387 protein-coding genes, 14 tRNA genes, 3 rRNA genes, 1 other RNA gene and 1 pseudogene (2 of these 406 cut by a window edge) are annotated in these 461,373 nt (G+C 42.3%); 132 read left to right on the top strand and 274 right to left on the bottom strand.

All coding sequences use genetic code 11. The features are described 5' to 3' along the window. The 22 genes from PCRYO_RS03290 to PCRYO_RS03180 all read right to left on the bottom strand — a co-directional run. A protein-coding gene (locus PCRYO_RS03290; protein ID WP_088591977.1) for an IS3 family transposase occupies positions 1–840 on the bottom strand; the annotation gives its coding sequence in 2 pieces (ribosomal slippage) (positions 1–582 and positions 582–840; 1,167 coding nt in all); it reaches 326 nt to the left of the window's first position. A gap of 248 nt (positions 841–1,088) precedes the next feature. Next, on the bottom strand, positions 1,089–2,159 hold the full coding sequence (locus PCRYO_RS03280) for a glycosyltransferase family 4 protein (RefSeq protein WP_011512980.1): 1,071 nt from the start codon (positions 2,157–2,159) through the stop codon (positions 1,089–1,091). 11 nt (positions 2,160–2,170) lie between these two features. Further along, complete coding sequence (locus PCRYO_RS03275; protein ID WP_011512979.1) at positions 2,171–3,091, bottom strand: glycosyltransferase family 2 protein; 921 nt, start codon at positions 3,089–3,091, stop codon at positions 2,171–2,173. Continuing rightward, complete coding sequence (gene rfbD, locus PCRYO_RS03270) at positions 3,088–3,951, bottom strand: dTDP-4-dehydrorhamnose reductase (RefSeq protein ID WP_011512978.1); 864 nt, start codon at positions 3,949–3,951, stop codon at positions 3,088–3,090. Before rfbD ends, PCRYO_RS03275 begins: the two co-directional genes overlap by 4 nt. After that, positions 3,944–4,477, bottom strand: a complete 534-nt coding sequence (gene rfbC / locus PCRYO_RS03265; protein WP_011512977.1) for a dTDP-4-dehydrorhamnose 3,5-epimerase — start codon at positions 4,475–4,477, stop codon at positions 3,944–3,946. The genes rfbD and rfbC overlap by 8 nt, the downstream gene beginning before the upstream one ends. 2 nt (positions 4,478–4,479) lie before the next feature. After that, a complete protein-coding gene (gene rfbA / locus PCRYO_RS03260; protein WP_011512976.1) occupies positions 4,480–5,352 on the bottom strand; it encodes a glucose-1-phosphate thymidylyltransferase RfbA in 873 nt (290 codons plus the stop codon). Then, complete coding sequence (rfbB, locus tag PCRYO_RS03255; RefSeq protein ID WP_011512975.1) at positions 5,349–6,446, bottom strand: dTDP-glucose 4,6-dehydratase; 1,098 nt, start codon at positions 6,444–6,446, stop codon at positions 5,349–5,351. Before rfbB ends, rfbA begins: the two co-directional genes overlap by 4 nt. Before the next feature lie 31 nt (positions 6,447–6,477). After that, on the bottom strand, positions 6,478–7,764 hold the full coding sequence (locus PCRYO_RS03250; protein WP_041752988.1) for a glycosyltransferase: 1,287 nt from the start codon (positions 7,762–7,764) through the stop codon (positions 6,478–6,480). Positions 7,765–7,986: 222 nt separating this feature from the next. Beyond that, entirely contained in the window at positions 7,987–9,879 is a 1,893-nt protein-coding gene (asnB, locus tag PCRYO_RS03245; RefSeq protein ID WP_011512973.1) for an asparagine synthase (glutamine-hydrolyzing), read from the bottom strand. 18 nt (positions 9,880–9,897) lie between these two features. Next, complete coding sequence (locus PCRYO_RS03240) at positions 9,898–11,325, bottom strand: oligosaccharide flippase family protein (protein ID WP_011512972.1); 1,428 nt, start codon at positions 11,323–11,325, stop codon at positions 9,898–9,900. 6 nt (positions 11,326–11,331) lie between these two features. Further along, on the bottom strand, positions 11,332–12,645 hold the full coding sequence (locus PCRYO_RS03235; RefSeq protein WP_011512971.1) for a glycosyltransferase family 1 protein: 1,314 nt from the start codon (positions 12,643–12,645) through the stop codon (positions 11,332–11,334). 71 nt (positions 12,646–12,716) lie between these two features. Further along, entirely contained in the window at positions 12,717–13,253 is a 537-nt protein-coding gene (locus PCRYO_RS03230; RefSeq protein ID WP_011512970.1) for an acyltransferase, read from the bottom strand. After that, positions 13,250–14,368 (bottom strand): DegT/DnrJ/EryC1/StrS family aminotransferase, encoded by a 1,119-nt coding sequence (locus PCRYO_RS03225; protein ID WP_011512969.1) that lies wholly within the window; start codon positions 14,366–14,368, stop codon positions 13,250–13,252. Before PCRYO_RS03225 ends, PCRYO_RS03230 begins: the two co-directional genes overlap by 4 nt. 1 nt (position 14,369) lies before the next feature. Then, on the bottom strand, positions 14,370–15,371 hold the full coding sequence (locus tag PCRYO_RS03220; protein ID WP_011512968.1) for an NAD-dependent epimerase/dehydratase family protein: 1,002 nt from the start codon (positions 15,369–15,371) through the stop codon (positions 14,370–14,372). A gap of 26 nt (positions 15,372–15,397) precedes the next feature. Beyond that, complete coding sequence (locus tag PCRYO_RS03215; protein WP_011512967.1) at positions 15,398–16,474, bottom strand: DegT/DnrJ/EryC1/StrS family aminotransferase; 1,077 nt, start codon at positions 16,472–16,474, stop codon at positions 15,398–15,400. A 2-nt stretch (positions 16,475–16,476) separates the two neighbouring features. Then, complete coding sequence (locus PCRYO_RS03210) at positions 16,477–17,037, bottom strand: UDP-N-acetylglucosamine acyltransferase (protein WP_011512966.1); 561 nt, start codon at positions 17,035–17,037, stop codon at positions 16,477–16,479. A gap of 4 nt (positions 17,038–17,041) precedes the next feature. Then, positions 17,042–17,995 carry a Gfo/Idh/MocA family protein gene (locus PCRYO_RS03205; RefSeq protein ID WP_011512965.1) on the bottom strand — a complete coding sequence of 318 codons (954 nt, stop codon included), beginning with the start codon at positions 17,993–17,995 and terminating at the stop codon, positions 17,042–17,044. Positions 17,996–18,013: 18 nt separating this feature from the next. Beyond that, on the bottom strand, positions 18,014–19,291 hold the full coding sequence (gene tviB, locus PCRYO_RS03200) for a Vi polysaccharide biosynthesis UDP-N-acetylglucosamine C-6 dehydrogenase TviB (RefSeq protein WP_011512964.1): 1,278 nt from the start codon (positions 19,289–19,291) through the stop codon (positions 18,014–18,016). Between the two features lie 76 nt (positions 19,292–19,367). Beyond that, complete coding sequence (locus PCRYO_RS03195; RefSeq protein ID WP_011512963.1) at positions 19,368–21,320, bottom strand: polysaccharide biosynthesis protein; 1,953 nt, start codon at positions 21,318–21,320, stop codon at positions 19,368–19,370. Between the two features lie 63 nt (positions 21,321–21,383). Beyond that, entirely contained in the window at positions 21,384–23,645 is a 2,262-nt protein-coding gene (locus PCRYO_RS03190) for a polysaccharide biosynthesis tyrosine autokinase (protein ID WP_011512962.1), read from the bottom strand. A 74-nt stretch (positions 23,646–23,719) separates the two neighbouring features. After that, entirely contained in the window at positions 23,720–24,151 is a 432-nt protein-coding gene (locus PCRYO_RS03185) for a low molecular weight protein-tyrosine-phosphatase (protein WP_011512961.1), read from the bottom strand. A gap of 19 nt (positions 24,152–24,170) precedes the next feature. Beyond that, on the bottom strand, positions 24,171–25,247 hold the full coding sequence (locus PCRYO_RS03180) for a polysaccharide biosynthesis/export family protein (RefSeq protein ID WP_011512960.1): 1,077 nt from the start codon (positions 25,245–25,247) through the stop codon (positions 24,171–24,173). 419 nt (positions 25,248–25,666) lie between these two features. Between PCRYO_RS03180 and rluB the strand changes: the two genes are divergently transcribed. Beyond that, positions 25,667–26,599 (top strand): 23S rRNA pseudouridine(2605) synthase RluB, encoded by a 933-nt coding sequence (rluB, locus tag PCRYO_RS03175; protein ID WP_011512959.1) that lies wholly within the window; start codon positions 25,667–25,669, stop codon positions 26,597–26,599. A gap of 105 nt (positions 26,600–26,704) precedes the next feature. Here the strand turns inward: rluB and PCRYO_RS03170 are convergent, their stop codons facing one another. From PCRYO_RS03170 to PCRYO_RS03160, 3 genes are all read right to left on the bottom strand, one after another. Further along, positions 26,705–27,262 (bottom strand): hypothetical protein, encoded by a 558-nt coding sequence (locus tag PCRYO_RS03170; RefSeq protein ID WP_041752986.1) that lies wholly within the window; start codon positions 27,260–27,262, stop codon positions 26,705–26,707. Positions 27,263–27,319: 57 nt separating this feature from the next. Further along, a complete protein-coding gene (locus tag PCRYO_RS03165) occupies positions 27,320–27,964 on the bottom strand; it encodes a hypothetical protein (RefSeq protein WP_011512957.1) in 645 nt (214 codons plus the stop codon). A 315-nt stretch (positions 27,965–28,279) separates the two neighbouring features. Then, positions 28,280–29,002, bottom strand: coding sequence for a hypothetical protein (locus PCRYO_RS03160; RefSeq protein WP_020442891.1), 723 nt, complete (start codon positions 29,000–29,002; stop codon positions 28,280–28,282). A gap of 144 nt (positions 29,003–29,146) precedes the next feature. On the opposite strand from PCRYO_RS03160, the gene PCRYO_RS03155 reads away from it, so the two are divergent. Continuing rightward, a complete protein-coding gene (locus PCRYO_RS03155) occupies positions 29,147–29,749 on the top strand; it encodes a LysE/ArgO family amino acid transporter (protein ID WP_011512955.1) in 603 nt (200 codons plus the stop codon). 128 nt (positions 29,750–29,877) lie between these two features. Here the strand turns inward: PCRYO_RS03155 and PCRYO_RS03150 are convergent, their stop codons facing one another. The 3 genes from PCRYO_RS03150 to PCRYO_RS03140 all read right to left on the bottom strand — a co-directional run bounded on the left by PCRYO_RS03150 (position 29,878) and on the right by PCRYO_RS03140 (position 33,030). Next, positions 29,878–30,519: a MarC family protein gene (locus PCRYO_RS03150; RefSeq protein WP_083759462.1), complete on the bottom strand. Its 642-nt coding sequence runs from the start codon at positions 30,517–30,519 to the stop codon at positions 29,878–29,880. Positions 30,520–30,913: 394 nt separating this feature from the next. Next, positions 30,914–31,774 carry a carboxylating nicotinate-nucleotide diphosphorylase gene (gene nadC / locus PCRYO_RS03145; protein ID WP_011512953.1) on the bottom strand — a complete coding sequence of 287 codons (861 nt, stop codon included), beginning with the start codon at positions 31,772–31,774 and terminating at the stop codon, positions 30,914–30,916. Positions 31,775–31,938: 164 nt separating this feature from the next. Beyond that, the gene (locus tag PCRYO_RS03140) at positions 31,939–33,030 is read right to left on the bottom strand and encodes an NUDIX hydrolase (RefSeq protein WP_011512952.1); all 1,092 of its coding nucleotides are present in this window, start codon (positions 33,028–33,030) and stop codon (positions 31,939–31,941) included. A gap of 272 nt (positions 33,031–33,302) precedes the next feature. On the opposite strand from PCRYO_RS03140, the gene nadA reads away from it, so the two are divergent. The 3 genes from nadA to PCRYO_RS03125 all read left to right on the top strand — a co-directional run bounded on the left by nadA (position 33,303) and on the right by PCRYO_RS03125 (position 37,469). Continuing rightward, positions 33,303–34,442, top strand: a complete 1,140-nt coding sequence (nadA, locus tag PCRYO_RS03135) for a quinolinate synthase NadA (RefSeq protein WP_011512951.1) — start codon at positions 33,303–33,305, stop codon at positions 34,440–34,442. Between the two features lies 1 nt (position 34,443). Beyond that, positions 34,444–36,351, top strand: a complete 1,908-nt coding sequence (gene nadB / locus PCRYO_RS03130) for an L-aspartate oxidase (RefSeq protein WP_011512950.1) — start codon at positions 34,444–34,446, stop codon at positions 36,349–36,351. Between the two features lie 206 nt (positions 36,352–36,557). After that, positions 36,558–37,469 (top strand): lysine exporter LysO family protein, encoded by a 912-nt coding sequence (locus PCRYO_RS03125; protein ID WP_011512949.1) that lies wholly within the window; start codon positions 36,558–36,560, stop codon positions 37,467–37,469. Between the two features lie 33 nt (positions 37,470–37,502). On the opposite strand, the gene PCRYO_RS03120 is transcribed toward PCRYO_RS03125, so the two are convergent. The 6 genes from PCRYO_RS03120 to PCRYO_RS03095 all read right to left on the bottom strand — a co-directional run bounded on the left by PCRYO_RS03120 (position 37,503) and on the right by PCRYO_RS03095 (position 43,051). Next, on the bottom strand, positions 37,503–38,216 hold the full coding sequence (locus tag PCRYO_RS03120; protein WP_011512948.1) for an OmpA family protein: 714 nt from the start codon (positions 38,214–38,216) through the stop codon (positions 37,503–37,505). Between the two features lie 107 nt (positions 38,217–38,323). After that, positions 38,324–38,980 (bottom strand): OmpA family protein, encoded by a 657-nt coding sequence (locus tag PCRYO_RS03115; protein ID WP_011512947.1) that lies wholly within the window; start codon positions 38,978–38,980, stop codon positions 38,324–38,326. Between the two features lie 64 nt (positions 38,981–39,044). Then, entirely contained in the window at positions 39,045–39,629 is a 585-nt protein-coding gene (locus PCRYO_RS03110; protein ID WP_011512946.1) for an OmpA family protein, read from the bottom strand. An 11-nt stretch (positions 39,630–39,640) separates the two neighbouring features. Further along, the gene (locus tag PCRYO_RS03105; RefSeq protein ID WP_011512945.1) at positions 39,641–40,339 is read right to left on the bottom strand and encodes an OmpA family protein; all 699 of its coding nucleotides are present in this window, start codon (positions 40,337–40,339) and stop codon (positions 39,641–39,643) included. A gap of 37 nt (positions 40,340–40,376) precedes the next feature. Beyond that, positions 40,377–41,654: an FAD-dependent monooxygenase gene (locus PCRYO_RS03100; protein WP_011512944.1), complete on the bottom strand. Its 1,278-nt coding sequence runs from the start codon at positions 41,652–41,654 to the stop codon at positions 40,377–40,379. Positions 41,655–41,749: 95 nt separating this feature from the next. Continuing rightward, positions 41,750–43,051, bottom strand: a complete 1,302-nt coding sequence (locus tag PCRYO_RS03095; protein ID WP_226939376.1) for a UbiH/UbiF/VisC/COQ6 family ubiquinone biosynthesis hydroxylase — start codon at positions 43,049–43,051, stop codon at positions 41,750–41,752. Between the two features lie 680 nt (positions 43,052–43,731). Here PCRYO_RS03095 and PCRYO_RS03090 point away from each other — a divergent pair. Together PCRYO_RS03090 and ybeY are read left to right on the top strand one after the other, a co-directional pair. Continuing rightward, positions 43,732–44,817: a PhoH family protein gene (locus PCRYO_RS03090; RefSeq protein WP_011512942.1), complete on the top strand. Its 1,086-nt coding sequence runs from the start codon at positions 43,732–43,734 to the stop codon at positions 44,815–44,817. Between the two features lie 96 nt (positions 44,818–44,913). Continuing rightward, positions 44,914–45,522 carry an rRNA maturation RNase YbeY gene (gene ybeY / locus PCRYO_RS03085; RefSeq protein ID WP_041752983.1) on the top strand — a complete coding sequence of 203 codons (609 nt, stop codon included), beginning with the start codon at positions 44,914–44,916 and terminating at the stop codon, positions 45,520–45,522. Here ybeY and PCRYO_RS03080 read toward each other — a convergent pair. Together PCRYO_RS03080 and PCRYO_RS03075 are read right to left on the bottom strand one after the other, a co-directional pair. Continuing rightward, complete coding sequence (locus PCRYO_RS03080; RefSeq protein ID WP_011512940.1) at positions 45,519–46,394, bottom strand: mechanosensitive ion channel family protein; 876 nt, start codon at positions 46,392–46,394, stop codon at positions 45,519–45,521. The two genes, ybeY and PCRYO_RS03080, sit on opposite strands and share 4 nt — an antisense overlap. A gap of 84 nt (positions 46,395–46,478) precedes the next feature. Further along, the gene (locus PCRYO_RS03075; protein ID WP_226939326.1) at positions 46,479–47,423 is read right to left on the bottom strand and encodes an energy transducer TonB; all 945 of its coding nucleotides are present in this window, start codon (positions 47,421–47,423) and stop codon (positions 46,479–46,481) included. A 254-nt stretch (positions 47,424–47,677) separates the two neighbouring features. On the opposite strand from PCRYO_RS03075, the gene PCRYO_RS03070 reads away from it, so the two are divergent. Then, positions 47,678–48,487, top strand: coding sequence for a hypothetical protein (locus PCRYO_RS03070; protein ID WP_011512938.1), 810 nt, complete (start codon positions 47,678–47,680; stop codon positions 48,485–48,487). A 161-nt stretch (positions 48,488–48,648) separates the two neighbouring features. Here PCRYO_RS03070 and PCRYO_RS03065 read toward each other — a convergent pair whose 3' ends face one another. From PCRYO_RS03065 to ndhC, 14 genes are all read right to left on the bottom strand, one after another. After that, a complete protein-coding gene (locus PCRYO_RS03065; RefSeq protein ID WP_011512937.1) occupies positions 48,649–49,479 on the bottom strand; it encodes a ferredoxin--NADP reductase in 831 nt (276 codons plus the stop codon). Between the two features lie 180 nt (positions 49,480–49,659). Continuing rightward, complete coding sequence (locus PCRYO_RS03060; protein ID WP_011512936.1) at positions 49,660–51,138, bottom strand: NADH-quinone oxidoreductase subunit N; 1,479 nt, start codon at positions 51,136–51,138, stop codon at positions 49,660–49,662. Between the two features lie 3 nt (positions 51,139–51,141). Continuing rightward, a complete protein-coding gene (nuoM, locus tag PCRYO_RS03055; RefSeq protein WP_011512935.1) occupies positions 51,142–52,767 on the bottom strand; it encodes an NADH-quinone oxidoreductase subunit M in 1,626 nt (541 codons plus the stop codon). A gap of 1 nt (position 52,768) precedes the next feature. Next, on the bottom strand, positions 52,769–54,643 hold the full coding sequence (gene nuoL / locus PCRYO_RS03050) for an NADH-quinone oxidoreductase subunit L (protein WP_011512934.1): 1,875 nt from the start codon (positions 54,641–54,643) through the stop codon (positions 52,769–52,771). Between the two features lie 4 nt (positions 54,644–54,647). Next, positions 54,648–54,956 (bottom strand): NADH-quinone oxidoreductase subunit NuoK, encoded by a 309-nt coding sequence (gene nuoK / locus PCRYO_RS03045; RefSeq protein ID WP_041753378.1) that lies wholly within the window; start codon positions 54,954–54,956, stop codon positions 54,648–54,650. A 98-nt stretch (positions 54,957–55,054) separates the two neighbouring features. Further along, complete coding sequence (nuoJ, locus tag PCRYO_RS03040) at positions 55,055–55,798, bottom strand: NADH-quinone oxidoreductase subunit J (RefSeq protein WP_011512932.1); 744 nt, start codon at positions 55,796–55,798, stop codon at positions 55,055–55,057. Next, the gene (gene nuoI / locus PCRYO_RS03035; RefSeq protein ID WP_011512931.1) at positions 55,795–56,343 is read right to left on the bottom strand and encodes an NADH-quinone oxidoreductase subunit NuoI; all 549 of its coding nucleotides are present in this window, start codon (positions 56,341–56,343) and stop codon (positions 55,795–55,797) included. Before nuoI ends, nuoJ begins: the two co-directional genes overlap by 4 nt. A 55-nt stretch (positions 56,344–56,398) precedes the next feature. Beyond that, on the bottom strand, positions 56,399–57,394 hold the full coding sequence (nuoH, locus tag PCRYO_RS03030) for an NADH-quinone oxidoreductase subunit NuoH (protein WP_041753375.1): 996 nt from the start codon (positions 57,392–57,394) through the stop codon (positions 56,399–56,401). A 49-nt stretch (positions 57,395–57,443) separates the two neighbouring features. Continuing rightward, positions 57,444–60,563, bottom strand: coding sequence for an NADH-quinone oxidoreductase subunit NuoG (gene nuoG / locus PCRYO_RS03025; protein ID WP_011512929.1), 3,120 nt, complete (start codon positions 60,561–60,563; stop codon positions 57,444–57,446). Positions 60,564–60,573: 10 nt separating this feature from the next. Continuing rightward, a complete protein-coding gene (gene nuoF / locus PCRYO_RS03020) occupies positions 60,574–61,998 on the bottom strand; it encodes an NADH-quinone oxidoreductase subunit NuoF (protein WP_011512928.1) in 1,425 nt (474 codons plus the stop codon). After that, the gene (gene nuoE, locus PCRYO_RS03015) at positions 61,995–62,504 is read right to left on the bottom strand and encodes an NADH-quinone oxidoreductase subunit NuoE (RefSeq protein ID WP_011512927.1); all 510 of its coding nucleotides are present in this window, start codon (positions 62,502–62,504) and stop codon (positions 61,995–61,997) included. The genes nuoF and nuoE overlap by 4 nt, the downstream gene beginning before the upstream one ends. Before the next feature lie 153 nt (positions 62,505–62,657). After that, the gene (gene nuoC / locus PCRYO_RS03010; RefSeq protein ID WP_011512926.1) at positions 62,658–64,433 is read right to left on the bottom strand and encodes an NADH-quinone oxidoreductase subunit C/D; all 1,776 of its coding nucleotides are present in this window, start codon (positions 64,431–64,433) and stop codon (positions 62,658–62,660) included. 130 nt (positions 64,434–64,563) lie between these two features. Then, entirely contained in the window at positions 64,564–65,232 is a 669-nt protein-coding gene (locus PCRYO_RS03005) for a NuoB/complex I 20 kDa subunit family protein (RefSeq protein WP_011512925.1), read from the bottom strand. A 112-nt stretch (positions 65,233–65,344) separates the two neighbouring features. Next, positions 65,345–65,968 carry an NADH-quinone oxidoreductase subunit A gene (gene ndhC / locus PCRYO_RS03000; protein WP_011512924.1) on the bottom strand — a complete coding sequence of 208 codons (624 nt, stop codon included), beginning with the start codon at positions 65,966–65,968 and terminating at the stop codon, positions 65,345–65,347. Between the two features lie 994 nt (positions 65,969–66,962). Here ndhC and PCRYO_RS02995 point away from each other — a divergent pair. From PCRYO_RS02995 to PCRYO_RS02970, 6 genes are all read left to right on the top strand, one after another. Continuing rightward, the gene (locus PCRYO_RS02995) at positions 66,963–68,996 is read left to right on the top strand and encodes a UvrD-helicase domain-containing protein (protein ID WP_011512923.1); all 2,034 of its coding nucleotides are present in this window, start codon (positions 66,963–66,965) and stop codon (positions 68,994–68,996) included. Between the two features lie 89 nt (positions 68,997–69,085). Continuing rightward, positions 69,086–70,489: a magnesium transporter gene (gene mgtE, locus PCRYO_RS02990; RefSeq protein ID WP_011512922.1), complete on the top strand. Its 1,404-nt coding sequence runs from the start codon at positions 69,086–69,088 to the stop codon at positions 70,487–70,489. Positions 70,490–70,639: 150 nt separating this feature from the next. After that, positions 70,640–71,104, top strand: a complete 465-nt coding sequence (gene dut / locus PCRYO_RS02985; RefSeq protein ID WP_011512921.1) for a dUTP diphosphatase — start codon at positions 70,640–70,642, stop codon at positions 71,102–71,104. 114 nt (positions 71,105–71,218) lie between these two features. Next, the gene (locus PCRYO_RS02980; RefSeq protein WP_011512920.1) at positions 71,219–73,033 is read left to right on the top strand and encodes a phosphomannomutase; all 1,815 of its coding nucleotides are present in this window, start codon (positions 71,219–71,221) and stop codon (positions 73,031–73,033) included. Positions 73,034–73,133: 100 nt separating this feature from the next. Then, the gene (argB, locus tag PCRYO_RS02975) at positions 73,134–74,033 is read left to right on the top strand and encodes an acetylglutamate kinase (RefSeq protein ID WP_011512919.1); all 900 of its coding nucleotides are present in this window, start codon (positions 73,134–73,136) and stop codon (positions 74,031–74,033) included. Positions 74,034–74,060: 27 nt separating this feature from the next. Then, positions 74,061–74,294 carry a hypothetical protein gene (locus PCRYO_RS02970; RefSeq protein WP_041752979.1) on the top strand — a complete coding sequence of 78 codons (234 nt, stop codon included), beginning with the start codon at positions 74,061–74,063 and terminating at the stop codon, positions 74,292–74,294. 31 nt (positions 74,295–74,325) lie between these two features. Here the strand turns inward: PCRYO_RS02970 and PCRYO_RS02965 are convergent, their stop codons facing one another. Next, positions 74,326–74,697 carry a Spx/MgsR family RNA polymerase-binding regulatory protein gene (locus tag PCRYO_RS02965; RefSeq protein ID WP_011512918.1) on the bottom strand — a complete coding sequence of 124 codons (372 nt, stop codon included), beginning with the start codon at positions 74,695–74,697 and terminating at the stop codon, positions 74,326–74,328. A gap of 225 nt (positions 74,698–74,922) precedes the next feature. Here PCRYO_RS02965 and leuS point away from each other — a divergent pair, with 225 nt between their 5' ends. The 7 genes from leuS to PCRYO_RS02930 all read left to right on the top strand — a co-directional run bounded on the left by leuS (position 74,923) and on the right by PCRYO_RS02930 (position 83,950). Beyond that, on the top strand, positions 74,923–77,622 hold the full coding sequence (gene leuS / locus PCRYO_RS02960; protein ID WP_226939325.1) for a leucine--tRNA ligase: 2,700 nt from the start codon (positions 74,923–74,925) through the stop codon (positions 77,620–77,622). A gap of 113 nt (positions 77,623–77,735) precedes the next feature. Continuing rightward, complete coding sequence (gene lptE, locus PCRYO_RS02955; RefSeq protein WP_011512916.1) at positions 77,736–78,395, top strand: LPS assembly lipoprotein LptE; 660 nt, start codon at positions 77,736–77,738, stop codon at positions 78,393–78,395. A 73-nt stretch (positions 78,396–78,468) separates the two neighbouring features. Further along, positions 78,469–79,545, top strand: a complete 1,077-nt coding sequence (gene holA, locus PCRYO_RS02950; RefSeq protein ID WP_011512915.1) for a DNA polymerase III subunit delta — start codon at positions 78,469–78,471, stop codon at positions 79,543–79,545. 235 nt (positions 79,546–79,780) lie between these two features. Further along, positions 79,781–81,151 (top strand): efflux RND transporter periplasmic adaptor subunit, encoded by a 1,371-nt coding sequence (locus tag PCRYO_RS02945; RefSeq protein WP_011512914.1) that lies wholly within the window; start codon positions 79,781–79,783, stop codon positions 81,149–81,151. Positions 81,152–81,244: 93 nt separating this feature from the next. Next, positions 81,245–83,242: a MacB family efflux pump subunit gene (locus PCRYO_RS02940; protein WP_011512913.1), complete on the top strand. Its 1,998-nt coding sequence runs from the start codon at positions 81,245–81,247 to the stop codon at positions 83,240–83,242. A gap of 337 nt (positions 83,243–83,579) precedes the next feature. Next, positions 83,580–83,655, top strand: a tRNA-Lys gene (locus PCRYO_RS02935). 219 nt (positions 83,656–83,874) lie between these two features. Next, a tRNA-Lys gene (locus tag PCRYO_RS02930) sits at positions 83,875–83,950 on the top strand. 56 nt (positions 83,951–84,006) lie between these two features. On the opposite strand, the gene PCRYO_RS02925 is transcribed toward PCRYO_RS02930, so the two are convergent. Together PCRYO_RS02925 and PCRYO_RS02920 are read right to left on the bottom strand one after the other, a co-directional pair. Continuing rightward, on the bottom strand, positions 84,007–84,789 hold the full coding sequence (locus PCRYO_RS02925) for an MBL fold metallo-hydrolase (protein WP_011512912.1): 783 nt from the start codon (positions 84,787–84,789) through the stop codon (positions 84,007–84,009). Positions 84,790–85,213: 424 nt separating this feature from the next. Continuing rightward, positions 85,214–87,301: a catalase gene (locus PCRYO_RS02920; RefSeq protein WP_011512911.1), complete on the bottom strand. Its 2,088-nt coding sequence runs from the start codon at positions 87,299–87,301 to the stop codon at positions 85,214–85,216. 445 nt (positions 87,302–87,746) lie between these two features. Here PCRYO_RS02920 and PCRYO_RS02915 point away from each other — a divergent pair, with 445 nt between their 5' ends. Next, positions 87,747–88,544 (top strand): dienelactone hydrolase family protein, encoded by a 798-nt coding sequence (locus tag PCRYO_RS02915; protein ID WP_011512910.1) that lies wholly within the window; start codon positions 87,747–87,749, stop codon positions 88,542–88,544. A 239-nt stretch (positions 88,545–88,783) separates the two neighbouring features. Here PCRYO_RS02915 and PCRYO_RS02910 read toward each other — a convergent pair whose 3' ends face one another. From PCRYO_RS02910 to PCRYO_RS02850, 13 genes are all read right to left on the bottom strand, one after another. Then, on the bottom strand, positions 88,784–89,437 hold the full coding sequence (locus PCRYO_RS02910; protein ID WP_011512909.1) for a DUF938 domain-containing protein: 654 nt from the start codon (positions 89,435–89,437) through the stop codon (positions 88,784–88,786). Positions 89,438–89,509: 72 nt separating this feature from the next. Further along, positions 89,510–89,974 carry a flavodoxin family protein gene (locus tag PCRYO_RS02905; protein ID WP_011512908.1) on the bottom strand — a complete coding sequence of 155 codons (465 nt, stop codon included), beginning with the start codon at positions 89,972–89,974 and terminating at the stop codon, positions 89,510–89,512. Between the two features lie 52 nt (positions 89,975–90,026). Further along, positions 90,027–90,437 (bottom strand): OsmC family protein, encoded by a 411-nt coding sequence (locus PCRYO_RS02900; protein ID WP_011512907.1) that lies wholly within the window; start codon positions 90,435–90,437, stop codon positions 90,027–90,029. A 132-nt stretch (positions 90,438–90,569) separates the two neighbouring features. Continuing rightward, positions 90,570–91,148, bottom strand: coding sequence for a hypothetical protein (locus PCRYO_RS02895; RefSeq protein WP_011512906.1), 579 nt, complete (start codon positions 91,146–91,148; stop codon positions 90,570–90,572). A gap of 80 nt (positions 91,149–91,228) precedes the next feature. Continuing rightward, positions 91,229–92,245, bottom strand: coding sequence for a hypothetical protein (locus tag PCRYO_RS02890; RefSeq protein WP_198010339.1), 1,017 nt, complete (start codon positions 92,243–92,245; stop codon positions 91,229–91,231). A gap of 164 nt (positions 92,246–92,409) precedes the next feature. Then, positions 92,410–92,523 (bottom strand): 5S ribosomal RNA (gene rrf, locus PCRYO_RS02885). Positions 92,524–92,705: 182 nt separating this feature from the next. Further along, positions 92,706–95,567: ribosomal RNA gene (locus tag PCRYO_RS02880) — 23S ribosomal RNA — on the bottom strand. A 378-nt stretch (positions 95,568–95,945) separates the two neighbouring features. Beyond that, positions 95,946–96,021 (bottom strand) — tRNA-Ala (locus tag PCRYO_RS02875). Positions 96,022–96,027: 6 nt separating this feature from the next. Further along, positions 96,028–96,104 (bottom strand) — tRNA-Ile (locus tag PCRYO_RS02870). A gap of 85 nt (positions 96,105–96,189) precedes the next feature. Next, positions 96,190–97,728: ribosomal RNA gene (locus PCRYO_RS02865) — 16S ribosomal RNA — on the bottom strand. The 16S, 23S and 5S rRNA genes sit together here with 2 tRNA genes alongside, the layout of an rRNA operon. 659 nt (positions 97,729–98,387) lie before the next feature. Continuing rightward, positions 98,388–98,867 carry a hypothetical protein gene (locus PCRYO_RS02860; RefSeq protein ID WP_105575687.1) on the bottom strand — a complete coding sequence of 160 codons (480 nt, stop codon included), beginning with the start codon at positions 98,865–98,867 and terminating at the stop codon, positions 98,388–98,390. Positions 98,868–99,221: 354 nt separating this feature from the next. Next, positions 99,222–100,169 (bottom strand): CDP-diacylglycerol--serine O-phosphatidyltransferase, encoded by a 948-nt coding sequence (gene pssA / locus PCRYO_RS02855; protein ID WP_011512903.1) that lies wholly within the window; start codon positions 100,167–100,169, stop codon positions 99,222–99,224. 10 nt (positions 100,170–100,179) lie between these two features. Next, positions 100,180–101,055 (bottom strand): 23S rRNA (adenine(2030)-N(6))-methyltransferase RlmJ, encoded by an 876-nt coding sequence (locus PCRYO_RS02850; protein WP_011512902.1) that lies wholly within the window; start codon positions 101,053–101,055, stop codon positions 100,180–100,182. A gap of 150 nt (positions 101,056–101,205) precedes the next feature. Between PCRYO_RS02850 and PCRYO_RS02845 the strand changes: the two genes are divergently transcribed. Continuing rightward, a complete protein-coding gene (locus tag PCRYO_RS02845) occupies positions 101,206–101,964 on the top strand; it encodes a 2OG-Fe(II) oxygenase (protein WP_011512901.1) in 759 nt (252 codons plus the stop codon). Between the two features lie 81 nt (positions 101,965–102,045). Further along, on the top strand, positions 102,046–103,269 hold the full coding sequence (dapE, locus tag PCRYO_RS02840; protein ID WP_011512900.1) for a succinyl-diaminopimelate desuccinylase: 1,224 nt from the start codon (positions 102,046–102,048) through the stop codon (positions 103,267–103,269). Between the two features lie 66 nt (positions 103,270–103,335). Here dapE and PCRYO_RS02835 read toward each other — a convergent pair whose 3' ends face one another. The 6 genes from PCRYO_RS02835 to PCRYO_RS02810 form a co-directional block, all read right to left on the bottom strand. Then, positions 103,336–103,860 carry a GyrI-like domain-containing protein gene (locus PCRYO_RS02835; RefSeq protein WP_011512899.1) on the bottom strand — a complete coding sequence of 175 codons (525 nt, stop codon included), beginning with the start codon at positions 103,858–103,860 and terminating at the stop codon, positions 103,336–103,338. Positions 103,861–103,958: 98 nt separating this feature from the next. Next, on the bottom strand, positions 103,959–104,168 hold the full coding sequence (gene iscX, locus PCRYO_RS02830) for a Fe-S cluster assembly protein IscX (protein WP_011279849.1): 210 nt from the start codon (positions 104,166–104,168) through the stop codon (positions 103,959–103,961). Positions 104,169–104,266: 98 nt separating this feature from the next. Beyond that, positions 104,267–104,830: an acyl-CoA thioesterase gene (locus PCRYO_RS02825; RefSeq protein WP_011512898.1), complete on the bottom strand. Its 564-nt coding sequence runs from the start codon at positions 104,828–104,830 to the stop codon at positions 104,267–104,269. Between the two features lie 154 nt (positions 104,831–104,984). Then, complete coding sequence (locus PCRYO_RS02820) at positions 104,985–106,385, bottom strand: NAD(P)(+) transhydrogenase (Re/Si-specific) subunit beta (RefSeq protein WP_011512897.1); 1,401 nt, start codon at positions 106,383–106,385, stop codon at positions 104,985–104,987. Next, positions 106,382–106,717 (bottom strand): proton-translocating transhydrogenase family protein, encoded by a 336-nt coding sequence (locus tag PCRYO_RS02815; protein WP_198010341.1) that lies wholly within the window; start codon positions 106,715–106,717, stop codon positions 106,382–106,384. The genes PCRYO_RS02820 and PCRYO_RS02815 overlap by 4 nt, the downstream gene beginning before the upstream one ends. A gap of 122 nt (positions 106,718–106,839) precedes the next feature. Continuing rightward, positions 106,840–107,997: a Re/Si-specific NAD(P)(+) transhydrogenase subunit alpha gene (locus PCRYO_RS02810; RefSeq protein ID WP_011512895.1), complete on the bottom strand. Its 1,158-nt coding sequence runs from the start codon at positions 107,995–107,997 to the stop codon at positions 106,840–106,842. Between the two features lie 474 nt (positions 107,998–108,471). Here PCRYO_RS02810 and yaaA point away from each other — a divergent pair, with 474 nt between their 5' ends. After that, entirely contained in the window at positions 108,472–109,272 is an 801-nt protein-coding gene (gene yaaA / locus PCRYO_RS02805) for a peroxide stress protein YaaA (protein ID WP_011512894.1), read from the top strand. Positions 109,273–109,476: 204 nt separating this feature from the next. Here yaaA and groL read toward each other — a convergent pair whose 3' ends face one another. Then, entirely contained in the window at positions 109,477–111,126 is a 1,650-nt protein-coding gene (gene groL / locus PCRYO_RS02800; protein WP_011512893.1) for a chaperonin GroEL, read from the bottom strand. Between the two features lie 94 nt (positions 111,127–111,220). Then, positions 111,221–111,514 carry a co-chaperone GroES gene (locus PCRYO_RS02795; protein ID WP_025652227.1) on the bottom strand — a complete coding sequence of 98 codons (294 nt, stop codon included), beginning with the start codon at positions 111,512–111,514 and terminating at the stop codon, positions 111,221–111,223. Positions 111,515–112,020: 506 nt separating this feature from the next. Between PCRYO_RS02795 and PCRYO_RS02790 the strand changes: the two genes are divergently transcribed. Beyond that, the gene (locus tag PCRYO_RS02790) at positions 112,021–112,791 is read left to right on the top strand and encodes a DUF3108 domain-containing protein (protein ID WP_011512892.1); all 771 of its coding nucleotides are present in this window, start codon (positions 112,021–112,023) and stop codon (positions 112,789–112,791) included. A 122-nt stretch (positions 112,792–112,913) separates the two neighbouring features. Here the strand turns inward: PCRYO_RS02790 and PCRYO_RS02785 are convergent, their stop codons facing one another. Together PCRYO_RS02785 and wrbA are read right to left on the bottom strand one after the other, a co-directional pair. Continuing rightward, positions 112,914–113,396, bottom strand: a complete 483-nt coding sequence (locus PCRYO_RS02785; protein ID WP_011512891.1) for a hypothetical protein — start codon at positions 113,394–113,396, stop codon at positions 112,914–112,916. Positions 113,397–113,448: 52 nt separating this feature from the next. After that, entirely contained in the window at positions 113,449–114,066 is a 618-nt protein-coding gene (gene wrbA, locus PCRYO_RS02780) for an NAD(P)H:quinone oxidoreductase (RefSeq protein ID WP_011512890.1), read from the bottom strand. A gap of 252 nt (positions 114,067–114,318) precedes the next feature. On the opposite strand from wrbA, the gene PCRYO_RS02775 reads away from it, so the two are divergent. The 3 genes from PCRYO_RS02775 to PCRYO_RS02765 all read left to right on the top strand — a co-directional run bounded on the left by PCRYO_RS02775 (position 114,319) and on the right by PCRYO_RS02765 (position 119,009). Then, positions 114,319–115,887: a YihY family inner membrane protein gene (locus PCRYO_RS02775; RefSeq protein ID WP_041752973.1), complete on the top strand. Its 1,569-nt coding sequence runs from the start codon at positions 114,319–114,321 to the stop codon at positions 115,885–115,887. A 190-nt stretch (positions 115,888–116,077) separates the two neighbouring features. Beyond that, positions 116,078–117,700, top strand: coding sequence for a DUF2254 domain-containing protein (locus PCRYO_RS02770; protein ID WP_011512888.1), 1,623 nt, complete (start codon positions 116,078–116,080; stop codon positions 117,698–117,700). Positions 117,701–117,734: 34 nt separating this feature from the next. After that, positions 117,735–119,009 carry a cation:proton antiporter gene (locus PCRYO_RS02765; protein ID WP_011512887.1) on the top strand — a complete coding sequence of 425 codons (1,275 nt, stop codon included), beginning with the start codon at positions 117,735–117,737 and terminating at the stop codon, positions 119,007–119,009. Positions 119,010–119,101: 92 nt separating this feature from the next. Here PCRYO_RS02765 and PCRYO_RS02760 read toward each other — a convergent pair whose 3' ends face one another. The 3 genes from PCRYO_RS02760 to PCRYO_RS02750 all read right to left on the bottom strand — a co-directional run bounded on the left by PCRYO_RS02760 (position 119,102) and on the right by PCRYO_RS02750 (position 122,003). Then, positions 119,102–119,665, bottom strand: a complete 564-nt coding sequence (locus tag PCRYO_RS02760) for a DUF2127 domain-containing protein (protein ID WP_011512886.1) — start codon at positions 119,663–119,665, stop codon at positions 119,102–119,104. Continuing rightward, entirely contained in the window at positions 119,658–120,839 is a 1,182-nt protein-coding gene (locus tag PCRYO_RS02755; RefSeq protein ID WP_011512885.1) for a dihydroorotase, read from the bottom strand. Before PCRYO_RS02755 ends, PCRYO_RS02760 begins: the two co-directional genes overlap by 8 nt. Before the next feature lie 90 nt (positions 120,840–120,929). After that, positions 120,930–122,003: an aspartate carbamoyltransferase catalytic subunit gene (locus tag PCRYO_RS02750; protein WP_011512884.1), complete on the bottom strand. Its 1,074-nt coding sequence runs from the start codon at positions 122,001–122,003 to the stop codon at positions 120,930–120,932. A 404-nt stretch (positions 122,004–122,407) separates the two neighbouring features. On the opposite strand from PCRYO_RS02750, the gene PCRYO_RS02745 reads away from it, so the two are divergent. Together PCRYO_RS02745 and PCRYO_RS02740 are read left to right on the top strand one after the other, a co-directional pair. Next, positions 122,408–123,391, top strand: coding sequence for a class 1 fructose-bisphosphatase (locus PCRYO_RS02745; RefSeq protein ID WP_011512883.1), 984 nt, complete (start codon positions 122,408–122,410; stop codon positions 123,389–123,391). 98 nt (positions 123,392–123,489) lie between these two features. After that, positions 123,490–124,284, top strand: coding sequence for a TrmH family RNA methyltransferase (locus PCRYO_RS02740; protein WP_011512882.1), 795 nt, complete (start codon positions 123,490–123,492; stop codon positions 124,282–124,284). 100 nt (positions 124,285–124,384) lie between these two features. On the opposite strand, the gene PCRYO_RS02735 is transcribed toward PCRYO_RS02740, so the two are convergent. The 7 genes from PCRYO_RS02735 to PCRYO_RS02705 form a co-directional block, all read right to left on the bottom strand. Next, positions 124,385–125,317, bottom strand: a complete 933-nt coding sequence (locus PCRYO_RS02735; protein WP_011512881.1) for an electron transfer flavoprotein subunit alpha/FixB family protein — start codon at positions 125,315–125,317, stop codon at positions 124,385–124,387. Positions 125,318–125,448: 131 nt separating this feature from the next. Then, positions 125,449–126,198, bottom strand: coding sequence for an electron transfer flavoprotein subunit beta/FixA family protein (locus PCRYO_RS02730; RefSeq protein ID WP_011512880.1), 750 nt, complete (start codon positions 126,196–126,198; stop codon positions 125,449–125,451). Between the two features lie 589 nt (positions 126,199–126,787). Continuing rightward, the gene (locus PCRYO_RS02725; protein ID WP_010196799.1) at positions 126,788–127,000 is read right to left on the bottom strand and encodes a cold-shock protein; all 213 of its coding nucleotides are present in this window, start codon (positions 126,998–127,000) and stop codon (positions 126,788–126,790) included. Between the two features lie 377 nt (positions 127,001–127,377). After that, positions 127,378–127,803 carry a hypothetical protein gene (locus PCRYO_RS02720; RefSeq protein ID WP_011512879.1) on the bottom strand — a complete coding sequence of 142 codons (426 nt, stop codon included), beginning with the start codon at positions 127,801–127,803 and terminating at the stop codon, positions 127,378–127,380. Positions 127,804–128,074: 271 nt separating this feature from the next. Then, positions 128,075–129,091, bottom strand: a complete 1,017-nt coding sequence (ilvC, locus tag PCRYO_RS02715) for a ketol-acid reductoisomerase (protein ID WP_011512878.1) — start codon at positions 129,089–129,091, stop codon at positions 128,075–128,077. A gap of 152 nt (positions 129,092–129,243) precedes the next feature. Beyond that, complete coding sequence (gene ilvN / locus PCRYO_RS02710) at positions 129,244–129,741, bottom strand: acetolactate synthase small subunit (protein WP_011512877.1); 498 nt, start codon at positions 129,739–129,741, stop codon at positions 129,244–129,246. Next, positions 129,741–131,453, bottom strand: a complete 1,713-nt coding sequence (locus PCRYO_RS02705; protein ID WP_011512876.1) for an acetolactate synthase 3 large subunit — start codon at positions 131,451–131,453, stop codon at positions 129,741–129,743. Before PCRYO_RS02705 ends, ilvN begins: the two co-directional genes overlap by 1 nt. Before the next feature lie 889 nt (positions 131,454–132,342). Between PCRYO_RS02705 and PCRYO_RS02700 the strand changes: the two genes are divergently transcribed. After that, positions 132,343–132,831: a DUF4124 domain-containing protein gene (locus PCRYO_RS02700; RefSeq protein WP_011512875.1), complete on the top strand. Its 489-nt coding sequence runs from the start codon at positions 132,343–132,345 to the stop codon at positions 132,829–132,831. Positions 132,832–132,879: 48 nt separating this feature from the next. On the opposite strand, the gene PCRYO_RS02695 is transcribed toward PCRYO_RS02700, so the two are convergent. Then, positions 132,880–134,640, bottom strand: a complete 1,761-nt coding sequence (locus PCRYO_RS02695) for an NAD(P)H-hydrate dehydratase (protein ID WP_011512874.1) — start codon at positions 134,638–134,640, stop codon at positions 132,880–132,882. Between the two features lie 222 nt (positions 134,641–134,862). Between PCRYO_RS02695 and queG the strand changes: the two genes are divergently transcribed. After that, complete coding sequence (gene queG / locus PCRYO_RS02690) at positions 134,863–136,080, top strand: tRNA epoxyqueuosine(34) reductase QueG (protein WP_011512873.1); 1,218 nt, start codon at positions 134,863–134,865, stop codon at positions 136,078–136,080. 134 nt (positions 136,081–136,214) lie between these two features. On the opposite strand, the gene lysM is transcribed toward queG, so the two are convergent. From lysM to PCRYO_RS02660, 6 genes are all read right to left on the bottom strand, one after another. Continuing rightward, the gene (lysM, locus tag PCRYO_RS02685; RefSeq protein WP_011512872.1) at positions 136,215–136,721 is read right to left on the bottom strand and encodes a peptidoglycan-binding protein LysM; all 507 of its coding nucleotides are present in this window, start codon (positions 136,719–136,721) and stop codon (positions 136,215–136,217) included. Positions 136,722–137,009: 288 nt separating this feature from the next. Next, positions 137,010–137,246: an acyl carrier protein gene (gene acpP, locus PCRYO_RS02680; protein ID WP_011279816.1), complete on the bottom strand. Its 237-nt coding sequence runs from the start codon at positions 137,244–137,246 to the stop codon at positions 137,010–137,012. A 312-nt stretch (positions 137,247–137,558) separates the two neighbouring features. After that, the gene (gene fabG, locus PCRYO_RS02675) at positions 137,559–138,293 is read right to left on the bottom strand and encodes a 3-oxoacyl-ACP reductase FabG (protein ID WP_226939375.1); all 735 of its coding nucleotides are present in this window, start codon (positions 138,291–138,293) and stop codon (positions 137,559–137,561) included. After that, positions 138,284–139,252 carry an ACP S-malonyltransferase gene (fabD, locus tag PCRYO_RS02670; RefSeq protein WP_011512870.1) on the bottom strand — a complete coding sequence of 323 codons (969 nt, stop codon included), beginning with the start codon at positions 139,250–139,252 and terminating at the stop codon, positions 138,284–138,286. The genes fabG and fabD overlap by 10 nt, the downstream gene beginning before the upstream one ends. Before the next feature lie 484 nt (positions 139,253–139,736). After that, positions 139,737–139,919, bottom strand: a complete 183-nt coding sequence (rpmF, locus tag PCRYO_RS02665; RefSeq protein WP_011512869.1) for a 50S ribosomal protein L32 — start codon at positions 139,917–139,919, stop codon at positions 139,737–139,739. Positions 139,920–140,240: 321 nt separating this feature from the next. Then, positions 140,241–140,834, bottom strand: a complete 594-nt coding sequence (locus tag PCRYO_RS02660) for a YceD family protein (protein WP_011512868.1) — start codon at positions 140,832–140,834, stop codon at positions 140,241–140,243. A gap of 174 nt (positions 140,835–141,008) precedes the next feature. Between PCRYO_RS02660 and PCRYO_RS02655 the strand changes: the two genes are divergently transcribed. Continuing rightward, a complete protein-coding gene (locus PCRYO_RS02655; RefSeq protein ID WP_011512867.1) occupies positions 141,009–141,806 on the top strand; it encodes an elongation factor P hydroxylase in 798 nt (265 codons plus the stop codon). Between the two features lie 246 nt (positions 141,807–142,052). Further along, the gene (locus PCRYO_RS02650; protein WP_011512866.1) at positions 142,053–142,670 is read left to right on the top strand and encodes an L-threonylcarbamoyladenylate synthase; all 618 of its coding nucleotides are present in this window, start codon (positions 142,053–142,055) and stop codon (positions 142,668–142,670) included. Positions 142,671–142,791: 121 nt separating this feature from the next. On the opposite strand, the gene rplQ is transcribed toward PCRYO_RS02650, so the two are convergent. The 33 genes from rplQ to PCRYO_RS02485 all read right to left on the bottom strand — a co-directional run bounded on the left by rplQ (position 142,792) and on the right by PCRYO_RS02485 (position 162,800). Further along, a complete protein-coding gene (gene rplQ, locus PCRYO_RS02645; RefSeq protein WP_011279809.1) occupies positions 142,792–143,151 on the bottom strand; it encodes a 50S ribosomal protein L17 in 360 nt (119 codons plus the stop codon). A gap of 19 nt (positions 143,152–143,170) precedes the next feature. Then, a complete protein-coding gene (locus PCRYO_RS02640) occupies positions 143,171–144,178 on the bottom strand; it encodes a DNA-directed RNA polymerase subunit alpha (protein ID WP_011279808.1) in 1,008 nt (335 codons plus the stop codon). An 81-nt stretch (positions 144,179–144,259) separates the two neighbouring features. Beyond that, positions 144,260–144,901 (bottom strand): 30S ribosomal protein S4, encoded by a 642-nt coding sequence (gene rpsD, locus PCRYO_RS02635; protein ID WP_011512865.1) that lies wholly within the window; start codon positions 144,899–144,901, stop codon positions 144,260–144,262. A gap of 48 nt (positions 144,902–144,949) precedes the next feature. Further along, positions 144,950–145,339, bottom strand: coding sequence for a 30S ribosomal protein S11 (rpsK, locus tag PCRYO_RS02630; RefSeq protein ID WP_010196728.1), 390 nt, complete (start codon positions 145,337–145,339; stop codon positions 144,950–144,952). A 20-nt stretch (positions 145,340–145,359) separates the two neighbouring features. Further along, positions 145,360–145,716 carry a 30S ribosomal protein S13 gene (rpsM, locus tag PCRYO_RS02625; RefSeq protein ID WP_011512864.1) on the bottom strand — a complete coding sequence of 119 codons (357 nt, stop codon included), beginning with the start codon at positions 145,714–145,716 and terminating at the stop codon, positions 145,360–145,362. Between the two features lie 257 nt (positions 145,717–145,973). Then, positions 145,974–146,090 (bottom strand): 50S ribosomal protein L36, encoded by a 117-nt coding sequence (gene rpmJ, locus PCRYO_RS02620; protein WP_010196721.1) that lies wholly within the window; start codon positions 146,088–146,090, stop codon positions 145,974–145,976. 32 nt (positions 146,091–146,122) lie between these two features. Next, a complete protein-coding gene (gene secY, locus PCRYO_RS02615) occupies positions 146,123–147,454 on the bottom strand; it encodes a preprotein translocase subunit SecY (RefSeq protein WP_011512863.1) in 1,332 nt (443 codons plus the stop codon). Between the two features lie 19 nt (positions 147,455–147,473). Beyond that, entirely contained in the window at positions 147,474–147,914 is a 441-nt protein-coding gene (gene rplO, locus PCRYO_RS02610; protein ID WP_011512862.1) for a 50S ribosomal protein L15, read from the bottom strand. Continuing rightward, positions 147,914–148,093: a 50S ribosomal protein L30 gene (gene rpmD / locus PCRYO_RS02605; RefSeq protein WP_011512861.1), complete on the bottom strand. Its 180-nt coding sequence runs from the start codon at positions 148,091–148,093 to the stop codon at positions 147,914–147,916. Before rpmD ends, rplO begins: the two co-directional genes overlap by 1 nt. A 20-nt stretch (positions 148,094–148,113) precedes the next feature. Further along, a complete protein-coding gene (gene rpsE / locus PCRYO_RS02600) occupies positions 148,114–148,629 on the bottom strand; it encodes a 30S ribosomal protein S5 (protein WP_010196711.1) in 516 nt (171 codons plus the stop codon). A gap of 2 nt (positions 148,630–148,631) precedes the next feature. Further along, the gene (gene rplR / locus PCRYO_RS02595; RefSeq protein ID WP_011279801.1) at positions 148,632–148,982 is read right to left on the bottom strand and encodes a 50S ribosomal protein L18; all 351 of its coding nucleotides are present in this window, start codon (positions 148,980–148,982) and stop codon (positions 148,632–148,634) included. An 11-nt stretch (positions 148,983–148,993) separates the two neighbouring features. Beyond that, complete coding sequence (gene rplF / locus PCRYO_RS02590) at positions 148,994–149,527, bottom strand: 50S ribosomal protein L6 (RefSeq protein WP_011512860.1); 534 nt, start codon at positions 149,525–149,527, stop codon at positions 148,994–148,996. A gap of 174 nt (positions 149,528–149,701) precedes the next feature. Next, the gene (rpsH, locus tag PCRYO_RS02585) at positions 149,702–150,100 is read right to left on the bottom strand and encodes a 30S ribosomal protein S8 (RefSeq protein ID WP_011512859.1); all 399 of its coding nucleotides are present in this window, start codon (positions 150,098–150,100) and stop codon (positions 149,702–149,704) included. A gap of 11 nt (positions 150,101–150,111) precedes the next feature. Next, complete coding sequence (gene rpsN / locus PCRYO_RS02580; RefSeq protein ID WP_011279798.1) at positions 150,112–150,417, bottom strand: 30S ribosomal protein S14; 306 nt, start codon at positions 150,415–150,417, stop codon at positions 150,112–150,114. A gap of 12 nt (positions 150,418–150,429) precedes the next feature. Beyond that, the gene (gene rplE, locus PCRYO_RS02575) at positions 150,430–150,966 is read right to left on the bottom strand and encodes a 50S ribosomal protein L5 (RefSeq protein WP_011512858.1); all 537 of its coding nucleotides are present in this window, start codon (positions 150,964–150,966) and stop codon (positions 150,430–150,432) included. A gap of 21 nt (positions 150,967–150,987) precedes the next feature. Then, positions 150,988–151,305, bottom strand: a complete 318-nt coding sequence (gene rplX, locus PCRYO_RS02570) for a 50S ribosomal protein L24 (RefSeq protein ID WP_011512857.1) — start codon at positions 151,303–151,305, stop codon at positions 150,988–150,990. An 8-nt stretch (positions 151,306–151,313) separates the two neighbouring features. Beyond that, positions 151,314–151,682, bottom strand: coding sequence for a 50S ribosomal protein L14 (rplN, locus tag PCRYO_RS02565; protein ID WP_010196702.1), 369 nt, complete (start codon positions 151,680–151,682; stop codon positions 151,314–151,316). A gap of 181 nt (positions 151,683–151,863) precedes the next feature. Further along, positions 151,864–152,139: a 30S ribosomal protein S17 gene (rpsQ, locus tag PCRYO_RS02560; protein WP_011512856.1), complete on the bottom strand. Its 276-nt coding sequence runs from the start codon at positions 152,137–152,139 to the stop codon at positions 151,864–151,866. Next, positions 152,136–152,333 carry a 50S ribosomal protein L29 gene (rpmC, locus tag PCRYO_RS02555; RefSeq protein ID WP_011279794.1) on the bottom strand — a complete coding sequence of 66 codons (198 nt, stop codon included), beginning with the start codon at positions 152,331–152,333 and terminating at the stop codon, positions 152,136–152,138. The genes rpsQ and rpmC overlap by 4 nt, the downstream gene beginning before the upstream one ends. After that, complete coding sequence (gene rplP / locus PCRYO_RS02550) at positions 152,333–152,746, bottom strand: 50S ribosomal protein L16 (RefSeq protein ID WP_011512855.1); 414 nt, start codon at positions 152,744–152,746, stop codon at positions 152,333–152,335. Before rplP ends, rpmC begins: the two co-directional genes overlap by 1 nt. A 3-nt stretch (positions 152,747–152,749) precedes the next feature. Then, the gene (gene rpsC / locus PCRYO_RS02545; RefSeq protein ID WP_011512854.1) at positions 152,750–153,478 is read right to left on the bottom strand and encodes a 30S ribosomal protein S3; all 729 of its coding nucleotides are present in this window, start codon (positions 153,476–153,478) and stop codon (positions 152,750–152,752) included. A 3-nt stretch (positions 153,479–153,481) separates the two neighbouring features. Continuing rightward, positions 153,482–153,811: a 50S ribosomal protein L22 gene (gene rplV / locus PCRYO_RS02540; protein WP_010196689.1), complete on the bottom strand. Its 330-nt coding sequence runs from the start codon at positions 153,809–153,811 to the stop codon at positions 153,482–153,484. Positions 153,812–153,821: 10 nt separating this feature from the next. Further along, positions 153,822–154,097: a 30S ribosomal protein S19 gene (gene rpsS / locus PCRYO_RS02535; protein ID WP_011279791.1), complete on the bottom strand. Its 276-nt coding sequence runs from the start codon at positions 154,095–154,097 to the stop codon at positions 153,822–153,824. A gap of 12 nt (positions 154,098–154,109) precedes the next feature. Next, positions 154,110–154,937 carry a 50S ribosomal protein L2 gene (rplB, locus tag PCRYO_RS02530; RefSeq protein ID WP_011512853.1) on the bottom strand — a complete coding sequence of 276 codons (828 nt, stop codon included), beginning with the start codon at positions 154,935–154,937 and terminating at the stop codon, positions 154,110–154,112. 11 nt (positions 154,938–154,948) lie between these two features. Continuing rightward, positions 154,949–155,299, bottom strand: coding sequence for a 50S ribosomal protein L23 (rplW, locus tag PCRYO_RS02525; RefSeq protein WP_011279789.1), 351 nt, complete (start codon positions 155,297–155,299; stop codon positions 154,949–154,951). Continuing rightward, on the bottom strand, positions 155,296–155,898 hold the full coding sequence (rplD, locus tag PCRYO_RS02520; protein ID WP_011512852.1) for a 50S ribosomal protein L4: 603 nt from the start codon (positions 155,896–155,898) through the stop codon (positions 155,296–155,298). Before rplD ends, rplW begins: the two co-directional genes overlap by 4 nt. Positions 155,899–155,912: 14 nt before the next feature. Beyond that, positions 155,913–156,551 carry a 50S ribosomal protein L3 gene (rplC, locus tag PCRYO_RS02515; protein WP_011512851.1) on the bottom strand — a complete coding sequence of 213 codons (639 nt, stop codon included), beginning with the start codon at positions 156,549–156,551 and terminating at the stop codon, positions 155,913–155,915. A 48-nt stretch (positions 156,552–156,599) separates the two neighbouring features. Beyond that, positions 156,600–156,911 carry a 30S ribosomal protein S10 gene (rpsJ, locus tag PCRYO_RS02510; protein WP_010196670.1) on the bottom strand — a complete coding sequence of 104 codons (312 nt, stop codon included), beginning with the start codon at positions 156,909–156,911 and terminating at the stop codon, positions 156,600–156,602. A gap of 486 nt (positions 156,912–157,397) precedes the next feature. Continuing rightward, positions 157,398–158,984, bottom strand: coding sequence for an Rne/Rng family ribonuclease (locus tag PCRYO_RS02505; RefSeq protein WP_011512850.1), 1,587 nt, complete (start codon positions 158,982–158,984; stop codon positions 157,398–157,400). A gap of 224 nt (positions 158,985–159,208) precedes the next feature. Continuing rightward, on the bottom strand, positions 159,209–159,889 hold the full coding sequence (locus tag PCRYO_RS02500) for a Maf family protein (RefSeq protein ID WP_041752962.1): 681 nt from the start codon (positions 159,887–159,889) through the stop codon (positions 159,209–159,211). A 139-nt stretch (positions 159,890–160,028) separates the two neighbouring features. Further along, positions 160,029–160,514 carry a rod shape-determining protein MreD gene (gene mreD / locus PCRYO_RS02495; protein WP_011512848.1) on the bottom strand — a complete coding sequence of 162 codons (486 nt, stop codon included), beginning with the start codon at positions 160,512–160,514 and terminating at the stop codon, positions 160,029–160,031. Between the two features lie 142 nt (positions 160,515–160,656). Then, positions 160,657–161,517, bottom strand: a complete 861-nt coding sequence (gene mreC, locus PCRYO_RS02490) for a rod shape-determining protein MreC (RefSeq protein WP_011512847.1) — start codon at positions 161,515–161,517, stop codon at positions 160,657–160,659. A gap of 254 nt (positions 161,518–161,771) precedes the next feature. Then, positions 161,772–162,800 (bottom strand): rod shape-determining protein, encoded by a 1,029-nt coding sequence (locus tag PCRYO_RS02485; RefSeq protein ID WP_011512846.1) that lies wholly within the window; start codon positions 162,798–162,800, stop codon positions 161,772–161,774. Positions 162,801–163,483: 683 nt separating this feature from the next. Here PCRYO_RS02485 and gatC point away from each other — a divergent pair. From gatC to PCRYO_RS02450, 7 genes are all read left to right on the top strand, one after another. Then, positions 163,484–163,798, top strand: coding sequence for an Asp-tRNA(Asn)/Glu-tRNA(Gln) amidotransferase subunit GatC (gene gatC, locus PCRYO_RS02480; protein WP_011512845.1), 315 nt, complete (start codon positions 163,484–163,486; stop codon positions 163,796–163,798). 65 nt (positions 163,799–163,863) lie between these two features. Next, entirely contained in the window at positions 163,864–165,360 is a 1,497-nt protein-coding gene (gene gatA, locus PCRYO_RS02475) for an Asp-tRNA(Asn)/Glu-tRNA(Gln) amidotransferase subunit GatA (protein ID WP_011512844.1), read from the top strand. Then, positions 165,360–166,889 carry an Asp-tRNA(Asn)/Glu-tRNA(Gln) amidotransferase subunit GatB gene (gatB, locus tag PCRYO_RS02470; protein WP_011512843.1) on the top strand — a complete coding sequence of 510 codons (1,530 nt, stop codon included), beginning with the start codon at positions 165,360–165,362 and terminating at the stop codon, positions 166,887–166,889. Before gatA ends, gatB begins: the two co-directional genes overlap by 1 nt. Before the next feature lie 114 nt (positions 166,890–167,003). Next, positions 167,004–167,080: transfer RNA gene (locus PCRYO_RS02465), tRNA-Pro, on the top strand. A 202-nt stretch (positions 167,081–167,282) separates the two neighbouring features. Beyond that, on the top strand, positions 167,283–168,137 hold the full coding sequence (locus PCRYO_RS02460) for a hypothetical protein (protein ID WP_011512842.1): 855 nt from the start codon (positions 167,283–167,285) through the stop codon (positions 168,135–168,137). 111 nt (positions 168,138–168,248) lie between these two features. Beyond that, positions 168,249–168,428: a hypothetical protein gene (locus PCRYO_RS02455; RefSeq protein WP_041752957.1), complete on the top strand. Its 180-nt coding sequence runs from the start codon at positions 168,249–168,251 to the stop codon at positions 168,426–168,428. 102 nt (positions 168,429–168,530) lie between these two features. Beyond that, positions 168,531–169,487 (top strand): DUF1853 family protein, encoded by a 957-nt coding sequence (locus PCRYO_RS02450; protein WP_011512841.1) that lies wholly within the window; start codon positions 168,531–168,533, stop codon positions 169,485–169,487. A gap of 25 nt (positions 169,488–169,512) precedes the next feature. Here the strand turns inward: PCRYO_RS02450 and PCRYO_RS02445 are convergent, their stop codons facing one another. The 7 genes from PCRYO_RS02445 to PCRYO_RS02415 form a co-directional block, all read right to left on the bottom strand. Further along, the gene (locus tag PCRYO_RS02445; RefSeq protein ID WP_011512840.1) at positions 169,513–170,043 is read right to left on the bottom strand and encodes a DUF2726 domain-containing protein; all 531 of its coding nucleotides are present in this window, start codon (positions 170,041–170,043) and stop codon (positions 169,513–169,515) included. 301 nt (positions 170,044–170,344) lie between these two features. Beyond that, on the bottom strand, positions 170,345–171,541 hold the full coding sequence (locus tag PCRYO_RS02440) for an SPOR domain-containing protein (protein ID WP_011512839.1): 1,197 nt from the start codon (positions 171,539–171,541) through the stop codon (positions 170,345–170,347). A 230-nt stretch (positions 171,542–171,771) separates the two neighbouring features. After that, positions 171,772–173,145, bottom strand: coding sequence for a bifunctional folylpolyglutamate synthase/dihydrofolate synthase (locus tag PCRYO_RS02435; RefSeq protein ID WP_011512838.1), 1,374 nt, complete (start codon positions 173,143–173,145; stop codon positions 171,772–171,774). 229 nt (positions 173,146–173,374) lie between these two features. Continuing rightward, positions 173,375–174,328 (bottom strand): acetyl-CoA carboxylase, carboxyltransferase subunit beta, encoded by a 954-nt coding sequence (gene accD / locus PCRYO_RS02430; RefSeq protein ID WP_011512837.1) that lies wholly within the window; start codon positions 174,326–174,328, stop codon positions 173,375–173,377. Between the two features lie 262 nt (positions 174,329–174,590). Then, positions 174,591–175,409: a tryptophan synthase subunit alpha gene (gene trpA, locus PCRYO_RS02425; protein ID WP_011512836.1), complete on the bottom strand. Its 819-nt coding sequence runs from the start codon at positions 175,407–175,409 to the stop codon at positions 174,591–174,593. Positions 175,410–175,523: 114 nt separating this feature from the next. Next, on the bottom strand, positions 175,524–176,726 hold the full coding sequence (trpB, locus tag PCRYO_RS02420) for a tryptophan synthase subunit beta (protein WP_181210862.1): 1,203 nt from the start codon (positions 176,724–176,726) through the stop codon (positions 175,524–175,526). A gap of 180 nt (positions 176,727–176,906) precedes the next feature. Next, positions 176,907–177,590 carry a phosphoribosylanthranilate isomerase gene (locus PCRYO_RS02415; RefSeq protein WP_011512834.1) on the bottom strand — a complete coding sequence of 228 codons (684 nt, stop codon included), beginning with the start codon at positions 177,588–177,590 and terminating at the stop codon, positions 176,907–176,909. Between the two features lie 137 nt (positions 177,591–177,727). Between PCRYO_RS02415 and PCRYO_RS02410 the strand changes: the two genes are divergently transcribed. Then, on the top strand, positions 177,728–179,353 hold the full coding sequence (locus PCRYO_RS02410) for a cryptochrome/photolyase family protein (RefSeq protein WP_011512833.1): 1,626 nt from the start codon (positions 177,728–177,730) through the stop codon (positions 179,351–179,353). A gap of 309 nt (positions 179,354–179,662) precedes the next feature. Here the strand turns inward: PCRYO_RS02410 and PCRYO_RS02405 are convergent, their stop codons facing one another. Further along, entirely contained in the window at positions 179,663–180,430 is a 768-nt protein-coding gene (locus PCRYO_RS02405) for a DUF4230 domain-containing protein (RefSeq protein ID WP_011512832.1), read from the bottom strand. Between the two features lie 684 nt (positions 180,431–181,114). Between PCRYO_RS02405 and PCRYO_RS02400 the strand changes: the two genes are divergently transcribed. Then, the gene (locus tag PCRYO_RS02400) at positions 181,115–182,833 is read left to right on the top strand and encodes a proline--tRNA ligase (RefSeq protein WP_011512831.1); all 1,719 of its coding nucleotides are present in this window, start codon (positions 181,115–181,117) and stop codon (positions 182,831–182,833) included. Positions 182,834–182,937: 104 nt separating this feature from the next. On the opposite strand, the gene queF is transcribed toward PCRYO_RS02400, so the two are convergent. The 4 genes from queF to PCRYO_RS02380 all read right to left on the bottom strand — a co-directional run bounded on the left by queF (position 182,938) and on the right by PCRYO_RS02380 (position 186,727). Beyond that, positions 182,938–183,795: an NADPH-dependent 7-cyano-7-deazaguanine reductase QueF gene (gene queF, locus PCRYO_RS02395; protein ID WP_011512830.1), complete on the bottom strand. Its 858-nt coding sequence runs from the start codon at positions 183,793–183,795 to the stop codon at positions 182,938–182,940. A 114-nt stretch (positions 183,796–183,909) separates the two neighbouring features. Further along, complete coding sequence (locus tag PCRYO_RS02390) at positions 183,910–184,683, bottom strand: ABC transporter permease (protein ID WP_011512829.1); 774 nt, start codon at positions 184,681–184,683, stop codon at positions 183,910–183,912. Positions 184,684–184,862: 179 nt separating this feature from the next. Next, positions 184,863–185,810 carry an ABC transporter ATP-binding protein gene (locus PCRYO_RS02385; RefSeq protein WP_011512828.1) on the bottom strand — a complete coding sequence of 316 codons (948 nt, stop codon included), beginning with the start codon at positions 185,808–185,810 and terminating at the stop codon, positions 184,863–184,865. A 239-nt stretch (positions 185,811–186,049) separates the two neighbouring features. After that, positions 186,050–186,727, bottom strand: a complete 678-nt coding sequence (locus tag PCRYO_RS02380) for a c-type cytochrome (RefSeq protein WP_011512827.1) — start codon at positions 186,725–186,727, stop codon at positions 186,050–186,052. Between the two features lie 298 nt (positions 186,728–187,025). On the opposite strand from PCRYO_RS02380, the gene PCRYO_RS02375 reads away from it, so the two are divergent. After that, positions 187,026–187,102 (top strand) — tRNA-Arg (locus PCRYO_RS02375). Positions 187,103–187,291: 189 nt separating this feature from the next. Here the strand turns inward: PCRYO_RS02375 and PCRYO_RS02370 are convergent. Continuing rightward, positions 187,292–187,651: a hypothetical protein gene (locus tag PCRYO_RS02370; RefSeq protein WP_011512826.1), complete on the bottom strand. Its 360-nt coding sequence runs from the start codon at positions 187,649–187,651 to the stop codon at positions 187,292–187,294. A gap of 35 nt (positions 187,652–187,686) precedes the next feature. Here PCRYO_RS02370 and PCRYO_RS02365 point away from each other — a divergent pair, with 35 nt between their 5' ends. After that, positions 187,687–188,487, top strand: coding sequence for an NAD-dependent deacylase (locus tag PCRYO_RS02365; protein ID WP_011512825.1), 801 nt, complete (start codon positions 187,687–187,689; stop codon positions 188,485–188,487). 16 nt (positions 188,488–188,503) lie between these two features. On the opposite strand, the gene PCRYO_RS02360 is transcribed toward PCRYO_RS02365, so the two are convergent. From PCRYO_RS02360 to PCRYO_RS02345, 4 genes are all read right to left on the bottom strand, one after another. Next, entirely contained in the window at positions 188,504–189,502 is a 999-nt protein-coding gene (locus PCRYO_RS02360; RefSeq protein WP_011512824.1) for an adenosine deaminase, read from the bottom strand. Between the two features lie 91 nt (positions 189,503–189,593). After that, a complete protein-coding gene (locus PCRYO_RS02355) occupies positions 189,594–190,118 on the bottom strand; it encodes a TPM domain-containing protein (RefSeq protein ID WP_011512823.1) in 525 nt (174 codons plus the stop codon). 91 nt (positions 190,119–190,209) lie between these two features. After that, positions 190,210–191,379: a TPM domain-containing protein gene (locus tag PCRYO_RS02350; protein WP_011512822.1), complete on the bottom strand. Its 1,170-nt coding sequence runs from the start codon at positions 191,377–191,379 to the stop codon at positions 190,210–190,212. 260 nt (positions 191,380–191,639) lie between these two features. Further along, on the bottom strand, positions 191,640–192,272 hold the full coding sequence (locus PCRYO_RS02345; RefSeq protein WP_011512821.1) for a LemA family protein: 633 nt from the start codon (positions 192,270–192,272) through the stop codon (positions 191,640–191,642). A gap of 969 nt (positions 192,273–193,241) precedes the next feature. Here PCRYO_RS02345 and PCRYO_RS02340 point away from each other — a divergent pair. Beyond that, on the top strand, positions 193,242–194,792 hold the full coding sequence (locus PCRYO_RS02340; RefSeq protein ID WP_011512820.1) for an alanine/glycine:cation symporter family protein: 1,551 nt from the start codon (positions 193,242–193,244) through the stop codon (positions 194,790–194,792). A gap of 286 nt (positions 194,793–195,078) precedes the next feature. Here the strand turns inward: PCRYO_RS02340 and PCRYO_RS02335 are convergent, their stop codons facing one another. Together PCRYO_RS02335 and PCRYO_RS02330 are read right to left on the bottom strand one after the other, a co-directional pair. Then, positions 195,079–195,681, bottom strand: coding sequence for a fasciclin domain-containing protein (locus tag PCRYO_RS02335; RefSeq protein ID WP_011512819.1), 603 nt, complete (start codon positions 195,679–195,681; stop codon positions 195,079–195,081). A gap of 339 nt (positions 195,682–196,020) precedes the next feature. Beyond that, a complete protein-coding gene (locus tag PCRYO_RS02330; protein WP_011512818.1) occupies positions 196,021–196,575 on the bottom strand; it encodes a fasciclin domain-containing protein in 555 nt (184 codons plus the stop codon). Positions 196,576–197,129: 554 nt separating this feature from the next. Here PCRYO_RS02330 and metH point away from each other — a divergent pair. After that, complete coding sequence (gene metH / locus PCRYO_RS02325; protein WP_011512817.1) at positions 197,130–200,945, top strand: methionine synthase; 3,816 nt, start codon at positions 197,130–197,132, stop codon at positions 200,943–200,945. Between the two features lie 88 nt (positions 200,946–201,033). Here metH and PCRYO_RS13035 read toward each other — a convergent pair whose 3' ends face one another. The 6 genes from PCRYO_RS13035 to PCRYO_RS02305 form a co-directional block, all read right to left on the bottom strand. Then, complete coding sequence (locus PCRYO_RS13035) at positions 201,034–201,183, bottom strand: DUF2256 domain-containing protein (protein WP_011512816.1); 150 nt, start codon at positions 201,181–201,183, stop codon at positions 201,034–201,036. Positions 201,184–201,228: 45 nt separating this feature from the next. Further along, positions 201,229–201,399, bottom strand: coding sequence for a DUF2256 domain-containing protein (locus PCRYO_RS13030; RefSeq protein WP_083759461.1), 171 nt, complete (start codon positions 201,397–201,399; stop codon positions 201,229–201,231). Positions 201,400–201,428: 29 nt separating this feature from the next. After that, on the bottom strand, positions 201,429–202,451 hold the full coding sequence (locus tag PCRYO_RS02320; RefSeq protein WP_011512814.1) for a PD40 domain-containing protein: 1,023 nt from the start codon (positions 202,449–202,451) through the stop codon (positions 201,429–201,431). 242 nt (positions 202,452–202,693) lie between these two features. Continuing rightward, on the bottom strand, positions 202,694–203,182 hold the full coding sequence (locus tag PCRYO_RS02315) for an META domain-containing protein (RefSeq protein WP_011512813.1): 489 nt from the start codon (positions 203,180–203,182) through the stop codon (positions 202,694–202,696). Positions 203,183–203,532: 350 nt separating this feature from the next. Next, on the bottom strand, positions 203,533–204,645 hold the full coding sequence (locus PCRYO_RS02310; RefSeq protein WP_011512812.1) for a lipase secretion chaperone: 1,113 nt from the start codon (positions 204,643–204,645) through the stop codon (positions 203,533–203,535). A gap of 151 nt (positions 204,646–204,796) precedes the next feature. Next, positions 204,797–205,852: a lipase family alpha/beta hydrolase gene (locus tag PCRYO_RS02305; RefSeq protein WP_011512811.1), complete on the bottom strand. Its 1,056-nt coding sequence runs from the start codon at positions 205,850–205,852 to the stop codon at positions 204,797–204,799. Positions 205,853–206,163: 311 nt separating this feature from the next. On the opposite strand from PCRYO_RS02305, the gene map reads away from it, so the two are divergent. Both map and glnD read left to right on the top strand, forming a co-directional pair. Then, a complete protein-coding gene (gene map, locus PCRYO_RS02300) occupies positions 206,164–206,955 on the top strand; it encodes a type I methionyl aminopeptidase (protein ID WP_379607884.1) in 792 nt (263 codons plus the stop codon). A 172-nt stretch (positions 206,956–207,127) separates the two neighbouring features. Then, positions 207,128–209,869 (top strand): [protein-PII] uridylyltransferase, encoded by a 2,742-nt coding sequence (gene glnD, locus PCRYO_RS02295; RefSeq protein ID WP_011512809.1) that lies wholly within the window; start codon positions 207,128–207,130, stop codon positions 209,867–209,869. 8 nt (positions 209,870–209,877) lie between these two features. Here glnD and PCRYO_RS02290 read toward each other — a convergent pair whose 3' ends face one another. Then, a complete protein-coding gene (locus PCRYO_RS02290) occupies positions 209,878–210,546 on the bottom strand; it encodes a hypothetical protein (protein ID WP_011512808.1) in 669 nt (222 codons plus the stop codon). A gap of 294 nt (positions 210,547–210,840) precedes the next feature. Between PCRYO_RS02290 and dapC the strand changes: the two genes are divergently transcribed. From dapC to PCRYO_RS02250, 8 genes are all read left to right on the top strand, one after another. Further along, positions 210,841–212,079 carry a succinyldiaminopimelate transaminase gene (dapC, locus tag PCRYO_RS02285; RefSeq protein WP_011512807.1) on the top strand — a complete coding sequence of 413 codons (1,239 nt, stop codon included), beginning with the start codon at positions 210,841–210,843 and terminating at the stop codon, positions 212,077–212,079. 324 nt (positions 212,080–212,403) lie between these two features. Continuing rightward, positions 212,404–214,347 carry a DUF294 nucleotidyltransferase-like domain-containing protein gene (locus PCRYO_RS02280; RefSeq protein ID WP_011512806.1) on the top strand — a complete coding sequence of 648 codons (1,944 nt, stop codon included), beginning with the start codon at positions 212,404–212,406 and terminating at the stop codon, positions 214,345–214,347. Between the two features lie 26 nt (positions 214,348–214,373). Next, positions 214,374–214,985, top strand: a complete 612-nt coding sequence (locus PCRYO_RS02275) for a 3'-5' exonuclease (RefSeq protein ID WP_011512805.1) — start codon at positions 214,374–214,376, stop codon at positions 214,983–214,985. 146 nt (positions 214,986–215,131) lie between these two features. Then, positions 215,132–217,183 carry a D-alanyl-D-alanine carboxypeptidase/D-alanyl-D-alanine-endopeptidase gene (locus PCRYO_RS02270; RefSeq protein ID WP_226939324.1) on the top strand — a complete coding sequence of 684 codons (2,052 nt, stop codon included), beginning with the start codon at positions 215,132–215,134 and terminating at the stop codon, positions 217,181–217,183. A gap of 39 nt (positions 217,184–217,222) precedes the next feature. Continuing rightward, positions 217,223–217,738, top strand: a complete 516-nt coding sequence (locus tag PCRYO_RS02265) for an ABZJ_00895 family protein (RefSeq protein WP_011512803.1) — start codon at positions 217,223–217,225, stop codon at positions 217,736–217,738. Positions 217,739–217,860: 122 nt separating this feature from the next. Next, positions 217,861–218,400 carry a DUF421 domain-containing protein gene (locus tag PCRYO_RS02260; protein WP_011512802.1) on the top strand — a complete coding sequence of 180 codons (540 nt, stop codon included), beginning with the start codon at positions 217,861–217,863 and terminating at the stop codon, positions 218,398–218,400. A 246-nt stretch (positions 218,401–218,646) separates the two neighbouring features. Continuing rightward, positions 218,647–219,135 carry a 23S rRNA (pseudouridine(1915)-N(3))-methyltransferase RlmH gene (rlmH, locus tag PCRYO_RS02255; RefSeq protein WP_041752952.1) on the top strand — a complete coding sequence of 163 codons (489 nt, stop codon included), beginning with the start codon at positions 218,647–218,649 and terminating at the stop codon, positions 219,133–219,135. 92 nt (positions 219,136–219,227) lie between these two features. Further along, complete coding sequence (locus PCRYO_RS02250) at positions 219,228–220,142, top strand: DODA-type extradiol aromatic ring-opening family dioxygenase (RefSeq protein ID WP_083759460.1); 915 nt, start codon at positions 219,228–219,230, stop codon at positions 220,140–220,142. A gap of 42 nt (positions 220,143–220,184) precedes the next feature. On the opposite strand, the gene PCRYO_RS02245 is transcribed toward PCRYO_RS02250, so the two are convergent. Together PCRYO_RS02245 and PCRYO_RS02240 are read right to left on the bottom strand one after the other, a co-directional pair. Then, the gene (locus tag PCRYO_RS02245) at positions 220,185–221,678 is read right to left on the bottom strand and encodes an amidase (RefSeq protein ID WP_011512799.1); all 1,494 of its coding nucleotides are present in this window, start codon (positions 221,676–221,678) and stop codon (positions 220,185–220,187) included. A gap of 283 nt (positions 221,679–221,961) precedes the next feature. Next, on the bottom strand, positions 221,962–225,255 hold the full coding sequence (locus PCRYO_RS02240) for a DNA translocase FtsK (protein ID WP_083759459.1): 3,294 nt from the start codon (positions 225,253–225,255) through the stop codon (positions 221,962–221,964). 725 nt (positions 225,256–225,980) lie between these two features. Between PCRYO_RS02240 and trxB the strand changes: the two genes are divergently transcribed. The 3 genes from trxB to PCRYO_RS02225 all read left to right on the top strand — a co-directional run bounded on the left by trxB (position 225,981) and on the right by PCRYO_RS02225 (position 228,415). Further along, positions 225,981–227,003: a thioredoxin-disulfide reductase gene (gene trxB, locus PCRYO_RS02235; protein WP_011512797.1), complete on the top strand. Its 1,023-nt coding sequence runs from the start codon at positions 225,981–225,983 to the stop codon at positions 227,001–227,003. Continuing rightward, positions 227,004–227,828, top strand: a complete 825-nt coding sequence (aat, locus tag PCRYO_RS02230; protein ID WP_011512796.1) for a leucyl/phenylalanyl-tRNA--protein transferase — start codon at positions 227,004–227,006, stop codon at positions 227,826–227,828. It begins immediately after the preceding gene. Positions 227,829–227,980: 152 nt separating this feature from the next. Next, positions 227,981–228,415, top strand: a complete 435-nt coding sequence (locus PCRYO_RS02225; RefSeq protein ID WP_011512795.1) for a MerR family transcriptional regulator — start codon at positions 227,981–227,983, stop codon at positions 228,413–228,415. An 85-nt stretch (positions 228,416–228,500) separates the two neighbouring features. On the opposite strand, the gene rimI is transcribed toward PCRYO_RS02225, so the two are convergent. The 9 genes from rimI to PCRYO_RS02175 form a co-directional block, all read right to left on the bottom strand. Further along, the gene (gene rimI / locus PCRYO_RS02220) at positions 228,501–228,968 is read right to left on the bottom strand and encodes a ribosomal protein S18-alanine N-acetyltransferase (protein ID WP_011512794.1); all 468 of its coding nucleotides are present in this window, start codon (positions 228,966–228,968) and stop codon (positions 228,501–228,503) included. 162 nt (positions 228,969–229,130) lie between these two features. Continuing rightward, complete coding sequence (gene tuf, locus PCRYO_RS02215) at positions 229,131–230,321, bottom strand: elongation factor Tu (RefSeq protein ID WP_011512793.1); 1,191 nt, start codon at positions 230,319–230,321, stop codon at positions 229,131–229,133. Between the two features lie 483 nt (positions 230,322–230,804). Further along, positions 230,805–230,879 (bottom strand) — tRNA-Thr (locus PCRYO_RS02210). 117 nt (positions 230,880–230,996) lie between these two features. Then, positions 230,997–231,070 (bottom strand) — tRNA-Gly (locus PCRYO_RS02205). 85 nt (positions 231,071–231,155) lie between these two features. Next, positions 231,156–231,239: transfer RNA gene (locus tag PCRYO_RS02200), tRNA-Tyr, on the bottom strand. 67 nt (positions 231,240–231,306) lie between these two features. Further along, positions 231,307–231,382, bottom strand: a tRNA-Thr gene (locus tag PCRYO_RS02195). 491 nt (positions 231,383–231,873) lie between these two features. Then, on the bottom strand, positions 231,874–233,007 hold the full coding sequence (locus PCRYO_RS02185) for an FHA domain-containing protein (RefSeq protein WP_011512792.1): 1,134 nt from the start codon (positions 233,005–233,007) through the stop codon (positions 231,874–231,876). An 82-nt stretch (positions 233,008–233,089) separates the two neighbouring features. Continuing rightward, positions 233,090–233,944 carry an RsiV family protein gene (locus PCRYO_RS02180; RefSeq protein WP_011512791.1) on the bottom strand — a complete coding sequence of 285 codons (855 nt, stop codon included), beginning with the start codon at positions 233,942–233,944 and terminating at the stop codon, positions 233,090–233,092. Positions 233,945–234,133: 189 nt separating this feature from the next. Next, positions 234,134–235,729, bottom strand: coding sequence for a peptide chain release factor 3 (locus PCRYO_RS02175; RefSeq protein WP_011512790.1), 1,596 nt, complete (start codon positions 235,727–235,729; stop codon positions 234,134–234,136). Positions 235,730–236,047: 318 nt separating this feature from the next. Here PCRYO_RS02175 and PCRYO_RS02170 point away from each other — a divergent pair, with 318 nt between their 5' ends. The 6 genes from PCRYO_RS02170 (at position 236,048) to PCRYO_RS02145 (ending at position 243,506) form a co-directional block, all read left to right on the top strand. Further along, positions 236,048–237,400 (top strand): MBL fold metallo-hydrolase, encoded by a 1,353-nt coding sequence (locus PCRYO_RS02170; RefSeq protein WP_011512789.1) that lies wholly within the window; start codon positions 236,048–236,050, stop codon positions 237,398–237,400. A gap of 279 nt (positions 237,401–237,679) precedes the next feature. Continuing rightward, positions 237,680–238,093: an Ohr family peroxiredoxin gene (locus PCRYO_RS02165; protein ID WP_011512788.1), complete on the top strand. Its 414-nt coding sequence runs from the start codon at positions 237,680–237,682 to the stop codon at positions 238,091–238,093. A 239-nt stretch (positions 238,094–238,332) separates the two neighbouring features. Beyond that, the gene (polA, locus tag PCRYO_RS02160) at positions 238,333–241,299 is read left to right on the top strand and encodes a DNA polymerase I (protein WP_011512787.1); all 2,967 of its coding nucleotides are present in this window, start codon (positions 238,333–238,335) and stop codon (positions 241,297–241,299) included. A gap of 192 nt (positions 241,300–241,491) precedes the next feature. Beyond that, complete coding sequence (locus PCRYO_RS02155; protein WP_011512786.1) at positions 241,492–242,022, top strand: hypothetical protein; 531 nt, start codon at positions 241,492–241,494, stop codon at positions 242,020–242,022. Between the two features lie 118 nt (positions 242,023–242,140). Continuing rightward, the gene (locus PCRYO_RS02150) at positions 242,141–242,929 is read left to right on the top strand and encodes an SDR family NAD(P)-dependent oxidoreductase (protein ID WP_011512785.1); all 789 of its coding nucleotides are present in this window, start codon (positions 242,141–242,143) and stop codon (positions 242,927–242,929) included. A gap of 220 nt (positions 242,930–243,149) precedes the next feature. Further along, positions 243,150–243,506: a hypothetical protein gene (locus tag PCRYO_RS02145; protein ID WP_011512784.1), complete on the top strand. Its 357-nt coding sequence runs from the start codon at positions 243,150–243,152 to the stop codon at positions 243,504–243,506. Between the two features lie 86 nt (positions 243,507–243,592). Here PCRYO_RS02145 and hemH read toward each other — a convergent pair whose 3' ends face one another. Further along, positions 243,593–244,612 (bottom strand): ferrochelatase, encoded by a 1,020-nt coding sequence (gene hemH / locus PCRYO_RS02140; protein WP_011512783.1) that lies wholly within the window; start codon positions 244,610–244,612, stop codon positions 243,593–243,595. Positions 244,613–245,124: 512 nt separating this feature from the next. Between hemH and PCRYO_RS02135 the strand changes: the two genes are divergently transcribed. From PCRYO_RS02135 to PCRYO_RS02120, 4 genes are all read left to right on the top strand, one after another. Further along, positions 245,125–246,447, top strand: a complete 1,323-nt coding sequence (locus PCRYO_RS02135; protein ID WP_088591989.1) for a homoserine O-acetyltransferase MetX — start codon at positions 245,125–245,127, stop codon at positions 246,445–246,447. After that, positions 246,444–247,061, top strand: a complete 618-nt coding sequence (gene metW / locus PCRYO_RS02130) for a methionine biosynthesis protein MetW (protein WP_011512781.1) — start codon at positions 246,444–246,446, stop codon at positions 247,059–247,061. The genes PCRYO_RS02135 and metW overlap by 4 nt, the downstream gene beginning before the upstream one ends. Before the next feature lie 402 nt (positions 247,062–247,463). Next, the gene (locus PCRYO_RS02125) at positions 247,464–248,045 is read left to right on the top strand and encodes a tetratricopeptide repeat protein (protein WP_011512780.1); all 582 of its coding nucleotides are present in this window, start codon (positions 247,464–247,466) and stop codon (positions 248,043–248,045) included. 267 nt (positions 248,046–248,312) lie between these two features. Further along, entirely contained in the window at positions 248,313–249,371 is a 1,059-nt protein-coding gene (locus PCRYO_RS02120) for a rhodanese-related sulfurtransferase (RefSeq protein ID WP_011512779.1), read from the top strand. Between the two features lie 123 nt (positions 249,372–249,494). Here PCRYO_RS02120 and serA read toward each other — a convergent pair whose 3' ends face one another. Further along, positions 249,495–250,721: a phosphoglycerate dehydrogenase gene (gene serA / locus PCRYO_RS02115; RefSeq protein ID WP_011512778.1), complete on the bottom strand. Its 1,227-nt coding sequence runs from the start codon at positions 250,719–250,721 to the stop codon at positions 249,495–249,497. A gap of 399 nt (positions 250,722–251,120) precedes the next feature. Here serA and PCRYO_RS02110 point away from each other — a divergent pair, with 399 nt between their 5' ends. Then, positions 251,121–252,563: an FAD-binding oxidoreductase gene (locus PCRYO_RS02110; protein ID WP_011512777.1), complete on the top strand. Its 1,443-nt coding sequence runs from the start codon at positions 251,121–251,123 to the stop codon at positions 252,561–252,563. A gap of 147 nt (positions 252,564–252,710) precedes the next feature. Here PCRYO_RS02110 and PCRYO_RS02105 read toward each other — a convergent pair whose 3' ends face one another. After that, positions 252,711–253,343: a BLUF domain-containing protein gene (locus tag PCRYO_RS02105; protein WP_011512776.1), complete on the bottom strand. Its 633-nt coding sequence runs from the start codon at positions 253,341–253,343 to the stop codon at positions 252,711–252,713. A gap of 533 nt (positions 253,344–253,876) precedes the next feature. Between PCRYO_RS02105 and PCRYO_RS02100 the strand changes: the two genes are divergently transcribed. Together PCRYO_RS02100 and PCRYO_RS02095 are read left to right on the top strand one after the other, a co-directional pair. Then, the gene (locus PCRYO_RS02100) at positions 253,877–255,514 is read left to right on the top strand and encodes a carbon-nitrogen hydrolase family protein (RefSeq protein WP_011512775.1); all 1,638 of its coding nucleotides are present in this window, start codon (positions 253,877–253,879) and stop codon (positions 255,512–255,514) included. A 287-nt stretch (positions 255,515–255,801) separates the two neighbouring features. Continuing rightward, positions 255,802–256,353: a protein disulfide oxidoreductase gene (locus PCRYO_RS02095; protein WP_011512774.1), complete on the top strand. Its 552-nt coding sequence runs from the start codon at positions 255,802–255,804 to the stop codon at positions 256,351–256,353. Between the two features lie 94 nt (positions 256,354–256,447). On the opposite strand, the gene PCRYO_RS02090 is transcribed toward PCRYO_RS02095, so the two are convergent. Both PCRYO_RS02090 and PCRYO_RS02085 read right to left on the bottom strand, forming a co-directional pair. After that, positions 256,448–257,806: an NCS1 family transporter gene (locus tag PCRYO_RS02090; protein ID WP_011512773.1), complete on the bottom strand. Its 1,359-nt coding sequence runs from the start codon at positions 257,804–257,806 to the stop codon at positions 256,448–256,450. 68 nt (positions 257,807–257,874) lie between these two features. Continuing rightward, a complete protein-coding gene (locus PCRYO_RS02085; protein WP_011512772.1) occupies positions 257,875–258,573 on the bottom strand; it encodes an aspartate/glutamate racemase family protein in 699 nt (232 codons plus the stop codon). A gap of 153 nt (positions 258,574–258,726) precedes the next feature. Here PCRYO_RS02085 and PCRYO_RS02080 point away from each other — a divergent pair, with 153 nt between their 5' ends. The 3 genes from PCRYO_RS02080 to lspA all read left to right on the top strand — a co-directional run bounded on the left by PCRYO_RS02080 (position 258,727) and on the right by lspA (position 263,586). Continuing rightward, positions 258,727–259,443 (top strand): GntR family transcriptional regulator, encoded by a 717-nt coding sequence (locus PCRYO_RS02080; protein WP_011512771.1) that lies wholly within the window; start codon positions 258,727–258,729, stop codon positions 259,441–259,443. A 656-nt stretch (positions 259,444–260,099) separates the two neighbouring features. Beyond that, complete coding sequence (ileS, locus tag PCRYO_RS02075; protein WP_011512770.1) at positions 260,100–262,943, top strand: isoleucine--tRNA ligase; 2,844 nt, start codon at positions 260,100–260,102, stop codon at positions 262,941–262,943. After that, on the top strand, positions 262,936–263,586 hold the full coding sequence (gene lspA, locus PCRYO_RS02070) for a signal peptidase II (RefSeq protein ID WP_011512769.1): 651 nt from the start codon (positions 262,936–262,938) through the stop codon (positions 263,584–263,586). Before ileS ends, lspA begins: the two co-directional genes overlap by 8 nt. 95 nt (positions 263,587–263,681) lie before the next feature. Here lspA and PCRYO_RS02065 read toward each other — a convergent pair whose 3' ends face one another. Beyond that, complete coding sequence (locus PCRYO_RS02065; protein WP_011512768.1) at positions 263,682–264,353, bottom strand: DUF1294 domain-containing protein; 672 nt, start codon at positions 264,351–264,353, stop codon at positions 263,682–263,684. Between the two features lie 144 nt (positions 264,354–264,497). Between PCRYO_RS02065 and PCRYO_RS02060 the strand changes: the two genes are divergently transcribed. Together PCRYO_RS02060 and PCRYO_RS02055 are read left to right on the top strand one after the other, a co-directional pair. Then, on the top strand, positions 264,498–264,995 hold the full coding sequence (locus PCRYO_RS02060) for an FKBP-type peptidyl-prolyl cis-trans isomerase (protein WP_011512767.1): 498 nt from the start codon (positions 264,498–264,500) through the stop codon (positions 264,993–264,995). A 41-nt stretch (positions 264,996–265,036) separates the two neighbouring features. Then, on the top strand, positions 265,037–266,077 hold the full coding sequence (locus tag PCRYO_RS02055) for an aldo/keto reductase (protein ID WP_011512766.1): 1,041 nt from the start codon (positions 265,037–265,039) through the stop codon (positions 266,075–266,077). Between the two features lie 159 nt (positions 266,078–266,236). Here the strand turns inward: PCRYO_RS02055 and PCRYO_RS02050 are convergent, their stop codons facing one another. Next, complete coding sequence (locus tag PCRYO_RS02050) at positions 266,237–267,037, bottom strand: lysophospholipid acyltransferase family protein (protein ID WP_011512765.1); 801 nt, start codon at positions 267,035–267,037, stop codon at positions 266,237–266,239. A gap of 426 nt (positions 267,038–267,463) precedes the next feature. On the opposite strand from PCRYO_RS02050, the gene hflX reads away from it, so the two are divergent. The 4 genes from hflX (at position 267,464) to PCRYO_RS02030 (ending at position 271,784) form a co-directional block, all read left to right on the top strand. Continuing rightward, positions 267,464–268,933, top strand: a complete 1,470-nt coding sequence (gene hflX / locus PCRYO_RS02045; protein ID WP_011512764.1) for a ribosome rescue GTPase HflX — start codon at positions 267,464–267,466, stop codon at positions 268,931–268,933. Positions 268,934–269,216: 283 nt separating this feature from the next. Then, positions 269,217–269,645 carry a hypothetical protein gene (locus PCRYO_RS02040; RefSeq protein ID WP_011512763.1) on the top strand — a complete coding sequence of 143 codons (429 nt, stop codon included), beginning with the start codon at positions 269,217–269,219 and terminating at the stop codon, positions 269,643–269,645. A 31-nt stretch (positions 269,646–269,676) separates the two neighbouring features. Further along, entirely contained in the window at positions 269,677–270,366 is a 690-nt protein-coding gene (locus tag PCRYO_RS02035; protein ID WP_011512762.1) for an LrgB family protein, read from the top strand. A gap of 596 nt (positions 270,367–270,962) precedes the next feature. Then, positions 270,963–271,784, top strand: a complete 822-nt coding sequence (locus PCRYO_RS02030; protein WP_020442732.1) for a lytic transglycosylase domain-containing protein — start codon at positions 270,963–270,965, stop codon at positions 271,782–271,784. 71 nt (positions 271,785–271,855) lie between these two features. Here the strand turns inward: PCRYO_RS02030 and PCRYO_RS02025 are convergent. The 12 genes and pseudogenes from PCRYO_RS02025 to PCRYO_RS01970 form a co-directional block, all read right to left on the bottom strand. Continuing rightward, positions 271,856–272,701, bottom strand: a pseudogene (locus PCRYO_RS02025) (IS3 family transposase); the annotation flags it as partial. Next, positions 272,683–273,201, bottom strand: coding sequence for a helix-turn-helix domain-containing protein (locus tag PCRYO_RS02020; protein ID WP_011512759.1), 519 nt, complete (start codon positions 273,199–273,201; stop codon positions 272,683–272,685). The pseudogene PCRYO_RS02025 and the gene PCRYO_RS02020, both read right to left, overlap by 19 nt. Before the next feature lie 143 nt (positions 273,202–273,344). Continuing rightward, positions 273,345–274,229, bottom strand: a complete 885-nt coding sequence (gene tsf, locus PCRYO_RS02015; protein ID WP_011512758.1) for a translation elongation factor Ts — start codon at positions 274,227–274,229, stop codon at positions 273,345–273,347. 256 nt (positions 274,230–274,485) lie between these two features. After that, entirely contained in the window at positions 274,486–275,280 is a 795-nt protein-coding gene (gene rpsB / locus PCRYO_RS02010) for a 30S ribosomal protein S2 (RefSeq protein WP_011279657.1), read from the bottom strand. Between the two features lie 357 nt (positions 275,281–275,637). Continuing rightward, on the bottom strand, positions 275,638–276,087 hold the full coding sequence (locus tag PCRYO_RS02005) for a chemotaxis protein CheX (protein ID WP_011512757.1): 450 nt from the start codon (positions 276,085–276,087) through the stop codon (positions 275,638–275,640). A gap of 41 nt (positions 276,088–276,128) precedes the next feature. Further along, complete coding sequence (locus PCRYO_RS02000) at positions 276,129–276,578, bottom strand: chemotaxis protein CheX (protein ID WP_011512756.1); 450 nt, start codon at positions 276,576–276,578, stop codon at positions 276,129–276,131. A gap of 46 nt (positions 276,579–276,624) precedes the next feature. Continuing rightward, positions 276,625–276,987: a response regulator gene (locus PCRYO_RS01995; protein ID WP_011512755.1), complete on the bottom strand. Its 363-nt coding sequence runs from the start codon at positions 276,985–276,987 to the stop codon at positions 276,625–276,627. 20 nt (positions 276,988–277,007) lie between these two features. Then, positions 277,008–279,209 carry an ATP-binding protein gene (locus PCRYO_RS01990; RefSeq protein ID WP_011512754.1) on the bottom strand — a complete coding sequence of 734 codons (2,202 nt, stop codon included), beginning with the start codon at positions 279,207–279,209 and terminating at the stop codon, positions 277,008–277,010. A 12-nt stretch (positions 279,210–279,221) separates the two neighbouring features. Next, positions 279,222–280,094, bottom strand: coding sequence for a transporter substrate-binding domain-containing protein (locus PCRYO_RS01985; protein WP_011512753.1), 873 nt, complete (start codon positions 280,092–280,094; stop codon positions 279,222–279,224). 367 nt (positions 280,095–280,461) lie between these two features. After that, positions 280,462–281,721 carry a multidrug effflux MFS transporter gene (locus PCRYO_RS01980; RefSeq protein WP_011512752.1) on the bottom strand — a complete coding sequence of 420 codons (1,260 nt, stop codon included), beginning with the start codon at positions 281,719–281,721 and terminating at the stop codon, positions 280,462–280,464. A 197-nt stretch (positions 281,722–281,918) separates the two neighbouring features. After that, positions 281,919–282,731 carry a crotonase/enoyl-CoA hydratase family protein gene (locus PCRYO_RS01975; RefSeq protein ID WP_011512751.1) on the bottom strand — a complete coding sequence of 271 codons (813 nt, stop codon included), beginning with the start codon at positions 282,729–282,731 and terminating at the stop codon, positions 281,919–281,921. Between the two features lie 126 nt (positions 282,732–282,857). Continuing rightward, on the bottom strand, positions 282,858–286,367 hold the full coding sequence (locus tag PCRYO_RS01970; RefSeq protein WP_011512750.1) for an ATP-binding protein: 3,510 nt from the start codon (positions 286,365–286,367) through the stop codon (positions 282,858–282,860). Between the two features lie 393 nt (positions 286,368–286,760). Between PCRYO_RS01970 and cysM the strand changes: the two genes are divergently transcribed. From cysM to PCRYO_RS01940, 6 genes are all read left to right on the top strand, one after another. Then, a complete protein-coding gene (cysM, locus tag PCRYO_RS01965; RefSeq protein WP_011512749.1) occupies positions 286,761–287,717 on the top strand; it encodes a cysteine synthase CysM in 957 nt (318 codons plus the stop codon). A gap of 87 nt (positions 287,718–287,804) precedes the next feature. Continuing rightward, a complete protein-coding gene (locus PCRYO_RS01960) occupies positions 287,805–288,620 on the top strand; it encodes a 3'-5' exonuclease (protein WP_011512748.1) in 816 nt (271 codons plus the stop codon). Positions 288,621–288,779: 159 nt separating this feature from the next. Then, positions 288,780–290,321, top strand: a complete 1,542-nt coding sequence (rlmD, locus tag PCRYO_RS01955) for a 23S rRNA (uracil(1939)-C(5))-methyltransferase RlmD (RefSeq protein ID WP_011512747.1) — start codon at positions 288,780–288,782, stop codon at positions 290,319–290,321. A 368-nt stretch (positions 290,322–290,689) separates the two neighbouring features. Further along, complete coding sequence (locus PCRYO_RS01950; RefSeq protein WP_011512746.1) at positions 290,690–293,230, top strand: RelA/SpoT family protein; 2,541 nt, start codon at positions 290,690–290,692, stop codon at positions 293,228–293,230. Positions 293,231–293,269: 39 nt separating this feature from the next. Then, the gene (gene mutM / locus PCRYO_RS01945; RefSeq protein WP_011512745.1) at positions 293,270–294,193 is read left to right on the top strand and encodes a bifunctional DNA-formamidopyrimidine glycosylase/DNA-(apurinic or apyrimidinic site) lyase; all 924 of its coding nucleotides are present in this window, start codon (positions 293,270–293,272) and stop codon (positions 294,191–294,193) included. 300 nt (positions 294,194–294,493) lie between these two features. Further along, the gene (locus tag PCRYO_RS01940; RefSeq protein WP_011512744.1) at positions 294,494–294,934 is read left to right on the top strand and encodes a hypothetical protein; all 441 of its coding nucleotides are present in this window, start codon (positions 294,494–294,496) and stop codon (positions 294,932–294,934) included. A gap of 99 nt (positions 294,935–295,033) precedes the next feature. On the opposite strand, the gene mscL is transcribed toward PCRYO_RS01940, so the two are convergent. The 3 genes from mscL to PCRYO_RS01925 form a co-directional block, all read right to left on the bottom strand. Continuing rightward, on the bottom strand, positions 295,034–295,483 hold the full coding sequence (mscL, locus tag PCRYO_RS01935) for a large conductance mechanosensitive channel protein MscL (RefSeq protein ID WP_011512743.1): 450 nt from the start codon (positions 295,481–295,483) through the stop codon (positions 295,034–295,036). A 256-nt stretch (positions 295,484–295,739) separates the two neighbouring features. Continuing rightward, positions 295,740–297,587 (bottom strand): translational GTPase TypA, encoded by a 1,848-nt coding sequence (gene typA, locus PCRYO_RS01930; RefSeq protein ID WP_011512742.1) that lies wholly within the window; start codon positions 297,585–297,587, stop codon positions 295,740–295,742. A 354-nt stretch (positions 297,588–297,941) separates the two neighbouring features. Continuing rightward, positions 297,942–299,120, bottom strand: coding sequence for an OmpA family protein (locus tag PCRYO_RS01925; RefSeq protein WP_011512741.1), 1,179 nt, complete (start codon positions 299,118–299,120; stop codon positions 297,942–297,944). Positions 299,121–299,689: 569 nt separating this feature from the next. Here PCRYO_RS01925 and PCRYO_RS01920 point away from each other — a divergent pair. Continuing rightward, positions 299,690–300,277, top strand: a complete 588-nt coding sequence (locus PCRYO_RS01920) for a prepilin-type N-terminal cleavage/methylation domain-containing protein (RefSeq protein WP_011512740.1) — start codon at positions 299,690–299,692, stop codon at positions 300,275–300,277. A gap of 37 nt (positions 300,278–300,314) precedes the next feature. Here the strand turns inward: PCRYO_RS01920 and PCRYO_RS01915 are convergent, their stop codons facing one another. The 13 genes from PCRYO_RS01915 to coaD all read right to left on the bottom strand — a co-directional run bounded on the left by PCRYO_RS01915 (position 300,315) and on the right by coaD (position 311,570). Continuing rightward, positions 300,315–301,109: a pyridoxine 5'-phosphate synthase gene (locus PCRYO_RS01915; RefSeq protein ID WP_011512739.1), complete on the bottom strand. Its 795-nt coding sequence runs from the start codon at positions 301,107–301,109 to the stop codon at positions 300,315–300,317. A gap of 90 nt (positions 301,110–301,199) precedes the next feature. Beyond that, positions 301,200–301,964, bottom strand: coding sequence for a DNA repair protein RecO (locus tag PCRYO_RS01910; protein ID WP_011512738.1), 765 nt, complete (start codon positions 301,962–301,964; stop codon positions 301,200–301,202). A 56-nt stretch (positions 301,965–302,020) separates the two neighbouring features. Beyond that, positions 302,021–303,037, bottom strand: a complete 1,017-nt coding sequence (era, locus tag PCRYO_RS01905) for a GTPase Era (RefSeq protein ID WP_011512737.1) — start codon at positions 303,035–303,037, stop codon at positions 302,021–302,023. Positions 303,038–303,341: 304 nt separating this feature from the next. Beyond that, the gene (gene rnc, locus PCRYO_RS01900; protein WP_011512736.1) at positions 303,342–304,139 is read right to left on the bottom strand and encodes a ribonuclease III; all 798 of its coding nucleotides are present in this window, start codon (positions 304,137–304,139) and stop codon (positions 303,342–303,344) included. A 153-nt stretch (positions 304,140–304,292) separates the two neighbouring features. Next, positions 304,293–304,688 (bottom strand): DUF4845 domain-containing protein, encoded by a 396-nt coding sequence (locus tag PCRYO_RS01895; protein WP_011512735.1) that lies wholly within the window; start codon positions 304,686–304,688, stop codon positions 304,293–304,295. 159 nt (positions 304,689–304,847) lie between these two features. After that, complete coding sequence (gene lepB / locus PCRYO_RS01890) at positions 304,848–305,750, bottom strand: signal peptidase I (protein ID WP_011512734.1); 903 nt, start codon at positions 305,748–305,750, stop codon at positions 304,848–304,850. A 79-nt stretch (positions 305,751–305,829) separates the two neighbouring features. After that, complete coding sequence (gene lepA / locus PCRYO_RS01885) at positions 305,830–307,626, bottom strand: translation elongation factor 4 (protein ID WP_011512733.1); 1,797 nt, start codon at positions 307,624–307,626, stop codon at positions 305,830–305,832. Between the two features lie 408 nt (positions 307,627–308,034). Next, positions 308,035–308,111, bottom strand: a tRNA-Met gene (locus PCRYO_RS01880). Between the two features lie 175 nt (positions 308,112–308,286). After that, an RNA gene (gene rnpB, locus PCRYO_RS13015) (RNase P RNA component class A) lies at positions 308,287–308,650 on the bottom strand. Between the two features lie 66 nt (positions 308,651–308,716). Then, positions 308,717–309,436, bottom strand: a complete 720-nt coding sequence (bioD, locus tag PCRYO_RS01875) for a dethiobiotin synthase (protein WP_011512732.1) — start codon at positions 309,434–309,436, stop codon at positions 308,717–308,719. Positions 309,437–309,438: 2 nt separating this feature from the next. Then, on the bottom strand, positions 309,439–310,734 hold the full coding sequence (gene bioA / locus PCRYO_RS01870) for an adenosylmethionine--8-amino-7-oxononanoate transaminase (RefSeq protein WP_011512731.1): 1,296 nt from the start codon (positions 310,732–310,734) through the stop codon (positions 309,439–309,441). A gap of 3 nt (positions 310,735–310,737) precedes the next feature. Then, on the bottom strand, positions 310,738–310,986 hold the full coding sequence (locus PCRYO_RS01865; RefSeq protein ID WP_011512730.1) for a YfhL family 4Fe-4S dicluster ferredoxin: 249 nt from the start codon (positions 310,984–310,986) through the stop codon (positions 310,738–310,740). Between the two features lie 71 nt (positions 310,987–311,057). Beyond that, positions 311,058–311,570, bottom strand: a complete 513-nt coding sequence (gene coaD / locus PCRYO_RS01860; protein ID WP_011512729.1) for a pantetheine-phosphate adenylyltransferase — start codon at positions 311,568–311,570, stop codon at positions 311,058–311,060. Positions 311,571–311,824: 254 nt separating this feature from the next. On the opposite strand from coaD, the gene smpB reads away from it, so the two are divergent. Beyond that, on the top strand, positions 311,825–312,301 hold the full coding sequence (gene smpB / locus PCRYO_RS01855) for an SsrA-binding protein SmpB (protein WP_011512728.1): 477 nt from the start codon (positions 311,825–311,827) through the stop codon (positions 312,299–312,301). 104 nt (positions 312,302–312,405) lie between these two features. Here the strand turns inward: smpB and rarD are convergent, their stop codons facing one another. Then, the gene (gene rarD / locus PCRYO_RS01850) at positions 312,406–313,416 is read right to left on the bottom strand and encodes an EamA family transporter RarD (RefSeq protein WP_011512727.1); all 1,011 of its coding nucleotides are present in this window, start codon (positions 313,414–313,416) and stop codon (positions 312,406–312,408) included. A gap of 251 nt (positions 313,417–313,667) precedes the next feature. Here rarD and PCRYO_RS01845 point away from each other — a divergent pair, with 251 nt between their 5' ends. From PCRYO_RS01845 to PCRYO_RS01830, 4 genes are all read left to right on the top strand, one after another. Beyond that, positions 313,668–314,135, top strand: a complete 468-nt coding sequence (locus PCRYO_RS01845; protein WP_011512726.1) for an Lrp/AsnC family transcriptional regulator — start codon at positions 313,668–313,670, stop codon at positions 314,133–314,135. A gap of 183 nt (positions 314,136–314,318) precedes the next feature. Further along, complete coding sequence (locus PCRYO_RS01840; RefSeq protein ID WP_011512725.1) at positions 314,319–316,757, top strand: YgiQ family radical SAM protein; 2,439 nt, start codon at positions 314,319–314,321, stop codon at positions 316,755–316,757. 334 nt (positions 316,758–317,091) lie between these two features. Then, positions 317,092–317,502 carry a hypothetical protein gene (locus PCRYO_RS01835; protein WP_011512724.1) on the top strand — a complete coding sequence of 137 codons (411 nt, stop codon included), beginning with the start codon at positions 317,092–317,094 and terminating at the stop codon, positions 317,500–317,502. 273 nt (positions 317,503–317,775) lie between these two features. After that, positions 317,776–318,306: a hypothetical protein gene (locus tag PCRYO_RS01830; RefSeq protein ID WP_011512723.1), complete on the top strand. Its 531-nt coding sequence runs from the start codon at positions 317,776–317,778 to the stop codon at positions 318,304–318,306. A gap of 48 nt (positions 318,307–318,354) precedes the next feature. Here the strand turns inward: PCRYO_RS01830 and PCRYO_RS01825 are convergent, their stop codons facing one another. The 4 genes from PCRYO_RS01825 to PCRYO_RS01810 all read right to left on the bottom strand — a co-directional run bounded on the left by PCRYO_RS01825 (position 318,355) and on the right by PCRYO_RS01810 (position 327,397). Next, positions 318,355–319,971: a DUF2971 domain-containing protein gene (locus tag PCRYO_RS01825; RefSeq protein WP_011512722.1), complete on the bottom strand. Its 1,617-nt coding sequence runs from the start codon at positions 319,969–319,971 to the stop codon at positions 318,355–318,357. A 3-nt stretch (positions 319,972–319,974) separates the two neighbouring features. Further along, positions 319,975–322,050 (bottom strand): NAD-dependent DNA ligase LigA, encoded by a 2,076-nt coding sequence (gene ligA, locus PCRYO_RS01820; RefSeq protein ID WP_011512721.1) that lies wholly within the window; start codon positions 322,048–322,050, stop codon positions 319,975–319,977. 179 nt (positions 322,051–322,229) lie between these two features. Then, positions 322,230–323,252 (bottom strand): cell division protein ZipA C-terminal FtsZ-binding domain-containing protein, encoded by a 1,023-nt coding sequence (locus PCRYO_RS01815; protein WP_011512720.1) that lies wholly within the window; start codon positions 323,250–323,252, stop codon positions 322,230–322,232. Between the two features lie 188 nt (positions 323,253–323,440). Continuing rightward, a complete protein-coding gene (locus tag PCRYO_RS01810) occupies positions 323,441–327,397 on the bottom strand; it encodes an AAA family ATPase (RefSeq protein ID WP_011512719.1) in 3,957 nt (1,318 codons plus the stop codon). A 139-nt stretch (positions 327,398–327,536) separates the two neighbouring features. On the opposite strand from PCRYO_RS01810, the gene PCRYO_RS01805 reads away from it, so the two are divergent. Next, positions 327,537–327,836 (top strand): DUF4298 domain-containing protein, encoded by a 300-nt coding sequence (locus tag PCRYO_RS01805; RefSeq protein WP_011512718.1) that lies wholly within the window; start codon positions 327,537–327,539, stop codon positions 327,834–327,836. A gap of 3 nt (positions 327,837–327,839) precedes the next feature. Here the strand turns inward: PCRYO_RS01805 and PCRYO_RS01800 are convergent, their stop codons facing one another. Continuing rightward, on the bottom strand, positions 327,840–328,643 hold the full coding sequence (locus PCRYO_RS01800; RefSeq protein WP_041753352.1) for a sulfite exporter TauE/SafE family protein: 804 nt from the start codon (positions 328,641–328,643) through the stop codon (positions 327,840–327,842). A gap of 213 nt (positions 328,644–328,856) precedes the next feature. Here PCRYO_RS01800 and PCRYO_RS01795 point away from each other — a divergent pair, with 213 nt between their 5' ends. Together PCRYO_RS01795 and PCRYO_RS01790 are read left to right on the top strand one after the other, a co-directional pair. Continuing rightward, positions 328,857–329,819: a biotin--[acetyl-CoA-carboxylase] ligase gene (locus PCRYO_RS01795; RefSeq protein WP_011512716.1), complete on the top strand. Its 963-nt coding sequence runs from the start codon at positions 328,857–328,859 to the stop codon at positions 329,817–329,819. 37 nt (positions 329,820–329,856) lie between these two features. After that, positions 329,857–330,585: a pantothenate kinase gene (locus PCRYO_RS01790; RefSeq protein ID WP_011512715.1), complete on the top strand. Its 729-nt coding sequence runs from the start codon at positions 329,857–329,859 to the stop codon at positions 330,583–330,585. A gap of 231 nt (positions 330,586–330,816) precedes the next feature. On the opposite strand, the gene PCRYO_RS01785 is transcribed toward PCRYO_RS01790, so the two are convergent. From PCRYO_RS01785 to PCRYO_RS01735, 11 genes are all read right to left on the bottom strand, one after another. After that, a complete protein-coding gene (locus tag PCRYO_RS01785) occupies positions 330,817–332,004 on the bottom strand; it encodes an isovaleryl-CoA dehydrogenase (RefSeq protein WP_011512714.1) in 1,188 nt (395 codons plus the stop codon). A 197-nt stretch (positions 332,005–332,201) separates the two neighbouring features. After that, positions 332,202–333,122 carry a hydroxymethylglutaryl-CoA lyase gene (locus PCRYO_RS01780; RefSeq protein ID WP_011512713.1) on the bottom strand — a complete coding sequence of 307 codons (921 nt, stop codon included), beginning with the start codon at positions 333,120–333,122 and terminating at the stop codon, positions 332,202–332,204. 14 nt (positions 333,123–333,136) lie between these two features. Then, the gene (locus tag PCRYO_RS01775; RefSeq protein WP_011512712.1) at positions 333,137–335,251 is read right to left on the bottom strand and encodes an acetyl-CoA carboxylase biotin carboxylase subunit; all 2,115 of its coding nucleotides are present in this window, start codon (positions 335,249–335,251) and stop codon (positions 333,137–333,139) included. Between the two features lie 137 nt (positions 335,252–335,388). Then, the gene (locus PCRYO_RS01770; protein WP_011512711.1) at positions 335,389–336,195 is read right to left on the bottom strand and encodes an enoyl-CoA hydratase/isomerase family protein; all 807 of its coding nucleotides are present in this window, start codon (positions 336,193–336,195) and stop codon (positions 335,389–335,391) included. A 61-nt stretch (positions 336,196–336,256) separates the two neighbouring features. Further along, the gene (locus PCRYO_RS01765) at positions 336,257–337,867 is read right to left on the bottom strand and encodes a carboxyl transferase domain-containing protein (protein ID WP_011512710.1); all 1,611 of its coding nucleotides are present in this window, start codon (positions 337,865–337,867) and stop codon (positions 336,257–336,259) included. Between the two features lie 125 nt (positions 337,868–337,992). Next, the gene (locus PCRYO_RS01760; RefSeq protein ID WP_041752942.1) at positions 337,993–339,747 is read right to left on the bottom strand and encodes an AMP-binding protein; all 1,755 of its coding nucleotides are present in this window, start codon (positions 339,745–339,747) and stop codon (positions 337,993–337,995) included. Positions 339,748–340,088: 341 nt separating this feature from the next. Continuing rightward, positions 340,089–341,324: an FAD-dependent oxidoreductase gene (locus PCRYO_RS01755; RefSeq protein ID WP_011512708.1), complete on the bottom strand. Its 1,236-nt coding sequence runs from the start codon at positions 341,322–341,324 to the stop codon at positions 340,089–340,091. A 178-nt stretch (positions 341,325–341,502) separates the two neighbouring features. Beyond that, the gene (locus PCRYO_RS01750) at positions 341,503–342,222 is read right to left on the bottom strand and encodes an amino acid ABC transporter ATP-binding protein (RefSeq protein WP_041753349.1); all 720 of its coding nucleotides are present in this window, start codon (positions 342,220–342,222) and stop codon (positions 341,503–341,505) included. Positions 342,223–342,405: 183 nt separating this feature from the next. After that, positions 342,406–343,074 carry an ABC transporter permease subunit gene (locus PCRYO_RS01745; RefSeq protein ID WP_011512706.1) on the bottom strand — a complete coding sequence of 223 codons (669 nt, stop codon included), beginning with the start codon at positions 343,072–343,074 and terminating at the stop codon, positions 342,406–342,408. Further along, entirely contained in the window at positions 343,071–343,817 is a 747-nt protein-coding gene (locus PCRYO_RS01740; protein ID WP_011512705.1) for an amino acid ABC transporter permease, read from the bottom strand. Before PCRYO_RS01740 ends, PCRYO_RS01745 begins: the two co-directional genes overlap by 4 nt. 109 nt (positions 343,818–343,926) lie before the next feature. Continuing rightward, positions 343,927–344,919, bottom strand: a complete 993-nt coding sequence (locus PCRYO_RS01735) for a glutamate/aspartate ABC transporter substrate-binding protein (protein ID WP_011512704.1) — start codon at positions 344,917–344,919, stop codon at positions 343,927–343,929. A 552-nt stretch (positions 344,920–345,471) separates the two neighbouring features. Between PCRYO_RS01735 and PCRYO_RS01730 the strand changes: the two genes are divergently transcribed. Continuing rightward, entirely contained in the window at positions 345,472–346,452 is a 981-nt protein-coding gene (locus PCRYO_RS01730; protein ID WP_011512703.1) for an Hsp33 family molecular chaperone HslO, read from the top strand. A gap of 244 nt (positions 346,453–346,696) precedes the next feature. On the opposite strand, the gene PCRYO_RS01725 is transcribed toward PCRYO_RS01730, so the two are convergent. From PCRYO_RS01725 to PCRYO_RS01680, 10 genes are all read right to left on the bottom strand, one after another. Next, complete coding sequence (locus tag PCRYO_RS01725; protein ID WP_011512702.1) at positions 346,697–348,160, bottom strand: alpha/beta fold hydrolase; 1,464 nt, start codon at positions 348,158–348,160, stop codon at positions 346,697–346,699. A 230-nt stretch (positions 348,161–348,390) separates the two neighbouring features. Next, complete coding sequence (locus PCRYO_RS01720; RefSeq protein ID WP_011512701.1) at positions 348,391–350,592, bottom strand: PhoX family protein; 2,202 nt, start codon at positions 350,590–350,592, stop codon at positions 348,391–348,393. A gap of 273 nt (positions 350,593–350,865) precedes the next feature. Next, positions 350,866–351,582: a fumarylacetoacetate hydrolase family protein gene (locus tag PCRYO_RS01715; protein WP_011512700.1), complete on the bottom strand. Its 717-nt coding sequence runs from the start codon at positions 351,580–351,582 to the stop codon at positions 350,866–350,868. Between the two features lie 97 nt (positions 351,583–351,679). Then, positions 351,680–352,405: an ABC transporter permease gene (locus PCRYO_RS01710; protein WP_011512699.1), complete on the bottom strand. Its 726-nt coding sequence runs from the start codon at positions 352,403–352,405 to the stop codon at positions 351,680–351,682. Positions 352,406–352,418: 13 nt separating this feature from the next. Beyond that, on the bottom strand, positions 352,419–353,153 hold the full coding sequence (locus tag PCRYO_RS01705; RefSeq protein ID WP_011512698.1) for an ABC transporter permease: 735 nt from the start codon (positions 353,151–353,153) through the stop codon (positions 352,419–352,421). Between the two features lie 436 nt (positions 353,154–353,589). Further along, the gene (locus PCRYO_RS01700; protein WP_011512697.1) at positions 353,590–354,507 is read right to left on the bottom strand and encodes an ABC transporter substrate-binding protein; all 918 of its coding nucleotides are present in this window, start codon (positions 354,505–354,507) and stop codon (positions 353,590–353,592) included. A 99-nt stretch (positions 354,508–354,606) separates the two neighbouring features. Continuing rightward, positions 354,607–355,539, bottom strand: coding sequence for a transporter substrate-binding domain-containing protein (locus tag PCRYO_RS01695; protein WP_011512696.1), 933 nt, complete (start codon positions 355,537–355,539; stop codon positions 354,607–354,609). A gap of 86 nt (positions 355,540–355,625) precedes the next feature. Next, complete coding sequence (locus tag PCRYO_RS01690) at positions 355,626–356,426, bottom strand: transporter substrate-binding domain-containing protein (RefSeq protein ID WP_011512695.1); 801 nt, start codon at positions 356,424–356,426, stop codon at positions 355,626–355,628. 340 nt (positions 356,427–356,766) lie between these two features. Further along, positions 356,767–357,564 (bottom strand): ABC transporter ATP-binding protein, encoded by a 798-nt coding sequence (locus PCRYO_RS01685; RefSeq protein ID WP_011512694.1) that lies wholly within the window; start codon positions 357,562–357,564, stop codon positions 356,767–356,769. A gap of 172 nt (positions 357,565–357,736) precedes the next feature. Continuing rightward, positions 357,737–358,063 (bottom strand): hypothetical protein, encoded by a 327-nt coding sequence (locus tag PCRYO_RS01680; RefSeq protein WP_011512693.1) that lies wholly within the window; start codon positions 358,061–358,063, stop codon positions 357,737–357,739. 355 nt (positions 358,064–358,418) lie between these two features. On the opposite strand from PCRYO_RS01680, the gene PCRYO_RS01675 reads away from it, so the two are divergent. The 4 genes from PCRYO_RS01675 (at position 358,419) to gltS (ending at position 362,377) form a co-directional block, all read left to right on the top strand. Then, on the top strand, positions 358,419–359,720 hold the full coding sequence (locus PCRYO_RS01675) for a glutamate-5-semialdehyde dehydrogenase (RefSeq protein ID WP_011512692.1): 1,302 nt from the start codon (positions 358,419–358,421) through the stop codon (positions 359,718–359,720). 156 nt (positions 359,721–359,876) lie between these two features. Further along, entirely contained in the window at positions 359,877–360,638 is a 762-nt protein-coding gene (locus tag PCRYO_RS13375; protein WP_011512691.1) for a ribonuclease domain-containing protein, read from the top strand. Between the two features lies 1 nt (position 360,639). Further along, a complete protein-coding gene (locus PCRYO_RS01665; RefSeq protein ID WP_011512690.1) occupies positions 360,640–361,014 on the top strand; it encodes a barstar family protein in 375 nt (124 codons plus the stop codon). Positions 361,015–361,102: 88 nt separating this feature from the next. Next, positions 361,103–362,377 (top strand): sodium/glutamate symporter, encoded by a 1,275-nt coding sequence (gltS, locus tag PCRYO_RS01660; RefSeq protein WP_011512689.1) that lies wholly within the window; start codon positions 361,103–361,105, stop codon positions 362,375–362,377. A 102-nt stretch (positions 362,378–362,479) separates the two neighbouring features. Here the strand turns inward: gltS and glyA are convergent, their stop codons facing one another. From glyA to PCRYO_RS01645, 3 genes are all read right to left on the bottom strand, one after another. Continuing rightward, complete coding sequence (gene glyA / locus PCRYO_RS01655) at positions 362,480–363,736, bottom strand: serine hydroxymethyltransferase (protein ID WP_011512688.1); 1,257 nt, start codon at positions 363,734–363,736, stop codon at positions 362,480–362,482. Positions 363,737–364,134: 398 nt separating this feature from the next. After that, complete coding sequence (locus PCRYO_RS01650) at positions 364,135–364,641, bottom strand: chorismate--pyruvate lyase family protein (protein ID WP_011512687.1); 507 nt, start codon at positions 364,639–364,641, stop codon at positions 364,135–364,137. A 52-nt stretch (positions 364,642–364,693) separates the two neighbouring features. Next, positions 364,694–366,031, bottom strand: coding sequence for a GNAT family N-acetyltransferase (locus PCRYO_RS01645; protein WP_011512686.1), 1,338 nt, complete (start codon positions 366,029–366,031; stop codon positions 364,694–364,696). A 670-nt stretch (positions 366,032–366,701) separates the two neighbouring features. On the opposite strand from PCRYO_RS01645, the gene PCRYO_RS01640 reads away from it, so the two are divergent. Beyond that, a complete protein-coding gene (locus tag PCRYO_RS01640) occupies positions 366,702–368,921 on the top strand; it encodes an NADP-dependent isocitrate dehydrogenase (protein WP_011512685.1) in 2,220 nt (739 codons plus the stop codon). A gap of 158 nt (positions 368,922–369,079) precedes the next feature. Here the strand turns inward: PCRYO_RS01640 and icd are convergent, their stop codons facing one another. Beyond that, positions 369,080–370,339 carry an NADP-dependent isocitrate dehydrogenase gene (icd, locus tag PCRYO_RS01635; RefSeq protein WP_011512684.1) on the bottom strand — a complete coding sequence of 420 codons (1,260 nt, stop codon included), beginning with the start codon at positions 370,337–370,339 and terminating at the stop codon, positions 369,080–369,082. Positions 370,340–370,555: 216 nt separating this feature from the next. Between icd and PCRYO_RS01630 the strand changes: the two genes are divergently transcribed. Both PCRYO_RS01630 and PCRYO_RS01625 read left to right on the top strand, forming a co-directional pair. Beyond that, positions 370,556–371,182, top strand: a complete 627-nt coding sequence (locus PCRYO_RS01630) for an rRNA large subunit pseudouridine synthase E (protein ID WP_011512683.1) — start codon at positions 370,556–370,558, stop codon at positions 371,180–371,182. Positions 371,183–371,368: 186 nt separating this feature from the next. Next, on the top strand, positions 371,369–372,121 hold the full coding sequence (locus tag PCRYO_RS01625; protein WP_011512682.1) for a CopM family metallochaperone: 753 nt from the start codon (positions 371,369–371,371) through the stop codon (positions 372,119–372,121). A 126-nt stretch (positions 372,122–372,247) separates the two neighbouring features. Here PCRYO_RS01625 and PCRYO_RS01620 read toward each other — a convergent pair whose 3' ends face one another. Then, a complete protein-coding gene (locus tag PCRYO_RS01620; RefSeq protein ID WP_011512681.1) occupies positions 372,248–374,194 on the bottom strand; it encodes a M61 family metallopeptidase in 1,947 nt (648 codons plus the stop codon). A 325-nt stretch (positions 374,195–374,519) separates the two neighbouring features. Here PCRYO_RS01620 and PCRYO_RS01615 point away from each other — a divergent pair, with 325 nt between their 5' ends. Then, positions 374,520–375,005: an FKBP-type peptidyl-prolyl cis-trans isomerase gene (locus PCRYO_RS01615; protein ID WP_011279591.1), complete on the top strand. Its 486-nt coding sequence runs from the start codon at positions 374,520–374,522 to the stop codon at positions 375,003–375,005. Between the two features lie 501 nt (positions 375,006–375,506). Here PCRYO_RS01615 and PCRYO_RS01610 read toward each other — a convergent pair. Further along, positions 375,507–377,717, bottom strand: coding sequence for a carboxy terminal-processing peptidase (locus PCRYO_RS01610; RefSeq protein WP_041752936.1), 2,211 nt, complete (start codon positions 377,715–377,717; stop codon positions 375,507–375,509). A 482-nt stretch (positions 377,718–378,199) separates the two neighbouring features. Between PCRYO_RS01610 and nagZ the strand changes: the two genes are divergently transcribed. After that, positions 378,200–379,282, top strand: a complete 1,083-nt coding sequence (gene nagZ / locus PCRYO_RS01605; RefSeq protein WP_011512679.1) for a beta-N-acetylhexosaminidase — start codon at positions 378,200–378,202, stop codon at positions 379,280–379,282. Positions 379,283–379,397: 115 nt separating this feature from the next. Here nagZ and PCRYO_RS01600 read toward each other — a convergent pair whose 3' ends face one another. Both PCRYO_RS01600 and PCRYO_RS01595 read right to left on the bottom strand, forming a co-directional pair. Beyond that, positions 379,398–380,999: an OmpA family protein gene (locus tag PCRYO_RS01600; RefSeq protein ID WP_011512678.1), complete on the bottom strand. Its 1,602-nt coding sequence runs from the start codon at positions 380,997–380,999 to the stop codon at positions 379,398–379,400. A 433-nt stretch (positions 381,000–381,432) separates the two neighbouring features. Beyond that, complete coding sequence (locus PCRYO_RS01595; protein WP_011512677.1) at positions 381,433–382,950, bottom strand: hypothetical protein; 1,518 nt, start codon at positions 382,948–382,950, stop codon at positions 381,433–381,435. 320 nt (positions 382,951–383,270) lie between these two features. Between PCRYO_RS01595 and PCRYO_RS01590 the strand changes: the two genes are divergently transcribed. The 6 genes from PCRYO_RS01590 to PCRYO_RS01565 all read left to right on the top strand — a co-directional run bounded on the left by PCRYO_RS01590 (position 383,271) and on the right by PCRYO_RS01565 (position 388,521). Further along, positions 383,271–383,879, top strand: a complete 609-nt coding sequence (locus tag PCRYO_RS01590; RefSeq protein WP_041752934.1) for a rhomboid family intramembrane serine protease — start codon at positions 383,271–383,273, stop codon at positions 383,877–383,879. A 115-nt stretch (positions 383,880–383,994) separates the two neighbouring features. Continuing rightward, positions 383,995–384,939, top strand: coding sequence for a metallophosphoesterase (locus tag PCRYO_RS01585; protein WP_011512675.1), 945 nt, complete (start codon positions 383,995–383,997; stop codon positions 384,937–384,939). A 130-nt stretch (positions 384,940–385,069) separates the two neighbouring features. Next, positions 385,070–385,630 (top strand): 5-(carboxyamino)imidazole ribonucleotide mutase, encoded by a 561-nt coding sequence (gene purE / locus PCRYO_RS01580; RefSeq protein WP_011512674.1) that lies wholly within the window; start codon positions 385,070–385,072, stop codon positions 385,628–385,630. A 241-nt stretch (positions 385,631–385,871) separates the two neighbouring features. After that, complete coding sequence (locus tag PCRYO_RS01575) at positions 385,872–387,227, top strand: 5-(carboxyamino)imidazole ribonucleotide synthase (protein ID WP_011512673.1); 1,356 nt, start codon at positions 385,872–385,874, stop codon at positions 387,225–387,227. Next, complete coding sequence (locus PCRYO_RS01570; RefSeq protein WP_011279582.1) at positions 387,227–387,676, top strand: YaiI/YqxD family protein; 450 nt, start codon at positions 387,227–387,229, stop codon at positions 387,674–387,676. The genes PCRYO_RS01575 and PCRYO_RS01570 overlap by 1 nt, the downstream gene beginning before the upstream one ends. Positions 387,677–387,882: 206 nt before the next feature. Continuing rightward, positions 387,883–388,521, top strand: coding sequence for an NAD(P)H-binding protein (locus PCRYO_RS01565; RefSeq protein ID WP_011512672.1), 639 nt, complete (start codon positions 387,883–387,885; stop codon positions 388,519–388,521). Between the two features lie 130 nt (positions 388,522–388,651). On the opposite strand, the gene epmA is transcribed toward PCRYO_RS01565, so the two are convergent. From epmA to PCRYO_RS01550, 3 genes are all read right to left on the bottom strand, one after another. Further along, positions 388,652–389,674: an EF-P lysine aminoacylase EpmA gene (epmA, locus tag PCRYO_RS01560; protein WP_011512671.1), complete on the bottom strand. Its 1,023-nt coding sequence runs from the start codon at positions 389,672–389,674 to the stop codon at positions 388,652–388,654. 39 nt (positions 389,675–389,713) lie between these two features. Further along, positions 389,714–390,874: a 4-phosphoerythronate dehydrogenase gene (locus PCRYO_RS01555; protein ID WP_011512670.1), complete on the bottom strand. Its 1,161-nt coding sequence runs from the start codon at positions 390,872–390,874 to the stop codon at positions 389,714–389,716. 104 nt (positions 390,875–390,978) lie between these two features. After that, entirely contained in the window at positions 390,979–392,118 is a 1,140-nt protein-coding gene (locus PCRYO_RS01550; RefSeq protein ID WP_011512669.1) for an AI-2E family transporter, read from the bottom strand. A 777-nt stretch (positions 392,119–392,895) separates the two neighbouring features. On the opposite strand from PCRYO_RS01550, the gene PCRYO_RS01545 reads away from it, so the two are divergent. Together PCRYO_RS01545 and PCRYO_RS01540 are read left to right on the top strand one after the other, a co-directional pair. Further along, positions 392,896–394,599 (top strand): NAD+ synthase, encoded by a 1,704-nt coding sequence (locus PCRYO_RS01545; RefSeq protein WP_011512668.1) that lies wholly within the window; start codon positions 392,896–392,898, stop codon positions 394,597–394,599. Positions 394,600–394,856: 257 nt separating this feature from the next. Next, on the top strand, positions 394,857–396,131 hold the full coding sequence (locus PCRYO_RS01540; RefSeq protein WP_011512667.1) for a hemolysin family protein: 1,275 nt from the start codon (positions 394,857–394,859) through the stop codon (positions 396,129–396,131). Between the two features lie 218 nt (positions 396,132–396,349). On the opposite strand, the gene PCRYO_RS01535 is transcribed toward PCRYO_RS01540, so the two are convergent. Continuing rightward, on the bottom strand, positions 396,350–397,108 hold the full coding sequence (locus PCRYO_RS01535) for a YggS family pyridoxal phosphate-dependent enzyme (protein ID WP_041752932.1): 759 nt from the start codon (positions 397,106–397,108) through the stop codon (positions 396,350–396,352). Positions 397,109–397,427: 319 nt separating this feature from the next. Between PCRYO_RS01535 and PCRYO_RS01530 the strand changes: the two genes are divergently transcribed. Further along, a complete protein-coding gene (locus PCRYO_RS01530) occupies positions 397,428–398,480 on the top strand; it encodes a type IV pilus twitching motility protein PilT (protein ID WP_011512665.1) in 1,053 nt (350 codons plus the stop codon). Positions 398,481–398,638: 158 nt separating this feature from the next. Beyond that, on the top strand, positions 398,639–399,760 hold the full coding sequence (locus PCRYO_RS01525; protein WP_011512664.1) for a PilT/PilU family type 4a pilus ATPase: 1,122 nt from the start codon (positions 398,639–398,641) through the stop codon (positions 399,758–399,760). 111 nt (positions 399,761–399,871) lie between these two features. On the opposite strand, the gene fur is transcribed toward PCRYO_RS01525, so the two are convergent. Then, complete coding sequence (fur, locus tag PCRYO_RS01520) at positions 399,872–400,306, bottom strand: ferric iron uptake transcriptional regulator (protein ID WP_011512663.1); 435 nt, start codon at positions 400,304–400,306, stop codon at positions 399,872–399,874. A gap of 324 nt (positions 400,307–400,630) precedes the next feature. On the opposite strand from fur, the gene PCRYO_RS01515 reads away from it, so the two are divergent. Continuing rightward, on the top strand, positions 400,631–401,047 hold the full coding sequence (locus PCRYO_RS01515; RefSeq protein WP_011512662.1) for an outer membrane protein assembly factor BamE: 417 nt from the start codon (positions 400,631–400,633) through the stop codon (positions 401,045–401,047). A gap of 25 nt (positions 401,048–401,072) precedes the next feature. Here PCRYO_RS01515 and PCRYO_RS01510 read toward each other — a convergent pair whose 3' ends face one another. From PCRYO_RS01510 to PCRYO_RS01495, 4 genes are all read right to left on the bottom strand, one after another. Beyond that, entirely contained in the window at positions 401,073–401,477 is a 405-nt protein-coding gene (locus PCRYO_RS01510; RefSeq protein WP_011512661.1) for an RnfH family protein, read from the bottom strand. Next, positions 401,465–402,607, bottom strand: coding sequence for a hypothetical protein (locus tag PCRYO_RS01505; RefSeq protein WP_011512660.1), 1,143 nt, complete (start codon positions 402,605–402,607; stop codon positions 401,465–401,467). The genes PCRYO_RS01510 and PCRYO_RS01505 overlap by 13 nt, the downstream gene beginning before the upstream one ends. A gap of 264 nt (positions 402,608–402,871) precedes the next feature. Continuing rightward, positions 402,872–403,540: a c-type cytochrome gene (locus PCRYO_RS01500; RefSeq protein WP_011512659.1), complete on the bottom strand. Its 669-nt coding sequence runs from the start codon at positions 403,538–403,540 to the stop codon at positions 402,872–402,874. A gap of 334 nt (positions 403,541–403,874) precedes the next feature. Further along, complete coding sequence (locus PCRYO_RS01495; RefSeq protein ID WP_011512658.1) at positions 403,875–404,210, bottom strand: c-type cytochrome; 336 nt, start codon at positions 404,208–404,210, stop codon at positions 403,875–403,877. Positions 404,211–404,621: 411 nt separating this feature from the next. Between PCRYO_RS01495 and yihA the strand changes: the two genes are divergently transcribed. Continuing rightward, on the top strand, positions 404,622–405,392 hold the full coding sequence (yihA, locus tag PCRYO_RS01490; protein WP_011512657.1) for a ribosome biogenesis GTP-binding protein YihA/YsxC: 771 nt from the start codon (positions 404,622–404,624) through the stop codon (positions 405,390–405,392). Positions 405,393–405,498: 106 nt separating this feature from the next. On the opposite strand, the gene PCRYO_RS01485 is transcribed toward yihA, so the two are convergent. From PCRYO_RS01485 to PCRYO_RS13135, 3 genes are all read right to left on the bottom strand, one after another. Continuing rightward, the gene (locus tag PCRYO_RS01485) at positions 405,499–406,203 is read right to left on the bottom strand and encodes an HAD-IA family hydrolase (protein WP_011512656.1); all 705 of its coding nucleotides are present in this window, start codon (positions 406,201–406,203) and stop codon (positions 405,499–405,501) included. Between the two features lie 135 nt (positions 406,204–406,338). After that, complete coding sequence (locus PCRYO_RS01480; protein WP_020442640.1) at positions 406,339–407,355, bottom strand: RluA family pseudouridine synthase; 1,017 nt, start codon at positions 407,353–407,355, stop codon at positions 406,339–406,341. A gap of 381 nt (positions 407,356–407,736) precedes the next feature. Further along, positions 407,737–407,994: a hypothetical protein gene (locus tag PCRYO_RS13135; protein ID WP_144061740.1), complete on the bottom strand. Its 258-nt coding sequence runs from the start codon at positions 407,992–407,994 to the stop codon at positions 407,737–407,739. 563 nt (positions 407,995–408,557) lie between these two features. On the opposite strand from PCRYO_RS13135, the gene PCRYO_RS01475 reads away from it, so the two are divergent. Then, positions 408,558–412,907, top strand: coding sequence for an Rne/Rng family ribonuclease (locus tag PCRYO_RS01475; protein ID WP_011512654.1), 4,350 nt, complete (start codon positions 408,558–408,560; stop codon positions 412,905–412,907). A gap of 124 nt (positions 412,908–413,031) precedes the next feature. On the opposite strand, the gene PCRYO_RS01470 is transcribed toward PCRYO_RS01475, so the two are convergent. Next, positions 413,032–413,955 carry a DUF808 domain-containing protein gene (locus tag PCRYO_RS01470; protein ID WP_011512653.1) on the bottom strand — a complete coding sequence of 308 codons (924 nt, stop codon included), beginning with the start codon at positions 413,953–413,955 and terminating at the stop codon, positions 413,032–413,034. Positions 413,956–414,355: 400 nt separating this feature from the next. Here PCRYO_RS01470 and PCRYO_RS01465 point away from each other — a divergent pair, with 400 nt between their 5' ends. The 5 genes from PCRYO_RS01465 to PCRYO_RS01445 all read left to right on the top strand — a co-directional run bounded on the left by PCRYO_RS01465 (position 414,356) and on the right by PCRYO_RS01445 (position 420,090). Then, positions 414,356–415,213 (top strand): DsbC family protein, encoded by an 858-nt coding sequence (locus PCRYO_RS01465; RefSeq protein ID WP_011512652.1) that lies wholly within the window; start codon positions 414,356–414,358, stop codon positions 415,211–415,213. A gap of 214 nt (positions 415,214–415,427) precedes the next feature. Next, the gene (locus PCRYO_RS01460; protein WP_011512651.1) at positions 415,428–416,774 is read left to right on the top strand and encodes a homoserine dehydrogenase; all 1,347 of its coding nucleotides are present in this window, start codon (positions 415,428–415,430) and stop codon (positions 416,772–416,774) included. Positions 416,775–416,832: 58 nt separating this feature from the next. Then, positions 416,833–418,014, top strand: a complete 1,182-nt coding sequence (locus tag PCRYO_RS01455) for a thiolase family protein (RefSeq protein ID WP_011512650.1) — start codon at positions 416,833–416,835, stop codon at positions 418,012–418,014. Between the two features lie 387 nt (positions 418,015–418,401). Next, complete coding sequence (locus tag PCRYO_RS01450) at positions 418,402–419,250, top strand: DUF2382 domain-containing protein (RefSeq protein WP_011512649.1); 849 nt, start codon at positions 418,402–418,404, stop codon at positions 419,248–419,250. 171 nt (positions 419,251–419,421) lie between these two features. Continuing rightward, the gene (locus tag PCRYO_RS01445) at positions 419,422–420,090 is read left to right on the top strand and encodes a YsnF/AvaK domain-containing protein (protein ID WP_011512648.1); all 669 of its coding nucleotides are present in this window, start codon (positions 419,422–419,424) and stop codon (positions 420,088–420,090) included. A gap of 94 nt (positions 420,091–420,184) precedes the next feature. Here PCRYO_RS01445 and PCRYO_RS01440 read toward each other — a convergent pair whose 3' ends face one another. Together PCRYO_RS01440 and secA are read right to left on the bottom strand one after the other, a co-directional pair. Next, complete coding sequence (locus tag PCRYO_RS01440) at positions 420,185–420,712, bottom strand: hypothetical protein (RefSeq protein ID WP_226939323.1); 528 nt, start codon at positions 420,710–420,712, stop codon at positions 420,185–420,187. A gap of 179 nt (positions 420,713–420,891) precedes the next feature. Next, the gene (gene secA, locus PCRYO_RS01435; RefSeq protein WP_011512646.1) at positions 420,892–423,672 is read right to left on the bottom strand and encodes a preprotein translocase subunit SecA; all 2,781 of its coding nucleotides are present in this window, start codon (positions 423,670–423,672) and stop codon (positions 420,892–420,894) included. Positions 423,673–424,070: 398 nt separating this feature from the next. On the opposite strand from secA, the gene mutS reads away from it, so the two are divergent. Next, on the top strand, positions 424,071–427,193 hold the full coding sequence (gene mutS / locus PCRYO_RS01430; RefSeq protein ID WP_011512645.1) for a DNA mismatch repair protein MutS: 3,123 nt from the start codon (positions 424,071–424,073) through the stop codon (positions 427,191–427,193). Between the two features lie 92 nt (positions 427,194–427,285). Continuing rightward, positions 427,286–427,609, top strand: coding sequence for a ferredoxin FdxA (gene fdxA / locus PCRYO_RS01425; RefSeq protein WP_011512644.1), 324 nt, complete (start codon positions 427,286–427,288; stop codon positions 427,607–427,609). A gap of 109 nt (positions 427,610–427,718) precedes the next feature. Here fdxA and PCRYO_RS01420 read toward each other — a convergent pair whose 3' ends face one another. From PCRYO_RS01420 to PCRYO_RS01310, 23 genes are all read right to left on the bottom strand, one after another. Next, positions 427,719–428,168 carry a pilin gene (locus PCRYO_RS01420; RefSeq protein WP_192941314.1) on the bottom strand — a complete coding sequence of 150 codons (450 nt, stop codon included), beginning with the start codon at positions 428,166–428,168 and terminating at the stop codon, positions 427,719–427,721. 95 nt (positions 428,169–428,263) lie between these two features. Next, a complete protein-coding gene (locus PCRYO_RS01415; protein ID WP_011512642.1) occupies positions 428,264–429,541 on the bottom strand; it encodes an O-antigen ligase family protein in 1,278 nt (425 codons plus the stop codon). A gap of 6 nt (positions 429,542–429,547) precedes the next feature. Then, positions 429,548–430,003: a pilin gene (locus PCRYO_RS01410; protein WP_011512641.1), complete on the bottom strand. Its 456-nt coding sequence runs from the start codon at positions 430,001–430,003 to the stop codon at positions 429,548–429,550. Between the two features lie 309 nt (positions 430,004–430,312). Continuing rightward, the gene (locus PCRYO_RS01405) at positions 430,313–430,786 is read right to left on the bottom strand and encodes a type IV pilin protein (RefSeq protein ID WP_011512640.1); all 474 of its coding nucleotides are present in this window, start codon (positions 430,784–430,786) and stop codon (positions 430,313–430,315) included. Continuing rightward, complete coding sequence (locus PCRYO_RS01400) at positions 430,786–431,334, bottom strand: type IV pilin protein (RefSeq protein ID WP_011512639.1); 549 nt, start codon at positions 431,332–431,334, stop codon at positions 430,786–430,788. The genes PCRYO_RS01405 and PCRYO_RS01400 overlap by 1 nt, the downstream gene beginning before the upstream one ends. A gap of 12 nt (positions 431,335–431,346) precedes the next feature. Beyond that, the gene (locus PCRYO_RS01395) at positions 431,347–435,321 is read right to left on the bottom strand and encodes a pilus assembly protein PilY (RefSeq protein WP_011512638.1); all 3,975 of its coding nucleotides are present in this window, start codon (positions 435,319–435,321) and stop codon (positions 431,347–431,349) included. A 42-nt stretch (positions 435,322–435,363) separates the two neighbouring features. Further along, entirely contained in the window at positions 435,364–436,224 is an 861-nt protein-coding gene (locus PCRYO_RS01390; protein WP_041752928.1) for a PilX N-terminal domain-containing pilus assembly protein, read from the bottom strand. 22 nt (positions 436,225–436,246) lie between these two features. Beyond that, entirely contained in the window at positions 436,247–437,251 is a 1,005-nt protein-coding gene (locus PCRYO_RS01385; protein ID WP_011512636.1) for a prepilin-type N-terminal cleavage/methylation domain-containing protein, read from the bottom strand. Further along, the gene (gene pilV, locus PCRYO_RS01380; protein ID WP_011512635.1) at positions 437,251–437,817 is read right to left on the bottom strand and encodes a type IV pilus modification protein PilV; all 567 of its coding nucleotides are present in this window, start codon (positions 437,815–437,817) and stop codon (positions 437,251–437,253) included. The genes PCRYO_RS01385 and pilV overlap by 1 nt, the downstream gene beginning before the upstream one ends. Continuing rightward, positions 437,817–438,323 (bottom strand): GspH/FimT family pseudopilin, encoded by a 507-nt coding sequence (locus tag PCRYO_RS01375; RefSeq protein WP_105575683.1) that lies wholly within the window; start codon positions 438,321–438,323, stop codon positions 437,817–437,819. The genes pilV and PCRYO_RS01375 overlap by 1 nt, the downstream gene beginning before the upstream one ends. A gap of 302 nt (positions 438,324–438,625) precedes the next feature. Further along, entirely contained in the window at positions 438,626–439,468 is an 843-nt protein-coding gene (locus PCRYO_RS01370; protein ID WP_041752926.1) for a ComF family protein, read from the bottom strand. 42 nt (positions 439,469–439,510) lie between these two features. Next, positions 439,511–440,929 (bottom strand): phospholipase A, encoded by a 1,419-nt coding sequence (locus PCRYO_RS01365; protein WP_011512632.1) that lies wholly within the window; start codon positions 440,927–440,929, stop codon positions 439,511–439,513. A 471-nt stretch (positions 440,930–441,400) separates the two neighbouring features. Beyond that, positions 441,401–443,632 (bottom strand): protein-disulfide reductase DsbD domain-containing protein, encoded by a 2,232-nt coding sequence (locus PCRYO_RS01360; protein WP_011512631.1) that lies wholly within the window; start codon positions 443,630–443,632, stop codon positions 441,401–441,403. A 59-nt stretch (positions 443,633–443,691) separates the two neighbouring features. Further along, entirely contained in the window at positions 443,692–444,216 is a 525-nt protein-coding gene (locus tag PCRYO_RS01355; RefSeq protein WP_226939322.1) for a protein-disulfide reductase DsbD N-terminal domain-containing protein, read from the bottom strand. A 441-nt stretch (positions 444,217–444,657) separates the two neighbouring features. Further along, positions 444,658–445,149 (bottom strand): type II secretion system major pseudopilin GspG, encoded by a 492-nt coding sequence (gene gspG, locus PCRYO_RS01350; RefSeq protein ID WP_226939372.1) that lies wholly within the window; start codon positions 445,147–445,149, stop codon positions 444,658–444,660. A 557-nt stretch (positions 445,150–445,706) separates the two neighbouring features. Then, on the bottom strand, positions 445,707–446,909 hold the full coding sequence (gene gspF, locus PCRYO_RS01345) for a type II secretion system inner membrane protein GspF (RefSeq protein ID WP_011512628.1): 1,203 nt from the start codon (positions 446,907–446,909) through the stop codon (positions 445,707–445,709). Positions 446,910–446,992: 83 nt separating this feature from the next. Further along, positions 446,993–448,081, bottom strand: a complete 1,089-nt coding sequence (locus PCRYO_RS01340; RefSeq protein WP_011512627.1) for a hypothetical protein — start codon at positions 448,079–448,081, stop codon at positions 446,993–446,995. Between the two features lie 283 nt (positions 448,082–448,364). Continuing rightward, positions 448,365–449,300, bottom strand: coding sequence for a helix-turn-helix domain-containing protein (locus PCRYO_RS01335; protein ID WP_011512626.1), 936 nt, complete (start codon positions 449,298–449,300; stop codon positions 448,365–448,367). 348 nt (positions 449,301–449,648) lie between these two features. Beyond that, a tRNA-His gene (locus PCRYO_RS01330) sits at positions 449,649–449,724 on the bottom strand. A gap of 40 nt (positions 449,725–449,764) precedes the next feature. Then, positions 449,765–449,841: transfer RNA gene (locus PCRYO_RS01325), tRNA-Arg, on the bottom strand. Positions 449,842–449,933: 92 nt separating this feature from the next. Next, positions 449,934–450,010, bottom strand: a tRNA-Pro gene (locus tag PCRYO_RS01320). Between the two features lie 248 nt (positions 450,011–450,258). Then, positions 450,259–451,755, bottom strand: coding sequence for an McrC family protein (locus tag PCRYO_RS01315; RefSeq protein ID WP_011512625.1), 1,497 nt, complete (start codon positions 451,753–451,755; stop codon positions 450,259–450,261). 12 nt (positions 451,756–451,767) lie between these two features. Continuing rightward, the gene (locus PCRYO_RS01310) at positions 451,768–453,264 is read right to left on the bottom strand and encodes an McrB family protein (RefSeq protein WP_011512624.1); all 1,497 of its coding nucleotides are present in this window, start codon (positions 453,262–453,264) and stop codon (positions 451,768–451,770) included. A 248-nt stretch (positions 453,265–453,512) separates the two neighbouring features. On the opposite strand from PCRYO_RS01310, the gene PCRYO_RS01305 reads away from it, so the two are divergent. After that, complete coding sequence (locus PCRYO_RS01305) at positions 453,513–454,229, top strand: DUF4442 domain-containing protein (protein WP_011512623.1); 717 nt, start codon at positions 453,513–453,515, stop codon at positions 454,227–454,229. A gap of 146 nt (positions 454,230–454,375) precedes the next feature. Beyond that, positions 454,376–454,897 carry a RidA family protein gene (locus PCRYO_RS01300; protein WP_011512622.1) on the top strand — a complete coding sequence of 174 codons (522 nt, stop codon included), beginning with the start codon at positions 454,376–454,378 and terminating at the stop codon, positions 454,895–454,897. Positions 454,898–454,919: 22 nt separating this feature from the next. Here PCRYO_RS01300 and gspE read toward each other — a convergent pair whose 3' ends face one another. After that, on the bottom strand, positions 454,920–456,485 hold the full coding sequence (gspE, locus tag PCRYO_RS01295) for a type II secretion system ATPase GspE (RefSeq protein WP_406626818.1): 1,566 nt from the start codon (positions 456,483–456,485) through the stop codon (positions 454,920–454,922). A 164-nt stretch (positions 456,486–456,649) separates the two neighbouring features. On the opposite strand from gspE, the gene PCRYO_RS01290 reads away from it, so the two are divergent. Both PCRYO_RS01290 and PCRYO_RS01285 read left to right on the top strand, forming a co-directional pair. Continuing rightward, positions 456,650–457,474 carry a thiazole synthase gene (locus PCRYO_RS01290; protein ID WP_011512620.1) on the top strand — a complete coding sequence of 275 codons (825 nt, stop codon included), beginning with the start codon at positions 456,650–456,652 and terminating at the stop codon, positions 457,472–457,474. Between the two features lie 46 nt (positions 457,475–457,520). Further along, a complete protein-coding gene (locus tag PCRYO_RS01285) occupies positions 457,521–458,960 on the top strand; it encodes a WS/DGAT/MGAT family O-acyltransferase (RefSeq protein ID WP_011512619.1) in 1,440 nt (479 codons plus the stop codon). Between the two features lie 48 nt (positions 458,961–459,008). On the opposite strand, the gene PCRYO_RS01280 is transcribed toward PCRYO_RS01285, so the two are convergent. After that, positions 459,009–459,836: an inositol monophosphatase family protein gene (locus PCRYO_RS01280; protein ID WP_011512618.1), complete on the bottom strand. Its 828-nt coding sequence runs from the start codon at positions 459,834–459,836 to the stop codon at positions 459,009–459,011. Between the two features lie 368 nt (positions 459,837–460,204). Next, positions 460,205–461,373, bottom strand: the 3' portion of a protein-coding gene (gene dxs / locus PCRYO_RS01275; protein ID WP_011512617.1) for a 1-deoxy-D-xylulose-5-phosphate synthase. It continues 874 nt past the right edge of the window; 1,169 of the gene's 2,043 nt are visible here — the last part of the coding sequence; its start codon lies beyond the right edge, outside the window; it ends in the stop codon at positions 460,205–460,207.

The following is a 461,373-nucleotide window of genomic DNA, read 5'->3' as shown; positions in this document are numbered from 1 at the left end:
TATTCTTAATTGCCATGTTCAATGCTTTGCAAACTAAGTCAGCGGTCATACGTTTGTTGATGGCATAGCCAACCAGCTCTTTGGTATACAAGTCTTTAACGCCTGCTAAGTACAGCCAGCCCTCGGTTGTCCAGATATAGGTGATATCACTGACCCAGGCTTCGTTAGGGCGGTTGACGTCAAACTGCTGATCGAGCACGTTGTCATAGATGAGCTTATTATGATTAGAGTCAGTGGTGACCTTAAAGCGCTTGTGGCGACGGCATTTGATGCCATGCTCCTCTTTAATATTTCTGACCATGTATGGGCTGATATCATATCCTTGCTCATTTAGATGCGCATGCAGACGCTCAAAGCCGTAGCGCTCCTTTGTTTCACTGTGTGCCGCTTTGATTAGCAGCTCAGACTGGTTACGATGTATCTGCTGGCTGCTAATATCACGATTTATCCAATCGTAATAGCTTGATGGCTTAACGCTCAATACACGGCACATAGTGGTGATGCTAAAGATTGGCTGGTTGTCTTTAACAAAGGCGTACTTTACTAGCTGTGTTTGGCGAAGTACGCCGTCGCCTTTTTTAGAATTTCGCGCTCCTCCTCAGCGACTTTCAGCTGTCGCTTGAGGCGCTTATTCTCTTCTAGCACGGCAATTAGCTGTGGGTCATATTGCTCAGTCCCTGCAAGCTTGCCTTGAGTGGCTTTGTTCTGCCAGTTAGATAGCGTTTGCATGGCTATGCCAAGCTGCTTTGCAGTCGCTGAAATATTACCCTTATTGTCTGCTATCTTCTTAATAACTTCGGCTTTAAATTCATAGCTGTAGGTTCTTACTTTCTTGACCATGGTAAACTCCTCTTTGAGTCGTTAGTTTACCAAGTTTAGTTGTACGGTTTCTTCAGCATAGCTCATACTGCTGATATCGTTCACCTAAGCTTAGATGTGTATAGTTCATGGTTGCAATCTCACTTTGGCGGTGGATAGAAACTTTGATGCTAGCGCATCTAGGTCTTTTTTTTACCTCGCATTTGGTATTGCACTTCATGTGTTAATCTAAGAAGTAAAAAACTTACGTAACAAACTCATAAAACAACTTATTTATTATAAGTATTAGCTTTAATAATTTGTGCTAAAAACCTAGGAGCTTGCACTTCTAATGAGTACCACTTGTCAACCTTTAGTCGACCAGCATCACCCATTTTGCTAATAAATTTAGAGTTAACTTCTAGTAGATCTCTTAAAGCCTGATCCCATTCTTCAAGTGAAGAAGCCAGCTTCCCCGTTTTATCTGAATCTACAATATCACAATTCACACCTACTGGAGAGGCTACAACAGCGACACCACAAGCCATGTATTGGATTAATTTATAACCACATTTACCTCTTTCCCAAGGCGAGTCTTTCAACGGCATGATACCGATACTAAACTGCTGTATAGATGAAACCTCACTCTCTTCTGACCATGACCAGGTTTCTATAGCAGTACCTTCAAAGTCTTCAGGTCTTCCACCTACCGCAACAAAACGTACATTTACATTGTTTTTAATTGCTGCAAAAATCGGCAAAAGAGGCTGCAGGTATTGACTAGTTTGTGGTGTACCTATCCAGCCTACAATAGGTGTATTTATATCAATGTCCCTATGTATACGATAACGCTTTGTATCCACTACTGTAGGAATAAGTTCAACATTTTTAGCGCCAGCAAGTTTAGCACGTTCTGCGATATATTTATTACCAACAGTCACTATGGATGCATAACGCATAACAGAATCAATTTTCTTGCCCAATAATATCCTAACCCAACGATATGAATGACAATCATAATTATGAAAAATTGCATCATCGTAATCAACAATGTAACGCACGCCTAAAAAATGAAATAAGCGTTCTACAATTGCAGGTATAAATGGAAATACTTCTTTTTCAATAATTACTAAATCATAACTACGAACATTAAATAGTGTGACAACCCTACTGAAGTAACCTTTGATTATTTCACCCCAACGAGAATTCCCCTCATATAGTGCAAGTAAATATTTATCAGATAGAAGCGGGCTAATACTTATATCAACGTCCTTTTCGTTAAAATAAGGTATATACTGCAAAAATCGAACTCTAGAACTAGCACCAAGCGTGCCGTATCTTGACAAAAGAAGAACTTTCATAGGTTAGGCCTCTAGTTATTACGCAAAATATTACCCACTGAACCACCTAGCATGCGAAAAGCTGACCAAGTATGTTTTATACCAGTAATATCACGCCGTATAAGGCACCAAATAGTTCTTGTAAAAGGCTCAACTAGAAAGACCACTATCAATAATAGTGAAGCTTGCCAACGTGGAAAATGCTTAAAGGCATATAACAAACGGCTACGTAATATGTAGAATAGACGATGGGCTTTTACTTGTTGAGAAGTTCCGCCTCCTGCATGAAAAGCTTTTGCTTCTGTAAGATACCAACTAGTCCAACCTAAATCTTTAATGCGTTTAGCCACATCAACTTCTTCAAAATATACAAAAAACTGTTCATCAAAACCTTTACATGACTCAAATACATTTCTACGTATAAAGTAAAATGCCCCGATTACTTGATCAACCTGCTGAGTGTTTAAGTGATTCCATGTAGACATCGCTATTCCTGTACTTTTAAACTTGGAAAATTTATCAAGACCAATTGCAGAAAAAAACAAACGTTTAAAAGTAGGAGAATAAGCACAGCTACGACTAACAACACCTTGCTCATCTACAAGCTGAATACCACAAATTCCAACTTTTGAGTTGTAAGCTTGTTCCATAAAAACTAAAGGTACAGATAGAGAATTGGATTCAATTCTTGTATCAGGGTTAAGAAAAAGAATATAAGGTGCATCTCCAGCTTTAGCCCCAATATTACAAGCAGCACCGAATCCCAAGTTTTCTCCAGCACGAATAAGTTCTACTTTCGAAAGATCCTCAACGGAATCGGCAGAGCAATCAATTGAACCGTTATCTACAATAATAATACGTGAAATCTTATTTATACTATGGGCAAGAATAGAATCAATACATTGCTTTAACTGAATGCCACTATTCCAATTTACAATTACAATATCTATCATATAGTACTCAACTCTGACTTCCATTCTGGAATCTTTTGTCCTAATAATTTTTCTAGTTTACTACAGTCCAAGACTGAAAAAGCTGGCCTTACAGCAGGCGTAGGGTAGTCAGCAGTAGTGATTTTTTTGATAGTAGGTGTTTGCGGTATAAAACCACTCTCTCTTGCTTGCTTAAAAATTTCAACAGCAAATTCATACCAACTGCAAGCGGAGGAATTACTAAAATTATAAATACCCCAAGGCAGACTATCAGTTTGTTGATATAGCTCAGCTAGTTTCCACAAGATATCTGCAATACTAGTCGCACTAGTAGGGCAGCCGTGCTGATCACCAACTATTGATAATTCATCCCGCTCTTTAGCTAAACGCAGCATAGTTTTTACAAAGTTATTGCCTCGCGCACTAAACACCCAACTGGTACGCAAAATAATATGCTTATTATGAGTCGCGGCTAACATTTGCTCACCAGCAAGCTTGCTCGCACCGTAAACACTTTGCGGGTTAATCGAGTCAGTTTCTTTGTATGGCGTTGTAGACTCGCCATCAAAGACATAATCGGTTGAAATATGAAACAATGGAATATCGGCATGCGCAGCAGCTTGAGCTAACCAAGCTACAGCCTTTTCATTAATAGCATATGCGTTATCTGAATCACTCTCAGCTTTATCAACTGCGGTATAAGCTGCGGCGTTAATGATTAGATTAGGCTGGTGCAGAGCAACTGCTACATTTACTTGATCTTGATCAGTAATATCCAATTGAGCAGAACTCAGCCCAATCACAGTAAAGCCTGCAGGCACCAAATTAACCAACTCGCTGCCAACCTGCCCTTTAGCACCGGTCACTAGGACTCTAAACATGAGCTTCCAACCCCGCATAGGCTTTATCTTTATCTGACAGCTTTACATCACTAATCGGCCAATCAATATTGAGCAAGGGGCAATTCCACGCTATACCGCCTTCATCAGTAGGATCGTAGTAATCAGTACACTTATATACAAAATCTACTTCATCACTCATAACTAAAAAGCCATGTGCATAACCGGGCGGTACCCAGAGCTGACGATGATTATCTTCGCTCAGCTCAACACCCACGTACTCTCCATATGTGGATGATTCTGGATTTATATCAGCAGCAACATCATAAACAGCGCCAAGCGTGACACTAACTAACTTACCTTGCGGCTTAGTTTTCTGAAAGTGCAAACCGCGTAATACGCCCTTACCTGAGCGCGAGTGATTGTCTTGTACAAATGTTAAATCAATACCTGCAAGTTCTTTATAACGCTCAGCATTGAAGGTTTCTTTAAAAAAACCACGGTAATCACCAAAAATCTTTGGTTCGATAATTAATACGCCAGCTAACTTAGTTTTAATCACTTGCATGATCAATTCTCCTGCTCTAACAGATTCAGCAAATACTGTCCGTAGCCTGTCTTACTTAGGTCAGTAGCTTGTAATCTAAGCTGTTCAGCCGTTAACCAGCCTTGACGATATGCAATTTCCTCTAAGCAAGCCACTTTTAAGCCTTGACGCGCTTCGATGGTTTGTACGAAGTGCCCTGCCTCCATTAAGGAATCGTGAGTACCTGTATCTAACCAAGCGAAACCGCGGCCTAACAAACTGACATGTAAATCACCACGCTCTAGGTAAGCATTGTTTATATCTGTGATTTCTAACTCACCACGGTGCGATGGCTTAACCTGCTTTGCAATCTCAACAACATCGTTATCATAAAAATATAAACCAGTAACAGCATAGCTCGATTTAGGTTTTTGAGGCTTCTCTTCAATTGATAGCGCTTTGCCATCGCTATCGAAATCAACGACACCAAAACGTTCTGGGTCAATTACATGATAGCCAAATACAGTAGCACCTATCGGGCGCTTAGCGACTTCTTGTAACATACCACTAAAGCCATGGCCATAAAAAATATTGTCACCCAAAACTAAACACACATTGTCTTGACCAATAAATTCTTCGCCAATAATAAATGCTTGTGCTAAACCGTCTGGAGAAGGCTGTTCGGCATAACTTAACTCAATACCGAAGCTTTCACCCGTTCCAAGTAATTTTTGGAAGCTAGGTAAATCTTCTGGTGTAGAAATAATCAAAACCTCACGAATACCAGCGAGCATCAGTACTGATAAGGGATAATAAATCATCGGCTTATCATAAATTGGTAGTAACTGCTTAGACACACCACGAGTAATAGGATGTAGGCGTGTACCTGAACCGCCAGCTAAAATAATACCTTTCATTTATACTCTCCCAATCGTTCTAAGCGGTAACTTCCATTTAGCACACGCTGCCACCAATTTTTATTATCTAAATACCATTGCACTGTTTTACGCATACCGGTTTCAAAGCTTTCTTCTGGAACCCAGTCTAATTCACGTTCGATTTTACTAGCATCTATAGCGTAACGAACATCATGACCTGCACGATCTTTGACGAATACAATTAAATCTTCGTACTTAGCTATACCCGCGGGCTTCTGATCAGAAGCCATCTCCTCAAGCAACGCACATAGTATAAGTACTACATCAATATTGCGTTTTTCATTATGACCGCCGATGTTATAAGTCTCACCAACCACGCCTTCAGTTGCTACTTTAATTAAAGCGCGGGCATGATCTTCTACATATAGCCAATCACGGATCTGGCTGCCGTCACCATAGACCGGTAAAGACTTACCAGCCAATGCGTTTAAAATAATATGCGGAACTAATTTTTCAGGAAAATGATAAGGTCCATAATTATTAGAACAGTTTGTTATAACTACAGGTAGACCATAAGTTCTATACCAAGCACGCACTAGATGATCAGAGCTTGCTTTACTAGCAGAGTAAGGAGAACTAGGCGCATAAGAGGTTGTTTCAGTAAATAGGTATTCACCTACTGAATTAGGGTTTTCAAGCTTATCGGGATGAGGTAGGTCACCATAAACCTCGTCAGTGCTTATATGATGAAAACGAAAGATTTGTTTACGCTCAGAACTTAAGTGACTCCAGTAAGCACGCGCTGCCTCTAACATATTATAAGTACCAACAATATTGGTTCGTATAAAATCATCAGGTGCATCGATAGAGCGATCAACATGGCTTTCTGCAGCTAAGTGCATTACCACATCCGGCTGATACCTTTCAAAGACTCTAGCCAATTCAGTAGGATTGCAAATATCAACTTGTTCAAATGTATAGCGTGAATTATCACTCACTGGATCACATGACTCTAAATTACCTGCATAAGTAAGTTTATCAAGATTCATAAGTGAGTTTTGTGTATGCTGTAGCAAATGCCTTACCACAGCAGAACCAATGAAACCCGCACCGCCCGTTATCAGAAATTTCATATAAACTTGAGCCTTATTATTTATTTTTGAATTAAGCTTTATCCAGAAAAGCAAGCACGTTCTCTGCCTGAATCTTCCTAGAAAACTCTTCAACTATATCTTTACCAAATAAAGATATATCTGGAACCCCATATTCTATCCAATTCTTAATAGTTTGGGATATTAATTTAACATCTTTACCTACAACTGAACCATGTCCTGAACTGACAATCAATTGACCTGTACTAGTTTCTTCAGTTGCACCCACACCTAAAATATATTTTTTAGTTGCAAGATATTCAAAGATCTTACCCGTCAATACCCCTGTTATACCAGGCGCTTCAAATTCTAAAAAAAGTAAAATATTGGCGTCGCGTTGTGCCCTAAGAGCATCTTCCCGTGGTAAAAAACCTAAATATTCACAGAATTCCTCAACATCATATTCACTTGCCAATGAAGTAACATCCGAGTTATTTCCAGCAAAAAAAACTTTTAGAGAGTCAGGGTTAAGTCTAATTGATTTCTTAAGATTAGCTATTGCTCTAAAAAGAGGCGAAGGGTCCTGTTTGCCTTTATAAATTGACCCAGTATACACAATACGTATCATATCGTCTTTTGGAAAGTAAGGTTTATCACTCAATGCCTCAAAATCTTCTAAATCATAGCCATTATATACAACCTCCACTTTACTTCTAACTTTACTTTGAATTTTGTTAGCTAGTGGCTTAGAAACAGTAGTTATAAGATCAGCATACTTATGGAACCTGTTTTCTAAATTTCTTTCATAATGCTCAAATATTGGGAAACCAGGGAACAGATGGTTATCAGTCCATAGATCTCTCCAATCAACTATCCATTTAGTATTAGGATTTTTCTTTTTAATAGCTAAGCCTACCCTATGAACAGTATAGGGCCCGCCTGTAGAAACAACTAAATCCCAAGACTCATTTATTGCCCACTTTGTAGCGTTCGGTGTCCATAAATCTGTAAAGTCAGGAAATCTACAACCATAGAACATTCCATACTTTTGGCTTAAAAAAAATACTGAACGTTTGAACCATGGTGTTTTTGTAGGTTCATTTAAAACCTCATCGCCTACTAAGGCCTTTAAGGATTCAGCTTTACGTAAACTATAGGTACTTAATAAAGGCACAGGTATTTCATGTGCTTTAAACCCCTCATAAGACATAGGCATATCAGAACTTTTTTGCGGCTTAGGTGTTGTTAGAACCGTCACATCATGTCCCATTCGAGACCACCATTTAGCCCAACTATAGGGTCGCAAAGAAGCAATAGAGTTTTGGGGAGGAAAAAAAGTACTTACTATTAAAATTTTCATAAAAAATTTACTCTAATATCAAAAAGATAGGTTTAAATTCTTAGTTGTATGTTGCTAATTATATGTTTATTAGCTACCAAAACACTAACTAACCGAGAGCTTGTTATAAACTCATATTAAAAGTGATATACAGCACTAACACTTCAAGTTAGTTAGATTTAAATCATATTTTAGAATTAATCCTAAAATTTAAAACCTAGTTTATTAATAAATTAAGCATTATTAATTTAACGTTGCTATTTCCATTAGGGTGTACCACCGTATGTAATTAACCCATCGCCACACTCTGCTATCAAAGCTACGCTCTCCAAGTATGACCTGCTTAAACCCCTCTAAAACTTCTGCTTTATTAATAAAAGGGATTTCTGGTGCATCATTTATCCAAGTTTCTATAGCACCACTCATACTTAATAGCCATTCTGCTTCTGGAGTTTCAAAACCAATCTTATCCTTTCTGTCTAAATGGCTATCAGGAACAATGCCACGCATAGCTTCACGAAAAATATGCTTCGTTACACCTTTATTAGAGATTAAATAATTTTCAGGCAAGCTTAATAAAAACTCAGCCATTGGCAACGTTAAGAAAGGAACACGGCTTTCAATCGAGAACGCCATTGAATTACGATCACCATGGCGCAACAACGATGGTAGACCTTTGCTTTCTATAGATTCAGCTAAAGCTTCTCTAACACGCTTTCCTTTATTTTTCTTTGAAAGAATTGAACGATCAACTTCAAAATTAACTCCCTTATTAATTAAATAATCAATATTCAATCCTGATGTATAGCTGTCCCGACCAGTAGTTTTTTTAGCTACTTTATATAATAAATTTGGAAGCTTTAAGCTGGCAAGATTTTTCCATGGAGTAAGATAACTTCTCCCAGGAAAGGTAGCCCAGTGTTTCGCAAAATATTTTGCTTTGATAAAATTACCAGTTTCTAAAATACTTAGTAGCCTTCTACCTGGATAGCCGTTGTAACCAGCTAGCAACTCGTCTGCACCTTGACCATCTAAGGTGACTGTAATACCACTTTCTTTTGCTAATTTAAATACGCGATATTGTGCATAGATACTTGTACCACCAAAAGGCTCACCCTGCATCAGCAACATATTATCTAAATCTTTTTGCATTTCTGCTGAGTTTGAAACCACTTTATGTTCTATCGCCTTAATATCTTTATTAATTAGGTCTACCCATACTTCCTCAGAGATACGATTGTCAGATGCAATATAACTAAATGTATGAATTGGCGTGTTTGGTTCAAGATGACGAACTGCACATACAACGGCTGAAGAATCTACACCACCTGAAAGAGCAACGCCCAATGGAACATCACTACGTAAATGCAGTTTTACACTATCTAGAAATAGGGTACGCAATTTATCTTTTGCCTCATCAAAACTAAGCGTAGAAGTATAGCTTAGATCGGGCTGCCACCAAGCTTTAGGCTCAGTCATATTCCCAGTAATCAAACTAAATTCTAAATAATGCCCTGGCATTATATGTTTGACTCCTTCAACAAAGGTAGACTCAGTAGAGTCATAGTCACCATGTACTAAATAATCATAAGCTCTTTGCAAATTAGGTTCGAAAGTAGTATTACGAAGTTTTATTAATCCACGTATGTCTGAACCAAAGAAAACTCTTTTATCTTGGGGCAAAGTATAAAAAAAAGGCTTAATTCCAAAAGCATCTCTAACTAGAACTATTTTTTTAGCAGCCTTGTCAAATATAACAAATGAAAACATTCCAATAAACTTGGGTAAAGCTTCTAAGCCCCAAGCTATCCAAGCATTTAAAAGTACCTCTGTATCAGAGTCAGTAGTAAAATCAAAGCCTAGTGCTAATAGTTCAACTCGTAATTCTTTATAGTTATAAATCTCACCATTGAAAACGAGGTTATAACGACCACATTTTGATATAAATGGTTGAGAAGCTTCATCACTTAAATCAATAATTGAAAGACGAGCATGACCTAAACCAACATAATAACTTTCAGATCGCTGTACGAGAGATAACTGTTTATCTGGTCCACGATGCTTAATGACATCAAGAGAATCAACTAAAAGTGATTCATAGTTTCTTTCTGAAATAAATCCTAAAAATCCACACAAATTAAATTCTCCTCAGATTTATTTCTTTAATAAATCTCGAAATTGTTTAAAGTCTTTTAACGATATCAAGCCAGCTAATAAAAATAAAAGAATACAAAAAATTAGGGCTATAGATTTATAAATTAGTAATAAATAGAAGCTCTCATGAATAATAGGGATAAACCATGCTAATAGTGAAACTAATAAAGTACTAGCAATGATAGGTTTAAAATCATGAGGAACATAGTAAATCTTTTGACTTAGAATCATGTAGATAGTGAAAACAATAAAATAGCTAATCAGCGTTGCAACTGCAGCACCTTGAATCCCGAAAATAGGTATAAGTACATAGTTGAGTACAATATTCAAAGTTGCACCTATGATATTTACAATAACAAAATAAGACGTTTTCTTGGCAATAGCCATGCCTGGCGCAAATATATACATATTAGATAATATAATAGCAGGTACTAAAAAAATGATAACACTATAACTATAGTAAAACTCTTCTGTAACTATTAGGTGTAATATGTTTTCAGCAAAAAAACTAATTAAAATAAATATAAGAAGTATCAATGTAACGAAATACCTGAATATACGAGCAAGTTGAGGAGGCGTTGTTTTTTCATGATAATGTTTATAAATGAGAGGGGTTAAAGCCCCTTGAAAACCAACCATAGCTAGACCAGCAATACTTGATACACGATAACCAAGACCGTATAAACCTACATCACTAATGGTCATAAGATGTTTAATCATAATACGATCAATATAAAGACTTAACCATACTGCTACACCAGAGAAAACTAACGGTATTGAGAAAACAAGCATCTCTTTCAGTTTTATCAAACTAAATCTAAATCTAAAGGTATTACGTAACAACCATAAACCAAAAATACCACCAATCAAATTACCAATTAACAGACCAAATAAGAGCCCTTCTAAACCGTAGTCTAAGAAATAAGCTGCTAAAACAGATACGAATGCAGTAGCTACAGACATAATGATACTAATAACTGCGTATTCCTTGCTACGCAATTCCCATCTGAATTGGTTTTGGATCAGATAAAACAAGCCGTTAGACCAAATATATAGAATACCTAGTATAAAAGCGTTTTCAACGTTTAGTTGACCCATAACCATAAAAGAAAGTTTTTTATGAAATATTAACAACAATACAGAAAATATTGTATAAACAGCGAATGTAAACCAAAAAGCCGAAGATGCATAAAGAACTTTCGAATTAGTATTATCTTCAGAAGTAAAGTAACGTGCTAAACCTTGGGAAACTTCTAATGCAATAGTCAGGTTAATTATATTTACAAAAATAAGGAATAGATCAAAAGATCCATAGTCAGCTGTTGTCAATACCTTTGTATAGAGTGGGATTAAAAAAAATGACATTCCTCTTGAAATCAAACTAGGAAGAGTATAAGTAACACTGTCTTTGAAAAGTCTTTTTAACATAGTATTTTAATCTTTACTAATAAATTCAATAAATGCATGTTCAAGATCAGAACGATCTTTTAATTGTAGAGAGTCAATACCATAATTAACAATCATTCGGTTAACAATTCTCTTAGTTAATTCAGAGCTCTGACCTACTCCTTCCAGATAGATAATTTCTTTAGGATCAATCATCCATTCACTAGGAATATTACCCTCAATAATTTTTTTATACTTTAGAGCCACTTCATTTATGCTCCACTTCTCTCTTACAAATATTTTTGCTTTTTCACCTAAAATTTTTCGCTGTTCAGTATCAACAATTAGTTCTTCTATGTTCTTTTCTATATCATCTGGATAACAAATTTTCGAAGGAGGCCACATATCTTCTTTCACATAATTTTTTAAAGATTCAAGACCGTAACCACCAACAATTGCAGGTTTACCAAACCAAGCTGCTTCAGTAGCAAAAGTAGCCAAAGGTGTATCCGAATATAATTGATCAACAATAAAATCACACTTTTTAATTTCTTCTATTACCTCAGAATTAGGTTTATTTTGTAATAGTATAAAATCAATATTATACCCTTTATCTTTTAAATTATTGATTGCATCAATAATTAAACTTGTTCCCTTTACTGCTGGATGACTAGGTGAATGTAGTATTCTAACTTTTTTATTACTTCGATCCTCAATTGAATATTTTTTTTCGAATGTATCAATAAATAAAGCTTTATTATATATTGGGAGCCCAATAGAAAAGTGATTAATATATTTTTTTCTAATAAACTGGCTTGTACTATATGGCGCCCCAACTATTACATCGGCATAATCTGATATGTTACGGTTATTTTTTTTTATTTTACGTGTAATAGCCCTATATGCCTTAGATGTTGGAACTAGAGTTCCATCCTTGCTCTGGTGTGTGCCGTCAATATATGGTGGTCTAGACTCTGATCCATGCATAATATTAAATATTATTTTTTTATCAAAAACCTTATATATAAAGAGCTCAAACCTTGTAAATCTAGTTAGCGTTTGGCCAAAACCAAAAATCAAAACATCATATTTTCTTATTACATCTATGAAAAACAAAAACTTTGTTAACTCTGAAACTATAAAAATAGGTATTTTTATAGTCAATAGATTACACTCCTGCTGTTTAGTTGATAAGAACTTTATAATAGCAAGTAAAATTGTTGGTTTTGATTCACCTCCATAACCGAATGGATGATTTTGATAGGTATGAAATTTAGCATCAAGACCTATATTAGAAAACCCCTTCATTAAATTACTATAATAACCTGCAATTTCGCAAGGCCCAATAAATATTTTTTTCATTAAAACACCATACTCATTACACTTATATTAAGGTAAGAACTAATAAATATTTATGTATATAAATTAATAAGTTAAATATTATTTCTTTGATAATTTAAACTATCAGTTATTATAACTGCGGGACTTCCAAATACTTTACAATCTGATGGTATATCTTTTAGAACTAAACTATTAGCACCCACGACAACCCTATCCCCTATCTTAACCCCCTTAACAATAATAGTATTTGGTCCAAGATAACAGTCGCTTCCTATCCTCGTTGAAGCCTTGTCTATATCAGCTTTACCACCAGATAAAGACTTTCTGACTGTATCATGCGTATATATTTGAACACCTGCAGATATGGAGCAGTTACTACCTATTATAAGTCCTCCTCCAGAGCCATCTAATATTGTATTAGGTCCTATCCAGGTATCTTTACCTACCTTGACTTCACCTAATACAATACTACTATCGTATATACTTGTGCCTTCACCAAAACCAAGCAACTTTGCTTTATCCCAGCGATCAACGATCATGTCCCCAAATGGAAGAGAACGATTGTATTTTTTTAAGTAATATGTAGTACGTAAGAAAAACAATTCCTTTAATTCTTTTAATAAAATCATTTTAATAAAATCTGTTCAAGGGTTTCTGTAATTTTATTTACATCATCTATATTTAGATGCTCATGTAATGGTAATGCCAAACCATATATATATAATTTAGGACCAATAATATAGTTAGATTTAGTATTACTATCATGGTTGAATAATTTCAACTCACTCATACTTTGAGCGCCTAAACTGGATTCAATGCCACCCTCTTTCAACGCTTTCATTACTTCAGTTCTATTAAACTGATCAGAAAGCACTATCATATAAGTTTGAACACTGTGCCCTTCAACTATTTTAGGTAACCGAATTAATCCTTGCTGCTCTAAAGGAGCTAGCGCATCTTCATAAATAGTAGCTAATTCACGTCTTCTTTCTATCCAACCGTTCAGTTTAGGTAATATTGCTCTACCAATAGCTGCTTGAAAATTAGTAAGTCTGTAGTTTAGGCCAATACATCTAAACTCTATACCAAACTCACCACGCATCATTCCGTGACTTCTTAATAGCTTCGCCTTCTCATAAAGCTGATCATTATTAGTCACTAAAGCGCCACCCTCACCTGTTGTCAGAGTTTTTCGAGGATGGAATGAAAAACACCCCATATCCCCTACGGTTCCAACCATGACATCTTGTTCTTTTGCGCCTAAAGCACAAGCTGCATCTTCTATCAATGCTAAATTATATTTATTAGCAATTTCACGATACTTTTTTAGTCCATGAGGATTGCCAAATTCTAAAACAGGCATAATCGCTTTTAGTTTTTCAGGGCCAGACCATGATTGAATACAAGACTCTAATAGCTCAGAATCCATATTGTAAGTTTCGATATCCACATCAACGATAATGGCTTTAGCACCTGTCATTTCTACGATATTAGCAGTAGCAGCAAAGGTGAAGTCAGGGACGATAACAGCATCGCCAACTCCAATGTCTAAAGCTAATAAAGCGAGATGGAGTGCAGCAGTACCGTTACTTACCACTAAAGCGTGCTTTACACCAAGAAAACTCGCTAATTCTTGTTCAAAGCTTTCACATTCTTCACCATGAACAAGTTGCCCACTTCGTAGAATTTCACTAACACGCTCAATTGCTGCTTCTGGAATTGTAGGCTGTGAGAGCTTAATCATATTATTTTTCCTTCAAAAACATATCTGGCATTACTGGCAAATCATTCATATTAGCTGATAGCCAGTCTGCTGTACGAATTAAACCTTCTTCTAAGTCTACTTGTGCTTTAAAGCCCAATAACTCTTCAGATTTATCAACATTGGGTATACGCAGTTCAATATCTGCAGAAAGCGCCTCTCTAAATATTATTTCTGACTTTGAGTTAAGCACTCGACAAATGGTTTGGGCTAAACCATAAATAGTTGTTATTGCTCTTGCGTTACCAATATTGAAAGACTCTCCTATCGCTTGAGGTACAGATAATGCTTTCATCAAGGCATCAATCATATCATCTACATAACACCACGCTCTGATTTGAGAACCATCACCAAAAATATAAATATCTTCATTATTTAGGGCTTTACGAATCATAATAGAGATGGCACCTTCACCAATCTGTCCAGGTCCGTAAACGTTAAAAGGCCTAAAAGTAACAGTCGGTAATCCATGCTCACGATTATAAGCATGAGTTAAGTGTTCACCAGCAAGTTTACTTACTGCATACGTCCAACGGGCTTCACCAACTGCTCCTGTAGTAGTAGAATTTAGCTCGTCTACCCTATAAGCTCTAGAACCAAACACCTCTGAAGTTGAAAACTCTAGAAATCTTTGTACAGTGCCTGCTTGATGTGCGGCTTCAAGCGCATTGGCAGTTCCAATCATATTTACTGTCATAGTACGAACTGGACTTTTAACAGTATTATCAATACCTGCTATAGCGGCGGCATGTATAAATATCTCACTACCTTTTGCTGCTTCAATAATTTTTTCTTGATCTAACACATTGCCCTGTATTAATGTTAGATTTTTATGATTAGCAAAGGGTTGACTTTTCAAAGTGTTACGTTCTAAATTATCATAAACGATCATTTCGTTGTTTTCGATTAATCTACCGATTAGAGTTGATCCAATAAATCCCGCACCACCTGTGATGAATATTTTCTTGCCCGTAAGTTCAATCATTAGTTATCTCTTTGGTTATTTAAAATTTAAAATGAATTACAAATAGTTTTAATATCTGTAGTTTGCATATATGGGTGCATCGGCAAACTCATCACTCGCTCAGCAACTTCATCACCTACTGGTAATACTGCATTTGTATCAGCAACCGCAGGCTGCTTATTTAAAGGAATAGGATAATGTACTGCTGTCGGGATACCTTGCTCTCTTAGCTTAGCTTGTATCTCATCACGATTATCAACTTGGATAGTATATTGCGCCCACGCACTCTGATTGTGTGATTCGATAAATGGTATCGTCGTAATATCCGCTTCAATAAAGAACTGGTTATAAGTCTCTGCCACACGTTGCCGTACTTGCATCTCATCATCTAGGATTTCAAGCTTAGGCAGCAGTATTGCGGCTTGTAAGGTATCTAAACGACTATTAACTCCTACTCGGATATGATGATAGCGGCGATCTTGACCATGGCGTGCTATTTGGCGCATTACAGTCGCTAGCGCCTCATCACTGGTAAAGATAGCACCACCATCACCGTAGCAACCTAGCGGCTTACTAGGGAAAAAGCTAGTACAGGCAATCGTCGTTAAATTACAAGACTTTCTACCTTTATAGCTAGCACCAAAGCTCTGCGCGGCATCTTCAATGACCGGAATATTATATTTCGCTGCGATAGCATTAATAGCATCATAGTCTGCGCACTGCCCATAAAGACTAACCCCAATAATGGCTTTGGTACGTGGCGTAATAGCAGCTTCAAGCTGCTCGACATCTAGGTTATAAGTCTTTGGATTGATATCTACATAGATAGGTTTGGCACCTAGTACAGCAACCGTCTCTGCTGTCGCAATATAAGTAAATCCTGGCGTGATTACCTCGTCTCCAGGCCCTATACCAAATACCATCTGGGCGATTTGTAGCGCATCAGTCCCATTGGCACAAGTGATGCAATATTTAGCACCTGTATATGCTGACAGCTTTTCTTCAAGCTCATGAACCTCAGGGCCTAAAATATATTGACCATGAGCCAATACCTTTTGGATATTGGTATTTAATTTATCTTTTATCCTATCCTGCTGAGCGACTAAATCAATAAACTGCATCATCATTACCTTCTTGCGTTGAATTCTTCTTGTATAGTAGCCATTGCTCTTTCGTCAATCCCACTTTTCTCAATACCTTTATCATTCGTTCCTATTTTCTTTGCTGGGTTGCCAACGTATATAGAGAAAGGCTCAATAACTAGTTTTTTAGTGACAATTGCACCCATACCTATCATGCAATAATGCCAAATTTTTTGACGCTGATGAATAATACAGCCCATACCTAAGTTAGCGCCCTCCATGACTTCTACATGGCCTCCAAGCATAACATGGCTAGATAGAGTGACATTATTCCCAATCACTACATCATGTGCTACATAAGCACCTTTCATTAAAAAGCAATCATTTCCGATGTATGTGTTTTTGATAGTTCCAGCATCAATAGTCACATTTCCTGTAATTTTCGTACCTGAACATATATGAACGGTGTATGGCGTTTGAGGAAACACAGCTTTATCTTCGGGTGGATAGCCAATGATACAGTTGGGACCTATATAAACATCATCTTCAATGATAACGCCTTCATGAATTACTGCTGAAGGGTGTATTTGCGCATTATTATTCATCTTACTATCCTAACAATAGTTTTTTGACATTCGGGTGTAGCCTAGACTCATCTGTAGTAGAGTCTTTGGCATGACGAATGTGTTCCACGGTTTTGACGCCAAACCTTGCATCTTCCAAACCATAACCGCGTCCTGCGAGTATCTCTTGATAAGAAACCGTGTGCAAATCAGTAAAACCACCTGAGAACTCTATCTCATCACCTTCAATATCAATGGAACGATAAGTAGGCTGCTTGCCTTTTACGCTTTCGGGTAGATCATTAGCATCAATGGATAAGAACCAACGTACACGCGCTTTATCATATTCCAAATAACCACCAGCTTTAGTCTCATCAGTATAGTAAACTTCACTTTCTACTAAATCCCCAAATATAAAATGTAGCATGTCGAAGAAATGCACACCAATATTCGTAGCAATACCAAAGGATTTGTTTAGATCGCCTTTCCAACTCTCCAAGTACCATTTGCCGCGAGAAGTAATATAGGTCAGCTCTACATCGTATTTTTCTGCACGATTTTCATTAGCAATCTGTTCTTTTAGCTTCAATATGGCATCATGATGACGAAGCTGTAAAATATTATAGACTTTATGCCCTGTTTCTTTTTCAACGGCTATTAATTCATCAAGTACCGCTTCAGTAGGTACTAATGGTTTTTCACAAATGACATCTGCACCCATTCTAAGACCAGCAGCAATATGAGAATAATGCAAATAGTTTGGTGAGCAAATCGAGACGATATCTATTTTTTTGTCGGTATCGCGCTTAAGCTGATAACAATAATCGCTAAAACGTTCAAATTCGGTAAAAAACTCACTATCAGGAGAGATCCTATCGATAATACCAACAGAGTCATTGATATCATAAGCAGCTATTAGCTGATTATTCGTTTCTTTGATAGCTTTCATATGACGAGGAGCGATATACCCAGCCGCACCAATTAATGCAAATTTTTTCATTATAATGTCCTTAAGTTTTTATAAACGAATATCTGTTTCGCCTTCTTGGAATACATGCTTGACGTCGTAAACAACATGGTTTGATTTAGCTAGCGCTCTAATGGCTTCTACGCCCATCTTCTTATACTTGCTGTGATCAACGGCAACCACGACGCCATCGTAATAGCCTTTCTGCAAATCATTAATCAATTCAATGCCGTAATGCTCACATACTTCTTGCTTATCAGCCCAATCATCATAAACATCAACATTGATATTAAAGCTTTTTAGCTCTTTGATAATATCAATGACCTTGGTATTACGGGTATCAGGACAGTCGCCTTTAAAAGTAAAACCGAGTACCAATACCTTCGCTTCATCGATATGTATTTTATTACGCGCCAGTTTTTTAACCATCTGCGTGGCCACATATTGCCCCATACCGTCGTTGATACGTCTGCCAGCAAGGATAACTTCTGGACGATAACCAACTTCTTGTGCTTTATGAGTTAAATAATAAGGATCGACACTAATACAATGCCCACCAACCAAACCCGGCTTAAATTTAAGAAAATTCCATTTACTACCTGCAGCATCCAATACCGCTTGAGTGTCTATGCCGATGATATTAAATATCTTAGCAAACTCATTAACGATAGCGATATTTAAGTCGCGCTGGGTATTTTCAATGACCTTTGCAGCTTCAGCGACTTTGATTGATGTTGCGCGATAAGTACCAGCCGTAATAATAGAAGCATAGAGACTATCGATTAAGTCAGCCGCCTCTGGGGTTGAGCCTGAAGTAATCTTGGTAATTTTAGTTAGGGTATTTACCTTATCACCTGGATTGATACGTTCTGGGCTATATCCAACATAAAAATCTTGGTTAAAAGTTAAACCAGATACTTTTTCTATAATAGGAATACAAACTTCTTCTGTCGCACCAGGGTAGACAGTCGATTCATAAACCACGATATCACCAGCTTTTATCACTTTTCCCACAGCAGCTGAGGCACTCTCTAAAGGGGTAAGATCTGGTGCGTTATTTTCATCAATGGGCGTAGGTACGGTAACGATATAAAAATTATAATCAGCAATATCGCCCAATTCAGTGGTAAATTTTAATGAACTAGCAGATTTGAGCTCTTCACTGTTGACTTCAAGCGTACCATCAAAGCCATCTCTTAACTCTTGCACGCGCTTAGTGTTAATATCAAAGCCAATTACAGAAAAATGCTTACCAAATTCAACTGCTAAAGGTAGCCCCACATAACCAAGACCAATTACAGCTATTTTGATACTATTGATATCTATCATAAATTCTCTTTAAATAATCTTACTAGTTGATGGGTAATAATGTGAGTATTTCAGTCATTACATTTTTCTATACAAGCTAAGAACCTTGTCTATAACCATCTACAAACTGCTTAAACTGCTGCTTTAACCAAGCAACGTCAAACTCTTTTTGCTTTTCAGTGAGCTCAGCCAGTAGCGATTCAAGCTCATCTAATGGAAAGCTATGCTCTATCGCTTGCATGATCAGTGGATGATGAGTATTTTCGATATTATCCTCACCGATGATCAACTCTTCGTATAGCTTTTCACCTGGTCTCAAACCAGTAAAAATTATCTCTATATCGCCGTTAGGATTATCATTAGTCTTTGCTCTGTGTCCACTTAAATGAATCATACGACGTGCTAAATCGACGATTTTGACTGGTTCACCCATATCCAAAACGAATACTTCACCGCCTTTTGCCATCGCCCCTGCTTGAATCACTAGATTGGCGGCTTCAGGAATCGTCATAAAATAACGTGTAACATCAGGATGAGTAACCGTAATAGGTCGCCCCTGTTCTATCTGCTTCGTAAACACAGGGACTACCGAGCCTGAGGACCCAAGCACATTGCCGAAGCGCACCATACTGATACAAGTATGAGCCGTCGTCATACTAAGCCCTTGACAGACTAACTCTGCTAAACGCTTAGATGCTCCCATTATATTAGTCGGTCTGACTGCTTTGTCGGTGGAGATCAGTACAAAGGTGTCAACCTTCGCTTGTATCGCGGCACGCGCACAGTGATAGGTGCCTTTACTATTATTAATCACACCTTCAAACGGATTATGCTCTACGATGGGGACGTGTTTATAAGCAGCCGCATGATAGACCGTCTGTATTTGATAGAGGTTCAATATACGCAGCAAGTTGTCTTCGTTGGTCACATTGCCAATAATGGCAACGATCTCTATAGCATGGTCGTCTTTATTTTTAGCTTTTTTCGCCGTCAACTCTTGATCAATCGTATAAAGCGCGTACTCAGATAATTCATATAGTACCAAGCATTTAGGCTTATTCTTAATAATTTGACGACACAATTCGCTACCGATAGATCCACCAGCGCCTGTCACCAGTACACTTTTACCCGTAATATTTTGCTGTAAAAGATTAACGTCAGGTTCAACTGTCTGCCGATCTAATACATCTAATATATCCACTCTACGCATACTACTAACAGTCACTTTTTCTTCAGCGATTTCTTCTAAGCTAGGCAATTCCTTGATTTTAATAGAGATACCTTCTAGTTTATCAATGATTTGGCGTTTGCGTGACCGACTGATAGAAGGAATGGCTAAAAAAACTTGGGCAATATCTAGTTTACCTACGAGCCCAATAAGGTCAGAAGCCGCGTGAATTTGTTTACCGAGTAAATAAGCGCCTGTCAATTGCGGATCGTCATCGACATAAGCAACGACATTATACTTATGAGAGTTTCTTAAACCTTCTAAGAGCTCTTTGCCGGCCTCTCCTGCACCATAGATGACAACGTTATCATAATCATCATACTTATACTGTGGTCTTTGACCTTGCCACCTTGCTAGCAACTCTCTAATCGTTAAGCGACTATTCCACAGCCATATAAAAAATAGAAATAAATACAAGATAGGTACTGCACGAGGAATACCTGGTAGTAATTTAAAATATAAAACAGTTTGGGCAACGATGATGAGTACAAAGAAAAGTTGTAATACACTGCCCATCATCGCATCAAAGAACCCTCGTGCCACGCCATTATAAAATCCAATTACATATAAGCATAATACTGGAATCAATGCACTGACGCTTAATAATAATAAACTCACGTGATTGTCTATATACCCGTAGCGCGCTGCTACGGCAAAGAATAGACAGACCACTGACATGATAAAATCAGCCATCATCAGAATACTACGCTTGATGCCTCGAGGTAGATTCAGCAATATCTTAGCAGTACGCTCAGCAAAGTCATTAGACTCTATAGGAGAGGTCTTATCTTTTTTAGAGATTATTGATGTGTCTATTGGCATATCAAGCAACTATTTCGTTTAAATACTAATAATTAAGGTAATACAGTCTGTCTCAAATACATATTAGTTATTATTACCGTAAGCATAACTATAATGATAACTGTATTTGCTCATAATACCTTGTTGTACATCATTTAAAATAATACCATCTACTTTTATATTGGCTTTATTCATCTGATTGACAGCGTAGACCAATTGTCCTTCTATAGAATCATCGTATCGTGTCACCATCAATACTTTGTCAGCATGCTGCGCTAATATCATAGCGTCAGAGGCTGCCAATATCGGTGGTGAGTCGATAATAATATAATCATAATGAAGATTTAACTCAGTCATCAAATGATCGAAGCTACCATTAGCTAATAGTGACGCCGGATTGCGAGGATGTTCGCCCCGTGGCATAAAGTCAATATTATCAATACCTGTTGAATGGATAAAGCTTGCTAAATGACTAGGTTCTTGAGCACTATCAACTTTTGCTAGCTGAGTACTACTTCTTGATAGATGCGTTGTATCTTGTGTTAAATAATCCGCTAAACCATTATATTGGTCCATATTAAACACTTTATGCAACTCGCCCAAACGCATATCTGCATCTATAATTAAAGTCTTTTTATCCAATTGAGCGAATACTTCTGTTAAGTTAGAGGAGATAAAAGACTTACCTACTCCCGGACTTTCACCAGTAATTAAGATAACTTTGGCACGCTGACCAGCTCGTCCTTGGATTGGCATCCCAAACATCAGATTCGTTCTTAAGCTTTTAATGGCTTCATAACTTAAACTATTGTTATCTGCATAGGCAAGTAGCCTATCTGAAGATTTTTTCTTACCCAACCTAGTCAATAGTGGTGAACGTGGAATCGTCGCAATAACAGGTACACCTGTCTTAGCTTCAAGGCGCTCTGGGTCTTTCACAACGTTTCGAAGCATATTTTTAATAAGAACTAATATCGTACCAAGTACCGTACCTAATAACGCAGCCAATGCCCAAATCAACAGTTTGTTCGGTGCAATCGCTTTAAAAGTATTAATCGGTAGATCAATAATACGTGCATAGCCAATTTGTCCAGCTCTAACTATTTTTAACTGTTCATAGTTTTTCAGTAAAGTTAAATATATTTCTCTATTGATCTCTGTGTCAGCAGATAGTTGTAAAAACTCTCTTTGTATTTCAGGTAGTCCTAAAATAGTATCATCTATGTCTTGCTTTCTATCATTAAGTACTTTGAGCTGCTCATTGATTTGAATGACTAATGGATGCTCTTCGGTATAATAGGTCGTTAGATCGGCTTTTTTAAGCTTAAGCTCATTAAGCTGAACATCAATTTGCGAGTTCTCTGTTAACAACAGCTCTGCTTCTTTGCTTACATCAATAGTGCCATATTTCTTACGGAATCTATTAAATACTTCTTCTGACTCTTCTAATTTTTTCTTTAACGTTGGAATCTGAGTTTCCATAAAATTAATAGTTTGAGTGGTTTCCTCAGAGCCTCGCGACTGATTTTGGTCTACATAGGATACAATAATTTGTTTTAATATCGATGTAACTTGTTGTTGATTAGTGCCTGTCATTGACATCTCAATAATGCCTGTCTGTTTACCTTTCTCAAGGACAGAAAGCGCATTATTAATATCGTTTGTTGTATTATGCAATGATTGCTTAGTAATATTAATAGGGTAACCATCAGCTGGGAGGTTATTTACTGTAATGTGAATCTGACCATTCGTACCTCTAAACTGATGTACCTTACCGATTTGCCCTTTGAAATCATCAAAGCCATTACTTAAGACAAAACCTGTTGCAGAACGTGTTAACGTAAACGGTTGATTGAGGTAGTCTTGCGAGACATTAAATTGACTAACTTGTACTTCACCATCTTGTGTTTTAAGTGAAACGCCTTCAGGTTTATTGATTTGAGTAGGCGTAACAGCATGTTTTATTCTATCAACATTGCCGATAGTAGGATCAGTAAGCTTTATACGCAGATGCAGTAAATTCACAACAGGCTCTAATATCATACGAGATCTAATGAGCTCTGCCTCTGTTTGAGCCTTACTAGCTTCTGATCCTATCAGCTCAGAGATATCCGAACCTAATGCAGAAATACCCTTTGACTGCTCATCTATTTGGATCAATGCATCTGATTGAAAAGTAGGGTTTACATACCGACTATACAAGATACCGACTATCAAACCCAAAACAGCAAAAAAGACAATAGTTTTCCAGCCACGTAAAATGGCAAAAAGTAGCGCCATTAAGTCGATTTCGTCATTGTCTTCTTTAGAGGCAGAGTTTGATACATTCTTCGAATCTGTATTCATAACGGTAGGTTCATCACTTGAGGTAATCGTTTAGTATTAATCTTTTATAATAATTATTTATTCACAACAGTCACTTAGCTAACTTTATCGGCCCATTGCTTTATACCTTCAACAATGTCTTGATGGGCAGTCTCGAATGCACTTATCTCATGCTTGTAAGGATCAGCAATGTCTTTATTCATCCAATGACCTAGTTTAAAGGTTTTACCACGGCAAAAAGGCCAGCGTTCTTCAATCCACTTAGTTTGACCGTCTGACATAGTGAAAATAAGATCCACTTTTTTTGCTAACTGCTCATCAATTTGCTTAGCAATATGACTGGTAATATCAATCTGCTGTTTTGACATAATCTCTAGGGCAGCAGGATCAGCAGGATGACCAACCAAAGCACCCACACCTGCAGAGTCAATAATTTTATTAGGAAAACGCTGTTTCAAGAGTGCTTCCGCCATTGGACTACGACAAATGTTACCAACACACACAACTAGAATATGATCAAATGCCATGATAGTTATTACCTATTATTTATAAGCCAGAAAGAACAGTAACTGCAGAAGTTGATGGTAATAACGCACTGAGGACACGGTTCCAACGCGTCAAACCAGTAGGATCTACATAGATAATATCATTGGCACGCATCTCAAAACGATTTGCAAGCGCAAAACTGGTAATTGTTTGCATATCAACATAGTAAATGTCTGTTGTTCTGGTATTGAGGTTATCACGGACGACATATATCTTAGCAGCATTGGCCGTATTAGAATCAAGACCTTTTGATTCACCTATCACCTGCGCTAAGGTAATACCCTGTTCTAAAATTGGGACAGGCTCTACACGTCCAAACTCTCCTAGAACATATACTTTATTACGATTTTGACTATTAACATGAATAGAGTCGCCGTCTTGGAGATATATTTGATTGGCAGAAGACCCTAGTTGGCGTAAGGATTGCAGCCCAATATTGTAGCTTACCCCTTTACGATTAAACACAATATTATTTGAATCACCTGTAGGCGTTACACCACCAGCCATAGAAATCGCGCTATACAGCGAAACTGGTGCATCAGCAATTGCAAATTCACCAGGTTTAGTCACTTCACCATCAATAAAAAATTTATTACCCCGATAATCAAGAATTTTAACCTGTGGATCTGAAAACTTAAGATAGCGCTGTAGTTGTCTCTGCAAGTTAGCCGTGAATTGCGGCACACTCATACCTGTCGCTTTAACACGTCCAACAAGTGGAAATTGAACAAACCCTTGCTGATCCACAGGGTAGCCTGACGCACCTGCTGCTGTAATATCGGGATAACCAACTAATATAATACTAAGAATATCACCTGCAGAAATACGATACTCTGCTCGACCAGAGTTTCTTATTAACTGACTTAAGTTGCTGTTTGGAAGCGCTGCTTGTTTTGGTGGTAATGTCGCTAGGTTTAGCGGTTGAATATTAAAATGAAGGCCGTTGTCAGCGATGAATGCGCCACTTGGTGGCAGCTCACCTGCTTGAAGACCTGCATTGATACTAGAGCAACCTGAAACCATACCCACTATCAACAGACACATTATACCTAGTAACTTTGATGAATTAAAAAACATAAAAAGACCTTTGTAAATCATAGATATAAGTAGCGTCTAGCATTAAAGAATCAGACAGCCATATCAAAGCGTTGCATTATGTGCAAAAAAACAAAACCATAATAACATAGGTGGTTAAATTTTGAACCATAATCATGTATTTTTGATGGAAATTACGATTTATCAGAAAATGGCTTATATGGAAAAATCTTAATATTTAGCATATAGTTATTGCTCATATAAATTACAAAAAATCTTCTCTCATTTATTTAACTAACCAATTTAAACGGACAAATGATATGAAAATTATTTACCTCATTCAGATATTAAAGTGGAAAATTATTTAAACATAATATCTATAACCCTTAGAAATAGCGTATAATATGCAGTCCAAATTTATACATTGAGAAATGTAAACCCACCGATTCTAGGAAATCGCTATGAAAGATGAAAAATTACAGAAAGCACTTGCCCGTATGGGACTTGGTTCACGTCGTCAGATGGAAGAAGTTATTAAAGCAGGTCGTGTGACTGTCAATAATGGTCCGGCAACCATTGGTGATCGTGTTGAACAAGGTGATGAGATTCGCGTTGATGGTCGTCAGATTAAATATACTTCTGAAAATGAGAAACGTCGTCGCGTTTTAGCTTATTACAAACCTGAAGGCGAAGTATGCTCGGCGAATGATCCAGAAGGTCGTCCTACCGTGTTTGAGCGTTTGCCAAAGCTGACTCATGATCGTTGGGTTATGGTAGGTCGCTTGGATATCAACTCAACTGGTCTATTATTATTTACTAACGATGGTGAAATGGCGCATCGTTTGATGCATCCTTCTAGTGAAGTGACGCGTGAATATGCCGTACGTGTACTGGGCGATGTTACTCCAGATATGGCACGAGCGATGACAACAGGTGTCATGTTAGAAGATGGCATGGCTAAGTTCGAAGATATTAAGGAAGGCGGTGGTGAAGGCGTCAACAAGTGGCATCATGTGCAGCTTAAAGAAGGTCGTAACCGTGAAGTTCGCCGTTTATTTGAATCGCAAGGTCTTAAAGTCAGCCGTCTATTACGTACGAGCTATGGTAATATTACATTGCCAAAAGAGCTGCGTACAGGGCGCTTCTTAGAGCTAGATAGAAAAGACATTAATACGTTAACAGACCTAGTGAGCTTACGCCCGCGTTATGGTACAGGTCTTCATGGTGCTGCTAAAGAAAAGCAAGAGCGTATCAGAAACAAGCCGCTTAAAGCACGTCGTACTGACACTCGTGGCGATAATCGTAATAGCACTAGTAGTGCCAAACCGAAAAGCAGTGCAAGTCCTGTCAGTCGCGGCACCCGTAATACCCGTGACCGCAACGATAAACGCTAATATTTTTTAGATTTAGCATACTCAATAAAAAGCTGCCAATGATACATAATCATTGGCAGCTTTTTTGTATGTGACATTAATAAGTATTCTCTAGCCACTGACATATTAGTGATTATGACTATCAATATAGCTTTTCATGATTCGTAAATCCTGTAATTGCTGCTGCTCCATTTGTTCTAATAAGCTATCTAAGCGTTGTTCTATCTTATCTAATACGTCTTGCAGCAACTTGCCGGCTTCATCTCGTGATTGATTATTGACGCTTTTAGCATTTGATTTGATAATCGTCAGTTGATAATAACTACTGAGTAGTTCAGGTAAACGTGTATGCAGCATCTTATGCAATACGAACGGTGCTTCGGTGATTTCAGGCATCTTTTCTTGTGACTTTAGCTCTATCTGATAGTCATCATAACTGGCTACCTTTTCATCAATATGTTGTAGCTGGCGTAGCTGATTATCTGCTAAAGCTTTAAGATGCTTTTTATTAAGATTTAATTGTTGCCAGCTTATATTAGATAACGATAATGGTGCATTAGCATTTTGATAAATAAGTACGCCTGGCGTAATACCAACCGCTTTATGAAAAGCATGCCAGCCTTTTCTACTTAGATAGAAGATGCTCATTGTCGTTATGACACCAACGCCTATTAATACACTCATAGCAATTTACTCTTAATCGTTCAACCGTCATTGATTCTCTTAACTATTTACTACTCTCTATCTCATATCCTTACTAACAGTATCGTCCGCAAGTTTTTTGATCGTCTTTACTTCATCAGCATGGTCAAACAACTGCGTATCTATATCTACATTAGGATTGTCAAAACGCTGTTGTAAATATCGATTAGTTGCTAATAATTTTTGTCCATCTTGATGATAAGATGCATTAAGCAGTTCATCAAACTGGGTGTTAATAGTTCCCAATATATCCAACAGCGCTTCTTTACCAGTGACATCAGAATGCTTAATTTTAGTATTATCAGCAAGTGCGCCATCCCCGACATCTAAGTCATGCAAACGGCGATAATCTGCTACTGCTTGTGGTACATGTTTCTCCATCAGATTTTGAATGGTAATATAAGTTTCGTTAACTGCGTCTTTATCATCTATCTTGCCATCATTATTGGTATCACCATAAATAAGTCTCAGCTTTTCACCTTTTTCATTAATTTGGGTCAATGCAGCTTTAACATCAACTGGTAAGCTTTTCTCAGGAATATAACCCAATTGCGGCATCGCTTTATACGCTAGCATTTTGGGTGCTGTCACCTTTTTTATACCACGATAGCCTAAATACAGACCTGCTGCGGGTAGCACTCCATATAAAACAAGCATGACGAGCATGGCAGTGATTTGGGTCATAAAATTATCCTTATTATTTAATAGTATTATTTGGCAAATTTATTATTATTCTTGATATGGTTGCTCCACTTTTGCAAGAACACAGCGCTACTAGGATCAATTTTCTTGCTTACTGTGCCTACGCAGACAGAGGCTGCGAAAATTAATCCTAGTAGCACTTTATAATATTCATATTTCTCTTATTTAAGACTGAATATAGTATTTAATGATTTTATTAAACAAAAAAATAAGGCTCTATTAAAGCCCTATATTGTTATGCATTGAGTTGTTTGTGTTTGCTGATGCTTATTTTTTAGCAGAATAGAAAAATGGCGCCTAATTTTGCGTACGGCTTTTAACATAACGATGGGTTGAAGCCAGACGATTCATCACCGTTTGATGCAGCTCCTCTAACAATTCATCAAGCTCATAATCAATCTCTAAAAACAAATCCGTCAGCATATCGCCTGCGGTCATTTTACCCTGTACTACATTATTCTTCGTACGATGTGGACTAAAACGTTGCAGCTGCTCGTAATGATGCAAGGCTTCTGGAATACTTTCAGATATCAGCTTATCAATGACAAACTGCCGCTCATTATGTTGCTGCTTCTGCTCATCATTAAGCTCGCTACTCCATTCACGATAGCGTTTTAATTTGCCATTGATTCTATCTAAAATAGCAACTGCTTCAATTGGCATCGCATTTAGCGTGGCTGCATCGACCACATTCACAAGCTCAGTCATAATCGGACAGCGTCCATGTTTAAGAAACCATAAGGTATCTGGGTCAAAAGGTGGTCTATTACTCGGTCGCATTTGAGCACGATTGGACAAATAACGATCGGTCAATGGCGTCGGTGCACGAATATCAGACACTTGCGCTAAAGCATCACAAATACGTTCGGTACGCTGTGGCTCAGTAAGCGGCGAAGCATTAGACGTTGAAGTATTGACATCATTTTTATTATTAGTAAGTTTATTGGCAGCCGCTTGCTGAGCATTTTTAGCAGCGGCGGTTGGCAGGTCATCATGTGCTTGCCCAAATGACTGTAGCATTCTTGTCAAACTTATGACCATAACTTACCCTGCTCCTCGCCCATTTACTGATTGCATTTGACCATTCAATCCCTTATCTTAACAGCTTTTTGCCATACTACCAGTAAGCAAACGTCAGCATTTTTAAAGGATAAGACAGCCATCATGAATATCACCGATTACAGTTCCGGTTTTTTGCTTGGCTTATCTCTCATCATCGCTATTGGTTCGCAGAACGCTTTTGTACTCAAACAAGGGCTCAAACGCGAGCACATATTTTTTGTCTGTCTGTTCTGCGCAGTCAGTGATGCGTTGTTGATTTCAGCTGGCGTTGGCGGTTTTGGCGCGGTAACGGCACGCTATCCGCAAGTGGTCAATATTGCCAAGGTCGCGGGCGTCATATTCTTATTAGGTTACGGACTGCAAAGCTTGTATGCCAGTATGCGTTTATCCCACTCACTTACCGTCGATGGACAAGTCGTCACTAGCCTAAAAAAGGCATTATTACTATGCTTTGGTTTTACATGGCTCAATCCACATGTCTACTTAGATACCTTGGTGCTGGTCGGTATGGTTTCAACAGGAGCCAGTAGTAAGCTTGCCTTTGCAGTAGGAGCGGTCAGCGCTTCATTCTTTTTCTTTTTTGCGCTTGGCTATGGGGCGCGATTACTCAAACCATTATTTGCCAAACCAAAAGCGTGGAATATCCTTGATGCCTTGGTCGGTATATTGATGCTTTATTTGGCTTGGCATTTATACCAAAGCTAGAACAGAGCTTTCTACTCAAGAGCCTTTATCTAAAAAATAATATACTGCTTAAAAAACAGAAAAACCAAATACTGTTAAAAAAGTATTTGGTTTTTTGAGCGATTAAATCGCTTCTATAGACTAAAAAATTAGATCAAATCAGGAAATAGCGTACGTAGCCCGTTAACGATAATTTCGATAGCAACTGCCGCCAATAGCATACCCATGATTCGACTCATAATATTAAGCCCTGTATCACCCAATAAGCGACTGATACGACCGGCTGCCATCAATGCCAAATAACAAAATAAACTGATAAACAAACCCGCAATCAAAATGGCAGATATTTGCAAGATGCCGGAAACTTGTGATGAGTAGATAATAACGGTTGAAATACCACCCGGTCCAATCATCATAGGAATAGCAATCGGCACAACCGCGGCTGCCATCGTTGGCGGCGCACCTTGGAGATGGTCAACATCGAAGTTTTCTTGATCAGGCTTAACCGGATTACCATCGCCATTCATCATATTGAGAGCGATTAAAAACACTAAGATACCACCTGCTAACTGAAACGAGCCGATTGAAATACCCAAGACTTTGAGGAGCGTTTCGCCTGCTAAGGTAAAGAAACTGATAGTAATAAAAATGGTCAGACAAGCAACGCGCGCTACTTTACGTCGATTATTCATTGAATAACCACGCGTTGAATCTAAAAACAATGTCAATGCGCTAAAGGGGTTAATCAATACCATAAAGGCTAGGATTATCTTAATAATTTCAGTATTCACTGAGCGCTCGCTTGTCTATTAGTCAAATCGGGCAAAAAACAAGGCCATTGGGCAAGTGCATCAATGACCTAATAGTCGGTAGCAGCGGCATTGTAGCATAGGCAGATAAGCCTATTAAATCATTAACTTCGCTTAATTCCTAGACCTTACCAAATCCATAGGATATCGATACAAATCTGCCCTTTCAATAGAGGGTTAATCCTCTATTACACTTCATTAAAACAAGTCTATATAGTTGATCCATTTTTAAAAGAGTACAGCACTGCTGGGGTTAATTATTCGCAGCCTCTGTCTGCGCAGGCACAGCAAGCAAGAAAAAGTAACCCCAGCAGTGCTTTATAACATTTGTACTTCTTCTATTTGGGACTCACTATACTTAGACCAAGCGTTAAAGCTAAATGCTAAAATCCAAACCAATATCTAATGCAGTCGTGCTGTGGGTCAAATAACCCATCGCGATAAAATCAACGCCTGTTTCCGCAACGGCTTGCACTGTTTTAGGAGTGATACCACCTGATGCTTCGGTTTTAGCACGACCTTTACACATAGCGACTGCCTGCGACAATATCTCAGGCGACATATTGTCCAAAAGCACTAAGCTCACACCAGCATCTAGTGCTTGCTCTAACTGTGCTAATGTATCGACTTCCACTTCGATTGGAATCAGATGCCCAGCAAATTCTTGCGCTTGCTCAATCGCTGTTTTAATATCACCTGCGATAGCAATATGGTTGTCTTTAATTAAAATCGCATCATCTAAACCCAAGCGATGATTACGCCCGCCACCGCAGCGTACCGCATATTTTTGGACGATACGTAAGCCTGGAATGGTTTTACGCGTACAAGTAATTTGCGCTGGATATGCTGCCACGCTATCGACAACCTTCTTAGTATCTGTCGCAATACCGCTAAGATGAGTCATAAAGTTAAGCGCCGTACGCTCTGCTGTCAGCAAATTACGCGCATTGCCATGGACAGTTGCTAATACTGCGCCAGCTTCGACCACTTCACCATCATAGACTTGAGCAACGAATTCTATCTGCTCATCAATCAAAGCAAAAGATAAGCGTGCTAAATCCATACCACATATTACGCCTGCTTGCCTTGCCTTAATCTGTAATTGCGCTTGCATGTCGGCTGGAATAGTCGCTTGCGAAGTGACATCACCACGTCTGCCCAAATCTTCTGTTAATGCCGCTTCAACCAATGGTTTAAGTAATACTTTAGCCAATGCTGGCTCTCGTTTAACTGTCATTTTTAGCCCTTATTATGCTTATATTCTGAATATATATTATATAAACTCAAAATGAGCATAAATATAACGTAAAGTTTATTGTCTCGCAAGAAAATATCCTAAATTAAAATTTTCGATAAATTTATTGGGTTTGGCAATGATAGAGGCTGATAACGATTGGGCGACTACTTACGTTTTGGCAATTTGCTATCCATCAGCAAACTTTGCAATTCAATATCATGGCGAAAACGATAAAGTTTAGCGGGACGACCACGCTGGGCGCTAATACTCTGCCCTGTTTCTAGCACAAGATTTTGTGACTCTAGCAGCCGGCGGAAGTTTTGCTTATGTAAGCGTACACCCGATAGTGCTTCGACACTCTGCTGCAACTGCGACAAGGTGAATTCATCTGGCATTAAGCCAAAAATGAGCGGTCGATATTCAATTTTTGCACGTAGTCTTGAAATAGCCGTCGCAATTACGCGGCGATGGTCATAGTACATCGGTGACCCTATAAGCTGTGACCAGTTACTAGGCAAATTAAACGCCTTGTTAGATTCAGCACTGTCAGGTTGAACATTAGCCGAATAACTGGGTGGATAAGTTGGTGCTTCTGCAATAAGACCTGCTTCATACAACATCTCATAACGCAGAAGGACATGTTCTGCAATCCATTCCCTATTCTCGTATTCTTTGTCATTTATCAGCTGATCGTTGCTCTCTGCATTTGAATGCGCGCTTTTATTTTTAGAGCAATTATTTAGAATCGTCTCATTGACGCCCCAACACAGACTAATACGCTGACGCCGGCGCTGCTGAATATCAGGCTCTTTTGCAGCATCTGCCCAACGTAATAATGCCGGTACGATATAGTCCATAATGATAGCTGGCATACCATCTAAGTGATTTTCCCATGGGAAGTAATCGTACCAATCACGCCATAATGCTTGGCTTTGTAGCTGTGTTTGCGCCTCTTGCACTAAACCCAAATAGCTGACGTAAACCAGCGCATGACCATCATCATTGCGTCTATTGGTATCGACAAAGGTATATAGCTGTTCCAAATAACCAAGTGGCTGCTGTGTTTGCTCTTCAACCCATTGGCGCACACCTGCTTGCAACGAGCGGTGTAATGGCATGAGGGGACCATTGGGCAATAGCTTGCCTTGATCAACGGTTAAAACGCGCGCCGTGTGCTCGGTAATCGCGACCAGCACTGCGACAACCTCAGTCGTACCGCTACCTTGTTGATGGGCGTGTGAATAAGACAACGTCATGACGTTAATGATTACCTTTTATTTTATTTATGAAATACAGCTCAACTGATAAGCCATTGACCACATGCTAAGTATAGCTTGAATCGATGTTTATCATAGCTTGTGGTTGTAATTATACAAAATGAGCCCTGCATAAATAAGAAACGTATAAAAAATTTCTTGTATTTATGCTCAAAATGAGCATAATTAAAACAGTTTATTTTTTAGCACTATTCAACTGACTCAATCTAACGGCAACTGACGTGTCGTTATTGCATGAAAGGTTTGCACTTATGAAAACGTATCCGTATGACGCACCGATTATGAGTACTGATAATCGCATTGCCACGCAAATGAATATTGAATATGCCAAAGCAAAAATGCCCGCAGATTTGCCGCGTAGTGAGCGACTGAAAGTTGAAGAAAATATTAAGCAGTTGTTAAAAGAGCATAATGCCGTCTTAGTCGCGCATTATTATGTCGATCCCTTTATTCAGGATTTGGCATTAGCAACCGGCGGCTGTGTTGGTGATTCGCTTGAGATGGCGCGCTTTGGTCAAGCGCATAGTGCACAAACACTGGTAGTTGCAGGTGTACGCTTTATGGGTGAGTCGGCAAAGATACTCAGTATGGAAAAAACAGTACTGATGCCAGACTTGGAAGCAGAATGCTCGCTTGATTTGGGCTGCCCTGCCGATGAATTTTCTGCCTTTTGTGATGCGTATCCTGAGCGTACCGTAGTGGTCTACGCCAATACCAGTGCGGCAGTAAAAGCACGGGCTGATTGGGTAGTAACTTCGTCAGTTGGTATCAATATCATTCGACATTTGCAAGAACAAGGCGAGCCTATCATTTGGGGTCCGGATAGACACTTAGGTAAATACATTGCCCATGAGACTGGGGCAGATATGCTGCTATGGCAAGGTTCATGTATGGTGCATAATGAGTTTAAAGCCACTGAGCTTGAACAATTAAAAGCTGAACATCCGACAGCAAAAGTCTTGGTACATCCTGAATCTCCAGATAGTGTCGTGGCGCTTGCCGATGTGGTTGGCTCGACCAGTAAGCTATTGCAATCCACCTATGAGATGGATGCCGATACCTTTATCGTCGCAACTGACTTGGGTATCTTGCATGAGATGCAAAAGCGCTCGCCAAACAAGCGCTTCTTGGCTGCACCGACTGCGGGCGAAAGTGCAAGCTGCAAAAGCTGTGCTTTTTGTCCATGGATGGCGATGAATGGTCTACAAGGTATCGAGCAATGTTTGACCAATAATTCAGGTGAGATATTGATGACGGCTGAGCTGGCAGCGGCAGCTAGAAAGCCATTACAACGCATGCTTGATTTTGCTGAATCACAAAAACAGCGGGTAGCAGCAAGCGGTGATATCGTCAAAGACCGTGCATTGTTTGCAAATGTTGGAGCAGCATAATATGAGCGCGAACTGGTTAAATGGCAAAGATAACTGTAATGCACATCAGATCCTTGATGCTGTTGTGATAACAGATGTACTTATCGTTGGGGCTGGGCTTGCAGGATTAAGCACCGCGCTTGCTTTACCGGAGTCGCTGAGCATTACCATATTAAGTAAAGCTGCATTGGAAGTTTGCTCAAGCCATTACGCCCAAGGCGGTATCGCCGCAAGCTTGGACAAAAATGATTCGGTAGCTGACCATATTACCGATACGCTAATCGCTGGTGCAGGATTATGTGCAGCGGATAATACGACAAACATCCTCAGCGCTGGACAACAAGCGGTTCAATGGCTATGTGAGCAAGGCGTACCCTTTACTCAGATTCCTCAAGCTAATAAAAAATACAATACTGAGCAAAAAGTCTTCACTAAATTGCAAACTGCTGATTTACATCTAACCAAGGAAGGCGGTCATGGCTGTAGACGCGTTGCCCATGCTGATGATGCAACGGGTCGCCATATTATGGAAGCCTTGACTATAAAAGCGCAAGCCGCTTCTAATATAACTATTTTGCCCTACCATGAAGCACTGTATTTATTAACTGACAACAGTGATAACCGATGCCAAGGGGCGCAAGTTTTTGATCATATTATTCAGCGCCAAATCACATTTCATAGTCGCGCGGTTGTCTTAGCCAGTGGTGGTTTAGGGCAATTATTTCAACGAGCCAGCGCGCCCAACGTCTGTGTCGGTGATGGCGTTATGATGGCGTGGCAAGCAGGCTGCCGTTTGGCAAATTTAGAATTCATCCAATTTCATCCGACTGGTCTAGCACTAGGAGATAGCAGCTTTTTGATTTCTGAAGCTTTACGCGGCGAAGGTGGGCGCTTATATTGTCCACAAACTGGCGACCGCTTTATGCTAGAGATTGATGAGCGTGCAGAACTGGCGCCGCGAGATATTGTCGCTCGGGCAATAGCTGAGCAGATTAATAATAACGGACTTGGCTACGTTCATCTTGACGTCAGTCACTTGCCAGCGGAATTTTTGCAAGAGCATTTCCCTCAGATTTATCAGACACTATTAGCACTTGGTATTGGTATAACTAAAGAGCCAATTCCGGTTGCCCCAACCGCCCATTATAGCTGTGGCGGCGTGGTCACTGATGCTAATGGCGTAACCGATGTAGCAGGTCTTTATGCCGCTGGTGAAGTTGCTTATACAGGTCTGCATGGAGCAAACCGTTTGGCGAGCAATTCACTTTTGGAATGCGTAGTGGTTGGCCGCAATATCGCCGCTGATTTACCTCGCTATTTAAAAGCGTTAGAGAATCTAGATACTGCTGCCATTTATGAGAGCATAAACTTATCAGCACCTACCATTTGGACAGCGCCAACACTCAAAGATACTCAAGCCATTACGCTCTCTTCTTTTATTACACATCCATTGACTTCAGATGATTACGAGGACACTGATAGCAATATAGATACTAATAATCAGGCTGGCAAAATAACTACAGAATTAAAAATTTTAATGACCACCTATATGGGTATCACTCGCACTGCCGAATCATTAGAGCAAATGTTAATACAGATACAGCAATGGCAACAGTGGCTTGAAAAATCTGAGTTAAGTCAGCCCAATATAAATGCTTCAGACGACGCTATGACCATTGATAAACTTGCACACTTTCAATTAGCAAGACAGTTACAATTAGCGACTTTAATTGTTCAGTCTGCTTGTCAGCGCCTTGAAAGTCGTGGCGGACACTATCGTAGGGACTATCCCAACCTAGCAGCCACTGCTCGCATTAGTGTGATTGAGCCATTATCAAATCAAGCTATTTGCCCATTAAGTGGTATCAATAATCCCACTTCAGAAATTCAGAAACATCATAAATTTGTCCAATCCGAACAAGCAGTATAGTGGCTTTATATTCAATCAATGCGGCACTGCTGGTCTAGCATATAGAGAAGCTCATAAAAAAAGCTTTGAGCAGCAGCAATTCAATGAATTTTGTCTGCTCATGTCAGTATTATTATACTAATATGTTACAATCCTCGCCTTCTTAAAAACCCTTCCTAAAAACAATTTATTAAAACGCCTTTTAAAAATGCCGCGAGCCCTTTACCATGCAAAGCTTAGTTACCCTTGTCTTGGTTTTAATGCCAATGTTTATTGGCTTTGCCATTCCATCCAATCCAGCCCTGACCAAAATTGCCGATAAAGGCTTGTCTTATTTGGTCTTTATTATTTTAGGCTTGATTGGTATTGAGCTGGCACAAGTCGAAGGACTTGGCAGTCAGGTAGGTGAAATCGCACTGTATGTCACGATATTATCAATACTGACAATTGGAACTGGATTATTTGGGTTAATGCTGTTTGACCGTTTGCGCCCGTGGCATGCCAAAAAACCCAGTGTTAAATCTAAAGAACATCGCGTCAGTATTCGCGGCAGCCTCACTCAAGTTATCTGTGTAGCAATAGGTTTTGTGATCGGTTATTTCTTGCCAGCCAACTATATACCGCCTGAGAACACCATGACGGTCATGCTAATGATATTAATCTTGCTGGTTGGTATTGGACTAAAAGGCTCGGGTATTACTCTAAAAGAAGTACTGCTTAATAAACGCGGTGTCGAGATGAGTATTATTTTTACATTATCGGTATTAGTTGGTGGGCTTATCTTTGCGCTGATGTTTAGCGATATCTCTTGGACGAAGGGCTTAGCACTAGCGTCAGGATTTGGTTGGTATTCGCTATCTGCGATTGTGATGACCGATGCTTATGGGGCAATTTGGGGCAGTGTTGCGCTATTTAACGACTTGATACGTGAGTTCTTTGCGTTGATATTTATCCCCGTCTTTATGCGTAAATATCCGTCTGCCTCGGTCGGACTTGGCGGTGCGACCAGTTTAGATTTTACTTTGCCAATTATTCAGCAATCAGGTGGTCTAAAAGTGGTGCCATTGGCGATTAGCTTTGGCTTTATTATTAATATTGTCGCGCCCGTGCTAATGGTATTGTTTTCGTCTTTGGGGTAAGGTTAGATTTTGACGGTTTATCAAAATTTGCCATTATTCAAAAGGCTTACAATGCTTGGCGTATTCACCATATCTTTGAATATCAGATTTATATTTAAGATTCATTAAATCATTGACTAAACTACTCGCCATTAAAGTGGCGCGGCGCTGTTTTGACTCAATATTTTTAACATTAAGCTTTTCAAAACTTGGATCTATAAACGCTGTATCTGTAACTAGAATCTTATTTGAACACTCATAAGTACGGATACGCTTAGCATCAATATGATGCTGCAAGACTAACGTATTTTTGATGCTAAGGGCGCGATTGCGTGATAAAGAATCGAAACCAAGCGTCGCTAAAGCATCTTTATCAATTTCATTTGTTGCTACATGACCAAAAATAAAAACATTGGCTTTTGGGTAATCATTAAGATTTTCTGCTACTTTCACAAATACTGCATCATAGATATCGGGTAATTGATTTCTCATTGGCGGAAAAAATCCATTGAATTCCATTTCAAGTCCGCCCACATCAACCTCTATTGGACAGCCTTTAGCATCGACCACTACGTTAGGTGGCGTTTCAGGACACTCGTCTATATCATCAAGTACGCCATCGCCATCTGAATCAATTTCTGCTTGCATCGTCCTGATGTTTTCATATTGCGGTGTAGTTTTGGGCGGTACAATTTCGGTAGTTTGACAGCCTGCTAATGTTATAGATGCTGCTAATAACAATAAAGTGCTATGAGTTTTAATGGTCATTATTACCCTCTCTTTATCCAGAATAATTTAAATCTTTGTCTGTCATCACTTTTCACTCTTTTAAAACACTCAATATTGCTAGTAAGGGCATAAACGTTTAAAAACAATTAATCTTCAGGCTCTACAGCTATCTCGAAAATTCGGCGGTTCATGGACATTTCCTCTTCGCTATCAAAATCTGCAGTAGCTACCCCATAAACTCTGCGGTTCATAGACTTACCTTCTTCTGTATCAGAAGAGGTAATAGGCTGTTCGGCATCATAATTAAAGGTATTTAAACGCTCAGGATCAATTTTATGCTTTAGTACAAGATAGTTTTTGACGATAAGTGCCCTATTTCTTGCTAGAGAATTTGGTCGCAATTTTGTATCTGACATTTCATCTACTGAAGCGTGTCCCTCAATACGCATAGTTGCCGTATAGTACTCTTGCAGCTTTAGGGCTACTGTATCAAGCTCAAGCTGATACTCTTTTGATAACTCACTGCTGCCCTTGGCAAAAAAGGCACGATATTCCATTTTTAGGCCTATCCCCATACCCGTAAAAGGACAACCCCTTTCATCTGTTACTATATTTCTTGGGGTGCCTGGACACAGGTCTATCTCATCAGAATATCCATCACCATCAGAATCGAGGCTCACCATTAATATTGGCATTGGCGCTGTCACTATGTTATCAATCGCTAGTTTTGGCGCGGTTTGACACGCTGATAATGCCAAAGAACTACAAAGAGTAATGCTGACTAAATATAAAATTGCTTTCATATCAACGTCCTTTTTCAATTATCACATATTCTTTATTTTCAATCTTTTTGAAACGCTTAATATATTATTCAACATTGCTAATAAGCGCATAAATACGCTGATTGAGCCAACTGTTTTCGGCATCATTTGTCGCAATTGGGCGCTCTGATCCATAGTAAATGGTCTTAATACGATCAGGATCAATATTATATGTCATGGTCATATAATTTTTAATTTCTTCCACCCGGTATCTTGATAGTGTTTGATTGGCATTATTGTCTTCACGCTTGGATATATGCCCTTCGATATGCATGACAGCGTCCAAATGATCTTGCATTTTTTTACCTGCGTTATCTAGCTGTTCATAATACTCACTTTTTATCTCACTACTATTTTCGTCATAGTAGGCTCTAGCTTCCATCATAAATTCGTTTTCACCAAAAAGTAAGGAATGCGGACAGCCTCTGTCATCTACTACTACGTTTTCTGGCGTATTCGGGCACTGATCTAACTTATTAGGAACGCCATCGCCGTCACTATCCAAATTAACCGCAACCGTTGGCATGTTGATAGTTTGACTTGTTTGCTTAGAAAAATCGGCGGTTTGACAGGCGGATAATGTTAAAGCGCTGACTAAAACGACAAGCGTATTTCTTAATAGCATTTTCATAAATGATACCTTTAAAATTGCTGACAGAATTCTTTATAGTACGTGAGTGACTGCTCGCGAACACTGCCTGCATAAAAATCATTGGCATTTAACGCCTTGCCATAAATACGCTGGTTCATTGATCTACCTTCTTCAGTATCGTTAGGTGCAATCGGCATACTATCAGCACAATCAAACGTATAGATTTTATCAGTAGCTATGTTCCTCTTAACCAAAGCAGTTTTTATTATCTGTGCCCGATCACGTCCTAATTGACGTTTATCAACTTTTTCTTGATTCATTTCTCCGTATATATCTCCTGATGCATGCGCAGCTTCAAGCTCAGAGGTATGACCAGACAAAACCACTACTAGCTCAGGATTGCTATGCATTTTTTCAGCTACTTTTTCCACTTCTGGCAAGTACTTCGTTTGCAACTCATTACTATTGCGCTCAAAGAAAACTCGTAGCTCCATCGTAAGATAACCTATTAAACTCACTGCTACTGGACAACCATACTCATCCGTCATCACACCCTCAGGGGTATTCGGGCAATTATCTATGATGTCAGGGACGCCATCATTGTCTGTATCTGCAAGTGGCTCTATCAAGACTTTAGGAGGAATATATGGTTTTCCATTAATTACGGCAGTTTCTGGTGTGGATTGGCAGGAGGCTAACATAAAGCTAGCTATTACAACGCCTATCGTCATCCATGACTTACTTTTCATATACCTTCCTTAGTTCATCTAGAAAGTTCGTTAAACACTAAACCCCACTCGCCTGCTTAGCAAATAGCCGCATCAATGGCTTGATTTTACTAACCCGATACATACCTTCATTACGAAGTTGTTGGATAGGACGCAATTGAGCCAGCGAGCCAGCGAACAGCCAGTTAAGCGCCGAAAAGCTGTGCATCATCAGACTGTTATGCGGACGACGCAAGCGCTCATAGCTACGCAAGGTTTGATTGGTGCCCCAAAGCGACCCACCACTACGGTTATAATCATGCGCCAATTGTTTGCTTAATGCTTTTACATCGAGCATCCCAAGATTGAGCCCTTGCCCAGCAAGTGGATGCACCCCATGCGCCGCATCACCAATCAATACTAAATTATCCGAGACATAAGTCTTTGCTTGCTGCGCCGCTAGCGGAAAACTGGCGATTGATTCAATTTTGTAGATAGCACCAAGCTCATAATGACTGGCAGCAGCCAATTTATCAGCGATATAGCGCGGGTGTTCTTCTATCAATGCCAATGCTTGATTACGTGGTAATGTCCATACAATCGACTGCCAATGCTGTGGATTGGCTTTGTCTTCATCAGTGATATCAGCGAGCGGCAATAATGCCAGCGTACCAGTCGGCAGCATGGCTTGACGAGCAGTTGCTTGATGCGGCTTTTCAGTTTGAATCGCACAACAGATCGCGGTTTGATTATAATCAAGAATATCAAGCTCAATACCTGCTTGCTTGCGCACGAATGAACCGCGACCGTCAGCACCAACCAATAAATTCGCGTCAATCACGGTATCGTTATCCAAAGTCACGCGGTAGCCTTGCGTTGCACCTAGCCAGTCCATATCAACGATCTTCTGCCCATCGATAACCGTTAGATATTGCTTTAAATCGGTAGCAGATAAACGCTGCCATAATGCATATTCGATAACTGCGGGCTCAACCATACTACCAAGCATTTTCGGCTCAGAATTTTGATTACTGTCATCACTATTATTAGTACTATCGCCGAACAGCAGCTCGCCCACACCATTCAATTGCCAAACCTGCATTTGTAAGTAATCAGCTTTACGCTCTGACGCTGCTATTTTTTGCCAAGCGCCAACTTCTTTTAATAATTCAATACTGGCAAGACTTAACGCATAAACACGTGCATCACGTTGACCCAGTATTTGCTGCCAATCTTCCTCGTTACGCTTTGGGCGCGCATCAATGAGTGTCACCGGCTTATTGTCTTGTGCCAGTTTGAGCGCAAGCGTTGCACCGACGATACCGCCGCCGATAATCAGCGTATGGTTATTTTTCATAAAATATCCTTCGTTTCGCTACTTGAGTTATCCGCTGATATTTTTAATAATTAGCAGCAGTTAGATTTTTGAATTTTTTTAATGGCTTATCAATACTAAGACTTTAGACCCATCGCATAATTGGCAATTAATGGTTTAATATTCGGTAATTTATCGAAGGCAACCAAGGCGACATTACGCGCCAGCTTCACCGCTGGATTTGGATGCGTAAAGCCATGTACCACCGCATCACAAAAACGAATAACGCGTTTTTGGTCAGTTTGACGGGCTTTCTCATAACGCTTTAGTAATGTAGGATTACCGATGTCTTCGCCTTTTAGTACTTGCGCACTCATCATTTGTGCCAGTACATGAGCATCACGCATACATAGGTTAAACCCTTGTCCTGCTACTGGATGCAGGGTGTGCGCTGCATTACCCATGATAACGCAGCGACCATCCACTTGTTTATCTGCCAGCACTTGTGTCAATGGATATGCACCACGGCGACCAGCAGTTTTAAACGTGCCTGCACGCTGACCAAAAGCTTGCTGCAAAGTCGCTAAGAAATGCGCGTCATCCTCTAAGTATTGCGTCTCTTCTCCGGTTCGGCAGACCCAAACGACTGAACGTCTATAGCCAGTCTGATATTCGTCATTACCGTCGCCTTCTGGATCCGTTAATGGCAACACTGCCAGTGGTCCGGCAGGACTAAAACGCTCAATCGCATTATGCTCATGTGGTTTGTCCGTTTCTACCACGCCGACGATAGCCGTTTGCTTATAGTCATAAGTAGTCGTACCGATATCTAATAACTGACGCACGGTAGAGTCGCGACCATCACAGGCGACCAACACACTACCCTGCAATTGCTGCTCATGCTCTTCTTCACCATAATAGCTAAAACTTAGGGTTACGCTATCGCTTTTCTGGTCAACGGCTATTACATTTGCATTATCAATGAGCGTAATCAGTGGCTCTTGCTGGGCAGCAAGGAGTAACTTACGCCCAAGCCACGCATTTTCCATCACTTGTCCAAACGACTCAACTTGTTCATCCTTTTTATTGAGTTGCGCGCGTCCAAAGCTACCTTGTTCACTAATCTGTACGGCATCAATACGGCAGGCATGGCTTTGTAGTTCATCCCACAGCCCGATCTCTTGATAAATCTGTACCGTACGCCGTGACAATGCCGTATTACGGCTGTCTAAATAGTGGCTGCGATTGCTATCATCATTTGGACTGATGGTCGGATAGCTGTTCTTCTCGAGCAATGTACTGGCGATACCATGGTTTGCCAATAGCAACGCAAACGACAAACCGACATGACCGCCACCAGCGATAAGTACCTGCTGCTCAGTCATCGCAGTGTGTTTAATATTATTAAGTTTTGATAAATTTGATTCAGTAGTTTGCATCATTATTATTCCTATCATTGTCGATTTAGCACGCATTTATACGTGATTATTATTCACTCAAAATTTTATTTTATTGAAAAACCTATTGTTCTTTGAACATATTAAAAAATTTCTAATATAGTAGATGCACCTTTAAAAGAATACAGTGCTACTGGAATTAATTATTCGCAGCCTCTGTCTGCCTAGGCACAGCAAGCAAGAAAAATTAATACCAGTAGCACGTTATAATGTTTGTATTTCTTTCATTTAAAACTGACTATAGCGTTATCGCCTAAACAATAGATTACCACAAATTGCCTTTTATTCTGTGGTCTTGACGGTATCTGTAGCAGCTATAAAAAATTCTTTCAGTGTGACTGCTCAATGCTTTTATCTATCGTTGCAATCGCCATACAAAAACAAAGCCATGCATACATCTATATAGCTTGAAATTTAAATTCTATCTACCATAATGAAGGCAGGAAATTTATTTATTATTCATCAAACTTACTATTCATTAAACTAACAGCTACTTTGCCGTCATTTTCTATTATCTAAAAGCCGTACGCTAAAAGCTATAAACCAAACAACATAAAGCACGACTAACTATTTTATCTCTGAAGTTCGTCTGACTATGCAGCATAGAAGCAATAACCATAGCAGCGGGCAACCAACACAAGGATAATCGCTTGACTGACTCCATGAGCCGCCGTATAAAATTTGAATCCTTGACCCCAGCACAGCTCAAAACCGTGCTTGGTGAATACAACAATCACATGAAATACATTCAACAACGCCTCGATATTAAAATCAGCCAACGCCAAGGCGACTTTTGTCTAAGTGGCGACATATTGGGTGTTGAGCGCGGCGAACGTATTATTTATAAAATGGTCGATGAAGCGCAAAACACCAAAGACATCAGCGCCGAAGAATTGCATCTCATCATTCAATCAAGCCTCGCGCGCGATGAAGATATTGAAGAAGATGCAGCACAGCTAGAGGATAATGAGGAAGACTTAGACGCCCCAAGTGAATTTACGCCTATCAGCTTGCGTACCCGTAATGGCAAAATCATTCCACGTGGTGGCAATCAACAACGCTATGTCAGAGATATTCTATCGTCTGATGTGTCGTTTGGGATTGGACCTGCCGGTACCGGTAAAACCTATCTCGCGGTTGCTTGTGCAGTTGATATGATTGAGCGCAATGAGATTGAGCGTATTTTGCTCGTACGTCCTGCGGTAGAAGCTGGCGAAAAACTGGGCTTTTTACCAGGTGATTTAACGCAAAAAATTGATCCATACTTGCGTCCTTTATACGATGCACTATATGAAATGATTGGGTTTGAGAAAGTCGGTAAGATGATTGAAAAGCAAATCATTGAAATTGCCCCGCTTGCCTATATGCGTGGTCGTACTTTAAATAACTCGTTTGTCATTTTGGATGAGGCGCAGAACACCACACCTGAGCAAATGAAGATGTTTTTGACGCGTTTAGGTTTTGGTTCGCGCGCGGTCATTACCGGTGACATTACACAGGTAGATTTGCCACGTGGCAGCAAGTCAGGCTTGGCACAAGCGATGGAAATCTTAAGTGGTATTGAAGAGATTCATATCACTAAGTTTGATTCAAAAGACGTCGTACGCCATCAGTTGGTACAAAAAATCGTTGAAGCTTATGATGTCTATGATGACGAGCAGTTTGCCTTGCAGGAAAAGCGCAAGTTTGAACGTATGAAAGAGCAGGAGCGCAAACAGATAGTTGCTGATGCAGCAGCCAAACTCTAATCTATCTTGATAGGCCTATATTGGAAGGAAACCGGATTTGATATCCGGTTTTTTACTGTTAGATATTTTTTAATTGATATAAAGAAGGATTAGGGTATGAGCCAAGACAGCAATAGTGAGGCTAGCAACAACATTAATGATAATTCTAATGAGAACAATAGCTTAGACGCGCTTGATATTAGTGCCAGTGAGCTTATCGATGACCAGACACTTGATAGTTTTTACAGTCGGGAGCAGATGCTGTCTGTAATGGCGGCGACACTTAACTATATCGATGAGCAGGTAAAAGGTGGTCTGATACTGCCATACTTTGAAGATATCGATGCTGAGCAGTGGCAAGAGAAGATTAAGGTGCTCGATATTTATATTACTGATGAAGTCGAAGGTCGCGAGCTGAATTTAGAAGCCCGTCAAAAGGATTATGCAACCAATATCCTCTCTTATCCAAGCGACCTGCCAGCAGCCATTATTGGACTGATGCCAACGCTACCGCTTGGAGAGCTAATCATTTGCCATGCGGTGATGATACGTGAAGCAGCAGAGCAAAATAAAGAGGCTGTGCAGCATATTAGCCACTTATTAATTCATGGAGTACTGCATTTACTCGGTTTCGATCATGAGCTCGGGCAAGCCGAGCAAGATGAGATGGAGCGCTTTGAGATTGAAATTTTGGCAGGGCTCAATATTCCAAACCCTTATAACTAATCTTTTTTCGTTAGTAGTTTTTGTGCCTGATCCATCTGATTAATCATCTGGTCAAGTCCTTTCACATGGACATTACGCTGCGGGAACGGAATATCAATTTTATTATCATCCAGTGCATATTTAAACTGTTCCAATAGATCGCACTGCATTGACCACCAGTCGTCATTAGTCGTCCAAACGTTTAAAGTTAAATCAACGGAGTTATCGCCCAAGTTAGTGACGCGAATAACCGGTGCAGGATCAGTAAACGCCTTCGGATTACTGATTGCCAAATTTAGCATAACATCTTTGGCAGTTTTGATATCAGCATCATAACCAATACCAACGGTGATATCGACGCGGCGATTGGGCAATGCGGTGTAATTAACAACCGCTGAAGTGGTGATATCGCTATTAGGAATGATGACATCATGATTGTTAATCGTTGTTAGATGCGTATTGACCAAGGTAATCTCTGTCACAGTGCCCGTATAGCTGCTTATTTGCACATAATCACCGCGCACAAAGGGGCGAAAGGTGACAATCATAATGCCCGCTGCAAAATTAGACAGCTGATCTTTCAGTGATAAACCAATCGCAACCGCTGCACCACCCAAGATAGCCACGACTGAAGTGGTCTGCACACCAACTTTACTCAAGGCAGCCAAAACGACCACAACCAATAGCACACCGTAAATTAAGCGACCTAAAAAACTAGCGACTGTCTCATCTAAACGACTACGCAACATCATACCGTGAGCAAATGTGACGGCTTTTTTGGCAAGCCAGCGCCCTATCATAAATATTAGTAGCGCTAATGCCACTTTAGCAGCAATACTCAAAGCGTTATTGGTTAAAGTGGCAACATCAAGGGTAAAACCTAAAAATTCCATATAAACTCTTTACTCTATATCTGGGTGTTATCTATTTACTGTTTTAGTTAATACGTTGAAAATGCAGGACTGCTTTTAACGCTTCTAGTACGTCACTTCTACGATATCACTATAACGGTAGGTACGTATCAGACGCAACTCAACAATGTCTTTCATATCCGCGGTAAATTTACCAAATGGCGCGGCTTGCCTGACTGATTGTTTTGCCGCTTCATCTAAGATAGTTGAATTTGAACTCTCAAGCAAACGGATGGCTTTGATATTACCGTCGTTAGCAATAATCACCATTAAACGCACTTCGCCCGTAATACTTTGTGCCCTTGCTTGAGCAGGATATTGCAAATTCCCAACGCGCTCAACATGCTCACGAAAGGTATTGATATAATCTGCCGCCGCGCCATGGGTCGTTGAGTTACTGTCCATGGTCACTACTTTTGATTTGGTAGCATAAGTTTGCTGACGCTGAGACAGTTGCGCCTCCAAGGTAGCAATCTGCTTACGTAGGCGCTCTTCTTGCACTCTCATATCATCTTGCGCTTGCTTACTGTCATTATCAGACTCTACGCTTGCATGACGCCAGCTTAGTGTGGTGCGCAGGTAGCTTTCTTGATAATGCTGCTGGCGTACTTGCCGCTGCAAGCGAATCACGTCTTGCGTCTCACTCATTTGCTCAGCGGATAACGGGCTGCTTTGGTCCGTTTCTTGACGCAATTGCTCTTTTACCGTACCGCCGCCTTGTTGCGAGGCATTGGCAATAAATTGAGCATCTTCATTTGGCTGCATATTATCCGTTAGGGCTTTAGCAACGTCTTGCATCAATCCGGCAGGGTCTTGCCCCATCGAAAAACTGATACCGAAAATAATCAACGCATGCACGCTAATGGCAATAACAATCGCCATCGGCAAGCTGATATCACGTTTTGGTGCTTGCGCTGAAAAATGGTAGCTTTGTGAGTCTTTAATATACACCGCAGTCAGTCTCAGCTTATGAATATAAAGGCGATCATCAATAAACGTGTTAATATCCATATCTATTGCCCATGCCGGCGCCATCATAACATGACATAGAATTGTCTCGCTAGCACAACCGTATACCGTAAATTCACAGTAACTTCTCAACAATTTATCATTGCTTACAGTGAGAGGTATACTCTAACTTGTACTCATCACATAAGCCCAGCGCATTTGATATAGAAAATAAAGGTATGCTGATGAGTAATAGACGTTCATTTTGCCCACCTCGTTTTTGATATATACTGTTTGGTATCGGTCACGCTTTTATAATGATAAGGATAATAAGTTTGAGTAGCTTTAATAACATGAGTGATAACATCAATCATTCAGACAACTTTGATGACTTTTTCGAGAATCTCGGCTACCGCTTTGATGAATCATTCAGCGATGGTTGGGATCGCCTGACCCAATCTATTAAAGACTTATACAACCGTACAACCGATAAGCTAGAAGATGAGCTGGCGCTACCGCTAACACAAGCCTACGTCAATGATGCGCTAAAAACCTATGTCACGGATAATGTCAAAGCCATCTTAGAGCTGCGTGTTGAGATACACGAAGATTGGTTTCGCTTATACTGCACGGTCGATGCAGGTGGCATTTATGCAGAGGTCGCGAGTAACTTTCGTCTGGTACATGCTCAGCTCGATCGCAATGTACAGCGCTTTGTCTTTGGGCAACTGACCTATACCGATATCCTAAATTTGCGCTGTGAGTCCTTTCTTAAGCGTCAAGGTATCAAACTATTTATTTGGTTTTACCACCGTATCCTGAAAAAAGACCCGTTGGGTTTTATCCTATCTTATATCGATATTGCACGCGCCAAAAATGAGATTATTTATATTGATATTAATCGTTGGCTGAAGAGTAATAAGAAAATTATCGGCATGTTACATAAGGCACAAGTTAACTATGGTGAGCTTGAAGAAGAACAATTGATTTTGAAAGCGCAGATTAATTATCGCGATTTATTATCCTCAAATAGCAATGAAGATATTATCAGCGAAAAAGACGAGCCAGTACAAGTACAAGGTCCTGTCCATCCATTAGATACAGAAAATGTAGCGAGCCAAGTTTAGAACATCATAAGCTCTCAGCTCTTATCACTTTGCTATCTTATAACTGTCAATTATTATAAAAAAATGCTGTATCTTGCCAGACAAGAGTCGTCAAGATACAGCATTTTTCTTTTGCTAAAAATTTTAAAAGAATGCTACTCGATCACACTTTATGACATTCGTTACCAGTAATTTTCTACCGCAATATTACCTTCGCCGCGGCGATTCATCACCAGTCCCAAGGTTTTTAACGTCTCTTTGGTATCTTCTACCATATCTGGGTTGCCGCAGAGCATAACTTGCGTGCTATCAACATCTAAAGCAATGCCTGCACGCTCTTGTAGCGTTCCATCTAGTAGCAATTTTGGCAGGCGCTCTGTCAGTGTACCTTCGACAGGCTCACGAGTAACAATCGGTATAAAGATTAATTTTGCCGGATTATCAACCAAGGAGCCAAAGTCTTCTTGCAGACTTTTTATCTTATCAACGTATGCCAGCTCTTCTATCGAGCGCGCGCTATATGCGAGAATAATATGCTCGTAATCTTCCCAAGTCTTTAAATCTTGCAGCATCGATAAGAAAGGCGCAAGACCAGTGCCCGTAGCCAGCAGCCATAAATCTTTTGGTAATGGCTTTTGATAACGCGCCAATGTTAAAAAGCCAAAAGGCATGGTATTAAGCAGTAGCTCATCGCCTACTTCTAAGTGTTGCAACTGTGAGGTAAATGCACCATCAGGAATGACAATAGAGAAAAACTCTAATACTTCATCAAAGGGAGACGAAACAATTGAATAAGCGCGAAAAATATCTTCGTTTAGTGCGTCATTAGCGACATCATTGCCTGCTTTGCCTTGCTGCTTATAGTAGTTTAAATGACTGGGATTAACCCCCAAACGTACAAATTGCCCAGCCGTAAATTTAAAGCTATCCGGACGGCTGACAGTAAAGCTAAATAAATTTGGCGTCCAAGTGGTTTTGCTTAGCACTGTTACGGTTTGAATATTGTCGCTCATAGTCATAAATCACTTATATTTTATTAACATTTATTTTTATAAAATTTAAACAACACAAAAAAAGATGCGCCAAGCTTATCACAAAGCGGGCGCATCTTGTTTTTCGAACCGTAACAATGAATAAGTAATAGTATGGATATAGCATTACTTATTTCAGCTTTGTATACCTATTTTTTAAGCTTACCAAATACGAGCCAAACTTGCCCATTCAATCATACTATTTGGTAATACGCCAAAGAACAAGATGATCGCCGTGACTGCTATGACCATGATACCACCAGTACGTAGACCCCACTGCTTCGAGACGTCAAATTCAATAAATTGTTTTGGACGCTTAAATAGTGTGAGCAAGACGCGCAAGTAATAGAACAAGCCAATCGCACTACCGAGGATAATCATCGCTGCCAAGAACCAGTTGGTACCTTGTACTGCAGCAAGAACCGCAAACAGCTTAGTAATAAAGCCTGCGGTTAATGGAATGCCCGCTAGAGATAGCATCATGATAGTCATGACACCAGTCAATACCGGACGTCTCCAGAACAATCCTTGATAATGAATCAATTGATCGGCTTCACCAGATAAGCGATAAGGGCTAGACATCAAGGTCACGACACCAAAGGCACCAATAGAGGTAAAGGCATAAATCGCCATATACATACTAGAGATACTATCAGCAGCAGAACCAATGCTCACGATTACGATTAACACATAACCCATATGGGCAATCGATGAATAACCAAGTAAACGTTTGAGACTTGTTTGGCGTACCGCAAGTAAGTTACCTAGCAAAATCGACAAGGTTGCCATGACCATAAGCAGCATCTGTACCGATGGCAATGCCAATAGTGAGGTATCAATTAAAAATCGTACTGCCAATGCCATCATCGCTACTTTTGATACCGAGGCCAGATAAGTCGCGATAGGTGCAGGGGCGCCTTCATAGACATCTGGTGTCCAGATATGAAAGGGCGCAGCAGAGAGTTTAAAGGCGATACCAAACATCATCATCGCTGCCCCTAAGATTAACAGCGGCGATTCAAACGTATCAGCCAAAGTTAAACTAATAGGCTTAAATGCCAGTGAGCCGACTTCTGCATAAATAAATGCCATACCCATCAGCAGCGTTGCCGATGCTGTCGCTGATAGCACTAAGTATTTCAGCCCTGACTCAAGCGAGCGGGTGCGCATATAGGTATAGGACAGCATGCCATATAGCGGTATCGATAGCATCTCAAGGCTCATAAAGAATGATGCCAAATGCTGGGCGCAAACCATAAGCAGTGCACCAATCGTCGATAGCAACATGAGCAAATACAGCTCTTCTTTATTATCGTTGAGGTTTGCTAAATACGCATAAGACAACGTACAACAAGCCAATGCACAGATAAAGACAATCACCATATTAAACTGAGCGAAGTTATCAATGACAAATAACTGCTCAGCCGCTGGCACCAGTGTGCCACTATCGATTATACCTGCCATTTGCCCAAGCAAAATAAACAGACCGATATTGAGACCGATGACCGAAATCGTACCGGTCACCATATGTGAGCGCTTCATCGTGATGGCAATCATCACCACCAATACTGTAATAACTACCGCAATGATTGGTGCATAAGGCAGTAGCCCCATCAAATCATTCATCGTAAAATCGTTCATGACTTAACGTGCCTCCATTGCATCAAGCAGCTGCGAGGCATCTACTTGGGTTACTTGACTATATATATAAGCGTTATTAATCCACTGCATCGCATGACTTGAGGTATCAAGGAATGGCTGTGGATACAGTCCCAGCCAGACCAAGCCTGCTGCTAGCATCAAAAGTAACGACAGCTCACGCTTGCCCAAATCTTTTAATGGACGCGTCGGCAGACCATGCGATTTGGTTTCTTTTAATGCCACTTCTTCAATGTTGTTGATACCAAATAGCGCTTTATGAATTAATATAAGTGAGTATAAACCCGCCAATACTAAGCTAAAAGTTGCTAAGACCACAAACACAGGATACTGAGCAAAGGCACCAAATAAGATCAAGAATTCACCGATAAAGTTACCCGTACCCGGAATACCAAGTAAGGCCGCACAGAAGAACATCAGTATCGGCGCATAATAACGGAACTGACCCCACATACCGCCCATCAAGGTCAAATCGCGCGTATGTAAGCGCTCATATAACTGCCCTGCCATAATAAACAGCGCTGCTGAGCTTAGACCATGTGCCAGCATTTGAATCATCAAACCTTGCAAGCTGAGTAAGGTTCCGGCATAAATTGCCAAAACCACAAAGCCCATATGCGAGATACTGGTATAAGCAAGCAGACGCTTCATATCGGTTTGCATAAAGGCAAGCCATGCGCCATAGAAGATACCAATAGTACCCAAGGTCATAGCAATTGGCGCAAAATCTTGTGACGCCGCTGGAAATAATGGCAAGACAAAACGAATCAAACCATAAGCCGCCGTCTTAATTAGAACCCCTGCCAAATCCACCGAACCTGCCGTTGGTGCTTGCGCATGGGCATCAGGTAACCAGCCATGGAATGGAATAATTGGCAGCTTAACGGCAAAGCCAATAAAGAAGCACAGCATGATCGGATATTCCCAGCCGCCAAGTGACGTACCGAGTAAATCATTATAGTTAAAGCTGACCACGCCTTTTTGGGCGTAGCTGATAATGACCAATATCAAAATACCGACCAGCATGATAAGACCAGATGCTTGGGTATAAATAAAGAACTTAGTTGCTGCGTATTCTTTGGTTTTACCAACCACATCATGACCCCAAATCGCGATCAAAAAGTAGATTGGAACCAGCATCATCTCCCAAAAGAAGAAGAACAAGAACATATCAATGGCTAAGAAAACACCGATGACGCCGCCCAAACTCCACAGCAAGTTTAGATGGAAGAAACCAACACGGCGCTGAATCTCATTCCACGAACAGGCAACTGCGGCAACACCGAGCAGACCAGTTAATGCAACCATCATTAGCGATAAACCATCTAACGCTAAGTGAAAGCTGATACCAAAACTCGGTATCCAAGGCACACTAAATTCAGCCACCCAAGGCACAGCAGCATCTGGCGCAATAACTTGCTGACTCATGCCAGAAAAATCACCGTATTGCCACAGCACTATTGACAATACAAAGGTCAACGTCATACCGATTAAGGCAATCCAGCGCGGCAAGCGTTTATTAAAGCGTTCAACCAGCCAGCATAGCAATCCTGCAATAAAAGGAATGGCGATTAATGCTGGTAGCATCCACGTTTGTTGTAACTCAATCATCTTATACCACCGTCATCATTACCAGCACGAGTAATACAGCCATACCCAAGCCAAAGCTTGCAGCATAACCTCGAAGTGACCCTGTTTGCGTCGCAGACAATACCTTATTACCTGCTGATGCCAACTTAGGTAATAGCAGCCACGTTTTATCGATAGGGTCGGCTTTAAATAAGCGGCCGATGAACAAAAAGGGTTTTACAAAAACTATATCGTATAGCGCGTCAAAGCCCATACCGTGATAGCACCAATGATATAGCGCACCGCCGATACGCGTGCGCTTAAAGCTGGTCAGCAGTCGACCTTTATTAACGACATATAATAACACTGCTAATACCAAGCCTGCTGCCATCGCACCCATCGCGATATACTCTGCGGTGTGCTTAGCATGCGCCTGACCAGCCACTTCTAATAAGTGCCCAACACTTTCTGGCAATACGCCTTGCAATGGCGGGGTAATAAATGCACCCACTGCCGTAGATAATACGAGCAACACACTAAGCGGCAGCCAATATGACATACCAGATAGTTTATGGGCATGCGTTTTCTCTTCACCAAAGAAGATAATCCAAATCATACGGAAGGTATAAAGCGCAGTTAAGAAAGCACCGAATACGCCCATATAGAATAAGACCATATGACCGGTTGCATAACTTTCCCAAAGAATAGCTTCTTTAGAGTAAAAACCAACGGTGACCCAAGGTATCGCGGCAAGTGCACCGCCACCGACGATATAGCACCAGAATACTAACGGAATCTTTTTACGTAAGCCGCCCATCTTAAAGATGTTTTGCTCATGATGTACTGAAAGGATGACTGCACCTGATGATAAGAATAACAACGCTTTAAAAAAAGCATGGGTCATCAAATGGAAGATAGCACCTTGCCATGCGCCAACGCCGAGTGCTAAGAACATATAGCCAATTTGGCTCATGGTCGAATAAGCAAGGATACGCTTGATGTCCGTTTGTGCCAACGCACAGAATCCTGCAATAACCAGCGTTAATGCACCCACTGCCCCAACCCAGTACAATAGTACACCAGGTGTTAATATAAATAACGGATGTAAACGCGCAATCAGATAAACACCCGCGGTAACCATGGTCGCTGCGTGAATCAATGCCGATACTGGCGTTGGACCTGCCATCGCATCTGCAAGCCATGTATGTAATGGCAGCTGGGCTGATTTACCCATCGCCCCACCAACCAACATCATGGTAGTTAGAATCATGGTTGGATTATTAATATCAAATACTTCCGGGGCACGGGTAATAATCTCTTGAATATTAAGCGTACCAAATTCGCGGAATAGTAAAAACAAACCAAAGGCTAAGAACACATCACCAACACGGGTAACAGTAAAGGCTTTTATCGCCGCACGACCATTCGCACGGTCATGGTAGTAAAAACCAATCAGCAAGTAAGAACAGATACCGACGCCTTCCCAACCAAGATATAGCAAGAACAAGTTATCCGCCAATACCAGCAATAACATGCTGGCGACAAACAAGTTCATATAGCTAAAGAAGCGCGCAAAGCCTGTTTCACCTTTCATATACCAAGCGGCAAACAGATGAATCAAAAAGCCAATGCCGGTAATAACACACGTCATTGTCAATGCTAAGCCATCAAAGCTTAAGCCAAAATTTGGCGCAAAATCTCCGACTTGGAACCATGTCCAGAGAGGAATCTCTACAACAGTTCCGGCTGGATACGTCGTTAAAAAGGTATAGCTGACGATCAGCGTACATAGCGCTGATAGCAGCATGCTACCGACACCGACAATCGCTGCTACCTGCTCGCTTAACTTGTCGCGCATAAAGGCTAAAATCAAAAAGCCAACGAGCGGGAATATAAAGGTTAATGGTAATAAACTCATGACATCATCCTTTCATCTCATTGGCGCTGTCGACATCAAGATGCCCACGCTGATGATAAAAACGCAATAATATTGCTAAACCAATAGCGGCCTCTGCTGCTGCTAAGGTCAAGATAAAGATAAACATAATCTGTCCATCTGGATCGACCCAACGACTACCTGCTACCACAAATGCTAGTGCCGCCGCATTCATCATTATCTCAAGGCTCATTAGCATAAATAAGAAATTACGCCGTACCATAACACCGCACAGACCAATCGCAAATAAAATACCTGCCAAGATTAGTCCATGGCTCATGGGTATCAGACCCAGTACATTTTGCGCCTCAGCAACCGGCTGCACTAAGCCTGCTACTTCATGGGCAAACGGCACATTGGCAACCTCTTGTACCACGCTTGCTGCTAGTACCATCAGTCTGACTCCTTGCGCGTGACTTTCTTCATACCGTTCTGCGTACCTGCTTTCATGCCGACCTTCATGCCCACATAATCATGCGGGTCGACATCTTTATATTCGTATGGTTTTGCCATCTTTACTACATCGTTATTGGTGTGCATGCTGTCGTTTTCGTACAGCTCAATACTACCGACATTTGGACTGGCTACTAGGCTATCATTACCGATAATCTCATCATCGATAGCTTCTTTACCTAAATGATAAGCTGCAACTAAGGCTGCGAGTAGTAGCAATGCGGCTACTTCTATCAACATAATATATTTGGTAAATAACACCGTACCCACTGCTTTGGCTGAAATCGTAGTACCGCCAATCAGAGCTGCTTCGTTATGATTAAGACCAATCATTGCATACAGCACAACTGCGATAATAATCGTCAAGCCTGTCGGTATCGCCCAAGTGCCGGCATCAAGCCAACGCTCTTCCCGCTCATCATTACGCATGCCTAAATTCAGCATCATAATCACGAAGACGAACAGCACCATAATGGCACCCGCGTAAACGACAATTTCAAGTGCTCCAGCAAACGGCGCACCTATCACAAAAAATATGCCAGCGATTGCCAGCAATGACACAATCATCGATAAAATAGCATGCACTGGATTGGCTTGGGTTACCACGCGCAAACTGGCAAATATTGCTACCGCTGCTAATGAGTAAAACCCTGCCAATTCAGGATTATTTAAAATATTCATCATGGTAGCAAGCTCCTTAGATCAATCGGTGCCGCTTCATTTTGCGCTGCGCCTTTTGGTTTATCTGCTACCGCCATACCCGTCACGCGATAATAGTTATAATCGGGATATTTACCCGGTCCTGAAATCAGCAAATGCTCTTTTTCATAGACCAAGTCTTGACGGACGTATTCGCCCATCTCAAAATCAGGAGTCATCTGAATAGCTGTTGTAGGACAAGCTTCTTCACACAAGCCACAAAAAATACAACGTGAAAAGTTAATACGGAAGAACTCTGGATACCAGCGTCCATCTTCACGTTCCGCTTTTTGCAGGGAGATACAACCAACTGGACATGCCACAGCGCACAAGTTACAAGCAACGCAGCGCTCATCGCCGTCAGGGTCACGCGACAAGATAATACGTCCACGAAAACGTGGCGGCACTGGTACTGGCACCTCAGGATAAAGAATGGTGTCGCGTGGTCTGAGCGCATGACTATTGACCATCCACATGCTGCGGACAATGGTAAATAGTCCAATGACGGTCTTTTTTATCGTAGTAAACATGGGATTATTATCCTTCTCAGCTTTACCCTAGTTCATCAGTGATGGCTAGTGATGATTACAACGTTGGGGAAAAAATCAAAATGACTGCAGCAGTAACCAATAGATTAATCAAGGTTACGGGCAGGCAGACTTTCCAGCCAAAGTTCATCACCTGATCATAGCGCGGACGCATGAGTGAGCCTCGAGCCAAAACAAACATAGTCATAAAGAACAGCGTCTTAATCATGAACCAAAAAGCTGGTGGAATAAATGGAATATCTAAATTAAAAGGTGCAAGCCAACCACCAAAGAACAAACAAGTCATCAAAGCAGAAATTAATACAACATTGACGTATTCGCCAATAAAGAACATACCGAACTTCATGCCGGAATATTCAACGTGATACCCTTCAGCAAGCTCTTGCTCAGCTTCTGGTTGGTCAAATGGATGTCTATGCGTGACCGCAACACCAGCAACGACAAAGGTTAAAAAGCCAAAGAACTGCGGGATGATATACCAACCATCAGCTTGTGCTTCAACAATCGCACGTAAGTTAAATGAGCCAGTCAATGCAACAACACCCATCAACGACAAGCCTAAGAACACTTCATAACTGATGGTTTGCGCGGCTGAACGTAAGCCACCAAGTAATGAGAATTTATTGGCTGATGCCCAACCACCGAACAGTACTGCATAGACTGCAATACCAGCCATGGCAAAAAAGAACAAAATACCAATATCCCAATCAGCAACGCCAAGGGTTGGTGAGATAGGAATAATGGCAAATGAAGCCAGAGCGGTAAACATGGCAACCGCAGGCGCCAAAGTAAACATAAACTTATCGGTAAAATTTGGCGTCCAATCTTCTTTAAAGAAGATTTTGAGCATATCGGCGACTAGCTGTAGTGAACCAAACGGTCCAACACGGTTTGGACCATAACGGTCTTGCCAGAGTGCTAGCATCCGGCGCTCATAGATAATCATCATTGCCGCGACAATGACAACGACTAAAAAGATAACCAACGATTGTACGACCATAAAAAGTATGGACCAAGTATCAAAGGTCATCATACTTGCCAAAAAACTTGGCACATCAGGGATAATACGAGTTACTTGCATATTACACCTCCTGTGTGGTGGTCGGCGCTGTGCTTATTGTTACGGCGCGGTTATTGTTATCTTCAAAGCTGTTTAAAGCACTGCCATTTTCAGAATTGCCACTAGCCATGCTACCCATCATCGTAATAGGTGCATCGACTTTACGTACTGACGCTGGCATCGATGGATGAATAATGCTCACCTGACCGACAGGGTAACCAATACAACCTTCGGCTAAATAGCCAACAAGCTCTACTGGCAGCGTGATTTGCTGTTTATCAATCTCAATCGCCAAATAATCACCAGCCACGATATTCCAGTCTTTTGCGTCATCAATTCCTATACGCCATGAGGCGACAGGTAATTGCTCAGCTACCACTGGGCTACGCGATGCCATCATTGAGCTGGCATAAATGTTATAAATAGGCACCAGTTTTGCCTGCCCTTGCTGCATATCCGTCGTAGCTACTGAGCTAACTTCTGGCGCAACATATTGGCGCGTAGCTAAACGCTCTAACTGATCGAACAAACGCACACCCGGATCACCATTTCTAAGACTACCACCCACTTTATCTTGGTATTTGTTCCAAGCTTGCGGTGAGTTCCAACCGGCAGATTGCGCAAAAGGAATCATCGCGCTTGGGGTTTGCTTACCGCTATAGCCTTCCATTGAAAAGGTTAAACCGGTATCCAAATCTTTTGGCTGCATTGGTTCATGTACAGAGACAGGCGCGCGCATAGAAGTACGACCTGAGTAACGACGTGGCTGACGGGCAATTTTTAGACCCGTCATACGGTAATCAGCATCGGGTGCAGCTTCTTTGATACCGGCAAGCTTAGGATGGGTCGCTATCAAAGCATTGATGACATCGTCAAGCTGCGTCCAGTCGACATCACGACCTTCTAAGCTGCTGTGCACAGCATGCAACCAGCGCCAACCTTCTTTGATACTACTAAGCGGATGGTAATAGTCATTATCATAAACTTGGAAGAAGCGCTGCGCACGACCTTCGGCAGAAATAAGCGTGCCATCTGCTTCAGCAAAGGTGGCTGCTGGCAATACAATATCGACGTCTTTGTGCCAATCAAGCAATTGATGATCTAACGCAATGACGGTTTTATCAGTCAATAGCTGTGTTAATTTATTCGCATCAATAGCATCAGTCAACTGATTTTCAGCGACTATCACCACATCAAAATCAGTTGCCAGCAATTCTTCAACTGAATGACCACCGAGTAAGCAAACACCGATACTATTAGCATCTGTCACTGCTAAATAGATACCCGCTTGGGCATGATACTTTTTATTGACTTCTTTTAGCTCAAGTTTAGTTGCTGGCTGACGCTCGACATCGTCTTGTGCTTCAGTATTAACGCCCGTTTCAGGCTTATTTGGCTTGGCAGATAGATCTTTATCTTCTGTTTGCTGCACCGTTGTTGCTTGTGCCTGCGCTTCAGCTGCTGCAACTTTGGCATTATGTGTCTCAACTTCATACTGCTCAGTTGCTTTGATTGCTGCACGCTTTTGGCTTAATGCTTGCGTGATTTGCGCAGCTGCTTCTATCAAGGCAATAGACGATAAGCTGCTACCAGAGACAACCAATGGCTTGTCCGCTTGGATCAAGTCATAAGCGATTTGCTGTGCCAGCGCTTGCATAGGATCAACATTGATATTGGCATTAGCCTCTTTTTCAGCTTTTTGCGGATCGACTATTTTTGCTAAATTATCGTCAAATTTAGCAATTTCATCCGCAACTTTAAAACCAAGTTTAGTGATGTCTTCAGGTGTCGCTACGACGCTAACCTTACTGATATCTTCAAGTTTGGTTTGAGTCACATCGATGACATATACTGGGCTTTGCGCACCTTGAGCAATACGTTTGACTGGCTCAGCCAACCATGACTGTGTTTTGGTAGCAGCCGCCATTTTTATGGCTTCATTTTTCGCCGCTTGACGGATAGAAAGTGCCACACGTGATGACGTTTGAGTGATATCTTCACCCAAAATCAGTACCGCATCATGGCTTTCAATATCGGTCATACCTGGATTATAAATACCCTCGGTACTCAAGACTTCAATACATTTATTGACCAGTGCTTGCTGCTGATGATTAAGACCCGTTGAAAAATTATCAAAACCAACGAGGTTTTTTAGCGCAAAGTTGGTCTCAAGGCTGGCACGTGGTGAGCCGATACCAATGACTTTTTTGTCTTTAATACGCTTAATAGTTTCATCAAGAGCATAGTCAATATTGATTTTGACATGTTTATCATTGATACGTTCAAGCGCTTGGGTTGGACGATCTTCACGATTGACATAGCCATAACCAAAACGACCACGGTCACATAAGAAATAACGATTTACCTCGCCATTATAGCGATTTTCGATACGGCGCAATTCACCGTAGCGCTCACCGGCAGAGATATTACAACCCGCTGAGCAGCCATGACAGATGCTTGGTGCATACTGCATATCCCACTTACGGTTATAACGATCCGAATGCGTCTTATCGGTAAATACACCTGTTGGACAGACTTCCGTTAGGTTACCTGAAAACTCACTTTCAAACTGACCGTCTTTATCACGACCAAAATAAACACGCTCGTTTGAGCCATAAACGCCCAAATCTTCGCCGCCCGCATAGTCTTTATAAAAACGGACGCAGCGATAGCAAGCGATACAACGATTCATCTCATGCGCGATAAACGGACCAAGCTCTTGATTGTGATGGGTGCGTTTGGTAAAGCGGTAGCGACGACGATGATGACCTGACATATAGGTCATATCCTGCAAATGACAATGTCCACCCTCTTCACAGGTTGGGCAGTCATGCGGATGGTTAATCATCAACAGCTCAACCATCGACTTACGGAACGCCTTCGCTTCATCATCAGTCACTGAGATGTACATATCATCGCCTGGGGCGACCATACAGGACATCACAAGGCGACCGCGACCTGCTTCCATGTCTTCTTTGGTCATATATTGCTTAACCGCGCACTGACGGCAAGAGCCTACTGAACCAAGGGCTGGGTGATAACAAAAATACGGCACATCAATGCCGAGGGACAAGCATGCTTGTAGCAAGTTGTCCGCGCTATCTACTTCGACAGTGGTTCCATCAATATGTATGACTGCCATGCCGCTCTCCTTATTTCACATCTAGCTGTTGATTGGCTGCAGCCTCAATGACATCTTCACCAACCGCCTGTGCAATCTTTTGATCAAACTCAGGACGGAAATATTTAATTGCACTCATCAGTGGTTCCATCGCACCGGGGGCATGCGCGCAAAAGGTTTTACCGATCCATAAGTCACGGGTTAAACCTTCTAGCTTTTCAACATCGCCAATCTGCCCTTCGCCATCATTGATAGCGGTAAGGATTTTGACGCCCCACGGCAAACCATCACGGCATGGCGTACACCAACCACACGATTCGCGCTGAAAGAAAATCTCAAGATTACGTACCAATGGCACCATATCTTGTTCTTCGTCAACGACCATAAGCAGACCCGTACCCATACGGCTACCCGCTTTTTGGATAGTGTCAAAATCAACGACAGTATCTAAGTGTTCAGCGGTTAAAAAATCCGTTGATGCGCCGCCTGGTAACCAAGCCTTAAGTGTGCGACCTTCCTGCATACCACCGGCGAAATCTTCGATGATTTCGCGCGCCGTATAACCAAAAGGTAATTCCCAAAGACCGGGATCATTGACCAAACCAGAACAGCCAAATAGCTTCGTACCGGGGGTTTCGACTACACCTTTGGCTTTTGGCAGGTCTTGATACCACTTGCTACCATGTAGGATAATCGCTGAAACGTTATGTAAAGTTTCAACGTTATTAACCACGGTTGGTCGACCCCATGCACCAGCTACTTGTGGAAATGGTGGTTTGGTACGCGGATTGGCACGGCGACCTTCTAAGCAGTTAATCAATGCCGTTTCTTCACCGCAAATATAACGACCAGCACCCGTATGCACATGTAAATCAAAACTAAAATCTGAGCCTAAAATATTATCGCCGACTAGATTATTGGCTTTTAATTCTTCGATCGCTGCCGTTAAACGCTCCGCAGCTAAGATATATTCACCACGGATAAAGATATAACCGGCTGTTGCACCAATCGCATAGGCAGAAATAAGCATGCCTTCAATAAGCTGAAGCGGCAAACGCTCCATGAGCAAACGGTCTTTAAACGTACCCGGCTCCATCTCATCAGCATTACAGACTAGATAGCGTGGACCGCCATCTGGCGGTGCCATTAGCGACCATTTAATACCTGCTGGAAAACCTGCACCGCCGCGACCTTTTACCACCGCTTCTTTAATAGTATTTAACGTATCATCTGGCGATTGGTTTAACGCTATCTTTAACGCTTCAAAACCACGTAATGATTCATAAGTAGCCAAATCAAGCACGGCATCATGATGCGCTAAGCGCCAGGTCAGTGGTTTGGTTTCACTGGTAGCAGTCGCTCTATCGCCATAGATAGGAATGCGCTGTTCATTAAGTTGGCTTGGCGCTTTGCCTTGATTACGAAGAGCAATCTGCTCTGAAACAGTTAATCTCATGCGTATAGCTCCAACAATTGGGCGACTTCTTCAGGCTGGACAGGACCATAGGTATCTTCATCAATCAATACCGCAGGACCTTTGTCACAGTTACCTAAACAGCAAATCGGCAATAGCGTAAAACGACCATCAGCAGTGGTTTGACCATAGTTGATGCCCAGCTGCGACTTTAATTCAGCTGCCAGTGCTTCATAGCCTGTTAAATAACAAGCCACCGAATCACAAACAAGGATGACATGACGACCAACTGGCTGACGATAGATACGGTTAAAGAAGGTTGCCACCCCATCCATATCGGTCATAGGTACATTTAAAATATTAGCAATCGCATTCACTTGCGCATCATCAACCCAGCCGTTACGCTTTTGCACGATTTTTAGCGAATCTAAAGACGCTGCTCGTGGATGCGGATAATGATGCATAAACTCATGAATAGCCGCAATTTCTTCTGCAGTTAAGATACTTGCCACATCTACTTTTGGCATTTTATCGGAAACAATTTTCATAATCTTTTTCTTTCCTCACTCAGCCCACTGTTAAGGTTGCGCTCACGGCGCAATGACAGCGTTTTGGTGTGCCAGTTTGGCGATAATATGTTAATGAACGCGTCGTGCTTTTAATATATAAACGATAATGATAAACGTATAACCACAGACGCTCTAACGGTCACAATCCGCCATCACAATATCAATCGATGCCAAATACATAATGGCATCGGATACCAATGAGCCATTAATAACTGATGGCATCTGCTGCAAATGCGCGAATGTCGGCGTACGAATACGGGTACGATAGCTCATCGTCGCTTTATCCGAGGTGATGTAATAGCTGTTTAGACCTTTAGTCGCTTCTACAATCGTTGTGCACTCACCCGCTGGCATCACAGGACCCCAAGAAACAGAGATAAAGTGATTAATCAAGGTTTCAATATCGTTCAACGTACGGTCTTTTGGCGGCGGTACTGCCAATGGATGATCCGCCTTATAAGGACCTTGTGGCATATTATCCATACATTGACGGATAATACGTAGCGACTGGCGCATCTCTTCGACTTTCACCATACAGCGATCATAAGCATCGCCGTTATAGCCGACTGGTACTTCGAAATCGTAATTCTCGTATCCCATGTACGGACGCGCTTTACGCAAATCAAAATCCAAACCTGTTGCACGCAAACCTGCGCCAGTAACGCCCCACGCCAATGCTTGCTTGGTATTATATTGGGCAACGCCTTGAGTACGACCTTTAAGCACACTGTTTTGCAATGCTGCTTTAACATACTCATCCAAGCGTTTTGGCATCCAATCTAAGAACTCACGTACCAAACGCTGCCAGCCACGCGGTAAATCGTGCGCTGTACCGCCGATACGGAACCATGCCGGGTGCATACGATAACCGGTTACAGCTTCGATAACGTCATAAGCTTTTTGGCGATCAGTAAACATATAGAATACCGGCGTCATACCACCGGCATCTTGGATAAAGGTACCGACGAACAGCAAGTTATTGGTAATACGGAAAAACTCACTCATCATCACGCGGATGGTTTCAGCACGCGGCGGAATAGTAATACCGGCAAGCTTTTCAACCGACATGATGTACGGTAGCTCATTCATTACGCCGCCAAGATAATCAATACGGTCGGTATAAGGAATAAATGAGTGCCATGTTTGACGCTCAGCCATTTTTTCGGCGCCGCGATGGTGATAGCCAATATCAGGGATACAATCGACGACTTCTTCACCATCAAGCTGTAGTACCAAACGGAAAGCACCATGAGCGGATGGATGGTTAGGACCGATGTTCAAGAACATAAAGTCTTCATCGCGACCCGAGCGTTTCATACCCCACTCTTCTGGGACAAAGCGCAGGTTTTCTTGCTCATATTGTTGTTTGGCGGTATTCAAGAAATACGGAGTAAACTCAGTTGCCCGCGCATGATATTCTTTGCGCAGTGGATGACCTTCCCAGTATTTTGGCAATAAAATACGCGTTAAATGCGGATGACCAGTAAAGACAATACCAAACATGTCCCACACTTCGCGCTCATACCAGTTGGCATTGGGCCAAATCTGTGTCGCACTTGGGACGTTTAAATCTTCTTCACTGAGCGCCACTTTGATACGCACATCACTATTACGCTCAAGCGACATCAAGTGATAAAACACCGTAAAATCACTGTCAGGTAAACCTTGGCGATGCTGACGTAAACGCTCATCTATCGCTGACAAGTCAAATAACATGACATAAGGTTTTGGCAATTTTCGTAAGAATAAGAGAACGTCTAATAAATCAGCGCGTGCCACCCAAACCGTTGGAATGTCGTCAACCGTGTGCTGCACAACGAACTTACCAGCATATTTTTCTTCCAGCTCTTTGATAACCGCTGGGACAGGCTTGATCTTAGGATCTGTGTTTTCGACTACCGTGACCATGAATGATGTCTTCCTTCATTAATCATAACTGAACCATGACAACCATAATAAAAGATGATAATCATAACCAAACTATGATGAGCGTACGCGCACTTCTAACAATTATTAATAACTACGCCAAAATGCTTAACTAAATGCTATCTGGGCTACGTAAGTTTTTCACAGCGATACGATCTGCTTGCTTACGGTCACGCTCAGGCGTCATCTGCGGCTGATAGACACCCTGATCATTGACATGGATACCCAGCGGACGACGTTCTTTAGTAATAGATTCTTGTAACAACATCAAGCCTTGAATCAATGCTTCTGGACGTGGCGGACAACCGGGCACATAGACATCGACAGGGATAATTTTATCCACGCCTTGCACGACCGAATAGATGTCATACATACCGCCCGAGTTGGCACAAGCACCCATCGAGATGACCCATTTTGGCTCAAGCATTTGCTCGTATAGACGTTGAATAACAGGTGCCATTTTAACAAAGCAAGTACCAGCAACAATCATCACATCTGCCTGACGTGGCGAGGCGCGAATAACTTCGGCACCAAAGCGTGACAAATCGTGAACCGCCGTTAAAGTAGTCGCATATTCGACATAACAGCATGAGGTACCAAAGTTAAATGGCCATAATGAGTGCTTGCGCCCCCAGTTTGCTGTTGAATGCACAAGATCTTCTAGACGACCCATAAAGACGTTTTTATTGACTTCATCTTCCATTGGATCGTTGACAGTTTGGCTTGTCTGAGCAGGATAGACATCTGCATCAGGGTTGGCTTTTGTTAATGTGTATTTCATAACATACAACCTTTATGTTAAACAAAGTGCGGCAATGATTTGCCCTCACTACTGCCTTAACTTCATTATTAAATAATTTTGTTATTCACTAATTAACACGCACTGTTATTCATTAACGCGTCATTTTATCTGTTTGTGCAGACGTCGCAAAGTCCACAGAAGTGACATTACCCGTGGTATTAATATGATCAATGTTTTGTAAGTGACGACGATTGGTCTCAATATTGTTTGAGACGTTAATCTGACCGGAGGACTGCGCAGGTATCTTGCCCGTAGGATCGACCATAAGTTCATCAACACCATCGAACTTGGTGATATCAGCTAAACTAAAGCCTGCGGGTGCAGCATATAGGCGCGCTTTTTTGCGTAGCTTATCAGCCGGTGCCCAGTTCATCGCACCCAGACTCAACTCGTATACCAAGCCAATGATCAAGATGGTGATAAATATGGCGGCCGCAGCAAAACCAAGCCAGCCAGCTTCACGAACTGAGACTGCATAAGCATATAAGTAGAGGGCTTCTAGATCAAAAATAACAAAGAAGATCGCCACCAAATAGAATTTGGCAGACAAACGAATACGGGCGTTGCCAGATCCGACAACACCCGCTTCAAATATCTCTTCTTTTTGTGAGCCATGTGAGCGACCGCCAAGTAGACGCGGGACAACCAACATAAACACAACTAGCCCAATGGCGGCTAAAATAAAAGCAATGGCTGACAAATTAAAAGCAGACATGATAATACGTGCTCCTCACCCAATCGAGTGTTACACGCTGCGCAAGCATCGACCTACATATTAAGGTCGTCAAGCGACAGGCATAACGCAGACGAAAACACAAAGTAACTGTCACTGTTTTAAGTAACTGTCATTGAGTCACATGTTAGGTTCTGTACTGGTAACAACCAATTATCAAGCTTATTGACGACGATGTCAGATCTGACCAACTGTAGAGTGTCCGCTCTATATGCGGATAAAGGCTGGTCGCCCAACGCATCTTCTAACAACGTAAGATCAACGTATTAAATCAATGTCATATTCGATAGTTTATTTAATTGATTTAATAGCTCATTACACGTGGTCAACAATGACGTGACAACTGGCATAAATTATTTACGTACTATACGCATATCGGCAATCAAAAGCTAGTTTTTAACTGCATTGAGCGGTCACTTTATCGGCAAAAAAAATAGGTTTTTTTATCCGCAAACTATGCTATAGATTATTCATCATCCTTCCCTAAAAACCTTCTAAAAGTTTAAGGAATGTATTATTAATTGACTGCTAACTAAGATGAAAAATCTATATAAAACGCGCAGTTAGTCACAGCTTGTAATTATTTCACTTTCACTTCCGTAATGGATAATACTTAAGTCTACCTCCTTATTTCTATTCACGGGAAATGACCTTGTATTGGCCAAATTTTCGACGGTTTTCATTGAAACAAAATGTTTCTCTATGTCATTTCCCAAGACGTACCTTATATATACCTCATAATCTTATATATTCCATGCTACTAACTCCTGCCCAAAAGCCTTGGTTTTGCTTTATAATAACTCACCTAATTTTGCTCGCAGATTGCCTAAAACTTTAAAATTATTCTGTGAGTTACTCTATTTAAAATGCCAATATGCCCTCTATTTTAACGAATATATTTTTCGCTTGATGGCAGCTAGTTGCATTTTACGATTTACTGCTACCCTCTTTTTGCTTTTGTCTTACAGGTCACGTTATGAGTCAACTTAATCCCAAACAACAAGAAGCCATGCTCTACGTATCTGGTCCGCTACTGGTGTTAGCAGGTGCCGGCTCCGGTAAGACGTCAGTGATTACCCGCAAGATTGCTTATTTGATCGAAGAATGCAACATGCCTGCTGAGCGTATCACGGCGGTGACCTTTACTAATAAAGCGGCGCGTGAAATGAAAGCTCGAGTCAGTAAGCTACTACCGAGTGAAAAGACCCGTGGTCTAACGGTTTCAACCTTTCACCAATTTGGGCTCCAGTTTCTGCGATATGAGCTGCTTCATACGCCATTGAAAGGCAATTTCTCCATTATGGACAGCGACGATAGCAAGCGTTTGCTAATGGAGCTTATGATGCGTGATAACTTAAGCGGCGCTGAGAGTCGTGAGTTGGTTGGTAAAGCAATCAAGATGATTTCTGATTGGAAAAATGATTTGATTGAGCCGGATAAGGCGATGGAAACCTTAGACGATCCAGAAGATATGATTTTTGCGACGCTTTATGCACTATATGAGCGTAACCTGCGGGCTTATAACGCGGTTGATTTTGATGATTTGATTGTCTTACCGACCAAAATACTGCGTGAAAATCGAGAGCTACGTGATAAATGGCAAAACCGTATTCGCTATTTGCTGGTCGATGAATATCAAGACACCAATACCGCTCAGTATGAGATGATCAAATATTTGGTCGGACCGCAAGGGCGTTTTACCGTCGTTGGTGATGATGACCAATCTATTTATGCATGGCGCGGTGCTAAACCTGAAAACATGGGATTACTTAAAGAGGATTTCCCAAAATTAAAAATCGTTATGCTTGAGCAAAACTATCGCTCAACCACGCGTATTTTGACCTCTGCTAATGCGGTTATTACCAACAATGAGCATTTATTTGAAAAGAAACTCTGGTCAGATAAAGGTCAAGGCGAAAAAATTCGCATTATTAACTGTCGTAATGATGACGATGAATCTGAGCGCGTCGCCAAAGAAATCGTCACGCATAAATTGCGCTTTGGTAATGAGTGGGAACAATATGCCGTTCTTTATCGCAGTAACTTCCAAGCGCGGATGCTAGAGGCGCAGTTGCGTCAACTGCAAGTGCCTTATAAATTATCGGGTGGTCAGTCGTTCTTTGCCCGTAGTGAAATTAAAGACGTTATGAGCTACTTACGTCTGATTTTAAACCCAGAAGACGACAGTGCATTTTTGCGCGTGATTAATACGCCCAAGCGTGGCATGGGACCAGCCACGCTTGAAAAGCTTGGCTTATTTTCACAAGAACATAGTATCTCGCTACTGGCTTCTTGTACGCATGCTGGTCTTGCCCACGTTTTACCGTCGAAATCTTATAGTACTTTAAAGGAGTTTGGCGACTTTATTGAGCACTATACTCGCGAGCTTGATCAACATCCTGACCCTGTGCCAATCGTACGCCAGATGATTGATGAAACCGGCTATATTGACTTTGTCCGTAGCGACTCAAAAACGCCGCAACAAGAAAAAAACCGTATCGATAATATCGACATGCTTTATACCAGTATTCAATCGCTGATTAATCGCGCCGAAGAAGACGAAGACCGTACCATTGATACCATCATTCGCAAGCTGGTATTGCTTGATATGCTGGAGCAGCAGCAGGAAGAAGAAAACACCAATAAAGTTAATCTAATGACCTTACATGCGGCAAAAGGCTTGGAGTTTGATTTTGTTTATATCATGGGGCTTGAGGAAGAGATGCTACCACATCGCAACTCTATCCTAAGCGAGACGGTCGAAGAGGAACGGCGCTTGATGTATGTGGGCATTACTCGCGCGCGTCGCGAGCTAACTTTGACACTAGCCACTCAGCGCCGTGCTGGTGGTCAAATGCGCGTCACGTCTGAATCACGATTTTTAGATGAGTTGCCAGAAGATCATATCGATTGGCCTGCCAAAGCAAAAAAACAAAAAGCCACCAAAGACCCCGCAGCAGTTGCTGATGAATACTTGGCTAATATTCGGGCTTTATTGGGCAATCGATAATGTTTAACCATTAAAAAAGCTAACAAATACAACTGATTCATTAAGCTTAGCTCTTAGTCATTTACATATTTTGAAAACTTGGAACTTTTATGCCCGCTCCTACGCCGAATTCTGCACGACCATCGACACGACAGGGAGATTATAATCCGGCTGAATCTAACGCTGAGTATAAACTACTCTATTTGCAAGAGTTGGTTGCGGACAAGGCGTATGAGGCGATTACTGATTTTTTAGGGAAGCAGTCAGAATATGAGATTGCCAACTTACTAGAGTCGTTCCCAACTCAGAGCCGACTACTGATTTGGGCACAAGTCCCAGAAAATATCAAAGGTGAAGTATTAGCTGAGCTAGAGTTTGATACACGCCAGCCATTGATGGAAAATATCTCGTCAAAAGAGATATCGCTGTTTACCCAAGATCTTGATGCACAAGACATCTCAGAGATTTTAGACACCGTTACCGAAAGCGTGCGTACTTCAGTGATGGCAACTTTGGATGAAGAAATACGAATTCAGGTCAATAAACTCGATACCTATGCCGACTGGGAAGTTGGCAGCTATATGGATCCTGAGCTTATTCAAGTCCAAGAAGATATGACACTGGCTGATGTTCAAAACTGGCTGCGAGAAGATATTGAGCTGCTTGATGATGAAAGCCAAGAGCTATTGGTTGTCGATCAAAGCCAGCAACTGCTTGGCTTATTAAGTCTCGCTGATTTGATTAAGCATGACCAAAGCACCTTAGTTGCTGATTTGATTGATAGCGCTATTACCATCAATGATCGCTTGGACATTCAAGATGCGGCGGCGATTTTTCGCTCAGAAGACATTCGTTTTGCCCCAGTGATTAACAGTCATGGCGAGCTAGTCGGTCAATTAAACGGTGAGGACATCATGGAGATTATCCAAGATGATGTCGATAGCACCATGAAGAACCTTGCTGGTGTCAGTCAAGATGAAGAGCTGTTCGCACCTATTTTGACCAGTGCAAAAAGCCGTAGTATTTGGCTTGGTATCAATTTATGTACGGCACTATTAGCCGCTGCTGTAATTGGGCAGTTTGAAGCCGTATTAGCAAAAGTGGTGGCTCTGGCGATTCTTATGCCCGTAGTTGCCAGTATGGGCGGTATTGCAGGCTCGCAGACGCTTACCGTCGTCATTCGCGGTATGGCAATGGGACAAATTGGTGGCTCTAACCGCGTATGGCTATTAAATAAAGAGCTGTGGGTTGGGGCGATAAACGGTATCATATGGGCGATAATTATGGCGTTTATTGCGCAATTGTGGTTTCATAACATTAAAATCAGCGCGGTCATCGGTCTAGCGATTGCGATTAATATGACCGCTGCCAATGTCTCGGGCATTAGTATTCCACTGATGCTAAAGCGCATGAATATTGATCCGGCATTATCTGCCTCTGTTATCCTCACCACGGTAACGGACATTGTTGGCTTTATGTCGTTTTTGGGCTTGGCAAGTATACTGATTCTTTAATCAATCGCTCATTGAAATTTAGAAACCAAAAGTTAAAAATCAGCAGATATTTATAAAAATAGTTGTTGTTAAGCAATTAAATTTAAAAATTAGGGCACGCCCTAAATTCATTCTGTTTATAAAACCATTAAATCGTTAAGTGAGTGCGTTATGCAAGCTGTACAAGTTAAAGTCTTAAACCCTAAAATCACTGAAGATAAAGCGTTTTCTTTGCCTACTCGTGCCACTGATGGCAGCGCAGGTATTGATTTGCGCGCTTGTATTGATGAGCCTTTAACGATTAAAGCGGGTGCTACCCATTTGATTGGTACTGGTTTGGCGGTTTATATACAAGATCCCAACTTTGCAGGCATGATTTTACCGCGTTCAGGTCTTGGACATAAGCATGGTATTGTTTTGGGTAACTTGGTTGGACTTATCGATGCGGATTATCAAGGTGAGCTGATGGTCAGTATTTGGAATCGTAGCCAGGAAGACTTTGTATTAACTCCTGCAGAACGCATGGCACAATACGTGGTTGTCCCTGTTGCCCGTCCTGAATTTGAAGTCGTGACAGAATTTAGTGATACCAGCGCACGTGGTGCTGGTGGTTTTGGACACTCTGGTCGTCAGTAGTCATTATCATTTGCTCTAAATTACATAGTCTAAATCGCATAACCTAAGCTGTATAAAAAACTATCAGCGATTTATTTATCATTCATATTTATCATGATAATAAGGAAGTAAAAGATGCCGTTTTTTGCTGCGCAGCACTCCTTATTTCGTGCTTATGATATTCGCGGTTCACGCCAGTATTTTACTGATGATTTTGTTCAAGCTTTAGGGTACGCCTTTGCGCATCTTTATCACGTTCAACAAGACAGTGATAACAAAAAAAATATCGTCGTGATTGGCTATGATGTACGTCGTGATAGTGACGTTATTGCTCAAAACCTTGCCACTATATTGATCCAATGCGGTCTACAAGTTATCCAATTGGGACTGATTACCACGCCTATGATGGTATTTTGGGCTGAGCAATATCAAGGGCATGGCATTATCGTGACTGCTAGTCATTCTGCGAGGGATGTTTTAGGTATTAAGTGGTTGGTCAATCATCAATCCCCTAGCGTTGAAGAAATTCAGATGCTTTACCAGCAAGTTATTCATCAGCAGTTAATTGAACGTTCTTTAGACAACAGCATGCTTGAAAAAAGTGGTTTGCCTAAAGATGGTCTGCAAGAAACTGGTTTTGAAATCACTGATTTTCAAAAAGTGATTGTTAAAGAAGACAATCAAATAGGCTATAAAGCGTTAAGCACTCCACGATATGTAGTGCATAACCCTATTAGCAATCAGCAAATGTTTTTATCGCCTGAGCAAGTAGCAGCGCATTATATCGATGCTATTGTGCAAGTGTTTAAAGCACTCTATCCACATGATAACCAATCATTTCTTACTAAGCTAGATTTGGTGGTTGTTATCGATTGTATGCATGGTGCAACCAGTCATATCGCGCCACAATTGTTTGATCGTTTTTGCCACCGTGTTATCACGCTTAATGACACGCCTAATGGAGATTTCCCTGCTGGCAATCCCGATCCTACTGAACCACATCGGCTCAAACAGTTGCAGCAAAGCGTAATTAATCATCAGGCAGATATAGGTATCGCCTTTGACGGTGATGGCGACCGACTAATGATCGTCGATAATACAGGCAAGGTAGTCACACCCGATCACTTGCTCTACTTATTAGCAAAGGTGATATTGACTGAGCGTCCAGTCGCTTGTACCCAGTTGCAATCTCCACCGCAAATTCTCTTTGATATTAAATGTTCGCATCATTTGCCGAAGCTACTGACTAAACTTGGCGCAGAACCTATCATCAGCAAAACTGGCAGTAGTCTAATGCGCCAACAGATGCAGGACTCTGCTGGGCAAATAGTATTTGCTGGAGAGTTATCGGGGCATTTTATCTTTAACGACAGTCGCTTTATTGTCTATGATGATGCCATATATGCAGCTTTAAGACTGTTGCATTGGCTGGCAGCTGATAACTCAAGTAGTCTAAATCCTACAACAAATCTTGCTAATATCATCTATCAATTACCAAACATTGTCAGTAGTGCCGATCATTATTTACCGCTGCCAGTAAATGCGTCAACCGATTGCTCAATCATTGAGCAGCTAACTCGACTATGCGTGTATTTACAACAACTCATAAAAGTAACCGCTCCACTGCCTACTCAGGCTGAATATCAAGTACTCAGTACCTGTCAGCGGACGCTTTGTAGTTGCTCTATAAAAAGCCTTCCTATCAGCATAGAGCAAGCCAAAGACTTATTGCCAATAGGTACAACTCTGAGCTGTATTGATGGCGTACGTCTAGATTTCGCCCATGGTTTTGGGGTCATACGTCAATCTAATACCAGTCACAATTTAACCGCGCGCTTTGCAGGAGACAGCATGGCACACCTACAAGATATTCAAGCAAAATTTGCCGCGCTATGCCGTCCCTTTGATAAAAATCTAGCTGCGCAGATTGTAGCTATTTCCCCTCAGTAGTCAATTATCAAAACTATTTTTTATCACAAATGTAACTTTGTTATTTATGACTTTTTATAACAACAACCAATCGCTTAACACCGTATTTTAGGAGTTTATAATGACCTTGAATTTAGATGAAGCCAAAATTACTGCCGAAGTCTTGACCACCGCCCTGCCCTATATTCAACGCTTCGTCGATAAAATCATTGTGGTCAAATACGGCGGCAATGCCATGACCGATCCTGCGCTTGAAAGCTCATTTGCCCGAGATATCGTCCTACTCAAAACCGTTGGTATGCATCCTGTGGTCGTACATGGTGGCGGTCCACAAGTGGATAATTTATTAAAAGAGCTTGGGCGGCACTCAGACCGTATCGATGGGATGCGCGTTACTGACAAGGACACCATGGATATCGTCGAGATGGTACTTGGCGGCAATGTTAATAAATCGATTGTGAGCTTGATCAATAAACATGGCGGCTGCGCTATCGGTTTAACGGGTAAAGATGCCAACTTAATCTTGGCTAAAAAATTGATGATGGAAAAAATCGGCGTAGATGGTGTTGCTGTACCAGTAGATTTGGGCTTTGTCGGGGATGTGGTTAGCGTCAATAAAGACGTGATTAATATGCTGATTGCTTCTGACTTTATTCCTGTTATCGCCCCTCTTGGCGTCGATGAAGAAGGCAATACTTATAATATCAATGCCGATTTGGTTGCTGGTAAAGTCGCCGAATTCTTGCAGGCAGAGAAACTCATGCTATTAACCAATATCAAAGGGGTACTGGGTCGTGATGGCGAAGTCGTGACTGGTTTGACGCCTAAGACTGTGGACAGCCTAATTGAAGATGGTACGATTTCAGGCGGCATGATTCCTAAAATTCAATGTGCGCTTGATGCGGTTCGTAGCGGCGTAAAAAGTGCCGTTATCGTCGATGGTCGCGTACCGCATGCCACGCTGTTAGAGATTTTCACTAACGAAGGTGTTGGTACACTAATCAGTCGAGATCTAGGCTAATCATTGGCCAAATAGTAGGAGTAAATCATGGCATTGTGGCTTTGGTGTCTACTTTTTATCTTAGAAAGCTCGTACTGCTGGTGGATTATTGGCTATGGTGGCGCAAAATGGATAGAAGGGTGGAAATCATTTTTCCTCATTGAGTGGTTTGCACTAGATTGGAATGCCGAACAAATTCGCTTTTACGTCTTGCTTATATGGCTCGCAAGTGTGATTTGGTTTATTTTAGGTGTTATAAAGCCCGAGCTAAGAGGTTCTTAGCTTGGGCTTTATTGATGGTAGCAGTATTCTTTTACGAAAAAACTTTATCAAACTCGGCTTCATCAAAGCCACATAATAATATCGGCTTATTTTTATCAGTCAGCTCACCTTCAACTATCGGACGCTTAATCATACTGGTATTTTCAATGAGTAAGTCAATTGCTTGATCCACATCGCTATCCGCTGCTTGCTTTTGAACATCTTCTAGCTTACGCCATGTCGTTCCGCGCTTGTTTAATACTTTATCAATACCAAGCTCGTTGACCCAACGCTGAACGCTATCTTTGTCGATACCTTGTTTTTTATAATCATGAAAGTTATAGCTAACGCCCAACTCATCAAGCTTGGTAAAGGCTTTTTTCATGGTGCTACAAGATTTGATACCGTAAATAGTGATGGTCATAATGTCTCCTCGTCAAGAATGTTACTGTTTATTATACTCAAATAATGCTCGAAGCTGGCACATGACAAATGTGGATATCGGCAAGCAGCGAATACAAGCCGAAAAGCCACTAGGTAATCAATGAAAGGCGACATCATATCGTCGCAATTTTCGCCAAATTACGCTATGCTATGGCATTATAAAATTTCACCCCATTTATCTGTAATAACCGATTCCGAGCCAACTATGACCAACGCCGTAACAGCAGAAACTGCTAATACTAACCATACTAATAATGCTTCTAGCGACAAGACCCAATATCAGCCGCAACTCATCGAAGCGCAGCAGCAAGCCAAATGGGCAACAGATAAGCGCTTTGAAGTCAGCAATGAGCCAAGTGATAAACCAAGTCGTTATATGCTGTCAATGTTCCCGTACCCAAGTGGTAAGCTGCATATGGGTCACGTACGTAACTATACTATCTCTGATGTATTAAGCCGTTATTATCGGCTCAAAGGTTATGAAGTCATGCAGCCAATGGGCTGGGATGGTTTTGGCTTGCCAGCAGAAAACGCCGCGATTGCCAATCAGACGCCGCCTGCTAAATGGACGTTTGAGAACATTGACAGCATGCGCGCCCAGCTAAAATTGCTTGGCTTGTCTATTGACTGGTCACGTGAATTTGCCACTTGTAGCCCTGAGTATTATCAGTGGGAGCAGTGGTTGTTTTTGCAGTTATATAAAAAAGGCTTGGTTTATAAAAAGCTTGCCACCGTCAACTGGGATCCGGTCGACAACACCGTATTAGCCAATGAGCAAGTCATTGATGGTAAAGGCTGGCGTAGTGGCGCTATGGTCGAAAAGCGTGATATTCCGATGTATTATTTTAACATCACTGATTATGCCGATGAGCTGCTTGATGATTTAGACCAGCTAGAAGGTCATTGGCCATCTGAAGTGATTACCATGCAGCGCAATTGGATTGGTCGTAGCTCAGGTATGGAAGTGCATTTCCCTTATGAGCTGGCTGGCCAAAGCAATAGCTTAGACGTCTTTACCACTCGCCCTGATACCTTGATGGGTGTCACTTATGTGGCAGTGGCCGCAGAGCATCCTCTAGCGCAATATGCCTCTGAGAATAATAAAGCGATTGCAGATTTTTGTGCCCTTTGTAAGAAAGGCTCAGTCGCTGAGGCAGACCTTGCTAAAGCCGAAAAAATCGGTATGGATACGGGTCTAACTGTGACCCATCCATTGACTGGCGAAGAAGTGCCTGTTTGGGTTGCCAATTATGTACTTATGAGCTATGGCTCAGGTGCGGTAATGGCAGTACCTGCTCACGATGAGCGCGACTATGAGTTTGCAACCAAATACAACTTACCGATTAAACAAGTCATTGACATTCCTGCAGGGTATTTTGATGATGTAGAAGAAGGCAATGAGAATTGTGCTTATACTGAGCGTAATACTCTAGTCAATTCAGGCGAATTTGATGGCATGGACTTTGAGCAAGCGTTTGAAGCCATGCTTGCTAAGCTTGAGCCTCAGGAGCTTGCTAAGAAAAAAATTCAATACCGTCTCCGTGATTGGGGGGTTTCTCGCCAGCGTTATTGGGGCTGCCCTATCCCAATGGTCAACTGTGAGCATTGCGGTACCGTGCCAGTTGAAGAACAAGACTTGCCGGTTGTCTTGCCAACTGACGTCGTCCCTGACGGTCGCGGTAATCCACTAAAAAATATTCCAGAATTTGTGAATACCACTTGCCCTAAATGTGGCAATCCTGCTGAGCGCGAAACCGATACCTTTGATACCTTTGTAGAATCAAGCTGGTACTATGCGCGCTTTGCCAGCCCACACGATACAACCAATATGGTCAATAAATCTGCCGCCAATAAATGGTTGCCAGTCGACCAATATATCGGCGGTGTCGAGCACGCGGTTATGCATCTTCTTTATGCGCGCTTCTTCCATAAGCTGATGCGTGATGAAAACTTGGTATCAGGCGATGAGCCATTTGCCAATTTGATGACTCAAGGAATGGTACTTGCGGGTACTTTCTACCGCGTCAATGCTGATGGCAGTACCACTTATTACTTCACTAAAGACATCGATATTGACTTTAACGAGCGCGGTCAGCCGATTAAAGCCATCCTAAAATCAGATGGACAGCCGGTGACGATTGGCAAAATCGAAAAAATGTCTAAGTCAAAAAATAATGGTGTTGATCCACAGATAACCATCGATAAATATGGCGCGGATACCGTTCGTCTTTATACCTTATTTACTGCTCCTGCCGATCAAACGCTTGAATGGTCAGATGATGCGCTCAAAGGTCCTTATAACTTTGTTAAAAAAGTATGGCGCATTGCTTCTGAGCATATCCAAGCGTTAACTGATGCCAACTTAAGTCTTGAATCGCTCAATAGTGATGCTTTAAATACGGATAGCTTAAGCAAAGAAGCTAAAGCCTTACGCCGTAAAACGCATGAAACCATTGGCAAGATTGATAGTGACTTGGGTAAACGCCTAGCACTCAATACCCCTGTCTCTAGCTTGATGGAACTTGCTAATGAGCTGAGTAACTTTAAAGCTAGTAGCGAGCAAGAGCTGCAAGTACAGCATGAAGCACTGACTGATTTATTGATTATGCTGTCGGTATATGCGCCGCACATTGGTGAGTATTTACTTGAGCAATTAGGGCTTGATACCGTCACCTTAAATTACCCTATGGTCGATGAAAGTGCACTGGTACAAGATATGATTACCATGGTAATTCAGGTCAATGGAAAAATGCGCGGCAAAATGGATGTGGCACCAAACAGCGACCCTGAGCAGCTAAAAGCACAGGCACGCGCGATTGAAGGTGTGGCAAAGTTCCTGACTGGCGAGATCAAAAAAGAGATCGTCGTACCTAATAAACTGGTTAATATCGTGGTTGCTGGTTAGAGATAATTAAACGCGGATGTTTTAGGTTTTCTTATCTTAATAAGAATAGCAATTATGACGGGTAAGCACCATGCTATGCCGTCATATCAAACAACATGTAAGGGAAAAAGCCCATGCCTAAAAAGTCGAATAGACAGAAACTAGCGACCGCATTACTTGCATCTTTGCCAATGCTTGCCATCGTTGGGGCGACTGCCAGTCTTAGTGGCTGCGGCTTTCAACTACGCGGTTATGATGCGCCCATGCTGTTTGATGTGGCGAAGACTGCGGTAATTATCGAAGATAATCGCACGGCATTCCCACTGAAGCTGCCGCTCACAAAGCGCCTTGAGGCCTTGGGTGTTGATGTCATTACTAACATGACATTGACGGATGTCGCTAGTAACAATCAAAACGTAGGCACTGAAACCATCGCTGCGATTACTGTCAATAACGTACGTTTTAAGCGTTATGAATTGGTTGGCGTATTAACAGAAATTCGCTTAGTGATATCAGCCGATGTTAGCTATCAAAGCATAGATAATGGTAAGCCTGTAACGCTCAGTAATCCGATTCAAGTTGAACGTAGCTATCAGTATAACGAGGCGTCAGTGAGCACCGACGATCAGCAAGGTGATCAAATTCGTGAATGGCTTTATGACAGTTTAGCAAGACGTATCACCGATCAATATGTCGCGATTGCATTGCCAAAGGTGACACCTGCCAGCGCCACTACTTCTGCGCAAATCGGTAAAGGTACAGGCACTACGGCGATTCTTGTACCCAAACCTTAATATGGCTCAAATGTAGCTTAGCAATTTTTTGGCTTTGCTTTTTTATTCACAACTTTGTGTGCGTCAGCCTTTTATGCAAGATACTTTTATACAAGCTTATCCAAAGCTACAGCGATCCTCAGTTGCTGTAGCAGGCTTGTGGCTAGCACATGGTGATGAGCCATTATTAAGTCAATGGCTCATCGATGCGCTGCGTCCACATTGGCGCGCGCAGAATTACGCCATTAAACGTATTGAGCTTATATCGGTTAAGAGCTGGCAAGAAGTATTGTCAGAGCTTGGCAGCCAGTCTTTATTTGATGATGCCAGTGCCTTGATTGTCACAGGCAACCATAAACCTGATAAGGCAGTCATTACAGAGCTTGAGCGCTTTGCACAGGACGCTCAAGCAGGCAGCCACAGTCATAGCTTATTATGGTTGACCCCAAAACAAGACAAACGCGCTCAGAGCAGCAAGTGGTTTACGCCATTTGCGCAATATGGTCACGTCATCGACTGTAATTTGTATAATGAGCAGCAGCGTCAGCAGTTATTGCAGATACAAGCGCAGCAGTTTGGCTTAAAGCTATCGCAAGAAGCGTGGCAGCTACTCATGTCACATACTGAACATCATTTGCTCAGTGCCTATCAAACCTTATGGCGCTTATCTTATTTGTTTGCCCCACAACTCATGGCAAATAATGATGCTGCCATTCAAGAAACTACAAACTCTAGCCCGCACCTATCACAGGTCGCACTAGATATTAATGACTTACAAGCGGCATTGGTCAGCGATGCGCAGTTTAGCGTGTTTGATTTGTCCGATGCGATGCTTGCTGGCAATAGTGCCCAAGTCGCTAAAATCATTTTTCAACTCAAAGCCACGGATGAGCCAACGACCTTAGTATTATGGGCAATCAGTAAAGACATGCGACAAATCATGCAATTGATGGATGGACAAGATCCGCAAGCCCTAGGTATTTGGCGCAGTAAACAAGGCTTATATCAGCAAGCCTGTCGTCGTCAGGCAAAAGCGCAATCAGCTGCGTGGCCTGCTCTGCTTTATCGCTGTGATCAGGCAATTAAAGGGCTTATTATCCAGCCAGCATGGGAGCTATTACTACAAGCAGCGTTAGAATTATCAGGAAAACGTTTATTCCCTACTAAATAACCAAAGTGATGAATTCTTAGTTATTTATCAGTCAGCAACCAATAATACCTCTAAGAACGATATTATTTCTTAACCTGCTTTTTCAACGATAAACTTCCTGCACAAATCCAAATCTCCTCTGCAAAACCTGCCTCAATATCTCTTCTTAACCTTTCGCAAACTAACTCCCATTCCCTTTTGTCCGTCGAGCCTCTATTATAGTTACATTTGATTTTCTTGTTATTGGATTGTCGTCATGCGCAAAATTGGCAAAAACTCTGCTATTAAATGGGGCATTATTGCCCTCGTCATCATCGCTTTAGGGGTTTTAGCCTACAAAACCTTAAAACCAAAAGAAGTAACACCCAACTATCTAACAGCGACTGCTGAGATTGGCGATATCGAAAATAACGTTATGGCATCGGGCAAGGTTAAGGCTTTAAATACCGTCGATGTTGGTGCGCAAGTATCTGGTGAAGTGACGCGACTATTCGTTGAAGTCGGTGATGAAGTGCAAAAAGGCGATTTGATTGCGCAGATTGACCAAGTAACGCAGAAGAACAGTCTGAGCAATGAGCAAGCAAGCCTTGAGCAAAGTGAAGCGGCGCTACAAAGTGCACGAGCTGAGTCGTTAAGTCGTCAAGCAGGTTTAAAAAGTGCGCAGGCAGATCTTGCCAGCCGCCAAGCTGAGTTAAGACAAGCGCAAGCAGATTTTTCACGCTTGCAAGGCTTACTCGCTATCGACGCGATATCACAGCAGGATTATGATACTCAAAGGACAAAGGTACAAACTGCGCAGGCAGCAGTCGCCAATGCGCGTGCCTCTATCGATACTGCTAAAGCCGCTATTGCCACTACTGCAGCGAATATCAATAGTCAACAGGCGGCGTTACGTAAATCTCAAACCAACGTCAGCACCGCGCAAGAGGATTTAAGCTACACCACCATTCGCGCGCCAATGTCAGGTACTGTAGTATCGGTAACGACTGAGCAAGGGACGACGGTCAATGCCAATCAAAGTGCACCGACCATTGTTACCTTAGCTGATTTATCTACCGTACGCATTAATGCTCAAATCTCTGAAGCTGACGTCATTAATGTCAAAGCGGGCTTGCCTGTTTATTTTAATATCATCGGTAATCCCGATCAAAAATATGATTCGATTCTTAAAGCGATTGAACCGGCTCCTGAAAAAATCAGTGATACCAGCTCGACCGATGCTGCCATTTATTATGTCGGTTATATTGAAGTACCCAATACCGAGCGCCGCTTTCGTATTGATATGACCGCGCAAGTTTATATTGTCATTAACCAAGCCAAAGATGCGCTACTTATCCCTTCTGCCGCACTGCAACCTGCCGGTAAATCTAACAAAACTGGAAATAATAAAAAAGCATCTACCACTGCGGTTAATACTAATGGCGATTCTGCCGCAACTAAAGCTAGTGTCCGCGTTCTTAAAACTGATGGCACAGTGGTTGAACAAGCTGTCACAGTTGGTATTAATAACCGCGTCAATGCGGAGATATTGAGTGGTCTTAAAAAAGGTGACGAGGTTATCTTAAGCGAAGAGGGACCAGATAGTGGCAGCAAAGGCAGTGGTGGCAGAGGCGGCCGACCATTTTAGCCCTAACTCCAGAATCAGATAGAACAAGATTTAAATGAATTTAAATTAGCGACAAATCAGCTTTGATATTGATTAAGATAAGCAGGATAGTAAATGAGCAGCCAAGATCTTTATGCTAACGCCGCCACTGATAAGCCTTTGATGCAAGTCAAAGGCTTGATTAGAGAGTTTAAAGCCGGCGAGCAGACCATTCGTGTATTGCACGATATCAATCTAACCATCCATCAAGGCGAGATGGTGGCTATTATTGGACAATCAGGCTCAGGCAAATCAACCTTGATGAATATTTTGGGCTGCTTGGATCAAGCGACTGCCGGCGATTATCAAGTATTTGGTCAATCCGTGAATCGTTTAGTCCCTGATGAACTGGCAAAACTGCGCCGTGAACACTTTGGTTTTATTTTTCAACGTTACCATCTATTGGGTGACATCAGTGCCCGTGACAATGTCTCTGTGCCTGCCGTCTATGCAGGGATGGACGGGCAAGCGCGCAATGAACGTGCCGAAAAGCTCTTATCAGACTTGGGACTGGCGGACAAAGTCAATAATCGTCCAAGCCAGTTATCGGGTGGTCAGCAGCAGCGTGTGTCCATCGCAAGGGCATTGATGAACGGCGGTGATATTATCCTAGCGGATGAGCCGACAGGCGCGCTAGATAGCAAGTCAGGCAAAGATGTCGTACAAATTTTAAAAGACTTAAATGCGCAAGGTCATACCATTATTATGGTAACGCATGACCCCAGTCTTGCTGCCCAAGCTGAGCGCGTGATTGAAATCAAAGACGGTTATATCATTGCCGATTATAAAAACGAAGACTATCAGCGTCCAGCAGCACAACCTGCGTCGATAATAGACAAACACCGTAAAAGTGCTTTTGGCAGCTTTATCGACCGCTTGCTTGAATCGTTTAAAATGTCTTTACTTGCGATGCGTGCGCACAAAATGCGTACTCTGCTGACAATGCTAGGTATCATCATTGGTATTGCCTCTGTGGTATCGGTTGTCGGGCTCGGTAAAGGCTCACAAGAGCAGATTTTGTCCAATATTAGCTCACTAGGTACCAATACCATCACCGTCACCGACGGCTACCCTTACGGCGATCCTAGACGTCAGTATAATGATGACAACTTGACCCCACAGGATGCCCAAGCGGTTGCAGATCAGCCTTATGTGCTTAGTGTCAGTCCACAGCTGAATAGCAATATGAGCGTCCGCTATCGTAATGTCCAAGAAGCCGCCAGTATCAGCGGAGTAGGTAAAGATTATCTCGATGTCAGTGGTGAAACATTGGCAATGGGTCAAGGCTTTGATGAACAAAGTATCTTACGCCGTACCCAAGATATTATTATCGACAGCAATGCACATAAAACTTTCTTTCCTACTATAGCAAATCCTATCGGTGAGGTACTATTAATAGGGAGTGTTCCTGGACGCGTGATTGGGGTACTGGAGCCAAACGAAGGCGGGTTTAGTAGAAGCGTCGACACCCCTACTTTATATATGCCCTATACCACCATGATGTCACGGCTTATAGGCAGCGCCTATATCGAGAGTTTTATTGCGCTGATTGATAATAACATCTCCTCTTCTGCCGCTGAGTCTGCCATCTCAGATCTGATGACAAGCCGTCACGGTACCGATGATTTTCGCATACGTAACTCCGACTCTATCCGTCAAACCATTGAGTCTACAACGGCAGCATTGACCTTGCTGATATCCTCTATCGCCATTATCTCGCTGATTGTCGGCGGCATTGGCGTCATGAATATCATGCTGGTATCCGTGACCGAGCGCACCAATGAGATTGGCGTACGTATGGCAGTCGGTGCTCGTCAAAGCGATATCATGCAGCAGTTTTTGATTGAAGCCATTTTGGTCTGTATATTAGGTGGTTTATTAGGCATTGGACTGGCGTTTGCTATTGGTGAGCTGATCAACCGTGTTGGTGGTGATAGTTTTAAAGTCATTTATTCTTCGACATCCATTATTGCCGCCTTTGTTTGTTCGACACTTATTGGCGTGGTATTTGGATTCTTGCCTGCCCGTAATGCCGCCAAATTGGATCCTGTTGAAGCGCTCTCTAGAGATTAGTAAGATTTTAAGCAAAAATTTTCAAACATCATTTTTAAAATAACAAACTGTCCGCGATAATAGGTGACTCGATAGCCAAATAAGAGTCAAAGTTAAAAAACATTCATTATTATCTAAGATTTTTAACTTTTTTGCTGATTCGGGGTTGTATTTGTCTTAATTATATATATAATGTGCTCTCACGTTTAGAGATACAAATTATCTAAATGTGAAACGAGTTTGATGCCTCTTTTGATATTGAGTAGTCAATAAAGAAAGACCTTAAGCTTACCGAAAATTTCCTTAAAAGAATTTTCACTTGTAGAGTTAAAAAGCAGTGCTTTTTTTATACTCTTCAGGGCCGATAGCTCAGTTGGTAGAGCAGTTGACTTTTAATCAATTGGTCCCGCGTTCGAGTCGCGGTCGGCCCACCATCTTTAGTATTACCCTTATTATATATGCTACTCTATCCGGTAATAGTGTAATAAGTTTAAAGACATCCTTTTTGATGTCTAGTTTTAATAAATTTCCCTTTAAGGAAATTTATCTTGCAGTAAATGCAAACCTAGTTTGGATGCTGAGTTTTTAGAATTTACGAAAATGTAAATTCTCTTGCGCTCAGACGAAGCAGTGCTTCGTTTTATCCTCGCTCAGGGCCGATAGCTCAGTTGGTAGAGCAGTTGACTTTTAATCAATTGGTCCCGCGTTCGAGTCGCGGTCGGCCCACCATATTCGAAAAGCCCAATCATCTATTGATTGGGCTTTTTTTTGTTTGTATTATTTGATTAAGGGGTATCTACTCTTTTACGAGCAAATTTAACTTGTGCAAGCATGAGCTTAAAACCATTTTGTAACGTTGTTTTGCGTGGTTCATTCGGTGCCCGTTCTATCAATTTTTCAAAGTCTTTATCGCTAAGCTTAACTCTTTTATCATGCGCCAGTAATAAAGTATCTGGTTGCAGTGCTTTTACCTTGTCCAATGACGCGCGGTAAGCGTCAGGTAAGGTAATTAAATAAGGCGAGACAAATCTATTTTTGATGATTAATATGAGATCTGCGGTATACGCCTGCTTGCTTTGCGGATGCCATAAAGACAAGTCCCGATCGGTATGCCCTGGCGTCTCCAAGACGATCCAATCGTCAAAATTTGGCACACGGTCGCCATCTTGAACAGTGATATCCGCTTTTAAAATGGGGTGGTACCAGACGTTGGTCATGGACTTACCTTGGCGACTGGCGACATAATAAGTCAATCCCAAATCATTTAAATGGGAAATTCTACCCAAAATACCATGGTACCAAGGCTTTTCGGACATTGCGGTAACTATCTGACAGCCGGTTTTTTGCTGCAACAGCTTAGCGCCGCCCGCATGATCGGGATGCATATGCGTGACCATGACGGTCTTAAGTTGCTCAACTGGACGTTTTAGATTGTCGGTAATATACGCTAAAATCTTATCGACATCACATCGACACCCTGAATCTAACAATAATAACTTGTCAGGATAAACCGCCATATACGTTGTCTGAATATATCCCTCTATCGCAACGATATCTACTAAACTCATAATATCCCTTTATCTAATACAACGCTTATATTAGCCATTTAAATATCCATATCTAGTTAATTCTAAATAAAACAGATTCGTTATATTCCAAGGCAGTACTGGGATAAATTTTTCTGGCTTGCTGTGCCTAAGCCGACAGAGGCTGCGTAAAATTTATCCCAGTACTACTGTATCGTTTTAATACTGAATTCATTATATGAAAGCAAAGGCTATATTTAACCAGCTTGTTCATTGCCGTATTCTTGATGTTATTAAACAATATGATTGATGATTATAACGTTCAATAAAGGTTTAGAAGTAATATTCAGTGAACGCTTGTGACTAAAAATTATTTAGGCTGAAGAATAAAAAATTCTCATAAAAAAACCCAGCACAGTGGCTGAGTTCATTGTTGGAGATTTAAATACGAATATATTAAGCCAAATTAAGCTAAGTCACGAACCTTTGGCTCACGTTCCCATAAGCGCGATTTGGCATTTTCAATAAAGACGTCCACATCAGATAGTGGCGTGACAAAGGCATCTTTTTCAATCGGCAGCTTACTTAAGATAAACTCATCTGTCGCCCCGCAATAAGAAATCGCTTTACAATGTACATAAGCATCCGTGAACCAATCTAACGTGGCACTGTCTTTAGCCAACTTCTTAGCTTGGTCAGGCATGATGATACTAACCACGGCATCAAACATCACAGACGGACCCCCTGCTACGCGCTCATCAACTTGTATGATGGTATCATCGTCCAATTTGACTTCTTTATTCGGTGCAATAATTTTGACACTGGCACCTTGCGCTTGCGCCGCCTTCTCGTATTTTTCTATTTCACTATGCTTTGAGCCTTCCGCTACCAAGATACCAATCATGCGACCCTTTAAACTTTTAGGTGACAGACCAATCGTTCTTAGGGCTGGAGAGATTTCCATATCTTGAATAGGTGCGGCAGATTCAGCAGCTTCCGGCAGCTCCATACCCAACGCTTTTGCCACGCGACTTGCCAAATCTTCATCGATATTACGTAAATGGCTAAGCGTACGACTACGGACATGCGCTGTATCTACTTTACCTAGCTCAAAAGCATAGGCTGAGGCAATATGTGCTTGTTCAACTGTCGTTTGGCTGCGATAGAACATACGTGGCTGACTATAATGATCCGCGAAGCTCTCAGCGCGCACGCGACCTTTAACACCATCATCTAACGTCTCAGCAAAAGATGCAAAACCTTTTCTCACACTCTCACGTGGTCTGGTAGGATCAAGACTTTGTGGCTCATAAAGCACGCGCGTTTTTGGCACTTGCATCTGCATATGACCATCTTGCTGATTATTAGCAAATGGACATTTTGGTGCATTGATTGGAATTTGTGCAAAATTTGGTGAGCCTAAGCGCGATAACTGAGTGTCCAAGTAGCTGAACAGACGACCTTGTAATAAGGGATCATTACTAAAATCAATACCCGGCGGTACATGCGATGGACAGAAGGCCACTTGCTCTGTTTCAGCAAAGAAATTATCAGGATAACGATTTAGCACCATTTTACCAACGATTTTAACGGGCACCATTTCTTCTGGAATCAGCTTGGTCGCATCTAAATGGTCAAATGGAAAGTCATTGGCTTCTTCTTCCGTGAATAATTGCACACCAAATTCCCATTCAGGGAAATCACCGTTATTAATCGATTCAAACAAATCGCGGCGATGATAATCAGGATCGGCACCAGAGATTTTTACCGCTTCATCCCATGTCGTTGATTGTACGCCGAGCACTGGTTTCCAGTGGAAACGCATAAAGGTACTTTTGCCTTCTTTATTAATTAGGCGATAACTATGAATACCAAAACCTTCAATCATGCGTAAGCTACGCGGTATCCCGCGATCACTCATCAACCAAATGACATTGTGCATGGTTTCAGGACTTAATGATACAAAGTCCCAAAACGTATCATGAGCGGACGCCGCTTGCGGAAAACCACGATCCGGCTCAGGTTTGACTGCATGGACAAGGTCTGGGAATTTCATTGCATCTTGGATAAAGAAAATCGGCATGTCATTACCGACCAAATCCCAGTTGCCTTCTTCGGTATAAACTTTTACTGAAAAGCCACGTACATCACGCGGTGTATCTTTTGAGCCTTTACTACCGGCAACAGTTGAAAAACGCGTAAATAGTGGCGTTTGTTTGCCAGTCTCAGTCAAAATTTTAGCCGTGGTATATTCTTCTAATGATTCGGTCAGCTCAAAATAACCGTGTGCGGCACTACCACGCGCATGCACAATACGCTCAGGAATACGCTCATGGTCAAAGTGATGGATCTTTTCACGTAAGACAAAATCCTCTAATAGCGTTGGACCGCGTGGTCCTGCTTTGAGTGAGTTTTGATTGTCCGAAATTGGTACACCTTGCTGGGTGGTGAGTACTTTGGTGTCATCACCTGCACGTTGATGGGTTTCACCACCATTGCCACGTTCCATATTCATGTCTTTAGCGGGGTCGGTATGATCAATATTCTTATTCATAAAATATCCTAGCTAGCTGATGAGTAAAAATGGACTATAACTAGACCATTTAATAAGCGCTAACACAGTTTTTATATCCGTAGCGATAGTGGCGACTTCAAATGTCCGTTTATTTTCTGTGTTGTAGCACGGTTAAAGATAAAAACTGATTCAAGCACTCTTGAGATAGCAATGCTGAGCTCAACAATTATCTTACTCAAAAATCTTGCTCAGGTATGTCAACTATATGGTTAAGCGTGTTGATATTTGGTTAAGAAAAACAGGCATTAGTTAAATTTATAAACGATAGAAACACTTATTATTTTTAACAATATAGCGTTGTTATGTCGTTATTCTTTACGCTATCCTGTAAAAGGTGTCTGCTCATTAGGGTTAAAAGGGTGGATCGGTTTTGAAATAGGCTATTTTTCACTGACATTTTTTAACTAACATAATGAGGCTACCCATGACATTCACATCCACTTCTATTAAATCATCTAAGCGCTACGGCGAAAAGTTATTGTACAGCGCCTCTGTAGGCTTAACAGCACTACTACTTAGCCAAACAGCGGCAGCGATTAGCACTAAAAATGTCACTTATACGGTAGATAATCAACCCTATGAGGGCTATTACGCCAAAGCAGATAAACCCAATGCGCCATTTATATTACTGATTCATGATTGGGATGGGCTCACCGATTATGAGCGCAAGCGCGCTGATATGTTGGCAAGTGAAGGCTATAACGTACTGGCTGCTGATATGTTTGGGCAAAGTATCCGCCCGACAACTATTGAAGACAATAAACGCCTAACTGGTGCACTATATGACGATCGCAGCAAAATGCGCCGCCTACTTCAAGGCGCATTGAACGCCGGTCAAGCGCAAGGCAATGATGCACGCACAGGCGTGACGATGGGCTATTGTTTTGGCGGTACAGTTGCTTTAGAGTTAGCACGCTCAGGATTCCCACAGAAAGCGTTTGTCCCTTTCCATGGTGCCTTTGACACCCCAATAGGTCAAAGTTATGATAAAACGACTGGCGAGATATTGGTATTTCATGGCTCTGCGGATGAATCCGTCTCCCTTGAAAGCTTTGCCACTTTGGGTAAGACGTTAGAAGCGGCAAAAGTGCCACATGAGATGCTAACCTATAGTGGTGCGCCACATGCCTTTAGTGTGTTCGGAAGCGATAGATATGATGCCCGTGCTGATGAGCGTTCTTGGAAACGTTATTTAGATTTTTTAGCAGAAGCCTATAAGTAATTTGACTGTATATAATTTAAATATAGTAAATTCAGTATTAAAACGATACAGCGGAATGGGAATAAATTTTTCGCAGCCTCTGTCGGCGTAGGCACAGCATGCCAGAAATATTTATACCTGTTCCGCGTTGCAATATAACGCATCTTTTTTATTTGGGATCAATTATAGATATAAAAAAAGACCTCTCAATCAAGATCTTAAAACGATCGATTAAGAGGTCTTTTTATGCCAAAGATTCGTTATCTAATTTTTTGGAATACCAATAGCTGGTTATTAGCAGGCATCGCATATTTATCAGATAGTTTTAGCATATGTGTATTTGCCAAAGCTATTATGTCTTCTAAATGACGAATACCGCTCTTTGGGTCGCGTTGTCTGAGACTACTATCAAACTGCTGATTACCCGCGCTGGTATACTGTCCGTTTTCATTAAACGGTCCATATACGATTAACTTTCCATTGATAGGTAAAGCCTCACCTACTAACTCAAACAACTTTTCCACCAAAGACCATGAGATAATATGCAGGGTGTTGGCGGTAAATACCGCATCATAGGGCTGATTGCTAGCAAGACTAATCGGTAATGGATCGACTGCCAAATCAAAAGTTAGCGGCGCATATAAATTGGGCGCAGGATAAGCAGCATGCCAAGCATTAATAGTCGCATGATGGGCTAACACATCACTGGTCTGCCATGTTAAATGGGTCAATCTTGGCGCAAAATAAACGCTATGCTGACCCGTCCCTGAACCCACTTCTAATACATGAATACAATATTGCAGTTCTTGCTGTAAAATTTCTAAAATCGGCTGCTTATTATTTTCACACGCTTGAGAAAACGGTATACCAACAGGAGCAATAGACTGAGTATTATTTGAATCATTATTAAACACGGCTCACATCCTTATAGGTCTACACTGTCACAGCTTTGATAGGAATAATGACTACAAGCAAAGCATTAAAAACTAATAAATACCCGCTTCTACCCCAGCTGCCAGTGTCATCGCCAGCTCTTCAACTTGCTCAGTAAACTCTTCTTGCCAATCGCCTTGCAGTATTAGCGCTTCTTGGATCCATTCCCAACGCAGACCAGTGGTAATCGTCTTCAGCGCAAGCTTGGTGCCCGTACCATCATGACCTGCACGAATATATAAGGCAAATGGCATTCCCTGCTTCTTCTCTAACACAGGATAATAACAGCGATCAAAGAAGTCTTTGGTCAGTCCTGCCATATAAGCCAAATTCTCAGTCGTCCCTAATAACAGTGCATCAGCAGCCAGCACATCTTCAGGCTGGGTATCTTGTGATAATTTCAATATGACATTGATATCTATATCGGGATGATTGGCACCGTCATAAGCCGCTTGTGCTAATTTTTTGGTATTAGGCGATGGTGCATGAGCAACGATAAGCAAGGTTTTGGTAGCCATATTAATCACCATTATAGAGGTTACTAGGTTTTGGAATTAGTAGTTCTTGGAATCAATAGCTTTTAGAATTAATAATCAATTTTTGAATAATATCAGGATGAATGCTTTTCGCAACCGGACACGTGAGCGCGGTGTTATAGAATATTTTTTGCGTTTTATCATCTAACTCCTGATTAAAAGTAATCGTGACATGTACTTCACTAACACGTCTTGGATCAGCTGCCATGATTTTAGTTACTTCAGCGGTAGTGCCTGCAATATCGATTTCCATATCGCGAGCTTTGATACCGATAATAGTGAGCATACAACTGGCTAAGCTGGTCGCCAATAAATCAGTCGGTGAAAACGCCTCACCCTTACCTTGATTGTCAGTCGGTGCATCGGTAATGATTTGGTTGTTTGACTGCAAATGAATAGCGGTAGTGCGCAGATCACCTTGATAGGTTACTTTTGAAGTTGTCATAGGGTTCTCTTTGATAGGCTACAATTTTTTAAAAGGTTTTGAATAAGATATTCGGAGATGATAAGTACTTCAGATTTGTTGGTTGCAACGTAAGATTTTAGTTTTTCTACTTTTAGGAAAGGGGTTCACCTACTATGAAGTTATAATGGCATAAGTATTTGAATCACGAAGCCCTCGCTCTATTTCATTATACAAATTAAAAATGTGTCTACTAATTTCGCCAAGGAATAAGTCCATATCACTTTTATTGATTTCAATGTGCCAATGCCAAAGCTCTTCAGCTTCCTGTCTATATTTATGATCCCACATTACAAAAGATCCATCATCTGTAATGGAATAATTGACGTGCGATATTGAGTTACGTAAAGAATTAAAGTGATATAGCGCTGATTCTTGAAAAGATTTTTCTTGTTTTTTAATAGTAAAGTTACGCATTACATCTTCTTTAACCAAGTCCAAATAATATTTATCATCCTTAGCTAGTTTATATAGTTCTTTGGGAACAACAATCATGCAATAAAGTTTGTATGCCTCCCAAGATGCATTTTGAAAAGGCCATGCCATATTAGGCTCGGGAGAGATTATATTATGTTTTTTGGGCACTTCTATGCATGAATCGTTGAAGGTTCCTTTTTCTTTGGTCATTACATCATTTATGATTGCAGCATTCACTGCACAACCGATAGAAATTTGGTTAATTAATTTACTCATATTAAGACCCTGATATTCTATTAAGCAACTATAAAATGATAAAACCAAGCATACGGTAAAAGTTCCGCTCAATTAGCCTATTAATTTTCTTTAAAATCTCTAGCTAACATAGTAGATGCAATGGATGGCTCAACTGCATCTTTACCGGAGAATCTTTTAGCAGCCTCAAAACCTTCTTTACGATACTGGGCAAGCATATCGCTATAGGTAGATATTCGACTAGTATCTATACGAAGTCTTAAAGCTGTTCCTCTATAATTACATTCGATGTCTCGCTTTGACTTACTATCCAAAAAGATACTTTTATCATTGCTTACTATAAAGAAATCGCCACCATTTCTACAAATCCTACTTGTCATATAAAGACCAAATCCAGAGTTTTGCCACTCATCATCTCTTCGCTTTTTGACACCTTTATACATTTTACCAGATACTCCTGGTAACATAGCTAAATGCAAAGCATCCCTCTCGTCTTTGATAATCAAATGGGGGTTAGTAGATAACCCTTTCATAATTCCATTACCAGTATCTAGAATAGCTAATTCAACTATATTTTTAGTTGGCCAATATTGTGCGCAATATTCGATTACTTTAGAATCAGAGTGCTCAACGATATTTCTAATTATCTCTCTAATAGAAAAAGTAAGAGTATCAACCAGATCACCTTCTTCTTGACGAGTTAATATTTTCGCAATATCTTCTGATTTAGATTCAATCACATTTCCAACATGATCATATGCATCAGCAGCTTCTTTTTTAAGTTCAGCAACATTAAGTATAGTTAAAGGCAGATAAGTACTACTACCAGCTGCCTGACCAGGCTTATTTCCACAATCAAGCCCAAAAGCTTTAAAAAAACCCATATGTGCAGCGTATGTTTTATGTTGATGATTCAAGGCTACAAATTCACTTTCTATCTTAGTTTGTCTAAATCGTTTCAACTCATTAGCAACATATGCCATTGTAAATGGTTCAATAAACTCCAAGTTAACAAAATCAAAAGCATATTTATCTGAATCATCTAAATCCCACAAGCGATTACAGAAATTTAACGCATTGGTAAGAGATAAATTTTGAGGTATTTTAACTTCAATCATACTCATCCTTAGAAAAAGACCTAATAACTTATTATTCCTGAAATCTATCATCAATAACACGTTTCAACAATCTAAATTAATTAGGTTCTAAGGCACGGAACAAAACGTCAGGCAAAGAAAATCCCCCGCCTAGATAACTAGTCGGGGGATATTTCAGAATAGAGAGCTGACGATGACCTACTCTCACATGGGCGAACCACACTACCATTGGCGCGACGATGTTTCACTTCTGAGTTCGGGAAGGGATCAGGTGGTTCCATCGTGCTATTGTCGTCAGCAAAGGGGGTTAGATATGAGTCTATTATTATTGTTTTGACGTCAAGATATTATCTATTGGTCGACCAACTTGTAACCTAACTGAATCAAGGTTAAAGGTGATATCGAAATTATATATATTCTATAGCCTAGGCTATACAAGATAGATTAATTAGAGCTTTCATACAAACCACTTGGGTGTTGTATGGTCAAGCCAAACGAGCAATTAGTACAGGTTAGCTACATGCATCGCTGCACTTCCACACCCTGCCTATCAACGTCGTAGTCTTCAACGGCTCTTTAGGGAAATCTAATCTTGAGGTGGGCTTCTCGCTTAGATGCTTTCAGCGATTATCCCATCCGAACGTAGCTACCGGGCAATGCCACTGGCGTGACAACCCGAACACCAGAGGTTCGTCCACTCTGGTCCTCTCGTACTAGGAGCAGATCCTCTCAAATTTCCAACGCCCACGGTAGATAGGGACCGAACTGTCTCACGACGTTCTAAACCCAGCTCGCGTACCTCTTTAAATGGCGAACAGCCATACCCTTAGGACCTGCTTCAGCCCTAGGATGAGATGAGCCGACATCGAGGTGCCAAACACCGCCGTCGATATGAACTCTTGGGCGGTATCAGCCTGTTATCCCCAGAGTACCTTTTATCCGTTGAGCGATGGCCCTTCCATACAGAACCACCGGATCACTAAGACCTACTTTCGTACCTGCTCGACTTGTGGGTCTCGCAGTTAAGCGCGCTTTTGCCTTTATACTCTACGACCGATTTCCGACCGGTCTGAGCGCACCTTCGTACTCCTCCGTTACTCTTTAGGAGGAGACCGCCCCAGTCAAACTACCCACCATACATTGTCCTCGGTATTGTTATACCTGAGTTAGAACCCCAACATGACCAGGGTGGTATTTCAAGATTGGCTCCACAAACACTAGCGTGTCTGCTTCAAAGCCTCCCACCTATCCTGCACAAGTCAGGTCAAAGTTCAATGTAAAGCTGTAGTAAAGGTTCACGGGGTCTTTCCGTCTAGCCGCGGGTACACAGCATCTTCACTGCGATTTCGATTTCACTGAGTCTCTGCTGGAGACAGCGCTGCCATCATTATGTCATTCGTGCAGGTCGGAACTTACCCGACAAGGAATTTCGCTACCTTAGGACCGTTATAGTTACGGCCGCCGTTTACTGGGGCTTCGATCAAGAGCTTCGCTTACGCTAACCCCATCAATTAACCTTCCAGCACCGGGCAGACATCACACCCTATACGTCCACTTTCGTGTTTGCAGAGTGCTGTGTTTTTAATAAACAGTTGCAGCAGCCTGGTATCTGCGACTGCCAACAGCTCAAGGAGCAAGTCCTATCACCATCGGCAGCGTACCTTCTCCCGAAGTTACGGTACCATTTTGCCTAGTTCCTTCAGCAGAGTTCTCTCAAGCGCCTTGGTATTCTCTACCTGATCACCTGTGTCGGTTTAGGGTACGATTCGTTTATAACTATTGCTTAGAAGCTTTTCCTGGAAGCATGGTATTTGCCACTTCGCTGTACAAGTACAGCTTGCTATCAGATCTCAGCATAGTGACAGTCCGGATTTGCCTAAACTGTCTGCCTACATCCTTTCACCTGGACAACCAACGCCAGGCTGACATAACCTACTCCGTCCCTCCATCGCATTATAAACAAGTATCGGAATATTAACCGATTTCCCATCGACTACGCCTTTCGGCCTCGCCTTAGGGGTCGACTCACCCAGCCCCGATTAACGTTGGACTGGAACCCTTGATCTTCCGGCGTGCGAGCTTTTCACTCGCATTATCGTTACTCACGTCAGCATTCGCTCTTGTGATACCTCCAGCATGCCTTACGACACACCTTCACAGGCTTACACAACGCTCCCCTACCACTTGAAAACAAATTCAAATCCGCAGCTTCGGCTCCTAGTTTGAGCCCCGTTACATCTTCCGCGCGGGCCGACTCGACTAGTGAGCTATTACGCTTTCTTTAAAGGATGGCTGCTTCTAAGCCAACCTCCTAGCTGTCTATGCCTTCCCACCTCGTTTCCCACTTAACTAGGAATTTGGGGCCTTAGCTGGCGGTCTGGGTTGTTTCCCTCTCCACAATGGACGTTAGCACCCACTGTGTGTCTCCCGGATATCACTCATCGGTATTCGGAGTTTGCATCGGTTTGGTAAGTCGGTATGACCCCCTAGCCGAAACAGTGCTCTACCCCCAATGGTGTTCGTCCGAGGCGCTACCTAAATAGCTTTCGGGGAGAACCAGCTATCACCGAGTTTGATTAGCCTTTCACCCCTATCCACAAGTCATCCCCTAGCTTTTCAACGATAGTGGGTTCGGTCCTCCGGTGCCTGTTACGGCACTTTCAACCTGCTCATGGATAGATCACTCGGTTTCGGGTCTATGCCCTGCAACTAAACGCCCTATTAAGACTCGGTTTCCCTACGGCTCCCCTAAACGGTTAACCTTGCTACAGAACATAAGTCGCTGACCCATTATACAAAAGGTACGCGGTCACCCTAATAAATTAAGGCTCCCACTGCTTGTACGCACACGGTTTCAGGTTCTATTTCACTCCCCTCACAGGGGTTCTTTTCGCCTTTCCCTCACGGTACTGGTTCACTATCGGTCAGTCAGGAGTATTTAGCCTTGGAGGATGGTCCCCCCATCTTCAAACAGGATTTCTCGTGTCCCGCCCTACTTAATATGTTAACGCTAATGTTTCGAATACAGGACTATCACCTACTACGGTCAGCTTTCCCACGCTGTTCTTCTACATTAGCATTAATCGGCTTCTCCCCGTTCGCTCGCCGCTACTTGGGGAATCTCATTTGATGTCTTTTCCTAAGGGTACTGAGATGTTTCACTTCCCCTCGTTTGCCTCTTGTACAAGTACAAGATACCTACCTTATGGTAGGTGGGTTTCCCCATTCAGAAATCTCCGGATCACAGGATATTGCCGCCTCCCCGAAGCTTATCGCAGGCTGTCACGTCTTTCATCGCCTCTGACTGCCAAGGCATCCACCATGTGCGCTTCATTACTTGACCATACAACCCCAAGTAGTCTTTCTCTAACCTTTATTACTAAAGATAGGAGTTAGATTTCTAAGTGCTATATAAGCCTAATTATGATAACGATATCACCTAATTTTATACGCTTGATTCAGTTCTCTTTACTTTTTTAATAACTCACTACTGGGATAACAACTGATGTCGTTAAGTAGTGAGTTATTAAGGTTAGAAACAACGCGTGAACACGTGTTCCTAACCCAGACTCATATCTATGTTTTTAAATAGTCTCTGTGCTCTCGTCGAGTCACAGATTCTGTATAAAACAGAAAGAAGTAATCTTGTCTTTGTTAAGACGAATCACTTGTTTCTATTTGATACCTATTTATTTATTAGCATCTAAAGAAGTTTATTATGTGGTGGAGCCAAACGGAGTCGAACCGTTGACCTCCTGCGTGCAAGGCAGGCGCTCTACCAACTGAGCTATGGCCCCTAATAATGGTAGGCCTGGGCAGACTTGAACTGCCGACCCCCGCGTTATCAACACGGTGCTCTAACCAGCTGAGCTACAGGCCTGTACGAGGCATATACCTCTAGCTAATAAACTAGCTTAAACTAAAGAACAACTTGTTGTGAATTCTTGCTGACCGAATGCCATCTATAAGGAGGTGATCCAGCCGCAGGTTCCCCTACGGCTACCTTGTTACGACTTCACCCCAGTCATCAACCACACCGTGGTGAACGCTCCCCCGAAGGTTAAGCTATCCACTTCTGGTGCAATCAACTCCCATGGTGTGACGGGCGGTGTGTACAAGGCCCGGGAACGTATTCACCGCGGCATTCTGATCCGCGATTACTAGCGATTCCTACTTCATGGAGTCGAGTTGCAGACTCCAATCTGGACTACGATAGGCTTTTTGAGATTCGCATCACATCGCTGTGTAGCTGCCCTCTGTACCTACCATTGTAGCACGTGTGTAGCCCTGGTCGTAAGGGCCATGATGACTTGACGTCGTCCCCGCCTTCCTCCAGTTTGTCACTGGCAGTATCCTTAGAGTTCCCGGCTTAACCCGCTGGTAACTAAGGACAAGGGTTGCGCTCGTTGCGGGACTTAACCCAACATCTCACGACACGAGCTGACGACAGCCATGCAGCACCTGTATTCTAATTCCCGAAGGCACTCCCGCATCTCTGCAGGATTCTAGATATGTCAAGACCAGGTAAGGTTCTTCGCGTTGCATCGAATTAAACCACATGCTCCACCGCTTGTGCGGGCCCCCGTCAATTCATTTGAGTTTTAACCTTGCGGCCGTACTCCCCAGGCGGTCTACTTATTGCGTTAGCTGCGTCACTAAGTCCTCAAGGGACCCAACGACTAGTAGACATCGTTTACGGCGTGGACTACCAGGGTATCTAATCCTGTTTGCTACCCACGCTTTCGAGCCTCAGTGTCAGTATTATGCCAGAAGGCTGCCTTCGCCATCGGTATTCCTCCAGATCTCTACGCATTTCACCGCTACACCTGGAATTCTACCTTCCTCTCACATACTCTAGCTCAACAGTATCAGATGCAGTTCCCAGGTTGAGCCCGGGGATTTCACATCTGACTTATCGAGCCACCTACGCTCCCTTTACGCCCAGTAATTCCGATTAACGCTTGCACCCTCTGTATTACCGCGGCTGCTGGCACAGAGTTAGCCGGTGCTTATTCTGCAGCTAATGTCATCGTCTCCGGGTATTAACCGAAGAGTCTTCTTCACTGCTTAAAGTGCTTTACAACCAAAAGGCCTTCTTCACACACGCGGCATGGCTGGATCAGGGTTTCCCCCATTGTCCAATATTCCCCACTGCTGCCTCCCGTAGGAGTCCGGGCCGTGTCTCAGTCCCGGTGTGGCTGATCATCCTCTCAGACCAGCTACAGATCGTCGCCATGGTAGGCCTTTACCCCACCATCTAGCTAATCCGACTTAGGCTCATCTAATAGCGAGAGCAGTAAACTGCCCCCTTTCTCCCGTAGGTCGTATGCGGTATTAATACGAGTTTCCCCGTGCTATCCCCCACTACTAGGTAGATTCCTAAGTATTACTCACCCGTCCGCCGCTCGACGCCTGATAGCAAGCTATCATCGTTTCCGCTCGACTTGCATGTGTTAAGCCTGCCGCCAGCGTTCAATCTGAGCCATGATCAAACTCTTCAGTTTAATCTTGCTATGAAGTCCTTTAAAGAGACTTCTAAACTTGGCTCATCTAATCTGGCAAAATCGCTAAAAATTATGTTCGTAATGAATTAACTTTGAGTTTTTTTACTGTCTTAAATGATAATTTTTATAGTTAGAATTCTATCGAAAAGATAGTCAACCAACTTTATTTTTTAACATTCTGAATCAGCAAAAATCCACACAAGTTGTTCTTTAGTTATGCTTTTAAATAATGTCTCTAACTGTCGTCCAGTAAGAGTATTCTTACTAAATATGCTAAACCAATCTGGCTTATCCTATTTAGCGAGCTGACCATCATATCATGTTTTAATAGTCTGTCAACTTCTTTTCTTAATTTGTTTCTTTAAGTTAACTGGTTAGTTATTGTGTAATCACACAGTAGCTACTTCCGGTTCGTCTTAATGAGGTGCGTATTATAGACGCTTTAATTAGTAAGTCAAGAAGTAAATTATTTTAATTTCAGTTAACTTAAAAGTAATTTTTTCGGTTGGCTAAACTCTCTAAGCGATAAACCACTCCAACCTGCCTTCCTCTCCGACTGGGTGGCAGTATACGCTGTTTTTATAGGGGGTCAAGAGATTATTAGGGTTTATTTTTACTTGGTTAAAAATACTAGGCTTGGCTTTCAATGCAATATTCCATTAAGGACAAAGACTTTTCGTCCATTTCCCTACTTTATTACCGCGAACACATTGATATTGCACCCCATACTGCACCCATTGCCAATTTAAATCAGACGGCTTGCCTTTTAAGGTAAAACTAATGCGGTAACGTTCTGCACTCACACTATCATCCATGAGACCAGAACGGATAATGACAACAACCGCTGTCTTAGGCTGCGATTTTGATGGATAGTAAAAAGCTTGTGCCAAATCATAATCCGCATCTACTTCGTTAATACTGCTATTGATTAGTTTAAGCTTTTCAAGACCACAAGCAATCAGCCCTTTTTTAATAGAGCACGGTGCTGATGCGGAAGTTACTGCACTACCATTGATATTTAGATGCTTAAAATTAGCTGGATTGGCAGCTTCAGCACGAGATATTGTACTTACTGAATTACTAGTAGTGGCATGTGTAGAGACTGAAATAAGTGACAATGAAAATAAAGCGCTTGCCATCAAACCTCTCAACAAATTGTTTGAGGTCCTTGAAACAGGTAATAGGCGATTCAAAATAGGTAAGTTCAGCATAATAACCTAGGCTTAGTTATCAAATGGCGTTATAGGAAGGCTCATCGTATAAACTTTATATAGATTGCATACAATAGCATTGTATAAGGCTTTAATATTGAACCCAATCAATAGCTATTTGTGTTGTTTTATTTTAACTTTTCCATTGTTGTGCTTATCTCTATCAGAGCTATATTTCAGTGCCCAATAGAATCAAAAACTAGCACGCAAATAAAAACCGCCTATTAAAAAATAAGCGGTTTTTTTGCGTTTCTTAAGTTAATACTATAAAAAGCTATAGTATTAACTGGTCGCTTTGGCTTGTAAGGTGCTAACAATACCTGACAAGGCATAAATAACACCAATCGCTAAAATGCCGACTGGAATATCATATAACACGATACTCATGACCAATACACCAACGATAAGCACCACGAAAGGGACTTTCTTCTTATCAAACTCTTTGAAGCTATAGTATTTGACATTGCTAACCATAAGCAAACCGCAAATAACGACCCAAGCAGCAAATAAAAACATCACAAGCGTATCGTATTGTCCGATCCATTGATTGTGATCAACGGCAACCATAACAGCCGCTGTGACCAAAATAGCGGCAAGCGGACTGGCCAAACCAACAAAGTATTTTTTATCAACCTCACCAATCTGAACGTTAAAACGTGCTAGACGGAAGGCAGCACAGGCAGTAAAGACAAAAGCACAGCCCAATCCAATGCGACCCAACGGCTGCAAAGCAAAGCTATAAATTAAGATTGCCGGTGCGACACCAAAAGCTAACATATCGGCAAGCGAATCATACTGCTCACCAAAGGGGCTTTGCGCATTTAACATACGCGCTACCCGACCATCTGCACCATCCAAAATAGCCGATAAGAAAATCGCTAAAGAGGCTTTATAGAACTCACCTTGGGTACTGGCTAAAATAGAATAAAAGCCTGACAGCAGCGATAAAGTGGTGATCAAGTTGGGCGCTAAATAAACACCGCGACTGACTACCCGCTTACCTTCAGCGACTTCCGCTTCAATCACCTCGAACGTCAGCCCATCATAGTTCTCATTATCCGCCAAGCGAATATCGAAATCATGCTCATCCACAAAGGGCGGTTGAGTGGCAGCGCTATCTTGTAATAAGGGCTCTTTGATCAAACCGTCATTCATCACTTTATCAGTGACCAGACTGCCCTTTGCAAGATTGTTTTTTTCAAGGCTACGTGATGATTGATCAGTCGTCATATCAATATCCTTATTCGCCAACCAACCAGCGGACGGTGGTTGCACTATCAGGTGTTAAATCTGGTGCATCAGCAACTTTTAATACAGGCTGTAAGAAACGTAGTATCTCACGCGCTTGGTTATCGAACTGCCATGGCGGATTGATCACAAGTAGCCCTGTACCGTTCAGACCGACAGCGATATCTTTAGGATAAATATTTAGCTCACAAACCAGCTGACGTCTCATCTCAGTACGCTTGAGTTTTTTATAGAACAGCTCAACCGCGTCGATGTTCTTGATTGGGAACCATAATGCATAAGTGCCTTGTGGCCACTTGTTATAAGAATGCACCAACAAATCAATCAAACGCGTGAAGTCTTTATGTTCCTGCTCATAAGGAGGATCTAAAAAGATCAAACCGCGCTTTTCTTTTGGCGGAATCACGGCAGCGATACCTTCAAAAGCATTGCGATGATGAATACCAATTGGCAATTTATGCAGCTGATAATTCAATGCATCATATTCACTGGCTTTGGCTTCAAACGCTTCACCGCGCACGCCAGCATCTGGATTTTTTTCAACATGATGGGCAATCCACCATGGCGAACCCGGATAGACTTTTTTGTCATAGGTAAAACGGGCTTGCTTAATGCCTTCCATATAGTCTTTGATGGCAGCTGGTGCTTTTTCGACATCGGCTTTTACCAAAGCTTGGATACCGCCTTTGGCTTCACCAGTCTTGCGCGCCTCTTCACTGCCGAGCGAATACAGTCCACGACCGCCATAAGCATCAAGCACATAAAAAGGTTTGTTTTTTTGCCCCATTTGGTTCAGTAGTTGTACCAATAGAATGTGTTTAACAACATCGGCAAAGTTACCAGCATGATAGGCGTGTTTATAATTCATAAGTTCAAAAGTTTAAATAAGAAAAATTGCATCTATGGTAGCATAGGATGGCTAAAAGATAACGATGGTTTTGGTAAAAAGGCATAGATTGGTCGGGTAAAGGTATAGATTGACGGTGTAATGACAGATAATGGACGATAGCGAGACAAAATGACGAAGATTATTAGCAATCTTGATGTAACGACGTTGGTGGTTGATAATCCAATAGGTAAGGAGAATCCGCCACTGTTATCTTTAAATTCTACTAACTATAATAATCAGGCGCTGCCGACCCAACATTTATTACAATCCTCTGATTTTGAGGTTAATTGGGAACACAAGCTGACAGATAAACAGTTGGATACGTTTGTTGATGATGGTTGGCTCATTATTGACGATGTCTTTGAACGAAAAGCCTTAGTAGCACTGCAAGCGGAAAGTGGCTTTATTGATTATCGTGATGCTCAGCTAACGGCGGGTATTCGTATCAGTGATATTCGCGGTGATAAAATACGCTGGATTACCAAAGACTTTTTTGCAGGGTTTTATTATCTGCACAGTATCAATGCGCTTGCTACTTTGTTCAATCAAAGCTTGTACGCTGGTATTCGCCATAGCGAGGCGCATTATGCGTGTTATCCAGTAGGTTTTGGCTATCTATGGCATAGTGATAATCCGGCTGGACGTAATGAACGCGTTGTCTCGGCAGTGTTTTATCTTAATGATGAGTGGTCAGCAAGTGACGGCGGCGCGCTAGAAATCGTTGATAAACATGGTGTCCATCATAATGTAATGCCTGTCGCTAATAGGCTTGTAATATTTGATAGTGACTTACAGCATCAAGTGCAAATCGCCCATCGTCAGCGTTATTCTATCGCGACTTGGATGCGCCGTGATGGCTTAGTGCCTTTTATTGAAGACGTTATTTAAGTACTGTAATATTCATAAAGACTCTCTTACCATCTACATCTAAGCATACTATCTATCCCTCTATAATAAAAAAGGCTTCCCATGTCAGATTTTGATAAAAACCGAAATACTCAGTCTCAGACGCAAGCAACTCATCAACAAGCAACCTTGGACTTAAGCATCGCCCTACTTGAACGTCCATCAGTGACGCCAGATGATGACGGCTGCCAAGACATATTGTCTGAGCGGCTAACGCAAGCAGGCTTCGACTGCGAGTTTATGTATTACGGTGATAGACAAGCAAAAGGCGAACACGCTGAGGTTAAAAACTTATGGGCGCGCCGCGGTAATACCAATCCAGTCATTTGCTTTGCAGGTCATACTGACGTCGTCCCAACAGGCGATGAAAAAAATTGGACCTATCCGCCCTTTACCCCAACCATTGCAGATGGCTATTTATGGGCGCGTGGTGCCGCTGATATGAAAACTGGTATTGCCGCTTTTACCGTCGCTGCTGAGCGTTTCGTTGCCAATCATCCTGAGCACAATGGCTCTATTGCTTTTTTAATCACCTCAGATGAAGAAGGCCCTTCTATTAACGGCACAGTCAAGGTAGTAGAAACGCTAGAAGCGCGCAATGAGAAAATTACGTACTGCTTGGTTGGTGAACCATCAAGCACGGATACATTAGGCGATATCATCAAGAATGGTCGTCGTGGCTCACTCGGCGCAGTACTTACCGTCACTGGTAAACAAGGTCATGTTGCCTACCCGCACCTTGCCTCAAATCCCATTCATGCGGCTATGTCGGCACTCGCAGAACTGACCAATGCTACTTGGGATAATGGCAATGATTACTTCCCTGCGACTTCACTACAAATATCTAATATCAATAGTGGAACGGGCGCAACCAACGTCATTCCTGAAACCTTAGAAGCTGTATTTAACTTCCGCTTTTCAACAGAAACGTCTGAAGATGAACTAAAAGCAAAAACCCACGCTATCTTTGATAGATATTTCGCTGATAGCAAAGCAGCTTATGATATTCATTGGAAATTATCTGGTCAGCCTTTTTTGACGCCTGAAGGTAAATTGGTCTCAGCATGCCAGCAAGCGATTAAATCTGTGACTGGAACCGATACGACATTATCAACTTCTGGCGGCACATCAGATGGACGCTTTATTGCACCAACGGGTGCGCAAGTGGTCGAACTTGGTGTGCGTAATGCCACTATTCATCAAGTTGATGAAAAAGTTGAAGTAGACGACTTAGGAAAATTGGCGCAGATTTATGAAGGGATTTTAGAGAATTTACTATTAGATTAATAAGCACTAGTAAAAAAAGCGCCATCTCATACAGATGGCGCTTTTTTATTATAGATATTAATCACTTTACTCAATACCAATATACAGCTCGACTTGACCATATTCTAACTTACCCTCAACGTAACGCTCAAAGTCGACGTTATAAGTTCGAGTATGCTCACAGCTTGGATCATTGAAATACGTCCACGCTTTTTCCCATGCATTCATCACGGTATTAGGCATGTTACCGTATTCAGAAAACACCATGTATTTTCCTGCAGGAATAGTAACCGTTGTTAGGTTGCTTGCATTTTTATTCTTAGTAGCTTTGACAGTATTGGTCGTATCGTCATTGTCTGACTGTTTTTGCTGACTTTCCACCTTCCAACTCGCAACCACATCAAAAGCGCCTACATCATCACTCTCATAGTTATGATAGATACCATAGATATCCTGACCCTTTTCAAGTTGGCTCACGTGATTTTTGTAAAAATTTTGCCATAGCTTGCCTAACTTTGCCGTTTCATGGCTGATTTCATCGGTGTTGGTGGTGCGTACGCTGATGCCTGTGCAAGTTTGTACGTCGGTTAGTTCTTGGATTGGTGCAGTCATGAGACAATATGTCCTGTTTTCATTTGAGATTATGTTTATTAAAGCTATGTTTGTTATTAAGGCTATGTTAATTACTAAAAAATAGTCAAAAGGTCAATCTAGTCCGCTTCGTCGATCCAATTCATCTGAATCGCTTCTAAGATACCTTCATTGGAGCGTTGCGGATCATCGTCAAAGCCTTCAAGCTCCGTCACCCAGCGATGCAAATCCGTAAAGCGAATATACTGCGGATCGGTCTCTGGGAATTTTTCATAAAGCTCAATGGCAATATCTAAGCTGTCTGTCCATTTTAACTTCTGCGGGGTCATAGTAGCTCCTTATTTTTTAATTATTTTCATAAAATGGCATTATAAAATATATATGCGCTATCCTACCAAAATTCATCATAGGATTATAGGCAAGTTGGTTACGCAGCCTTTGTTGATTTAGTTAACTCAGTAGATTTGGCAGCTTTAATCGCCACTTGATGCTGATTCCATGACTCAATAACTTCTGTCAGATGCTCACCCGTCATATCTATCACCTCAGTTGCGCACTTACCTTGCTTATTAGTTAAAACAAACTTGGTCATACCCACTGCCATCAGCTGGTTTTTAACAAAAAATCGATGCTCAAAATAGACATATTTTTTATCCCAACCGACAAGCATACTATTGACTGTTATCTTATCTAGAAACTTAATTTGTTTAAGATAGACCATCTCCTGCATAGCGATAATCCAGCCGAGATTTTTAATGCCTTTTTGATGACAGCAGTTCATCAGCCATTTGGTGATATTTAGCTCAATAAAAGATAAATAGCGATAATTAGGCAAATGATCGCGAAAACCCATGTCATGTGGTAATACCCGATACTGACGCACAGTTGGTGCTGTCAATGTCTCAATACTCAGGTAATTGCTTGTCGATTGCTGCTTAAGTTGTTGTTTGAGTAGGCTTACCATAATAAAGAAACGCAGCAGCATATTCATAAGAAACCTTCTTATTTTATAATATTGATAATGAGAAAATACATTGTAGATAGCTTTAGATGGGCAATACTCTAACGCAAAAAAAGCCACCTCAGTGACTTTTTTATGTGAAAGCTTCTGTTTAAAAAATGATGTGTAAAACCTATCTTAAAGATTAATGACCAGCGCCGTTGATACTACGTACCATCTCTTCAACCATTTTCTTGGCATCGCCAAAGATCATCATGGTTTTGTCCATATAGAACAAGCTGTTATCTAGACCGGCATAACCTGTACTCATCGAACGCTTAATGACCATCACTGTTTGGGCTTTGGTCACTTCTAGAATTGGCATACCAAAGATTGGTGATGTCGGATCATCTTTCGCAGATGGGTTTACCACGTCATTGGCACCGATAACTAATACCACATCCGTACTGGCGAAGTCCGAGTTAATCTCATCCATCTCTAAAATATCATCATAGGGCACATCGGCTTCTGCCAATAGGACGTTCATATGTCCTGGCATACGACCCGCGACTGGATGAATGGCAAAACGAACATTAACGCCTTCTTCTTTTAACAGCTCATACAATTCTTTGACCGCATTCTGTGCACGACCTTGCGCCATCCCGTAACCTGGGACAATCACCACACTACTAGCATTTGCCATAAGGAAGCCAGCATCTTCTGCTGAGCCTGCTTTGTAATTCTTTGGCGCGCCATCATCGCCGCCCGCTGCGACCGCTGATGTACCCATACCACCAAATAATACGTTGAGTAATGAGCGGTTCATGGCTTTACACATGATATAAGATAGAATCGCACCTGACGAACCGACTAGCGAACCTGCGATAATCAACATCGAGTTGCCAAGGGTGAAACCAATACCCGCTGCTGCCCACCCTGAAAATGAGTTCAATAGCGACACGACCACTGGCATATCGCCACCACCAATTGGCGCAATCCACATCCAACCAAAAATCACTGCAATCACTGCCATCGCATAGAAGGCGGGTAATGAATCAGTGACAAAGTACACACCACCGAACGCAATCATCGCAATGAAAAGTGCTGCTTGTACTGGTTTTACCCAACTACCAACTAAGGTCTTAGCCCAGCTCTTAGCTGCCAATTTACCAAAGGCAAAGACAGATGCTGAGAAAGTAATCGCACCGATGAAACAACCAATAAACAATTCAACACGAGCAACCGCGCCATGCTGTTGTTCAGTATGCAGTACCGTTGCTAATGCAATCGCCACCGCTGCCAAACCAACAAACGAGTGCATCAAAGCCACGGTTTCTGGCATTTGGGTCATGGCGACCGTCTTTGCTTTCCACATACCGACGATAGCACCCAATACCATCGCACCGATGATTAACCAAAGCACTGGACCTTCTGCTAGGAAGAACGTTGTTACAACGGCAATCGCCATGGCAACCATACCCAAACGATTACCACGAATCGCCGTTTTTGGGCTAGATAAACCACGTAACGTCAAAACAAAAAGAATGGCACCGACCAGATAAAACCAGTCCGCATTAGCCGCAATCATATTTGATAAGTCACTCATGCGTCACCCCCAGTATCCGTTGTTACTACTGCTTTTTTTACTTTTGGCTTAAACATCGACAGCATACGCTCAGTCACGGCGAAACCACCAAAAATATTGATACTGGCTAAGAATACCGCAAAAGCCCCAAGTAAACTGGTCGGCGTAAATATCGAACCATCAATAGTGACGGTCTGTAGCATTGCACCGACAATAACAATACTTGATAAAGCGTTGGTTACAGCCATTAAAGGCGTATGCAGTGCAGGGGTTACACCCCAAACAACGTAGTATCCGACAAAGATAGCCAGTACAAATACGGTAAAAATCGCTACGAATGGCGTGCTACTCATGGCCGCACCGGCTGGCGCTGCCGCTAAAATAGTGGCAATCATCTTATCCTCCTAAAATTTGTTCGTGTCTGGCAAATGTACGATAATGAAAGTATCAAGACTTGAAATTTGGCATTTAGCACTTAGCGTTTAGCAAGACGTACTTGATTGTCATGCGTTACCGCTAATGCGCCTTGAATCTCATCTTCCATGTCTAAGTTGAGTGCCATTGTGTTTGCTGTAGCGTCATCTGTAGCGGCAGACGCAATTAAAGTGGTGATAAAATTAACGAGGTTATTGGCATATAAGTCTGAAGACTGCGCTGCCAGTTGCGATGGAATATTAGCTGCACCGACAATACGCACGCCATTTGACGTCGTAATCGTTTCATCAGGGACACTGCCTTCAACGTTTCCACCAGTGCCAGCAGCCATATCGATCAGTACCGAACCAGCTTTCATCTTAGCAATGGTTGATTGGTGTACCAAACGCGGCGCTTGACGACCCGGAATCTGTGCAGTCGTAATGACGATGTCAGCATTGCTCAAGGCTTTATCAACAATAGCAGCTTGGTCTTTGATATATTGCTCAGATGGCGTCCACGCATAGCCGCCTGTAGATTTAGCTGTCTCAGCCTCCTCCGCACTCATCGGGACATCAAGCCATTTACCACCTAATGATTCCACTTGCTCGCGAGCGGTCGGACGTAAATCACTGGCTTCAACGACAGCACCTAAACGCTTCGCCGTCGCAATCGCTTGTAAACCCGCAACCCCAACACCTAGAATAACGACTTTGGCAGGCTTAACCGTACCAGCTGAGGTCATAAACATCGGAAACGGACGCGAATATTCATTGGCAGCGAGCAACACCGCTTTGTAACCGGCAAGGTTGGCTTGTGAAGACAAGACGTCCATATTCTGTGCGCGTGATAAGGTGCGTGGCAATAGCTCCATGGCAAAGGCGGTAGCCCCTTTAGCAGCATAAGTATCCAGTTGGGTATTACGATAGGGATCAAGCATGCCGATAATAATTTGACCAGACGTTAAACTAGCAGTCGTTGACGTCGGCAAATCATTGACGGTAGTAATAATCTGAGACTGTGTGACGACGTCAATGCTACTATTGGCAATATCAGCACCCGCAGCCTGATATAATTCATCCGCATAATAAGACGCTTGACCTGCACCTGACTGGATGACAACCTCAAACCCAAGTTTGCGTAACTTTTTTACCGCGTCTGGGGTTAATGCCACCCGACTCTCGCTTGCGCTCTCTGCACTAATAACACCAATTTTCATACCGTCTCCTTACGTCTAATGACTACTTTTAATACCCTAACGCACCTCTAAAAAGCACAGGGGACAAAAAAATCTTTGGTCAGGGTTAGCTTAATACTTAAAACCAAAGATTATCAATTTAATAAATGATAGCTCGTTTGCCATCATGCCGTTTTATTATAGATATATCGTCTGCCAACTTTCATTGTCTAATGATGACCCGCAAGTAAAATAAAAGTTAGCTATTTATAACATTATCATAACTTTTGTTGTTATATTAAAAAATTTTATTTATTCTTAAGTAGCTTGAAGCCTTTAGGCTATTGGCTTACACGAGTTATCACAATGCCTATAATAGTTGATATATGTCCATGATGAGGCTTAAAAGTACAAAACAGCCACGCGTAAGTCAAGTTAAACCTGTAGGTATCGTATAATGAAAAAGCTTGAAACGTTAATGGAGTGTCTATCACTTCACTATAATAAGGAATAATTATGTATTTTTTACTCTCTCCTGCCAAATCTTTGAACGAAACAGATACTGCCCCAATGGATATTAGCAGCTACTATAGTCAGCCTGAGTTAATCGAACATTCACAGGCACTGATGAAGATATTGAAGTCGAAGGAGCCGATTGACTTACAAGAGCTGATGAGTATCTCTGATGATTTGTCGCAGCTAAATGCTAAACGCAATCAAGATTGGGCTTGGAGTGATAACGAACTGTTTACGGATGACAATGCCAAACCAGCTGGTTATTTGTTCGATGGCGATGTTTATACTGGACTTGATATGTATAACATGGATAAAGATACTGCTATTTATGTTAATGAACATTTGGGTATCTTGTCCGGGCTTTATGGCGTACTAAAGCCACTGGATTTTATTCAGCCGTATCGACTTGAAATGGGTACCAAGCTTAAAAATGAGCGTGGCGATAATTTATACGAGTTTTGGGGCGAAGAAGTCACTAAGATTATTAATAAGCGCATGGCTGATAGCGATGACAAAGTATTGATCAACTTAGCTTCTAATGAATACTTTAAAGCGGTAAAGAAAAAAGCCTTGAATGCGGAAATTATCACGCCAAGATTTGAAGATGAAAAGAATGGGCAATATAAAGTGATTAGCTTCTATGCTAAAAAAGCACGTGGACTGATGGTGAAATATGCTGCGGATAATAAACTGACCAATGCTGAACAGCTAAAGCAATTTGATTTAGCGGGATATTATTACTGTGAAACCGCTTCTGATGATAAGACGTGGACGTTTAGACGGGATGAAGTGAATCAGTAATATTTAATGCTTTTATGATACACATAAAAAACCCCGATAAGCTCAGCCTACCGGGGTTTTATTTGAACTAGGTTTAACAAGTACGTTATGACAAAGTCATACTTCTAGCAAAAATCGATTTGTCGAGGAAGACGCGCGAAAATAGTACCTATTGTACATTGAGCACGTCTGACAAAGAGAAATCGCTTTGTAGTAGAAGTAAAATTACATCATACCGCCCATTCCACCCATACCGCCCATTCCACCAGCACCGCCCATGCCAGCCATACCGTCATCGCCTTGCGGTAAATCAGTAATCATGACTTCAGTGGTTAGCATTAGACCGGCAACAGATGCTGCGTTTTCTAGCGCTGAACGTGCTACTTTGGCTGGATCAAGAATACCCATCTCTAGCATATCGCCATATTCGCCAGAAGCTGCGTTGTAACCGTAGTTACCAGTACCGCTCTTCACTTCATTTACTACCACTGAAGCTTCTTCGCCAGAGTTGGTCACGATTTGACGTAATGGTGCTTCCATTGCGCGACGTAAGATATTGATACCAGCGTTTTGGTCGTCATTATCACCGCGTAGCTCAGACAATGCATTCATGGCACGAACTAGCGCAACACCGCCACCAGGGACAACGCCTTCTTCAACCGCTGCACGAGTGGCATGTAACGCATCATCAACACGGTCTTTCTTCTCTTTCATTTCAGTTTCAGTCGCAGCGCCAACTTTGATAACGGCAACGCCGCCAGCCAGTTTAGCCATACGCTCTTGAAGCTTTTCTTTATCGTAGTCAGACGTTGATTCTTCTACTTGACGTTTGATAGATTCAACACGGTTTTCGATATCCGCAGAGTTGCCAGCGCCATCAACGATAACGGTGTTTTCTTTACCGACAGTGACTTTTTTAGCCGTACCAAGTTGCTCTAAAGTAGCAGTCTCTAAACTTAGACCAATCTCTTCAGAGATAACCGTACCGCCAGTTAGCGTTGCGATATCTTCTAACATCGCTTTACGACGATCGCCAAAACCGGGTGCTTTAACGGCACAAGTTTTTAAGCCGCCACGCATGTTGTTGACAACCAATGTCGCCAATGCTTCGTTTTCTACGTCTTCAGCGATGATTAGCAATGGCTTGCTTTGCTGCATGACTTGCTCAAGTAATGGCACGATTTCACGGATATTGCTGATTTTTTTATCAACCAATAAGATATATGGGTTTTCAAACTCAGCAGTTAAGCTGTCTTGCTTATTTGCAAAGTACGGGCTGATATAACCACGATCAAACTGCATACCTTCGACAACTTCTAGGGTATCTTCAAAGCTTGAACCTTCTTCAACGGTGATAACGCCTTGCTTACCGACTTTTTCCATCGCTTGAGCAATCAATTCACCGATTTTGGTGTCTGAGTTGGCAGAGATAGAACCAACTTGAGCAATCGCTTTTGAATCGTCAGCTGGGGTAGATAGCAAATGGATTTGCTCAACAGCTGCACGTACCGCTTTATCGATACCGCGTTTTAGATCCATTGGGTTCATGCCAGCGGCAACTGATTTCATGCCTTCTTGCAAGATTGACTGAGCCAATACCGTCGCAGTAGTCGTACCATCACCAGCAACATCGTTGGTACGGCTAGCGACTTCACGAACCAATTGCGCGCCCATGTTTTCAAATTTGTTTTCAAGCTCGATTTCTTTAGCAACTGAAACACCATCTTTAGTAATAGTAGGTGCGCCAAACGACTTATCGATTACCACGTTACGACCTTTAGGGCCTAGTGTGACTCGTACTGCGTTTGCTAGAACGTTCACGCCGTCCATCATTTGTTTACGGGCATCTATGCCGAATTTTACGTCTTTTGCCATGTTAAATTACTCCACTATTATAAGTATGAGAATGCAATTAAATGTTTCAATGATATTGTCAAAATGCGCTGAGTATAAAAATACTCAAAAAGGACTAGCCTTCTAACACACCCAATACATCAGATTCTTTCATGATAAGTAGTTCTTCGCCGTCAACTTTCACCGTTTGACCAGCATATTGACCGAACAATACTTTGTCGCCAGCTTTTACATCTAACGCACGAGTTTCACCGTTGTCACGAATCTGACCGTTACCAGTTGCTAGCACTTCACCTTGTGAAGGCTTTTCTTGCGCTGACCCAGGAAGCAAGATACCACCAGCCGTTTTTGTTTCTTCTTCTATGCGGCGGACAACAATACGATCATGTAAAGGACGAATATTCATCAATATGTCTCCAATAATTGGTTGTTTAAGTTAAAAATTTATTTGGTTTGTTAGTCTCAACATCCTATCTTCAAAAGCCATCTTATAAAAACGCTTTTATTAAGATAAGCCTTGAGCTTGTTTCAAAAAGTGGGGGCATAGCGAGGTAGCTTCAAGTGTAAAGACCAAAAATTTACAAGAATTTCTTAATTAGAGAGGTGTTTGTCGATAAGCGATACTGAATCTCTGGGAGTATTATGCAATAAAGGCATTAAGTGAGTAATAATCCAGTAGAAAAGACCAGTATTCTATACGCCTATTCTTACTAAATTTACAGCAAGTTACTCATAGGTCAAGCATTACTTAAGATAGTAACATCAACTACAAGAGCCAAACGTCAGCGTAAGTTCTCCCTCTTGATAATGTAACAGAGTATGACCATTATAAGCATTGAAAATATAATATTAGTTAACAGTAAGGTCGAATCGACTTAAATAAGTTATTTGATACCAATCTATTAAGGACTGTTCATGAGTTTTTCATTTACCAATAAAAAACCATCCATAACCGATTATAATGACAAGAATAACGGTAAGGTTAAATTCTTAACTGCGTTGACCACTGGAGCGAGCATAGCGGCTATCGGCGCTTTGAGTATGGCTGCACCAACGATGGCCAGTGCAAAAGATATTCAACCGTCGAGCGCCGATTATACGTTTACGATTGAAGACAAGTATAAAGGTACCGCCACTCGTGCTTTAGATAAGTCAGGCAACACGTGGAAATATAATGTCGATGCACGGGTTGCCGGTATCGCAAGTGCTGCGCAACATAGTACTTTTACTATTAACGGTAATGCGGTTATTCCAACCCAAGCCAGTACCACTTATAAACTACTGGGTATCGGTCGTACGCATAAACTCGATTTTAATCCCCGTGGTAAAAAAGTCGTGAGTAATTATAGAGGCAAGTCGACCACGTTAAATATGGCGCAGCAAGCATTTGATGATTTGAGCCTTGAAGTGCAAATTCGCCAAGACTTATTAAATGGCAAATTCTCTGGCAATTACTACATGGCAAAACACGATAAAATTGAAAAAACGCCGTTTAAAAAATCTGGTAATACCAAGATAACGGTCCCTGCTGGTACCTTTGATACGGTGCGTGTCGACCGTATCCATGATGACAATAGCCGTTCGACCAGTTTTTGGTTGGCACCAAGCTTAGATTACTTACCGGTAAAAGTAAGCCAGATTAATGATGGTAAGAAGATGGATTTAGAATTGTCTAAAGTGAACTAATAGCCTCAACTCTACAGTTTAAAACATTAAAAAAGCGGCCTGCTAAATAGCGTGCCGCTTTTTTAATGTAAATTTTTTATTAAGCACTACAGAGGAATAGCATTGTAATAGATATCAATGACTTATGAGCGTGGCTGTTTAACCACATTATTCATCGAAGGTAGGCGCTTTAATAAGATAAACAGCCAGATATTAATCGCAAATAGCAGGACGAAATCAATGAAATAAACAGCGATTTCTGCCCAACTACTGCCATAAGCACGTGTGAACAATACAACCCCACTTGCCCCTAAATATACCAAAGTAAACATACTGTCTATTAATAGCGCATAAGGCGAGCGCCCGCGTAGTATCGATGGTGTTAAGACAAATGCTGGTACTAACCATAGCGCTTGCCATGCAATACCGCCGATAATATCAGGGTGACTAGGATTAAAGATATTGATCAAAAGAGGCAAAGCAAGCAATCGAAAGGTTAGCCAAACCAGCCATGTCACCATCAGGCGCTGACGAACAGGCATAATCGGTTTTAACAGCTGGGTTGATTGACTGTTTGTTTCGGATATTTGCTGTTGACTGTCATTATGAGAAAGGTTAGTAGCCATTAGAGGTATGTATTTCCTAATTGTTCATGCCAAACAGTAATAGATGAGTGCATTAACAGCTCCAGTTAGCTTGCGCTAATGCAGATGCCGTAATCGCCAAGCGACGCCCTTGAGCGATGCCAAGCTCGCGTTCATCAGCAGATACAGGCTGATCATGGGATGCGCCGCTCACATGACTGGCACCATAGGGTGAACCGCCACGCGTGGTACGGTTTAAAGCAGGCTCAGCATAAGGGACGCCCACAATCATCATGCCATGATGCAACAGTGGTAACATCATCGTCAGTAGCGTCGTCTCTTGACCGCCATGCATAGAGCCTGTCGCCGTAAATACTGACGCCGGCTTGTTCTGTAGATTGCCTGCCAGCCAGATAGTGACAGTATTGTCCCAAAAATACTTCATGGGCGCGGCCATATTACCAAAATGGGTTGGGCTACCAAGTGCCAGACCGCTGCAATTTTTTAGATCTTCCATCGTGCAATACAAATCACCGTCGTCCGGTATCGCAGGCTTGCTTGCCGTGGTTTCAGGCGCGACTGTCGGTACCGTACGGATGCGCACGGTCATGCCCGCCTCTTCGATACCCTGAGCGATAGCATAGGCTAATGTCTTAGTCGTACCATAATTTGAATAATAGAGTACCAAAACATAAGGGGCGGTCTGACTCATTAGCAAAACTTCCTTATAAAATCGTTAACAGTAATATAGATACTGACCATTATGCCCGAGTCATTCACTGACATGCAAACAAACCCTGCTACTTGGCAGCATACTTAACCTAGCAGCCAAGCAAATCATCTGCAGTACTTTACTTAACTACTCAATACAATCTAGTGCATATTGACACAATTAACGCGCAGATTCAGACAGACCATGTTTGCTACACTATCCGCACTCTATTATCCTTGCTAGATGGTCGTTATGGAAAATCTATTAAAAAAAATACCTTTTTTACACCAACGTTGGTTTCAGTTCTTGCGTTTTTTGACGCGGCACTTTTTTGAGGATAATTGTCAGCAAAAAGCTGCATCATTAACCTATACGACTTTGTTGTCGATTGTGCCTATATTAACCGTACTGCTGATGATTTTGTCTTCAGTACCAGCACTTGCTTCAGTTAGGGCGCAGATTTATGAAGTCATTTATAGCAACTTGCTGCCACAATCGAGCTTGCAAGTCAGTAAATATATCAATAACTTCGCTGAAAAATCATCAAACCTCACCATCATTGGGGCGATGTTCTTACTTTTTACTACCATCATGACTTTGACCACCATTGAGCGCGCTTTCAACCAAATATGGCGCGTAGAAGATCGTTCTGGCGGCATGAGAAGTATGTTGCGCTATTGGACCATCGTCACGTTGGGACCCTTAGTATTAGGTACGGCATTCATCGCCTCAAGTGCTGTCCAAAGCCTGAGTTTGTTAAATAGACAAATTGGCGGCTATGGTATTGATTGGTCGTTTTGGGTACAGATAGTATCGATTGCAGTTACGATCGCTGGTTTTATCAGTATGTATTGGTTTATTCCAAAAGCACGAGTACCAGCAAAAAATGCTGCGATTGCAGGTGTCTTTGTAGCGATTGTCTTTGAGCTGATGAAGCATCTATTTGGTACAGTGATGGCGAACTTTACGAGCTATGAAGCGATCTATGGCGCATTTGCTGCGTTGCCGATTTTCTTATTATGGATATATCTGTCATGGAATTTGATTTTATTAGGGGTTGAGATCAGCTATACCCTAACGATATTTGAGACAAAAGAGGTTTATCCGCGCCATCCATTTTTAAGCTTGCTTGATATGTTAAATCTTGTTTATACCCATCACTTAAAAGGCGAAGCGGTGAGCGAACAAGCGCTACGCAATGTCCTCGGACGTAAAGAGCTGCCAAAATGGTATACCTATATCAATTATCTGCAAGACAGCAACTTGATTACCATGACAGAAGATGAGCACTATGTACTCAAAAGAGATTTGAGCAAAATGACCTTGTGGGATTTTTATCGTACCCTGCCTTATCCATTGCCTATCAAAGATGAACTTGATGAGATGAGCCTAGAAGACCAAAAACCTTGGCTTAGCTTATTGGTTAATCGCTTTGAAAATACCGAAGCCTATGCCAAAGCACAATTGAATGTGCCGCTCGGTGCTATTTTTGCCCATAGTGAACCACGTAAGAAAACCTCTGATGACAAATCGACTAACCATAAAAACGAAAAGCTTCAAAAAGAGAAAAATGAGTTTTTTAGGAAATCTAGCGCGGCTACCTCCAGTCATTTATTACAAGAGCCTCTAGATAGTAAGGATGACATGCCGAAGTTTGAACCAGTCGCTTATGATAAGGATAGCGACATAGAGCGTGACGAGCACAATCGTGAAATTCTTATTCCACAAGACAGCATTGACGATAAAAATCAAATAAACGCTAATTTTTCTAATGCTAAACGCGATATTATTACTGAAGCCGATAACCCAAGATCGATTTGAGTGTTTAAATAACAAGACCTCTCTATAAAAAACAAGTTCCAAATGGAGCTTATTTTTTATCCTGTTTTTAATGGATTATTTGCAGTGAATCAGGTAATTTGTTTTTAAGAGCTTTTGTTGTCAGCAGTCATGTTCTATATAACTGCTGGCAACAAAAGAAATACTACGATCATTTTTGGAGCTGCTCACGTTGACTAAACATGCTGAAGACAACTTATTTAACCGTCTATCAACGTCAAGTCTCAAAAGACTGCGGCAGTTTTTTCAGTTATGGTCGCTAAAAACGCTTACCAATTTACCCGATCGCCTAACGAATTTATGGCAACAGCTGATTGGCTCTTACTGGTTTATACCGACTGCCTGTGTGCTGGTAGGCATCTTGCTCGCTCCTATCCTTGTGACGATCGATGAGCATTTTGATCGCGACATGGTCAGAGAAATTACCTTTGCCTTCACTGGCGATGATGACGCAGCGCGCGCTATTATGACTACCATTGCTGGTGCAGTACTTGGCGTGGCAGGCACGACTTTCTCGATTACCATTGCTGTATTATCGATGGCATCTTCACAATTTGGACCCCGATTACTACGCAATTTTTTGACCGATACGCCCAATCAGTTCGTTTTGGGCGCGTTCATCGGTACGTTTAGCTATAGTTTGCTGGTGTTAAAAGCCATTCATAAATACGATGTTGGTTTTGGTGTGCCGCAATTGTCGGTGACTTTTGCCATTATTATGGCGATTATTTGTGCCCTTCTACTGGTCTATTTTGTACAGCATATGGTACATGCCATTCAGGCATCGCATGTGATTGAAGGTGCCAGCAATGAGGCAATTAAAAACATTCATTATTGGTACAGCGACCGCTGCGATATCGAGCACCAACGTAATATCGAGCATCATGATATCGAACAATTTCATCACTGGTCTGCGACGCCTATTTATCCACCGTACTCGGGCTATTTGCAGCAGATTTATTTTGAATCGCTCATTACCCTATCGCAAGATTATGGCGGCGTGGTAGAAATAAATAGCAGTCTCGGTCACTTTGTCACCGATAAAAATGTGATTGGCTATTTTTATCAGCGTCCGGCAGACCATCCAACTAACCTACAAAAAACAAAAACGCCGCATTTGGCGCTTGTGCCACGTTCGCCTGATGGGCTGTTTTGGCAACGTTTTGCTGGTTGTATACGTCTTGAACAGCGCTTGACGCAATCTAATGATATTGCCTATAGCTTAGGGCAAATGACTGAAATTGCTGTCCGCGCATTGTCACCAGGTATCAATGACCCAAAAACAGCGGTTAACTGTGTTCAATCGCTGACCAGCTGTCTGAGCATTATGATGCGCTGTCAACCGCCGACGCCGTATCATTTTTATAAACCGTTAGATGAGACAGATACACCAGATACTATCAGCCATCAGCCGTCAGCCATCCTTGCCGTTGTTACACGTATCCCTAAAATATCAGATTTTATTGATAGCTCACTTGGTGAGATACGGCGTTATGCGGCAGCAGATTTGATGGTATTAAAGGCGCTATGTCAGGCAATGATTGACTTGAATTATGCTAGGGTTAATGAGGCGCAGCAGCAAACTCTCATACATGAGATAAAATTGATTGAGCGTGCCGGCGCGGATAATTTAAATTACCATCAACTCGCTGATGATTTGACCGCAATGTGCCAACAAGCAGAGAAATTTATTATGAGTGAAAACGCCCAGCAACACTATTTTCATTATGTTAGTGATTTTGATGCCCATATTCGTCAGGCACTACAAGCCCAATCGAAACAAGTCAGAGCATAGTTGACACCTTTTATTACCCACTTGAGACTTTTTTATGGACCCTACGAGCAGCCTGACCATACTCGAAATTAGCGCGATATTTTTATCTATCACTGCCCTATTAACTTACGTTAACCATCGATTTATTGGCCTACCAACAACTATCGGTGTAATGGTTATCTCGATATTATTGTCGATCGGGGCGATATTTTTAGGATTTTTAGGGTTTGATCAGCTTATTGATTATGAAGTCAGTCTATTAGGCCAGCTTGATTTCACTGAAGTCTTACTTGATGGCATGCTGTCTATGCTGTTATTTGCTGCCGCTTTGCACGTCAATATTGGTGATCTAAAACGTTATAAGCTGCCTATTGGCATTCTAGCTTTCATAGGTACTTTAGTATCAGCACTGCTGATTGCAGGTGCTCTATATCTAATGTTGCCGCTGTTTGGTTTCGAGCTGTCTTTTTTATGGTGCTTACTATTTGGCGCTTTGATATCTCCAACCGACCCTATTGCAGTGATGGGTATTTTAGACTCTGCTGGCGCCCCAAAAAGCATAGAAACGGTCATCGCGGGCGAATCGCTATTTAACGATGGTATCGGCGTCGTCATCTTTGTACTGCTGCTCGGTATTTTATCGAGTGGTGATATCCCAACCGCCAATTATGTGGTGCACACCTTGGCAGTCGAGGCTGGTGGCGGTATTATTTTTGGCTTAGTACTTGGCGCGATTTTATATTACATGCTCAAAAGCATCGATAGCTATCAAGAAGAGGTTCTATTGACCCTTGCTGGTGTCATAGGCGGCTATGCGCTGGCCAGTCATTGGCATTTATCGGGACCACTAGCAATGGTAATGATGGGGCTGATGCTTGGTAATCGCGGACGAGCACTAGCGATGAGTGATAAGACGCGCCATTATGTTGATTTGTTTTGGGAATTGATCGATGAGATTTTGAACGCAATTTTATTTGTATTAATCGGTCTTGAAGTGGTGATGATTGCTTATTCAGCCAATTTATTTATCGCTGGCGCTTTAACGATTGTGATTGCCTTACTTGCTCGATTTATTGTGGTCGGCATGACCACCAAAACCTTTCATCGACAACTTGACTTGCCAGCAGGGGCTTGGAAGGTGCTAACATGGGGTGGACTACGAGGTGGTATTTCAGTTGCTTTAGTATTGCAACTCCCAACAGGATCTGAACGCGATATACTATTGGCCCTAACTTATGCAGTCGTTATATTCTCTATACTGGTACAAGGGTTAAGTGTAGGCAAGGTCGCCAAAAGCATTCGTACTGATGAAAAAACAGCCAATATATAAATCTTAGATTACGTTATTTATAAAAAAGCCAGTTTAAGATAAATATCTTAAGCTGGCTTTTTAAATTGTCATTTGAAATTAAGGAAACCTGATTAGATTAAACCCTTTCGTTTCATATTACGATAAACCACAATCACAATAATAATATTCGACACCAATATGGTAAGTTTGAACCAATCAAACGGACTCACAATCAGATAGTAGAGTTCAATAGGAATAAATATTCCATAACCCAGTACCCCAAACCAGTAAGCCCATGTTTTATCTTGCCATAAGCCATATGCCTCGACAAAACGCAAACTGGCATAAGCAAAAATCAATAATAAGAATACCGACCAGTTTTTGCTTGCCATCTGTGCAATACGTACCGCACTGTCAACTTGCGGCGCTAATAACTGACCAAATACTTGTTGCCAAGAAGCCGTCGCCGTAATGAGCCAATGCTCAAGGTCGGTATGCCACGACCATAAAGCCAATGCACCTAGTAGTGCGCCAATACCCTTTACGACTTCATAGATTGCTACTGCTTTGATAGATTCGCTTGACGTCGTGCGAGGCTCATTGTGTCTTGGGTCTGAAGACGGATGGTTATCTTTTGATGAATTGCCCTCTGACGAAGACTCTAGACTATCATCCTGCCTAGGCAAATTAGCCAAAGAAAGTCTCCACAACACGCCCTTGCAGTGTTTGGTTAAAGAATGGCGTATTTTTGCCGTTTGATAACATGGATTCGCTAGTCACCTGCCATTCAAGATTGGGATCGACCAGTACTGCGCCCCCGATAGTCTCATATTGCTCGCTGATACCCGCAATTTTTGCAGGATTTAAGCAGATTTTATCGACCAGCTGCTCAAGTGTTAACACCTCATCTTTTACCAGCTGGCACGCCAGCGCCATAAAGGTATCAAAATTTGAGATACCGGGCGTACTTTCAGCAAATGGGGCTTTTTTCGCGGTACTGTTTAACGGCTCATGATGACTGCAAATTGCATCAATTGTGCCATCTTTTAGACCACGGCGAATCGCTTGCTGATCGGTATTACTACGCAAAGGGGGTAATACATATGCTTGAGCGTTAAAGCCTTCCAGATTATCATCGGTTAAATACAACTGATGCATTGCCACGTCACAAGTAACTGGTAAACCTTTATCTTTCGCCCAGCGCATCAGCTCAATTGACGACTTACAAGATAATTGGCTAAAGTGAGCAGCTATGCCCGTTTCTTCCACCATAAGTAACTGCGTTGATAAAGCGACGGTTTCTGCAATCCAAGGAATACCCTGCAGACCATGATAAGAAGCGATATAGCCTTCATGTGCAACGCCATCACCAGATAGACTAGGCTCATCAGGATAAAAGAATACCTTCATGCCAAACGTCGCCGCATACTCAAGTGTACGTAAGAGCACTAAGTCGTTTTGAAAGGGTCTGCGAGCATTGGAGACGGCAATACAGCCGCCTTTTTTAAGTCCTGCAATATTAGACGGACGTTCACCCTCCAAGCCAGCAGTCAACGCACCCAAAATATGTAAATAGATGCCGCCATCATCGAGTGCACGCTCACGCAAGCCTTTTAAGAGCGAGCCATTTTCTAAAATAGGATTGGTATCAGGGGGAATCACCACATGCAAAAAACCATTGGCACGGGCCGCACGCCCTTCTGACTCTAATGTACCATGCTGCTGTTGACCCGGCTCACGTAAGCGGGCGCACAAATCAACCAGCGGTGGTAATATCCATGTCTCGCGCTCGCTCGTCAGCTTTGCTAACTGAGCAGTGGCGATTTGTGACAGTGATTCTTTAAATACTTTTGGAAGTAAGTCGTGCATATGAACATCTGAATTCGTAATGTGAACCATGAGCGTTATTACCGTATCAATGAAATGGGATAAATAAGAATAAAACAGGCGAGCTAAATATTAATGACCAGCCGCTTGATGCGCGCGCTGACCTTCCATCGCCAGTGACAGTACCGCCATACGAATAGCAATGCCGTTATTAACCTGTTTTAAAATCACAGATTGCGCACCATCGGCAACGCTTGAGGCAATCTCAACACCGCGGTTCATCGGTCCTGGGTGCATAACTAGAGCATCAGGCTTCGCCAGTGCCACGCGCTCAGGAGTAATACCATAGTGCTTATAGTATTCACTCGATGAGGCGAGGAGCGGTGAGCCAATACGCTCATTTTGAATTCTCAAGCCCATAATGACATCACAGTCCGTCACGCATTCATTCATATTCTCATATACTTGCACACCAAAACGCTCAATCCCTTTTGGTAATAACGTACGAGGTGCGCAGACGCGAATGTCTTTTACACCCAATGTTTGTAGCGCACTGATGTCAGAGCGTGCTACTCGCGAGTGTTTGATATCGCCAACGATTGCAACCGACAGCTCTTCAAAAGGACGCGGCGCCTCACGGTGAATAGTCAGCATATCAAGCATGCCTTGCGTTGGATGCGCATGCCAACCATCACCACCATTGATAATGGCAATATCTGGCGTCACTTCAGTCGCCATAAAATGTGCCGCACCTGATGCTGAATGACGTACCACAAAGATATCTGCCGTCATCGCTTGCAGATTCCATAACGTATCGCGTAAGCTTTCGCCTTTTTTGGTGCTAGAGCGTTCGATATCGATATTTAATACATTAGCGCCTAAACGTTTTTCTGCTACTTCAAACGTGGTACGTGTGCGCGTCGATGGCTCAAAAAACAGATTCATCACCGTATAGCCTTCAAGCTCAGGACGGTTAATCAGCTGTCCCTTATCATCAAAAAATGACTCAGCTTTAGCGATAATCGCCTGCAGCTGGGCTTTATTAAGACCTTCGATACCTAAAAAATGACGAATACTACCATCAGTATTGAGCTGCGGACGACTCAATGACGCATCAAGTTTTTCATGAATCGTATCAGGATCAAATCTTGCGTAGTCTGTCGGCGAGACGGTAGGTAGTGATTGGCTATCGATAGAATTTGACATAAGGACACGTCTTCATTAAGGGTTTGTATGATTTTATAATAAGTTATCATTCGTTTTTTTAACGGTTTTGGCTCGATAATACGGCAGACATGCATACAGACAAGGACATTTTGCTGCTTATTTGCTACAATTTACCGCAATGATATAAGCAATATTAAAATAGATGTGGCTCTCATTTTAGAGAATAGCAGCACATCATTTGGCAACCGTATCAAAAGACAGCCTCTTAAACCATAATTGAATAATAATAGTGTTAGTGTAGCTGATTTTCAGGTCAGGACAAAGACGCCTTAGTCAGTATTTAACAATATCTCTCATATCAATATAACGTAATCAATTCTTAAACACGCATTCCATACTTAGCTTGTACCACTCTTTATCAGAATTATTCATTAGGAAACACTATGACAACCTTAGCACAGTATTTGAACACTAAAGCCACCACTCCTGCCCTCAATGACGTTATCACTACCGTTACTGACGTCGGCAAGACCATCTCACAGCTCTTAAGAAAAGGCGCTTTGGCAGACATCCTTGGTGAAGCGGGTAATCAAAATGTGCAAGGTGAAGACCAGAAGAAGTTAGATGTCTTAGCCAATGACTTATTGTTAGATGCATTGGCACAAAACAGCCATTGTGCTGGTGTTGCTTCAGAAGAGCTTGACGACGCCACTCCTGCCAATGTTGATGGCAGTTTATTGGTATTGTTTGACCCACTCGATGGCTCGTCTAATATCGACATCAATATGGCTGTCGGTACTATATTCTCTATTTTACCGTACCAGCGTCAAGGTCAAGTTAGTGAAAATAGCGACTTTTTACAAGCGGGTAATCAGCAGCTAGCAGCCGGTTACTTACTATATGGCACCTCTACCGTTCTCACGCTGACCATCACAGATAATGTAGTCATGTTTAGCCTAGATCCAGATACCAATGACTATGTATTGATAGAAGAAAATGTCACAATCGATGCCGATACTAGCGAATATGCTATCAATGCCTCAAACTACCGTTATTGGCGCGCGCCAATGCAGCAATATATCGATGAGCTTATCGCTGGCGAGACAGGCGTACGTGGTCGCGATTTTAATACGCGCTGGGTTGCCGCCATGGTTGGTGATGTTCATCGCATTCTATGCCGCGGTGGTTTATTCACATATCCATTTGATACCAAATACGCCAATAAAGCAGGCAAATTACGTCTCATGTATGAAGCCAATCCCATGAGTTTATTAATTGAACGTGCTAGCGGCGGGGCAACGGATGCAGTCAATCGCATTTTAGATATAGAGCCGATTGACATTCATCAACGCGTGCCTGTAGTACTTGGCAGTAAAAATGAAGTCGACTATATTAAAGAGTTGCATTTAAACCATACTGATAAATAAGACATACAAGCACATTTTGACAGCACCTATAAAGCCATATCAATAATCATTTTATAGGCGCTGTCTATATTTTATACTTTTTCTCTAAGCGATCTATTATGGTAGCAAATCCCACCGAGCTGATTACCTCAGATAAGAATACAACGGTCAAGCTAGTAAAAGCGTTATTGACGCAAGCTCGCCAACGTAACAAACATGGACAAACTGTCATTGAAGGTATTCATCTTATTGATGCTGCCCTTCGTAGCGATTATCCATTTGTGCAAATATTGCTAGCAGAGTCCGCACACCATCATCCAGAGGTGCAGCAAGTTCTCACCCGCCTGCCCACTTATACGCCTATCTTAACCTTATCGGATGCGCTTTATGAAAGTATTCGTAGCTTAGGTACTGGGATTGACATTATGGCAGTGATTAAGATGCCAACCCCTAGCCTATCTATGATTCATGATGACTGCTTGATTCTCAATGACGTTCAAGATAGTGGTAATGTCGGCACATTACTGCGCACGGCAGCAGCTGTTGGAATCAAAAACATACTTTGCACCAGCGCTACTGCGCAAGCTTGGTCACCAAAAACATTACGGGCAGGAATGGGTGCCCAGTTTGCCCTAAATATATATGAGGGATTAAGTGTACAAGAGGTTTTAGACCATGTGCAAACCCCTCTATTTGCCACCAGCTCGCACACTGATACCGTCATCTATCAGCATGATTTAAAAAAACCAATCGCTTGGATTATGGGACATGAAGGTCAAGGGGTTTGTAACGAGCTGATGCAGTGCGCAACCCCTATCGCTCTACCACAGCCCAATGGGCAAGAAAGCCTCAATGTTGCGATTGCAGGCTCACTATGTTTGTATGAGACATTACGTCAAAGAAGTTATAACTAATATCATTTAACTGAATCAGCAAGACGATTTTTAAGTTGAATACAAAAAAACCCGCAATCAATGATAGCGGGTTTTTTATTTTACTTTCACTAACAAGTACTTAGATTTTACTGGTCAGTTCAGGTAAGGCTGCAAATAAATCAGCTTCTAAGAAGTAATCGGCAACGCTAGCGATAGGTGATTCTGGGTCATTATTGATAGCAACGATGACTTTAGAATCTTTCATACCCGCTAAATGCTGAATAGCGCCTGAAATACCAGCTGCGATATATAAGTCTGGTGCAACGATTTTACCTGTTTGACCAACCTGCATATCGTTTGGTACATAGCCTGCGTCGACAGCGGCACGTGATGCACCAACAGCAGCGCCAAGTTTATCAGCCAATGGCTCGATATATTTAGTGAAGTTTTCACCATTTGCTAGGGCACGACCACCAGAAACCACGATGCTGGCTGACGTCAATTCAGGACGGTCAGACTTAGCCATCTCTTCATTAACAAAGCTTGATTTGCCAAGCTCTTGCACATTGTCAAGAGTTTCAACAGCGGCTGAACCACCTTCACTTGCTACTGGATCAAAAGCAGTGGTACGTACGGTTAATACCACTTTATCTTCTGTCGTCTTAACCGTTGCAGTCGCGTTACCAGCATAGATAGGACGCTCAAACGTTTGTGCATCTACCACAGCAGAGATTTCTGATAACATGCTGACATCAAGTAATGCGGCAACGCGTGGTAAGAAATTTTTACCAGTGGTTGTAGCAGGTGCAAGAATATGACTGTACTCACCAGCAATATCAGCGACCAATAGCGCTAAGTTACCTGCTAATTGATGCTCATAAGCTGCGTTGTCTGCTAGTAATACTTTGCTAACGCCTGCTGCTTTTGCTGCTTCGTCAGCTGCTGCTTGCGCACCACTACCAGCGATCAATACATGAATATCACCGCCAATTTGCTGAGCAGCAGCGATCGTATTCAAAGTTGCCTTTTTTAGACTGGCATTGTCGTGTTCTGCATATACCAAAATTGCCATTGTTTTTGTCCTTTATTTATTCGTATCATCTATTCATGAGGTTGTTGGTACACAAAGCCCTATTATGTCCAAGTTCAATAAAACTTATTTAGGACGTCATGGCTTTGCAGTAGATAGGCACTAGCAAAGTATTAAATGACTTTTGCTTCGTTTCTTAGCTTATCGACCAACTCATCAACTGAACCCACTTTGATACCAGCTTTACGCTCAGCAGGTGGTACAACTTTAATGATTTCTTGCTTAGATGCCATATCAACACCAAAATCAGCAGGTGTTTTTTCATCAAGCTGCTTTTTCTTCGCTTTCATGATGTTAGGCAATTTTGCATAACGTGGCTCATTCAAACGTAAATCAGTGGTAATAACCGCTGGCAAATCAAGCGCAACCGTTTGCAAACCACCATCGATTTCACGCGTTACATTAACTTTATCGCCTTCAACCTTTACTTCTGATGCAAATGTACCCTGACCGATACCCATCAATGCCGCTAGCATTTGACCCGTTTGGTTATTATCATCATCAATCGCTTGCTTACCTAGTAGAATAATATCGGTAGCTTCAGATTCAGCGATATTTTTCAAGATTTTAGCGATTTGTAGAGGATAAGGTTTTGCATCAGTTACTACCAAGATGCCACGATCAGCACCCAGTGCTAAAGCGGCACGAATCTGCTCTTGTGACTCTTTTGGACCAATTGAGGCAACGATGATTTCATCAATCACACCCGCTTCTTTAAGACGAACCGCTTCTTCTACTGCAATTTCATCAAAAGGGTTGATTGACATTTTAGTGTTAGATAAATCTACGCCAGAATTATCAGCTTTTACACGAACTTTTACGTTGTAATCAATGACACGCTTGACCGCTACTAATGCTTTCATACGTTCCTCGTTTATTAATGTTATGAATTAAAATTGCCAGTTAAGAACCAAAGGTTCATTTCTTTAAAATCGTCGTTCGAAATAGTACTCAAGGTTGATTGCTGCGTCAGCATCTATAATGTAATAAAAAATATCAGACCATAAACAATATACTGGCATCACACTCTCTATCTATAAAATCTGCCAAAGCTAAGCCAACCGTTATTATCAGACCTATGTATCTTGCGTGAGCTCAGCCCTAAGGTCAAGACAACGCCGTGAATAATGCGTCATAAATTTGTCACCATTCTACAATAAACAGTTTATAAGCGCCTATTCACACCATTTTCTTATCATTATTCTTATTATTTTCTGATTTCTACAAGCTATCTAAGTCATTTATAACCGTTAATACAAACCAATACCATCTCATTATCATAAGAATTAAATCAAAAAAAGATCATAAAAAAAGCAACCTGATCAGAGGTTGCTCTTTTTTAAAGTCTAAACAGTATTTTTATTGTTTTAACAAACAAAGGCATCAATGCATATTGATAATCTTACTGTCATTAAGCGCGCTGAAGAACAGCTTACTCAATGTCAAATGAGATTAGATAGCTTCGATTTGCTCAGCTTGTGGGCCTTTCTTGCCATCACCTAAGATGAAAGACACTTTTTGGCCTTCGGCTAGAGTTTTGAAACCACCGCCTTGGATAGCGCTGTAGTGAGCGAATACGTCTTGTCCGCCGTTGTCTTGCGCGATAAAACCAAAACCTTTAGCTTCATTAAACCACTTTACAGTGCCTTCAACTTTATCTGACATAAATTTTCCTAACTCTTTAACTGTTGGCGAGACTTGTGTCATCACCGATTAATTGATATATACCTAAGTTTTTCTTGCAGAATGCGTGGGTAAAATCATTGAAACCTCTAATAGAGATCTTAATATTTTTACCCGAAATCCTTTGAGTACAAGCTGATTATAACAGCTTTTTTTAAGCGCAACAGCTTAAATTGATGATTTTTGTAACCTATTCAAGTCAATTTTAAATAATTATTACTATTAACTACTTGAGACTTAATACGTTGATATAAAATGCTTTTTTACCACTTACATTTCGAGATTTACAAAGGACTTAGATATCGCTTTCGACAAATCGCAGTGATAGGAATTATATTTGCTACTTTATTAAAAGCAAACTATACAGCAATCGGCAACCACGGTGAGCTCAATACCAATAAACATAGCGCAAAAAATATCAGCGAAAATGACTGACTATAAGCGATATATTTAGCAGGTATGACCAAGTCTTTCGGAGAGTCAGGAATGCCTTTACGCTTCAATAAACGTGCACCATAGATCCAGCCAAAGGTCGTATAAAGACCGTAAGCCGCTGGTACAGCAACGGCTAGTGGTGTCAAATCAATCGTATATAGCATCACTACTGAGATGAAAAACCATGAGGTATCTAGAATTGAGCTGATTTGAAAGAACTTAGAGTTAGGTAGTTTGCCGCCGGTTTTTTTGAGCATTTCCCCTTCGATCCAAATCAAAACGGCAACGATAGCGCTCAGAGTAATGTATATGAATTGCGGTGTTAGCCAATCAGGATAAGATATTTGCACAACAAACAACCTGTAATCTATAGAATAAAAGAATCCTTGGCATTTATATTGCAAGAATAAAAATAGCGATACCTATTTAACCGAGTAAGCCGTTAATAGATATGATAATGCTTGCCTATATTAGGCAGCGAAGTCAGATTTTCAACCAGTACAGACTGGCGATGATAAAAATACTTTATAAAACATCGCCTACTAAAAATAAAAAGCCCATGCTATCACTGATAACATGGGCTTTTTTAGACTAATTTTTTTACTAATGCTCAATAGCAAATTAGTTTTTGTCTTTATCGATGATTTTATTGCCACCGATCCAAGGCATCATACCACGTAGCTTAGCGCCTGTGATTTCGATTTGATGCTCTGCATTGTTACGACGACGAGCAGTCATTGATGGATAATTGGTCGCACCTTCACTGATGAACATTTTTGCGTATTCGCCAGATTGAATGCGTTTTAACGCATTACGCATGGCTTCACGTGATTGCTCATTGATCACTTCAGGACCAGTCACATATTCGCCATATTCAGCGTTGTTACTGATTGAGTAGTTCATGTCAGCGATACCGCCTTCATACATCAAGTCGACAATAAGCTTTAGCTCATGTAAGCACTCAAAGTAAGCCATTTCTGGTGCATAGCCCGCTTCAGTTAAGGTCTCAAAACCCATTTTTACTAGCTCTACTGCGCCACCACAAAGAACCGCTTGCTCACCAAATAGGTCAGTTTCAGTTTCATCTTTAAAGGTCGTTTCGATAATACCTGAACGTCCACCACCAACACCAGCAGCATAAGATAGTGCTAATTGCTTGGCTTGACCTGACGCATCTTGATAGATAGCGATAAGATCTGGGATACCACCGCCTTTAGCAAACTCTGAACGAACGGTATGACCTGGTGCTTTTGGTGCCACCATGATGACGTCAAGATCGCTACGTGGTATAACTTGGTTATAATGAATCGCAAAACCATGAGCAAAGGCTAGTGTTGCGCCCTGCTTGATGTTTGGCTCAATCACATCGTTATAAAGCTCTTTTTGGAACTCATCAGGCGTCAAAATCATGATGATGTCAGCCGCTTTTACCGCCTCTTCTACTTCAGCAACTTTTAAGCCAGCATTTTCTGCTTTCTTCCATGAGCCAGAGTTAGCACGTAGACCAACCGTCACATCGACGTTTGAATCTTGTAGGTTAAGCGCGTGCGCATGACCTTGTGAACCATAACCAATAATGGCGACTTTTTTACCTTGGACGATTGATAGATCACAATCTTTATCATAATAAACGTTCATAAACAGAGTCCTTTTCCTAAATCATGGCGTACCATGGATAAATAAACACTTAAATTATAGTCACCTTATCGAAGTGATTGGTGAGATAAGCGCTATGTTGATGTTGAATAAATAAGTTTGAAATACTATATTTTGAAGATCATAAACGCTGATTATAGGCTTAGCGTTTTATCACCACGAGCAATACCAATGACGCCTGAACGTACTACTTCCATGATACGTTCGCGACCAATAACATCAATAAAACCATCGAGCTTAGCTTTATCACCGACGATTTGAATCGTATATAAGTTGGCATTGACGTCAACGATCTGTGCACGAAAAATATCGGCACTGCGTTTGATCTCTTCACGTACGCCACCCGTCGCGCGTACTTTGATTAGCATCAACTCACGTTCGACGTGTACGGTATCTGAGAGATTAAGCACTTTAACCACTTCGATCAATTTATGCAATTGCTTGGTAATTTGTTCTATTTTTTCAGGTGATGTGATTGTCGTTACTGTCAGACGTGAAATACTTGGATCATCAGTAGGCGCGACGTTTAGCGTTTCGATATTGTAGCCACGTTGTGAGAACAAGCCGACTAAACGCGACAACGAACCCGCTTCGTTTTCCATCAATACCGAAATCAGATGTTGTTGTTGCATTAGGTACGCTCCCCTTTTGTTAACCACATATCACGCATCGTTTGCCCAGCGATTTGCATCGGATATACATGCTCATTACGATCGACGTAAACATCGATAAATACCAACCTGTCTTTTATTGCCATGGCTTCAGCCAATTGTGCTTCCATGGTCGCAGGGTCAGTAATCTTGATACCGACGTGACCATAGCTTTCAGCAAGCTTGACAAAGTCTGGTAAAGAATTCATGTAAGAATGTGCGTGACGACCTTCATATAGCATGTCTTGCCACTGTTTTACCATACCCAACTGTGCATTATTCAAGTTTAGGATTTTAACTGGCAAATCATACTGCAAACAAGTAGACAGTTCTTGGATATTCATCTGAATAGAGCCTTCGCCGGTAATACAAACCACATCACGCTCAGGATTAGCAAGTTTGGCTGCCATCGCATATGGCAAGCCAACGCCCATAGTACCAAGACCACCTGAGTTCAGCCATTGACGTGGCTCATTATAGGTATAGTAAAGCGCGGCAAACATCTGATGTTGACCAACGTCACTCGTGATAATCGCATTACTATTAGTCACTTTATCTAAAGCTTGAACGACCGCTTGTGGCTTAATACCATTATCGGTACTGGTGTCATAGCGCAAACCATGACGCTTGCGCCACTCATTAATCTGTGACCACCAATCCAATAACGCCGGTTGGTCTAACTCTTTATCTTCGCCAATAATGTCTATCATGTCAGTAAGCACTGATTTCACATCGCCAACGATAGGAATATGAGCAAAGATCGTTTTTGAGATAGACGTTGGGTCAATATCAATATGAATAATCGTCGCATTTGGACAGAATTTTTTGACGTTATTGGTCACGCGATCATCAAAGCGTGCCCCAACTGCCAATATAACGTCAGAATGATGCATGGTCATATTGGCTTCATAAGTGCCATGCATACCAAGCATACCCAAGAACTGCTCATCAGAGCCAGGAAAAGCACCCAAACCCATTAAGGTATTGGTGACTGGTAGGTTTAAACGATGGGCAAGCGCCGTTAATTCTTTATAGGCATTACCTAAAACTACACCGCCACCAGAGTAGATAATCGGGCGCTTAGCCGCAAGTAAGGTTTCAACCGCCTTTTTGATTTGACCACTATGACCTTTTAATGACGGCTGATATGAGCGTATAAATACCTCTTTTGGATATTCATAAGCAAATTTTTCGCTAGGCGCAGTCATGTCTTTTGGCACATCGATGACAACAGGACCCGGACGTCCAGACTGGGCAATATAAAAGGCTTTTTTGACAATCATTGGGATTTCGCTAGCATGGCGCACTTGAAAGCTATGCTTCACGATTGGGCGTGACACACCAATCATATCGGTTTCTTGGAAAGCATCTTCACCGATCAGACTACTAGGCACCTGACCTGCGATGATCACCATCGGTACAGAATCCATAAAAGCAGTGGCAATAGCTGTCACTGTATTGGTCGCACCAGGACCTGAAGTCGCTAGCACCACACCCGTGTTGCCAGTTACTCTTGAATAAGCATCTGCCATGTGACCTGCGGCTTGTTCATGACGTACCAGAATATGCTCAACATTGTCTTGTTGAAATAAGGCGTCATAGATATGAAGGACCGCACCGCCTGGATAACCAAAAATGTATTTGACGCCCTCATCCGTTAGTGCTTGCACCAACATCTCAGCACCAGATAGCATTACAGGCTCATTGCTTCCTTCGGCAAGGCGTTGCTGCTTTTCAGGGAAATTCTTGGCAGCATGACCCGTTTGGGTATGTCCAGTCATATTCGGACTTTGCGTGGTTTGCGTCACTGTCGTCACCTTTTTTTGTGGCAAGAATATGTGCCCGCTACGTCTAAGTTACGCTGTGTTATAAGACAGCATACTACTCAAACATAGCAATATATTTAAGGTCAGCTTTGCGACAGGGTTTTATCGATATACAGTGACAAGATGCGAGTGCATCTATAAAAGAAGCTTATTATTTGTAGTGCATACAAGATTGCGCTAATGACAAATAGACGGATACAGAATGATAGAACAAATCTCAAAGCTTATATTTTATAGCTTATATCATGTTATATGATTACGAAATCTTATAACCTGTTTGATGAGGAGATGTTAAAAACACACATGACATTCTATTTTTACAACAGCAAAATCTTATGAGACACAGTAATAATAAGTTTATCTTAGTCATTGTAGACAGATAAGTCCGGAGACAATAAATATAGATTTGAATAGCATTATTACAAGCGCTATTTATTTTATATCATTGTCACAAAGATAATAAGGCTAAGCAAGCTACCGATAAGCAACCCGTAGTCCTTATTTTCAAGTGCCACGGCAATATCATAAAAGCCGCTCACTGACCAATCAACTGCTATTATATTCGATGGTTTGTGAGCTATTGTCAAGAAAAACTTCTAAACCCTATCCCCAACTATTGGTTATTAAACAATGTACATTCATAAGTATTATTTGCTAGAATCAAGCCATTATGTATTTATATTGTTATCGATTCTATTAACCCTTATGCTTAACTGAACGATAGCTGTATTTTTTACCCATTAAGAGGGCTGTTACTATGGCACAAGCGTCTACGATAAGCACGGCTACCAAACTACTTATCAGTGTCAGCACTGCGTGTATGTTCATGCTACCAATGAGCGCCACTCATGCCATTCAGGTATACAAATCTATTGGCGCACATGGTGAAGTCAAGTACAGCCAATATGCGCCGCAAAATGGTAGGAATATCGAAGTTATCGAGTTTCGTAGTGACGGTAGACAGAGCAATGCTGGACAGCTGGCAGGTAAAACCGAAGCCAATCAAAGTGCGCCGCAAAGCGCAGAAGAACAGCGCGTTGCCCAATTAGAAGCACGCATCAAAGAGCAAGAAGCCCAAGCCAATGCCCAGCGTTGTCAATCGTTACGCAATAATTTAACCAATCTAAATGTGGGCGGACGTATTTATGAGATGGATGCCAATGGCAAACGCCAATATCTAGATGGTCGTGAGATTGAGCTTAAGCGTGAACGTGTTCAACAAGCCATTACCCAGTATTGTGGCTAATCTTCAATTTGGTGTTTAAACACATTTAGCTGAGGTGACATTAAATCGTTAAAGGCTATCTGTTATGAGATGCATCACATGACGGATAGCTGCTGGCATATCTTGAGCTTGCAGACCTCGCTGCCCCACCAATAATAAATTATCATCGTTATTTCTCGTCTGGTTGACTAGAACATCGCCTGCTAATCCATGGATAATGACTGCTTGGTGCAAACTGCGTAGTTCATGTTTTAAATCATCCTGTGCCCATAGCCCAGTAATGACACCTGCAAGTACATCACCCATACCAGCGGTCGCCATGCCAGCATTGCCCACACCGCATACATAAACATGCGCTTGCGCTGATTGCTGCTCCAGAATTAACGACCCTGCTCCCTTTAACACCCAATCACCGCCATAAATTGCTGCACCCTCTGTTATTGCAGCCAATCTATCATTTTCTATCTCATCTACCTTTTTATTTAATAATCTAGCAGCTTCCCCACTATGTGGCGTTAAACACACTTGATAAGTTTTACTATGTGTTTTTAGCTCGGCTATAAGCATATGGTTTTCCCGATGCAATGAAGCCAAATGATAAAGACCATCGGCATCAATGATTATAGGCTTACCTTCGGCTACCGCAGCCTGCAGATATTCAGTAAATAGCAATTTTGCTTTTTCATCACGCCCCAGGCCCATACCAATAGCAATCACACTGGCTTCTTTAATTAGGCGTTTTACTCCTTGGGTATCATGCAAATCCATGCTCATTGCATCTGGTAGCGAGGTTAATAACGCCCCATGGTAAGCCTTATGACAGGCAACTGTTATTTTACCACTGCCCGTCGCCATCGCGCTCGATGCCGATAATATGGCTGCTCCGCCCATGCCTTGTGAGTTATCAATATGATTGCCGCCAATGATTAATACATGCCCATAGCTGCCTTTATGACTGTTTTGTCTGCGTGGCTTTAATCGATTAGGCGAATTAATAAGGGTAGCGATAGGAATAAGCGCGTTATCATTTGCTAGATGGGGTATCAGCGGTATATCAATCACGGCGCCGCTATAATCGAGCCCGTCTTTGGTATGCAGACCAAATTTACGTGCGATCAGACATAAGGTCACATCTGCGGCTATCGCAACACGCTCAAATACCTGACCAGTAGAGGCAACCAAGCCACTTGGGATATCAACCGCGATGACCAATGCTTTAACATGCTCTGCTGCTTCGTTGAAAGCGCAAATTGCTTGCTGATAAATAGCGCTCGCTGCACGATTGAATCCAATACCAAATATCGCATCGATATAAACATCCGCCGGCAAAGCGCTCATGCTTCTATCATCGATATTTTCAAAGCATCGATATTTACAATCAGCAGATAGTGCCAGCTGTAACGCCTTTGTCGCATCAGCAATTGGGTTTTTATTATCTTCATTAGAACTTTCTATATTATCTTTTATAACAAAATCTTGTTTCTCAAAGCCAACCGTAATGACTTGTACTTGCCAGCCTCTCTGCTGTAAATAATACGCAACAAGCCACCCATCGCCACCATTATTACCTTTTCCGACCCAAACACTGACACGGCACGGACGATTAACAGGACGAGAGGCAATGCCCTGCTTTGCTAATTGCTCATTCAAACATTTTTCTTCATAAAGTATCTCAATATGCTTCACCATTTGCCAAGCCGCTTGTTGCATTAGAGCAAAGCTGTTATTGCCTTGTGCAAACCATGCTTGTTCTATCACATAGAGCTGCTTGCTGCTATATAGACCGACCGGCATGGTAGTTTTCAATGACAATTCATTTGACGTTGGCATGACTAACCCTCGATTATTATTATAAGATTTGGCTAAGCTTCTGACTTATTATCAGTACAAACCAAAATTGATGTATGTATTTGCTGCTATTGACTTTAAGGTCAATTAATTAGGTTTAATCCATATAAATCTATATTTATACGGATTTATTCACTTTGATACTTGCGCTCTTCGCTCACTGGCTTATCATATCCATATTCACATTATCATTGATCGTCAGACATGAGCAATAAATCTCAAACAAACTCTCAAACGCAGATGCCATCATTACCTACTAGCGTCTCTGCTAAAAAGATTGCTATCAACAATACGCATGATTTTACTACTACAACAGATATTAAACACTGGATTAAAGAGACAGCGCAATCGTTAGGGTTTGCCGATTGCGGCTTTTTATCGGTACATCACCCTCTGTTTGTTAAGCAGACTGAACAGTTAAGACAGTGGTTGGCCAAAGGCTATCAAGCACAATTACAGTTTATGCATAGCAATCATCATCTGCGTGCGCACCCTGAGCAACTGGTAGAAGGTGCAAAAACCATTATTAGTGTGCGTATGGATTATCTCACTCAAACCCCAACACCACGTACTGTGACTGACAATGATTATCCTAACCAAGGTATCATTGCTCGCTATGCAAGAGGGCGCGACTATCATAAAACCATGCGCAGTCGCCTTAAGCAGCTGGCGTTAAAAATCGAGGCGATGCTTCCTGAATGGCGACATCTAGATATTGGCGCTGACACAGATTTTATTTTTAGACCTTTTAGTGACTCAGCTCCTATCTTTGAGCGACCGATTGCTGATGCTGCGGGTCTTGGCTGGACTGGCAAGCATACATTACTCATAAACAAACAAGCCGGCTCGTTCTTTGTGCTCGGAGAGCTGTTTATGAGCCTTGAACTACCTGACGATGAGCCAGTTAAAGAGCATTGCGGCAGTTGCAGCGCCTGTATTGATATCTGTCCCACTCAAGCCATTGTCGCCCCTTATGAGCTTAATGCGTCAGCTTGCATCTCTTATCTTACGATTGAACATGACGGTGTTATTGATGAAAAATACCGCCGCGCTATTGGCAATCGTATCTTTGGTTGTGATGACTGTCAGCTGATTTGCCCATGGAACCGCTATGCCAATCTGACGCCCGTAGAGGATTTTGCGCCAAGGCATCGCCTTGACAGCAGCAGTTTGCTGGAATTGTGGCAATGGCAAGAAGCAGAGTTTATGAAAAAGACCGAAGGTAGCCCACTTAGACGCACCGGTTATGTGAATTTTCTGCGTAATATCGCTATCGGTCTTGGCAATGCCACCGTTAATCAAGAAAACATCGAAGCATTACAAGCAAAACTTGGGCTACATAACACGATGCTTGACGAACATATAGATTGGGCAGTCGCCGAACAGCGTCATAAATTGGATATCTTACTTATTAATAATTAGAAGCCTAATTTTTAACTCTATATTTTATACATAAAAAAACACCTCATATTTTGAGGTGTTTTTATTCAGCCATATTCTAAGTATCCAAAATACTATGAGTGTTTCGATACTTATAATGACTTAAAAAATGACAACTATTTAGGAATACGTAGTACTTGACCAGGATAAATCTTGTCTGGGTCAGATAACATCGGCTTATTGGCTTCAAATATCTTCATATAATCGCCAGTTGAACCATAAACATCTTTTGCAATTTTAGACAAGCTATCACCAGATTTTACAGTGTACATAGTCGACTCAGGTGACTGCTCTTCAATATCGATATTATCAATGACTTTAGCCACGTTTTGTACATTACCGATGGCAATAATAGCTTTTTCGCGATCAGCTTGAGTCTTAGCTTTACCACTAATTTCTGCAGTATCGGTTGACCCATTATACTTAATCTTTAAATCACTAATATTTAGATTTTGCTGCTGAATACGACGAAGTAAAATATTGGCTACTGATTGCGCTGAAGGCTCAGTACTCTGTACTGGTGTATTAGCATCTGCTTTGGTTTCTACTTTAGCGTCATGCTTGGCGTCATCACGATTAAAGATTTTATCACCAATGTCTTTTGCAAAACTGAACATACCCATATAACTGCTCCTTAAAATATTATTAATTATTATGCATCATTGTTGTTTCGATGATAACGCATATCGGTTATCACCCTTTTGTGCTTACCATTATGAGTATAAGCAAAGCCATAAGCGATAAACAGTAAGAGTATGTTGAGTAATGTTGATTTGGCGTAGCCAATGTTAACGCTAATATTAAATCAGTTGTTATAAGTGTAATAACAATAAAGAGAAATGACAAACATAAAAAAACCGCCTATCTATTAAGATAAGCGGTCATATCGAACCTATTGAGCAAGTCGCTAATTATAGCTGTGCTTGTACGTAGTCGATTGCTTTTTGAACAGTCGTTAATTCTGCTGAATCTTCGTCAGGAATTGTGATGCCAAAATCGCTTTCAAATGACATAACCAACTCAACTAAATCCAGTGAATCAGCGCCTAAGTCTTCCATAAATGAAGCATCATTGTTGATGTCTTCAACATTCATACCTAGTTGCTCAGCTACGGCAGCTTTAACTCTTTGCTCGGTATCATTACTCATGTAGATTTCTCCTTTTTGATCTATTATTTTGACAAACTACTATAATCACGTGGTTAGCCACTATAGCATTGTATATAAATGGGATTTTCAGATCCATATAGCCATCTGAGTGTACTATAACAAGTTATACATTCTGTACTAATATTTAGTAAAGCCTTGCTATCATACATGGCTTTGACTTAAAAGTATTCGACATTATAGCACCCTTTATTATAGTTTACACTCGTTCACACAGTTTTTTATTATAAGTATGTAACGCTTGGGATTCAGCACTAATTGCTATCGCATGTAGGAAAATTTGATAGCAAACTGCTACATATACATGCCGCCATTGACTGGCAAAACAGCACCTGTGATATAACTGGCTTCATCACTTGCTAAAAACAGTACGGCAGCAGCGATATCTTCTGGTTGACCCAAACGGCTGATAGGTACAGCATCTAACATCGAGTTCAATAAACGCTCATCAAGCTCATCAGTCATGTCTGTTTCAATCAAACCTGGCGCGACGCAGTTAATGGTTACTTGACGTGAACCAATTTCGCGCGCGAGCGTACGGCTAAAACCCTCTACGCCAGCTTTAGTCGCCGCATAGTTAGATTGACCGGCATTGCCCATTTGAGCAACCACAGAGGTAATATTGATAATACGACCACGGCGTGCTTTCATCATGCCGCGGATAGCACGTTTGCTCATACGATAAACAGAAGTTAGATTGGTATCTATCACATTGTCCCAATCTTCATCTTTCATACGCATCAATAAGCCATCTTGAGTGATACCAGCATTATTTACCAATACTTGAACAGCACCATAAACGCTTTCTATCTCTTCAAATAGCTTGTCAATCTGCGCAGTATCACGTACATCTAAAACACGACCAATACCGCCACTATCATTTAGATAGTCATCAATCTGTGCAGCCCCTTTTTCAGTGGTGGCTGTCCCAATGACAAAATGTCCTTCCTTAGCAAAGCGTTTGGCGACGGCTTTGCCGATACCGCGGCTTGCGCCTGTGACTAATGTGATCGTACGGCTCATGATAATACCTCCAGCAATTTATCTAGACGAGCGGGCTTGTCAGTCGGATAGCTCATAATTGGATGCGCTTGACGCTTCGCCAAATTACTCAAGACGTTACCACTACCACACTCAATTAAAATATTAATTTGTTTATCTGCCAGCTCTTGCATGGTTTTTGACCACAATACTGGCTGACTTAATTGTTCAGTTAACGCCTCTTTGATACCTGCCGCACTGGTTTCAACACGTGCATGACGGTTTTGAATCACAGGAATCGTTGCTTGATCAAACTTAATGGCGGCAAGCTCTGCTGCCAACGCTTTACTAGCAGGCTCCATCAAAGCGCAATGTGACGGCACACTTACCTTTAATGGAATGGCTTTTTTACCCGTATTTTGTACTTTATCAATGACTGCATTAACGCCTGCAGCATTACCAGAAACCACAACTTGCCCTGGGCTATTAAAATTTGCTGCACCAACAATCGCATCATCTACATGCTCGGTTGCTTGCTCACACAGATTTTCGACTCGGTGATCTTCCAAACCCAGTACTGCTGCCATAGCCGTATCAATACCCACTACAGCGTCTTGCATCAATTGACCACGCTTATGTACCAGTTTCACGGCATCAGCAAGTGACAGCACGTTAGCTGCGCAAAGGGCGCTATATTCGCCAAGAGAATGACCAGCTAGGTAACAAGGCTTATCCTTTATTTTTTGTTGTAAGATGCGCCAAATAGCGATACTAGCGGTCAATAACGCAGGCTGTGTATAGTGCGTTTGATTAAGTTTTTCTTCATCTTGACAGATTGCCCACAAATCTTCGCCTAATGCCGCACTTGCTTCAGTAAAGGTTTCAAGAATTTCAGGATAGGTATCAGCAAGCTCGCTTGTCATACCGACTACTTGTGAGCCTTGCCCAGGAAACAGTATTGCAATACGGGTTGGTTGTTTTTTTATCATATCGGGTACAGAGCCCATAACCAATATTCCTTATTTGATTGGAAACACCCCTAGCGTAAATGGGGCTAATCGTAGAGTTAAAGACTATAATAGGATATTAATTTTATAGAGCCGTTACTGTCACTAGTCCTTTAAGACAGCATACTCTTATGAAACTATACACTGACATCGGTAATTAACAAAGCTGCTAAAAAGTTAATTGTTTGTCTCGCTTCGATAAATCCTTTGATATGACTTATACTAGATAGCTAATTCTTCATAACTGATGCGTTAAAACAGCCGTCAACAGCTAACAGTCAATAAATAGTACTAAAAACTAATAATGAAAACTATTACTAAAAAACCCATAGCAAAAAGCCAAGTTATCTAGCCACATAATATATGATAGCGAAATAACTTGGCTTTCATTAGCTCAAACCAATTGCTGAATAATAGTCTGATAAAGAACATCGACAGTCATAAAAACCATCATCATCTTTAGCAGCCATCAAATAACAATAAATTAAGCGTCTTGACTTACTTTAAACAACTGACGACCACGATAAAAACCATCTTTGGTCATATGATGACGACGATGTTTTTCACCAGTAGTAGCATCAACGCTTATTTCAGCGATTTCCATACGATGATGTGAACGGCGCATGTCACGACGTGAACGACTTTTACGACTTTTTTGAACGGCCATGATATAGCTCCTATACTTAAAAGGGATAAGCTTGAAATTCAGCTTTAATCGACACTGACAGAGGCTATATAATCACAACAACCTAAGTCTTACGCATCATTAGTTAAATAGATTGCCACGTATTAAAGTGTTGATTACGTCTAAAATCTATAGTTAGTCTGCAAGGTTAGCTTCTCTCTGCCAATGGCAGATTGCTAGAATGCAATAAACGGGACATTATACGCATGTTTAACGGATTAATAAAGCCCTGCTTTTCACTCTTCTGCATAAAGCGGGCAAAAATATAATAGAATATATCTTTTATAAATGCCGTTTATAGCGTTATAAGTTACCTTTCAAAGATGCTAAAGCAGCAAAAGGATTTTCGGTTTCTTCTTCTTCAGGTATTTTACCAAACTGCTCAACACTCATTTCACAGTCATCATGTTTTGGCGCCATTGGCGTTTTGAGCAAAATCTCATCTTCTACCAATTTTTTAAATGGTAATAGTCGCTCTGGCGATTGCTCAGTGACAATTTCGTCTAACAATAAATAATCTTGCTCTTCATTAACTAGGCGTATTTGGCTTTCATTATCAAGAAGCGCAATATCATACTCATCACTCAAATCAATAGCAATCGGTCGCAGACAGCGCTGGCAAGTCAGCCAGACTTCACCAGTCAATGTGAAAGCCAAATGCAGTACATTGTTACGACGATACAGAGTGGTATTTAGCACAATATTTGATTGTTCATGCTCGCTAGCTAAAATAGTCGCAAGACGCTCAAAAGAGCTGGGAGCTTCTTCACCTGCCCATTCAAAGCCAGTGTCTTCCCACTTATTTAAAGAGATGTTATCAGGCATGCTGGTTGACGTAGGCACTTGTACTTTACTAGCATGAAGCGCTGACGGCTTGTTATCTTGGGTGCTTGACATACGCGGCCTCATTGATCAAAAACGGTGTATAATATTGCCTGCCATACTAACGGAAAGCGCCCTGTTGCGCTAGCGCTAGTATGTTAATATTTTTTGGCAATTTCCTTGTCATTGTTTACCTAAAGAGATGGGACATCCTGCTCTATTATCATTTACTTGATTAAAGTTTTATTTATGATATCGCCTACCGTTTCTCCTGATTTTTCCAATTTATTATCTACTATTGATGCCAAAAATTTATTACACCGTTTGAATGAATTACAAAGTCAGAAAACAAATCCTACTGAACATAGTATCAATCTTGAGGAAGATGCCTCATTAAAAAAACTGTCATTACAGTGGCAATATTTGGCTAATAACTATTTGATTCATTCTGCTAAAGAGATCATTGAGCCTATCAAAGTATGCGAATTTATTCAAAATAGTTTAACCGATCTTAATTTACAAAATGAATTATCGTTTGAAAGTATTGAGCGAGCACTGACTGATTGGCTTATTGATCTATTTAATCATTTATTTATCAGCAAACAGGTTATCTTGGTTCGTAGTACTGGCGAGCCCGAATACTTTCCTGCCCAGAGCAATCAACCCGCAAGAATTGAGTTTGCTCATGGATTTTTTGCTAGTGCATTGCATGAAATAAGCCATTTTTGTATGGCAGGTGAACGACGTAGACAACTACCTGACTTTGGCTACTGGTATGCACCTGACGGACGCTCAGCGGCTCAGCAGCAGGCATTTGAACGTGTTGAGGTTAAGCCACAAGCTATAGAGTGTTTGTTTACCTTAGCTTGTGGACGACCTTTTCAAGTATCACAAGATAATTTATTTGCAGATTTTGATACCAGTGGTAGTACTTTTGCTCAAGATGTTTATCAACAAGTTCAAACATATATTACTAAACCAGATACCTTACCATCTGATGCTAAAACCTTGCTACAAGCTTTACTCACTATCTGCGCCGTATCTTAGCTAAAACCTACAACGTAAGATTTTTTATTATTGTCATCAAAACTCATTACACGACTGGCTATTGTTAACGATTTTATACTCACGTTAACGCCTTGCCCATAAACTTATATTTACTTTACGCTATACTACTTAATAAAGCCGTATTTTAATCTTTAGTACAAAAAGTAAAGTTCATCTTAAACAAATTTTTATCATCACCATCTGCCCAATAACCAAATTCTAATAATTATAAAATAAGGAATTATTATGCAAGTATTTTATATTCATCCAGAAAATCCACAGCCACGGCTGATTGAGCAAGTAGCAGATTTATTACGTAAAGATCAATTGATTATTTATCCGACTGATACCAGTTACGCTTTCGGCTGTCGCTTGGGCGCAAAAGATGCCTTGGAAAAACTAAAACAAATACGCGCACTTGATGATAAACATCAATTCACTCTACTTTGCCGTGATCTAAGTGAGATTGCGAATTATGCTGCAGTAGACAATGTCCAATTTAAACAGCTCAAATCGCATACACCAGCACCGATTACCTTTATTTTAAACGCCACCAAAGATGTCCCTAAGAAGCTGGCACATGCAAAGAAAAAAACCATTGGTATTCGTGTTCCAAGTAATGCTATTGCCCAAGCTTTATTAGAAGCGATGGATGAACCTATTTTAACCAGCTCATTAATACTACCGAATCGTGATGATATATTAGATGACCCTTTCGAGATCGAAGAATTATTAGGCAATCAGATAGATGGTCTCATTAATGCTGGCATTAAAACCACCAAACTTACGACCATCGTCGATATGACCAGTAGCCAGCCAGAAATCATTCGGCAAGGTGCTGCTGATGTAAGCTCATTGCTGTAGATATAGACATACTGTAAGTTTTTAAATATGCACTTGCCTAACGATCATACAAAAATTTAAACGAAAAAAAGCTCCAATTGAATTGGAGCTTTTTTATGTACATATTTTGGTTATTATAAAATTAGTCGCGATCAACCAATTCTACATAAGCCATAGGCGCATTGTCACCATCACGGTAACCACATTTTACGATACGCAAATAACCACCTGGACGAGCTTGGTAACGAGGACCAAGAGTACCAAATAATTTGCCTACCATAGCTTTGCTACGCATACGGCTAAATGCCAAGCGACGGTTAGCAACGCTGTCTTCTTTAGCCATAGTGATCAATGGCTCAGCAACGCGACGTAACTCTTTTGCTTTTGGTAAAGTTGTTTTGATCAGTTCATGCTCAAATAATGAGTTGGTCATGTTCTGAAACATTGCCTTACGATGACTGCCGGTACGACCCAGCTTGACTCCACTCTTACGATGGCGCATAGTCAAAAATCCTTAAAGTTTAACGGCTACGATAAGAAAAGCGATCATCAACACGTAAATCAGCTGGTGGCCAGTTATCTAGGCGCATACCAAGCTCCAAATCTTTAGACGCTAGTACGTCTTTGATTTCTGTCAATGATTTCTTACCAAGATTTGGGGTTTTTAGAAGTTCAGTCTCTGAACGCTGTACCAAATCACCGATATAGTAAATGTTTTCAGCTTTTAAGCAGTTGGCTGAGCGAACCGTTAGTTCAAGATCGTCCACAGGGCGTAATAGCACCGGATCAACCTCTTCTTTTTCTTTCACAGGCTCAGGCGCTTCTTCAGCTTCTAGGTCAACAAAGATAGAAATCTGTTGTTGTAATATAGTGGCTGCTTTACGAATTGCTTCTTCTGGATCTATAGTGCCATTTGTTTCAAGCTCAATGATAAGACGATCAAGATCGGTACGTTGTTCTACACGTGCGTTCTCAACCTGATAAGCAACACGAAGCACAGGACTAAAACTTGCATCAAGCTTCAAGCGTCCAATCGCTTTAGTATCACCATCTTCACGGCGCTGGTTTGCTGGCTCATATCCACGACCCATTACTACGCGCAAACGCATCTTTAGATGACCACGGTCACTCAATGTACCCAATACCAATTCTGGATTGATGATGTCTACATTGTGCGGTAACGTAATGTCTGCAGCAGTAATAGTGCCTGGACCTTGTTTATCCAAGGTCAAAAATACTTCATTTTGGTCATGAAGGGTGATTGCTAAGCCTTTTAAGTTCAAAAGCAAATCAAGCACATCTTCTTGTAGTCCTTCAAGCGTTGAGTATTCATGGTCAACACCATCAATCTCAGCTTCAATGACTGCAGCACCAGGTAATGAAGATAACAAGATGCGACGTAAGGCATTACCCAAGGTATGCCCAAAGCCGCGTTCTAACGGTTCGAGCGTGACTTTCGCAATCGTTTCATTAACCGTATCCACGTTGATGGCGTTCGGCGTTAGAAACTCAGTTGCATTTAGCATCATGATGTCACCTCGATTTATTAAACTGGTTTAATTAACGTTAATTGCTCAATGCCATGTGAACAGCATCGAGCAGTACGTTACTTACTTAGAGTATAGCTCAACGATTAAGCTTTCGTTGATTTCAGCAGGTAGATCAATACGATCAGGCGCTTTTTTGAACGTGCCCTGTAGCTTGCTGTGATCAACATCTAGCCATTCTGGAATACCACGTTGGGTAGCCAGCTCAATTGCGTTTTTAATACGTAATTGCTCGCGAGACTTCTCTTGGATAGCGATGACATCACCATCTTGCAACTGAATTGATGGAATATTCACACGAATAAACTCATCACGGCCAGCTTTTTTCACCATAACAGTACGATGGCTAACTAACTGACGTGCTTCAGCGCGCGTAGAGCCAAAGCCCATACGATATACTACGTTATCAAGACGGCTCTCAAGCATTGCTAACAAGTTTTCACCAGTAGCGCCACGCTTACGAGCAGCTTCTTTGTAGTAGTTTGCAAACTGACGCTCTAATACACCGTAGATACGTTTAACTTTTTGTTTTTCACGTAACTGTAGAGAGTACTCTGAGCTTTTGTTACGGCTAACACCATGTTGACCAGGTGGACGAGCCGATTTTTTCGTTTTTACGTCGTATGGTTTAACACCAGACTTAAGACCTAAGTCAGTGCCTTCACGACGTGATAATTTGAGTTTTGGTCCAATATAACGGGCCATTGTTATGTCTCCTATAAGCTTCTATTATAAAAAGCTTCGTCTTTAATATTAGACGCGGCGCTTTTTCGGCGCACGGCAACCATTGTGTGGGATTGGGGTTACATCAGAGATGCTGTTGACTTTATAACCCAATGCACCTAGTGCTCTTACCGCAGACTCACGACCCGGTCCTGGTCCTTTGACCAAAACATCGATGTTCTTAACACCATATTCTTGAGCCGCTTTACCAGCGACTTCAGCTGCAACCTGAGCTGCAAATGGTGTAGATTTACGTGAACCACGGAAGCCTTGTCCACCTGAAGTGGCCCAAGCCAATGCATTACCTTGACGATCGGTAATCGTAACAATGGTGTTATTAAAAGACGCATGGATATGGGCAATGCCCTCCGATACTGAACGACGAGCCACCTTTTTGCGACTGCGAGTGTCTTTTGCCATCTTTTAGCTTCCTAAGTTAATTATCTTTTGAGAGGGCGTGTCGGACCCTTACGAGTACGAGCGTTGTTCTTGGTGTTTTGACCTCTGACTGGTAAGTTACGACGATGGCGGATGCCACGGTAACAACCAAGATCAACCAAGCGCTTGATATTCATTGACACTTCACGACGAAGATCACCTTCAGTCATGTATTCTGCAACTTGTGCACGGATAGCATCTAACTGTGTATCATCTAACTGACTGACTTTAGTACTAGGGGCAATGCCAACTGCTTCTAAGATTTTCTGAGCAGTGGTACGACCTACACCAAAGATGTAAGTTAGTGAAATAACAGCATGCTTATTATCCGGAATGTTTACGCCGGCAATACGAGCCATTGATTTCTCTCCATTAAAGAAAAATACCCTTATTCATTAAAATAAAGTGTTATTTTTCAGATTTGTTGCTGTCAATACTAAAGCTTTTATAATTATTATCGCTGCTTCGAGTTGGTAAACCAATCTATTCATTGATCATTTCATAAAAGATTTTGCATAAACTACGGCAAGTGGCGGATGATATCGCATCCGCCGTTATTTTTCAAGTATTAATTTAATAAGCAAGCCAATCACTTAAAACTGACTTGCTTAAATTATTAACCTTGGCGTTGCTTGTGGCGAGGTTCTGCGGTACAAATGATATGTACACGGCCTTTACGGCGCACAACTTTACAGCTACCACAAATCTTTTTAACTGATGCTTGAACTTTCATAGCATACTCCTTTGAGATATCGTACCGCTCATTTAAGGTTGAGTGGGCGATTGAATTAACGTCTGATCATGATATTGATGGGTCATCAAATGCGCTTGAATCTGCGAGATGAAGTCCATTACCACAACCACCATAATCAGTAACGACGTACCACCAAGTTGAAACGGCACACCAAACGATGACTGCACGACCATTGGCATTAAACAAATAACCGTCATATACATCGCGCCAATAAAGGTCAATCGGTTTAATACATGATCGAGGTAACGCTGAGTTTGTTGTCCTGGGCGAATACCTGGGATATACGCACCACTACGTTTAAGGTTTTCAGCCACTTCACGCGGACTAAATACCAATGCCGTGTAGAAGTAACAGAAAAAGATAATCATTGCACCAAATAGAACGAGATACAGCGGCTGTCCTGGGGACAACACCAATGCCATATTTTGCAATATCTTTTGCGTCAAGGTAGGATCAGGCGATTGACCAACCCACTGCCCTAAACTTGCAGGAAACAATAGCAATGAGCTAGCAAAAATAGCAGGAATAACCCCTGCCATATTTAGCTTCAACGGCAAATGTGATTGCTGCTGAGCGTAAATCTTGCGACCTTGCTGTTGTTTTTGCGCATAATTGACAGGAACACGGCGCTGAGCACGTTCAATATAGACGATACCCGCAGTAACCGCGACACCTAACAGTGCAAAGATAAAGAGGACAATCAAGTTCATTTGACCTTGGTTGACCTGTTCAATAGACTGCGAAATCATACCTGGCGTACCAGCCACAATACTCGCAAAAATGAGCATTGAGATACCATTACCTACGCCGCGCTCTGTAATCTGCTCACCAAGCCACATTAAGAACATAGCACCAGCTACCAGTGAAGTAACCGCTGGAATATAGAAAGTCAGACCAGAAGATAAAGTAAGGTTTTGACTGATTAAGCCAGCACACATCCCTAATGACTGTACTAGAGCTAATGCAAGTGTCCCTTGACGGGTATACTTGTTTAGCTTACGTCGTCCCGCTTCACCCTCTTTTTTGAGAGCTTCAAGCGATGGCAATACCGCAGACATCATCTGTACAATAATCGATGCTGAGATATATGGCATAATACCAAGTGCCATGATGGACATACGCTCTAGTGCACCACCTGAGAACATATTAAACATGCTCAGAATGGTATTTTCGTTGCGCGAAAACAGATCAGCCAAGTTAACCGGATTGATACCCGGTACTGGGATATGCGACCCAAAACGATAAACAATCAATGCGCCGATTAAGAATAACAAACGCGTCCATAGCTCATCATACTTACGTATAAAGGCAAAAGGATTAAGCGGTATACCAGTCGATGACATTGATTGCTTTGACACGTTACTACTCCTCGATGCTACCACCAGCAGCTTCGATTGCTTGCTTAGCGCCTTTAGTCACTTTGATACCTTTAAAAGTATAAGCTTTAGTGACTTCACCCGACAACATAACGCGCGCACGCTTCATATCACGACGGATAAGGTTAGCAGCTTTCAAAGTTTCAATACTAACGACATCGCCTTCAATTTGGCTCAGTTCAGACAGACGAACTTCAGCAGTCGTCATAGCCATTTTACTGGTAAAACCGAATTTTGGTAGACGACGATATAAAGGCATTTGACCACCTTCAAATCCTGAGCGTATGCTAGAACCTGAACGAGATTTCTGACCTTTTACACCACGACCACCAGTTTTACCAAGGCCTGAACCGATACCACGACCACGACGTTGGGCAGTTTTCTTTGCGCCAACACCTGGTGATAATTCATTTAATCTAAGACCCATTACGCTTCCTCCACTTTTACCAAGTAGTTAACGCGATTGACCATACCACGAGTTGAAGGAGTATCTTCTACTACAACAGAATGATTAATACGGCGTAAACCCAATCCTTTCAAGCATGCTTTGTGGCTCTTGAGGCGATGGGCACCCGATTTGAATTGAGTGACTTTCATTTTTTTCATCGTAACTCACCTAGTCTAAGTTAACCCAAGATTTCGTCTACAGATTTACCACGTTTTGCTGCCATCTTTTCTGGAGTTGACATATCACGTAAACCGTTAAACGTTGCACGAACAACGTTAGCAGTGTTGGTAGAACCATAACATTTAGTCAAAACATCTTTGACACCAGCAACTTCTAATACAGCACGCATTGCGCCACCAGCGATTACGCCAGTACCTTCAGATGCAGGTTGCATATAGACTTTACTAGCACCATGACGTGCTTTGATCGGATGATACAAAGTTGCATCATTTAGCTCAACAGTAATCATATTACGTTTGGCAGCTTCTAGTGCTTTTTGAATAGCAGCTGGCACTTCACGTGCTTTACCGCGACCAAAACCAACACGACCATTGCCATCACCCACTACGGTCAACGCAGTGAAAGAGAAAATACGACCACCTTTAACAACTTTTGCAACGCGATCAACGGTAACTAAGCGTTCTACTAGACCGTCAGTCTGTTCATTTTTATCATTTTTATCATTTCTAGCCATGATTAAAACTCCAATCCGTTTTCGCGAGCAGCTTCAGCTAAAGCTTTTACTCGACCATGATATTTAAAACCACTACGGTCAAATGCAACTTTAGTAATGCCAGCTGCTTTTGCGCGTTCTGCGATCATTTGGCCTACAGACGTCGCTGCATCAGCGTTACCAGTCGCGCCTGAACGCAAGCTGCTGTCTAAGGTAGATGCCTGAGCAATCACTTCACCACCGTTCGGAGAGATAATCTGGGCATAGATGTGTCTTGGCGTACGATTAACCGTTAGACGATGAACGCCCAAAAAACGGATATGTGCACGGGTTTTCTTAGCTCGACGTAGACGAGCTGCTTTTTTATCAAACATTTCAACTCACCTTATTTTTTCTTGGCTTCTTTGCGAATCACATGCTCGTCACTATAACGAATACCTTTACCTTTGTAAGGCTCAGGTGGGCGGAAACCGCGAATATCGGCTGCTGCTTGACCAAGCTGCTGCTTATCGTTTGATTTTAAAACGATTTCAGTTTGCGTTGGGGTTTCAGCTGATACACCTTCAGGTAACGTATATTCTACTGGATGTGAGTAACCAACGTTTAGCGTTACTTTATTACCAGCAGCTTGAGCACGGTAACCAACACCAATCAACTGAAGACGTTTTTCAAAGCCTTCGTTAACGCCTATTACTAAATTATTTAGTAAAGAGCGCATGGTGCCAGTATGCATCATCGCTTCTTTTGAATCGACTGTAGGTGAGAAAATGATTGCATCATCTTCCTGTTTCAGCTCGACCAATTCATGCAGGCGTAAAGACATATTGCCGTTCTTGCCTTTAACTTCGACCTGCCGATCGTTCAAAGTAACGCTTACGCCGTTTGGCAGCGTCACTGGGGCTTTAGCCACACGAGACATAGGAATATTCCTTAGAAAATTAACTTCTTTATATTAGCGAAAAAACTAACAGGCTAAAAAGCGTGTTAGTTTAGCATAGTTGACCGCGTTAGACACCTAACAATGTTAAATAATTTATCATTACCACATTGAAAGAAGCCTAACAGCGTCAAATAGACTTTATCGTCGTGTAGCTTACGCTACAAATGCGACGACTTCACCACCGATACCAGCAGCGCGTGCAGCACGATCAGTCATGATGCCTTGGCTAGTTGATACAATAGCAACACCCATACCTTGCTTAACAGTAGGGATAGCGTCTTTACCGCGATGCTGGCGTAAACCAGGACGGCTAAAACGTTGAATCGTCTCGATTACAGCTTTGCCTTCGAAGTATTTTAATACGATGGTCAAAGTTGCTTTGTTGTTGTTTTCTTCAGTAACAACAGCGCTAGCAACATAACCTTCGTTAACCAACAAATCAGCGATTGATTTGCGTAGCTTAGAGTTCGGCATTGCTACCGATACTTTATTAGCCATTTGTGCGTTACGAATACGGGTTAGCATATCCCCAACGGTATCTTGCATACTCATATAGTTACCCCTTACCAGCTTGCTTTACGAACACCAGGCACATCGCCTTGCATGACACGCTCACGCAGCATATTGCGTGATAAGCCAAACTTGCGGAAGTAACCGTGAGGACGACCCGTGATAGCACAACGATTGCGCAGACGTACTGGTGATGCGTTACGTGGTAAAGCTTGTAGCTCTAGCATCGCTTCCATACGAGTTTCGTCACTTGCAGTCATATCACTGATAGTTTCTTTTAGCTTGATACGCTTATCAGCGTACTTAGCAACCATTTTTTCGCGCTTTAATTCGCGGTTAATCATGCTCTTCTTTGCCATAACGTCTTTACCTTATTTAAATGGGAAGCCGAAAGCTTTAAGCAACGCACGACCTTCTTCATCAGATTGAGCTGACGTAGTAATTGTCACATCCATACCACGGATACGATCAATCTTGTCAAAGTCTACTTCTGGGAATACGATTTGTTCTTTGATACCCAATGAGTAGTTACCACGTCCGTCAAAGGCTTTAGGAGAAAAACCACGGAAATCACGAATACGAGGAATTGCAATGGCAATGAGACGATCTAAAAATTCGTACATTTGCTCACCGCGTAGCGTTACTTTACAGCCAATTGGCCATTCTTCACGAATTTTAAAGCCAGCAACTGATTTACGCGCTTTGGTGACTACAGGTTTTTGACCAGCAATAGCAGTCATATCAGCCACAGCACCTTCAAGCAATTTCTTGTCTTGAGACGCGCCACCTACACCCATATTTAGTGTGATTTTAGTGATTTTTGGCACTTGCATCACATTCGCCAAACCAAGTTCTTCTTTGATTTGCTGTTTTAATTCTTCGTTATATAAAGATTTTAATCTTGCCATTACCATTACACCCTTAGTGTCTTACGCAGTCGCCACTACTTCACCGTTCGAACGATACAGGCGTTGTTTCTTGCCGTCTTCGCCGAACTGATAAGTAATACGATCAGCTTTTTGGGTTTGCGCATTTAAGATTGCGACATTTGAGATATGCAGAAAAGCTTCTTGCTTAAGAATGCCGCCTTCAACGCCAGTTGCCTGATTTGGCTTCTGATGTTTAGTGACAATGTTAATGCCTTCAACTTTAATACGATCGTTTTTTACAGCTTGTACAGTACCTTGCTTGCCTTTGTCTTTCCCAGCAATCACGATAACTGTATCGCCTTTACGTAATTTTGACATGGATTACCTCACAATACTTCTGGTGCTAGTGATACAATTTTCATAAACTGATCACCACGTAGTTCACGAGTTACCGGTCCAAAAATACGAGTTGCAATCGGCGCTTTGTTTTGGTTCAACAATACCGCAGCATTGTCGTCAAAACGTAATACCGAACCATCAGGACGACGAACGCCTTTTTTGGTACGTACAACTACCGCATTCATCACGTCGCCTTTTTTAACACGACCGCGAGGAATGGCTTCTTTAACCGTTACTTTAATAATGTCGCCAACTGATGCATAACGACGATGAGAGCCACCCAGTACTTTAATGCACTGAACTCGTCTTGCACCGCTATTATCTGCAACTTCCAGCATAGATTCAACCTGAATCATAGCGTTACTCCACACGTATGAGCAATAAAAACCAGTTGCTGCCGCTAGCACAGTATGAGTAGTCGGCATTTTAATATTAATAACCGCTGCTACTCTTAATGTGAGTGATATACGCTCGGCGCAATCAGTATCCTTAAAAAGGCAGCTATTTTAACAGCTTCTGGCTTTTAATGCAATTTACTTAGATTTTTTCTACTTTTTCAACCACATCAACCAAAGTCCAAGACTTGGTTTTTGAGATTGGACGCGTTTCTTTGATGCGGACAAGATCGCCTTGTTGGCAAACATTATTCTCATCATGTGCTTTGATTTTAGTAGAACGACGAAGCTGCTTGCCATATAAAGGATGACGAACCAGACGCTCAATCAAAACCGTGATGGACTTGTCCATCTTGTCACTGACAACTCGTCCTGTCAGAACACTAGCATTGGTCGTTGCTTGATTGTTATCGCTCATGAGTCGCCTCGTTGTTTCTCGTTAATCAAAGTCTGAAGCTGAGCAATCGCACGACGATTGACACGTACTTCATGGGTATTCCCCAACTGACCAGTTGCTTTAGCCATACGAATACGGAAAGCATCAAGTTGCTTTTCATCAAGTAACTGGGTCAGTTCTTCTAATGATTTATCACGTAATTCACTGATCTTCATTACATTATCGTCCGCTTAACAATGGTAGTTTTAAAGGGCAGTTTAGCTGCAGCAAGCGTTAACGCTTCGCGAGCAAGCTCTTCTGAAATCCCTTCAAGTTCATATAGTATTTTACCAGGTTTGATTTCGCATACCCAATATTCTACAGGACCTTTACCTTTACCCATACGTACTTCTAATGGTTTATTGGTAATTGGCTTGTCTGGGAAAACGCGAATCCAAATCTTACCGCCACGCTTAATTTTACGAGTGATGGTACGGCGTGCTGCTTCAATTTGACGGGCAGTCATACGACCACGAGTCAAAGATTTTAGACCAATTTGTCCGAATGCAACGGTGCTTCCACGATGAGCTAGCCCAGTGTTACGACCTTTATGCATTTTACGAAACTTGGTACGTTTTGGCTGTAACATAGTTTAACCTCTGTCTGTGTTTCGACGGTTTCCGTTTCCACGACCACGGCGTTTTGGCGCACGAGTCTGCTCTTCTTTAACGGGATTGTATACACTGTTCATACCGTCAAGGATTTCGCCACGGAAGATCCAAACTTTTACACCGATGGTGCCGTAAGTGGTTTCCGCACGTACTGACGAATAGTCGATATCAGCGCGTAGTGTATGCAGTGGCACACGACCTTCACGGTACCATTCAGTACGAGCAATCTCAGCACCGCCAAGACGGCCAGACAGCTCAACTTTAATACCTTTAGCACCAGAACGCATGCTGTTCTGTACCGCACGCTTCATAGCACGGCGGAACATCACACGACGCTCAAGCTGACTTGCGATGCCTTCCGCTACTAAATGAGCATCAAGATCAGGCGAGGTGATTTCTTCAATGTTGACCTGAGCAGGTACGCCCATAATTTTGGTCAATTCTTTTTGAAGTCTTTCAATATCTTCGCCTTTCTTACCGATAACAATACCAGGACGCGCAGTGGCGATGGTAATCTTAGCAGCACCAGTAGGACGCTCAATCATGATCTTGCTAATCATAGCACTATCAAGTTTCTTGCGCAGATATTCACGAACCTGAATGTCGTTAATTAGGTATTCTGAGTATTGTTTAGGGCTAGCATACCAGTTTGCGTTATGCTTTTTTACAACACCAAGACGAATTCCGATTGGATGTACTTTTTGTCCCATAACTTATTCCCCTACCTTTATAGTGATGTGACAGGTACGCTTACTGATACGATCAGCGCGACCTTTAGCACGTGGTAGGATACGTTTTAGCGTAATGCCTTCATCAACGTAGATGGTTGATACTTTAAGAGTATCGATATCTAAACCGTTGTTGTTTTCAGCATTGGCGATGGCAGAGTTAAGACATTTCTTAACAAAAACCGCGCCTTTTTTATTGCTATACGTTAGGATATCCAAAGCACGCTCAATAGATTTGCCACGAACTTCATCAGCAACGAGTCTAACTTTTTGTGCCGATATGGCGGCACCGCGTAATTTTGCAGTTACTTCCATGGTAAGCACCTTATCTCTTAGCTTTCTTGTCAATGCCGTGACCACGATATGTACGAGTCGGGGCAAATTCACCTAGTTTATGACCAACCATCTGTTCACTTACGATAACCGGTACATGAGTACGGCCATTGTGAACAGATAAAGTTAGGCCAACCATTTGTGGCAGAATCATTGAACGGCGCGACCAAGTTTTAATTGGTTTGCGTGAGTTGGTTTCTAATGCAGTTTCAACTTTAGCAAATAAATGCGCGTCTATGAATGGACCTTTTTTCAATGAACGAGGCATGAAATTCTTCCTTTATTTCTTCTTGGCGCGACGGCGGATGATCATGTTGTCAGTACGCTTATTGTGACGCGTTTTAAGTCCTTTAGACTTCTGACCCCAAGGGCTAGTAGGATGGCGACCTTTGTTACGACCTTCACCACCACCATGTGGGTGATCAACCGGGTTCATAGCGACACCACGAACAGAAGGACGAATACCTCTCCAACGTGAAGCACCGGCTTTACCAAGTGATTTCAAGTTGTTTTCAGTATTAGAAACTTCACCGATAACAGCACGGCAATTTACGTGTACACGGCGAGTTTCGCCAGAACGCAAACGAAGAATTGCATAAATACCGTCACGACCTAGTAGCTGAACGCTAGCACCCGCAGCACGAGCCATCTGTGCGCCTTTACCGATTTTAAGTTCGATATTATGGATCACAGTACCTAGTGGTATGTTTTTTAGCGGTAAACAGTTACCTGGACGAATTGGTGATAATTCACCTGACATTACAGTATCGCCAACTGCTTGCTTTTTAGCAGCGATAATATAACGACGTTCGCCGTCAGCGTACTTAAGTAAAGCAATATGCGCAGTACGGTTAGGATCGTATTCAATACGCTCTACTGTAGCTGGGATATTGTCTTTAGTACGTTTAAAATCGATAATACGATAATGTTGCTTATGACCACCGCCGATGTGACGAGTAGTGATACGGCCATTATTGTTACGACCACCGGTCTTGCTTTTTGATTCTAGAAGCGCTGCAAACGGACGACCTTTATAAAGGTGTGGATGCACTACTTTTTCAACAAAACGACGGCCTGGTGATGTTGGCTTTGCTCTTACGATAGGCATGAGTGTAATCCTTATTCGTTATTCGCTGTTTCACTAGTAGAAGCAGTCGTATTTGCGACCTCTTCACCAGCATCAGCCATTTGTACATCTTGACCAGCTTTTAAGGTAACATAGGCTTTTTTGTAGTCATTACGACGGCCGATACTTTTACCAAAACGCTTTGTCTTACCTTTAACGTTCAATGTGTTTACTTTTAAAACTTCAACACCTTCAAACATCATCTCAACTGCTTTTTTAACTTCAAGCTTAGTAGCCTTAGAGTCAATTTTAAATACCTGCACACCAAGTGAGTCGCCAAGCATTTGAGATTTCTCTGAGAATACAGGTCCTCTTAGGATCTGATAAAGTCTTGCGTTATTCATGCTAGTGCTTCCTCAAATTGTTTCGCAGCTTCGACTGTCATGATCACTTTATCAAAAGCGATCAAGCTCACTGGATCCACTTCACTTGTATCAAGTACATTGACATGTGGGATGTTGCGAGCAGCTAAGTATAAGTTTTCGTCAACTTCTTTGGTGACGATTAATGCACGTGATGCATTTAACTCACCTAACTTTGCGATCAGCTCTTTGGTCTTAGGACCAGAAACGCTTATCTCTTCAACCAAAATCAGACGCTCTTGGCGAATCAATTCGGCTAGGATGCACTGCATAGCACCGCGATACATCTTACGGTTAACTTTCTGTGACCAATCTTGTGGCTTAGCCGCGAATGCACGACCGCCCCCACGCCAGATTGGGCTACGAATAGAACCTGCACGAGCGCGACCAGTACCTTTTTGGCGCCATGGCTTAATGCCACCACCAGAAACTTCGGCACGGGTCTTTTGAGCGCGTGTACCTTGACGAGCACCAGCAAGATATGCGGTGACGACTTGATGCACTAGTGCTTCGTTGAATTCACGACCGAAAGCCGTATCAGAAAGCTCAACTGCCGCCCCTGTAACTGTTTTTAAATCCACGTTAATCCCCTTGCTTAGGCTTTGACTGACGGACGTACGATGACATCGCCACCGGTGGCACCTGGGATAGCACCCTTGATGACAAGTAACCCATTTTCAACATCAACCGATATCACTTCTAGGCCTTGAACGGTAACGCGTTTGTTACCCATCTGACCTGGCATTTTTTTGCCTTTGAAGACTTTACCTGGTGACTGGTTTTGACCAGTTGAACCAATGGCACGGTGAGATACTGAGTTACCATGAGTGGCATCTTGCATGCTGAAGTTGTGACGCTTCACGCCGCCTTGAAAGCCTTTACCTTTACTGTTTCCTGTGACATCAACCATCTGACCTTGTTCGAACAAGTCAGCTAGGATCTCACCACCAATCTCACGACCTTCAAGATCGCTGTCATTGGCACGAAATTCCCAAACACCACGACCAGCGGCAACGCCGGCTTTAGCGAAGTGACCTTTTTGAGCTGCTGTTACGCGGCTGTCACGACGGGTGCCTGTGGTAACTTGGATGGCTTGATAGCCATCTACATCAGTATTTTTTACTTGAGTAATGCGGTTAGCACTGATCTCAACCACTGTTACAGGGATAGATGCGCCTGCTTCAGTGAAGACACGGGTCATGCCGCATTTTTTACCGACTAAACCGATCGCCATTTTAGACCTCTTTATATCTTATATTAATGGGTTGGGTGTTTATGTGCATTAACCCAAAGCAATTTGAACGTCAACACCCGCCGCTAAGTCAAGCTTCATTAGCGCATCCACAGTTTTATCGGTAGGTTGAACAATGTCAACCATACGCTTATGAGTACGAATTTCGTACTGATCACGAGCGTCTTTGTTTACGTGTGGTGAAGTTAGAACGTTGAAGCGCTCAATGCGAGTCGGCAACGGTACAGGACCACAAACTTGCGCACCGGTGCGCTTTGCAGTATCAACAATCTCTTGTGCAGATTGATCAATCAGACGATGATCAAAAGACTTAAGACGGATACGGATTCTCTGGTTAGCCATGCCAGCAAGCTCCTAATATGTGCTTTTGTCATTCTTGCTTTGCAAGGATATGAGCAAAAGCCGTTTGGTTAAATATTCACTTAAAGCGGCCTTCTGTTCTAAACCAGAATGAGTTCTTTATCCGAACTTATAGCGTGCCAAAAGCAAAATAGTTTAAAGCCCCGCCGACCCTTCCATTGTAGGATGTCAGCAAAGGCATAATGAAATAGTGCTAGAAACGATGCTCTAGCTGTCATAGCGCCAGCTGTTTGATTGGCTGCGCATATATAATTCAGTGGTCTGTATTATACATAATAATCAGATGATTGCAAGGGGCTTATTTACAATGATATACACAACTGTTTGATATAAATATTGGTTTCTAAACCAAATCCTCTAACTTTTAACCAATTGCTTACTAATCATCAAAGCTAAACCGTCCCATTAAATGCCCTCAGTTTTCAACATTTGACGGTAATACTTACTATTCAGATCCCGCCTTAATGTTCAATCTAATACTATATCGTATTGTTCTTGGGTATATAAATTCTCAACATCAAAGGTAATCACTCTACCAAGCAAATACTCTAAATCTGCTACCGTATCCGACTCTGAGGTGAGTAATAAATCAATGACTGCGGCATGGGCAACCACCGTAAACTTCTTAGGAGAATTATAGGTACGAGCACAGCGCATGATTTCACGAAATATTTCAAAACAGACCGTCTCAGCGGTTTTGACAAAGCCGCGCCCTTGACAGGTTGAGCAAGGCTCACATAGTTGCTGCCCAAGCGATTCACGAGTACGCTTACGGGTCATCTCAACCAAACCAAGCTCACTGACTTGAGTGATTTTGGTTTTGGCATAGTCTTGTACTAGCTGTGACTGCAAGCTCTCTAAGATATCATCCTTGTGCTGCTGCTCAAGCATATCGATGAAGTCTAGGATAATAATACCGCCTAGATTACGTAAGCGCAGTTGACGGGCTATCGCGTGTGTTGCCTCTAGATTTGTTTTGTAGACGGTATCTTCTAATGAACGCCCACCAACGAATGAGCCAGTATTGACATCAATGGTGGTCATCGCTTCGGTTTGGTCAATAATCAGATAGCCGCCCGACTTTAAATCAACGCGACGTTTGAGCGCATCACGTAAATCATCTTCGACGCGGTGCACATCAAACAGCGACTGCTCAGCGGTATAATGTACTATGCGATCATAGACAAAAGGCACAAATTCTTTGGCAAAGTATCTAACCTGCTCATATATCTGTGCATTATCAATCACGACTTTTTCGGTACCAGCGTGTACCAAATCACGGATAGAGCGCAGTGGTAGCGATAATTCTTGATAAATAAGCTCTGAGCTTTGATTAGGCTTCATTTCTTGGCGACGGGCACATATCGTTCGCCATAGCTGCAAGAGATAGTAGATGTCTTCTTCAAGTTTATCAACGGGGACACGCTCTGCCGCCGTACGTGCAATAAGACCGCCCTTGAGATTGACGGTTTGCATCAGGCTAGTAAGCTCAGTCTTTAAGCGTGTACGCTCTTCTTCGCCATCAATACGTTGTGAGATACCGATATGCTCACTCGATGGCAAGTAGACCAGATAGCGAGATGGTAGCGATATATTGGTGGTTAAGCGCGCGCCTTTACTGCCCAGCTGATCTTTGGTGACTTGAACTAAGATACGTTGGCTTTCATGCAGACGATGCTGGATGAGAGTTTTCGAAACTGGTACAACTTCTGTGTTCTGCGTACTTATTACAGGCGGCGTAATGGCTAAATCATCAGCGGTTACCTCTATAATAGTGCGCTCATCATCAGTCTTTTCGACTTTACTGCTTTTGGCAGCTGGACGAGGTTCACGCTGCATATCATTAACGTGTAAGAATGCAGTACGTGACTGACCAATATCGACAAAGGCTGCCTGCATACCCGGCAGAACGCGTACCACTGTACCCAAGTAAATGTTACCAACCAAACCCAGTTTATGATGACGCTCAATATAAATCTCGCCCAAGATACCGTTATCTAGTACGGCAACACGGGACTCCATGGGACTAATATTAATCAGCAGCTCTTCGGACATAGTATTTTCTCTTATCACTTAGCTTTCTGGTGAAGCATTCATAGTTTGGTAGCCTGACAGTGTAACAAATGCCACTTGCTTTTGCCCACGACACAAGCGTGTCATTATGTGCAGATGGTTTAATATCAAGCTTCATCTTAAAGCACTGCTGGATCCATACCCCTGCTCTAAACGTTTTGAGCATGTAAGTTTTATTAGGTATTATCTATTTAGGCATCAAAATTTTAAAGCGTATCAGTGTCATTCATCTCTTTAATCAATGCCAGCGTTTGGGCAAGCGGTAAGCCCACCACATTGGTATAGCTGCCATTGATACGGCTAACCCAAGCCGCACCCAACCCTTGAATACCATAGCCACCCGCCTTATCTGCAGGCTCGCCGCTGTCCCAATAATCACTCATCATCTCTAGAGTAAGCGCTACAAAGGTGACCTCTGTGCGTTCAATGATTTGTTGCTGATTGATGATTTGCCATACTTGCTCATTATTGAACTCATCAGAACGTTTAGGCTGTAATGAGAGTTGCGTTGCCTGTACCGCCGTCCATACTTCATGAGTACTATCGGACATTTGCTGCCACATACGATAAGCATCTTCGCGATTATTTGGTTTGACCAAGACTGTTTTGCCATCTGGTAATACCCCAATGGTATCAGAGGTCAATAAAATAATGGGCTTCGATAAGAGTGATTGATATATGTGAGCGTCATTATTCTTTAACTGTCTATTTAGCTGCACAGTTGCTGCCTCTGCTTTGGCGGCGACCATACGGACAATATAATCTTCGGGCGACTCATCTTGATAAGGCGTTTCATCGATATCAACGCTGATGACCGTAAATTCTAGTTGCACTCTACTTAGTAACTCGCGACGACGCGGCGAGCCGGATGCTAAGATAATATCCATCACTACTCTCTTATTATGAAAAAATTCAGTATTGATAGGTTTAGTCATAAATAAACGAGGGTCGTTTATCGTAGATGCTTGTAAAAATTATTTGTGATAAAAATACTTGTATTGATAATCGATGTAATAATCAACCTGATTAACGCACAAATTTTCGTAACGTCAATAGTACCAATGGCCAGCTAATAATACTCATCAATAAAGAGAAAGTAGATTGGGCAACAAAGACATCTTGTACAAACATCTGTAGCATCCACAGACTCGCTTGAAATATAAACAATCCTAAACTCGCTATTATCCATGCACTAATCGTATTTAGCTGTCTGATATAGATACTGGTAACCTTTATCATAAGCGCCACTGCCACAGCAGAAAAAGCCTGTTGCCCTAAATGAGTATCCATCAGCAAATCAGCAATAAGGCCAATAGCAAAGGCACTAAAAATGCCCACATAACGCGGCTGAAACAACAACCAAAAAATCAATACCATGATCATGATCATAGGACGCAATGTGGCCATACTAGGACTTAATGGATAAACACTGAGCGATGAGGCAATAATAAAACTCAGTACAATCACGGCATGCAGCAGCCCATTTGCATGATCAGAATCAGGATATGCCATGAATACGTACCTTTAGCGGATGTTTAGCAGCTACTTAATAATGAATTCAGCATTGCAGGGAATAAAAAACGAGGAGTAAAACAGCGCACTTAAATAGAATAGCGGCTGATTATCGGGCAATGATTATCTCTAACAATGACCATCAAGACTCATTAATGCCAATATTGTTTTTATTAGCCAGCTTGTCTTGTAGTATCAGCACATAAGCATTATCGACAAAGTTTGCGGCAGGTGTGACATCAATGCTTCTAAAATTATCCGCTTGCGTGTCTTCAATATGGGCGATACGACCAACACGGTAGCCTGCAGGGATACGCCCACCTAATCCAGACGAGACCAGCTCATCCCCGACGCGTACATCTGAGGTTTTAAAGACATATTCAAGGCTCAATGAAGTAGGTATACCCTGACCGGTGACAATAGCGCGCTGCCCTGTCCGCTTGACAGTAACGGCAACGGACTGCTGTTCATCAGTAATAAGCAATAAACGGCTGGTATTAGGATAGACATTGATAATCTGCCCTAAAATGCCGTTTTCATCAATGACCGTTTGCCCAACTTGTACCCCATCTTGCTCCCCTTTATTCAACACCACAATTTGACGCAGTAGATTGGTGTCAGTACCAATTACCTGTGCCAAATTTAAATCAAATTGTTCAGGGCGTGTGGTCGATAGAATACCTTGCAGGCGAGCGTTTTGCGCCAAGATATAATCTTGCTGCTGCAATTTAGCTTGCGCGTGAATAAGTTGAGATCTGAGCTGCATGTTTTCGCGGCGCAGCGTTTCTTTTGATTGTAGGCTGCCGCTTGACCAGTGTTGTGCATAACTGGGTAATAATGACAGCTCGTAAATAGGCTGCATTGCGGCGTGGCTCGTTGAGCGCATAGGCTTGAACCATTCTGGATTTTTGCTATCAAACCACATCAATATCAATGCCACTATTAATAAAACAGCAGTCATACGAAGCGCGAGTGGCTGGCGAGCAAAAATACTTGGAGTCATAGTTCGTCTAATGTAGAGGTTTTAATGTGAGCATTAGCCAGCACCATATAGCACTATATAGCACTATATAAAAGGCAGTTGATATCAAAAAAAGCTCAGTATCTATCAGATATTGATTGCCTTTATTGATAATATTAAAGGCAACCTTTTTGGCTACCTTCAATGTTATTCATCTACCCTTTCTCATGCCTAGTTATCGTTAACTTCAGCCTTATCTAACATTGCTAGTATGACAATGCTTGATAAACAGTGATTTATACAAAAATCATATTTAGGCTTTTGTTATTGATAAAATCAAGCGCAATACCACCACCACGGCTCACGCAAGTTAATGGATCTTCAGCGACTGTAACTGGTAAGCCTGTCTCTCTTGAGATGAGCTTATCTAGGTCACGTAATAGTGCGCCGCCCCCAGTCAAGACAATACCGCGTTCAGCGATATCTGATGACAACTCTGGTGGCGTCTGCTCAAGTGCTGCTTTTACCGCGCTGACGATACCACTTAACGGATCACTCAAAGCTTTCTGCACTTCTTCTGAGTTGACAGTGAAGGTTTTTGGTACGCCTTCTGCCATGCTACGTCCGCGTACTTCTACTTCTAACTGGCTGTCTTCATTTAGCGCGGAGCCAACTTCTTGTTTGATACGCTCAGCCGTGGTTTCACCAATCACGCAGCCATGAATACGACGTACATGGGTAATAATGGCATCATCAAACATATCGCCACCGATACGGATAGACTCAGCATAGACACAACCTGACAAAGCGATAACGGCAATCTCAGTGGTACCACCGCCGATATCAACGACCATCGAACCGCTGGCTTCATGAACCGGCATGCCAGCACCAATCGCTGCTGCCATTGGCTCTTCTAGTAACAATACTTTGCTGGCGCCAGCTGACGATACCGCTTCACGAATCGCTTTTCGCTCGACAAGGGTAGACTTGCAGGGCACGCAAACCACCACATTAGGCTGTGCCATAAAACGCTTAGCTTTTACCTTGGCGATAAAATGCTTAAGCATTTTTTGCGTCACTTCAAAGTCAGCAATCACGCCGTCTTTTAAAGGGCGGATAGCCGTAATATTGGCAGGCGTACGACCCAGCATCTGCTTGGCATCAATACCAACAGCAGCAACGGTAGGGTTCTGTGTGCGATTGCTTCTTAAAGCGACCACCGTAGGCTCATCGAGCACCACGCCTTTACCAGGAATAAAAATAAGGGTGTTCGCAGTACCGAGGTCGATTGCGATATTATTTGATAAAAATCCAAACAGGTTCATGACTAATATTTCCAGCGTATTACAAATGAGGCAAATGAGAGTGACCGAGGGATTACTCGTCAGTATTGAGCAGGTCGTCTTTAGACATTACCCGTGGCGAGAGTTTATCATCGTAACAAGTCAAACCGAAGCTATAATGATGAAATGAAAAAACTGAGCTAAATTATACCGATTTGGCTCAAAAAAAACACAGATATTTACATCAGTACGCTAGGATTTTGCGCTTATGCGCTAAAAGTTGTTACAAAGTTTGAAATCGCAGACCATACCAGCCGCTTTGATGAAACAGCCTTTAATTCAATCACTCACAAGCAGCTACCGTCTTATGATACTTATTAAGTAATTTGCTTGATAACTTGATTAGCAGCAGCTACCCACTGTAACGTATTTCGTCATTAAATGGGGAGCTATTGACCATCAACTTTTTACTATCCAGTCAGCTTCGCATAATTGCTTATTAAGTTGAGCCTTTTTTAATAGAAGAGTCGTGAATAAAGCCCTTTTAAACAATCTTGTGAGTAAAGATTGTGCTGTAATCAAGTGTCCTACTCTGTAAACTTCGGTCAGATGCTTTATAATAAAGCCACTGTATACTTACATCTTTACATAAGTCACTTATTTTAGTGCTTATCTGTTTTAGTCATATTCTACTCTAACAAAAACTGTCCGTAACTGGAGACACTATGTCACAGCAACCATTAACGTCTGACAACACTGTCAGCCGTGAAGAAATCCTAGAAGTTGCCAACCTTGCCCGTTTAGGTGTCGATGAAAATACTGCCGATAGCTATGCTGCTGATATCTCTAAAATACTTAAGCTGATGAACACGCTTGGTAATGTCGATACCACCGATATCAAACCTTTATCAAACATTCATGAAGCTTGCCAAGATTTGCGTGCTGATGTCGCTAAACACGATATCAATCGTGAACGCAATCAATCGGTTGCCCCTGCTGTCGAAGATGGCTTGTATTTGGTACCGCAAGTGATTGAATAGGCGGCTGTCGCTCTCTGATTTCGTATCTTACTTTATGCTATTAACATTTTGACGGACGACACCTTATGTCTGAACTTCATTTATTAAGTACCCAGCAGCTCATTACTGGTCTGCAAGACAAACAATTTAGCAGCCTTGAGCTGACTGACCACTACATCAAACGTATCAACGCGCTTGATAGCAAGATCAACAGTTTTATCACTCATACCTCTGAGACAGCGCGCGCGCAAGCAAAAGCGGCGGACGAGATGCGTGTACAAGGGGACAAACGCCCATTACTTGGCGTACCCATGGCGCATAAAGATATTTTTTGTACTCAAGGCGTATTGACGACCTGTGGCTCTAAAATGCTGCATAATTTTATCTCTCCTTATGATGCGACCATCGTCACTAACATTGATAAAGCTGGAATGATTAGCCTTGGTAAACTCAATATGGATGAGTTTGCGATGGGCTCAGACAATGAAAGCTCATATTATGGTGCGGTGCACAATCCTTGGAACATAGCGCATGTACCTGGTGGCTCATCAGGTGGTAGTGCAGCAGCCGTTGCAGCAGGATTTGTACCCGTTGCGACTGGTAGTGATACCGGTGGCTCTATTCGTCAGCCTGCCTCATTTTGCGGCTTAACGGGCATCAAACCTACTTATGGTCGCGTCTCTCGCTTCGGTATGATTGCTTATGCCTCGAGTCTTGATCAAGCCGGTAGTATGGGTCGCAGTGCCATGGACTGTGCCTTCCTATTACAGCCAATGATTGGTCATGATCCACGCGATGCGACTTCTATCAAATACGACATGCCTGATTATGTACAAGATTTAAATGACGCTGCTGCCAGCGCTGGTGATAAACCGTTTGCCGGTTTACGCATTGGTGTTGCTAAAGAATACTTTAGTAAAGGACTTGATACTGAAGTCGAACAAGCAGCTCGTGCAGCGTTAAAGAAATATGAAGAACTTGGCGCGACCATTGTAGAGGTGACAATCACCGATCCAGAGATCACCCTTGCTACCTATTATATGCTCGCCCCAGCTGAAGCATCATCAAACCTATCACGCTTCGATGGTGTGCGCTTTGGGTATCGCTGTGAAAACCCTAAAGACTTGATTGACTTATATACGCGCTCGCGTTCTGAAGGCTTTGGTCCTGAAGTACAGCGCCGTATTTTGTCAGGGACTTATGCGCTATCTGCTGGTTACTTTGATGCCTATTACACTAAGGCACAAAAAGTGCGCCGCATAATTATCAAAGACTTCGAAGATGCTTTTGCCAACTGTGATGTGATCGCCAGTCCAACGGCGCCAACAGCGGCTTATAAACTTGGTGAAGACCTTGATCCTGCAACGATGTACCTAGGTGATGTTTATACCATTGGTGTCAACTTAGCGGGTCTACCTGCGCTTAGTCAGCCAGTTGGTTTAACCTCAGCTGGATTGCCTATTGGTTTGCAATTGATTGGACAATATTGGCAAGAGAGCAAATTGCTCTCTACTGCTCATTTATTCCAGCAGCATACAGATCATCATCTGCAACACTCTACCATCGCGAAGGAGACGGTATAATGAATACAGCAACTACTACTGATAACAACGCCGTTCGCAAACACGATGTTCGTAAAGAGCTATTCGTCGATGGTTATGAAGTGGTCATCGGTATCGAGATTCACTGTCAGCTGAACACAGAAAGTAAGATATTCTCGAGCGCGCCGACTGACTTTGGTCACGAGCCAAACAGCCAAGCCAGTATTGTAGATTTAGGCTTACCGGGTGTCTTGCCAGTGCTAAATGCTGGTGTGGTTGATCGTGCGCTAAAATTCGGTATCGGCGTCAACGCTGAGCTGGGTCTATTTAATACTTTTGACCGCAAAAACTACTTTTACCCTGATTTACCGAAAGGCTATCAAATCACCCAGATGGCCAACCCTATCGTTGGCGAAGGCTATATAGATGTCGTGGTCAATGAAGGTGAAAAGAACGAATATCCAAAACGTATGGGTATCACCCGCGCGCATCTAGAAGAAGATGCTGGTAAATCAGTACACGATGCCGTCGATGGTATGACGGGCGTGGATCTAAACCGCGCTGGTACGCCTTTGATTGAAATCGTCTCTGAACCTGATATGCGCTCAGCTCACGAAGCACTGGCCTATATCAAAGCCATTCATCAGCTGGTCACGTGGCTAGGTATCTCAGATGCTATCATGGCAGAAGGCTCATTCCGCTGTGATTGTAACGTCTCTATCCGTAAACCTGGTGCTGAGTTGGGGACGCGTACTGAGCTTAAGAACTTAAACTCGTTCCGCTTCATCGAGCGTGCCATCAATCGCGAAATCGAGCGTCAGATTGACATTTTAGAAGACGGCGGTAAAGTTGTACAAGCAACGATGCTTTATGACCCAGAGCGCGACGAAACTCGTGTTATGCGTACCAAAGAAGACGCCAATGATTATCGCTACTTTCCTGATCCTGACTTGCTACCTGTGCGTATCGAGCAGCATACGGTTGATAGCATTCGTGCAGCGATGCCTGAGCTACCGGTTGCCCGCCGTGCGCGTTTTGAAGAAGCGCTTGGTCTTTCAGAATATGACGCTCGTATTTTGACTGGTAGCCGTCAAATTGCTGATTACTTTGAAAATGTGGTCGCAGAAGTTGGGCAAGCAGATGCCAAAATGGCAGCTAACTGGGTAATGGGCGACCTACTCGGTGCGTTGAATAAAGATGATAAGGAAATTACTGACTCCCCTATCAGCGCCAAGCAATTGGCTGGTATGCTATCACGCATCAAAGACGATACCCTATCTGGCAAACTGGCTAAGAAGGTCTTTAGTGCCTTATATGAGCGCGAAGGTGGCGATGCTGATGATGCAGCAGATAAAATCATCGAGGAAAAAGGTCTTAAGCAAGAAACCGATACGGGCGCTATCAAAGCCATCGTTGAAGACGTCATTGCTAAAAATGCAGCGATGGTTGAAGAGTATCGCGGCGGTAAAGAAAAAGCCTTCAATGGTTTAGTTGGTCAAGTAATGAAAGCCAGTCGCGGTAGTGCCAATCCACAGCAAGTCAACCAAATTCTGAAAGAGTTACTGGGTTAAGGTTGACTGCTCATTGGTTATACTGGCTATGATATATAAAATGCCATTGTAGATTTTGGCTGAAATAAATAGCTCTTGCAATATACATAATTTTGCGTAAAATAGTCAGTCATTCGGGGCGTAGCGCAGTCTGGTAGCGCACTACACTGGGGGTGTAGTGGTCGCAGGTTCAAATCCTGCCGTTCCGACCAAACATAGTAATAAAGAGAAAAGCCAATCATTGTTTTCAATGGTTGGCTTTTTTTGGGTTAGATTTATAAGGTTTGTGTCTACATCTTAGGTAAGAGATGAGGTAAACTCAGATTTTTATTAAAGTATAAGCAGTTCTGTAAGGTTAACGCTTCGAATAATAGTGATTTATGCTTATTTTGGAAAGATGTAAGGATTTGAATTATGCAATATAGTCTTAAGGGTAAAGAGTATTACTCACAGTTTAATAATTGCGACAATATTAAAAATAATTTTGATTATTTGACTGTGCCTGAAGCGGCAATTTTATGGTGTGGTATTCCTAGAAGTGAATTAGCTACTGAATTGACTCAATGTACTCCTAAAGGAGATGGAAACGCATTGTCCCGAAGTATTGTTAAGCACCCATATGTTCAATGTGTTGAACCTAGATGTGAAATACTTCATCAGGCCTTTGAGGATGGTAAGTTAAAAATGGGCAGAGATGGCGGTAAAGGTTACTATAAATATGATATCAAGGATAAAAAAGAAGCTGACTCTGGGAGTAGTGATATAGGTCATATTAATCCTGAACGACGAACTATAAAAGTAACTGACTTAAAAGAATTTATTGCCGAATATCATGCTGACGACATGCCTAAAACTTTATTCTCCGATATTGATATTCATAAATTAAAACCGATTACTCATGATGATTACTCATCTCTACTAGCTAAAAATCAGGCTTTAGAAGCACGTTTGGAAAAGGCTAAGGAAGTTTATGTCCAACAGAGAAAAGAAATATCAGACCTTGAAAGCAAAAGTGAACAAGCTGCACTCGCAGTCAATCCAGCCGATGATTTAGAAAAAGTACCGCATCAAGCATATAGAGCTTTAGATAGGGTAATGTATGCAATGGCTAAACTTACTAATCTGGATAATGCCGAACCATATAGCCAAAACAACCCATCTTTGAATGCTAGCATTACCACTATATTACAAAACGATGGTTTAACGCTCGAATATCAAGCCGTAGGCAAATGGCTGTCACGTATTAACGATATAAAGCCACTAAATTAATCTACTATAGATAACTTGCTATCTACTATAGAACCTACGCAAACCCCCACACCATAAACTAGCAACAATAAGCCGTATCAATCAAGTTACGGTAAATTATGGAGCTAGATAATGACTCAGCAAGATTACACCCCACCTCATTTAGAACAGCAGTCACCTTATAATGAATCCAGCAACTTACCAAAATGGCTACTGCCAATACTAAAAACGGTATTCAGTATCCTATTACCTTACTTTCTATCGCCGCCTGATATTAGTATTCATATCCATCACATTAATATCATGTTTTAAGTCCAAAAGACTAAGCATTACCCTAGCCGATACTCGTGTCCTATAGACTTTTATAGAGCGAGCCGTTAGGGTAAATGCTACATCTTTGCATTGGTTCACTTTATGTCAGAGCCTATCGCTCAGCCCTTCTCGACTTACCTTATAGATGACGCACCTTGGGACGTATACCAGCGACCTTATGTGCGTGATTTAGCGTATGTGCTTGCCTGCCCTAACGTCTTAACGGAATGGCTGGACTTTGCGCCGCATCAGAATACACATACCGTGTCGGTTCATAGCGCACACTTTTGGCAATCGCAGTTTGCGGTGTATCAGCAGCGGTTAAGAGAGCTAGATAGCACCAATGACTATCAGGCGCTAACCCGCTATTTACTTAAGCGTCCAAGCCCCAATCGCTTAGGTTTTCATTTCGAAGGCTTACTGTCATTTTGGTTAGAGGATGGATTTGCGCGCGAACTACATCCGTACGAAACACTCGCTAATAATGTGCAATTATTTAACGGCAAGCAGACGACGGGTGAGCTGGATTTAATCTTATATAATCATGCAGAAAATCTGGTCGAGCATTGGGAACTGGCTATTAAGTTCTTTATGGGATCAGCACCGTTTGAGCCGGAGAACTGGGTTGGCATCAACTCCAAGGACAATTTACAGCGCAAAATGACTCACATGCAAACCAAGCAGTTTCGCACCGTATGGGTAGATACGGAAAAACATGGTCAAATTAAAATTGATAAGCGCTATGGCGTGATAAAAGGGCGATTCTTTTTGCCGATAAATACCTGTAATTTTACTTATCCGTCTTGGCTGACACCAAGCTTTCCGATACACGAATGGTGCGATAAAGATGATAGCGCTAGTCTTTCGACAATTGATATAACCGCATTGCGTGCCGCCCATTACATTGAATGGTTTAGTAAACGCGACTTTTATGATGACCGTCAGTCGCCACTGAACAATTCTAAAAACGATATATTAAAAACAGGTTTATATTTTGCAGGCGATAGACCTATTGTTATTTATCCTAAGCAGACCGAACAAGTAGAAAATAAACTTTAAGCTTTTATCATCATCTTAATAGCTTTTAATAACTCTCAATCACTTGCATCAGCTCATATCTCAGCATGTCGGCACTCGGCATGCGCTCCGCATGAAAACGCACGATAGCAATACCCGCACTGGCAAGCGCCTTGTCTTTTTTGTCATCGGCTTTTTGCCTTGCTTTACTGCTATGTGTCCAATCATCAAGCTCGATGGCAACCAAGGTAGTCTGCGCATCAATATCAACAATCACATAATCAACACTTTGGCGGCAGATACGATTGAACCAAAAACTGCGCTCAGACGTCTCATTACTGTTCGCTTCAATAATCCGTGACAGCTGTACTTGCACAAAAATATGATATTCCGGTAATGCATTTTTTAACTTATTAAAAAATATCACTTCAGTAGGGGTCATGATAGGCATCGGCGCAAACGGCCAAATAGCCAACTCATCACCGCGTACAGGCGGCAGATCTGGTTCAACAGCTTGTTTATTAGAAAATAATTTTGGTAAGGTAATCAGCCCCAAAAAGCCAACTGCCAATATTAAAAATATAGCGCCAAATGACATGGTTTTACCTTATGCAATATCTAAGCAGTTAGATAGCTTGCCTATATGCTAGCCTAGCTAACATAACAAACTACCTTTAACTGCAGCAGGTCGACCCTTATGGGCTAACAGGTTATACAGAGAGAAACAAAAATGGTGCTCATGGTAGCTAAGTATGAGCAAATGGACAAACACTAAAACGAAAACACGACAATAGATGTCGTGTTTTAATTATAAAGCATCAAATGATAATATATGAAAGCACTCTCATTAAGATTTTAGCTGCTACTTCATTATCATGCGTTTAGCATTTTAACAACATCTAGCGCCAGTATAATACCCAAGCACTGGTGGTATTCACTTTAGGGTCACTATTAATCTTATCCTTCAAGGCTAAAGCGGCTACTTTACCACGCTCAGGACCGACAATAACCCGTACACCGCGACTCGTCGGGCTGGTCTTAACTTGATAACCTGCAGATTGGAATTTTTTTGCCATCTCATCCGCTTTGGATTGGTCGTTTGCTAACGCTACTTGTACCCCAAAGCTACCTTTAGCATCGGTTTCTTTGACTTCTTTACGGGCTTCACTGAGTTTTTGCTGAGCATCACGTTTAGCGTCTGCTGACTTTTTCACTAAAGCTTCTTCTCTTTGACGCTTTTCTTCACGTGCCTGTTCAGCCGCTGTTGCTTCTCGCTCTAAACGCTCTACCTGCTTACGCGATGGGATCGTAATGGTTTGACCAAGATTTAGCGATGTTGATGGTGAGAGATTATTGGCTTGAGCTAAGACTTCTACCGGCATATCGTACTGGCGTGCCAGTTTAATCAGCCCATCTCCTCTTTTGACTTGATAGTCAGAGGGCGACTTAGGTGGGGTCTTTTTTGCGGCTTCATCCGCCTCGCGCTTTTTTTGCGCAGCTACTTGCGCTTCAGCCTGCTTTTTAACGTCTGCTTCTTTTTTGCTATCTGCTAATTTCTTAGCAGCAGCTTGCTCTCTAATAGTTGCTTGTCTTTCAGCTGCCTGCTGCTCCGCTAGTGCTTTCTTCTTTGCTTCAGCACCATCAGCGGAATTAGTGGACGCCTCTGCACTAGAAGGCGCTGATATAGGTGTTGCAAGTGTGTTCTTCGTCGCCTCTTCATTAGTACTGTTAGTATCAACGTTATCTTCGATACTTGGTGTGGTGCTCGCCAGATATTGCTGACTTTCAGCGCGTGCTTTTGCCAATGCTTGCGCCTCTGCCGCTTCTTGTTCAGTTAAGAACTGCTGAGCACGCTTTTCTTGTTCTGCAACGCGAGCGGCACGCTCTTTTTGTTTTTGTGCCAAGATACGTTTTTCTGTTTCGATATCTGTTGTCAGTGGTTGTACAGACGTAGGCTCAGCACTCGGTTGATCGATCATTGCCGATGCTGGCTGTGATTTATTGGTATCACCAATTTGTTGTACCATGGCGTATAGCATCACGCTACCACCGATAATCATCCCAATGCCCAATAAGGCTTGTCTCGAAAAATTCATCCGTTTACGTCTCTTAGTTGGTAATAAGGTTGATTGGGCGGCGCGGTTATTGTTTTAAACTATATTATAGATAGCTTAAATCAGCAAGCCATTAGCGCCAGTTGCTTCCATCCGTTTTAATACTAATGCGCTAGGTTTTAATCACTTTGATTATAAAGCATATTTTTCATGCTGTCTGCCACCACGCTATTACTAAGACTAACATCAAACAGTCAATGTTTTAACGTAAATTATCGCGTTTCAAGCGTAGACAATGCCTCTCCAATCGTATGAAAAGAGCCACAGACTACGATTAAATCTTGTGGCTGACTGGCATTTATAATCGCATGAGTGGCTTCTTGCAAACGCGCAAACTCATGTATCTGAGAATCATCGACATAGCTCGCTAAGATACCTTGCAAATGCTCCGTAGTGGCAGCACGTGGATAATCAATTTCAGCGATGAACCAATCACTGATTGGTAAGCCTGCTGTCGTCAAACGCTGCACCACTTTATTAATATCTTTATCACCTAGCATAGAAAACAACATTTTAATGGTAGCAGGTTCACCTGAAGTTTGATTAACTTGTTCAGATGTACTTTGCTGTGTTAAATGCTGCTGCCAAAGCGGCACTAACTGTGCCAATAAAAACTCAACGCCTTGATCATTATGCGCCACATCAAATAGCCAATGACGCTCATGGACTTCACGATAATCGAAGCGACCGGCAAGCTTAACTGTTTTTAGCGCTTGCTCTATAGCATTGGTATCGACGTCTAAGGGACTTGCAAGTACTGCTGACAGAGCATTGGCAGTATTGGTCAATGACAGTGCGGGTCGAGGCAATTGTAGAGTGACAGCGGCATTGCTATATTGCCACCTAGTCGAATTATTTTCACAATAGCTGAACTCTTTACTGACTTGATAACAAGTCGCCTGATGCTTATCTATCGCTTGCTGTACGCTATTTGGCATCTCTGTAGCACCGTAAATGACGCTAATCCCATCACGTAAAATACCTGCTTTTTCCGCTCCGATGGCTTCCACATTATCACCCAACCAATCAACATGATCGATGGCAATATTGGTAATCACTGCCATATCAGGGTCGATGATATTGACCACGTCTAAGCGACCGCCCAGCCCTACTTCTAACACCCAAACATCGCAATCCGCTTCCGCGAATATCAACAATGCTGCCAGTGTTGTCATCTCAAAAAATGACAATGTTAAATCACATTGCAACCGTGCCGCTTCTACCTTGCTAAAGGCAGCAATCAGGGTTTCATCGCTGACCATCTCGCCATCGATCCGTACCCGCTCGTTAAAGACGCTCAAGTGCGGCGATTGATATAAGGCAGTTTTATATCCTGCGGCTTGGCACATCTGCGCGATGACCGCAGTCGTCGAGCCTTTGCCATTAGTACCTGCAACCGTAAATACATAGGCGTCATCTTTGGCTGATTGTACGACTCCCAATGCCTCAGCAACTGGCAGTACTCGTGACAGCCCCATATCTATCGCCGAGACATGAATCTGCTGCATATAATTCAGCCATTCGGTTAAAGTGGCTTGGTTGTCAGGGGTACTACTGGGGCTACGAGACACTAAAGAATCAGACATGGACAGAACCTATATCAAAGTTTGAGATAAAAGATAAAACTTATATAAAAAAATAAAAACAGTATGACTAGCTTGCTACAAAGCAAAAATAGCATTTACCGTTATACACGATAAATGCTATTCATTAGTTTTACATATTTGGCAGATATTAGCACGCCGCTCGATCATTATGCAGCGAAATTATAAAACAGCTGCTTGAATCTAACCCACGTGTTTTTATTTTTACTATCTACTGAACATCAACATTGGGTACGCTACACAGTTTCGCCAGCAGACGATAAATGGTATCAATCATTTGATGACGATGTACCACTTCGTCAACCACACCATGCTCTAGCAAAAACTCTGCACGTTGAAACGGCTCTTCTAGTGTCTCACGTACTGTCTGTTCAATCACACGCTTACCAGCAAAGCCAATCATAGCTTTTGGTTCTGCTAAGTGAATGTCACCAAGCATCGCAAGAGATGCGGTCACACCGCCATAAACAGGATTGGTCAGTACCACGATATATGGCACGCCAGCAATTCTCAAACGCTCAATTGCTGCTGCTGTTCTTGCCATTTGCATGAGTGATAGCAAGCCTTCTTGCATACGCGCACCACCAGAGGCAGCGAAACAGACCAAAGGTACTCTGTCTGCGAGGGCTTTTTCGGCAGCTTGGACAAATCGGTCGCCAACCACTGAGCCCATAGAGCCACCCATAAATCGAAAGTCAAAGGCACAAGTTACGATATCGAGATTGCGCAATTTGCCATATAGCACAATCAGCGCTTCACTCTCTTTCGTTTTTTCTTGTGCTTCTGCCATGCGACTTGGATACGGCTTACTGTCTACAAACTTTAGCGGGTCTTTGGCGGTAAACTCTTGCCCAAGCTCGCCTTCTACTTGATCGAGCAGCCAGTTCAAGCGCTCACGAGCACTCATTGGCAGATGATGGTCACAATGCGGGCACACGTAACAGTTAAAAATCAGCGCTGTATTAGTAATGATCGAATGGCAGCTGCTGCATTTTGTAGAAGGCTCTGTCTCTACAGCGGTCAATTGCGCCGTTAGTTGCTGTTTGATACCCGGAATCGGGCGCTCAAACCATGATTGACCAGCTTTATTGCCATTTTGCTGTAGGCTTGTACTATCGTTATTTATATCAGGTTTTGTCATCGTATCAGTCATATTATTCGCCATTATCTAAGGCTTATTGGCAAGCTCACTTGTGCACTTGTCCGTAAGAGTCCATTTATAAGAATCAGTTTAATCGTCACATATCCTCATGACTTTAGCAATTATAAGGCACGCTAATGCATAACTGTGACCATTTATATGTGATGTTAGTTTACACACGTAAACTAACTTTAGCAAAGCCATTTGCCTGTGTCTTTATAAACATTGTTATAAATACCCTCATAAATATTGTGACGATAACTTGCCCAACTGTTTGAGCGGGTGCTTATAAACTATCGAGTGCGCCGCGTAACTCATCCATTTTTGCCATAATTTTTTGCTGAGCATTAGCGACTGCAGTGATATCATTGGCATCGATATCAGCAAAGTTCTGTACCAATGCACTACCGACGATAATACCATCCGCATGAGCACCAATTGCTTTGGCAGAAGTTGCATCACGAATACCAAAGCCCACACATACTGGCAAATCTGTCTCTGCTTTAATGGCCTGTACTTGCTTTGCAACATCGTCAGTATCTAGCGTTGCTGAACCCGTCACGCCTTTTAAAGACACGTAGTAGATATAACCACCGCAATGGGTCAATACTTGCTGACGACGTTCAGCCAGCGTAGTTGGTGATAATAAGAAAATCTCATTCATCGCGTGCTCAGTCAAATGCTGGGTAAAGCTACCCGCTTCTGCTGGCGGCAAATCAACCATCAAAATACCATCGACGCCTGACTGCTCACATAAAGAGACAAAGTTATCATAACCGATAATCTCTACTGGATTAAGGTAACCCATCAGGATAATTGGCGTCTGCGTATCTTGCTGACGGAACTCTTTGACCATCTTTAGTGCATCACGAGTGCTCGTACCCGCTGCTAATGCACGCTCGCCTGCCAATGCTACTGTAGGACCATCTGCCATTGGGTCAGAAAATGGTAAGCCCACTTCAATCATATCTGCGCCATGCTTGACTAAATCATGCAGCAAGCCAACAAAGTTGCTTGGATTGGGATCGCCTGCCATCACATAAGGGATGAGTGCTTTTTTATTTTGTGCTTTTAGGGTTTCAAAGGTGCTTTCAATTCGGGTCATAGTGGTCTCTTAATTATTATAAACTGGCTCATTTGACCCTTTATTTAATAATAACGGGTCAAATCAGTAATTTTTCTTCCAAGGAATAATCCAGTTGTTACTAAAAAGTAGCTATTAAAGCTCAATCCCTTCTGCCTTCATCACCGAATGCAAATCTTTATCACCGCGACCAGACATATTGACGATAATGGTTTGATCAGGCGTCATCGTTTTAGCCAGCTTTAGTGCATAAGCAACCGCATGAGCAGATTCAAGCGCCGGAATGATGCCTTCTTTACGCGTGACTTCATGGAAACCTTCTAACGACTCCTTATCGGTACAACCAACATATTCAACACGCTTCATATCTTTTAAGAAGCTATGCTCAGGACCAACACCAGGGTAATCAAGACCAGCTGAGATAGAATGGGTTTCTTGGATTTGACCTTCATCATCGGCCATCAAGTAAGTACGGTTACCGTGTAATACACCAATACGACCAGCAGCTAATGGTGCAGAATGACGACCCGTCTCAATACCATCACCTGTTGCTTCCACGCCATACATTTTAACGTCATTATCATTTAAGAAGTCAAAGAATAGACCAATGGCATTTGAGCCGCCGCCAACACAAGCGACTAGCGCATCTGGTAATTTACCCGTCATTTGCAGATGTTGCACACGCGCTTCTTTACCAATAATTGCTTGGAAGTCGCGTACGAGTAACGGATAAGGATGCGGACCTGCAACCGTACCAATAATATAATATGTGCTATCCACATTGGTAACCCAATCACGCATGGCTTCATTCATCGCATCTTTGAGAGTACGTGAGCCAGATGTTACCGGCACAACTGTCGCACCAAGTAAACGCATACGATAGACGTTCATCTTTTGACGCTCAACATCGTCCGCGCCCATATAAACGATACACTCTAGTCCCAAACGCGCGGCAATCGTCGCCGTCGCAACGCCATGTTGCCCTGCTCCAGTTTCTGCAATAATACGTTTTTTGCCACTCATTTTGGCAAGGAGCGCTTGACCAATAGTATTATTGACCTTATGCGCGCCAGTATGATTAAGATCTTCACGCTTAAAGTAAATCTGCGCACCGCCAATCTCATCACTTAGACGCTTGGCATGATAGAGAGGCGTTGGGCGTCCAACATAGTTGACCAAATCATTGTGATATTCTTCCCAAAATGCAGGGTCTTTTTTGACTGTGTTATATAACGTTTCTAGCTCTTCTAACGCTGCCATCAAGGTTTCAGAGACAAAGCGTCCGCCGTGGACGCCAAAATGTCCTCGCGCATCAGGATACTGGTTAAAATCTTGCACGCTTTCTGGATTAGTAAAGCTATTAATAGCGTGTGCGGTGGCAGATACATCTTTGTTAGCGACATGACTCATGGTAATTCCTACTGTAATAAGTGGTATTTTTTAGGATATCTGTTTTTTAGAAAAACTATAGGGAAAACTGTTTACATAGTTTGCTTTGGCAATTTGACAGCAGTAAAGCTAACTACTTATATTCGAAGATTCGCTAAGCGTCTCGTTTTGCCATCGGTCGCGTTTGACTGATTTCATAAAGGCATGCATTTTGCCAACGTCTTTTTTGCCTTTATCAGACTCAATCCCACCGCTGACATCAACGGCATAAATTGGTAAGTCATAAGTGGCAGCGACATTATCGGCATCAAGTCCACCGGCTAAGATAATCGGTAGTGAGCTGTCATTCGGTATCAGACTCCAGTCAAAGCGTGCGCCTGTACCGCCATACTTATGCTGATGGTAGGCATCTAGTAAAATGCTGCTTGCGCCTGCTGCGGCAAAACTGTCAATTTGCATATTCACACTCTCAAGCGCATCCTGTTCAGTATTGACACGCAACGCTTTAATCCAACGTTTATTGACGAGATTTGCCAGCTGACGGCACTGCTCGGGCGTTTCATCGCCATGAAATTGGATAATATCAAAAGAGACATGATTTGCCAGTTCAATAAGCTCATCTTCAGGCATATTGACGACCAAAGCCACCACACTGATAAAAGCCGGTACTGCAGCACTCAATATTTGCGCCTGCTCGATTGTAACCGCACGAGGACTTGGCGGATAAAATACAAAGCCAATGGCGTCCGCATTGAGTTTAACAGCAGCTTTAATATCATCAAGTTGAGTAAATCCACAAAACTTAACGTGCATGAGGTAACCTTGCGAAAGACTGAATATGATGATTTGTTAATAAAGGAGCAAATCAATTGCATCCAAAAACTTATCCTAGCATACTTTTATTCATAGTTTTGTTTATGATTGCGATTGATTAATATGGGAATAGATGAATGTCTAAAACGGCGGTAGCGATAAAAAATAATTCACACAACAAAGTCGAGGATAGTCATCAGTTTCATTATCTCATGTGGTTTCGCCGTGATCTACGCGTTCATGACAATACTGCTTTGGCTGCCATTTGTGAGCGTGCAAACGAAGACAATGCTCAGCTCAGCGCGGTATTTTTTCTTACCCCTGAGCAGTGGCAGGCACATGACATGTCGCTTACACAGCTTGATCATATTGCGCGAACACTTCCTATCCTCGCAGAAAAACTGCATCAGTTGAACATCATTTTAACCGTGCAGGTCTGCCCTAGTTTTACTGATTGTATAGTTACGTTGAGCGCATTATGTGAGTCAAATAATATCAGCTGCGTAATGGCAAATCATGAGTACGAAGGTAATGAGGTTGCGCGGGATGAACTGTTAACCAAACAACTTGCAAACAACGAAATTGAGTTTATCCGCTGGCATGACCAATGTATCTTACCACCGAAAAGTATCACTACCAATGATGACAGCATGTATCAAGTGTTTACCCCATTTTATAAAAAATGGCGGCATACCTTGGAGGTTAGTGACATACAAATTCATACAGCACTTGCCATCATAGATAATAAACAAGTTAATTTAACATTATCAGAACACAGTGCAAACACTACTCAAGATATAGAAGCATTGTGCAAAAAAACTGTCCACGACTATCAAGAATATCTACAAACTCATGAATCCTATCAAAATATAGATACGGACAAGCAAATTAGCCAAGCGCGCCTTGCTTATCCTGCTGGCGAAGCGGAAGCCTGTCATCGATTAGAGCACTTTATCGCGGATGATATCGATAACTATGATGTGAGCCGTGATGTGCCGAGCTTACAGGCGACCAGTCAATTATCAACCTATCTTACTATTGGCGCAATCAGTCCCAGACTTTGCTACTTACAAGCTACTCAGGCACTAGGGAAATTACGTAGAAATGATGGTGACAACTTTGACAGCGGTGACAATAACGACATCAACCGCTGGATAAGCGAGCTGGCTTGGCGAGATTTTTATCGCCATGTTTTAGACTATAAACCTGAGCTTATCCGCCATCAAGCTTATAAATATGAGACTGATAAGAAAATCAACTGGTCATATGATGAAGATGCTTTTGCAGCATGGCGTGAGGGCAAAACGGGTGTGCCATTAGTCGATGCAGCGATGCGCTGCCTTAATGCGACAGGCTTTATGCACAATCGCTTGCGCATGGTTACCGCGATGTTTTTGACCAAAGATTTATTGATTGATTGGCGCTGGGGTGAGCGTTACTTTATGCAACAGCTGATAGACGGTGACTTTGCGTCTAATAATGGTGGCTGGCAGTGGAGCGCATCAACAGGTACAGATTCTGCGCCCTATTTTCGTATTATGAATCCCTTTAGCCAAGCTAAAAGCCATGATACTGAGGGAATATTCATTAAGACTTGGCTGCCTGAATTAAAACCGATTCCTACCAGCATTTTGCATAGAGAGGATAAAATGCGCAAGGCTCTGAGTAAGAATGGTACCTTTGCAGATATTGATTATCCTGTGCCAATCGTTGAGCATAAACTGGCACGACAATTAGTGATTGCTGAATTTAAAAAAGAGTAATATCTATAGTTAAAATATCTCAAAAAACGCTACAGTGCTGCTGGTATAAATTTTCTGCAGCCTCTGTCTGCGTAGGCACAGCAAGCAAGAAAAATGAATATCAGCAGTACTTGATGTATCGATATTACTTTTCCCTGACTATATAGTCAGATAAAAATAAAAATGTTATGAACATTTAAACGCGCTATTGGTATAAATTTTACTGGCGTGCTGCGTTCCCAGAGGCTGCGCAAAATTCATACCAATAGCGCTATAACACTTTCGTAATAAACTCACTATACAACCATTATCTGCTGAGAATTGGTTTGGTTATTTGTTAACCGTAGCAGTCGCCGATGCTGAAGCGACTAACGGCATTTGACACGAGCCAGCACCTTGCGTGGTGACCGTCACTACTGCGCCAGTTAATGCAAATAACTGCTGTAACTGAGTTTGCGCGTTATCTAACGCCATTGTCATGACATCACCGCGGCAAGCACGTTCAAGCACCTCGGCTTTTGCCATGCTTTGTGCTTGTTTTAGAATTTTTGGATCGACTTGCATCATACCAAAAGCCCCCGTTTGCCAATCGTAAATCTCGATATCATCTAGATAGACTGAAAATATCTCTGATGGCGGCAGCGTAATATTAATTTGGGGCATAATAGAAACGGAGGCATTAACATCAGCGTTTTCAGCATCATTTACTTCCGACTCGGTAGGCTGTATCACTTGTACCATCTCAGGTGTCAATGCGCTCAAGTCAATGCCCGCCTCTACGCGACCACGAGCAATAAATAGCGCCTTTTGCTCGTCTTGCCATAGCTTCATCCAACTGCCTGAACGCTGACTAGTAATCACCGTATCAACGCTGAATGCCACCGTCTCCAAACGATTCAACTTCTGAATTTGTGTCACCACACCCTCACGAGTGATGGTTTCTATGGGCTCTTCTTTGGTAATATTCTGCACAGTATAGATAGCGAAAATGACGGCTGCGAGACTAGCAAGCAATACGATCCACGACATCATAGCGATAGATTTTTTCGCTTTTGAATCAGTCGTATCAAGAGGATTTCGATTATCAGAACTGTTCATATAAACACCTTTATGGTTTTATCATAATTTTATCGATTATTTTTATAACTATAGTCTATTCCAAATAGAACAGATACGTTATATTCCAACGCGGAACTGGGATGAATTTTTTTAATGCTGAATTCACTATACCTATCATTGGAACTACACAAAAAATCACGTACTAAATAATAAATGCTATTTTTAAGCAGCAACTTCAAGTAATGACTACCAATACCCTACATAATCACTCATGATGTCATCTTCAAAAAACTTCTTTTTATTTGCTATAAATACATTTAGAACTGGTAAATAATCGAGTTATAGCTGTCTCATTCAGCCCTTTAAGTAACCTTCGCTCTGAAAAAACAAAAAGTCATTGCGTCTTAGGCGAACTTTACCTAACATAGTCAGGTTGTATGCTTAAAATATCGGTATACAGGTATTTTTCGAGCTTTATGCTAAAAACAGTGCTCGATGAAGTCTGATATTTTTATACAAAATAATATGTTATATCCTTTTTTAAATGCTGTTTACGAACGCACTGCTCACTAGCGTACTGTCTGTTGTAGTGCTTTCTAGCTAGGGCATGTCCTACACTATTACCAAGTAATAACAGGTAATCTTGCGTCGGCTATCAAACCACACGCTCAACATCCTACTATTTCTTATTTATTTTATCGTCGATAAGGTTCCGCTTTATTTATGAAAGCCAGTCAATTTTTATTTGCCACGCTAAAAGAAACACCCAGTGATGCAGATATCGCTTCAAGCCAATTAATGGTTAGAGCCGGTCTGATTCGCAAAATCGCTTCTGGATTATATATCTGGTTGCCAATGGGTTTGCGCGTATTGCAAAAAGTCGAGCGTATCGTTCGCGAAGAGATGCAAAATATCGGCGCTCAAGAAGTGCTTATGCCGATGACTCAGCCTGCTGAACTTTGGCAGCTGACCGGACGTTTTAACGACTATGGTCCTGAGCTACTACGCTTTAAAGACCGTCATGACCGCGATTTTGTATTGGGACCGACGCACGAAGAAGTCATCACCAATCTTGCCCAAGGCGAGCTGCGCAGTTATAAGCAATTACCGATTACTTTTTTTCAAATTCAAAATAAGTTCCGTGATGAGATTCGTCCACGCTTTGGTGTGATGCGCGCACGCGAATTTACCATGAAAGATGCTTATTCCTTCCACGTTGACCAAGCATCACTGGCAAAGACGTATGATGAGATGTATGACGCTTATACGCGCATATTCACGCGCTTAGGTCTTGATTTCCGTGCTGTACAAGCAGATACTGGCTCAATCGGCGGCTTTGCCTCACACGAGTTTCATGTCCTAGCAGACAGCGGCGAAGATGATATTGCTTTCTCTGATTCGTCTGAGTATGCTGCCAACGTCGAGCTTGCAGAATCTGTGAGTATGGCAGAACGCCAGCCTGCAACGATGGCTCGCGAGAATATTGATACCGTCAATATGCCAACCTGTGAAGCCGTTGCTGAGCACTTAAACGTTCCGCTTGCTACAACTGTCAAAACATTGATTGTGCAAGGTCATACACCAGAAGGTGAGCCACAGCTTATCGCTGTGGTATTACGCGGCGACCATACACTAAACACCATAAAAGCCGAAAAAATTGAAGAAGCCAATGTCCCTTTAATGATGGCAACGGAAGAAGAGCTAAAAGCCGCTGGTCTGCATAAAGGCTATATCGGCGTTGAGCTTAATATGCCCGTCTTTGTAGATCGTGCAGCAGCGGCATTGTCCGACTTTGTCTCTGGCGCCAATGAAATTAACAAGCACACGACAGGTATGAATTGGGAGCGTGACGCGCATATCACCCGTATTGTTGATATTCGCAATGTACACGAAGGCGATCCTTCTCCTGATGGTAAAGGTACGCTACAGATCAAACGTGGTATCGAAGTCGGTCATATCTTCCAGTTGGGTGATAAGTACTCACAAGCGATGAACTGCACGGTATCAGGCGAAGATGGCAAGCCGGTCACTTTGATGATGGGTTGTTACGGTATTGGCGTCAGCCGTATTATCGCTGCTGCTATTGAGCAAAACAACGATGAAAACGGCATTATGTGGCCATCAACACCAGATATTAGTGATTCTTTAGCACCTTTTGAAGTCGCTATCGTGCCAATGAAATCAAAAGAAGACACCGTTATGGAAACAGCAACGGCATTGTACGAGGAGCTAAAAGCTCTTGGTATCAATGTATTGCTTGATGACCGTAATGAACGCCCAGGCGTGAAGTTTGCTGACCTTGAGCTGATTGGGATTCCGCATCGTATCGTAGTATCTGACCGTAACTTGGCAGAAGACAAGTACGAATACGTTAATCGCCGTGATAGTGAAAAGCAACTACTTAGCCGTGATGAAGTAATTGCTAAAGTCAGCGGTAAATAGTGCAACGATAAAATTAGTACCATAAAAAGCGCCTATCTCAGTATATGAGATAGGCGCTTTTTTATTCTTAGAGGTTTATTTAAAAACCATTCATAATGCTTTTATTATTGACGAATCAAACGACTAGGCACAGGCAATAATGCAATATCGCTGACACGACAAGGATTGATATCAATACCACCTCGACGTGTATACCAAGCACGAACCATGAGCTCACTTGGCTCATAGTATTGACTCAAATCAGCAAATATCTGCTCGACACATTGCTCATGAAAGCCATTATGCTGACGGAAACTTAATATATAACGCAGCATATTTGCGTTATTAACTGGCTTATTACTGGTTATCGAAACTGCCAATGTCCCCCAATCTGGCTGATTGGTCACCGGACAATTACTACGTAATAGATTAGAATAAAAGCTAAAAGTTTTACCCTCTGATATTTTAGCATCACTTGTATTACGTTCTAATAATGACGCATCAGGATGCAGCGTTAATGCTACTTTCTCAGTACTGTCCGCTAGTGCATCATCAATACAAATGCCATCAGGCTGAGCGATCAATAGCCCTGAATGCTCATCCTCTAAGTCAAACAATTCAACATTAACTTCAGCTTGTACGCATTTCGACAAATCTTTCGCTATCAGCGTTTGTACTGTTTCCAAACTACCAAATTCAGTAAAGTTGATACTATTTAGATAAAGCTTCAATGACTTTGATTCAACAATAAATGGCGAGCTTGCCGGAATGCCAAAGCGTGCTATCGCAACCTGCGATATACCTTGCTCATTTAACCATGACAGCTCAAATGCCTGCCACCAATCGAAACCTACCTCTAGCTTATCATCCTGCCAACCAATGACCTCTCGCCCCATACTACGAGCAATCGGATATAACGTCTCTGGACTATACTCAGTTGGATAATCAGTGGTTTGTTCACCCAAGATACCGTGGATACTCATTGGTATTTCCTAATAGTAATGATTGAAATTAAATAACATTTAAAGTTTTAGTAAGATTATTAACCAGTTCAAGTGCTCGAACGGGATGAAAGATTTATATAAACCTTATTCTTCCTACAGACGTACGCGCGAGCCGTCACTTAATAGTCGATAGGCAATGGTATAAAATATCGCACAAAAAGCAAAAATAGCACCCATTGAATACCAGACATTGACGTCAGAATAGCCCAAAATCCCGTAGCGGAATGAGTTGACCATATAAACGATTGGGTTCAATAATGAGATATTTTGCCAAAATGGTGATAAGTTTTCCATCGAGTAGAACACCCCGCCAAGATATGTCAACGGCGTTAATACAAAACTTGGAATAATGGAGATATCATCAAAAGAGCGGGCAAATACAGCATTAATAAAGCCGCCCAATGAAAACAGAATAGAGGTGCCAAGGACAGTAAATATGGTCACAAATAAATGTTCAATACCCAAATCAGTAAAGAACAGCGCCACGATCGAGACAATGATACCAATCGCTAATCCGCGGAAAATACCACCGCTGATATAGCCCATCAAAATAGCATGTTTTGATACGGGCGAGACCAAAAGCTCCTCAATACTGGCGGTGAATTTGGCACTAAAAAAGCTTGAGACCACATTAGAATAGCTGTTAGTGATGATTGCCATCATAATCAAACCAGGCACGATAAATTGCATATACGGCACACCGCCCATTTCACCCACACGTGGTCCAATCATCTTACCAAAGATGACAAAATACAGGCTCATGGTAATGACTGGCGGCAATAACGTCTGCGGCCAAATACGTAGAATCCGGCGCACTTCTTTAACCAAAATAGTGCGAAATGCAATCCAGCGTTGTGCAAAGTTCATGCGGTATCTCTCCTAAGCGCCTATGCTTGCTAGAGTAAATAGTCTCTAGTGTAAACAGAGTTGCCTATCTGATTATTCTATTTAATATACATGTTGAATGAAGACTTATTAATACGGTCTTATTATTCATAAAAATTTGTTATAAAGCCCAACTTTCAAAGGTAGCTAATGCTAAAGAGCTACGAGCTTAAAGGTTCATGTAGGCTTTTATCTACCAGACGCATAAACAGCTCTTCTAAGCGGTTGGCTTTATTACGCATACTCGCGACCGTAATACCTTGCTCAGACAATTGAGTAAAGACACCATTTAACGACTCACCTTCTGTCAATGTCACCTCAATCGTCAAATCATCCGGCTGCACGACATCCGTCACACCAGTTAATACTATTTGATGTGTTAACGGAGTCGCCACATCAAAGACAAAAGTCTCAACCGATAACTGCGCAAGCAAGTCTTTCATTTCAGTATTGATACGAATTTCACCGTGATCCAAAATCGCGATACGCTTACACAGCTGCTCAGCTTCTTCAAGATAATGCGTAGTTAAAATAATGGTGGTGTTTTCCTCAATATTAATCTGCTCCATAAACTCCCACATTGAGCGGCGTAGCTCAATATCTACACCAGCAGTCGGTTCATCCAATATTAATAGACGTGGCTTATGTATGAGCGCCCGTGCAATCATCAATCGACGCTTCATACCACCTGAGAGCTCACGCGATTTGCTGTCACGTTTGTCCCAAAGTCCCAAAGCTTTGAGCAACTTCTCTGCACGCGGTTTTGCTTCCTTTGCTGCAATGCCAAAATAGCCTGCTTGAGTAATAAGAATATCTTCAACTTTTTCAAACTGATTAAAGTTAAACTCTTGCGGTACTACGCCCAAAAATTGCTTGGCTTTTGAGGGATCAGATAACAAGTCCGTACCAAAGATATGGACACTACCCGCTGTTGGTTTAAAGAGCGAGCTAATGATACCAATCATCGTTGACTTACCAGCACCATTTGGTCCCAGTAACGCAAAAAATCCCCCTTGCGGAACCGTAAGACTGACATCTTTTAATGCCGAAAATCCGTTGCTATAAGTTTTGGATAAATTCTGAATCGATAGTGCTGGTACTTCAGACATGAATACCTCTTTATGAATGATTAATCTAAAAAATGCTGTATCAGCATGCCAATTCTTATAATCGTTGCTGTAGTGTATTAATGTGAGGCTGAAGGGAAGCTATTTCAACGGTGGAATATTATAACGACGACATGAGTCCTATCAATCATATATAAAAAAGCACCTACCTCACTATGAGATAGATGCTTTTTATTTATTGCCTTTTAAAGTGCGATATTAAAGTACCTTAGCAATAAAAACTAGCTGGCTTCACCAACCATATAATCAACGGCATTTTGCACTTCTTCATCAGGAATATCTGCGCCGCCTTTGGCAGGCATAGCATTGAAACCATTGATAGCATGGGTATATAGGGTATCTTTACCTTTTGCTATACGAGGTCCCCAAGCACCCGCATCACCTAACTTAGGAGAGCCAAGCAGTCCTGACGCATGACAAGTTTGGCATACCGCGTTATAGACTGCTTTACCATCACGAGGACCATCGCCTGCAGCTGGACCAGCAGAACGAGCCGTCACGTCACAAACTTCATCTTCTTCAAAACATATTTTGGCAACAGGCTGAATACGAGCAATCAGATTTGGATATAACGCAATCAATTTTTGTACTTGCGGCGTATCTTGTGGAATTGGCTCTTCGACAGCAGCTGGTGCGGCTGCCGCAGTTGCCTCGGCTGGTGCATCTGTTGCTGTCGCGTCTGCTTGTGCAGTTGCATCAGCAGAAGCAGCGCCATCCGTGGTGTCAGCCGCCGCTTGAGGCTCATCACCTAGCTTTTGAGGGGCATTTTCGACAACCTCTTTGCCTTCTGCGACAGCAGATATAGTAACGGGTGTATCTATAGCACTTTCAGCTTGGCTCACAGCGATACTAGCGATTCCTAGAATGGCAGCTGCCGATAACATAACTACTTTTCTCATTCGTCACGTTCTCTTATTACGTATACAAGGGTCAGCATGACTTAGACATTCTGTCTGTCCTCCTTTGACAACAAACCGTTGTCAATAGCAAACAGCCATCCCGCATGCGAGCGCACTTGTAATCGGTGATTATAAATATGGATTCTCCCTGACATTATAAGGGAAAAGACGGGTAGATTGCCATGCCTGTTTGCGGACTATGCTGTTTTTTCTTAAAAAACCTCAATAGCGGGCTTCATTCATTGGCTTTATGACTTTTATTTGTTAGACTAAGCGGTCTTTATTTTTAGGCACTTTTGCGCTCGTAGCTCAGTTGGATAGAGTATCGGTCTCCGAAGCCGAGGGTCGTGGGTTCGATTCCCGCCGAGCGCACCAATCATCGTATTTCGCCATTTCTCAGCACTACCTCAAATCTATAAGACCATTTAAAAAAACCTTGAAGTTTTTATCATTAATAAGCTCGTCTGTTAATAACTATAAAATGTTGTATATATTGTTGTTAATTCCATTTTATGCTGACTTATGACGGAGTGTTACTTCTCCTAGCTAAATATTCGTACCAATCTACTCTGCCTCTTGCAAATTGGCATCCAGTTGCGCACGGCTAGGTACACGCTGATAATTAATCACTGGTATATCACCCAAACGGCGTTGACTAGCAGCAAGCTTGGGGTCGATCGTAATCATCGCGATTTTTATATTTTGTCGAGTAACCAGCAAATGACTGCCCTTTCGTGTCACTCGATAATCAGGAAAATACTGCTTAATCATCTCCGCCGTCTTTTGTAAGGCGTCATTTATCGGTTTTTTCTTATCTCTTGACTTTGTATCATGCAAGTTATTTGGTGCACGTGATTTTGCAAAAAACCATAATCCAACGATAACTGCCATCAATATGACAAGCCACCAAATTCCGTCTATCATAAGAAAGGATATCCATTATTAGCAAGGGTTAGCTTATGTTAGCAGAATTATCATCAGCGTTAATAGAAGAAGTAGAGCGTTCTGCTGAACTATTAGAATCGAAACAGCATATTTGCCTTTTAACTGGCGCAGGGATTTCAGCAGAAAGCGGCATTCCGACTTTTCGTGATAAGCAAACTGGCTTGTGGGAAAATTATCGGGCTGAGGACTTGGCGACACCAGATGCCTTCGCCCGTGATCCAAAGCTGGTTTGGTCATGGTATCAATGGCGCAGACAGCTCGTGGCTAGTAAAAAACCCAATCCTGCCCATACAGCATTAGCGCAATGGCAGTATCACAGTCAATCGACTAATCAGCAACTGACCCTCATTACTCAAAATGTCGATGATTTGCATGAGCAAGCAGGCAGCGCTGTTACCCACCTGCATGGCAATCTATGGCGTAATCGATGCAGTCAATGTCAGACACCTTACACAATCCAATTAAAAAGCGCTTATGACAGCGAGAATAGCATCAGCTTTGATGAAGCTCTAATGACTTGCCAGCATTGTGATGGTTATATCAGACCTGATATTGTGTGGTTTGGAGAGTCGTTACCGATGCGGGCATGGCAGACAGCAGAGGAAGCTGCCGCGAATTGTGATGTATTTATTAGTATCGGTACTTCCAGCCTCGTCTATCCCGCTGCTGGATTGGCACAACTGGCAAAACATAACGGTGCCAAAATTATCGAGATAAATCCTTATCCGACACCAAATACGCTAGTCGATATTACTCTGGCAGCAAAAGCTGGTGCCATCCTGCCAGAGTTGGTAAAAAGAATGGGCATACTATGATATAACTGGCATCCCATTAGCCTACCGCTTGATCGACTCTATTTAAATACTGCTGCTTTAGCTCATCACTGATAAATGACGATCTAAAAGAGTTCTTTACCAAGGTGATAATATCGTCTTCTGTCAGTGGCAAATTCTCGCTGATATTAATAAAGTTCTGATTGATATAGCCTTTAAAATAAGCAGGGTCATCTGAATTGACAGTGATATTTAGACCATAATCTAGCAGCTCTTTGATGTTGTGCTCTTTATAATTGTTAAATACTCTCAACTCGATATTAGAATTCGGGCATACGGTGAGCGGCATCTGCTCATCTTTTAGACGCTGCATCAGCTCAGCGCTTTTGATAGATTGCACGCCATGGTCGATTCTACTGATATCCAATAAATCTAACGCTTCATAAATGTAAGAGAAATCCGCTTCTTCGCCAGCATGGGCAACCAACTTAAAGCCTTCCTCTTTTGCCTTTTTAAATACCTCTATAAACTTCGATGGCGGATTGCCTAATTCTGAAGAATCTAAACCGACACCGATAATATCGTCTTTAAATGGTAATGCTTGCTCTAACGTCTCAAACGCTTCTTCTTGTGATAAATGCCGTAAAAAGCACATGATAATACAAGAAGTAATACCATATTGTGCTTTGGCATCAGCCAGTGCACGTTTGATGCCTGTTATGACTGTCTCAAACGTCACGCCTCTTGCCGTATGCGTCTGCGGATCAAAAAATATCTCTGTATGAATGACATTGTCTTCGACACATTTGAGAATATACTCCCATGTCAAATCGTAGAAATCATCCTGCGTAATCAAGACATTGGCACCGGCATAATAGATGTCTAAAAACGTCTGCAGATTGGTAAAGTTATAAGCATTACGCACATCTTCTATGTCTTTATAAGGAATCTCTATCTGGTTCTTTTTTGCCAATCTAAACATAAGCTCAGGCTCGAGCGAGCCTTCAATATGTAAATGCAGTTCTGCTTTTGGCAGTCTTTTTATTAGATCAATCATAATATTCCAGTATTGGCGTTGTATATCGGTTATTTATTAAATATAGCGATAAGTGTTTAGTGTAATCTTTCATGCTGATGGCCGTAAGGGTTTATTTTAAAAAAACCACCGTATCAGACAACTCATTACCTGATGGGTTTTGCTCCAGATGATAATACTGGCGCAGTACTTGACCAACCTCATCGAGCAATTCAGTCAAGCTTTCTTCTGTCTTCTGATTGGCAATACCGACTACCGCTTTGTCACACATTGCGCGCCAAACTGTTGGGCTAACATGGGCACTGATACCGCGATCAGCGACGATTTCAAGCTTGTGCTCGCAAACATTGACGTATATCAGCACACCAGTATTTTCTTCGGTGTCCCATACTCGATACTCACTAAATAAATCAATCGCACGGTCACGGCAGTCGCTATGATAGGCCTCTTGAATAGGCAAATGATTTTCTACGATCAAAAATACCTCGCCGCGGTGACCTTGCTCAGCAAGTGTCACCCGCTCTGTCAACCGAGCTTTTGCCGTGGGCGTTAACCATTTACTATGCAAAACGGGGATAAATAAGACTTGGCGCCACCAGCGGGCAAAGCTGGATTTTGAAGCGTTATTCTCTGCCATGATACTATTTCCTCAAGTACGTCATTACTAATGGTTATTTAGTGTCTTTACTAGGTAGCTATGAAGCCACTGAAAAACAACGGGCTAATGCTTACCAAGAACCGCCAGCGCCGCCACCACCAAAACCGCCACCGCCACCGCCGAAGCCGCCACCACCAAAACCGCCGCCGCCGAAGCCACCGCCACCGCCCATACCCGGTAGGAATATCATACCACCGCCTCTACCTCCTTTACCGCCGCCAGACCCGCCTTTACCGCCACCGCGTGAAATCAAGAACAGCCATAAAAATATCGCCATAATGATGGTCATAAATAGACCACCGCCCAATGCTAGTGAGCCTGCAACAAAACCACCGGCCGTCAGTACAGAACCGAATACTCGACCAAATATACTGGTAATAAAGCTACCAAATATCATCGCCATGATGAATAGAAAAATAGGAGATGGCAGCTCGTCTGAGCCTTGTTGGGTAGTACGTTCAGCTGCCTGCGCATCGGCACGAGCAAGCACTTCAGGATCAGCAGATAAACGACTTTGTAAGGCTGTTACGCCTGCCAATATCCCTGCTCCATAATTATTTTGCTTAAATAACGGGGTAATATCCTCTCGAATGATGCGATTGACCGCCGCATCTGGCAGTACACCTTCGAGTCCATAACCTGTCAATATATACATATCACGGTCATTGACAGCGACAACCACAAGCAAACCATCATCGATGTCTTTACTACCCAGCTGCCATTTTTCAGCAACTTGCAAGGCATAATCAAAGATAGGCATGCCATTGGTAGTTGGGACAATCACCACTGCTGCTTGTGCCAAACCTTGCTGATAAATTGTACGTAGCTGTGCTTCTAAGCGCTGCTTCTCTTGTGGGTTTAAGATATTAGCTTGGTCAATGACAGGATTGTTTAAAATCAGTTTGTCCGCATCGACACTGTCAGCAGTTGATGTAACAGGGGGACGTTTGGTCGCATTTGCCTCTGCCACACCCTCATTATTGGATGCATTAGGATTGATAGCTTCATTACCGAGTATGGTTTCGTTAATCGCCTCATTGCCTAAAACAGCATCATTAATAGCTTCATTGGATTCAGCGGCTTTTGCAATAGCCACTAAGTCTTCCACACTGCGATTTTGCGTGTTCGAAACGCTGTCTTCAGCAATAGCACTGTCATCGGGCGCCGCATACAATGTAGACGCGCTACCAATAGTAAGGGCGAATAACAACGCTGCTAGGGGTGTTTTTAAATGAGTCATTAACTGTATACCACCTCAAGTCAGATCTTTACTAAATTAATAAATAGAGCGGCAATCAGTAAGTATTTAATCGGTACTTGATGCTCTACCTGTTTTTAATGGCTTAACGATATAAATAGGCTTTAAGAGACGCTTATATTTAATATTAGACGCAACCTATTCATACCAGTAAGAAACGCTAGGACGGCTACACAATTCGTTTAATAGATGAAGCATACCCGCGTGAAATAAACGCATGATTCATCATTATTGACTTGCTGCTATTGAGACGTCTTTGACTCGCCATTGTCAAAATCCACGCTTGGTGCAGTAGAAATCTCTTTTTCGTTCGCGACGCTAAAGTTTGGTTTAGCACTCATCCCAAATACTTTTGCCGTAATATTGGTTGGGAATTGACGTACGGTCGTATTGTAACCCTGTACTTCTTGGATATAGCGGTTACGAGCGACGGCGATACGGTTTTCAGTACCTTCTAATTGCGCTTGCAAATCTTGGAATAGCGCATCAGATTTCAGTTCAGGATAACGCTCAGACACTGCCATCAAACGTGATAGTGCACCCGTCATCTGTTCTTGCGCCGCCGCATAACGCTCCATCGCTTCAGGATCATTGAGTACTTCTGGCGTTACGGTGATACCACCAGCGCGTGAGCGGGCTTCAGCCACTTGCGTAAAGACTTCCTGCTCTTGCTTAGCATACTGCTGTACTACTTTTACCAAGTTTGGCACCAAATCCGAGCGACGTTGATATTGGTTGACCACCTCTGACCACGAAGCCGTCACTTGCTCATCTTGAGCCTGAAGATTATTATAACCACAACCTGTCAAGCCGACAGTAGATGTGGCTAATACAGCTGATAGCAAGATGGGTTTTACAATGGATTTACGGGTCATTGTGGATTCTCCTAATAATGATAAATATCAAACAACTGATAACAAGATTTTAAAATGGCTTTTGACTGCTTTTTTTGATACTGACTTCAATACTATGACTATATAAGCTTATATTTTGTAGCCTACAATATGTTGTGCTAATAATGGCGCTATAACGCTTTTTTTACAATTCATCGTTACCAAAACACAACCGCAAGCAACGACTTGTAGCATAATCTCTCACTCTGTTTTGACTATGTATCTATATAACCTGATTTATCATGAGTTATTGAAAAATCATCCAAATTAAGATAAATCGACCTTATGCCATATTCTACGGTACTTGTTGTCACAATAAAGCTTGCGATAACATATATATAGCTGCCGCTAAGAAGAAATTTCTAGTAATTGGGTAAAAAATATGGCAAATTGCAGTTACGTAGCTGTACGGTTTGCATACATTTGGTAGTGGACTTATTTTCTTCATAGTACTAGCGATTCGTTTATTTATCATTTAAAAGGATTAATAGACAGATAAATCATCGCTTTATGACTCTATTACGCAATTGTACTTAGCCGATACTGCTCATAGTAAGCTGAATACCATCGCGATGATGGGTATTTACAATTATAACCGCCTGTTTTATCCACTGGTTTATTTATAACAGCGTTTATGTTTATGGCAGGATGACGGATTACCAAAGTAAAGAGACAGTAAAAAGATGGCAACCATCGCCAATCGATTGATACTCATATATAAGTGCTATCAAGAGATGAGCAAATACAGCCAAACTTTGATAATAAACCAAGCGGATAAACACAGACAACTACAGTCCATTCTTGGTGACTATGTACATATGAAGCTTAAATCATTGTTTTAAGTACATGCAGATAATTTGAGTGGTTGGCTTTAATAAGGATATTAAACCGTTAACTCACTCTATGCATCCTCATATATAGTCATTTTGAGACAGTTGAAGGAATAGATATATGGAAGGTTTAGTCAATTTAGTAAACGGAATTATTTGGAGCCCTGCATTAATTTACTTATGCTTGGGCGCAGGTCTATTTTATTCCATCATGACACGCTTTGTACAAGTACGTTTATTCGGTGAAATGGTCAGACTACTATTCACTGGTAAATCCAGTGCAGATGGTATCTCTTCATTCCAAGCCCTGGCAGTAGCCTTAGCTGGGCGTGTGGGTATGGGTAACATCGCAGGGGTAGCTGCGGCTATCGGTTTCGGTGGTCCTGGTGCCGTATTTTGGATGTGGGTTGTGGCGTTCTTAGGAGCTTCTACTGCTTACGTTGAATCTACGCTGGCACAGATTTATAAAGAAAGAGACGTCATCACTGGTGAATATCGCGGTGGCCCTGCTTACTATTTTGAGCGGGCACTTGGTCAAAAATGGTACGGTATCCTCTTCGCAATCGCTTCTATCTTAGCTTGTGGTATGTTCTTACCAGGTGTACAGGCAAATGGCGTTCTTAGTGCTTTCACGCAACTTATGGGTGAAGGTACTACTATGAACGTTGCAGGCCTAGAAGTCGGCTCTATGCGTCTGATCGGCTTAGCCATCATCTTAGTCGTACTAGGTATCATCATTTTTGGTGGTATCAAGCGTATCGCAACGTTTACCGAGTATGCGGTTCCTTTCATGGCAGTCGGTTATATTGTCTTAGCTTTAATTATCATGTTCAGCAACTTCAGTTTGATCCCAGATATATTTGGTTTGATCATTAGTGATGCCTTTACGGCGCAAGCTGGCTTTGGTGCTGCTATCGGTTGGGGTGTAAAACGTGGTATTTACTCTAACGAAGCCGGTCAAGGTACAGGTCCTCACGCTGCTGCTGCTGCTGAAGTTCAGCATCCATCACAGCAGGGTCTAGTACAGGCCTTCTCAGTATATGTTGATACACTACTGGTTTGTTCTGCTACTGCCTTTATGATCTTGTCTACTGGTATGTACAATATTCAGGGTACTTTGCCAGAAGGTCAGTTCATTCTGCAAAATGTAGCCGCTACTACTGAAATCAATTCGCCTGCCTTTACCCAAATGGCAATGGAATCAGTATATGGTACTACTGGTAATGTCTTTATTGCAGTCGCTGTATTCTTCTTTGCCTTTACCACTATCTTGGCTTACTACTACATCGCTGAAGTGAACGTTGCTTACTTGACTCGCTTTATCGGGCGCGGTGCAAATAAGACAGGTTTATTCTTAGTAAAAATCTTAATCATGGTAATGGTTGCTTACGGTGCTCTAAACTCAGCTGGTTACATCTGGGCAATTGGTGATATCGGTGTTGGCCTCATGGCTTGGCTCAATATTGTTGGTATTCTTGTTATCTTCTTTGTGGCTCGTCCGACGCTTACCATGCTTAAAGACTATGAAGCACAGCTTAAAGCAGGTGTAACACGCTATACATTTGACCCTGCAAAATTCGGTATCAAAAACGCGCCTTATTGGGAAGAGCGTCATCTAAAAGAACAACAAAGAATAGCGGCACAAGATCCTTTAAATAAAGAGCATCGTTAATCCTCTGTAAAGTATTTGCCTACTAGCCAGTTATTAAAAAAGCCCGAGACCATTGTCTTGGGTTTTTTTGTATGTGCGCTCTTGCCTCTTTTCTACTATATTCAGTCCTAAATAAAAGAAATACAAATGTTATAAGGTACTACTGGATTCCTTGTAAATTGCATCGATTTAAATTATTAGCAACAATTAATAGGCAGCAAAAAGCCCAACTCAATGGCTGGGCTTTAAGTATTTTTACATCATTTACTGTTTACAAGAAAGACCTAGTAAGTCTATTAACCAAAACTTATTTAGGCAATAAAACTGTATCAATTACATGCACTACACCATTGGTTGCCATCATATCAGTGCCAACGATGTTGGCGGTATTACCATTTGAATCTGTAATGACATTGGCATCACTAATCGTGATGGTTTGACCATTCGCCGTTTCAATCGCAGTACCGTAAGGAATATCAGCGGCTTTTACAACCATAGGTACGACATGGTATGGAAGCACACTTTTTAGCGTCGCTTGATCAGCAAGTAATTCTTCTTTAGTAATGTTCAACTTAGTCAATAAACCAGCAAAGGCATCATCAGTAGGGGCAAATACTGTGTACTTGTCTTCAGCCATCAGCATCGAATCAAGTCCAGCTGCCTGTAGTGCAGCGGTCAAGATGGTCAAGTCTTTATTGCCAGCTGCCATCTCACCAATAGTCTGCGTAGCTGCTGCTTCAGGGGCAACATCCGCTTCAACCATTGGTTCAGCTGCGACTTCTGGCTCAACGACTACATCAGTGGTTGCTTCTGGCTCAACTGGCTCAGCAACGACTTCTTTATCGTTACAAGCTGCTAATGACATTGCTGCCGCCACAACGGCGATAGATAGTAAGTTCTTTTTTAACATAAGACATTCCTTTGATATTAATAACTATTGAGTGAATAAAAATTTGATAAGTACTGATTCGATAAGTAATAATTTTTGCATAAACAGTTTTTTTAAAATGCACAATACTGTTTAGAATATGACATTCTTTAAAGGGACGTTATTTGAAATCATCTACAATATTAACTGATTGATTTTTAATTGATATATTCTTAGGTAGTAGCACTGTAGCAATCACGTATATAACACAGGCGTTTCGTTATCTGAATCTATAACGAATTTAAGAGCTGCGTAGAACAGCTCTTAAACGATTGATCTTATACGCATATAATGGCTAGTTTATAAAACCTTGCCAAAAGACTATCTAGGCATTAGAACTCTATCAATCACATGTACCACACCATTACTGGCAGTAATGTCCGTTTTTAAGAGATTTGCTGTACGTCCACTTTCATCCATCAATTTGCCTTGGGCTGTGACCATAAGCGTGTCCATGCTTAACATAGTTATATTGCCTGGTCTAACATCCTTGGCATAAATAGGTGCTGCGGCGTTAATCACGTGATAGCTTAAGATTTTAGTCAATAGTGGTTTATTGGCAAAGAGCTGCGCTTTGGTCATGTTATTTTCTTGTAACGCTTGCATAAAGGCAGCATTGGTTGGCGCAAGAATCGTATAGTTGGCATTAGGATTAGAGAGCGCGCCCGCTAAATCAGCGGCAACGACAGCTTCTACGAGTACAGAGAAGTCAGAATTGCTTTGGGCAATTTGTACTACATTCATTTTTGCCATTGATTGGCTATGCATGGGCGCTTTCATAGGAGCGCTTTTGGCTGGCATCATATTGTTACAAGCACTTAGACCTGCAATTGAAACAGCTAAAGTACCAATAGCAGCGATTTTGATGATTTTCATAACATTATCCTTAATGAGTAAATATCTATAGTCTGTTGGTTTTTATCTGGTAGGTCAGATGAGATTGGCTTTCCTTAGCAGCAACGCTTAACGATCTAATTACTGATTTGATAGTGCATGATTAGCCATCAAAAATAATATATAGTCAAACTTGCAAATAAAATCATCAATCCTTACTAATAAGCACTGCTTATGAAACATCAATCCTTCTGAAATTAAATTAACATATCCTTAAGTGGCGTAAACGGCTATTTACGCTACTTTTTGTGGTGGGCATGTAATCTGTATTTGCATTATAAAGTGATACTTTTACGTTTATAATCATAAGTAAAGCTTTCTGTAACCCTAAGGATAAATGATATTCATTTGTGCTCACACGCTTTATGCAATAGACTTTGATAACCTGACATTGGCAATATATTTTCTGCTAAAATCATCTGTATTTATTTACTATTTTTTACTGGCATTGATGGTTTTAACGTCTTCTCTATTAAAAATTATAACGACTTTTTCCTCTTCTTTTTTATAACTTTGACTCTATAAGCAGCGCTCCTATGATTCCAACAGCCCGTTCTCAAACTAATACTTCTTTAACCAATCTAACTGACGCCAGTAACCCAAATGCTAATCCCAATGACTTTATATTGACGCCGCCTGCTGTATTCCCTTATAAGGATCAGCAGCTAACCGCACGCGCACGTATCACGGAGCAAATGGCAGCACGGATTTTGATGCTCGATGGCGCCATGGGCACGCATATTCAGAACTATAAATTAGAGGAAGCGGACTATCGCGGTGAGCGCTTTGCTGATATCAAGCAAGATGTCCGCGGCAATAATGATTTATTGGTGCTGACGCAGCCACATATGATTAAAGAGATTCATTTGGCGCATTTGGAATCTGGCGCTGATATTATCGAGACCAATAGCTTTAATGGTACGCGGCTGTCGATGGCAGACTACGATATGCAGTATCTCGTGCCTGAGCTAAATAAAACGGCTGCTAAAATCGCACGTGAAGCCGCTGACGAATACACTGCGAAGAATCCAGAAAAACCACGCTTTGTCGCTGGGGTTATTGGTCCGACATCGCGTACTTGCTCGCTATCACCTGACGTTAATGACCCCGCCTTTCGTAATATTACCTTTGATGAACTGGTGCTGAACTATCGCGAAGCAACCTTGGCGCTAATGGAAGGTGGCGTTGATATCATTTTGATTGAGACTATTTTTGATACGCTCAATGCCAAAGCAGCAATCTTTGCCGTCACAGGCGTCTTTGATGATATCGGATTTGAATTGCCAATTATGATTTCAGGGACGATTACAGATGCGTCAGGTCGTACGCTATCTGGGCAAACGGCGGAAGCGTTTTATAACTCGATTCGCCATGCCAAACCGCTATCCGTTGGCTTTAACTGTGCCTTGGGTGCTGATGCCCTACGTCCGCATATCCAAACGCTATCGAATATTGCCAATACTTATGTCTCTGCGCATCCTAATGCCGGTCTGCCCAATGAGTTTGGTGAATATGATGAAACTGCCGATGAAACTGCTGCACTGCTTGAAGGCTTTGCCAAAGCTGGTATCTTAAATATCGTTGGCGGCTGTTGTGGTACAACACCTGAGCATATCCGTCAAATCGCTAATATGGTAGCAAAGTACCCACCGCGCATCATTCCTGAGATTCCGCCTGCCTGCCGCTTATCTGGTCTTGAGCCATTTACCATCAATAAAGACAGTCTATTCGTCAACGTTGGTGAGCGTACCAATGTCACGGGTTCGAAGAAATTCTTACGCCTAATCAAAACCGAAGCTTATCTTGAGGCGCTTGACGTTGCCCGTGACCAAGTCGAAGGCGGCGCGCAAATCGTCGATATCAACATGGATGAGGGGATGCTTGACTCCAAGCAAGCGATGATTCACTTTGTGAACCTCGTGTCAGGCGAGCCAGACATCAGCCGTGTGCCGTTAATGATAGATTCATCGAAATGGGACATTATCGAAGAAGGTCTTAAACGCACTCAAGGTAAATGTGTCGTCAACTCTATCTCATTAAAAGAAGGTCACGCTGAGTTCGTCGAGCGTGCCAAGCTCTGTATGCGCTATGGTGCCGCCATTATAGTCATGGCATTCGATGAAGATGGACAGGCGGATACCTTCGAGCGCAAAACTCAGATTTGTAAACGCAGCTATGATGTGTTGGTCGATGAAGTGGGCTTCCCTTCTGAAGATATTATCTTTGACCCCAATATTTTTGCGGTTGCTACCGGTATCACTGAGCACAATAACTACGGTGCCGACTTTATTAACGCGACCAAATGGATTACGGAAAACCTGCCCAATGCGATGGTTTCAGGCGGTGTCTCTAACGTCTCGTTTAGTTTCCGTGGTAACCCGATTCGTGAAGCCATCAATTCTGTATTCCTTTATCATGCGATTCAAAACGGCTTAACGATGGGTATCGTCAACCCCGCCATGCTTGAGCTATATGATGACATTCCTGTCGAGGCACGCGATGCCATCGAAGATGTGATGCTTAATCGCAATCAAGGTGAAACTGGGCAAGATGCCACCGAACGCCTTATGACCATCGCTGAAAACTATCAAGATGGCGGTAAGAAAAAAGACAGCACCGTCGATATGACATGGCGTGAAGGTACGGTCGAAGAACGGATTGCTCATGCACTAGTAAAAGGTATTACCACCTTTATCGAAGCGGATACTAAAGAAGCGTGGGAGAAATATCCGCGCCCACTGGAGGTCATCGAAGGGCCATTGATGGACGGTATGAACATCGTCGGCGACTTATTTGGTGCTGGTAAAATGTTCTTACCTCAGGTAGTAAAATCTGCGCGCGTCATGAAGCAGTCGGTCGCTTGGCTAAATCCGTATATCGAAGCTGAAAAAGTCGAAGGTGAAAAGAAAGGTAAAATCCTCATGGCAACGGTCAAAGGCGACGTCCATGATATCGGTAAAAATATCGTCGGCGTGGTACTCGGCTGTAATGGCTATGATATTGTCGATTTGGGCGTCATGGTACCTTGTGAAAAAATCCTCGATACCGCGATAGCTGAGAAAGTCGATATTATTGGCTTATCAGGTCTGATTACCCCAAGCCTTGATGAGATGGTCTATGTCGCCAAGCAAATGCAAGAGCGTGGCATGACTCTGCCATTGATGATCGGTGGTGCAACGACCTCAAAAGCACATACGGCGGTCAAAGTCGAACCACAATACCAAAACAATGGTGTCATCTATGTGGCGGATGCCTCACGCTCTGTCGGCGTAGTGACCAAGCTACTGTCAAAAGAGCATTGCCAAGGTCTCATTGATGAAACCCGCGAAGAATATATCAAGGTACGTGAGCGTCTGGCTAAGCGCCAACCAAAGGCGGCGAAGGTCACATATGCCGAATCGGTCAAGATTGGCTTTCAGTATGATTGGGAAACCTATGTGCCACCAGTGCCAAATAAGCTAGGACAAGTGATCTTTGACAACTATCCTATCGCTAATCTGCTGCCATACATTGACTGGACACCGTTCTTTATCTCTTGGGGACTTGCTGGTAAATATCCGAAAATATTGCAAGATGATGTGGTTGGCGAAGCGGCGCGTGATTTGTTCGATAATGCTAATGAGCTGATGCAAAAGATGATTGATGAGAAATTAATCGTCGCAAAAGGTGTCTTTAAACTCATGCCAGCTCGTCGTACTGGCGCCGATACCGTCACCGTCTATGACAAAGCACCGATTGAGGGCGGCATAGCAGAATATCAATTTGAGCACTTACGTCAGCAAAGCGACAAAGCCAGCGGCAAGCCAAACTTTAGCTTGGCAGATTTTATCTCACCATCGGATACGCACACGGATTATCTTGGCGGCTTTACCGTTTCGATCGTTGGAACAGAAGCGCTGGCTGAGAAGTATAAAGCAGCTGGCGACGACTACAATGCCATCATGGTGCAAGCATTATCTGACCGCTTAGCCGAAGCATTTGCCGAACATCTACATGAGCTGATTCGTAAAGAGTATTGGGGCTATCAACCAACGGAATCGCTCACCAATGAGGATATGATTAAAGAAAAATACGTCGGCATCCGCCCTGCGCCTGGCTACCCTGCCTGCCCTGAGCATACCGAAAAAGGCAAACTGTTTGAATGGCTTGGTACGGTTGAGGCTATCGGTACGACCTTGACTGAAAGCTATGCGATGTGGCCTGCGTCATCAGTCAGCGGCTTTTATTACTCACATCCTGATAGTGAGTACTTTAACGTCGGTAAGATCAGTCGTGATCAGTTAGAGAGCTATGCTGAGCGTAAAGGCTGGGATATAAAAACTGCTGAGAAGTGGTTAAATCCGAATTTGTAGGTTACTAATGATTTAGATATCTATTTAGCATACAAACTTTATCATTATTGATAAGCCAAATATCAAACATTGATATTTGGCTTTTTATTCATTCACTATGTTTATCTTTCCCCCGCCGACACTTCTCAGAACAATAAATCACCTGCTCCCAATCCTTCTCCCACTTTTTGCGCCAGCTAAACGGTCTCTGACAGACGGGGCAGATTTTTTGCGGTAGGTTTACTTTTTTATGTGCCATCGTCTGCTCCCTTGTTCCTATATAGCTCTACTTCGTTCTTAACGACTATTTATCTTCTTTTTGATGATTCAATCCTTCATACTTTTTCACGCGGCGGCATTGGTCGGAGCAATAGACCATGCTGTCCCAGTTTTTATCCAACTTTTTAGTCCAACTAAATTCGCGCTCGCAGACAGGGCAGAGTTTTTTGCGGACATTTTTCTTTTTATGCGCCATGATATTTACCTTTAAATTAAAAAAATCGCTTAACGACCCCAAATTGGTGAGCGTACTACTCCGCCCGTTTTACTGCTAATCGCATAACTGGTATTACCTGCTAAAGAATGGATAACCAAGCTGCCGCCACTTTGACTGCTTTGACCTCCTACTTGTCCACCCAAATTTGACTGACGTGTTGGATAGAGGGCGTATTGTCCAGAAGGTGATAGGCGCGCAGGCTCATCGAGTCCCGTTTCTGCCAGATTGATGACTTGTCCTGTGGTAAGCATCATTACTGCCGCTTTGCGACCATTGAGATATGCCAAACGTTGACTATCTAAGCTAAGCTGAGGACTGGCAGCATAGCCTCCCGTCGTTATCAGCGCGGCGTTGCCCGTGGCAAAGCTATAACGATAAATGCTTGGGCGACCAGCGCGGACTTTATCACTGGTATAGACAAAGCTCTGCCCATCGCTGGCATAGCTTGGCTGCACTTCAGTACTCGGTAGCGTGGTAAGCTGTTTGGTACTGCCATCACTAAGCTGCATCTCATAGATATCGGCATTGCCACCAACGGTTGAGCTATAAAGCAGCTTTTTGCCATCCGGTGAGAATGACGGTGATAAATTGCTACCTTCTACATTGACGACCAAATTATGACTACTACTTTTGACATCGTAAATATAAATCTTTGGATGCTGGCGCGCGGCTTGTTTGCTATAAGCGAGCATTTGACCATCCGCTGACCACGTAGGCGCGTAGATATAGCCATTTAGCTGATCAATCAATTGAAGCCCGCTACCATCGGGGCGGATACGATATAGCGTCGAGATCTTGGCAGTACCCACGCCTTGCTCCTCTACATAAGCAATATAACCTTGTCGATCTATTGCTGGCATGCCAATAGTGAGCGGATTATTCATAGCCATCGCGCTAGGCGCTTTGGACAAAGCAGTTGGCACGGTCTGGCAGCCTGTTAATACCGCCAGCATTGAAAGCATGATAATAGGAACAGTACTATTTAGCCTACGAATATTAACAGTCGGTTTTAAGACAGTGGTTTTTAACATACGATAAAGTCCTATAGATCCATTCGATATGAGCTATTTAAAACGTGCAACTTACTATTAATAATATCAAGTAGAAGAGTGCTAAATGAAATATAAGTCATCAGGAACAGTGATGTCGCTAGTGTAACGCAGATTGGTCTCTTCTTTTAAACAAAAATTTTAGACGAAAAAATGCCCCACTGCTAAGTGAGGCACTTTTTTATATACGGTTATAACATAACGGTAGTAACTGACTGTCTATATTATTTAGTAACCGCTTTAAAGTGTGCAACTTGACTGCTATTTTTGATGGTCAAGATAGGCGTGTTGTTTGCGTTGGTGCTGATGCTATATTTACCTTGTACTGTAGCAAGCGTCGCTGTATCAAAGCTGGCTTGTGGCTCAGGGCATGCCATCATAGTAGATAGAACATTGCCTAATACAACATTGCCATTTACAACATTATAATTAGAACCCATGTTATTACAAGTATTGACAAACGCAACACGGTCATTGCCGTTGTCTTTGAAGAATTTTAGGGTAAGTGGTTTGGCTGGATCAAAGAATAGCTGAGTGACTTTATCGCCATTTGCGCGCTTTGCATCAACAAGCTGCCAATCATATGCTTGTAGTGCATTAGCAGTAATTGGTTGAGTCACAGGTGCCGTTACGATAGGAGCAGTCTGGCAACCAGCAGCCAACGTACCTACAGCAAGAGTCGCAGCCATCATCATTTTAGTCATGTTTTTCATATAAACTCCTATAAGTTTCAAATATTAATATACAAAATAAGATATTCATTGTTTATTTTTTAATTAGTAGCGTTTGCTCTGATCAATTTGTTGTTTTCTTTAGTCTAAACAATGGGGCTATTATGCCTATTTCTCATAAGCCTATCATGATAGATTGAGTACCAATTAACGCTATATTTGTACCATTTTACGGTATTTTTGCTAACATGCCTTGTTAAGCCAGTTATTAACTGCTAACACATAATCTTTTGTCTGATTCTTAAGAATTGCTTTACTGCCTAAAAGCTTATCAAGCTATATTTACGGTTTTTACTTACCTTTAAATTCATATCTATAGCCTGTCTTTTTGGTTAATTTGTATCGGCAGCTTTCTGCTGCTGTAGAGCGGCATAGCCTGTTAGACGCTTGCGTTCAGAGTCGTTAAACAATTGCCTTTCAATCTGATTGATTTGAGCTTGTGATTGCGTTTGTGATTGATTGACGCTTTGTTTTAGAAGCTGCTGTTTTTGTGCTTGGTACTGCTTGAAACGCTTATCGAAGCTAGCGTCTGCTTGATCTACTTGCGCTAAGCGTGCTGCCGCTGGTGCACCGACCAGTTCACGACGCATATTATATAGCGCTTCAGGTGCGGCACCTTTTGCTTGCATTTGCTCTGTACGCGTCATCAGCTCATTTAGATTGGCTTGCTGGGCGATATTGGTTTTGGTTGCATTGTCTGGCATACGGCTGATGTAATCTTGTTTTGCGGCATCTTTTTGCGCCTCAGACAGCTGGGAATTCTGACTGATTCTGACCATCTCCATACTATAGTCGTCATACTCATCTTCTGTCCCAAAGAAAGCGATAATGGTGTCTTTATCAAAATGCTGTTGGCGCAATCTAGCGACATCTTGTTTTTGCTGAGCGACGACACTTAAATCCAGCTCGCCACTTTGGGTCGCTTGCAATTGCAGCGTACCGTATTTTTTCTCAATCTCAGGTATGGCTTTGAGATAAGCCACATATTGATCAAATATAGCCACCGCTTGACTGGCGGCTGGCTCTGGCGTATGACTGCGAATATAACTCTCTACGCGAGCATAAATAGCTGATTCCTCTTCTTCACCAAGCGCTGATAAAAAATAATCAAACAAACGCCTTAAGCCTTCTGTGATGACCAGTTGCTTGTTTTCATCAATAATAATCTCACCATCGACATCTGTCCCTTGTAAGGAACGCGGTAGACTCTCAAGTCCTGTGGTAAATTTAATTATGTTTTGATTCGATTTTTGGCTCATATTGCTATCAGAACTCGCTTGATCTACTGTATTAGCGTTAGCTTGATTGTCTAGTGTTATAGCATCCGCTTGAGAAAAAGCGTTGCTATTGTTAACAGGCTTAAACCACCAAATAATCGCTACTATTAGAACGACTATCACAGCAATAATAATGGACAATAAGGGTGAACGGCGATTATTTGACATAACGACAATATCTTATTTGATCAATCGGTTTATGTAGAGATTTATGATAAATAAAAATGGATAAAGAAAAAGGGTCATTTTAGTATTGACCCTTTTTCTATAAAAGCTATGAATCATAAAAGCTGTGAATCTGCTAACTCGTCTATGAACGTTATAAATTAGCTTTTTTCAAGCGATTGACTTGATCACGATACAAGGTTTTTGGGTCAGGCTGCCCCCATGCGGTCAAACCCAAAAGCTGGTTGGCTGAATCTAAGTGATTCATACGATAATCATCTCGAATCACATAACCCAGTCGGCTTGAGCACGCAGATACCAAGCCATCATTTGGATCATTGTCAAAACTTGTTCCTGTTAGCGCGAGCATATAATCACTAGGATCAAGACCATTGGTTATTTGCCCAACACCACTAAATGAGTAGTACTTGATACCATTGGCTTCAGTGCCAGTAGGCTGTCCACAATAGCTGGTCGGCATCGCCGCAGGAAATTTAGCATTAAACTTGGCAGCACCATCAGTTGATAAGGCGACAGCTGTATTCCAAGCTTCTTGTTTATTGAGTTCTGTCGGGCTCGTACCTGAACCGACATCCGTAACGCCACCGAATAGCTGAAAGAACACAGATACCGCTTGGGTAGCCAAGCTATCCTCAGAAAGTGTTTGCATAACAGCATCCGCCGTTTTTGACCCTTGCTCTGGACTGCCAATCGCAGTGACAGAAGCAACATATTCTGGTGCCACGCCAGCGACATAACGAATATCAATACCACCTTGGCTATGACCCAATAAGTTCACTTTTGGGCTGCCTGAAATGGCACTGATGGTTTTTATTTTCTGTAAAAGCTGCTCGCCACGAATTTCGCTATTGTTAAAAGAGGAGGTTTTTGTGGTATATACTTGACTGCCACCGCTCATGAGTGTTTCAGGAATACCATAAAAATAATCAACCAAGCCGAACATCTTAGTAAACCCTGCCATACCATGTGCGAGTACTACTGGGTATTTGGTTTTGGTATGATCTGAGGTGAAATATTGACTACTTACGAGCTGGCAGCCGTCAGCATTGGCGCAGTTATAATACTGTCCAGCCGCCTGAGCAGAGGTGGCTTGCATAGTCATCAAAAGCGCACCGGTGACAATGGCACCTAATGACGGTAAAAATGCGCTCGGCGTGAGCACAGCGCGCAGAGAAGGTTTTAGAGTCATAACAACATCCTTGTTATTGTAAACGTGATTCTATCTTTATATTGCCTTATCTCTTGCATCCTGCACAAAGCTATAAAGAGGTCTGCTAAATCATTTAGCGAACAAAATTACAATACTTATATACTCTGTAACATTCAACTTTTTTTTGACATTAGCAGCCCTATCCTAGTGACTATATAGTCACATTAGCGTATATAAAGTCATTTAATATCAATACGATTGAAATATTCAATAACTTGCATTCAAGCAGCAACTTGTGCGTTTATGCTATAATTGATGACCTAAATTCTATAACTATAAGTACGACGATGATGACTAAAAAATCTCTTATTCAATCTCCTGAAGCCATAGAAAAAATGCGCGTGGCTGGTAAACTTGCCAGCGATGTCCTTGTGATGCTTGATGAGCATGTCAGAGTGGGCATCAGTACTGAAGCACTGAACCAAATTGCCCATGATTATATCGTTAATGTGCAACAAGCTATTCCTGCACCGCTTAATTACAATGGTTTTCCAAAATCTATCTGCACCTCGATTAACCACGTGGTTTGTCATGGTATTCCATCCGAAAATAAATTGCTAAAAGACGGCGACATCATCAATATCGATGTGACCGTGATTAAAGATGGCTATTATGGTGATACCTCAAAAATGTGGATCGTCGGCAATGGCTCTATCATGGCGCAGCGTATCTGCAAAGTAGCACAAGACGCACTATATGCTGGCATGAGCGTGGTCAAAAACGGCGCGCGTTTGGGCGACGTTGGTGCGGCTATCCAAGCAGTGGTTGAGCCTGAGCGTTTTAGTATCGTGCGTGAGTTCTGTGGTCACGGTATCAGTAATGAGTTCCACCATGAGCCGCAAGTCATGCACTATGGCCAAAAAGGTACGGGCTTTGAGCTAAAAACTGGCATGACTTTTACCATCGAGCCTATGATTAACGAAGGCAAATGGCAGACTAAGATTTTACCGGATGAATGGACTGCGATTACCAAAGACCGCAAGCTATCCGCCCAGTGGGAGCATACCATGGTCGTAACGGATAATGGCTGTGAAGTATTCACCACGCGCCCTGAAGAAGATTTGAGTTTCTTGACTCAGTAATACAATAAAAGATCGCTTAGGCGGTCTTTTTTTTGTCTATTATTAATGGTTGTCCCCCACTATTCTTGATGGTTTTTTATCTTTATACTTTCTCTATCTTATTGATCGCTTTTTATTTTTAGCGACCCTTATTTACTGAACTAGACTTCAAACTTTTAACTGGATAAATCTCATGTTTAACTGTGATGTCACCGCTATTGATTTGACACCGATGCCTTTGTTTTCAGCAGACAATATGACAACTGCCTTTTTATCAACAGACACGAGCGTGGTAGAAAAATCGCTATTTGGTATTCCTGAATGGTTGCTTCAAATAAATGACGATATCAGCCGCGCACTCGAACGTGGCGTCAATATCCGGCAACTGGTTAGCGCGCGTGCTTGCGTGATTGATGATTTATTGATCGAATTATTTAAATGCTTTGGGCTTGATAAGACGGATTTGGCACTGTTTGCAACTGGTGGCTATGGTCGCGGTGAGTTATCGCTACATTCAGATATCGATATTTTGCTACTAATGCCACATGATATTAACGCTGATACCAGTAGTAAAATTGATAACTTGGTGGCACTCTTATGGGACATTGGACTTGAGCCTGCGTTATCAGTACGCAGCGTCAGTGACTGCTTGGAGGCGGCGCTTGACCATACTATTGCCAGTGCATTATTAGAGGCTCGCCTATTAATAGGCAATGACGCCTTGCAAAATGTCCCGCACCAAATAGTAAACAATCAATGGTCCCCGCGCTCGTTTTACGACGTAAAAATCGATGAGGCAAAAGCGCGTTATTTACAGCACAATGCCACAGAATATAATCTTGAGCCCAATATAAAAACCGCCCCTGGTGGTCTGCGCGATATCCATATTATCGGCTGGGTGACCAAACGCTATTTTCGGGTCAGTAAGCTCTATGATCTGGTACAACAGAACTTTTTGACTGAAAAGGAATTCGATGAATTAAGCTTTTCAGAAAACTATTTATGGCAGATACGGCACTACCTGCACGAACTGACTGGTCGCAATGAAAACAAGCTGTTATTCGATTATCAGCGTGAGATTGCTCAACTGATGGGCTATGATACCCAGACAGATGATCAACCAAATGCTGCGGTAGAGCGCTTTATGCGCGATTATTACCGCTGTGCGATGCAAATATCAACATTGTCTGAAATGCTAACCAATCACTACTACGAAACCATCATCGAGGCGCAGTTGCCTGATGAAGAACGCCCAAAAAAACAGCCTATCAATGCCCGCTTTAACCAAGTCGGCGACCAAATCGCAATGGCTCATCACAGAGTATTTGCGCAGCATCCCGAGTCGATTTTAGAGATGTTTTTACTTATGGGTCAGTATGGCATCAAGAATGTCCGTACCCATACTCTACGCGCGCTAAAAATTGCAGCGCGTGGTATTGATCAGGCTTATCGCGACAATCCTACGCATCAAACCTTGTTTTTAGCCAATCTAAAAGAGCAAAATTATCTCTTTCATCGTCTGCGTACCATGAATCGCTATGGCGTGCTTGGCAACTATATCCCTGCCTTTGCTCAAGTTACTGGTTTGATGCAGTATGACTTGTTCCATCGTTATACGGTTGATGCCCATACCTTATTTTTGATTCGTATTCTGCACCGTTTTACGGATCCGCATTTTTATGAAGATTTTCCGCTCGTGAGCTCCATCTTTCAGCGCATCGAGCGCAAAGAGATTTTGGTATTAGCGGCGATGTTTCATGATATTGCCAAAGGTCGTGGCGGCAACCATAGTCAACTTGGCGAAATCGAGTCGATTGAATTTTGTCTGGCTCATGGTATGAGTACTGCCGACGCCAATCTGGTTGGCTGGTTGACCCGTTATCATCTGCTGATGTCAATGACAGCTCAGAAAAAAGATATCTCAGACCCAGAGGTTGTGACACTATTTGCAGATTTGGTGGGTAACGTTACCCATCTAAATCATCTGTATGTCTTAACCGTCGCTGATATGAACGCCACCAACCCACAACTTTGGAACAGCTGGCGTGCGACACTTATGAAGCAGCTATATTCGCAAACACGCCGTATTTTGCGGGCGGATATTGATGCCCCAACCAATCGTCAAGATATGATTAGTGCCACACGCAAGCAAGCACTAGTGATGCTAGATAACGTCGACAATCAGCATATGAATCGCGATGAGGTGCTGAGATTGTGGGATGATTTGGGCGATGAGTATTTTTTGCGTGAAATTGCAGAAGATATCTTATGGCATACTGAAGCGATTTTAAATCATCCGCCTATAGGTCGAGCGTCAAATGCAGATAGTCCGCCATTAGTCGTTCTACGTGAGCATCGAGAGCTGGCGCTTGATGCAGTACAGGTTTTTGTTTATACCCAAGATCAGGTCAATTTGTTTGCGGTGACTATGGCCGTATTCGATCAGATGAATCTTGATGTATTGGATGCCCGTATTATCACAGCGACCCGTGATTTTGCGTTGGATTCTTATGTACTACTCGACCGTAGCGGTACTTTACTGGTCGATAGCGATAGCCAGCAAGAGCTTAAGCAGCGACTGATTGATGCCTTTAAAAATCCGACCGCGCCCAAACTGACGCACAAACGGATTCCACGCCAGCTCAAACATTTCGATGTAGCAACGACGATCAATTTTGATTTCAATGATGCCTCAAATCAGCACATCATGAGCTTAGAGACCCTTGATCAGCCAGGTTTACTTGCCCGTGTTGGACAAGTATTTTTGCAGCAGCAAATTGAGGTACATGCCGCGCGTATTACTACGCTTGGCGAGCGTGCAGAAGACATGTTTTATATCAGCGATCAAAATGATCAAGCACTGAGCGCTGATAAACTTAAGACGTTAAAAACGGCACTGATAGACAGTCTTAGTGTCCGTAATGATAGAGTCTAGCTTATTTTCTATATCAAACTTTTATAGATGATGCCACGTGCATATTCCTTCAGCGCATCATCGGCAAGCTCTAGAGGCAGTATATCGGCTTCCACCTTTTGGTCGCCATACATCAAGCGTCCCGCATCGACCTCCTTTTGTAGGAGGCGGTGCAAGCTGGCCAAACGAAATTCTGCATTATAATATCGGTAGATTTGCTTCAAACTAATAGGGGCTTTGGCGTGGACATCGCGATACAAGCTATCAGAAGCCAAGATAGTCATCTCATTAAGCATCTCTTCACGCGACAAATCGGCTTGATTGATCTTATATTGCAACTGCCTAGCAAGTCTGTCTTTAAAACTCAGCATCACAATAAAAATTAAGGTTTGTACGACAAATAAAGCGATGTATTGCCACAGAGGTAACGATATATCTAGCAACTTGCTAAGCAGCATGAGTACCATAGCAACGACTATGTAGCTAACCAATTGCCAGAGCAGCCACATCATAAAACTGTTATCGCCAAACCAAAACATTTGACGTTCTCGTAATAGTGTCAACTGCTGGCGTGATTTCCACCAAGTCTGTTCACGCTGCTTTAACTGCTTATAAACGTCAAGACTTTCATGATTATCAAAGTATTTTTCATTGATATCCTTAGCATCGAGACTGTCCGTTTTTAACATACTAGACATATCAAATTATTCCTAAAATACGCTGTCAGAAAAGCCAGCATTTATCTTTACTTAGTAATACAGACATCACATCGCTTTTATAATAACGCGTTACGATATAGTCACATGATTACCTATTTACACAGCCATATAGTTAAAATAACAATGCTTAAATATCCTCTAGCCAAGTCATTACAAAGCACTATAAGGAAATATAAGAAGAAAAAGACAAAAAATAAGAGAAGTGCTACACTGCTTAAATGTAATTTTTCTTTATAACTTTATTATTAACTGTCTATTATAGTTAGCCTGCCTATGAATCACAACTTGACGTCCCTACACCCTTATCCATTCGCTAAGATGGCCACTTTACTGGCTGATAGTACTCCAGCCCATAGCTATGATGAAATCAAACTGGGTATTGGTGAGCCAAAACATGCGCCGCCAGCCTTTGTTCTGGACGTACTACGCGAAAACTTGGACAAAATAAGCCATTATCCGACCACAAATGGACTGTTTGAGCTGCGTCAAACCATTGCTCATTGGCTTGAGAAGCGCTTTTTCTTAAATCACCTCAACCCTAATACGCAAGTATTGCCAGTAATGGGCACACGTGAGGCAATATTTAGTATCGTGCAGGCAGTGATTAATCACGAGACAGAGACTGTTAGTCAGACGGCAACGCTCAACCAATCGCCTACTCCTACGCCTATAGTAGTTATGCCCAATCCCTTTTATCAGATATATGAAGGGGCGGCGATATTAGCGCAAGCAACGCCTTATTTTATCCCTTGCACCTCAGACAATAGCTTTAAGGGGGATTTTCGTAGTGTGCCAAAAGACGTCTGGACGCGTACACAGCTCTTATTTGTCTGTAGCCCAAACAACCCAACCGGTTCAGTGATGACGATGGATGACTGGGAGCAAGTGTTGCGCCTATCAGACCAATATGGCTTTATCATTGCCAGCGACGAGTGTTATAGCGAGCTGTATTTTGATAAAGCGCCAATAGGATTGTTGCAAGCCTGCGCGGCCCTTGGTCGACACGATTTCAAAAATTGTCTGGTGTTTCACTCTTTATCGAAGCGCTCAAACCTACCCGGTTTGCGCTCAGGCTTTGTGGCAGGCGATGCCACTATCTTGCAGGCTTATTTACAATACCGCACCTATCAGGGTTGTGCGATGCCGATACCTCATCAGCTGGCGTCTATCGCCGCTTGGGAAGATGAGAAGCATGTGGCGCACAATCGAGCGCTGTATCAAGAAAAGTTTGCACTCTGGATGTCGGAGCTTGGAGAATTACTGGAGTTACGTATGCCTGAGGCAGGATTTTACTTTTGGATAAAGGCGCCTGAGCAATTCGGTGGTGATGATGAATTATTTGTCAAAGCACTCTATGAGGATGCCAATATTCATGCACTAGCGGGTCGTTACTTATCGCGCGAGGTCAATGGTGAAAATCCGGGGCAAGGCTATGTGCGTATCGCTTTGGTGGCAAGCGTCGAGGAAAGTCGCGAGGCAATCAGGCGCATTCGTCAATTACTCGGTGCTTAAAATCGCTATTTAAAACGCATTAAGCTTAACAAACCGCCAATAACCATAATATAATTATGGTTATTGGCGGTTTTCTGTTAGATGATGCTATAGTAAGTCTTATAGCCGAATTATACAGCACCGCCATTTGATGATATATAGTCAAAATATCTCAAAAACGCTACAGTGCTGCTGATATAAATTTTTTGCAGCCTCTGTCTGCGCAGGCACAGCAAGCAGGAAAAATGAATATCAGCAGTACTTGATGTATCGATATTACTTTTCCCTGACTGTATTTATCATACTTACATCCCTCTTATTGCTTATGCCATCAAGGATGATGCCATGCCCCATCTTGATTTTACCCAACCACCATTTGATGTATTAAATGCCGCTGAACGCCAAAGTATCAAAAAAAATACCCAAGTGCGTTATCTTGCCAAAGATGAGATGTTACCAGCGGATGATTTGCAGTACTTCTATGTGGTGCTTAAAGGTCATGTCGAGCAGTTGTTAGATGGTGATTTTGTCGCCTCTTATTTGGGCAACAACCATACTGCCCATCTTAATAGTAATGATTGGTTTGATAGCAGGCGCTCACCAGAGTCGCTCATAGAAGATGGGCTGCAAGAAGATAAAAACATTGATTCGCAGCCGGCTGCTTATCAGTTTCGCGCTGTCGAAGATACTTTATTGCTGCAAGTAAATGGGGTAATCATTGATAAAATCGGTGCCCAAAACCATTTCGTACGCCAATTATTGTCAGAAAATCTGCCAGAGCGTTTAAAAGCTTTACAGCTGAGGCATGGTGGAAAAAAACTTGACGCTACCAGCTATGACGACCCTCAGGAAGTACAGCAAATCATGCTACAGCCGGTGATTGATATTACTTTACTACCAGTCCATATCGTTGACGCAGACGATAGTCTATATCAAGCAGCACGTACCATGACTGAGGCTGGATTGAAGCATGTTTTGATACGCCCACCAGGACATTTACAAGATAAAAATAGCTCCGATCGTACCTTGGGTATCCTCAGCGATAATGATATCTGCCGCGCCGTCAGCGACCAACAAAACACTGTTACAACGCCTTGTCAAAACTATGCAAGTTTTAATCTGCGAACCATTAACGCTGATAATGAGATTGGTGATGCGTTACTAACCATGACTCGCTATCGCATTCACAGGTTACCAGTGATAGATACCAATGGTAAAGTCATCGGTGTGCTTGCACAAGGCGATATGCTTGCTCATATTGGTCATCATTCTCAGCTGATTAGTATTCAAATTAACCAAGCCACAGATTTGCCAAGTTTGGCGACCGCAGTTGAACTCATTGGGCGATATATACGTGCTCAGCATCAAAACGGTATCAAAATGGGCAACGTCAGCCGCATGGTACAAACCCTTAACGCGCAAGTATTTACCAAACTTTGGCAACTTATCGTTCCTGATGAAGTAATGGAGAATACCTGTGTTATCGTCATGGGCTCAGAGGGTCGCGGCGAGCAAATCATGCGTACCGATCAAGACAATGCGCTCATCATGCGTGATGGTTATGACCACCCTAAGCTGGCACAATTTGCCGATACCTTTAACCAGCACTTAGCAGAACTTGGCTATCCGCTATGCGACGGCAACATTATGATGAATAATCCCATGTGGCGGCAACCATTAAAAGCGTTTAAAGCGCAGATTAGTCTATGGTTTAAAAACACTGACCCGATGCACAGTATTTATTTATCCGCTATATTTGATGGTGAATATGTCTGCGGTGATGAAACGCTATTGACGCAGGTTCGTGAACATCTGAAGACGGCCCATAGGCAGTCAGACTTGATGTTCGTGCGCCAATTTGCACGAGCAGCGCTACAGTTCGGCGATGTCAATCAATGGTGGCAAAAGCTAGTACCGTTATTAGGTGGTAAACCAAGCGCTTATACTATTGACCTCAAAAAAGCGGGTATCTTTCCATTGGTACATGGTATCCGTACCTTGGCGTTAGAAAACGATCTCTTTACTGATGCTAGCAGCAAAGGTCGTCTGAAAGCTTTGGTTCAAGCTCGGGCCTTAACCCAAGAGCGTGCCGATACCTTACTTGAGGCATTAGAGTTCTTTATGGCGCAGCGCCTATCGGTTGCTTTATTGACAGACAATAAGCATGCAAAAGAAGTCGATCCAACGACCTTGTCTGCCCTTGAGCGTGATTTATTAAAAGAGTGTTTGGCGGTAGTAAAAAGCTTTAAAGACCAGTTAAGCCGACATTATCAGCTTGAATTTGGTTAAGGTAAACCGGTTAGCCTTGGAGATAGATGACGATGAACTGGCTAAAACAGCTGTCTACTGCTTGGCAAAAAAACCAATTACAGCGACCTGAACTGGCATCAATGTTTACGGCACCTGTCGATGAGCAGTGGGTTGCGATTGATTGTGAGATGACCGGACTCAATCCAAAGAAGCATCACCTATTATCGGTAGCTGCCATTCATATCAATGGCGATAAGATTGATACAGGAAATGGGCTGCATCTGCTTTGCAGACCGCCTGTCATGCCTGAGGGCGATACCATTGTCATTCATGGACTGCGCACCGCCGATGTTGAGCATGCGATGAGCTATGATGAGATGCTGGGGTTACTATTGCCCTTTATTAGCAATCGGCCACTTGTGGGGTTTTGTCCGCAAATAGACGTCGGGTTCTTAAACCCTTTAGTAAAGCATTATATGGGTACTCATTTGCCCAATGAGATTATCGATATCCGCCCCCTTTATAGCCGGCGTATGATGGGTCGTAGCCAAGGGCTTTCAAGCCAAGCACAGCATTTGAATAGTATCTTGGCGCATTATAATATTCCTGAGCTTGGCACCCACGATGCTTATAATGACGCCATCATGACGGCAATGGCATTTTTGCATATGCGCTAATATAATGGCTAAAATGCATTATTTAGACAAGGCTTTAAGATAAAAGATTAAAATAAAAGCACGCTTACAACTACATGCTACAGCTACGCGAAAACAGTAACTCATGTTACCATAGCCTGTTTTTGCCACCTGATGATAGGCTGCTCATGCGCTCCTTAGTAAAACCAACTCTACTTAGAACTCATAACCCTTCTATACGCACAACAGCCATTAGCCAATATTTGCAAACGCTGAAAAATATCGGTCAACGTCTATCTTTATTGGCATTAGTTGTCGCTCCTACCTTAGTGCCATTACATCTGCACGCTGCCTTACCGCAAGAGATTGAAACGGCATTAGCGCGAGCCCATTTAAGCGCAGCAGACATCAGTATTGTCATTACGCCAGTGGGTGACAAAAACGCCAGCCGCTTGCCCTCTGCCGTTCAGGTTATCGACAGGAAAAAGGCGGTCAATCAATTGCAGCCTGCAAGCTCAGACGAGATAAATACTGATGCCAATAACAGCAAGCAAAAACTGGTTCGAAACAAGCAGAGTCCTAAGCCGTTAGCCAATTACCAAAGCGCGTTAGTAACCATCGAAAAGCAAACCATCAGACAGCACGACAGACAATTACACGCTTATACCGATGATCCTTATACCCACCAAAGCTTGATGAGTACTCCGTCATTACTGCCAGAAAACGTGTTAAATACTGCTAATTATTCTTCCAGTCAGAACGACAATATCAGTGCTAACGGCGCAGATAATAATAACAGCGACAATAAAAAATCTGACAGTGAGACCTCAATAAAAATATCGTTTTCGCCATTACTCAATCATCAGCCTGACATAGCACGTACGCCCGCCAGCACGATGAAACTCGTTCCTAGCTTTATTGCCTTAGATATCTTAGGCGCTGACTTTGTCTGGCATACGCGCGTTTATCATACTGGTATTATCATTGGTAATACATTGCTTGGTGATTTGATAATTCAAGGCAGTGGCGACCCAAAAATGACCCATGAGCGCTTACAGCAATTGCTCTATAAAGTGAAAGCAGCAGGCATCCGTCATATCGATGGCGATATCATTGTAGATAGCACTATTTTTAACCATGTCACTAAAGATCCTGCGGCATTTGATAACGCGCCTTTACGTCCTTATAACGCCAGTCCCGATGGTTTTCTGGTCAATTTCAGTACTATTGGTATCCAAAGCTATCCATTAAATAATGCCCAAGCACAGCTGACTTATACGCCGCAGCTGGCAGATTATAAGTTGCCAAGTAAGATAAATATACGCCCCTCTGCCTGTGGTCAAGCACGTTATAGCTTAGCGCCGCAGTGGCAAGCAACTCAGCTGACCTTTGATACCTCTTTACCCGATAACTGCGGCAACCATGCTTTTTATGTCGCTTATCCTGATGCCAAAGATTTTGCGGCTCGCGTGATCAAAGCCAAATGGCAAGCACTGGATAATACGCTAACGGGCAACGTTGTCGCTCAAGAAACACCATATAAGAATAAGAAATCCATATCAGCGCGCGGTTTGGCAGCTCTACCAATGTCGCCTTTACCAATTGTTAGTTATCCTTCTTTAAACTTAACGCAGCAAATTTATGATATCAATCATTTCTCTAATAATGTGATGACTGAACAAGTGGCGCTATCAATAGGCGCTTATCATAAACCCAAAGATGAAACCGTTAATCCAACCATTAATAAAAACGTCGATAAAGCTATTAATAGTCAGCACAGCTTATATCAATTTGGTAAGCCTGCGACAACGAGCTACCCTGCTGCCTTACAAACCATCAACGAATGGTGGCAAACGCATCTAAGCACGCCGCCGCCACATCTGACCAATGGTTCTGGGTTGTGCCGTGATTGTACTATCAGCGCTGCTAATCTAAGCGAGCTGCTGACTTATGCTTACGCTCACCCAAGCTTTAATGCTTATGTAAACTCGTTAGGTATTGCTGGCGTCAGTGGCACCATTTTGACACATAGCGAGCGTTTACCAGAATCAAACGCCATTGGTCGAGCTTGGATAAAAACAGGTACTTTAAACAATGTCACTTCGATGGCAGGCTATGTCAAAGGCTTATCAGGACAGGATTATGTGGTAGTGGGACTGATCAATAATGAGCAAGCGCTAAATACTTATACAGCAAGAACGGTACTGGACGCCATGCTAGATTGGACAGCGCAGCATTAATTTTTTACGCCAGATTATTTACTTTATAAAGGACATTTTATGTCACGTAAGCCCGCGTCACTTAGCAAACCTATCACCCCATCAGGACGTAAAGGATCACACTTAAATACAACTGCCACTCAACCCAAATTGATGCTCTATATTGGGTTTTTTGCCGTTGGCTATATGCTTGCCAGCTCTGTATTTATGATGATTCAAACCAAGCTTGCTCTCAATGCGCAATTGGTTACTGTGCTGTCTGTCGTCTTGGGCGCTTATATTTCCGTGCATAAGTTTATCAAGCACCAGCAGCGGGCACTAGATAGAGACGAGATCAACCGCTTGATGTTTGGCGGCGTTATCGTGGTTTGGCTACTCACTATGATTTACTTTCTAGGGATATGGGTATTTTTATTTGATGCCATCAGCCGTGAAGTACTGCTTGAGATGAGTATGCAGCAGCCTCTGCCTCTGGTTTCTGCATTGGTCATGATATTGGTACTAAGCTTAGTAAGCGCACGCATCAGTATTTGGGCTATCAATCGTTTGCTCGACCCTAATCGCAAGGGCGCTTAATTGCTTACTTTCAACAATTGAACGTTATAAACAAGCAACTACAAAGTTTTTGCCCTATTCATCTCTAAATTCCGTTACGCTGTATTTACGCTGATGAACTTTGATGAATAGGAGATAAGACCATGGAAATGATTTTTTTTGACAATGTTGATAAGCTTGGACGTATTATTCTGACCACGGTCGTGGTCTACGTTTTGATTGTTACGTTTACTAAAATTTCAGGCAAACGATCAACCTCTCAGCTAAATAATTTTGACTGGATTGTTACGGTGATGATTGGGTCATTAAGTGCCAGCACAATTTTACTCAAAGATATTCCGATTATCGAAGGTATGGCGGCTATTCTTTCACTGTATTTATTACAATTTTTGGTCACCAAATACGCCTCTATTTCGCCACAATTTAGCAGCTTTATTTTATCTGAGCCGCGCATTGTCTTTTATCAAGGGCAGTTTTTACCCGATGCCATGCGCGATGAACGTTTGACCCGCCAAGAAATTGAATGTGCCATGCGCTCTGAGGGTATTCATAATTTTGATGAGGTTGAAGCCGTTGTTTTTGAGTCGGATGCTAAACTCACCATTATTCCAAAACCGAATACCTCTAATGATGATCCAGAAGCAGAAGACACAGTCTCAGAGACGATTGCTCCGCTTATGTAATACAGTTGATAAAATTTTTACTAAAAACTTGATCAGCTCTAAAAAGGATAGAGCAGTATGACTCTTCTCTTTGTCTTACTTTATCCTTTTTAGGTAGCTGTTGGACTATTAGTAAGTAAGTGGGCTTTGAAAGCATTAAAATCATACAGAATAATTATTTATCAAATACGTCTTGAGCAAAGAATCTAGTATTTAACAGGTTTTCTTATTACATTTATTTAACCACTTCTTAAAATGGCAGCTGTTATGAAAGTAAGAATTTTGACCGTAGGTAATAAAATGCCCAAGTGGGTACAAACTGGTTTCGATGAATATCATAAGCGTATTCAGCCTATGCTCACTACCGAAGTCGTTGAAATTGCGGCGGCAAAACGTGCTAAGAATCCATCAGATGCCAATTTAGCTCAATACCGTGAGCAAGAAGGTCAGGCGATATTAGCCGCTCATGCTGTAGCAGGACGTGAGCAATTGTGGGTACTTGATGTCAAGGGTAAGATGCTATCGACCGAAAATTTGGCAGATAAATTGTCTGATGGTATGCAGCAAGGCGATGATATCGCTTTGGTCATCGGTGGTGCCGATGGTGTGTCACCAGAGGTATTGGCAAAAGCAGATGTGAAATGGTCGTTATCGGCGCTTACGCTACCGCATCCTTTAGTGCGCGTTGTCCTCATGGAGCAGCTATATCGCGCGATGAGTATCAATCATAACCACCCTTATCACCGTGGTAATTAAAGTAGCAATAGAAAACTATCCCGTAGGAAAACATCATCAATCACAGTGACACAACAGATTGAAAAATGGACGCACGCCCTAATAAATGCCACATGAGACATCCTAAACCTGCAACACCCAATGCCCAAAGTATCAATCCGCAACGCGATGATAATCGCGACGATTTGCATAGCCCACTAATATCGACGCCAATTACGGCGGCGGCGGCTTGGACAGATACGCCTATCATATCGAGCGCGGCAAAGCGCCCTAAGTTACCAGCGCTGTTTATATCGCATGGTGCACCGACGCTGGCTATCGAGCAATCTGCTACGACGAGCGCGCTAGCTCGTATAGGACAAAACTTACCCAAACCTCGTGCCATCGTCATTATGTCCGCGCATTGGCAATCCGCGAAACTTGAGATCAGCAGCAATCCTGAGCCAAAAACGTGGCATGATTTTTCAGGTTTTACTCCAGAGCTATATGAGCTGCAATATCCTGCTGCTGGTCATCCAGCACTTGCTGAGACCTTGGCGCAGCAACTGAGTGCCCGTGGTATTGTTTGTAGGGTCAATCCTTTACGTGTCAGTGACCATGGGGTATGGGCGCCACTTTTACACCTGTATCCACAGGCTGATATTCCTATCGTACAAGTATCCTTGCCACAGTATTATGACAGTATCGCCTGCTATCAATTGGGCGCGCAACTGGCACGGCTGCGTGATGAGCAAATTTTGATTATCGGTTCAGGGAATATCACCCACAATTTGCAAGCGCTACGCTGGCAAGCAGACAGTATTGATCAAACCGCAAAAGATTTTAAAGTTTGGCTACTACAACAGCTCAAAACCGACATCCCAAGCGCCCTAGACTGGCAGCAATATCCTGACTATAAAGATATCCATCCAAGTGATGAGCATTTACTGCCGCTATTTTTTGCCTTAGGTGCCGGTCAACGTGTCTCAGTCGTGCATCAAAGTATGGCGCATCATAGCTTAGGCATGGATATCTATCGCTTTGATTAAAGGCTCTCAATCAAAGCGTCAGATATATGCAGGTATACCACACTACTTTTCAAAAGCAAGTTTGGTAAATAAACCTCCACGCTCCATTTCGCCTGCTACACTCAATAACGTCGTCTCATCATTCATACGCCCAATCAATTGCATACCGATCGGCAGACCTTTTTTACTCATACCGACAGGCAACGACATGGCTGGCAAGCCTGTAATATTACCCAATAAGGTAAAACCCATCTTCCCAAGCACTGGCGAGCTTAACTTTTCAATCATGCCTGAGCTAAAAGCGTATTTGCCCATATCCATGCCTTTATTTAGCAAACCAGCGCTGCGCATCAGCATTTCGTCCATGCGACTTGGTGGTAATACGCCATGTTTTACTGCCGGTGTTGGAACGGTTGGGCACAAAATCATATCGTAGGTCTCTAGCAGAAGACCGGTTTGATATTGGCTATCATGCCAGCCATGCTTGGCGTGCGCCAAATCAACAGCCGATAATGAACGTCCTAACATTGCCATATTATACGTTTGCGGTTCAAGATTTTGTATATGCTGCGCACCATAGCAACGCTCAATATTATCAATAGTAAACGCAGTATGCGCGCAAACAACGACTAAAAAATTATGCCAGAATTGTTCAATATTAATATTAGGTTCAGCCGGTATTACGCGGTGACCCATGGCTTCTAGCTGCTTAGCTGTCTGCTCTAATACGGTAAGCACTTCCTTATCGACCATAGTATTAGCGACCAATGGCTGTTGATGCAAGGCGATGGTCAGTTGTCGTGGAGCGCGCATCGCCGCTTCTAAGAAAGTACCTTTAGGCGGCGCTATGACATAAGGCGCCCCAATCTCAGCACCACTAGTCGCATCAAGCATCGCTGCACTATCACGCACGCTACGTGTAATTACATGATCGGCTACTGCGCCTTCCCAGCCTTCACCAAATAAGGGACCCATTGGGTTACGTCCACGACTGGGTTTAAGTCCAAACGTACCACACCATGCAGCAGGAAAGCGTATCGAGCCGCCACCATCGCCCGCGCCTGCCATCGGTACGATACCGCTTGCCACTGCCGCCGCACTACCACCCGATGAGCCACCAGAGCTATAGCCTTTTTTAAAAGGATTATGTGTCACGCCATGTGCTTTTGGCTCAGTGGTGATAATCAAGCCAAATTCTGGGGTATTGGTCTTACCAAAAGTGTTCACACCCGTAGCTTTCATACGCTTGACGATTTCGCTATCGCTTTTTGAGATGATATTGACGCTACGACTGCCCATCGTAATCGGCTCATCAGTGAAGCTAAATGACAAATCTTTTAATAAATAAGGGACGCCGTTAAATACACCAGCTGGCAGTCCCGCCTGCGCTGCAGCATAAGCGCGCTCGTCAAAACGATGAATGATAGCATTCAATTTGGGATTGAGCTGATTGGCTTGATAGACTGCTGCATCCAGCCACTCTTTGGCACTGACTTCCCCAGCATTGACCAATGCCGCGAGTGCTAATGCATCGTATTGGGTATATTCTTTAAACATAACCGACCTTCCTTGGAGAATAATCAAATTAAAATTTTAAAAGATTAATATGTATCCGATTTATAGACAGTAATCAGTTTAGTATAAAACCTCACTGTTTATAATGAATAAACAAACTCATTAGTCATTTACGGTATTTAGAATCCTATTTGATAGGGGCAATTGATAGCCTGAAAATAATACTCCTAAAACCTTTTACTACATAAAATTCCTTAATATCTTCAATAAAAAAGACGAGTTACTTTCGTAAATCGTCTTTTTACCATCCAGTCAAACATAAGCTCTACATTAGTAGCTCACGTTTACCACTCTTACCCATTGAACTGACCAGTCCAGCCTCTTCCATCGAGTCAACAATACGCGCGGCGCGGTTATAGCCAATGCTAAATTTACGCTGAATACTAGAAGCGGAAACTTTACGAGTCTCCATAATAAAACCAACGGCTTCGTTGTAAAGGTCATCATCTTCACCAGAGGCATTGGCAGCACTACTGCCACCGCTAGGACTAGACAATTCAAAATTGCCTGCCATATTGTCGATATAATCAGGCGCACCGCGCTCACGCCATGCATCACAGACGCTATTGACCTCTTCATCGCTGACATAAGCACCATGGACACGATCAGGTTCAATTTGCCCAGGCCCTAAGAACAGCATATCGCCATTACCAAGCATATCTTCTGCGCCACCACTATCCAAAATAGTCCGTGAATCGACTTTTGAGTTGACTCGTAACGCTGCTCGTACCGGAATATTGGCTTTAATCAAACCAGTAATCACATCAACTGAAGGACGCTGAGTCGCAAGGATTAAATGAATCCCTGCTGCCCGCGATTTTTGCGCCAAGCGTGTAATCAACTCTTCTGCCTGCTTACCGACCTGCATAATCATATCGGCAAACTCGTCTGCAACGATGACAATCATCGGTAAGGTTTTTAGCTTTGGTGCTTGGCTAATACTTACGCTGTCATTGGGTCGCCATAATGGGTCAAGCATTGGATTGCCTGATTTTTCAGCAGCGATCACTTTTTTGTTAAACTCATTTAGTTTACGCACCTTTAGCAAGCTCATAAGCTGATAACGACGTTCCATCTCTGCGACGCACCATGACAAGGCACTTGCCGCCTCAGTCATATCGGTAACGACTGGGGTCAGCAAATGCGGAATATCATTATAGTTGGCAAGTTCAAGCTGCTTAGGATCGATAAGAATCATTCGCAGCTCGTTCGGCGTATATTTGAGCAGCATCGATAGTAACATCGCGTTGACCAAGACTGATTTACCAGAACCCGTCGTACCAGCGACCAACATATGCGGCGCTCGTGCAAGATCAGTAATAATAGCTTTACCGCCAATATCTTTACCCATCGCCATACTGATTTGCGCTTTAGGATCTTTAAATTTTTCGGTATCCAACAACTCAATCAAACGTACCATTTCGCGCTGTTTATTGGGTACTTCGATACCAATATAGGGTTTACCAGGAATAACCTCAACCACACGTAAAGATGCCATTGATAATGAGCGTGCCAAATCACGTGAAATTCCCGTAACTTTACTGGCTTTTATCCCAGGCGCAAGTTCTACTTCAAAGCGAGTGACGACAGGTCCTGGAATCGCATTAACAACATTTGCTTTGACATTGAACTCTTGTAATTTAATTTCCAGTAGCTCTGATAACTGCTCAAGCTCAGCAAGCGTATAGCTTGGCTGACGATTGGGGTCTGGCTTATCTAAGATCGACATCTCTGGAATCGGCGACAGACTACTACGATAGGCAGCCGTTTGCATCGAGCGTGATTTTTGACTGAATGCAACATCATCACTAATATGAGGCATAACGGGAGCATCAATCTCGTCAGTGCTATCATAAACATTGTCGTCTTCTGGCATCATATCCGTAATATGATTGCTACTATCACCTTCTGGGACTGCAAAACTCATAGTTGGTTTAGTTACTGTGGCTGACTCGATACTTGATATGGTAGCCGTACTCTCTGCTATTGGTGGTGCTTTTGGATTTGCAGGCGGGGTATTGGTCGGTGTCATATCTATTATTTCTGATGTATTCTCTACATCAGCATCAGCATCAGAAAAAGACTCCAAATCGTTCAACAAGTCATTTGCAGCATTATTAGGAATGTCGTCAGTAATGTCGTTTGGTGAGATAGTAGTTTGCTGCTGAACAGGTGCAGCTGCAGTTTCTGTTAATGTCTCTACGGCAGATAATTCTTGTTCATGGCTAAAATCAGTCGCTTCCGGCACTGCCGCATGTTCTGCCAACCATGCATCCACTAAGCTATCGACGCTAGGCGCTGATTCAGGAATATCTGGCTGCGTAGTTGACATGTTCGGTGCATAATCATTTAACGAATGTGCTGCTTGTTGCTGAGCCTCCTCTTGAGTGATATCAAGAACTGGGCTAGCAGAAGAAATGTCAGTATTTAAGCTGTCAACAGAAGCAGCAGCTGATGCCTCTGAATATGGAGCATTTACGAAATCATAAGGTATCGTATCTTGCTCATTTTCTATCTGGTTTGCTAATAAATCAGCGACAGTATTTGCATCGTTCCATGCAAAACTTGGCTCAACCTTTCTGATAGGCATTGGCGTAGCATTGGTAGCAGGTACTGATGTTTTATTTAGATTAAAAGCACTATTGCTAGTCGTTGTGGCGGCTGCAGTTTGTAGCTGCTCTTCTCGTTTGGTACTTTCACTGGCGACTTGCGCAGCGGCTGCCATAGAAGCTTTTACACTGGCACCCAATCCTGAAGACGATAAAAAGTCTGTCAATGCGCTATTAAAACGACCACTTCTATTGTCTTGCTGTTTATTGTTAGCCTGTTCATCCACTTGCAACTCAAGAGGCAATTGCTCATATTCTGGAGTATTAGTATCACTTATTGCTATATCACGACCTTGTTTATCGGCAGCACTAGTAGCATTGTCTTCTTGTGTTATTTGACTAGCATCAAGGCTGCTATCAAGGTTTTTGACACCTGACCCAAACCAAGACAAAGTTTTGAATTTTTCGTAAATACTTAACCAATGAATATTAAAGGCAAAGGTGGTCGTAATAGCGACAAACACTGCCAAAAACGTCACACTCCCCCACTGCGACAATAGCTGTGCTAGCCTCGCTTGTAGCTCAAGACCAATAATACCGCCAGCAACGCCTTTGAGTCCTGAAGATATTGGATCTGCTACCTGCTGCACCAATGCGATCATCTGGGCAAATAAGGCACTGCTGCTCAATATTAAAAACACATAAGCAACCAAGCGTAATAACCAAAACGTCGGTTTATTGTCCCACCAAATCAGCACTGACTCATAAACCAGAAACGCCAGTAACCACCACGCACCAAAACCAAAGAAGCTATACAGCAAATCTGAGAGCCATGCGCCCATCTCGCCGCCCATATTATTAATGGTCGTCATATCACTACTGATATGCGACCAGCTGGGATCATTACCGGTATAAGTCATCAAAATCACGAACAAATAAACCGCGAGGAGTAATCCCAGTAAGGTAAATATGCCCTTTTTTAAGTAATCAATAATTGGTGCTGATATCACGTAAGATCTGCCTTGTTGTTAATACTCGTCATGAATACTCAATAGTCGTCAAACCATGATTAAGCTTAATCATGCTGACATAAATTCCTGATAGAAACTGCTGTAATAGGTTACGACTGATGTGGCGTAATAACACAAAAACTTTATCTAAAATACTACGACAAAATATTGACCGCATTGCTGTTTTTGTTTTGTGCGCGGCATACAACTTCTTATAATAACAAATACATAGCTGCCATGGCGACCGTGTTATCAATAAAGCGCATAAGAAAATCAATCCAGTAGTGATTTAGCCAAAAATGCAGCTAGTAAAAAATGATGCCTGTTCTTTTTGCATTAGAATCTAACCAAAATATATTAAGAACTCTACGTTACTGCTGGTATAAATTTTTTATAGCCTCTGTCTGCGTAGGCACAGCAAGCAAGACAAATTAATACCAGCAGTACGTGATGTTTATATATCACTTTTCACTGACTATATTTGAATATGGGCTAATTTTTGGTACTAAAATTTCAAGCTGCAGATACTTTAGTTCTAATGATACCCATATTTGTTTTAGCAAACTTGCACTTTTTGCTCTTAGCCCTTATGTTATTATCACATAGCAACCATAATAACCAGATACGTCGTCATTTTTACGCTTATCTTTTATAATACTTATAATATCTACTTATTATTTTAACGTTGAACCCTTTCACTTTTATTGCTCTAGCAAGGAAATCTTATGGCAACTGATAATACTGCTCCACGCCACGAAAAACTCATTATTTTAGGTTCAGGTCCTGCTGGTTATTCTGCCGCTGTGTATGCAGCACGCGCCAACCTAAAGCCTGTTATGGTCACCGGTATGGAAGTCGGCGGACAGCTCACGACGACGACCGAAGTCGATAACTGGCCGGGTGATGCACATGATTTGACTGGTCCTGCATTGATGGAGCGTATGAAAGCCCATGCCGAACGCTTTGGTACTGAACTGGTTTATGATCATGTCAATGCTGTGAATTTAAATGTGCGTCCTTTTGAGCTGACTGGTAATAACGGCAATTACACCTGTGATGCTCTTATTATCTCAACCGGCGCATCAGCACAGTATCTAGGTCTAGAGTCAGAAACCAAATTCCGTGGTCTTGGCGTTTCTGCTTGTGCAACTTGTGATGGCTTCTTTTATAAAGACCAAAAAGTGGCAGTTATCGGTGGTGGTAACACGGCCGTTGAAGAAGCGCTGTATTTATCAAATATCGCCGCTGAAGTCACTTTAGTCCATCGCCGTGATAGCTTACGCTCAGAAAAAATCCTACAAGATAAACTATTTGAAAAAGCCAAAAATGGTAATGTCAAAATCGAGTGGAACCACAGCGTAAAAGAAGTGGTTGGTGATGATATGGGCGTTAATGGCGTGGTCATTGAATCTATGATTGATGGCAGCACCAAGCAACTGGACGTGTTTGGTATGTTTGTTGCCATTGGTCATAAGCCGAATACTGACTTATTTAAAGGTCAGCTAGAGATGAAAGACGGTTATCTGATCGTCAACAGCGGTCTCAATGGTAACGCTACCCAAACCAGTATCGAAGGTGTCTTTGCCGCAGGTGACGTCGCAGATCACGTCTATCGTCAAGCGATCACCTCTGCTGGTACGGGCTGTATGGCAGCACTTGATGCTGAAAAGTACCTAGATGCAATAGGCGAAACGGTCGCTCAAGATCATACTTATGCTTCAACGTTGACAGCTGACAAAGAAGCGTAAATGAGCGATTTTGTTAACGATGGTCATACAACGCCTGAGGCTTTTGTTCAACATATCAAAAGTCTTGGGCGTTATGACTTTCCAGAGCCAGCGATAGTAGATCCTGAAGGTATGGGTATTGTGGCTATCGGGGGAGATTTAGCTCCTGAGACGCTGATTTCTGCTTACGCACAGGGTCTATTTCCTTGGTTTAATGACGATGAGCCAATTGCTTGGTGGTGCCCTGAACCCAGATGTGTGATGCAGCCGACAGACTATCAGCCCAGTAAATCGCTACGTAAGCTAGCAAACCGTAGTCGTTGGCAGTTGACACTGAATCAAGCTTTTGATGAAGTCATACACGCTTGTAGTTTACCGCGTAGTAATGGCGTTAATAACGATCTTAATGAAAGTCAGCCTGTTGGCGAACATACTTGGATTCATGATGAGATGATTGAAGCTTATACTGAGCTACATGCTCAAGGCTTCGCGCATAGTATTGAAGTTTGGGATGATAAAGGCGCGCTCGTTGGTGGTTTATATGGCTTAAAAATAGGCGGTATTTATTTTGGTGAATCGATGTTCCATATCGCTTCTAATGCATCAAAGCTAGCATTTTGGGGCTTGATGCGCTTATGTGAGCACAGCAATGTTAATCTTGTCGACTGTCAACTCCCTAACGATCATCTCATGAGTTTAGGTGCTATCACCTTGTCACGTACTGAGTTTTTGACTCAACTAGATATATTAATATCTAATAGTTCAGATAATTGGCACAAAAACTCGCATAAGCCTCTAGCGGTACCGCTGTTAGGGAGTTTGCAACCTTGGCAATTAAACCTCTAGTTTATTACTTTATTTTAAAATCTAAAGTTGATCTGGCTAATCGATACATGAAATAGCGCGACTCGATTGAGTACGTATGATTATTACTATTACGTTTAATCAGCAATGTTTTCATAAATCAGTAACTTACCTATCACGATCATGAGTACATTATGGCACCTGATACCTCTTTTTTATTAATAGGTAAGCTGGCAACCAAAGCCAACACCACTAAAGATACGATTCGTCACTATGATCAATTGGGGCTGCTGAAGTCTCGTAAGCGTCAGGCAGGTTCGCGGCTATATACTGAGTTTCATCCAGAATGTGTTGAACGTATCGAATTAATTAAAAGCGCACAAGCAATTGGCTTTACCCTGACTGAAATCAAAGACAGCCTCAATGATTATTACGATGGGCAGCTTGATATTGACTTACAGCTGAACATTACCCAGCAAAAACTGATTCAAATCAGAAAACAACAAACGACCATCAGTTTGATGATAGAGATGTTGACCGAACGCATTGATATTCTTGAGCATATGAAGGCTGATAGTGATTATAAACTCGACATTGATGTGTGTAAAAAGACACTGCCTTTATCCTGATAAGGAAACCTCGATACCATACTGCATTTTATATTTGTTATTGTTTTAAATCTCAAATAATAAAAGCTGCTAATATTTTTTAAGATTAATTATAAATACGCTGCATGATTAGCGCGTCGACTGCCGGTTGATGCGCTGCTTGATAGTAGCTTTTACGTGTATGAATCACAGTAAATCCTTGCTGCTCATATAACGCGATCGCAGCAGTATTATCTGCTCTCACTTCTAATAGAAGACTCTCTACTTGATTGGCCTTTAACGTCTCATCTAGTCTAATAAAAACTCGTGAGGCAATCCCTTGACGCTGATAATCAGGATGAGTGCCAATGCGTAAAATCTCTGCTTGCTCAAACAATAATTGGTATAAACAGTAGCCAATCAATTCGTTTGCAGAATTATCAGTAACAACCATCAGACTGATACTATCCTGTTCGAGCAGGTCGCCTATTGTTTGAGATGTCCAAGGGTCTTGTCGCTGAATCATAGCTTCGATAGTAGCAACTGCTTGGATCGTTGTTACTTGCTTATCTTCTAGTATTTTTATATCGAACATCAGCGCCCCTTTATTTGTTGGCTTTAATATCAATCATATTATCGTTGATTGTCGACACTGTCATTCTATTAGCAAACCATACCCAAAAAAAGCCACCCTCTTTCGAGGATGGCTTTTGACTAATTATTAACGAAGATCAGATTACTCTGACAGCGTTAAGTATTAGTTCAATACGTTAGCAACAACACCAGCGCCTACCGTACGGCCACCTTCACGAATAGCAAAGCGAAGACCTTTGTCCATAGCGATTGGGTGGATAAGCTCTACGCCCATCTCAACGTTATCACCAGGCATAACCATTTCAGTACCGTCTTGTAATTGGATTGCGCCAGTTACGTCAGTGGTACGGAAATAGAACTGTGGACGATAGCCGTTTAGGAATGGTGTGTGACGACCACCCTCTTCTTTTGACAATACATATACTTCAGCGTCAAACTTGGTGTGAGGAGTGATTGAACCTGGCTTAGCTAGTACTTGGCCACGTTGTACGTCTTCACGCTTAGTACCACGTAGTAGTACGCCACAGTTTTCGCCTGCACGACCTTCGTCAAGCAGTTTACGGAACATCTCTACACCAGTACAGGTGGTTTTTTGAGTGTCACGGATACCAACGATTTCGATTTCGTCGCCAACGCGTACGATACCAGATTCAACACGGCCAGTTACAACAGTACCACGACCTGAGATTGAGAATACGTCTTCGATTGGCATTAGGAATGCTTTGTCGATGTCACGCTCTGGCTCTGGGATGTAGGTGTCAAGAACGTTTAATAGTTCTACAACGGCTGGTTGACCATATTTTTCTTGTGAGCCTTTTAGGGCTTCAGTGGCAGAACCATGGATGATTGGGGTGTCATCACCTGGGAAGTCATAGTCGCTTAATAATTCACGAACTTCCATTTCTACGAGTTCAAGCAATTCTTCGTCATCAACAACGTCGCACTTGTTCATGAATACGACGATGTACGGTACGCCAACCTGACGTGAAAGCAGGATGTGCTCACGGGTTTGTGGCATAGGGCCGTCAGTTGCTGATACTACTAGGATTGCGCCGTCCATCTGGGCTGCACCGGTGATCATGTTTTTAACATAATCGGCGTGACCTGGGCAATCAACGTGAGCGTAATGACGTGATGGGGTGTCATATTCTACGTGTGAGGTGTTGATGGTGATGCCACGTGCTTTTTCTTCTGGTGCTGAGTCAATAGACGCGTAGTCTTTGGCTTCGCCACCAGAGGTGATTGCAGCTACGGTTGCGATTGCAGCGGTAAGGGTGGTTTTACCGTGGTCAACGTGTCCGATGGTACCGACGTTAACATGTGGTTTTAGACGTTCAAACTTGGCCTTTGCCATGGGTATTTCCTCTTTTTTTGGTGAATATTTATCAATCAAAGATCGGTAAATAACTGTTTGACGGCTTATGATGTATGACCATCAAACCGTTGACACTGTGTTTTTTCTATTAAACCAATATTTATTAAAATACTAGCTCTAACGCTATACTATCTTTGTGTTCGATATTTTAGCTGTTAAGCGTATAAATAGGGGCATTATACGTGCTTTTCAATCTGTTGAACATGACAAGTTAATATACAGTACTGCTATTGCACTACTTTATCTAACTCTTATTCATTTAATTCTTTATACAGCTCATTTATTAGATAAAGATAACACCTACTAATAAACTGACAGCGCAAAAAGGCAACACCTCAGTGTCACCTTTGAATTATTCTCTGCCACACTGTATGTATAATTTTCGATATTTTATAATTTTGATACCAATACTGAGCTATGGACAAGCACTAGCAAAGCGAATATAAATAATGGAACAATAAATGGAGCTCATATTGAGAATTGAACTCAAGACCTCTCCCTTACCAAGGGAGTGCTCTACCGCTGAGCTATATGAGCGTGCTTTTAACAACTACAGTAGCCAACCACTAAGTTGCACTAAAAAAAATATCACGATACAGCAATATTAACTGACTGTCGTGATGAGTATTGATGATTTGTGCAATGGTACATATATGGAGCGGGTGGCGGGAATCGAACCCGCGTCATTAGCTTGGAAGGCTAAGGTGTTACCATTATACCACACCCGCATTTACTCTTATCTGGGTTGACTCTGATAAAGAATCATGGATTGATATAGAGTATGCTTGGCGCTAAGACGAACTTAGAAAAATATGGTGGTGGGAGAAGGATTCGAACCTTCGAAGCTTTCGCGACAGATTTACAGTCTGTTGGGTTTGACCGCTCCCCAATCCCACCTTAGGTTGCTTTAAACAAAAATGGCTTTAGTTTAAGACATATTCATAAAAAGCTACTTTGAGAGAGATGGTGCCGACTGCCGGGATCGAACTGGCGACCTACTGATTACAAGTCAGTTGCTCTACCAACTGAGCTAAGTCGGCTTGTTCTCTCAAAGTGGTGGCTATTCTATCAAATATTTTGAGATGCGCAAGCCCTTTTTTAGTATTTTTGACTTTATTTTAATAAAAAATCTCAAACAACTGATTATAAAAGGGTTTTTATTTTTTGGAAATAGCTACTTTTACTACTCTTATTTCAACGGTCTATCTTTTAGCCAAAAAACCTAGACACTTAACTTCTTTAGATTGGTTATTCATTGCTAGAAATATTCAATAATTATGTAAACCTGCCAAGCGCTAATACTTATCAGCGGCAGAATTTTGAAAAGATACCGTTAAAACTTGTGATTCCTACGATGCTAAGATAAAACTTGTTCGCTATAAAATTACTATTTAAAGCGATGCAAAATTTATCCTAACATAGTACTAATCTCTTAAAGCAAAAATATCTTAAAGCCAATCAACTACAACTTTTACCAGTTGGCCAATTTATTATTTAAATAAACAAAGATAGCTCTCTTGTTAAAAATTGGCTATACCATTCCTGTATTAAACAACCATAGTGCTAAGCCAATAATAATAATCGCGACAAACACCCATATAAACCAACTACCACTCGGTTTCTTTTCAACTGCTCCAGTAGTGGCAGGGTTATCCAGTGCTTGATCCATCGCATTATTGCCTGTAGTACCCAAATCGCGAGATTGACCTAGATTGGCTGTGCCCGAAAACTGTGAAGTGGCTGCCTGTTTAGCACGCAGTACATCTGGATCTGCTTCTTCTTGCAAGGCCGTCTTAGTGGTTTTGTCATGCTCTGGCTCAATAGCTGCTTCAATGACTGGCGCCTCACTTACAGGAGACGTTTCTGAAAGGGTTTCGGATACAGCGTCTTTATGTAGCAAAGGCTCATCAGCTAAGACGGGCTGCTCTAAAAGTGATTCTTGATGAGCAGAAGGCGTTGATGTAGTTTCGGTTGAGATAGACTCTATTACTTCGGGCTCAGCAGCCACAATAGGGACACTTGAGGTTTCAGTAGGACTATATTCTACTTCGCTCAATACAGGTTCGGCTTTATCTGCGGCGGCTAAGATATCAGTGATGCCTGTTTCTTTAATCACTGGCTCATCTGTTTGAGCAGCGCTAACAATCTGTTCTGCTTGCACAGCAGCAATAGGCATTGCTTCTAAAGAATTTTCGACAGGTAATATCTCTTCGATTATCGTTTCTTTGACGACTGGCTCTGCTTCAACGATAGGTGCTATCTCAGTATCAGGACTCAACATTAACGTTGGTTTATCTGCAACTGCTTGCTCATGAATAACAGTAGCAGCCACTGGCTTACTTACCTGAAAAATAAAGCTTGCAAACCCAAGCGTATCCTCTGCTGATAACTGCTTCGATTCATTGGCAGCGATACGCTCATCATTAATAAAAGTGCCATTTGACGACTCTAGATCTTTTACGTATAGCTGACCGTTTAAGACACTCAGTTGTGCATGATTGCGTGAAATTTGCTTGCTACCTAGTACCAGATCATTATCACTACCACGGCCCACAGAGAGGCTGTCAGTGACCGTTAATGTCAGATCGCCAAGTGCCTCTGTCAAGGCATTCAACTGCCATGTATTGGTCGTTGCGGCATTCATATTATCGATATCGTTTGTCATGCGATGACTCCTTATTTATTATTAAATATTCATGATGGTCATTAGCTGATCCATCCTATTGTATCTGACGTTTATAGCTATATTATTTAGGGATAAAGCGCGGTTGTATGATACCGCTAAGCTTATTATAAGGAATGCTAAGCACTGGCATACCATAGGCATAGGGAGCGATAGCATAATGCTGATAACGAATATCAATCCCTTTATCCGTCAATGTGACGTTATCACTTAAGGTAAATGGCCAATTTTTTTCGTAGTTTTTCACATCTTTATCGACCGTTTTCACCCAGTCTTTATAAGCATTATAGACAAGCGCATTAAACTGTGGCTTTTTACCGCTTTGCAGCATATCAGCCAGTTTAATTTGTTTTTTCGTCTTCTGGTCAAACACTAGATATTCGCTATACGGCATTCCATGTGCGCCGCCAGTAAAGACATATGAGCTTATCTCGAACGTCTCAAAATCATTAATATGACCCACATATTCAGGTGTCACCGTTAGGCTGTAAGCAAACGCACTGTCACTCGGTAGCTCATTCAATTGCGAGGCAGCAAAACCATCAAGCGCGTTTTTGACAGCAGCTGGAGTGGCTTTGGTAGTGATAGGCGCAGATTCAGAGGGTTTACTATTTACAACCAGCGTATTGATACGCTGATTGGTGATATCGTTTATCCATTTGTGATTGGTTTTAAGATATTTAACTTCAATCTCCGGACAGTTATCACGCGCCGTGCAGGTTTCTTGTAGTTTTTTGGGTAACTGATAATCGAGATACTCTGTGCTACTAAAAAGGCTACCGGCATATGCTGAGAAGCTTAACGTGCCAAACAGCAACCCACTACTTACTATTGACAATAAACGCAGCCTACCCGCATCCGTAGAAGATTGCTGGACTGATTGTGACTCAATAATAGGACGTTGATTAGCAGTTTTCATATAGCCTCTTTAATATATCTATAAGATTTACTGATATTCTACCGTAACCTTTGTCCTATATTGTAGGAACACTGTTCGTGTTTTTTCTAGAACCATAGGGATTAAAATCAATAATACGCTGTTTGATAAGCTAATAAAAAAGACACGATAACGTGTCTTTTAAGATTAAGCAAAGTGGCATAATGGATTTTAGTGCTCACGCGTATTGCTAAACGTCACTTCTGGATAGCGATCTTGCATCAGCTGCAAGTTCACCCGTGATGGCGCAAGATAAGTCAGATGACCACCGCCATCTAGCGATAGTTGGTCATGGGCTTTGCGCTTAAACTTGGCTAACGCCACTTCGTCATCGCAATGAATCCAGCGAACGGTCGCAATCGATACCGGCTCAAAGATACACTGTACTTTGTACTCTTCTTTGAGACGATGGGCGACCACTTCGAACTGTAGTACACCGACCGCACCCAAGATTAAATCATTATTAATCTGCGGCATAAAGACCTGCGTTGCGCCCTCTTCACTCAACTGCTGTAGACCTTTTTGCAGCGCTTTTGATTTGAGCGGATCTTTTAGAATGACACGACGGAATAGCTCAGGGGCGAAATGCGGGATACCGGTAAAGTTGAGCTCTTCGCCTTCAGTGAAACTATCGCCGATAGAGATGGTGCCATGATTGTGTAAACCAATAATATCACCCGGATAGGCTTCTTCTAACGCTTCGCGGTCACCTGCTAAAAAGGTCAAAGCATCAGCAATACGTACGTCTTTACCCAAGCGTACATGCTTTAATTTCATACCTTTTTCGTACTTACCTGAGCAGACACGTAAAAATGCAATGCGATCACGATGACGCGGATCCATGTTTGCCTGAATCTTAAAGACAAAACCACTAAACGTTGTCTCAGTCGCCGCTACTTCACGTTCATTGGTCGGATGCGCTTTTGGTGGCGGCGCATATTTGATTAAAGTATCAAGTACCATATTGACGCCAAAGTTACCTAGCGCTGTACCGAACAATACGGGTGTCATCTCACCGGCTAAAAACTCGTCAACATCGAAATCTTCTAGCGCCATTTGTACCAATTCTAATGACTCTTCAAATGAGGCGAACATCAAAGCGCCCAAGCGCTCACGGATATCAGGATAATCATAGCCTTCGCGCGTCTCAGCGACCGTCATATCACCGCCATGACCTTTCTCATAAAAATAGGTTTTGTTTTCGGTTAAATGATAGACACCAACAAAATCCTGTCCCATACCGATAGGCCAAGTGACAGGAATACATTTAATCTTTAATACCGCTTCGATTTCACTCAATAGCTCAAGCGGCTCACGAATCTGGCGGTCAAGTTTATTGACGAATGAGATGATGGGTGTATCACGCATCCGGCAAACTTCCATCAATTTGATGGTACGTTCTTCGACACCTTTTGCGCCATCGACCATCATCAGCGCACTGTCTACAGCGGTCAGAGTACGATAGGTATCTTCACTAAAGTCAGCGTGACCCGGTGTATCTAGCAGGTTGACCATATGTTCTTTATAAGGGAACTGCATGACCGAAGTGGTAATAGAAATACCACGCTCCTGCTCCATACTCATCCAATCAGATGTCGCATGGCGGTCGGTTTTACGACCTTTGACCTCGCCCACTACTTGAATCGCTTTACCCCATAGCAGCAGCTTTTCGGTCATCGTCGTCTTACCAGCATCAGGATGCGAGATGATGGCAAAAGTGCGGCGCTTGGCCACTTCTTTATTTAATTTCTTTGGATCTACGCTCATAATGAATAACTTATCGTTAAATTTTGGAAGAAAAAAACAAGAATTTAGAAAAGGTCTAACAGTAAATGTGATGGATTTTGGTGCGCGTATTGTAGCGGATTTATGGTTAAGATACTATTCATCCCTTAGCTTGCAACAGCCTTATTTACACCACTTATCTAGATCCATGATTTTTACAAAACACTCATTTAATTGTATAAGAAACCTGTTTGACAATCAAAACATCATCATACAACATTGATTATTCAAAGATTTTTATTAAAAGAGATAAAAACAATCATATGTTAGTCATTGTAAAATTATTAGAAGGAGACAGTTATGTTGCTTGAAAAGATTAAGACACCTGGGCTTGCCCATCTATCTTATCTGGTGGGGTCAGGTGGTCAAGCTGCAGTGATAGATCCTCGCCGTGACTGCGCGATTTATGTAGAAAAGGCACGGGCACAAGGGTTAGAAATCACACATATTTTCGAAACTCATCGCAACGAAGACCTTGTTTCCGGTGCTCCGATTCTAGCAGAAATGACCGGCGCCAGTATTCTTCACGGTCCGAACCCAGAACAGCCTATCGTCTATGCTCAAACGGTGCGCGATGGTGATTGTTTTACCATCGGTCAGCTTGAAATACGCGTTTTAGAAACGCCCGGTCATACTGATGACCATCTTGCCTATGCTCTATTTGACACAGCTTACCCCGATAAAGCTGTGGCGGTCTTCACCGGAGATGCCCTATTCGTCGGTGACGTCGGCCGTACTGACTTCTATCCTGATAGAGCTGAGGAAGTCGCAGGTCTACTCTATGATTCGCTACAAAAAATCTTAGCACTAGGTGATCAGGCCATTATACATCCTGCACACGGCGCGGGCTCTGTCTGCGGATCAGGTATGGCAAAGCGTGAATTCTCTAGCGTCGGTCATGAAAGATTGAATAACCCACGTTTACAATTCACAGATCGCGACGCCTTTATCCGCTTTAAGGTCAGCGAAAACCATTATCAGCCGCCTTATTTCAGACTAATGGAGCGCTTGAACATGGAGGGCGGTACTGCACCTCCGTCTGTTATTCGACCGCGCAGCTTTTCGCTACAGCAGTTGAAAAGCTGCGGTGCCGATCATCTGATTGATATTCGTGAGCCGATGGCTTATGCTTCCGGTCATTTACCTGGAGCGATGAGCCTACCCGTGAGCATGATTTCCGCCTTTGCCGGGTGGTACATCCATGAAGGCGAAAGCTTGGCATTAATTGCCTCTGATGAGGCACAACTCGCCACGGCTATGGAGCATCTGGTTCGGATTGCCCTTGATAACGTATTAGGTGGCTATATCGGCGTGGTTTCCGCTGCTGCGAAAGGTGAAAAAATGCAGCAAACCCCTATGATTGATACTAGCGAGGTTGAAGCTCGTCTAAAGAATGACACTGAGGGCTGGACCCTACTCGATGTCCGTGATGCCGACGAACGAGATACTGTCGCAATCGAGGGGTCACAACACATTTACGTTGGACATCTTAACAAATGTTGGCGTGAACTTGATAAGAGACATCATTACACCTTGATGTGTGCTAGCGGAGCACGGGCCACAATAGCCGCAGGATGGCTTGCAAGCCAAGGTTTTGAAAACATCGATATTTATCTTGGTTCGATGGGCGCATGGCAAGCAGCTCATAAATAAATCTATAGATACAAGCTGTTTTTATGAGCAACGATTTGTTTTGACTAAATCAGTCTTATCGCCTTCACTTTATTGCAACGACTACTTATAGAGAGCTAGTTATAATCTGATTTTACTGAGAAAACTAACTTACAAATTCATATCATACTTTTACTGCCGCTATATAAAGCTTGCCTTGTCCTCTGGTATGCTAGATGGGCTATTTTATAACTAGCTATAACAAGACTCAAAAATACTACCTAGAAATGATGGAAAACAATTTATATAAAAGGATACATTATGGAAACCCTATATTCGACCAAAGCATCTGTCACTGGTGGCCGTGCAGGTAAAGCTAGCGTACAAGACAGCGATTTAACCATCAATATGGTTGCACCTGGTTCTGGTAAAGACGGTAATAACCCAGAGCAACTGTTCGCTATGGGTTATGCTGCTTGTTTTGATGGTGCACTTGGTGCCGTCAAAGGGGCAGAAAAAGCAAAGTTTGATTCTACTACTGAAGTCTCAGTAGATTTAAAGAAAGGCGAAGGTCTAGACTTTAAATTGGCCGTTAAAATTCATGTTATCGGTGAAAATACAGAGCTATCAGCGGATGAGTTTCAGCAATTGGTTGAGAAAGCCAATAAGGTCTGCCCGTATTCTAAAGCGACCCATGGTAATGTCGATAGCGAAGTAACCTCAGAAGTAAAATAAATTTCTAGTAACTACAATAGTTACAATGATAAAAAGAACTCAGTTGATCTGGGTTCTTTTTTTATGAATTATCATTTTAGGTCATACACATCGTAACTGTTTATGCATTCTATTCGTCCATCATCTATTCGGCACGCAGCGCTTTTATCGTTATAATGAGGGTATATTTTTACTCCATACTTACTGCAAAATATTTACTGACCAATACTTGCGACCCAAAACCTGATAAGTGACTCTCTATGACTGCCAACGATCACAACTCCCACTCGCCTATTAATCCCAATACGCTACCGAATTTTGCAACGATGCCCAATGTGGCGACAATGGACACCACGCATGTGGACAAAAACCAGCCACCTTTTATCTTGGTCGATGGCTCTTACTATCTGTTTCGTACCTATCATGCGCTGCCAAAAACCATGCAGAATTCGCAAGGGCTAGTCACCAATGCAATACGTGGCACGCTCAATGCACTTTTAAAGCTGATGCGCCGTTATCACCCAACCCATATGGCCGTTTGTTTTGATACCAAGTCACCGACCTTTCGTCATGCTATGTCAGAAGAGTACAAAGCCAATCGTCCAAAAATGGATATCGAGCTTGCCGAGCAGATTCCTTATATTCATCGTTTGGTCACTGCGCTTGGGATTCCACTGTTACGTATCGAAGGCGCAGAAGCGGACGATATTATCGGTACGCTCGCCTATCGTGCAGTTGCCGAAGGGCATCATGTGGTTATCTCAACTGGAGATAAAGATATGATGCAGCTGATTAATGACTGCGTAATACTAGAAGATAGCTTCACAGGCAAGATGACTGATAGCGCTGGCGTGGTTGAAAAATTCGGTATCAATCCTGAACAGATGATTGATTTTTTAACTTTGATGGGCGATTCCTCTGACGGTATCAAAGGCGTACCCGGTATTGGTAAAAAGACCGCCAAAGATTTGCTCAATGAATATGGCAATATCGATAATATGCTCAAAAATGTCGCCAATATCAAAGGGCGTGCTGGCAAAAACTTGCTCGAATATGCCGATGATATTCCGATGAACGCGCAGCTGGCAACCATTGTTACTGATTTAGAAGTGGGGCAAGACTGGCAAGATTTAAAAATAAACACTGATCCTTGCGCCCACATCAATGAGCTACGTGAGCTATATAGTGAGCTCGAATTTAGAAATGAGTTAGCGTCACTTGATCACCCTAATCATCCTGCCAATGGTAATGGGCATGGCACGCAAAGTGTTGCTCATAGTCAGGCTGATGCTGAGTCACAAGCGCAAATCGCTAAATCCCTACAATCAAGCACCATCGGTGATATTACCGATAGCAAAATTCATGATAGAGCATGGCATACTATTTTAGACGAGTCTGCCTTTGACAACTTAGTTCAATTGTTAGCATCTGCGCCGCATTTCGTTATCGATACCGAAACCACGAGTGTCTATTGGCGTCAGGCTGAATTGGTTGGCTTGTCTTTTGCTGTGCAAGCACACGAAGCTTATTATATTCCGCTGACTCATGCGCTAGAAGGCGATGAATTAATAGCAAAACAGCTCGACCGCGATACCGTTTTGGCGCGTTTAAAGCCTATTTTAGAAAACCCAAACATCGGTAAAATTGGTCAACATTTAAAGTATGATGCCCATATTCTTAGCCTTTATGATATAAACCTCTTAGGCAATATTCATGACAAGCCCAACAATTGGGCGATGGATACTATGCTTGCCAGCTATGTGATTAATGCTGCCATTACCCGTCATGGTATGGATGATTTAGCACGGCATTACCTGCAAACGCAGACCATCAGCTTTGAAGATGTCGCTGGTAAAGGCGCTAAGCAAGTGAGTTTCGATCAAGTAGCGATTGATATTGCTAGCGACTATGCGTGTGAAGATGCCGATATTACTTATCAGTTGTTTGATTTGTTTAGCAAAAAACTTGCTGATGATACCAATAACGCTAAGCTGCTACACGAGCTAGAAATCCCAACAGCGGAAATACTGTGCCAAATGGAAGCAAACGGTATCTTAATTAGGCGTCCGTTTTTAAACGAGCTATCTAAACGCTTTGATGAAGAAATCATTGCCCTAGAAAAACGTGCGTACGAAGTCGCCGGTGAAGAGTTTAATCTTGGCTCTCCTAAGCAGCTTGGCGAGATGTTATTCGATAAACTTGGCGTCGTGGGTGGCAAAAAAACCAAAACTGGTCAATATTCTACCGGTGAAGCCGTCTTATCAAAAATCGACCATCCTTTGGTCGATATCACCCTAGAGTATCGCGGACTCTCTAAACTTAAGAGCACCTATACCGATGCGCTTGATAATGTAGCAGATGCCAAGACTGACCGTGTGCATACCAGCTATCATCAAGCATTGACCAGTACTGGGCGCTTATCTTCGACTGATCCCAATTTACAAAATATTCCTATTCGTACCGCTACTGGTCGCTTGATTCGTCAAGCATTTATTGCGCCAGAAGGTCGAGTCATATTAGCGGCGGATTATTCGCAAATTGAGCTGCGTTTGATGGCGCATTTCTCAGGTGATAAAAATCTAACTCATGCCTTTAATGAAGGGCTAGATATTCATGCCGCCACTGCCGCCGAAGTACTAGGAAAAGAGGTCGCAGAGGTTACAGCAACCGAGCGCCGTAATGCCAAAGCCATTAACTTTGGTCTGCTATATGGCATGAGCGCCTTTGGACTAGCCAAACAGTTACAGATGAGCCGTAGTGAGGCGCAAGACTACATTGACATGTATTTTGAGCGCTATCCTGGCGTCAAAGACTATATGATCAATACTCGTGCCAGCGCTTATGAGCATGGCTATATCGAGACGATATTGGGTCGTAAGCTTTATACCCCTGATATCAATCACAGCAATCGCATGGTCAAACAAGGCGCTGAACGGGCAGCGATTAACGCGCCATTACAAGGTTCTGCAGCTGACTTGATTAAGCTTGCAATGATTGCCGTCGACAAAGTATTACCTAAAGAGCAGGCAAAAATGCTACTGCAAGTACATGATGAGCTAGTGTTCGAAGTCGATGCTGACAAGGTCGATGAGATAAGCCAATTGATTACTAATGCTATGCAAGATGTCTTGACAGCAACAGCAGTTGAAAAAGGCTGGAACGTCAATTTTGCAGTGCCGCTATTGGTTGAGACGGATAGTGGTCAGAATTGGGATGAGGCGCATTGATTCTTAAGGAGATTTTAAGTAGGTTTAATGCTATTTAAGATACTTGACACTCGCAGCGTAAACTAAAAAAAACAGTCGCGTATCATCATTGTCGGTATAATAAACCTATCTTATTTTTCCCCAAATTATTTTTTAGTCTAAAGTGAGCCTTAGCGCTCACTTTTTTTATTCTAAAAATCAGGAGCGCTTATTTTGGCTGCAGATGGCATTATCGAAATCCCCGGCATTATCTTACTGATAGCCTGTATATTACGTTGCGTGCAATATGTAGTGCAGAGTGAAAGCAAGCAAAGTCTTTATTTTTGGCTGGCATCAGTATTGACGTTTTTTGCAGTGATCCGTCGCGAGTTAAACTATTTACCCGAGTTGTTTATTGCTAGCGATTTTTCACTGTTAAATCAGTCCTATGACTGGTGGGAAGATGCGGTGCTTCTTATAGTTTATCTGCTTATCGTGGGTTTATTAGCGTATACCTGGCGTTATCTCTGGGCAGTATTAAAATCGGTGCCGGTTTATTTATATCTTATGATAGTGGGGTTGGCGTTATTAGAATATATGGGCGAAAACGCGATTATGATTCCTCAAGGTTGGGGAGAGATCGTTGAAGAAATGGCAGAAACTGGCGTTTACACGATTGCATTGACCTATATATGGCGTTTCAAACCGCTTATGTTTGAAAGACGCTTGCCACTTAATAAGCGCTATTCATCATGCCAAGCGTAGCAATCACTGGTCATGATAGCATTTGTCTTAGCGCTAACTTTTAATAGAGAGTTTGCTATACTAAAAATTAGCGCATTTTTTTAGGCATCATTTATCATCAATCATTAAGCGAGTCATTATGAATATATTCATTACGGGTGCATCACGCGGTATCGGTCTAGCGACAGCAAAACGATTGCTCGCAAAAGGTCATAGCGTCGGTCTTTTTGATATTGACACGGTTGAGCTTGAGCGTGCGATTGATGATAAAACTTTTAAAAAAGCGCTAAAAGGCAATCGTCTCGTCCATGGTCATCTAGATGTCATTGACCCTGAAGCATGGGATACGGCAATCGATCATATGCTGGAGAATTTTGGTGGTATTGATGTCTTGATTAATAATGCTGGCGTATTGGTGAGTGGCGCGTTGCCCCATACTGACTTGGACAAGCAATTGTCATTGATTGATATCAATTGTAAAGGTGTGCTCATCGGCTGTCATAAGCTAGCGCCGCATTTAGCCGACAGCAAAAACGCCAAAATCATCAATCTCTCATCTGCCTCAGCGATATATGGTCAATCTGAAGTGGCACCTTATTCTGCCAGTAAATTCTTTGTCCGCGGTTTAACCGAAGGGCTAAACATTGAATATGTTGAGCTAGGCATCAAAGTGATTGATGTCATGCCATTGTGGGTAAAATCCGACATGACGAAAGACATCAAGGTCACCAGTATCGACCGTTTGGGCATCAATCTAACCGTTGACGATGTGGCTAAGACCTTGTGTAAATTAAGCGCTCAGCCGAATCGTAAACTGTCACGGACTCACTATCCTATTGGCTTTCCTGCGAAAATGCTGCATACAGCCTCGCAAGTCGCACCTGACTCATTAATGCGCTTTATCAATAGTAAAATCGGTACTAAATAAATTTAGACTATAAAAATTCAAAAGTAACATGACAATATTTAAACGGCTACCAAGATTTGGCAGCCGTTTTTTTACGGTTAAATAAGCAACCTTCGTACATATTTTTAACATCCTGTGACACCTTACTACTAGAGGCAATGATGATAAGCGGACAAAATAGCTATACGACCCCCTTTAAACCCTACTAGGCTTGTTAACTATAAAAACTAAGGAAGACAGTATGGAACACTCAAAAACCCCGCTACCAGAAGAGATGAATCACATCGAAGGTGATGAAAATATTGATAATGATATCGATGAAGGTCAAGATAACCAAGGTAGCCAAGAGGTCGATTTAGACAATCCTATGCTGCATGTTATCGACAATGATGACTTTGACGATGATGCAGGATTTAATAATTCGCAAGTCGGAAGTGATGCAACCCAAGGTCTTACCCTCGTCCATCATCAAAATATCGATGAATCACGTATTGATGAGTTGCTGGTTGAAGAGAATTTAGATGATAGCCACTACCCCAGTATTGCCGACATTGCTGACAAAGACGCGGCAAAACTAAGCCATGACAATGACTTTTAAATAGTACTTTTAGAAAATTATTGATAAAAAAATACCGAACATGATGTTCGGTATTTTTTTGAATATTCATTTGATATTAAAAACGTTTATGCCCAACCATCCAGAGTCCCTGCCCAACCTTTTACCAATGGTGCACTCATTGCCTCTAACAAGTCTATATGTGCTTCATCAGCGTTGAGCGCTGGAATATAATGGTATTCTTGCCCGCCAGCATGCAGGAAAGTCTCGCGGTTTTCGATAGCCAATTCTTCCAAGGTTTCTAGGCAATCTGCCGAAAACGCAGGACTCAGAATTTGTACCGAGCGCACACCTGAGCTGCCCCACTCTTTGAGTACCACATCGGTATAGGGCTTAATCCATTCTTGCTTACCAAAGCGTGACTGGAAACTGATAATCCATTCATCTGGTTTTAGCCCAAGCTCATGAGCCACTTGTGCCGCCGTACATTTACAGCGTTTGGGGTACGGGTCGCCTTTATCAGCATAAGGCTGCGGAATACCGTGAAAGCTAAACATGAGCTTTTCAGGCTTGCCATGTACCGCTTGAAAACGACGGATGCTATCTGCTAATGCTTTAATATATAAAGGATGAGCAAAGTAATCTTTGACTATCGTTATATTGGGCAAATTACGCTGCTTCAGCGACCACTTAGTAATCGCATCATAAACCGCACCTGTTGAAGTCGCCGAATACTGCGGAAACACGGGTAACATGACGAAATGGTCAACCCCTTCGCTACGCAATTGATCCATGACATCAGGCAAACCCGGATTACCGTAGCTCATCGCGGCATGAACAGACACGCGAAATGGCGCAGCACGGTCAGCCAAACGCTTGTCTAACATCTCAACTTGCGCGTTAAGAATATTGCGCATCGGCGAATCGCCATCCCAAATACTGGCATATGCTTCTGCTACCCGTTTCGGGCGACTTGGCAGCACAAACAGATTGAGGATAATCGCCCATAAGAATTTTGGGATTTCAATCACGCGCGGATCGGACAAAAACTGTTTGAGATAACGACGGACAGCTGGCGCGGTCGGTTCATCTGGCGTACCAAGGTTGACAAGTAAAACGGCAATACGGGGAGGCAGGTCAGGTTTCATAGCAGCACTGTTTTATGGTTAAGTTGATGAAGGAAGCTCTACAAAAGATTGTTAAGACAGTATTCAATGAGCACGCCGTTAGTGTAGCATTTTAACCCTTTATAACGCATGGAAAAAGTGTCCTTGTACAATTTGACACGCAGTTATCACTACTCGCCTACGTCGATAGCGCCTAAAACCTGTAGCAATGACCCAGCCTTTTTTTCGATTGGCTTAATAACATAAAAACTAAGTATGAAAGGCTGCGCTTGAAGGTTGTACTCATATGCGCATCGCCCTACAATAGGCAAGCACATGGTCAAAAAAACAGTGTAGATAAAACGCTTTTAGTAAACCATTTAAAAATATCGGCAAAACGAGTTGTCGATACAGTGTCCTTCTTATTTTATTGATGATTGTTGTCTTGTGAGGTAGCTTTGAACGCACGCCCTGATAATACCAGTGACCAGTCCGCCACAGATAAAAGCAATGCTAAAGGCAATGCTAAAAGCTCAATCAACACTGAGGAATTATTGAACTCAGTCGGAGTCGTCACGCCCCAGACTCTTCATTTCGCTGAGCCATTAACTCTAGAGTGTAATCGCACTTTACCATCATTCGATTTGATTATCGAAACCTATGGTACGCTTAATAGCGACAAGTCAAACGCTGTGCTTATTTGCCATGCCCTATCAGGCAGTCATCACGCAGCAGGCTTTCATAGCGATGAAGATCAAAAAGCTGGTTGGTGGGACAATATGATCGGACCCAATAAGTCCATCGATACCAATAGATTCTTTGTGGTCTGCGTTAATAATATCGGTAGCTGCTTTGGCTCTACTGGTCCCACGACAATAAATCCAGATAGCAGTCAAGCACAAGTATATGGACCTGACTTTCCTCTGGTCACTATCAAAGACTGGGTCAAGACCCAAGCCATGCTTTCAGATCGCTTGGGCATTGACGTCTGGCATGCCGTCGTCGGTGGTTCAATGGGCGGTATGCAAGCTCTGCAATGGTCAGTAGATTACCCAAACCGTTTAAAACGTTGCGTGGTTATTGCCAGTACGCCCAAGCTGTCTGCGCAAAATATTGCCTTTAATGAGGTGGCACGCCAGTCTATTTTATCTGATCCTGACTTTAAAGACGGACGCTATCTGCTAGCAGGTACTTACCCTCGCCGAGGGCTTATCCTTGCGCGAATGGTAGGACACATTACCTATCTGACTGACGATGCGATGAAAGCCAAGTTTGGCCGTGATTTAAAGTCCGGCAAGTTTATGTATGGCTATGATGTTGAGTTCCAAGTCGAAAGCTATCTGCGCTATCAAGGTGAGCGCTTTAGCGAAAATTTCGATGCCAATACCTATTTGCTTATGACCAAAGCGCTAGATTATTTTGACCCGACACGGGATTATCCATTAGAGTCTGCTATAGATTCGTCGCCAGAATCTTTAGCCTCGTCTCTTGCTGAGTCTGTAAAAGCAGATAGTAGCGAAAACGAGCTAGCAAATACTTTAGCGGACAGTGCGGATATCGACAACATAAGTGCAACCAATCATCAAGAGCTGACCGCATTGAAAGCCGCCTTTGCCCATACTGAATGCCAGTATCTGATTGTGTCATTTACCACGGATTGGCGTTTTGCTCCCGAGCGCTCACAAGAGATTGTCGATGCGCTGATGGCGACTGGTAAACCGGTCAGCTATATCAATGTCGATGCGCCGCATGGGCATGATTCTTTCTTATTTGATATTCCGCGTTATATGGGCGCTGTCAAAGGCTTCCTAAACGCACCATTTATGACTGATAACCGAGACCAAAACAGTCAAAAAACATTAGGAGCGCGCTCATGAGAATGGATCATCAATTGGCTGAGCGTTGGATTGCCCCACACTCACATGTGCTTGACTTAGGCTGTGGTAATGGCGAGCTGCTCGCGCATTTACAGCAAAATCGCGGCGTAACTGGTTATGGACTTGAGATTGACGAGGACAAAATCAATGAAGCCATCGCTAATGGTTTATCCATTGTTGAGCAAGACTTGAATGACGGCTTGGCACGTTTCGCTGATAATAGTTTTGATACTGTAGTAATGGCACGTGCACTACAAGCCGTCAAATCGCCTGATATACTGTTGCTTGATATGCTGCGCGTCGCTCGTGAAGCAGTTATTACTTTTCCTAATTTTGCCCATTGGCAGAACCGAATACATTTGGGTTTGAAAGGTATTATGCCAGTCTCAGAAGCGCTGCCTTATGAGTGGTATAACACCCCAAATATTCATCTATGCACCTTTAAAGATTTTGAGAAACTGTGCGCGCAGCATGATATTCATATTATCAATCGTTTTGCCGTCAGTGATTCTGAAAAAGGGCATTCACCGTTGATGACAGCATTGATAAGACAAGCGCCAAACCTATTGGCAGATGTCGCTATTTATCGCGTCACCAAACAAAAACCTAAATGATATTTGCTACTGCTAGCTCTTATTAAAAATAATATTGACACCCATAAGTACATTTTTAACCTTAATAGAGTCTTAATCTATTCTTACACCTAAGTAACTCTATGATTTTATTGAGGACAACGAGGTATAGATAGGCAGTAAATCGTGTAATTAATATTTGAGTTTCGTAAGTTTGGGTGTTAAGCTAGCGAAATAGTGTCAACTGCACCCCGATTAATACCGTTTGTCGGCTTTATTGGAATCTATTGGCACATGATAACGATTAATTATATTGCTAATAATTAGGTAAGTTGGTCTTGTAAGATGTCGCCTAATTGTTATCGCCGTCTAACTGTCTTTAGCGAGACAATGTTTAGCGGGACAATTTTTTTTGCTTATTAACTGCCTAATTTTGGAGCTGCTATGAAATTATTAAAAGCTGCGTTGTTTACTGCCATTTTTTCTTGTGCAGGTTTTGCCAACGCTGAGTTAATATCAAACGTACCACTTGATACGTCACGTTTTGAGCTAATGCCTATTAGCGAGCTATCTAATCGCGCGGCTCAAGGTAATGATCATGCTCAATTTTATCTGGCCAAGCGTTTGCAAAAAGGCGAAGGCATTGCTCAAAATACCAAACAAGCGGTTCAGTGGTATACCAAAGCGGCTCAGCAAGGCGTTGCCCCTGCTCAGCTTAACTTAGCCATCATGTACTTGCGTGGTGAAGGTGTACAACCAAACCTACAACAAGCACGTGGTTGGTTAGAAAAAGCCGCTATGCGTGGTGATAACCGTGCTAGCTATACGCTTGCCTTGTTAGATGAAAAGCAAAAAAATCTAGTCGATGCTTATAAATGGTATGATTTGGCTGCCCGTGATGGCATGCTCGATGAAAAAGTCCGTAATAAAGCCCGTGGCAAAATTGGTCAATTGGCATTAAACTTATCCAGTGCTGATATCGCTAGTGCTCGCAGCAAAGCAGATACTTGGTTTCAGAGTAAATAAGCTATAATTTACTTTATACAATGAATATGCAAAAAGCTCAGTATTTTACTGGGCTTTTTTATTGACTATTTTTATCATCGCCTATATCTGGCTTAAGAAGGATAAAACACCCAAAACTTCCCTAAAATTTGTTACACTGCGCCCGCATTAGCCAATTCCACAATCGTGCTAGTGTTATGAATCTTACCAACTCATTCTAACCGTTAATGATAAAAAGCACCTTAACCCAATGCACTAGGTTTGCGACCTAGCCAGCAGGAGAAAAACATGAGTACCTCACAGACTGATAACGTAAAAGCATCAACCCATGCGACCGAATACGACAGCGTGACCAATAATATTGTCGTCGCTGCCCTATATAAATTCACTCGCTTTGCTGACTTTGAAAAGTACCGCGACCCAATTCTAAATACTATGCTCGACAATGACGTCAAAGGTACGTTGCTAATCGCTAGTGAAGGTATTAACGGGACCATTTCTGGCACACGCCAAGGTATCGATAATGTCCTAGACTATCTGCGTAGTATCGAAGAAATTGGCAGTTTTACTTTTAAAGAATCTTATACTGATGCCCAGCCTTTTTATCGCACCAAAGTAAAGCTTAAAAAGGAAATTGTCACGATGGGTGTGGAGAATATCGATCCATTGCAGTCGGTAGGTCGCTATGTCAAGCCAAGCGACTGGAATGCCCTAATCTCAGACCCTGATGTCATCCTGATTGATACGCGTAATGATTATGAAGTAAAAATTGGCACGTTCCAAAATGCGGTCAATCCTAATACCGAAACGTTTCGTGAATTCCCAGAATACGTGGCAAAAGAGCTAGACCCAAGCAAGCATAAAAAAGTCGCCATGTTCTGTACGGGCGGTATCCGCTGCGAAAAATCAACGGCATTTATGCGCGAGCAAGGTTTTGAAGAGGTTTATCATTTAGAGGGCGGCATTTTAAAATATCTAGAAGAAGTACCTGCCAGCGATTCTATGTGGGAAGGCGATTGCTTCGTCTTTGATAACCGTGTCTCAGTCAATCATAACTTAGAAAAAGGCAGTTATGAGCAGTGTTTTGCCTGTCGTATGCCGATTACGCAAGCTGAGATGCAAAGTCCTGCCTATATAAAGGGTGAGTCATGTCCGCACTGTATCGATAAAGCGACCGATGAGCAAAAAGCACGCTTTCGTGAGCGTGAGCATCAAATGCAATTGGCACAAAAACGTGGTGAAGCCCATATCGGTAGTGACGTCATTGATGTCATTGAGAAGCGCAAAGCAGCTAAGATCGAAGCTCGCCGTCAAGCAGACGCAGCCAATAAAACTAAAGCTGGCTAAATTTATGCCTTAGGGACATGGAAAATGCGATAAAAAAAGAGAGGCTCTTATGAATAGAGCCTCTCTTTTTTGTTATTCGCTATTTATAGCGCTAACTATAAATTTAAACTGTTATTACAAAACTTAAAACAAAATACGCACACGAATTGTCTCTTGAACGTCTTTTAGCTGATCTAAAGCCGCGGTTGAGTCGTTATAATCGACATCCATAACGAGATAGCCGACATCGCCTTCCGTCATCAAGCTCTGCGCCAAGATATTGATATTTGCTTCAGCAAACAGACGGTTAATCTGTGACAGGACGCCTGGTACGTTTTTGTGGATATGTAGCAGGCGATGCGTGCCTTCTTTAAACGGAATCGATACTTCTGGGAAGTTGACCGCCGTTGCTGTATCGCCTTGGTCAGAATATCGCACAAATTTATCTGCAACTTCCAGTCCAATATTTGCCTGTGCTTCTTGCGTTGAGCCACCGATATGCGGCGTCAAGATAACATTATCGAACTTACGCAGTGGTGACTCAAACTCTTCATCAGCAGATTTTGGCTCTTTTGGGAACACATCAATTGCAGCGCCCAAGATTTTGCCAGATTCAAGCACGGCAGCAAGGTCATCAATCTCGACACAAGTACCACGCGCAGCATTGATAAAGTAGCTGCCGTCTTTCATATGCGCAAACTGCGCCGCGCCCATCATGTAGCGTGTGCTTGGCAGATCAGGTACATGCAAAGTCACGATATCAGCAGTAGATAACAGCTCTTCTAAGCTAGCTACTTGCACTGCATTACCTAGTGGCAGTTTGGTCAAGACATCATGATAGATAACTTTCATACCAAAGCTTTCAGCCAATACAGACAGCTGCGAGCCAATAGAGCCGTAACCGACGATACCGATGGTTTTGCCGCGTACTTCATGTGAGTTAGTCGCAGACTTACCCCAACCACCGCGATGTACAGTGGCACTCTTTTCAGGGATACCGCGATAGAGCATGATGGCTTCAGCAAGTACCAACTCAGCGACCGAACGGGTGTTCGAGAATGGCGCATTGAAGACCGGAATACCGAATTCACGAGCAGCATCTAGGTCTACTTGGTTGGTACCAATACAAAAGCAACCAATGCCGATAAGCTTATGTGCATGCTGAAGCACTTCACGTGTCAGCTGCGTGCGCGAGCGAATACCAATAAAATGAGCATCTTTAATCTTTTCAATCAGCTCATCTTGATCCAATGCATGACTGATATTTTCAATGTTTTGATAACCAGCATCTTTTAATACTTTTAAAGCATTGTCGTGCAGACCTTCAAGCAATAAAAACCGGATTTTGTCTTTTTGGAGTGATAACGCCATGTGAGAACTGTCCTATAATTGTCTTATAAAAATCATCTGAGGGATAAGCTTGGATGAATGAAACGAAAAGAGTCTGGATATCTTACACAAAATTGGGCGGCGATGTTAGCAGATTAGATGAATTATTGGTTATCAATCCTGAAAAATTTTTATGCTATAGTGAATCCTGCTATCCAAATGAGCAAGCACCCCTTCTTTATGCTATGTACGCATATACAGAGGCAAACTAATAACACTCTACGATTGCGACGACTATTAAATTGCAATAATATACATCGTTAATATTCCCTTAATAACATACACCATTAAACACGTTCAGTTATAGCCATTTGGTTATATGATAATTCCCATAATAATCCCCTCTATGCATAGCACTCACGTTGATACCGAGATTTGACCATGACTTCTTTATCTAGCCAAACCCTATCTGAAACCCATGCAGCTGCTGTTCAAACCATCCTCAGCGCTCTGCTTGACGCCCATCAGTTTGATGCCAGCCAAATTAAAACTGATAGTGAAAGTTTAGAGCATTGGGGTAAAGACTGGACCAAGCACTTTGCACCCGCACCTGCTGCCATCGTCTTTCCAAAAACCACCGAGCAAGTGCAAGCGATTGTACTGCTTGCCAATGAGCATGATGTGGTATTGACGCCAAGTGGCGGTCGTACGGGATTGTCTGCGGGTGCAGTCGCTGCCAATGGTGAGATTGTGGTCAGTATGGATAAGATGAACCATATCGGACAATTTTATCCTGCCGATCGTATGGTTGAGATTGAATCCGGTGTGGTCACGCAGCAGTTGCAACAGTTTGCTGAATCGAAAGACCTCTACTACCCTGTCGACTTTGCCTCAGCAGGCTCCAGTCAAATCGGTGGCAATATTGGCACCAATGCTGGCGGCATCAAAGTTATCCGCTATGGCATGACCCGTCAATGGATTATGGGGCTGACAGTAGTAACTGGTAAAGGTGATATCTTGCAATTGAACCGCGGTATGGTCAAAAATGCTACTGGCTATGACTTACGTCAATTGTTTATCGGTAGCGAAGGCACACTTGGCTTTGTCACTCAGGCACAAATCAAGCTTGAGCGTCAGCCGCAAGACTTAAACGTCATGGTGCTTGGCATGGACAGTTTTAATGATGTAATGAATGTGCTATCTGCCTTTCAAGCACAGATTGATTTAACAGCCTTCGAATTCTTTGATGATGTGGCAATTGATAAGCTGATGGCACACGGTCAAGTGCAAGAGCCATTTGAGTCGCGTACCAAATTTTATACGCTATTAGAGTTTGAAGCACCGTACGAGCCGATCATGGATAAAGCCATGGCGATATTTGAAGATTGCATGGAGCAAGGTTGGGTCATCGATGGGGTGATGAGTCAAAGTCTCGCGCAAGCGGAAGAGCTATGGAAACTACGCGAATATATCTCTGAGACTATCTCAGTATTTACCCCGTATAAAAACGATGTCTCGGTACTTATCAGTCATGTCCCTGAGTTTATCGCTGAGATTGATCATATCGTCAGTAGCAACTACCCTGACTTTGAAGTCTGTTGGTTCGGTCATATCGGTGATGGTAACTTGCATCTGAATATCTTAAAGCCTGAAAACATGAGTAAAGACGATTTCTTCAGCGAGTGTCAAGTCGTCAACAAACACGTGTTTGAAACAGTGCAAAGATATGGCGGTTCAGTCTCTGCTGAGCATGGCGTTGGTATGACTAAAAAGCCGTATCTACATTATAGCCGCAGTGAGATTGAGATTGATTATTTACGCGAAGTCAAAAAGGTCTTTGATCCCAATAATATTATGAACCGTGGTAAGATTTTTGATATGTAAGGCGTTTTTACTCCTGATATATCTTTAATTATTAAAGATAAATAGAAAGACGCGCAATTGATAAGATTAGCGTCTTTTTTTATGCTCAAATAACACTAGTACGATATATTTGAGTGAATCGCCTATATCTTTCTAAAGTGGCATAAATTATACATATAGCAGCGCTAAACCTGCGACGAGCAGCACACTCAAAAAACCCTGGACAACTAAAAAAGCCTGATGCGGCGCAGCGACATGGCGCACCATATTACCTAGCGCATTGTAAGTGATGCCCGCTGCATTGATATGAGGCGGCGTATCAAAATTTTTGATCACTTGTAAGAATAATTCGGTATGATCAGGTCTCCAATCGTGGGGCGAAAATGGCAAAAACGGTGATAGCTGTGCCGCTTGTTTTTTGGTCGCAGGTGACCATAACCAACGTTCCAAAAACAGTAAGCGCATACGCCAATCAGAAAAACTGCGCTGCTTGATGACTTGCACTAATAGCACTTGAATGTTTTTATGACGGGTATCGACATATATACGTTGAATTAGCGTCAGTACTCTGGCCTTTTCACCCTCAATGCACTGCAAAAAATGCCCATTGCCATAGCATAACGTGCCTGTAATACCCTGTTGCTGATTATAATTACGCGCATGACTTTCTACTTCTTCGAATATCGTCGTACTAAAACGCGAACTAAGCGTCATGCTACTGACGTACACCAATTGCACCAGTGCAGTATCTTCAATGTCATCTAATGTTCTAAAAACAGCAGTATGAATTTCAGGCGTCATTAAAAATTCCTAACGGGTTAATATCAAATATGAGCAAGGAAAAATAACCAAATAAAATTAAATATAAATTTATCAAATGATGTCTCGACGAGGCAGAAAGACTCACAAAAACCTAGCAAATCTTTACGACGTTTGACTGTCATTAGCTGACGAGCTTGATATCATACCAGTCGACATTTACTTCAAGAATACTATAATCAGCAGTCAATGTACGTCAAAAGGTAGTCAAAGCACCCTTGAAGTGCGATAGAGCCACTTGCAAACTTATAAAAATACCTCATTAAAATAGATCATATGAGAAACGATCCTTATAACTTATTGTAAATACACAGATAAATGATTGTAACGATTCTCACAGCCTATTGGTATATTTTTCTCAACATTGTTATGCCGAAACCTTGTCATTAAGTTGAGACTTAAATTTACCGTTATTTATCCCACTTATATAAAAATTAATCGCAAGATGTGTCGTACCTTCATTTATCAATATCACTTATTAACACCCGCATACAGAAACAACAGACAGGAATTTTATGAGTAAGATAGAAAAACCAGAAGACTTTCATTTAACGATTGCTGAGATTAAGAAAAAAGACTACCCGCAACTTAAAGCGTTAATGGATCGAGTCTATGTCAATTTAGGCGGTGCATGGTCAAAGAATACAATTCATACTTTGATTGACGCTTTCCCAGAAGGGCAGATTGCTTTATTTGATCACGACGAGCTGATTGGTATCGTATTATCTATGCGCGTTGATTATGCAAAGTTCTCTAATCCACATACCTATGATGACTTGATTGGTCATAAAGAGATTATCAGAGACAACCCTGAAGGCGATGCTATCTATGGTTTAGACGCTCTCATTGACCCTGAATATCGTGGTTATCGCTTGGGTCGCAGGCTGTATGATGCCCGTAAAGAGCTTTGTCGTCAGTTGAACTTCCGAGCTATTTTAGCTGGTGGTCGTATTCCAAACTACCACAACCATCAAGATTTAACGCCCGGTGACTATATCGATGCGGTTGCCTCACGCGAAATTCATGATTCTGCGCTTTCTTTCCAGTTATCGAATGGTTTTATCGTCAAGCGTATTTTGACCGCTTATTTGCCAGATGACAAACAGTCTAAAGGCTTTGCGACCTTACTTGAGTGGGCAAATATTTATTATGAGCCAAAAGACTATAAGCCCAATACGCGCAAATCTGAAGTGCGTATCGGCGGTATCCAGTGGCAGATGCGTGAAGTTGAGTCGCCAGAAGAGCTGTTGCAGCAAGTTGAATTCTTTGTCGACGTTATGGCTGATTACAACTCAGACTTTGCCTGCTTGCCAGAATTTTTTAACGCGCCATTGATGGGTTTGTGTGAGTCGACGGATCAAAACATTGCGATTCGCTTTTTGGCAGGTTATACCGAGTGGTTTAAAAACGAAATATCGCATTTAGCGGTCAGCTATAACGTTAACGTTATTATGGGCTCCATGCCATTACTAGATGAAGACGACACGCTGTACAATGTCAGCTATCTGTGTCGCCGCGACGGTACGGTAGAAGAGCAACGCAAAATCCATATTACCCCTCATGAGCGTAGCGCTTGGGTCATCGAAGGCGGTGATGAGGTCAAAGTATTTGATACGGATGCTGGTCGTATTGGTATCTTGGTCTGTTATGATGTTGAATTCCCTGAGCTTGCCCGCTTGTTGGCGCTCGACGATATGGATATTTTGTTCGTGCCTTTTTGGACAGATACCAAAAACGGCTACTTACGTGTGCGCCACTGTGCTCAAGCGCGAGCCATTGAAAACGAATGTTATGTGATGATTTGTGGATCAGTGGGTAACTTACCGCAAGTTGAGAGCTTAGACATTCAGTACGCGCAGTCGTCTATTTTTTCACCGTCAGATTTTGCATTCCCGCATGACGCGATTATGGCAGAAACGACGGCCAACACTGAGATGGTTTTCTTTTCAGATGTGAATTTAGACAAGCTCACTCACGTCCGTAACGAAGGTTCGGTCCACAATTTGCTTGATCGCCGTGATGACTTATTTAGCTTAAAATGGAAGCGAAAATCCAAAATTCCAGCGAGCAAGTTGAGTGATGAAGAGCGCCGTGAAAACTCTGGTAGCGTACTTTTAGGCGATCCATTACAAAACCGTGCGCAAAAGCCTTAAGTGAGGACTATCCAACCGTTAATTAATAGCATACTTAATTAATGAGACTCTTAATATTTTAATCATACGGCTGACTATTCAGCCGTATATTTTTATCTATTAAAAACTATAGTCAATTCCAAATAAAACAGATACGTTGTGTTCCAACACAGTACTGGTATAAATTTTTCTGGCATGCTGTGCTTACGCCGACAGAGGCTGCGTAAAATTCATCCCAGTCCTACTGTATCGCTTTAATACTGAATTCACTGTACTTATAAAAGCCACCGAGCAAAAAAGCAGCCACTATGACGACTGATATCGACAAGACGACTGAGAGATCTAAAAAGACACCCAAGCAAAAAGCACTGTCACTTATTAAAACTGTGCTGCTCTACGGCTTGGTATTTGCCATTATTTATACTGCTGTTAACTGGTGGCGACAGCCGGTCATGCCAGCCGATCCACAGTTGCAATTGATGGATTATCAAGGGCATAGTATTGATTTGGCAGCAATGAGTGCGGATAAACCCACGCTGGTCTATTTTTGGGGTACGTGGTGTCCGATATGTAGCGTGACCTCACCGAATATTAATGCGTTGGCTGCAGAAAATAACTATCCAGTCGTTACTGTTGCTATCAAGTCCGGCTCTGACCAAGAGTTACACAGCTATCTTAAGCAAAACAACTATAGTTTTAATACTGTAAACGATAAAGAAGGCGCTATCTTTGATGATTGGCAAGGGCAAGTCACACCCTCTTATGTCATATTAAAAAATGGCGAGATGAGCCAAGGGCTTACAGGCATTCAACCATTATGGTCATTAAAACTAAGACTGTGGCTGTCGTCAGTTTTTTAGGGCTGAAATTAAATAGTCTTAGTCTAGCACCTCACGCAAAAACCCTATAGCAGAGCTCACTGCTATAGGGTTTTTGTCTAAACATTTGAAAAAATTATGACATAAAACGCTGTGCAGCCGGCATCTTTAACATCAAGATCCAATAGATAGCGCCTGCTGGAATTAAGCTTGCATACCAAGAGATACTTGAGAATAGTAGAGCGACTACAATCCCCACTACCATAGCGATAACAGCTGCCATGTTGACGCCCTTATAGGGACCGTTCTCATCATATAGCTTGTCAAGATCCAGCTTTTGCTTACGTAAGAAATAGTAGTCAACGACTAAGATGGCAAATATAGGACCTAAAAATGCTGAGTAAGTTTGAATAAATAAGTTTAATCCCGCAGCAGATTCATCTTTTACTAGCTCCCAAGGGAATGTTCCAAAGGCAAGCAACCCAACAATAACTGCAGCGGTTTTATACTTAATTTTGAAGATATCCATTAATGCATAAGCAGGCGGTACGACGTTGTTTAAGATATTGGTAGTGACCTGCGCAAAAGCAATGAAAAGCATCGTAATGATTAATAAAGGTTTGTTATCAACGGCGCTAGAAAATACCTTGATAGGATCAACTTCACCAGTCGCACTGGTCACCATCACACCAATTAGACCCATAAACAATGTTGCAGGTAGGATAGAGTTGGCATAGATGGCTACTTGACGAAAAAGACCAACATCTTCTTTTAGTTCACGCGAATAGTCGGAGACGTTAAGCATCATCGTACTGTAAACGCCTAAAAACAGCATGGTTGCGCCCCAAAATGGCGCTCCCCAAGTCCCTTCTGTATTGATAAGATTGGTTGAAATCACATCACCATATTTATTAATCACACTAATAAACATGTAAATCAGTGAACCAATAATAAAAATTGAGCCAATGTTTTCAAGCCATTTGATACCATGAAAACCCAAAACGGACAGACCAATTTGTAAAAACTGAAAACCAACAAAGAAGACGACTATATTGCTGTAGCCAAACAAAGCATCAGACACCAAATTTAATGCACCAGCACCAATCCAGCTCTGAAAGCCAAACCAGACAATCGCAGGTACAGAGCGCACCAGTGCTGGTATGCGACTACCAGTGAAACCAAAAGATGAACGACTTTGCACCATAAACGGGATGCCATATTTATGACCTGCGCGACCGTTAATCATGAGCGCTGCACCAATAACCGTACAACCAATGGCGATTGCTAGCACTACTTGTAATAAGTTAAGGGTACCAACCAAACCTGACCCAACGGTGAAGGTACCAATAGAGACACACCCACCTAACCAAGTAAATAAATAAGACCAAGAGCCCATAATTCGTGTGGTTTGCGGCGCTAGGCTCTCTTCACCAACCCCTTTATGCTCTATTGTTTTTACGCCTGCCGTAGCAACGGCTCCTTGAATATTGTCCATCACCTTCTCCTTCCTTGAGAATGTTGAATATTTATTGGTTAATAGCTGTTTCGTCCATCTCTATTTATTTAATGCTGGATAGGTGTTGCATAGGCGCCAATTTTACTGGTTTTTAGACCACAGCCAACCAGTGCCTCAATCATACGAGTAGCCACAGTCACACCATCAATCACAGGCACACCCGTTTCTGCAGTCAGCCATTCTGTTAGGTCTGCCATCCCAGCACAGCCCAAAACCACCGCTTCGCAGTTGTCTTCACGTACTGCACGTAAAATTTCATCACGAACTTTTTCACGGGCACCAGAGTCAGCTTCCTCAAGAGCAAGCACGGGTATGGCAGCAGAGCGTACTTTTCTACAGCGATGAGATAAACCATAACCATGAATCAAATCTTCAATCACAGGTACGGAACGTGGCAAAGTGGTGACTACACTAAAAGAGGTTGAAATCATACTAGCGGCTTTGACCGCTGCTTCACAAATTCCAATAACTGGACCTGAAAACACTTCGCGGCAAGCACCAATACCTGGGTCATCAAAGCAGGCAACGACCACACCATCAATTCCTTCTTGTTCCGCTTGTTGTAAGCGTTTAATCAAACCAGGGACAGAGAGCGCTTCATCATGATGCCCTTGAATAGATGCAGGCGAATCCGTTCCAGAAGCGCCAATAATGGTCGTACCTGCACTGGCTTTTTGACGCGCGCTTTCAACGATTTTATCGGTCATAGAAGTGGTCGAATTTGGGTTCATCACTAGAATTTTCATAGAGCCTCGCTATTCATAGGTTATCGTCATTATTCACAGATCAGCAGTATCTCATATTTGTTAACAATCATTGTTAACTATTATTGTTAACAAAACAATCTATTTTTTTAATATTTGTTGTAGCGATAACAGTCGCACACTATAATTGCGTCTATGAAAATAGAGAAAACCAAAAAAACAGTTCCTGTGCTTGATGAAATACCCGAGCAAACCATTATTAACTCCATCACCGCTGCGGTGTCAGAGCAACGCTTGCCCGCTGGAACAAAGCTTGGCGAGCAGATGCTGAGTGACTTGTTTAACTGCAATAGAGCCAATGTGAGGCGAGCACTCTCTACCCTTGCAACGATGCATGTGGTGCAATTACAGCCCAACCGAGGCGCTTTTGTTTCAACTCCGTCACCGAAAGAAGCAGGTGATGTGTTTGAAGCACGGCGCACGATTGAGCGTACACTCGCCCGTAAAGTAATCAAAAATGCCAGGCTGCAAGACATTGCTGACATGCGTGCTACGATAGCTGCCGAAGCTGACGCGCGGGCGCAAGGTGATAAGCCCGCGGAGCTACGCCTATCTCGCACTTTCCATATGCAGTTGGCAATGATTTCAGGCAATACAGTTTTAGAGCGGTTTTTGAGTGAACTTACCTTACGTACCACGCTAATCATTGGGCTATATAACAAAGTTGGCTCATCTAACTGCGCTGAAGACGAACATCTTGGCATGGTAAATGCCATTGAAAACAGGGATGAAGAAGGTCTGTTATTGCTGATTAATCAACACTTGAATCACTTAGAATCTAGCCTAGACTTCAAATGCGCAGCAAAACCTTTCTTTAGCTTAGCCGAGCAGCTGACTATCGTGCCTGCTTGAGTATTGGTAATAGAAATGCACTTGTAGCACCCTCTAAAGCCGTTTACATTAAAAAACCTGCCAATCATTTGACTGGCAGGTTTTTTATTTAAAACAATCAGCTGAGATAAAAACTAGCCAACTAAAGCATCTATTTCTCTATACTGATAATCTAGCGCTTCTGCTACGGCTTTATACGTCATATGAGCTTGCGTGGTATTCACACCTTAATAAACCCATATTAGTAAGTGTATGTTTCATTTCTTTAAATCGAATTGAATCGGATATGATATGTGATGCAGATTGAAATCAATGAATAAAAACAGTTAAATCAATAACGACCATCAACTACTGAAAGTAGGGATTGTCTGACGATAGTGATATGATGCTGTCTTGCACATGAAGACAGCATGGACATTGATTGCTCAATTTATTATCACCTTTATTATCCTAGCAGATATAAAGTAACAACCAATCGCTCGTTAAATGAATTTTGTGACGGTTTTGACGGACATAGAAACGATACTCGGCAGCTCTTCTTACCCCACTCTTTTTGTCATATAATAGCGAGTGTTATCTACTTTCAATCAAATTATTACTTTAGCTTTTGTAGCCAGCTTTACACGCACTTTTTAATTCAATTTACATTTTCATCACCATTCTAAAAGACGCCTTCTATGACTGATAAAAGTACTGATATGCCAAGCCAAGACTATAAAGACACCCTAAACCTTGCAGACACGCCGTTTGCGATGCGTGCAAACCTTGCCAAACGTGAGCCAGATTGGCTAGCAGCTTGGGAAGCAGATGATGTTTACGGTAAAATTCGTGCGGCACGTGCTGGGGCAACCAAATACATTTTGCATGATGGTCCTCCATACGCCAACGGTCAGATTCACTTGGGTCATGCAGTCAATAAAGTACTCAAAGACATTATCGTAAAATCAAAAACTCTATCTGGTTTTGATGCGCCTTATGTGCCCGGTTGGGACTGTCACGGTCTGCCTATCGAGCAAAAAGTCGAAGCCAAACATGGTAAAGTCGGTCAAAAGGTTTCTGCAACCGAATTCCGTGGTCTATGTCGTGAATATGCCAGCACACAGATCGAATTACAAAAGGCGGATTTTAAGCGTCTGGGTGTGTTTGGTGATTGGGACAATCCTTATCTGACTATGAACTTCCATCAAGAAGCCAATATCGTGCGCGCCCTTGCCAAAATTTATGACAATGGTCACGTAACTCGCGGTATGAAGCCGGTCAACTGGTGCTTGGACTGTAGTTCAGCATTGGCTGAAGCCGAAGTTGAATATCAAGATAAAGTCTCAGACGCCATTTATGTCAGCTTTGATATTGTAGACAGTGACAAAGTTGCGGCATTGGCTGAAATAGACAGCAATATCGCTGCCGTTATCTGGACGACGACGCCTTGGACATTGCCTGCTAACCAAGCTATTGCAGTCCATCCTGAGCACGACTATAGTGTGGTCGCTACGGAAAACGGCAACTTACTACTGGCGACTGATTTGGTTGAGTCGGCGTTAAGTGAGTTTAAGCTCGAGAATAAAGGTGTCTTAGCGACCGTATCAGGTCGTGAGCTTGAAGGTCTACATGCTCAGCATCCGCTTATCGAAGCTCGCCAAGTGCCATTAATCTTGGGCGATCACGTAACGACTGACAGCGGTACTGGCTTGGTACACACGGCACCAGGTCACGGTCTTGACGATTATATCGTTGGTCTAAAATATAATTTGCCTGTTGAAAATCCAGTGAGTGGTACGGGCGTTTATTTAGAAAGCGCGGCGGTATTTGCCGGTGAGCACATATATAAAGCCAATCCACAAATCATCTCTGCCCTACACGAAAACGGTCATCTGGTTAGCCATACCAAAATTGAGCACAGCTATCCGCACTGCTGGCGTCATAAATCGCCAATCATTTTCCGTGCCACGCCGCAGTGGTTTATCAGCATGGAAACACAAGGTTTGCGTGAGCGCGCACTTGCTGATATTCCAGCGGTTCAATGGACACCAGCGTGGGGTCAAAACCGTATTGAATCTATGATGACAGGTCGCCCAGATTGGTGCATCTCTCGCCAGCGTACGTGGGGCGTACCGATTACTTTCTTTACCCATAAAGAAACGGGTGAACTACACCCAAATACACTTGAACTGATGGAAACGGCAGCACAAAAAATCAACGAAGGTGGCGTAGAAGCATGGTTTGATGCCAGCTGTGAGGATTTCTTGGGCGCGGAAGCTGCTGATTATGATAAAGCGACTGATACCTTAGACGTTTGGTTTGACTCTGGCACGACACATTTTGCCGTACTTGATCAACGGGACGAGCTGACCAACCCTGCTGATATGTACTTAGAAGGCTCCGACCAACATCGTGGATGGTTCCAGACGTCGTTGCTGACCTCGGAAGCCATGTACGAGCGTCCACCGTTTAAACAAGTCCTGACTCATGGCTTTGTGGTTGATGAAAATGGTCGCAAGATGAGTAAATCACTGGGTAATATCATCACGCCGCAAGAAGAGATCAACAAAACAGGCGCGGATATGTTGCGTTTGTGGATTGCATCAAGCGACTACCGTTATGAGATGAGCGCTGGTAAAACCGTCTTTAAAGGCGCAATCGACATGTATCGCCGTATCCGAAATACCTTGCGCTTCTTGCTTGCCAATACCGATGACTTCGATCCAATGACCAACAGCATTGATATTAATGAGCTGGTCAGCCTCGATAAGTTTATCATTGAGCGTACGCAAACGGTACAAGCACAAATCATCAGTGCTTATGATGCGATGGACTTCCACCAAGTCACTCAACTTATTGCAGCGTTTTGCTCGCAAGACTTGGGCAGCTTCTATTTGGATATTATCAAAGACCGTCAATACACCACACAAACTGACGGGCAGCCGCGCCGATCTGCACAAACAGCGATTTACCATATTGCTGAAGCATTGATTCGCTGGATTACACCGATTTTATCCTTTACGGCGCAAGAAGCATGGGAAGTATTGCATGGCACTGATAGCTATGTATTCACTGAAGAATGGTACACCTTCCCAGAGTTTGAGCTGAGCGCTATTAGCAATGATGACTGGCAACGTATCATGCTCGCAAAAGATATGGTTAATAAACATATCGAAACTGCACGTGGTGAGAAAATCATCAATGCCAACTTATCTGCTGACGTCAGTCTATATGCTGATGGCGCTATGCATGAAAGCCTAGCTAAGCTTGGCGAAGAGCTGCGTTTTGTCCTTATTACCAGTAGCGCAACTTTAAAGCCTTTGAACACTGCCCCTGCTAATGTAGCAAGCACAGATGAGCAAGCGGATAGTAATAGTGCAGCGGCAGATTTAGTCGTCGAAGTGAATGCTGCAGCGGGCACCAAGTGTGTGCGCTGTTGGCATATCCGTGATGACATTGGCACAGATAGCGCACATCCAGAATTATGTGCGCGCTGTGTAACCAACGTCAGCGGTGATGGAGAGGTGCGCCACTATGCCTAATACAACACCCAATCCAACGCCTAATCCAACAAATTTGCCTGACGATAAGCAAGTGCCTATCGACGTCGACAGTTCACCTAAACCGGCTCATGCCACTACGGGTAGCTCATCGACGCCGAAGAGTCGATTGAACAAGACGCCAAAGATGATCGCTAATGGTCGTCTTGCGCTTAACTGGTATCTGTTGTCACTGGTCGTGATTATCCTTGATCAATGGACAAAATGGCTCGCAGAAACCAATCTGACCTTCCTTGAACCTGTGCCTGTGATTGAGCCGTTTTTAAACTGGACGCTCGCTTACAACTACGGTGCTGCTTTTAGCTTTTTGGCAGATGCAGGCGGTTGGCAAAAGTGGTTTTTTTCAGGGCTGGCACTATTGATGTCGCTATTCTTGATAGGCTATCTAGCTAAAGCGCCCCGTCAAGCTAAGCTGTTATCACTAGGTTTGGCATTGGTATTAGGCGGTGCCGTGGGCAATTTAATCGATCGCTTATTACATGGTCACGTCATTGATTTTATACATGTGCATTATGCTGATGTTTGGCATTATCCCATTTTTAATATTGCTGATATTGGCATTTCTATCGGTGTATTATTGATTGTCATCGATATGCTGTTTTTGGAAAAAAAGCGTGAAGTTTAACGCGTCTCAAGGCATATCGCTTTATTAATAGAAAAGGTGGATTGCATTTTTGTAAATCCACCTTTTCTTTGGCTTTTATTCTCACTATCTAAAACCTATAACAATTCTTCCAGAAAATCCAAACCGCCATCCGCCAATATAAATAGTAACCCTGCCATGTTAATGATGACAGTCAAATAATACGCAATACGAAATTCAGGCTTTTGTGACTTATGACGCAAGTAGGTTTGTGCGACCATTGCCCCTACCCAGCCACCAAGCGCACTTAAAATATGTAATGTCATCTCAGGTGTTCGCCAGTCATTATTTTGAGCAGCCGCTTTGTCTTTGGCATACATGGTATAGGTTATCATACCCAATACAGCATACCACCCAACGACTAGCCAGCTAAGCTTATTCATGACCGCCAGTAATATCAATACACCATAAAATCCAACACCAAGAAACAAGCGTTTCTTTTGTCCTGCTTCAAACTCTGCTTGGGCGTTACGTTTGTGATTACGCTGACGAATTTGCTTATTTTTTTGCGCCATCTTTTGTTGTACAAAGCTCAGCTCTTGCACCTCTTTTGCTTGCAATCGTCTTTGATTATCATATCCAACGATAAAAACAACCTCTTCGCCGATAACAGGACGACGCTGCGCTTTAAACGCGCTGACATGAAAAAATACCGACTCGCCTGCTTCGGTTTCAATAAAACCAAAGCCTTTATCGTCTTGCCATTTTGTGACTCGACCTTGTTGTTTAGTTGCCATCGGTTTTGCCATAATGTTGCGCTCACTTTTAGATTCGCCAAATATATTACACTATTTACGTTACACTATTGGCGCTTACAACCTTTTCTAAATGACTTATCATTTCTTATATTGATGTCCACCTAACTTCCTACTCCAGTAATAGGTAAATTTTCCATGACCGACTCGCAATTTATTACACCCAATGAAGATGTACGTATCACCTTTGGCAGCCTAGTTAAGCTGCATTTTGAAGTATCGCTCGAGAATGGCACCGTAATTGATTCAACCTTTAGCCGTGATACACCCGTTACTTTAACTATAGGTGATGAGAGCTTGTTACCTGGCTTTGAGCAAGTGCTGATGAATCTGCGTGCAGGCGATACGCGTTCCGCTCATCTTGAGCCAGAGCAAGCATTTGGTGAATGGAATCCTGACAACATCCAACGCTTTAGCCCTACTCAGTTTGCGCTTATCGCTGACAATCCTGAAATTGGCATGCTAGTAGAATTTGAAGACAAAGGTAAAAACACTCTACCCGGTACGATTAGCGCCATCACTGATGACGAAGTAGAAGTAGACTTTAACCATCCGCTTGCTGGACAATCTGTGCAGTTTAAAATTAAAATCTTTCAAGTGACGCCGCCGGGTGTCACAGGCATCAAGCTCATGTAATATAAAAATTGCTTTAGAATAAAATAAAAAAGGAAGAACATATGCAATATCAAACACTGCCGCAACTCAATGAAAAAGTCTCCAAAATCTGCTTGGGAACGATGACGTGGGGACAGCAAAATAGCGAAAGCGATGCACATGAGCAGATGGACCTAGCACTCAGTGAAGGCGTAAATTTTTGGGATACTGCTGAGATGTATCCCTCACCGCCAGATAAAGATAAGCAAGGCGATACTGAGCGCTTTATGGGCACATGGTTCCAAAAGACCAAACAACGCGATAAAGTCGTTCTTGCCAGTAAGATATCGCCAATGGATTTTTTACGTGATGGGCAAACGCGTTTTAATGCCGCGCATATCAGCAGTGCTATTGATGGCAATCTTGAGCGTTTGCAGACCGATTATATTGATATCTACCAACTACACTGGCCTGAACGTCAAACGAACTATTTCAGTCAGCTCGGTTATACCAAAGCAATGGCAGCACAGCCGCTCGATGATTTGACGCCTTTTTTAGAAACCATCCAAGCGTTAAATGACGAGATTAAAAAAGGTCGTATCCGTGCTTATGGATTATCAAACGATACTGCTTGGGGATTGATGCGCTACTTATGGGAAGCGGATAAGAATGGTTTGATCGCACCTATTACGGTGCAAAACCCTTATAGTTTGCTTAACCGCTTATATGAAGTGGCTATGGCAGAGATTGCGCATCGTGAAAATGTGGGTTTACTTGCTTATTCACCACTAGGCTTTGGTGTGCTATCTGGTAAGTATCTCGATGGTAAACGTCCTACTGGCGCGCGCTTGACCATGTATGATCGCTTTGCCCGTTATACTAATGAAGAAGCACTATCAGCCACCGCCCAATATGCCAAAATCGCAGATGATACCGGTTTAGATATGGCGCAAATGGCATTAGCCTTTGTTAACTCACGCTCGTTTGTAACCAGCAATATCATTGGCGCGACCACCATTGAGCAGCTAAAATCTAACATTGATAGCATTAACTTAACCTTAGACTCAGATGTACTAGACGCTATCGAAGCGGTACATACTCAACAACCTAATCCTTCACCATAGTTGATGCTTATTAGACTTTTTATAAATAGAGTCATTCTATTTTCTTCAAAAAAGATACAAGTATCTATCAGTTAAAAAAAGGCGCAAATCGCAAGTATTATTACTGCGATTTGCGCCTTTTTTATACACGTTTAACTAACCAATTTAAAGCATATAGAATTAAACTTTCGCTATTTTTGTCAATACACGCGAATGTAATTCAGCTAAGCCTTCTTGCATACGTAATTGTAATAAATCTGTCAGCTGACTTTTACTCAAACCTTTAGGATCGATTGCTTCTAGTGGTAAGACGTAAGCGGTGACATCTTTACTATCTAAAACCTTTTTCAAACTGTCTTTCATCGTCAGCTTGCCGTAATAAGGCAATTCTTCACTTAAGGTACCGTCTTTATTGACATACGCAATCACCAGCGGGCGCACAGGTACATCAGCGTCTATCGCCGCTTGTAGCAAGGTGCCATGGATACGTTTGATTTTTTTGCCATCTGTGGTAGTCGCTTCAGGGAAAAAGATAACCGAGAAGCCTTTGGTTAAAAAGTTAGCAATTTGCGACGCAACTGAGCCGACATCACCGGAACCACGCTCGATAAATACTGTACCTGCCGCGTGTGCCAGCTTACCAAAGATAGGCCATTCACCTATTTCGGCTTTGGATAAGAAAAAAGCAGGGCTCACTGTACCGACCACAGGGATATCCATCCACGATACATGGTTAGAAACCCATAGCCCGTGATGTTGCTCTACGCGCTCAACGGCGATAACCTTGACGCCAAAAGAGCCTGCCATTTTGCGACAAAAAGCTTGAATGTAGCGCGGCAGTGTTTCGCGTGGTGGCTGTTTAAATGCCCCGATACGTTGGGCGGCCCGTAGCCCACCAGCAATTGTGGTGGTCATACCAGCAATCTGTTTGCCGCGCCCCAATTGCTGTTTGATTGAAAAGCCTGGCTTGGGTTGGCTCATCTGTGTCCCTCGTAATTAAAACTTATGATTATATATGGTAAACAAACGCAATGAGTATAACAAAGTTTATGCAGTCAGTGACTACTTGTTCACTGATTTATGAATAGGTTTTGTGAGTAATTTGCTGCTAATGTCTCTAACTGATTCATTTTAGAAAGAATATTGCGCTGCAAAGATGAAATCCTACTTAATGAACGCTGTAACATAAAATCATCGCTAATTGTGTGAATACGCTTTAATATCAACTGATAAGACCACATATAAATGGTTATCTGAACGCGACTATGATGGATATTCTATTTAGATAAGCTTGGTAATTTACTCAATGTATTGAATAAAACCCAAATATTTAGAAGTGATATTTAGAACTGGTATTTAGAATAGGCAGCGTTGCGATTTATTTACTTTATGGATAGGTGATACTCTTTGGAATATTTTGAAAGACATACCGGTGGCGAGCGCGCCATCATTGTACATTTAGACATCCGCCAAATTCAAGATCCTGATGATTTAGGGGAATTTGAATTATTGGCAGACTCAGCAGGCGCAGACCGCTTGGCACTGGTCACAGGCTCACGTGCACGCCCTGACGCCAGATATTTTGTTGGTAGCGGCAAAGCAGAAGAGATAGCAGAACTGGTGCGCGAGCATGATGCGGACATCGTGCTTTTTAACCACAGCTTATCGCCTTCACAAGAGCGTAACATTGAAGCCTTGGTACAATGCCGCGTACTTGATCGCACGGGTCTGATTTTGGACATTTTCGCGCAGCGTGCACGTACTTACGAAGGTAAGCTACAAGTAGAGCTGGCACAGCTTAACCATTTGTCGACACGTTTGGTACGTGGTTGGACGCATTTGGAACGTCAAAAAGGGGGTATTGGTCTACGTGGACCCGGTGAAACCCAGCTTGAGACGGATCGTCGCTTGCTACAAGTGCGAGTCATGCAGCTCAAAAGTAGAATCGAAAAAGTCAGACAGACGCGTGCGCAAGGTCGAGCTCGCCGTCAAAAATCAGATGTACCGACTATTTCGCTTGTGGGTTATACCAATGCTGGTAAGTCTACTTTGTTTAATCGCTTGGTCGATGAAAACATTTATGCGGCCGACAAACTGTTTGCGACACTCGATCCGACGTTACGCCGCTTAGATTGGCAAGGTGTAGGACGTGTGGTACTGGTCGACACAGTAGGTTTTGTCCGTCATCTTCCACATGAATTGGTTGAATCTTTCCATGCGACCTTAGAAGAGACACTTGAAGCAGACCTATTGCTCCATGTCATCGATTCTTCGAGCGAAGACATGCATGAGCAAATTCAGGCGGTGAAAGATGTACTGGCTGAAATTGATAATGATGTGCCTGTGCTTAATGTCTACAACAAGATTGATGTGACCGATGAGCCTGCACGTATCGGTTATGCTAGCGAAGGTCAACCCAACCGCGTCTATGTTTCTTCTAGAGAAAACTTAGGCATGGAAGAGTTGTCATTGGCCGTGCAGCAATTACTAACTGGCACACTGACCACCTTTGATTTGACCCTACCTTATAGCGCAGGGCAGTTAAAAAATGCTTTGTATGAGCTCGGCGTTATTCAAGAAGAAAGCTATGATGACAGTGGTCATGAGTGCTTAACGATTCGCTTGCCAAGCGATAGACTGAGACAGTTACTTGGTCAAGCCAACTTAGAGCCTCTAGATGTATTGCCATTAGCGCAAGCAACATTGCTGATGCCGATACTTGAAGAGTTTGAGCAGCCTGATGATGTGGAAGAACAAACGATGACGGATGCTGAAGAAAAAGCGTTTGCTGAATTTGAGGCGTTAAATGCTGAAGCTGAGAGAGTAGCGGAAGACTTGCTGATAGAAGATACTCAAACATCCGACTTGCAAAAATAAGTCATTTACTTAACATACTTTGAATAAAATTAAAAAGGACGCTATTTATTAATAGTGTCCTTTTTAATGCTGAATCAACATAGCGTACAAGAGAAACTCGTATTAGCAACAGCTATATATCGATGTATCGATTTTATTACTTACAGACTATATGGTCACTATTGACCGATACGCTTTATTAGTTGCGATACTATATATATAATCTTTTATATACTGCACTCGTGAATCTCCTCTCACTCATCTTTTTACTCTTTTATCTATCCCTGACGTGGTCCACTTGCTTATGAAGTCTACCCATTCTTCAAAAATGCCCTTATGGATGGCATTACTCCTGACGCTCACCATTGTCGTTACTGTGCGTGAGTCGGCAGTATTTGTCTGTCAGTTGGCGGGTATTGAAAAAGCGGCCAATATCGTCGGCTTACTGACCATGTTTTTTATTCTGATGATTTGGCGATTTATCAAAGGTATTCCAGGCTGGCTTACCCAAGCGAGTAATACTTTACTTGTCGATAGTGGCTTTGCTTTTTTGCCAGTTTCAGCCGGTGCAGGCTTGCTGTTATTTGCTTTAGGAGATGAGCTATGGGGCTTTATGCTTACCATACTGATTAGTACGCTGATACCGATTTGGGGATTTGCCGTGTTATCCAATCGTTGGCTGAACCGTAATAATGATATGAACGGCAACACTACCATTAATGAGCAAAAATGACAGCCTTGAGCGGTATGGATAAAGGAATTTTATGAGTTTTGATAATGTGTTTGTGGCAACCTTTACCGCGATATTACTGACTTTAGCAGCCCATGTAATTGCTCGCATATTGGCACGCAAACTTTCATGGTTACCGATGGTCATTACCGCACTAGTATTGGTCGTTATATTTCTATTCATTTTCCAATGGGATTACAATCATTATTATGCCGTAGCCAAACCCGTTTTTGACCATCTATTAGGTTATGTCACTGTCTTATTGGCAATACCTTTGGCTGCCATGAATTTCAAAGGTTTACCTATCAAGAAACTTGTCTTAATTGTGGCGATGGCGAGTTTGATTGGCGCATTATTACCGATGTCATTAGCCTATCTATTTTCACTCAGTCACGATACGATATTAGCATTTGCCAGTCGTTCAGTGACCACGCCGATTGGTCTGAGCATCGCAGATTTAATCAAAGCACCTCTAGCGATGGCAAACCTGATTATTATCGTTTCAGGCCTCATTGGCGGGACATTAGCGCGTTTCTTATTTATTGGCATTGAAGATGACCGTGCTAAAGGCTTAGCGCTTGGCTTAGTTGCTCATGCGTTCGGCACCGTAGAAGCATGGCAAATCAGTCATACAGCGGGCAGATATGCCGCGTTTGGCTTGGCAGTGAATGGTTTGGTCACTGCTGTCTGGGTACCTATATTTATCACAGCACTGTCTGCTTAATTGTCCTTTAATATAGCACTGCTATTCTATAGTCAATTCCAAATAAAACAGATACGTTATGTTCCAACGCAGTACTGGTATAAATTTTTCTGGCGTGCTGTGCCTACGCCGACAGAGGCTGCGTAAAATTCATCCCAGTCCTGCTTGCTGTATCGCTTTAATACTGAATTCACTATAGTACAGCTGCGAATATTTAGATTCATCGTGCATTTCAATGCTTTTTGGCAAATATTAGTGATAATAGCCCTCCTCTATTTTGCCTTTACTGTAAATGGTCTGTGGCTACTTCTGACCTCGTACTTAATAAGGTACACTGCAATACCATATTGATTTTATTAAAAATTTTTACAATTTAAATGTTTGTTTGACCAGCTTGTCAGGTCAATCAGATGTAGTAAAAAGTTATTATATGTTATAGTAAGCAACTATTATTTTTTGTATCTATTGCAATTGGTTTTGTTAACCGTGGTTCTGCGTTGTAGTACTTAAGCTTAGTGACTATGAAATATTGCAGACAGGATAACCGCTTTATTGCGCAAACCAATGCGTCCATAAGCAAGGCAATTTGCTACTACTCGATAAAAAGTGATAACCCTATGATAAATGTTGCACCTTTCATAACCCGCTGCTTGTCTCCCGTTTTACTCACCGCCGTTGCCCTATCTAGCCTACCTATCGCTGCTCAAGCAGGCAATATGTATATCTATAAAGACAAAGGCGGACAAGTACTTCTCACCAACGTCAATCCCAGTGGTAATTTTGATAAATTTACTAAAAAAGTAAAAGTCACTTATTATAAAGATTCTAGTCTGTATGATGGTGGTAGCAGCAGTAATAGCAATGACTATGGGAGCAGCTCTGCAAGCAGCAGCGGTACTCGTAACTCTTATGATAGCTATATTCTGGCTTCAGCGCAGCGCCACGGTGTCGATCCAGGACTTATGAAAGCCATGATGCATACTGAGTCAGCCTTTAATCCCAATGCTCGCTCACCAGTCGGTGCGCAGGGTTTAATGCAGCTGATGCCAGCTACAGCACGTCGATTTAAAGTGAGCAATCCTTGGAATCCTGCTGATAATATTGAAGGTTCTGCCAAATATATCGCTTGGCTGATGCGCCGCTTTAACAACAACGTCGAGTTTGCGGTCGCGGGTTATAATGCAGGTGAAGGTAACGTCGATAAATATAATGGCATTCCACCGTTTAAAGAAACGCGTAACTATGTCAAAAGTGTGATGAGCCGATATCATAGCCTGTATAAAAACGATTCAGGGCTATCTGGTAATACGATGAATGCTAATAATAGCAATACTGCCAATACCAGTAATGGCGGTGGCATGCAAAACGTTAGTTATGGCACGAGTAGCAACAGTAATAGCGCAAGCTATGCCAACTCTGCTTATTTGGCATTGCGTTAATCCAAAATAGAAATCACAGACATAAAAAAACCCGTTAAATTGAACTGACCCCCTAAACTTGGACAGTTTAATTAAATCAAGGACTGAGTTCTGTATTGTACAGGGCTTAGTCCTTTTAGTTTCATCTGAATTCTCTCATGATTGTAGTAGAGCATAAAGTTATGAATCTGTTTCTCTAAAGCCTCAATACTCGATGGCTTTTCAATATAAATAGTTTCACATTTTAGCGTACCGAAGAAGCTCTCCATCAGCGCATTGTCTAAGCAGTTGCCTTTTCTACTCATACTCTGTTTAATTTTATGCGTTTCAAGCGTTGTCGCAAACGGTTTTATCTGATAGTGCCACCCTTGATCTGAATGCAGCGTCAGTGTCTCCTTGCGCTTTGTAGGTATGCCCTTAAGTGCACTATCTAGCATCTGTTTCACCAAGTCATATACGGGTCGTCTTGAGAGCGTATAACTGATGATCTCATTGTTGAAGCAGTCTAGTATAGGAGACAGATACAACTTCTCATCACCGACTTTAAACTCTGTGATGTCAGTAAACCACCTGCGATTGGGCGCTTTCGCTCTGAACCTGCGTTTGACTCTATTCTTGGCAATGACGCCACACTGACCTTTATAGGATCGATACTTCTGTCGTCTGATTCTCGCGGTAAGTTTAAGCTCGTTCATAAGCCGTGCGATGAGCTTGTGGTTGTATCTTATTCCTTCGTTCTTAAGCGTTTGAGTGATTCTACGATAGCCATATCGACCTTTATGGTAATGATAGATGTCACTGATACGCTGTTTAAGATCGGCATACTTATCATCAGCTTTTAATGCATGCACATGATAGTAAAAGCTGCTTCTTGCTATATCTGCAATGAGTAATAGTAAAGCTAGCGGATGCTGATCTCTTAGTCCTTTGACGAGCCTTGCTTTGTCTGATTGGCTTTCCTCTCTTTGAGCAAGGCATCGAGCTTTTTTAAATAGGCGTTCTCCGCGCGTAGATACTCATTCTCGCGTTTGATCTCTTCTATACTCTTTTCATGATCAGGTTTGTCAGTGAGATAAGGGTGCTTCACAGTGGGTCGTCCTTTAGCTTTGGCAGTTAAGCCTAGCATACCATGACGGGCATAGGCTGTGCGCCATACACTAATCAGCACAGGTGAGCTAATGTTAAACCTCAAGGCGGCTTGCGATTGACTTAAACCTTCACCTGCCATTGTAGTCAGGACTTGAAGCTTGAACTCGCTACTGTAGATGGCTTTGCTAGTTTTAGGTTTGATTGCAAGTATACCGTCTTTTAAATACTGGTTTACCCACTTAAAAACATCTTTATCATTAATATTAAAATGCTTTGCGGTAGCAAGGCCTGAATGTCCTTGTTGATAATAGGCTATCACCCCTAGTTTAAAGTCGATGTCATACTTCATAAAATAACCCCCAAAAGTTGTGTCCAACTTATGGGGGTCAGTTCAAATAAATAACGGGCTTTTTTATGCTTGATTGCTTCTTATGTCAAACAATCTATAAGTACTGAGCAAAAACAAACTCAGTACTTACTGCATTTTAAAACTTACTTGTTAGCTAGTGCTTGAGTAGCAGCAACTTCAGCAGCGAAGTCTTCTTGCTTTTTCTCAATGCCTTCACCGACTTCTAGACGTTTGAAACCAAGTACTTTTACGCCTTCAGCTTTTAGTACGTCACCAACTTTTTTCTCATTGTCCATAACGTATGGCTGACGTAATAAAGTAACTTCTTCTAGGTACTTACGTAGACCACCTTCGATCATTTTTTCAACGATGTTGTCAGGCTTGCCAGACTCACGTGCTTTTGCTTCAATGATGTCTTTTTCGCGCGCTAATAGATCAGCAGCGACGTCTTCATCAGCAACAGCAACTGGGTTGAACGCAGCGATGTGCATAGCAAGATTTTTACCAGTTTCTGCACTGCCGCCTTCATAAGATACCACTACGCCGATACGTAGACCATGGCGGTATGCAGCAATGTTAGCGCCTTCAAGTACTTCAACACGGCGGATTTGGATATTCTCACCGATTTTTTGTACTAGAGATACACGTGCTTCTTCAACTGTTTGACCATTGCCATATGGCAATTCAGCGATAGCAGCTACGTCAGTCACATTGTTTTCTAATGCAAGGTTTGCAACTGTTTCTGCAAAGGCTGCGAAGTTTTCATCTTTTGCAACGAAGTCAGTTTGGCAGTTCACTTCTAGCAAGAATGCTTTGCTGTCGCCTTGAGCGATGATGATAGCGCCGTCAGCTGCGATGTTACCCGCTTTTTTAGCCGCTTTTGCTTGACCAGATTTACGTAGGTTATCAATGGCAGTTTCGACATCACCGTTTGATTCTTCTAACGCTTTTTTACATTCCATCATGCCAAGACCAGTACGGTCACGCAATTCTTTTACCATTTTGGCAGATACTTTTACTTCTGACATAAGAGTTACCTTTTATTATGTAGGTGAGCATTATTATATATAGGAGTGCACAATATCTAAACGCACTTGAATTCTGTATAGCGGCTTAACAACGCCACTTTAACAAATCCGCTTTAACAATAAGGCATGACGAGTAATACTACATCATGCCTATTGTTTGTCTTTATGCTGTCTATACTATAAGTCATGTTATATGGCTGCCAATAGACAAACTATCAAGGCAGCCTTACAACATTAAACCATATCACTCAGCGATTTATTCTGCTGGAGTAGCAGCTTCTTCAGTTTGAGCATCAGCCGCTTCTTCAGTAGCAGGTGCTTCTTGCTCAGCTTTACCACCAGCTTGAGTTTGTGCGTATTCTTTACCAGCGATGATTGCATCAGCCATAGAAGTTACGTACAAAGTTACAGCACGGATAGCATCATCGTTTGCTGGGATGATGTAATCAACGTTATCAGGATTAGAGTTAGTATCAACGATACCGATGACTGGGATACCTAGGTTCTTAGCTTCTTTGATAGCGATTGCTTCATGATCTACGTCTACAACGAAGATTGCGTCAGGTAGACCGCCCATGTCTTTGATACCGCCCAATGAACGCTCAAGTTTTTCCATATCGCGAGTACGCTCTAACGCTTCACGCTTAGTAAGCTTAGCGAAAGTACCGTCTTCAGCTTGTTTTTCTAGCTCTTTTAGACGATTGATTGATTGGCGTAGTGTTTTCCAGTTAGTCAACATACCACCTAACCAGCGATGGTCAACGTATGGCATGCCAGCACGTGCTGCTTGCTCAGCGATAACGCCGCTAGCTGCGCGCTTAGTACCAACAAATAATACTTTGTTTTTCTTAGCAGCTAAGCCGTTAACGTAAGTCAATGCTTCGTTAAACGCTTTTACCGTGTGCTCTAAGTTGATGATGTGAATCTTGTTACGGGCACCAAAAATATATGGACCCATTTTTGGATTCCAAAAACGTGTTTGGTGACCAAAGTGAGCGCCGGCTTGTAATAAGTCGCGCATTTCGATTTTGGTTGGATTCTTTGTAGCCATGTTAAATGTCCTGTTGGTTGGGTTATGCCTCCACATCACAAAAACTGCCTATCTAGCGACACGCATCTGCTATGAGTTAGGTATATCAATAAAGTACCTAGCCGTGAAGCAAATTAATCAAGTCGCCAAACACCCAGCAATTCTTTGCCATGATGTGTGTGTCATTGGTTGATGGGTTGGTTGAAAAAACTGAGCTACGATTTGAACGTACAGAATACTATATGATAAAAAATAGCTGGGCTGTATTTTATCATATAACGCTTAGCGACTGCTAGCGCTATTATAAGGTTTAAGTGGATGATAATGCATAAAAAAACGACGGTGAAACGTCGTTTTTTTAATCAATTTAGAATAAGATTAAGCAATACTGATACCGATAACTGCTTTATAGCCTCGCCACGTAAATGGCGTGACATAGCTTTGGCGGTCTTTTGGCAGATAAGGAATACTGGGTACCCCTTCAATAATCTTGGGCGGTGAGATAATAAAATCGGCACCAAACTCGGTACGAGCGTTGCCAGAGATGGTATTTGCCATCTCACCAAGCAAGTCTTTCATCATCGTCATAGAGGAGTCAGGCTCGCCCATCACTTTGATAACTTCACGCAACATAGTGCTTGGAGCACTGACATAGACACAGCCTTCAAGCGGTCCAGATATTTTAATCATGCCACTATAATCATAACCAACAGCATTTTTATTACTGTTTAGGTAAGGCGTATCAATGACCACTGCCTCAGCATCAATCTGCGCAAAAAATGCACTGATTGAACTTAAAAAGACGCCTAACTTTTCTACATTAACCATAATTGTTCATCGTCCATAGTTATCATCACGGGGTTGTGTAATCAATCTTGCAAACAAACCACAATCTCTCCGATTTGACTGCGCCAACTCACTGGAATGATAAAAGAACGTCCACTTTTAGGCAAAATGATACTTTGCGGCGAGCCTTTAAAGACAAACGGGACAGAGATATGAAATTCTGGACCAAACTCGTGACGGGCATTACCCGAAACCGTATTGGCAACCTCGCCTGCTAAATCGACTAGATTGTCCTCACTTTTATCTATCTCGCCCATACTGTCTAGAATACTGCTCAATAGCGCCGTGGTCGCCGTAAAATAAACCACCCCTTTTTGCACCCCTGATATACCGATGACGCCCGTATAATCATGGACTTTTGGCTGTTGGTTTTCTAACAAGTAAGGCGTATCGACCACCAACTCATCATTACCAAACTGAGTAAAATAGTTGGTAATAATACTCACAAAAATTTGTAAATTTTGCTCTTTCATAATGTGTGTTCTTTAATAAGGTATTTATTAAAATTATTGGACAATATTAGTCTTGTACCAACTCATACAAAGACTCTACCAGCTCTTCTTCTGAAAAAGGCTTGCACAAGAACCCACTCGCGCCCAATGATAACGCTTCAATGCCAGTAGATTTGTCAGACAAGGCTGAGACAACCAAGATACGAACGTCAGGGTCGATAGCAATGATTTTTTCAATACACTCAAGACCGTCCATTTGCGGCATGGTCAAATCCATGGTCACCACATCTGGACGATGAATATTGAACTTTTCAAGCGCTTGAACCCCACTGGTTGCTGTAGCAACCAACATGAATTGACCCGAGTCATAAGCGCGCTGAATACGGTTTCGAATGATATTTGAATCATCGACGATCATTAATTTATACATAGATTTTTTATTGTCCTTAATTACGCAGCAGGCAAGGTGATGACAAAACGGGTCATTTTTCCAAGCTCAGTATTTACATTCAGCTTACCGTTGTGCTCTTTGACCAACGCCTTGATAACGTCTAAGCCCACACCGCGACCACCATCTTCATCGGCATGTTCTTTGGTCGAGAAACCAGAAGCAAACAAGGTTTTGAGCAGATCACCATGAGTCATCTGACTCGCCTCTTCTTGCGTGAAACGACCATCAGCAATCAGCTTATAACGAATGCCTTCATAATCAATACCTTGACCATCATCTTGCAGTGCGATGATTAAGTTTTGACTGTCACGTTGCATTTCTAAGTCGATACTACCGATGGCAGACTTGCCCGCTGACTGACGCGCTTCAGGTGATTCGATACCATGTACCACTGCATTACGTAGCAACTGAATACTGATTTCTTTGATCGGTTGTTTGAGGCGTTCAGGGATGTTTATATGTGCTAAATTATGACCGTTAAGCTGTATTTTCTTGCCCTGTCTAATAGCAATATCTTTAGCAAAATCTTGGTAATAAGATAGATGCTCGTCATCTGACTCATCGCTCAAATCGATTTCATTACCGCCATCGACATTTATGTTAATGGTAGCAACGTCTGCTACTTGAGCTTGGACAACACTTGGTTGTGTTGCAGTCTTTACTGACATTACAGGTTTTGCATTATTGTTAGCTTTTGGCGCTGCCTGATTGATACGTTCACCTAGCGTTTCAATGGTATTCGATAGGCTCAATAAGTCATCCAAATGCACGGCGAGCGGTAAGAAGTTATTACCCGACAGCTTGCCTTGATTTTGCAGCGCATCAAGCTTGTCTTCAGCGTCTGATGCGATTTTGGTAAAGCTATGCAGTTTAAGCGCAGATGCCTCACCTTTTAGGCTATGCATTTCACGATAAATCGCTTTTAGCTTCCCTTCTAATTCAAATTGCGAGCTACCAGGATTTTTCAAGATATTGTTCATCTTATCGATGTGAGCTTTGGTATTACTAATAAACTCATTAATAATTTTTGGATTCACGTTTAAGATGGTCGTCAACATCTCAATCTGCATATCATTTTGCGAGCGTTCTTTTTCTAGGCGCTGCTCTAAATATACTGCATCTGAGACGTCATTGACGTTGACCAAAATACGGGCAATGTCTTTATCTTCATAAACACGTGAAAACTTAAAGTCTAAGAAGCGACTGGTCGTACTCTCCTCTCCAGACGCATTGTGTAGCATGACTTTATGCAAAGGATTCAAAGAATCAACCAGCTTTTCTTTGACACGTGGATTGTATAACTGCTCGATAAACTGACGGGTGGTTCTCAAATCCTTGTCTGAAATACGGCCACGCAGTACATCAGCAAAGTTTTCTCCTGCCAACCTATCCTCACCAATAATGCCGTTAAGCGCGCGAGAATGCTGCTGACCAATATTCAAGTCCTTATCCAACAAGAACAGGCCGGTATTAACCGTTTCCATAATTTCTTGCGTTTCACGACGAGCGGCCAACGCTTCAGCATCGGTATCACGCAGACGACGTACAAAGAAAAATACGAAGATTAGGAAGTAAGCAAAAATAGCTGCAACCCCTAATATCTGAATTAGGCGGATAGTGTCTGCTTGGCGTTCAGCGTTGATAAACACTTCATCGGTGAGCTGGTCTAACGAATCGTTAATTAGTAGACTCGATGTTTTTGCCTGTTCAACCGCTTGAATCAATTCATCAGATGAATCGACCATGATGTTGTCAGCGTCTTTAAGGTAAGTCTGAATCTTAGGCTCTAAAAGTAACCACTGCTCATTCGCCGCAGCGACTTTGGTTTGAGAGTTATTATTAATCTTCGGTAAGTCATAGCTTTTACCATCGACATCGGTAATTTCACCACCCTGTTCAATAGCAGTGATAGAGCTAGTAATAAGCGCTGTATTTTGCTCCAAACGCTCTAATACTCGTTGTATATGCGGCGAGTTGGTGTCTTCACCGTAACTGCTGTCCAAGTCGAATAAGTCTTTAATTACCGCTTGGGCGCTATTAGCAACTTGGTTGGTTTTATCAATTAAAACTGTATTTCTTTCAAGCAAGCTTGAGGTATAAAAAGTAAACGCTAGCAAGGCGCCAATCAAAGATAAAAATAATGCAATCGAAATAATCAGACTGCGATAGCGCTTATTATCGACATTGTGTGTGGTTGCCATCTTTATAGTCCCTTAGCTCGATTGCTGATTATTTGAAGTACTTTTGGTCGCAGGCTCAGTCGCACCCAGCCATTTCTCTTCAATCTCTTTAAATGTGCCTTTTGCTTTTAGCTTGGTAATGCCTTCATTTACACTCTTGATCAGCTTGGTATTTTCTTTTGCCATCAACACGACTTGCTGTGCTGAAGGCGCATCCGCTGCTTCATAAGGGACAATCTTAACTTTATGTTCTGGATAACCTTTTATAATGTATTGCAAAACTGGCATATCATATAAGAACACATCAGTATTACCTTGAACTAAGTCCTGATAAGCCAAAAATGCAGTAGATCTTGAAACCAGCTCAACTGAGCTGCCCATCTCTTTTAGAGTGTCTTCTTCTTTAGAACCCTCTAAAGTACCTGTTTTTAGACCTTTGATATCGTTTAAATCTTTGATATCAAACTTTCCTTCCAAATACATAATAGTAGCTGGATTAAAAAAGTAAGGCGTTGATAGACCATATCTAATTGCACGATCATCTTTATAAGAAATACCAGAAATAGCTAAATCACGCTTTCCCGATTCCACACTATCGAACATATCCTGCCATGACTCTTTGTAGAATTCGACTTTAAAGCCTTGCTCTTCCCCAATGGCTCTAATCGAATCGACATCAGTGCCTTGCATGTTGCCATAATCATCTTGAAATGAGAAAGGCGGTAAATCACCAGTCATTGCCACCTTTAATGTCGGTGCTGTAGCAGGAAGTTTACTGACAAAATTGTCTTTATGTTCCGTTACTGTTGCGCCAGCTGCATTAGCGTTGTCTTGGGTAGAAGAATTTCCACACCCAAATAAGCCTACACTCAATATAATCGGTAACGCTCGATATAATAGTTTCATCTCTTATCCTTAAGCCTCAATTTTATTCAAAAAATCAATTTTAAAAACAATTCTGTAAGTTTAAGAAAGGTATAAAAAACACTTAATTACAGAAAATTACCTTAGATAATAATTGAGCAACTCAGTCATTGCAATCACTTTGTTTTATCAAGGCAAACAATTGTTTATATATAACTAGAAATGTATATACAATATATAAAGCAGGTTCGAGATTTTTATTTATAAAGCTAAGCGTACTGAGGCTTGTACCAAAAATAGATATTATTAACAATGAATAAAAAAAGCATAAAAAAAAGCATTCAGACGATGAATACGTACTGAATGCTTTTTTACTGATGAATATTAATAAATAGAATTTGTCAGTTAATTAATCTGCATTATCTAAATCCAAATTACGGTCTATCTGCCAAATTAAATAGCAACCAAGACTCATCAGTGCAAACATTGCGATACCGATTTTCAGTACTGGATTGACGGGGAATAAGTTTAATAACAATCCACCAAAGATACCTACTGAGAACATAAGCGAGCCTTGTAGCGCACTGGCCATACCAGCACGGCGCTTTTGAAAAGCAAGCGCAATCGCTGAAGCGTTGGGCTGTGTCAAACCTAGACCTGAGATACAAAAGAAAATACAGACTAAGACCAATGGCAACCAAGCATCAGTGCCAAATACAATACCGAGGATAAATAGAGCCCCTGCTGAGATGACCTGCATCATCGCACCAAAACGTAAAATACTCAAAATACGGAAGCGATTGGTCAGCCATTGGTTAAGCTGCGTCAATGCCACAAAGCCTGCGGCATTCATACCAAAGAGCCAGCCAAAATGTGTGGCTGACATACCATAGGTATCCATGATAAGTTCAGAGGCTGAGCTGATATAAACGAACATTGCGCCCATCAATAACCCGCCGCCAATCGCCGGATAGTTAAAGGTGGGATCTCTCAGCAAATCCCAATATTGACTGAGTATCTCTTTGGCAGGACGCACATTGCGGTTTTCTTCGCTAAGGGTCTCAAAAAAGAAAAATTTGGTCAGTAATAAATTTAACGTGCCAAAAGCCGCCAAAAACCAAAAGATAGAATGCCAGCTAAAATACTGCAAAAACACTGCGCCAAGTGATGGCGCTAATATCGGCGCTAAGCCCATTACCAAAATCATGATAGAAAACGCTTTTGCCGTTTGCTTAGCGGTTAGACGGTCTCGAATCGCAGCACGGGTAACCACTGCCCCTACGCAAGCACCGAGCGCTTGCAAGGTACGACCAGCGAACAATACGTATTCATTGTTGGTGGTTGCACAAATAATAGAGGCAATCACATATAAGACCATGCCTATATATAAAGGCTTGACGCGGCCAACGCGGTCACTAAAGGGACCATAAAACAATTGACCAAATACCAATCCGACAAAGTAAGCAGGTACGGAGTTTGCCATAAAGGCAGTCGAGACACCAAAGTCATCCGCCATCGATGGTAATGCTGGCAGATACATATCAATAGATAAAGGTCCTACCGCAACGATAAGACCCAGCATCATAATCCATGCGACAGGTAAATCGGCAGAGCGCACGCGGTCAGCAGCAAGCGGTTTATTAGGAAGGGGGGATTTTGGAGCAGACATAGTTAAACCATTTGATCTAGTGATTGTTATTTTATTTTTATCGACGAACCGCTACGCAAGCAGACAGTCTTATATCGCACTGTCTGCCTATATTTCAATAGAGGTATCACGTTAATAAAACAAACTTTAATCAATAAAACAATGGTTCGTTTGAAATAAGATGAAGTCATTTAAAACAATAAGCTATCTAAACTGTATTAACGGAACTGGCGCTTGCCAAATACAGTACTGGCTTGCTTCGCTTTTCTAAGGGCAAGTTTACGATTGCGCCCGAACATCATCTTTAATTGCCAGACTTTTTCTATATATAAAGTAGTTGCAGATTGTTCAAACATGGCATTGATAACGCGTTTACTTGCCAGCACGGCATCTGGTGACCGTTCAGCAAATTCAGCAGCAAGTTGCTGCGCTTGCTCAAGTGGCGTCTCACTGCAATGACTGACCAATCCTAGCTCTTTGCCCTGCTCTGCACTAACGATACGGGCTGTCATTGCCAGCTCTTTTAGGATATCAGCGCGTACCACGCCAAAACCAGATTGCGTCAAGCCCATATCTGGTACTAGTCCCCATTTGGCCTCCATAATAGCCAATTTACAATCAGGATGGCTGATACGAATATCACATGCTAGCGCTAGCTGTAAGCCTGCACCGATACAATATCCTTCCAGTACTGCAATGACAGGTACTGGGACATCACGCCATACTAAGCACACGCGCTGAAATGAGCTTTGCCAAGGTTTGATCAACTCCCATAGCGCAAAAACTTGGTTTTTGGGGTGATTTAAGTCGCCCAAGTCAATCCCTGCGCAGAAGGTTCCTTCAGCGCCATTTAAAATCACCGCACGTATTGTTTTGTCTTTACTGATGCGACCGGCTACCGCAATCAACTCTTCGACCACTTTAAAGCTCATGGCATTTTTTTTCTCAGGTCGATTGATTGTCACGGTTAAAATATCGTCGGTCGCGCTAACTTGCAGTGTTTCATATTGGTAGGTGGCGATAGTGTGCATAATCATCCTTAATAATTGAAATAATAGCTTATATATAGAGTGATATTAACAGCCTTGCCTATCTCCTACCTTATCAATAACTGACTGCCACGATATCGTTAGCTCTTAGTATCATAAAACTTTTCCTTAAATCATTTTCCAAGTCATATCGTTTTCACTTAGACGATGGTAATTAAGCTGCGGATAAGCAGACAAATCAAGCGTTTGCAAATTATTCAAAGCGGTTAATAAAGCCTCATAATAAGGCTCTAACATCGCAAACTGTGCAGGCGTGGTATGTTGGATATTTAATAGGCACTTATCTTCTAAATCTTGGCTGGCTTGGCGCAGTTGTGGCACGCCCGTATAACGACTGCCACCCAATATCCGATGAGCGATTTGCGCGAGCATACTGCGATTGTGTGCCTCCCATGCTTGCGTCAATGCTTGTTTTTCCTCATTAATTGTATCAAGCATCATAATGATTAGCTTGGCAGCAAGATCTGGCTTATTGGCTGATCGCGTCAATGCATCTTGCCAATCTAGAATATCCAAGGTATTAAATACAGAGGCATTTAAGTTATTGTCGTTTTGCAAATAAACAGTACTGACTGATAGTTCATCTTTATTATCATCGAGCGTTTGAATAGAACGCGTGCCAAATGCTGCTTGCCCTTGTTCTTGAAAACGCAAATTTTCATAGCGTGGCTGCGTTTCGCGCAGGTTTTCACGCCGATAGTCTTCACGTGGTTGACTGTCACGCAGGTAGTCATCACGGATTTTTTTCAGTGACAGAGGTCGCTTCACTCTTTTCTCATTGCTCATCTTGGTAGGTTTATAACTCTGAACCTGCTCGCTTCGAATCATTTGATAGGTAGGCGGCGCTGCATTTTTAGGCGCAGATGATGAAGGTTGTAGCATCATATTTGGTACATCAGAATTTTGAGCGTCAATGGTTTTTGAGTCTAATACTTGTAAGTCACCTGCTATGCCAAGACCTTGTGGATGCTCATCATTTTCTGCCGTTAATGGTGATGACGAGGCATTACGTCCAAGCCATTTTTGTAATACTTGTAGCAGCTGCGGCTGGCTAATAGGCTTACCAACATAATCATTGATACCACTAGCGACTAATTTATCCCGCTCGTCTGCTAGCCCATGTGCAGTCAGTGCAATAATGGGAATATGACTATCTGCGGCTTCAATCTTACGGATTTGTCTCGCCGCCTCATGCCCTGACATACGTGGCATTTGAATATCCATAAAGATAAGATCGATCCTATCTTTAGGTTGTGCGTTACCCTTTTCTTCTGTCGTTACGTCTTCGATATGTAACGTGCTAACCACTGATTTACTGACATCATCTCGCGTGACCGCTTTTGAGATTTGAGTTTTTTTCGACAGGCTTTGTTTTTCAGTTTTGGTAGCTTTGATATTTTTCGCTTGTTGTTTACTGATTAGCTCTATCGCATCAAATCCATTACTGGCCGTAATAACATGAATACCAAGCTCGCTCAGCAGCGCATCAAGCACCAGTAAGTTTGGCAAATGATCGTCAACTGCCAATACGGTAACGCCTTTCCAACGTGGTTCTGCAATACCAGTAGGTACACTACGCTTTTGCGTATCTAGCATGGCATATAACTGTCTCTTGTCTAATGGCTCATACAAGATATTGGCATGGTAACGATTGAGTAGTGCTTGATCGGCGGCAACTTGATAACCAAAGACGGCCAGTTTACCTTGATAATGTAAACGGATTTGCTTAAGCAGCGCCATCATATCGTCTTGGGTATCATCATCAACGATGACCCAGTCCCAATAATTACCACGCTCTTTTAACGATTCAAGCAAACCTGGCAAAGAATTGGCTTGGGTTAGCTTAATAGGCAAATGATGCAGACTAGCTTTCAGTACTTGTATAGACGCGGTATGATTAATCCAAATAAGAACGTTAAATTCATCAGTCGCACTTGCCAATGGTGCCAATACAGGCAGCTCAATGGTTTGTCCTGTCGCTGCCTCTACCACATCAACATGGGCTGGCATACGAAACCAAAACGTCGCGCCTTGATTGGAAATATTCTCTTGCATATTGTCATAAAAACCAATATCGCCGCCCATCAGCCGTGTTAATTGTTTAGAGATGACCAGTCCCAGTCCTGTACCACCATACTGACGCGTGATGGATGGGTCTCCTTGACTAAAGCTTTGAAAGAGCATTTTTTGATCAGACAGCGAGATGCCTTTACCACTGTCTTGCACGCTAATCATCAAATAATTGTCTTGATAGTCATCTAAACTGACGCGCACCACCACGTCACCGCTATCAGTAAATTTAATCGCATTGCCAACAATATTGGTTAGTACTTGTTTGAGGCGTAGCGCATCACCATTGATACGCATTGGCACATCGTTGTAAAACAGTACCGCCATGCGCAGACCTTTTTCTGCAGACACTGGCGACAGCATATCGACCACATCATAGATAGTGTCATAAAGATCAAACTCATGGCGATCTAGTACCAACTTGCCCGCTTCGATTTTAGAGAAATCAAGCACATCATTGACTAATGCCAATAAGTGCGCAGACGATTTGCGAATGGTTTGTACATACAAGTCTTGCTCAGGATTGAGCTCACCGTGACGCGCGAGCAAATTAATAAAACCATCAATACTATTGAGCGGTGTACGCAGCTCATGACTGATATTGGCTAAAAACGCTGATTTGGCTTGGCTGGTTGAGATTGCCGCATCACGCGCATTACGAATAGAGATGTTTTGCATCTCCATTTCATCAAAAGCAAGACGCAAATCATCTTCGGTCTGCTCCGCATGTTCTTTCAGCTCTTGAAAACTGACATACAAACGACGTAATGTTCTCACCAAGTCTTGTTGTAATAGATTTAGCTCACCATTCGATTCAACGGGGATAGGCTGATAAAGATTATCTACGTGAGTACGCTGTAATTGCAGCCGCAGCTCATAAATCGGCGCAATCCAACGTTTTGAATAAATGTTTAAACTTAGTAGTAGAATTAATAATGTAAACAAACCGGTAATCACCAATGCCATAGCGATACGATAGCGCGCAATATAAAGCGGCTCACTATCCATATCGACTAATAACCACAGTGTTTGACCCTCAAATTCACCTAATATACTGCCGTAAGCGGTACCGATAGGAGTGGATTTTTGCGCTAAAAAACGCTCTGATGGATCGATTACAGGCCACGCCTCTTCCGTACCATAGCCAACTGTCGCAAGTATGTCGTTGCTCTGATTGATAATAGCGATACGCTGAACATGTTGCTCTGCCCGCATACGCCTGAGTTTATCTTGGATGCCTTCTAACTTTGCAATCGCAGCTTGCGAGACTTTATTATTATTGTCATCAGCGTTTTCATTATTATTTTCTGAAATCTGTATCTTGGCAGCATCTTGCTCTAATAGCTCAGGTATTATCTCTGCAATCGTAGGTGAATAGCGGATAAGTACCGCCTCAGCCAACACTGCTTGCTCTGAATTACTGGCACGCATGGTTTCATAAAACACCAAGATACCGCCCACTGCTGCGAGTAAACAGATGGGCAAAAATACCAATATGACCAGCTGACCATAAGCACTACTGGTATCAAAACGTTTTTTGTGAGCCATACTGGGCACCATCTCCACTACTGTTTTTGTTACTGGCATTTTACAATGCTTTGACTGACCGCTTAGGTATCATCTATTAACGACTATATAGCTTATGATTATCTTAACAGGATTCCATTAGCCGCTGTTAGACAATCATCGATAAAGCTATCTGCGTTAAGCGCCATCAAAAACAAGATGATACAATGTCGCAAATTTTATTTTCCATAATAAATACCTGACAGTCACGATGTATTGACTTATTATTGACGCATTTATAAAGACATGGTTATTTAATACCATAATCTTATCAAATAATAAAAACGCTGCTGTTACCTCAAAGTATTGCCGAATATATAGCACTTTACTATAGCGTTAAACTACTTTAAAAATAGATACTATTAAGGATACTTTATGTCCGCTACAGCTCAGTCAAACACCAATTTTATTACTCAAATTACTGACCTTGCTGATTGCGTCGGTCAAACGCCGTTAGTCAAATTGCAGCGCTTACCTGAACAAGAGCAGATTGACAATGGTGCTATCATGCTTGCCAAGCTTGAAGGTAATAATCCTGCTGGTTCTGTCAAAGACCGCCCTGCTTTTAATATGATTTATCAAGCGGAGCTACGCGGTGATATTAAGCCAGGTGACATGTTGATTGAGGCAACCAGTGGCAATACTGGTATTGCACTAGCCATGGTAGCGGCGATGCGTGGCTATCCGATTACCTTGTTTATGCCAAGCAACTCAACCCAAGAGCGTAAAGACGCCATGACGGCTTATGGTGCGACGCTGATTGAGGTAGAAGAAGGGATAGAAGCCGCGCGCGACATGGCGCTACAAATGCAAACGGACGGTAAAGGTATTGTCTTAGATCAGTTTAATAACCCTGATAATAAACAGGCGCATTATCTGACTACAGGTCCTGAGCTGTGGGCGCAAACAGACGGTAAAATTACCCATTTTATCAGCTCTATGGGTACCACAGGCACCATTACCGGCGTGGCACAATATTTAAAAGAGCAAAACCCTGATATACAAATCATCGGTTTACAGCCTGATGAGGATGCAGCTATCGCTGGTATCCGCCGCTGGCCTGCCGCTTATATGCCAGGGATTTTTGATGCCGACTTAGTCGATGAGATTATGGATATTGATCAGCGCGTCGCTGAGGTTTATATGCGTAAGCTTGCTAAAACCGAAGGGATTTTTGCGGGTGTCTCATCAGGTGCAGCAGCATGGGCGGCTACACAAGTTGCTAAGGCAAATCCTGATGCCGTCATTGCCTTTATCGTCTGTGACCGTGGGGATCGTTATTTATCGACCGGCTTATATAATGTTGATGATAGCTTAGATAATGTAAACTAAGATAATTTATAAATCGCTGACAATGCCGTTTATGCGGTCAGTGCGTTTAATGCAGTGTAGTAAGACAATAATCAGGTAGAAACCTCTATGTCACAAGCTTTTTCGTCTGACCCTATTTTGGTCTTTGATATTGAAACGGTTGCAGATACCGATGCTGCCCGCCGTATCTATCCGCAATTGGCTAAGCTCAACGATGCAGATACACTCAGTGCGTTAACTGCCATTCGTATACAAGAAGCCGGGCATGATTTTATGCGTTTGCCATTACAGCGCATTGTCTGTATCTCTGCTCTATATATTAAAGATGGCACATTTTCATTATTTTCCCTTACTGCAGACAAATTTAGCGAAGAAGAGATTCTTGCCAAGTTTTTTCGCGCCTTTAATGATATTGCAAAACTGCCTAAATTGATTAGCTGGAATGGTTCAGGTTTTGACATTCCTGTACTTATTTATCGTGCCATGCAATATGACTTGGCAGCGCCTTGGTTATTTGAAGAAGGTGAGCGTATCAAAAACATGCGTTTTGATAATTATGTCAATCGCTTTCATACCCGCCATATTGACTTGATGGATCGATTTAGCCAATACGGTGCCAGCCGCCGCGAGGCTATGGATGTCGTTGCTAGTCTATATGGTTTACCCGGTAAAACAGATGTTGATGGCAGTATGGTCGGCGAGCTTGTCAGCAATAATGACTGGCAAACGCTGTCAATATATTGCGAGTCTGATGTGATGAATACTTGGCTAATATATCTGCGTTGGCTGCGCCTGACCGGTCAGCTATCCTTGTCAGATTTTGCCATTTGGCAGCAGCAAAGCCGTGATTATTTAACCAAATTTTCCCAAGTAGATGGCACGCCACGTCATCAGGCGTTTTTGAATGACTGGCTTATCAGCTAGCAATTTTAGCCAGTTGATATATTGATGAACGATACATGTAAGCGGTGATTATAGTTTTATAATCACCGCTTTTTTTACTTTGTGAGCGCCTAATACCTTAGTCGCTTTATATGTTAAAATTGCTATTATTTTTAACACCTTCATTTTATAGGCAGGTTTATGCAACCCACCGATTCAAAGACGCTTACCAACGTAGATGCAACCGAACAGGCAAATGAGACGCAAACCATTACGATTCCGCCTAATAAGAAAAAATCTAAGCCATCATCAAAGACGCGTCGTCGTCTAAAAGATGCTGAGCCACTCCCCTTTACCATCGATGGCTTGTCACATGATGGGCGCGGCGTTGCGGTATACGGTAATGGCTTTGGTGAAACTGATGGTCATATCACAGACAAGCATGGCAAAAAAATCTTTGTCAGCTTTGCCCTGCCAGGTGAAAGTGCGTTGGTCAAAATTACCAATAGCCGCACCAGCTTTGAAGAGGGTGATGCCGTTAGAATCACTGCCAATCCAAACCCTGAGCGCGTGGTACCACCCTGCCCACATTTTGGTGTTTGCGGTGGCTGTAATTTGCAGCATTGGCAGCCAGATGCACAAATTACATTTAAGCAATCTGTCCTTGCTGAGATGTTGGTCCATCAAGCCAATGTGGCACCTGATCACTGGCTTGAGCCGGTAGTCGGTGATCGCCTTGGCTATCGTACCAAAGCCCGACTGGGCGTACGTTATGTGGTCAAAAAAGAAACGGCTTTGGTCGGCTTTCGCGAGCGTTCAAGTAATTTCTTAGCAGAGTTAAATGAGTGTCATATCTTAGATCCGCGTATTGGCTTTGAGATTGAAAACTTAAAAACCCTTATTAGTACTTTAGATAGCCGTGACAAGATTGCTCAGCTTGAGTTGGCAATGGGCGAGCATTTACCAGAGCTGCCTGATGGCGATCAGCCAGTCGCGCTAATTGTGCGTAATCTTGAACCGTTATCAGATGGCGATATTGATAAGCTAAAAGTATTTTTTGCAGCACGTAATTGGCAGCTGTATCTACAATCAAAGGGTGCCGATAGCATCCAACGTATTGCCTTGAGGGATACAGATGATTTAAGCGAGCAGTTTGGACGTTTGTATTATCAATTACCAGAGTATGATTTGACGTTTGAATTTATTCCTACCGATTTTACCCAAGTTAATCTGTCGGTGAATCGTCAGATGACCAAGCTGGCTTGTGACTTGCTTGATTTAAAAGCAGGTGAACGCGTTCTAGATTTATTTAGCGGTTTAGGCAATTTTAGCCTGCCTCTCGCGCGTTTGGTTGGTGAAACCGGCTCGGTCGTTGGTGTTGAAGGCAGTGAAGCTATGACTGCACGCGCCGCTGATAACGCGCGCCGCAATGGCATTAATAACACTGAGTTTTATAGCCAAGATTTGACGCATGACTGTACGGACAAACCGTGGGCTAACCAAGGGTTTGATGCGCTGCTTATCGATCCACCGCGTTCTGGCGCGTGGGAGATTATGCAATATTTGCCTAAGTTTAACGCCGAGCGGATTGTCTATGTCTCCTGTAATCCTGCTACACTTGCTCGCGATACCAAAGCATTGCTTGAACAAGGTTATCGTTTGACTCACGCTGGCGTCATGGATATGTTTTGTCATACTGGTCACGTTGAATCCATCGCGCGCTTTGAAAAAATATCTGCTTAAACCGTATGTAATGGCAGAGTATGGTATTAACCTATGATTTTTAGAGGCGTTAATAGCTGCAATTTAAGAATGATATCTGCGTTACTCGCATATGCGGCTAACGCTATCATTACAGAGCCTTGCTTGATTTGTCATCGCAACATGCGATAATAATAGTCACTGTTTTTATTATTTATAAAACATAGTGAGTCTAAGCGCTCATAATTCTATGCAAGATCCCTATAATTGATTTTATAGCTGCTAAAAAATGGATTTTTTAGCGGCTGTATTGATTTATAACTGACCATTTATCGATAGCAAGCTCATGTTTAGCTCTAGCATTGTAGATGGCGTTATTATCAAGTCAAAATAGCTAAGAGGAGTGGGCAATGGTAAAAATTCGTGAAGGATTACCGCTGGTAGATGGACAAACCACGCAAGCCGACAGTGCAACTTTGGCAGCGCAACTGGTCGCGAGTCAACGCTCGCACCAGTCTGCCAATAGCTATGCTCAAATCCCACTAGATATCAAGTATCAACTTGCCACTCATAAACTCCATACTACCTTTGATCGCTCTGTTAATTACGCCTACTACAGTCATGACTCAAATCTTGAAAATGACTATTTAAGGGATAACATCCTTGATGAATCCGAGGCGTTTTCACAGCAAGAGCTTGAAGCGTTAGATTTAAATCAAATCAATATTGATGTACCTACTTGGCTTGATAATGTTGCAAAGCGTATTGGGCAAGATTCAGTACCCAATCTTAGCGCTGCCTGTACATTCGTCCGTAATCACATGAATACCAGTGAATCGGAGCGTTCGGGCGCTTACGTGACTGGTATCGGCATGACTGATATCTTAACTTACCTTTATCAGGATGAAGATGCCCTTGTCGCTGCCATGCTCTATCGTAGTGCTCGCAAATCGATTATTAGTCTTAGTGAAATCGAAAAAAAGTTTGGCACCGATATCTCAACCTTGGTTAAAGATACCTTGGCGATGGGACAACTGTCTGAGATTATCGAAAGCAATAAGCGCTTAGAAGATCACTTCGTAAATAATCAGCGGGATCAATTATCAAATATTTATAGCATGCTGATCTCAGTCACCAACGATGTCCGAGTAGTACTGATTAAACTTGCTGAACGCACTTTTGCTATGCGCGAGCTGACCTTTTCCAATGAAGTTCGACAAGCTCGCGTGGCGCGTGAAGTCATGACTATTTATGCCCCATTGGCACATCGCTTGGGTATTGCCCAGCTGAAATGGGAGCTTGAAGATTTAGCCTTTCGCTACCTTGCCCCTGATCGTTATAAAGAAATTGCCAAACTATTATCAGAAAAGCGTAGCGAGCGTGAGTCTTATATCCAGCGTGTACAAGATAGACTGAACGAGTCTTTAGCAGAATCTGGTATTGAGGGCGAAGTTTCAGGACGCGTAAAGCACATTTATTCTATTTATCGAAAAATGAAGCTTAAAGGATTGTCTTTTGATCAGCTGTACGATATCCGTGCGCTGCGAGTATTGGTGACCACTCCTTCAGACTGTTACCACGTGCTAGGATTGGTACACGGGTTATGGCGTTATATTCCTGAGCAATTTGACGATTATATTACCAATCCAAAATCTAACGGTTATCGCTCACTCCATACTGCGGTCATCGCTGAAAACAAATCGCTTGAAGTACAGATTCGTACTCAAGAGATGCACTTTGAAGCTGAGCTTGGCATGTGTGCCCATGTCAACTACAAAGAAGGGCTCAAAAACAAAAAGGACAATTACCTTAATCAGCGAATCAGTTCTTTACGTCAACTGCTGTCTATCAATAATCAGCCGCGCTCATCTTTATCAACTGGTGATGAATTAGAGGAAGTTGAATATGATGATGAAGAGCAATTGGTTGATTTTGATGAACTCGAACGCATTTACATATTTAGTCGTGATGGCGATATTACGGAGTTGCCAAAAGGCGCGACTGTGCTGGATTTTGCCTATTATGTTCATACGCAGGTCGGTAACCGCGCCCAAGCAGCGCGTGTCAATCAGCGTTATGTACCATTAACTTATCAGCTCAAAACGGGCGAGCAAGTTGAGATTATTACCAAATCTTCACGTGAGCCCAATCGCGACTGGCTAGTGGCTTCACTAGGCTATATTCATACCAATCGTGCCCGCTCAAAACTGCGTCAATGGTTTAACAAACAAGATCGTGATAAGAATATCGAAATCGGGCGTCAGATGCTCAGTAAAGAGCTTGAACGTCTATCGGTGCATCCGAATAGCATCGATTTAAACGATTATACGCAACATTTTAATGTCAACAATACCGACGATATTGTGGTTGGTTTGGTGACGGGTGAAATTGGTCTAAATCAGCTTACCAGTCATATCTCTCGTCAGCTGCATTTAGAGCCTGAAAGATCTGAAGAAGATTTTGCCCCTATTATCGATAAAAGAGATTCAGGTAAGCTTGATGCTTACAAAATCCAAATCGATGGCTTAGATAACATTGAAGTTGGTTTGGCAGGCTGCTGTCACCCTGTGCACGGTGAGCCTATCGCGGGCTACATTACTTTATCGCGCGGTGTCAGTGTTCACAATCGTGGTTGCCCTGAATATCTGCGCCTGATTGAACGTGATCCTGAACGCGAAATCAAGGCTGCTTGGAAGATTAAATCTGGTCGCTATCAGCCAGTTGATATTCATATAGAAGCTTATGATAGACGTGGTTTATTGCGCGATTTAACCCAAATCATTGATAAAGAAAACGTCAATATTCGTCAAGTTCAAACCCTGAGCAATGATGATAATATTGCCTTTTTAAAGTTTCATATTGAAGTGTCGGGGCTAGCACATTTATCCAAGTTACTTGCTAAGCTTGAACAACAGCATGGTATCTTACATGCTCGCCGCGCTGTTGCCTGATAATACCTTTAATTCTTAATAGAGATTTTATAAAATACTATGCCTGAGTTACCAGAAGTAGAAACGACAAAAACCAGTCTGACGCCTTTATTAGGACAAAAAGTCACCAACGTACAAGTCTTTCAACCAAAGCTTCGTTGGTCGATGCCTGATAATTTATCAGATTTGATTGATTATACATTGGACAGCGTTGAGCGACGGGCAAAGTATTTAATCCTCAATTTTATACCGCTAGCTGATGATGGCATTTCATCTTCTGTTGAACCTAGGAATTTACAGCCGAAACAGCTTCTGATTCATCTTGGGATGTCAGGTAGCTTGCAACAACATCATCATACTAGCGATAAGCGCAAACATGATCATTTGATCATGAGTTTTATCGGCGCTGACGACACTCAAACTCAGCTACATTATTATGACCCTAGACGTTTCGGCTCTATCTTATGGCTTGAGGATTACGGGGATAAACTACTAAACCATTTAGGACCTGAGCCACTATCAGATGATTTTACGGCAGACTATTTGTATTATCTTATCCAACGTAGCGAACAGTCCATCCAGACTCAAAGCAGCAAAGTGATTAAAAAGCAGCCTATCAAACGAGCCATCAAGTCAGTCATTATGGAGCAGCAAGCTGTGGTCGGCGTTGGTAATATTTATGCCACTGAGAGCTTATACCTCTCAGGCATCCATCCTGCTACTCCAGCAAATAAGATATCATATGATCAAATAGTAATTTTAGTCGCCCATATCAAAACTATTTTACAGAAAGCTATCAAGCTAGGTGGTTCAACACTACGTGACTTTACGGTTGCTGATGGTCAAACAGGTTATTTCCAGCAAACCTTGAATGTCTATGGTAGACAAGGTGAAACTTGTCCGCACTGTGATTCAGTTTTAGAGAATATCAAGCTCAATGGACGTGCCAGTGTCTACTGCCCTGTTTGTCAGCCAATTAATTAGATCTGGATTTCCCAATATTAATTTTTTTATTCAATATTCACTTAAATAGACCAGTTCGCCACTCTTTAACTACTTGTCATTAAAATAGAGCAATTAATAAACATATCCTTATATGCTGCGCATTTTTGTTGCTTATTGATCCACATATTGCTTTAATAGTGCTTGCACTTACATAAATAATGCAAACCATTTATTTACCTGTAATATATAGGCTATTTCTCGTTGCCGCGATATCTCTATTTCTGTGGAGAAATAGCAACAGCCATTTATCATTCTATTTATGAGTTTTAGGATATCATTATGACTGCTCAAGCTAACACCAAATGCACCGCAAAGTATAAGCTATTAACTGTATTGATAAGTGCCAGCTTAACTTTTGCAAGTATGCAACCTGCTTTGGCAGCGATAGAAATTGATGAAACAGATTTTGGTCCCTCTTATGAGACTATGGCTGTAGATACCGTTGTCGGCAAGCCATTACAGTTGATAGCAGCTGTCGCAGGTACAGCCGCTTACATCGTCAGTTTGCCCTTCTCTTTGATCGGCGGTAATGCTGACCAAGCACAGCAGAAGCTCTTTGTTGAACCATGGAATGCCATGAGTCGCTGTTTAGGCTGTACGGTTGCTGAAGACAACTATTACAAATCGCAAATCGTTGATAGTAACGTTGTGCGTATCGTCGTTGATCAACCATCAGAAATTATTATTAATACCAATGACTATGTTGTCGTTAGACCCTAAACATAACTACCATTAAGTAATTATAAGAAATCCAATAAAAAGAGGCTAACATTACGTTAGCTTTTTTTATTTTTTAATCTGACGGTCAGTAAAATGTGTTTACTTATTAATATTGCCAAGCTTAGCGCTAATTTCACGAAGCAATTGCACTTCTTCTGACGGCTCTTCTATTGCTTCTTCTATTGCTTCTTCTACCTCATCTGCACGGCGCAATCTATTGACCATTTTTACCATCATAAAAATAATAAACGCCAAGATTAGAAAGTTAATTAGCACCGTAATGAAACTACCATAAGCCAATACAGGAATGCCAGCAGCTTTGAGGGCATCATTGGTTCGTGCCACACCTTCTGGCGCATCGCCCAATATCAAAAACATATTCTTGAAATTAATTTCGCCGCCGACGATAAAAGCAACAATGGGCATGATCACGTCTTCTACTAAAGACTTTGTGATCGTAGCGAATGCTCCACCGATGATCACACCGACGGCCAGATCCATCACATTACCTTTTAAAGCAAATTCTTTAAACTCAGATACCATACTCATGATTTATCTCCTCAAAAATCTTATTGACCATAAGATAAGCGTATAAATGATGCATCCAACTTGGGATTTTAATAATAACCGTAAGATTACTCGTTTTTTTAGTAAGTGATATCCGACTATTGTCTTTTTATTCTATGTAAAATGCAACATAAAAAAAAGCAGCATAGAATAGTGGTATACCAACTATTCTATGCTGCTCACTAGATATCTTTAATGCGGAACCAAATAATGGATAACCACTATTTATTGTTCAATATTACGCACCTTTCTTACGACCATAACGTTTACGCTCACTTTCAGTCAAGTAGCGTTTACGAATACGTATCGCTTTTGGCGTTACTTCTACCAATTCATCATCTTGAATGAATTCAAGTGCTTGCTCAAGCGTAAACTTAACTGCTGGAGTCAGTGTCAATGCTTCATCAGTACCACTAGCGCGAACGTTGGTTAACTGCTTACCAGTCGTCGGGTTCACTGCCATGTCATCATTACGTGAATTAAGACCAATAATCATACCTTCGTAAACTTCAAGCTGTGGCTCAGCAAATAATTTACCGCGTTTTTGTAGGTTAAATAAAGCAAAACCTAAGCAAACACCTTTCGCCATGGAAACCAAGACACCGTTTGAGCGAGCACCAACCTCACCAACTTTCTGTGGACCATAATGTGAAAAGCTTGAAGTCATGATACCTGTACCTGAAGTCAGGGTTAAGAACTCAGAGCGGAAACCAATCAAACCACGGGCAGGCATTGTCGCTTCGATACGCATACGACCTTTACCATCAAGCTCCATATTGGTCATCTCGCCTTTACGCAAGCCAACCTGCTCCATGATAGGGCCTTGATGCGCATCTTCGATATCGAAGACAACGTTTTCATACGGCTCTTGTAGCTTACCATCCACTTCTTTGACGATAACTTCTGGACCCGAAACGCCCATCTCGAAACCTTCACGGCGCATGTTTTCGATTAATACAGATAAATGCAGCTCACCACGACCTGACACTTTAAATTTATCAGGAGATTCTGTATCTTCGACACGTAATGCTACGTTATGAATCAATTCACGCTCAAGACGCTCGCGAATATTACGTGAGGTCACAAACTTACCATCACGACCAGCAAAAGGTGAGTTATTTACTTGGAAGTTCATAGAAACGGTAGGTTCATCAACTGTTAATGCTGGTAATGCTTCGACAGCACTAGGATCACAAATCGTATCTGAGATATTAAGCGAATCAATACCAGTAATACAAACGATGTCACCAGCTTGTGCATCTTCAACATCAATACGGTCAAGACCATGATAACCCATAATTTTCAAAATACGGCCATTGCGGGTATTGCCATTTTTATCAATGACAGTTACTTGTGTATTGGTTTTTACTTTACCACGCTGAATACGACCAATACCGATAACACCAACGAAACTATTGTAGTCAAGACTTGAGATTTGCATACGGAATGGTGCATCTGCATCAACCTGTGGAGCCTGTACAACATCAACGATAGTTTTGAACAGTGGCGTCATGTCATCAGCTAAATCATCAGCTTCTAAACCTGCAATACCATTCAATGCTGAGGCATAAACAACTGGGAAATCAAGCTGCTCATCAGTCGCACCTAGGTTATCGAACAAATCAAAAATTTGATCCATTACCCAATCAGGACGTGAACCAGGACGGTCAATTTTGTTGATAACAACAATAGGCTTTAGACCTTGCTCGAACGCTTTTTGCGTTACGAAACGAGTTTGTGGCATTGGACCATCAACAGCATCAACTACTAGAAGTACGCAGTCAACCATAGACATTACACGTTCAACTTCACCACCGAAATCGGCGTGACCAGGGGTATCCACAATATTAATACGATACTCAGTACCGTCAGTGTTATCTGTCCAACGAATGGCTGTATTTTTCGCCAAAATAGTAATACCACGTTCTTGCTCAATATCACCTGAATCCATTGCACGCTCAGCAATATTTGCACGGTCGCCAAAAGTACCAGACTGATGTAATAGCTTATCAACCAAAGTTGTTTTACCGTGATCAACGTGGGCAATAATTGCAATGTTACGCAGGTGTTTGATATCGTTCGCCATATAAAATGCTCGTTTCGTCTTAAAAAAATGCAGTAGCAGTAAGCACCGCTGGATAAACTTTTGCCATTAACCAGATAAGTAGTATTACGCTATGATTAAGTAACCATACAATAGGTACAGCTAGATAATTAATAGAAGTAAAACATAGACTTATGGTGATGAATCCATCGTACAGATAGCTATGCTAATGTACACTTTGTCAATTTACAAAGTGTTTGGGTGGCTAGTATAGCATTATTAAATCATAAATTTATGTAATAACTTACTTTTCTCGATACATAAATAAAAAAAAGCCACCCATTGGATGACTTTTTTTGTAACTAATTAGCTTATTACACAATTAGTAGCTAGTACTTATTGAACAACCATATCTTTAGTTTGTTCAACAGTCATTGTTTTGTCACCAGTGATGATGGCATAAACACGACGGTTCATAGCACGACCTTCTTCAGTGTTGTTGTCAGCGATTGGTTGATCATAACCATAACCAACGGTTGATAGACGGTTTGGAGCAATACCAAATTCGTTAGTCAACATAGATTTCACAGCAACAGCACGGGCTTCAGACAAACGTTGGTTATAACGTGCTGATGGACCAGTTTTAGAAGCATGACCTTCAACACGAGCGGTAGAGTTAGGATACTCGCGCATCTTCTCTGCTACTTTAGCGATTTCAGGTTTGTACTGAGTTTTGATAGCTGATTTATCGTTATCAAAGAATACACGTAGTTCCATTTTCAATTCATCAGTAATATCTACTGGTACTGGGCAACCGCGCTCATCTACAACAACATTCATTGGAGTGCCTGGGCAAGCATCGATGCTATCAGGTACGCCATCGCCGTCTGAATCAAGATCAGATTCAACAACAACGATTGGTGGAGTCTGAACGTTAGGCTCTTGCATCGGTGGAACAGCTACTGCTGGTGCTAAGTGACCACCTAGTACTACTTCTAGACCGGCCAAAGCCATGCCTTCCCACCAGTTGTTATCAAAGTTATGAATCGCACGAGCTTCACCACGTAGGCTTAAAGCGTCGTTAATACGGTACATAGCACCTAGACCTAGGTTACCGATAGTATCTTTAGAACCAGTAACGAAGTTACCAGCAGCATCTTCAACTTCAATCTTAGAGCGACCAGCACCAACTAATACATATGGCTTTAATGCACTATCAGTATAACCAGTGAATTGCTCAGTACCGATCAAGAAGTTACCAGAGATAGTTTCTTGTTCTGCATCAAAGTCAGTATTTCCATCTTGACGAACGGCATCAGTATTTGATACACCATATTCTACTTGGAACTGAGTAGAAGGAGTAATTTCAATACCTAGTGCAGCACCAGTATATAGACCGTTCTCTTGATAGAAGCCATTTCCATTACCATCACCCATGATTTCAGCTTGCTCATCGTCAGCACCTTCGCTGTAATGATAACCAAGTAATAATGGGCTGATAGTTACGCCAGCGTTAGCTGCTAGTGGGGCTGCTGTGATGGCAAACAAAGCCAAAGCAATTTTATTTAATTTCATGAAACTTCCTCCAAAGGATAATTTTAGTAGTGCATTAAGCAAAACTATTGCTCAAAAACAAACATCATTTACGAACTTAAAATTACAAAGCAAAACCAATTAAGACGTAGCTTAGCGATTATCAATTCAGTTTACAACTTTTTTCGTAAACCAGCTACACATTATTACACGATAATGTCATAACTAAAACACATTAGCCCGCTTAACTTACTGAGAGCTAACACACTTTACACTCTTTATCTTTTGTATGTTAGGTCGCAATAGATGATGAAACGATTCCTACCTATTGTTGCAACTCATTTTAATACAAGTAGTTAATTTTCTCTATTATTAAAAGCCTCTATTCACGAATTGAAACATTCTTTGACAGTAGACATATATTTGGTTTATATTTACGATTATATAAACAAACAATATTCTACTTATTTTGATTAATGGCTTTTTTTGCTATTCATTATATTAGTAATGCAACTTGATAAAACAAATGGTGACACGAACAATAGATTTAAAAATACAATGAACATTTGAAACCATCTTAGTTATCCCTTTCATACAGGTGGCAGTCCATTATGGCTATACCATATAGAACACTTTCAATATGCTCGAAGGATTCTAGACACTATGATGAACATGGGTTTAATTTAGTAGAATTAATCGTAACCATTGCTATCTTAGCTATTATATTAACGATTGCCACACCTTATATTTTGACTCAGTTGGCAAGTATGGAAGCCAGACGTATTGCAAGCCAAATAGACACTACCTTGACTTTAGCAAAAGCTGAGAGTCATATTAGAAGACAAGATTTACTGGTTTGCTTATCTAATGGGGGTGGTCTTTGCCATAGAGACAGCTTTAAAAAGTTATTATTATTCTCGGATAAAAATAATAATAACAATTTTGATGTTGGTATTGATGATTTGTTAGAAGACCAAGCGCTGAACCCAAAATACAGTACTTTATATTTACGGGTCGGTAATAACCGTCACTACACTAAATTTTGGGGCGATAGCGGCAGTCCTCGTGGGCATTTCGGACATATTAAATACTGTCCAACCTCAACCTATAATCATACCATGTACCAAATCTCTTTTAATCAGACAGGAGGTATTACCTACAAACCTAACGAAAACCATCCGACCGGATGTGGTACATAATGATATATCAATATAAGCTAAGAATAAACTGTCGTAGCTATCGGTGCATCGCTGTTTTCATCATAATAACCGCCTGCTCTATCCCCACAAATAGCGCATCCGCTATCAAAGCATGACCAATATTTAGCTCATATATACCGTCAATTTGGGCAATCGCATGAACATTATCACGTGTTAGACCGTGACCAGCATTGACCAACAGCTTACTATCAAGTCGTTTAGCGGTAATCACTGCATTTTTAATACGTTCAAGCTCTACATTTACCCTATCTGTTTTACCTGCCAGACCTGCTTCAGCATAAGAACCTGTGTGTAATTCGATTGCGTCAGCGCTACAATTAACTGCTGCCTCGATCTGCTTATCTTCTGGATCAATAAACAAAGAGACTTTGATACCTGCTGCTTGTAACTGACTGACATAATCTGTCAATGAAGCTAGCTGCCCTGCCACATCAAGCCCCCCTTCTGTAGTCAGTTCAGCACGTTTTTCCGGCACTAGGCATACCCAATATGGTTTGACTTGACAGGCTATGTCTAGCATCTCAGTCGTTGCTGCCATCTCTAGATTCATTCTCGTAGTCAACTGCCCTGCCATCTCATACACATCGGCATCTTGAATATGACGGCGATCTTCACGCAAATGAATAGTGATACCGTCAGCACCTGCTTTCTCACATAAAAGTGCTGCAGCTAGTGGGCTTGGATATCCCACACCGCGTGCTTGACGTAAGGTTGCCACATGGTCAACGTTGACACCTAAGAGTGGTTTTTTTGAAGTATTTTGTGGATTTTGCTCTAATGTAGTCGGCAAAATCTGCGCTGTATCCGTCATAAAAATCCTTTTATTAATAGTTAGATCATTTACTAAAAATAGCTTATTGATGATAAGTAGTTGTGAACATATTCTATTGTTAAATACGCTTTATAGTTGATAACGCTGTTGCTGCTGCCAAAGCAGACGACTTTGCAGCGGTTGATAATCAAGCATATGATCAATCAACTGCCGATGTAAACGCGACCATGCGTTCAGCGTACTAACGGACAACCCTTGCTCTATCATGAGCAAAATATCATTCCCTTTAAAAACCGCATGACCAACCATACTTTCTACATCCTCTGTGTGCAAAGTCGGCACTAAGCCCATATCGGGTAAGAATCGGTAAACCTGTTCAGGCTCAATAGGGTTTTCAAGGCTGTCTTGATGTAACGTCAGTGAAAATCCCAACTCATTAAATAGATAGCTCTCAAACTGGCGCAAGCACAGACGTAGCTCGTCAGCGGTTAGGGGTTTTTTGAGCGCATCTAGGCTGTTTTGATAATGCTGCCATAATATGGGCATAGGATCTTCAGTAGGCAACAATCGCCACAATATCTCGTTCAAATACAAGGCTGCATATTGATGCTGGCCTGTAATGCTTTCTTGATGTCGTATATCTACATTTGCGGCATTATCATCTTGGACAGCTTGTGTATGAACTGAACTAAAAGAGGCTATATTGATTTGACTGAATGTTTTGAGATCACGTTTGCCAGTAGCAAAGAGTTGTAAAGGCATAAATAGTGGCGCGCCTTTTTTACCAATACCATGTATCACCCCATGCTGCTGAGAAAATAAATAATATAAGGCGCGCTTTTCTTGATAAGGGCGCTGATGTAATAAATAACCGATTAACGCTTCGTTACGCATGATTATTACCTCAGCTATAGTTCACTCAATATAAAAGAGAGTCGCTATTAATATTTTTAATAGCCTAAACTGGTCAAGGCTCTTTCATCATCCGACCAACCGCGCTTAACTTTTACCCACAGCGTTAACATGATTTTTTTATCAAACAGCTGCTCCATATCTTTACGAGCATCCATACCGACTTGTTTGATACGTTGCCCTTTGTCACCAATCACAATCGCTTTTTGCCCGCTACGTTCAACATAAATAGTGGCATCGATAAAGGTACAGGCTTTACGTGGACGACCAGTTTTTGGGTCAGTATGAGCCGCTTCATCTTTAAAGCCGTCAATTTGTACCGTTAAATCGTACGGTACTTCATCACCAGCACTACGCATGATTTTTTCACGAATGATTTCACTGGCTAAGAAACGCTCTGAGCGATCGGTGATTTGTTCCGTATCATAAATTGGCGCAGCGACTGGTAAATGTGATGCGATCACTTCTTGCAGACGATCTAAGTTTTGATTCTTTAATGCAGAAACGGGGACGATATCGGCAAAATCAAAACTGTCGTTAAAGGTTTCCATTAACGGTAAAACGCTGCCTTTATCTTTTAAGGTATCCGCTTTATTAATCACTAAAACCACATTTAAATTGGTATCGCCAAGCTTTTGTAGAACCAGTAAATCATCGTCACGCCATTGATCAGAATCAACGACAAACAATACCAAGTCTACATCTACCAATGCAGAGACGGCCGCTTTATTCATGCGTTCATTGATAGCACGTACTTCGTTGCGATGAATGCCGGGGGTATCAACAAATACTGCCTGCATCTCATCATTAGACAAAATACCATGGATACGATGGCGCGTCGTTTGTGGTTTACGTGAGGTGATGGACAGCTTTTGACCCAATAAATGGTTCATCAGCGTTGATTTGCCGACATTTGGACGACCAACAATGGCGACATAGCCAGTTTTAAAACCTTCAGCAGCAAGCGCGCCATTATTTGGTGAAAAGAAATCTTCGATTGCTGAATCGTTATCTACTGCATTGTTTTCTGTTTCATTGATTTCTACTTCACTCATTTCTACTGCATTATTTGTACTTGTATTTAGGTCAGTATTTTCGGTCATATTTGTGGCATTATCTTCATTGTTTAATGGCAAGTCAGTATGATTGCTCATAGGGTAATCCTGTGGGGTTTGTCATCAGTTAAACTGCTGTATGCGCATATGACATAAATAGCAGCACTGTTATCAAGTTAAGAATATTTGATGTTGCAATACTAATTCGTTAAAGAATGAGCATTTTTATAATATAGAAATGATAGTCTTAAAGGCATTACTATCAAGTCATCAATATAAAATCAGGGTAATATTACAAAAGCCATTAGCTGCGTTTTTTGGGCACACTTGGTAGCTTATGAAGTTGGTTAATCATCAATTCTGCTGCTTTTTGCTCAGCAATACGGCGGCTTTCACCAGATTCGGTAATATCAGGACAGTTAAGAATGTTTACCTGACAGCGTACCACAAATATTTGATGCGGGGCATTACCGCGTGTTTCCATCAACTCATAATGTGGTAAGTCAAATTGCTTCGACTGCAGCCATTCTTGTAAACGGCTCTTGGCATCTTTTAGGGCTTTTTGATCATTGACATTATCAATTAAATCACCATACCAAGACAATACACATTCTCGTGTGATATTCATATCTTGACTGTCTAGATAAATAGCACCAATCAAGGATTCGACGGCGTCCGCCAATATAGAAGCACGATTGCGTCCGCCACCTTTACGCTCACCCACACCCAATATTAGCTGATTAGACAGCTCTAGATTTTGAGCGATAATGACCAAGGATTCTTGCCTCACGAGCGTCGCTCGCATACGGGTCAGACGACCTTCATTTTGGGTTGGATAACGATGATATAGCGCTTCACCGACTATCATACCTAGCAATGCATCACCCAAAAACTCTAAGCGTTCATAGTTCTTTTTACTATCAAACGAGCGATGCGTGAGTGCCAGCTTAGGTAGACTTAAATCATTAAACACATAACCCAACTTGCGCGTTAATACTGCTAAGCGTTGAATAAATTCTGAGCTAATAATAAGCGTGTCATCAGACAGGCTATTTTTTGGTGGATTAGGAACCGCCTGAGGATACTGCGAAGTTGGTTTCATGCGTGGCTTATGATTATCCCTTTTGTTGTACTATTTAAGGTCATTAAATAGTAACGTTTAAAAATATTAAATACAAAAAACCAGCTCATAAAGAACTGTTTTCTAGAGTACTGGCTTGTTAGATCGTTGCTGCTCGTATTTTAAAAAATCCGATTACTCTGCTATTGTAGGATCGATATCGCCTTCGAAGCGATTCACAATATCAATATTTCCAAAGAGCGTATTGGTTTTTTCATATTTTTTATAGATAGCCAACTGACCTGTTTTTTTATCTTTAAAGGTAAATACATCCTCTGCTTTGGTATCGTAATCAGCATTGATAGACAACTGCTTATCAACACGCTCGACGAACTGCTTGGCAGTCTCTTTCTTGTTATTAGACTCTTGAAGCTGCGCACTCAAGGTTTTAGTCAGTTGATAATCGCCAATTTGTGCTGGCACAATGGCAACAATCAATTTAACAGCAACACCCAAAGCGATGATAATAAAAACGATACTCGTGACACTAGCACCGCGCTGTGTAGATAAGCCAGATAACTGTTGCACCATAATACCTCTCAACGAAAAATAGCTATATTTGTAATGTATCCAGCTTAGAAAACACTATTTCTTAATGCATGTTTATAAGCTAAATATCATTGCATTGAATAGCCATAATATTAGCACAAAACGTTTGTCGGTAAATATATCTATAGAACATTGATGTCATTAATCGATAGCACCATTACGTTTAAAAGTAGGTAGCTGTAGACCTGGTGGCTTATGCATCCAAATATATACTGCTTTTCCTGCTAAATTATCATCAGGTACAAAGCCCCAAAAGCGTCCATCTGCACTGCGATCACGGTTATCGCCCATCACAAAATATTGACCTTCAGGCACATTAATACGCCATTCATTGCCTTCTGAGCTCACCACTTCTGGTGACTGTTGCTGTAAAAATGGCGCATATTGCGAGCTGTTCATACCATTCAAATAACGAACAACATACTCATGCTTACCTTGAGTTTCTTTAAAATATTTTGCGTCGCTTTCTTCTTGCTGACCCATCACAGCAGCATTCTCTTCTGTCAGCATTTGACCCGGAGCAACTTCCCCTGACGAATATAACTGTGACGTCAGCTCTGCATTGGGGTCAAAATCAATGGCTTGAGTAGCAACAGGCACGTCATTAATCGCAATTGTGCCTTGATTATAACTAACCGTATCACCCGGCAGACCAATGACGCGCTTAATATAATAAATACTTGGGTTCTCTGGATAACGAAAAACGGCAACATCGCCATGTTCAGGCGTGCCAGTATCGATTACTTTATTATAAGTCAGTGGCAAACGAACACCATAAGCATACTTATTGACGGCAATAAAGTCACCCGTATATAGCGTTGGCACCATCGAGGACGACGGAATATTAAACGGCTCAATTAAAAACGAGCGCACAATTAATACTACCGCCAGCACGGGGAAAAAATCATATGCCCAGCGTACCAGCAAGCTCTCTTTACCGCGACCCCGTGTTTTACGCTGTTTCAGTGTCAGCTTATCTAATAGCCAAATAATACCCAAACCTATGGTTAATGGCACTAAAATCAAATTGAAATCAAAATCCATACTTAATTGCCTATTAGCGAGCTACTTATCCAATGATGACATCCGTAAAAACAGCAATGATGATTCATTTATTAATAATCTAATCTACCTGCAATACGGCTAAGAAGGCTTCTTGTGGAATCTCGACGTTACCCACTTGCTTCATGCGTTTTTTACCGGCTTTTTGCTTAGACAGTAGCTTTTTCTTACGCGAGACGTCACCGCCATAACACTTAGCCAAGACATCTTTACGCATGGCTTTCACAGTACTACGCCCGATAATTTGGCTGCCAATTGCCGCTTGAATAGCGACATCAAACATTTGACGCGGAATCAGCTCTTTCATTTTGGTCACCAGTGCGTTACCACGGTAGCGCGACTGAGTTTCATGGACAATCATAGCAAGCGCATCGACTTTGTCACCGTTAATCAGCACATCAACTTTAACCAATTTATCAACTTGATAACGCTCAAAATTATAATCAAGTGACGCAAAACCACGTGACACTGATTTTAGACGGTCAAAGAAGTCCATGACCACTTCACCCATCGGAATATCAAAAATGAGCTGCACTTGACGACCCATAAAGCGCATATCGACTTGCACTCCGCGGCGCTCAATGCAAAGCGTCATCACGTTACCGAGATAATCCTGCGGTACTAAAATCTGACAACGAGCAATCGGCTCACGGAATTCTTCGATATTATTCGGTTCAGGCAGTCTTGATGGGTTATCAACATAGATAATGCTGCCATCTTTTTTTACAATCTCGTAGATAACTGAAGGCGCGGTAGTAATCAGATCCAAGTCATACTCGCGTTCTAGGCGCTCTTGGATAATCTCCATATGCAGCATACCGAGGAAGCCACAACGGAAACCAAAACCTAACGCGTCTGAGGTATCCGGCTCAAAAAATAGCGATGCATCGTTAATCTGCAGTTTTTGTAGTGCTTCACGGAACTTTTCAAAGTCGGTAGATTCTACAGGAAACATACCAGCATACACTTGCGGCGTAATCTGTTTAAATCCAGGAATACGATCGACGTCAGGCGTACTGGCATGCGTAATCGTATCACCAACTGGCGCGCCTGCAATATCTTTAATACCCGCAATAATAAAGCCCACTTCACCCGCTTCTAAGATACCCGTATCTAACGGCTTCGGGGTAAAGACACCAATTGATCCGACTAAATGCGCATCTTTGGTCGATTTAATATAAAGTTTATCACCTTTTTTTATCGTACCTTGGCGTACACGGACTAATGAAACCACGCCTAAATAATTATCAAACCATGAGTCAATAATCAACGCTTGCAGCGGTGCATCACGATCACCCGTTGGCGCAGGAATAAATTCAACCAACGCCTCAAGCAGTTTATCAACGCCGAGACCAGATTTTGCCGACACGCGTGGCGCATCAACGGCATCAATACCAATGATGTCTTCAATCTCTTGAATGACGCGCTCAGGCTCAACTTGTGGCAAGTCAATTTTATTTAAAACTGCCATGACCTCAAGACCTTGATCTACTGCGGTATAACAGTTAGCAACCGACTGTGCTTCAACACCTTGTGCCGCATCAACCACCAATAGCGCGCCTTCACAAGCCGCTAAGGAACGTGAAACTTCATAAGAGAAATCCACGTGACCAGGCGTATCAATAAAGTTGAGCTGATAGCGCTCACCATTTGGATGGTCATAATACAGCGTCACCGACTGCGCTTTGATCGTGATACCACGCTCACGCTCAATATCCATCGAATCGAGGACTTGCGCCTGCATCTCGCGATCTTGCAGCGCGCCACACATTTGAATAAAACGATCGGCAAGGGTCGACTTACCATGATCAATGTGGGCAATAATAGAAAAGTTACGAATATTGGCTAATGCAGTCACAAAGCGCCTACTAAATAATGGAGGATTGAATAACGAATATAAATACTGTCAGATGGCAACAATAGAATACTTATTCATAGCTGATATTGGTCAATACACCAATATCACTACATTAAGCAAACCGTATTGTAGCAAGTGAAGTGCCTACAGCGCTGATTATTAGTTATAACTACGCGCAGGCACGTGAGGCTATTCTAGCAGTTTTCCACTGTAAAGTAAGTGGATTTTGTCAGCAAGCCTTGGTTTTATAAATGAAGGTAAACAAGCAAGCTTTAAATCAAGAATATTTACTTCGTTAGATCTGATATAGATTCTGTGAGTAGCTATTTATTTTTAGCCATAAAATAGGCAAAAAAAAACCAATCAAATAATGATTGGCATTTTTAATGTTACAGGTCTTGCTAAAAATGGTGGCGATGAAGAGACTTGAACTCTTGACCTCACGATTATGAGTCATGCGCTCTAACCAGCTGAGCTACATCGCCATTTTAGGCTCGGTATTATGCCGATATGAGTGACTTGCGTCAACCCCTAATTGGCTCTTTTTGCAAAAAAATTGATTTAAATTCAAAATAAGCGCAATTTTAAAACACCAAACCGGTACTGCTGTGCTTCTTTAAAGATTAGCTAATAAAGAAACATGTTTAAAACATTGCTAAAAAGGTTGGTAAACCGATAAGCCGGGTTCTGTCGTGGACAATCATTCCTCTAGGCGTATCATCGCTAATACGCTCAAGCAACCTACCCGCATCGAACGCGGGCCGCGCCATGCCGATGCCTATTTGGTCTTGCTACGCGTGGAGTTTACCATGCCGTGAACTGTTGCCAGCCACGCGGTGCGCTCTTACCGCACCCTTTCACCCTTACCGATAGTGTCAGACACTAAAGGCGGTCTACTCTCTGCTGCACTGGTCGTCAAGTTACCCTGCCCAGCCGTTAGCTGGCACGCTGCCCTATGTAGCCCGGACTTTCCTCCCCTGCATGTCTGTTGCCAGTGTGCAGCGGCGATTGCCTAGTCTACCAAGCGCGCTATTATAGCAAAATTCATATTGCTTTCGGAGATTTTTTTTGGCTTATTTTTAGCGGTGATTTATACAAAGTTTTGAGGGAGTATAAAATCTGTATGACTAAACCCATTATCCTCTTGTACAGGTAAGGCTAACCAATGCGCCGTTGGATGATACTCAGCTAAGTAGTTTTGCAAAAATTTTATCGTACTAGCGGCTATCTGTTCATCCGTCTGAGCAGCATTGTCGTGAATATGATTATAAATAACGCTATGAACGTCTAGACCACGAGATTTTATGGCTTCTAAACTTAGCAACGTATGGTTGATGCTGCCAAGCCGACCTGATGTGACCAGAATAAGGGGATAACCTTGCTCAGCAATATAATCTAAGGTTAATAATTGCTCAGTGATGGGCACTAATAAGCCACCTGCCCCTTCTAAAAGCACTACCTCATAATCCGCTTGCAGAATTTTTGTAACGCTTGTAATCACATCAGTATTAAGAATATCATTAGCAAGTGCGGCGGATAAATGCGGTGACGCAGGTTTCTCATAACGATACGGGCAAGTGGTATTATCAATATCACACGGCTGTAGCGGAATGCCCATCAGCTGACGATGGGTAATAATATCGTCAGCAATTCCTATTTTTCCGCTAATTAAATCTCTTGCGACGCCCGTTTGCACCAGCTTTTGAGTAATAACATTAACACCGTGCTGCATCAGCGCTTTGGCAATCATACCGGTAGCATAAGTTTTGCCAATGTCGGTATCGATACCAGATATAAAGAGCACGCTCATCATTAATCCTTTCGCGTTAAATAACTACTGACCACTTTTAATAACGCTTGGCAAAGAGTGGTAAGTTCATCATCGGTAATCACATAGGGCGGCATAATATAAACTAATTTCCCAAAGGGTCTGACCCAGATGCCATTATTAATGAGCAACGTTTGAAAGATAGGCATATCAACCGCTTCATTTAGCTCAATGACGGCAACTGCGCCTAAACAACGCACTTCCTTAACACCTTCTAAACTCACAGCTGGCGCAAGTTGCTCATTCATAATGGCTTGCATATTTTCGGTACGCGCTTCAATATCATAGGACACTATTAAGTCAATTGAGGCACAAGCAACGGCACATGCCAGCGGATTACCCATAAAGGTGGGACCGTGCATCAGTGCCGGGTAATCACTTTGGCTAATGGTGTCAGCTATTTCTCGTGTAGACAGGGTCGCGGCAAAAGTCATATAACCGCCAGTCAGTGCCTTACCAATTGTCATAATATCAGGGCTAATAGCGGCATGCTCACAAGCAAATAACTTGCCACTACGCCCAAAACCGGTGGCAATTTCATCGGCAATCAACAGCACATCATATTCATCACACAGCTTACGTAACAGTTGCAAATACTGAGGACTATAAAAGCGCATGCCGCCTGCGCCTTGAATAATCGGCTCGATGATAAATCCAGCAAGCTTATCGCTATTTTTGACAAAAAACTCAGTTAATGCCTCACGCTCACTTTGGGTTAAATCACGCTCAAATCCCATTGGTGGTGCTGCGACAAAATGCTGCATCGGCAACTGCTTGCCATAAAGGCTATGCATGCCGTTAATAGGATCGCAGACACTCATCGCATGCCACGTATCGCCATAATAGCCAGAATGAGTCGAGGCAAATTGACATTTACTAGGACGCTTGGCGGCAATCTGATATTGCAGCGCCATTTTTAATGCGACTTCTACGGCAATGCTGCCACTATCAGCATAAAATATTGCGTCTAGTCCAGCGGGCACGATTGAGAGTAGTTTTTTGCCCAAGTCTATCGCTGGCTGATGGGTTAAACCACCAAACATGACGTGCGCCATTTTGCCCAATTGTTCAATCATCGCCGCATTTAACTTAGGATGATTATAACCGTGCACGCTTGCCCACCATGACGACATACCATCAATCAGGCGCGTACCATCTTCAGTAACGATATAAATACCTTCGGCACGGTCAATCACGATATTGGGATAAGTCGGTGGTAGGCTGGCATACGGGTGCCAAAGGTGCTGCTGGTCAAAATCGTTGGTTGATACAGTTGTCATATTTTATTGACCAGTAATGCGTTTGTATTTAGACATCAAATCACTTTCGGTTTCGATATGATTGGGATCATGAGGAATACAATCGACAGGGCAAATAACCACGCATTGCGGCTCATCGAAATGACCGACGCATTCGGTACACAAGTCAGGATCGATGACATAGATATCATCGCCCTCTGAGATGGCTTCGTTTGGGCAGGCAGGCTCACACACATCGCAGTTGATGCATTCATCCGTAATTAACAACGCCATAGACTGCTCCTTTTTTTCTATCAGGCATTTCTATTTATTAAGAAATACGCAATCTAACACAGATACGCGACCTATTTATTACCGAGCTTTTGAATAAAAGCTGCAGAGACACAAGGCGGCACAAATTTTGTCACGTCACCGCCGAGCTTAGCAATTTCGCGAATCATGGTCGACGAGATGAATGAGTAATTCTGCGAAGGCGTCAAAAATACGGCTTCAAAATTTTCATCAAGCTCGCGGTTCATATTGGCGAGTTGAAACTCATATTCAAAATCTGACATCGCACGCAAACCACGCAAGACAGCAGTGGCATTTTTTTCACGCATAAAATCGACTAGCAAGCCCTCAAAGCCTATAACGGATACCTGCGGCAAATCAACAAATACGGTCTCGACCAAAGCCACACGCTCTTCAAAGTTAAATAACGGCTTTTTATGGTGACCAGATGCCACTGCAATCACCACCTCGTCAAATAATTTGGTCGCGCGCGTCACTAAGTCCACATGACCATTGGTAATGGGGTCAAAGGTGCCAGGGTATAGAATCTTGGTATGCAATTTTGAAGAAGTAGCAGAAGAGCTCATAGCAGGACCAATGTGGTTGGTGATAAAATAATAAGCTATATGCTAGCAAATTTTATCCAAACTTAATACTTATCTGCTACATTTGTCCTAACAGCGCGGCTACATTTGCAGCGGAAGCTTTGTTACAATAGCCAGTTCGACTCATCTGTTTAGCATTTATAAAAAATAACCCGCATTTAAGGGTTAGGATGAGGAATTAGTAAGACTAGAAATATAGGGACAAGATATATTTAAGCAGTCCTTATGGAGACATTATGTCAAAAAAATCAAAAAAACCGGAAAATCAAATTTGTGCCAATAAAAAGGCTCGTCATGAGTACTTTATTGAAGAGACATTTGAGGCAGGTCTGTCGTTACAAGGTTGGGAAGTTAAAGCCATTCGCGCGGGCAAAATGACCATTACGGAAGCTTATATTATTTTTCGTAATAATGAGGCATTCCTATTTGGCGCGCATATTCAGCCGCTGCTATCCAGCTCGACGCATGTCAGCCCTGACAGTATCCGTACCCGTAAGCTGCTGCTTAATCGCCGCGAAATTGAAAAGCTAATGGGTGCAGTCAACCAAAAAGGCTATGCCTGCGTGCCATTATCCTGCTATTGGAAAAACTCGCTGGTAAAATGTCAAATTGGCTTGGCACTGGGTAAAAAACAGCATGACAAACGTAAAACGCTTAAAGACCGTGATTGGGAACGTGATAAGCAGCGTGGTTTTAAGAAGGATTTAGATTAAAGCCCTCTTTCAAAAGATTGGGGTTAATCTTTTGAAAACGGACGATTCAGCATAATGTTGAATCGTCCGTTTTTATTTATTCGATTACTCTTATTGATTAATTTTCAAATAACTGGTGCAATTTCTGTCGTTTGCGATTGTTGATGGGCGCGGCGTAATTGACGTACACCATGCACAATCAGACAAGCTATCCCGACCCAAATAAGACCATAGCTATAAATCATCGCCGATTCAAAAGGATTGCCCAAAACGGTTATTGCTAAGATAAATAGTAATGCGGGCTCCAAATAACTCATCATACCATAAACGTTCATTGGCAGCATTTGACTAGCATCGACGTTGGTTTTCATGGCCAGCACGCTCATAACGCCGAGTCCTACCAGCATCGCAATAAAGAACCCAGAGCCGCTGACTAAGCTTAAACTACTTGGGGCAATAAAAAATAAGTACGCCAAAGCAAATGGTGCGAATATGGTTAAATCAATCAATAACCCAGTAACTGCGCCAATACCTTGCAAACGGCGCAAAATATAATAAACAGGATAAGTACCGCAGACCCATAGTGTTGCCCACGAGACGCTTTGCGTACGTACAATCTCACTGCCGACTCCAACTGCGGCAAAAGCAACCGCCAACCATTGCAAACGGCTTAACTTTTCACCGAACAATACGCATCCAAACACCACCATCATGAGCGGAAATAAAAAATAACCCATCGCGGTCTGTACGCCCTGCCCATTGACTGGCGCCCACATAAATAACCAAAACTGGCTTAAGAATATTGGTGTGGGCAATAGCAACCATGCCCATTGTTTAACAGAGCCTAATGCTTTGAGTTTATCGATGTGAAAACCTAAGCGCCCACTGATCAGCAAATATCCCACCAATGCCGCCCACATTGCCAGCATCCGCCAGATAAATACTTGTGTCCCTGATAACGGTGCTAAAAAACTGCTATAAGCATATAGCACGCCAAACAATACGTTGGATAGGACTGCTAGTGCTACACCCATCATTAAAGTGCGCTGCTGCACGCTGCCTTTGGTCCACATTGCTGGCATCGGGAAACGCGACAAAGTCGATGCTACAGTATTGGTTAGGATTGAAGTAGACATAAAGCACCTTTATTTGCATGAGCAGTGAGAACACTATTTGATAGAGATTATTATTTTCTAATATATAAAGCTTAGTTTATAGCCAGTGGTTGTGAAAAAATCTCTATATTCATCTTAATATGAATATATTTATCTTATAGTTACCTAAATTATTAATAATTTATTACTTTATGATTTATAGTGACAGTACTTCTATAATAAGTGAGTTGTAATCATCCTCTGTTAATGTCTTCACCTTAAAGCGAAACCCTATGAATCAACCACTAGATAAGACCGACAAGTCCATTTTGAATTTGATGCAAGATGATGCGACATTGCCTTTAAAAACCCTTGCAGAACACGTCAACGTGTCTATCGCTACGGCTCAACGGCGTGTGCAAGCGCTGATAGACAATGGGGTGATTACTAAGCAAGTGGCTATAGTAGACCCTCACAAGGTTGGTTATAGCTTGACGGCGGTGGTGATGGTAGAGATGGAGCGCTCCAATAACTCTATGCAGCATCGATTTGAGCGTTTGATGAATGCCCAGTCGCAAGTGATGAGCTGCTATGAAGTATCTGGCGATGCTGACTTTATGCTCATGGTGAGTGCTAAAAATATGAAGGATTATCATCAGTTCACTCGCAATTTGCTCACTTACGAAAATAATGTACGTAATTTTAAGAGTCAATTTGTGATGAACTTTACCAAGAGTGGTACGAAGATTTATTTAGATTGATAGCTGCTTTTTGCCTAATAGCTATCCATAGATTACTCTGCGCTATCAATAACTTATCGCTAATACGTTTATTACATCATGAACGTTATTCATGTTAAAATGAGCGCCTTTAAATTAGCCATCAACTACCGTTATCTATAATGGCTATTATATATATGCATTTTTTCTGATTAAGGTTATCCCATGTCTGCCGATACCATCGCCCGCACCGCCTTTAAACAAGGCACCAAACCCCTTTACGACTACGACAAACATTGGGCAAGCTGCTACGAGCCTGCGCCTTATTTGCCAATGAGCCGCAAAGAGATGGATGAGCTTGGCTGGGATGCCTGTGACGTCATCATTATCTCGGGCGATGCTTATGTCGATCACCCAAGCTTTGGTATGGCGATTATCGGGCGCTTGCTAGAATCACAAGGTTTCCGTGTCGGTATCATTGCTCAGCCAGATTGGAAGAGTAAAGATGCCTTTATGGAACTTGGCAAACCTGTCTACGCTTATGGCGTGACGGCGGGCAACATGGACAGCATGATTAACCGTTATACGGCTGATCGTAAGATCCGTAGTGATGACGCCTACTCTCCTGGCAACGTCGCGGACAAACGTCCTGACCGCGCGGCTATCGTCTATAGTCAGCGTTGCCGTGAAGCCTATCCTGATGTGCCGATTATTTTAGGCGGTATCGAAGGCAGTCTACGCCGTATCGCGCATTATGATTATTGGTCAGATAAAGTACGCCGTAGTATTTTGCTTGATGCCCGTGCTGATGTCTTATTATATGGTAATGCTGAGCGCGCCATCGTCGATGTGGTACATGGTCTATCAAAAGGCTATAGCTTTGAGCAAATGAGCAATTTGCGCGGTACAGCGTACTTGCTCACGCCGACGCGCCGTCATTGGCAAGCAGGCATGACCGAAGTTGCCAGTAATGATGTCGATACCGTTGGTCGTGTTGATCCGATTATCAACCCATATGTGATGACCGAAGATCTTGACCAATGCTCAATCGAACAAGATAAGCCTAGCGCCTCTCCTGTTGGACAATCAATGTCAGGGCAATATCCAGGATTTGTGTCTGAACCAGTGACCAATAAAATCTTGAATACTGACCAAGTCGATGAAGAGACACAAGTCGTACAAATGCGTGGCTTTACTAAACCGATGACAGCACGTAAGCATAAAATTAAAATGCCGCCGCGTGAGAAAACCGTCATTCGTCTGCCTGATTATGAGCATGTCAAATCTGACCCTGTGCTTTATGCTCATGCTAGCCGTATCTTGCATCTTGAGACCAATCCGGGTAATGCACGCGCGTTGGTACAGCGTCATAGCAGTGGCGCCGGTAACTCACATACCTCTATCGATGTGTGGCTCAATCCGCCACCGATTCCTTTATCGACGGAAGAGATGGATTACGTGTTTGACTTGCCCTACGCTCGCCTGCCGCATCCAAGTTATGGCGATGCGCGTATCCCTGCTTATGACATGATTAAGTTTTCGGTCAACATTATGCGTGGCTGTTTTGGCGGTTGTACTTTTTGCTCTATCACCGAGCACGAAGGACGCATTATCCAAAATCGCTCAGAAGAATCTATCCTACGTGAAGTCGAAGCCATTCGTGATACTGCGCCGAACTTTACCGGCGTTATCTCTGATCTTGGTGGTCCAACTGCCAATATGTATCGTCTAAACTGTAAAGATGAAACTATTGAGAAAAATTGCCGTAAACCGTCTTGCGTTTATCCTGATATTTGTGAAAATCTGATTACCGATCACAGCAATTTGACACAGTTGTATCGTAAAGCTCGCGATATTAAAGGCGTGAAAAAAATCCTTATTGCCTCTGGTCTACGTTATGATTTGGCGATTAAAGATCCTGAATATGTCAAAGAATTGGTCAGCCATCATGTCGGTGGTTATCTCAAGATCGCCCCTGAGCATTCAGAAGAAAACGTTTTGTCGAAAATGATGAAACCGGGCATGGGTAATTATGACAAATTTAAAGCCATGTTTGAGCAATACAGCCAAGAAGCGGGCAAAGAGCAGTATTTGATTCCTTACTTTATCGCCGCCCATCCGGGTACCAAAGATGAAGATATGATGAATCTTGCGCTATGGCTAAAAGGCAATGGCTACCGCGCTGACCAAGTACAAGCGTTTTACCCAAGCCCAATGGCGACCGCGACCACCATGTATCACACGCATAAAGACCCACTGCATAAAATCAGCCGTGACGAAGGTGATATGGATATCGTCAAATCAGGTAAGCAGCGCAAATTGCACAAAGCTTTCTTACGCTATCATGATCCAAAAAACTGGGTAATGCTGCGTAAAGCCCTGCAAGATATGGGGCGCGGTGATTTGATTGGTAAAAATCGCGGCTGCTTAATCCCGCCATTTAATGCCAGCTTAGAAGGTCGTGATGCGGCGCAAGACAGCTATCAATCAGCGCGTAAGAAAAACAGCCGTCTGGGTAATGACTCGGTGAAACGTAGCAATAAAACAGCTGACAGCTGGTCAAATAAAGGTGCTGCGGGCAAAAATACTGGCGGCAAAAAGCCAGTGAGTAAAGGCAACTTCCAAACTCAGCATACCGGTCTACCACCACGTAAAACCAAGTAATCAAATCATTATTAATCTGCTGTCATACAGTGGATCAATAATATCTATTGGCTAATACCTAATTAGATAAGCGCCTATCAGCCACACGTTGATAGGCGCTTTTTTATTTGATCTTGAAATTGATTATGCTGCTTGCTGAAAGTAAGCAAATCAGAAATTCATTAAGCATCCTTAAATCAATCGTTACAGTAATCAGTGTTTAAGTAACCAAGTGAACACGTAACAAACAATTTCTAACATTCTATAAAGTGAGTTTTGGATACTATATGCGCTATATGCTTAACGCATAGTTAATAACAAATACACGATGACTTTTGTACTTTTGGAGAATGCCATGAATACCCTAACCAAACTTGCTACTGCTCTACCTGCACTTGCCCTATTAAGCGCTTGTGCGACTACTGCTCCTACTACGCCAAATACACCTGCTTCAGAAAGCGTCACTGACGCCGCTTATGACCGTATGGCACCAGCACCTTATACCTGTACTGATGGCAGCAAAATCTTGGCAAAGCAGTCAATCAATAAGAAGCAAGTAATGCTAAACGCCACTTTGCCTAAAGTAAACTGGGCAAACCAGCCAATTATCTTGAATGGCGCTGTTCAAGGCGATACAGCAAGCTATGTGAATGAGTCAAACCCAGAAGTGGTCTATGCATGGCACATGAAAGACGACAAAGGTATCTTCGCTATGAAATGGGCAAATGGTAAAGAATACCAAGTAAACTGCCAAGTAGGTAGATAGTTATTTCGGTTTAATCATTCATTTATAATCATAAATGTATCATTATTAAACTGAGTATTAGCACAAACAGTCATCGAAAGATGGCTGTTTTTTTATGGCTGCTCTGTTAAACGGTTTATAGAAAACTCGTCTTCTTATCTGACTTACTAGAATAAGAAATTGCTAGAGTGAAAAGCATCCTTTTTTGCATTTCGCTAGAGAAGCACACAGAAAGCTGTCAAAATAGCGCCTCTATCAAAACATCTCATGACTTATCATAAAGAGGATACCTCGATGCCAAAGCGTCTTATAACCATGCTCATCATTACGACTGCCAGTATGTGGGCGCTGTCAGGCTGCGATAATAGTACGGATACTACGGCTAAAAAAATGGATACATCAGTATCGACAACGGGCTCAGCGGTAGCAAATACGATAGATTGGTCAGTTATGGATAGCGGCGAAAAGCCAGCCGATCTCGCTAATTATCAATATCCGTTTGCGCTCGATAGCCAAAATGTCCGCGATTATGCAGAGTATTTCAAAGTCGATAATGCTACGGCTCAGCATAATCTGACCGTAAGTATGGCAAGTAACGAGGCGCTATCGAAAGCCTTGGATCAGCTGAGTGAAAGCTATGTCTCACATGAATTGACCGATGATAAAGAAATGAAGCTAATCATCCATACCACGCCTGATATCGCTGCCAGCAGCTATGATTATGTGTTGGTTGGGGAATTTGCTAAAGGGTTGGTATTACCTATCGTGATACAGCCAGATGGTAAGAAAGGTGAAGTGAAGGCGCATGGTGAGATGGCGGAGTAGAAGTTAATAGCGTGTTTTTTATTTCGTATCACACGCCATTAAAAGATATTAAATTTGGCGATAAGGGTTATTTGAGAGTTCGATTTTGACATCAGTATTACGGAGTAGCCAAGCTAAGTAAAGCTGATATTCAGTTGCGGCGGGCGCAATATATACTTTGTTAAGAGTCTCTTTTACTTCAGCTTCGTACTCAACAAATAGAAGCTTTTTATGTGCAATATTAACTTCAGGCGCATTTATTGAGGTCACATATACCATTCGACACTCTTGCTCTTCTTGAAAAGCAGAATGCTTGATTAAGTACTTTAAAGGTAGAAGAATCTCGTTTATCAATATATCGATTTTATTGGACGACTCCAAATCATCATTTGCTATCGCTTTCTTCTCCTTTATTATAGATTCATAAGTACTTTTTAGAGTACGAAAAGCGTCACTAAAGGCAACAGTTTTCTCATCTATATATTTTTTATACTCTTCCCACTCATATTCTGCCTTACTTTTTTCTCTATTTTGTACTACTACAGTTTCATTACCGAATTCACGAAAAAAAGTTATACGATTTCGCTGAGCTAGTTGGATATAACTAGAAGTGGGGTCTATATACACACACCTCATTACTGGTTGTTTGCTAACTCTAGTTTTACTACTCAAGCTTTCCTTCATACTTGAATGTTTATTAATTACTAAAGTAGAAATATCTCTATTTGCACTCTGGATGTTACTTTCAAAGGATAGGAAAGATAGCCCTCCTAAAGAATTATCTAGCTGAAAAAACTCCTTTTTAAATACAAGACTGACACCTGAAGCTTCTTTATCAGCTTCTTTTCCATATAGTCGAAATTGATTAAGGCTATCATGATTGAATGTAAAGCAGCTAATGAATGCATGTAAATCTTTATCAAAATCTGGTGCATAGAAAGAATTTTCTCTTATACCTTTCAAATAGTTTACTAATAAATGTCCCTCGCTTGGATCATTAACATTATTAATAGTATTAAGACGAAAAAAACTTGGTAGGCTACCATCTTCATTCTTTTCTAATAAAAGGTTAGTAATACTAGTGTTTGTATAATGAGCAAGTTTTCTCTCAGGGGATTTATTGTCACTAGAATCTGGTTCAAAATCTAACTTTAATATCTCCACAATTTCCAACGTCTTATTTAATAGCTGCAAAGATTTTTTACCAGCTACCTTCAATCGTGAATCTGAAAGTAAATTACATATTTTTTGGTAACAATATGACTCATATGGATAATATTCTATCGCTTCGATAAAATACTGCTTCGCTTCATCATACTCAGAAAAACTATCTTCTAAAAGAGCAACACCTACTCTAAACTTTAAACCAGCAGTCTCTAAAGAGTCTCCTAACCCTTTTATATTACTCCAAACTTTTAACGCCTCATTAAACTTACTGTCTCCAGCTAACATACCCCCCATACCAAATTGTGCCATCATATAACGAGTCAAGCTATCAGACTTATTAATATTATTGAAAGATTCATAAGATTGTTTACGCTGATTAAGATTGTAATAAATCAAACCCTTATCAATTTGTGCACTGGCATAACTCTCATTACCATCTTTCTCACGCGTCACCTTAAGTAACTTTTCAATTTTTTTACGAGTTTCTTCGTCTAAATTTTCCATATTGTCGACACTCATACTCTACTCCCCAACCAACACCAAAAACTCTTCTTCACCCACTACTTTAACGCCCAGTTTTTCAGCTTTTGCCATTTTTGAGCCAGCCTTATCACCTGCCAGTAACGCCGTGGTTTTTGCAGAGATGCTACCAGATACTTTGGCACCAAGCGCTTGCAGTTTGGCTTTGGCTTCATCGCGTGCCATGCTATCAAGCGCGCCAGTAATCACCCATGTTTGACCATCGAGCGGCAATCCTTCTGACGCGACCTGCTCAACCTTATCCCAATGCACGCCTGCCTCGCGTAATGCATTGATGACTTCGATATTATGCGGTGCGCGAAAGAATTTATAAGTAAGTTCAGCGGTAATAGCACCCACATCTGGCGTGAGTAGCAGTTTTTCGATACTGGCAGACATTAAGGCATCAAGATCGCCAAATTGTTGAGCGAGGTTTTGCGCCGTCGTCTCACCGACACCGCGAATACCCAGCGCATAGATAAAGCGTGCGAGCGTCGTCTGCTTACTGGCTTCGATAGCGCTGAGGATATTTTGAACAGATTTTTCGCCCAGTTTCTCAAGCGTAATCAGCTCCTCTTGATGATTGTGCAACTGATAGATATCGGCAACGGTCTTGACCAAACCGTGCTCAAAAAAGCTAATCAGCCAACTTGCGCCTAAGCCATCGATATCCATCGCCCGACGCGAGACAAAGTGAATGAGCGCCTCGACCTGCTGCGCGGGACAAAATAGCCCACCGGTGCAACGCGCCAATGCTTCATCTTTGGGCAGCACCACTGGCGAGTCGCATACTGGGCAAGTCGATGGCAACTTAACGGGTTCAGAGTTTTCTGGACGCTGATCTGTCCAAACGCGGGTGACTTTAGGTATCACATCCCCTGCACGATGGACGCTGACCATATCGCCTGCACGCACATCCAATCGCTGAATCTCACCAAAGTTATGCAGCGTGACATTGCTGACCGTGACGCCACCGACTTTCACGGGTTCTAATTTACCGACTGGAGTAATCGCGCCAGTGCGTCCGACTTGCCACTCGATAGCATGCAAGCGTGTCATGACGGTTTCGGCAGGGAATTTATAAGCGGTTGCCCAGCGCGGCTCACGCGATAAAAAACCAAGCTGTTGCTGCAACGCCAAGCTATTGACCTTGATGACCATACCATCAATCTCGAACGGCAGATCGCCACGTGTCTCCTTTACCGATTCATAATAGGCTTGAGCCTCGCGTGGATTTTGTACTACCTCAACTGCACTGACGGTAAAGCCAATGGTTTTTAGCCAAGCAAGCGCTGCTGATTGGGTTTTGATATGCTCAGGTAACCCTTGATTGACAGAATAGCAATAAAACGCGAGCGGACGGCTAGCGGCAATGGCGGGATCAAGTTGTCTTAAACTTCCAGCGGCAGCATTGCGTGGATTGGCAAAAGTTTTGTCGCCCTTTTCTTCAGCAAGGCGGTTCAAACGCTCAAAGCCCGCTTTCGGCATCAGCACTTCACCGCGTACTTCTAATAGCTCAATATCGCTTGCAGCAGGAATCCATAGCGGCAAGTTACGGATAGTTTTGGCATTTTGGGTAATATCCTCGCCCGTTTGTCCATCACCGCGTGTCACCGCTTGGACAAACTTGCCATAAGCATATTTGAGCGATACCGCCAAGCCATCTAGCTTTAGCTCCATCTCGTATTCAGGGCTTTGCTGAGCCACGCTTAAGCGGTCATTAACGCGGCGCATAAAATCACGCAAATCATCGTATTCAAAGACGTTGCCAAGCGACAGCATCGGAATATCATGGGTGACTTGCGTAAATGCCGATAGCGGCATATCGCCAACTTGATTGATTGGGCTATCCGGCTGTATTAAATCGGGATATTCTTCTTCAAGCTCCAATAAAGAGCGACGCAACTGATCGTATTCGCTGTCTTCTAAGATGGGATTGTCGAGCACATAATAGGCATAATTGTGCTTCTTAAGGGCATCAATAAACGTGCGCATTTGAGCCACGATAGCATCTTCGTTTGCTGCAGATTTTGCAGTATTGATGTCTTTAGAGGTAAGCGGTGCGATAGGGTCAGTCATAGTCGGTGTTTTTTCTTTGCAATTCAAGATGTCGATATGATAACAAGTTTGCAAGATACTCGGATAAACTTTTAATGAAAATGACTGGTTTGCAAAAGTAAAAAGGCAAATAACGTCATCGCTATTTGCCTTTTTTAGTACTGATACTATTTATCAATTGTAATCAACTTTGGTAGCGATCAACCTTCATAATCGCGCACTTGGTTGCGTAATTGTTGCTTGTATTCAGGCGTGATTGGGTCGTTCTCTTCATCTAGCATCACAGCGTCCAAATCGCTTGCCATCATATAAGCGATGCTCATCATACTATCAAAACTGCGCAGCGCTTGCGGATGCGGCAAAGACAAAAATACCACCACGCCGTTATAGTTATTGGTCGCCACGCTATGCGGATCAAAAGGGGCGATACCACTATCGGTGATGCCCATCATACTAAACCATAGCATACCGGTGCCGTCTTTTTGCTCATAGCGATGGAACATATTCATCGCGCCATAACGCAGACCATATTTATCGATCAATGCCAATAAATCACGACCGCGAATCAACGCTGCTGGACGGTCACGATATTGGTGCGGCAAGATGGTGATATTGATATTGTCTTTGGCATTGATAAGTGGTGCATTTTGCGTATCATCGACCGGCTCTGATAAATGCTGATCAAGTATCGGGCTATTATCATTGAAACTTGGCTCTTCTGCCGTATCAATAGATGGCATCAGGCTGTCAGTTGCCGATACCAAGCTTGAAAACGCATCAGGCTCTTGTTCAATATGCATTTGCTCAGCAGCAGAGGTAAATTCGCTATTATCGTTATGCTGCTCTGCCTGCCAGCGCGCATAATCTTCATCATTTACTTGGCTATAGCTATCGTTTACATCACTACTAACATTATCGTATCCAGACATCAGCTGTGCATCGTCTTGCTGACGCGCTTGGCTCAAAGGTGCATCTTCAACGACTGCATTCAGATAACTGCGGTCAGGCGTGATACTGGTTTCGCCAGCGATCGTGTCGTCTAAATCTGGCTGGTCGACGATATTGCGCTCATGACGCGGTATGATAGGAATACCGTTTTTATCATAATTGACCGCGGCAGCTTCTGCATTTTTGCGACGCTTAAAGCTACGCATGACCATAATTAGCCCGGCAAGCACAATCAATGCAGCAATGGCGATCAATATAAACTGAATAGCGGTCATGAGAAATAATCCTAATCTACGACAAAAGAGAATACATAAGAGGGAATAAATGGCAATAGTCTAGCATGGCTAATTAACATCGTCACCATATAGTCATCGTTTACCGTGAGGCTGACACACTTGCGTGACCTTCTGCCCTGACCCCTAACTATACCACTGACAATCGCTGCCAGTTATCACTATTTTTGCTATTCAGCAATATAAAGTGCGGCTTCATCGAGCGATACGCTGACCAAGGTAGAAATCCCTGCGCTTGGCATGGTAACACCTTTTAATTCATCAGCAATTTGCATGGTTAATTTATTATGGCTAATAAAGATAAACTGCAAATCGTCTGCTAATTCATGAATGAGACTGGTAAAACGAGCGACATTAGCATCATCAAGCGGCGCATCAACCTCATCAAGCACGCAAAATGGAGCTGGATGCTGCTTAAATATCGCAAAAATTAAGCTCAGCGCGGTGAGGGTTTTTTCACCACCCGACAGTACAGCTAGGCGACTATTACGCTTGCCTTTAGGCTGTGCCATCAAGGTAAGCCCTGCCCGCCACTGCTCTGACTTGTATTTGTCAGCGGGGATATTGGCTGGCATATCGTCTGTATTCAACGTCAAACTGGCTTGACCACCGCCGAAGACTTTGGCAAATAAGTTAGCAAGCTCGTTATTGACCGCATCAAGTGTCTGCATAAATAATGTCTTGGTAGTTTCATCAATCGAGGCAATTGCTTCAGTCAATGTCTGCATACTGGCAGCAATATCTGCGGTCTGCTGCGCCAGTGGCTTTAAGCGCTCATTAACTTCTGCCAACTCTGCCACGGCTGCAAGATTAACTGCGCCAATTTTGCTTAATTGCTGCTCAAGCTTGTTACGCTCAGATTCTAATTCTGCGATTTTGTCTGGACGCACACAGCGATCATGAGCGATAAAATCTGCCAATAAGTTTGAGACACTCATCACTTGTTGCTGATGCTGTGGCCGCTGAGATATATCCGACTGCGCTTTATATTTATGACTCATATTAGAGTACGTATCTAGCGCTTCTTGCGTATGGCTGCTAGCATCCTCTAATTTTGCAGCGCTTAATGCCAACTCGGTGGCGAGACGTGCAAGTTCAGACTGCTGAGTTTGCAATGTATGTTGCAGCGTATCTAGCTTGACCTGCTGCTGATTATACTCTTGCTTAAGCGCCGTTAATGCTGTCTCACGCCTTGTTAATAACGTCTGCTGCTCATCACGCGCCGTTTGCACTGTTTGCAGGGCTGCTTGCAGTGCTGGCAGCTTACTTTGCTGCTGTTCATAATTTGTCTGTAAAATTTTCTCGCTTTGCAGTGACTTATCGTGTTGCTCGGTCACACGCATAAGGCTGCTTACGCCATGTTCTACACGTATCTCGCTCTGCTGGATACGCAGCTGCAATGCTTGCCACTCATCATCGTCTGCCTGACGGGTGCGACTTAACTCACCGCGCTCAGCTTGTAATTGCTGCGTTGTCGCTCGAGCATCAGTGATTTGTGGCGTTAGCGCCGCTATTTCGCTTTGGATATCCTGTAGCTCATTATTAAGCGTTTGTTGTTCTTGCTTAAGCTCTTGCTGCTCTTGCTCAAGGGCTATTTTATCAGCGCTTAAGCGTTGGCTGTCCGCTTGTAGACGCTCAGCATTAGCGCGTTGAGTGGTGAGCTGCTGCTGATATTTATGCTGGTCACGGGTCAATTGCTCAGCTTGCGCACGGGTTTCTTCTAAGCTGACCGTTAGTGCATCATAGTTACGCTGATTATTAGCAATAGCCTTTTGCTGATTTTGGATTTTGGCTTCAAACTCATCAAGCAGATCTTCTAACACTTGCAGACGGCTGCGCTGCTGTAAACGCTGAGTTAAAAATTGACTATTGCTATCGTTTTGACCATTTTTCGCGCCAGCATACTTGCTTAGATTAATCGTCCCCTGACGACTAATAAGCCAACCATCAGAAGTTAGCAAAATGGCTACTGGCGGCAATGCCTTTAAAATCTCAGCAAGCACCTCTAACGTTTGCTTATTATTTGTCTCAGGTTGCGCAATATATAAATAGCATTCCTGCCAAAGCGCTAAGTTCGGTGCGCTAATCAGCTCTGATAGAGGTAGTACTTTATCACTTAGAGTATCTGGAAATTTACTGATAAATGGCTTTGTAGCTAACTCATTTTGCGTAGCAGATAACCATAAGCTGTGACCCATACCTACTGACGATTTATCTTTATTAGAAATAGGCTGGTTTTGTGCCATTTGATAAATAAACAGACTATCCAAATCGTGTTCAAGCGCTTGCCATAAACTTTTCGCTTCTTGAAAACCTCTGGTGTGTTGTTGATTAGATGCTTTATCAATCAATACATGACTATCCAACCACAACGCCAATACGCTATCGAGTAGTTGCGCATGTTGTTTGCCTGTCTCGCTTAGCTCAATCTGCTCGCGCAAGGTTGATATGGACAGCTCTTTATAATCGCTGACTATTTCGCTTCCTAACTCACCTTTAACATCAGCAGTTTTTGCATGAACAAGCGGTTGCGATTTTGGAATAGGTTTAGGATGCAATATTTGATGTAAAGTATCGTACTCACTTGCCAATACGGCATGACGTTTTTCAAATTCACTTAACTCGCGCTGCTGCATGTTTAAACGCTGCTGTAAATCATGCGCTTGCGGTTGTAGCTCTGACAGACGTTCATCAACGCTATCTTGTTGACGCTCAATTTGTTGCAGCTGTTTATTTAGCTCAGTCACTTGCGTATCTAATGTGTGCTGTAAATTGTTCGCCTCAGCTGGCTCTTGCTCGTCAGCACAATTATTTAGAGATACAGATTGTTGTAATTGCTGCCAGAGATTTTGCCAATTTTGCTGGCGGCGCTGCCACTTATTATGGTTTTGCTGATAACGTTTTTGTGCTTGGCTATTAATCGCTTGCTGCTGTTCAAGCGTACGCGCAGTATCTTGTAGCCTTGATAGCTGATTTTGCGCATCATGGTAGGCGCGCTGCAACGGTTGCTCGTTGCGTTTATGCGCTTCACGTTTATTCGTTAATTCAATGAGCTTCGGACGCAATAATTCTAGCACCTTCTGCTGATCAACTTCATCAGATTTTAAGCGCTCAATTTCATCGACTGCTTGCTGACGCTGCTGCTCTAAACTGGCTAGTTGCTGCTCAATGGTGGTCAGCTGTGACTTTGCATCACTGAGCTGGTGCTCTGCTTGTTGATAGCTTAGCTGCTGCTGATAATGGCTGCTTTGGGCATCGTCTTTGAGCCACTGCTCCTGATTGATATATGTCGCAAGCTTATCTTGTTTGGCTTTTAGAGTCTCATAGTCGGCTTGTAAGGTTGCAACCTCAGTGGCACTACGCTCATGAGCGATTTTCTGCTGCTGCTGATTATGTTTGGCTTGATATAACTGTTGAATGGCAAGTTGTTGTTTAATATCAGCAAGCGTTAACGCCAGCTCTTCATAACGCTCAGCACTGGCGGCTTGCTTAGACAAGCGTTTTTGTTGGCTGACCAGCTCGCTTTGCATATCATGCAGACGTGCCAAATTGTCTTTAGTTTTTTCTAACTTCTTTTGCGTCTCTTCACGGCGGGCTTGATAGCGCGAAACCCCTGCCGCCTCTTCGATAAATTCACGTAGCTGCAGTGGGCTAGATTCAACAATACGCCCAATCATACCCTGCTCGATAACGGCATAACTGCGCGCACCAAGACCCGTACCCAAGAATACATCGATTACATCACGACGACGGCAGCGCGTGCCATTGATAAAATAATCTGAGCGTCCTTCCAAATTTACCTGACGGCGAACGGACAACTCTTGATATAAATTAAACTCATGGCGAATACCCGTCTGCTCGTCTTGCGTATGCTCAAAAGTCAGCTCAACGCTGGCGGCACTTTTGGCGGCTTTATCTTGCGTACCAGCAAAGATAACGTCACTCATCGCCCCGCCGCGTAATTGCTTGGCAGAGGTCTCGCCCAGCACCCAGCGAATGGCATCAATGACGTTGGATTTGCCGCAGCCGTTTGGCCCGACAATGGCAGTAATACCATGACGAAAGGTAAAAGTCGTAGGATTGGCAAAGGATTTAAAGCCTGCCAGCTTGAGAGATTTTAGACGCATGAATAATCAGTAAACTTAGCAAAAACAGGCGGCTATTCTACCTCAAATTGTGCTAAATTTTTAGGGTTTATGAGGGACGCTATAATATGGCTTAAAATCAATATCATTAATTTAAACACTAAAAATTAAGAGAATTAAAATGACTAACTATAATCCACAAGAACTACAGCAAAAATATGAGCAATGGTGCGAACTATACCGCTGGCAGCTCAAAGCGCAACAGCAGTTTTTGCAAGCTGAAGCATTGCTAAACAAGTTGAAAGATTACTATCTTAATCCACAATGGATGGCGGATCGTGAAGCGGATCTGCCAATTGAGCACTCAGGTAAAGAGCACTCTATCTTTAGTGAAGATGCGCTATGGAGTATGCTCAGCGACCATGATGAGCTGGCAAGAAAATGGATGCGTTTGGGGCTAGATGCGATTGATAAAAAGTAAAACCTAAATTATCCCAATCCCACTTAACAATAACTGCCCACCGGCAAATAACAATAATATGCCAAAAGCTCGCTTAAGCGTGAGCGCAGGCAGTATGTGGGCAAGTTTGGCACCGACCTTTGCCATCGCAAAGCTAGCAACGGAAATACATAAGAATCCTGTGATATGGACAAAGCCTATCGTACCTTCGGGCATATTAACCACATCTTGACCAAACCATGCAAACCCTGCTGCGCCAGCCAATGCAATAGGTAAACCACAAGCGGCAGACGTACCGACCGATTGCTTCATCGGTAGCCCTGCCCAGTTTAAAAATGGCACGGTCAAGCTACCGCCGCCAATACCAAAGATAGAGGACGCCATGCCAATGCCCGTACCCGCGCCAAACTGCACACCAACCGACGGTAATGGTTTGCCCAACTGCTCTTTATTGGAGAAGAAGAACATCTTTAAAGCGACCAATAAAGCACCGACACCGATAATCGCTTGCAATACCTTACCGTCAATCATATCGGCAATGCCTGCCCCAACCAGACTGCCGATGACCAAGCCCAACGCCATCTTGCGCCATACTTCCCAACGTACACCGCCGCGTTTATTATGCGCAGTTAATGAGCTGATCGAAGTCACAACGATGGTCGCCAAGGAAGTGCCAATCGCCAAATGGGTCACCACTTCAGGAGGAAAATTATAAGCCGCAAAAATCCACACCAATGCTGGTACGATAATCATACCGCCACCGACGCCAAACAAGCCTGCGCTGACGCCAGCAAACGCCCCTGCAATCACAAACCATACATATAACATCATTGAATCAGCCTTTTATCCTGCTTCTTTTTACTAGATTACTTTATCTTTTCAGCACTTATTGATCATACGCTTAATTGCATTTGCCAAATCGTATACTGACCTTTATTCTATCTACTCTATACTGCCTATTTGTGACCATCGCTCAGTATATCAAAAATTTCCCTTGCCACATTTATCACATTTGCTCTATTAACCAAAGCGAAAAAACGTATGCTGCCACTCGACTCTTTATCTGCTTGCGCCTCTAAGTCACACCTGCTTACTCATTTACCAGAGCTTAACCATCGGCACCTACTTAGCAGCGTCTCGACTAATAGTGAGCTCATAGCAGCAGTACAGGATGGCACGCTCAATGCCCATGATATGCATTTACTGACTGCTGAAACCCAAAGCGCAGGTCGCGGACAACACGGGCGCTCATGGCAATCACCACGTGGCAATGTTTATCTGTCGTTATATTATCCAGTACATATGCCGATTAGCGGTTTATTGTCGTTAATAATCGGTATTGAGCTGGCAAAAATGCCTGTTATTCAAACATTAAATGAACAACTAGCTAACCAAGGTTTAACACCTATAGGGGTAAAATGGGCGAATGACTTGGGATTTTATCAATCTCTCTCTGAAGCAGATGAAGCCGTATCAGGCACGCAAATTATTCAATTTAGCAAACTTGCTGGTATATTGATTGAGCCGGTTACCCAAGCGGGCAAATTGGTCGGCGTGGTGATGGGAGTTGGTCTTAATGTACAAGCAACTCCCAAGCTTACTGCCCAAACCTGCGAAGGTATGAGCTACCAAGCCATTAGCTTACAAGATATCGAGCAGCTGCTAGCGCCAGATAAACCAGCAAGTACGCTGCCAAGTCTACGAGAGCTTTATCAACAAATGAGCAAAGCACTGATGGCAGCAATGACACGCTTTGAGCATTTAGGGTTAGAGAAACCAACCGGTCAAACCTATAATTTAGACAGCTTCTTACAGCAATTTGACTCAATGGATGCACTAGCAGGACGGCGCTTACGTATTAGCCAAGAGCACAATGGTCAAACAGAGACGCTCACTGGCTATGCTTGCGGTATTGATACACATGGATGTTTGCAATTACGCCAAGATAACGGTAATATTTCTGCGCTTTTTACCGGACGCATCGACGTTATTGATAACGCTTAAAGCATTTACTGAATGCGCTCTATCTAAAGGGAATTTTATGCTCTGGCTTGATCTCGGCAACACTCGCCTTAAATACTGGCTGACCGATGATATCGGACAGATAGTCTCACATGACGCCAAGCAACATTTGCAAGCACCTGCCGAATTACTCATGGGTCTGATCGACCGCTTTGAGCGTTATGCCCCTGACTTTATCGGTATCTCATCGGTGCTCGGTGATGATCTTAATATCAAAGTCTCAGAGACACTCAGTCGCCTTAATATTCCGTTTGAATTTGTCCACGTCGATGCCAATTATCCGCTGATGAAAAGCGCTTATAATGATGAGCAGCTCGGCTGTGACCGCTGGCTACAAATGCTCGGCGCGGTGGATAGAACCAAACGTCAATGTGTGATAGGTTGCGGCACGGCGGTGACCATTGATTTGATTGACCATGCTGAGCATTTGGGCGGTTACATTTTCCCTAGTATTTATCTTCAGCGCGAGTCGCTATTTTCTGGTACCAAGCAAATTACCATCTCGAACGGTACTTTTGATAATGTTAGCCAAGGTCTCACCACGCAAGACGCGGTACATCGCGGGATACTACTATCTATCGTCGGTGCTATTAACGAGATTAGCACACGTCATCCCAACTTTGAAGTGATCATGACTGGCGGTGATGCAGCTATTATCGCCCAACACGTCAATCGCCCTGTACGCCTACGCGATGATTTATTATTAAATGGCTTGGCGCGCTATTTTGATCATAGTAAACAGGCATGATGACTGAAAAAATTTTATAAGCTAGAAATTAAAAAAGCAGGACGCTTAAAACGTCCTGCTTTTTTATGTCTATTTGATTTGAGAGCAATACAGAGTGCTAAAGGGATGAGCTGTTCGCAGACTCTGTTACGCCTGCGAACAGCACGCAAGAAAAATTTAGCCCATTAGCAGGAGGATATTAATGTATCGATTTTATTTTGAACTTAATATCTAATGAACACTCAATAATTCTTACTTAGTCTCGTTAAACAACTCACGACCGACTAGCATGCGGCGAATCTCACTGGTACCCGCGCCAATCTCATAAAGCTTGGCATCGCGCCAGTAACGACCAAGTGGATACTCGTTGGTATAGCCATTACCACCAAATATTTGAATGCCCTCGCCTGCCATCCAAGTGGCTTTTTCAGCACACCATAAAATCACACTGGCACAATCTTTACGTACTTCTCGACTATGACCGGCACCGCGCGCGTCCAACATATCGAGGTTTTTCCCGACCGTATATAAGAAGCTACGACCTGCTTGCAGTATCGTATACATGTCTGCAACTTTACCTTGAATAAGCTGAAACTCACCGATAGCTTGACCAAACTGCTTACGATCATGAATATAAGGCACGACATTGTCCATCACGGCTTGCATAATACCGATAGGACCTGCGGCCAATACCGCACGCTCATAATCCAGCCCGCTCATCAATACCTTAACGCCTTCGTTTAGACCGCCCAAAATATTTTCGCTTGGTACTTCTACATTTTTAAAAGTCATCTCACCAGTATGGCTACCACGCATGCCAAGCTTATCAAGCTTTTGAGCGGTGCCAAAGCCTTCCATGCCTTTTTCAACGATAAAAGCCGTCATGCCTTTAGCACCCAGCTCAGGATTGGTCTTAGCATAAACAACCATAACGTCCGCATCAGGACCATTGGTAATCCACATTTTGCTACCATTCAACACGTAACTGCCATCTTTTTCTTCGGCTTTTAGCTTCATACTAACGACATCTGAGCCAGCGCCTGTCTCACTCATTGCCAATGCACCGATGAATTCGCCACTAATGAGTTTTGGCAGGTACTTTTGCTTTTGTGCCTCAGAGCCATTACGTTTGATTTGGTTGATACATAGGTTTGAGTGCGCGCCATAGCTCAGCGCTACAGAGGCAGAAGCGCGGCTAATCTCTTCCATCGCCACCATATGTGCGACGTAGCCCATATTAGAGCCACCGTACTCTTCAGGAACGGTAATACCGTGTAGGCCAATATCACCCATCTTTTGCCATAAATCCATTGGGAACTCATCGCTACTGTCAATCTCGGCAGCACGTGGGGCTATTTCATTAGCCGCAAACTGTTGTACCATATCACGTAAGGCATCGATATCTTCGCCAAGCTGAAAATTCAATCCAGGTAAACTCATAGCCATTCCTTGTATTTTGATGTTTAATTTTTTACTAGCGCTGTGTCAATTTAAAAATAGATGATATAGCTGGGACAAATTTTCCTCGCTTGCTGTGCGACTTCGTCACTCCAGAGGCTTCAAAAAATTTGTCCCAGCCATAAACCTATCTATCTATTCATTTAGCTTATGACTAACTATATTCTTAATGAAATTAGTTAAGACTGACGTTTGTTAATTAAAGCACGTGCCACGTTTGAGCCATTAGGACGACCTAAAAATTCACTGATACGCTCACCTGCCACGACCAATTTATCCAAATCAATACCAGTACTGATACCCATACCATGCAGCATATAAACCACATCTTCAGTAGCGACATTGCCCGTTGCGCCTTTGGCATAAGGACAACCACCAAGTCCAGCGACGGAGGTATCAAATTCGCTAACACCTATTTGTAGTGCCGCTAATGTGTTGCTGAGGGCTTGACCGTAAGTATCGTGAAAATGTCCCGATAGCATACTGATATCAGCGTACTCTAACGCTGCTTGTAACGCACGCTGTACTTTGAGCGGCGTACCAACGCCGATGGTATCAGCAATGCCAATCTGCTCCGAGCCTATCTCAACCAAACGCTTGGTGACATAAGCCACTTGGCGTGGGTCAATTTCGCCTTCATAGGGGCAACCGACCGTGCAAGAGATAACGCCGCGTACTTTGATACCTTGCGCTTTTGCAGCAGCGGCAACGGGCGCAAAACGCTCAATACTTTCATCAATACTACAATTGATATTTTTTTGGCTAAAGGTTTCGCTTGCTGAGCCAAAGATGACGATCTCATCAGGACGATGCACGATAGCATTTTCAAAACCGCGCATGTTTGGAACCAATACCGAATAGCTCACATCACTGTGGCGTGTCGCTGCAAGTGCCTCTAACAGCGTGCTATTGTCGCCCATTTGCGGTACCCACTTTGGCGAGACAAAGCTAGTAGCCTCGAGCTTTTTAACCCCTGCGGCAATCAAGTCACTTATAAGCCTTTGCTTAACCGCAGTCGGCACGGTCATGGCTTCATTTTGCAAGCCATCACGTGGACTGACATCGACGATGGTGACGTGTTTTGGGTACGAGATACTCATACAGATTGTCCTTTTTACTGATTCTCTTGGCTATCAATACGCAGCAGCTCATCACCATCAGCAACCAAGTCACCCGCGCCAAATAACAATTCTGCCACCACGCCATCTGTCGGTGCAGTAATGGTATGTTCGATTTTCATCGCTTCAATGACAGCCAATGGCTCGCCCTTTTTCACGCTATCACCGATGGCGACTTTAAAGGCCACGACTTGCCCTGGCATTGGCGACTTTAAGCTACCGACCGCCGCATTCTCTTCGCCGACGTGCGCCATGATATCAACAAGGGTGATTTCATCACGCCCGTTATCAGTAAAGACATAGACGGTCTCATGGTTTGTCCAGCTTTGGGCGTTGATACGAGCACCATCTAACCATAGAGTATGATTGTGTGCGTCAATACTGGCGTAGCTAACCTCACCTTCATAGACACTTTCTGTCTGGGCGGCTATATTAGCGTTGCTATTATCTTGAGTCTTAGCAACTTCTTTCCCAATAACTAGCGTAAAGCTACTGAGGTTATCGCTGCCCTTTTTGTTATCTGAACAACTTGCATTGTGCCAGTTGCTAATAAGAGCTTTATAAGATTGCTCATTATAAACCAAGCTAAACGAGCGCGTATAATCGCTAAAGGCACGGAAACCCGTAGGCTTGCTAAAAGGATCTGACCCTTGCGTCGTCGATTCACTGGCAAGCTGCTGCGCAATAGCAGTAACCGCAAGCGTCGATAACTCAAGCGGATGCTGATCAAACAGCTGCTCACGCTCACGCTCAATCAACGCAGTATCAAGATTGGCTTGGCTAAACGATTCCGTATTAAGAATATAGCGCAAAAATGCGACGTTATTTGGCAGACCTACAATGCGTGTTTGAGCCAGTGCACGGTCGAGCTTGGCTAACGCTTGCTCGCGAGTGGGTGCATGCACAATCAGCTTAGCAATCATAGAGTCATAAAACGGGCTAATCACATCACCTTCGCGTACACCGTCATCGATACGCACACCTGTACCATCTTTATTGATGACAAACGTACTATGCTCAGGCTTTTGATAAGTGAATAAAGTACCTGTGGCTGGTAAAAAACCATTATCAGGATTTTCAGCACAAATACGCGCTTCAATCGCATGTCCGTTGATAGTCAGCTCTTCTTGTTTTTTCGGCAATGGTAAACCTGCCGCAACCAATAGCTGCCATTCAACCAAGTCGACACCAGAGATAGCTTCACTGACCGGATGCTCGACTTGCAGACGGGTATTCATCTCCATAAAATAAAAATTCATCGAGCCTTCGCGCTGCTCAACGATAAACTCAACCGTACCTGCGCCAAAATAATTGACCGCACGTGCCGCTTCGATTGCCGCTGTTCCCATTGCTTCACGCATCGCTGCATCGACACCCGGTGCCGGCGCTTCTTCTAATACCTTTTGGTGGCGGCGCTGTACGGAACAATCACGCTCAAACAGATGCACATAGTTGCCATGCGTATCACCGAATACTTGGATTTCGATATGGCGAGGTTTCAATGCGTATTTTTCGACCAATACTTGGTCGTTACCGAAGCTGGTAATCGCTTCACGGCGGCAAGATTCTAATAAATCAATAAAGTCACTGGACTGCTCAACGATACGCATACCTTTACCACCACCACCAGCACTGGCTTTAATCAGTACAGGATAGCCAATGCTATCGGCTTGCTGCTTTAAGAATGCACCATCTTGATTTTCACCATGATAGCCGGGTATTAGTGGCACGCCAGCCGTTTCCATCAACCGCTTTGATTCAGACTTACCACCCATAGCACGGATAGCGTCAGCTGATGGACCGATGAAGACCAAGTCAGCATCTTGACAAGCTTGGGCAAAGTCCGCGTTTTCACTTAAAAACCCGTAACCTGGGTGAATCGCTTGTGCGCCGGTCTCTTTTGCAATGGCAATGATAGCATCGCCTTTTAGGTAGCTGTCTTTGGGAGCCGAACCACCTAGATATACGGCTTCATCACAGACAGCCACATGCTTAGCCTCACGGTCAGCATCAGAATAAACCGCAACGGTACTTACACCCAAACGCTTGGCAGTCGCGGCAACTCGGCAAGCAATTTCACCACGGTTGGCGATCAAAATTTTAGAAAACATAACTATCCCTGTATCTTGTCGTTTTATCGTTGATAAATAATCAAACGGTAGGATGATATTCACGTATGACTATTTACGCTAAACTGGTTTTAGTATTCATTGGCAATTTAGCAAAAATATTTTTTATTGATACATGGCTATTTTGCTACTAGCCAATCAGGTTGGCGCTTTTGCAAAAATGCTTGCACACCCTCTTTACCTTGCTCTGATGAGCGAATATCAGCGATGCCTTTGACTGTATCGGCAATTAGTTCATCGGTAATCGGTGCGCCCGCGACTTCATGCAATAAGCGCTTGCAGGTTTTCATAGCCTCAGGGCTATTTTTAACGACTTTGGCACAAAATTCTGCAACTGCATCATCAAGCGACTCTTCACTGACGCGTTCATGGATAAAGCCAAGCTGACGGGCTTTTTTGCTATCAAATACTTCCGCACTGAGAAAATAACGCTGTGAGGCTCTGGCACCTAAAGCTCTAATCACATAAGGGCTAATGGTTGCTGGTGCTAAGCCCAGACGCACTTCGCTAAGACAGAAATTGGCAATTCTCACCGCGATAGCTACATCACAGACAGCAACCAAACCCATGCCGCCTGCATAAACATCCCCTTGTACCGCCGCTATCGTTGGTTTTGGGCATTCATAAATAGTCTTAAGCATTTGTGCCAATTTGTCCGCATCCGCTAGGTTTTCCTCATAGCTATAATCCGCCATGGCGCGCATCCAATTCAAATCGGCACCCGCACAGAACGCTTTACCGGCCGCTGCTAAAACGATAACGCGTACTTGCTCATCCTCGCCAAGCGTCTTGAAAGCATGGGTCAACTCAGCAATCATTTCATCATTAAAGGCGTTACGTATCTCAGGGCGATTCAAGGTTACTGTTGCAACGTGCTGCTCAACGTTAACCAATAGACTTTTATAATGATTCAAATTTTGTTGCATATCTTTCTCTATATTTTATGTATTGATGAGCACTAAATGACTGTCAATATACCGTTCATTGCTACATTCTAAAGACACCAAATTTTGTCTCTTCAATCGGTGCGTTATGAGCCGCGCTAAGCGCTAATGCCAACACATTACGGGTATCAGCAGGGTCAATCACGCCATCATCCCATAAACGAGCGGTAGCATAATAAGGATGACCTTGCTCTTCGTACATCTCACGAATCGGCGCTTTAAATGCTGCTTCGTCTTCATCGCTCCACGCTTCGCCTTTGCGGTCAAAGTTATCGCGCTTAACCGTTGCTAGTACCGACGCTGCTTGCTCGCCGCCCATCACAGAAATGCGCGCATTTGGCCACATCCATAAGAAGCGCGGGCTATAAGCACGTCCACACATACCGTAGTTACCCGCACCGAATGAGCCACCAACGATAACGGTGAATTTTGGTACTTTGGCATTCGCTACCGCCATCACCATCTTGGCACCATGACGGGCAATACCTTCGTTTTCGTATTTTCGCCCGACCATAAAGCCGGTGATGTTTTGTAGGAATATTAAAGGAATTTTGCGTTTACAGCACAGCTCAATAAAGTGCGTACCTTTTTGCGCCGATTCACTAAATAAGATGCCATTATTGGCAATAATGCCAACTGGCATACCTTCAATATGAGCAAAACCACAAACCAGCGTCGTACCAAAGCGCGCCTTAAATTCATCAAAGGCACTGTCATCGACGATACGAGCAATGATTTCTCTAATATCAAATGGCTTACGTTTATCGGTTGGAATGACGCCATATAGCTCTTTAGCATCATAGCGCGGTGGACGTGGTTTTATTTGATTTGGGATCTGTTTAGCAGAACGGTTTAAGTGGCTAACGATATTACGCGCGATTGATAACGCATGGGTATCGTTTTGCGCCAAATGATCGACCACCCCCGACAGACGGGTATGTACATCACCGCCGCCCAAATCTTCTGCTGTGACCTCTTCACCTGTTGCCGCTTTGACCAGTGGCGGACCACCTAAAAAAATAGTTCCTTGTTCTTTAACAATAATAGACTCGTCACTCATCGCTGGTACATAAGCTCCACCAGCCGTACAGCTGCCCATGACCACCGCAATCTGTGGAATGCCAGCGGCACTCATATTCGCCTGATTAAAAAATATACGTCCGAAGTGCTCTTTATCAGGGAATACTTCATCCTGATTGGGCAAGTTTGCACCGCCAGAATCGACTAAGTAGACACAAGGCAAGTTGTTTTCTTGGGCAATTTCTTGGGCACGTAGATGTTTTTTGACCGTCATTGGATAATAAGTACCACCCTTTACCGTGGCATCATTACAGACAATCATACACTCGATGCCATTGATACGACCGATACCAGCAATCACGCCCGCCGCTGGAATATCTTCGCCATACATATCGTGCGCTGCCATCGGAGCTACTTCTAAAAATGGCGTACCAACATCAAGCAAACGCTCGACACGCTCACGAGGTAGTAGCTTACCACGTGCTAAATGCTTGGCGCGTGCACGCTCTGAACCACCTTGGGCGACTTTACGCAGATGCTGATACAAGTCATCGACGACCTCTTGCATTGCAGCACTGTTCTGCTGAAATTCAGCGGCATTTGGACTCAGTTTACTGGTTATGATAGCGCTCATGATATCCCTTTTCTTTAATGCGTAAATGCGAGTAGCTTTTTTATGCGAATTTTTTTAACTACTGGTTATTTTAATATTTACTGAAAAATTTATTAGTAAAATAAGAAGTAAAACGGCTCAATTTTTTATAATCCTAACTCTTCTTTCATCTGCTCAATAATTTTATATTTCTGAATTTTACCAGTGATGGTCATTGGGTATTCAGTCACAAAGCGATAATAGGCTGGCACTTTATAATGAGCAATATGCTCACTACAGAATTGACGTACTTCTTCTTCCGTTAAGCTGCCAGCTTCTTTAGGTATAATCCAAGCAGCCAACACTTCACCATACTTTTCATCAGGAACGCCAACAATTTGCACATCACGGATTTTAGGATGACGATATAGATAGTTTTCGATTTCAACCGGATAGATGTTTTCACCGCCACGGATAACCATATCTTTACTACGACCGACGATTTTGACATAGCCATCTTCGTCCATGGTCGCCAAGTCACCGGTGTGCATCCAGCCATCTTGAATGGCTTCACGCGTTTTAAAGCGACTGCCCCAATAGCCTTTCATCACCGAATAACCACGGGTGAGTAACTCGCCAGTTTCGCCTAAGCGCACAATTTCACCTGTTTCGGTATCAATTACTTTGACTTCAAGCGCTGGCTGCACGAGTCCTACGGTCGAGACTTGCTTATCAAGTGGCGTATGTTCATTGGTTTGACAGGATACTGGGCTGGTTTCAGTCATGCCATAAGCAATGGTGACCTCTTTCATGTGCATCTCATCGATGACACGGCGCATGATCTCAATCGGACAACTAGAGCCTGCCATAATGCCAGTACGCAAAGTCGATAAATCAAAGTTTTCAAATTCAGGGTGGTCAAGCTCGGCGATAAACATCGTCGGTACGCCATGCAGACCAGTACATTTTTCTTCTTCGACTGCTTGCAGGACTGACAATGGCTCAAAACCATCGTTCGGATAGACGATACAGCCGCCATGCGTCAGAATCGCTAAATTACCGAGCACCATACCGAAGCAATGGTATAGCGGTACTGGAATACACAGTCTGTCTTCTTCAGTGAGATTCATAGCCTCACCGATAAAGTAGCCGTTATTTAAGATATTGCGATGGCTTAACGTCGCGCCTTTTGGCGTCCCTGTCGTGCCACTGGTAAATTGGACGTTAATAGCATCGGTGTTTTTAAGCTGCGCTTGACGCTCAGCAACCCGTGGATCATTGGCATCGCCTTCCGCCATCCAAGCAGAGAACTTCTGCATAAAACCAAATTCTTCATCAGAGTCTGGCTCATCAATCCAAATGATGCGCTCAATGGTTGGAATCTCGACCAAATCAAGCTGAGTATAATCTTTATGATAAATCTCAGGACACAGCTCACGGATTAGACTGGCATAATCACTGCTTTTGAAATGGCGCATCAATACCAATGCCGAGCAGCCAAGTTTATTTAAAGCATATTGCAGCTCAAAGGTACGGTAAGCAGGATTGATATTGACGAGGATAACGCCGACTTTCGCGGTTGCTAGTTGCATCAAGAGCCATTCAGCATTGTTGTGCGACCAGATACCGATGCGATCACCAATCTCAAGACCCATCTCAATCATGCTACTAGCCAGCTGATTGACATGCTGTTGCAGCTGTTGATATGTCCAGCGGATATTTTGATGGCGGACGACCAGTGCTTCGCGCTCAGGATATTTGGAGACAATAGCATCAAAAAAATCACCAATGGTCGCTTCAATCAGCGGCACATCAGGACCTTTATCATAGCTTTGGGTAAGTGGCGCATTTGCTGAGCGTGCACCCATATTGATGCTGGGGATATTATTTAGAATGGTATCGAAGTCAGAAACTTGAGTCATAACGAGTCCTTTCGTTTTACTTTTTATGGTGCTAATGAGTCGCCTGTCACCCATTCATTGTTCCTTGAACAGGTCTTGACGAGCGTTAGCTACTATACCGCCTTAAATCGAATGCTGTCAATAATAGTAATACAATATGTATCATTTAATTAGAATCCAATAGTAATGCTTTATTAAAGATAGCATAAAAATATGGCAGATATTTGACACAAAAAAGCCAGTCACGCTATGTATAGGTGGCTGGCTTTTTTTTAGCACTAAATTTTAGAGTATCCTCAACTTAAAAACATGATGCATGTTTAACAAACTAAAACCATAAACTACAGGCAATTTGCTAATTACTACACTGATACAATTGGCGGCGCCTTAATAGTAACAGTTGCGCTGACTTCATTATTATCATTGAGTAAATTCATAATAAGCTCATCTTCAGTTTCAGTGGTTACTTGCCAGTTGCCGTTTGCTTGCGGCACGCCCGTGGCCATCACTGAGATGGCTTTGTTTTTTAAGCGAATCATCGGTGGCTTATGCTCATAACCGCTATGCTCTAAACCTAATACATCATCAGCAATCGTTGCTGCTTGCGCACGTAGTGGCGCTACATAACGGCAGGCAACACCATTGATAGACATACAATCACCAATCGCATAGATATTATTGGTATTGGTTCGTAGTGTTGGCGCATCTACCACGATACCAGTGCGATGGTTGAACTCAACTCCAGCTGCAGTTGGTAATTTACCATCAACGGTCAGACCCGTGCTGGCAATCACATGGTCGACGATTAATATCTCAGATGACTGAGCATCTGTATCTTCTCCATTAGGAGCAAATGGCTCATAGCTAACTTGCAGCTTGCCGTCATCATTACGTATGACATCGGATACTTGATAACCGCCTAAAAAATTAATACCCTGCGATTGCACTGCTTTGGCAATACGAGCTGTCGCTTTTGGCGGTAGCATTTGCGATAGCGGCGCATCATTTAAATCAATTAAGGTCACCTCATGACCTGCCTTGAGCAAGTCCTCAGCAATCTCAGTGCCTACCATACCCGCACCGACAATCGCCACGTGCTGACTACCAATGGCAAGCTTTTCTTGCAATTGCCCAAAACGCTCAATATGATTGACATGCCATACCAAATCTTGCGGCAAACTCTTAGGGAAAATAGGATGAGCACCCATCGCTAAGACCAGCTTGTCATAGCTGATGGTTGCATAATTGGTATAAACAGGATCTGAGCGCAGCGCTGAGATAAGCTGTACCGTTTGCGCAGCAGCATCAATATCCGTGACTTGTGTATTGGCAAGTAAGGTCACTTGTGCCGCTTCTGCCGCATCAGCGCCAGTCGCGCGTACCAAGTCTGATGCCTGCTTGTTTTGGCTGATTGCCATGGTAAGCATCGGCTTATGATAACGATCGCCATTGTCTATGGTGATTAGAGTAATCGACACATCTTTGTCTTTGGCACGAATGGCATCAATCACGTGCCAGCCAGCCAAACCTGCACCAATGATGACAATACCTTTGGCGTCTGTTGCTGTAGTAATAGGAAATGTAGTTTCTGTGCTCATATTGACTCCATGATAGATGAGAGATTATATTGTTTTTATGATAGTGGCTGTTTATGATAGTGGCTGCCATTGTATCAGTAAACAGGTATTCACTCACGTAGGCGTTTATAAAGTCGCTTACAATAAAAAAAGCGCCTATTAATAGGCGCTCTAAATAAATCAACTCTAAATGACTGCCTTAATGATTGAGAATCTTTGATAAGAACATTTGCGCGCGGTCACTTTTCGCGCTTTCAAAAAACTCATCCTTGCTACAGTTTTCAACGATATGACCTTCATCCATAAAGATAATCCGATTGGCAACTTGACTGGCAAAGCCCATCTCATGGGTAACACACATCATCGTCATGCCCTCACGGGTTAGCTCAACCATGACATCAAGCACTTCTTGAATCATCTCAGGGTCAAGTGCTGAAGTTGGCTCATCAAAGAGCATCGCCACTGGATCCATTGCTAACGCACGTGCAATCGCGACACGCTGCTGCTGCCCACCGGACAGCTCAGCTGGATACTTTGCTGCTTGCGCCGTTAGTCCGACGCGGTCTAGATATGCCATGGCTTTTTGCTTGGCTTCCGCTTCTTTACGTCCCAATACTTTGATTTGCGCGACAGTCAAATTATCAACAATCGTCAGATGCGGGAACAGCTCAAAGTGCTGAAAGACCATACCGACACTACTACGTAATTTTGGCAAGTTGGTTTTTGGCGCGCCAACGGAGATACCGCTGACCATAATCTCGCCTTTTTGAAAAGGCTCTAGTCCATTAACCGTTTTTATTAAGGTCGACTTGCCGCTGCCCGATGGACCACAAACGACGACGACATCGCCTTTATGCACATGGGCACTACAGCCAGACAATACTTGAAAGTCACCATACCATTTGCTCACATCACTCATTTGGATGACGATTTCATCGCTTGCATGACCAGTGTTAGTGACCAGTCCGCCAAATTCATTTATATACGTGTCAGTATTATTCATTACTGGCTCATTCATCACTGGCTCCTAACCACATTATTTTCATCATTATTAAATATAGCTCTTAACGTACAGCTTCCGATATGAATTTATTAAAGATCATTAGAATCTTAAACGCTTTTGTACTTGTTGTACGCCAATAGAGGCACTCAAACTGATAATAAAATAAACAGCGCCTGCTCCTAATATATAGGGCGTTAATAAACCCATCAGCTCACCGCGTACATAAGCGGCGCGGAAAAAATCCGTCAAGCCAATTGCAAAAACCAATGTCGTATCTTGGAATAAAATAATACATTGCTGCAAAATCAGCGGTAGCATCTTGCGAAACGCCTGCGGCAAAATAATCAAGCGCATCGTTTGCCCATAGGTCATACCGAGCGCTTTGGCAGCGTTAACCTGTCCACTGCCGATAGATTGGATACCCGCACGTACCACCTCTGAAAAATATGCCGCTTCAAACATCATAAAGGCGACTACACACGAGGTAAAAGCTGTATCGAGTTGCAGATATTTACCAGCGACCCAAAAATAAATCATCGGTACGGCAAAATAAAACCAGAGAAGTACGAGCAGCAATGGCACAGAACGGAAATAATTGACGTATAGCTTTGCAGGTATCTCAAGTGCTTTGATACCAGACAAACGCATCAAAGCCAATACCGTCCCTAAGCTGAGACCGCCTAAGATTGCTAAAAATAATACTTTTAAAGTCGTCAGCATGCCACCCATCAAACCGGGATAGGCAGTTGCAAGTTCGGTCATATTCATTTTTGACTCCCTGCAATTAGCCCAGGCACACGCAATTTACGTTCAATTAGCCCCATAATGGCAATTAAAGACAGATTAAACACCAGATAAATAATGGTCGCATAGGTATAAATCTCAAGACTGTTTTGAGTATATTCACTGATGGTTTTGGTCTGACTGATCAGCTCCATTACCCCAACCAAAGACGCAACTGAGGCGTTTTTAAAGCAGTTGGTCAGCTCTGAGCTCAGTGGCGGTAAGATAATCCGAAACGCTTGTGGCAGCAGTACTTCTTTATAGGCTTGCGGGATACTAAAGCCAAGCGCGTAGGCAGCATTGATCTGCCCTTGAGGTAGTGACTCGATACCAGTACGTACTTGTTCAACAATACGAGCTGCGGTAAATAAACCAAGACCGATACTGGCTGACAGCATGGCTGAGGTATTGGGAGACAAGTCTTTATACCACCACTCTTGTATGGATGGCGTGAGCCAACCTGGGGCGATATAAAACCAGAAAAATAATTGTACCAATAAAGGGATATTGCGGAAAAACGTCACATAAGCAGTACCGATAGCACGTGCGCCTTTATTCGGCAAGGTACGCATGATGCCAAAAATAGTACCAACCACCATGGCGATTGCCCATGCAATACTGCCAATCAATAACAACCAGCCAAGACCAGTAATCATCCAATGGATATACAGCTCGCTACCGATACCGGTCTGCTCAAACAGCACACCCCAGTTCCAGCTATAATTCATAATTGTCTCTCCGAGCAACGGTTAAAAAGCCCACGCTTTCAGACTGCTATCAAACTATTTGACAAACAATCTGAACGCGTAAGCATGCTATGTTGAGGGACAAGAAGCGTTATTGCGCAGTCGCTACTTTTGGCTGATCGCTATCATGTGGATTGGCAATCAACGCTTTTAAGTTATCTGACATCTCAAACTTTAGATTGACATTTTTTGGTGGAATTGGATTTAAGAACCATTTGTCATAGATGCTATTGATCTCGCCTGACTTAAAGACATTGGCTAGTGCTTCATCGACCACGGCTTTAAATTCTGGATCGTCTTTACGCATCATACAACCATAAATCTCAAACGATTGTGGCTCACCAACAATGACCCATTCATCGGGATTTTTGGCTTTGGCTTTTTCGCCTGCTAGCAATACATCATCCATCATAAAGGCATCGGCACGACCATTCTCTAGCATCAAGAAACCTTCGCCATGGTCTTTTGCTGAGATGACATTGATATTCATCTTTTTATCGTCGTTGTATTCACGAATATAACGCTCTGAAGTTGTACCTGCAGTCGTGACTAAGGTTTTACCCTTTAAATCATCGAAACCTTGGATACCTGAATCTTTTTTGGTCAATAAACGCGTACCGATTTCAAAGAAGCCGTTAGAAAAAGCGACTTGTTTCTGACGCTCTTCATTATTGGTTGTTGAACCACACTCAAAATCTACTGTACCATTTTGTACTAATGGGATGCGTGTTTGTGAGGTAATAAGGTTATAGCGGATTTTTAGATCTGGCATATTGAGCTTTTGTTTGACAGCTTCTACCACTTTCATCTCTAAATCATGAGCATAGCCGATCGGCTGATTTGGATCATCAGCGATGTATGAGAACGGAATGGAAGAGTCACGGTGACCGACGACGATGGTGCCTGATTCTTTAATTTTATCTAAGGTGCCGTTGGTATTTGCCGTCGCCTCGGTGGTTGCTCCATCTGCTGGCGTCGCCTCATTACTGGTTTGGCTATTGTTGTTACAGCCTGCTAGAGCTAGTGCCATAAAGGCAACTAACGTTAATGGTTTGGATATAGAGGTAGAAAGTAAGTAAGTCATGAGATATGTCCTTTTATCACATTGCCACAAGATTGGAATGACATTTAAGTGCGATAGAAACCGTAGAAAAACGCTATAAATTTGCGTTTATGGGCCCTATTGCTATGCATCCGTGCTGTTGCTGTTGTTTATCACTATGCAACTTAATGTTACTGTACAACAAATTGACTGACGAGGGTAAACTTTTTTTACTCAGCTGACTATTTTTGGTTTTTAATTTGTTGGAGATAATAATCCCTAAATAAAACAAGCTCTAACGTCATTAATATAGGTACATATTTGATAAAGCTAATAGAGAAATTCATTTTTTATAAACGGCATTTCTTACGTCAACAATCTACTATAGTCAGTCCTAAATAAAAGAAATACAAAAATTATAAGGTGCTACTGGTATCAATTTTGCTTGCTGACTGTGCCTACGCAGACAGAGGCTGCGAATAATTAATCCCAGTGGCACTGTATTTTTTAAAAAGTGTATCTACTATAGATACGATTGATAAATCCGAACCTATCCCCATAAAGCTAGCAACTTCTTAATCTTATACATGACCTATGACCCAAGATACCCAAACTCCGAATGCTCCTGAACAAAATACTGATCTGATGCAAGATAACGACATTCGCCAACGCTTTTTTATTGAAGACTCTCCGGTGCGCGGTGATGTGGTGCGCTTATCGCGTAGCTATGCGACGACCATTGCGCAAAAGCCTTATCCTGAAGCACTAAAACGCTTACTCGGTGAGATGTTGACGGCTGCAAGTTTGCTGATTGGTACTGTTAAAATCAATGGTCGCTTGTCGATTCAATTGCAATCATCAGATAGCGATAGTTTGCTGAATTGGGCGATGGCTGAATGTGATCAAAACGGTATTATCCGCGCTCTTGCCAGCTGGAAAGCTGATACTGACGAGCACGTGCAAGCGTGGAATAATATGCTGCATGCTAAAGAAGCGTTTGCTGAACTGGGCGCTACTGGTCAAGGCGTATTATTTATTAATATCCAACCGGATGGCGGCGAGCCGTATCAAGGTATTGTTGAACGTAGCCATGACAATCTGGCAGATTGCTTGGCGCATTATCAAAAGCAATCGGCACAGATTCCAACGCTGATTAATTTGGCATCTGATGGTTTACAAGCGGGTGGCATCTTGGTGCAAATGCTGCCGCGTACCGCTCAAGAAACCTACGAAGTTGAGCAAAATGAAGATGCTGGTATTGATGATGACTTGTGGACACGATTGTCTGTATTGACGCGTACACTGAAAGCGGAAGAATTGACCACGCTTGATACCAATGAGATTTTGTATCGCTTATATCATGAAGAAAAAGTCGTTGCTCCTGAGCCTATCTCGCTATCGTTTGGTTGTACGTGTTCACGTGAAAAGTGTGAAATGGCAATCGAGCAAATCGGCGAAACAGAAGCATTGGATATCGTTGCAGAGCAAAACGGTACCTTTGAGATGGATTGCGGATTCTGCGGTGAGATTTATAAATTTAATGAAGACGATGTGGCAGCGATTTTTGCTGAGTAGTCTTTTATCTCATTGATTTAAGTATAGTCAATTCCAAATAAAACAGATACTTTATATTCCAACGCAGTACTGGTATAAATTTTTCTGGCATGCTGTGACTACGCTGACAGAGGCTGCGTACAATTCATCTCAGTCCTACTGTATCGTTTTAATACTGAATTCACTATAGTCACTCATAAAAAAACCCTCAAGTATGATGCTTGAGGGTTTTTAGCATTAGTCTTATTATTTTGTATCTCTTATTCTAAACCTCATAGGTTTCTGGATAAGAATAAATACGCGGGTTCAGCGCATACTTTGCTTCATGTGCATCGCCTAATCTATCATCCAAGAGCCAAGCAATGATTTGCTGATGTACTCTATCGCTGTAGATTAAGTTCATATGGTTTATCCCATAAAAAATAGCTTTGTGTCCCTCTGGTACTGCCAGCGTATGCTCTTCGGTATGCTCACCCAGTGCTGACTCTACCGAAACCAGCCCATCGCCCAATAAACTTGTGGTCTTAAATTCAAAATGGGTCTCGACCATCACTGCTGCTACCAGATAGGTATTCACATGCAATGGCAAGTGAGTAGGATGACGAAAATCTGCTGGTAGCACACTACGTCCCTCTAACGCTTGCCAGTCGGCATCTCGAATACTACCGTAACGCAGATCAATGATACCCGCACTGCGCATATCACCAAGCTTTGCCAATGACCCAGCAAAGGGCAATTTAGCGATTTTATCTTGGACAAAATGCCCAATCTGCTCCAAACTTGCGCCATGATGCGGTGACCCTAAAGTCACCAGATTACTCACCCTTTTGACCCAGCTAAAACCTTGCTCTTTGCCATAAAACAGCGCGCTACGGCTTACCAAACCGCCCATACTATGACCGACCAAATCAATCTGGGTGATGTCTGGGTTATTCTCAACCAAATCTTGCAACACTTGAGCAAAGCTACGTCCATTACTTGAGATACGTCGACCTGTATTATAATTTAAATACAAGACAGTCGATGACGGCAAGCTATACATGAGCGTTTTTGCCAGATTATTCTCACCAGATACTTTCCAGCTTAAGTGGCTTAAACAAAGTCCATGGCATAGAATAATAACGCGCCCTGACAATACAGCGCTTTGCACCCGATTATTGGTATCATACAGCACCATCGATACTGCTAATGGATTTTGATGCGTAATCAGATGATCACCCATCACTCCGTTTAGGATATTGACCATGCGCCGCAAGTTCTTTGGTAATAGTCTGACCTTTTTGGGCTTTAAAACAGTATTATAAAGGTGCAGACCTGAGGCTAAATTATTACCAATCAGCTGCATCGCCTGACGTACCGTACCATAAATGCGCCCCGTGATACCCTGTTGCCAGCGCTCGACATTTCCTTTATTAAACCGCCCTAAAGGACGCAGTAATATCTCACGGTGGATGGCTTCCACAATGTCAGTCACCTCGACCACACCCATAGTCGCAAGCTGTGCCAATCCTTCAAAAAAACCAACCAATGAGAGCGGTTGATACGGTTGAATATCAGTATGATTCACGCTTTTTTCAGTCAGCTCATCCACATAGATATAGTCAAGCTTATCCAGTTCCTCATAGACATCGCCTTGAAATCCTATATCGATAGCAGATTGCTCATCAGAAGGACGCCGAGTCGTTGCAAATAAATCATGGATAGTTTCTAAAGGTTTTGGACTGAGCATAATGTTGACATATCAAACAGTTAAAGGAATTTTCCATACTATCCTGTAATGGTCATAAACAGAAGAGAATGATTTAACTATCAAGTATCTTTATTGTCAAAAAGCCATGTAATTATTCAATATCAAAAATTGCATACTAGTAACTACCGCCTAAAACACAAAAATCCCAAAGCCATGACTTAGGATTTTTATGTTTGTTAAGACGCATCATTACTAATGCAAATGTTTAACTAGACAAATGACTCTGCCAGTATGACATCACCATCTTCGCGAGTAATCATGACGGTGGCTGAGCGTGGTGTACTACCTCCAGCAATAGCGCCCCACGTATTACCCGGATGCTGAATATTAATAAATAAGGTTTTAAAGTCTGGGGCCATCGTAATACCTGTGACTTCACAGCCCTCCGGACCGACGAAGAAACGTTTGATATTGTCATTAGTGGCAGGCATGCCGACTCGGGTTTGTTGCCCCGCTGACGTAGTAGTGAGGGTTCCATCGCTGATATTGCCCGGTAGCGCTGCTAGCAACATACAGCTGCTGGTATCGGTATAAGCACCGTCATCTGTTTGAATCCATAAGACGCCACGTGGATCAAAGTATAAGCCGTCGGGGGAAGAAAAGTCATTATTGTCATTTAATTGTGATAAGTTTTCTGCTGATAAATCACTCGGCGCAGCAAATAAATAAATATCCCATTCAAAACTGGTTGCCGCATGATCGCCCCTTGCTTCTGCCCAGCGAATAATATGACCATTGTCATTACCACGCGCTTTGCCGCCAGTATTATAGCTGCGCGGATTGGGCGCTGAAAGTGGCTGATCATCACGTACGCCGCGATATTTATTATTGGTCAATGTCACATATACATCGCCCGTTATGGGACTGACCGACACCCACTCTGGTCGATCCATTTTGGTGGCACCGACCACATCTGCTGCTGCACGAGCAAAGACCAACACCTCATCTTGTCCATGAAAAGGCAAGACCGTATTGGAGACATCCAGTCCATTTTGACCGTGAATCAACGCTTTCCATTCACCCCGGCCATTTTCATTAAAGATAGCAACATAGAGCGTACCCTCATTCAAATACTTGTCACCTGCTTTTAATCCACCGCCGATATCAGCATTTGACCATGTGGCTTTGGAGACGAACTTATAGATATATTCCCCTCGAGCATCATCACCCATATAAAAGACCACCGGTTTGCCTTGTTCAACAGGGGCATAGGCACAATTTTCATGAGCAAAACGTCCTAGTGCTGTGCGCTTTTGCGGTATGGAATTTTGATCAAAAGGATCAATTTCGGTGATATAGCCAAAGGTATTAAAGCCATTTCTATAATCGTCAGCAGCGCTAGCACTAGCGGCGGTCATATCCCAGCGTGAAAACTCGTCGCTTATCTTGGCATCTTTAGCATCAGGGGTATGCCATAAGTATTCCCAACCAGGGAAGTTTTCCGTTGCGCCGTAGCGTTCGCGACCATAGTTATGCCCAGCACTTAATTGGCTAGCGTCTTGCCCACGGGCAAATACCCCTAAAAAGTTCTCTTCGGTGGTCAGATAGGTGCCCCAAGGTGACAAACCTGCACCGCAGTTATTATTGATACCGCGAGTCTGAAAGCCTGTCGGATCAAACTTAGTCTTGACCAAATCAGAACCCGCAACGGGTCCTGTCAACTGCGCCGTACTACTACTCGTGAGACGGCGATTATATTTCGAATCAGCCACCATCTCATAGCCCATGCCATCAGCGCGGCGTTTCATCTCGACCACCGCCACCCCATGACAATTAACCTCACGGCGCACGTCGCTAGCAAGTCGACGATTTTGAAAGATGGGCGCGGCGTTGTTATCTTGGATAACATGATAGCCAAACGGACTCAGCTCACTACTGTTTACATACTCATGATTCATTACCAGCAGCCCATTCTCTGACGCTTTAGGGTCATAGGCGCTGCCCTTTTTGCCAAAGAACCACATGCCATCATGATTATCACCCATGCGCCATTCGAATGACTCAGCCGACTGCTCTCGATTGTCTTTCCAGTCATCAATACCAGATATTAGCGGCGTGCCAAGTGGTAATATCATCTCGGCTTTATAGCCTGCTGCCACGCTCATCGTTTCGGTAGTCGAATGCGCCACTGCTGTAAACTTCAAAGTTTCGGGACGTTTGAGATCACCTTGTGCAGGGACAGCAGCATCATTGCCATTATTTTTGGCAGGAATACTATCATCGTCATCGCTACAGCCGACTAAAGGTAGCGCGCCAAAAAACGCCGCCGCTGTTAATCCTGTGCCACCTTTTAGGATACTACGCCGATTTAAACGACGACTAATAATGGTTTGAAAATCGATATTGTTGGTCGGATTAGAATCTTCAACGACTTCATGGGCAAGTGGTTGTTTGCTATTCAATAATGTCATTATCAGTCACCTTGCTGTTAGGCTTGATTGGCATGAGAGAGTTGATTGCAGTCTTGTAATTGCAATCACCAAAATACGAATTATGCCTAAGTCTACTGAGTGTTTATGACAGTATGTTGAAAACCAAATGCCAATTTGATAGTAATGTGACGATAACCTCATGACAAATGGCTATTACCACTGATAAACCAAAAAAATCCCAAGTGTGAACTTGGGATTTTTTGATAGCGTTAATGCATTTAAAAACTTATATGATACTGCTGCGATAAGAAATTATCGAACTTGCACCTGCCATTCATGAGTGCGAAGCTTGAATGTTAGCGTATCAGCTGCTTGCAATACACCAACGCCGCTTGGCGTACCTGTCATAATCACATCGCCTGCTTGTAAGCTAAAGGCATGGCTAATCTCTGCTAGTAGCTCATACACTGGAAATAGCATCAAGGCACTGTCACCATCTTGCTTCAGCTCGTCATTGATATAGAGCTGATATTCAACATGGCAAAAATCACCAAACGCTTGCGGATCAATCCAATCGGCAAGCACACAAGCACCATCGAAACATTTAGCACGCTCCCATGGATGACCTTTTTCTTTGAGCTTGCTTTGCAAGTCACGTAGGGTCAAATCAAGCCCCAAAGTCACGCCACCTATCGCTTGCTTTGCTTGTTCAATCGTTGCTGCCGATAAGTCGGCTGCCAGCTGAATACACAGCTCTGCTTCATAATGAGTGTCGCCATATAGCGCTGGATTTGGACGGACAATATCATTATGCACACTGACCACTGATGATGCTGGCTTCATGAATAAGATAGGCGATTTTGGTATCTCATTGCCAAGCTCACGCGCGTGTTCTGCATAGTTACGGCCAACGCAAATGACCTTGCCAATGGATTCTCGTACGCTATCGTTAATGGTGGCAATACTCGCGTCATCCTTGACGCTGGCAGCAATTGTATCGACTAAGGATATAGATGGTGATTGGCTCATACTAGGCACTCACAACAGATGATTGATATTTTAAAAAGCGAAACATACTGCACTATTTATCACAACGTTTATGATAGGTTTTATTCATAACAAATCATTAGCCGACGGTATGCGTAGTCACATCTGGTGGCACATAGCTTGCGTGACGATTCATGCGCTTTTCAAACATTCTAAAGCTAAACAGAATAACCCACGATAACAACAGATAAACGATACCGGCAGCGAAGAACAGCTCCATCAAGGTATAGGTCCGCGCACTAATAGTACGGGCAACGCCCGTGATATCCATCAAAGCAATCGTTGAAGCGAGTGCACTGCCCTTTAGCATAAAGATTACTTCGTTGCTGTATGCCGGAATTACAATACCAAAGGCACGCGGTAACGTAATACGGGTCAGCTTCTGCCACTTTGACATCCCGATTGCATCGGCAGCTTCAAGCTCACCGACCGGAATATTTTGAATAGCACCGCGGATAATCTCGGCTAAATAAGCACTGGTATTTAGGGTAAAGGCAATGATAGCACACCAGTAAGCTTGGCTAAGAACTGGCTCCCACAGGAACGAATTACGTACCGCTTCGAACTGCCCAAGACCATAGTAAATCAAAAATATCTGTACCAGTAATGGCGTGCCACGGAAAAAGAAGATATATAGAAAAGGGAATATCTGTACCACCCAATTTTTAGACAGCCGTAACAGCGCCAAAACCAAACCAAAAAATAAGCCAATAATACCCGAGAACAAAACCAGCTGTACGGTCAATACCGCGCCACCGAGTAAGTCTGGGATATGATCAAAAATAACCTGCCAATTCCAATCCATAGTGTCTTCCCCTTTATCCTATGGTCGATTGACGGTGAGTGGTTTGACGGCTGAGCTTTTTAGCATAACGCGCTGCCGGATTGGCACGCCATTCAAGCCACATCATAAAGCCAGTAATCAGCATGGTCAAACCTAAATAAATTATTGCCGCTGCCATATAAAAGGTAAATGGCTGCTGTGTTGATTGCGCGGCGCGCGAGGACTGATACATGATATCTTTGAGACCTACGACCGACACCAGTGCCGTATCTTTAAGCAAAACCAAAAATAGATTACCCAAACCTGGCAATGCAATCTGCCATACTTGAGGTAAGGTTATGCGATAAAAAGTCTGAAAAGGACGCATACCAATCGCTTGCGCCGCTTCTCGCTGTCCTATAGGAATCTCTTGAATCGACATACGGAAGATTTCAGTCGCATAAGCACCGAAAGCAATAGAAAGTGCCATCACGCCGCCCCAAAAAGCACTAATCTCGACATAGTCGTTATAGCCAAACTTTTTGAGGATGCTCATTAGCAGTATAGAGCCACCATAGTAGATAAACAGTACCAATAGTAGCTCAGGAATACCGCGCATCGTGGCGGTATAGACAGTCGCAATTTTGCGCAGCAGCCAGATATTAGACAGCTTTGCTGTGGCACCGAGCAAACCTAAGACCATGCCGATGATCAGACTGGTCATGGCAAGCTGTATGGTGACGGTAGCGCCGCTCAATAAAAGCGCGCCAAATCCTTGTAAGTCAAACACGATTATCCACTCAGTCTCTTTATATTAGCAAATTGCAAAATATGAGTTAAAAAAATCAGCATCAATAGCTGAATACAGTTAATAAACGTACTTTAGACCCAAGAAATATGAGTCATTTGCGTCATATACTGACGCTAGATTAATACGGTTATTGCCGCGATAATTGACACAGTAGAAATGAGCGCTGATTTTATCATATTCATTCGCCGCTATGTTAATACTGACGTGTAAAAGCATCGCCTAAATAGATATCTATCTCTTTAAAAGGCCGATGATTTAGTTAAATAACAGCAAATCTGTTGGTTAATAATGTCTACAATAATAGCGTGACTGTAAATAAGTACGCAAGAAAAAGGACATCACCATAATGGTGATGTCCTCATGCTTATTAACACAATATTAATGCAGTCGTGAAAACCGTAATACTACTGAGCCTTTACTGTGTAGCACTATCTATAGCTGGTGCTTCTGTTAGTGTCGCACTTGCTGGCACAGCAAAGTATTTTTGATTGATCTTATCATAAGTGCCGTTGGCTTTAATATTGCTCAATGAGGTATTAATTTTTGCTTGTAGAGCTTCATCATTCGGACGGACGGCAATCGCAAAGTTATCATTGATATCAATCTCCGCGCCCTTTAACACATAATTATTACCGGACGTCGAGCTGAGCCATTCAATCGCTGGCAGTTTATCCGATATCATGGCATCGACGCGACCAGCACCCAAATCTAAAAACGCATTACTTAATGTATCATATAGCTTCATATCCGCTTTTGGATAAGTGTTTTCTAGCCACTGTGATGAGATGGTGGAGCGCTGAGCGGCGATAGAGTGGGCATTAATATCAGTCACCTTAGCAGGGTCAAAGGTGCTATCTTTTTTGGCTAAAAACACTAGCGCATTGCTAAAATACGGATCCGTAAAAGCAACTTGTTGAGCGCGCTCAGGGGTGACTGACATCGCAGCGACGATAGCGTCATATTTACCAGCCTTGAGACCGGGGATGATACCGTCCCAATCTTGCGCCACAATCTCACAAGTTACTTGCATATCAGCACAGATAGCATTGGCAATTTCGATATCAAAACCGCCGAGCGTGCCATCTGCATTGGTATAGTTAAAGGGCGCATAAGCACCCTCAGTACCGATACGCAGCACATTACCCTCTGTCGCATCTGCTTTTTTCTCAGCTGTCTCCGCAGTATTATTAGCGTCTGAGTTAGTCCTTTCAGCCCCTTTATCTTGACCGTTACTACAACCGACTAAAGCTAAAAATGCTGCCACTGCTAGCATAGGTTTTGAAAACCGCTGACTGGTCACTGAATTTGAGCCTATGACAAGATAGTTACTCATAATCATCCTTGAGTTTATTACGTCGTGAAATTTTGATAAGTGCTGGCAAATATGCATTCCTCAAAACTTAGGATCAATACATATTTGTCATCACAGGTATTAGTTTGCTGTCGCTTGCTCTTCTTTAGCAATCGCCGTATCAGCATCGACACTAGCTTTATCCATGACTACTACTTCTTTGATATCACTAGTAGCGACTGCTTTTTGAGCAGCAGTGGTTGAGCTAGTACCAAAATAGCTACCCGTGATTTGATCATAAGTGCCATTGTCTTTTAGCTCAGCCAAGGCTTTATTAAATTTGGCAACCAATGGATCGCCTTTACGGAAAGCGATACCCATCGCATCATCATTGGTGCTGATTTCTTGACCTTTGACCTCATAGTCTTTACCAGCTTCTGTTTTTAGCCAGTCAATACCAGTCACTTTATCAGACATCATCGCCCGCACACGACCTGACGTTAGATCCAGATACGCATTGTCTTGGGTATCATAAAGTTTGATATCAGCATCAGCATGTTTATCTTGTAGATATTGCGAGGCAACAGTTGAACGCTGTGAGGCAATTGGCTGACCTTTTAGAGCGTCAACACTAACATCGTCGCCTTTTTTACCGATTAAGATAATGCCGCTATGAAAGTAAGGTTCGCTAAATTCGACCACTTCTTTGCGCTCAGGGGTGATTGACATACCAGCGATGGCAGCATCAAACTTCTGCGCATTTAAGCCTGGAATCAAGCCATCCCAATCCTGGGAGATCACTTCGCATTTGGCTTTCATTTGCGCACATAGTGCGTCAACCAATTCAATCTCATAGCCGATTAACTTGCCATCAGCATCGGTATAACTAAAAGGTTTATAGCTTGATTCCGTCGCGATTTTGATATTTAAAGGCGTATCAGTTGCTGCAGCTGTTTCAGTGCTTTCTGTTGGTGTAGAGCTGTTATTACAGCCAGCTAGCATCAGCATAGCAGCGCTTAGTGGCGCTAACCACAAGGCTTTTTTGGTCATTGACGAGGTCATTGAAATGATCATAGTGGTTATTCCTTAATATATTTACCAGCCGTATATATATCCGCTGCTTAAAACGGATATAAACAATCGACGCTAATGATTACAGATTATTGACCAAAGTTTTGCTGCTCAAGACGGGCAAGCTCACCGTTACTGCGAATTTCATTCAGCGCTTTATTAAAGTCTTCTTTAATGGCATCGCCTTTACGGACAGCAATCGCAATATTGTCATCATTGTCAATCTCATCACCCACGATACCGAAGCCTTCAGGGTTGTCTGCTAACCATGATTTTGCTGATACTTTTTCAGCCAATACAACATCACTACGACCAGACTTCAGGTCCAAATAAGCATTGTCATAATTGTCATAAAGCTTAACGGTATTGCCATCTTTGCCTTCATAATTGTCTTGTAAATAAGCACCTGGTGTCGTTGAACGTTGACCACCAAGCGTCAGATTTTTGATGACTTTAGGATCAAAGCTGCCTTTGGTATCGGTCAGCCAAACCATCGTATTGGCAAAGTAAGGCTCACTAAAATCGACTTTTTCTTGACGTTCAGCGGTAATAGACATACCAGCGATAACCGCATCGTATTTTTGCGCCAATAAACCCGGAATAATACCGTCCCAATCTTGAGCGACAATTTCACATTTGGCTTGCATCTGCTCACATAGAGCATTGGCAACGTCGATATCGAAACCCGCCAAACTGCCATCGGCATTGGTATAGTTAAAAGGAGGGTATGCGCCTTCAGTCGCAATACGAATGGTCTTGCCAGTGGTTCCTGCTGCCGGTGCATCTGCATTGGTATCAGCAGCGTCATTGGCAGGTTGGCTACACGCACCTAACATGAGCGCGGCAGTAACGGTAATCGATGACCATAATAGGCGAGAATTCGACATCATACGTTCCTTAAATTCTGATGGATTTTTAAGATGATTTTTAATCTCTAATTTTTAATACAGCGTTCTGGTATATTTTCTCTGACGTCCCTGCCAGATAAGTCACTCGGATTCAGGCAACTGGATATTCAGGCTGTGAGATGTTTAGGTATATGGATAAGTGCTATGCATACCCGCTCACAAGTCTTTTGATAATACCTGAGTGGAATATCAAAAACAAACGTTTTGCATACCGACTGTGATTATTGAGTAATAAAGGCACGAATAGATTTACTGATGTGCAATCTTAGCGTTTTAAACAATTATTGCTAAGATTGCGATTTTACTAGATTTAAGCAATGGATTAATTTTGACGATGTGAAGCCATAAAGTCTCTAACGCGCTCAGACTTAGGGTTATCAAAGACTTGCTCAGGTGTACCAATCTCTTCAATAACGCCTTGGTGTAAAAACACCACTTTACTAGAAACGTCACGAGCAAAACGCATTTCATGGGTCACAATCAACATCGTGCGTCCCTCTGCGGCTAGCTCTCGCATAACGGCAAGCACTTCATTGACCAGCTCAGGGTCTAAAGCAGAAGTCGGTTCATCAAATAATAATACCTGTGGCTGCATAGCAAGCGCGCGTGCAATAGCAACACGCTGACGCTGACCACCAGACAGATTAGCAGGATAAGCGTCTTTTTTATCAAGCAAACCCACTTTATCAAGCAGCTTCTCAGCATCGCTAATGGCTTGGTCTTTTTTTATTTTTAAGACTTGTATTGGCCCTTCAATGATATTGTCAATAATCGTTTTATGTGGCCATAGGTTGAAATTCTGAAAGACAAAACCCACGCGTGCGCGCAAGTGTTCTAGCTGTTTGATATCAGCCGCTTGCAATTCGCCTGACTTAGCTGGCTTTAGCATCAGCTCATCTTTACCGATAATAATGCGACCTTGATTGGGCTTTTCGAGCAGATTGATACAGCGCAGCAGGGTCGACTTACCTGAGCCAGACGAGCCTAAAATAGAGATAACATCGCCGTCATAGGCAGTTAGAGATACGCCTTTCAGTACGGCCAATGAGCCGAAACTTTTATGGATATCTTGTAAATCTAAAGCGATAGGTCGAGTCGGATTATTTGCAGTATCAAGCATGGTTTAGCAGACTTCCAATAAATATGAATGAAAACATGACGTAAAAAGGTGCTTAGCATTAAAAAGGCGTTTGGCAATAAATTACCTTTATAAAATAAGGCCCATAATATACAGTCAATTATGGGCCTTATTTTATCATCTTAATAGCGTGAGCGCTGTTTTATCTGCCACATTAGTAGCTTGAGACGTGCTCTTCGCTTTCAGTACCGTCCATCATCTCTGCATCATCCGCAGTTGCTACGGCCACATCATCCGTGCTACTGACATCCATATCATTGTCAGCAGATGCTACCGCAACATCGTCAGCACTGCCGGCAGTAGCCATACCCGTTGCTTCATCTTCTACCGCAGTCTGCGCATCGACTGCTGGCGCCGTCTCTACCGGTGGCTCATCTTTCTTACCACAGGCACTTAGCGTCAATGCCGCTGCAACCAATCCAACGCCCAACCAGTTTTTGTACGCGCCAGATTTTTGAATTTGTTGTTGATCAATGGTCATGTTTATTCTCCAATATTTTTATTTACTATCATTAATTTCCACTATGAATAGCTATCATGTAGCCGAGCGAGTTTAAAAATAACGTGTTAAAGCTAAAATGAATCTTTTACTGCTTAGCGCTCACTATACGGACGATTCATAGCGACTACCTTAGTAATTGCGGACTATTTCTGTTAAAAATACGTAACCATCAATCTAATGCCCAATCATGACTATCATATAAAGACAAGTGACTTCTATTCACAAAATCGGCTTTACTATCGAACTAATCTCCTCTATGTTAAATAGCAGAGTGCCATTAGAGCGCTAAAGAACACTGATTGTTTTCTATTTATAACTATAAGGAAGAATATTTATGAGTCAAACCAATACCACAGACGTAACCGCTTATATGCAAAATGTTGGTAAAGAAGCGCGCGCTGCATCCAGAGCACTGGCTGCTGCCAATACGGGTGACAAAAATGCTGCACTGATGGCGATTCACGATGTATTAAAGAACGCTAAGCAAGATATTTTAGCCGCCAATACAGTTGATATGGACAATGGACAAAAGAACGACCTAGATGCTGCGCTGCTTGATCGCTTGGAGTTAAATGACGCCCGCTTTGATGGCATGTTACAAGGTCTAAAAGACGTTGCGGCATTGCCTGACCCTATTGGTGAGGTTACAGACATGACGTATCGTCCGTCGGGTATTCATCTGGGCAAAATGCGCGTGCCACTTGGTGTGGTCGGTATGATTTATGAGTCGCGTCCCAATGTCACTTTGGAAGCAGCCTCGCTCGCACTAAAGTCAGGTAATGCCATCATTTTACGTGGCGGCTCTGAAGCATTTGAGTCCAATCAAGCGATTGCCAAATGTATTTTAGAAGGACTAAAAAACGTTGGTATGTCTGAGTATAGTGTCCAAGTACTAGAGACCACTGACCGTGCTGCCGTCGGTGAGCTTATCACTATGACAGAGTATGTTGATGTTATCGTACCACGCGGCGGTAAAGGGCTGATTGAACGTATCAGCCGCGATGCACGCGTGCCTGTTATTAAGCACTTAGATGGCAACTGTCATACCTTTATCGACAGTGATGCTGATCCTGAGATTGCCATTAACGTGAGTGTCAATGCCAAAACCCATCGCTATGGTACTTGTAATACCATGGAAACCTTGTTGGTCGATGAAGCCATCGCTGATGAGCTGTTACCAAAAATTGCCGAAGCCATCGTCGAAGCCGATAATGCGATGCAACTACGCCTTGATGATAAAGCGCAGGCTATTCTGAACGATAACACTATCCTTAAAGGCCATTTATCAGCCGCCACCGCTGAAGATTGGGATACCGAATATCTCGCCCCTATCCTCGCGATTAAAATATTATCCGGCATTGATGAGGCGATTGAGCATATCAACACCCATGGCAGTCATCATACCGATGTTATCATTACAGATAACTATACCAAGTCACAGCGATTTATCCGCGAAGTCGACTCAGCAAGCGTGATGATTAACGCCTCTAGCCGTTTTGCCGATGGTTTTGAATATGGTCTTGGTGCCGAAATTGGTATCTCAACTGACAAGATTCATGCGCGTGGACCTGTCGGACTTGAAGGCTTAACTTCACAAAAGTGGATTGTTTATGGTCATGGCGAAACGCGTGCCTAATTTATTACGTCTTCACTACAATTTATAATGTCGTCTGCAGTATAATTGTTACAGAACGTCAGCTTAATTGCTGGCGTTTTTTTATTATTAATAACTATATTATGTATGACATAAAGCCATTATTTTACGTGATAAAAATCTATCGATAGGACGAGGATGCCCATGCAAAGTGGCAAAATTAAGCATTGGAATTCTGATAAAGGCTATGGCTTTATCGATGTCGACAATCAGAGTGAAGATGTGTTTTTTCACATAAAATCCGTGCGAATGGCGCAGCCTATCAGCAAAGGGCAACGTGTCTATTTTAATAGTGAACGCAATGACAAAAACCAATTGCGCGCCACCGAAGTCACATCGGATGAATTGAGTATTTTAGAGACGCCAGCGTCCAATTCAGTGGCAAATTCAATGCATCGCAGCTCAGATAATGTTAGTCAGAAAAACAATCAAAACCACATTAGCAAAAATAATCGTAGCAGCCAGAATAAGAAAAGCAGCTTCTCTACCCTATTCAGTTTGATTGCCATTATCGCTGTTGCGGTCTATTTCTTTGCTGATTTGAAATCCAGTTTTTTTGCCGATAGCGCGCCATCTATTACTCTATCGCAAAATCATATTGAATCTGCCAGTAATTCAAATGCAGCGGCTATCACTGGTGATGCGCAAATAGATCAGACGCTTGTGCTTATCAAGCAAGGTGGACCCTTTCCTTATCCTAACAAAGACGGAACCACTTTCTATAATCGCGAAGGCAAGTTACCGGCGCAGTCGCAAGGCTACTATCGCGAATATACTGTACCCACACCTGCCGTTTCGCATCGCGGCGCACGGCGTATTGTCACTGGTGGTCACCCACCAACCATTTATTATTTAACCCTTGATCATTACGACAGCTTTCAAAAACTGGAGGTGAAATAACATGCCTCAAGCTATTTACTATGTAAATCAAAGCAGCATTGATCAAAACCTTGTTAAAGGTAAAAGCAGCAGAACGTTTGCTACTATTCCTGAACAAGCAATCGCTATACCTATAGAAGAGCGATTAGATAAAGAAACACTCTTAAGTAGCTTAGCGAAAGCCTGCGATTTCCCAAGTTGGTTTGGTCATAACTGGGATGCAGCGTGGGACTGCTTAACAGACAGTGATATAGAGCATTTGGTACTTGATTTAACAGCGGTTAAAAATATTAACACCGAAGATTTTAATGTCTTCAAAAGTATTATAGAAGATGCTTTTAAAGAATTTGGCAAACCACAGCTGTGGATTGTCGTGGCGTCTGATGATTTGTCTTAGTCGCTAGTAAGAGAAGAATCTAAATTCGAGATAAAAACAGATTTATCCCGAATTCAGGTTAATTTATATTTATAGAAAGGATTAACATATGGAAATCACCCTAAACGGCTATTACACCCTGATATTAGCCACATTAGTACTTTTGCTTGGACGCTTCTTAGTCAAAAGAATTAAGTTTTTAGAAGACTTCAATATTCCAGAACCAGTCGCAGGCGGTTTGGTCGCAGCGATTGTCGTTTATATTCTTAATATTGTTTGGGGCTATAGCTTTAATTTCCATCAAGGACTGCAAACAGCGACCATGCTGATGTTTTTTGCCTCTATCGGGCTTAGCGCTGATTTTGGTCGGTTAAAAGCAGGTGGCTCACCCTTGCTGATTTTCACCATTATCGTGTCTGTTTTTATCATTTTGCAAGACATCCTTGGTGTTGCAATGGCAAGCGCACTTGGGCTTGATCCTTTGCTTGGCTTGGTGACCGGTTCAATCGCTTTGACTGGTGGACATGGTACTGCTGGTGCTTGGGGCATTACTTTGGAGGAGCAGTATGGTGTGGTTGGCGCGACGACGCTGGGTATCGCAGTTGCCACTTATGGTTTAGTAGCAGGTGGTATTATCGGTGGTCCTGTTGCCCGTCGCTTGATTAAAAAGCTTGGTCTCAAGCCTACAGCAGACAATCCAAACCCAAGTGATGTTGAAAAACTGGCAAGTGAGCAGTCGCTCTATAGCACCAAGCACAGCGAAGAGGAAGTTCACAGCAATAAGGAGATGTTTGAAAAACCGGATAATATCCGTCTGATTACGGCATCGTCTACCATTGAATCATTGGCACTGTTTGCCGCAGCATTGGCATTTGCTGATCTCATGACTTTGGTAGCACAGGATACATGGTTTGAGTTACCGACCTTCGTATGGGCATTAGCAGGTGGTGTGATTTTGCGCAATACCTTAACCATGGTATTTAACTTTGATATGTTTGACCGTGCGATTGACGTCATCGGTAACGCTTCTTTGAGTCTTTTCTTAGCGATGGCATTATTGTCATTAAAGCTGTGGCAATTGACAGATTTGGCAGGTCCGGTATTGATCATCTTATTGTCACAAACTGTTCTAATGATTGGCTATGCTTACTTTGTGACCTTCAAACTCATGGGCAAAGACTATGATGCAGCTGTCTTGTCAGCAGGACACTGTGGTTTCGGTATGGGTGCAACTCCTACAGCCATTGCCAATATGCAGGCGGTCACCGATCGTTACCTACCATCACATAAGGCATTTTTAATTGTACCTATGGTTGGTGCATTCTTCGTTGATATCGTTAACGCGACGATCTTGCAGATATTCACCAAATTGCCATTTATGTGATTTGATGAAATAAAAAGCTGATTCATATACTCACAAAAAAACCGCCTAGCAAAAGCTAAGCGGTTTTTTTATTTCTGACTTATAAAACCAATTAATTAGAAATTACTGGTTTTTAGCATAGACAGGAAGCTCTTTACAGATCGCTTCTACTTTGCCACGTACTTCAGCAGTCACTGCTTCATCGCCACGGCTGTCAAGAACATCACAAATCCAACCTGCCAAATCACCTGCTTGTGCTTCGTTGAAGCCGCGAGTGGTAATCGCTGGTGTACCAATACGGATACCAGAAGTCACAAACGGAGATTTTGGATCGTTTGGTACGGCGTTTTTATTGACCGTAATGTGTGCGTCACCCAACCATTTATCCGCTTCTTTACCGGTCATCTCTTGCTTAACTAAGCTGATAAGCATCAGATGGTTTTCAGTGCCACCAGAGATAATTTCGTAGCCGCGATCTTGAATGACTTTCGCCATGGCTTGAGCGTTTTTAACCACTTGCTGCTGATAGGTTTTGAAGTTCTCTTCTAATGCTTCTTTAAAGCAAACTGCTTTTGCCGCGATGACATGCATCAACGGGCCACCTTGGTTACCTGGGAATACGGCAGAATTGAGCTTTTTAGCAAGTACTTCATCACGAGCAAGAATCATACCTGAACGTGGGCCACGTAAGGTTTTGTGCGTAGTCGTGGTCACTACATCAGCAAATGGTACTGGGCTTGGGTAAACGCCGCCAGCGATAAGACCAGCAACGTGAGCCATATCGACTAGTAAGTAAGCGCCTACTTCGTCAGCGATTTCACGGAAACGCGCCCAATCAACTACTTGTGAATACGCTGAAAAACCAGCGATGATCATTTTAGGCTTATGCTCTTTTGCCAAGCTCTCAACTTGGTCATAATCGATAAGACCAGTGCCTTCGACCAAACCATACTGTACTGCATTGTAGTTTAGACCTGAGAAGTTGATATGTGCGCCATGCGTTAAGTGACCACCAGCATCTAAACTCATGCCAAGCACAGTATCATTGGCTTCAAGCAATGCTAAAAAGACAGCAGAGTTTGCTTGGCTACCAGAGTGTGGCTGTACGTTCACATATTCTGCACCAAACAATTCTTTTGCACGGTCAATAGCTAGTTGCTCAACGACGTCAACATGCTCACAACCACCGTAATAGCGCTTACCAGGATAGCCTTCAGCGTATTTGTTGGTCAAATCAGTACCCTGCGCTTCCATCACTGCTTGTGAGCAGTAGTTTTCTGAAGCGATAAGCTCAATATGGTTCTCTTGACGAACGCTTTCAGCAGCCATAGCTTCAGCAAGTACTGGATCAAAATCTTTGATAGAGATATCTTTAAACATAGTAAAGTCCTAAGTGGTGACGTTTATTAGTAATAACGGTCGTTGAAAGAAGCGAGTAGCAAAAGAAGTTTGAACTAGGCAAGCAAAAGGCATGAGCTTATCATTAGCTTGCAGTTTTAAGGATAAATTCGATACTCTTTTGCATCGATATTCTCGCTAAAGTTTAAGTGTAACATGAAACTTTATGTTGCGAGCGCAAAAAAATATCAGCTTATTTTGAGTAGACGACAGGGCAAAATTCTCTATATTTAAATCTATTTTTTTCAGTAACTTATCAATATATCATCTAAATAGAAGCAGTAAATTCATTAAAATTTATTCACTAAAAACTTATCTGAATAATAAAGTGGAAAATAGTTGGCTAATTAATTGGTTGTTTTAATTTTCTGATGAAGTACTTAAATATCCAATTGTTTTTCACAGAACCGTGGCAAAAAGGTCTCACTAATAAGTAAAGAACGACCATGCCAATCATAAAGCGTCTGCCGTTGCCAGCCATCTGCCGTATGTTTGATAGAGCGCTGATTGGGCAAGGTACGACTGCGATTAAACAATACATAGCCTATGGGTGTGCTTTTTAATTGCTGTAGACGTCTGGCACTGCCTTTTAGACTTGATAACGGAAACAGGCTTTGCGCCTGTACCCATGGTAGCTCGTCATTACCGTATAGATATACCTCACGGACCCATGCCAGCCGTGGATGACTAAGCGCTGCCCCTTTGATACCCAATTGTTTTTTTTGTGCTAAAGACAATAACCGATAGCCCTCAAATCTGCGTTCTACGAGTAATGGCCGCCCAGCTTTTACCTCTAGCAAGGCAGTAAGAGAGCCTTCGATATTTAGCCAAGGTAATAGCTCAGTTGGAGGTAATGAATTGGTTATGCAAGAAAGATGAGAGATCATAGTTTACGGCTAATGTGTACTTTATTAAGTAGAATATGGTTAAAAGATAAGGTTATTCATTGTTATCAAACATTGGCATATTATCAATATTAAACGGCAAAGCTTCAAACGCTTGCTCTCGATATTGCGACATATGTAGCCGATCTTTGCGGCAAAAATCAGCAATCGCTGGCACAAAACGCGCATCATAAATACGGTGCAGTGAGTGGGTAGCTGTTGGAACAAAGCCACGAATCAGCTTATGCTCGCCTTGCGTTCCTGGGTCGAAATAATGCAAGCCTTGCTCGATGGCAAACTCAATACCTTGATAATAGCACAGCTCAAAATGCAAGCTATCATACTTACCAAGCGCTCCCCAATAACGACCGTACAAAGTTGCCGTTTTATTGTCAGGCTTATCGTATAAAAACAGACTGCTCGCGATAATCTCACCGTTGGCATCAAGTGCTTGTGCGAGCATTAAATGCTCAGCCATATGTTGCGCTAATGCTTTAAAAAAATCCATGGTCAAATAAGGCTGCTGCCCACGTACCGCATAAGTCATTACATAACAATGATAAAAAGTCTTCCAGTCGGACTCGGTAATGTCATCACCGCATTTTCGCTGGCACGTAATACCTTGCTCAGCAACTTTTCTGCGCTCAGCCCGAATGGTTTTACGTTTTTTGGCTTTGAGCGTAGTCAAAAATGCTTCAAAATCTGTAAATGGCTGTTCATCTTGAGTTAGATTTTTATTTTGCCATAAAAATTGGCAACCTTGACGCTCAAGTATCGGTAGCTCAATCGGTTTTGCCGCTACACCATTTGCTTGGGTTTTAAGCGCCATTTCTATATCAATATCAGTCGGCAGCGATGCGTTAGCGATAGCAGCCATCTCAGGCGTGACAAATAGCCCATGCCAGCCAGAGGCATCTACTTGCTGCGCAATATCATCCACCCCTGCAATAACGGTCTTTATAATGTCAGCATCGAGCGTCTCACCTGCTGCCAGCCATAAGCGCTGCCCAGTAATAGGCGTATAAGGGGCGCTAGTTACCAAACGCGGATAATAGTCGAGACCATGCTGCGCATAAGCTTGCGCCCATGAATGGTCAAATACAAATTCCCCTTGGTGATGACCTTTAATAAATACGGGCATCACGGCAACCGGCTGCTTCACCTTTATAGAAGCTTCTACAGAAGACAAATTTTGCTGTACTACAAAATCATCATCGGCATCTACACGGTGCACCAATATATAAATAGGTAACCAGCCAGCCTCTTCGCCAATCGCGCCAGTGTCACTAAGCGCTTGCCAAAAGGCAAATGACATAAAAGGGGTGTCTGGCGTTTGCCAATTGCCAAGGCTTTGCCAACTGGTATCGTTCAGTAACGCATATTGTAAATTCATAATCAGTACACTGTTTATTTTGATGACTTTTCTTGATCATATAGCCTATCAACTTGGCATTTTTTTGCTGTCACAATTTGCAAGAATTTTATATAACCGTTATAGGATTATTGATACCATTTAAGAAATGATGCCGTACTAGTGTGATAGAAACAAAACTTTGATGCCATACGTAATAAAAACTGCCATTAAAAACAGGCAAATTACATGGAAAAGATGATATCAATCTTGATGACTGATAGAATAAGAGTATTATTAGCTTAATATAATTCATATAGATGAGATATGAGCGAAATAGTATACTTAGTTCAACATACGAGATTGACATCATATCGGATTTATAGTGGATGAACTATAATATATCGACTTTCATGTATCGTCAGGCAGTGTTACCCAATCGTTCAACCCCTCTTTTGGCGGTAAGTTTGTCATAAAGGTTAAAACAGCTTCCAAAAGATAGTTTTGCAAAATAAGGTCAACAAGCAGTCTCAAAACTATTTAAATGCGTCAAACTGTTTAAATATATTTTTGTATGATTGCAAAAGTGACACTTGATGTGCTTAATTTAGCGCCATCACTCATTATGGTATGAAGGCTATATAAAGCGATTAAATAAGATCCAAGCCTTACTCCCCTTATTAATGACAACATAAAGGAATACTCTACTACAATGTCAAAAATTATTTATACAAAAACCGACGAAGCCCCAGCGCTTGCAACCGTATCATTCTTGCCTATTGTCAAAGCATTTACTCACACAGCAGGCATTGAAGTTGACACCAGTGATATCTCAGTTGCTGCGCGTGTATTGGCTGAATTCCCTGAGTTTTTAAGTGAAGAGCAACGCGTTCCTGATAACTTAGCTGAGCTAGGTCGTCTGACACAAGATCCAAACACCAACATCATTAAACTGCCAAATATCAGTGCTTCTGTTCAACAGTTGAAAGCAGCTATTAAAGAGCTACAAGGTAAAGGCTACGCTATTCCTGATTTTCCAGATGACCCAAAAACTGACGAAGAAAAATCGATTCGTCTGCGTTATGGCAAAAGTCTAGGCAGCTCGGTAAACCCTGTACTTCGTGAAGGTAACTCAGATCGCCGCGCACCAAAAGCGGTCAAAAACTACGCACGCAAACATCCGCATTCTATGGGTGAATGGAAACAATGGTCACAAACGCATGTATCACATATGCACAGCGGCGACTTCTATGATGGCGAGCAATCTATCACTTTAGATAAAGCGCGTACTGTACGTATGGAACGCTTAGCGGACGATGGCACTGTAAATGTATTCAAAACAGGCATCGCTTTGCTTGATAAAGAAGTCATCGATCTTATGTTTATGAGCAAAAAATCACTGCTTGATTTTTATGAGCGTGAAATGGAAGACTGCCGTGAAGCTGGTATCTTATTCTCGTTGCACGTAAAAGCGACCATGATGAAAGTATCACACCCTATCGTCTTCGGTCATGCGGTCAGAATCTACTATAAAGATGCTTTCCAAAAGCATGGCGCATTATTTGACGAGCTAGGTGTCAATGTTAATAACGGCATGGCAAGTTTGTATGAAAAAATTGCCGAGTTGCCAGCCAGTTTGCGTGAAGAGATTGAGCGTGATCTACATGCTTGCCAAGTCCACCGCCCACGTTTGGCGATGGTTGATTCATCAAAAGGCATCACCAACTTCCATTCGCCAAGTGACATCATCGTTGATGCATCCATGCCAGCTATGATTCGTAACGGCGGAAAAATGTGGGGTGCTGATGGTAAACTATATGACTGTAAAGCTGTCATGCCAGAATCTACCTTTGCCCGCATTTATCAAGAAATGATCAATTTCTGCAAATGGCATGGCAACTTTGATCCAACAACGATGGGTACAGTACCTAACGTCGGTCTAATGGCTCAAAAAGCGGAAGAATATGGCTCACACGACAAGACTTTTGAAGCGAGCGATAACGGTATTGCTCGTATTGTTGACGAAGAAACAAATGAAATCTTGCTTGAGCAGCGTGTTGAAAAAGGTGATATCTGGCGCATGTGTCAGGTTAAAGATGAGCCTATCCAAGATTGGGTCAAGCTTGCAGTACGCCGTGCACGCGAATCGAATACACCAGTTATCTTTTGGTTAGACCCGTATCGTCCACACGAAAACGAGCTGATCAAAAAGGTAAAAATGTATTTAAAAGATCATGATACCACTGGTCTACATATCGAAACCATGTCACAAGTTCGTGCCATGCGTTATACCTTAGAGCGCGTTGCTCGTGGTCTTGATACGATTTCTGCTACTGGTAATATCTTACGTGATTATCTCACTGACTTATTCCCGATTTTAGAATTGGGCACCAGTGCTAAGATGTTGTCAGTGGTTCCATTAATGAAGGGCGGCGGTTTGTTTGAAACAGGCGCTGGCGGTTCAGCACCAAAGCATGTACAACAATTGGTTGAAGAAAACCACTTACGTTGGGATTCTTTGGGTGAGTTCTTGGCATTGACTGTGTCGCTAGAGCATTTAGCACAGAATGACAACAACCCTAAAGCTCAGGTATTGGCTGATACCTTAGATAGAGCAACTGAAAAGCTGTTATTGAATGACAAGTCTCCATCACGCAAAACTGGTGAGCTTGACAATCGTGGCAGTCACTTCTATCTTGCGATGTATTGGGCACAAGAGCTTGCCGCTCAAGAGCAAGACGGCGAGCTAAAAGCACAATTTACCGCACTTGCGCAGAATCTTGAGAGCAATGAAGCAGCTATTATCAAAGAGCTAAATGATGCTCAAGGTAAGCCTATGGATCTTAAAGGCTATTACCTAGCGGATGAAGCATTGGCTGAGCAAGCAATGCGTCCTAGCACTTTGTTCAATAACGCCATTGCTTCATTATAATTAACCCATCTTATAAAAGTTAATTTATAGAAGTGACATTAGCGTAAAAAAAACACCCCAAATATCTTAGATTTTGGGGTGTTTTTTTGTCTTTTATTAATGAGTGATTTTTATGTCAGAGACTATTTACAAGACATTGTGTAAAAGACATCATTTTCTTACGCATTCATATGTTTGATGATTGCTTTACCAAACTCAGAGGTACTCAGTAAGGTGGCATCCGGCATCAAGCGTTCAAAATCGTAGGTCACGGTCTTATTTTTGATAGCACCTTGGATACCTTCGATGACCAAGTCAGCGGCCTTTGTCCAGCCCATATCACGTAACATCATCTCAGCTGACAAAATAAGCGAACCCGGATTGACTTTGTTTTGTCCGGCGTACTTTGGAGCTGTACCATGGGTTGCCTCATATACGGCAATAGCAACTCCTTTATTAGCACCCGGAGCAATACCGATACCACCGACTTGCGCGGCTAACGCGTCAGAGATGTAGTCGCCGTTTAGGTTTAATGTCGCAATCACTGAGTAGTCAGCTGGACGCATCAGGATTTGCTGCAAAAACGCATCCGCAATCACATCTTTAATCACAATCTTATGACCCGTCTTAGGATTTGTTATCGTCATCCAAGGGCCACCATCTAGTAATTGAGCACCAAAGCACTCAGTAGCAACTTCATATCCCCACTCTTTAAAAGCGCCTTCAGTGAACTTCATAATATTGCCTTTATGCACAAGCGTCACATTGGGCAAGTCATTGTCGATGGCGTGCTGAATCGCTTTACAAATCAAACGCTGTGAGCCCTCTTTTGATACTGGCTTGATACCAATGCCACAATCTTCTGAAAAGCGAATCTGTGTCACGCCCATCTCTTCTTTTAAAAACTTAATGACTTTTTTGGCATCCTCACTGCCTGCTTTCCACTCGATACCGGCATAGATATCTTCTGAGTTTTCGCGGAAAATAATCATATCAGTCAACTCAGGATGTTGGACAGGACTTGGAACGCCTTCGAACCAACGTACAGGACGCTGACAAACGTACAAATCAAGCTCTTGTCGCATTGCCACGTTCAGCGAGCGCATACCACCGCCAACTGGCGTGGTCAGCGGACCTTTTATACTGATGACATAATCACACAACACATCAAGCGTCTCTTCTGGCATAAATTCGCCGTCATAAATTTTAGAGGCTTTTTCACCGCAATAGGTCTCCATCCAAACGATGGACTTTTTGCCTTTATAAGCTTTTTCAACTGCCGCATCAATCACTTCAATCATGACAGGTGTGATATCAACGCCGATGCCATCGCCTTCGATAAAGGGAATGATCGGATGATTTGGAATATTGAAGGATAAATCAGCATTTACGGTTATTTTTTCGCCGTTTATTGGTACGATAACCTTGTTATATGACATGAGGTGATACTCCTTGATATGTATTATGTGTTTTAAGCGTCCTTGGCATTCTGTTATGCTAGCTGTTTTATCATGGTGATGACAGCATTATAAATGTTTGTACAATACGATAAACTTAAGGTAAAACATGCCTCTACCTTTAGGCTTTACTCGTATATTAATTCTTATAGTATATGTCCTGCTATCCGCCATTTTATTTTTGGGAAACGCTATTTTATGTCCAGCTCTAGCCTGATTTTGTTTAATAAGCCTTACGGAGTACAAAGTCAATTCCGTGATGAAAGCAATAATGACCATACTACTCTATCAGAATATTTTACGGACAAGTCACTCCGTATCGCTGGTCGACTTGATGCTACCTCAGAGGGGCTACTGATTTTGACCAGTGATGGACGCATTAATAAAGCCATCACGCAGCCACCATCTGCAAAGGGTTTTGCGCAAAACAAACAAAAACAAGGTAAGACTTACTTGGTGCAAGTAGAAGGCATGGTCACTTCTGTCCAATTAAAGGCGCTGGCGTCAGGCGTGGTCTTGAAAGACGGTAAGACATTGCCTGCCTCTGCAGTATTGGTGGATGAAGTCGACTTGCCGATTACATTATGGGAGCGTGAGCCGCCTATTCGTGAGCGTAAAAATATCCCAACGTCATGGTTGATGCTGACTATTTATGAAGGCAAAAATCGCCAAGTGAGGCGTATGACTGCGCATGTAGGGCTGCCTTGCTTACGCTTGATACGCTGGTCAGTGGCAGGATTTGAGCTTGGAGAGTTGGGCGTTGGTGAGTTTGTACGCATTCATTTAAATAGTGAGCAATGCCGAAAACTTGGCGTCATAGGTTAGCTATAATAATACCTGAGTAAAGCTGTACTTAAGATAGCTTTTTTATTTAAGATCACTATATTACGACATCTTAAACATAGCGTCTCGAAAGAGTAAGATTTATCTGTTAACATTTAGCTATGTGCTCTATATGATTCATATGCTTTTTTGCTAAGCTTCTTGTTCAATTTATGGTAAGGATATGTCATGACTGCTTTTCATCGTTTTGCCTTGTTTGCTACTGGCGTGTCTGCTACGCTATTAATAAGTGCTTGCCAGCCAGCATCAGATGATGTTGAGGTGAATGCAGTGCAAGACGATGCACCGGTCGTAGCAGAGCAAGTTGACAACCATGAAGATATGGATGCTCACGATATGATGACTGCTGATACTACGCCAGATGAGATGCCAATGACGGACATATTTAAAGACTATACGAAGTCTATGACTGATATGCATAATGAGATGATGGTAGGTATGGCTTATAATGATCCTGATACAGCCTTTGCAAAAAGTATGCTTGGGCATCATCATGGTGCAGTAGATATGGCAAAGATTGAGCTTAAATACGGTACTGATGAGACGATGCGTAAGCTGGCAAAAGACATCATTGACTCACAGCAGCTTGAGATTGATATTATAAATAAATGGCTTGCTAGCCACCCTGATGCGCCCAAGCCGAAGCCCGATACCCAAGCAATGCAACAAGCTTATACGGTAGGCATGCAAGCCATGCATGACAACATGATGACTGGCATCGCAAACCCTGTGCCAGACATGGCATTTGCAAGTGGTATGCTGCCTCATCATCGCGGCGCGGTAGATATGGCAATGATACAGCTCCAATATGGTGCTGATAAAGAAATGCGTAAATTGGCACAAGACATCATTGATGCCCAGCAGCCTGAAATTATATGGTTACAAGAGTGGATTGCAAAAACCACAAAACCTAATGCTTAAATTTTAAGCGTATAACATAAAGCCCATACTAAGCATCATTGTTTAGTATGGGCTTTTTAATAGCTGCTAATTTTATAGTAGCCACTATCTTTGTAGAGCACTCAACTACGTGTGATAGCCAAATCACTATGACTGGGCACCCTTCATCACATCTAACCAAGCACTTTCTGTTTTTAATTCATTTATCTTATTTTCATCATCTGTATTAGCCTTTGCTAAACGCAAGCTAATACTATGTGGAAAGACTTTATCTAAACCATCACACTCATCTGTATCGATTTTCGGTACAACCTTAACCGTCATCAGCTCATCACGGCGAAACAAATGGCATTCAATGTCGTGTGATGCATCATTGAATAGCGCTAGTTGTTTGTTATCTGCTTTGATACCATCAATTGCGATAATAACATCATGTGCTGAGAGTCCAGCTTTTGCCGCGGCGCTCGCGCGCGCTACCTTACTGACCTTGAGTCCCATTGGCGTTTCAGTACATCTCATACCCCACGGTACATGTTTATCAGCGGTCTCTTTGGTATTACTATGTAACTGAATACCGTTAGCGGCTAACAACGGTTTCAGAGGCAACTCTTTAACACCATTAACATAGCAGCGCTCAAACTCTTCCCAATCCGCTACTGGCATAAACTGCCCAATGACAGTCCCCATATCGGCACTACTAATCCCGACGCGCTGATTGTCATTTTGCTTCGCTTGTTTATAAAAAGCTTTGACCACATCAAATAAACGATAATGTCCCGCGCTTTTTTCTAGTAGCGTTAAATCAAGACATAACGCCACTAAAGCTCCTTTATTGTAGTAACTGATACCCGCATTGCCAGTATTTTCATCGTTGCGATACAGCTTAATCCACGCATCAAAGCTCGATTCTGCCACACTTTGCTGTGCGCGACCCGGCGTTTGGTGATAGCGATTAATTTGTTCTGCCAATAACTTTAGATAGCTTGCCTTATCAATAACCCCTGAGGCTTGCAGCATAAAATCGTCGATATAGGAGGTAAAGCCTTCAAATACCCATAGCAAAGGTGTAAAAGCTTCGCAGCGTAAATCCACATCTAGCATCACATCGGGACGAACTGTCTTGACCCACCACGCATGAAAATACTCATGACTACACAAGCCTAAAAATCGTTGGTAATCGCTACTTGGTAGTGCTGGCTCATTGATACGAGGTAAATCACGGCGTGGGATAATCAAACTGGTCGAATTGATGTGCTCCAAGCCGCCATAATCTTGCCCACTAGCATAAGTCATAAAAGTATAATCATTAAATGGCGCGTCACCCAACCAATTGAGATACATCTGGCAGATCCGAGTTAGGTCTTGCTGCAATCGTCCCATATTGGCATTATGCTTACCTGCGAGGAAAAATTGATGGCTCAGCGTCTGATGCTGATTATCTTGAATGATAAAATCAAATTTCTCTTGTATCGCAATCTCAAACGGATAATCAATCAGTTCGTGATAGCTGTCCGCTTGCACACCATATAAATATTGCTGATCGCTTTGTAAATGTGTGGCTTTAAGTCCACACGCTAGTAATACTTGATCTTTATTTTTATCAATAAAAAAGGCTTCGGGTACCATCAAGCTAACTTGGATTGGTGATTGCTCTTGCCCAGCAACTGCCAATGCCAGTGAGGTAAAATTGCCGTACAAGCGCTGCTGATCGACATAAGCCGTGCGTACCGATAAATCATAACAATATACTTCGTAATATACACTTATCGTTTGCCCTGCTTTTGCATGTGGCAATTGCCATGTGTGCTTATCAGTTTTTTGCGCGCGATAACACTTAGGATTTTTATTATTCGCAATCTGGTTATCCGATAACTCTTTATCCAATATCTCGTAATGTACAGCGGTGATATTTCGAGCAAATTCACGCATCAAATAACTACCCGGTATCCATGCTGGTAGCCATAAGCTTGGCGCGTCTGTATCTGTTGTAAACCTAAGCGTGACATCAACCAGATGCTCTAAAAAACGCTCAAAGTCGAATTGGTAGTTAATATTAGATGGCTGATTATCGGCAGCATGAGAGAGTGAAGTCATATTTTTTTATCCTTATAATTATTGCTATGGTAGAAGTCATTGCTCAAAAACGCAACTGGCGAACCTAAAACCAGCAACGCAGTATTTGGTTAATATGCTAAAAACATGGATTATTCTGCTCAATTACACGATTAATTGGCATTTTTTGTTGTTTTAACCTTGAAAGTGATGGGAGTTATCGCAATTAAAGAGGCTAACTGCTAAAGTTACCCTAATAAACTGATGATAATTAACTGATGACGTGGCTATTTGGCTGGCTGATTGGCTTTTTTAGGTTTATTGCAACCGTATTTAATTTTTAATATCAACATATTTAGGATAATTTATGACTACTATCGCAAAAGACACTGCCGTCAAGTTCAACTACACGCTAAAAGACGACGAAGGTAATATCCTTGACCAATCTCCAGAAGGTCAACCACTTGCTTATTTGCATGGTCACAGTAATATCATCCCAGGTCTAGAGCAACAACTAGAAGGTAAATCTGCTGGCGAAAGAGTTAATGCTGTTGTTGAGCCTGCTGATGGTTACGGCGAATACCAAGAACAAGCGGTACAACATGTACCACGTGACAACTTCCAAGGCGTTGAAGATATCCAGCCTGGTATGCAGTTTCAGTCAGAAGCTGGTGGTCAAGTGATGCTAGTTACTGTGACTGCCGTCAGTGACAAAGAAGTGACTGTTGATGCAAACCATCCACTAGCTGGCAAGCGTTTGACTTTTGATGTTGAAATCCAAGAAGTACGTGCTGCTACTGAAGATGAACTAAACCACGGTCATGTACATGGCGCAGGTGGCGTTGAACACTAATCTCTTATAGATTATTGTGCTAGATGCATAAGCAATGAGTGATGAAGCCCATCCTTTGTTGCAAGGGGTCAGTAGATTTTTCTATTGACCCTTTTTTATGAGCAAATTCAAAGGTTTTTATTTGCACTTACTTGAAATTAAGACCTTTAAAATATCACGAAGCCCAGACGTAACAAAGCCGCATAATGACTAGCATTATGCGGCTTTTATTACCAACCATCCATGTTACTGTCATTCAATACTTAATCCCGAAGTATTTTATAACGGTCGGGCATCCAGCCCTATCATCCCTAATCAGCAAACTACCTATCCCTTATGCGACTTTCCAGATACCAATCCCTAGTACCTCTGAACCTTTCAGTTCAATCGTGCCGTAGATGTATAATCGCAGATTGACCCATACTAAGTAAGAGGTCTAAACGTCAATCCTTGTAAGCATATGCTTACGTGTATTTTTCGTAGAGTTTGGGCAGCTGAATAGATAATAGTTTACAATAATTTTTATAGCTTTTCTTCAGGACTGCTCAGCTTTGTTGGCTCAGCACTGAGCATAATATAAGCCGCTTCATTAATGAAAGCTTCATCTTCTAGTAGCTCTGGACGTTCAGCAGCCTTCATCTGACTGCGCTCTTCAAACTTTGCATCCATTGCCGCTTGATAAGTATTCCAGTTGGCATAAGGACGCTCACCAGTTGCAATCTGACGCTTGTTCTCAGCCTCTAGGGAGCGTTTTTCTATTAGCTGCATTTTGGCACGGCGTTTATTGATATCGAGCGCAACTGGTTTTTTCTCATCTTCCATATTACGGATATCATTGAGCGTTGATAAATAAACGAACTGCGGATTTTTTTGTTGGCGGATTTTCGACTGTTGGTTTAGCGTCGCCAAGGTATTCGACGTGAAGTTACCTTCAGGCTTATACGGTGCAGTCTTAATTGTATCCCAAGGCAGCGCCTTTTTCTGTGCGCGCTCGCCAAAGGTTGCATCGTCATAGATGTTGACCAATTCAATATCAGGGACCACGCCTTTATTCTGCGTACTACCACCGGTGATACGATAGAATTTACGCTGCGTTAATGTCGCAGAACCAAGCGCCAAGCTGTCTAATTGGATTTGCGCTGAGCCTTTACCTGTTGTAGTACTACCGACTATCAAGCCACGTCCATAGTCTTGGATAGCGGCAGCAAAAATCTCACTTGCTGACGCAGATGCAAGATTGGTCAAAACGACTACCTTACCATCATATAGCTGCTCACCACCGTCATCATCACGGTAGACTTGAATATTGCCACGATTATCACGAATCTGTACTAGCGGACCACTCTTAATAAAGAAGCCAAGCATCTTGGCAACTTCATCTAGTGAGCCACCTGGATTATTGCGCAAATCAACGACCAAGCCATCGATATTCTTTTTATTTAACTCTTTCAATGCTTTTTCGGTATCGATACTGACACTACGATAATCCTCACCATTACGGCGGGCTCGGTAGTTCAAATAAAAGCTTGGTATTTCAAGAACACCGATACGTTTCGGAGTTTTATCGATATTTGGACGCTGAACTTCAACAACACGCTGAGTGACGCCTGATTCTTCTTGTGCAATAATATCTCGAACCACGGTTACATTACGGGCGCTGGCATCAGGGGTATTAGGCTGACGAACTTTAATCGTCACCGATGTACCGCGCTTACCACGAATCAGACTGACGATTTCTCGCGTTGACCAACCAACCACATCGGTCATGGTCTCGCCGTCTTTGGCAATACCAATAATTAAATCGTTGGGCTTAATTTGACCGGATTTTGCTGCCGGACCGCCATCGACTAAGGTAACAATACGGGTATAGTCTGGGTTTTTGCGGTCAGGGCGGATAGATACCCCAATCCCTTCTAACTGTAGGCTAGATTGTATTTGCAGCTCATTGGCTTGAATTGGCGCGTAATAATTACTGTGAGGATCGTAGGTCAGCATCGCCGTGTTTAAGATGGTTTCCATAATCTCATCATCTTTGAGACGGGTAAACTGCTCTTGCTGACGAGACAATCGGTTTAGTAAAATCTCACTTGGCGTGCGCTCATCATTACGGACCAAATCTTGACCACGCGTGATATCTGGGTTGTCTAAAAAGACTTTTTCTTTTGCTTTTTCATCTTCCTTACCCAAAGTAATACTCATCAACTGAAACTTTAACTGACTTGCCCAATAGTCGCGCTGCTCTTTTTTGGTTTTAAAATGATTGAGTTTTTCACGGTCAAGGACAATGTTATCCTTGCTGGTCAAATTGATATCCGTTTTTAGCATCTTTTTTGCCATGGCAAAATACTCATTTGAGCGTTTACGATAGCGCTCAAATACTTCTACCCCAGTAGACAAATCACCACGCTTTAAACGCGCACCAAATTCATCGGCATACTTTTTCTTAAACTCATCAACATCAGATTGCAAAAACAACGTATGGTTTGGATCGAGACTATCGATATACATAGACAAAATCTCGCTACCAGTCGCTGTATCCAGTGGCTGATTAAGATAATGACTGCGATCCAGCAATGCCGCTACTTGGCGCGTGGTAACCTGTTGCTCAGGCGTCTGTTTAAAACCTTCGGTATTGGTATCAGCTACTGCAGTGCCGTAGCTCTGGGTAAGAATTAAACCTGCGATGCCCACTGACGCTGCACTGAGTAACCACTGTGCTGGTTGTTTTTTCATCATATCTACCTAATTATTTTAAGTGAAAAGTATGCTCTGTTTTTAGCAAAATCAAAAAATATCTATAAATGGCTGTCCATAAAAGCTAGCTATTTTTACTCTCTTATATTTAACACTAAACCATGCGTTACGCTAGCACTAAAAGCTTATATCTGCATAAGGATTATGTTGGGTTTATCGTTAAAAAACCAATCAATACTAGCATGGGCATGAATATAGCTCTGTCTCAAACTGTATAAACAATCTTACACGCTGCGCGCGCTCATACCAAGTTTCCTACTACATAAACCAAACGTATCCATTTAACGAATATCGGTCAATGTATTAAAATGTCTTCCAATGGATTCCCGTGATACATTATGCTGGACTCGTAATTACTGTCATAATAAGCCCCTGATAGCGATGAATAATAGATGTCATTTCTCATGATTTTTTAGTTTACCGTAGCATATAACAATATATAACCTCATAAGGATCACGCAATGTATGGCGTTTTAATGATTGATATCGATAGTACCGCGCTGACGGCTGAAGATGTCAGCTTAATTAGACAAGCACAAGTTGGTGGGGTCATATTATTCGCCAGAAACGTCACCGATGCCGCCCAAGTGCGCGCGCTGTGTGACGATATACGTTGTCACAATGCTGACATTCTGATTGGGGTCGATCAAGAAGGCGGACGCGTTGCCAGATTGCGTAACGGTTTTACGCCACTGCCAGCAATGGGAAGACTTGGTGAATTATTTAACCAAGACCCCAATCGCGCTCTAGACTGTGCATATGATTGTGGTTATTTGATGGCATCAGAAGTATTAGCAGCGGGCATTGATTTAAGCTTTGCACCGGTGCTCGATAGAGATGGTATCAGCCAAGTTATCGGTGATCGCAGCTTCCACCATGAGCCGCAAGCTATCACTGCTTTGGCAGCACAATTTATGCGCGGTATGAAAGCCGCTGGGATGGCAACGACGGGCAAGCATTTCCCTGGTCACGGTGCAATAGCCCCCGACTCGCATGTTGCTGAAGCCATCGATGATCGTAGCTTAGATGAGATTATGAACAGTGATATGCAGCCATTTGCGCAAACGTTGCCTTGGCTTGATGCTTTGATGCCAGCACATGTGATTTTTTCGCAAGTAGATAATAAACCAGCGGGTTTTTCTAAGATTTGGCTCAAAGACATTATTCGTGAGCAGCTAAATTTTGACGGGGTATTGTTTTCTGATGACTTGTCTATGGCAGGGGCAAAAGCTGCGGGTGATGTCAGTGCGCGCGTCAAAGCAGCGATCGAAGCTGGCTGCGATATTGCTTTGGTTTGTAATGATCGCGTCGCGGCTCATGAAGCAGCAAAAGCGGCGCAAGAGCTGCCCTATCCCAATCAAAAACGCATCAAAACCATGTGTGGACAGATACCCGCTTGGCAAGGCGACCTTGAATCGACTTGTCAGCAGTTTGACTATTGGCAACAAGCAAAAGAAAATATCTCGCAGACGTTCTTTCCTACTGCATTAGACTCTAAGGCATCCGCTAATCTTGAGCTAAGAGACCCAACAAGTTACATCTAATAAGTGGCAATCAAGTTAATTTAATATAGAAGAATATACAGAACAAAAACCGCACCTTGATTAAGATGCGGTTTTTCTAATTTATAGTTTAATTCAATGTATCTTAACGCTTCGCTTAATTGGTTGCAGCTGGATCCAATGCTGTACCACGGCTAGCATCATCAGCATCTGGCATTAAATCATCGTTGTCGCTGTCTAATGGATTTAGGTCTGGATCAAGCGCATCACTATTAATCGCTAAGCCATCATTGGCCGTAGCCGTTTCGTCATAGACCACAAACTCGATACGGCGGTTACGGAAACGACCTTGGTCTGTCGTATTGTCCGCTATAGGATCGGTCTCACCCATACCTTTGGTCATAAGCTTGCTGGGATCAACACCTTGCGCGACCAAATACGCCTTCATAGCCTGCGCACGCTCTTCTGATAGCTTTAGATTATAAGCAGCATCTGCTGTTTTGTCAGTGTGACCAATAATCATCAGTGTCATATTGGGCACTTGCTCCATTAGCTTCACAGCGCGATCTAATAGCGCTTTATTGGCGTCAGGAATCACCGCTTTATCTACTTCGAAATTGACCACTTGTAGACTTAAGGCGCGCGCGACATCACGAGGATCGGGGTTCTGACCCAAGTTATCCATTGCCGCCTCAGACGCTGTTAAGCTATCAGCAATCTCAGTTTGCTCATTCAGTGGACCTTCAGCAATAACTGTCATCGCTGGCGCAGCAGCTTGTAAATCAGATACCAATTTGGTTAAAGCGGCAGTATCAGCAGCATTGACCGTAATCGTATCGCCTTTGACCAACATACTGGCATTTGGGACATTTTTAAAAATAGGTAAAATAGTGGCAAGCTGCGCAGTCGCTGGCATATCAATGGAGAAATTATCATCGACATCTGCACGGCAATTATTGGCGGCATCACCAAACACGCCAGTCAGCGCAGTCATGACATTGCTCTGTAGCGTGTCATTACCCACATCCATACGACATGCATATAGCTCACTATCTTCACCAGTAGCAATACGCAAGGATGCTGGTGTAATATCACCTGCAACTGCCTGCCCATCACTATCCGCGGCTTGTTGCTCTGTCACAACAGGCTTGCCGACCGGCTCAGGCTTATCTTGACAGCCTCTTAATAGCGCCCAAGCTAAAGCCCCTAAAATAATCAATCCAATAATAGGTAACAGCGCCTTCATAAAGCTGCCATCTTTTTCTGCTTCGCGCTGTAGCGGCGCGGTGCTCACAGTATCTGATATATGTGTACCAGTAGAAACAGGAGCAGCAGCAATCACGCCAACAGGCAATACAGCCGTTGCCCATACGGGAATATGACGCTGATAACTGTCAATATTTTCGTTTAAAAATTGCGGTACTGGCGTCGTGCCCGCCAAACTTTTGATTTCATGATAAGCAAGCGGTGCTGCCATGGCAATTAAGCCACGAGCAGCCGTAACATCGACGTTATGCTTACCAGCAAGCTCGCGAGCGATTTGATCGCGATGTGCGTCTTCTGTCCATACACGATCATAAAAACCTTGATCATCACGAGCAATCGTTTCATTGGCAAAACGGTCATGGGTCTGATTGTTTGCTAGACGCGCCGCAAAAATAGCATAGAACTGTTCAAGTAAATTTTTCTTGGCGGGATTGTGATCGTCTCCAAGTACCGCTGGACTGACTGTCCGTGTCAAATGACTGATAATATCCATAGCATCCTTCCTCAATTCATCATTATTTTATGTGACTTGTTTTATATCGTTTACGCGCTCAAAAAAAAGCGCGTTATGTCAGTGCTAATCTATAACAGTAGTAATCTAAAATTTAATCGTCTGAAATAACACCTAGCCACGCTATAAAGTGGGCAATGACCAGATTCAGCTTTCGTCATTATAAAAGTATTAAGAAGGCGTTCACAATCAACGCGCTGTTGTGCAAATGCTACAATAAGTAATATTTCAGTTGTTACTCGTAACTATGATGCCTATAAAGTAAAAATTGCGAATCTATATTCAGCTCAACATTAAATTGCAATATTAAAACAGTGCCAATCAAATATTGCCTAAAAAACTGCTTATTAGTAGAAACAAAAAAGTGCCTTATAGAATATAAGACACTTTTATAGTCTTTAAAAATGTTAGTGACTTATCTTCTGACTTGAGCAGGTTCAACCACAATAACATTGTTTGCCATGTCATCAACTTCAGATAAAGAGATAGAGCCATTTGAACCTGAAGGCACGCTATTAAAATTATTAGTATTATTATTTCTGACAGGCGCTGGCATCACACTATCGTTGGTCTCATCGTCTGGTGCTTGATATTCCACATTATTAGCGCTGTTGTTAGCATTGTTATTGGCAGGCGCATTCTCAAATTGATTATTAAAATTATTAGTCGCCATACCTTGTTGCTCCACGATACCATTATTCATATCATTAGGGTTGCTAGGTAGTGGTAGTGGCGCAGTACTCTCAATCATCATCGATGGTAGCAATGTACGCATATCTGTCATTAAGCGCTGTAGCTGCATAGCATCTGGCGCCTCTACCGTGATGCGATCATTCTGTAATTGTAAGCGCGCAAACGGCGCTGCTCTCAATAATGTAAGCACATTAGGTAATATCTCTATTGGCATATTGGCAACGCTGCTTGCAACGCCTTCTTTGACAGTTAACTGACACATCCCTGCCTGCTCACCAAAGCTGGTATTGAGCGCCTGTTGTAATAGGCTTTGTAGCGCGACATCGCCCACTGACCCACTACAAGTATAAAGACTGCCATTGTTATCCACCCCAACTATGAGCTCAATTGGCGTTACCACTTGTACTGGCGGTTCAATCACAGGCGACACGACAACTGGCGTTGTCACCGCAGCTTCTACTGGCGGCGTGTCATTTGGCTTGACTAATAATGCCCACACAAGTCCAATAGCGGTCACTGCCCCTAGTAATACAAATGTCCATAGCAACATATCATTGCGTTGATTACGGGTACGTGTTTTTTCTCGGCGTAGGCTGCTATTTTCTGCCAAATGATGCTCTGCTGGACTGACATGAATCGAATCAGTGCTGAGACGCTCATCTAAAGTTGGTATCGGCGATTCTGCTGTGAAACTCGGTGAAGCGATAATATCGACAGCGGCGGGCTTGTAGTTATTTAAAGCAATAGCTGGTATCACAGTCCCTGCCAATACTCTCTGGCTCTGAAACAGCTCATCATCAGTATGCTGCGGTGCGCCAATGATAGGTGCGGACCATATCGGCAAATAAGGGCGCAATGAGGCTTGTTCACCTTGCAAAAAGGCTGGCAAAAATTGTCCATTAGCCAGTATTTTTAACTCTTGATAGGCCAGTGGCGCGGCATTTATCAGCAGCTGCATCGTCGTAAACTCATCAATATGATGGGTCGATGCCAGCTCTTGAATCATCAACCGACGTAAGCTTGCGGTTTGCCAAAGTTGCTCAAATAACGGTGGTTGTGCGACATTGCCATTGGTAACGATGGCATCGTCACGCAATAACTGTGAGTAGATATGTGGCAATGCCAAACGCGATGCCAAAATCGCATAAAATTGTTCCAATAAGCTGACATGGGAGACGCTACCATTGTTACCCAATATAGCTGGGGTCACCGTTTGCTCTAGTTGATCGATGATACTCATAAGTTACTGCCTCTGTCAGCGTTAATGTTACATATATAGTCAATATATTTTGATTGGTCATAGCATCAGTCGTTACTGTCAGTATACGAAGCATTACTCACTGTCACTCGTACGATGTTATATTATTCAATATAAACAAGCATTAAAGCACAATTTTGTCCCATATTGGTTTTTGCATGATAATCGCTGCTACTATTATTAAGATGAATACGTAACTGTTTATTATTCATATTTGGATGACAATAACCAACACAACCTATGTTATAAGTATTGCCTTACTTATCACTGCTATCTATCAGACTCAACCTAAGGACTATCCTTTGTTTAACCAGACGACGCTTATCATTATTATTACGGTTATTGTCAGTCTATTGGCGTGGCAAAACAAAGCAGTGTTTAATCGACTGATTTTTTATCCCCCAGCAGTGAACAATGGTCAATGGGATCGCTTTGTGACTCATGGATTTATCCATGCTGACAGCATGCACTTGCTCTTTAATATGTTCACTTTATACTTTTTTGGTCGTGCTATTGAGGGCTTATACCAAAAGTTTTTGTTCGGTTATGGCTTTCTGCTTTTCTATGTACTGGCTATTATTGTTGCGATGATTCCAAGTTATATTAAGCACAAGCAAAGTGCCAGCTATTTAAGCCTTGGCGCATCAGGCGGTGTCTCTGCTGTATTGTTTGCGTTTATATTGCTTGCTCCTTGGGAAAAAATCTATCTGTTTGCGATCATTCCTATTCCCGCTATCTTATTTGCAGTGGCCTATGTCGCTTACAGTATCTATTCTGATAAACGCGGCGGCTCAAACATCAATCATATGGCCCATATGTGGGGCGGCGCATTTGGGGTGATAGCCACCATCATTTTAGAGCCACAAGTCCTGCCGCATTTTCTAAATGCGCTGTTGTCGCCGGGGTTTTAAAAATACATGACTGAAAATAACAGTAACGAACCAAGAAAAAAACGAATAACAGTGAGTATTATTTTCACAAAACCACTTTTTACGCCCTTTTATATTTAAGATTTGAAACTTTATTATGATTATAGATGTTATCGGCGATATTCACGGCTATGCAGACAAGCTGGTTGGATTGTTACAGCAACTGGGTTATGTGCATAATGGTCAGTACTTTGTACCGCCATTTGGTCATCGTGCGCTATTTATTGGGGATTTGATTGATCGCGGCTCACAGCAGGTAGCGACGTTAGAAATCGTTTTTGCTATGCTCGATGCCGATGTCGCTGATGCGGTGATGGGCAATCATGAATATAATGCTCTCGCCTTTGCCACCCTCGATCCTGATAATAGCAGTCAATATCTGCGCTCACATAATAAGATACATACCCGCCAGCATGAGGCGTTTTTAGCAGAAGTACCCTTTGGTTCAGAGACACATCAATATTGGCTACGACGCTTGTGTGAGATTCCTTTGTGGCTTGAAACCGACTATGCCTGCTTTGTACATGCTTGTTGGGATTTCGATAGTATGGAAATATTGCAGCCGTTATTGACAGAGAATAATTGCCTGACAACCCATGGGCTTATTGCCACTTCTAGAGAAGGTACTGTAGAATTTGATGCATTAGAGCGCGTATTAAAAGGCGTTGAAACGCCGCTGCCTAAAGGCTTAGTGATGGTCGATAAAGAAGGCGCCAAGCGCACGCGCGTACGAGTACGCTGGTGGCTTGATAAGTTGAATACACGCAGTCTTTATGAAGTAGCGCGTGCACCTTTATCGGCATTGGCACAAATTCCTAAAGATGTATTGGCTGAAAATATTGATTTCACTCTGAAAACTCACAAACCTGTCTTTGTCGGACATTATTGGCTAACGGGCGAGCCTGAACCGCTTAGTCCGCAAGTTGTCTGTACCGATTATTCGGCAGCCGTCGATAGCGGTTATCTGACCTGTTATCAGCTCGATAGTGAGCAGCCTTTACCGTTGAAGACCAGTCGTTTTATCCAATATCATCATGATTAAGAGGCTCGCATACTTGGCTATCTTTGAGATGTATGATGTTTTATACGCGTGATTTGGCATTAAAGCACAAACTTGGCTTTACGAATACAGCAAAATTTTTGTATGATGGTCTTTTTGAGGATATCAAAGCATGAGCATTATCTCAGCGACGATTAACGCTACTGATCAGAACGCACCTATCACCTCCCCTGTTGGTCAACCAAAAGTTGGCATTATCATGGGTTCGCAGTCTGATTGGGCAACCATGAGCGCAGCAGCACAATTGCTTGCAGACTTTGATATCGCCTTTGAATGTGAAGTGGTTTCAGCACATCGTACGCCTGACAGATTATTCGATTATGCTAAAAGCGCAAAAGGCAACGGCTTGCAAGTGATTATCGCTGGCGCTGGCGGAGCAGCTCATCTGCCCGGTATGTGTGCCAGTCAAACGCCGCTACCTGTCTTTGGTGTCCCTGTAAAATCCTCTATGCTGAGTGGTTGGGACAGCTTACTATCTATCGTTCAGATGCCCAAAGGCGTTGCAGTTGGCACATTAGCTATTGGATCCGCTGGCGCTTATAATGCTGCGCTGCTTGCTATTCAAGTGCTTGCCTTGCATGATGAGTCGATTGCTACTAAACTTGACCATCTGCGTAATACCCAAACCAATACTATCCTTGCCAGTCCAACACCCGGTATTATCAATCCTTAGTATTTAGCTTAAGTGAATGGTAAATAATTATTATATTTACCATTTTTATCGTTAATTTTAAATATAAGCGGGTTTACTTGATATTTATTTTTAGATAAGTTTTACTAAATACAAGGTGCATACAATGCACCTTTTCCTATTTTAACTCGTTAGACTTTTATAGCCTTTATAGCCATATGCATTTATATTTTTATATATTGAAGCATTTAACCCCTTGTTTATTTGAATCAAAGAGCCTGCCATGACCATAGCGAACGCTTACCCTGTTACTCAAACTATCCGCACCATTGGTATTTTAGGCGGTGGTCAGCTTGGCATGATGCTGGCACAAGCGGCTATGCCATTGGGCTATCACTGTGTGTTTTTGGAAGACAGCGCTGACTGTCCGGCCAGTCTATATGGGCGCGTTTTTAGCAGCGAGCAATTAGATGCTTTTATTGAAGCAGCTGACGTCTTCACTTTGGAGTTTGAAAATACCCCAACTGCTACCGTTCAGCAACTAGCAAATCTATCAAAATCTGGCAGCAAACAAGGCATGTTTCCGCCAACGATTGCCCTAGATATTGCGCAAGATCGCTTAAAAGAAAAGCAGATGTTTAATACGCTTGATATCGCAACCGTACCTTTCGTGTCTGTTAGTTCAGAGGCGGAATTACAGCAAGCTTGTCATAAGCTTGGATTACCTATCGTACTTAAAACCAGTCGCGGCGGTTATGATGGCAAAGGTCAGTTTGTGATCAGACAAGACAGTGATATCAAAGCCGCTTGGCAAGAGCTAAAGGATGCAGTTACGGGTACAGGCTCACTGACGCAAACGCCAGCGCCATTGATTGCTGAAGGTTTTATTCACTTTAGTCGGGAGCTTTCTATCATCGCCGCACGAGGTCAAAACGGTCAGGTACGCTGTTATGATTTGGTCGAAAACCATCATCATCAGGGTATCTTGGCCAAAACCCAAGCACCAGCTATTGGTACCAGTCATTTATTCAAACAAGCAACTGATGCTATTACCAACGTCATGAATCATTTGGGCTATGTTGGGGTTATGGCGCTTGAGCTATTTGTGACCAAAGACGCTCGCGGCAATGATACTCTACTTGCCAACGAGATAGCGCCACGCGTGCACAATTCTGGTCATTGGAGTATTGAAGGTGCTGTCACCAGCCAATTTGAGAATCATATTCGTGCCGTAGTCAATCTGCCACTAGGCGATACTGACAATGTCTATCCAGCAATTATGATTAATGTCTTGGGGCAATATCCTGATATCAGCGAAGTGCTCAATATCGACGGCGTGCATTATCACAGCTATCATAAAGCGGAGCGCGATGACCGTAAAATTGCCCATATTACCTTGATGCCCAATGATGTAGCTGACTTAGAGCCTGCATTGGCAAAGCTGGTCGCCGTACTGCCTAATAAAGTTGGTCTTGATAAAAAGGTAACGTCTATCAATAACCCGATAACAGCGGAAGATGATCTAATTACTGCTAAAGTAAAGGCTGACGCTGAAAATAGAGAAAGCTTAGCAAATGATGATAATGAGCAACAAAATTTTGAGTCAACCAACTCTAAAGCAGAGAAGGCTAAGAAATAATGCAGATTTGGGTAGATGCAGATTCAGTGCCTTTGATTGCCAAAGACTTGATTATTAAGACCGCTGAGCGTACACAAACGATGGCGATATTTGTCGCCAATCAGCCAATCAAACTGCGTAAATCGCCTCTACTGGTGATGACTGTCGTGCCCTCTGGCTTTGATAAAGCCGATGATTATATCGTTGAGCAGATTCAGCCGGGTGATTTGGCGATTACCAGTGACATCCCTTTGGCCAATGACATTTTGGACAAAGGTGGCATGGTACTGACAACACGCGGTGTGGTCTATGACAAAAACAATATTAAGCAAAAGCTCAATATGCGTGATTTTATGGACACCATGCGTGGTACTGGCGTGCTTGAGCTGCAAGAGATGAGCGGACAAAAACCTTATGGCGATCGTGATAAAAAAGCCTTTGCCGATGGGCTAAACAAATTGGTACGCTAATCTTTTATAAATAACGTTCTCTCTATTATTTCAAAACCACTATACGCGCTTTGCTTCCTTGCAAACCGTATACACTCTATAACCAAACACTATGCAATCGGCACGCTTCATAACGAAGCGTGCCGATTTTTCTTGTTACGCTATATTCAACGTTTAAGACAATACGTTTTAAAATTACGATAAAGCAGATAACAACAGGAATGATTATGAAAATTTTAGTAATTGGCGCAAGTGGTCGAGTGGGTACTGATTTGGTTAAGCAACTATTAGCAGATAACCACCAAGTGATCGGTACCACCCGTCAGGAAGAAAGATTGTTTAATGACGATAATTATAGCCAATTAGATTTGGATATCACTGCAAACAAGGATGCAATTCAACAGCAAATTGAGCAAGATATCGATGCCGTATATTTCGTCGCCGGTTCTGGCGGCAAAGACGTCTTAGAAGTAGATTTACATGGGGCGGTCAAAACCATGCAAGCCGCAGATGACAAAGGCATTAAGCGCTATATCATGCTAAGTACTGTCTTTTCATTAGACACCAGTAAATGGGACAGTTTAGCTATTGAAAATTTAAAAGAATACTATATCTGCAAGCATTATGCTGATCAGTGGTTAATCCATAATAGCAGTCTGGATTACACCATCGTACAAGCAGGAGCGTTAAAAGAGCGAGCCGCTACTGGAAAAATTACCATCAATGATGATAATTCTGGTGAGAACTCAATCGAAGATGTCGCAACTACGCTAGCGGCTGTACTTAATGCAGACAATAGCATTAACACCGTATTTAGTATGCATAATGGTGAGACAAACATTGCTGAGGCTATTGCAAAATTATAATGGCGCCCCGTACTAGTTAGTTCTAAATAAAAGGACAGACAAAAAAGCGAGTAAGTCAAAAGGCTTACTCGCTTTTTTCTAATAGTCTTGTTAAATAAGTGGCGACTATGTTGAATCTATCAAAGAGCGACTAAGCCGAACCACTAGGAAATGAGATAACTTCTTCTAAGCTCGTTGCATCTGTCAATACCATCAGCAGCCTATCTAAACCGACAGCAATCCCGCTACAAGGTATCAAATCATCAGACGCTGCTATTAAGTGCTCATCAATAGGCATTTGTGGCAAGTTATGACGCCCTCTCAATTTGTTGTCCTGTTCAAACCGTTCCCTTAACGCCTGCCCGTCTGCTAACTCATCATAAGCGTTGGCAATCTCGATTCCTTTGATATACAGCTCAAAACGTTTGGCGACTTTATTCCCCTCTTTATCAATAGCGGTTTTTGCTAAAGCAGCTGTTGCAGGCGGATATTCAATAATCAATGTCGGCAAATCGTGACCCAAATTTGGCTCAACAGCATGGCTAAATAGTAAATCCAGCCAGCTTTGACGACGGTCTTGTTCGCTATCGCAGCTCTCTGCACTATTAAAATCAAATCCTATCAGATCTTTGTCTTCTGCCACGGCTTGTAATGCTGCTAGACTGGCGGTCAGCGGGTGAATACCAACAAAATCCATAAAAGCATCAACGTAGCGATAATGACTCATGATTATCGGATGACCATAGACCATCTCTAATAATTCACCAAGCTCTGCTGCCAGACCATCCAGACTATAATTTGGCTGATACCATTCAAGCATGGTGAATTCGATATTGTGGCGCGCCCCGATCTCATTATCTCGAAAGACCGGACAGATTTGATAAATGGGCACCTGCCAGCTGGCAAGCAAACGCTTCATGGCAAACTCAGGTGACGTATGCAGATAATAAGTACAAGGTTTGTCTTGATACGTGACCTGTGCGGCTACGGATTGCAAAAAGGTATCGGTATTGCCTGCTTGCGATAATAGCGGCGTCTGCACTTCTAATACTTGACGCATAGCAAAAAACTGACGAATGACACTCATTAATTTTGCACGCTGCTGCGCCATTGCAAAGGTCATCGTTGGGGCATAGCTTAGATTAGATAAAGGCTGACTATTGGCTTTACTCATGACTGGTGACAGTGCCTCATAAATCGTAAAAACAGATAATTAAATAGTCACACTGATTGTTTGTGCTTGCCATTCACGGCGCAGATGGTAATCACGGCGTAACTGATCAAAATCTGAACCTTTAACTTTACCGTTGGTTATTTTATTTCTTAATGCCGCATCGTCTTTTTTAATGTCATAAAACTTTTGCAATCTGTCTGGATGTTCTTTTAGCTCAAACCATAGATAAGTATTGAGTGGTAGTAACTGATGCATCGATAATACAGGTAGTACTGCCAATTTTTCACATAAGGCATCATAAATAATTTGCGTGCCACGCAGCTTACCTTCTAAGGTATAACCAGCAATATGCGGAGTGGCAATAGCAAGCTTTGATAGCAAACTCTCAGAAATCTGCGGCTCATGTTCAAACACATCCAATACCACTTGGCGTTCAGTCGCATCGATATCGGCTTCGAGGGCAGCGGCATCAATCACAGGTCCGCGCGCACTATTAATCAGCATAGTATGCGGCGACATCAGTGTCAAAGTTTCTGCATTAATTAAATGACGCGTTGGATAATCGCTGACATTATTGCTAATGCTGTTGCTAACTGCATCTTGCGCATCCGTATCTTTTTTATCCGTTAAAGGAACATGTAAACTTACTATGTCGCTTTGGCTCAATACCTGCTCAAGACTAGCGTTATTGATATCGGATGTGGCTAATAAAGGGTCATAACCCAATATTTTCCAGCCTAAATCATTGGCATACTGAGCTAGCGTACTACCGATATTACCAAGTCCGATGATGCCCACTGTTAATGGCTTCGTGGATTGCTGCCAATACTGTGGGCGTAAAGTTAATATAGCAGTCACTACGTATTGTGCGACTGAATGCTTGCTACAGCCAGCGGCATTGGCAAAGGTAATATTGCGTTCTGCCAAATATTCTTGATCGACATGGTCAGTACCAATGGTCGCAGAACCAACGAATTTGACGCTATTATTATCACTTAATAGTGATTCATTTATTGAAGTGACAGAGCGTATCAACAAAACGTCAGGCTGCACATCTGCCATTAATTGTGCATTGATATCACGACCAGCAACACGTATGACCTGCACCTGTTGCTCAGTATTTTGACCCAGCGCTACAGGATTAAAGAACTCATCAAGGCTTGCGATATTACTATCAGCCACAATAGTGAGATTTTTCATCGTATCTACCTTGTTTTTCATCGTATTCGCTACCGTCTCATTGAATATAGATAATCTTATATATGACTTGAAGCGCTTTAGATGATTCTTTACTATAAAAGCGCTTATAAAAGTGTGTCTTGGCTCGGCTGATCCACTTTAATCAAACTTTTACCTTGATCCAGCTCTTCTTGTTGGGCAAACAGATCATTTTTATGCTGTGATATCCATTCACGCCATACCGCAAGTCCGATTGCTAGTACCACAGGACCAATAAATAAACCCACAAAACCAAAAGCCGTCAGACCGCCCAACACCCCAATAAAGATAATAATAAAAGGAATTTTGGTCGCACCGCTAATAACAATCGGACGTATAAGGTTATCAACCCAGCTAATCACTAAAATACCCCACAGTGCTAAGCCGATACCTTCAACCGTATGCCCTTGGCTCAATAACCAAAGTGAGACACCGCCCCAAACAAATGGCGTACCAAATGGAATGAGAGCAATGATAAACGTTACAATCGTCATTAAAATAGGACTCGGTGCACTGGCAAAATAATAGCCGATACCAGCAAGCAATGCCTGTGCTAATGCTGTCAGACCGATACCGTAAACCACCGCACGCGTGGTAGTACCGACAGAGTCAATATAACCGTCGATACGATTACCGATAATATTACGCAGCGCTTGTCGAATTTGGCGAACCAAACTGGTGCCATCGCGATAAAAGAAGAACAACGTCATAAGCGCCATACCAAGTTTGGCAAGACTGCTGAACACGACGTCAAAGGCAATTTTTCCGTAGTACAGATGTGACTGTACCCAAAGACGAAACGCCTCTAGCGTCCCTTCAGGGTTTTTATTGATGCGCCAAAGCACATCTTTGACCTGCTGTCCTATTATCGGCAAATCTTTGACAGAATCAGGCACGTCCAGATAACCCACTTTAATACGATAGACCAAATTACTGATCAGGCTTAACGCTTCTTGCTGTAAGATAAAAATACCGGCTACCAAGGGCACGCCTATCATCAAAGTAATACTGACGGTCATAATCGCTGCACTAAAATTTGAGCTAAATCTGACTCTTTGATGAAAAAAGTTATAAATAGGAAAAGTCACATACGCCAAAATCGCTGCCCACAGTGCCGGTACAATAAAAAACTGCACCACTTGAAAACACAGCACAAACAGCACGACCAATAAGGTGATTGCCAGCAAACGCTGAATAATAAATTCTTTTGTCCAGTTTTCAATCATAGCGTGCAAACCAAGGGTGACCAGCAGAAACCTAATACGGTTCTACTATAAAATTTATAAATGGGTTGTTTAAATCACAGATTATGTTTGTAATTTTCATCCATTAGCGAAGATTTTGAGCAGTACAGATTTGGATAAAATATCTGCTTTTATAAGGTTAATTAGGCTAACAGCAAAAAACTATTATGCAACAAGATTATCCAAATAAATAACGCTATGTTGTAACCTTTACTTACAACTTTCTTGGGAGCAAATTTGTTAGTGGCTGTATCGTCATTGATGTTGATTGCTAAAACCTATGGAACATAATTATCTTAACAAAAACATCATCAATATGCGCTTTTTAAGCACTTTTATATCTGCCATCTAAAGGGCTAAATCACTGGCTGGTTCTATTAGTAACATCAATTGATGTTATACTAAAGGGATTGATTTACGCTTTTAAATGACGCTCTGTTGGTTTGGCTTTATTACTTTCATTGAGGTAAGCCCTTAGCGTCTATAAAACACCTCTCGTCTGTGATCTTACTCTAGATGGTATTTAGCATTATTTTTAGAGCAGTTCTGCATAAATTGAGAGGGCACATTTGCATGACATTCATGCCTATATATGTTTGATGCTCATGATATTGATGCACTATTTAAGCATCTTATTTTGAGTGAATGATTTTAAATACATATTTTGAGTCGTTTTCGGAAACATATTTTCATTTGGTTTTATTTGAAACCAAGAAATATATAACAGATTTAAATAACCTATTGATAGGAACAATAACAATGTCAAAAGACACTGCAAAAGATACTGATAACCCCAACCTTACCGCTTCCAATAAGGGCAACCAAGCTTCAAAATCGCAAGATAGCGTTACGTTTGCCCTAGCCCAATCTCACTTTTTAGTTGGCGATATCAAAGCCAATGCTGAAAAAATGCGCACCCTAGCACTGCAAGCACGCGAGCAAGGTGCTGATGTCATTATTTTCCCAGAGCTGGCCTTATTGGGCTATCCGCCGCAAGATTTGTTGCTACGTCCTAGTCTTTCAGGACGTATCAAAAGCGCGTTGTCTACCCTAAGCGACATCGATGATATCGTCATGATTGTTGGCTATCCGCATGTTGATCATCATGGCACCTTTAACTCAGCCGCTATCTTGCATAATGGTCATCAAAAGGGCTTTTATCATAAGCAAATTTTGCCAAACTATGGCGTATTTGATGAGCGCCGTTACTTTGATAAAGGACGTAATCAAGTCTTATTTGATTATAAAGGTATCACCATTGGTCTGCTGATCTGTGAAGATTTATGGGAAAAAGGTCCTATTGCCGAGCTCAAAAAGCAAGGCGCTGACCTTATTGTGAGCTTAAACGCTTCACCATTTGAGATCGAAAAACAAGATACTCGCAAAACAATGCTGGCCAAGCGTAGCCGTGAAAACAACTTACCTATCGTTTATCTTAATGCCGTTGGCGGTCAAGATGATTTGGTATTTGACGGTGGCTCTATGGCCATTCAAGCAGACGGCAGCGTCGCACATGAAGCCTCACGCTTTATGAATCAGTTACTACTGGCAAGCTTTGATGCAAAAACAGCAAAATTTGATACACAAGCAAAGGCACCTTTATCATTAAGCCGTGAATCAGAGATGTACCAAGCATTGGTCGTAGGGTTGCGTGATTATGTCAATCTTTCAGGGTTTACTGGCATCATCGTTGGTTTATCAGGCGGTATTGATTCAGCATTGACACTATGTATCGCGGTCGACGCACTGGGTGCTGACAAGGTCTATGCAGTCATGATGCCTTACGAATATACCTCGCAAATCAGTTTAGAGGACGCGCAAGCCCAAGCACGCCGTCTCAATGTCTCTTATACCGTTTGTCCTATCTTTGATGCAGTCGAAGGTATCCGTCATACGCTTGCGCCACTATTTAACAAGTCACCTGCTGATACCACCGAAGAGAACATCCAAGCACGTGCACGCGGTGTGGTACTTATGGCATTGTCTAATAAATTTGGGCATTTGGTCATCACGACTGGTAATAAATCAGAGCTAGCTGTTGGCTATTCGACCTTATATGGCGATATGGCAGGCGGTTTTGACGTTTTAAAAGACGTGTATAAGTCACAAGTTTATAAATTGGCCAGCTATCGTAACCGTTTAGAAGATACGCCTGTTATTCCTGAGCGCGTCATTACTCGTCCACCATCTGCTGAGCTACGTCCCGATCAAAAAGACCAAGACAGCTTGCCTGATTATGATGTTTTAGACGGTATCTTAATGTCATATATCGATGAAGATATGGGCTATCAAGATATTATTAATAAAGGGTTTGATGCTGATTTGGTCGCCAAGGTTATCCAAATGGTCGACAATAGTGAATACAAGCGCTCGCAGGCACCAATTGGTACTAAGATTAGCCATAAAGCCTTTGGTCGTGAGCGCCGTTACCCGCTCGTCAATAAATGGTCAATAAAAGGCTAAGCCTTGATACTGAATTTATCAAAAACCTTTTAGAGCCATTTTTTAAAGGCTTGATAAATTTAAGTTTTTATCTAATATCATAAAATTGTTTTATAATTAGCTGGGTGCTTGCCCAGCTTTTTTAGTTTTTGTGCCTAACTAAATGCTAATAACTAAATGCTAATAACTAAATGCCTTTTACCTCAAAACCTACCGATTATTATCTTCAATCATTACTGTAAATCTATCTACCTTATCTATTTCTATCCGAGTATGTCATGAGCTTGCTAACCGCTGGTGTGTTTATTTTTATATTAATTGCGCTAAGCGCTATCGTTTCTAGTTCGGAGCTGGCGCTTGCCTCCGCCCGCAAAATCAAGTTGCAAGTCATGGCCAAAGAAGGCGAAGTACGAGCACTCGATGTACTCAATATGCAAGAGCAACCCGGCAGCTTTATTACCGTGGTACAAGTGGCGCTCAATGCAGTGGCTATCTTAGCAGGGGTCATTGGCGAGTCAGCCATTAGTCCATATTTACAGCAGCTTTTTGGCAATGAGACTGCCGCGTCGGTGGTGTCATTTATCTTAGTCACCAGTGTGTTTGTGTTGTTTGCAGACTTGATGCCCAAGCGTTTGGCCATGTCCAACGCTGAACCTATCGCGGTCAAGATGGTTCGACCGATGATTTTCTTTATTTTTATCTTTAAGCCGATTATTTGGGTGTTTGATGGGGCGGCAAATTTACTATTTAAACTCATAGGCGTGTCAACCGTACGCCAAGATGAAATGACGTCAGAGGATATTTATGCGGTGATGGATGCAGGTGCGGAAGCTGGTGTTATTAAGCGTCAAGAGCATCATTTGATCGAAAATATCTTTGAGATGCAAGAGCGAACCGTAACCTCAGTCATGAATCCGCGCGAGCATATTGTCTATTTTGATACTAAAGCCAGCACCGAAGAAGTGGTTGCTGTGATGATTAAGCAGCCGCATAATAAATTCTTGGTCTGTAATGACGATGACTTAGAACATATCATCGGTTATGTAGAGTCGCGCAGCTTTTTAGCCTCAGTACTTGAGCAGCAAGAAGTGTGTTTAACAGACAAAGCGTTGCTAAAACCTGCTTTGTTTATTCCCGATACATTATCCTTGTTTGAAGTATTGGAAACATTTAAATCAACGGGTGCAGATTTTGCCGTCATTGTAAATGAGTATGCATTAGTGGTTGGGGTGATCACGCTTAAAGACGTAATGAGCATCGTGATGGGCGAGCTGGTCACCTTAGAGGAGCAACCGATTGTCCAGCGTACAGATAACTCTTGGCTAATTGATGGCATGACGCCCATTGAAGATGTGATTCGCTCATTGGGCATGGTCAATTTACCGCATAGCCAAAATTACGAAACCATTAGCGGTTTTATGATGTATATGCTGCGTAAAATTCCTAAAAAGACAGACTGTGTCGAGTATGCCAATTATCGTTTTGAGATTATCGCCACTGACAATCTTAAAATAACTCAGCTACTAGTGACAAAGTTTGATGATGTGATTTAATACGTAATGTAATTTATGAGTACTGTCAGGGTTGGCTTTATGATAATTTTTATCCTCAAGCGTGCGTACTATAGTCAATTTCAAATAAAACAGATACGTTATATTCCAACGCAGTACTGGTATAAATTTTTCTAGCGTGCTGTGACTACGCTGACAGAGGCTGCATAAAATTCATCCCAGTCCTACTGTATCGTTTTAATACTGAATTCACTATTACATCAAGCACGCGCACCAAATATCGCCGTGCCAACACGTACCATGGTCGTGCCACTAGCAATCGCATCAGTCATATCATCACTCATACCCATACTCAGCGTATCCCATTGACTCAGCTCAGGATGGGTACGCTTAATGTCGTCAAATAGTTGTTTGGTGCGCTTAAAAGCATCTGTATTTGCCTTAGCAGGAATAATCATCAATCCGCGCAATTGCAAACGCTCATAATTTTTAATTGCTGTTAACAATTCTGGAAGCTGCTCTGGCAGACATCCCGACTTACTGTCTTCATTATCAATATTAATTTGGATCAAGACGTTTAAAGGTGGCAGTTCAGCAGGACGTTGGTCGTTAAGACGCTTGGCAATAATGTCACGCTCAAGCGTTTGTACCCAATCAAAATGCTCAGCAATATCACGGGTTTTATTACGCTGAATGCTTCCAATATAGTGCCAGACAATATGCTTACATCCTACCTGCTCACGTAGCAACTGTATTTTTTCAATCGCTTCTTGTAGATAATTTTCACCAAAATCATGCTGACCTTGACGCGCCAATGTTGCCACCATCTCAGCAGATTTGGTTTTGGACACCGCAAGCAAAGTTACACTGCTCGGCGCTCGCAACGTTTGTTCGCATGCCTGTACCACTTGCGTCTTTACCTGCTGCCAGTTCTCAGTTAGATGTTGAACTTCTGCTTCATCATTATTGCTAAGATCGATTGCGACATTTTTAATTACTTGCTGAGAAGACATATTCATAAAAACTCTTGTTGATATAGTGAGTTCGAAATCAAAGAGAGCTGATTGTATCGATCCTTTACCACTATGCATGCGAAAAACCAGTCAATCTATTTTTGCATTTTATGCAGTTAGTAGATGGTTAAATCAGTACAGTCTTGTTATGATATTGTTACATGGTTTAACATATGCTACTAAAAGCTCTAGTAATAGTAACAATTATAGTGACGCCTAACCTATTTTAATGAGGTTGGCTCAAACAATGTCATAGAACCTTGTTTATCGCCTGCTTTCTATGTTGATTTTGGCACACTTTATTTATTAATAGGAATATCCGATTATGGCTGAACAAAATTTAAGCATTGAAGACTTGCTGCGTTTTACTGTCAAGCATAAGGCTTCAGATTTACATATTTCAGCCGGTATGCCTGCGATGATTCGAGTTGATGGTGAGATGACTCGGATTAATATGCCAGATATGAGCCATAAGGTAGTTCATCAGCTCATTTATGACATCATGAATGATAGACAACGTGCCGACTTTGAAGAGTTTTTTGAAACGGATTTTTCTTTTGAGATTCCAAATCTAGCCCGTTTTCGGGTAAACGCATTTAATCAAAATCGCGGTGCAGGCGCCGTCTTTCGTACAATTCCTTCCAAAGTTCTAACGATGGAAGATCTAGGTATGGGCGAAGTGTTTAAGCGTGTTTCAGACTTTAAACGTGGCGTGGTGTTGGTCACTGGTCCAACCGGCTCAGGTAAGTCGACCACGCTAGCTGCCATGATTGATTATATCAATGAAACCCGTAAAGAGCATATTTTGACTATCGAAGACCCGATTGAATTTGTTCATGAGTCCAAAAAGAGTTTGATTAACCAGCGTGAAGTCCATCGCGATACCTTGGGGTTCGAGCCAGCATTGCGCTCAGCGTTACGTGAAGATCCGGACGTTATTCTGGTTGGTGAGCTACGAGATCTTGAGACCATACGCTTAGCGCTCACTGCCGCTGAAACCGGTCACTTAGTTTTCGGCACTTTGCACACCAGTTCCGCTGCCAAAACCATTGACCGTGTTATTGACGTCTTCCCTGCTGCTGAAAAAGACATGATTCGAGCGATGCTATCAGAGTCACTACAAGCCGTTATCTCGCAAACATTGTTACGTCGTCAAACAGGCGGGCGAATTGCCGCCCATGAGATTATGTTAGGTACGCCCGCTATTCGTAACTTAATACGAGAAAATAAAATCGCTCAAATGTACTCTTCTATCCAAACTGGTGCTGGTGATGGCATGATTACTCTTGATCAAACTCTTAAAAATCTTGTAGCGAGAGGCACAATTAGTAAAGACGTTGCACGACCTTACGCTAAACAGCCTGAAGCATTCTTATAATATAAATATTATCAGGCATTCTGACTAAAGTAATAGACTAATCATTGCAGCTATCTAAGCAATCATCCTTTAAGTTAACTGTCATTTTTCGCAAAAAAGTTTATTGAAGCAGGTTTCACTCTATTCATTGCACATTTTCTCGCACATATAGGTACGTTATGGACATTGATAAACTTTTACAATTGATGATTAACAAAAACGGCTCTGACCTTTTTATCACTGCTGATGTCGCCCCTTCCATGAAAATCAATGGCAAAATACTGCCGGTTGGTAAAACGCCTTTAACTGCTGAGCAGACTATGAGGCTGGTTAAAGGTGTCATGACAGTCAATCAGCAAAAAGAGTTTGATGAGACCAACGAGTGCCAGTTTGCGATTACTGATCAGGCGCAACAAGCACGTTTTAGGGTCAGTGCCTTTATACAACGTGATATGGCAGGGATGATTTTACGGAAAATCGAAAACAAAATCCCAACGGTTGAAGAGCTGCGCCTGCCACCAGCATTAAAAGAGCTGGCAATGAAGAAGCGCGGTATTATTTTGCTGGTTGGTGCAACTGGTACGGGTAAATCAACCACCCTTGCAGCAATGATAGGACATCGCAATCAAAACTCTCACGGTCATATTATTACCATAGAAGATCCTATCGAGTTTGTCCATAAGCATCGTGGCTGTATTATTACCCAGCGCGAAGTCGGTATCGATACCCACTCTTTTGAAGCCGGTCTAAAAAACACCTTGCGCCAAGCGCCAGATGTGATTTTGATTGGTGAGATTCGCAATCGTGAAGTCATGAGTTACGCGATTCAATATGCTGAAACGGGGCATTTGGTATTTGCAACGTTGCACGCCAATAATGCCAACCAAGCAATCGACCGCATTATTCACTTTTTTGAGACCAGTCGCCATAATCAATTGTTTATGGATTTATCGCTTAACTTACAAGCCATTATCGCCCAGCAGTTGATTCCAACGCCTGACGGCAAGGGACGCCGGGCTGCTATCGAAATCTTGCTAAACTCACAGCTGATCAGCGACTATATCCGCAAAGGTGAGGTGCACGAAATAAAAGATGTCATGACACGCTCACGTGATAGCGGTATGCAGACATTTGACCAAGCACTGTTTGATCTATATGAAAACGGTGAGATTACTTATAAAGAAGCGATTCTTCATGCAGACTCGCCTAATGATCTGCGCTTAAAAATCAAACTCAGCAGCAAAAATGGCGTGGCAAACTTAGATGAAGGCGCGGATAGTTTATCGTTAGACATTACTTAATAATGTATTTTTAACCATAGTTATTATTTTTTATGCCTAAGAAACCGTTATAAAAAAGCCCTCATCATATATAAGGGCTTTTTTAATTTTATCTCATCGATAAGTTGATGCTTACTTGACGCTGTCCTTACAGGCTTGGTCATCACAGATACCATATAGTACCAATGAGTGACCTGATAACTTAAAGCCATGCTCTGCTGCTACTTTAAGCTGTTCTTCTTCAATCACTTCATTATGAAATTCGACAATCTTACCGCAATTATCACAAACCAGATGGTCGTGATGCTCTTCTTGAGTAATCTCAAACACGGATAAATTGTTTTCAAAGTTGTGACGCTCGACAATACCTGCCTGCTCAAACTGAGTCAGCACGCGATAAACGGTCGCTAAACCTACATCCTCGCCTTGCTCAATTAGCGCCTTGTAAACCTCCTCTGCGCTCATATGATGCAGCTTTGCACTCTCAAGCAGCTCTAGAATTTTGATACGCGGTAACGTTACTTTTAGACCCGCTCTACGTAAGTCTTGATTGGTAAAAGAAGCCATAATATCCCTTCTGACTATGAAAGTCTTAGCAAATAAGTTCAAAAAACATAAGGTAAATAATCATCAGTAGTGATGAATGGGTAATTGCAAAAAATCATCCTCATACAAAATCAGTCACTATCAAATGTATTTCCAGTACATTTTTTCTAAAAAATATGATTATAAGTATATGAATTTAAAATATTAATAATAAATGATGCAAGCGCACATTTGGTAAATAATGTCGTAAGTGGTAGGCAATTGCAAGTAAATGACGTATCATTTATCCAAGATTGTCGGTAAGACCAGCATCTACTGTGCTTAGCCGTACCTAACCCATTTTTTATGAGTCATCTTACCATGATAAAGACCCTAAATTTACGTCCGTTTCATTCTTCAAGCGCATTACGCAAGATTGTCATTACCAGCATATTGGGCGCCGCTGTTACCATGTCTGGCTGCTCGTTACTGAGTGTTTATAAGATTGATTTGCCACAAGGGACGCCTATTACTCAAACCCAAGCACAAAAATTACAAGTGGGTATGAATCAAAATCAGGTACTATATCTTCTTGGTAGTCCAGCCATTAGAGATACCCTAGAGCCGAACCGTTGGGACTATATTTATGACTATCAAGCAGGGACTGAAGGTCAACGTAGAGGTATCGCTGACGTTAAAAACGCCAGTCAGCATCTAAAAGTATACTTTGATAATAATGGCATAGTGACTCGCATTCAGGGTTTAGAGTCTCTACCTAAATAATCGCTTCGATAGCGAGCTTTAATCCTCAGACTCGAGATTTACTTTTGCGCTGAGACATAGGATCAGCGCTTAAGCTTCTATATACCTCTATCCGATCAAAAGGCTGCAATTGATAGTTAAGTGGCTGTTTTTGCGCATAGATGCCAACATGCCAACGTTTGGCTGTCGGCACTGCCACATCAATCACCTCATCGCACCATTTTGCTAGCCCTTCAAACTGTATCAACCAACCCGCTTGCTTCAATGCTGCATATAAGGTTGTGCCATCAGCTACTGACAAGGTTAGATAATGCTGACTCTGTGCATCTTCAGCATAGGCTAAGTATACCGTTATCATAATAGCTTGTGGAACAGTGCCTTGCTGAACGTTGTCTTGTTGAGCACTATTCAGTTTATTAACTTGAACCTCATCAGCTGTTAGCTTAACCACTGCATCACCCAACCTATCAAGGCTAATAAGAGTGCTACGGGCACAATCAAACGTATCGCCACACGCCATAAATTATAAAAAGCTTCATTGCCAAAGTTTAAAGACTTGCGCAAATGACTGATTTTCATTTGCCATCCTGCAAAAACTGACAATAACAATACGGCTATCGTACTGACGATAACCAGTATACCTAACAGCCAAATAGTCGGTATGACAACGACCAACACTATCGCTATGACAGCCGTTATGACCAAACTGGCCAGCAGTCCAAACTTATGTGCGAGCTGCTGCGTACTATAATGTAGCAAGTAACTGGCGACAAAAATCACCCCTGCCCAATACAGTAGCTGTCCGATTGGTGGTAGCGTCATACCACTGATAAATAAAGCCACCATCCCTACCAATAACTGTAATATCCAAATCGGTAGCACCAGCTTAGTTGCTCGATATTCGCTTGACGCCTGAGCACGAGAGGGATTTTGAGCATAGTGATTGTCTACGCCCACCGCTGTTACCGCTTGCTTAGTGATACGGTTTTGACCAAACCAATATAAGCCTGTACCTGCGCCAACACTGACAAGTGCTAGTGCAACTGCTCGTGCCCATTCTCCCAAGCTAATATTGGTCATCGCAAAGGTAATATTTGGCAAACCGTTTGCTACCCCAAATATCAATCCAATAAGCATTAATCCCAAACCAATTGGTAAGGGTGTCACACCCAACAAGCTTAACAATGCGGCAATGACCATCAAGCCTGCGGCAACCGCAAAGCTTGGCACTTCAGGTGTGCTATTTAAGTCTGTAAGTGCAGTCAATATACCAGTGCTAGCACCTGATATCACAAGCGCTGCAATGATTATGGCTACGAGGGCAGCAAGCCAACCAAAGCCACGCCACAAGGCGCTGGCATCTGCCTCTCGAGTGAGCTTTTGCATACCCGCCAAAGGTGCTTCAGCACTACGATAAGCCAATGCTATCTCAGCATAAATGACCGGTAGCGAGACCAGCACCATGGCCAATAGCCACAACAGCCAAAAATCAATCTCTCCTATTGACGCCGGTGCAAACCAGCGAAAAAGCAATAATGGTAGCAGCGCTGCAATAAAATAAGAAGCATAGCGAATCATCATAATTTATATCCAAGCGATTCAAGGTGAGTAACATTGAGTAATATTAGTTAAGCATAAATAGCTTTTAAGCTTTTAAGCTTTTAATCGTCAAATTGATATATAGGCAATTTATTTTTATAAAGTAAAGTACTACTAATATGCCATTATATAAGGACTGACAGTTATAAAAAAACCCCGAAATCGGGGTTTAATAACTCAGTTAAAACCAATGTAGAAGGCACTTTTCTTAAGAATAGCAATGAAGAACACCGACTTTATCTGATATTAGTGAATAGCACTCACATAATCTGACAAGATACGGATATCACGATCTGACAGTTTAGAAGCAACGGTCTGCATCATGCCCATCTCGCCTTCTTTTGCAGCATCATTGACACGCTTTTGCTCGTCGCTATCGATATCATCTACACGACCAGCGGCACGGAAAAGCTTTAACTGGGTGGCAATATATTCAGCATGCTGTCCACCTAAACGTGGAAATGCTGCCCATACGTTACCCGCTGCGTCTGGACCATGACAGCCCGCACAACCGATGACACCGCGTGACTTATCACCACCTAAAAACAACTTGCTGGCTTCTTGCGTAGTTGCAGGATTACCGAACGCCACACCCCAAGGTTTCTGGCTTGAGTAATAACCTGCAACGTTGGCTAAATCTTGCTGCGACAAATTGGCCACTTGCGACTGCATGATACCGTTTTTGCGGTAGCCTGCTTTAAAATTGACCAATTGCTTATATAAATACTTAACGTTTTGACCACCAAGATTTGGCTGGGCAGGCACAGGGCTCACACCATCAACACCATGACAAGCAGCACAGACAGTTTCTGCAATTTGTTTGCCGGCATTAAGATCATATTCAGGAACAGTGATAGCAGCTTGTACGCTGAAACTTGCAACACATAAGCTGGCGGCAGCGATTAACTTTTTCATTGATACAAATCCTACTAACTCGATGTAAGCATTGTTTAGAGTGATTGCATTATGTAGACGTATTATATTCACAAAGCCATTATTTAGTCGCTAAGCCGTATATTCTATCGTCTTTATCACAAGCAGCACGAAAGTACTTACTAATATCAGGGTTTATTTTGGATTATTATAGCAAGACTTTTTACTATTTGCCTACTTAATCGTAGCATTGGATAGTTTTCCCCCTCACTCACTCAATCTTTGGTTTATAAAGAGCAAAAAGCGCAAAAGGTTCTAGACCCTTGCGCCTTATTTATATCTCTTAGCAAATAGCTAATAATGATTTAATAGATATTTATTTGCTCATATACTCAATCAGCTTACGATAGTCATCATTGCTACAATCTTCGCACAACCCACCAGCTGGCATCTGAATCATACCATTTTTGACCGAACTAATAAGTGCAGGCATGCCTTTTTGTTTTATTAGCTGCTGCCACTTGGCACTATCGCCTTTTTTAATCGCATTCAAGGCACCGCTGTCGTGGCACGCAGCGCAGGACTCATTATAAGTCGTTGCAGTACTAGCCGCCCCTGCACCAGTTATCATAGCTGCACTAATGATAAGCGCGCTAACACTGCTGGCTAAAAAGCGATTGCCTTTGGCAAAAATCATGGTCATCGATAACATAAGACACCTCCATTGGCTCATCCGTCCAGACGTTTGCTTCATTGCTTCTGTGCCTTAACATCTGTGAATAAACCTATTCTGCTAGAGATTGTAACAATATATGTCAAATTAATATATATGAATATAGTTTAACTTTGTTAATACGCTTGGATAAGGAATCGAAAAATGAGTTATTAGCCGCATATTAATTACAGTAGAGATGTAATTAATATGCGGCTAATAACCGTTATTTCAATAACTAAGCGCATTAATAGTATAGAATAGTCAGTAATTTAATGCCCTTATTTTATGAAAGATTGATAGTTGGTTATTAGTAGCCAAAGATGCTGTGCTATTAACCGAGCAATTGCAAAATCTTTTACTATTTTATCTAAATTTAAGTATCTAAATTTTAACCGTAATGAGTCATTTATGAGTACCCCGTTCAACGATGTCGCCGCCAAGCATGCGGCTTTTAATACCAAAGCCCGTCAGCGTATTCAGCAAACTGAATTTATGATGTCAGCACCAACCTTTCGTCTGTGTCCTGCAGATATAGGCTTAGAGGTGGCATTTGCTGGTCGCTCAAACGCTGGTAAGTCTTCTGCCATTAATGCGCTTACCAACCAGCGCCAATTGGCACGCTCATCTAAAACGCCTGGTCGTACGCAGATGATTAACTTTTTTAATGTTGGTGATGCTGATAGACGATTGGTAGATTTGCCAGGTTATGGCTATGCCGCTGTACCGCTTGAGATGAAAAAAGAATGGCAGGTTGAGCTAGAAGAATATTTGGTATCGCGCTCAAGCCTTGCAGGTCTGGTTCTGATGAGCGATATCCGTCATCCATTGAAGTTCTTTGATGAGCAAATGCTACGTTGGGCAAAAGATGGTGAGCTGCCCGTTCATATCTTGTTAACGAAAGCAGATAAGCTAAAGTATGGTGCCTCTAAAAATGCGTTGCTTAATACTCGTAAAAGACTGAAAGAACTGGGTCTGAACTGTAGTATTCAGCTATTTTCAGCCTTAAGAAAAGAAGGTCTGGATGAATTAGCAGGCGTTATGGGTAACTGGTATGAGTATCAGCTGGATGCAGACAAAATTATTGAGTCCTCTTTTGCGTTGCTAGAAGGTGATGAGCTAGAAGACGCAATCGAACAGGATGCGCTTCAAAAAGACAGCTCTCAACAAGACAGCAAATAAATCTCATATCCTTCAATGAAAAAGGGTTTATCGTTATTATCGATAAACCCTTTTTTTGTTATCATTTTTATCATTTAAGCAGATTACCATTTACACCGATTTATATTTAAGCACATAATAATTGTGCCAACGCTTGGGGCGTGTTCACCTGATACGTGGGCTGCTGTGCGGCAAGCTCGTCGCTGCTGGCGGTACCATAATTAACTGCAATACTGGTCATGCCCAGACTGTTTGCCATTTGAATATCATAAATGCTATCACCGATAAATACGGCGTCAGAGATTTGCTGTTCGGTATATTGCAAAATATCCGTCAGCATTTGTGGGTCAGGTTTGGAGCCTGCTTCATCCGCACAGCGCGTCATAACAAAATAATGATGGCTATCTGAAGCGTCCAAAACACGATCTAGACCCTTACGTTTTTTACCTGTCGCAACTGCAAGCTGACGATTTTGCCGCTGCAAGGTTTGTAGCATATTTTCTATCGGCGCAAAGAACGGTGTACGCTGGCTGTTAGCAATATAATAATCTGCGTAACTTTGTTGAATTAACAGTTTTTGCTTATCGCTTGAATACGGATATAAAAGCTCAATGCCCTTCATTAAACTTAACCCAATAATATCTTTGACGGCCTTATCAGTTGTCTTGAAGCCATGTGCCTCACCTGCTATATGCATAGCTTCAACAATCAAGCCAATCGAATCCATTAGCGTACCGTCCCAATCAAATATGATTAAGGTCTTATCGGCTAAATGATGCGGGTTGGCTGACTGAGAACTCTGAGCAGGAATCATTGTAGTAGTTTGGCTCATAAATAGACCTTTATGAATAATCATAATAAATGGCAGATAGCAAAACGTCACGGCGACTTATGTTTCATAAGCTATCGTGACGTTTAAATCTGATGCTTAACATAGCATCTAATCAAAGCTTGTTTAAGCATCAGATTATTTAGGCAAATTGGCTTTAATCTCTTCTGGCATCCAGTCGAGCATCTCTTCTGGTAAAGGCGCAGTGATAGTCTCATAACCAGGTATATCTAGACGCCACGCATGTAAGCATAGACGATGCACACCAGATTTATCATGTACATGGTACTTATCATCGCCCAAGATAGCATGACCAATGTGCGCCAAATGTACACGAATTTGATGGGTACGTCCGGTGAGCGGCTTGGCTTCAATCAAGCTAACGGGCTGCTCAGCAATCATAAAACGACCATGAACGACGATATCAGTCTGACTCTCTTTGGTTTGCGGGTCTTGTGTATCTACCTTAACGCGGCGCTCACCGCTTGCCAGTGTATAACGCAACAATGACGCATCGATACGTTGTTCGTTAAGTGCAGGCTGACCTTTTGCAATACATAAATAATGCTTTTGAATGGTTTTGTCGACCAGATGTTGCTGCAATACTTTAAGTGCAGAGCGTTTTTTAGAGATCATTAATAAACCTGAAGTATCTTTATCGATACGATGCACCAGCTCTAAATACTTCTTGCCTGTGACTTCACGCATGGCTTCAATGACACCAAATGCAAGACCACTACCGCCATGAACCGCAATACCGGATGGTTTATTAAGCACGATCAAACCTTCATCCTCATAGACCACACGCGCCAATAAGCTTTTGGCAAATTCGGTACTGATGATAGGTTTTTCACGAGTGGCAAGTACCACTGGCGCAATACGTACCACGTCTTCACGCTGCACTCTGTCATGAGCCTTGCAGCGCTTGTTATTGACGCGAATCTCATCTGAGCGAATCATTTTATAGATATGCGGTTTTGGCAAACCTTTTAAGCGATTAAGCAAAAAGTTATCCAAGCGCTGGTCGTGCTGATGACGCGTGACTTCAAGGTAATTGACCTTGCCGAAGTTGCTAATCTCATCGTCAGCACTTTGTGGGCGCGTTTTGCTATTAAAGATAGCTGGCGCTTCGTGGATAGGTTCGTCGTTTGTCATTTTTGAGTTTGTCATTTTTAGTTAGGCAATTACATAAAGATTTGCTATAGTTTAACATGTTGAGCGCCAATTAAGCAGAGGCTGAGACAATAATTCATTGCTAATTGATTGTTGTTTTAGGTGGAAAATATCGATTTTATGACTGGCTAATCACTTGTCAATATAATCGGCTGACTCATACAACTTATGCAAGCTCGGCGCTTCATCTGATTTTAAGGGTGTTATAGCAACAGATATACTTTATAATACCTAATAAATTGAAAGAACATGACTGATATTTATCAGTAAAAAATTATTTTTTAGTAAAAACTATTTATTCTTATGAAGCATTTCTTGCAGGATATTATGACAATAGATAGTATCGACTTTATAAATATGGCATTAGCCTTTTATTAAGCGATAACCAACCATACACCCTTTACTCACTACCCGCATGATAACGACTTGATTTGATGATTTATTATCTAACAGTCCTTTAGCCGCGTGCAGTTGAGCAAGTATGGGTCGTTGAGAGTGCAATCGAGTATTACCCTGTAAACCTCGATAACTGCCTGAGTATTGGTGGTCAAACAGAGGACGATAAGTAGAATAGACATGAGACACCGTGCCGATAAGCCGGTCATTTATTCTGTTTGCCAAGTACGCCCCGCTGATGACTAACGCAGCAAGAACTCGCTTTGAGACGCCCAAGATATTATTAACGTTATATCCAAAAGAACGATAAATAAAGAATGACTAATTGCTTAATCTGGACGGATAACCGCTGAATTGTAATTTATACAGTCAACAGCGATATGATTGCTAGACCTTGATTGATTATGTGACAGCACGATGCTTTTTTGGCATCAGTAATACCTTTATATATCAGTAACCATCCGCCACTATGACGAAATGACAAAGTGCGCTGACCACCAATATGGTTCAAAATACTGATAATAAACGATCACTAACCTGCTTATGCATTAATCGCTATAACAAGCCTGCTTATATTAAGATATAGACATAGACTTACACCCTATACCTTCTATATTGAAGTTACTATCACTGGTCCAAAGTTAAGCTTTTGAAGAGTGTTTTCGCGCTTTATTTACGTTCTTTCGTTAATTTATATCTGCTTATGCTGATTTTGTTATTAGCAAGTACTTGCCACTTTACCCTAGAGCCTGTCTTTTCGTTATTATGCGTACTCATAGGATACTATTATGAAACGCATTTTAATCAACGCCACCCAAAACGAAGAGATTCGTGTTGCCCTCTGTAAAGGCAATCATCTATACGATTTCGATCTCGAAAACCGTACCCGCGAACAAAAAAAATCTAATATCTATAAAGGTCATGTGACCCGTGTCGAGCCCTCGCTTGAAGCGGTATTTGTCGAATATGGCTCACAGCGTCAAGGTTTTTTGCCGATTCGTGAAATCTCTGCCGAATACTTAAGCGGCAATCCACGTGATGAAAACATCAAAAAGCTGATCAAAGAAGGTGACGAGCTCATCGTCCAAGTTGAAAAAGAAGAGCGCGGCAATAAAGGCGCTGCCCTTTCAACTTATGTGTCATTGGCTGGTCGTTATCTGGTATTAATGCCAAACAATCCTCGCGGCGGTGGCATCTCGCGTCAAATCTCAGGCAAATTGCGTGAAGATATGAAACGTATGCTTGGCAGTTTAGATCTGCCAAAAGGCATGAGTGTCATCATACGTACTGCTGGTATTGGTAAAACCCAAGAAGACTTGCAGCACGATTTAAATCATTTGCTAAACATCTGGCAAGCCATTCAAGAACAAAACCAAAAATATCCATCACCGCGCCTAGTGCATCAAGAAGCGGGCGTCGTTACGCGTGCTGTCCGTGACTATCTACGTGATGACATCTCTGAGATTTGGATTGATAACGAAAACGCTTATATTGAAGCAGCGGGCTTTATCGATGCTGTGATGCCAAAACAGGCTGAAAAACTACGCAAATATACCGATTATGAGCCGATGTTTTCGCGCTTTAATATTGAAAAACAAATTGAAACTGCCTATCAGCGTGAAGTTCGCCTACCATCAGGTGGCTCAATTGTTATCGATCAGACAGAAGCATTGGTATCTATCGACATCAACTCTGCTAAGTCTACCAAAGGTTCAGACGTTGCTGAAACCGCTTACCATACCAATCTAGAAGCCGCCGATGAAATTGCTCGTCAGCTACGTTTGCGTGATATGGGTGGTTTGATTGTCATTGATTTTATTGACATGAATGACAATAAGCATCAAAAAGAAGTTGAAAAACGTCTGATTGATGCCACCAAATATGACCGTGCACGTGTGCAATTTGGTGATATTTCTAAGTTTGGTCTGATGGAAATGAGCCGTCAGCGTCTGCGTCCGTCATTAGAAGAGTCGACTGGTTATATCTGCCCACGCTGTCATGGTAATGGCATGATTCGCGACCTGCGTTCATTGTCATTATCTATCATGCGTCAGATCGAACAAATCGCGCTAAAAGAGCGTCAAGGTGAAGTTCAAGCAGAAGTACCGACTGATATCGCAGCGTTTTTGCTGAATGAAAAACGCGACAGCTTGGTCTATCTTGAGCAAGACAGTGGTACACGTATCACTATTTTGCCGCATGCGCATTTAGAGTCGCCAAACTTTAAACTTCACTTTAATCGCGATGGCTTTGCCCCGTCAAGCTACGAGCGTATCACCGATACTCAGCTGCAAGAACATAGCGAGCTTGGCTACAACGTTGACTGGCAAACGGCTGAAAAAGAGCGCCCTGAGCAGCAGCCAACTCGACAGCCTCGTCAAGCTGCGGATAAAAATAGCAGCGATCAAGCGCAGGCTCGTCCTAATGCCCAGCAAAGTACGCCTACGCAGCAGCAACAGAATAGCACCAGTCATAGCAATGAACATCGCAGTAATAACAATAGTAGCAATGTGACATCAGCACGTGCGCCACAGGCTCAAGAGACTCCAAGCGCTCAAAACCCTCAGAGCTCTCAAAACATTGTGACCCCATCAGCGCCAGTAGCACCACAACCTACTGCTATTGCCGCTGCACAGCCGCAAGCAGTTGCTTGGTTATCTAATTTATTTGCGCAAGCACCGCAAGCTCAAACCACATCGAGTGTTAGTAGTCGAGATGCTGCTGAAGCTATTGAAGCATTGGTTAATACCGGAGCACAAAGTCTAGGCTCGTTTGGCCAAGTGGATAATACGGCTTTAGCGAACAATAATAATAGTCAAAATACTGCAACGCCTCAGCCAGCAACTAATCAGCAAAGTAGTAATGAGCAGAATCGTCAACTGACACGTTCTGCTGAGAGTAGTACTGATGATAGCAGCGACGCTGAAGAAAGAAGAAGACGTAAACCACGCAAATCAAGACCATCTAAGCCGCGTCAAAGAAAAGAGCAGGCAGATGAAACTGAGAATAGCGCCACTAGCAATACGACTGACAGCAGCGCTAGCACTGATGACAAAGCTAACAATCAAGATAAACGTCAGCAGGATAATAGACGTCATAACGATCGTAATCGCAACAATCGCCAAGACAATAATCGTAATACAAATGAAGACAACGCTAATCCGACCAGTGTTAATGCAACCAGTGTCAGCGACAGCAGTCGTTCTGACAGCTCTGATAATGTAGTAGAAGAGCAAACTCGTACTAAGCGCAAATCGAACAGTCAACGTGGATCACGTGGCAAGCTTGAGCGCGGTGAAACTTTAACGGCAGCTGACTCTAAGCAAAACAATCAGCAAGCCTCTAAAAATGCTAACAGCAACAAACACCATTCTAATGCGCGTCGCAACCAAGACCCTAATGAAGTAGTATTACAGGTAAATGAAGCTACTAGTGAGCTCAAATCACCAGAAGTGGTACATTTGTCATTAGATGATAGCAAGTCTACTACATCACGCCAAGCGACTCACAAGCAAGCAGTAATTGAAAGTGATACTGATGCTGATGCTGAAAAAGAGCATTCAGAGAATAATAATGAGCAGCGTGCGGATAAGCAAAAGCCAGTCGATAACAAACCAGCTCAAAAAACTTCTAAAACGATTGATACCAGTAGCGTTGCATCTGATAACACACAACAAAGTAGCGTCCAAGCTAAAACTTCTGAAAAAGTCTCTGCACACGTCAATACTACTCAGATCGATCAAGTAGAAAAAAGCGCTAATCCCGACAAAGCGAATCAACCCACTTCGAAAGAAGACGATAAAAGCGGCGATAAAATTAGTAGCCACAAACCTGCTGTAGATGAACGAGCTAATACAAAAATTAGCATGGACAGTGAAGCCGAGAATACTGCATCAACTCAAGAAGTGGTAGCGGTACAAGTAGAAAAGGCAGCGCCAATCGAAACCACTCAGAAGGCTCATGTTGCTGAAAATACTGCCGAAGAAAATGTGGTCGTGGATTCTAACGAAGTTGCTGCCGAGGATAGTAGCAGTCAGGCAGTACTTGAGCTTAGCCGTGATTCTTTATTTGCTGAACGCTACGTTGCGGCAAATAAGTTTGGTCAAGCCAGTAATGACCCACGCGTCGTACGTCTTCAACAGGTGCAAGCATCATTTGCTAAAGCGTCTCACGCAAATGAGCAGGATGCGCAAGCTAGTGAGCGCGCTCCTACCATTCGTGGTACGGTTGGTGAATTTATCCGTGCAACCTTAGCAGAGGCAGAAAATCGCTTAGCGACAGACGGTGTCATCAGCTGCTTTAATGCTGCTATCGCTAAGCATCTAGAGCAGACGCTAGTTAAAGACAGCGCTGACAAGCAAGTGGCTATTAAACCAGTTGCTCATAGCGACTTTGACTTTAGTAACTACGGCTATCAGCCTTTAGCAGCGGACTACATTGCACGTTTTGAGTCAATGACAAAAGCCGTCAGTCAGTTTGCAGCGTCCCAAGGTAAAACCTCAGTAGAACCCCGTGCTATCAGTAAACGTGCTAGCAACGATCCACGTGGTCAGCATCCTGATTATAAAGAATCAGCGGTATTGGCGGTTACTGATGCGGCAAATAACGAGCCCGTTCAAACGGGCATCGATATTGATGCGCATGAAGTAGAAGCTGATGCTCTGGCCAATCAAGCTCAAGCAGATGCTGTTAGTGATCAAAGCAAGCAGTTATTAGATGCTGAGCAAACGTTAGCAGAAGTAGATGCAGTGCAAGCTCATATCGAAAGCACTGATATTGAAAGTATCAGAAGTGTCGAAAATGATGTATCTGAAATCAAAATGACCGACGTCGACGCTGCTGAGGTTGCAAACATTACTGTCGAGCAAAGTGAGACTGTACAAGATGCTGAATCAATAGTAGCGCCTTCTCTGAAAGACGACAGTCAAGCAGCCAAGTCAAAAACGACCATAGCCAGTTATAAAAACATGATTGAAAATGTGGCAGAGCAATTACTACCACAAAAAGGCATGTTCAACTTAACAACGCCTAAAGTACCAAAGGCTCGTGCCCGTAAGCCAAAAGCTGATCATAAAAAGCCGACGCAAGCTGAAAAACTTGAGTCAGATGATTCAGACAACTTAGATAGAGAGAGCTAATCGTAAGTTACCCTATCTAAAAAGCAAAAGCCCCAAAGTTGTCAGCAACTTTGGGGCTTTTTTCATTTTCTATTTGATTGAATATAAGAGCTTATTTAATATTTTCGATTAATAACCAAAGCTATTAATGAGCAGCAGATTCATCCTTGTTGCGTATTTTACCAACAACCGTCAAGAGTGCAACGATGATCGCACCAATAATAAAGCCAATAACACCATTCAATAAGGCGGTAGTGAAACTTTCAAAGATACCGGTCAAATGCGCAATATCTTCAACACCATGATATAAGAAATTAATACCATGAACTAAGATACCACCACCGACTAAGAACATCGCTAAGGTACCAGCGATAGATAGAAATTTCATTAATTTGGGCGCTGCAGCAAATAGAATCTTACCGACCTTTTGGGTAAATGCGCCTTCTTTTTCCATCATATGTAAACCAACATCATCAATCTTGACAATACCGGCAACCAGACCATAAATACCAACGGTAATACTAATCGCTAAAATAGAAAGTACCAAACTGCGCTCTAGCAAAGTTGCGCTAGCAGTGGCACCCAATGCAATCACAATGATTTCTGCTGATAAAATAAAATCGGTACGTATTGCTCCTTTGATTTTCTCTTTTTCAAAAGCAACCAAGTCTACTGTTTCATCAGCATTGGCTTTGCGACGAGCTTCTTGCTCTTCATCATGCGGTAAAGCATGTGGCCAAAAGCGGTGGATGACTTTTTCGGCACCTTCATAAACCAAAAACAACCCACCACACATCAATAAAAACGTAATTAATGGCGGGTAAATAGCGCTGATAAGTATGGCCGCTGGCACCAAAATGAGCTTATTAATAAATGAGCCTTTGGCAACCGCCCAGACAACGGGAAGCTCACGGTTTGCTTTGACGCCTGTAACTTGCTCAGCGTTAAGCGCTAAGTCATCACCCAACACCCCTGCTGTTTTTTTGGCGGCGATTTTGGTCATGACCGAAACGTCATCCAAGATCACACTGATATCATCAAGTAAGGTTAATAAACTGGCACCTGCCATAGTCGCTCCTTAAGCTAAATTGCTTCAATAAGTAAATTTTCAAATAACAGATGACTCTGTCGTAAAATATGGTCAGTCATAAAACACAGTTATAAGCAGTAGCCTACCTAGACATAAAATGATATGAAATAGCACAAATGTATTTTATTTATATTTTCTTAACGAATAGCTACAAATTGTGTATTTAATAAGACCGTTATACAGGCTTTCGCGGTTATTTATAAAAATATGCTAATATGAGGCTGATTATTAGTTATCTTTTGTTATCAATAAACTGTAAAAATTTATTACCTCTTATAGATCGATCTAGTCATCATGTTAGATCAAAATTCCAAAAGATCTTCATTACCTTTTGCTATCAAAATCTTGATTAGGCATGACTGCCTAAAGGAAACATCCTATGTTCTTAGCGCCTTTTTCTAAAACCAATCCCAACCGTGATACGTTTTCTCGCAGTCCTCTTACTCGTGTTATGAGTGCTGCCTTGCTGGTTATCGTTGCAGCTGGCTGCTCTAACAATGCAGCAGATGCGACCAACAATACAGATCTTGTCAATAGCAGCAAAGCCAAAACGAGTACTGCTGCGGTTTCTAAGGATAGCGATGCTAAAGTAGTAAAATCTTTGCAAGCCAATTTAAAGGCTTCTGGTATTGAAGAGACTATCCTCTCAGCTGTACCAACCGATATGACTGGTATTTATTGGGTGACAGCTGAAGGATTGCCTTCTTTTTTTACGGATAAGACGGGCAAGCATATTATTCAAGGGCAAATCATCGCGGTTGGTGCAGAAGCGCCTGTAGATATTAGTGCCGCGTTGTTGGCCAGTACTGCCCAAGAAGCGTTAAAAGCAGTCGACAAAAAAGACATGGTTATTTATCCAGCAAAGGGCGCGACTAAAGCTGTGGTTTACGCCTTTACAGATGCAGATTGTGGTTATTGCCGTAAATTGCATGAAGAGATGGATGATATTAATACACGTGGCATCGAGGTACGTTATTTGGCATGGCCACGTAGCCAAGAATCAGTGCCAAAAATGGAAGCTATTTGGTGTAGTCAAGATCGTAAGGCGGCAATGAATCAAGGGAAAGCTGGCGCCGATGTGCAAGCGCCTAGCTGTGCCAATCCTGTACAAGAACAGATGGCATTAGGGGCAAAACTTGGTGTGCGAGGTACGCCCGCTATCTTTACTGAAGCAGGACAGCAAGTAGGCGGCTATCTACCTGCAGCTCAATTGGCAGAAGCAGTTGGCGCTAACTAAAGACGGTTATATGCTTTAAGTATTTGTGATATGTATGACGGTGGCGACATTGTGTAGACGTCACAACTGCTTATCGGTATGATAGGATAAAGCGCTAGGCAAACTTAGCCATATAATTTCTATATAAGCGCTTATTTATGTTAGTGATTCTTGTAGTTTCAAGATCTTTCATAGCAGCGTTTTTTATCCCACTATTTAATCTCTTGAGGATCCTGTGAGCAAATCCATCAAACTAGCGATACTTGGTTTAGGCACCGTCGGAACGGGCGTGGTCAATCTAATCAATGATAATTTAGATGAACTAAAACGTCGTAGCGGACGCGACATTGTGATTACCGAAGTTGGTATTCGTCGTCAGCGTGATGACATTAATCCCAATATTATGCAAAACAGTGATCTGATGGCAACCGCTGCCAGTGACAATGTCGATATTGTCATCGAATTGATTGGCGGTACGACCCTTGCAAAAGACGTTATTATGCACGCCATCAAAAATGGCAAGCATGTGGTGACCGCCAATAAAGCGTTATTGGCTGAGCATGGTAATGAGATTTTTGCTTTTGCTGAACAGCATAATGTTCATGTCGCCTATGAAGCAGCCGTAGCAGGTGGTATTCCAATTATTAAGGTCATGCGTGAAGGTTTAGCTGCCAATAAAATTGATTGGCTAGCGGGTATCATTAATGGTACGGGCAACTTTATCATGACAGAGATGCGCGATAAAGGTCGTCCGTTTGCCGATGTACTGAACGAGGCGCAAGCACTTGGTTATGCTGAGGCCGACCCTACTTTTGACGTAGAAGGTATCGATGCGGCGCACAAGCTGGCGCTACTTGCCTCTATCGCCTTTGGTATTCCATTGCAGTTTGACAAAGTCTATTGTGAAGGTATTACCGGTATTACTTTGCAGGATGTCAATTACGCTGAAGAGCTTGGCTATCGTATCAAGCACTTGGGCTTTGCAGTTCGCCGTGCAGGAAATGGCAGTGGGGACGACAGCGCTGGTATTGAGCTGCGTGTACACCCAACACTGATTCCACAGAACGCCCTGCTTGCTAATGTTAATGGCGTAAAGAATGCCGTACTGGTGAACTCTCACCCTCTCGGTCAGACGTTATATTGCGGTGACGGCGCGGGTGCAGGCGCAACGGCTTCTGCAGTGATGGCAGATGTGATGGATTTAGTGCGTGTGTTAGGATGTAAAGATGCTGACCAACAAAACAGCAATGGTCATCATGTACCGCACTTAGCCTTTATCCCTGAAAAATTGTCAGATACGCCGATATTGCGTGCTGAACAAATGATTACTGGATATTATTTACGTGTACATGCGTACGATAGCCCTGGTGTGTTGGCAGATATTACCCGTATCTTGAGTGATGCCGGTATCAATATCGATGCTATTTTACAAAAACCGGCGCATAAGCTCGGGCAAGTGCCAGTGATTATTTTAACGCTGCCAGTGGGTGAGAGTCAGATGAATCTTGCCATCGAAAAAATCGAGAAGTTAGACACCATTATTGATAAAGTAGTACGCATACGCTTAGATGAGCTGGCGTAAAAATATACTTTAATCAATCAAATATGTTGGATTAAAATACTCAAAAAAGGAAATAACAATGTCACATGATGCAATTGTAATCTTAAACGGCGCTCGCACCCCGATGGGCGGCTTCCAAGGCGCATTGACAGACATAAGCGCCACAGATTTGGGCGCAGCGGCTATCAAAGCAGCTGTTGCGCGTTCAGGCGTTAATGTTGATAATATTGATGAAGTTATTATGGGCTGTATCTTAACCGCAGGTTTGGGTCAAGGTCCTGCGCGTCAAGCGATGCGCAAAGCTGGCTTGTCTGATGCAACGGGTGCGGTTACCATCAATAAGCTGTGCGGCTCAGGTCTAAAAGCAGTTATGCAAGCTCATGACGGTATCAAAGCCGGAAGCTTTAAGGTTGCTGTTGCTGGCGGTATGGAGTCGATGACCAATGCGCCTTATATCATGCCAGGGTCGCGTGGTGGCTATCGCATGGGACATAAAGAAGTCAAAGATCATATGTTCTTAGACGGTCTAGAAGATGCCGATACTGGCAAGCTAATGGGTCAATTTGCACAAGAAATGGCGGATGAAAAAGGCTATACGCGCGAACAAATGGATGATTTTGCTATTGAGTCGCTAAATCGTGCACTAACAGCGATCAAAGACAATCATTTCAAAGATGAAATTGAACCAGTTACGTTCAAAACTCGTAAAGGCGAGCAAACGGTTGATACCGATGAGCAGCCTGCCCTTGCTAATGCTGAGCGCATCCCTACTTTGCGTCCTGCCTTTGCAAAAGACGGTACCATCACCGCAGCAAACGCTAGCTCTATCTCAGACGGTGCTGCAGCTGTTGTATTGATGAAAGAGTCACAAGCCAAAGAAGAAGGTCTAGAGTATCAAGCGCGTATCATCGCGACTGCCTCTAATTCTCGTCATCCAAGCGAGTTCACTATTGCCCCTGTTGGCGCAATTGAAAAAGTATTGGCAAGTGCTAGCTGGTCAGTCGCTGATGTCGATTTATGGGAAATCAATGAAGCATTTGCCATGGTTACGATGGCAGCAATGGATGAGCTAAACATCGAACATGCTAAAGTAAACATAGAAGGCGGTGCTTGTGCCCTTGGTCATCCAGTGGGCTGTTCAGGCGCTCGTATCCTAGTGACGCTTATTAACTCTCTAAAGCGTACTGGTGGCAAAAAAGGCGTTGCTACACTATGTATCGGTGGCGGCGAAGCAGTAGCAGTAGCAATCGAATTGGCTTAAGTTATTTTAAAATGATCGGTATGCTGTAAATCTTTAGCTTATTATTAGAATCTAAAACCGCATTGCTTTGAGCAATGCGGTTTTTTTATGTCAAAATATTAACACCCGTCTGCTTAAACGTATTAGCGTAGGAAAGCCTTAACTTAAAAGTTATATAGTGATTATGCTCTTTACAGCCTATTACACACCCTTACGTCAAGCGCACACTTTGCTACCTTGCTTATATATCTCATGCCAAATCGTCCTGTTACGATATCAACAAGTCGAGATAGCGACTGGCTATAATAAATACTATTGCTTGAACCGTTTATCTAATAACAGTTCATATAAGAATATCAATAAACCATTTTATAAAAAGAAATTTACTCATACAAAAGGAAGATAATAATGAGCCAACTTATTCGTTTAAGAGATATCCAAGCAACTCACCGTGATCTGATCGGTGATGATTATTATGACCCAACTGGCAAGACTGCTTTTGGTGTTAATGAAGAAAAAATCGGTAAAATCGAAGGCGCATTGGTAGAAGATACGACTGGTCGCATTCGTTACTTAATCGTCGATGCAGGTGGCTGGTTTAGCTCAAAAGAAGTATTGGTACCAGCAGGTTTGGCACGTATCGTTGGTGATGACGTATTCTTTGATAGCTTAACCAAATCGCAGGTCGAAGCGATGGAAGTCTATGACCATGATTATCAATATAGCTATAAAGAACAGTATGAAAGAGACCGTCAGGCGTTTGTCGCTGACAGTATCCCAGAAGCTGAGCGTATGGAAATTGCCGATCACAATTACGATGCACCAAATACGTTAGATCTATTAGAAGAACGTCTGACTGTTAATAAAGATCGTATTGTGGCAGGTTTGGTAAAAGTCGGTAAGCATGTCGTGACTGAAGAGCGTAACGTCAATGTTGACTTGGAAGAAGAGCATGCCAATATTGAACGTACCAATGTTAATCGCCCAACTGAACGCCGTATCGGTGATATCGATGGCAATGAGACGATCGAAGTTGAGCTAGAAGCTGAGCGTGCTCATGTCAATAAAGAGACCTATGTCACAGAAGAAGTGAATGTTGGTAAAACGACAGAACGTCATACTGAGACTATCGTAGATACCATTCAACGTGAAGAGCTAGATGTCGATAATAATGGTAACGTGATTGATCGTGATGGCAATTTGTTTACTCGTGATGATATCACTGCTGAAGATGTACGCCGCGCTCGTGGTATGTAATAGGCTAGCCATTCGTATGGCTTTATAATCTAAATAGTATTTGTGATATTGTTATATACTATTTAAATCAATACTATACGACAGCCATTAGCCACTGAGTGATTTGCTCAGTAGATAAGACCAGAGCTCGTCTCTGGTCTTTTTTTATATACAATAATAAGGACAATAACCATGAATCCTAATAATGAAAATAACTATCCCAATACCAACTATCCTGACTTTACCAATAATACCGCTAGTGGCACGCAAGATGATTTAACCTCATCTGACTTGTTATCATCTGATCATAGTCAGAAGCAAACAATAATAAGCAATCAACAAGAAAGTATTTCAGAAAATCTACCTGATACTAATAACAATAACGGTGGTTATCTAGAATTATTAGAAGAGCGCCCAGTAGTCAATAAAGAGCGCTTGGATGTTGGTAAAGTAACTGTCACCAAGCATTTTCGCACCAAAACTATTCAAGTACCTATTGAGCTGGTAGAAGAATATATCACGGTACGTACCGATTATCAGGATGCCGAAAGTCAGGATCTATTGTCAGAAAACTATGATGATAAAGACATCTTGCGTCATGTGGAGCCTTCATTAGATAGTAAAGCCGTTGTTACTATTAATGGCACACAAGTTGAGATTGGCGATGCGCCTATTGAGATTATTTTATCACGTCAAATCGCAACCATTACTAAGGACACTTACGTCATCCAAGAAATAGCCATTGAAAAAACCACACATACGCATACTGACAGCATCGAAGTCGAACTCAAACATGAGGAACTCGATGTTACTGAAGAAGGGTTTTTGGCACATGAGCAAAATACGGCTCATAAGAGATAAGCTGTCGAGTTTCAAAGTTGGTGGAAATCAAAAGCAGAAAAGCAACGCGAACGTTGCTTTTTTTATTTTAAATTATCCATTAACGTTCTAGCCATTATTGAGTCTTTTTACATTCATAAGTAGTGACGTTAGTGGCGTCAGTGCCAGCGGTACGCATTACACCTGTTTCGCGATCTTTATGGGCTACGCGCCATTGTACAAAGCCTGTCGTCCCATCGATAGCCGTTGCGCCCTCAAATACTTCAGGATTGCTGGCTTCATTGGTTTTTGTCAAAGTGACTGACCCTTTAGCAGTCGCAAGCACCACTTGGCTATCCGCATCTTTATAGGTCGCTTCGACCTCGAGTTCAGGAGAGCACAAGTACGTTATTTGATTGACGCCAGTATTTACTGTAGCTACGGTATCGTCTGCGACTTCGCTAGCAGAGGCATCTACGACCACATCACTTGGCTCGGCAGGTTCAGCAGACATAGGCACAGCCTGCTCTTCACTGATACTCTCTTCTAGACTTGGCTCTGTTTCTTGCTTTGGCTGACAGGCAGTCACAGACAAGGCTCCTGCCAATAATGCCGTAACAACCAAAGAGTGACGCCACTGTTTTAATAATGCTACATTCATCATGCTCTCCCAAATAATTATGCTAAACACTATAGCCTGTCCACAAATGCGCGCCTACATTGAATTTGTAAGTAATCAATACAATGTAGATGATATTTTTATTCAACCATCACTCCTCAGGGCATAAAAAAAGTCCCTATCTATTCGATAAGGACTTTTTAATCAAGAAATGTTAGCTAGGTTTAGATTTTGCCATGACATTGCTTATACTTAAGTGCTGAACCACATGGACATGGGGCGTTACGGCTGATATTCATACCAGCATATGGGTCTGCATCATCGCTACTGCCCGCCATAGCACCTGCTACGCTAGCGCCCGTAGCACCGCCAACGACATTGCGGCTTTGCACTGCTGCTCTTTCCACACCGCCGTCCATATTATCGATATCACTATGCTCAAACTGCATTTGCATATGGGCTGCATTTTCACGTTGCTGTATTTCTAACGCCTCTAGCTCTTCTTTGGTTGGGATATGCACACGTGATAAGTCTTGTACTGTTTCAGACTTGATCGCGCCAAGCATCATCTGGAACAGCTCAAATGATTCACGCTTATATTCCTGCTCAGGGTTTTTCTGTGCATAACCACGCAGATGAATACCTTTACGCAGCTGATCCATCTGGGTTAAATGCTCTTTCCAATGCTTATCTAAACTTTGCAGCATAAAATGACGCTCAAGCTGAGCCGCATCTTTTTCGCCCATTTGTTCACGGCGACTGTGATAACGATCCAATGCTGTTTCGATGATCTTGGCTCGTAAGCCTTCTTCATCTAGGCGACGATCTTCATCAAGCCAATCGTTAATGGGCATTGCAATCTTAAATTCGTTCTCAAGCTCATCCTCTAACCCATCGACATTCCACTGATCATCGATAGAGCCTGGCGGAATAAACTGGTTAATCATGGCATTATAGACTTCCTGATGCATGATTTTAATGGCCTCTAATAAATCCATCTCAGCCAACAAATCATCACGCTGACCATAGATGACTTTACGTTGATCATTGGCCACATCATCGTATTTCAGTAGGTTTTTACGCGCATCAAAATCGCGACTCTCTACTTTACCTTGGGCGTTTTCAATCGACTTTGAAACCATTTTATGTTCAATGGCTTCATCTTCTTTTAGCCCCATGGCACGCATCATATTCACGACACGGTCACCGGCGAAGATACGCATTAAGTCATCTTCAAGTGATAAGAAGAAACGTGACATCCCAGGATCACCTTGACGACCCGCACGACCACGCAGCTGATTATCAATACGGCGTGATTCATGACGTTCAGAACCAATAATATGCAAACCACCAGCCGCAACGACTTGGTCATGCTTGATTTGCCATTGGGCTTTTAGACGCGCCATTTCTTCAGGGCTAACCGCATCAATATCTTCAATAAACGATTGCCAGTTACCGCCAAGGATAATATCGGTACCACGACCTGCCATATTGGTAGCAATCGTGACCGATTTTGGACTACCTGCCTGCGCAATGATTTCAGCTTCACGCTCATGCTGCTTAGCGTTTAGCACATTATGCTTAACACCTTCTTGATCGAGCAGATAAGACAATTCTTCACTGGCTTCAATCGTTGCCGTACCAACCAATACTGGCGCGCCTTTTGCTTGAATCTCTTGAATCTCGCGGATAATGCCTTTGTATTTGCCTAACTTGGTTAAGAAAATTTGGTCATCCATATCGACACGAGCAATCGGCTCATGCGTTGGAATCACAATGACATCTAAGTCATAGGTTGATTTAAATTCTGCTGCTTCAGTATCAGCGGTACCCGTCATACCAGACAGTTTGTCATACAGACGGAAAAAATTCTGGAATGTAGTGGTTGCAAGGGTTTGATTTTCGGCTTGAATCTCGACGTTTTCTTTGGCTTCAACGGCTTGATGCAGACCTTCTGACCAGCGGCGACCAGGCATGGTACGACCAGTGTTTTCATCAACGATAACCACTTCGCCGTCATCAACAATATAATGGATATTTTTCACAAAGACATGATGGGCGCGAATCGCCGCTTGTACGTGAGCCAATAATGGCAAACGGCTTGGGCTGTAAAGACTTTCGTTTTCGCCAAGCTCGCCGACTTGGATTAAGAAGCGCTCAATTTTCTCATAGCCTTTTTCACTAATCTCAATCTGGCGATTTTTCTCATCAATCCAAAAATCTTCTTCTTCATTATTCTTATTGGCTTCTTCGTCTTTTGAGCGAATCAGCACGGGAATAATGGTATTAATCAGCGCATACATGCGTGATGAATCTTCCGCTTGACCCGAGATAATCAACGGCGTACGAGCTTCATCGATTAAAATAGAGTCAATTTCATCGATAATACAGAAGTTTAGCGGGCGCTGCTTTTTCTCTTTTAAACTAAAGACCATGTTATCGCGCAAATAATCAAAACCGTACTCGTTATTGGTACCGTAAGTGATATCCGCTTGATAAGCATCGACTTTTTCTTGTGGTGGTTGCTGCGAGTAAATCACGCCAACCGTCATGCCCAAAAAGCCAAATAAGGGACGGTTTAATTCCGCATCACGTGCCGCCAAATAATCATTAACCGTCACCAAATGTACGCCTTTGCCACTGATGGCATTGAGGTACATGGCCAAGGTGCCCATCAAGGTTTTACCCTCACCAGTTTTCATCTCAGCGATTTTGCCTTCGTGCAAGGTAATACCACCGATCAGCTGCACGTCATAGTGACGCATACCGTTAACCCGTAGCGACGCTTCACGACAAATCGCAAACGCTTCTGGCAATAACGCATCTAGACTTTCGCCGCCTTGGTGTCTTGCTTTAAATTCTTCAGTTTTTTGTTGTAATTGCTCATCAGACAGGGCTTGTATCGCAGCCTCGTATGCGTTGATTTTGCTGACCACTTTGCGCATGCGTTTAAGCTCACGCTCATTTTTGGTGCCAACGACACTGCCTATAATCTTTGATAACATAATTTTTTGACCTATGGAAATATTCGATAATTAGTGCGCATGACAACGCTTTACTCGCTGTTTTTTTAATTATTTGGCTGGTTACTGTCCAATTTAAGACAGTCCAATAAAATATCGCCCAATTAAGTGTGACGTCATTATATATGGTTATGACGGCGATGGATACAAGGGCAGTTAGCAGATATTTGCCGACGTAAAAAGGTGATAGGACGTGTTAAAATAACACTTATAAACCTATGTTTTTCAATTTTTTTGCTTATTGCCAGCACACTTTTTAGATGATCTATTTTATTTTGAACCGATTATTATTAGCCTTTATATCTAAAGCCTTCTATCTAACCAAACTTATTTAAACACCCCTATTTAATAAATAAAAAAGACAACTTAAGAGATTCTGCATGCCAGTTAAACCTTCTGCTCAAAATAACAGTCCTAGTAAACCCACTTCAAAATCTGTGCCAGTTGACTCTGACTCATTGGTCATAGGTGATGCCATCTATCACTTGGCAGATCATACGCCGATGATGGTGCAATATCTCAATATGAAGGTTAACTATCCTCAAGCTTTGCTGTTATATCGGATGGGTGATTTTTACGAGTTATTTTTTGAGGATGCCAAACGCGCGGCACAGATATTGGACATTACTTTAACCCGTCGAGGTACAGATAAAGCAGGTAATACGATTGCGATGGCAGGTGTCCCTTTTCATGCTGCAGATAGTTATATGGCAAGATTGATCGCTGCTGGGCAAACCGTCGTTGTCTGTGAACAAATTGATGAATCAGCTACTGGCACTGACAATGCAAATAACCCGTCCAATGCTCCGACGATGGGCGATAAGCAGAAGAAAGATAAGAGCAAATCTACTGCTGGCACTATTATGCGCCGTGAAGTGGTCAAAACGCTGACCGCAGGGACTATTACTGACGATGCACTCATTGCGCCCAATCACACCCCGACTGTCGTCGCTATTGATATCGAGACTCCTAAATCGAACAGCAAACAACCTGTGCAAGCTGCCGTTAGCCAAATGGATTTAGCCGCTGGGACTTTGACGACGCAAACGATCAGCGCTAATCAAGATGATATTGAATCTTTACAAACCCAAATGCTCACGGTGCTGGCACGCTTTGCGCCAAGCGAATGTATTATTAGTGAAGCGCTGAGTGACAGTAATGGTGATATCAGCGAAGAGTGGCTGCTATGGCTACGTCAACATCTTAATTGCCCTATTATTGAAGTTGCGGCTAATGACTTCCACCGTGAGCATGCCAGCGCAACCCTTTGCCAACAGTTTGAGGTTCAGCGTCTTGATGGGCTTGGTATTAGCGGTGCACCACTTGCCCAGTCTAGCTGTGCGGCGCTAATACATTATGCACGGCAAACCCAACAACGCCATGTGCCACAACTTAATCAGCTGATCGTTGAATATAATGATGACTATTTAATCATTGATGCCAATAGTCAGCAAAATCTTGAGCTATTTACGCCCGTTAGCAGCAATGGTACGTCATTAATATCTGTCCTCAACCATTGTCAAACGCCGATGGGTCGACGCTTACTCGTGCAGCAAATGAAACGCCCACTGCGTCAGCATTCGCGTATTAACTTGCGTTTAGATGCGATAACTAGCTTGTTAGATACTGATAAACAGTCTGAGCAATGCTCGGGAAATATCTCATTAGTTACCAGCTTGCGCGAAACCTTAAATGCTATCGGCGATATTGAACGTATCAGTAGCCGTATCGGTCTGATGAGCGCCAAGCCACGCGATTTACGTAAGCTTGCAGACGGTATTGCTAGTAGCGCCCAGCTTACGACGCTACTGACGAATGCGGGTATCAGCCATGAGCAGGCAGGACTGTTGCCGATGTTAATGCAGCAATTGCCTGCGCAGTTACCTGCCGTACAATCCGTCGCCGAGCTTATTGAGCGAGCTATTATCGTAGAGCCACCGGCGCATATTCGTGATGGTGGCATGTTAGCCGCAGGCTATGATGCAGAGTTTGATCGCCTTACCCATTTGCATGACAATATCCAAGTGACATTGGATGAGATGGTGGAACGCGCGCGTCAAGAGAGCCAATTACCCAGTCTAAAGGTAGGCTTTAATAAAGTGAGCGGCTTTTATTTTGAATTGCCTAAAATGCAGGCAAAAAATGCCCCTGCACATTTTATCCGGCGGCAAACGCTGAAAAGTAGCGAGCGATTCATCACTAACGAGCTAAAGACAGTCGAAACTGAGTATCTAAGCGCGCAAAGCTTAGCATTGACTCGCGAAAAGCAGCTTTATAATGAGCTATTGATACGATTAGGTAGCCATTTAGCTGAATTACAACAGCTTAGCGCTGCTATCGCCCAAATAGATGTCCTCAATAACTGGGCACAGCTTGCTATCACTTATAACTGGCAGCGTCCAGTCATGAGTAACGAATCGAAAAAGAGCAGCATCTTAGATAATAGCTTAGAAAACAGTCACTCAGAAAATGGCTTGAATAATAACAGCCAAACCAGTATCAATATTAAAGAAGGTCGTCATGTTGTTGTAGAAGCTGTACTAAATCCTATTCATACTCATCAAAATAATCCTGCCAAACATAGCAGTCATTTTGTCGCCAATGATTGTGTATTGGGCAGTTATGAAAATCCTGAAAGACTGTTAATGATTACTGGCCCTAATATGGGTGGCAAATCGACCTATATGCGCCAAACCGCCCTGATTGTTCTACTGGCGCATTGCGGTAGCTTTGTCCCAGCAGCGCGTGCTCATATTGGTGATATTGACCGTATCTTTACCCGTATTGGTTCGGCTGATGATTTGGCAGGTGGCAAATCAACCTTTATGGTGGAAATGATTGAAACCGCTAATATTCTCAATCAAGCGACCAATAAATCGCTAGTGCTGATGGATGAAGTGGGACGCGGTACAGCCACCACTGATGGCTTGGCAATCGCTCATGCTTGCGTTAATCGATTGGTAGAGATTGGCTGCCTGACATTATTTGCCACTCATTATTTTGAGCTGACAAAATTGGCGCAAAACCCTAAAGAAAGTAGTGGCAGTAATGATAAGTTTATCCGTAATGTCCATGTCGCCGCCAGTGAGATCGACGGTCAACTGTTACTGCTGCATCAAATCAAAGATGGTGCAGCAAGCTCCAGCTTTGGGTTACATGTGGCAAAAATGGCGGGTATCCCAATTCAAGTGCTTAATGATGCCAAGCGTTATTTAGTAGATAACTTAAGCATAGACAATCTAAAACCAGATAACGAAAGTATTGATGATGACAAAAATGAATTAGCTAAGTCGGTAAAGGATAAACGCCAGCAGACTTATGATAGTAATATAGAGAAATCAAACATCAGGAATCTCGATAAAAAACAAAAAAATATAGATATTCCACAACAAAATCAGCTATTTAGCCTACAAGACGAACTACAGGCTATCGACCCTGACAGCCTCACGCCAAAGCAGGCACATGATTTACTATATCATCTGAAGGAAATCATTAGTTATTAAAGGGAATTGTTAAATTATCTCAAAAGCGCTAAAATGTGCCTTATTTTTCATCTATTCTATTTCGCTCAATCCAATAACAGGTAGACAGTACTATGACCTTTGTCGTTACAGAGAACTGCATTCTTTGCAAATACACCGACTGTGTGGAAGTCTGTCCTGTCGACTGCTTTTATGAAGGACCGAACTTCCTCGTCATCGACCCTGATGAGTGCATCGATTGTGCTCTATGCGAACCTGAATGCCCTGCTAATGCGATCTTCTCAGAAGATGAAGTGCCAAAAGGGCAAGAAATATTCACTCAGCTAAATGAAGAGCTGGCACAAAAATGGCCAAATATCACTGAGATGAAAGGGCAGATGCCAGAAGCTGAAAAGTGGGATGGCGTGGAAGGTAAGATTCAGTATTTAGAGAAGTAGCTGGTGTTTTAAAACCGCTCAATATATTAAAATAATGAAAAACCATCTAATAGCGATATGCTAATAGGTGGTTTTTTATCAGATATTATCTATGATAAATTACATTACTTTATTGACAAGTTCGCGGTAAATAAGCTGTTGGAATACCTTCGGATGCCCGGCACTTCCATGAACCATTAGCAGCTCGGTCAAGACTGATTGACTGCCCTTCTATATAGGGTAAGTTTTGAATAGTGCATTTAACTGCGTCAGTAGTAACTCCACTTACAGCAGGTGCAGTGACACTAAACTGACAATATTTAGTCTGTGCTGGGATATTGAGTCCACTTGGACTGAACCCTATTACTCCTGCACCCTCTGCTATTAAGGTTTGATATGGCAGACGAAAGTGATTTATCTCTTTATAAACTATCATTATATGTGTTTTTCTAATCTGAGTCTGATAACTGAGTGTAGATATCGCAGCTAATATTCCGATGATAGCCACGACAATTAACAATTCAATCAGTGTAAAGCCAGATTGAGTCACTAAATGACGATTTTGGGTCGTTTCGCTCATAGTCATGGCTGTCATATCATATTATTAAGGTTACTTGGATAGTGCACAGCTTATGCCATCATTGCCCTAAATATAATAAAAAAAGGCGAATCTAATCAAAATAAGAGATAACCATACCCCCAAAATCTTGGAGGTGTTATAGGCATGTTAGCAGCAAACCCGAAAGACTGAATAATTATATACACAAACCAAGCGGCTATCATTACGTATACCGCTAATGCTAATATGTACTGATAATAAGATATTACTACCCTCTTTTGAGTAAAATCCTGGGCATGATTAAACGCTGAGTTTTTCAATAGAAAAACGAATAGCCATAAAAGTGCCATCTGTGTTATTGGATAAACGTAAATACCAGATAAAGAAATATCAATACTGATAGCAAATAACGCTGCTATAACAAAGTAGTTTTGCTTTATATTCCAGCTGATATGACGGGCTATTTTAAATACGATAAAAGATAGGAATATAAAACCTACCAACCCTACTTCGGTCAATATTTGTATAAATAAATTATGGGGATGAGCAGATAGATGAGGAAATTGCTCTAATTGATAAAAACCGCAGCCAAATATAGGCTTTTGTAACCAGCAGCTCAGACCATTTACCCATAAATCTATACGTCCACTAGAAGATTCTCTAGCTATAGCCATACTACTAGAGCCAGAACTGACTATATAAGTAATGAGAAGATACACGAGCCAAGAAGATATATAAGTTAGGATCAGTGGCAATTTTAAAGGTTTACAGTATAAAGCGATTATAATAATAAATACGGTATACGCTAATGTAGCTGAACGACCAGCATCTAACAGAACAGCCAAAAATGCTAAAAATAAGAATAGTAGATATAGATTTTTATGCTGCTTTTCACTTATATAGAACCAAGTGCCAAAGATAGACAGTACTAAAATGCAACTATCATAAACACGAATATTCCATGGGAAGGGATACCAATTAGCATCGTAAATGCCCGTATTTATATACTCCCATAGCGATAAAGGCAGTAACATAAATAGTAAAAAGCTTGATAATAAGACTATTTTAGTAACCGAATTATTATAATTTAAAATTCTAAAATTTTTATATATTAAATAAACAAGCAGCATCTCTGTGATTACAAAGGAAGGCTGATCCCACACAAAAAAACCAATCACTAAATAAGTAAAGAATATTAGCTCTATCTTTGTAATTATAAATGAGCGGTCTACCCAAGATACTAATCCAAAGAATAGTAGTAGAATGACCTGCATAACCCTGAATTCATTATAAAAACTAGTATTAAACCCTACACTCCAACCTAAAAAAAAAGGCAAAAAATAAAGAGCTATTAATAGCTCTTTATTTTTATTTATTTGAAAAAAGTTAAGCATTAATTATTAGCTAGCTACACAAGACTTAGGTAGGTATTTTTGATCCATCTTAGTACCACCAGTTGTAGTACAGCTAAAGTTGAAAGTAGTATTAGAGCCTGTAAGTGCAGGTGGCGTTAAAGTAATTGTTTTACCAGCGATATTAGCATTTACAGTACCAGCCGGTTTCATAGTCACAGTAATAACACCAGTACCCGCTGCTACTGTAGCATCAGCGTAAGTTCCAGCAGCTGTCAAAGAACCATTTGTCGGCGCTGTAGCTGTACCCGGATAAACACCATTAGTTTGCGCATATTCTGCAATAGCAGTTTTTTGTCCAGCAGTAAGAGCAAAAGCTTCAGCTACTTGTGAACGAGCAATATAGTCCTGATAAGCAGGGATAGCGATCGCAGCCAAGATACCGATAATGGCGATTACGATCATTAGTTCGATTAAGGTAAAACCTTTTTGTGCAGTGTTCATATGAACTCCTTAGGGGGTATATAAAGATAATTGGCTAATAGCGCTTTTTATCTTTAGGGATATAATATGTTTTTCTCTTATTATAGATGCTGCATTTAGCGTGCCAAAGTTATGGTCACCTTTATCTTTTTATCTAAATACTTAATTATCATCGCCATTTATTATTAACGCTTCTCTTTTTTTATCTTAATCAAGTTCGAATGTTACGCCCAAGCCACTAAAAATTGTCAGTCTGCCTATCATGAGTCACGAAAGGTAAAGATAACTGACGTTTTTTGTCAAATTCTCAACTTTTCTATTTTATTTATCTTATTTTGTCCATTCTTCACCAGTACCACAGATACTGACTCGACATTTCACACCTTGATAATTCAGACTAAGATTACCATCACCTACCATTTGCATCCCCGTATTTGGCGTGGCTGTAATTATCCATTTATTGGTCAATATATTATCAGGAGGCGTTAATGTTATTGGATTGATAGTTATATCATATAGCTGAGTGCCCTGCCTTGGATAGGCGGTAGCAAAATCTGTTTTGACACTTGCACTAATAGCACTATAGCTACCTTGTGCTAGCTTGCGGCTTTCAATCTCTGAAGCAATGTTCTGCATCTCACTCATCATGTCAGTACGTTTGGTTTTAATAACGTAGTTTTGATAACTAGGATAAGCAATTGCTGCCAAAATGCCGATGATGGCAACCACTATCATCATCTCAATCAGCGTAAAGCCCTGATCATTTTTTGATATTTTTTTAGATAATTCATTAAAATATGACATTACCAGTCCTCATTTCCAGTGCCGCAATTGATAGAAGCAATGGTGACTGCCCTATCCTTACTTTTACATTTCACACCCGTACTATTTATCATCAAAATATGAGCATTTGAATTTTTAAATGAAGTATTTGGCTCTGCTAACATGCGCCATGAGCTGCCTGCGGTGGAATAACCAGTGCCTGTAGGAGCTAAGGTGTTACCTGTACTGCCATCTACTAACGCAATCATATAACGGTAATTCGTGCTATCGCTACCTTTAGGGACATAGATAGTTTTATTGTCAGTTGCATCATATGCATAGCTGATATCGCCATTACTTGCTATTTTTTTGGGCTTAAAGCCTTTATAAGTTAAAGCACTAGCACGCCAGCGGTTCAGCTCTATATCAAGCTCTTGCATTCGTGCCTGTGCTTGTGATTCAGCATTACGCACCACAAACTGCCGATAAGACGGTATCGCAATCGCCGCTAAGATAGCCACGATTATGATGACTATCATCAGCTCTATAAGCGTAAAGCCTACTTGTTGTTTTAACGTCTTCATATTCATACGACCATCCTATCAGTCTACTTCGTACCACGTTTTCGGCTGTAGCGTAAAGCGCTCGTTAAATATCATATCAGGCGCTGTACCATTACCAATGCTGCTATCAGTTGCTACTAAATTGCTTTGGTTCAGCCCTTTAGGGTTCGTAAGAGCATTGAAAAGTCCCTTGCCATTATCAGACCCAAAGTTTACGCGATCATTAGCACGTTCCGTCAATGTACGTGTCCCAATAAGGAGACGTTGGTTGGAGAGGCTGGAGCTACGTGGTCCGAGCGTCAACTCTTGAATACCTTTGCCTGCCTGCACATATCCACCAGTACCATTCTTAGAGGCGTCATCGGTACAGATACCATAAGGTAAGCAATAGAGCTGTCTTTCTGAACCGCCTGTCACTTTTGCAGAGCAAGAATCTACGTCACCATAGCTCATATCTGGGTTATAAACCGTGGTATATATAAAGCTGTCAACCACTTCAGATTTACCAATGCCTTTGCCATATCTCACATTACCGTAGCCGTCAAAACGAGTCAGAGGATAGTACCAACCCTTTTTTGTGCCAGCTTTTTGGATATTAATGGCTGCATTTTTTTGAGCTAAAGTATACTCCGTAGCTGTAGAACTTCCAAGGGTTGAAGGCAACTCAGCTAAATGACTTGAGGCAGTATTGTTAGCTTCCAAATCCATGATTTCTTGACCACCAGATGTTCCCGTAGTCGTGAAATTACTAGCATAAAAAACACTGTTGGCCTTAGTCACATCACTGTCTATAATGCCATATAGCCGATCAGCTTTGGTATTATCACGTATTTTTGATAAAGGTGAGCTACGATCACCTGAGATGGCATTAACCAATGCGAATAGTCTATTAGTCGTATCGTTACGATAGAAACTGACAACTGGGCGTTCATAAAAACGGTAGTTATACTTTTTATCAGTGCCTGTATAGGCACTTTTGAGTACACGAGTGACCCTAGTATTGGTAAAAGAAGTTTCTGCTGATGCGGTTCCTGTCGTGACTGGCTTTATAAAACCTGCATTGGTAAAGTCAGCACGGAATATCTGACCACCCAAGTCTGCGAAATACATATGATCCATAAAGCCATCATTATCACGGTCTAAGGTAGTCACACCAGCGACAACGCTATTAGTCATAGCAGATACAGTATTGGATGCACCTGTGGAATTAGAAACGTTAGAAGCCGACCATATTAGAGCGCCTGTTTTGGCGTTAATGATATATACCGAGTTACCTTTGGTAGACGATATGTTTGAACAACTACTTAATAATTGTGCATCTATCACGCCAACTTGGAAGGTTTCTTTTTCATAACACATATCATAGCCACCACCGAACACTAATACATCGGTACCTGTATCAGTATTGCTGGTTTTTATTTTGGCCTTAGTAGGTTTTGACCATATCTGACCCATACGACTAAAGCCTGCAGTGGCTGGCGTTATCGTAAACATCATACTCGGATTATCACTATCATTGAGGTTTAGCCCGTAAAATGCTTCACCGCCCATACGCAGCCCACCATAAGCGAATACACCTTTACCACCTGTCTTATTAACGTTTACCCTATTATTAGACAAATCATACTTATAGTCAGCAGTGACTAACCAAGGGGCGTCTATACCAAAGTTTGGAGATCCTATTTCAGCTTTTTTTGCGTCTTTAATAAGCGCATCAGACTTACTGGCATCTCTTAACATCTCTCTTGGTATAATAACAAACTTTTCTTTGCCACCATCACCAGTGCCTTGATCACCTGCATCTACTAAATGTAAGCCACCTTCGGATGAGCCAAATAATACATAGTCATCGCGTGTGTCCGTGACTCTACCAGTAGTAGGATCGAGAGTCGCTGAATAGGAAACTGCCGCTGGTGTAGAGTGAATAGTAGCACCTAGCACCTTAATGGCTTTTGATACATTAGCGGTGCTAAGCGTCATATCTTTTACAGCCGTGCCTGTAGCTGGAAGCACATCAAATCCTAAAAAATTTAGTAGTTTTCTCAGGGTTGCTGGGCTATAGGTATTTGTATCTTTAAAGGTAGTATCAGTTAAGACATTATTATCTACAGTCATTTTTCCAGCAATATTTACTCCTACCTTTCTTAAAACTGTAGATTGATCAGTCGCACTTTTCCAATCTTCGACATACAATGCTCTGACCGAAGTAACACCATTAACAGGTGTCTTTAACTGAGCGTAAAAACCACCCGACTCTACTTTATCATTTTTGTTAAGATAATCTTGATCTGACCAGAAATCTGGCGTTACTGGATTTAGCTCACCTGCTATATTTTTAAATAGTTTAGAACCACCCTTACCAAATAGCGTACCTTCATTTAATTTATACTTTTTCATATTACCTTCCCAAACTACGGAATTATCACCGACTTTGGGTTGTAAAGTTGGGTAATATGCAACTGCTAGTTGACTATCCGCTCGATAAGGGTCGTCAGGTATAATGATAGTTCCTGAAGGTGTCGAAGGTAAGGTGTTATCCAAATCGGTTACAAAAGATATAATACTATTGACAATATCATTTGTAGACTGCGCTGAGTAGAATCCACCTTCCCCAAAGCCTCCAACCCCTGGTAATGAAGGATGCGCCTTTTCTCCCCAGTTACAAGCATTTCTTGCATCTTTAGTAGCGTCATTATCTTTACCAACTATATTTGCACAGTTATAAAAATCACGATTTGATATAACACCAGTTTTTGGATTGGTATAAGGTAAGTTACGAATAACTCGCTGCGATTCCGGCTTCGCTGCATCTTCCACTCTATCGACATCGAAATCTGAACCAAAGCCAACCACTGCGGTATAGATTTCTTGATCTGTACCTAATGGGCTAACCGTCGAGTCACGTAAGGCTTTGGCAAACGAACCAACTTCGGGCATACCGTTATTATTACCACTGCCACTCGGCAATGTGTCGTTAGATTTGCTAAAATTACTGCGGTTTAAAGCCAGCTTCATTAGATCTAAAGGCTTTTCAGAGTTATTTGGTGCTCCATCAGTCAAGAAGTAGATGCCTCGTCCGTCGCAGCTAGAAGGCTTTAAAAGTGGACTGATATAATTGCTACCACTATTACTTTTAGAAGATATAGTGGATTTGCTAAAACCACTACCAGTACCACTGGTTTTGGTACCCAGCATATAGGCGCCAACCTCTGCATAAGCATTCGCTGTCGGTGTACCGCCTCCTCCAGCTGCAGCAGCTACAACTTGGCGAATCTTTTGACGCTGTGTTTCATCTAATAATGCTGCAGGTAAAAGTATTTTACCACTACTGCCATCAGCATTCTTAGCAGTCCCATTTGCATTAAACTCTACAATATTATCACTGCCGCTTTGTGAAGAAAACTGGCCAATGCCAATGGCGACTTTTTTAGGATCTAACTGTGTGCTATTCATTAGAGTAAAGATTGCATCTTTAAGACGAGTAAGGCGATCGTATACTTTTTCACCTGTAAAATAATACTGATTGCCACTACTAGAGGTTATATAGTCATATCCTACAGTCGATGGTGCTTTACTAAGCTTGCTATCACAATCGTTAAAGCTATAATTACTAGATCCAGAGCCATTGCTACCACCACAACGGTACCATTGGTTTTTATCATTTACATCTAAACGATAAAAATATCGAGCATTATTACTACAGAAGTTTCTTATATATTGAGGGTTAGTATTTGACCATTCTGCTCCAACTGCAGAAAAAGTTGCCCCTCCTGGAAGATCACAGGCATAATTTACTTGATTTAACGTCATACTACCGGAGGTATCTAACATCATAGTAATAGTAGTTTTACCACTTTCTGCCGCTTTATAAATCTCTAAATCACCGATTTTTTTATCTGCCACATCTGCCTGTGAGATTGGCATTGCTATCATTGATGCCATGGCAACGACCAAATACTTTAGTGGTACTGCAATCATGTTATTTATTGTCGGTATGTTGTCAAATCGCTTCATGACATCTATCCTTATATTGTTTCAGTGCAATGAGTAAGCAGACTAGGGCGCTGTTGAAAGTACACACTTGGAATTTAGTGTTCCTTTACCAAAGGGATAACATTTGGTAGAAGAAGAAACGTTTTCAACATCTGCTTGCTCATACAGCATTTTGCTCGGTGTGCTAGCCGCTAATAGGCACTCATCTAATGATTTTTTGCCAGTTGCTACATTGTTAGGAATACTGGTCTGCTCGAAGCACTTTTCAGTCCCTAATTTGGGCTCATTATAAGCGGGCAATGAAGATGTTGGTCGAATATCAAATTTAAACTTTTTGCTTGTTCTGTCTTCAACTTCTTTACCAATGACAACATGTTCAAACGCTTCTATATTTGCACTAGGAGGAGTAATCGCAATACTCACCTGTGTCATAACTGCCTGCCTAGCACTAGTGTAATCAGCAGCATTTGCATAATTACAGACACCGTTATTAATACCATCTACATACCCACCAGCAGGCACCCTGACTGTTGCACTATTGGTTAAATATCTCTGGGTACGTGGATTAAAACAATAAATAAATTCATTAGCTTTATTATCTTCAAATAATAAAAAATGACCGAGTGCCCCTGTCGCACTTGTTACATCTTGGTATCCATTAGATGTTGGGCTCCCATTTACCATGGTCTCTATTTTTTGATTAGCACTATCTGCTGATTGCAGTAATACTGTATTGATCTGATCACTTGTCGCAATTTTAAGATCTGTCGTACTTTGTCTAACTGCAATAGCCCCTGCCAACATAATCAGCACTAAAAACAATAACACCACTATTAGCGTTGCTCCTTGCTCCGCTCTCCCGTATGCCAAACCCATATTGATATGTTTTTGTGTCGAACTTGATAAGTCACGATAGTGAATCACTTTTAGTCTCCTTACCAATAGGTTATAGGCTGGTATTTATATTGACTACACGAGCATTACGTAACAACGTTGTGGTTTCATAAGTGCTACGGACTTTCTTTTTGCTACTAGTATCTGCCTTTAATTTATTCTCTGTTGACGATTGCCCTAACAAAGCAAATTCTGACTGTTCAGCACTTCCTATAATAGGTGTACTACCATGAACAATTAAACCGATCTTGACAGCGGTAAGTACTGGATTACCAGTTGTTATCAATGAATAGGCACTGCTCGGAAGATAAATGATTTGTCCTGCATTAGTACCAGTCGTGTACTGAGCACCTAATAACACCTTGAATTGATCGATATTGACAATAAATTCTTGGCCAGCCTGACCAAAGTTTCTTGAATCACTTGATGGTGTCACAGTATCTATACTACCAGTCTTTTTAACGCGTCCTGCATCACAAGCCAATACTAATTTTTTGATAGCGCCAGTACTGGTATCCCCTGTTGCCTGACGTACAAAATAACGCTCAATAACGATATCATTGACAGCAGCAACCGCTCCTTCACAATCTGTCATTGGAGCGCCTGTTATGTTGATATATTGAATCGTCAACTGATCGCTATTGGTATTAGTATTTGATATGCCTGTCCACCCATTCGCACCAACGGCACTATCTCCTGCACGTCTTGTCAGATATCCCGTATTAGGATAAGGATTCGGTTCATTCGGATTCGGAACGCCAATATTAAGACCCGTTAAGACAATTCCGCCATTGGGAGTGGTACCATCAATTCTGGTGGTTGGATTACCAAGGTTTGCTAGGCGAATACTTTTTTCTAATTGTTGTAATCCGAACACACTGGCATCCTGTAGCTCACTACCACTTGCCTGAATACTGCTTGTTTTTACATTGATAAGATATACTTGAATAGCGGCTGCAGATACGATCAAGCCAAGCACTAAAGAAATCATCAGCTCTATTAACGTAAAGCCTGCTTGATAATCATTCATATACTTATTTTTATGGCTATATGACATCAGTAAGCCTCCATAATAAAGCACTCTGCGCCGTTTTTATAACTGCCATTTGCGTTGGCACAAGCTTTAGCTTCAGTATCACTTAAACCAACTGTGGTGTCTCCCCAACTTGCTACAAAACACTGGAGTTCTTGATTACCTGATGTACCAGGACAGCCATTTGGAACCATACCAATATTAATGTCATTGGCGCTTGCATATGACTTTAATAACAATCCGTCACGTGTCGCAAGTTGGTCAATAGTACAACTGGCTGATGCTGCAGGTGCGGTATTACCACTTGTCAGACAACTGTCTTTAGTTATGCTCTTACTATCAACACTAACAGTGTCTGAAGATCCGTTTATTGCCGTCTTAAAAGCAGCAATACCGCTAGGATTAGTACGCATTGTCTCTGCACCGCCTCGCATAATAGCTAAAGAACGAGTACGCATTAAACTTTCGTCTGTCGCTTTTATAGCGGACATTTGCATGGCGCTGAACCCTAATACAGCCACTGCTAATAATAGCAATGCGACCATCACTTCTATTAACCCTATGCCTGACTGTGTGTCTTGTATATTCATTAACAGATCCCAGCATTTATAGTATTAACGTTAGCAATGTTAGTAAGGCTTACTTGTCTGGGCGTTTCACTATTAGAGCCACTATCACAGATGGTATATAATACTGTGGCATTGTTAGCTATTCTCTTATTTGGTTGAAAAACGATATTGGTTACTGTAGAGGGAGTAATCATTTGGGTAACAGTACTTTTATCACTAATATTATAGCTAGATATTTCGTTACCATTAGCTTGCAACTTGATCGTTTTAGGCGCGCTACTATTAGCATATATAACCCTTATATTCTGACGGCGTAGGACGCTTTCTACCTTTGCTTCTGTTAAAGCATTTGCCAATGTAGCCGCAGTCGACTTAACCCTTTGATTGGCAAGCTGAGTACTGATACTAGGCGCAGCAATACCGACAATAATAGCAAGCACGGCAATCGTTACCATCAGCTCAATCAGGGTAAATCCTGAGCTGGTCATATGCAATTTCTGTGGTCGATTGTTAGCCGATGCTTTCACGTTAAATTCCTATATAGCTGCTGGCATATTCAAGCAGGACTGGCTTTACAGTCGTAGTGAATACCTAATATGTAAACAGGCTTTAATATAAAATAGTCAACTATAGCCATGCAATTTTTGTTCCATAAAACAAGTTATCTAATCAGCTTAAACACTTTACTTCTCTATATGTAAAGCAGGCTAGCTATTGGCTATTAGCAGCATATGTTTATAGTCTATGTTATTGTCAATATAGCGTGGGATTAAAATATTAGCAACATAATAGCAACATAATAGTAGTTGCCAACAAGTTTTATTAGCATCTATGACTGGCTACCATGCGCTAATGCATAGGCACACAGATAGTATTTATTATTGGAGTTAGGAGTTGTTGAAGGGTAAATTGATAGAATGCGAGCTAAGGCTTGTAAACTTGCTCCCGTAGTTGCCACATCATCAAATAAGATAAGGCGTTTAACGGGAGAAGGCTCTAGTAAAGTAAAGGCATTGTCTAGATTGCTCAAGCGTTCGGCACGGGTGAGTCCTTGCTGACTGACCGTATTATCAATACGCTTGATACCTTGCCATAAAGGAATGTCCCAATGCTTAGATAAATGCGCGGCCAAAATACTGACAGGATCAAAGCCACGTTTAATGAGACGCACATCGGTCGTTGGCATAGCGACAATCACACTATTATCATGATGGCAACCATGAGGTCGTGGTAGTTGACGTATCACATGTAACAATAACGGCAGCTTTGTCATATCCTCATGATGCTTGAAGGCTCTAATAGCTTGGCGCATGGGATAGTCATAGTAAGTTGCTGCTTGAATGGCGAGCGTCATGCCAGCAGTAATATCGACTTCAAATGGCTTGGGCAACCACGCAATACTGCTATGGCAGCTGGCGCATAATAGTCCATTACTAAAACGGCTATAGAGTTGCTTTCGGATTTTGCTAAAAGAAGAATGGCTACTTGATAAAGAGCTCGACGCGTTTTCAGCTAATGAGCTTTTTTGACTGAATAATGGAGCGTTTGACGAGGAGGGATTTTGTAACAGCTGTGATTGTGGAGTACTACGATAAACCGCACATAACTGGCAGCGTAAGTTTATATACTCTGCCAGCCATAGTCCGGCTTGATAAGGCGCTAAGTGACGCATGACTTGCTGTCACTATAGGCACCGATATTTAAAGCGCTAATGTTACAGCCCTTTCCAATCATTGAGTACGATACCAAAGCCGATAGCCGTATTTTCATGGTTATAATCAACAATAGATTCGCCATACCCTTGGAACAGCTGTACAAAGCCATTAACGTTTTTAGATAACGGATAAATATAATCGATTTGCGCAGCGCCTTTATTAGTGCCTGGATTGTAGCGCAACGTACCGCTTAGGCTTTGTTGATTTGGTAAATCATATAAGAACTTGATATCACCATAACCCATAAAATCTTCAATATCTGGATTGTCTTCACTGCTATCATTTTCATTGTTCACTCGTAACCAGAATCGCGGTATGACAGATAACTTGCCCCATTCTGCCCCTGCCATCACATAAGCACGGTTCCACGAGCGCGATAATGGATCATCTTGACCATTTGAGTGGTGAATAGCACCTGCTCCGAGCATGCGCAGTCGTCCACCAAAAGGCAGATTTGCTGTCACAGGCTGGGTCAAAAATATTTCTGGCTGATAATCGGTTGCACGAAATGGTCGTGAATTGTCTTCATTATAAACTTGCCAATGCGACTCTTGAGTATAACCAAACCACAAATCAGCATTGGTATTAAACAAATCTTCTGCAACTTTAGTCTTTAATGATAGTTGAAACTTTAGATCCGTATTACGAGTGTCGTTAGACGTAAAAGGCTTCTCTGGTTGAGGTCGAGTGGGTGTACTTGGGCTTAAATTGGGATCAAAGGTATAAAACAGTGGCATAACATAGGTTGGACGGTAAGGTCTGACTGTCCATGTACCGCGTTCACTGTTTTTATCAAGATCATATGCTAAGCTTAGCGGCGTATATTTTTCAATATCTGCTTGAGTCACGCCGACACTTTCCAATACCTCTGCTTCTCTTTGCGTCAGTCCAACCGTATCTAAACTTTCAGTCTCAGCGGGCAGTTTTGTTTCAATATCTTGAGGATAATTGCTCGAAACCTTTTTAGCAATGACATTGCCATTGGCAGTAATGGTACTGGTTTCTTCAGCCAGTATCACTTGAGGGTTGCCTGACAGCGTACTTATAACCGTTTTTGCCAAATCTACTGGCTGTTTGGTTGTGACATAACTTGGCGTTTTGCCTTGTTCTGCAACCTTATCAAAGCATGCCAAACGGGCAGAACTGGTCTGTACTTGAGTACATTCAAAGAACAGAGCAGCTTGCTGAGCGATAAAATCTTCGCTTACTGCATTGCTATTTTGCACAGCGATACTGGTATTTATAGGCTGTAAGCTCTTAGTCTGAGCTGTATCAGCAGCCTGAGCTTGTACTGTGAAACAAGTGAGCGCTATACCAACAGCGATGTGTAGAGAGCATTTAGTCGTTCGAAGCATCATTTTTTTTGGCGTTTCAAGTTTATTTACAGAGGGGCGCTGCGAAGTAATATGGGAAAACATAAGCATCCTTTATTCAACTGATCATTACTGTCAATAGAATATATGAGGTGATTGATATAACAATTAGCATTGACGCTAAACTGGCATAAAAAATCAATACAACTTGGAGATAAAGGGTTGCTATTACGCTGAATAATGCGCATTTAGCAATGTTGCTTTATTGTAATGAAAACGTACACACTATACTAGCTTTATTGCTGCATAATGTAGCGCTAAATGAATATAAGTAGCATAAAACCAAATGCTTATAATGAGTACAGAATAAAAAAAGGACCCTTTAACCAGTATCTTGCTAATGACGCTTTCAAAGTAATGTTGCTTTATTTAGCACGAAATACAACTAATCGAGTGCTGCAAGCCTTCTTCTGAGAAAAAATAAAAGAGCCAACATACTATGACAGTACGTTGGCTTTTTTATAGGAATTATATTAAGGCATTTAAGAGGATAAAAAAATATTTCCGATACGACTATTATTTATTTAATGCCGTCAAAGTCTGCTCAAACTCTGCACGACCAATCTCACCCACTTGTTTTTGTACCAATTGACCATCTTGGTAATACAATAAAGTTGGTGGTCCAAATAATTTATAACGCGCTAAAATTGCCTTAGAATCCGCTGTGGTTTCCGTAATATCGAGTCGTACCAATTCCCAGTCTTGCATTTGTGCGGGACGATTGGTAAATAAATTCTTATCCATAATGCGACATTCAATACACCAATCAGCGGTTAAATCGACCAAAACTTTAGGATTGGCAGCAGTGATAACATCTAATTCTGCCAACGTAGTGATATGCTCATCTGAGTTATTCGTCGCATTATTTTGAGCGCCAGCTTGACCGTTAGCTGACTGTACTAACATAGGGGTGGCACTTAATGAAGCTAACGGATGTAAGCTATCATCATTACCAAGTGCGGCGCCAATCACTAAAGTAGCAGCCCAAATACCAGCTATCAAACCGATGGCTTGCGATAGCATTCTACCTTTACCACGCCAGCTCCATGCCCATGTTGCCACAACCATAAACCATAATGCCCATACCAGTAACATTACTGACGATATAAAGACGCGCTCTATTAATAGTAACGCTACGGCAAATAACAATAAGGCAAAACCTTGCTTGACCCAGTTCATCCACTCGCCCGCTTTTGGCATAATTTTGCCTTGGGTAGCACCAATCAAAATCAGTGGCGCTGACAAGCCAAAGCCTAGCATAAATAGGGCAGCAAAACCCAATAGCGGATTACCAATCGTTGAGACAGCAAGTAAAGCGCCAAATAATGGTGCAGAAACACAAGGTGATACTACCAATGCTGATAAAAATCCAGCAGCTAAACTGCCACCAGCGCTACCGAGCTTACTATCGCCTGCTTGGCTTAAGCCCTGCATCTTACTACTGATAAAATGCGGCAAACGAATGGTAAATACTTCAAGCATGTAAAGGGCCAACAAAACAAATATTACTGCAAAACTGATCAGGATGATTGGGTTTTGTAGCCAGCCGATAATGCCGAGTGACTCACCAAATACAGCAATGACAGCACCAAGTATCCCGTAAGCAATCGACACTCCAATCGCATAACTTGTCGTTAAAATGACACCTTTTTTAACCGTTGGATTTTGCTGACGGGCGACAATATTTGCGACGATAGGTAACATAGGTAGTACGCACGGCGTAAGCGCTAAGCCAAGCCCTGCCAAGAATAGTAACCCTAATGCCAACCAAGGATGCTTGGCTAAGCCAAACGGATCGCCATCAGCCAAATTATCTGCGGTAGCTAGCGTATCATTTGTCGGAGCAGCATTATCTGCTAACGGTGTATCAGCGCCAGAAATCGTATTGGTGGCGCCAAGCTCTCCATCTAAAGCCTCATCATCCAACAACGCATAATCAATGACTTCATCTTCTTCTGCAAGCGCTTGCTCTGCTTCAGGACTCATTGCCTCAGTACTGTCTATACTTGTGGCATTTGGCGCCTCTGATATTGTGACGCTATTGCTATTATTTACCGAATTTGCATTAGTAGTCTCTTGATTGACATCGCTTTTAGCAACACCAGTGACATTACTTATCGTATTAACCACCGCTTGCGGCGCGCTTGCAACGATATCGACATTGGTTTTTATTTTCTCAGGCGGGTAGCAAAGTCCTGCTTTGGCGCAGCCTTGCCAACCAATCACCACCGCTGCATTGTCAATGCTCTTGCCACTAGTACTCAGAGTAGTAGTGGCTACCATATTTTTTTGATCAAATACTGGCACTTTACCAAAAGTTGGATCATCAATTAAGACAGGCGTTTGACTAAAAGTAAACGGTGCCGCTGTAACCCCAGCAGGCAAAGTGAGTTTAAGCTGATTCTTGTAAACATAATGCTCTGGAGTGATATCAAAATTAATCGATAACTGAGTGCCAGCTTTAACAGCTTTACTGTTACTCGTGACTTGGAAGGCTTTATCCACTGACAGAAATTTCGATTGTCCAGCGCTTTGATTGCTACTAAAAAGATCGCCCAATCCTGCTGCCTGCGTCGTCATAGTCGTCGCAGTCAATCCTACAAATAACGAGCTACTCGCTATAGTTAGTGCCAGTAAATAAGACTTCTTTGGCACTTTATTTACAACTGATGGCAAATTTTTTGAAGACTGATTTCTGGTGGATACCGCTTTAAATGACGAAATGCTTTTTACTGTCTTGATGGACATAAAGGACTACCTGTTATAACGACTATATAAATCAACCTACTTGTGCTATATATTAGTGACTAACGTTTGACTGCAATGTTTAACGTGGTTTTGACCTTTTCTGGCGGATAGCATAGTCCAGCTTGAGCACAACCTTGCCAGCCAATCACAACCGGCACATTCTTTGCCGCTTTACCGTTTTTGGTCGTCATCATAGTCGTTGCTATCACAGTTTTTTGCGTAAATACGGGTACCTTGCCAAAGGTTGGATCATCAATAGAGACAGGCGATTGGCTAAAGGTAAATGGCGACGCATTGATACCTTTTGGAAAACTCAAGGTCAGCTTATCTTTATAAACGTAATGACCTGGTGTGATATCAAAAGCGATCGATAACTGCGTGCCTTTAGTGGTCGCCTTGGTACTGCTAGTCACTTGAAATGCCTTATCAACGGGCAAAAATTTTGATTGCTGAGCACTATTATTACTAAACAATTCCCCCAGACCTGCAGCTTGAGTCGCAACAGACGTCATTGACAAAGTAGTCATCAAAGCAGTGGCTGTTATAGCAAGCAAATAAGGCTTTTTAGTTAATTGTTTATTCATGATAATTGATTTCGATTTTGATGTTTCGATAGACATATGATTACCTCAGATTACTAGAAGAACAGCTGTTTTTTTACAATCAATAGAAAATAGTCACTCGTTTTAATAATAAATAGCAGGGTTAAGATTCCGTTTATCTGAATTTAAAGTTATAGTTAAAATATCTCAAAAGCGCTACAGTGCTGCTGATATAAATTTTTTGCAGCCTCTGTCTGCGTAGGCACAGCAAGCAAGAAAAATGAATATCAGCAGTACTTGATGTATCGATATTACTTTTCCCTGACTATAGTGATATTTATAGTTAGCGATAGTCATAAAAAATATCAACCAATAACCTCTTATTGGTTGATACATTAGTCTCATTAAAGATGCTTTTAGCGCCAAGGTATTTATCATGGTATCGCTTGCAAACAATACCTAAATAACTGAGTAGGCTAGAGCTTATAGCTGAGCATAAAGATCAGCATCCTGCCCTTCTCCGCCCTGTTCGCCATCAGCCCCTAGAGAAAATAAATCATAAGGTCGACCTTCACTACCCGGGGCAACGTATTGCAGCTCGTTTTCCCAACCATCCGTTGGATACCCGCCTTTAATATAACCACCGTCAGGATAGTTCTTAGCTTCAGCTGGTGGCGTGGTGAGTGCTTCTAAGCCTTGAGCCGTCGTTGGATAGCGCGAATTATCTACTTTATACATATCTAGCGCATTTGATACTGTTGATAGCGCTGTTTCAGTGGTTTTAACCCGTGCTTTATCACTTTGTCCGACCACCTTTGGCACCACTAGACCAGCAAGAATGGCCAAAATCACAATCACCACCATGATTTCAATCAAGGTAAATCCTGATTGGAGATTGCTAAAGCGCTGAGTGCTTGATAAAGCAACAGCTTTCTGACTTTGCGCTGCCGCTAAACACTCTGGCGTATCATCCATATCACTTGGTGAAATCGTACTTACTCGAATATTATCAGTCATAGTCATCGCTTCTGGCATCGCTTTTCGCGTCAAGGTGATATAAATCATGAAAATGGCGTTTAATTTACCTTTATCGTCACATTCATAATAGGCATATTTACAGTGTCTTAAGAAGCACTGAAACGATTATTACTATAAACCATGGTTTTACTTTTATCCAGCATTGAAGGCAGGTTGTCATTTGGATCAATGTGTTATTAGTAATCTATGATGGCTAACCTTTTGAAATAGCGTTTGACTGTTACTTATAACTGATACTTACTATAACGCAAGGTTAGATTTGACAACAGTAAAAGCGTTGGTCGGTCAATAATATACAACAGTAAGCAAAACTCAAGAAACGTAACCAAATTTGAAGTCAAATTATTAGAATATAAGTAAAAAAATGAACCAAAGCATCAGAAGTATAGAAGCTGTATTTAGAAATAGAAAATATGGAAACAGAAATGCAGTTAAGTATGCGGGTGATAAAACAACTATTACTAACAGGAGCGTATATTTAAGGTTAATAAAAACTAGCCAGCCAAGTCATTCATATTCACAATTGGCAGCATCACCGCCATTACGATAATCATGACGACCACACCCATCAGCACCAGCATTAAAGGCTCAAGTAATGACAATAAAGTACTAATGAAATTGGTGGCTTCTGCCTCCTGCATATTGGCAGCACGGCTAAGCATATTTTCAAGCTCGCCCGAGTTTTCACCACTTTTAATCATTTGTACCATCATCGGCGGAAAATAGGGCGATTTGTCTAATTGACTCGACAGACTTGAACCCTCTGTTACTCTATCCGCAGCAGTAATGATGGTTTTTTGAATATGCAAATTGGTGGTGACCGCAGCGCCAATATGGAGCGCCTCAATCAATGGCACACCAGAGCGCACCAATATCGCAAGCGTACTGGCAAAGCGCGCCGCATTCAACCCTTTCGATAAGCGTGCCAGTATAGGCAATCTTAGCACAGCACTATCTATGGCCAGCTTGCCCGCTTGCGTCTGAGCAAAGCGATAGAATAAAAATGCCGTTCCTGCCAACACCAGCAGCATCAGCCACCACCACTGGGTAATAATATTTGATAAGCTAAGGACAATTTGGGTAATTAAAGGCAGAGCTTGTTCGGACTGCTCAAACACTTTGACAATTTTTGGTACTACAAAGCTCATTAACCCCATAATTACGCCAACTGCCATCACCATCAGCACGATGGGATAAACCATAGCGCCTTGTATTTTTTTCTGTAAGGCAAAGCGATTTTCCGTGTAATCGGCAAGCTGATTTAAGATCAAATCCAAATGACCAGATTTTTCTCCAGCTGCAATGGTAGCGATATATAGTGGGGGAAAGCTCGCCGCTTGCTGCAAAGCGCGCGCCAAACTGAGACCTTCTAGGACATGCGAGCGCACGGCAAGTATCAAAGATTTGATATGGGTTTTTGGCGATTGTTTGGCGACAGCTGCCAAGGTTTCCTCTAACGGAATACCAGCAGCAAGTAACACAGATAACTGGCGGGTAAGCAGTGCCAACTCATAAGCAGAGGGTTTTTTATAGCGGCTTTTATGTTGACTTTGCCTATCATTGACGGCGTTGACTTCGACAGGCGTCCATTGTTTATCACGCAGCTGCTGGCGTACTTGCCGCGCAGAATCACCTTCAAGCAAGCCTTTTTGGATGCCGCCACGATCGTCAAGCGCTTTATAATGATAAGCGGGCATAGCAGCGGATATCCTAAGACGGTCAAGAATAAAAGAGGATAGATCAAGATTTGAAAAGTTGGCTCATTAAAAGAATAGACGACTTAAAGAAGCGGCGTAGAATCGTTACTATCCGGCATCAAGCCTTGCAATAATAGAACATCTAAATGCTGTTGTTGTAGCTTTTTATCAAAATCATTGACTTCAGCGATCAGCATACGCTCAATGCGCTTATCACTGGCAAACACACTGAGACGTGCACAAATGACCGCCAATTGATAAATACGTTTTTTACAGTAACCGTCTAAACCTTGTAGCAATCTGACCATGTGCGGGGTTTCAAGGCTGGCATAATCATAATCACTCACCACATCCTGACCAAGTGCTGTCACGCCATAGGTAATAGATAAATGGGCGCAAAAATAACAGCTGAATAAATAGCCAACCACATGTCCTATATAATAGCCACGATCGTAAGTAAAGCTACTGACGCCAAAGTGCCCGAGCACATAGCTGTTCAAACTGCCTTGATCAAAGATAGGTTTATTATGCTTTAGCTTGCCGACGGTGGCAAAGCATAATGGATTATGTCCATCCTGTATTGTCAACTGCCAACCTGCAGGTTGCTGAGCTGGCATATGGCGTACAATATCTTCGATGATGTCATCGACCACATGCAGCTGCTGCCATAAGCGCTCAATGGCATCCGTATCCATCAAACCGCGTTTATCCAGCTGCTGTGCAAGCAAATATTGCTGGTATTCGGCAAATTGTCTTTTGAGGGTATGTACAAGGTAAGTCGGACGGATAGCAGCAGAAGCCAAATATAATTGCTGCGTGCGTTCATGCTGCGCCCGATAAAGTGCTACGCGCTGAGTAGCAATACTACTGTCACTTGCAGAGATAGATAAGCTTTGGTTTATTAGAGTATGATTAGCAGTATTTATATTAGCGGAACTAGTCTCTGTCAAGCTGCCATCCGCATTTGGCAAAACAAATAATGCTAATAATGCCGCTTTATCAAGCCGAGTAGCCATACCTGCCTGTGCGCTATTTTCCTGCTGAAGATTTGAGTCATGCTGATTATTGTTAGCTTTGACTCTGCTATTAAGTTTGTCTTTATGATTAATAGACGCAGAAGAATCTTGTAGATCATTTGATTTTACGCTTGGTTTTGCGGTCGGTTCAGTCATAAAACACCATCAGCTGCAAAAATAAACATCACCTAAGTCATACTATATTCTGGATAGACCGTAATATATAAGCATAAAATATAGGTCGCTAAAACACTGTCGCAACTAGGCGACTTATTACTTCATTGTCATTCCATAGTACCTTAACCTACACTCATTGTCAGCTGTGCAAGATCGAAATGCTAATGATGAAAAATTATTATCAGATAGACGCTATTATATCACTGACTCAGTTTAGAAAATATCACACAGCTTGGATGACTATTTATGTGTGAAGTAGCAGCTAAGCAAGGTTTTGTTTTTGATATTGCTGGCGGTACGCTTTTGGCGATATGCCATACACGCGCTTAAAGGCTTGGCTAAAGGTTGAGTCTGAGGCATAGCCCACTAGCTCACTAATACGGCTGATACTATTTTGCTGCAAGCGCAAATAACGTGCCGCCAGACGCAAACGGTAGTCAATCAGATAGGTCAACGGCGGCATACCAACCACGTCTTTGAAACGCTGCGCAAAACTCGAGCGTGACATACCTGCAACTTCAGCAAGCTCATGAATGCTCCAGTTCTGGCTTGGATTTTCGTGCATGGCGACCAATGCCTTGGTTAAAAACGGGTCTTTCATGGCTTTTAGCCAACTGTCCGTGGCTTCAGGCAAACTTTCGATATAAACCCGCAAACACTCAATCATCATAATACTTGCCCAATGATTGATAATCGCCGTCTTACCCATCCGCTCATGCTCAGCTTCTAACGTCAGCAGTCGAATCTCAACATCAATCACCTCGAACCGACCATCAGATTCATCGTTAATTTCAGGCAATATCGTTGGTAGCACTGATAATAAAGGACGAATCATCTCTTTATCGTACTTGCATTCAATCAGTATCAAAGATGATTGGGCATCACCATCGCCCTGAATATCAAGCACTTGTTCCGTGCAATTAGTAAGCAACTCATCCAAAGGTTTGGCACTCTCACCATGATGGTTGAGCGCGTAACTGACATGATTGTGCGCGCTAGGAATCATAATAATGTCGCCAGCATGCGCTTCTCTGAGTCCACTGCCCATATCAATACAAAAGCTACCAGACATCACCAAATAAAACACAATCGTATCTTGTCTAGTGAGTGAGTAAGACCAATTGCCTGTACCATTTAAGCGATAGTATTTCGTATCGAATAAATGTACATTTTGTAGTAACACGCTTAATGCGTCCATTAACCATTTCCTCAATAACAGCTGCTCAATAACGCGCCACTTTAATAAAAAAATCGCATTAATATGAGGATCGATTTTATTTAAAAATATAGTACTACTGAGATAAATTTTTCTTTGACAGTACAGCTAATGTACCTTTATAAAGCCCTTACGACACAATATGTATCATAAGAAAAAATGATACAAAACGCCAGTAGACCGTTAGATCATGAGCGACTTAAAAGGTTTAGGACTATCACAGAGGCAAAAAGATATAAAACAGACAGGTACAAAAAAATGCCAAAAATGGCAGCGGCTTTTTTTAAATGATTTTAATATAGATATAAATAGAAGGGATACAGCAAAAAATGGGGCGACTGATGGGACTCGAACCCACGACAACCGAGATCACAACCCGGGGCTCTACCAACTGAGCTACAACCGCCATAACTGTTGCCAAAATTCGGCAATATATGCAGGCTAAATGGTGCGCCTGGCAGGATTCGAACCTGCGGCCACCTCCTTAGAAGGGAGATGCTCTATCCAACTGAGCTACAGGCGCTCTTAGAGGACTTTTACATATTTTGGTCCGCTTGATATACAAGAAACCAAACCATTATACATAAAAAAAAGCCTGTAAGGCTCTTAAATAGATGGTCGGAGTGATAGGATTCGAACCTACGACCCTCTGGTCCCAAACCAGATGCGCTACCAAACTGCGCCACACTCCGAAATTCTCTATTAACACGATAGTTTGTTGATTAACTGGTTATTGGCAATGCCACTAACTGGCTAACGTTCCTTGCTATCGAGGTGCACATATTAAGGGGAAACGCCGATGGTGTCAACACCTATTTTTAATTAATTTGAAATAACTGCTAAATTATTTAAAAAAGGCTTATTTCTTATAAACTAAGCGTCGACAACAAGCGCTACTCAACATAGTGCCTTATGAGCTAAGCGCATATTATGCTAAATCTTATGTCGGAAGCAAGTCAATGTTTATCGTACCTGTGAGCACATTAAAAGGTATCAGCCATAACTGAGCATAGGGTGCATTTTCACTATTGTATATGTCCTGAGTATCTTGCTTTAATACAACCGCTCGTCTTTGATTATCTTGCACTGGATATACCAGCCAGACTTGCTCTGCTTGATAAGCCTGCGCATAGCTGCTCAGTTGATAAGCGTCGCTGGCACTAATGGCGCTGGCATGCGCTAAAGGCTTCCATTTAATATCGATCACGTGACTATATTGACCTGCTTGTTTTTCTGGTGATGGATTTGCTCGTAAATTCTTTATTGGTAAAGTATCATCATGCTTCTCTTTATTTTTAGTATTCGAACGCATCTGGCGATAAATCAATAAATCAGGGCGAATAGACAAACACGCCTGCCCTTCTGCATCATTAAGCCAAACACGTTGCGCTTGGAATAATGGTTTATAGTCGTCGCTTAATTGCTGAAAAGACAAAGCGATACGCTGGCCTGCCCATTGCTCAAACGCTTGATTCATATCTATCAGTAAGCATAAGCGTGGCGGTGTAGATCTACTACCAAATGGTTTTGGTGCATTAATACTATGACCGATTTCCATATTTGATTGACTAAGCAGCCAATAAGCGAAATCTACCAGTTGCAAGGCGGCTTGTAATTGCTTTGCTTGCAGCGGCTGAATGGCAAGTTCACGCTTTGCTTGAAAGTATATCGACTCTAGCTGGCGTATTTCATGCTGATGTAGGACAGACACTTGCTGCCATGGCTGTAAATGTAAAAGCAGATTTGATTGGGGCAACAAAGGCCTCAGCAGTGTTAATGCGCTCTTAATGACTCGATTGCCTAGCATGTCTTGGTTCAGCACACTGCGCTCACACACAAATTTATGTGGCTGCATACTGTTATGGCGTAATTGCTCTTTTATGAGTAAACGTCCTTGAATTGCTGCTTGGTTATGGATTTGGGTTTGATACTGTTTGGTCGGTTGATAATTCGTTAAACGCTGCAAAAGCTGCATACTGAGCCAATCTGATAAAGGCAATGTGGTGACTGGCAGCGCTGTCAACTGGCGGCTGAATTGCCTAAAATTTTTGCTGTGAGGCGATTTGTTATCATTACTGTTCATTAGGTCTGACAGCATATTTTGTACCCAGTGACGGGTTTGTACAATATCCGCATCTACTGGTGATTCATTTGACTGATATGGCTGCTTAATAGAGTTGCTAGCAGTGTTTGCGATAAATTTTGGCAGTATCTCAAGAGTCATGCCACTAGGCAGTACAATCACGCCAATATAATGTCCAACCTTGAGTTGCCACTGTCCTTGCTTGCGTTTAATACTAAATACTGACAGCTCTTGGGTTATCAGCCACTGAAAATCAGAGTCGTACAAGAAATTAGACGCTATTAAACGCTGATGTTCAAATACCGTCATGATATTCATTTCAGAGCTTTGAGTGTGCTTATGCGTATTTATCATCGATTAACATCCTCATGGATATAAGCGCTGATAGACGGCAAGCTGGGTGAACTTGCCAGTATTGGCAATAAGGTCAGTATTAATTGCATAACTGCCGGCATTTATAGATTGAGTAAAATAGGATTGCTGTCCTGCAAACATGGAGTTCTGAGAAGCTATACCATTCTCGCTAGCCATTTGAGTGGACATACCGTTATGTATTGACGTTTGACTATCATGAATAAATTGTGCCGATATTGGCTGCTGTTCATCTCTAAAAATATACTGCAAGACAGCCACTTGCCCGCCAGCTGCTTGGGCTAATTGTGGAATAATTTGCTCAGTAAGTGCCATTTGTAACTGCTCAAGACTATGCACGGAGAATAAAAACGCATGACCCATTTGCGCCTCAATCCCTAACGTTTGGCTAATACGATGATTTAAACCCGTTAATACTTTGGCTAAATTGATGCACTCCGCTTCGTCGACTATTTCTAATCCTTTATTGAGGTTGATAATCGGTAATAGCTCAGGCTGCGGCGGACAGTTAATAAAGCGAAAACGACGACGCAGTGCCATATCTAGTGGCGCTAACGAATGATCTTGGGTATTCATGGTCGCATAGATATCAACATTGGCAGGCACGCTAAACGCTCGCCCAGAGTATGCCAAACTTACTGTCATCGCATTGGGCGTACCTGCTCGTTTATCAGGTTCAATAAGGCTGAGCAATTCACCAAAAACGCGTGAGACGTTGGCACGATTAATCTCGTCAATCAGCATCGCATAACGCTGCTGAGGATCATTTGCCGCGCGCTGACAGAGCTTTAAAAAGGCGCCATCAGTAATGGCATAGCTCATTTGAGATGAGCTGTTATTCGACTGATTAGAAGCTGCCATTACCGGGCGAATGCCCTCGACAAACTCTTCATAGCCATATGCCTGATGGAAACTGACCATACTAAAGCGCTGTTGGCTAAAGCGTTGAGTTTGGCTGGCACTATTATCACGTTGCGCCTGCTGAAATTCTGACAATTGCTCTGACAATTCGCTTAATAGCATCAGGCTGTCAGGCAGTAAATACCACGCACCGCTAGGGTCTTTATCAAAATACGCTTGGCTGGCTCTATTTTTATACGCAACCGTCTGTGAGCTGGTTGGACTGTGCATTTGCAGTACAGACCACGCTGTATTACTTAAATTTTTCTCACGTGCGTTTTGTAATGCTTTGGCGATAAAAAACTCATGATTAACGATTTCAGGTACTTTTACTAAGTCCTGTTTTTGCGACTGAAAATCTAAAAATATTAAACACACCACATCACGCCAGTTCAATTCTTGCAATAACTGCTTGAGTAAATCCTCATTATTGGATTTAGGCAGATAGTCCGTATATTCTTTAGAAATTTGGAGCAATCGGTAGGTTTTACCAGTACCCGCGACGCCCGTATAAATAATATTGGTCGGCTTATCATCACACATATCAGGCATAACATTATCCAACAAAAAAGTATGAAAAAGCGCTAACATTTTATCATTATAGTTACTCGCTCTACAGGGTATCAGTGCTTAAATTACTAACGCCTAAGATGCCGTTACGTCACTGTTATTTTGTAAGCGCAGCAGTACATGGTAATAATAGTAGCGACTGAGCAGTTAATGTACCATAACTAAAATAGCTGCTAGCATAAAGCCTATTCGGTGACTCATTTATACCATGAGCCTTTTAACCCTAGTATCATTAGCATTGTAAATCCCACTTAAATGAGGAATATTGTATGTCAGGATTATTAAAAAAACTCCCGATCAAACGGACCAATAAACTGCCAGCCAAAGTCTCTGAGAACACAAAACCTGCAGTCGAAAAAACCAATAGCACACTTAAACCAATCAGCAATCAATTTACCAAACTGTTATCTATCACCAAATATTTACCTGCTGGTGCACGTTCGAGCATTTTATCGAAAGCATTTGGTAAGGTAGTACCTTATGTGGGCACAACGGGTATCTACTATGAAACGGTCGAGCCAAACCAAGTGGTGGTCAGTTTAAATAATACCAAAGCGGTGCAAAACCATATCGGCTCCGTCCATGCAGTTGCCATTACTTTGCTTGCTGAAACGGCAACGGGATTCATTTTAGGCTTAAACTTACCTGCTGATCGTGTACTATTGATTAAGTCTTATTCAGTGAATTTCTATCGACCGATTAAAAAAGGACAAATGGCTGCCATCGCAAGCTTATCTGATGAGCAGCGTTTAGATATTTTAAATACTCCGAAAGGCGAAATGATTATTCCATGTGTCATTCATGACCGTGAGTCGGACAGTGATCGCGACCCAATCGTAGTCGAGATGACATGGGCTTGGATACCTAAGTCTGAGTTAGAAGCGCGTCGTCAAGGCAAAGCTAATGAAAAGTCGGCAGAGGCTGATACTGAGTCTCATACCAAAGTAGTAGAAGTAGAAACAGACGCAAAAGTAGAAACTAAGTAAGACAATCAATCAGCTGATAATGATGAGGCTGTTTAAGATAACTAATATATTAAGAATACGTAAAGTAGTGCGCTATCCATGTTCAAGCATTTTTATAGCGCACTTCGTATAGCAGTGATTTATAAACTTATAATAAGGAGACAATGATGTCCAAAATGATTTCCAAAGCTATTTCTAAAACAGCGCTTACTAATTTATCCAAGGCTTTTCTTATCAGTATCTGTGCATTAGGATTTACCGTTAGTGCCACTGCTGCGCCCGAAAAAACTTCAACTCATACACATCATGGAGCAACTATCACTAAGTCTAGCCCTGTGTTTTTAGGTGACGGCGGCAATTATCCTTTCTCAGAAGCAGTCCGTGTCGGCGATACTTTGTATATGTCTGGTCAGATTGGCTTTAAAGATGGCAAGCTGGTCAAAGGCGGTGTTAAAGCCGAAGCCAAACAGACAATGGATAATATCAATACTACGTTATTGAAATATGGTTACCAAAAGTCAGATATCGTTAAGTGTATGGTGATGCTCACCGATATGGACGATTTTAATGACTTCAATAAAATCTATAAGGCTGAACTGGCAAAGCCTTATCCCGTCCGTTCAGCTTTTGGCGTAGCTGAATTGGCGGCAGGTGCCAGCGTTGAAGTTGAATGTATCGCTGTCAAATAAAAATGTCTCTTAAAATATTACTCTAAACAATCAAAGCGTCCTCAAGTAGGGCGCTTTCTTTGGTCACGCGTAGCACTTCTTCTAATGTCGTACGTCCCGCGATTACCTTACGCAAACCATCAGCACGAATTGATGGTGTCTTTTGGCGGGCGTACTCTTCTAGCTCATACTCGGCGGTATTGCTATGAATCATGCGTCGCAGCGCATCATCAACGGGCACCACTTCATATATCGCTGTTCGCCCTTTGAAGCCTGATTGGTTACACTTATCGCAGCCGACTGCTCTAGGTAGCTTGATAGCTTTATCTGTCAGATTATCAGCAGCATTGTTAGCTGCAATATTGTCAGACATTGATTGAATACCAATCTCAGTAAACAATTTGGCTTGTTCAGGGTCAGCTATTTGCCAATCATGACAATGTGTACATAACGTACGTACCAAACGCTGGGCGACCACGCCTATCAATGATGATGATAATAAAAACGGCTCAACACCCATATCTTGCAAGCGCGTAACCGCTCCAATAGCGGTGTTGGTATGTAGGGTTGATAAGACCAAATGCCCTGTTAAAGATGCTTGCACAGCGATTTCTGCTGTCTCTAAATCGCGAATTTCACCCACCATGACCACGTCTGGGTCTTGACGCAACATTGCACGCAAGCTCTTAGCAAAGGTCATATCGACTTTATTATTGACCTGCGTTTGCCCAATACCATCGAGCTGAAATTCAATTGGATCTTCAGCCGTCAAGATATTACGGGTTTGATCATTTAAATCAGTCAATGCGGAATATAGCGTGGTGGTTTTACCCGAGCCTGTCGGTCCTGTCACTAAAATAATGCCATGCGGGCGATGGATTAAGCGCTTAAGCTCACTATAATCATTATCAGATAGACCCAAATAGGTCATATTCAGGCGACCTGCTTGCTTATCTAGTAAGCGCATGACCACACGCTCACCAAAACTTGACGGCAATGTCGATACCCGCACATCAACCTCGCGCCCCGCTAAGCGCAAGCTAATACGCCCATCTTGCGGCACGCGCTTTTCAGCGATATCCAGTTTTGCCATCACTTTAATACGCGATACTAATAACGGCGCTAATTGACGTTTTGGTGTGATGATTTCTTTAAGCTCACCATCGACGCGGAATCGAACGACCAAGCGTTTTTCAAAGGTTTCAATATGGATATCTGAGGCGTTTAGACGTATCGCCTCGGACAATAATGCATTAATCAGACGGATAATAGGTGCATCGTCTTGTTGGTCCATCAAGTCTTCAGTTTCAGGCACGCTATCTGCCAAGCTATCAAGATCAGGATGGTCTTCAAGGCCAGCGGCGATATGCTGTGACTCGCCAGTATTACCTGCATAAGCGGCATTCATGCGTTTCTCAAAATCGTCCGAGCTGACACTTTCATATATTGGCACACCGCGTATGCCTTGCTGCTGTAAAAATCGCACCGCTTCATTGATTGCTGAAAGCGGCGTCACCTTGGTCAATAGCAATGTCGGTGGCAGCTCAGGATCAATGGCTAGAATAACCAAAATCTGATGGCGTTTTGCAAAACTGTACGGCAGTTGCATCATAAAAACGACCTAATAGATAAAGAAAAACTCAGAAAAAAACTTGTATCAAAGCATGGTAAATGTATTATTCTTAACTGGCTCAACTCAAAAAGACTGCAAGTAAGATTGCATGATTTTGTTATAATAGCATTTTGTTTTACTCGCCATTAGGATTTTCAGTTATGTCAGATAACACTAGCACTGCCACTCAATCGACACCCCTTTTGCAAGATACTTTTACGGTAGGCAGTCGTACTTTTTCTTCTCGATTATTGGTCGGTACGGGTAAGTATAAAGATATGACTGAAACGGGTGCCGCCATCGGCGCGTCAGCAGCAGAGATAGTGACGGTCGCTATTCGTCGTACCAATATCGGTCAAAATAGCAATGAGCCCAATTTGCTTGATGTCATTTCACCAGATAAATACACTATTTTGCCAAATACAGCGGGTTGTTTTGATGCAGAAACGGCGATTCGTACTTGTAAGCTTGCTCGCGAGCTATTAGGCGGGCATAATCTGGTTAAGCTTGAAGTATTAGGGGACGAAAAAACCTTATACCCTAATGTGATGGAAACACTCAAAGCTGCCAAAGTGTTGATTGATGACGGTTTTGAGGTCATGGTATATACGTCAGACGACCCTATCGTTGCTCAAGAATTAGAGAGTATGGGCTGCGTGGCAATTATGCCACTTGGTAGTCTGATTGGCTCTGGTCTTGGTTTGCTCAATCGCCATACATTAAGCTTGATTATTGAAAATGCGAAAGTACCCGTATTGGTTGATGCTGGTGTCGGTACAGCTTCTGATGCCGCGATTGCCATGGAACTTGGCTGTGATGGCGTACTGATGAATTCAGCCATTGCTAATGCGCAAAATCCTGTGATGATGGCTCAAGCAATGAAACATGCGGTATGGGCAGGTCGTCAGGCTTTCTTGGCGGGTCGTATGCCGATGCGCAAAATGGCAACTGCCAGCTCACCACAGACGGGATACTTTTTTCAGTAGTATTAAAGGTTAGGTGATTATATTTTTCATTATAAAAGGATTTATTATGCGACTTCTTACAGCAGTCGACCAGTTGTTTTTACTTCTTGAGTCGCGTAAACAACCCATGCATGTTGGAGGTCTATTTTTATTTGAATTACCAGAGGATGCCGATATCAGTTTTGTTCATCAGCTTGTAAAGCAGATGCAAGACTCTCATGTACCGCCAACGTTTCCGTTCAACCAAGTGCTTGAGCATATGGTATTTTGGAAAAAAGACAAAAATTTTGATGTCGAGCACCACTTGCATCATGTCGCCCTACCCAAGCCCGCCCGTGTGCGCGAACTTTTGATGTATGTTTCAAGAGAGCATGGTCGTCTATTAGACCGTGCTATGCCCCTGTGGGAATGCCATGTGATTGAAGGCATTCAGCCAGAGAGCGAAGGTAGCCCAGAGCGCTTTGCGCTGTATTTCAAAATCCATCACTCGCTGGTTGATGGCATCGCTGCCATGCGTTTGGTCAAAAAATCCTTGTCACAATCGCCCAATGAGCCAGTTACTTTGCCTATTTGGTCATTAATGGCACGCCATCGCAATCAGATCGATGCTATCTTGCCCAAAGAGCGCTCCGCTTTACGCATCCTGAAAGAGCAAGTATCTACCATTAAGCCTGTGTTCACAGAATTACTGGATAATTTTAAAAATTATAATGACGACAGCTATGTCAGTACCTTTGATGCCCCGAGAAGTATTCTAAACAGACGCATCTCAGCATCGAGGCGCATAGCGGCACAATCTTATGATATTAAGCGCTTCAACGATATTGCTGAGCGTATTAATATTAGCAAAAACGATGTAGTACTAGCCGTTTGTGCTGGTGCTATCCGGCGTTATTTGATTTCGATGGATGCACTACCTAGCAAGCCTCTGATTGCGTTCGTGCCCATGTCTTTACGAACTGACGATAGTGTCGCGGGCAATCAGCTGTCATTTGTCCTTGCCAATCTGGGTACTCATCTGGATGATCCATTGAGTAGAATCAAGCTAATTCATCGCAGTATGAACAATGGAAAACGCCGTTTTAGACGTATGAATCAAGCGCAAGTTATTAACTACAGTGTGGTGTCTTATGCATGGGAAGGGATTAATCTGGCGACTGGTTTGTTTCCTAAAAAACAAGCCTTCAACCTGATTATCTCAAATGTACCAGGCTCCGAAAAATCATTGTATTGGAATGGCGCGCGCCTACAATCTTTGTACCCTGCCTCGATTGTCTTCAACGGGCAAGCGATGAATATTACGCTGGCAAGTTATTTGGATAAGATTGAATTTGGTATTACTGCCTGTAGCAAGGCCTTACCTCATGTGCAAGATATGCTGATGCTGATAGAAGAAGAGTTGCAGCTGCTTGAAAAGGTTAGTAAAGAGCTTGAATTCAATGGTATTACAGTTGAAGATAAAAGTGGCTATAAAGGTAATGGTAAAACAAAAAAGCTAGCTCCGTAACGGAACCAGCTCTTTATTTGTCATATTTAGCTATCTAAAAGGGGACGATTAAAGCGCATCGCCCCATGCTGGCACAACCACTTGCATCAAAGGTTTTAACAGTTTTATATTACAAGCAAAGATAGAGCCTGATGTCATCGAATTGTGTGCGCCAGTATGATCAACGACCACGCCACGTGCTTCGGTGACAATAAGCTCGCCTGCTGCGATATCCCAAGGCTTGATTGACATCTCAAAGTAGCCATCAAAACGACCAGCAGCCACATAACATAAATCAAGAGCAGCTGAGCCTAAACGACGGATTTGACCACCCGCTTCAGTGATTTTTTGTAGGCTTTCGTAGTGCTCTTTGGCATATGAGATAACTTCGCCATTGCGCTTACGCTCAAGAGGATGCCCAGTAGTAAATAAACCACCATCGATCGTTTTACGCTCACTGACACTGATACGGCGTTGGTTTAAACGCGCGCCTTTACCACGGCTAGCCGAGAACATCTCATCACGGACGGGATCATAGATAACACCATGCTGAGTCACGCCTTTATGCTGTACGGCGATAGACACACAGAACTGTGGTACGCCATGAACGAAGTTTTTAGTGCCATCTAGTGGATCGATAATCCAGCACCAGTCAGCATCTTCGCCGCGACCTTCCTGCATACCAAACTCTTCACCCAAATACGAATGATTTGGATAGCTGGCTTTTAGCGTCTCAATCGTCAGCTCTTCACTAAAGCGATCAATACGAGTAACCAAACCATCTAGTCCTTTTGACTCGATATCCAACTCAATTTTGTGACGGTTTTGATGCGCGTACAAAATTTCTTTACCGACTTTTTCAGCAGCACGCGCTGCGATGACGACCATGGGTTCCATACAATAACCTGCTTGTTTGATAAATGGATATTACTAGATAAATATTAATTGATAAGTACCAATCGATAGATACTTATTAATAAAGAAAATATATAAAGTAAGAGATACTTATAGCACCAACACTACTTATAAAATCAATGAAAAATAAAGCCACATAGCAAACCACAATATATGGTTGTTATTAGTCGCACCGCTCAAGTTGTCAAATAGTTCACACCTACGGCAAGCAGGCGATATCTTGGCACAAAAATACAGCTTTATTTTTTACACAGCTATTTTATCAACTTTTTACGGACTATGGGTATTTATTATTTTTATAATGTAGCAGATAGATGATTAATCGTCTTTTAAACCTTAAGCCACATTAGTTAAGATAATAAGTTTTGGAGCTGATTGAACACACCTTCCACATCTAGACCACAATCTGCTAGCTGTTCTGCTTGAGAGCCATGCGCAACAAACCGATCAGGGATACCTATATTGCAGATAGTTGGACGATGGATTTTAAAAGCAGCCGATTCATTTAATAGGTATTCATTGACCGCACTACCCGCGCCGCCCATGATCATATGCTCTTCTAAAGTCGCTATATGAGTAACACCTTGCTCGACTAGGGTTTCAAGCAAGTTAGTATCTAAAGGCTTCACCCAACGCATATTGACCACATGCAGCTGACAGCTTGATGCTAATAAAGGGGATTTCGCAATCATTTCTGCGGCTTTCTGAGCCGTTTCGACCATCGTACCAAATGCCAATAATGCCAGTTTCTTGGGTGCATCGTCTGTACCAAGTACCGACTCTATAACCGCCTCACCAATGTTGTAAATTTGCGCTGGTTGTATAATAGTTGCACCAGTGCCAACACCGCGCGGATAGCGCACTGCGGTACAACCTTGGTATTCATAACAAGTATTGAGCAAATGATAGCATTCGTTTTCATCTTTTGGCGCTGCAATCAGCATATTGGGCACGCAGCGTAAAAAGGCAAAATCAAACACCCCTGCATGCGTAGCGCCATCTTCACCAACTAGGCCGGCGCGATCAATGGCGAACATCACATCAAGATTTTGCAAAGCAACATCATGTATCAGCTGATCGTACCCACGCTGTAAAAACGTCGAATAAATCGCCACAATCGGCTTTACACCTTGTGTTGCCATGCCACCCGCCAACGTCACAGCGTGTTGCTCAGCAATCGCTACATCAAAGAAACGCTCTGGAAATTGACGAGCAAACTCAATCATCCCTGAGCCTTCTTCCATCGCTGGGGTAATGGCGAGCAGCTTCTTATCTTGTGCCGCTTTGTCACATAAAAACTGTCCAAATACTTGCGAGTACTTTAAGGAAGGTTTAATCGCTGCTTTTTCAGTTTTTGGTGCGTTATCTTCAGCAGGTAAGCTACTAATAGCATGATAGCCGACTGGGTCTAATTCAGCAGGCGCAAAGCCTTTACCTTTGGTAGTATAAATATGGACCAGAACTGGACCTTTGACTTGCTTGGCAAGCGACAATACACGTAGCAGCTCAGGAATATTAT

The sequence above is a fragment of the Psychrobacter cryohalolentis K5 genome (assembly GCF_000013905.1).
Classification (GTDB): domain Bacteria; phylum Pseudomonadota; class Gammaproteobacteria; order Pseudomonadales; family Moraxellaceae; genus Psychrobacter; species Psychrobacter cryohalolentis.
Note: the sequence above shows the minus strand (reverse complement) of the source record. Positions and strands in the feature narration are given on the sequence as shown.

What these genes read in the sequence shown, in the direction of transcription:
- PCRYO_RS03280 (WP_011512980.1), bottom strand. Translation starts at nt 2,159, where the DNA reads ATGAAAGTTCTTCTTTTGTCAAGATACGGCACGCTTGGTGCTAGTTCT.
- PCRYO_RS03275 (WP_011512979.1), bottom strand. Translation starts at nt 3,091, where the DNA reads ATGATAGATATTGTAATTGTAAATTGGAATAGTGGCATTCAGTTAAAG.
- rfbD (WP_011512978.1), bottom strand. Translation starts at nt 3,951, where the DNA reads ATGTTTAGAGTCCTAGTGACCGGTGCTAAAGGGCAGGTTGGCAGCGAG.
- rfbC (WP_011512977.1), bottom strand. Translation starts at nt 4,477, where the DNA reads ATGCAAGTGATTAAAACTAAGTTAGCTGGCGTATTAATTATCGAACCA.
- rfbA (WP_011512976.1), bottom strand. Translation starts at nt 5,352, where the DNA reads ATGAAAGGTATTATTTTAGCTGGCGGTTCAGGTACACGCCTACATCCT.
- rfbB (WP_011512975.1), bottom strand. Translation starts at nt 6,446, where the DNA reads ATGAAATTTCTGATAACGGGCGGTGCGGGTTTCATTGGTTCTGCTGTG.
- PCRYO_RS03250 (WP_041752988.1), bottom strand. Translation starts at nt 7,764, where the DNA reads ATGAAAATTTTAATAGTAAGTACTTTTTTTCCTCCCCAAAACTCTATT.
- PCRYO_RS03240 (WP_011512972.1), bottom strand. Translation starts at nt 11,325, where the DNA reads ATGTTAAAAAGACTTTTCAAAGACAGTGTTACTTATACTCTTCCTAGT.
- PCRYO_RS03235 (WP_011512971.1), bottom strand. Translation starts at nt 12,645, where the DNA reads ATGAAAAAAATATTTATTGGGCCTTGCGAAATTGCAGGTTATTATAGT.
- PCRYO_RS03230 (WP_011512970.1), bottom strand. Translation starts at nt 13,253, where the DNA reads ATGATTTTATTAAAAGAATTAAAGGAATTGTTTTTCTTACGTACTACA.
- PCRYO_RS03225 (WP_011512969.1), bottom strand. Translation starts at nt 14,368, where the DNA reads ATGATTAAGCTCTCACAGCCTACAATTCCAGAAGCAGCAATTGAGCGT.
- PCRYO_RS03220 (WP_011512968.1), bottom strand. Translation starts at nt 15,371, where the DNA reads ATGATTGAACTTACGGGCAAGAAAATATTCATCACAGGTGGTGCGGGA.
- PCRYO_RS03215 (WP_011512967.1), bottom strand. Translation starts at nt 16,474, where the DNA reads ATGATGCAGTTTATTGATTTAGTCGCTCAGCAGGATAGGATAAAAGAT.
- PCRYO_RS03210 (WP_011512966.1), bottom strand. Translation starts at nt 17,037, where the DNA reads ATGAATAATAATGCGCAAATACACCCTTCAGCAGTAATTCATGAAGGC.
- PCRYO_RS03205 (WP_011512965.1), bottom strand. Translation starts at nt 17,995, where the DNA reads ATGAAAAAATTTGCATTAATTGGTGCGGCTGGGTATATCGCTCCTCGT.
- tviB (WP_011512964.1), bottom strand. Translation starts at nt 19,291, where the DNA reads ATGATAGATATCAATAGTATCAAAATAGCTGTAATTGGTCTTGGTTAT.
- PCRYO_RS03195 (WP_011512963.1), bottom strand. Translation starts at nt 21,320, where the DNA reads ATGCCAATAGACACATCAATAATCTCTAAAAAAGATAAGACCTCTCCT.
- PCRYO_RS03190 (WP_011512962.1), bottom strand. Translation starts at nt 23,645, where the DNA reads ATGAATACAGATTCGAAGAATGTATCAAACTCTGCCTCTAAAGAAGAC.
- PCRYO_RS03185 (WP_011512961.1), bottom strand. Translation starts at nt 24,151, where the DNA reads ATGGCATTTGATCATATTCTAGTTGTGTGTGTTGGTAACATTTGTCGT.
- PCRYO_RS03180 (WP_011512960.1), bottom strand. Translation starts at nt 25,247, where the DNA reads ATGTTTTTTAATTCATCAAAGTTACTAGGTATAATGTGTCTGTTGATA.
- rluB (WP_011512959.1), top strand. Translation starts at nt 25,667, where the DNA reads ATGAAAGATGAAAAATTACAGAAAGCACTTGCCCGTATGGGACTTGGT.
- PCRYO_RS03170 (WP_041752986.1), bottom strand. Translation starts at nt 27,262, where the DNA reads ATGAGTGTATTAATAGGCGTTGGTGTCATAACGACAATGAGCATCTTC.
- PCRYO_RS03165 (WP_011512957.1), bottom strand. Translation starts at nt 27,964, where the DNA reads ATGACCCAAATCACTGCCATGCTCGTCATGCTTGTTTTATATGGAGTG.
- PCRYO_RS03160 (WP_020442891.1), bottom strand. Translation starts at nt 29,002, where the DNA reads ATGCTACAGTCATTTGGGCAAGCACATGATGACCTGCCAACCGCCGCT.
- PCRYO_RS03155 (WP_011512955.1), top strand. Translation starts at nt 29,147, where the DNA reads ATGAATATCACCGATTACAGTTCCGGTTTTTTGCTTGGCTTATCTCTC.
- nadC (WP_011512953.1), bottom strand. Translation starts at nt 31,774, where the DNA reads ATGACAGTTAAACGAGAGCCAGCATTGGCTAAAGTATTACTTAAACCA.
- PCRYO_RS03140 (WP_011512952.1), bottom strand. Translation starts at nt 33,030, where the DNA reads ATGACGTTGTCTTATTCACACGCCCATCAACAAGGTAGCGGTACGACT.
- nadA (WP_011512951.1), top strand. Translation starts at nt 33,303, where the DNA reads ATGAAAACGTATCCGTATGACGCACCGATTATGAGTACTGATAATCGC.
- nadB (WP_011512950.1), top strand. Translation starts at nt 34,444, where the DNA reads ATGAGCGCGAACTGGTTAAATGGCAAAGATAACTGTAATGCACATCAG.
- PCRYO_RS03125 (WP_011512949.1), top strand. Translation starts at nt 36,558, where the DNA reads ATGCAAAGCTTAGTTACCCTTGTCTTGGTTTTAATGCCAATGTTTATT.
- PCRYO_RS03120 (WP_011512948.1), bottom strand. Translation starts at nt 38,216, where the DNA reads ATGACCATTAAAACTCATAGCACTTTATTGTTATTAGCAGCATCTATA.
- PCRYO_RS03115 (WP_011512947.1), bottom strand. Translation starts at nt 38,980, where the DNA reads ATGAAAGCAATTTTATATTTAGTCAGCATTACTCTTTGTAGTTCTTTG.
- PCRYO_RS03110 (WP_011512946.1), bottom strand. Translation starts at nt 39,629, where the DNA reads ATGAAAATGCTATTAAGAAATACGCTTGTCGTTTTAGTCAGCGCTTTA.
- PCRYO_RS03105 (WP_011512945.1), bottom strand. Translation starts at nt 40,339, where the DNA reads ATGAAAAGTAAGTCATGGATGACGATAGGCGTTGTAATAGCTAGCTTT.
- PCRYO_RS03100 (WP_011512944.1), bottom strand. Translation starts at nt 41,654, where the DNA reads ATGAAAAATAACCATACGCTGATTATCGGCGGCGGTATCGTCGGTGCA.
- PCRYO_RS03095 (WP_226939376.1), bottom strand. Translation starts at nt 43,051, where the DNA reads ATGCAAACTACTGAATCAAATTTATCAAAACTTAATAATATTAAACAC.
- PCRYO_RS03090 (WP_011512942.1), top strand. Translation starts at nt 43,732, where the DNA reads ATGAGCCGCCGTATAAAATTTGAATCCTTGACCCCAGCACAGCTCAAA.
- ybeY (WP_041752983.1), top strand. Translation starts at nt 44,914, where the DNA reads ATGAGCCAAGACAGCAATAGTGAGGCTAGCAACAACATTAATGATAAT.
- PCRYO_RS03080 (WP_011512940.1), bottom strand. Translation starts at nt 46,394, where the DNA reads ATGGAATTTTTAGGTTTTACCCTTGATGTTGCCACTTTAACCAATAAC.
- PCRYO_RS03075 (WP_226939326.1), bottom strand. Translation starts at nt 47,423, where the DNA reads ATGGATATTAACACGTTTATTGATGATCGCCTTTATATTCATAAGCTG.
- PCRYO_RS03070 (WP_011512938.1), top strand. Translation starts at nt 47,678, where the DNA reads ATGATAAGGATAATAAGTTTGAGTAGCTTTAATAACATGAGTGATAAC.
- PCRYO_RS03065 (WP_011512937.1), bottom strand. Translation starts at nt 49,479, where the DNA reads ATGAGCGACAATATTCAAACCGTAACAGTGCTAAGCAAAACCACTTGG.
- PCRYO_RS03060 (WP_011512936.1), bottom strand. Translation starts at nt 51,138, where the DNA reads ATGAACGATTTTACGATGAATGATTTGATGGGGCTACTGCCTTATGCA.
- nuoM (WP_011512935.1), bottom strand. Translation starts at nt 52,767, where the DNA reads ATGATTGAGTTACAACAAACGTGGATGCTACCAGCATTAATCGCCATT.
- nuoL (WP_011512934.1), bottom strand. Translation starts at nt 54,643, where the DNA reads ATGAGTTTATTACCATTAACCTTTATATTCCCGCTCGTTGGCTTTTTG.
- nuoJ (WP_011512932.1), bottom strand. Translation starts at nt 55,798, where the DNA reads ATGATGAATATTTTAAATAATCCTGAATTGGCAGGGTTTTACTCATTA.
- nuoI (WP_011512931.1), bottom strand. Translation starts at nt 56,343, where the DNA reads ATGTTTACTACGATAAAAAAGACCGTCATTGGACTATTTACCATTGTC.
- nuoH (WP_041753375.1), bottom strand. Translation starts at nt 57,394, where the DNA reads ATGATGACCTTTGATACTTGGTCCATACTTTTTATGGTCGTACAATCG.
- nuoG (WP_011512929.1), bottom strand. Translation starts at nt 60,563, where the DNA reads ATGGCAGTCATACATATTGATGGAACCACTGTCGAAGTAGATAGCGCG.
- nuoF (WP_011512928.1), bottom strand. Translation starts at nt 61,998, where the DNA reads ATGAGATTAACTGTTTCAGAGCAGATTGCTCTTCGTAATCAAGGCAAA.
- nuoE (WP_011512927.1), bottom strand. Translation starts at nt 62,504, where the DNA reads ATGAAAATTGTTTCCGATAAAATGCCAAAAGTAGATGTGGCAAGTATC.
- nuoC (WP_011512926.1), bottom strand. Translation starts at nt 64,433, where the DNA reads ATGGTCACGGTAGTCGAAAACACAGATCCTAAGATCAAGCCTGTCCCA.
- PCRYO_RS03005 (WP_011512925.1), bottom strand. Translation starts at nt 65,232, where the DNA reads ATGAAATACACATTAACAAAAGCCAACCCTGATGCAGATGTCTATCCT.
- ndhC (WP_011512924.1), bottom strand. Translation starts at nt 65,968, where the DNA reads ATGTCTGCTTTTAATTTGTCAGCCATTGCTTTTATTTTAGCCGCCATT.
- PCRYO_RS02995 (WP_011512923.1), top strand. Translation starts at nt 66,963, where the DNA reads ATGAGTCAACTTAATCCCAAACAACAAGAAGCCATGCTCTACGTATCT.
- mgtE (WP_011512922.1), top strand. Translation starts at nt 69,086, where the DNA reads ATGCCCGCTCCTACGCCGAATTCTGCACGACCATCGACACGACAGGGA.
- dut (WP_011512921.1), top strand. Translation starts at nt 70,640, where the DNA reads ATGCAAGCTGTACAAGTTAAAGTCTTAAACCCTAAAATCACTGAAGAT.
- PCRYO_RS02980 (WP_011512920.1), top strand. Translation starts at nt 71,219, where the DNA reads ATGCCGTTTTTTGCTGCGCAGCACTCCTTATTTCGTGCTTATGATATT.
- argB (WP_011512919.1), top strand. Translation starts at nt 73,134, where the DNA reads ATGACCTTGAATTTAGATGAAGCCAAAATTACTGCCGAAGTCTTGACC.
- PCRYO_RS02970 (WP_041752979.1), top strand. Translation starts at nt 74,061, where the DNA reads ATGGCATTGTGGCTTTGGTGTCTACTTTTTATCTTAGAAAGCTCGTAC.
- PCRYO_RS02965 (WP_011512918.1), bottom strand. Translation starts at nt 74,697, where the DNA reads ATGACCATCACTATTTACGGTATCAAATCTTGTAGCACCATGAAAAAA.
- leuS (WP_226939325.1), top strand. Translation starts at nt 74,923, where the DNA reads ATGACCAACGCCGTAACAGCAGAAACTGCTAATACTAACCATACTAAT.
- lptE (WP_011512916.1), top strand. Translation starts at nt 77,736, where the DNA reads ATGCCTAAAAAGTCGAATAGACAGAAACTAGCGACCGCATTACTTGCA.
- holA (WP_011512915.1), top strand. Translation starts at nt 78,469, where the DNA reads ATGCAAGATACTTTTATACAAGCTTATCCAAAGCTACAGCGATCCTCA.
- PCRYO_RS02945 (WP_011512914.1), top strand. Translation starts at nt 79,781, where the DNA reads ATGCGCAAAATTGGCAAAAACTCTGCTATTAAATGGGGCATTATTGCC.
- PCRYO_RS02940 (WP_011512913.1), top strand. Translation starts at nt 81,245, where the DNA reads ATGAGCAGCCAAGATCTTTATGCTAACGCCGCCACTGATAAGCCTTTG.
- PCRYO_RS02925 (WP_011512912.1), bottom strand. Translation starts at nt 84,789, where the DNA reads ATGAGTTTAGTAGATATCGTTGCGATAGAGGGATATATTCAGACAACG.
- PCRYO_RS02920 (WP_011512911.1), bottom strand. Translation starts at nt 87,301, where the DNA reads ATGAATAAGAATATTGATCATACCGACCCCGCTAAAGACATGAATATG.
- PCRYO_RS02915 (WP_011512910.1), top strand. Translation starts at nt 87,747, where the DNA reads ATGACATTCACATCCACTTCTATTAAATCATCTAAGCGCTACGGCGAA.
- PCRYO_RS02905 (WP_011512908.1), bottom strand. Translation starts at nt 89,974, where the DNA reads ATGGCTACCAAAACCTTGCTTATCGTTGCTCATGCACCATCGCCTAAT.
- PCRYO_RS02900 (WP_011512907.1), bottom strand. Translation starts at nt 90,437, where the DNA reads ATGACAACTTCAAAAGTAACCTATCAAGGTGATCTGCGCACTACCGCT.
- PCRYO_RS02895 (WP_011512906.1), bottom strand. Translation starts at nt 91,148, where the DNA reads ATGAGTAAATTAATTAACCAAATTTCTATCGGTTGTGCAGTGAATGCT.
- PCRYO_RS02890 (WP_198010339.1), bottom strand. Translation starts at nt 92,245, where the DNA reads ATGATTGAAGTTAAAATACCTCAAAATTTATCTCTTACCAATGCGTTA.
- PCRYO_RS02860 (WP_105575687.1), bottom strand. Translation starts at nt 98,867, where the DNA reads ATGGCAAGCGCTTTATTTTCATTGTCACTTATTTCAGTCTCTACACAT.
- pssA (WP_011512903.1), bottom strand. Translation starts at nt 100,169, where the DNA reads ATGACGACTGATCAATCATCACGTAGCCTTGAAAAAAACAATCTTGCA.
- PCRYO_RS02850 (WP_011512902.1), bottom strand. Translation starts at nt 101,055, where the DNA reads ATGAATTATAAACACGCCTATCATGCTGGTAACTTTGCCGATGTTGTT.
- PCRYO_RS02845 (WP_011512901.1), top strand. Translation starts at nt 101,206, where the DNA reads ATGACGAAGATTATTAGCAATCTTGATGTAACGACGTTGGTGGTTGAT.
- dapE (WP_011512900.1), top strand. Translation starts at nt 102,046, where the DNA reads ATGTCAGATTTTGATAAAAACCGAAATACTCAGTCTCAGACGCAAGCA.
- PCRYO_RS02835 (WP_011512899.1), bottom strand. Translation starts at nt 103,860, where the DNA reads ATGACTGCACCAATCCAAGAACTAACCGACGTACAAACTTGCACAGGC.
- iscX (WP_011279849.1), bottom strand. Translation starts at nt 104,168, where the DNA reads ATGACCCCGCAGAAGTTAAAATGGACAGACAGCTTAGATATTGCCATT.
- PCRYO_RS02825 (WP_011512898.1), bottom strand. Translation starts at nt 104,830, where the DNA reads ATGAATATGCTGCTGCGTTTCTTTATTATGGTAAGCCTACTCAAACAA.
- PCRYO_RS02820 (WP_011512897.1), bottom strand. Translation starts at nt 106,385, where the DNA reads ATGAGTGACTTATCAAATATGATTGCGGCTAATGCGGACTGGTTTTAT.
- PCRYO_RS02815 (WP_198010341.1), bottom strand. Translation starts at nt 106,717, where the DNA reads ATGAGTAGCACGCCATTCGTAGCGATTTTTACCGTATTTGTACTGGCT.
- PCRYO_RS02810 (WP_011512895.1), bottom strand. Translation starts at nt 107,997, where the DNA reads ATGAAAATTGGTGTTATTAGTGCAGAGAGCGCAAGCGAGAGTCGGGTG.
- yaaA (WP_011512894.1), top strand. Translation starts at nt 108,472, where the DNA reads ATGTATTTTTTACTCTCTCCTGCCAAATCTTTGAACGAAACAGATACT.
- groL (WP_011512893.1), bottom strand. Translation starts at nt 111,126, where the DNA reads ATGGCAAAAGACGTAAAATTCGGCATAGATGCCCGTAAACAAATGATG.
- PCRYO_RS02790 (WP_011512892.1), top strand. Translation starts at nt 112,021, where the DNA reads ATGAGTTTTTCATTTACCAATAAAAAACCATCCATAACCGATTATAAT.
- PCRYO_RS02785 (WP_011512891.1), bottom strand. Translation starts at nt 113,396, where the DNA reads ATGGCTACTAACCTTTCTCATAATGACAGTCAACAGCAAATATCCGAA.
- wrbA (WP_011512890.1), bottom strand. Translation starts at nt 114,066, where the DNA reads ATGAGTCAGACCGCCCCTTATGTTTTGGTACTCTATTATTCAAATTAT.
- PCRYO_RS02775 (WP_041752973.1), top strand. Translation starts at nt 114,319, where the DNA reads ATGGAAAATCTATTAAAAAAAATACCTTTTTTACACCAACGTTGGTTT.
- PCRYO_RS02765 (WP_011512887.1), top strand. Translation starts at nt 117,735, where the DNA reads ATGGACCCTACGAGCAGCCTGACCATACTCGAAATTAGCGCGATATTT.
- PCRYO_RS02755 (WP_011512885.1), bottom strand. Translation starts at nt 120,839, where the DNA reads ATGCACGACTTACTTCCAAAAGTATTTAAAGAATCACTGTCACAAATC.
- PCRYO_RS02750 (WP_011512884.1), bottom strand. Translation starts at nt 122,003, where the DNA reads ATGTCAAATTCTATCGATAGCCAATCACTACCTACCGTCTCGCCGACA.
- PCRYO_RS02745 (WP_011512883.1), top strand. Translation starts at nt 122,408, where the DNA reads ATGACAACCTTAGCACAGTATTTGAACACTAAAGCCACCACTCCTGCC.
- PCRYO_RS02740 (WP_011512882.1), top strand. Translation starts at nt 123,490, where the DNA reads ATGGTAGCAAATCCCACCGAGCTGATTACCTCAGATAAGAATACAACG.
- PCRYO_RS02735 (WP_011512881.1), bottom strand. Translation starts at nt 125,317, where the DNA reads ATGGCAATTTTGGTATATGCAGAACACGACAATGCCAGTCTAAAAAAG.
- PCRYO_RS02730 (WP_011512880.1), bottom strand. Translation starts at nt 126,198, where the DNA reads ATGAAAGCATTAGTAGCGGTCAAGCGTGTCATTGATTACAACGTAAAA.
- PCRYO_RS02725 (WP_010196799.1), bottom strand. Translation starts at nt 127,000, where the DNA reads ATGTCAGATAAAGTTGAAGGCACTGTAAAGTGGTTTAATGAAGCTAAA.
- ilvC (WP_011512878.1), bottom strand. Translation starts at nt 129,091, where the DNA reads ATGAACGTTTATTATGATAAAGATTGTGATCTATCAATCGTCCAAGGT.
- ilvN (WP_011512877.1), bottom strand. Translation starts at nt 129,741, where the DNA reads ATGCAACAACAACATCTGATTTCGGTATTGATGGAAAACGAAGCGGGT.
- PCRYO_RS02705 (WP_011512876.1), bottom strand. Translation starts at nt 131,453, where the DNA reads ATGCTATCTGGTGCTGAGATGTTGGTGCAAGCACTAACGGATGAGGGC.
- PCRYO_RS02700 (WP_011512875.1), top strand. Translation starts at nt 132,343, where the DNA reads ATGGCACAAGCGTCTACGATAAGCACGGCTACCAAACTACTTATCAGT.
- PCRYO_RS02695 (WP_011512874.1), bottom strand. Translation starts at nt 134,640, where the DNA reads ATGCCAACGTCAAATGAATTGTCATTGAAAACTACCATGCCGGTCGGT.
- queG (WP_011512873.1), top strand. Translation starts at nt 134,863, where the DNA reads ATGAGCAATAAATCTCAAACAAACTCTCAAACGCAGATGCCATCATTA.
- lysM (WP_011512872.1), bottom strand. Translation starts at nt 136,721, where the DNA reads ATGGGTATGTTCAGTTTTGCAAAAGACATTGGTGATAAAATCTTTAAT.
- acpP (WP_011279816.1), bottom strand. Translation starts at nt 137,246, where the DNA reads ATGAGTAATGATACCGAGCAAAGAGTTAAAGCTGCCGTAGCTGAGCAA.
- fabD (WP_011512870.1), bottom strand. Translation starts at nt 139,252, where the DNA reads ATGGGCTCTGTACCCGATATGATAAAAAAACAACCAACCCGTATTGCA.
- rpmF (WP_011512869.1), bottom strand. Translation starts at nt 139,919, where the DNA reads ATGGCCGTTCAAAAAAGTCGTAAAAGTCGTTCACGTCGTGACATGCGC.
- PCRYO_RS02660 (WP_011512868.1), bottom strand. Translation starts at nt 140,834, where the DNA reads ATGTCAAGCACCCAAGATAACAAGCCGTCAGCGCTTCATGCTAGTAAA.
- PCRYO_RS02655 (WP_011512867.1), top strand. Translation starts at nt 141,009, where the DNA reads ATGATATCGCCTACCGTTTCTCCTGATTTTTCCAATTTATTATCTACT.
- PCRYO_RS02650 (WP_011512866.1), top strand. Translation starts at nt 142,053, where the DNA reads ATGCAAGTATTTTATATTCATCCAGAAAATCCACAGCCACGGCTGATT.
- rplQ (WP_011279809.1), bottom strand. Translation starts at nt 143,151, where the DNA reads ATGCGCCATCGTAAGAGTGGAGTCAAGCTGGGTCGTACCGGCAGTCAT.
- PCRYO_RS02640 (WP_011279808.1), bottom strand. Translation starts at nt 144,178, where the DNA reads ATGATGCTAAATGCAACTGAGTTTCTAACGCCGAACGCCATCAACGTG.
- rpsD (WP_011512865.1), bottom strand. Translation starts at nt 144,901, where the DNA reads ATGGCCCGTTATATTGGACCAAAACTCAAATTATCACGTCGTGAAGGC.
- rpsK (WP_010196728.1), bottom strand. Translation starts at nt 145,339, where the DNA reads ATGGCAAAAGACACTCGCAGTCGCAAAAAGGTGGCTCGTCGTTCAGTA.
- rpsM (WP_011512864.1), bottom strand. Translation starts at nt 145,716, where the DNA reads ATGGCTCGTATTGCCGGCGTAAACATTCCGGATAATAAGCATGCTGTT.
- rpmJ (WP_010196721.1), bottom strand. Translation starts at nt 146,090, where the DNA reads ATGAAAGTTCAAGCATCAGTTAAAAAGATTTGTGGTAGCTGTAAAGTT.
- secY (WP_011512863.1), bottom strand. Translation starts at nt 147,454, where the DNA reads ATGTCATCGACTGGTATACCGCTTAATCCTTTTGCCTTTATACGTAAG.
- rplO (WP_011512862.1), bottom strand. Translation starts at nt 147,914, where the DNA reads ATGGGTCTTAGATTAAATGAATTATCACCAGGTGTTGGCGCAAAGAAA.
- rpmD (WP_011512861.1), bottom strand. Translation starts at nt 148,093, where the DNA reads ATGAAAAAAATGAAAGTCACTCAATTCAAATCGGGTGCCCATCGCCTC.
- rpsE (WP_010196711.1), bottom strand. Translation starts at nt 148,629, where the DNA reads ATGGCTAGAAATGATAAAAATGATAAAAATGAACAGACTGACGGTCTA.
- rplR (WP_011279801.1), bottom strand. Translation starts at nt 148,982, where the DNA reads ATGTTTGATAAAAAAGCAGCTCGTCTACGTCGAGCTAAGAAAACCCGT.
- rplF (WP_011512860.1), bottom strand. Translation starts at nt 149,527, where the DNA reads ATGTCTCGTGTGGCTAAAGCCCCAGTGACGCTGCCAAACGGCGTAAGC.
- rpsH (WP_011512859.1), bottom strand. Translation starts at nt 150,100, where the DNA reads ATGAGTATGCAAGATACCGTTGGGGATATGCTAACCCGTATTCGTAAC.
- rpsN (WP_011279798.1), bottom strand. Translation starts at nt 150,417, where the DNA reads ATGGCAAAGAAGAGCATGATTAACCGCGAATTAAAGCGCGAAAAAATG.
- rplE (WP_011512858.1), bottom strand. Translation starts at nt 150,966, where the DNA reads ATGGCAAGATTAAAATCTTTATATAACGAAGAATTAAAACAGCAAATC.
- rplX (WP_011512857.1), bottom strand. Translation starts at nt 151,305, where the DNA reads ATGTCAAAATTACGTAAAGGCGATACAGTTATCGTGATTGCTGGGAAA.
- rplN (WP_010196702.1), bottom strand. Translation starts at nt 151,682, where the DNA reads ATGATTCAGGTTGAATCTATGCTGGAAGTTGCAGATAATAGCGGTGCA.
- rpsQ (WP_011512856.1), bottom strand. Translation starts at nt 152,139, where the DNA reads ATGAGCGATAACAATCAAGCAACGACCAATGCTAGTGTTCTGACAGGA.
- rpmC (WP_011279794.1), bottom strand. Translation starts at nt 152,333, where the DNA reads ATGAAGATCAGTGAATTACGTGATAAATCATTAGAAGAACTGACCCAG.
- rplP (WP_011512855.1), bottom strand. Translation starts at nt 152,746, where the DNA reads ATGTTACAGCCAAAACGTACCAAGTTTCGTAAAATGCATAAAGGTCGT.
- rpsC (WP_011512854.1), bottom strand. Translation starts at nt 153,478, where the DNA reads ATGGGACAAAAAGTACATCCAATCGGAATTCGTCTTGGTGTTGTAAAA.
- rplV (WP_010196689.1), bottom strand. Translation starts at nt 153,811, where the DNA reads ATGGAAGTAACTGCAAAATTACGCGGTGCCGCCATATCGGCACAAAAA.
- rpsS (WP_011279791.1), bottom strand. Translation starts at nt 154,097, where the DNA reads ATGCCTCGTTCATTGAAAAAAGGTCCATTCATAGACGCGCATTTATTT.
- rplB (WP_011512853.1), bottom strand. Translation starts at nt 154,937, where the DNA reads ATGCCTATCGTAAGAGCAAAGCCAACATCACCAGGCCGTCGTTTTGTT.
- rplW (WP_011279789.1), bottom strand. Translation starts at nt 155,299, where the DNA reads ATGAATAACGCAAGACTTTATCAGATCCTAAGAGGACCTGTATTCTCA.
- rplC (WP_011512851.1), bottom strand. Translation starts at nt 156,551, where the DNA reads ATGGCGATCGGTTTAGTCGGTAAAAAATGCGGCATGACCCGTGTCTTC.
- rpsJ (WP_010196670.1), bottom strand. Translation starts at nt 156,911, where the DNA reads ATGGCTAACCAGAGAATCCGTATCCGTCTTAAGTCTTTTGATCATCGT.
- PCRYO_RS02505 (WP_011512850.1), bottom strand. Translation starts at nt 158,984, where the DNA reads ATGTCCGAAGAGCTGCTGATTAATATTAGTCCCATGGAGTCCCGTGTT.
- PCRYO_RS02500 (WP_041752962.1), bottom strand. Translation starts at nt 159,889, where the DNA reads ATGGATATTATCTTAGCATCCGGCTCGCCGCGTCGTCGCGAGTTACTA.
- mreD (WP_011512848.1), bottom strand. Translation starts at nt 160,514, where the DNA reads ATGGCATATCCTGATTCTGATCATGCAAATGGGCTGCTGCATGCCGTG.
- mreC (WP_011512847.1), bottom strand. Translation starts at nt 161,517, where the DNA reads ATGACTCCAAGTATTTTTGCTCGCCAGCCACTCGCGCTTCGTATGACT.
- PCRYO_RS02485 (WP_011512846.1), bottom strand. Translation starts at nt 162,800, where the DNA reads ATGAACCTGTTTGGATTTTTATCAAATAATATCGCAATCGACCTCGGT.
- gatC (WP_011512845.1), top strand. Translation starts at nt 163,484, where the DNA reads ATGTCACAGCAACCATTAACGTCTGACAACACTGTCAGCCGTGAAGAA.
- gatA (WP_011512844.1), top strand. Translation starts at nt 163,864, where the DNA reads ATGTCTGAACTTCATTTATTAAGTACCCAGCAGCTCATTACTGGTCTG.
- gatB (WP_011512843.1), top strand. Translation starts at nt 165,360, where the DNA reads ATGAATACAGCAACTACTACTGATAACAACGCCGTTCGCAAACACGAT.
- PCRYO_RS02460 (WP_011512842.1), top strand. Translation starts at nt 167,283, where the DNA reads ATGCAATATAGTCTTAAGGGTAAAGAGTATTACTCACAGTTTAATAAT.
- PCRYO_RS02455 (WP_041752957.1), top strand. Translation starts at nt 168,249, where the DNA reads ATGACTCAGCAAGATTACACCCCACCTCATTTAGAACAGCAGTCACCT.
- PCRYO_RS02450 (WP_011512841.1), top strand. Translation starts at nt 168,531, where the DNA reads ATGTCAGAGCCTATCGCTCAGCCCTTCTCGACTTACCTTATAGATGAC.
- PCRYO_RS02445 (WP_011512840.1), bottom strand. Translation starts at nt 170,043, where the DNA reads ATGTCATTTGGCGCTATATTTTTAATATTGGCAGTTGGCTTTTTGGGG.
- PCRYO_RS02440 (WP_011512839.1), bottom strand. Translation starts at nt 171,541, where the DNA reads ATGAATTTTTCGAGACAAGCCTTATTGGGCATTGGGATGATTATCGGT.
- PCRYO_RS02435 (WP_011512838.1), bottom strand. Translation starts at nt 173,145, where the DNA reads ATGTCTGATTCTTTAGTGTCTCGTAGCCCCAGTAGTACCCCTGACAAC.
- accD (WP_011512837.1), bottom strand. Translation starts at nt 174,328, where the DNA reads ATGGCGAATAATATGACTGATACGATGACAAAACCTGATATAAATAAC.
- trpA (WP_011512836.1), bottom strand. Translation starts at nt 175,409, where the DNA reads ATGACCCGAATTGAAAGCACCTTTGAAACCCTAAAAGCACAAAATAAA.
- PCRYO_RS02415 (WP_011512834.1), bottom strand. Translation starts at nt 177,590, where the DNA reads ATGCACGTTAAGTTTTGTGGATTTACTCAACTTGATGATATTAAAGCT.
- PCRYO_RS02410 (WP_011512833.1), top strand. Translation starts at nt 177,728, where the DNA reads ATGTCTAAAACGGCGGTAGCGATAAAAAATAATTCACACAACAAAGTC.
- PCRYO_RS02405 (WP_011512832.1), bottom strand. Translation starts at nt 180,430, where the DNA reads ATGAACAGTTCTGATAATCGAAATCCTCTTGATACGACTGATTCAAAA.
- PCRYO_RS02400 (WP_011512831.1), top strand. Translation starts at nt 181,115, where the DNA reads ATGAAAGCCAGTCAATTTTTATTTGCCACGCTAAAAGAAACACCCAGT.
- queF (WP_011512830.1), bottom strand. Translation starts at nt 183,795, where the DNA reads ATGAGTATCCACGGTATCTTGGGTGAACAAACCACTGATTATCCAACT.
- PCRYO_RS02390 (WP_011512829.1), bottom strand. Translation starts at nt 184,683, where the DNA reads ATGAACTTTGCACAACGCTGGATTGCATTTCGCACTATTTTGGTTAAA.
- PCRYO_RS02385 (WP_011512828.1), bottom strand. Translation starts at nt 185,810, where the DNA reads ATGTCTGAAGTACCAGCACTATCGATTCAGAATTTATCCAAAACTTAT.
- PCRYO_RS02380 (WP_011512827.1), bottom strand. Translation starts at nt 186,727, where the DNA reads ATGAGAAAAGTAGTTATGTTATCGGCAGCTGCCATTCTAGGAATCGCT.
- PCRYO_RS02370 (WP_011512826.1), bottom strand. Translation starts at nt 187,651, where the DNA reads ATGATAGACGGAATTTGGTGGCTTGTCATATTGATGGCAGTTATCGTT.
- PCRYO_RS02365 (WP_011512825.1), top strand. Translation starts at nt 187,687, where the DNA reads ATGTTAGCAGAATTATCATCAGCGTTAATAGAAGAAGTAGAGCGTTCT.
- PCRYO_RS02360 (WP_011512824.1), bottom strand. Translation starts at nt 189,502, where the DNA reads ATGATTGATCTAATAAAAAGACTGCCAAAAGCAGAACTGCATTTACAT.
- PCRYO_RS02355 (WP_011512823.1), bottom strand. Translation starts at nt 190,118, where the DNA reads ATGGCAGAGAATAACGCTTCAAAATCCAGCTTTGCCCGCTGGTGGCGC.
- PCRYO_RS02350 (WP_011512822.1), bottom strand. Translation starts at nt 191,379, where the DNA reads ATGACTCATTTAAAAACACCCCTAGCAGCGTTGTTATTCGCCCTTACT.
- PCRYO_RS02345 (WP_011512821.1), bottom strand. Translation starts at nt 192,272, where the DNA reads ATGACCCGTAAATCCATTGTAAAACCCATCTTGCTATCAGCTGTATTA.
- PCRYO_RS02340 (WP_011512820.1), top strand. Translation starts at nt 193,242, where the DNA reads ATGGAAGGTTTAGTCAATTTAGTAAACGGAATTATTTGGAGCCCTGCA.
- PCRYO_RS02335 (WP_011512819.1), bottom strand. Translation starts at nt 195,681, where the DNA reads ATGTTAAAAAAGAACTTACTATCTATCGCCGTTGTGGCGGCAGCAATG.
- PCRYO_RS02330 (WP_011512818.1), bottom strand. Translation starts at nt 196,575, where the DNA reads ATGAAAATCATCAAAATCGCTGCTATTGGTACTTTAGCTGTTTCAATT.
- metH (WP_011512817.1), top strand. Translation starts at nt 197,130, where the DNA reads ATGATTCCAACAGCCCGTTCTCAAACTAATACTTCTTTAACCAATCTA.
- PCRYO_RS13035 (WP_011512816.1), bottom strand. Translation starts at nt 201,183, where the DNA reads ATGGCACATAAAAAAGTAAACCTACCGCAAAAAATCTGCCCCGTCTGT.
- PCRYO_RS13030 (WP_083759461.1), bottom strand. Translation starts at nt 201,399, where the DNA reads ATGGCGCATAAAAAGAAAAATGTCCGCAAAAAACTCTGCCCTGTCTGC.
- PCRYO_RS02320 (WP_011512814.1), bottom strand. Translation starts at nt 202,451, where the DNA reads ATGTTAAAAACCACTGTCTTAAAACCGACTGTTAATATTCGTAGGCTA.
- PCRYO_RS02315 (WP_011512813.1), bottom strand. Translation starts at nt 203,182, where the DNA reads ATGAAAAACATGACTAAAATGATGATGGCTGCGACTCTTGCTGTAGGT.
- PCRYO_RS02310 (WP_011512812.1), bottom strand. Translation starts at nt 204,645, where the DNA reads ATGTCAAATAATCGCCGTTCACCCTTATTGTCCATTATTATTGCTGTG.
- PCRYO_RS02305 (WP_011512811.1), bottom strand. Translation starts at nt 205,852, where the DNA reads ATGACTCTAAAACCTTCTCTGCGCGCTGTGCTCACGCCGAGCGCATTT.
- map (WP_379607884.1), top strand. Translation starts at nt 206,164, where the DNA reads ATGACTAAAAAATCTCTTATTCAATCTCCTGAAGCCATAGAAAAAATG.
- glnD (WP_011512809.1), top strand. Translation starts at nt 207,128, where the DNA reads ATGTTTAACTGTGATGTCACCGCTATTGATTTGACACCGATGCCTTTG.
- PCRYO_RS02290 (WP_011512808.1), bottom strand. Translation starts at nt 210,546, where the DNA reads ATGTCTAGTATGTTAAAAACGGACAGTCTCGATGCTAAGGATATCAAT.
- dapC (WP_011512807.1), top strand. Translation starts at nt 210,841, where the DNA reads ATGAATCACAACTTGACGTCCCTACACCCTTATCCATTCGCTAAGATG.
- PCRYO_RS02280 (WP_011512806.1), top strand. Translation starts at nt 212,404, where the DNA reads ATGCCCCATCTTGATTTTACCCAACCACCATTTGATGTATTAAATGCC.
- PCRYO_RS02275 (WP_011512805.1), top strand. Translation starts at nt 214,374, where the DNA reads ATGACGATGAACTGGCTAAAACAGCTGTCTACTGCTTGGCAAAAAAAC.
- PCRYO_RS02270 (WP_226939324.1), top strand. Translation starts at nt 215,132, where the DNA reads ATGCGCTCCTTAGTAAAACCAACTCTACTTAGAACTCATAACCCTTCT.
- PCRYO_RS02265 (WP_011512803.1), top strand. Translation starts at nt 217,223, where the DNA reads ATGTCACGTAAGCCCGCGTCACTTAGCAAACCTATCACCCCATCAGGA.
- PCRYO_RS02260 (WP_011512802.1), top strand. Translation starts at nt 217,861, where the DNA reads ATGGAAATGATTTTTTTTGACAATGTTGATAAGCTTGGACGTATTATT.
- rlmH (WP_041752952.1), top strand. Translation starts at nt 218,647, where the DNA reads ATGAAAGTAAGAATTTTGACCGTAGGTAATAAAATGCCCAAGTGGGTA.
- PCRYO_RS02250 (WP_083759460.1), top strand. Translation starts at nt 219,228, where the DNA reads ATGAGACATCCTAAACCTGCAACACCCAATGCCCAAAGTATCAATCCG.
- PCRYO_RS02245 (WP_011512799.1), bottom strand. Translation starts at nt 221,678, where the DNA reads ATGTTTAAAGAATATACCCAATACGATGCATTAGCACTCGCGGCATTG.
- trxB (WP_011512797.1), top strand. Translation starts at nt 225,981, where the DNA reads ATGGCAACTGATAATACTGCTCCACGCCACGAAAAACTCATTATTTTA.
- aat (WP_011512796.1), top strand. Translation starts at nt 227,004, where the DNA reads ATGAGCGATTTTGTTAACGATGGTCATACAACGCCTGAGGCTTTTGTT.
- PCRYO_RS02225 (WP_011512795.1), top strand. Translation starts at nt 227,981, where the DNA reads ATGGCACCTGATACCTCTTTTTTATTAATAGGTAAGCTGGCAACCAAA.
- rimI (WP_011512794.1), bottom strand. Translation starts at nt 228,968, where the DNA reads ATGTTCGATATAAAAATACTAGAAGATAAGCAAGTAACAACGATCCAA.
- tuf (WP_011512793.1), bottom strand. Translation starts at nt 230,321, where the DNA reads ATGGCAAAGGCCAAGTTTGAACGTCTAAAACCACATGTTAACGTCGGT.
- PCRYO_RS02185 (WP_011512792.1), bottom strand. Translation starts at nt 233,007, where the DNA reads ATGACAAACGATATCGATAATATGAATGCCGCAACGACCAATACATGG.
- PCRYO_RS02180 (WP_011512791.1), bottom strand. Translation starts at nt 233,944, where the DNA reads ATGAAAACTGCTAATCAACGTCCTATTATTGAGTCACAATCAGTCCAG.
- PCRYO_RS02175 (WP_011512790.1), bottom strand. Translation starts at nt 235,729, where the DNA reads ATGAGCGTAGATCCAAAGAAATTAAATAAAGAAGTGGCCAAGCGCCGC.
- PCRYO_RS02170 (WP_011512789.1), top strand. Translation starts at nt 236,048, where the DNA reads ATGTTGCTTGAAAAGATTAAGACACCTGGGCTTGCCCATCTATCTTAT.
- PCRYO_RS02165 (WP_011512788.1), top strand. Translation starts at nt 237,680, where the DNA reads ATGGAAACCCTATATTCGACCAAAGCATCTGTCACTGGTGGCCGTGCA.
- polA (WP_011512787.1), top strand. Translation starts at nt 238,333, where the DNA reads ATGACTGCCAACGATCACAACTCCCACTCGCCTATTAATCCCAATACG.
- PCRYO_RS02150 (WP_011512785.1), top strand. Translation starts at nt 242,141, where the DNA reads ATGAATATATTCATTACGGGTGCATCACGCGGTATCGGTCTAGCGACA.
- PCRYO_RS02145 (WP_011512784.1), top strand. Translation starts at nt 243,150, where the DNA reads ATGGAACACTCAAAAACCCCGCTACCAGAAGAGATGAATCACATCGAA.
- hemH (WP_011512783.1), bottom strand. Translation starts at nt 244,612, where the DNA reads ATGAAACCTGACCTGCCTCCCCGTATTGCCGTTTTACTTGTCAACCTT.
- metW (WP_011512781.1), top strand. Translation starts at nt 246,444, where the DNA reads ATGAGAATGGATCATCAATTGGCTGAGCGTTGGATTGCCCCACACTCA.
- PCRYO_RS02125 (WP_011512780.1), top strand. Translation starts at nt 247,464, where the DNA reads ATGAAATTATTAAAAGCTGCGTTGTTTACTGCCATTTTTTCTTGTGCA.
- PCRYO_RS02120 (WP_011512779.1), top strand. Translation starts at nt 248,313, where the DNA reads ATGAGTACCTCACAGACTGATAACGTAAAAGCATCAACCCATGCGACC.
- serA (WP_011512778.1), bottom strand. Translation starts at nt 250,721, where the DNA reads ATGGCGTTATCACTCCAAAAAGACAAAATCCGGTTTTTATTGCTTGAA.
- PCRYO_RS02110 (WP_011512777.1), top strand. Translation starts at nt 251,121, where the DNA reads ATGACTTCTTTATCTAGCCAAACCCTATCTGAAACCCATGCAGCTGCT.
- PCRYO_RS02105 (WP_011512776.1), bottom strand. Translation starts at nt 253,343, where the DNA reads ATGACGCCTGAAATTCATACTGCTGTTTTTAGAACATTAGATGACATT.
- PCRYO_RS02100 (WP_011512775.1), top strand. Translation starts at nt 253,877, where the DNA reads ATGAGTAAGATAGAAAAACCAGAAGACTTTCATTTAACGATTGCTGAG.
- PCRYO_RS02095 (WP_011512774.1), top strand. Translation starts at nt 255,802, where the DNA reads ATGACGACTGATATCGACAAGACGACTGAGAGATCTAAAAAGACACCC.
- PCRYO_RS02090 (WP_011512773.1), bottom strand. Translation starts at nt 257,806, where the DNA reads ATGGACAATATTCAAGGAGCCGTTGCTACGGCAGGCGTAAAAACAATA.
- PCRYO_RS02085 (WP_011512772.1), bottom strand. Translation starts at nt 258,573, where the DNA reads ATGAAAATTCTAGTGATGAACCCAAATTCGACCACTTCTATGACCGAT.
- PCRYO_RS02080 (WP_011512771.1), top strand. Translation starts at nt 258,727, where the DNA reads ATGAAAATAGAGAAAACCAAAAAAACAGTTCCTGTGCTTGATGAAATA.
- ileS (WP_011512770.1), top strand. Translation starts at nt 260,100, where the DNA reads ATGACTGATAAAAGTACTGATATGCCAAGCCAAGACTATAAAGACACC.
- lspA (WP_011512769.1), top strand. Translation starts at nt 262,936, where the DNA reads ATGCCTAATACAACACCCAATCCAACGCCTAATCCAACAAATTTGCCT.
- PCRYO_RS02065 (WP_011512768.1), bottom strand. Translation starts at nt 264,353, where the DNA reads ATGGCAAAACCGATGGCAACTAAACAACAAGGTCGAGTCACAAAATGG.
- PCRYO_RS02060 (WP_011512767.1), top strand. Translation starts at nt 264,498, where the DNA reads ATGACCGACTCGCAATTTATTACACCCAATGAAGATGTACGTATCACC.
- PCRYO_RS02055 (WP_011512766.1), top strand. Translation starts at nt 265,037, where the DNA reads ATGCAATATCAAACACTGCCGCAACTCAATGAAAAAGTCTCCAAAATC.
- PCRYO_RS02050 (WP_011512765.1), bottom strand. Translation starts at nt 267,037, where the DNA reads ATGAGCCAACCCAAGCCAGGCTTTTCAATCAAACAGCAATTGGGGCGC.
- PCRYO_RS02040 (WP_011512763.1), top strand. Translation starts at nt 269,217, where the DNA reads ATGAAGTCTACCCATTCTTCAAAAATGCCCTTATGGATGGCATTACTC.
- PCRYO_RS02035 (WP_011512762.1), top strand. Translation starts at nt 269,677, where the DNA reads ATGAGTTTTGATAATGTGTTTGTGGCAACCTTTACCGCGATATTACTG.
- PCRYO_RS02030 (WP_020442732.1), top strand. Translation starts at nt 270,963, where the DNA reads ATGATAAATGTTGCACCTTTCATAACCCGCTGCTTGTCTCCCGTTTTA.
- PCRYO_RS02020 (WP_011512759.1), bottom strand. Translation starts at nt 273,201, where the DNA reads ATGAAGTATGACATCGACTTTAAACTAGGGGTGATAGCCTATTATCAA.
- tsf (WP_011512758.1), bottom strand. Translation starts at nt 274,229, where the DNA reads ATGTCAGAAGTAAAAGTATCTGCCAAAATGGTAAAAGAATTGCGTGAC.
- rpsB (WP_011279657.1), bottom strand. Translation starts at nt 275,280, where the DNA reads ATGGCTACAAAGAATCCAACCAAAATCGAAATGCGCGACTTATTACAA.
- PCRYO_RS02005 (WP_011512757.1), bottom strand. Translation starts at nt 276,087, where the DNA reads ATGGTTAATGTAGAAAAGTTAGGCGTCTTTTTAAGTTCAATCAGTGCA.
- PCRYO_RS02000 (WP_011512756.1), bottom strand. Translation starts at nt 276,578, where the DNA reads ATGAAAGAGCAAAATTTACAAATTTTTGTGAGTATTATTACCAACTAT.
- PCRYO_RS01995 (WP_011512755.1), bottom strand. Translation starts at nt 276,987, where the DNA reads ATGTATAAATTAATGATCGTCGATGATTCAAATATCATTCGAAACCGT.
- PCRYO_RS01990 (WP_011512754.1), bottom strand. Translation starts at nt 279,209, where the DNA reads ATGGCAACCACACACAATGTCGATAATAAGCGCTATCGCAGTCTGATT.
- PCRYO_RS01985 (WP_011512753.1), bottom strand. Translation starts at nt 280,094, where the DNA reads ATGAAACTATTATATCGAGCGTTACCGATTATATTGAGTGTAGGCTTA.
- PCRYO_RS01980 (WP_011512752.1), bottom strand. Translation starts at nt 281,721, where the DNA reads ATGTCTGCTCCAAAATCCCCCCTTCCTAATAAACCGCTTGCTGCTGAC.
- PCRYO_RS01975 (WP_011512751.1), bottom strand. Translation starts at nt 282,731, where the DNA reads ATGCACACTATCGCCACCTACCAATATGAAACACTGCAAGTTAGCGCG.
- PCRYO_RS01970 (WP_011512750.1), bottom strand. Translation starts at nt 286,367, where the DNA reads ATGGCTCACAAAAAACGTTTTGATACCAGTAGTGCTTATGGTCAGCTG.
- cysM (WP_011512749.1), top strand. Translation starts at nt 286,761, where the DNA reads ATGTCCGCTACAGCTCAGTCAAACACCAATTTTATTACTCAAATTACT.
- PCRYO_RS01960 (WP_011512748.1), top strand. Translation starts at nt 287,805, where the DNA reads ATGTCACAAGCTTTTTCGTCTGACCCTATTTTGGTCTTTGATATTGAA.
- rlmD (WP_011512747.1), top strand. Translation starts at nt 288,780, where the DNA reads ATGCAACCCACCGATTCAAAGACGCTTACCAACGTAGATGCAACCGAA.
- PCRYO_RS01950 (WP_011512746.1), top strand. Translation starts at nt 290,690, where the DNA reads ATGGTAAAAATTCGTGAAGGATTACCGCTGGTAGATGGACAAACCACG.
- mutM (WP_011512745.1), top strand. Translation starts at nt 293,270, where the DNA reads ATGCCTGAGTTACCAGAAGTAGAAACGACAAAAACCAGTCTGACGCCT.
- PCRYO_RS01940 (WP_011512744.1), top strand. Translation starts at nt 294,494, where the DNA reads ATGACTGCTCAAGCTAACACCAAATGCACCGCAAAGTATAAGCTATTA.
- mscL (WP_011512743.1), bottom strand. Translation starts at nt 295,483, where the DNA reads ATGAGTATGGTATCTGAGTTTAAAGAATTTGCTTTAAAAGGTAATGTG.
- typA (WP_011512742.1), bottom strand. Translation starts at nt 297,587, where the DNA reads ATGGCGAACGATATCAAACACCTGCGTAACATTGCAATTATTGCCCAC.
- PCRYO_RS01925 (WP_011512741.1), bottom strand. Translation starts at nt 299,120, where the DNA reads ATGAAATTAAATAAAATTGCTTTGGCTTTGTTTGCCATCACAGCAGCC.
- PCRYO_RS01920 (WP_011512740.1), top strand. Translation starts at nt 299,690, where the DNA reads ATGGCTATACCATATAGAACACTTTCAATATGCTCGAAGGATTCTAGA.
- PCRYO_RS01915 (WP_011512739.1), bottom strand. Translation starts at nt 301,109, where the DNA reads ATGACGGATACAGCGCAGATTTTGCCGACTACATTAGAGCAAAATCCA.
- PCRYO_RS01910 (WP_011512738.1), bottom strand. Translation starts at nt 301,964, where the DNA reads ATGCGTAACGAAGCGTTAATCGGTTATTTATTACATCAGCGCCCTTAT.
- era (WP_011512737.1), bottom strand. Translation starts at nt 303,037, where the DNA reads ATGAGTGAAGTAGAAATCAATGAAACAGAAAACAATGCAGTAGATAAC.
- rnc (WP_011512736.1), bottom strand. Translation starts at nt 304,139, where the DNA reads ATGAAACCAACTTCGCAGTATCCTCAGGCGGTTCCTAATCCACCAAAA.
- PCRYO_RS01895 (WP_011512735.1), bottom strand. Translation starts at nt 304,688, where the DNA reads ATGGTGCAACAGTTATCTGGCTTATCTACACAGCGCGGTGCTAGTGTC.
- lepB (WP_011512734.1), bottom strand. Translation starts at nt 305,750, where the DNA reads ATGGATTTTGATTTCAATTTGATTTTAGTGCCATTAACCATAGGTTTG.
- bioD (WP_011512732.1), bottom strand. Translation starts at nt 309,436, where the DNA reads ATGAGCGTGCTCTTTATATCTGGTATCGATACCGACATTGGCAAAACT.
- bioA (WP_011512731.1), bottom strand. Translation starts at nt 310,734, where the DNA reads ATGACAACTGTATCAACCAACGATTTTGACCAGCAGCACCTTTGGCAC.
- PCRYO_RS01865 (WP_011512730.1), bottom strand. Translation starts at nt 310,986, where the DNA reads ATGGCGTTGTTAATTACGGATGAATGCATCAACTGCGATGTGTGTGAG.
- coaD (WP_011512729.1), bottom strand. Translation starts at nt 311,570, where the DNA reads ATGAGCTCTTCTGCTACTTCTTCAAAATTGCATACCAAGATTCTATAC.
- smpB (WP_011512728.1), top strand. Translation starts at nt 311,825, where the DNA reads ATGTCAAAAAAATCAAAAAAACCGGAAAATCAAATTTGTGCCAATAAA.
- rarD (WP_011512727.1), bottom strand. Translation starts at nt 313,416, where the DNA reads ATGTCTACTTCAATCCTAACCAATACTGTAGCATCGACTTTGTCGCGT.
- PCRYO_RS01845 (WP_011512726.1), top strand. Translation starts at nt 313,668, where the DNA reads ATGAATCAACCACTAGATAAGACCGACAAGTCCATTTTGAATTTGATG.
- PCRYO_RS01840 (WP_011512725.1), top strand. Translation starts at nt 314,319, where the DNA reads ATGTCTGCCGATACCATCGCCCGCACCGCCTTTAAACAAGGCACCAAA.
- PCRYO_RS01835 (WP_011512724.1), top strand. Translation starts at nt 317,092, where the DNA reads ATGAATACCCTAACCAAACTTGCTACTGCTCTACCTGCACTTGCCCTA.
- PCRYO_RS01830 (WP_011512723.1), top strand. Translation starts at nt 317,776, where the DNA reads ATGCCAAAGCGTCTTATAACCATGCTCATCATTACGACTGCCAGTATG.
- PCRYO_RS01825 (WP_011512722.1), bottom strand. Translation starts at nt 319,971, where the DNA reads ATGAGTGTCGACAATATGGAAAATTTAGACGAAGAAACTCGTAAAAAA.
- ligA (WP_011512721.1), bottom strand. Translation starts at nt 322,050, where the DNA reads ATGACTGACCCTATCGCACCGCTTACCTCTAAAGACATCAATACTGCA.
- PCRYO_RS01815 (WP_011512720.1), bottom strand. Translation starts at nt 323,252, where the DNA reads ATGACCGCTATTCAGTTTATATTGATCGCCATTGCTGCATTGATTGTG.
- PCRYO_RS01810 (WP_011512719.1), bottom strand. Translation starts at nt 327,397, where the DNA reads ATGCGTCTAAAATCTCTCAAGCTGGCAGGCTTTAAATCCTTTGCCAAT.
- PCRYO_RS01805 (WP_011512718.1), top strand. Translation starts at nt 327,537, where the DNA reads ATGACTAACTATAATCCACAAGAACTACAGCAAAAATATGAGCAATGG.
- PCRYO_RS01800 (WP_041753352.1), bottom strand. Translation starts at nt 328,643, where the DNA reads ATGTTATATGTATGGTTTGTGATTGCAGGGGCGTTTGCTGGCGTCAGC.
- PCRYO_RS01795 (WP_011512716.1), top strand. Translation starts at nt 328,857, where the DNA reads ATGCTGCCACTCGACTCTTTATCTGCTTGCGCCTCTAAGTCACACCTG.
- PCRYO_RS01790 (WP_011512715.1), top strand. Translation starts at nt 329,857, where the DNA reads ATGCTCTGGCTTGATCTCGGCAACACTCGCCTTAAATACTGGCTGACC.
- PCRYO_RS01785 (WP_011512714.1), bottom strand. Translation starts at nt 332,004, where the DNA reads ATGAGTTTACCTGGATTGAATTTTCAGCTTGGCGAAGATATCGATGCC.
- PCRYO_RS01780 (WP_011512713.1), bottom strand. Translation starts at nt 333,122, where the DNA reads ATGAGTATCTCGTACCCAAAACACGTCACCATCGTCGATGTCAGTCCA.
- PCRYO_RS01775 (WP_011512712.1), bottom strand. Translation starts at nt 335,251, where the DNA reads ATGTTTTCTAAAATTTTGATCGCCAACCGTGGTGAAATTGCTTGCCGA.
- PCRYO_RS01770 (WP_011512711.1), bottom strand. Translation starts at nt 336,195, where the DNA reads ATGCAACAAAATTTGAATCATTATAAAAGTCTATTGGTTAACGTTGAG.
- PCRYO_RS01765 (WP_011512710.1), bottom strand. Translation starts at nt 337,867, where the DNA reads ATGAGCGCTATCATAACCAGTAAACTGAGTCCAAATGCCGCTGAATTT.
- PCRYO_RS01760 (WP_041752942.1), bottom strand. Translation starts at nt 339,747, where the DNA reads ATGACTCAAGTTTCTGACTTCGATACCATTCTAAATAATATCCCCAGC.
- PCRYO_RS01755 (WP_011512708.1), bottom strand. Translation starts at nt 341,324, where the DNA reads ATGAGCACAGAAACTACATTTCCTATTACTACAGCAACAGACGCCAAA.
- PCRYO_RS01750 (WP_041753349.1), bottom strand. Translation starts at nt 342,222, where the DNA reads ATGAGTGATGTGAGCAAATGGTATGGTGACTTTCAAGTATTGTCTGGC.
- PCRYO_RS01745 (WP_011512706.1), bottom strand. Translation starts at nt 343,074, where the DNA reads ATGAATATGACCGAACTTGCAACTGCCTATCCCGGTTTGATGGGTGGC.
- PCRYO_RS01740 (WP_011512705.1), bottom strand. Translation starts at nt 343,817, where the DNA reads ATGAATTATAGCTGGAACTGGGGTGTGCTGTTTGAGCAGACCGGTATC.
- PCRYO_RS01735 (WP_011512704.1), bottom strand. Translation starts at nt 344,919, where the DNA reads ATGACTTACTTACTTTCTACCTCTATATCCAAACCATTAACGTTAGTT.
- PCRYO_RS01730 (WP_011512703.1), top strand. Translation starts at nt 345,472, where the DNA reads ATGACCCAAGATACCCAAACTCCGAATGCTCCTGAACAAAATACTGAT.
- PCRYO_RS01725 (WP_011512702.1), bottom strand. Translation starts at nt 348,160, where the DNA reads ATGCTCAGTCCAAAACCTTTAGAAACTATCCATGATTTATTTGCAACG.
- PCRYO_RS01720 (WP_011512701.1), bottom strand. Translation starts at nt 350,592, where the DNA reads ATGACATTATTGAATAGCAAACAACCACTTGCCCATGAAGTCGTTGAA.
- PCRYO_RS01715 (WP_011512700.1), bottom strand. Translation starts at nt 351,582, where the DNA reads ATGAGCCAATCACCATCTATATCCTTAGTCGATACAATTGCTGCCAGC.
- PCRYO_RS01710 (WP_011512699.1), bottom strand. Translation starts at nt 352,405, where the DNA reads ATGGATTGGAATTGGCAGGTTATTTTTGATCATATCCCAGACTTACTC.
- PCRYO_RS01700 (WP_011512697.1), bottom strand. Translation starts at nt 354,507, where the DNA reads ATGAGTAACTATCTTGTCATAGGCTCAAATTCAGTGACCAGTCAGCGG.
- PCRYO_RS01695 (WP_011512696.1), bottom strand. Translation starts at nt 355,539, where the DNA reads ATGATCATTTCAATGACCTCGTCAATGACCAAAAAAGCCTTGTGGTTA.
- PCRYO_RS01690 (WP_011512695.1), bottom strand. Translation starts at nt 356,426, where the DNA reads ATGATGTCGAATTCTCGCCTATTATGGTCATCGATTACCGTTACTGCC.
- PCRYO_RS01685 (WP_011512694.1), bottom strand. Translation starts at nt 357,564, where the DNA reads ATGCTTGATACTGCAAATAATCCGACTCGACCTATCGCTTTAGATTTA.
- PCRYO_RS01680 (WP_011512693.1), bottom strand. Translation starts at nt 358,063, where the DNA reads ATGACCATTGATCAACAACAAATTCAAAAATCTGGCGCGTACAAAAAC.
- PCRYO_RS01675 (WP_011512692.1), top strand. Translation starts at nt 358,419, where the DNA reads ATGAGTCAAACCAATACCACAGACGTAACCGCTTATATGCAAAATGTT.
- PCRYO_RS13375 (WP_011512691.1), top strand. Translation starts at nt 359,877, where the DNA reads ATGCCCATGCAAAGTGGCAAAATTAAGCATTGGAATTCTGATAAAGGC.
- PCRYO_RS01665 (WP_011512690.1), top strand. Translation starts at nt 360,640, where the DNA reads ATGCCTCAAGCTATTTACTATGTAAATCAAAGCAGCATTGATCAAAAC.
- gltS (WP_011512689.1), top strand. Translation starts at nt 361,103, where the DNA reads ATGGAAATCACCCTAAACGGCTATTACACCCTGATATTAGCCACATTA.
- glyA (WP_011512688.1), bottom strand. Translation starts at nt 363,736, where the DNA reads ATGTTTAAAGATATCTCTATCAAAGATTTTGATCCAGTACTTGCTGAA.
- PCRYO_RS01650 (WP_011512687.1), bottom strand. Translation starts at nt 364,641, where the DNA reads ATGATCTCTCATCTTTCTTGCATAACCAATTCATTACCTCCAACTGAG.
- PCRYO_RS01645 (WP_011512686.1), bottom strand. Translation starts at nt 366,031, where the DNA reads ATGAATTTACAATATGCGTTACTGAACGATACCAGTTGGCAAAGCCTT.
- PCRYO_RS01640 (WP_011512685.1), top strand. Translation starts at nt 366,702, where the DNA reads ATGTCAAAAATTATTTATACAAAAACCGACGAAGCCCCAGCGCTTGCA.
- icd (WP_011512684.1), bottom strand. Translation starts at nt 370,339, where the DNA reads ATGTCATATAACAAGGTTATCGTACCAATAAACGGCGAAAAAATAACC.
- PCRYO_RS01630 (WP_011512683.1), top strand. Translation starts at nt 370,556, where the DNA reads ATGTCCAGCTCTAGCCTGATTTTGTTTAATAAGCCTTACGGAGTACAA.
- PCRYO_RS01625 (WP_011512682.1), top strand. Translation starts at nt 371,369, where the DNA reads ATGACTGCTTTTCATCGTTTTGCCTTGTTTGCTACTGGCGTGTCTGCT.
- PCRYO_RS01620 (WP_011512681.1), bottom strand. Translation starts at nt 374,194, where the DNA reads ATGACTTCACTCTCTCATGCTGCCGATAATCAGCCATCTAATATTAAC.
- PCRYO_RS01615 (WP_011279591.1), top strand. Translation starts at nt 374,520, where the DNA reads ATGACTACTATCGCAAAAGACACTGCCGTCAAGTTCAACTACACGCTA.
- PCRYO_RS01610 (WP_041752936.1), bottom strand. Translation starts at nt 377,717, where the DNA reads ATGAAAAAACAACCAGCACAGTGGTTACTCAGTGCAGCGTCAGTGGGC.
- nagZ (WP_011512679.1), top strand. Translation starts at nt 378,200, where the DNA reads ATGTATGGCGTTTTAATGATTGATATCGATAGTACCGCGCTGACGGCT.
- PCRYO_RS01600 (WP_011512678.1), bottom strand. Translation starts at nt 380,999, where the DNA reads ATGGATATTATCAGTCATTTGACACGGACAGTCAGTCCAGCGGTACTT.
- PCRYO_RS01595 (WP_011512677.1), bottom strand. Translation starts at nt 382,950, where the DNA reads ATGAGTATCATCGATCAACTAGAGCAAACGGTGACCCCAGCTATATTG.
- PCRYO_RS01585 (WP_011512675.1), top strand. Translation starts at nt 383,995, where the DNA reads ATGATTATAGATGTTATCGGCGATATTCACGGCTATGCAGACAAGCTG.
- purE (WP_011512674.1), top strand. Translation starts at nt 385,070, where the DNA reads ATGAGCATTATCTCAGCGACGATTAACGCTACTGATCAGAACGCACCT.
- PCRYO_RS01575 (WP_011512673.1), top strand. Translation starts at nt 385,872, where the DNA reads ATGACCATAGCGAACGCTTACCCTGTTACTCAAACTATCCGCACCATT.
- PCRYO_RS01570 (WP_011279582.1), top strand. Translation starts at nt 387,227, where the DNA reads ATGCAGATTTGGGTAGATGCAGATTCAGTGCCTTTGATTGCCAAAGAC.
- PCRYO_RS01565 (WP_011512672.1), top strand. Translation starts at nt 387,883, where the DNA reads ATGAAAATTTTAGTAATTGGCGCAAGTGGTCGAGTGGGTACTGATTTG.
- epmA (WP_011512671.1), bottom strand. Translation starts at nt 389,674, where the DNA reads ATGAGTAAAGCCAATAGTCAGCCTTTATCTAATCTAAGCTATGCCCCA.
- PCRYO_RS01555 (WP_011512670.1), bottom strand. Translation starts at nt 390,874, where the DNA reads ATGAAAAATCTCACTATTGTGGCTGATAGTAATATCGCAAGCCTTGAT.
- PCRYO_RS01550 (WP_011512669.1), bottom strand. Translation starts at nt 392,118, where the DNA reads ATGATTGAAAACTGGACAAAAGAATTTATTATTCAGCGTTTGCTGGCA.
- PCRYO_RS01545 (WP_011512668.1), top strand. Translation starts at nt 392,896, where the DNA reads ATGTCAAAAGACACTGCAAAAGATACTGATAACCCCAACCTTACCGCT.
- PCRYO_RS01540 (WP_011512667.1), top strand. Translation starts at nt 394,857, where the DNA reads ATGAGCTTGCTAACCGCTGGTGTGTTTATTTTTATATTAATTGCGCTA.
- PCRYO_RS01535 (WP_041752932.1), bottom strand. Translation starts at nt 397,108, where the DNA reads ATGAATATGTCTTCTCAGCAAGTAATTAAAAATGTCGCAATCGATCTT.
- PCRYO_RS01530 (WP_011512665.1), top strand. Translation starts at nt 397,428, where the DNA reads ATGGCTGAACAAAATTTAAGCATTGAAGACTTGCTGCGTTTTACTGTC.
- PCRYO_RS01525 (WP_011512664.1), top strand. Translation starts at nt 398,639, where the DNA reads ATGGACATTGATAAACTTTTACAATTGATGATTAACAAAAACGGCTCT.
- fur (WP_011512663.1), bottom strand. Translation starts at nt 400,306, where the DNA reads ATGGCTTCTTTTACCAATCAAGACTTACGTAGAGCGGGTCTAAAAGTA.
- PCRYO_RS01515 (WP_011512662.1), top strand. Translation starts at nt 400,631, where the DNA reads ATGAGTCATCTTACCATGATAAAGACCCTAAATTTACGTCCGTTTCAT.
- PCRYO_RS01505 (WP_011512660.1), bottom strand. Translation starts at nt 402,607, where the DNA reads ATGATGATTCGCTATGCTTCTTATTTTATTGCAGCGCTGCTACCATTA.
- PCRYO_RS01500 (WP_011512659.1), bottom strand. Translation starts at nt 403,540, where the DNA reads ATGAAAAAGTTAATCGCTGCCGCCAGCTTATGTGTTGCAAGTTTCAGC.
- PCRYO_RS01495 (WP_011512658.1), bottom strand. Translation starts at nt 404,210, where the DNA reads ATGTTATCGATGACCATGATTTTTGCCAAAGGCAATCGCTTTTTAGCC.
- yihA (WP_011512657.1), top strand. Translation starts at nt 404,622, where the DNA reads ATGAGTACCCCGTTCAACGATGTCGCCGCCAAGCATGCGGCTTTTAAT.
- PCRYO_RS01485 (WP_011512656.1), bottom strand. Translation starts at nt 406,203, where the DNA reads ATGAGCCAAACTACTACAATGATTCCTGCTCAGAGTTCTCAGTCAGCC.
- PCRYO_RS01480 (WP_020442640.1), bottom strand. Translation starts at nt 407,355, where the DNA reads ATGACAAACGACGAACCTATCCACGAAGCGCCAGCTATCTTTAATAGC.
- PCRYO_RS01475 (WP_011512654.1), top strand. Translation starts at nt 408,558, where the DNA reads ATGAAACGCATTTTAATCAACGCCACCCAAAACGAAGAGATTCGTGTT.
- PCRYO_RS01470 (WP_011512653.1), bottom strand. Translation starts at nt 413,955, where the DNA reads ATGGCAGGTGCCAGTTTATTAACCTTACTTGATGATATCAGTGTGATC.
- PCRYO_RS01465 (WP_011512652.1), top strand. Translation starts at nt 414,356, where the DNA reads ATGTTCTTAGCGCCTTTTTCTAAAACCAATCCCAACCGTGATACGTTT.
- PCRYO_RS01455 (WP_011512650.1), top strand. Translation starts at nt 416,833, where the DNA reads ATGTCACATGATGCAATTGTAATCTTAAACGGCGCTCGCACCCCGATG.
- PCRYO_RS01450 (WP_011512649.1), top strand. Translation starts at nt 418,402, where the DNA reads ATGAGCCAACTTATTCGTTTAAGAGATATCCAAGCAACTCACCGTGAT.
- PCRYO_RS01445 (WP_011512648.1), top strand. Translation starts at nt 419,422, where the DNA reads ATGAATCCTAATAATGAAAATAACTATCCCAATACCAACTATCCTGAC.
- PCRYO_RS01440 (WP_226939323.1), bottom strand. Translation starts at nt 420,712, where the DNA reads ATGATGAATGTAGCATTATTAAAACAGTGGCGTCACTCTTTGGTTGTT.
- secA (WP_011512646.1), bottom strand. Translation starts at nt 423,672, where the DNA reads ATGTTATCAAAGATTATAGGCAGTGTCGTTGGCACCAAAAATGAGCGT.
- mutS (WP_011512645.1), top strand. Translation starts at nt 424,071, where the DNA reads ATGCCAGTTAAACCTTCTGCTCAAAATAACAGTCCTAGTAAACCCACT.
- fdxA (WP_011512644.1), top strand. Translation starts at nt 427,286, where the DNA reads ATGACCTTTGTCGTTACAGAGAACTGCATTCTTTGCAAATACACCGAC.
- PCRYO_RS01420 (WP_192941314.1), bottom strand. Translation starts at nt 428,168, where the DNA reads ATGAGCGAAACGACCCAAAATCGTCATTTAGTGACTCAATCTGGCTTT.
- PCRYO_RS01415 (WP_011512642.1), bottom strand. Translation starts at nt 429,541, where the DNA reads ATGCTTAACTTTTTTCAAATAAATAAAAATAAAGAGCTATTAATAGCT.
- PCRYO_RS01410 (WP_011512641.1), bottom strand. Translation starts at nt 430,003, where the DNA reads ATGAACACTGCACAAAAAGGTTTTACCTTAATCGAACTAATGATCGTA.
- PCRYO_RS01405 (WP_011512640.1), bottom strand. Translation starts at nt 430,786, where the DNA reads ATGTCATATTTTAATGAATTATCTAAAAAAATATCAAAAAATGATCAG.
- PCRYO_RS01400 (WP_011512639.1), bottom strand. Translation starts at nt 431,334, where the DNA reads ATGAATATGAAGACGTTAAAACAACAAGTAGGCTTTACGCTTATAGAG.
- PCRYO_RS01395 (WP_011512638.1), bottom strand. Translation starts at nt 435,321, where the DNA reads ATGAAGCGATTTGACAACATACCGACAATAAATAACATGATTGCAGTA.
- PCRYO_RS01385 (WP_011512636.1), bottom strand. Translation starts at nt 437,251, where the DNA reads ATGTCATATAGCCATAAAAATAAGTATATGAATGATTATCAAGCAGGC.
- pilV (WP_011512635.1), bottom strand. Translation starts at nt 437,817, where the DNA reads ATGAATATACAAGACACACAGTCAGGCATAGGGTTAATAGAAGTGATG.
- PCRYO_RS01370 (WP_041752926.1), bottom strand. Translation starts at nt 439,468, where the DNA reads ATGCGTCACTTAGCGCCTTATCAAGCCGGACTATGGCTGGCAGAGTAT.
- PCRYO_RS01365 (WP_011512632.1), bottom strand. Translation starts at nt 440,929, where the DNA reads ATGTTTTCCCATATTACTTCGCAGCGCCCCTCTGTAAATAAACTTGAA.
- PCRYO_RS01360 (WP_011512631.1), bottom strand. Translation starts at nt 443,632, where the DNA reads ATGTCCATCAAGACAGTAAAAAGCATTTCGTCATTTAAAGCGGTATCC.
- PCRYO_RS01355 (WP_226939322.1), bottom strand. Translation starts at nt 444,216, where the DNA reads ATGAATAAACAATTAACTAAAAAGCCTTATTTGCTTGCTATAACAGCC.
- gspG (WP_226939372.1), bottom strand. Translation starts at nt 445,149, where the DNA reads ATGGATGATACGCCAGAGTGTTTAGCGGCAGCGCAAAGTCAGAAAGCT.
- gspF (WP_011512628.1), bottom strand. Translation starts at nt 446,909, where the DNA reads ATGCCCGCTTATCATTATAAAGCGCTTGACGATCGTGGCGGCATCCAA.
- PCRYO_RS01340 (WP_011512627.1), bottom strand. Translation starts at nt 448,081, where the DNA reads ATGACTGAACCGACCGCAAAACCAAGCGTAAAATCAAATGATCTACAA.
- PCRYO_RS01335 (WP_011512626.1), bottom strand. Translation starts at nt 449,300, where the DNA reads ATGGACGCATTAAGCGTGTTACTACAAAATGTACATTTATTCGATACG.
- PCRYO_RS01315 (WP_011512625.1), bottom strand. Translation starts at nt 451,755, where the DNA reads ATGATAAATACGCATAAGCACACTCAAAGCTCTGAAATGAATATCATG.
- PCRYO_RS01310 (WP_011512624.1), bottom strand. Translation starts at nt 453,264, where the DNA reads ATGTTAGCGCTTTTTCATACTTTTTTGTTGGATAATGTTATGCCTGAT.
- PCRYO_RS01305 (WP_011512623.1), top strand. Translation starts at nt 453,513, where the DNA reads ATGTCAGGATTATTAAAAAAACTCCCGATCAAACGGACCAATAAACTG.
- PCRYO_RS01300 (WP_011512622.1), top strand. Translation starts at nt 454,376, where the DNA reads ATGTCCAAAATGATTTCCAAAGCTATTTCTAAAACAGCGCTTACTAAT.
- gspE (WP_406626818.1), bottom strand. Translation starts at nt 456,485, where the DNA reads ATGCAACTGCCGTACAGTTTTGCAAAACGCCATCAGATTTTGGTTATT.
- PCRYO_RS01290 (WP_011512620.1), top strand. Translation starts at nt 456,650, where the DNA reads ATGTCAGATAACACTAGCACTGCCACTCAATCGACACCCCTTTTGCAA.
- PCRYO_RS01285 (WP_011512619.1), top strand. Translation starts at nt 457,521, where the DNA reads ATGCGACTTCTTACAGCAGTCGACCAGTTGTTTTTACTTCTTGAGTCG.
- PCRYO_RS01280 (WP_011512618.1), bottom strand. Translation starts at nt 459,836, where the DNA reads ATGGAACCCATGGTCGTCATCGCAGCGCGTGCTGCTGAAAAAGTCGGT.